Source organism: Chromobacterium sp. Beijing (assembly GCF_021496765.1).
Lineage (GTDB): Bacteria > Pseudomonadota > Gammaproteobacteria > Burkholderiales > Chromobacteriaceae > Chromobacterium.
This window is the reverse complement of sequence record NZ_CP053750.1, coordinates 1,180,227-1,634,706: the sequence shown is the minus strand read 5'-3', so window position 1 is coordinate 1,634,706 and position 454,480 is coordinate 1,180,227. Positions and strand designations below refer to the sequence as shown.

General features: G+C 64.9%; 405 protein-coding genes, 4 tRNA genes, 12 pseudogenes and 2 riboswitches (2 of these 423 only partly in view). Of the genes and pseudogenes, 195 read left to right on the top strand and 226 right to left on the bottom strand.

Going from position 1 to position 454,480, the window contains the following annotated elements:
* Positions 1-1,167, top strand: the 3' portion of a protein-coding gene (acnA, locus tag HQN78_RS07750) for an aconitate hydratase AcnA (RefSeq protein ID WP_235088844.1). It extends 1,506 nt beyond the left edge of the window; only the last 1,167 of its 2,673 coding nucleotides appear in the window; its start codon lies off the left edge, out of view; the stop codon is at positions 1,165-1,167.
* A gap of 77 nt (positions 1,168-1,244) precedes the next feature.
* Here the strand turns inward: acnA and HQN78_RS07745 are convergent, their stop codons facing one another.
* Positions 1,245-2,333, bottom strand: coding sequence for a polyamine ABC transporter substrate-binding protein (locus tag HQN78_RS07745; RefSeq protein WP_107799299.1), 1,089 nt, complete (start codon positions 2,331-2,333; stop codon positions 1,245-1,247).
* 378 nt (positions 2,334-2,711) lie between these two features.
* Here HQN78_RS07745 and HQN78_RS07740 point away from each other — a divergent pair, with 378 nt between their 5' ends.
* A complete protein-coding gene (locus HQN78_RS07740; protein WP_235088843.1) occupies positions 2,712-4,262 on the top strand; it encodes an APC family permease in 1,551 nt (516 codons plus the stop codon).
* Positions 4,263-4,377: 115 nt separating this feature from the next.
* Here HQN78_RS07740 and HQN78_RS25690 read toward each other — a convergent pair whose 3' ends face one another.
* From HQN78_RS25690 to HQN78_RS25480, 9 genes are all read right to left on the bottom strand, one after another.
* A complete protein-coding gene (locus HQN78_RS25690) occupies positions 4,378-6,009 on the bottom strand; it encodes a methyl-accepting chemotaxis protein (protein ID WP_107799297.1) in 1,632 nt (543 codons plus the stop codon).
* 255 nt (positions 6,010-6,264) lie between these two features.
* On the bottom strand, positions 6,265-7,047 hold the full coding sequence (locus tag HQN78_RS07725) for a peptidylprolyl isomerase (RefSeq protein ID WP_107799296.1): 783 nt from the start codon (positions 7,045-7,047) through the stop codon (positions 6,265-6,267).
* 26 nt (positions 7,048-7,073) lie between these two features.
* The gene (locus HQN78_RS07720) at positions 7,074-7,862 is read right to left on the bottom strand and encodes a peptidyl-prolyl cis-trans isomerase (protein ID WP_235088842.1); all 789 of its coding nucleotides are present in this window, start codon (positions 7,860-7,862) and stop codon (positions 7,074-7,076) included.
* Between the two features lie 29 nt (positions 7,863-7,891).
* Complete coding sequence (locus HQN78_RS07715) at positions 7,892-8,158, bottom strand: BolA family transcriptional regulator (RefSeq protein ID WP_081544784.1); 267 nt, start codon at positions 8,156-8,158, stop codon at positions 7,892-7,894.
* Entirely contained in the window at positions 8,155-8,457 is a 303-nt protein-coding gene (locus HQN78_RS07710) for a YciI family protein (RefSeq protein ID WP_227108128.1), read from the bottom strand. Before HQN78_RS07710 ends, HQN78_RS07715 begins: the two co-directional genes overlap by 4 nt.
* Entirely contained in the window at positions 8,457-8,990 is a 534-nt protein-coding gene (locus HQN78_RS07705) for a septation protein A (RefSeq protein ID WP_107799293.1), read from the bottom strand. The genes HQN78_RS07710 and HQN78_RS07705 overlap by 1 nt, the downstream gene beginning before the upstream one ends.
* A 115-nt stretch (positions 8,991-9,105) precedes the next feature.
* Complete coding sequence (locus tag HQN78_RS07700) at positions 9,106-10,056, bottom strand: SPFH domain-containing protein (protein ID WP_107799292.1); 951 nt, start codon at positions 10,054-10,056, stop codon at positions 9,106-9,108.
* 5 nt (positions 10,057-10,061) lie between these two features.
* Positions 10,062-10,496: an NfeD family protein gene (locus HQN78_RS07695; RefSeq protein WP_107799291.1), complete on the bottom strand. Its 435-nt coding sequence runs from the start codon at positions 10,494-10,496 to the stop codon at positions 10,062-10,064.
* 147 nt (positions 10,497-10,643) lie between these two features.
* On the bottom strand, positions 10,644-10,772 hold the full coding sequence (locus HQN78_RS25480) for a hypothetical protein (protein WP_255411645.1): 129 nt from the start codon (positions 10,770-10,772) through the stop codon (positions 10,644-10,646).
* 116 nt (positions 10,773-10,888) lie between these two features.
* On the opposite strand from HQN78_RS25480, the gene HQN78_RS07690 reads away from it, so the two are divergent.
* Entirely contained in the window at positions 10,889-11,476 is a 588-nt protein-coding gene (locus HQN78_RS07690; RefSeq protein WP_235088841.1) for a YigZ family protein, read from the top strand.
* A gap of 58 nt (positions 11,477-11,534) precedes the next feature.
* Entirely contained in the window at positions 11,535-12,464 is a 930-nt protein-coding gene (locus tag HQN78_RS07685; RefSeq protein ID WP_107799289.1) for an exopolyphosphatase, read from the top strand.
* Between the two features lie 85 nt (positions 12,465-12,549).
* Here HQN78_RS07685 and HQN78_RS07680 read toward each other — a convergent pair whose 3' ends face one another.
* Positions 12,550-13,212 (bottom strand): HAD family phosphatase, encoded by a 663-nt coding sequence (locus HQN78_RS07680; RefSeq protein ID WP_107799288.1) that lies wholly within the window; start codon positions 13,210-13,212, stop codon positions 12,550-12,552.
* Positions 13,213-13,315: 103 nt separating this feature from the next.
* On the opposite strand from HQN78_RS07680, the gene HQN78_RS07675 reads away from it, so the two are divergent.
* Both HQN78_RS07675 and HQN78_RS07670 read left to right on the top strand, forming a co-directional pair.
* On the top strand, positions 13,316-13,963 hold the full coding sequence (locus HQN78_RS07675; protein ID WP_235088839.1) for a ParA family protein: 648 nt from the start codon (positions 13,316-13,318) through the stop codon (positions 13,961-13,963).
* Positions 13,964-14,150: 187 nt separating this feature from the next.
* A complete protein-coding gene (locus tag HQN78_RS07670; protein ID WP_107799286.1) occupies positions 14,151-15,101 on the top strand; it encodes a GMP reductase in 951 nt (316 codons plus the stop codon).
* A 15-nt stretch (positions 15,102-15,116) separates the two neighbouring features.
* Here the strand turns inward: HQN78_RS07670 and HQN78_RS07665 are convergent, their stop codons facing one another.
* Positions 15,117-15,605: a MaoC family dehydratase gene (locus tag HQN78_RS07665; protein ID WP_235088838.1), complete on the bottom strand. Its 489-nt coding sequence runs from the start codon at positions 15,603-15,605 to the stop codon at positions 15,117-15,119.
* Between the two features lie 97 nt (positions 15,606-15,702).
* Here HQN78_RS07665 and HQN78_RS07660 point away from each other — a divergent pair, with 97 nt between their 5' ends.
* From HQN78_RS07660 to HQN78_RS07640, 5 genes are all read left to right on the top strand, one after another.
* Positions 15,703-16,455 carry a copper homeostasis protein CutC gene (locus tag HQN78_RS07660; RefSeq protein ID WP_235088833.1) on the top strand — a complete coding sequence of 251 codons (753 nt, stop codon included), beginning with the start codon at positions 15,703-15,705 and terminating at the stop codon, positions 16,453-16,455.
* Between the two features lie 176 nt (positions 16,456-16,631).
* Complete coding sequence (locus HQN78_RS07655; RefSeq protein ID WP_235088832.1) at positions 16,632-17,153, top strand: cupin domain-containing protein; 522 nt, start codon at positions 16,632-16,634, stop codon at positions 17,151-17,153.
* Between the two features lie 64 nt (positions 17,154-17,217).
* Positions 17,218-18,021 (top strand): transporter substrate-binding domain-containing protein, encoded by an 804-nt coding sequence (locus HQN78_RS07650; RefSeq protein ID WP_235088831.1) that lies wholly within the window; start codon positions 17,218-17,220, stop codon positions 18,019-18,021.
* 86 nt (positions 18,022-18,107) lie between these two features.
* Entirely contained in the window at positions 18,108-18,785 is a 678-nt protein-coding gene (locus tag HQN78_RS07645) for a hypothetical protein (protein WP_107799281.1), read from the top strand.
* A 75-nt stretch (positions 18,786-18,860) separates the two neighbouring features.
* On the top strand, positions 18,861-19,637 hold the full coding sequence (locus HQN78_RS07640) for a transporter substrate-binding domain-containing protein (RefSeq protein ID WP_304502844.1): 777 nt from the start codon (positions 18,861-18,863) through the stop codon (positions 19,635-19,637).
* Positions 19,638-19,644: 7 nt separating this feature from the next.
* Here HQN78_RS07640 and HQN78_RS07635 read toward each other — a convergent pair whose 3' ends face one another.
* Positions 19,645-20,436, bottom strand: coding sequence for a LuxR C-terminal-related transcriptional regulator (locus HQN78_RS07635; protein WP_235088829.1), 792 nt, complete (start codon positions 20,434-20,436; stop codon positions 19,645-19,647).
* Between the two features lie 114 nt (positions 20,437-20,550).
* On the opposite strand from HQN78_RS07635, the gene HQN78_RS07630 reads away from it, so the two are divergent.
* The 4 genes from HQN78_RS07630 to HQN78_RS07615 all read left to right on the top strand — a co-directional run bounded on the left by HQN78_RS07630 (position 20,551) and on the right by HQN78_RS07615 (position 25,966).
* Entirely contained in the window at positions 20,551-21,921 is a 1,371-nt protein-coding gene (locus HQN78_RS07630; RefSeq protein WP_235088827.1) for an APC family permease, read from the top strand.
* 2 nt (positions 21,922-21,923) lie between these two features.
* A complete protein-coding gene (locus HQN78_RS07625) occupies positions 21,924-23,045 on the top strand; it encodes a P1 family peptidase (protein WP_107799277.1) in 1,122 nt (373 codons plus the stop codon).
* Positions 23,046-23,147: 102 nt separating this feature from the next.
* Positions 23,148-24,107, top strand: a complete 960-nt coding sequence (locus HQN78_RS07620) for a diguanylate cyclase (protein WP_107799276.1) — start codon at positions 23,148-23,150, stop codon at positions 24,105-24,107.
* A 149-nt stretch (positions 24,108-24,256) separates the two neighbouring features.
* On the top strand, positions 24,257-25,966 hold the full coding sequence (locus HQN78_RS07615; protein WP_107799275.1) for a cation:proton antiporter: 1,710 nt from the start codon (positions 24,257-24,259) through the stop codon (positions 25,964-25,966).
* On the opposite strand, the gene HQN78_RS07610 is transcribed toward HQN78_RS07615, so the two are convergent.
* Positions 25,935-26,375 carry a hypothetical protein gene (locus HQN78_RS07610; RefSeq protein WP_235088826.1) on the bottom strand — a complete coding sequence of 147 codons (441 nt, stop codon included), beginning with the start codon at positions 26,373-26,375 and terminating at the stop codon, positions 25,935-25,937. The two genes, HQN78_RS07615 and HQN78_RS07610, sit on opposite strands and share 32 nt — an antisense overlap.
* A gap of 328 nt (positions 26,376-26,703) precedes the next feature.
* Here HQN78_RS07610 and HQN78_RS07605 point away from each other — a divergent pair, with 328 nt between their 5' ends.
* From HQN78_RS07605 to HQN78_RS07590, 4 genes are all read left to right on the top strand, one after another.
* The gene (locus HQN78_RS07605) at positions 26,704-26,958 is read left to right on the top strand and encodes a hypothetical protein (RefSeq protein WP_227108147.1); all 255 of its coding nucleotides are present in this window, start codon (positions 26,704-26,706) and stop codon (positions 26,956-26,958) included.
* A 655-nt stretch (positions 26,959-27,613) separates the two neighbouring features.
* A complete protein-coding gene (locus tag HQN78_RS07600; protein WP_227108148.1) occupies positions 27,614-27,925 on the top strand; it encodes a hypothetical protein in 312 nt (103 codons plus the stop codon).
* Between the two features lie 290 nt (positions 27,926-28,215).
* Positions 28,216-28,782, top strand: a complete 567-nt coding sequence (locus tag HQN78_RS07595) for an outer membrane beta-barrel protein (RefSeq protein ID WP_235088825.1) — start codon at positions 28,216-28,218, stop codon at positions 28,780-28,782.
* An 81-nt stretch (positions 28,783-28,863) separates the two neighbouring features.
* Positions 28,864-29,169, top strand: a complete 306-nt coding sequence (locus HQN78_RS07590; protein ID WP_235088824.1) for a hypothetical protein — start codon at positions 28,864-28,866, stop codon at positions 29,167-29,169.
* Between the two features lie 269 nt (positions 29,170-29,438).
* Here HQN78_RS07590 and HQN78_RS07585 read toward each other — a convergent pair.
* The 10 genes and pseudogenes from HQN78_RS07585 to HQN78_RS07540 all read right to left on the bottom strand — a co-directional run bounded on the left by HQN78_RS07585 (position 29,439) and on the right by HQN78_RS07540 (position 38,435).
* Positions 29,439-29,528 (bottom strand) — tRNA-Ser (locus HQN78_RS07585).
* A 46-nt stretch (positions 29,529-29,574) separates the two neighbouring features.
* Entirely contained in the window at positions 29,575-31,245 is a 1,671-nt protein-coding gene (gene recN, locus HQN78_RS07580; protein ID WP_235088823.1) for a DNA repair protein RecN, read from the bottom strand.
* Between the two features lie 19 nt (positions 31,246-31,264).
* Positions 31,265-32,139: pseudogene (locus HQN78_RS07575) on the bottom strand (NAD kinase).
* 9 nt (positions 32,140-32,148) lie between these two features.
* Positions 32,149-32,817 carry a response regulator transcription factor gene (locus HQN78_RS07570; protein WP_019103053.1) on the bottom strand — a complete coding sequence of 223 codons (669 nt, stop codon included), beginning with the start codon at positions 32,815-32,817 and terminating at the stop codon, positions 32,149-32,151.
* Positions 32,818-32,838: 21 nt separating this feature from the next.
* Positions 32,839-35,115 (bottom strand): ATP-binding protein, encoded by a 2,277-nt coding sequence (locus HQN78_RS07565; protein ID WP_227108154.1) that lies wholly within the window; start codon positions 35,113-35,115, stop codon positions 32,839-32,841.
* A gap of 127 nt (positions 35,116-35,242) precedes the next feature.
* A complete protein-coding gene (msrA, locus tag HQN78_RS07560; RefSeq protein WP_107799249.1) occupies positions 35,243-35,767 on the bottom strand; it encodes a peptide-methionine (S)-S-oxide reductase MsrA in 525 nt (174 codons plus the stop codon).
* Complete coding sequence (locus HQN78_RS07555) at positions 35,764-36,717, bottom strand: histone deacetylase (protein ID WP_235088822.1); 954 nt, start codon at positions 36,715-36,717, stop codon at positions 35,764-35,766. The genes msrA and HQN78_RS07555 overlap by 4 nt, the downstream gene beginning before the upstream one ends.
* A gap of 8 nt (positions 36,718-36,725) precedes the next feature.
* The gene (locus HQN78_RS07550; protein ID WP_043593565.1) at positions 36,726-36,941 is read right to left on the bottom strand and encodes a DUF1653 domain-containing protein; all 216 of its coding nucleotides are present in this window, start codon (positions 36,939-36,941) and stop codon (positions 36,726-36,728) included.
* Between the two features lie 15 nt (positions 36,942-36,956).
* Positions 36,957-37,901 carry a nucleoside hydrolase gene (locus tag HQN78_RS07545; RefSeq protein ID WP_235088821.1) on the bottom strand — a complete coding sequence of 315 codons (945 nt, stop codon included), beginning with the start codon at positions 37,899-37,901 and terminating at the stop codon, positions 36,957-36,959.
* Positions 37,902-37,988: 87 nt separating this feature from the next.
* On the bottom strand, positions 37,989-38,435 hold the full coding sequence (locus HQN78_RS07540) for a GNAT family N-acetyltransferase (protein WP_235088819.1): 447 nt from the start codon (positions 38,433-38,435) through the stop codon (positions 37,989-37,991).
* A gap of 58 nt (positions 38,436-38,493) precedes the next feature.
* On the opposite strand from HQN78_RS07540, the gene HQN78_RS07535 reads away from it, so the two are divergent.
* Both HQN78_RS07535 and HQN78_RS07530 read left to right on the top strand, forming a co-directional pair.
* Entirely contained in the window at positions 38,494-39,441 is a 948-nt protein-coding gene (locus tag HQN78_RS07535) for a tRNA-dihydrouridine synthase (RefSeq protein WP_107799245.1), read from the top strand.
* A gap of 270 nt (positions 39,442-39,711) precedes the next feature.
* Positions 39,712-41,247: a mechanosensitive ion channel family protein gene (locus HQN78_RS07530; RefSeq protein WP_235088818.1), complete on the top strand. Its 1,536-nt coding sequence runs from the start codon at positions 39,712-39,714 to the stop codon at positions 41,245-41,247.
* Between the two features lie 102 nt (positions 41,248-41,349).
* Here HQN78_RS07530 and mmsB read toward each other — a convergent pair whose 3' ends face one another.
* The 6 genes from mmsB to HQN78_RS07500 all read right to left on the bottom strand — a co-directional run bounded on the left by mmsB (position 41,350) and on the right by HQN78_RS07500 (position 47,857).
* On the bottom strand, positions 41,350-42,240 hold the full coding sequence (gene mmsB / locus HQN78_RS07525; RefSeq protein WP_227108164.1) for a 3-hydroxyisobutyrate dehydrogenase: 891 nt from the start codon (positions 42,238-42,240) through the stop codon (positions 41,350-41,352).
* Positions 42,241-42,258: 18 nt separating this feature from the next.
* Positions 42,259-43,377 (bottom strand): enoyl-CoA hydratase/isomerase family protein, encoded by a 1,119-nt coding sequence (locus tag HQN78_RS07520; RefSeq protein ID WP_227108166.1) that lies wholly within the window; start codon positions 43,375-43,377, stop codon positions 42,259-42,261.
* Positions 43,378-43,401: 24 nt separating this feature from the next.
* On the bottom strand, positions 43,402-44,184 hold the full coding sequence (locus HQN78_RS07515; RefSeq protein WP_235088817.1) for an enoyl-CoA hydratase: 783 nt from the start codon (positions 44,182-44,184) through the stop codon (positions 43,402-43,404).
* A gap of 96 nt (positions 44,185-44,280) precedes the next feature.
* On the bottom strand, positions 44,281-45,441 hold the full coding sequence (locus tag HQN78_RS07510) for an acyl-CoA dehydrogenase family protein (protein ID WP_235088816.1): 1,161 nt from the start codon (positions 45,439-45,441) through the stop codon (positions 44,281-44,283).
* A gap of 13 nt (positions 45,442-45,454) precedes the next feature.
* On the bottom strand, positions 45,455-46,957 hold the full coding sequence (locus HQN78_RS07505) for a CoA-acylating methylmalonate-semialdehyde dehydrogenase (RefSeq protein WP_107799239.1): 1,503 nt from the start codon (positions 46,955-46,957) through the stop codon (positions 45,455-45,457).
* Between the two features lie 51 nt (positions 46,958-47,008).
* The gene (locus tag HQN78_RS07500; protein WP_235088814.1) at positions 47,009-47,857 is read right to left on the bottom strand and encodes a 3-hydroxybutyryl-CoA dehydrogenase; all 849 of its coding nucleotides are present in this window, start codon (positions 47,855-47,857) and stop codon (positions 47,009-47,011) included.
* Between the two features lie 136 nt (positions 47,858-47,993).
* Here HQN78_RS07500 and HQN78_RS07495 point away from each other — a divergent pair, with 136 nt between their 5' ends.
* Together HQN78_RS07495 and HQN78_RS07490 are read left to right on the top strand one after the other, a co-directional pair.
* Positions 47,994-48,395: a MerR family DNA-binding transcriptional regulator gene (locus tag HQN78_RS07495; protein ID WP_019101375.1), complete on the top strand. Its 402-nt coding sequence runs from the start codon at positions 47,994-47,996 to the stop codon at positions 48,393-48,395.
* Positions 48,396-48,405: 10 nt separating this feature from the next.
* Complete coding sequence (locus HQN78_RS07490; protein ID WP_235088813.1) at positions 48,406-49,590, top strand: acetyl-CoA C-acyltransferase; 1,185 nt, start codon at positions 48,406-48,408, stop codon at positions 49,588-49,590.
* Positions 49,591-49,621: 31 nt separating this feature from the next.
* Here HQN78_RS07490 and HQN78_RS07485 read toward each other — a convergent pair whose 3' ends face one another.
* Positions 49,622-50,851 (bottom strand): amidohydrolase, encoded by a 1,230-nt coding sequence (locus tag HQN78_RS07485; protein ID WP_235088812.1) that lies wholly within the window; start codon positions 50,849-50,851, stop codon positions 49,622-49,624.
* Positions 50,852-51,003: 152 nt separating this feature from the next.
* On the opposite strand from HQN78_RS07485, the gene HQN78_RS07480 reads away from it, so the two are divergent.
* Positions 51,004-52,539: a thioredoxin family protein gene (locus HQN78_RS07480; RefSeq protein WP_235088810.1), complete on the top strand. Its 1,536-nt coding sequence runs from the start codon at positions 51,004-51,006 to the stop codon at positions 52,537-52,539.
* A 1-nt stretch (position 52,540) separates the two neighbouring features.
* On the opposite strand, the gene HQN78_RS07475 is transcribed toward HQN78_RS07480, so the two are convergent.
* Complete coding sequence (locus tag HQN78_RS07475; RefSeq protein WP_235088809.1) at positions 52,541-53,722, bottom strand: diguanylate cyclase; 1,182 nt, start codon at positions 53,720-53,722, stop codon at positions 52,541-52,543.
* A gap of 167 nt (positions 53,723-53,889) precedes the next feature.
* Between HQN78_RS07475 and arfB the strand changes: the two genes are divergently transcribed.
* From arfB to HQN78_RS07455, 4 genes are all read left to right on the top strand, one after another.
* Positions 53,890-54,297 (top strand): alternative ribosome rescue aminoacyl-tRNA hydrolase ArfB, encoded by a 408-nt coding sequence (gene arfB, locus HQN78_RS07470; RefSeq protein ID WP_081544746.1) that lies wholly within the window; start codon positions 53,890-53,892, stop codon positions 54,295-54,297.
* Positions 54,298-54,379: 82 nt separating this feature from the next.
* Positions 54,380-56,002 (top strand): methyl-accepting chemotaxis protein, encoded by a 1,623-nt coding sequence (locus tag HQN78_RS07465; protein WP_107799233.1) that lies wholly within the window; start codon positions 54,380-54,382, stop codon positions 56,000-56,002.
* 77 nt (positions 56,003-56,079) lie between these two features.
* Positions 56,080-56,286: a hypothetical protein gene (locus HQN78_RS07460; protein ID WP_019101381.1), complete on the top strand. Its 207-nt coding sequence runs from the start codon at positions 56,080-56,082 to the stop codon at positions 56,284-56,286.
* On the top strand, positions 56,283-56,894 hold the full coding sequence (locus HQN78_RS07455; RefSeq protein WP_235088808.1) for a PolC-type DNA polymerase III: 612 nt from the start codon (positions 56,283-56,285) through the stop codon (positions 56,892-56,894). Before HQN78_RS07460 ends, HQN78_RS07455 begins: the two co-directional genes overlap by 4 nt.
* Positions 56,895-56,929: 35 nt before the next feature.
* Here the strand turns inward: HQN78_RS07455 and HQN78_RS07450 are convergent, their stop codons facing one another.
* Both HQN78_RS07450 and HQN78_RS25475 read right to left on the bottom strand, forming a co-directional pair.
* Positions 56,930-57,862, bottom strand: coding sequence for a LysR family transcriptional regulator (locus tag HQN78_RS07450; RefSeq protein ID WP_235088807.1), 933 nt, complete (start codon positions 57,860-57,862; stop codon positions 56,930-56,932).
* A gap of 122 nt (positions 57,863-57,984) precedes the next feature.
* Positions 57,985-58,110: a hypothetical protein gene (locus HQN78_RS25475; protein ID WP_255701221.1), complete on the bottom strand. Its 126-nt coding sequence runs from the start codon at positions 58,108-58,110 to the stop codon at positions 57,985-57,987.
* 23 nt (positions 58,111-58,133) lie between these two features.
* Between HQN78_RS25475 and HQN78_RS07445 the strand changes: the two genes are divergently transcribed.
* Complete coding sequence (locus HQN78_RS07445) at positions 58,134-58,790, top strand: phytanoyl-CoA dioxygenase family protein (protein ID WP_235088805.1); 657 nt, start codon at positions 58,134-58,136, stop codon at positions 58,788-58,790.
* A 6-nt stretch (positions 58,791-58,796) separates the two neighbouring features.
* Here the strand turns inward: HQN78_RS07445 and HQN78_RS07440 are convergent, their stop codons facing one another.
* From HQN78_RS07440 to rpe, 5 genes are all read right to left on the bottom strand, one after another.
* Positions 58,797-59,108 (bottom strand): N-acetyltransferase, encoded by a 312-nt coding sequence (locus HQN78_RS07440; protein ID WP_255701245.1) that lies wholly within the window; start codon positions 59,106-59,108, stop codon positions 58,797-58,799.
* A 209-nt stretch (positions 59,109-59,317) separates the two neighbouring features.
* The gene (gene trpE, locus HQN78_RS07435; RefSeq protein ID WP_107799228.1) at positions 59,318-60,781 is read right to left on the bottom strand and encodes an anthranilate synthase component I; all 1,464 of its coding nucleotides are present in this window, start codon (positions 60,779-60,781) and stop codon (positions 59,318-59,320) included.
* A 138-nt stretch (positions 60,782-60,919) separates the two neighbouring features.
* Positions 60,920-61,588, bottom strand: a complete 669-nt coding sequence (locus tag HQN78_RS07430; protein ID WP_107799227.1) for a phosphoglycolate phosphatase — start codon at positions 61,586-61,588, stop codon at positions 60,920-60,922.
* A 257-nt stretch (positions 61,589-61,845) separates the two neighbouring features.
* Positions 61,846-62,601: an SDR family oxidoreductase gene (locus tag HQN78_RS07425; protein ID WP_235088804.1), complete on the bottom strand. Its 756-nt coding sequence runs from the start codon at positions 62,599-62,601 to the stop codon at positions 61,846-61,848.
* A 29-nt stretch (positions 62,602-62,630) separates the two neighbouring features.
* The gene (gene rpe / locus HQN78_RS07420) at positions 62,631-63,314 is read right to left on the bottom strand and encodes a ribulose-phosphate 3-epimerase (RefSeq protein WP_235088803.1); all 684 of its coding nucleotides are present in this window, start codon (positions 63,312-63,314) and stop codon (positions 62,631-62,633) included.
* A 107-nt stretch (positions 63,315-63,421) separates the two neighbouring features.
* Between rpe and apaG the strand changes: the two genes are divergently transcribed.
* Complete coding sequence (gene apaG / locus HQN78_RS07415; RefSeq protein WP_019101389.1) at positions 63,422-63,802, top strand: Co2+/Mg2+ efflux protein ApaG; 381 nt, start codon at positions 63,422-63,424, stop codon at positions 63,800-63,802.
* A gap of 336 nt (positions 63,803-64,138) precedes the next feature.
* Positions 64,139-65,932, top strand: coding sequence for an ABC transporter ATP-binding protein/permease (locus HQN78_RS07410; RefSeq protein ID WP_235088802.1), 1,794 nt, complete (start codon positions 64,139-64,141; stop codon positions 65,930-65,932).
* Between the two features lie 49 nt (positions 65,933-65,981).
* On the opposite strand, the gene HQN78_RS07405 is transcribed toward HQN78_RS07410, so the two are convergent.
* From HQN78_RS07405 to HQN78_RS07380, 6 genes are all read right to left on the bottom strand, one after another.
* Positions 65,982-66,377 (bottom strand): hypothetical protein, encoded by a 396-nt coding sequence (locus HQN78_RS07405; RefSeq protein WP_235088801.1) that lies wholly within the window; start codon positions 66,375-66,377, stop codon positions 65,982-65,984.
* Between the two features lie 69 nt (positions 66,378-66,446).
* Entirely contained in the window at positions 66,447-67,172 is a 726-nt protein-coding gene (locus HQN78_RS07400; RefSeq protein ID WP_158274272.1) for a metallophosphoesterase, read from the bottom strand.
* 131 nt (positions 67,173-67,303) lie between these two features.
* A complete protein-coding gene (locus HQN78_RS07395; RefSeq protein ID WP_235088800.1) occupies positions 67,304-67,969 on the bottom strand; it encodes an HD domain-containing protein in 666 nt (221 codons plus the stop codon).
* 74 nt (positions 67,970-68,043) lie between these two features.
* On the bottom strand, positions 68,044-68,970 hold the full coding sequence (locus tag HQN78_RS07390; RefSeq protein ID WP_235088799.1) for a pseudouridine-5'-phosphate glycosidase: 927 nt from the start codon (positions 68,968-68,970) through the stop codon (positions 68,044-68,046).
* A gap of 26 nt (positions 68,971-68,996) precedes the next feature.
* Positions 68,997-70,079, bottom strand: coding sequence for a PfkB family carbohydrate kinase (locus tag HQN78_RS07385; RefSeq protein ID WP_107799219.1), 1,083 nt, complete (start codon positions 70,077-70,079; stop codon positions 68,997-68,999).
* A 59-nt stretch (positions 70,080-70,138) separates the two neighbouring features.
* Positions 70,139-70,972, bottom strand: coding sequence for a GNAT family N-acetyltransferase (locus tag HQN78_RS07380; protein WP_107799218.1), 834 nt, complete (start codon positions 70,970-70,972; stop codon positions 70,139-70,141).
* A 170-nt stretch (positions 70,973-71,142) separates the two neighbouring features.
* On the opposite strand from HQN78_RS07380, the gene HQN78_RS07375 reads away from it, so the two are divergent.
* Positions 71,143-71,331 carry a putative motility protein gene (locus tag HQN78_RS07375; protein WP_048411033.1) on the top strand — a complete coding sequence of 63 codons (189 nt, stop codon included), beginning with the start codon at positions 71,143-71,145 and terminating at the stop codon, positions 71,329-71,331.
* 221 nt (positions 71,332-71,552) lie between these two features.
* On the opposite strand, the gene HQN78_RS07370 is transcribed toward HQN78_RS07375, so the two are convergent.
* The 5 genes and pseudogenes from HQN78_RS07370 to trxB form a co-directional block, all read right to left on the bottom strand.
* Complete coding sequence (locus tag HQN78_RS07370) at positions 71,553-72,380, bottom strand: alpha/beta hydrolase (protein ID WP_235088797.1); 828 nt, start codon at positions 72,378-72,380, stop codon at positions 71,553-71,555.
* Positions 72,380-73,783: a PhoH family protein gene (locus tag HQN78_RS07365; RefSeq protein WP_107799216.1), complete on the bottom strand. Its 1,404-nt coding sequence runs from the start codon at positions 73,781-73,783 to the stop codon at positions 72,380-72,382. The genes HQN78_RS07370 and HQN78_RS07365 overlap by 1 nt, the downstream gene beginning before the upstream one ends.
* A 59-nt stretch (positions 73,784-73,842) precedes the next feature.
* Positions 73,843-74,294, bottom strand: a pseudogene (locus HQN78_RS07360) (peroxiredoxin).
* A 99-nt stretch (positions 74,295-74,393) separates the two neighbouring features.
* Positions 74,394-75,017, bottom strand: coding sequence for a Smr/MutS family protein (locus HQN78_RS07355; RefSeq protein ID WP_235088795.1), 624 nt, complete (start codon positions 75,015-75,017; stop codon positions 74,394-74,396).
* A gap of 4 nt (positions 75,018-75,021) precedes the next feature.
* The gene (gene trxB, locus HQN78_RS07350; protein WP_235088794.1) at positions 75,022-75,978 is read right to left on the bottom strand and encodes a thioredoxin-disulfide reductase; all 957 of its coding nucleotides are present in this window, start codon (positions 75,976-75,978) and stop codon (positions 75,022-75,024) included.
* A gap of 583 nt (positions 75,979-76,561) precedes the next feature.
* Between trxB and tig the strand changes: the two genes are divergently transcribed.
* The 11 genes and pseudogenes from tig (at position 76,562) to HQN78_RS07295 (ending at position 87,600) form a co-directional block, all read left to right on the top strand.
* A complete protein-coding gene (tig, locus tag HQN78_RS07345) occupies positions 76,562-77,869 on the top strand; it encodes a trigger factor (protein WP_107799213.1) in 1,308 nt (435 codons plus the stop codon).
* A gap of 18 nt (positions 77,870-77,887) precedes the next feature.
* Positions 77,888-78,520 carry an ATP-dependent Clp endopeptidase proteolytic subunit ClpP gene (gene clpP / locus HQN78_RS07340; RefSeq protein WP_107799212.1) on the top strand — a complete coding sequence of 211 codons (633 nt, stop codon included), beginning with the start codon at positions 77,888-77,890 and terminating at the stop codon, positions 78,518-78,520.
* Between the two features lie 19 nt (positions 78,521-78,539).
* Positions 78,540-79,814, top strand: coding sequence for an ATP-dependent Clp protease ATP-binding subunit ClpX (clpX, locus tag HQN78_RS07335; RefSeq protein WP_107799211.1), 1,275 nt, complete (start codon positions 78,540-78,542; stop codon positions 79,812-79,814).
* Between the two features lie 143 nt (positions 79,815-79,957).
* Positions 79,958-82,375, top strand: a complete 2,418-nt coding sequence (lon, locus tag HQN78_RS07330) for an endopeptidase La (RefSeq protein ID WP_107799210.1) — start codon at positions 79,958-79,960, stop codon at positions 82,373-82,375.
* Between the two features lie 174 nt (positions 82,376-82,549).
* Positions 82,550-82,819, top strand: coding sequence for an HU family DNA-binding protein (locus HQN78_RS07325; protein ID WP_019101406.1), 270 nt, complete (start codon positions 82,550-82,552; stop codon positions 82,817-82,819).
* 44 nt (positions 82,820-82,863) lie between these two features.
* Positions 82,864-82,939, top strand: a tRNA-Val gene (locus HQN78_RS07320).
* A 6-nt stretch (positions 82,940-82,945) separates the two neighbouring features.
* Positions 82,946-83,022, top strand: a tRNA-Asp gene (locus HQN78_RS07315).
* Between the two features lie 72 nt (positions 83,023-83,094).
* Positions 83,095-84,930: a SurA N-terminal domain-containing protein gene (locus HQN78_RS07310; protein ID WP_235088793.1), complete on the top strand. Its 1,836-nt coding sequence runs from the start codon at positions 83,095-83,097 to the stop codon at positions 84,928-84,930.
* Positions 84,931-85,300: 370 nt separating this feature from the next.
* Positions 85,301-86,037 (top strand): annotated as a pseudogene (locus HQN78_RS07305) (methionine ABC transporter ATP-binding protein).
* The gene (locus HQN78_RS07300; RefSeq protein ID WP_107799207.1) at positions 86,037-86,723 is read left to right on the top strand and encodes a methionine ABC transporter permease; all 687 of its coding nucleotides are present in this window, start codon (positions 86,037-86,039) and stop codon (positions 86,721-86,723) included. The pseudogene HQN78_RS07305 and the gene HQN78_RS07300 overlap by 1 nt, the downstream one beginning before the upstream one ends.
* Before the next feature lie 67 nt (positions 86,724-86,790).
* Positions 86,791-87,600 carry a MetQ/NlpA family ABC transporter substrate-binding protein gene (locus HQN78_RS07295; RefSeq protein WP_107799206.1) on the top strand — a complete coding sequence of 270 codons (810 nt, stop codon included), beginning with the start codon at positions 86,791-86,793 and terminating at the stop codon, positions 87,598-87,600.
* Positions 87,601-87,971: 371 nt separating this feature from the next.
* Here HQN78_RS07295 and HQN78_RS07290 read toward each other — a convergent pair whose 3' ends face one another.
* Positions 87,972-88,247 carry a metal/formaldehyde-sensitive transcriptional repressor gene (locus HQN78_RS07290; RefSeq protein WP_107799205.1) on the bottom strand — a complete coding sequence of 92 codons (276 nt, stop codon included), beginning with the start codon at positions 88,245-88,247 and terminating at the stop codon, positions 87,972-87,974.
* A gap of 125 nt (positions 88,248-88,372) precedes the next feature.
* Between HQN78_RS07290 and HQN78_RS07285 the strand changes: the two genes are divergently transcribed.
* On the top strand, positions 88,373-89,515 hold the full coding sequence (locus HQN78_RS07285; protein WP_235088792.1) for a sulfite exporter TauE/SafE family protein: 1,143 nt from the start codon (positions 88,373-88,375) through the stop codon (positions 89,513-89,515).
* Between the two features lie 7 nt (positions 89,516-89,522).
* On the opposite strand, the gene HQN78_RS07280 is transcribed toward HQN78_RS07285, so the two are convergent.
* The 4 genes from HQN78_RS07280 to HQN78_RS07265 form a co-directional block, all read right to left on the bottom strand.
* Positions 89,523-91,970 carry an alpha/beta fold hydrolase gene (locus HQN78_RS07280; RefSeq protein WP_235088791.1) on the bottom strand — a complete coding sequence of 816 codons (2,448 nt, stop codon included), beginning with the start codon at positions 91,968-91,970 and terminating at the stop codon, positions 89,523-89,525.
* Positions 91,971-92,072: 102 nt separating this feature from the next.
* Complete coding sequence (locus HQN78_RS07275) at positions 92,073-93,068, bottom strand: LD-carboxypeptidase (RefSeq protein ID WP_235088790.1); 996 nt, start codon at positions 93,066-93,068, stop codon at positions 92,073-92,075.
* A gap of 209 nt (positions 93,069-93,277) precedes the next feature.
* Positions 93,278-94,636: a flagellar filament capping protein FliD gene (gene fliD / locus HQN78_RS07270; protein WP_107799201.1), complete on the bottom strand. Its 1,359-nt coding sequence runs from the start codon at positions 94,634-94,636 to the stop codon at positions 93,278-93,280.
* A gap of 216 nt (positions 94,637-94,852) precedes the next feature.
* Positions 94,853-96,901 carry a site-specific recombinase gene (locus tag HQN78_RS07265; RefSeq protein WP_235088789.1) on the bottom strand — a complete coding sequence of 683 codons (2,049 nt, stop codon included), beginning with the start codon at positions 96,899-96,901 and terminating at the stop codon, positions 94,853-94,855.
* A 223-nt stretch (positions 96,902-97,124) separates the two neighbouring features.
* On the opposite strand from HQN78_RS07265, the gene HQN78_RS07260 reads away from it, so the two are divergent.
* Genes HQN78_RS07260 through HQN78_RS07250 form a run of 3 tightly spaced genes read left to right on the top strand, consistent with a single transcriptional unit; the run spans position 97,125 to position 99,072 of the window.
* Positions 97,125-97,709 carry a TetR/AcrR family transcriptional regulator gene (locus HQN78_RS07260; protein ID WP_107799199.1) on the top strand — a complete coding sequence of 195 codons (585 nt, stop codon included), beginning with the start codon at positions 97,125-97,127 and terminating at the stop codon, positions 97,707-97,709.
* Between the two features lie 56 nt (positions 97,710-97,765).
* Positions 97,766-98,260 carry a DUF4442 domain-containing protein gene (locus HQN78_RS07255; protein ID WP_227108215.1) on the top strand — a complete coding sequence of 165 codons (495 nt, stop codon included), beginning with the start codon at positions 97,766-97,768 and terminating at the stop codon, positions 98,258-98,260.
* Positions 98,257-99,072 carry a crotonase/enoyl-CoA hydratase family protein gene (locus HQN78_RS07250; protein ID WP_199225860.1) on the top strand — a complete coding sequence of 272 codons (816 nt, stop codon included), beginning with the start codon at positions 98,257-98,259 and terminating at the stop codon, positions 99,070-99,072. The genes HQN78_RS07255 and HQN78_RS07250 overlap by 4 nt, the downstream gene beginning before the upstream one ends.
* Before the next feature lie 148 nt (positions 99,073-99,220).
* Here HQN78_RS07250 and HQN78_RS07245 read toward each other — a convergent pair.
* The 5 genes and pseudogenes from HQN78_RS07245 to HQN78_RS07225 form a co-directional block, all read right to left on the bottom strand.
* Positions 99,221-100,443 (bottom strand): annotated as a pseudogene (locus HQN78_RS07245) (branched-chain amino acid ABC transporter substrate-binding protein).
* 279 nt (positions 100,444-100,722) lie between these two features.
* Entirely contained in the window at positions 100,723-101,811 is a 1,089-nt protein-coding gene (gene hemH, locus HQN78_RS07240) for a ferrochelatase (RefSeq protein ID WP_107799198.1), read from the bottom strand.
* A 59-nt stretch (positions 101,812-101,870) separates the two neighbouring features.
* The gene (locus HQN78_RS07235; RefSeq protein ID WP_235088788.1) at positions 101,871-104,168 is read right to left on the bottom strand and encodes a DNA translocase FtsK; all 2,298 of its coding nucleotides are present in this window, start codon (positions 104,166-104,168) and stop codon (positions 101,871-101,873) included.
* A gap of 116 nt (positions 104,169-104,284) precedes the next feature.
* Positions 104,285-105,382: an anhydro-N-acetylmuramic acid kinase gene (locus HQN78_RS07230; RefSeq protein WP_235088786.1), complete on the bottom strand. Its 1,098-nt coding sequence runs from the start codon at positions 105,380-105,382 to the stop codon at positions 104,285-104,287.
* Positions 105,382-106,716 (bottom strand): peptidoglycan DD-metalloendopeptidase family protein, encoded by a 1,335-nt coding sequence (locus HQN78_RS07225; RefSeq protein WP_107799195.1) that lies wholly within the window; start codon positions 106,714-106,716, stop codon positions 105,382-105,384. Before HQN78_RS07225 ends, HQN78_RS07230 begins: the two co-directional genes overlap by 1 nt.
* 240 nt (positions 106,717-106,956) lie before the next feature.
* Between HQN78_RS07225 and HQN78_RS07220 the strand changes: the two genes are divergently transcribed.
* The 9 genes from HQN78_RS07220 to HQN78_RS07180 all read left to right on the top strand — a co-directional run bounded on the left by HQN78_RS07220 (position 106,957) and on the right by HQN78_RS07180 (position 117,227).
* A complete protein-coding gene (locus tag HQN78_RS07220; protein ID WP_235088784.1) occupies positions 106,957-107,964 on the top strand; it encodes a hypothetical protein in 1,008 nt (335 codons plus the stop codon).
* A gap of 6 nt (positions 107,965-107,970) precedes the next feature.
* Positions 107,971-109,659, top strand: a complete 1,689-nt coding sequence (gene recJ / locus HQN78_RS07215; RefSeq protein WP_235088783.1) for a single-stranded-DNA-specific exonuclease RecJ — start codon at positions 107,971-107,973, stop codon at positions 109,657-109,659.
* Complete coding sequence (locus tag HQN78_RS07210) at positions 109,656-110,243, top strand: AAA family ATPase (protein ID WP_235088782.1); 588 nt, start codon at positions 109,656-109,658, stop codon at positions 110,241-110,243. Before recJ ends, HQN78_RS07210 begins: the two co-directional genes overlap by 4 nt.
* Positions 110,244-110,355: 112 nt before the next feature.
* The gene (gene rmuC / locus HQN78_RS07205) at positions 110,356-111,804 is read left to right on the top strand and encodes a DNA recombination protein RmuC (RefSeq protein ID WP_235088781.1); all 1,449 of its coding nucleotides are present in this window, start codon (positions 110,356-110,358) and stop codon (positions 111,802-111,804) included.
* Positions 111,805-111,938: 134 nt separating this feature from the next.
* A complete protein-coding gene (gyrA, locus tag HQN78_RS07200; RefSeq protein ID WP_235088780.1) occupies positions 111,939-114,650 on the top strand; it encodes a DNA gyrase subunit A in 2,712 nt (903 codons plus the stop codon).
* The gene (locus HQN78_RS07195; RefSeq protein WP_235088779.1) at positions 114,647-115,114 is read left to right on the top strand and encodes a PaaI family thioesterase; all 468 of its coding nucleotides are present in this window, start codon (positions 114,647-114,649) and stop codon (positions 115,112-115,114) included. The genes gyrA and HQN78_RS07195 overlap by 4 nt, the downstream gene beginning before the upstream one ends.
* Positions 115,115-115,202: 88 nt before the next feature.
* Complete coding sequence (locus tag HQN78_RS07190; RefSeq protein WP_235088778.1) at positions 115,203-115,550, top strand: PaaI family thioesterase; 348 nt, start codon at positions 115,203-115,205, stop codon at positions 115,548-115,550.
* Positions 115,551-115,657: 107 nt separating this feature from the next.
* A complete protein-coding gene (serC, locus tag HQN78_RS07185; protein WP_107801767.1) occupies positions 115,658-116,746 on the top strand; it encodes a 3-phosphoserine/phosphohydroxythreonine transaminase in 1,089 nt (362 codons plus the stop codon).
* Between the two features lie 136 nt (positions 116,747-116,882).
* Positions 116,883-117,227 carry an MliC family protein gene (locus HQN78_RS07180; protein ID WP_235088777.1) on the top strand — a complete coding sequence of 115 codons (345 nt, stop codon included), beginning with the start codon at positions 116,883-116,885 and terminating at the stop codon, positions 117,225-117,227.
* A gap of 39 nt (positions 117,228-117,266) precedes the next feature.
* Here the strand turns inward: HQN78_RS07180 and HQN78_RS07175 are convergent, their stop codons facing one another.
* The 9 genes from HQN78_RS07175 to HQN78_RS07135 form a co-directional block, all read right to left on the bottom strand.
* Positions 117,267-118,190 (bottom strand): EAL domain-containing protein, encoded by a 924-nt coding sequence (locus HQN78_RS07175; protein ID WP_235088775.1) that lies wholly within the window; start codon positions 118,188-118,190, stop codon positions 117,267-117,269.
* Positions 118,187-118,870 (bottom strand): CSS-motif domain-containing protein, encoded by a 684-nt coding sequence (locus HQN78_RS07170; RefSeq protein ID WP_235088773.1) that lies wholly within the window; start codon positions 118,868-118,870, stop codon positions 118,187-118,189. Before HQN78_RS07170 ends, HQN78_RS07175 begins: the two co-directional genes overlap by 4 nt.
* A gap of 33 nt (positions 118,871-118,903) precedes the next feature.
* Positions 118,904-119,428 (bottom strand): DUF2165 family protein, encoded by a 525-nt coding sequence (locus tag HQN78_RS07165; RefSeq protein ID WP_107799185.1) that lies wholly within the window; start codon positions 119,426-119,428, stop codon positions 118,904-118,906.
* 122 nt (positions 119,429-119,550) lie between these two features.
* A complete protein-coding gene (gene mgtA, locus HQN78_RS07160) occupies positions 119,551-122,307 on the bottom strand; it encodes a magnesium-translocating P-type ATPase (RefSeq protein ID WP_235088772.1) in 2,757 nt (918 codons plus the stop codon).
* Between the two features lie 244 nt (positions 122,308-122,551).
* The gene (locus HQN78_RS07155; protein ID WP_107799183.1) at positions 122,552-122,911 is read right to left on the bottom strand and encodes a hypothetical protein; all 360 of its coding nucleotides are present in this window, start codon (positions 122,909-122,911) and stop codon (positions 122,552-122,554) included.
* A 231-nt stretch (positions 122,912-123,142) separates the two neighbouring features.
* The gene (locus HQN78_RS07150) at positions 123,143-123,508 is read right to left on the bottom strand and encodes a hypothetical protein (protein WP_107799182.1); all 366 of its coding nucleotides are present in this window, start codon (positions 123,506-123,508) and stop codon (positions 123,143-123,145) included.
* A gap of 293 nt (positions 123,509-123,801) precedes the next feature.
* A complete protein-coding gene (locus HQN78_RS07145) occupies positions 123,802-124,173 on the bottom strand; it encodes a hypothetical protein (RefSeq protein WP_048414716.1) in 372 nt (123 codons plus the stop codon).
* A 662-nt stretch (positions 124,174-124,835) separates the two neighbouring features.
* Entirely contained in the window at positions 124,836-125,510 is a 675-nt protein-coding gene (locus tag HQN78_RS07140; RefSeq protein WP_235088771.1) for a glutathione S-transferase family protein, read from the bottom strand.
* Positions 125,511-125,540: 30 nt separating this feature from the next.
* Positions 125,541-126,014: an Lrp/AsnC family transcriptional regulator gene (locus tag HQN78_RS07135; protein ID WP_227108254.1), complete on the bottom strand. Its 474-nt coding sequence runs from the start codon at positions 126,012-126,014 to the stop codon at positions 125,541-125,543.
* Between the two features lie 136 nt (positions 126,015-126,150).
* On the opposite strand from HQN78_RS07135, the gene HQN78_RS07130 reads away from it, so the two are divergent.
* On the top strand, positions 126,151-127,191 hold the full coding sequence (locus tag HQN78_RS07130; protein ID WP_235088769.1) for a histone deacetylase family protein: 1,041 nt from the start codon (positions 126,151-126,153) through the stop codon (positions 127,189-127,191).
* 131 nt (positions 127,192-127,322) lie between these two features.
* Complete coding sequence (locus HQN78_RS07125) at positions 127,323-127,517, top strand: hypothetical protein (RefSeq protein WP_107799178.1); 195 nt, start codon at positions 127,323-127,325, stop codon at positions 127,515-127,517.
* Positions 127,518-127,747: 230 nt separating this feature from the next.
* Here the strand turns inward: HQN78_RS07125 and HQN78_RS07120 are convergent, their stop codons facing one another.
* Complete coding sequence (locus HQN78_RS07120; RefSeq protein ID WP_235088768.1) at positions 127,748-128,854, bottom strand: acyl-CoA dehydrogenase family protein; 1,107 nt, start codon at positions 128,852-128,854, stop codon at positions 127,748-127,750.
* A gap of 210 nt (positions 128,855-129,064) precedes the next feature.
* Here HQN78_RS07120 and HQN78_RS07115 point away from each other — a divergent pair, with 210 nt between their 5' ends.
* The 3 genes from HQN78_RS07115 to sbcC all read left to right on the top strand — a co-directional run bounded on the left by HQN78_RS07115 (position 129,065) and on the right by sbcC (position 134,254).
* A complete protein-coding gene (locus HQN78_RS07115; protein WP_107799176.1) occupies positions 129,065-129,538 on the top strand; it encodes a hypothetical protein in 474 nt (157 codons plus the stop codon).
* Between the two features lie 73 nt (positions 129,539-129,611).
* Positions 129,612-130,832, top strand: coding sequence for an exonuclease subunit SbcD (gene sbcD / locus HQN78_RS07110; RefSeq protein WP_235088767.1), 1,221 nt, complete (start codon positions 129,612-129,614; stop codon positions 130,830-130,832).
* Positions 130,829-134,254 (top strand): exonuclease subunit SbcC, encoded by a 3,426-nt coding sequence (gene sbcC, locus HQN78_RS07105; protein WP_235088766.1) that lies wholly within the window; start codon positions 130,829-130,831, stop codon positions 134,252-134,254. Before sbcD ends, sbcC begins: the two co-directional genes overlap by 4 nt.
* A 141-nt stretch (positions 134,255-134,395) precedes the next feature.
* Here sbcC and HQN78_RS07100 read toward each other — a convergent pair whose 3' ends face one another.
* On the bottom strand, positions 134,396-134,875 hold the full coding sequence (locus tag HQN78_RS07100) for a GNAT family N-acetyltransferase (RefSeq protein ID WP_107799173.1): 480 nt from the start codon (positions 134,873-134,875) through the stop codon (positions 134,396-134,398).
* Positions 134,876-134,958: 83 nt separating this feature from the next.
* On the opposite strand from HQN78_RS07100, the gene HQN78_RS07095 reads away from it, so the two are divergent.
* The gene (locus HQN78_RS07095; protein ID WP_235088764.1) at positions 134,959-135,897 is read left to right on the top strand and encodes a LysR family transcriptional regulator; all 939 of its coding nucleotides are present in this window, start codon (positions 134,959-134,961) and stop codon (positions 135,895-135,897) included.
* Positions 135,898-136,049: 152 nt separating this feature from the next.
* On the opposite strand, the gene HQN78_RS07090 is transcribed toward HQN78_RS07095, so the two are convergent.
* A complete protein-coding gene (locus HQN78_RS07090) occupies positions 136,050-136,718 on the bottom strand; it encodes a bifunctional 2-polyprenyl-6-hydroxyphenol methylase/3-demethylubiquinol 3-O-methyltransferase UbiG (protein ID WP_107799171.1) in 669 nt (222 codons plus the stop codon).
* A gap of 144 nt (positions 136,719-136,862) precedes the next feature.
* On the opposite strand from HQN78_RS07090, the gene HQN78_RS07085 reads away from it, so the two are divergent.
* Complete coding sequence (locus tag HQN78_RS07085; RefSeq protein ID WP_107799170.1) at positions 136,863-137,528, top strand: O-methyltransferase; 666 nt, start codon at positions 136,863-136,865, stop codon at positions 137,526-137,528.
* Positions 137,529-137,710: 182 nt separating this feature from the next.
* Here the strand turns inward: HQN78_RS07085 and HQN78_RS07080 are convergent, their stop codons facing one another.
* Together HQN78_RS07080 and HQN78_RS07075 are read right to left on the bottom strand one after the other, a co-directional pair.
* Positions 137,711-137,896: a hypothetical protein gene (locus HQN78_RS07080; protein WP_235088763.1), complete on the bottom strand. Its 186-nt coding sequence runs from the start codon at positions 137,894-137,896 to the stop codon at positions 137,711-137,713.
* The gene (locus tag HQN78_RS07075; RefSeq protein WP_235088762.1) at positions 137,833-139,263 is read right to left on the bottom strand and encodes an MFS transporter; all 1,431 of its coding nucleotides are present in this window, start codon (positions 139,261-139,263) and stop codon (positions 137,833-137,835) included. The genes HQN78_RS07080 and HQN78_RS07075 overlap by 64 nt, the downstream gene beginning before the upstream one ends.
* A 158-nt stretch (positions 139,264-139,421) precedes the next feature.
* On the opposite strand from HQN78_RS07075, the gene HQN78_RS07070 reads away from it, so the two are divergent.
* Complete coding sequence (locus HQN78_RS07070) at positions 139,422-140,327, top strand: LysR family transcriptional regulator (RefSeq protein ID WP_235088761.1); 906 nt, start codon at positions 139,422-139,424, stop codon at positions 140,325-140,327.
* A 7-nt stretch (positions 140,328-140,334) separates the two neighbouring features.
* Here the strand turns inward: HQN78_RS07070 and HQN78_RS07065 are convergent, their stop codons facing one another.
* The 13 genes from HQN78_RS07065 to HQN78_RS07005 form a co-directional block, all read right to left on the bottom strand.
* Positions 140,335-141,354 carry a transporter gene (locus HQN78_RS07065; protein ID WP_235088760.1) on the bottom strand — a complete coding sequence of 340 codons (1,020 nt, stop codon included), beginning with the start codon at positions 141,352-141,354 and terminating at the stop codon, positions 140,335-140,337.
* A gap of 195 nt (positions 141,355-141,549) precedes the next feature.
* The gene (locus tag HQN78_RS07060) at positions 141,550-142,485 is read right to left on the bottom strand and encodes a DUF6708 domain-containing protein (RefSeq protein ID WP_235088759.1); all 936 of its coding nucleotides are present in this window, start codon (positions 142,483-142,485) and stop codon (positions 141,550-141,552) included.
* A gap of 42 nt (positions 142,486-142,527) precedes the next feature.
* Entirely contained in the window at positions 142,528-143,280 is a 753-nt protein-coding gene (locus HQN78_RS07055) for a putative type VI secretion system effector (protein WP_235088757.1), read from the bottom strand.
* Positions 143,281-143,299: 19 nt separating this feature from the next.
* Positions 143,300-144,058 (bottom strand): putative type VI secretion system effector, encoded by a 759-nt coding sequence (locus HQN78_RS07050; protein ID WP_235088755.1) that lies wholly within the window; start codon positions 144,056-144,058, stop codon positions 143,300-143,302.
* 10 nt (positions 144,059-144,068) lie between these two features.
* On the bottom strand, positions 144,069-144,782 hold the full coding sequence (locus tag HQN78_RS07045) for a putative type VI secretion system effector (RefSeq protein ID WP_235088754.1): 714 nt from the start codon (positions 144,780-144,782) through the stop codon (positions 144,069-144,071).
* Positions 144,783-144,840: 58 nt separating this feature from the next.
* Positions 144,841-145,599 (bottom strand): putative type VI secretion system effector, encoded by a 759-nt coding sequence (locus HQN78_RS07040; protein WP_235088753.1) that lies wholly within the window; start codon positions 145,597-145,599, stop codon positions 144,841-144,843.
* Positions 145,600-145,608: 9 nt separating this feature from the next.
* Positions 145,609-146,364 (bottom strand): putative type VI secretion system effector, encoded by a 756-nt coding sequence (locus HQN78_RS07035; RefSeq protein ID WP_304502843.1) that lies wholly within the window; start codon positions 146,362-146,364, stop codon positions 145,609-145,611.
* A gap of 13 nt (positions 146,365-146,377) precedes the next feature.
* Positions 146,378-147,124, bottom strand: a complete 747-nt coding sequence (locus tag HQN78_RS07030) for a putative type VI secretion system effector (protein WP_235088750.1) — start codon at positions 147,122-147,124, stop codon at positions 146,378-146,380.
* Positions 147,125-147,128: 4 nt separating this feature from the next.
* Positions 147,129-148,037: a DUF6708 domain-containing protein gene (locus HQN78_RS07025; protein WP_235088749.1), complete on the bottom strand. Its 909-nt coding sequence runs from the start codon at positions 148,035-148,037 to the stop codon at positions 147,129-147,131.
* Position 148,038: 1 nt separating this feature from the next.
* Positions 148,039-149,007 carry a hypothetical protein gene (locus HQN78_RS07020; RefSeq protein WP_235088748.1) on the bottom strand — a complete coding sequence of 323 codons (969 nt, stop codon included), beginning with the start codon at positions 149,005-149,007 and terminating at the stop codon, positions 148,039-148,041.
* 44 nt (positions 149,008-149,051) lie between these two features.
* Positions 149,052-150,545 carry a T6SS effector BTH_I2691 family protein gene (locus tag HQN78_RS07015; protein ID WP_235088745.1) on the bottom strand — a complete coding sequence of 498 codons (1,494 nt, stop codon included), beginning with the start codon at positions 150,543-150,545 and terminating at the stop codon, positions 149,052-149,054.
* A gap of 28 nt (positions 150,546-150,573) precedes the next feature.
* Positions 150,574-151,473, bottom strand: coding sequence for a hypothetical protein (locus HQN78_RS07010; protein WP_235088743.1), 900 nt, complete (start codon positions 151,471-151,473; stop codon positions 150,574-150,576).
* A gap of 14 nt (positions 151,474-151,487) precedes the next feature.
* Positions 151,488-154,097, bottom strand: a complete 2,610-nt coding sequence (locus tag HQN78_RS07005; protein ID WP_235088741.1) for a type VI secretion system Vgr family protein — start codon at positions 154,095-154,097, stop codon at positions 151,488-151,490.
* Between the two features lie 368 nt (positions 154,098-154,465).
* Between HQN78_RS07005 and yedE the strand changes: the two genes are divergently transcribed.
* From yedE to HQN78_RS06990, 3 genes are all read left to right on the top strand, one after another.
* The gene (yedE, locus tag HQN78_RS07000; protein ID WP_227108292.1) at positions 154,466-155,677 is read left to right on the top strand and encodes a selenium metabolism membrane protein YedE/FdhT; all 1,212 of its coding nucleotides are present in this window, start codon (positions 154,466-154,468) and stop codon (positions 155,675-155,677) included.
* The gene (gene yedF, locus HQN78_RS06995) at positions 155,674-155,913 is read left to right on the top strand and encodes a sulfurtransferase-like selenium metabolism protein YedF (RefSeq protein WP_019100738.1); all 240 of its coding nucleotides are present in this window, start codon (positions 155,674-155,676) and stop codon (positions 155,911-155,913) included. The genes yedE and yedF overlap by 4 nt, the downstream gene beginning before the upstream one ends.
* Before the next feature lie 138 nt (positions 155,914-156,051).
* Positions 156,052-157,587 (top strand): RICIN domain-containing protein, encoded by a 1,536-nt coding sequence (locus HQN78_RS06990; protein ID WP_107798958.1) that lies wholly within the window; start codon positions 156,052-156,054, stop codon positions 157,585-157,587.
* Positions 157,588-157,751: 164 nt separating this feature from the next.
* On the opposite strand, the gene HQN78_RS06985 is transcribed toward HQN78_RS06990, so the two are convergent.
* Complete coding sequence (locus HQN78_RS06985) at positions 157,752-158,789, bottom strand: patatin-like phospholipase family protein (protein ID WP_235088738.1); 1,038 nt, start codon at positions 158,787-158,789, stop codon at positions 157,752-157,754.
* Positions 158,790-158,862: 73 nt separating this feature from the next.
* Positions 158,863-161,115 carry a penicillin-binding protein 1C gene (pbpC, locus tag HQN78_RS06980; RefSeq protein ID WP_235088737.1) on the bottom strand — a complete coding sequence of 751 codons (2,253 nt, stop codon included), beginning with the start codon at positions 161,113-161,115 and terminating at the stop codon, positions 158,863-158,865.
* A 248-nt stretch (positions 161,116-161,363) separates the two neighbouring features.
* On the opposite strand from pbpC, the gene HQN78_RS06975 reads away from it, so the two are divergent.
* Both HQN78_RS06975 and HQN78_RS06970 read left to right on the top strand, forming a co-directional pair.
* Positions 161,364-161,891: an inclusion body family protein gene (locus HQN78_RS06975; protein ID WP_227108299.1), complete on the top strand. Its 528-nt coding sequence runs from the start codon at positions 161,364-161,366 to the stop codon at positions 161,889-161,891.
* A gap of 78 nt (positions 161,892-161,969) precedes the next feature.
* Complete coding sequence (locus HQN78_RS06970) at positions 161,970-162,506, top strand: AidA/PixA family protein (RefSeq protein ID WP_235088736.1); 537 nt, start codon at positions 161,970-161,972, stop codon at positions 162,504-162,506.
* A 119-nt stretch (positions 162,507-162,625) separates the two neighbouring features.
* Here HQN78_RS06970 and HQN78_RS06965 read toward each other — a convergent pair whose 3' ends face one another.
* From HQN78_RS06965 to HQN78_RS06935, 8 genes are all read right to left on the bottom strand, one after another.
* A complete protein-coding gene (locus HQN78_RS06965) occupies positions 162,626-168,307 on the bottom strand; it encodes an alpha-2-macroglobulin (RefSeq protein WP_235088730.1) in 5,682 nt (1,893 codons plus the stop codon).
* Positions 168,308-168,520: 213 nt separating this feature from the next.
* On the bottom strand, positions 168,521-169,387 hold the full coding sequence (locus tag HQN78_RS06960) for a YopJ/AvrA family T3SS effector serine/threonine acetyltransferase (RefSeq protein WP_235088727.1): 867 nt from the start codon (positions 169,385-169,387) through the stop codon (positions 168,521-168,523).
* A gap of 366 nt (positions 169,388-169,753) precedes the next feature.
* Positions 169,754-170,416 (bottom strand): gamma-mobile-trio protein GmtX, encoded by a 663-nt coding sequence (gene gmtX / locus HQN78_RS06955; protein ID WP_227106578.1) that lies wholly within the window; start codon positions 170,414-170,416, stop codon positions 169,754-169,756.
* Positions 170,413-172,617, bottom strand: a complete 2,205-nt coding sequence (locus HQN78_RS06950) for a VPA1269 family protein (RefSeq protein ID WP_255701157.1) — start codon at positions 172,615-172,617, stop codon at positions 170,413-170,415. The genes gmtX and HQN78_RS06950 overlap by 4 nt, the downstream gene beginning before the upstream one ends.
* Complete coding sequence (locus HQN78_RS25805) at positions 172,515-173,021, bottom strand: VPA1269 family protein (RefSeq protein ID WP_370646594.1); 507 nt, start codon at positions 173,019-173,021, stop codon at positions 172,515-172,517. Before HQN78_RS25805 ends, HQN78_RS06950 begins: the two co-directional genes overlap by 103 nt.
* A gap of 13 nt (positions 173,022-173,034) precedes the next feature.
* Positions 173,035-174,429: a gamma-mobile-trio recombinase GmtY gene (gene gmtY / locus HQN78_RS06945; RefSeq protein WP_235084823.1), complete on the bottom strand. Its 1,395-nt coding sequence runs from the start codon at positions 174,427-174,429 to the stop codon at positions 173,035-173,037.
* A 670-nt stretch (positions 174,430-175,099) separates the two neighbouring features.
* Positions 175,100-176,092 carry a DUF2860 family protein gene (locus tag HQN78_RS06940; protein ID WP_235088726.1) on the bottom strand — a complete coding sequence of 331 codons (993 nt, stop codon included), beginning with the start codon at positions 176,090-176,092 and terminating at the stop codon, positions 175,100-175,102.
* A gap of 305 nt (positions 176,093-176,397) precedes the next feature.
* Complete coding sequence (locus HQN78_RS06935) at positions 176,398-176,820, bottom strand: hypothetical protein (protein ID WP_235088724.1); 423 nt, start codon at positions 176,818-176,820, stop codon at positions 176,398-176,400.
* A gap of 368 nt (positions 176,821-177,188) precedes the next feature.
* Between HQN78_RS06935 and HQN78_RS06930 the strand changes: the two genes are divergently transcribed.
* Positions 177,189-177,827 carry a hypothetical protein gene (locus HQN78_RS06930; protein WP_235088722.1) on the top strand — a complete coding sequence of 213 codons (639 nt, stop codon included), beginning with the start codon at positions 177,189-177,191 and terminating at the stop codon, positions 177,825-177,827.
* Between the two features lie 410 nt (positions 177,828-178,237).
* Here HQN78_RS06930 and HQN78_RS06925 read toward each other — a convergent pair whose 3' ends face one another.
* Both HQN78_RS06925 and HQN78_RS06920 read right to left on the bottom strand, forming a co-directional pair.
* Positions 178,238-179,050, bottom strand: a complete 813-nt coding sequence (locus HQN78_RS06925) for a hypothetical protein (protein WP_235088720.1) — start codon at positions 179,048-179,050, stop codon at positions 178,238-178,240.
* 1 nt (position 179,051) lies between these two features.
* Positions 179,052-180,734: an AarF/ABC1/UbiB kinase family protein gene (locus HQN78_RS06920; RefSeq protein WP_227108318.1), complete on the bottom strand. Its 1,683-nt coding sequence runs from the start codon at positions 180,732-180,734 to the stop codon at positions 179,052-179,054.
* A gap of 229 nt (positions 180,735-180,963) precedes the next feature.
* On the opposite strand from HQN78_RS06920, the gene HQN78_RS06915 reads away from it, so the two are divergent.
* The 12 genes from HQN78_RS06915 (at position 180,964) to HQN78_RS06860 (ending at position 192,731) form a co-directional block, all read left to right on the top strand.
* A complete protein-coding gene (locus HQN78_RS06915; RefSeq protein ID WP_235088718.1) occupies positions 180,964-181,743 on the top strand; it encodes a C40 family peptidase in 780 nt (259 codons plus the stop codon).
* Positions 181,744-181,817: 74 nt separating this feature from the next.
* Positions 181,818-182,039: a hypothetical protein gene (locus tag HQN78_RS06910; protein ID WP_048415208.1), complete on the top strand. Its 222-nt coding sequence runs from the start codon at positions 181,818-181,820 to the stop codon at positions 182,037-182,039.
* A 72-nt stretch (positions 182,040-182,111) separates the two neighbouring features.
* Entirely contained in the window at positions 182,112-183,356 is a 1,245-nt protein-coding gene (locus HQN78_RS06905; RefSeq protein ID WP_235088715.1) for a lipoprotein-releasing ABC transporter permease subunit, read from the top strand.
* Positions 183,349-184,059: a lipoprotein-releasing ABC transporter ATP-binding protein LolD gene (gene lolD / locus HQN78_RS06900; RefSeq protein ID WP_235088713.1), complete on the top strand. Its 711-nt coding sequence runs from the start codon at positions 183,349-183,351 to the stop codon at positions 184,057-184,059. The genes HQN78_RS06905 and lolD overlap by 8 nt, the downstream gene beginning before the upstream one ends.
* Before the next feature lie 137 nt (positions 184,060-184,196).
* Positions 184,197-185,480, top strand: coding sequence for a mechanosensitive ion channel family protein (locus tag HQN78_RS06895; protein ID WP_235088712.1), 1,284 nt, complete (start codon positions 184,197-184,199; stop codon positions 185,478-185,480).
* An 18-nt stretch (positions 185,481-185,498) separates the two neighbouring features.
* Positions 185,499-186,122, top strand: a complete 624-nt coding sequence (locus HQN78_RS06890) for a response regulator transcription factor (RefSeq protein ID WP_019100757.1) — start codon at positions 185,499-185,501, stop codon at positions 186,120-186,122.
* Positions 186,122-186,586 (top strand): dihydroneopterin triphosphate diphosphatase, encoded by a 465-nt coding sequence (gene nudB, locus HQN78_RS06885; protein WP_235088711.1) that lies wholly within the window; start codon positions 186,122-186,124, stop codon positions 186,584-186,586. The genes HQN78_RS06890 and nudB overlap by 1 nt, the downstream gene beginning before the upstream one ends.
* The gene (gene creB, locus HQN78_RS06880) at positions 186,583-187,263 is read left to right on the top strand and encodes a two-component system response regulator CreB (protein ID WP_107798977.1); all 681 of its coding nucleotides are present in this window, start codon (positions 186,583-186,585) and stop codon (positions 187,261-187,263) included. The genes nudB and creB overlap by 4 nt, the downstream gene beginning before the upstream one ends.
* 1 nt (position 187,264) lies before the next feature.
* The gene (gene creC / locus HQN78_RS06875) at positions 187,265-188,683 is read left to right on the top strand and encodes a two-component system sensor histidine kinase CreC (RefSeq protein ID WP_235088710.1); all 1,419 of its coding nucleotides are present in this window, start codon (positions 187,265-187,267) and stop codon (positions 188,681-188,683) included.
* A gap of 115 nt (positions 188,684-188,798) precedes the next feature.
* Positions 188,799-190,154, top strand: a complete 1,356-nt coding sequence (creD, locus tag HQN78_RS06870) for a cell envelope integrity protein CreD (protein WP_107798979.1) — start codon at positions 188,799-188,801, stop codon at positions 190,152-190,154.
* A 188-nt stretch (positions 190,155-190,342) separates the two neighbouring features.
* Positions 190,343-190,519: a hypothetical protein gene (locus HQN78_RS06865; RefSeq protein WP_158274261.1), complete on the top strand. Its 177-nt coding sequence runs from the start codon at positions 190,343-190,345 to the stop codon at positions 190,517-190,519.
* Positions 190,520-190,535: 16 nt separating this feature from the next.
* The gene (locus tag HQN78_RS06860; RefSeq protein ID WP_235088709.1) at positions 190,536-192,731 is read left to right on the top strand and encodes a phosphocholine-specific phospholipase C; all 2,196 of its coding nucleotides are present in this window, start codon (positions 190,536-190,538) and stop codon (positions 192,729-192,731) included.
* Positions 192,732-192,782: 51 nt separating this feature from the next.
* Here the strand turns inward: HQN78_RS06860 and HQN78_RS06855 are convergent, their stop codons facing one another.
* The 6 genes from HQN78_RS06855 to HQN78_RS06830 all read right to left on the bottom strand — a co-directional run bounded on the left by HQN78_RS06855 (position 192,783) and on the right by HQN78_RS06830 (position 199,654).
* Entirely contained in the window at positions 192,783-193,256 is a 474-nt protein-coding gene (locus HQN78_RS06855; protein WP_235088708.1) for a class I SAM-dependent methyltransferase, read from the bottom strand.
* 341 nt (positions 193,257-193,597) lie between these two features.
* Complete coding sequence (locus HQN78_RS06850) at positions 193,598-195,118, bottom strand: aldehyde dehydrogenase family protein (RefSeq protein WP_235088707.1); 1,521 nt, start codon at positions 195,116-195,118, stop codon at positions 193,598-193,600.
* A gap of 241 nt (positions 195,119-195,359) precedes the next feature.
* Positions 195,360-195,968, bottom strand: a complete 609-nt coding sequence (locus HQN78_RS06845; protein ID WP_235088706.1) for a 3'-5' exonuclease — start codon at positions 195,966-195,968, stop codon at positions 195,360-195,362.
* Entirely contained in the window at positions 195,968-197,773 is a 1,806-nt protein-coding gene (locus tag HQN78_RS06840) for a putative nucleotidyltransferase substrate binding domain-containing protein (protein ID WP_235088704.1), read from the bottom strand. Before HQN78_RS06840 ends, HQN78_RS06845 begins: the two co-directional genes overlap by 1 nt.
* Before the next feature lie 68 nt (positions 197,774-197,841).
* Entirely contained in the window at positions 197,842-198,621 is a 780-nt protein-coding gene (locus tag HQN78_RS06835; protein WP_107798984.1) for a class II glutamine amidotransferase, read from the bottom strand.
* 142 nt (positions 198,622-198,763) lie between these two features.
* Positions 198,764-199,654: a DMT family transporter gene (locus HQN78_RS06830; protein ID WP_107798985.1), complete on the bottom strand. Its 891-nt coding sequence runs from the start codon at positions 199,652-199,654 to the stop codon at positions 198,764-198,766.
* A gap of 137 nt (positions 199,655-199,791) precedes the next feature.
* Here HQN78_RS06830 and HQN78_RS06825 point away from each other — a divergent pair, with 137 nt between their 5' ends.
* From HQN78_RS06825 to HQN78_RS06815, 3 genes are all read left to right on the top strand, one after another.
* Positions 199,792-200,592 carry a helix-turn-helix domain-containing protein gene (locus tag HQN78_RS06825; protein ID WP_235088703.1) on the top strand — a complete coding sequence of 267 codons (801 nt, stop codon included), beginning with the start codon at positions 199,792-199,794 and terminating at the stop codon, positions 200,590-200,592.
* Between the two features lie 79 nt (positions 200,593-200,671).
* Positions 200,672-201,913 carry a GNAT family N-acetyltransferase gene (locus HQN78_RS06820; RefSeq protein ID WP_235088702.1) on the top strand — a complete coding sequence of 414 codons (1,242 nt, stop codon included), beginning with the start codon at positions 200,672-200,674 and terminating at the stop codon, positions 201,911-201,913.
* 257 nt (positions 201,914-202,170) lie between these two features.
* Positions 202,171-203,295, top strand: coding sequence for an MFS transporter (locus tag HQN78_RS06815; RefSeq protein WP_235089767.1), 1,125 nt, complete (start codon positions 202,171-202,173; stop codon positions 203,293-203,295).
* Positions 203,296-203,379: 84 nt separating this feature from the next.
* On the opposite strand, the gene hrpA is transcribed toward HQN78_RS06815, so the two are convergent.
* Both hrpA and HQN78_RS06805 read right to left on the bottom strand, forming a co-directional pair.
* Entirely contained in the window at positions 203,380-207,315 is a 3,936-nt protein-coding gene (gene hrpA, locus HQN78_RS06810; protein ID WP_235088701.1) for an ATP-dependent RNA helicase HrpA, read from the bottom strand.
* A gap of 97 nt (positions 207,316-207,412) precedes the next feature.
* Positions 207,413-207,778, bottom strand: a complete 366-nt coding sequence (locus HQN78_RS06805) for a DUF5329 domain-containing protein (RefSeq protein WP_107798990.1) — start codon at positions 207,776-207,778, stop codon at positions 207,413-207,415.
* Between the two features lie 83 nt (positions 207,779-207,861).
* Positions 207,862-208,024, top strand: a riboswitch (FMN riboswitch).
* A gap of 220 nt (positions 208,025-208,244) precedes the next feature.
* On the opposite strand from HQN78_RS06805, the gene HQN78_RS06800 reads away from it, so the two are divergent.
* Together HQN78_RS06800 and HQN78_RS06795 are read left to right on the top strand one after the other, a co-directional pair.
* Complete coding sequence (locus tag HQN78_RS06800; protein WP_235088700.1) at positions 208,245-208,982, top strand: bifunctional 2-polyprenyl-6-hydroxyphenol methylase/3-demethylubiquinol 3-O-methyltransferase UbiG; 738 nt, start codon at positions 208,245-208,247, stop codon at positions 208,980-208,982.
* A gap of 193 nt (positions 208,983-209,175) precedes the next feature.
* On the top strand, positions 209,176-209,931 hold the full coding sequence (locus HQN78_RS06795; RefSeq protein WP_235088699.1) for an N-formylglutamate amidohydrolase: 756 nt from the start codon (positions 209,176-209,178) through the stop codon (positions 209,929-209,931).
* Between the two features lie 9 nt (positions 209,932-209,940).
* Here the strand turns inward: HQN78_RS06795 and HQN78_RS06790 are convergent, their stop codons facing one another.
* Complete coding sequence (locus tag HQN78_RS06790) at positions 209,941-211,152, bottom strand: SpoIIE family protein phosphatase (protein WP_235088698.1); 1,212 nt, start codon at positions 211,150-211,152, stop codon at positions 209,941-209,943.
* A gap of 200 nt (positions 211,153-211,352) precedes the next feature.
* On the opposite strand from HQN78_RS06790, the gene HQN78_RS06785 reads away from it, so the two are divergent.
* The 3 genes from HQN78_RS06785 (at position 211,353) to HQN78_RS06775 (ending at position 212,843) form a co-directional block, all read left to right on the top strand.
* Entirely contained in the window at positions 211,353-211,886 is a 534-nt protein-coding gene (locus HQN78_RS06785; RefSeq protein WP_235089933.1) for a hypothetical protein, read from the top strand.
* 45 nt (positions 211,887-211,931) lie between these two features.
* Positions 211,932-212,007, top strand: a tRNA-Thr gene (locus HQN78_RS06780).
* Between the two features lie 296 nt (positions 212,008-212,303).
* Positions 212,304-212,843: a hypothetical protein gene (locus HQN78_RS06775; protein ID WP_235088696.1), complete on the top strand. Its 540-nt coding sequence runs from the start codon at positions 212,304-212,306 to the stop codon at positions 212,841-212,843.
* Positions 212,844-213,051: 208 nt separating this feature from the next.
* Here the strand turns inward: HQN78_RS06775 and HQN78_RS06770 are convergent, their stop codons facing one another.
* From HQN78_RS06770 to HQN78_RS06735, 8 genes are all read right to left on the bottom strand, one after another.
* The gene (locus HQN78_RS06770) at positions 213,052-213,636 is read right to left on the bottom strand and encodes a DoxX family protein (protein WP_227108348.1); all 585 of its coding nucleotides are present in this window, start codon (positions 213,634-213,636) and stop codon (positions 213,052-213,054) included.
* 11 nt (positions 213,637-213,647) lie between these two features.
* Entirely contained in the window at positions 213,648-214,319 is a 672-nt protein-coding gene (locus HQN78_RS06765) for a putative DNA-binding domain-containing protein (RefSeq protein WP_235088695.1), read from the bottom strand.
* A 19-nt stretch (positions 214,320-214,338) separates the two neighbouring features.
* Positions 214,339-215,178, bottom strand: coding sequence for a DUF692 domain-containing protein (locus tag HQN78_RS06760; RefSeq protein ID WP_235088694.1), 840 nt, complete (start codon positions 215,176-215,178; stop codon positions 214,339-214,341).
* Positions 215,166-215,483, bottom strand: coding sequence for a hypothetical protein (locus tag HQN78_RS06755; protein WP_235088693.1), 318 nt, complete (start codon positions 215,481-215,483; stop codon positions 215,166-215,168). The genes HQN78_RS06760 and HQN78_RS06755 overlap by 13 nt, the downstream gene beginning before the upstream one ends.
* 27 nt (positions 215,484-215,510) lie before the next feature.
* The gene (locus HQN78_RS06750) at positions 215,511-216,425 is read right to left on the bottom strand and encodes an MBL fold metallo-hydrolase (RefSeq protein ID WP_227108356.1); all 915 of its coding nucleotides are present in this window, start codon (positions 216,423-216,425) and stop codon (positions 215,511-215,513) included.
* Between the two features lie 398 nt (positions 216,426-216,823).
* Positions 216,824-217,627 (bottom strand): NAD(+) diphosphatase, encoded by an 804-nt coding sequence (gene nudC, locus HQN78_RS06745; protein WP_227108358.1) that lies wholly within the window; start codon positions 217,625-217,627, stop codon positions 216,824-216,826.
* Between the two features lie 26 nt (positions 217,628-217,653).
* On the bottom strand, positions 217,654-218,787 hold the full coding sequence (locus HQN78_RS06740; RefSeq protein ID WP_107800002.1) for a YbdK family carboxylate-amine ligase: 1,134 nt from the start codon (positions 218,785-218,787) through the stop codon (positions 217,654-217,656).
* Positions 218,788-218,791: 4 nt separating this feature from the next.
* On the bottom strand, positions 218,792-219,988 hold the full coding sequence (locus HQN78_RS06735) for a cation:proton antiporter (RefSeq protein WP_227108360.1): 1,197 nt from the start codon (positions 219,986-219,988) through the stop codon (positions 218,792-218,794).
* A gap of 162 nt (positions 219,989-220,150) precedes the next feature.
* Here HQN78_RS06735 and HQN78_RS06730 point away from each other — a divergent pair, with 162 nt between their 5' ends.
* Positions 220,151-220,951 carry a zinc-dependent peptidase gene (locus HQN78_RS06730; protein ID WP_235088692.1) on the top strand — a complete coding sequence of 267 codons (801 nt, stop codon included), beginning with the start codon at positions 220,151-220,153 and terminating at the stop codon, positions 220,949-220,951.
* On the opposite strand, the gene hpaR is transcribed toward HQN78_RS06730, so the two are convergent.
* Positions 220,952-221,329, bottom strand: a complete 378-nt coding sequence (gene hpaR / locus HQN78_RS06725) for a homoprotocatechuate degradation operon regulator HpaR (RefSeq protein ID WP_235088691.1) — start codon at positions 221,327-221,329, stop codon at positions 220,952-220,954. It abuts the gene before it with no gap.
* 398 nt (positions 221,330-221,727) lie between these two features.
* Between hpaR and HQN78_RS06720 the strand changes: the two genes are divergently transcribed.
* Together HQN78_RS06720 and HQN78_RS06715 are read left to right on the top strand one after the other, a co-directional pair.
* A complete protein-coding gene (locus HQN78_RS06720) occupies positions 221,728-222,036 on the top strand; it encodes a hypothetical protein (RefSeq protein WP_107800004.1) in 309 nt (102 codons plus the stop codon).
* A gap of 74 nt (positions 222,037-222,110) precedes the next feature.
* Entirely contained in the window at positions 222,111-222,806 is a 696-nt protein-coding gene (locus HQN78_RS06715; protein WP_235088690.1) for a DUF1906 domain-containing protein, read from the top strand.
* A 136-nt stretch (positions 222,807-222,942) separates the two neighbouring features.
* Here HQN78_RS06715 and HQN78_RS06710 read toward each other — a convergent pair whose 3' ends face one another.
* Positions 222,943-224,412 carry a cobyric acid synthase gene (locus tag HQN78_RS06710; protein WP_235088689.1) on the bottom strand — a complete coding sequence of 490 codons (1,470 nt, stop codon included), beginning with the start codon at positions 224,410-224,412 and terminating at the stop codon, positions 222,943-222,945.
* Positions 224,413-224,557: 145 nt separating this feature from the next.
* Between HQN78_RS06710 and cbiB the strand changes: the two genes are divergently transcribed.
* The 21 genes and pseudogenes from cbiB (at position 224,558) to HQN78_RS06605 (ending at position 248,633) form a co-directional block, all read left to right on the top strand.
* Entirely contained in the window at positions 224,558-225,484 is a 927-nt protein-coding gene (gene cbiB, locus HQN78_RS06705; RefSeq protein WP_235088688.1) for an adenosylcobinamide-phosphate synthase CbiB, read from the top strand.
* The gene (cobD, locus tag HQN78_RS06700) at positions 225,477-226,463 is read left to right on the top strand and encodes a threonine-phosphate decarboxylase CobD (protein ID WP_235088683.1); all 987 of its coding nucleotides are present in this window, start codon (positions 225,477-225,479) and stop codon (positions 226,461-226,463) included. Before cbiB ends, cobD begins: the two co-directional genes overlap by 8 nt.
* A gap of 107 nt (positions 226,464-226,570) precedes the next feature.
* Positions 226,571-226,753: riboswitch (cobalamin riboswitch) on the top strand.
* A gap of 107 nt (positions 226,754-226,860) precedes the next feature.
* Positions 226,861-227,907 carry a HoxN/HupN/NixA family nickel/cobalt transporter gene (locus tag HQN78_RS06695; protein WP_235088681.1) on the top strand — a complete coding sequence of 349 codons (1,047 nt, stop codon included), beginning with the start codon at positions 226,861-226,863 and terminating at the stop codon, positions 227,905-227,907.
* The gene (locus tag HQN78_RS06690) at positions 227,904-228,233 is read left to right on the top strand and encodes a ferredoxin (RefSeq protein WP_107800024.1); all 330 of its coding nucleotides are present in this window, start codon (positions 227,904-227,906) and stop codon (positions 228,231-228,233) included. The genes HQN78_RS06695 and HQN78_RS06690 overlap by 4 nt, the downstream gene beginning before the upstream one ends.
* Positions 228,230-232,384, top strand: coding sequence for a cobaltochelatase subunit CobN (locus tag HQN78_RS06685; protein WP_235088680.1), 4,155 nt, complete (start codon positions 228,230-228,232; stop codon positions 232,382-232,384). The genes HQN78_RS06690 and HQN78_RS06685 overlap by 4 nt, the downstream gene beginning before the upstream one ends.
* A 145-nt stretch (positions 232,385-232,529) precedes the next feature.
* Entirely contained in the window at positions 232,530-234,437 is a 1,908-nt protein-coding gene (locus HQN78_RS06680; protein WP_235088679.1) for a putative cobaltochelatase, read from the top strand.
* A 1-nt stretch (position 234,438) separates the two neighbouring features.
* A complete protein-coding gene (gene cobA / locus HQN78_RS06675; protein WP_235088677.1) occupies positions 234,439-235,200 on the top strand; it encodes a uroporphyrinogen-III C-methyltransferase in 762 nt (253 codons plus the stop codon).
* Positions 235,197-235,898 (top strand): cobalt-precorrin-7 (C(5))-methyltransferase, encoded by a 702-nt coding sequence (locus tag HQN78_RS06670; RefSeq protein WP_235088674.1) that lies wholly within the window; start codon positions 235,197-235,199, stop codon positions 235,896-235,898. The genes cobA and HQN78_RS06670 overlap by 4 nt, the downstream gene beginning before the upstream one ends.
* A complete protein-coding gene (locus HQN78_RS06665; protein WP_235088673.1) occupies positions 235,895-237,454 on the top strand; it encodes a precorrin-8X methylmutase in 1,560 nt (519 codons plus the stop codon). The genes HQN78_RS06670 and HQN78_RS06665 overlap by 4 nt, the downstream gene beginning before the upstream one ends.
* Before the next feature lie 5 nt (positions 237,455-237,459).
* Complete coding sequence (gene cbiD / locus HQN78_RS06660; RefSeq protein WP_235088668.1) at positions 237,460-238,584, top strand: cobalt-precorrin-5B (C(1))-methyltransferase CbiD; 1,125 nt, start codon at positions 237,460-237,462, stop codon at positions 238,582-238,584.
* Positions 238,581-239,309: a precorrin-2 C(20)-methyltransferase gene (gene cobI / locus HQN78_RS06655; RefSeq protein ID WP_235088656.1), complete on the top strand. Its 729-nt coding sequence runs from the start codon at positions 238,581-238,583 to the stop codon at positions 239,307-239,309. The genes cbiD and cobI overlap by 4 nt, the downstream gene beginning before the upstream one ends.
* Positions 239,306-240,109, top strand: coding sequence for a precorrin-4 C(11)-methyltransferase (gene cobM, locus HQN78_RS06650; protein WP_107800031.1), 804 nt, complete (start codon positions 239,306-239,308; stop codon positions 240,107-240,109). Before cobI ends, cobM begins: the two co-directional genes overlap by 4 nt.
* A complete protein-coding gene (locus HQN78_RS06645) occupies positions 240,106-240,945 on the top strand; it encodes a cobalamin biosynthesis protein (protein ID WP_235088653.1) in 840 nt (279 codons plus the stop codon). Before cobM ends, HQN78_RS06645 begins: the two co-directional genes overlap by 4 nt.
* Positions 240,946-241,271: 326 nt before the next feature.
* Positions 241,272-242,816, top strand: coding sequence for a precorrin-3B C(17)-methyltransferase (gene cobJ / locus HQN78_RS06640; protein ID WP_235088651.1), 1,545 nt, complete (start codon positions 241,272-241,274; stop codon positions 242,814-242,816).
* On the top strand, positions 242,813-243,919 hold the full coding sequence (locus tag HQN78_RS06635) for a GTP-binding protein (protein ID WP_235088648.1): 1,107 nt from the start codon (positions 242,813-242,815) through the stop codon (positions 243,917-243,919). The genes cobJ and HQN78_RS06635 overlap by 4 nt, the downstream gene beginning before the upstream one ends.
* A 3-nt stretch (positions 243,920-243,922) precedes the next feature.
* Positions 243,923-244,456 (top strand): annotated as a pseudogene (locus tag HQN78_RS06630) (ABC transporter ATP-binding protein); the annotation flags it as partial.
* Positions 244,457-244,710: 254 nt separating this feature from the next.
* The gene (locus tag HQN78_RS06625; RefSeq protein ID WP_235088645.1) at positions 244,711-245,679 is read left to right on the top strand and encodes an ABC transporter substrate-binding protein; all 969 of its coding nucleotides are present in this window, start codon (positions 244,711-244,713) and stop codon (positions 245,677-245,679) included.
* Positions 245,676-246,698, top strand: coding sequence for an iron ABC transporter permease (locus HQN78_RS06620; protein ID WP_227108425.1), 1,023 nt, complete (start codon positions 245,676-245,678; stop codon positions 246,696-246,698). Before HQN78_RS06625 ends, HQN78_RS06620 begins: the two co-directional genes overlap by 4 nt.
* Before the next feature lie 29 nt (positions 246,699-246,727).
* The gene (gene cobO, locus HQN78_RS06615) at positions 246,728-247,330 is read left to right on the top strand and encodes a cob(I)yrinic acid a,c-diamide adenosyltransferase (RefSeq protein WP_227108427.1); all 603 of its coding nucleotides are present in this window, start codon (positions 246,728-246,730) and stop codon (positions 247,328-247,330) included.
* Positions 247,330-248,127 carry a hypothetical protein gene (locus tag HQN78_RS06610; RefSeq protein WP_235088642.1) on the top strand — a complete coding sequence of 266 codons (798 nt, stop codon included), beginning with the start codon at positions 247,330-247,332 and terminating at the stop codon, positions 248,125-248,127. Before cobO ends, HQN78_RS06610 begins: the two co-directional genes overlap by 1 nt.
* Entirely contained in the window at positions 248,028-248,633 is a 606-nt protein-coding gene (locus HQN78_RS06605) for a hypothetical protein (protein WP_235089766.1), read from the top strand. Before HQN78_RS06610 ends, HQN78_RS06605 begins: the two co-directional genes overlap by 100 nt.
* Positions 248,634-248,670: 37 nt before the next feature.
* Here the strand turns inward: HQN78_RS06605 and HQN78_RS06600 are convergent, their stop codons facing one another.
* The 5 genes from HQN78_RS06600 to HQN78_RS06580 form a co-directional block, all read right to left on the bottom strand.
* Positions 248,671-250,431: a bifunctional diguanylate cyclase/phosphodiesterase gene (locus HQN78_RS06600; protein WP_235088641.1), complete on the bottom strand. Its 1,761-nt coding sequence runs from the start codon at positions 250,429-250,431 to the stop codon at positions 248,671-248,673.
* 5 nt (positions 250,432-250,436) lie between these two features.
* Positions 250,437-250,883 carry a response regulator gene (locus HQN78_RS06595; protein ID WP_227108433.1) on the bottom strand — a complete coding sequence of 149 codons (447 nt, stop codon included), beginning with the start codon at positions 250,881-250,883 and terminating at the stop codon, positions 250,437-250,439.
* Entirely contained in the window at positions 250,880-251,263 is a 384-nt protein-coding gene (locus HQN78_RS06590) for an ATP-binding protein (RefSeq protein WP_235088640.1), read from the bottom strand. Before HQN78_RS06590 ends, HQN78_RS06595 begins: the two co-directional genes overlap by 4 nt.
* A complete protein-coding gene (locus HQN78_RS06585; RefSeq protein WP_235088639.1) occupies positions 251,149-252,351 on the bottom strand; it encodes a PAS domain S-box protein in 1,203 nt (400 codons plus the stop codon). The genes HQN78_RS06590 and HQN78_RS06585 overlap by 115 nt, the downstream gene beginning before the upstream one ends.
* Positions 252,352-252,455: 104 nt before the next feature.
* Positions 252,456-253,265: an IclR family transcriptional regulator C-terminal domain-containing protein gene (locus tag HQN78_RS06580; RefSeq protein ID WP_235088637.1), complete on the bottom strand. Its 810-nt coding sequence runs from the start codon at positions 253,263-253,265 to the stop codon at positions 252,456-252,458.
* A 170-nt stretch (positions 253,266-253,435) separates the two neighbouring features.
* Between HQN78_RS06580 and HQN78_RS06575 the strand changes: the two genes are divergently transcribed.
* The 4 genes from HQN78_RS06575 (at position 253,436) to pcaD (ending at position 256,837) form a co-directional block, all read left to right on the top strand.
* A complete protein-coding gene (locus HQN78_RS06575; protein ID WP_235088636.1) occupies positions 253,436-254,128 on the top strand; it encodes a 3-oxoacid CoA-transferase subunit A in 693 nt (230 codons plus the stop codon).
* Complete coding sequence (locus HQN78_RS06570) at positions 254,121-254,780, top strand: 3-oxoacid CoA-transferase subunit B (RefSeq protein WP_235088635.1); 660 nt, start codon at positions 254,121-254,123, stop codon at positions 254,778-254,780. The genes HQN78_RS06575 and HQN78_RS06570 overlap by 8 nt, the downstream gene beginning before the upstream one ends.
* The gene (gene pcaF / locus HQN78_RS06565) at positions 254,777-255,979 is read left to right on the top strand and encodes a 3-oxoadipyl-CoA thiolase (RefSeq protein WP_235088634.1); all 1,203 of its coding nucleotides are present in this window, start codon (positions 254,777-254,779) and stop codon (positions 255,977-255,979) included. The genes HQN78_RS06570 and pcaF overlap by 4 nt, the downstream gene beginning before the upstream one ends.
* A 75-nt stretch (positions 255,980-256,054) precedes the next feature.
* Positions 256,055-256,837 carry a 3-oxoadipate enol-lactonase gene (gene pcaD / locus HQN78_RS06560; RefSeq protein WP_235088633.1) on the top strand — a complete coding sequence of 261 codons (783 nt, stop codon included), beginning with the start codon at positions 256,055-256,057 and terminating at the stop codon, positions 256,835-256,837.
* A gap of 13 nt (positions 256,838-256,850) precedes the next feature.
* Here the strand turns inward: pcaD and HQN78_RS06555 are convergent, their stop codons facing one another.
* Positions 256,851-257,450, bottom strand: a complete 600-nt coding sequence (locus tag HQN78_RS06555; protein WP_235088632.1) for a TetR/AcrR family transcriptional regulator — start codon at positions 257,448-257,450, stop codon at positions 256,851-256,853.
* 136 nt (positions 257,451-257,586) lie between these two features.
* Here HQN78_RS06555 and HQN78_RS06550 point away from each other — a divergent pair, with 136 nt between their 5' ends.
* Complete coding sequence (locus HQN78_RS06550; RefSeq protein ID WP_235088631.1) at positions 257,587-258,783, top strand: MFS transporter; 1,197 nt, start codon at positions 257,587-257,589, stop codon at positions 258,781-258,783.
* 60 nt (positions 258,784-258,843) lie between these two features.
* Here the strand turns inward: HQN78_RS06550 and HQN78_RS06545 are convergent, their stop codons facing one another.
* Positions 258,844-259,743 carry a LysR family transcriptional regulator gene (locus tag HQN78_RS06545; protein WP_235088629.1) on the bottom strand — a complete coding sequence of 300 codons (900 nt, stop codon included), beginning with the start codon at positions 259,741-259,743 and terminating at the stop codon, positions 258,844-258,846.
* A gap of 93 nt (positions 259,744-259,836) precedes the next feature.
* Between HQN78_RS06545 and HQN78_RS06540 the strand changes: the two genes are divergently transcribed.
* The 6 genes from HQN78_RS06540 (at position 259,837) to antC (ending at position 265,307) form a co-directional block, all read left to right on the top strand.
* Positions 259,837-260,988, top strand: coding sequence for a muconate/chloromuconate family cycloisomerase (locus HQN78_RS06540; RefSeq protein ID WP_256477411.1), 1,152 nt, complete (start codon positions 259,837-259,839; stop codon positions 260,986-260,988).
* 25 nt (positions 260,989-261,013) lie between these two features.
* The gene (catC, locus tag HQN78_RS06535) at positions 261,014-261,304 is read left to right on the top strand and encodes a muconolactone Delta-isomerase (RefSeq protein ID WP_107800049.1); all 291 of its coding nucleotides are present in this window, start codon (positions 261,014-261,016) and stop codon (positions 261,302-261,304) included.
* Between the two features lie 78 nt (positions 261,305-261,382).
* Positions 261,383-262,294 (top strand): catechol 1,2-dioxygenase, encoded by a 912-nt coding sequence (gene catA / locus HQN78_RS06530; RefSeq protein WP_235088627.1) that lies wholly within the window; start codon positions 261,383-261,385, stop codon positions 262,292-262,294.
* Positions 262,295-262,385: 91 nt separating this feature from the next.
* Positions 262,386-263,780, top strand: coding sequence for an anthranilate 1,2-dioxygenase large subunit (gene antA, locus HQN78_RS06525; RefSeq protein ID WP_231461658.1), 1,395 nt, complete (start codon positions 262,386-262,388; stop codon positions 263,778-263,780).
* On the top strand, positions 263,777-264,268 hold the full coding sequence (gene antB, locus HQN78_RS06520; protein WP_227108449.1) for an anthranilate 1,2-dioxygenase small subunit: 492 nt from the start codon (positions 263,777-263,779) through the stop codon (positions 264,266-264,268). The genes antA and antB overlap by 4 nt, the downstream gene beginning before the upstream one ends.
* A 16-nt stretch (positions 264,269-264,284) precedes the next feature.
* A complete protein-coding gene (gene antC, locus HQN78_RS06515; RefSeq protein WP_235088626.1) occupies positions 264,285-265,307 on the top strand; it encodes an anthranilate 1,2-dioxygenase electron transfer component AntC in 1,023 nt (340 codons plus the stop codon).
* 53 nt (positions 265,308-265,360) lie between these two features.
* Here the strand turns inward: antC and HQN78_RS06510 are convergent, their stop codons facing one another.
* From HQN78_RS06510 to HQN78_RS06415, 22 genes and pseudogenes are all read right to left on the bottom strand, one after another.
* On the bottom strand, positions 265,361-265,738 hold the full coding sequence (locus HQN78_RS06510) for a DUF6277 family protein (RefSeq protein WP_199225904.1): 378 nt from the start codon (positions 265,736-265,738) through the stop codon (positions 265,361-265,363).
* Positions 265,739-265,822: 84 nt separating this feature from the next.
* The gene (gene tssM / locus HQN78_RS06505; protein WP_235088625.1) at positions 265,823-269,278 is read right to left on the bottom strand and encodes a type VI secretion system membrane subunit TssM; all 3,456 of its coding nucleotides are present in this window, start codon (positions 269,276-269,278) and stop codon (positions 265,823-265,825) included.
* The gene (icmH, locus tag HQN78_RS25685) at positions 269,275-270,900 is read right to left on the bottom strand and encodes a type IVB secretion system protein IcmH/DotU (RefSeq protein ID WP_304502842.1); all 1,626 of its coding nucleotides are present in this window, start codon (positions 270,898-270,900) and stop codon (positions 269,275-269,277) included. The genes tssM and icmH overlap by 4 nt, the downstream gene beginning before the upstream one ends.
* A gap of 80 nt (positions 270,901-270,980) precedes the next feature.
* Complete coding sequence (gene tssK / locus HQN78_RS06490) at positions 270,981-272,342, bottom strand: type VI secretion system baseplate subunit TssK (protein ID WP_235088624.1); 1,362 nt, start codon at positions 272,340-272,342, stop codon at positions 270,981-270,983.
* Complete coding sequence (locus HQN78_RS06485) at positions 272,339-272,938, bottom strand: type VI secretion lipoprotein TssJ (protein WP_107800057.1); 600 nt, start codon at positions 272,936-272,938, stop codon at positions 272,339-272,341. Before HQN78_RS06485 ends, tssK begins: the two co-directional genes overlap by 4 nt.
* The gene (locus HQN78_RS06480) at positions 272,938-273,324 is read right to left on the bottom strand and encodes a DUF4150 domain-containing protein (protein WP_043593253.1); all 387 of its coding nucleotides are present in this window, start codon (positions 273,322-273,324) and stop codon (positions 272,938-272,940) included. The genes HQN78_RS06485 and HQN78_RS06480 overlap by 1 nt, the downstream gene beginning before the upstream one ends.
* Before the next feature lie 11 nt (positions 273,325-273,335).
* Positions 273,336-273,923: a DUF3540 domain-containing protein gene (locus HQN78_RS06475; RefSeq protein WP_235088623.1), complete on the bottom strand. Its 588-nt coding sequence runs from the start codon at positions 273,921-273,923 to the stop codon at positions 273,336-273,338.
* A gap of 8 nt (positions 273,924-273,931) precedes the next feature.
* On the bottom strand, positions 273,932-275,011 hold the full coding sequence (locus tag HQN78_RS06470) for a pentapeptide repeat-containing protein (protein ID WP_235088622.1): 1,080 nt from the start codon (positions 275,009-275,011) through the stop codon (positions 273,932-273,934).
* Complete coding sequence (locus HQN78_RS06465) at positions 275,008-277,224, bottom strand: DUF2169 domain-containing protein (protein WP_227108456.1); 2,217 nt, start codon at positions 277,222-277,224, stop codon at positions 275,008-275,010. The genes HQN78_RS06470 and HQN78_RS06465 overlap by 4 nt, the downstream gene beginning before the upstream one ends.
* Positions 277,224-279,659, bottom strand: a complete 2,436-nt coding sequence (locus tag HQN78_RS06460) for a type VI secretion system Vgr family protein (protein ID WP_235088620.1) — start codon at positions 279,657-279,659, stop codon at positions 277,224-277,226. Before HQN78_RS06460 ends, HQN78_RS06465 begins: the two co-directional genes overlap by 1 nt.
* 15 nt (positions 279,660-279,674) lie before the next feature.
* Positions 279,675-282,086 (bottom strand): type VI secretion system Vgr family protein, encoded by a 2,412-nt coding sequence (locus HQN78_RS06455; RefSeq protein WP_235088611.1) that lies wholly within the window; start codon positions 282,084-282,086, stop codon positions 279,675-279,677.
* Positions 282,077-284,035 (bottom strand): AAA family ATPase, encoded by a 1,959-nt coding sequence (locus HQN78_RS25800; RefSeq protein ID WP_370646604.1) that lies wholly within the window; start codon positions 284,033-284,035, stop codon positions 282,077-282,079. Before HQN78_RS25800 ends, HQN78_RS06455 begins: the two co-directional genes overlap by 10 nt.
* Positions 284,036-284,142: 107 nt before the next feature.
* Complete coding sequence (locus HQN78_RS25795) at positions 284,143-284,610, bottom strand: hypothetical protein (protein ID WP_370646603.1); 468 nt, start codon at positions 284,608-284,610, stop codon at positions 284,143-284,145.
* A gap of 172 nt (positions 284,611-284,782) precedes the next feature.
* Positions 284,783-285,667, bottom strand: a pseudogene (locus tag HQN78_RS25790) (type VI secretion system baseplate subunit TssG); the annotation flags it as partial.
* Between the two features lie 11 nt (positions 285,668-285,678).
* Positions 285,679-286,242, bottom strand: a complete 564-nt coding sequence (locus HQN78_RS25470) for a type VI secretion system baseplate subunit TssF (RefSeq protein ID WP_255701242.1) — start codon at positions 286,240-286,242, stop codon at positions 285,679-285,681.
* Between the two features lie 41 nt (positions 286,243-286,283).
* Positions 286,284-287,540, bottom strand: coding sequence for a type VI secretion system baseplate subunit TssF (locus HQN78_RS06445; protein ID WP_255701220.1), 1,257 nt, complete (start codon positions 287,538-287,540; stop codon positions 286,284-286,286).
* The gene (locus HQN78_RS06440; RefSeq protein ID WP_235088607.1) at positions 287,515-287,982 is read right to left on the bottom strand and encodes a GPW/gp25 family protein; all 468 of its coding nucleotides are present in this window, start codon (positions 287,980-287,982) and stop codon (positions 287,515-287,517) included. The genes HQN78_RS06445 and HQN78_RS06440 overlap by 26 nt, the downstream gene beginning before the upstream one ends.
* Positions 287,983-288,057: 75 nt before the next feature.
* Positions 288,058-288,525, bottom strand: a pseudogene (locus HQN78_RS06435) (Hcp family type VI secretion system effector); the annotation flags it as partial.
* 235 nt (positions 288,526-288,760) lie between these two features.
* Complete coding sequence (gene tssC, locus HQN78_RS06430) at positions 288,761-290,272, bottom strand: type VI secretion system contractile sheath large subunit (protein ID WP_107799087.1); 1,512 nt, start codon at positions 290,270-290,272, stop codon at positions 288,761-288,763.
* Positions 290,269-290,793, bottom strand: a complete 525-nt coding sequence (gene tssB / locus HQN78_RS06425; protein ID WP_107799086.1) for a type VI secretion system contractile sheath small subunit — start codon at positions 290,791-290,793, stop codon at positions 290,269-290,271. The genes tssC and tssB overlap by 4 nt, the downstream gene beginning before the upstream one ends.
* 30 nt (positions 290,794-290,823) lie before the next feature.
* The gene (locus HQN78_RS06420; protein ID WP_235088604.1) at positions 290,824-291,759 is read right to left on the bottom strand and encodes a type VI secretion system ImpA family N-terminal domain-containing protein; all 936 of its coding nucleotides are present in this window, start codon (positions 291,757-291,759) and stop codon (positions 290,824-290,826) included.
* Between the two features lie 1,050 nt (positions 291,760-292,809).
* Positions 292,810-293,946, bottom strand: a complete 1,137-nt coding sequence (locus HQN78_RS06415; RefSeq protein WP_158274267.1) for a DUF4158 domain-containing protein — start codon at positions 293,944-293,946, stop codon at positions 292,810-292,812.
* A gap of 512 nt (positions 293,947-294,458) precedes the next feature.
* On the opposite strand from HQN78_RS06415, the gene HQN78_RS06410 reads away from it, so the two are divergent.
* A complete protein-coding gene (locus tag HQN78_RS06410) occupies positions 294,459-294,875 on the top strand; it encodes a hypothetical protein (protein WP_199225851.1) in 417 nt (138 codons plus the stop codon).
* A gap of 261 nt (positions 294,876-295,136) precedes the next feature.
* Positions 295,137-295,385, top strand: coding sequence for a hypothetical protein (locus tag HQN78_RS06405; RefSeq protein WP_235088600.1), 249 nt, complete (start codon positions 295,137-295,139; stop codon positions 295,383-295,385).
* Positions 295,386-295,617: 232 nt separating this feature from the next.
* On the opposite strand, the gene purF is transcribed toward HQN78_RS06405, so the two are convergent.
* From purF to HQN78_RS06375, 6 genes are all read right to left on the bottom strand, one after another.
* Entirely contained in the window at positions 295,618-297,153 is a 1,536-nt protein-coding gene (purF, locus tag HQN78_RS06400; protein WP_235088598.1) for an amidophosphoribosyltransferase, read from the bottom strand.
* Positions 297,154-297,411: 258 nt separating this feature from the next.
* Positions 297,412-297,753 carry a CvpA family protein gene (locus HQN78_RS06395; RefSeq protein ID WP_235088597.1) on the bottom strand — a complete coding sequence of 114 codons (342 nt, stop codon included), beginning with the start codon at positions 297,751-297,753 and terminating at the stop codon, positions 297,412-297,414.
* A gap of 5 nt (positions 297,754-297,758) precedes the next feature.
* Entirely contained in the window at positions 297,759-298,562 is an 804-nt protein-coding gene (locus HQN78_RS06390; protein WP_235088596.1) for an SPOR domain-containing protein, read from the bottom strand.
* Between the two features lie 7 nt (positions 298,563-298,569).
* Positions 298,570-299,838 carry a bifunctional tetrahydrofolate synthase/dihydrofolate synthase gene (folC, locus tag HQN78_RS06385; RefSeq protein ID WP_235088595.1) on the bottom strand — a complete coding sequence of 423 codons (1,269 nt, stop codon included), beginning with the start codon at positions 299,836-299,838 and terminating at the stop codon, positions 298,570-298,572.
* Positions 299,835-300,278, bottom strand: coding sequence for a hypothetical protein (locus HQN78_RS06380; RefSeq protein ID WP_235088594.1), 444 nt, complete (start codon positions 300,276-300,278; stop codon positions 299,835-299,837). Before HQN78_RS06380 ends, folC begins: the two co-directional genes overlap by 4 nt.
* A 3-nt stretch (positions 300,279-300,281) precedes the next feature.
* Positions 300,282-300,635, bottom strand: coding sequence for a hypothetical protein (locus tag HQN78_RS06375; protein ID WP_235088593.1), 354 nt, complete (start codon positions 300,633-300,635; stop codon positions 300,282-300,284).
* A gap of 123 nt (positions 300,636-300,758) precedes the next feature.
* Between HQN78_RS06375 and HQN78_RS06370 the strand changes: the two genes are divergently transcribed.
* Positions 300,759-302,669 carry an ATP-binding cassette domain-containing protein gene (locus HQN78_RS06370; RefSeq protein ID WP_107799078.1) on the top strand — a complete coding sequence of 637 codons (1,911 nt, stop codon included), beginning with the start codon at positions 300,759-300,761 and terminating at the stop codon, positions 302,667-302,669.
* Positions 302,666-303,226 carry a C40 family peptidase gene (locus HQN78_RS06365; RefSeq protein ID WP_081549764.1) on the top strand — a complete coding sequence of 187 codons (561 nt, stop codon included), beginning with the start codon at positions 302,666-302,668 and terminating at the stop codon, positions 303,224-303,226. Before HQN78_RS06370 ends, HQN78_RS06365 begins: the two co-directional genes overlap by 4 nt.
* Before the next feature lie 160 nt (positions 303,227-303,386).
* Here the strand turns inward: HQN78_RS06365 and HQN78_RS06360 are convergent, their stop codons facing one another.
* From HQN78_RS06360 to HQN78_RS06325, 8 genes are all read right to left on the bottom strand, one after another.
* Positions 303,387-304,745 (bottom strand): nucleotide disphospho-sugar-binding domain-containing protein, encoded by a 1,359-nt coding sequence (locus HQN78_RS06360; RefSeq protein WP_235088592.1) that lies wholly within the window; start codon positions 304,743-304,745, stop codon positions 303,387-303,389.
* Positions 304,746-305,006: 261 nt separating this feature from the next.
* Complete coding sequence (locus tag HQN78_RS06355; RefSeq protein WP_227108468.1) at positions 305,007-306,644, bottom strand: methyl-accepting chemotaxis protein; 1,638 nt, start codon at positions 306,642-306,644, stop codon at positions 305,007-305,009.
* A 460-nt stretch (positions 306,645-307,104) separates the two neighbouring features.
* Complete coding sequence (locus tag HQN78_RS06350; protein ID WP_235088591.1) at positions 307,105-308,175, bottom strand: chemotaxis response regulator protein-glutamate methylesterase; 1,071 nt, start codon at positions 308,173-308,175, stop codon at positions 307,105-307,107.
* Positions 308,165-309,031 carry a protein-glutamate O-methyltransferase CheR gene (locus tag HQN78_RS06345; RefSeq protein WP_235088589.1) on the bottom strand — a complete coding sequence of 289 codons (867 nt, stop codon included), beginning with the start codon at positions 309,029-309,031 and terminating at the stop codon, positions 308,165-308,167. Before HQN78_RS06345 ends, HQN78_RS06350 begins: the two co-directional genes overlap by 11 nt.
* Positions 309,032-309,574 carry a chemotaxis protein CheW gene (locus HQN78_RS06340; RefSeq protein WP_235088588.1) on the bottom strand — a complete coding sequence of 181 codons (543 nt, stop codon included), beginning with the start codon at positions 309,572-309,574 and terminating at the stop codon, positions 309,032-309,034. It abuts the gene before it with no gap.
* Positions 309,575-309,587: 13 nt separating this feature from the next.
* Positions 309,588-311,252: a methyl-accepting chemotaxis protein gene (locus HQN78_RS06335; protein ID WP_235088587.1), complete on the bottom strand. Its 1,665-nt coding sequence runs from the start codon at positions 311,250-311,252 to the stop codon at positions 309,588-309,590.
* A 27-nt stretch (positions 311,253-311,279) separates the two neighbouring features.
* The gene (locus HQN78_RS06330; protein ID WP_235088585.1) at positions 311,280-313,379 is read right to left on the bottom strand and encodes a chemotaxis protein CheA; all 2,100 of its coding nucleotides are present in this window, start codon (positions 313,377-313,379) and stop codon (positions 311,280-311,282) included.
* Positions 313,366-313,665, bottom strand: a complete 300-nt coding sequence (locus HQN78_RS06325; RefSeq protein ID WP_235088583.1) for an STAS domain-containing protein — start codon at positions 313,663-313,665, stop codon at positions 313,366-313,368. Before HQN78_RS06325 ends, HQN78_RS06330 begins: the two co-directional genes overlap by 14 nt.
* A gap of 157 nt (positions 313,666-313,822) precedes the next feature.
* Here HQN78_RS06325 and HQN78_RS06320 point away from each other — a divergent pair, with 157 nt between their 5' ends.
* Together HQN78_RS06320 and HQN78_RS06315 are read left to right on the top strand one after the other, a co-directional pair.
* Positions 313,823-315,514 (top strand): methyl-accepting chemotaxis protein, encoded by a 1,692-nt coding sequence (locus HQN78_RS06320; RefSeq protein ID WP_235088581.1) that lies wholly within the window; start codon positions 313,823-313,825, stop codon positions 315,512-315,514.
* Between the two features lie 46 nt (positions 315,515-315,560).
* Positions 315,561-317,306 carry a methyl-accepting chemotaxis protein gene (locus HQN78_RS06315; RefSeq protein WP_235088580.1) on the top strand — a complete coding sequence of 582 codons (1,746 nt, stop codon included), beginning with the start codon at positions 315,561-315,563 and terminating at the stop codon, positions 317,304-317,306.
* 88 nt (positions 317,307-317,394) lie between these two features.
* Here HQN78_RS06315 and HQN78_RS06310 read toward each other — a convergent pair whose 3' ends face one another.
* The gene (locus tag HQN78_RS06310; RefSeq protein WP_107799067.1) at positions 317,395-318,144 is read right to left on the bottom strand and encodes an endonuclease/exonuclease/phosphatase family protein; all 750 of its coding nucleotides are present in this window, start codon (positions 318,142-318,144) and stop codon (positions 317,395-317,397) included.
* Positions 318,145-318,465: 321 nt separating this feature from the next.
* Here HQN78_RS06310 and HQN78_RS06305 point away from each other — a divergent pair, with 321 nt between their 5' ends.
* The 3 genes from HQN78_RS06305 to HQN78_RS06295 all read left to right on the top strand — a co-directional run bounded on the left by HQN78_RS06305 (position 318,466) and on the right by HQN78_RS06295 (position 321,496).
* Complete coding sequence (locus HQN78_RS06305; protein WP_235088579.1) at positions 318,466-320,112, top strand: methyl-accepting chemotaxis protein; 1,647 nt, start codon at positions 318,466-318,468, stop codon at positions 320,110-320,112.
* 480 nt (positions 320,113-320,592) lie between these two features.
* Complete coding sequence (locus tag HQN78_RS06300) at positions 320,593-320,964, top strand: hypothetical protein (protein ID WP_235088578.1); 372 nt, start codon at positions 320,593-320,595, stop codon at positions 320,962-320,964.
* A 340-nt stretch (positions 320,965-321,304) separates the two neighbouring features.
* Positions 321,305-321,496, top strand: a complete 192-nt coding sequence (locus HQN78_RS06295) for a hypothetical protein (RefSeq protein ID WP_107799064.1) — start codon at positions 321,305-321,307, stop codon at positions 321,494-321,496.
* A gap of 74 nt (positions 321,497-321,570) precedes the next feature.
* Here HQN78_RS06295 and HQN78_RS06290 read toward each other — a convergent pair whose 3' ends face one another.
* Both HQN78_RS06290 and HQN78_RS06285 read right to left on the bottom strand, forming a co-directional pair.
* The gene (locus HQN78_RS06290; protein ID WP_235088577.1) at positions 321,571-323,190 is read right to left on the bottom strand and encodes a methyl-accepting chemotaxis protein; all 1,620 of its coding nucleotides are present in this window, start codon (positions 323,188-323,190) and stop codon (positions 321,571-321,573) included.
* Between the two features lie 122 nt (positions 323,191-323,312).
* Positions 323,313-324,932 (bottom strand): methyl-accepting chemotaxis protein, encoded by a 1,620-nt coding sequence (locus HQN78_RS06285; protein ID WP_107799062.1) that lies wholly within the window; start codon positions 324,930-324,932, stop codon positions 323,313-323,315.
* A 171-nt stretch (positions 324,933-325,103) separates the two neighbouring features.
* On the opposite strand from HQN78_RS06285, the gene ggt reads away from it, so the two are divergent.
* From ggt to HQN78_RS06220, 15 genes and pseudogenes are all read left to right on the top strand, one after another.
* Entirely contained in the window at positions 325,104-326,867 is a 1,764-nt protein-coding gene (gene ggt / locus HQN78_RS06280; RefSeq protein WP_227108479.1) for a gamma-glutamyltransferase, read from the top strand.
* 190 nt (positions 326,868-327,057) lie between these two features.
* Entirely contained in the window at positions 327,058-327,492 is a 435-nt protein-coding gene (locus HQN78_RS25465; RefSeq protein ID WP_255701219.1) for an ABC transporter substrate-binding protein, read from the top strand.
* The gene (locus HQN78_RS25460) at positions 327,429-327,818 is read left to right on the top strand and encodes a transporter substrate-binding domain-containing protein (RefSeq protein ID WP_370646602.1); all 390 of its coding nucleotides are present in this window, start codon (positions 327,429-327,431) and stop codon (positions 327,816-327,818) included. The genes HQN78_RS25465 and HQN78_RS25460 overlap by 64 nt, the downstream gene beginning before the upstream one ends.
* Before the next feature lie 274 nt (positions 327,819-328,092).
* Positions 328,093-328,467 carry a multidrug efflux SMR transporter gene (locus HQN78_RS06270; protein WP_107799059.1) on the top strand — a complete coding sequence of 125 codons (375 nt, stop codon included), beginning with the start codon at positions 328,093-328,095 and terminating at the stop codon, positions 328,465-328,467.
* Positions 328,464-328,784, top strand: a complete 321-nt coding sequence (locus HQN78_RS06265; protein ID WP_107799058.1) for an SMR family transporter — start codon at positions 328,464-328,466, stop codon at positions 328,782-328,784. The genes HQN78_RS06270 and HQN78_RS06265 overlap by 4 nt, the downstream gene beginning before the upstream one ends.
* Before the next feature lie 130 nt (positions 328,785-328,914).
* Complete coding sequence (locus tag HQN78_RS06260; protein WP_158274264.1) at positions 328,915-329,073, top strand: hypothetical protein; 159 nt, start codon at positions 328,915-328,917, stop codon at positions 329,071-329,073.
* A gap of 83 nt (positions 329,074-329,156) precedes the next feature.
* Positions 329,157-329,600: an aminoglycoside 6'-N-acetyltransferase gene (gene aac(6'), locus HQN78_RS06255; protein ID WP_235088576.1), complete on the top strand. Its 444-nt coding sequence runs from the start codon at positions 329,157-329,159 to the stop codon at positions 329,598-329,600.
* 286 nt (positions 329,601-329,886) lie between these two features.
* Entirely contained in the window at positions 329,887-331,113 is a 1,227-nt protein-coding gene (locus tag HQN78_RS06250; protein ID WP_235088575.1) for a hypothetical protein, read from the top strand.
* A gap of 270 nt (positions 331,114-331,383) precedes the next feature.
* A pseudogene (locus HQN78_RS06245) lies at positions 331,384-332,282 on the top strand (hypothetical protein).
* Positions 332,276-333,037: a creatininase family protein gene (locus HQN78_RS06240; protein ID WP_227108484.1), complete on the top strand. Its 762-nt coding sequence runs from the start codon at positions 332,276-332,278 to the stop codon at positions 333,035-333,037. Before HQN78_RS06245 ends, HQN78_RS06240 begins: the two are co-directional and overlap by 7 nt.
* Before the next feature lie 14 nt (positions 333,038-333,051).
* Positions 333,052-333,621 carry a nucleoside 2-deoxyribosyltransferase gene (locus HQN78_RS06235; protein WP_227108485.1) on the top strand — a complete coding sequence of 190 codons (570 nt, stop codon included), beginning with the start codon at positions 333,052-333,054 and terminating at the stop codon, positions 333,619-333,621.
* A 52-nt stretch (positions 333,622-333,673) separates the two neighbouring features.
* A complete protein-coding gene (locus HQN78_RS06230) occupies positions 333,674-334,486 on the top strand; it encodes a hypothetical protein (protein WP_235088572.1) in 813 nt (270 codons plus the stop codon).
* A 190-nt stretch (positions 334,487-334,676) separates the two neighbouring features.
* Positions 334,677-334,931, top strand: a complete 255-nt coding sequence (locus tag HQN78_RS25785) for a hypothetical protein (RefSeq protein WP_370646593.1) — start codon at positions 334,677-334,679, stop codon at positions 334,929-334,931.
* Positions 334,871-336,115 carry an MATE family efflux transporter gene (locus tag HQN78_RS06225; protein ID WP_235088570.1) on the top strand — a complete coding sequence of 415 codons (1,245 nt, stop codon included), beginning with the start codon at positions 334,871-334,873 and terminating at the stop codon, positions 336,113-336,115. The genes HQN78_RS25785 and HQN78_RS06225 overlap by 61 nt, the downstream gene beginning before the upstream one ends.
* Positions 336,028-336,330, top strand: coding sequence for an MATE family efflux transporter (locus tag HQN78_RS06220; RefSeq protein WP_235088569.1), 303 nt, complete (start codon positions 336,028-336,030; stop codon positions 336,328-336,330). Before HQN78_RS06225 ends, HQN78_RS06220 begins: the two co-directional genes overlap by 88 nt.
* 23 nt (positions 336,331-336,353) lie before the next feature.
* On the opposite strand, the gene HQN78_RS06215 is transcribed toward HQN78_RS06220, so the two are convergent.
* The 3 genes from HQN78_RS06215 to HQN78_RS25780 all read right to left on the bottom strand — a co-directional run bounded on the left by HQN78_RS06215 (position 336,354) and on the right by HQN78_RS25780 (position 337,617).
* Positions 336,354-336,551, bottom strand: coding sequence for a hypothetical protein (locus tag HQN78_RS06215; RefSeq protein ID WP_235088568.1), 198 nt, complete (start codon positions 336,549-336,551; stop codon positions 336,354-336,356).
* Positions 336,552-336,559: 8 nt separating this feature from the next.
* Positions 336,560-336,745: a hypothetical protein gene (locus HQN78_RS06210; RefSeq protein ID WP_227108489.1), complete on the bottom strand. Its 186-nt coding sequence runs from the start codon at positions 336,743-336,745 to the stop codon at positions 336,560-336,562.
* A gap of 293 nt (positions 336,746-337,038) precedes the next feature.
* Positions 337,039-337,617 carry an alpha/beta fold hydrolase gene (locus tag HQN78_RS25780; RefSeq protein ID WP_370646592.1) on the bottom strand — a complete coding sequence of 193 codons (579 nt, stop codon included), beginning with the start codon at positions 337,615-337,617 and terminating at the stop codon, positions 337,039-337,041.
* A gap of 143 nt (positions 337,618-337,760) precedes the next feature.
* On the opposite strand from HQN78_RS25780, the gene HQN78_RS06200 reads away from it, so the two are divergent.
* Positions 337,761-338,546 (top strand): helix-turn-helix domain-containing protein, encoded by a 786-nt coding sequence (locus HQN78_RS06200; protein ID WP_235088563.1) that lies wholly within the window; start codon positions 337,761-337,763, stop codon positions 338,544-338,546.
* 270 nt (positions 338,547-338,816) lie between these two features.
* Here HQN78_RS06200 and acnB read toward each other — a convergent pair.
* Positions 338,817-341,401, bottom strand: a pseudogene (gene acnB, locus HQN78_RS06195) (bifunctional aconitate hydratase 2/2-methylisocitrate dehydratase).
* A 215-nt stretch (positions 341,402-341,616) separates the two neighbouring features.
* Between acnB and gcvA the strand changes: the two are divergent.
* Complete coding sequence (gene gcvA, locus HQN78_RS06190; RefSeq protein ID WP_235088560.1) at positions 341,617-342,513, top strand: transcriptional regulator GcvA; 897 nt, start codon at positions 341,617-341,619, stop codon at positions 342,511-342,513.
* Position 342,514: 1 nt separating this feature from the next.
* Here gcvA and HQN78_RS06185 read toward each other — a convergent pair whose 3' ends face one another.
* On the bottom strand, positions 342,515-343,288 hold the full coding sequence (locus HQN78_RS06185) for an ABC transporter substrate-binding protein (RefSeq protein WP_235088558.1): 774 nt from the start codon (positions 343,286-343,288) through the stop codon (positions 342,515-342,517).
* Positions 343,289-343,488: 200 nt separating this feature from the next.
* On the opposite strand from HQN78_RS06185, the gene HQN78_RS06180 reads away from it, so the two are divergent.
* Positions 343,489-344,496 carry a class 1 fructose-bisphosphatase gene (locus HQN78_RS06180; protein WP_227108495.1) on the top strand — a complete coding sequence of 336 codons (1,008 nt, stop codon included), beginning with the start codon at positions 343,489-343,491 and terminating at the stop codon, positions 344,494-344,496.
* A 65-nt stretch (positions 344,497-344,561) separates the two neighbouring features.
* On the opposite strand, the gene HQN78_RS06175 is transcribed toward HQN78_RS06180, so the two are convergent.
* Positions 344,562-345,110 (bottom strand): NADAR family protein, encoded by a 549-nt coding sequence (locus HQN78_RS06175; protein ID WP_107799050.1) that lies wholly within the window; start codon positions 345,108-345,110, stop codon positions 344,562-344,564.
* Positions 345,111-345,540: 430 nt separating this feature from the next.
* Between HQN78_RS06175 and HQN78_RS06170 the strand changes: the two genes are divergently transcribed.
* Positions 345,541-345,777: a helix-turn-helix transcriptional regulator gene (locus tag HQN78_RS06170; RefSeq protein ID WP_107799049.1), complete on the top strand. Its 237-nt coding sequence runs from the start codon at positions 345,541-345,543 to the stop codon at positions 345,775-345,777.
* A gap of 18 nt (positions 345,778-345,795) precedes the next feature.
* Here the strand turns inward: HQN78_RS06170 and HQN78_RS06165 are convergent, their stop codons facing one another.
* Genes HQN78_RS06165 through HQN78_RS06150 form a run of 4 tightly spaced genes read right to left on the bottom strand, consistent with a single transcriptional unit; the run spans position 345,796 to position 349,302 of the window.
* The gene (locus tag HQN78_RS06165) at positions 345,796-346,944 is read right to left on the bottom strand and encodes a betaine/proline/choline family ABC transporter ATP-binding protein (protein WP_107799048.1); all 1,149 of its coding nucleotides are present in this window, start codon (positions 346,942-346,944) and stop codon (positions 345,796-345,798) included.
* A complete protein-coding gene (locus tag HQN78_RS06160) occupies positions 346,944-347,603 on the bottom strand; it encodes an ABC transporter permease (RefSeq protein ID WP_107799047.1) in 660 nt (219 codons plus the stop codon). The genes HQN78_RS06165 and HQN78_RS06160 overlap by 1 nt, the downstream gene beginning before the upstream one ends.
* Positions 347,604-347,613: 10 nt before the next feature.
* Entirely contained in the window at positions 347,614-348,534 is a 921-nt protein-coding gene (locus HQN78_RS06155; RefSeq protein ID WP_227103200.1) for a glycine betaine ABC transporter substrate-binding protein, read from the bottom strand.
* Between the two features lie 51 nt (positions 348,535-348,585).
* Positions 348,586-349,302, bottom strand: a complete 717-nt coding sequence (locus tag HQN78_RS06150) for an ABC transporter permease (protein WP_107799045.1) — start codon at positions 349,300-349,302, stop codon at positions 348,586-348,588.
* Between the two features lie 445 nt (positions 349,303-349,747).
* On the opposite strand from HQN78_RS06150, the gene HQN78_RS06145 reads away from it, so the two are divergent.
* Complete coding sequence (locus HQN78_RS06145) at positions 349,748-350,647, top strand: LysR family transcriptional regulator (protein WP_235088557.1); 900 nt, start codon at positions 349,748-349,750, stop codon at positions 350,645-350,647.
* Positions 350,648-350,685: 38 nt separating this feature from the next.
* The gene (gene fabG, locus HQN78_RS06140) at positions 350,686-351,459 is read left to right on the top strand and encodes a 3-oxoacyl-ACP reductase FabG (protein ID WP_235088556.1); all 774 of its coding nucleotides are present in this window, start codon (positions 350,686-350,688) and stop codon (positions 351,457-351,459) included.
* On the opposite strand, the gene HQN78_RS06135 is transcribed toward fabG, so the two are convergent.
* Genes HQN78_RS06135 through HQN78_RS06105 form a run of 7 tightly spaced genes read right to left on the bottom strand, consistent with a single transcriptional unit; the run spans position 351,456 to position 357,591 of the window.
* Complete coding sequence (locus tag HQN78_RS06135) at positions 351,456-351,887, bottom strand: GNAT family N-acetyltransferase (RefSeq protein ID WP_227103203.1); 432 nt, start codon at positions 351,885-351,887, stop codon at positions 351,456-351,458. The genes fabG and HQN78_RS06135 overlap by 4 nt on opposite strands.
* The gene (locus tag HQN78_RS06130) at positions 351,884-352,801 is read right to left on the bottom strand and encodes an EamA family transporter (RefSeq protein ID WP_227103205.1); all 918 of its coding nucleotides are present in this window, start codon (positions 352,799-352,801) and stop codon (positions 351,884-351,886) included. The genes HQN78_RS06135 and HQN78_RS06130 overlap by 4 nt, the downstream gene beginning before the upstream one ends.
* The gene (locus tag HQN78_RS06125) at positions 352,798-354,075 is read right to left on the bottom strand and encodes an aspartate aminotransferase family protein (RefSeq protein ID WP_235088553.1); all 1,278 of its coding nucleotides are present in this window, start codon (positions 354,073-354,075) and stop codon (positions 352,798-352,800) included. Before HQN78_RS06125 ends, HQN78_RS06130 begins: the two co-directional genes overlap by 4 nt.
* On the bottom strand, positions 354,059-354,658 hold the full coding sequence (locus tag HQN78_RS06120; RefSeq protein ID WP_235088549.1) for a hypothetical protein: 600 nt from the start codon (positions 354,656-354,658) through the stop codon (positions 354,059-354,061). Before HQN78_RS06120 ends, HQN78_RS06125 begins: the two co-directional genes overlap by 17 nt.
* Positions 354,592-355,548, bottom strand: coding sequence for a hypothetical protein (locus HQN78_RS06115; protein ID WP_235088547.1), 957 nt, complete (start codon positions 355,546-355,548; stop codon positions 354,592-354,594). The genes HQN78_RS06120 and HQN78_RS06115 overlap by 67 nt, the downstream gene beginning before the upstream one ends.
* Before the next feature lie 42 nt (positions 355,549-355,590).
* Entirely contained in the window at positions 355,591-356,592 is a 1,002-nt protein-coding gene (locus HQN78_RS06110) for a hypothetical protein (protein WP_235088545.1), read from the bottom strand.
* Positions 356,593-356,601: 9 nt separating this feature from the next.
* Entirely contained in the window at positions 356,602-357,591 is a 990-nt protein-coding gene (locus HQN78_RS06105; RefSeq protein ID WP_199225850.1) for an iron-containing redox enzyme family protein, read from the bottom strand.
* A gap of 595 nt (positions 357,592-358,186) precedes the next feature.
* Here HQN78_RS06105 and HQN78_RS06100 point away from each other — a divergent pair.
* From HQN78_RS06100 to HQN78_RS06075, 6 genes and pseudogenes are all read left to right on the top strand, one after another.
* A complete protein-coding gene (locus tag HQN78_RS06100; RefSeq protein ID WP_107799037.1) occupies positions 358,187-359,782 on the top strand; it encodes an ABC transporter substrate-binding protein in 1,596 nt (531 codons plus the stop codon).
* A 298-nt stretch (positions 359,783-360,080) separates the two neighbouring features.
* Positions 360,081-360,740 (top strand): annotated as a pseudogene (locus HQN78_RS25775) (contractile injection system protein, VgrG/Pvc8 family); the annotation flags it as partial.
* The gene (locus tag HQN78_RS06090; RefSeq protein WP_370646601.1) at positions 360,622-362,790 is read left to right on the top strand and encodes a DUF2345 domain-containing protein; all 2,169 of its coding nucleotides are present in this window, start codon (positions 360,622-360,624) and stop codon (positions 362,788-362,790) included. The pseudogene HQN78_RS25775 and the gene HQN78_RS06090, both read left to right, overlap by 119 nt.
* Positions 362,787-364,889, top strand: coding sequence for a hypothetical protein (locus tag HQN78_RS25680; protein ID WP_304502841.1), 2,103 nt, complete (start codon positions 362,787-362,789; stop codon positions 364,887-364,889). The genes HQN78_RS06090 and HQN78_RS25680 overlap by 4 nt, the downstream gene beginning before the upstream one ends.
* Positions 364,890-364,893: 4 nt before the next feature.
* Entirely contained in the window at positions 364,894-366,252 is a 1,359-nt protein-coding gene (locus tag HQN78_RS06080; RefSeq protein WP_235088542.1) for a DUF6396 domain-containing protein, read from the top strand.
* A gap of 205 nt (positions 366,253-366,457) precedes the next feature.
* The gene (locus HQN78_RS06075; protein ID WP_235088541.1) at positions 366,458-367,429 is read left to right on the top strand and encodes a DUF6396 domain-containing protein; all 972 of its coding nucleotides are present in this window, start codon (positions 366,458-366,460) and stop codon (positions 367,427-367,429) included.
* Here the strand turns inward: HQN78_RS06075 and HQN78_RS06070 are convergent.
* Both HQN78_RS06070 and HQN78_RS06065 read right to left on the bottom strand, forming a co-directional pair.
* Positions 367,426-368,466: an arginine deiminase-related protein gene (locus tag HQN78_RS06070; protein ID WP_235088540.1), complete on the bottom strand. Its 1,041-nt coding sequence runs from the start codon at positions 368,464-368,466 to the stop codon at positions 367,426-367,428. The genes HQN78_RS06075 and HQN78_RS06070 overlap by 4 nt on opposite strands.
* A 73-nt stretch (positions 368,467-368,539) precedes the next feature.
* Entirely contained in the window at positions 368,540-369,655 is a 1,116-nt protein-coding gene (locus HQN78_RS06065; RefSeq protein WP_235088538.1) for a succinylglutamate desuccinylase/aspartoacylase family protein, read from the bottom strand.
* A 118-nt stretch (positions 369,656-369,773) separates the two neighbouring features.
* On the opposite strand from HQN78_RS06065, the gene HQN78_RS06055 reads away from it, so the two are divergent.
* Complete coding sequence (locus HQN78_RS06055) at positions 369,774-370,247, top strand: Lrp/AsnC family transcriptional regulator (RefSeq protein WP_107798939.1); 474 nt, start codon at positions 369,774-369,776, stop codon at positions 370,245-370,247.
* Here HQN78_RS06055 and HQN78_RS06050 read toward each other — a convergent pair.
* The 4 genes from HQN78_RS06050 to HQN78_RS06035 form a co-directional block, all read right to left on the bottom strand.
* Positions 370,239-370,967 carry an ABC transporter permease gene (locus HQN78_RS06050; protein ID WP_235088535.1) on the bottom strand — a complete coding sequence of 243 codons (729 nt, stop codon included), beginning with the start codon at positions 370,965-370,967 and terminating at the stop codon, positions 370,239-370,241. The two genes, HQN78_RS06055 and HQN78_RS06050, sit on opposite strands and share 9 nt — an antisense overlap.
* A 10-nt stretch (positions 370,968-370,977) precedes the next feature.
* Positions 370,978-371,652 carry an ABC transporter permease gene (locus HQN78_RS06045; RefSeq protein WP_235088533.1) on the bottom strand — a complete coding sequence of 225 codons (675 nt, stop codon included), beginning with the start codon at positions 371,650-371,652 and terminating at the stop codon, positions 370,978-370,980.
* Between the two features lie 102 nt (positions 371,653-371,754).
* Positions 371,755-372,513: a transporter substrate-binding domain-containing protein gene (locus tag HQN78_RS06040; RefSeq protein WP_235088531.1), complete on the bottom strand. Its 759-nt coding sequence runs from the start codon at positions 372,511-372,513 to the stop codon at positions 371,755-371,757.
* Between the two features lie 98 nt (positions 372,514-372,611).
* A complete protein-coding gene (locus HQN78_RS06035; RefSeq protein ID WP_235088528.1) occupies positions 372,612-373,373 on the bottom strand; it encodes a dimethylarginine dimethylaminohydrolase family protein in 762 nt (253 codons plus the stop codon).
* 455 nt (positions 373,374-373,828) lie between these two features.
* Here HQN78_RS06035 and HQN78_RS06030 point away from each other — a divergent pair, with 455 nt between their 5' ends.
* Positions 373,829-374,563, top strand: a complete 735-nt coding sequence (locus HQN78_RS06030) for an aspartyl/asparaginyl beta-hydroxylase domain-containing protein (RefSeq protein ID WP_235088527.1) — start codon at positions 373,829-373,831, stop codon at positions 374,561-374,563.
* Positions 374,564-374,569: 6 nt separating this feature from the next.
* Here HQN78_RS06030 and HQN78_RS06025 read toward each other — a convergent pair whose 3' ends face one another.
* The 7 genes from HQN78_RS06025 to HQN78_RS05995 all read right to left on the bottom strand — a co-directional run bounded on the left by HQN78_RS06025 (position 374,570) and on the right by HQN78_RS05995 (position 380,241).
* On the bottom strand, positions 374,570-375,553 hold the full coding sequence (locus HQN78_RS06025) for an amidohydrolase family protein (protein ID WP_235088526.1): 984 nt from the start codon (positions 375,551-375,553) through the stop codon (positions 374,570-374,572).
* 91 nt (positions 375,554-375,644) lie between these two features.
* Positions 375,645-376,208 (bottom strand): 3-hydroxyanthranilate 3,4-dioxygenase, encoded by a 564-nt coding sequence (gene nbaC / locus HQN78_RS06020; protein WP_107798933.1) that lies wholly within the window; start codon positions 376,206-376,208, stop codon positions 375,645-375,647.
* Positions 376,209-376,274: 66 nt separating this feature from the next.
* Positions 376,275-376,691 carry a RidA family protein gene (locus tag HQN78_RS06015; RefSeq protein WP_227103231.1) on the bottom strand — a complete coding sequence of 139 codons (417 nt, stop codon included), beginning with the start codon at positions 376,689-376,691 and terminating at the stop codon, positions 376,275-376,277.
* Complete coding sequence (locus HQN78_RS06010) at positions 376,688-377,467, bottom strand: 2-keto-4-pentenoate hydratase (RefSeq protein WP_235088525.1); 780 nt, start codon at positions 377,465-377,467, stop codon at positions 376,688-376,690. The genes HQN78_RS06015 and HQN78_RS06010 overlap by 4 nt, the downstream gene beginning before the upstream one ends.
* Positions 377,464-378,483: a 4-hydroxy-2-oxovalerate aldolase gene (gene dmpG / locus HQN78_RS06005; RefSeq protein WP_235088524.1), complete on the bottom strand. Its 1,020-nt coding sequence runs from the start codon at positions 378,481-378,483 to the stop codon at positions 377,464-377,466. The genes HQN78_RS06010 and dmpG overlap by 4 nt, the downstream gene beginning before the upstream one ends.
* 10 nt (positions 378,484-378,493) lie before the next feature.
* A complete protein-coding gene (locus HQN78_RS06000) occupies positions 378,494-379,432 on the bottom strand; it encodes an acetaldehyde dehydrogenase (acetylating) (RefSeq protein WP_235088523.1) in 939 nt (312 codons plus the stop codon).
* On the bottom strand, positions 379,429-380,241 hold the full coding sequence (locus HQN78_RS05995; RefSeq protein WP_107798928.1) for a 2-keto-4-pentenoate hydratase: 813 nt from the start codon (positions 380,239-380,241) through the stop codon (positions 379,429-379,431). The genes HQN78_RS06000 and HQN78_RS05995 overlap by 4 nt, the downstream gene beginning before the upstream one ends.
* Positions 380,242-380,414: 173 nt before the next feature.
* Here HQN78_RS05995 and HQN78_RS05990 point away from each other — a divergent pair, with 173 nt between their 5' ends.
* The 3 genes from HQN78_RS05990 (at position 380,415) to HQN78_RS05980 (ending at position 384,488) form a co-directional block, all read left to right on the top strand.
* A complete protein-coding gene (locus tag HQN78_RS05990) occupies positions 380,415-381,392 on the top strand; it encodes a LysR substrate-binding domain-containing protein (RefSeq protein ID WP_235088522.1) in 978 nt (325 codons plus the stop codon).
* 268 nt (positions 381,393-381,660) lie between these two features.
* Entirely contained in the window at positions 381,661-383,124 is a 1,464-nt protein-coding gene (locus tag HQN78_RS05985) for a 2-hydroxymuconic semialdehyde dehydrogenase (RefSeq protein ID WP_235088520.1), read from the top strand.
* Between the two features lie 20 nt (positions 383,125-383,144).
* Positions 383,145-384,488 (top strand): MFS transporter, encoded by a 1,344-nt coding sequence (locus HQN78_RS05980; RefSeq protein ID WP_235088519.1) that lies wholly within the window; start codon positions 383,145-383,147, stop codon positions 384,486-384,488.
* A 7-nt stretch (positions 384,489-384,495) separates the two neighbouring features.
* On the opposite strand, the gene HQN78_RS05975 is transcribed toward HQN78_RS05980, so the two are convergent.
* Positions 384,496-385,068, bottom strand: coding sequence for a hypothetical protein (locus HQN78_RS05975; RefSeq protein ID WP_235088518.1), 573 nt, complete (start codon positions 385,066-385,068; stop codon positions 384,496-384,498).
* Positions 385,069-385,474: 406 nt separating this feature from the next.
* On the opposite strand from HQN78_RS05975, the gene wecB reads away from it, so the two are divergent.
* The 13 genes and pseudogenes from wecB (at position 385,475) to prmB (ending at position 398,924) form a co-directional block, all read left to right on the top strand.
* Entirely contained in the window at positions 385,475-386,644 is a 1,170-nt protein-coding gene (wecB, locus tag HQN78_RS05970; protein ID WP_235088516.1) for a non-hydrolyzing UDP-N-acetylglucosamine 2-epimerase, read from the top strand.
* 2 nt (positions 386,645-386,646) lie between these two features.
* Positions 386,647-388,245, top strand: coding sequence for a glycosyltransferase family 2 protein (locus tag HQN78_RS05965; RefSeq protein WP_235088510.1), 1,599 nt, complete (start codon positions 386,647-386,649; stop codon positions 388,243-388,245).
* A gap of 463 nt (positions 388,246-388,708) precedes the next feature.
* On the top strand, positions 388,709-389,251 hold the full coding sequence (locus tag HQN78_RS05960; protein ID WP_235088509.1) for a hypothetical protein: 543 nt from the start codon (positions 388,709-388,711) through the stop codon (positions 389,249-389,251).
* Positions 389,248-390,216 (top strand): hypothetical protein, encoded by a 969-nt coding sequence (locus HQN78_RS05955; RefSeq protein ID WP_235088506.1) that lies wholly within the window; start codon positions 389,248-389,250, stop codon positions 390,214-390,216. Before HQN78_RS05960 ends, HQN78_RS05955 begins: the two co-directional genes overlap by 4 nt.
* Entirely contained in the window at positions 390,213-392,090 is a 1,878-nt protein-coding gene (locus tag HQN78_RS05950) for a polysaccharide deacetylase family protein (RefSeq protein ID WP_235088504.1), read from the top strand. Before HQN78_RS05955 ends, HQN78_RS05950 begins: the two co-directional genes overlap by 4 nt.
* Positions 392,080-392,943: a YaiO family outer membrane beta-barrel protein gene (locus HQN78_RS05945; RefSeq protein ID WP_107798919.1), complete on the top strand. Its 864-nt coding sequence runs from the start codon at positions 392,080-392,082 to the stop codon at positions 392,941-392,943. Before HQN78_RS05950 ends, HQN78_RS05945 begins: the two co-directional genes overlap by 11 nt.
* Complete coding sequence (locus HQN78_RS05940) at positions 392,940-393,725, top strand: hypothetical protein (protein WP_235088502.1); 786 nt, start codon at positions 392,940-392,942, stop codon at positions 393,723-393,725. The genes HQN78_RS05945 and HQN78_RS05940 overlap by 4 nt, the downstream gene beginning before the upstream one ends.
* Before the next feature lie 243 nt (positions 393,726-393,968).
* Complete coding sequence (locus HQN78_RS05935) at positions 393,969-394,244, top strand: recombinase RecA (protein ID WP_235088497.1); 276 nt, start codon at positions 393,969-393,971, stop codon at positions 394,242-394,244.
* Positions 394,245-394,410: 166 nt separating this feature from the next.
* Positions 394,411-394,979, top strand: a pseudogene (locus HQN78_RS05930) (aminodeoxychorismate/anthranilate synthase component II).
* On the top strand, positions 394,979-395,374 hold the full coding sequence (locus HQN78_RS05925) for a lysozyme inhibitor LprI family protein (RefSeq protein ID WP_235088494.1): 396 nt from the start codon (positions 394,979-394,981) through the stop codon (positions 395,372-395,374). Before HQN78_RS05930 ends, HQN78_RS05925 begins: the two are co-directional and overlap by 1 nt.
* Before the next feature lie 58 nt (positions 395,375-395,432).
* The gene (gene trpD, locus HQN78_RS05920; RefSeq protein ID WP_235088492.1) at positions 395,433-396,461 is read left to right on the top strand and encodes an anthranilate phosphoribosyltransferase; all 1,029 of its coding nucleotides are present in this window, start codon (positions 395,433-395,435) and stop codon (positions 396,459-396,461) included.
* Between the two features lie 69 nt (positions 396,462-396,530).
* A complete protein-coding gene (locus HQN78_RS05915; protein ID WP_235088491.1) occupies positions 396,531-397,907 on the top strand; it encodes a phosphomannomutase/phosphoglucomutase in 1,377 nt (458 codons plus the stop codon).
* A gap of 102 nt (positions 397,908-398,009) precedes the next feature.
* Positions 398,010-398,924: a 50S ribosomal protein L3 N(5)-glutamine methyltransferase gene (gene prmB / locus HQN78_RS05910; RefSeq protein WP_107798910.1), complete on the top strand. Its 915-nt coding sequence runs from the start codon at positions 398,010-398,012 to the stop codon at positions 398,922-398,924.
* A gap of 265 nt (positions 398,925-399,189) precedes the next feature.
* Here prmB and HQN78_RS05905 read toward each other — a convergent pair whose 3' ends face one another.
* The 4 genes and pseudogenes from HQN78_RS05905 to HQN78_RS05890 form a co-directional block, all read right to left on the bottom strand.
* A complete protein-coding gene (locus HQN78_RS05905) occupies positions 399,190-399,930 on the bottom strand; it encodes a hypothetical protein (protein WP_107798909.1) in 741 nt (246 codons plus the stop codon).
* Positions 399,931-399,936: 6 nt separating this feature from the next.
* Entirely contained in the window at positions 399,937-400,488 is a 552-nt protein-coding gene (locus HQN78_RS05900; RefSeq protein ID WP_227103273.1) for a hypothetical protein, read from the bottom strand.
* Between the two features lie 274 nt (positions 400,489-400,762).
* Positions 400,763-401,241: pseudogene (locus tag HQN78_RS05895) on the bottom strand (LysE/ArgO family amino acid transporter).
* Between the two features lie 150 nt (positions 401,242-401,391).
* Positions 401,392-403,764: an EAL domain-containing protein gene (locus tag HQN78_RS05890; RefSeq protein ID WP_158274256.1), complete on the bottom strand. Its 2,373-nt coding sequence runs from the start codon at positions 403,762-403,764 to the stop codon at positions 401,392-401,394.
* Positions 403,765-403,971: 207 nt separating this feature from the next.
* Here HQN78_RS05890 and HQN78_RS05885 point away from each other — a divergent pair, with 207 nt between their 5' ends.
* Both HQN78_RS05885 and HQN78_RS05880 read left to right on the top strand, forming a co-directional pair.
* Positions 403,972-404,862 carry a LysR family transcriptional regulator ArgP gene (locus HQN78_RS05885; protein WP_235088490.1) on the top strand — a complete coding sequence of 297 codons (891 nt, stop codon included), beginning with the start codon at positions 403,972-403,974 and terminating at the stop codon, positions 404,860-404,862.
* 130 nt (positions 404,863-404,992) lie between these two features.
* The gene (locus HQN78_RS05880; RefSeq protein ID WP_107798904.1) at positions 404,993-405,421 is read left to right on the top strand and encodes a cytidine deaminase; all 429 of its coding nucleotides are present in this window, start codon (positions 404,993-404,995) and stop codon (positions 405,419-405,421) included.
* A gap of 7 nt (positions 405,422-405,428) precedes the next feature.
* On the opposite strand, the gene HQN78_RS05875 is transcribed toward HQN78_RS05880, so the two are convergent.
* Positions 405,429-406,322, bottom strand: coding sequence for a TraB/GumN family protein (locus HQN78_RS05875; protein ID WP_235088489.1), 894 nt, complete (start codon positions 406,320-406,322; stop codon positions 405,429-405,431).
* Between the two features lie 259 nt (positions 406,323-406,581).
* On the opposite strand from HQN78_RS05875, the gene HQN78_RS05870 reads away from it, so the two are divergent.
* Positions 406,582-408,126: a tyrosinase family protein gene (locus HQN78_RS05870; protein ID WP_107798902.1), complete on the top strand. Its 1,545-nt coding sequence runs from the start codon at positions 406,582-406,584 to the stop codon at positions 408,124-408,126.
* Between the two features lie 6 nt (positions 408,127-408,132).
* Positions 408,133-408,915 (top strand): DUF2182 domain-containing protein, encoded by a 783-nt coding sequence (locus HQN78_RS05865; RefSeq protein WP_235088488.1) that lies wholly within the window; start codon positions 408,133-408,135, stop codon positions 408,913-408,915.
* 85 nt (positions 408,916-409,000) lie between these two features.
* Here HQN78_RS05865 and HQN78_RS05860 read toward each other — a convergent pair whose 3' ends face one another.
* Both HQN78_RS05860 and HQN78_RS05855 read right to left on the bottom strand, forming a co-directional pair.
* Positions 409,001-410,632 carry an NAD(P)/FAD-dependent oxidoreductase gene (locus HQN78_RS05860; RefSeq protein ID WP_235088487.1) on the bottom strand — a complete coding sequence of 544 codons (1,632 nt, stop codon included), beginning with the start codon at positions 410,630-410,632 and terminating at the stop codon, positions 409,001-409,003.
* 134 nt (positions 410,633-410,766) lie between these two features.
* Positions 410,767-412,401 carry a methyl-accepting chemotaxis protein gene (locus tag HQN78_RS05855; protein WP_107798899.1) on the bottom strand — a complete coding sequence of 545 codons (1,635 nt, stop codon included), beginning with the start codon at positions 412,399-412,401 and terminating at the stop codon, positions 410,767-410,769.
* Between the two features lie 275 nt (positions 412,402-412,676).
* Between HQN78_RS05855 and HQN78_RS05850 the strand changes: the two genes are divergently transcribed.
* From HQN78_RS05850 to HQN78_RS05830, 5 genes are read left to right on the top strand one after another with little or no spacing between them, the layout of a single operon-like run.
* Positions 412,677-414,098 carry an efflux transporter outer membrane subunit gene (locus HQN78_RS05850; protein WP_235088486.1) on the top strand — a complete coding sequence of 474 codons (1,422 nt, stop codon included), beginning with the start codon at positions 412,677-412,679 and terminating at the stop codon, positions 414,096-414,098.
* On the top strand, positions 414,095-414,610 hold the full coding sequence (locus HQN78_RS05845) for a MarR family winged helix-turn-helix transcriptional regulator (RefSeq protein WP_235088484.1): 516 nt from the start codon (positions 414,095-414,097) through the stop codon (positions 414,608-414,610). Before HQN78_RS05850 ends, HQN78_RS05845 begins: the two co-directional genes overlap by 4 nt.
* Positions 414,597-416,756 (top strand): FUSC family protein, encoded by a 2,160-nt coding sequence (locus HQN78_RS05840; RefSeq protein ID WP_235088483.1) that lies wholly within the window; start codon positions 414,597-414,599, stop codon positions 416,754-416,756. Before HQN78_RS05845 ends, HQN78_RS05840 begins: the two co-directional genes overlap by 14 nt.
* Positions 416,746-416,943, top strand: a complete 198-nt coding sequence (locus tag HQN78_RS05835; protein WP_107798895.1) for a DUF1656 domain-containing protein — start codon at positions 416,746-416,748, stop codon at positions 416,941-416,943. Before HQN78_RS05840 ends, HQN78_RS05835 begins: the two co-directional genes overlap by 11 nt.
* A gap of 43 nt (positions 416,944-416,986) precedes the next feature.
* Complete coding sequence (locus HQN78_RS05830; protein WP_227103288.1) at positions 416,987-417,844, top strand: efflux RND transporter periplasmic adaptor subunit; 858 nt, start codon at positions 416,987-416,989, stop codon at positions 417,842-417,844.
* A 64-nt stretch (positions 417,845-417,908) separates the two neighbouring features.
* Here HQN78_RS05830 and HQN78_RS05825 read toward each other — a convergent pair whose 3' ends face one another.
* From HQN78_RS05825 to HQN78_RS05785, 9 genes are all read right to left on the bottom strand, one after another.
* On the bottom strand, positions 417,909-418,766 hold the full coding sequence (locus tag HQN78_RS05825) for a neutral zinc metallopeptidase (RefSeq protein WP_235088482.1): 858 nt from the start codon (positions 418,764-418,766) through the stop codon (positions 417,909-417,911).
* 148 nt (positions 418,767-418,914) lie between these two features.
* Positions 418,915-419,427 carry a phosphatidylglycerophosphatase A gene (locus tag HQN78_RS05820; protein ID WP_235088481.1) on the bottom strand — a complete coding sequence of 171 codons (513 nt, stop codon included), beginning with the start codon at positions 419,425-419,427 and terminating at the stop codon, positions 418,915-418,917.
* On the bottom strand, positions 419,411-420,361 hold the full coding sequence (gene thiL, locus HQN78_RS05815) for a thiamine-phosphate kinase (protein WP_235088480.1): 951 nt from the start codon (positions 420,359-420,361) through the stop codon (positions 419,411-419,413). The genes HQN78_RS05820 and thiL overlap by 17 nt, the downstream gene beginning before the upstream one ends.
* Positions 420,362-420,441: 80 nt before the next feature.
* The gene (gene nusB, locus HQN78_RS05810; RefSeq protein WP_081547192.1) at positions 420,442-420,888 is read right to left on the bottom strand and encodes a transcription antitermination factor NusB; all 447 of its coding nucleotides are present in this window, start codon (positions 420,886-420,888) and stop codon (positions 420,442-420,444) included.
* 64 nt (positions 420,889-420,952) lie between these two features.
* Entirely contained in the window at positions 420,953-421,423 is a 471-nt protein-coding gene (ribH, locus tag HQN78_RS05805) for a 6,7-dimethyl-8-ribityllumazine synthase (RefSeq protein ID WP_081547190.1), read from the bottom strand.
* A gap of 79 nt (positions 421,424-421,502) precedes the next feature.
* Positions 421,503-422,609, bottom strand: coding sequence for a bifunctional 3,4-dihydroxy-2-butanone-4-phosphate synthase/GTP cyclohydrolase II (gene ribBA / locus HQN78_RS05800; protein ID WP_235088479.1), 1,107 nt, complete (start codon positions 422,607-422,609; stop codon positions 421,503-421,505).
* A 190-nt stretch (positions 422,610-422,799) separates the two neighbouring features.
* Entirely contained in the window at positions 422,800-423,462 is a 663-nt protein-coding gene (locus tag HQN78_RS05795; RefSeq protein ID WP_235088478.1) for a diphthine--ammonia ligase, read from the bottom strand.
* Positions 423,459-424,076 carry a riboflavin synthase subunit alpha gene (locus HQN78_RS05790; RefSeq protein ID WP_107798888.1) on the bottom strand — a complete coding sequence of 206 codons (618 nt, stop codon included), beginning with the start codon at positions 424,074-424,076 and terminating at the stop codon, positions 423,459-423,461. Before HQN78_RS05790 ends, HQN78_RS05795 begins: the two co-directional genes overlap by 4 nt.
* A 101-nt stretch (positions 424,077-424,177) precedes the next feature.
* Positions 424,178-426,337 carry a TonB-dependent receptor domain-containing protein gene (locus HQN78_RS05785; protein WP_235088476.1) on the bottom strand — a complete coding sequence of 720 codons (2,160 nt, stop codon included), beginning with the start codon at positions 426,335-426,337 and terminating at the stop codon, positions 424,178-424,180.
* Between the two features lie 196 nt (positions 426,338-426,533).
* Here HQN78_RS05785 and HQN78_RS05780 point away from each other — a divergent pair, with 196 nt between their 5' ends.
* The 3 genes from HQN78_RS05780 to HQN78_RS05770 all read left to right on the top strand — a co-directional run bounded on the left by HQN78_RS05780 (position 426,534) and on the right by HQN78_RS05770 (position 429,772).
* A complete protein-coding gene (locus tag HQN78_RS05780) occupies positions 426,534-428,144 on the top strand; it encodes a peptide chain release factor 3 (RefSeq protein ID WP_107798886.1) in 1,611 nt (536 codons plus the stop codon).
* Between the two features lie 20 nt (positions 428,145-428,164).
* Positions 428,165-429,031 carry a mechanosensitive ion channel domain-containing protein gene (locus HQN78_RS05775; RefSeq protein ID WP_235088474.1) on the top strand — a complete coding sequence of 289 codons (867 nt, stop codon included), beginning with the start codon at positions 428,165-428,167 and terminating at the stop codon, positions 429,029-429,031.
* A gap of 96 nt (positions 429,032-429,127) precedes the next feature.
* A complete protein-coding gene (locus HQN78_RS05770) occupies positions 429,128-429,772 on the top strand; it encodes a TetR/AcrR family transcriptional regulator (RefSeq protein ID WP_107798884.1) in 645 nt (214 codons plus the stop codon).
* A gap of 73 nt (positions 429,773-429,845) precedes the next feature.
* Here the strand turns inward: HQN78_RS05770 and aroF are convergent, their stop codons facing one another.
* From aroF to HQN78_RS05740, 6 genes are all read right to left on the bottom strand, one after another.
* A complete protein-coding gene (gene aroF, locus HQN78_RS05765) occupies positions 429,846-430,862 on the bottom strand; it encodes a 3-deoxy-7-phosphoheptulonate synthase (RefSeq protein WP_107798883.1) in 1,017 nt (338 codons plus the stop codon).
* Between the two features lie 22 nt (positions 430,863-430,884).
* Positions 430,885-431,448, bottom strand: coding sequence for a hypothetical protein (locus HQN78_RS05760; protein WP_235088472.1), 564 nt, complete (start codon positions 431,446-431,448; stop codon positions 430,885-430,887).
* Between the two features lie 18 nt (positions 431,449-431,466).
* Entirely contained in the window at positions 431,467-432,048 is a 582-nt protein-coding gene (locus HQN78_RS05755; RefSeq protein ID WP_235088470.1) for a TIGR00730 family Rossman fold protein, read from the bottom strand.
* Positions 432,049-432,128: 80 nt separating this feature from the next.
* Positions 432,129-433,202 (bottom strand): prephenate dehydratase, encoded by a 1,074-nt coding sequence (pheA, locus tag HQN78_RS05750; RefSeq protein WP_227103307.1) that lies wholly within the window; start codon positions 433,200-433,202, stop codon positions 432,129-432,131.
* 395 nt (positions 433,203-433,597) lie between these two features.
* Complete coding sequence (locus tag HQN78_RS05745; protein WP_166451425.1) at positions 433,598-434,806, bottom strand: MFS transporter; 1,209 nt, start codon at positions 434,804-434,806, stop codon at positions 433,598-433,600.
* 266 nt (positions 434,807-435,072) lie between these two features.
* Entirely contained in the window at positions 435,073-436,527 is a 1,455-nt protein-coding gene (locus HQN78_RS05740) for an aminoacyl-histidine dipeptidase (RefSeq protein ID WP_235088469.1), read from the bottom strand.
* A gap of 336 nt (positions 436,528-436,863) precedes the next feature.
* On the opposite strand from HQN78_RS05740, the gene bluB reads away from it, so the two are divergent.
* The 3 genes from bluB (at position 436,864) to trpC (ending at position 438,935) form a co-directional block, all read left to right on the top strand.
* Positions 436,864-437,505 (top strand): 5,6-dimethylbenzimidazole synthase, encoded by a 642-nt coding sequence (gene bluB / locus HQN78_RS05735; RefSeq protein ID WP_227103314.1) that lies wholly within the window; start codon positions 436,864-436,866, stop codon positions 437,503-437,505.
* Between the two features lie 31 nt (positions 437,506-437,536).
* On the top strand, positions 437,537-438,049 hold the full coding sequence (locus HQN78_RS05730; RefSeq protein ID WP_235088468.1) for a prolyl-tRNA synthetase associated domain-containing protein: 513 nt from the start codon (positions 437,537-437,539) through the stop codon (positions 438,047-438,049).
* Positions 438,050-438,128: 79 nt separating this feature from the next.
* Positions 438,129-438,935, top strand: coding sequence for an indole-3-glycerol phosphate synthase TrpC (gene trpC / locus HQN78_RS05725; RefSeq protein ID WP_235088467.1), 807 nt, complete (start codon positions 438,129-438,131; stop codon positions 438,933-438,935).
* Positions 438,936-438,946: 11 nt separating this feature from the next.
* On the opposite strand, the gene HQN78_RS05720 is transcribed toward trpC, so the two are convergent.
* From HQN78_RS05720 to HQN78_RS05710, 3 genes are all read right to left on the bottom strand, one after another.
* Entirely contained in the window at positions 438,947-439,858 is a 912-nt protein-coding gene (locus HQN78_RS05720; protein WP_235088466.1) for a lipase secretion chaperone, read from the bottom strand.
* Positions 439,858-440,787: a triacylglycerol lipase gene (locus tag HQN78_RS05715; RefSeq protein ID WP_107798874.1), complete on the bottom strand. Its 930-nt coding sequence runs from the start codon at positions 440,785-440,787 to the stop codon at positions 439,858-439,860. The genes HQN78_RS05720 and HQN78_RS05715 overlap by 1 nt, the downstream gene beginning before the upstream one ends.
* 297 nt (positions 440,788-441,084) lie before the next feature.
* Positions 441,085-443,220: a patatin-like phospholipase family protein gene (locus HQN78_RS05710; protein ID WP_235088465.1), complete on the bottom strand. Its 2,136-nt coding sequence runs from the start codon at positions 443,218-443,220 to the stop codon at positions 441,085-441,087.
* A gap of 311 nt (positions 443,221-443,531) precedes the next feature.
* Between HQN78_RS05710 and HQN78_RS05705 the strand changes: the two genes are divergently transcribed.
* Positions 443,532-444,965: a PilZ domain-containing protein gene (locus HQN78_RS05705; protein WP_227103326.1), complete on the top strand. Its 1,434-nt coding sequence runs from the start codon at positions 443,532-443,534 to the stop codon at positions 444,963-444,965.
* 82 nt (positions 444,966-445,047) lie between these two features.
* Here the strand turns inward: HQN78_RS05705 and HQN78_RS05700 are convergent, their stop codons facing one another.
* The 6 genes from HQN78_RS05700 to HQN78_RS05675 all read right to left on the bottom strand — a co-directional run.
* The gene (locus HQN78_RS05700) at positions 445,048-446,250 is read right to left on the bottom strand and encodes an acetyl-CoA C-acyltransferase (RefSeq protein WP_107798871.1); all 1,203 of its coding nucleotides are present in this window, start codon (positions 446,248-446,250) and stop codon (positions 445,048-445,050) included.
* 193 nt (positions 446,251-446,443) lie between these two features.
* Positions 446,444-448,819 carry a 3-hydroxyacyl-CoA dehydrogenase/enoyl-CoA hydratase family protein gene (locus tag HQN78_RS05695; protein WP_107798870.1) on the bottom strand — a complete coding sequence of 792 codons (2,376 nt, stop codon included), beginning with the start codon at positions 448,817-448,819 and terminating at the stop codon, positions 446,444-446,446.
* 475 nt (positions 448,820-449,294) lie between these two features.
* Entirely contained in the window at positions 449,295-450,722 is a 1,428-nt protein-coding gene (locus HQN78_RS05690) for an OmpP1/FadL family transporter (RefSeq protein WP_235088464.1), read from the bottom strand.
* A gap of 185 nt (positions 450,723-450,907) precedes the next feature.
* Positions 450,908-451,285 (bottom strand): acyl-CoA thioesterase, encoded by a 378-nt coding sequence (locus tag HQN78_RS05685; RefSeq protein ID WP_107801726.1) that lies wholly within the window; start codon positions 451,283-451,285, stop codon positions 450,908-450,910.
* A gap of 126 nt (positions 451,286-451,411) precedes the next feature.
* Complete coding sequence (locus HQN78_RS05680; RefSeq protein ID WP_235088462.1) at positions 451,412-453,865, bottom strand: acyl-CoA dehydrogenase; 2,454 nt, start codon at positions 453,863-453,865, stop codon at positions 451,412-451,414.
* Between the two features lie 90 nt (positions 453,866-453,955).
* Positions 453,956-454,480, bottom strand: the 3' portion of a protein-coding gene (locus HQN78_RS05675) for a TetR/AcrR family transcriptional regulator (protein WP_019102939.1). Its footprint extends 123 nt past the window's final position; 525 of the gene's 648 nt are visible here — the last part of the coding sequence; its start codon lies beyond the right edge, outside the window; it ends in the stop codon at positions 453,956-453,958.

Here is a 454,480-nt window from a genome sequence, read left to right as displayed (position 1 = left end):
GGCCCGCTGGAGCCGCAGCTGGAGAGCGAGGTCAGCGGGCAGGACCTGATCTGCGCGTCGGTGCTGTCCGGCAACCGCAACTTCGAGGCGCGCATTCATCCGGCGATCAAGGCCAACTTCCTGATGAGTCCGCCGCTGGTGGTGGCCTTCGCCATCGCCGGCCGGGTGGACATCGATCTGGAGCATGAGCCCTTGGGCGTCGGCGTGGACGGCAAGCCGGTGTATCTGCGCGATGTCTGGCCCAGCCAGCAGGAGGTGGGCGCCGCCTTGCTGCAAGCGACGGACGCGACCACGTATCGCCGCTTGTACCAGGATTTCGCCAGCGGCAACCCGCTGTGGAACGATATCGCCGCCAGCGCGGGCGAGGTCTATGGCTGGGAGGCGTCCAGCTATATCGCCGAACCGCCGTTCTTCCAGGATTTCGCGATGCAGCCCGCGCCGCAGCCGCCGATCCGCGGCGCGCGCGCCTTGGCGATCTTCGGGGATTCGGTGACCACCGACCACATCAGCCCGGCCGGTTCGATCAAGCCGAGCTCGCCGGCCGGCCTGTATCTGCAGGGGCAGGGCATCTCGCCCGGCGATTTCAACAGCTACGGCTCGCGGCGCGGCCATCACGAGGTGATGATGCGCGGCACTTTCGCCAATGTGCGCATCCGCAACCTGATGCTGGCGCCGGACGCCGACGGCAAGCCGGTGGAGGGCGGCCTGACCCTGCTGCAGCCGGACGGCGAGCAAATGGCCATCTACGACGCGGCGATGAGTTATGTGCGCGCCGGCACGCCCACGCTGATCTTCGCCGGCGAGGAGTACGGCACCGGCTCCAGCCGGGACTGGGCGGCCAAGGGCACGCGCCTGCTGGGCGTGCGCGCGGTGGTGGCCAAGAGCTTCGAACGCATTCACCGTTCCAATCTGGTGGGCATGGGGGTGTTGCCGCTGCAGTTCCTGGACGGGGACAGCGCCGCCGGCCTCAAGGGCGACGAAACCTTCGAGCTGCGCGGGCTGGAGGACGGCATCGCGCCGCAGCAGCGGGTGCATTTGCTGATCCGCGACGCCGCCGGCGGCGAACGCGAACTGCCCTTGCTGCTGCGCATCGACACGCCGGTGGAGGTGGATTACTACCGGCACGGCGGCATCCTGCCCTATGTGTTGCGCCAGTTGCTGGCTTGAGCGCCGACATCTGACCGCGTTTTAAAGCACAACAGCCGCTTGGAGCGGCTGTTGTGCTTTGGCGGAGCCGCGCGGCTTCAGCTGCGGCCCAGCTTGAAGTTTTGCCAGAAACGGCCGTAGATGCGCAGGGTTTCCTGACCCACGCTCTTTTGAATGAAGCTGTTTTTCAGGTCTTCGGAATTGGGGAAGATGGAGCGGTCGTTCAGGTACTGTTTGTTGACGAACTGCCGCGCCGGCAGGCTGCCCGGGGCGAAGGTCACGGTATTGGCGTTGTCCGCGGCGATCTTGGGTTCCAGGCTGTAGTTGATGAAGGACAGCGCGTTGGCCACGTTCTTGGCGTCCTTGGGGATGGCCATGCTGTCCACCCAGATGGCCACGCCCTGTTTGGGCATCAGCGGAACCACCTTGACGCCGTTCTTGGCGTCCGCGGCGCGGCGTTTGGCGATGTTGAGGTCGCCGCCGTAGCCCATGGCCAGGCAGACTTCGCCGCTGGCCATGTCGTTGATGTAGCCGGAGGAGGAGATGCGGGTGACGCTGGCGCGCATGGCGTTGAGCTGCGGCATGATGGCGCGGTAGTCGGCTTCCTTGGTGCTGCCCGGGTCCTTGCCGAAGTAGTGCAGCGCCATCGGGAAGAATTCGGACGGGGAGTCCAGAATGCTGACGCCGCAGGATTTGAGCTTGGACACGTACTCAGGCTTGAACAGCAGATCCCATTCATTGGCCGGCAGCTTGCCGCCCAGCGCTTTTTTGACCTTTTCCTCATTGATGCCCAGGGTGATCACGCCCCAGAAATACGGCACCGCGTATTTATTGCCCGGATCGGACACTTCCATCATTTTCAGCAGCGCCGGGTCTATGTTCTTGTAGTTGGGGATCTTGCTCTTGTCCAGCGGCTGAAACAGCCCGGCCTTGATGCCCAGGCCCAGCACATTATTGGACGGCACCACCAGATCGAAGCCGGAGCGGCCGGTCATCAGCTTGGCGTTCAGGGTTTCCATGCTGTCGTAGACACTGTAATTGACCTTGACGCCGGTTTGCTTGCTGAAGGCCGGCACGGTGGTGGGAGCGATGTAGTCGGACCAGTTATAGACGTTGACGGTATTGGCTTGGGCGTGGGCGGCGCCGGCGAGGCCGAGCGCGAGCAGACAGTGCTTCCAGGTATTCATGTTCTCTTCCTTCTCTCTCTTTGCATGGTTCTTTCCTGCGCCGTATCGCCAACGCGCGGCAGATCGTAAGCAGGTTCTTATGCGGCGGCCGGTAGGCCCGGCTCTGGCGCAAGGCGCCGGCGCGGGGCCGGATCTTGCCGAGCCAGCATATCGCCCCGCGCTGGTGGCGTCTATTATTTTTGCCATTTGATGTTTTTGTGTTAATTATCTGCATACTCCATGCAACCACGCCTGACGCGCGCGGTCCTGCCATAAGCGGGACCGGCCGGCGGACACGGCGGGACGCGCGCATACGCGACGGCGCTTGAGCGCCGCCGCGGGCACATAACAAGGCGAGGGCCGACGTTGCGACGCGGCCCCGGACAAAGGAGATGCACCATGCGTAATGTTGACAACGCGCTGCCGGCCCCGGACGGGAGAGGCTTGAGCGCTAAGGGTTTGCCCGCCGGCTCCATCGGCATTCTCGGGCTGGTGGTGATCGGCATTTCCGTATGCGCGCCGGCGTACACGCTGACCGCCTCGCTGGGGCCGGCGGCCTCCCAGGTGGGCAAGCAGATGCCGGCGGTGTTTTTCGTCAGTTTCATTCCCATGCTGTTGGTGGCGATAGGCTACCGCGAGCTGAACCGCGAGATGCCGGATGCCGGGACGTCCTTCACCTGGGCCACGCGCGCCTTCGGGCCGTGGATAGGCTGGATCGCCGGCTGGGGGCTGGTGGTGTCCACGGTGTTGGTGCTGTCCAACACCGCCGCGGTGGCGATGGATTTCATGTATCTGGCCTTGGGCCAGGCGCTGGGGCGGCCGGACATCGCGGCCCTGCCTGACAACACGGTGGTGAACATCGTCTCCTGCCTTGGTTTTATGGCGGTGGCCACCTGGATTTCCTGTCGCGGCCTGCAATCCACCAAACGGGTGCAGTATGTGTTGGTGTCGTTTCAGGTGCTGGTGCTGGCCTGGTTCGCATGGGCGGCGTTCAGCGCCGCCGCCGACGGCGGCCATCCGTATTCCATTCCGGTGGAGTGGAGCTGGTTCAATCCCTTCGCCGTGGAAAGCTTTTCCCAATTCGCCGCCGGGGTGGCGGTGTCCATCTTCGCCTATTGGGGCTGGGACACGGTGGTGACCATCAGCGAGGAGACCACCGGCGACAAGCGCGCCAATTTGTCCGGCAAGGCCGCCACGCTGGTGATGGTGCTGCTGGTGGGCTCTTATGTGTTGATCAGCGCGGCGGTGGTGTCCTTCGCCGGCGTGGGCACGGACGCCACCGGCCTCGCCAACCCGGCCATCGCCGCCAATGTGTTCACCGCGCTGGCCGGGCCGGTGATGGGGCCGGCGGCCATTCTGCTGTCGCTGGCGGTGATGTCCAGTTCCGCGGCCTCCCTGCAGTCCACCTTTATGTCGCCGGCGCGCACCATGCTGGCGATGGGCCATTACCAGGCCTTGCCGGCCAGATACGCGGTGGTGGAGTCTCGCTTCAAGGCGCCGGCTTACGCCACCGTGGTGTCCGCGCTGGTGGCTTCGGCGTTTTACGCGGTGATGCGGGTCTTGAGCGAAAACGTGCTGTCCGACACCATTACCGCGCTGGGCATGATGGTGTGTTTCTATTACGGCCTGACGGCCTTTGCCTGCGTCTGGTATTTCCGCAAGCAGGCGCTGACTTCGGCGCGCCATTTCCTGTTGCGCGGCCTGTGCCCGGGGCTGGGCGGCGTCCTGCTGTTCGTCGCCCTGATCCGCACCACGCTGGACAGCATGGATCCGGCTTTCGGCAGCGGCTCGCATATCGGCGGCCTGGGTCTAGTGTTCATCCTGGGCGTGACGGTGGCCTTGGTCGGTCTACTGCTCATGCTGTACATGTACCGCAAGCATCCGGCCTTCTTCCGCGGCGAGGTGCTGAAGAAGGGCACGCCGGTGTTCAGCTTCGACGAAAAAATCTGAGCATCTGTTTGCGATCAGCTGCGCGTCGGCGGGGTGGCGTTGAACCCCGCTGAGCGCGCGCAAATGAAAAAGCCGCCCGGGAGGGCGGCTTTGATGTTTGACTCGCGCCGGCGGCTCAGATGCGGAAGAAACGCACCGCCTGATGCAGGTTCTGGGCGATGTCGGACATCGAGCGCGAGCTGTCCGCCACATTGCTGACGATGGCGGTGTTTTCCTCGGCCATCTGCGCCACTTTCTCCATGTTCTGGGCAATCTCGGTGCTGGCCAGCTTCTGCTCCTGCACCGCGCTGACGATGGTGCCGGTGCTGTCGGTGGATTTGGCCACCGCCTGTTCGCCTTCTTGCAAGGCGGCTTCAACGGTGGAGACAAAGGATTGGCTGCTGCTCAGGGAGGCGAGGCTGCTGGTGATGGCGTCTTCCAGTTCCACCGACTGGGTGCCCAGCACATGGGTGACCTGATCGATTTCCTTGGCGGATTCCGCCGAGCGTTCCGCCAGCACGCGCACTTCGTCGGCCACCACGGCGAAGCCGCGGCCCAGTTCGCCGGCGCGCGCGGCTTCGATGGCGGCGTTCAGCGCCAGCAGATTGGTCTGATCGGCGATGTCGCGCACCTGGCTGGTCATGCTGGTGATCTTGCGGGTGTTGGCGACGAAGTTTTTCACCGCTTCGGCGATGCCGTTGACCGCTTTCTCGACATTGTCGACTTCCTTGATCAACAGGCTGAGCTGGGCGGTGCCATTCTTGGCGGTGACCAGGCTGGTCTGCGCATGTTCGCGCACTTCCTGGGCGGCTTCGGCCACGTGGCTGATGCTGACGGTGAGCTCTTCCACCGCGGCGGCGGAGCTGGCGGCGGCCTGGCTTTGCTGATGGGAGGCGGTCAGCACCTGATCGGCGGATTCGGACAGCTGGCCGGCCACGCTATTGGCTTCTTCCGCGCCTTGCTGGACGTTGCCGATGGCTTTCACCAGTTGTTCGCGCATATCGGCCAGCGCGGCGATAACCTGGGCCGGCTCGTCCTTGCCGTCCGGCTGCAGCTCGATGCGCAGATTGCCGGCGGCCACTTCGCGCGCGGCTTCCACCGCGCTGTTCAGCGGGCGGGTGATGGAACGGGTCAGCAGCCAGCCTATCAGCACGGCCGCGCCCAGGCAGACGGCGGTGATGGTCAGCGAGGTGGCGCGCACGGCGGTGGCGCTGGTTTCAGCGTCCTTGCGGCTGTCCTGGGCGCGGTCGGCCAGCGCCTTGCTGAGGGCTTCCACCTTTTGTTCCAGCTGGTGGATCAGCGGGCGGTGCTCCCCGACCATGAAGGCTTCCGCCTCCTTGTTCTGGTTGGCCATCGCCAGCGCCATCAGCTTTTTAGTGGGGGCGTCCAGCGCCTCCTGGGCCTGGCCCACGTCTTTGAGCAGGGCGGCGGTGGCCGGTATCGGCGGGAACTTGGTGAAGTGGTCTTCCAGCGCCTTTTCGGCGTTGTTGAAGGCCTTGATGGTCTGGTCGGTCTGCGCCTTGATCTCGGCCATCTTGGCCGGATCGGTTTCAATGATCAGATCGCGCGCGCCGATGCGCTGCTGCTGCAGGTGGTGATCCAGCTGAGCGACTATCAGCAAGGATTCCAGCCGGTTGTCGGTGATGTCCTCCATGCTGTCGCTGATGGAGGAGAGCCCGTTGAGCATGACCACACTCATGATCAGCACCAGGGCGATCAGCGCGCCGAAGGCGAGGGCGAGTCTTTGTCCAATGCGCAGGTTTTTCATCAGTTTGTCCCGTGGTGACTTTATTGTGGTGCTTCCAATTTAATATATTTATGAAGTGATCAAAAAGTGAATAATTACTTATAGGACAGCGGATAAATTTTTGGAGACGTTTTTGCGTCTTCGCGCAAAAACCATGGGCATGAGGCGGCGCGCCGGCGAGGCGGGCCGGGGCGCGGCGCGGCGGCGGCGCTTATGCGACGGGTATGAAAAAAGCGGACCGGGGTCCGCTTGCTCTGGCTTGCCGCGTTTTGCGGCTTACTTCTGGATTTGCGCCTTGGCTTTCAGCTCGGCGATCAGCTTTTCCACGCGGCCGCCCATGATGCGCTGGGTCAGTTGCGGGCGGATGTCGTCCAGCGCCGGCACATTGCGTTGCACGCGGGCGTCGTCCAGCTTGATCACGTGCCAGCCGAACTCGGTCTTCACCGGCTTGGCGGTCACTTCGCCCTTGGACAGCTTGGTCATGGCTTCGGAGAACGGCGCCACGAAGGTGCCGGCTTCCTGCCAGTCCAGATCGCCGCCCTTGTCCTTGCTGCCCGGATCCTGGGACTTCTCCTTGGCCAGCTTGTCGAAAGACTTGCCTTTCTTCAGCGCGTCGATCACCGCCTTGGCTTCGGCCTCGGTCTTCACCAGGATGTGGCGAGCGTGGTATTGCTTGGTTTCCGGCACGCTGGCCACCAGCTTGTCGTATTCGGCTTTCAGATCGGCGTCGCTGACCGGATTGGACTTTTCATAATCCTTGATCAGGCGGTTGGCCAGCGCCATCGCTTGCATATTGGCCAGTTCGGCGGCGAATTCCGGCGACTTGTCCAGACCCTTCTTCACGGCTTCCTGGCGCAGCACTTCGGCGGTGACCAGTTGATCCTTGACCATGTCGCGCGCTTGCGGGTTGGCCGGCTGGCCCTGGGCTTCCATCATCTTGACCACGGCGTCGATGCGGGCGTCGGTGATGGCCTGGCCGTTGACGACCGGGCCGGCAACCACGATGGCGCTGCCGGCGAAGGCGGCGACGAGGGCGCTGGTCAGCAAGATTTTACGCATATTCTTAGATGTCCTGATGGGTTGGTTTATTGGATCTTGGCCTTGGCGCGCAGGTCTTCCACTGCCTTGGCGATGGCTTCTTCTTGCAGTTGGCGGCCGATTTGCGGCTTGGCCTCATCCAGCGACGGAAGCTTGGCGTCACGAATGTCTTCCACCTTGAACACATGCCAGCCCAGCGGGGACTGGTAGGGCTTGCCGCTGGTCTGGCCTTTGCGGATGTCTTTCAGCGCGGCGGCCAGCGGCGGGTCCATGCGGTTGAGGTTGCCCCAGCCCATTTCGCCGTTGCTTTGCTTGGCGTTGGGGTCAATGGAGCGGGCCTTCACCAGTTCGTCGAACTTGGCGCCTTTTTTCAGATCGGCGATCGCCTTCTGCGCGTCGGCCTCGCTTTTCAGCGTGATCTGGCGCGCGTGGACTTCCTTGCTGCCGGTCTGCTGGGCGGCGAGCTTGTCGTAGACGCCCTTGATCTGGGCGTCGGTCACCGGCACCTGTTTGGCGATGTCGGCGAACAGCGCTTCGCGCAGCATTTCATTGCGGATGTCGTCCAGGCGCTGGGTGAACAGCGGCTGCTTGTCCAGCTGGCGCTTGCGCGCTTCCTGCAGAATCACTTCGCGGGTGATCAGCGAGGTTTTCAATTGCTCGCGCAGCTCAGGGTTGTCCTGGGCCTTGCCGCCGCTGCTTTGCACGATGTTGGCGACGGCCGCGTCCAGTTCCTTCTTGTCGATGGCGGCGCCGTTGACCACGGCGATGGATTCCGCGGCGGCGGGCAGGGCGACGGAGGCGGCCAGCGCGAGGGCGGCGATGCGGGAAAGCTTCATGGGGTATCTATCCTTCTTATGGAATCAAGTCAGATTTCTTCTGGCGTGAACGCTCTGATGGCCAGAGCGTGCACCTTGGTTTGCATCAAGTCGCCCAGCGTTTCGTAGATCAGCCGGTGGCGATGCACGCGGCTCAATCCCTGAAAGCGGGCGCTGACGATGGTTAGCGTGTAATGTCCGCCGCCGTCGCGCGCGCCGGCGTGTCCGGCGTGCAAGGCGCTGTCGTCCTGGATGTCCAGGTGTTCCGGCGTCAAGGCCTGCAAGGCGGCGCTGAGCAGTTCAACCGTGGCGCTCATTGCGGAAACACCTTGAGGAAGGGTTTGACGCTGACGTCGGCGTAGACGCCGGCCGCCACGTAGGGATCGGCGTCGGCCCAGGCCTGGGCGGCGTCCAGCGATTCGAATTCCGCGACGATCAGGCTGCCGCTGAAACCGGCCGGGCCGGGGCTGGCGCTGTCGATGGCGGGACAGGGGCCGGCCAGCACCAGGCGGCCGGCGTCCTGCAGCGCCTGCAAGCGCGCCAGGTGGGCCGGGCGGGCCTCCAGCCGGCGCGGCAGCGAATCTTCATGATCTTGGCCGATGATGGCGTAAAGCATTATTTCTTTTCCTCAATGTATTTGGCGAGGAACAGGCTTTGGGCGATGACGAAGGCCAGCATCAGGCCCAGGCCGCCAAACAGTTTGAAATTGACCCAGACGTCTTCGCTGAAGCGATAGGCGACAAAGAGGTTGAGCGCGCCCATGAAGGCGAAGAAGCCCACCCAGGCCCAGGTTAGCTTGCGCCAGACCGGGGCCGGCAATTGCAGCTGCTGGCCCATCATCAGCTTCAGGCCGTTCTTGCCCAGGAAGTCGCTGATCAGCAGGCCGGCGCCCATCACCCAGTACAGCACGGTGGGCTTCCACATGATGAAGTGCTTGTCGTGCAACAGCAGGGTGGCGCCGCCCAGCACCACGATCAGGCCCAGGCTGACCCACTGCATGGTGTCCACCTTGCGGTGGCGCAGCCAGGTCCAGCCCACCAGCAAGGTGGTGGCGGCGATGGCGACGCCGGTGGCGATGAACATGTCGCGGCTCAGCCAGTAAGTGGCGAAGAACAGGACGACGGGAAACAGGTCGGTGAAGAATTTCATGCGCACGATTATGGGGGCGGCCCGGCGGATATTCAAGCCGGGCAAGGGTTGAAGAGTGAGGTGCGGGTTCTTGATCCGGCCGGCGCCCGCGAACGGGGCGCCGCCGGAGCGGCCTTTAGCGCGGGGCCTGGGTCTGCTTGACCACGCTCATCGCGCTGGCCACCAGCGAACCGACGTCGGCGACGTTGGCCGGCAGGATGATGGTGTTGTTTTCCTTGGCCAGTTTGCCGAAGGCGGCCACGTATTGTTCGGCCACTTTCAGGTTGACCGCTTCCAGGCCGCCCTCGGTGTGGATGGAGCTGGCCACGCGCTTGATCGCGTCGGCGGTGGCGTCCGCCACCAGACGCAGCGCTTCGGCCTCGCCCAGCGCCTTGTTGATGGCGGCTTGCTTGTCGCCCTCGGAGTTGTTGATGGTGGCTTGCATCTCGCCCTGGGATTTCTGGATCGCCGCTTCGCGCGAGCCGTTGGCCAGGTTGATCTGCTCCATCTTCAAGCCTTCGGACTGGGCGATGCGCGCGCGCTTCTCCCGTTCCGCGGTGATCTGCGCCTGCATCGCGTGCAGGATGTCCTGCGGCGGCACCAGATCCTTGATCTCGTAGCGCAGCACTTTCACGCCCCAGTTGACCGCGGCCTCGTCCAGCGCCGCCACCACGGTCTGGTTGATCTCGTCGCGTTCCTCAAAGGTCTTGTCCAGCTCCATCTTGCCGATCACAGAGCGCAGCGTGGTTTGCGACAGCTGAGTGATGGCGATGATGAAGTTGCTGGTGCCGTAGGAGGCGCGCTGGGCGTCGGTCACCTGGAAGTAGAGGATGCCGTCCACTTTCAGCTGGGTGTTGTCGCGGGTGATGCAGACCTGGCTGGGCACGTCCAGCGGCACTTCCTTCAAGCTGTGCTTGTAGGCGATGCGGTCGATGAAGGGAATGATGATGTTGAGGCCGGGCGCCAGGGTGCCGTGATAGCGGCCGAGGCGTTCGACGATGTAGGCGTTCTGCTGCGGCACCACGGCCAGCGATTTGAACACGAAGACGATGACGGCGGCGAGCAGGATCAGGGGCAGGAGTTCCATGGGTCTTATTGTTCCGGTTGGGTTGAACTGATTTTGAGCAGATTGCCATCGCGGCCGACGATGTAGGCGGTGGCGCCGGCTTCCAGCGCGGCGCCGTCGACGGGAGACGCGTCCCAGGCCGCGCCGCGGTATTGCACGCGAACGTGGCCGGCGGGGGAGGCGTGGAGGATTTGCACCGGCTGGCCGAGATCGGGATCGTCTGCGCGCGGCTGGGCGGCGGCGGACGGATGACGGCGCTTGTAAGCGTAAACCAGCGCCACGCCGATCACGCCGGCAAGGCTGGCGATCACGTATTGGCTGGCCTCGGCCGCGCCCAGCCAAGCGGCAGCGCCGCCGCACAGCATGGCGACGGCGACGACCAGCAGGTAAAAGGTGCCGGAAAAGAACTCGGCGATCAGCGCGATCAGCGCGCTGGCAATCCAGATGGCGGTTAGCGGCAAAACAATGCCCTTGTCAAATTGAAGCGCTCATTTTCATGCCATCGCCGCGGAATGACAAGCGAGCGGGCGTCGACCGTCAAAAAAACAGGCGGACGCCTAGAGCCGGTTTACGGTCCCGCTCTTGCTCGCGAGACCCTGAACCGGTTCTCAGACATGATCCTTGTCCGGCAGATAATGAGACAGGCGAGCCTCTTCCTCCTCATCCAGCCAGAATTTGTCCAGCATGAACCAGACTACGGCAAGCAGCGAAGCGAGCACGACAAGCAGGATGATCACGGCTTTGGCTCCTCTAAGGTGAACAAGGCGCATTCCCGTTTTCATTGTAGTGCTTGCCCGGGCGCTTTGCCGGCGCTGGGGTACAATCCACTCCTTCGGACAGTCAGAGGGGCGGAATGTTCCATTTGCAAGCGTCGGCCCAGGCCGAGATCGAAATCAGGAAGAGCCGCTTCATCGGCATCGTGCAGCCGGTGAGCAGCCGGGAAGAGGCGTTGGCGCGGCTGGCGGAGATCCGCGCGCAATGGCCGGACGCGCGCCATTATTGCGCGGTGCTGCTGTGCGGCGCGGATTCCATGCTGGACGACGACGGCGAGCCATCCGGCACCGCGGCGCGGCCGATGTACAACGTGTTGCGGCATAAGGACGTTTGCGATGTGCTGGCGGTGGTGGTCCGTTATTTCGGCGGAATTAAATTGGGTGCGGGCGGCTTGGTCAGAGCCTACACTCAAGCTGTCAACGCCGCGATGGACGCGGCCAGCCTGACGGCGGTGGTGCCGCGCGGCGATTACGCGGCGACGGTGGATTTCGCCGGCGAGGCGCGGCTGCGCCATTTGTGCCAAGAACTGGGCGTGCCGGTATCGGCGCCCGTTTACGGCGAGCGGGTGAGCTTGACGCTGAGCCTGCCGCTCGCGGAGGCGGAGGCCTTGCTGGCGGCGTTGACGGACGGGATGGCCGGCGCGCTGGAGGTGTCGCCGGCCGACTGAAGCGCCGTACGGCGCGGGCGGGGCCGCGCCGGCCCTTCAAGAGGGAGAGAGGGAACTCATGTCGCAACAGCAATATCGCCTGGTGACGCGCAGCGATTTCGACGGACTGGTGTGCGCGGTGCTGCTCAACGAACTGAATATGATCAACGAGATCAAGTTCGCCCACCCCAAGGACATGCAGGACGGCAAGGTGGAGATCACCGAGAACGACATCACCACCAACCTGCCTTACGTGGCGGCGGCGCATCTGGTCATCGACCACCATCTTTCCGAAACCCTGCGCAATTCCAGCGCGGACAATTACGTGATCGACCCCAAGGCGCCGTCGGCGGCGCGGGTGGTGTACAAGCACTTTGGCGGCAAGCAGGTGTTTCCCAATATCAGTGACGAGATGATGGAGGCGGTGGACAAGGCGGATTCCGCGCAGTACACCTTGCAGGAAGTGCTGCATCCGTCCGGCTGGGTGCTGCTCAACTATCTGATGGACGCACGCACCGGCCTGGGGCGCTTCAAGGAGTTCCGCATCAGCAATTACCAGCTGATGCTGGACTTGATCCGCTATTGCCGCGACCACAGCATCGATCAAATCCTGGCCTTGCCGGACGTGCAGGAGCGGGTGGAGCTGTACGCCAAGCACGAGGCGCTGGCCAAGGAGCAGATCCGGCGCTGTTCCCGCGTTTACGGCAATCTGGTGGTGTTGAACCTGCTGCATGAGGACGTGATCCATCCCACCAACCGCTTCATGATTTACGCGCTGTTCCCGGACTGCAATATCTCCATCCACCAGCTATGGGGCGTCAATCGGCAGAACACGGTGTTCGCGGTGGGCAAGTCCATCATCAACCGCAGCTCGCGCACCAATGTGGGCGCGCTGATGCTGCAGTACGGCGGCGGCGGCCATGAGGCGGCCGGCACCTGCCAGGTGGGCAACGACCAGGCCGAAGATGTGCGCGACGAGCTGGTCGCGCGCATCCGCGGCCACGGCTGAGAGCCGGTTGACGATGGTGCGCGTTAAGGCGTGGCGAGGCGGCTGAACTCGCCGTGCCGCGCCTCATCACGCGCAGCCGCTCGTATCAGGCCAGCTGTTGCAGCACTTCCAGCGCTTGATGCAGATCCTGGCATACCGCCAGCGCGTGATGGGTCTGGTCCGCCGGCGGCGTGACCAGGTCCGGCACCAGAATCACCCGCATGCCGGCGGCGACGCCGGCGTGCAGGCCGTAGATCGAGTCTTCCAGCACCACGCAGCGCAGCGGATCGACGCCCAGCTTGCGCGCGGCGGCCAGGTAGACGTCCGGCGCCGGCTTGGTGTGGGCGACTTCGTCGCCGGCCACCACGGTGTCGAAATAACGCGATAGCCCGGTGCGGCCCAGCTTGATGTCCGCCAGCTGACGCTGGGTGGACGTGGCCACCGCGCGCGGTAGGTTTTGTCCGCGCGCCCAGTCCAGCAGCGCCTCGATGCCGCGCTTCAGCGGAATCTCCTCATGTTCCAGCATCTGCCAGTAATGCCGGCGGCCCACATTCTGCAGCGCGACGGCGTCGTCCTGGCTGCCCAGCCTTTCACTGAGGAATTCGGTGCAGCGGCGCATGGACAGGCCCACCATGTCCAGCAGCAGCTGATCGCTGAGCGTCATGTCCAGTTCGTCGGCGGCGCGGCGCCAGGACTCCATGGAAATTCTTTCGGTGTCTATCATCAAACCATCCATGTCGAACAGGATGGCGTCATAGTTTTGCGGCATGCGGACTCCTTTTCCGGGCTTCGACCTTAACCCGATCGCCCGGCTGCGGCAAGCGCTTCCCCTCTGGTATAGTGGGCCATCGCAAACGGCAGAGGAGGCGGATGTGCAATCGGTATTGGTGGCCAACCCCAAGGGCGGCAGCGGCAAATCGACCTTGGCGACCAATCTGGCCGGCTATTACGCCGCGCGCGGCAAGCGCGTGATGCTGGGCGATGTGGACCGGCAGCAATCCTCGCTGGGCTGGCTGGCGCAACGCGACGCGGCGCTGCCTCCCATCGCCGGCTGGGAGGTCAAGGCCGGAGAAGCGGCGCGGCCGCCCAAGGGCACGGAGGTGGTGGTGCTGGACAGCGCCGCGGGCCTGCACGGCAAAAAGCTGGCGGCCCTGGTGTCCCGGGTGGAGCGCATCCTGGTGCCCATCCAGCCGTCGCCGTTCGACATGTGGGCGAGCGAGGCTTTTTTCGAACAGCTGCTGGAAGAGAAGGCCATCCGCAAGAACAAGGCCTTCATGGCGGTGGTGGGCATGCGGGTGGACCCGCGCACCCGCTCCGCGCGCGAACTGGAGAAATTCCTGGCGGAGCATCAGGTGCCGGTGTTGACCTGGCTGCGCGACACCCAGCTTTACGTGCAGGCGGCGTCCAGCGGCTTGTCCCTGTTCGACCTGCCGCCGTCGCGCGCGCAGCGCGACCGCGAGGCCTGGCAGCCTCTGCTCAACTGGCTGGGCGAGGAGGACGGCAGCTGGTGCGACAAATGAAATGTTTTGTCTTGATCTGAAATAAAATCGCTTGACGTGAAGAAACCTGCGGCGTAAGGTTTGCCGGTAAGTGCGTGCGAGCCAAACGAGAGCGTCGCAGGGGGCACTGTAAACGGGAGCCGTCGAGCTCCCGTTTATGTTTGGGGCCCCTTGTTTTTTGACTCTTTTCCGCTTTGGGAGCACACGCATGATCAAGACAGAACTCAATTACGGCGACGTTTACCTGGTGCCGAAAAAAACCGTGGTGGACAGCCGCAAGGAGTGCGACACCTCGGTGCAATTCGGCCCGCGCCGTTTCGACATGCCGGTTTACGCGTCGAACATGAAGTCGGTGGTCTGCGCCGAAACCAGCGAGCTCTTCGCCGCTCGGAACTGGTTCTACACCATGCACCGCTTCAATGTGGACGCGGTGGCCTTTACCCGCGCCATGCAGGACAAGGGCCTGTTCGCCTCCATCAGCGTCGGCGTCAACGACGACACGCTGGAACAGCTGGCCGCGCTCAAGCAGGCCGGCCTCACTCCTGAATACATGACGCTGGACATCGCCAACGCCTGGTGCGTGAAGGCGGAGCGCATGATCCAGCACATCAAGCAGACCTTCCCCGAGACCTTTCTGATCGGCGGCAACATCGCCACCGGCGAAGCCGCGCGCGATCTGGAAAGCTGGGGCTGCGACGCGATCAAGGCCGGCATCGCCGGCGGCCGCGTCTGCATCACCAAGAACAAGACCGGTTTCCACCGCCCGATGATTTCCACGGTGCAGGACTGCGTGGCCGCGGTGTCCGTGCCGGTGATTGCCGACGGCGGCATCGTCGAGCACGGCGATATCGCCAAGGCGCTGGCCTGCGGCGCCAGCATGGTCATGGCGGGCTCGCTGTTCGCCGGCTACGACGAATCCGCCGGCGAGATCGTCGAGATCAACGGCAAGCACTACAAGGAATACTTCGGCAGCGCCTCTCAGTTCAACAAGGGCGCCTACGTCAATGTGGAAGGCAAGAAGATTCTTGTTGAGTACAAGGGCAGCATCGGCAAGCTGCTGCGCGAACTGCAGGAAGACCTGCAGTCCTCGATCAGCTACGCCGGCGGCAATACCCTGCAGGCCTTGCGCGGGGCGGAACTGATCCAGGTTCGCCGCTGATCCGGGCGGCGCGGCTCAGGCGTGCTGCGCCGCCGGGTGCGGCGCTTCTTCTGCTTGCGGCTGGGTGCGGCATTGCGCCCAGATCGAGCACTCCAGCTGCATTGCCACCTCGTCGCGCTGATTGACGGTGGTCCAGCGCACCTTCACCACGCCGAAGCCGGGCTGGCTGTTGGAGCGGCGCTTGTCCAGCACCTCCACGGTGACGCGCAAGGCGTCGCCGGCGCGGGTGGGCTGGGGCCAACGCATCTTGTCGATCTGCATGCCGATCAAGCCGTTGGCCATCTTGCCCAGCTCGGTCTGGGTCACCAGCCGCATGCTCAGGCTGCTGGTCTGCCAGCCGCTGGCGGCCAGGCCGCCGAACAGGCTGTCCGCCGCGCGCTGCGGATCGGTGTGGAAGTATTGCGGATCATACTGCCGGGCGAAGCCGATCAGTTCGTCCTCGCTCAATACATGGGTGGGACTGTGAAACAGCTGTCCGGCTTTCAAATCTTCAAAATAGAGCATATCGACTTACGTTTGCGTCATCTCGAGCGCGCAGCTTAACGCGGCCGGCGAAACGGGTCAAAATCCCTGGTGCGTTCAGCCCAGCAAGGGGGATATTTTGTCGCAAGATAGACAGTTGGAAGTGTGCGCCGGCTCGCTGGCGTCTTGCCTGGCCGCCGCGCAGGGCGGCGCGGCCAGGGTGGAATTGTGCGCCAGCCTGGAAACCGGCGGGCTCACGCCGTCGCCTGGCATGATTGCGCTGGCGAGGCAGAGGCTGAACATTGGCCTGCATGTGATCGTGCGTCCGCGCGGCGGCGATTTTCTGTATTCGGACGAGGAGTTCGACGTGATGCGCCGCGACGTGCTGGCCTGCCGCGAACTGGGGGCGGACGGCGTGGTGTTGGGCCTGCTGACCGCGGACGGCGAGGTGGACGTGGAGCGCAGCCGAGAACTGGTCCAGCTGGCCGGGCCGATGACGACCACCTTCCATCGCGCCTTCGACATGGCGCGGGATCCCGAGCGGGCGCTGGAACAGGTCATCGCCAGCGGCTGCCGGCGCTTGCTGAGCTCCGGCCAGGCGCCGGACGCGCTGGCGGGCGCGGCCCTGATCCGCCGGCTGAGCCGCCAGGCGGGCGAGCGGCTGATCCTGATGCCGGGCGGCGGCGTGCGGCCGGACAATCTGGCCGAACTCGCGCGCGCCACCGGCTGCCGAGAATTCCACGCCTCGGCCCGGGTCAAGGTGGCCAGCGCGATGCGCTACCGCCAGACCGGGATCAGCATGGGCGCGGCGGGCCAGGACGAGTACGACAGACGGGAAAGCTGCGCCGAAACCATACGGACCATGACGGATTTGCTGCGCGGCCTGGATTGACGCTTGTCGGACGGCACGCATTTGCAGGATGATGCTGACATTTCCGGCCGCGGACCATTCAAGAGCCGCGGACCAAAATATGAACCAAGGCGCGCCGACGCAGGCAGTGCAAGCCGTACGACCAGGAAGCGCAATGCAGGATCAGGGGTTTTGTCAGCGGTTTTAAGGAGCGCAAGATGAGCAAGCCGTCGCATGTGGTCAATATCGACCAAGTGGAAGCCGTGGACTACCGGGAGGGCGAAGGGTGGGGCGGCAGCTATCATCCGCTGACGCCGGCGCTGGACGTCTTGCCCGGCCGGCTGGGCGCCAATCTGACCCGTCTGCCGCCGGGGCATGCGGGCTGCCCCTTTCATTCCCACGCCCGCGAGGACGAGATTTTCTATGTGCTGTCCGGGCGCGGCGTGCTGCGACTGGGCGACAGCCTGCAGGAAATCGGGCCCGGCGACTGCATTTCCTGTCCGGCCGGCACCGGCGTCGCGCATCAAATCGCCAACCCCTTCGATCAGGACCTGGTCTACCTCGGCATCGGCGTCAACGACCCGCACGAGGTCTGCGTCTATCCGGACAGCGGCAAGGTGCTGGTCCGCCATCTGAAGCAGGTGGGGCGGCTGGAAAGCGCGCCGTACTACGACGGCGAGCCGGCGCGCCCCGGCATCTTCGACATGCTGGAGCGGGAACAGGCGCTGGTCCGGAAATAGCCGGCTTGGCATGCGGCCGCGGCATGAGCGATAACGGAACCATCGTTCCTCCATGGATAAGGCAATGAAGAGGCGGGCATTGAGCCGCGTGGCGGCGGTGTTGGCGCTGGCGTGGCCGCTGGGCGCGGCGGCGGAGCCCTTGTCGTTCTGCTATGAGGATCAGGCTTCCTATCCCTGGCTGGACGGCCGCGGCGGCGGGCTGGACATTCAGTTGATCAAGCATGTGCAGAGCGCCTTGAAGCTGGAGCTGTATTTGCATCCGATGCCGTGGCGGCGCTGCATCAATATGCTGCGCCAAGGCAAGATGGACGGCGCTTTCGCCGCCAGCTTCGTGCCGGAGCGTTCGCAATGGGGGCTGTACCCCATGTTGCCGGACGGCGGACCGGACGCCGGCCAACGGCTGCACAGCGCCAGTTATTCCTTGTATCGGCTCAAGGGCACCACGGTGGATTGGGACGGCGCGCGCCTGTCCAGCGGCATGGCGCCGATAGGCATGCAGACCGATTTCTCCATCGGCCTCTTTTTGCGCAAGCAGCAGGTGGAGATAGACGACAGCAACCGCGATCCGCTGGCCATTCTGCAAAAGCTGCGCCTGCGGCGCTTGAGCGGAGCGGCCTTGCAGACGCCGCGCGCGGAGCAGATCCTGCGCGAGCATCCCGAGCTGACGGAGACGATAGAGCGCTGCCGGTTGCCCTTGGAAGAAAAGCCCTATTTCCTGATGTTGTCGCGCCAATTGGCGCACCGCGAACCCAGCCTGCCGGGCAGGATCTGGGCGGAGCTGGAGCGGCAACGCGAGTCGCCGGCCTTTCTCGCCCAGCTGCGGGCGCTGGGCGCGCACCGCGACGCCGGCGGCGCGGCGCACAAATGATGATGGATTGTTCAGCGACTGCTTGCTATCAAAGTTAAAGCTTTTGCTTTATTATTTTCCGCTCCTTGATTTCCTTAGGAATCCCCATGCATAAGAAAACGCTTTTGGCCGCCGGCTGTCTATGGCTGGCCGCCGGTCCGGCCTTGGCGGAGGCCTGGTCCTATCCTGGTTGGCAGGACGGCCGAGACACCCGCGTCAAGGCGCTGGCCCTGCTGCAGACCTTGAACGCCACCTTGCTGAGCAATAGCAGCGCCACCCGCACCTTGCAGCAATGGTGCGCGGATCACCGGATGGCGTCTCCGGCGCAGATTCGCGCCTTGCGCAATCCGGCGGATCACAAGGAAGCCAGCCCGGAAGTGCGCGCCCAGTTGCAGGCGCGGCCGGACGAGCGCATCGCCTACCGCCGGGTGCGGCTGGCTTGCGGCGAGCATGTGTTGTCCGAGGCCGACAACTGGTATTTGCCGTCCAAGCTGAGCGCGGAGATGAACCGCCAACTGGACGGCAGCGACGTGCCGTTTGGCCGCGCGGTGGCGGCGCTGAACTTCCGCCGGCAAACCGAGGAAGTCAAATTGCTGTGGTCGCCGTTGCCGGCGGGCTGGGAAATGAAGCCCGCGGCCCAGGGCGTCGCCGCCGGCGGCCTGGATATCGCGCCGGAAGTGTTGCAACACCGCGCCGTGCTCTACCGCGGCAGCGACAACGCGCCGTTCAGCGTGGTGGTGGAGACGTATCAGCGAGACGTCTTCGCCTTCCCGCTGGCCTATTGAGGCCGCGTCGAACGAGTCTTGCGAGCAGGGCGCTGGCAGCGTCCGCTGCGCAAACAACAGAAGAAGAAAGCAAGCATGATGAAGAAAACACAGAAACTGGGCGGCCTGCTCTTGGCCGGCCTGATCGCCGGCCAGCCGGCGCTGGCGGACCGCCTGGACGATATCCTGCAACGCGGCAGCGTGCGGGTGGGCACCACCGGCGATTACCGTCCGTTCAGCGAGCGGAACGCGGCCAGCGGCGCCTATCGCGGCCTGGACATCGAGATGGCCGAGAGCCTGGCGCGGGCGCTGGGCGTCAAGCTGGAGCTGGTGGCCACCAGCTGGCCGACGCTGATGCGCGACCACGAGGCCGGCAAGTTCGACATCGCGATGAGCGGGGTGTCGATCAATCTGGAGCGGCAGAAGCGGGCGCTGTATTCGCAGCCCTATCTGAACGACGGCAAGACGCCGATCACCCGCTGCGAAAACGTCCAGCGTTTTCAGACCATCGCCCAGATCAACCAGCCCCGGGTCAAGCTGATCGTCAATCCGGGCGGCACCAATGAAAAATTCGCGCGCGCCCGCTTGCCAGCGGCCGCGCTGACCGTGCATCCGGACAACGTCACCATTTTCCGGCAGATCATAGACGGCAAGGCCGATCTGATGGTGACGGACGCGGTGGAAACCCGTTATCAGCAGAAGCTGCATCCGGAGCTGTGCGCGGTGCACCCGGAGAAGCCGTTCGACTTTTCGCAAAAAGCCTATCTGCTGCCCAACGACTGGCGCTGGAAAGCCTGGGTGGATCAATGGCTGAGCCAGAGCCTGCAAAACGGCGAATTCGCCGGCCTGTCGGCCAAGTGGCTGGGGAAGTGAGTCTGACCTAGGCTTCGCTGCCTCGCAGTTGCTCGATATAGCAATTGAACAGCTCGGCGTGGCTGGCCACGCCGAGCTTCAGATACAGATTGCGGCGGTGAACCTTGACCGTTTCCGGCGAAATGGCCAGCTGTTGGGCGATGGCCTTGCTGGACAGGCCGCACAGCGTCAGCCGCGCCACCTCGGCCTCGCGCTCGGACAGCCTGCCGTGGCCAAAATGATTCAGCGTCTGCGTCAGTTGATCGGCCAGGCGCTGCGATGGCGGCGTGGGCGCGGAGCTCAGCTGCCAGTGACGCCGCATCGCGGACAGCAGCCAGGGCTGCATCACGCGCAGCTTGCCGATGTCGGCCGGTTCGAACGCGCTGGCCTTGCCCAGCGACAAGGTCAAAACCTGGTCCGGAGCCAGGCGCAGCAGCAGCTGGACCTCGTCCACGCCCACCTCGCCGCTCATATAACGCTGAAAATACTCGCTTTGGCGGAAGTGGTCCGGCGCGATGTCGGGCAAGTGGTGGAGGCCGTCGGGAAAAGGCCGCTGCGCGTATTGATAGAAGGGGTCCAGCAGATACAGGCCCTGGCAGTAAAGCGCCATCGGCGACGGCGCGGCCAAGTGCTGAAAATCGCATTCCTCCAGAATCTGCGGCGGCGCGTTCGCGTGGAAACAGGCGGCCAGCGCATTGTCCAGCGGCACGCTGCCGCGCAACAGCAAGACCAGCTGACGCCAAAACCCGGGCAGACCGATGTGCGCCATCAGCTGCGCCAGATGATGGTGCAGCGGCAGTTCCTTCAACAAAGCTTCCATCCGGCAATCCCCGCTCGGGGTAACCCATCACGGTGATTGGGCGCCCTCCCGCGTCAAAATACACTGTCTCCCGCAAGTCTGACTACAAGACCATAGCGACAAGAGGAGAACACTATGAGCCAAGCCGCAAGCCGCCCCGGATTGCGCCGTTCATTGAGCGTGACGGACGTCGTGTTGATAACCGTGTCCGGCGTGACGCCGGCCAGTTCCATTTTCGTGATCGCGCCGTTTGCGCTGCAAGGCGCCGGCAGCGGGGCTTTTCTGGCCTTCGCGCTGGCGGCGGCGCTGGCCGTCGCGTTCGCGCTGTGCTACGCCGAGCTGGGCGCGGCCCACCCCAACGCCGGCGGCGAGTACGTGATCATCGAGCGGGTGTTCGGCCGCGCGCTCAGCCTGCAAATGTATCTGCTGATTCTATGCCTGCTGCTGTTCATCCCGGCGGTGCTGGCCACCGGGGCCGCGCCCTATCTGAACTCCGCGCTGGGCACCCGGCTGGACGGCGCCGAAGTGGCGCTGACCATGATCGTGCTGTGTTTCGGCATCGCGGTGCTGGACATCAAGCTGAACGCCTGGCTGACCGGCTCCTTCCTGCTGCTGGAACTGGCCGCGCTGGCCTTGATCGCCTGGCTGGGCTTCAGCGAAGCGCAGCAGCCGGCGACGGTGCTGTGGCAGCCGGTGAGGGCGGCGGCGGACGGCGGCCTCGCCGCGGTGCCCGCCGCGGCGATCATCGCCATGGTGGGGACGGCGGTGTTCGCCTACAACGGCTTCGGCGGGGCGGTGTACTTTGCCGAGGACATGCGCGAAAGCGGCCGGCCGGTGGCGAAGGCGGTGCTGGCGGCGCTGTCCATCGTGGTGCTGGTGGAACTGATACCGGTGACCGCCCTGATCCTGGGCGCGCCCTCGCTGGCGGAAATGAGCCGGCAGGCCGATCCGATCAACTACGTGCTCAGTCATTTGAGCAGCCAGGGGCTGGCGCGGGTGATCAGCGGCGGCATCTTTCTATCGGTGTTCAACGCCATCATCGCCATCGTGGTGCAAAGCGGCCGCTTCTTGTACTCCAGCGGTCGGGACGGTTTGTGGCCGGCGCCGGCGAGCCGGGCGCTGCAACGCATCCATCCGCGCTTCGGCACGCCCTGGGTGGCCACGCTGGCGCTGGCCGTCCCGTCCGCCTTGCTGACCTTTCATTCCAGTCTGGGCGATCTGGCGTCCTTCACCGTGATCATCCTGATGCTGAACTATCTATTGCTGGCGCTGGCGGCCCTGCGCAGCCGCCTGGGCCGGCATCCGCATCCTTACCGCATGCCCGGCTGGCCGTGGCCGCCCTTGTTGGCGGCGGCGGGCAGCCTCTCCCTATTATGGGCGGTGCTGCGAGACGCGCCCGCGCGGGACTGGTGGATTATCGGCGGCATCGCGCTGACCGGGCTTTTGCTGGCGGGCCGTAAGCAGCCCGCCGCCGTATTGATCGTTGAAGAACAGAAAGAGAGGTGAGTATGTTGAAACGAGCCAGAGCATTGGGCATTCGCATCGGCCAGGGCGAGCCCGGCCCCCTGAACGCGATTACGGACGTGCCCGGCGTGAGGGTGGGGCACGCCGCCGCCTGGGCGGATTTCGACGACGGCCGCCGCGCGCGCACCGGGGTCACGGTGATCGAACCGCGGCCGGGTCTGGCGCGGCGCATGCCGTGCTTTGCCGGCGTGCATGTGTTGAACGGCAACGGCGACGCCAGCGGCCTGGAGTGGCTGCGCGAGGCCGGCGTGCTGAGCACGCCGATCGCGCTGACCAATACCCATAGCGTGGGCGTGGTGCGGGACGCCTTGATCGCCGGCGAGCGCGAGGCGGTGGCCGGCGAGCCGCAGCTGTATTGGACCATGCCGGTGGTGCTGGAAACCTTCGACGGCCTGCTCAACGACATCAACGGCTTCCACGTGAAGGCGGAACACGCGCGCGCCGCGCAAGCGGCGGCCAGCGGCGGCCTGCCGGCCGAGGGCAGCGTGGGCGGCGGCAGCGGCATGATCTGCCATGAGTTCAAGGGCGGCATCGGCACCGCTTCGCGACGGCTGCCGGCGGAGGCGGGCGGCTGGACGGTGGGGGCGCTGGTGCAGGCCAATCACGGCAAGCGCGGCTCCTTGCTGGTGGAGGGCTACCCGGTGGGCCGTCATCTGAGCTGCGCGGAGATTCCCTCGCCGTTTGACGCCGGACGGCTGCCGCAGCCGGGCATGGGCTCCATCGTGGCGGTGCTGGCCACCGACGCGCCCTTGCTGCCGGATCAATGCCGGCGGCTGGCGCAGCGCGCCGGCATCGGCATCGCCCGCACCGGCGGCGGCACCGAGGATTCCAGCGGCGACATCTTCGTGGCCTTCGCCACCGGCAACCAAGGCCTGCCGATGACCGATTACGCCGGCAAGGGCGCCTTGACCTGCGCGGTGGAGATGGTGAACGCGGACCATCTCTCGCCCTTGTTCGAGGCGGCGGCGGAAGCGGTGGAAGAAGCCATCGTCAACGCCTTGCTGGCGGCGGGCGATCTGAGCGGCCACCACGGCCACGCGGCGCATGGCCTCAAGGCCGAGCGCTTGCTGGCGGCTTTGCGGGAAAGCGGCTGGCGTCCACGCTGACCGGCGCGTCGGCGCGCGGCCCCGGTGTTTTGTTTGCGTCATGAAATGCTATTATCATGGCATGGGGCCGCATCGGCGGCGGACACACAGCAGGAGGCGGAGATGAAGACACCGGACAGCCCGGCCGACGAACCGCAGCGTTTGGCGACCCTGCGCGCGCTGGGCGTGCTGGACACGGCGGCGGAGGAACGTTTCGACCGCCTGACCCGCATGGCCAAGCGTTTGTTTCGGGTGCCCATCGCCCTGGTCAGCCTGGTGGACGAGAACCGTCAGTGGTTCAAATCCTGCGTCGGCCTGTCGGCGGCGGAAACCGGACGCGATATTTCCTTTTGCGGCCACGCCATACTGGGCGACGACATCTTCTACATCCCGGACGCGCTGGCGGACGAGCGCTTCGCCGACAACCCGCTGGTGACGGACGCGCCGTATATTCGCTTCTACGCCGGCTGCCCGCTGCACGCGGCCAACGGCGCCAAGGTGGGCACCCTGTGCGTGATCGATGTCCAGCCGCGCGAGTTCGATCACGACGACGCGCAGGCGCTGCACGATCTGGCGCGCATGGTGGAGGCGGAGCTGATCGCCTTCCAGGCCGCCACCACCGATGAGCTGACCGGCCTCTCCAACCGGCGCGGCTTCCGGCTGCTGGCGCAGTACAGCCTCAATTTCTGCGCGCGGCAAAACCTGCCGGTCAGCCTGGCCTTCATGGACCTGGACAAGTTCAAGGCGATCAACGACAGCTTCGGCCACGCCGCCGGGGACCATGCGCTGGCGGCTTTCGCCGAACAGATGCGCGCCTCCTTCCGCTCCGCGGACCTGCTGGCGCGGCTGGGCGGGGACGAGTTCGTGGTCTTGCTGTCCGATGTCGAACATGAGCGGGCGCAGGCGGCGATGGCCAAGTTCGCGCGTCACCTGGAGGCTTACAACGCCGGCGCCGGCCAGCCTTATCGGCTGGCGTTTTCCGACGGCATCGTGGAGCTGGACGCGGAACGCCACTTCTCCATCGAGGCGCTGCTGGCGGAGGGCGACGAGCTGATGTATTCGATCAAAGCCGCCAAACGCTAGCCGCGGGCGGCTTCCCGGAGCGGCGCGCCCGCTTGTCCACGTGATTTTTACAGCGGAACTTTCACTTTTCATGCCCCTCTAGTCTGAAAACAAACTGCGCAGCATCCTGTGCGCCTAAATAAAAAATCCACACTAGGGAGGCGGCCGCCATGGTCCATGATGTGTCCTTGATTTCCACCATTGCGGCGGGCCTCGGCCTGTCTCTGATTCTGGGCCTGCTCTGCGAGCGGATGCGCATCCCGGCCCTGGTCGGCTATCTGCTGGCCGGCATCGTCATCGGCCCGGCCACGCCGGGCTTCGTCGCCGATATGAAGATCGCCGCGCAGCTGTCCGAAATCGGCGTGATGCTGCTGATGTTCGGCGTCGGCTTGCACTTTTCGATGAAGGACCTGCTGTCGGTCCGGCGCATCGCCGTGCCGGGCGCCATCGTGCAAATGAGCGCCGCCACCGGGCTGGCGCTGTTCATCGCCTGGTGTTGGGGCTGGAGCTGGTCCAGCGGCCTGATCTTCGGCCTGTCGCTGTCCTGCGCCAGCACCGTGGTGCTGCTCAAGGCGCTGGAAGTGCGCGGCATCCTGGACACCATCAACGGCCGCATCGCCGTGGGCTGGCTGGTGGTGGAGGACCTGGCCTGCGTGCTGGTGCTGGTGCTGATGCCGCCGATGGCGGCGTTGTTGAGCGGCGCGCCCGCCGCCGCCAACGCCGCGCCGCTGTGGCAGACCATCATGCTGACCTTGCTGCAAGTGGCCGCCTTCATCGCCCTGATGCTGATCGCCGGCCGGCGCGCCTTGCCGTGGCTGCTGTGGCGGGTGGCCAAGACCGGATCGCGCGAGCTGTTCACGCTGGCCGTGACGGCGGCGGCCATCGGCATCGCCTTCGGCGCCGCCCATCTGTTCAACGTCTCCTTCGCGCTGGGCGCTTTCTTCGCCGGCATGATGATGCGGGAGTCCGAATTCAGCCACCGCGCCGCCCGCGAATCGCTGCCGCTGCGCGACGCCTTCTCCGTATTGTTCTTCGTGTCGGTGGGCATGCTGTTCGATCCGGCGATTCTGCTGGAACAGCCGCTGATGGTGCTGAGCGCGGTGGCCGTCATCATGCTGGGCAAAACCCTGGCGGCGCTGGCCCTGGTCATTCTGTACCGCTATCCCTTGAGCACCGCGCTGACCATTGCCGCCAGCCTGGCGCAGATCGGGGAATTCTCCTTCATCCTGGCCGGGCTGGGCGTGTCCCTGGGCCTGCTGTCGGCGCAGGGCATGAGCCTTGTGCTGGCCAGCGCCCTGATCTCCATTGGCCTCAACCCGCTGTTGTTCGCCTTGCTGGAGCCCTTGCGCGGCTGGTTGCTGGCGCGCTCGGAATGGGCGCGCAGCCTGGAGCGCAGGGCGGACCCCTACGCCGAGCTGCCGATGAGCACCGAACGCAAATATCTGGAAGGCCAGGTGGTGCTGGTGGGCTACGGCCGCATCGGCCGCGGCGTGGCGGCGGAGCTGGAGCGCAATCGGGTGCCCTTTGTGGTGGTGGACCATAATCGCGAGCTGGTGGAAACGCTGCGCAATCAGGGCCGGGCGGCGGTGACCGGCGACGCCGCCGAGGCGGCCGTGTTGATCCAGGCGCATATCGTCAACGCCTCGGTGTTGGCGGTGACCACGGCGGACGCGCTCAATCTGCGACAGATGGTGGAGGTGGCGCGCACCTTGAACCCGGAGTTGCGCATCGCGCTGCGCGCGCGCAACGGGGAGGAAGCCGAACTATTGCGCGGAGAAGGGCTGGGCGCGGTGTTCCTGGCCGACGAGGAGCTGGCCGGCAGCATCGGCCGCCATGTGCTGCACTGCTTCACCGCGGAGTCGCCGCGGGCGGCGCACTGAGCCCCGCGGATTCATCCCGCTCCAGCCAGGCTTTGGCCGCGGCCAGGTCGCGCGCCACCCAGTCGGCGTCGGCCTCGAATTGCGCGTCGTCGACGCCTGCTTGGCGAAACAGGGTCAACAGCAGCTCGCAACCCTCGTCGCGCGCCAGCAGGCGCAAGGGGACGTAGACCTCCGCCTGCCCGGGCGGCGACACCCAGTGATCCAGCACGCCGTAGTCGTTGGCTGGCGAAAAGCGCAAGGGCATCACGCCCTGCGGCGTGTCCGCCAGCCAGCCGTCGCCGTCGCGGCGCAAGGCCCCGGCCAGGCCGGAGGCCCAGCGCGGGAAGTTTTCCGGCGGCGCCAGCAAGGCATAGGCGCGGGCGAAAGGGCAGGCAATACTGACGCTGAGATGGCGCGGCGGCGTGGGCATGGGATTCTCCAATACGGCGATGCTACTTGAGTGTAGACGACGGCGGACCATGTGCCGTTGACATGCTTCGCGCCAACGGGCTATGGTCATTCCCGGTGCTCAAAACACCATACAAACAGCGGCTACCGCACCCGTAAGATTCGCGGTTTTTTTGCGTCCATGGTTTTGGCAAACTCCCACTTGTGGGACAATGCGCGTCCATGGCCGGGTGTGCGGCTAATACAATACCCGCAAGGGGAATACGCCCGCCGTCTGTTTGCGGTTTTGAGCACCCGGCCGCCCTCTCAAAAGGGGCGAAACCCTCAAAAGGTCCAAACAGGAGGCCGCCATGGCCAAGATCGACACCCTCCGCGAGGCGCGTCGCGCCCTCAGGCATATTCGTGCCGCCCAATCCCATTTCAAACAATTGCCCGAGGCGCTGCGCCGGGAGATGTCCCGTCAACCGCCGCGTCAAACGCCGTTCATCGTAGAACTGTCCCCGGAGGTTTTGTGGAGCCTGCTGGAGGCGAGGTATGGCGTGGAATGCGCGTATGAGCGGCTGCGGCTGCTGCTGGCGGCGGCGCAGACAGAAACCGTCAAATAGATTGCCGCCGGTGAGAGGGCGGGAATGAGAAAAGCCCGGACGATGCGTCCGGGCTTTTGATATTGGCGAAAGCGCTGAGACTTGGACTGACGGTGGACTCGCACTCAAGACAGTTTCAAATCAGATTGTTTTTGTGTAATTTCATTGGCCGGCATGATCCGCCAATTTTCACTATCCGCTGTGGCTTATGTGGTTTGAATGTGGGCTAATTAATTCAGGCAGGCAGCGAAGGCCCGCTAACAAAACCCCTGATCCTGCCTTGTACCTCCTTGTCGTACGACTGGTACTGCCTGCGTTGGCGCGCCTTAGCCCAGGTTCTCTGCGAGGTGTAGTGAGCTGCTCTAAATGGACTGAATATTATTTTCTGCATTTTTCTAATTAGTAAGATCAGCAAGCACAAACCGTGCTGAAAGAATGTGAATAATAACTAACAAAAATTGAGAACGGAAGACATGCCAGTCAGTCCCTAAAGTGTGCGGCCGCATTGGTATTGGCTTGATTGTTAATGCTAGTTGTGTTTTGACTGCCTTAATCAAGGCTTGTGTGAGTATCGAGGCAAGCGCCTTAAGGTATTCCTATTACCTTAATTTTATTGTCAATATAGGGATTTGTGAATTTTCTGCATCTTTCTAGCACATTTTAAAGGAGTTTGATTATGAAGACTGTAAATATTCTGACTATTCCTTTTGCCGCCGTTCTTATGCTGGCGTCTTCCTTCGTTAGCGCGTCACCCGCTGAATCGGCGAACGCCAAGGAGGCCGCATCCGCCATGCAACAAGCCGGCAAACCGCCTGCAACATTAAATGCTCTAGTCGATCAAATCCAGCCAAGAAAGCCGGGGCAGTGCTTCTCTGCAAAGAACTGCACGGGGAAGGTCATTGGCAACCACCAACATGCGCATAACTGCAAAAATGCAGGTGGCAAATCTTGGCGCAGCGGCGTGACAGGACAATGCAGTAATTTGTAATCTTTTCAGTTCTTAATCTTAAACAACAGCTTCGCGAGCTTTGGCTCGTGGAGCTGTTTTTCGTTAACAGGCTCTTCGCTTAGAGGGTTGTTGATTAATTGCTCTATTTTTCATGGGTTTATTGGGTGTTTCCATTGTGATTTTATGCGATTAAATTATGTTAAGTGGGTTTTGTAAACTAATATTTACACCCTGTTACGGAACTTGGCTAGTCAGTTGACAGAAGTAATACAAACGTTTGAAATAATTTGATGAAAATAAATGCCCAACCACCAACCAATAGATTGAAAATGAAAAAACTTATCATTGCTTCCATTCTGGGACTGTCCGCAGTTACCGCTCATGCGGCTGAGAGTGGCGCGTATGTTTTTGGTAATTTGGGCTACAACACGGAGAAGGTAAAGAGCCAAGAAGGAATCACTGACAATAAAAGCGCAGGAGGTATCTGGGAGGTCGGAGCCGGCTACCGCTTCGGCTCCTACTTTGCGACGGAAGTGTCATATCTCAACTTCGGCAAGATGCAATACTCTATTGTCGACGAAGACGGGAAAACAAACTACTCGGTACCGATGCATGCTGAGAGGCTGGCTCTGGTCGGGATTCTGCCGGTGTCAGAAGATATTGAACTTTTTGGCAAAGCCAGCCTCAACAACGTGCATGCCACCGCCGGAGGAGAAAGTAAACGCAAAGTAATGCCTGGTATTGGCATTGGTGCTAGCTATGCGATCACAAAAAACTTTGCCCTGCGTGGTGAGTACGAGTATATCAAGAGTGCGATGAACTCCATGAGTGAGGATAGTAAGGATGTGACATCGGGCACCAATCTATTCAAGCTTGGTGTAAGCTACCAGTTCTAATTTGGTTGGCCCTCCATTTGGAGGGCTTCTTGATATTGTATAAGGATGGATATGCGGTTTTTGCTTTTAGGAAGTGTTCTCATGTCATTTTCGATAGTGGCTGGTGCGAAGGAAATGGATGCGGCCACATCCAAAAGATATGGGGTATGTGTTGGGGTTGCCAACTCGGTGGCTCAGACATTGACTGCTTTTTCTGATATGGGCAGTAGTGAAATCTGGTTGTGGCGAAACAGTAAAATTAGAAATTGTGAATACAATTCTAAGGATGATGGTTATTTCTTTAAGGAAAGCCTAAAAGAAATGTGGAGCTTTGCGAATAAAAAAATAGAAAATGATAACAAGGCAAAAGTAAGAAATAGTGACTATTCCATGGAGCTGGAAAATTAGCCTTCTGTCAAGGATGCATTTGGTCCCTCGCCGCATAGAGCCCGGTCATAACTGGGCTTTATTTATTTTGGACAGCTGAAGAAGTGGAGCCTTTGAAGCAGGGCCATCATCAAAGTGCCGTGACAGGGCGCTTTGGTGTTCAGCAGCAAGGAGGGCATTGCGGAAGAGGGCAAGATTTTGCCCGCTGGGAGTGGGCTGGAAAGTTAAAGTCCACGCGGTAAAGGCCCCGAAACGGCAATAGCCCAAGCATAGGCTTGGGCTATTTATTTTGGCGGAAGCGGTGAGATTCGAACTCACGGTGGGCTCGCACCCACGACGGTTTTCAAGACCGTTGCATTAAACCACTCTGCCACGCTTCCCGATTCGGTAAGAGGGCGCAATTCTAGCGGGTCTTAGCCGCTTTGCCTAGAGGGCCGGCGCATTTGACGCCAGCATTTCCGCCGCGTGCTCGCGCGTGGTCTGGGTCAGCTCCACGCCGCCCAGCATGCGGGCGATTTCCAGCACCCGTTGTTCGCTGTTCAGCGGCTCGATGCGGCTCTTGACCCGGCCCTTGTGCTCGCTCTTGCTGACTTGCCAGTGATGGCTGCCGCAGGAGGCCACTTGGGGCAGGTGGGTGATGCACAGCACCTGGTAGCGCTGGCCCAGCTGGCGCAGCATGTGGCCGATGACTTCGGCGACGCGGCCGCCGATGCCGACGTCTACTTCGTCGAAGATCAGCGTGGGCACGCTGGCCACCTGGCTGATCACCACTTGCATGGCCAGGCTGATGCGGGACAGTTCGCCGCCGGAGGCCACTTTGGCCAGCGGGCGCAGGCTGGTGCCGGCGTTGGCGGCCACCAGGTATTCGATGGACTCCAGGCCGTGGGCGCCGGGTTCGGACAGGGCGGCCAGTTCGATGGCGAAGCGCGCGCCGCTCATCGCCAGGTGCTGCATTTCCGCGCCGATGCGGGCGGACAGCTCGCTGGCGGCCTGGCGGCGCTTGCCGGACAGGGCCTCGGCCTGCGCGCGGTAGCGCGCCAGCGTGGAGGCTTCGGCCAGCGCCAGCGCTTCGATGTCGGCGGAGGCTTCCAGCGCTTGCAGCTGTTGCTGCCAGTCGTCCAGTTTTTCCTGCAGGTCTTGCGGCTGCACCCGGTATTTGCGCGCGGTGCTCATCAGCGCTTCCAGCCGGCCTTCCACTTCGGCCAGCTGGCCGGGGTTTTCGTCGATGTCGCTGGCGTAGTCGCGCAGGCTGTAGACCACTTCGCGCAACTCAGCGTCCACGGAGTCGAGCAGCGACAGGGTGTCCGCCAGCCGCGGGTCCAGATTGGCCAGCTTGCTGAGCCGGGTTTGCACCTGGGACAGCATGGTCAGGCAGCTATTGTCCATCTCGGACAGGGTGTCCACCGCCAGCTGGGCGCTTTGCGCCAGTTCGGCGGCGTTGGCCAGCCGGGAGTGGCTCTGGTTCAGCGCGCTCCATTCGTCCGGCTGCAGCTTGAGCTCGCTCAGTTCGTTGATCTGCCAGTTCAGCCGTTCGCGCTCGACTTCGGATTCGCGCGACAGCCGTTCGGCGTCGGCGCGGGCGCGGCGGGCGGTCTGCCAGTCTTGCCAGGCCTTGTTCACGTCTCGGGCCAGCGCGACGGAGCCGGCGTAGGCGTCCAGCAGCTGGCGCTGGGCGTCCGCCTTCATCAGCGATTGGTGGGCGTGCTGGCCGTGGATGTCGACCAGGAATTCGCCCAGCTGCTTGAGCTGGCTGAGGGTGGCGGCCTGGCCGTTGACGAAGCTGCGCGAGCGGCCGGATTTGTCCAGCAGCCGGCGCAGCAGGAGCACGTCGTCGTCGCCGTTGAGGCCGTTTTCGTCCAGCCAGGCGTCGATTTCAGGGCGGCCGCGGGTGTCGAATTCGGCGGTGATCTCGGCGCGCTCCGCGCCTTCGCGCACTTGCGCGCCTTCGGCGCGGTCGCCCAGCAGCAGGCTCAGGGCGTCCAGCAGAATGGATTTGCCGGCGCCGGTTTCGCCGGTGAGCACGGTGAAGCCGGCTTGGAAGTCCAGCGAGATGCTGTCGACGATGACGAAGTCTTTAACGGTCAGCGATAGGAGCATGGGGTGTTCGCGTCAGGTGTCAGAGCAGGCGCTCGCCCCAGTGGAGCTTGTGGCGCAGCATGTCGTAGTAGTTGTAACCCACCGGATGCAGGATGCGCAGCGGGTTGCGGTAGCGGCGGATCAGCACGCGGTCCATTTCCATCAGGTCGCAATGGGATTGGCCGTCGAAGTGCACGCGCGCGTCCAGGCCGCGGGTGAGCATGAATTCCACTTCGCAGGAGTCGTTGACCGCGATCGGGCGGTTGCTCAGCGATTGCGGGCAGATGGGCACCAGGGCGATGGCCTGCAGCGTGGGGTGCAGGATGGGACCGCCGGAGGCCAGCGAGTAGGCGGTGGAGCCGGTGGGGGTGGAGACGATCAGGCCGTCCGAACGTTGGCTGTAGACGAACTGGTTATCGATGAAGACTTCGAACTCTATCATCGAGCCCATGGCGCCGCGGCTGAACACCACGTCGTTGAAGGCCAGCGCGTTGGCCACTTCGGCGTCTTCGCGTATCACCGCGGCCTGCAGCAGGATGCGGTCTTCCGGCACGAAATCGCCGCGCAGGATGGCGTCCACGGAGTCCAGCATCTCGTGCAGCGGGATGTCGGTCATGAAGCCCAGCCGGCCCTGGTTGATGCCGATCAGCGGCACGCGGTAGGGGCCAGCAGCCGGGCGATGGACAGCATGGTGCCGTCGCCGCCCAGCACGATGACGATGTCGGCCAGCTTGCCCATGTCGTTGCGGTCTATCAGCGCGTGCGGGCCGGCTTCCTGCTGGGTGGCGCTGTCCTTGTCGATCAGCACGGTGGCGCCGGAGGCGGACAGGTGGTCGGCCAGCTGGCGCAGGGATTCAACGATGGCGGGCTTGCTGTGCCGCGCCACCAGGCAGACGTGTTTGAACAGTCGTTCCATGGCGTTGTTTCAGTAAGGGGTGGGCGTATCGTTCAAAAAACTGTCGTCGTTGGGTTTCTTGCCGGTGGCTTCCAGCGCTTTCAGGTAGAAGCGCACCAGGTCCGCCAGAGAGTCTACACCGAGTTTGTTGAACAGGTTGGCCCTATGTACTTCTATGGTGCGCGGGGACAGGTCCAGCACCCGGGCGATTTCCTTGCTGGACATGCCGTCCGCCACCAGTTCCAGCACTTCGCGCTCGCGGCCGCTGATGCGGGCGAGCAGGCCCATCACTTCCTGGGTTTCCTCTTCCTTGCGGTGTTGCAGAATGCTCAGCCGTATGCCTTTGCGCAGGCTTTCTATCAGCCGCGCCTGGTCTATGGGCTTGGTCAGAAAGTCGATGGCGCCGGTCTGGAAGGCGCGGCGGCATTGTTCGATGTCGCCGTGGCCGGTGATGAAGACGATGGGCAGGGTCACGTTTTTGTCGATCAGCTGTTCTTGCAGCGCCAGGCCGGTGATTTGCGGCATGCGGATGTCCAGCACCAGGCAGGCGATGTCGTTGCCGCCGTAGTGGGCGAGAAACTCCATCGCGTTGGGAAAGGTGACGGTGCGCATGCCTTGCGCGGCGATCAGCATGGCCAGCGAGTCCAGCACGGCTGGGTCGTCGTCGACGATGTAGACGGTTGGCGTGGTGTTTTGCATTGTGTTTTTGACTCCTGCCGGTTACCCCGTTGACGGCGGCGCGTCCCGTTGCGGCAGTTCAATGATGAATTCCGCGCCGCCGGTTGATTTATTGCGCGCGCTCAGCTTGCCGCCGAACGCTTCTATGGCGGTCTGGCAGATGGCCAGGCCCAATCCCATGCCGCTGGCCTTGGTGCTGAAGAAGGGCGCGAAGATGCGGTCCAGCAATTCCGGCGCGATGCCGGCGCCGTTGTCGCCTATGCTCAGCCGGATCCAGCGGCCGTTCAGGCTGGTGGCGATGCTGAGCCGCCCCCAGGGGGCGACGGTTTCCATGGCGTCCAGCGCGTTGCGCATCAGGTTCAGCACCACTTGTTCCAGTTGTATGTTGTCAGCGTAGACCAATGGCAGGTCGTGGCAAATATTCTGCTCAATATGAATATCGTGGGTTTTCAGTTCGTATTCCAGCAGGTTGAGCGCATTGCCCACCACCTGGTTCAGGTCTATGGGGTTGAATTGCTGGGTTTTCTTGATCACGAACTCGCGCAGGCGCTGGATGATCTGGCCGGCGCGGCTGGCCTGGGTGACGGAGGAGTCCAGCGCGCGGCGCAGCATGGCCATGTCCGGTTCTTCGTCTTCCAGCAGGCTGAGCCCGGCCTGGCAGTAACTCATGATGGCGGACAGCGGCTGGTTGATCTCGTGGGCGATGCCGGAGGCCATCTCGCCCATGGTGTTGATGCGGGCGACGCGGGCCAGCTCCATTTCGTGCTGGCGCAGCCGGGTTTCGCTGGCTTCCAGCGCCGCCAGCATGCGGCGGCGGATGGGGGCGGTGTCGCGGAAGGTCAGCACCGCGCCCATCAGCCGGCCGTCGCGGCCGGGCAGCGGGGACACCGAGCCTTCGATCAGCAGTTTTTCGCCGTCGCTGCGTATCAGGTAGCAGTTTTGCGCCAGCAGCACGGTTTCGCGGCGCTGGATGGCCTTGTGCACCGGGTCTTCCTCCACCTGGCGCGCAAATTCGTAGTTGAGCCTCACCACTTGGTGCAGCTTGCGTTGCGCGGCGTCGAGCGCCTTCAGGCCGAGCAGGGTTTCCGCCGCCGGGTTGAGGTAGCGGATGCTCAGGTCGATGTCGATGCTGATCACCGCGTCGCTGATGCCGCTGAGCGCCACCATCGCGTATTCGCGCTCGCGGTGCAGCCGGTCTTGCGCCTGTTCCTGCGCCTGGCGGTTTTGCGCCAGCAGCGCCAGGATGATCAGCAGCAAGTAGGCCGGCACCATGGAGAAGAGGGCGCTGAGCAAGAGCTCCAGCGGCGCGGTGCGGTCGAAGCTGAGCTGGCGGCGCACCGTCAGTTCGTAGGGCAGATAGGGGGTGTCCAGGCTTTTGCGGATTTCCAGCGCCGGCAGCAGCCATTGCGCCAGCCAGCCGGGCCGGTCCTGCTGTTGGTGGCGGTAGATCAGCGGGTCGTAGCCGCTGGGCGCGCTGTCTTTGCGTTGCAGCGCCACGCTGTAGCGCGTCGCCATATTGGGGGTCAGGCTGACCAGTCTGTCCAGGGACAGCACTTGCACCACCATGCCGGCGGTCTGTTCGCTGCGCACCAGCGGCACCGGGGACGGCGCTTCGGTGTTGTAGACGGCGGAGAAGAAGGCCAGGCCCTGTTTGCCGTTGTTGAGGCGCAGCACCGGGGACACCGCTTCGCCCTGGCCCATCGCGCGGTGGACGGTGGGCGCCAGCACGCTGTCGGCCAGCAGGTCCAGGCCCATTTCGCGCCAATCGTCCGAGGCGAGGCCGGGTTCGGCCATGCTCAGCGGCAGGTAGCGCGGCCGTTTGGCCGCCAGCCGCCAGGCTTGCTGTTGGTCCCAGGCGTTGTCCTGCTGGTGCTGGTAGTCGCGGATGCGGTAGGGCTGGCCTTGCAGCTGGCTGCGCATGCGCTCGAATTCGCGGCGGTAGGCGTGGCTGACCAGCGGCTGGTAGCCGATGAAGTAGAGCTGCGGCTGTTCGCGCGCCAGCGATTCCACCAAGAGGCGGATGCGTTGTTCGCGCAGGCTGTTTTCCTGATCGACGATGTCGACCACGCTTTGTTGCAGCATCTCGCTTTCCTGCAGCCGGGTTTGCAGGCTGGAGAGAATCAGGCCGTGCACCTGCTGGTGCTCCTGATGCTGCTGGTTGAGGTCCAGCGCCACCGATTGGCCCAGCAAGAGGGCGAAGGTGAGCAGCCACAACACGGCGCAGGCCAGGCGTCCGCGCGGGGAGGCGGTGCGCAACAGGTCCAGGTGACGGGTGAGGGCGGTGCGGAATGCAGTGATGATGCTGTGCTTGTCTGCCATGGGGAGATTGGGTTCGTCCGGCGCGCAGCCAATCTGGGCATCGCCGCTACTGAGCCGGATTATAGCGGCGATGCCCGGGGCGCGCGAACCAAGCCGGGAGCTGGGCTCGCCCCTGGCAGGGTGTGGCTTATTTCTTCAAGTAAACAGAAAAATATTGCTGAAACTTGGCCAATTTTGGCGCAACCACCATTTGACAATAGGGTTCGTGGCCATGTTGATCAAAGTATTGCTGGTGATAGTCTTCGGCCGGATAAAAGGGCGCGGCGGCTTCCAGCCGGGTGACGATGGGGGCCGGGTAATCGCCGGCCCTCTCCGCCATCATGCGCTCCGCCGCCTGGCGTTGTTCCTCGTCGTGATAGAACAGCACCGACGCGTATTGCGGGCCGACGTCGTTGCCCTGGCGGTTGAGGGTGGTGGGGTCGTGCAGGGCGAAGAAGGCGCGCAGCAGGGTGTCGTAGTCTATCTGGGCGGGATCGTAGCGGATTTGCACGGCTTCCACGTGGCCGCTGCGGCCGGCGCAGACTTCCTTGTAGCTGGGGTGGGCGCCGGGGCCGCCGGTATAGCCGGATACGGCGCTGTGGACGCCGGCCAGGCGATTGTAGGCGCTTTCTATGCACCAGAAGCAGCCGCCGGCGAAGGTTGCGGTTTTCATGTCGGACTCCATTGACGGGGTGGGTGTGTATGAGTCGCGCCGGGGCGGGCGATCTGTCCCTCGGCGCCGAAGATTTGCCAGGCCAGGCGCACGGTTTCGGTCTGGATCGCCACGGTGTCTTCTATGGGCACCGCGTAGCCGCCTCCCATGACGACGGCGACGGCGGCCTTGGACTGGCGACAGGCTTCCAGCACCATGCGGTCGCGCGCGGCCAGGCCGTCCCGGCTCAGCGCCAGTTTGCCCAGGCGGTCGCCGGCGTAGGGATCGGCGCCGGCCAGGTAGAAGACCAGGTCCGGATCGGCGGCGAACAGGCGCGGCAGGTGTTCGGCCAGGGCGGCGAGATAGGTCTGGTCGCCGGTTCCGTTCGGCAGTTCGATGTCCAGATCGCCGGCTTCGCGGCGGAAGGGGAAATTGCCGGCACCGTGCATGGAGAAGGTGAAGATGCGCGCGTCGCCGCGGGTGATGGCCGCGGTGCCGTCGCCCTGATGCACGTCCAGGTCCAGCACCAGCGCGCGGCGGGCCAGGCCTTCGTCCAGCATCAGCCGCGCGGTCACGGCGATATCGTTGAACACGCAAAACCCGCTGCCCATCGCGCGGCCGGCGTGGTGGGTGCCGCCGGCCAGGTTGACGCCGCAGCCGCGCGTCAGCGCCCAGCGGGCGGCGGCGATGGTGGCGCCCACCGAGCGGCGGCTGCGTTCCAGCAGCTGCGGGCTCCAGGGCAGGCCGATCTCGCGCTGCTCGGCGGCGCTGAGCGCGCCGTTGAACACCTTGTCCAGGTAGGCGTCGTCGTGGGCCAGCGCCAGCTCGTAGCGGCTGGCCGCCGGTGCGGCGTCCATCGCCTCGGCGGCGAAGCCGGCCACGGCCTGCGCCAGCAAGGCGTACTTCTGCGCCGGGAAACGGTGTCCGGGCGGCAGCGGCAGCGGGAACTGATCGGTGCGGAAAATGCGCATCGCGGCGCTCAGAAGGCCTTGACCAGGGCGAAGCGCGGCAGGGTCTGGCCCTCGTGCGCGACGCTTTCCTCGAACATGCCGGCCGGGCGCGCCCACAGGCCGAACTCGCCGTAGAGCGCGCGGTACATCACCAGCAGTTCGCCGGTTTCGGAGTGGGTGGCGGTGCCCAGCACTTCATAGAGCGGGCCTTTGTAATGGCGATAAATGCCGGGAGCGATTTTCATGGGGCCTCCTTGGGTTTACGGCAGATGGGAGAGGGCGTCGGCCATCAGCTGGAACAGGCCGTCGGCGTCCACCTCGGTCAGGTAGAGCGCGTTGGGCGCGCGGCCGGATTCGCCGTGCCAGTCCACCACGGTGGCGCCGGTGGTGTAGTGGCCGGCCAGTTCCACCACCACGTTGACTTCGCGGCCGCGGAACAGCTCGGGGCGCAGCAGATAGGCGATCACGCAGGGGTCGTGCACCGGCGCGCCGTCCTGGCCCAGCTTTTGCACGTCGTAGCGCTCCAGCGAAGTCAGCAGCGCGGCCGCCAGCGGGCCGCAGCGGTTGGGCAGGGCGCGCAGCCATTCCACGCGCGCCGGCGTGGTCGTGGCCTGGTGGGTGACGTCCAGCGGCAAGATCACGATGGGCGCGCCGCAGCGCAGTACGATGTCGGCCGCGTGCGGGTCGGTGTGGATGTTGAACTCCGCCGCCGGAGTCATATTGCCGCCGGCGAAATAGCCGCCGCCCATCAGCACGATGCGGCCGATGCGCGCAGCGATGTCCGGCGCGCGGCGCAAGGCCAGCGCGATATTGCTCAGCGGGCCCACCGGGCACAGGGTGACGCTGCCGGCCGGTTCGCGGCGTAGGGTGTCCACGATGAAGTCCACCGCGTGTTCGGCGCGCACCGGCATGGCGGGCTCGTGCAGCGGCGCGCCGTCCAGGCCGCTGGCGCCGTGCACGTGCTCGGCGCCCTGATAGGGCTGGACCAGCGGCCGGTCGGCGCCGGCGTAGACGGGCACGTCGCCGCGGCCGGCCCATTCGCAGACGATGCGGGCGTTGCGGGTGGTCAGTTCCACGCCCACGTTGCCGGCCACCGTGGTCAGGCCGAGCAGCTCGATGTCGGCGCTCGCGCCCAGCAGGAACAGGATGGCGACCGCGTCGTCGAGGCCGGGGTCCGTGTCGAAGATGACGCGATGCTGTTTCATGTCGGCTCCATTGGGCAATGTCATCAAGGGGGCGAAGGATGCCGCAGCGCTTGGCGGCGCGTCAAGGCGAGCTCCGGCGCGCCCGGCTTATCCGGGGCTCCATTCATAGACCCGGAATTCGCTATCCAGTTTAAATCCGGATTGTTCGTACAGCCGCTGCGCGTTCAGATTGCCGTGCGCGGTTTGCAGCGTGAGGCCGCCGCCCAGCGCGGCGACATGGGCCTGACAACGTTCCAGCAATACGCGGCCGACGCCGCCGCCGCGGCAGGCCGGCGATACGAACAAGTCGTGCAGCAGCCAGTGCGGGCGCAGGGCGAGCGAGGAGAAGCCGGGATAGAGCAGGGCGAAGCCTTGGACGCCGGCGGCGTCTTCCGCCAGGAAGACCACCGCTTCGCCCGTGCTCAGCCGCTGTTCCAGGAAGGCGGCGCAGGCTTCCGCCGGCTGCGCCGTACGATAAAAATCGAGATAAGCCAGAAACAAGGGCAGCCAGCCGCGGACGGATTCCGCGCCGGCCTGGCGGATGGCGATTTGCATTGAATGCCTTTCCCCGCTTTGCGGTACAATATTCGCCTTTTTTCCGGCGATGTTTGCAATGAAATTGGTTCTTGCCCCGATGGAGGGCCTGGTGGACGAGGCGATGCGCGATGTGCTGACCCGGGTGGGCGGCATTGATCTGTGCGTGACCGAGTTCGTCCGTGTCACCTCGGCGCTCCTGCCCACCCGCACTTTCATGCGGCTGGCCCCGGAGCTGGCGCGCGGCGGCAAGACCCGCGCCGGCGTCACGGTGCGGGTGCAATTGCTGGGTTCGGACCCGGCCTGTCTGGCCGAGAACGCCGCCAAGGCCGCCAGCCTGGGCGCGCCGGGCATAGACCTGAATTTCGGCTGTCCGGCGCCCACTGTCAACCGCCATCGCGGCGGCGCCGTCCTGCTCAACGATCCCGAGCTGTTGTTCCAGATCGTCCAGGCGGTGCGCGCGGCGGTGCCGGCCGAAATACCGGTCACCGCCAAAATGCGGCTGGGCTATGAAGACAAAAGCCGGGCCTTGGAATGCGCGCGGGCGCTGGAAGCCGGCGGCGCGCAGGAACTGGCGGTGCACGGCCGCACCAAGGTGGAGGGCTACCGGCCGCCGGCGCATTGGGACTGGATCGCCCGCATCCGCGAGAGCGTGGCGGTGCCGGTGGTGGCCAACGGCGAGGTGTGGACGCTGGACGATTACCGCGCCATCCGCGAGCAAAGCGGCTGCGACACGGTGATGATAGGCCGCGGCCTGGTGGCCTGCCCGGACCTGGCGCTGCGCATCAAGCGCGGGGACGGCGCCGAAGCCATGCCCTGGAGCGAGATGCAGCCCTGGGTGCTGGACCTGTTTCTGCAGTGCCGCGTCCAGTCCGAGGACGGACGCTACCCGGTGGCGCGCACCAAGCAATGGCTGGGGCAGCTCAAGCGCACCTGGCCGGAAGCCGGCGCCTTGTTCGAGCGCATCCGCAGGCTGACCACGCCGGACGATGTGGAACCTGTACTGCGAGACATGCTTGCTAAGTAAATGTACTCATATCTAAATGCTATGGGAATGTGTAGCATTCAATTGCGCGCTGCACTGGTATAGCAGGGCGCTGTGATTCCGGCGGCTCCCCAGCTCCGGCGATTACACTTCCCCGATACCTTGCAGCCCTCCCTACACGGGAGGGATTTTTTTTATCCGCCGCGATGGACTATCAATGAAAAGCGGCCGGCCTGTTGTTTCCCCCTCTTCCCTGCCGCAGCGGCGCCGCCATCGGCGGTTTCCCATCAAAGATTTCATCGCGGAGGCGGCATGGATACGGCCCCGACGGTTAGCTGGCTGGAAAAGCTGATCCCTCAGGCGTGGCACGACAGTCTGACGCTGTTCGTGGCGCTGACGGCCGCCTGCGCCGCCTTGCTCTATCTGCTGCGGCCGGAAGCCCGCAAGTCGACGCTGCGTTCGCTGCTGGCCGCCGCCGTTGCGCTGGTGGTGATCAATCTGGGCCCGCAGGGCGATCAGGCGGTGGCGGAGTGGATCAAGCAGGTGGCCATCATCGTGTTGGGCCTGGCGCTGATCCGGCTGTGGGCGATGATGTTGATGCGTTTGTTCCTGCCCTTGCTGCGCCTGCATCCGCCGCGCATTTTGGAAGACATCCTGCTGGTGCTGGGCTGCGTGGGCTGGGGCCTGGTGCTCTTGCGCCTGGCCGGCCTGGACCTGAGCCACATCGTCACCACCTCGGCGGTGATCACCGGCGTGCTGGCGTTCTCGATGCAGGACACGCTGGGCAATATCCTGGCCGGTCTGTCGCTGCAACTGGACAATTCGGTGGAGGTGGGGGACTGGATCAAGTCCGGCGAGCTGTCCGGCCGGGTGGTGGAAATCAATTGGCGCGCCACCCTGCTGGAAACCCGCAACTGGGAAACGGTGGTGATTCCCAACAGCCAGCTGATGAAGGGCCAGTTCGCCATCCTGGGCAAGCACCAGGGCGGCCCGCTGCAATGGCGGCGCTGGGTGTGGTTCAACATCAACTGGGACACGCTGCCCAATCAGATCATCACCGTGGTGGAGCGCTCCTTGCGCGAGGCGCAACTGCCCGGCGTGGCCTTGTCGCCGGAGCCCAACTGTATTTTGATGGGTTTCGAGAACGGCTACAGCAAGTACGCGGTGCGTTACTGGCTGACGGATCTCGCCGCCGACGATCTGACCGATTCTGTGGTGCGCACCCATATCGACGCCGCCTTGCGCCGCCATAATCTGAAAATGTCCTCGCCGCACTACAATGTGCTGACCATCAAGGACAATGAAAAGTATATGGAAGCGCGGATGAAGAAGCACCTGGAGGAGAGGGTGCAGGCGCTGCGCAAGGTGGAGCTGCTGACCAGCCTCAACGACGAGGAGATGGTGGTGTTGGCGGATCAGCTCAAGTTCACGCCCTTCGTCACCGGCGACATCATCATGCATCAGGGCGCGGTCGCGCATTGGCTCTACATCATGCTCAGCGGCGAGGTGGAGGTGTGGGTGAACCTGCCGGACGGCAGCCGCAAACTGGTGGACGTGCTGGAGGGCGGCAACTTCTTCGGCGAAATGGGCTTGATGACCGGCGAGGCGCGCAGCGGCACCGTGATCGCGCGTTCCAATGTGGAGTGCCTGCGGCTGGACAAGGAGTCCTTCCAGTCCATTCTGAGTTCGCGCAAGGAGTTGGCCGAGGCGATCTCGTCGATTCTGGCGGAACGCCTGGCCGAGCGCACCCGCAAGCTGCCGCAGGATTGGCAGGAGGGCCACGGCTCGCCGCAGCGGGCGGAGCTGGTGGACAAGATCCGGCGTTTCTTCGGCCTGGCCAAGCATTGACCGTCATTCAGCACCGCCCGGATGGGCTTGCCGCGCCAAATGCGTGGCGGCTGGTCTCCGGAGCCTTGTCAGCGGCCCCAAGGCGGGGCCGCGCGACAGTACTCAATCCAGCGGGTGGAAGTGCTTGAGGATGCTGGAGAAGTCCAGTTTGCCGAAGCCGGCCTGCGCGTGTTCCTCATACAGATTGCGGGCCAGCGATCCCAGCGGATTGGCCGCGTGGCTGTGCAGCGCGGTTTCCTCGGCCAGGCCCAGGTCTTTCAGCATCAGTTCGGTCATGAAGCCGCCGCTGTAGCCGCGGCTGGCCGGCGCGTTCTCCATCACGCCGGGCCAGGGGTTGTACAGCTCGGTGGCCCAGTTGCGGCCGGAGCTCTGGCTGATGATGTCGGACAGCACCTTGGGGTCCAGCCCGTTCTTCACGCCCAGCGCCAGCGCCTCCGCGGTGCCGGCCATCAGGATGCCCAGCAGCATATTGTTGCAGATCTTGGCGGTCTGGCCGGCGCCGGCGGCGCCGGCGTGGAAAATGTTCTTGCCCATGGCTTGCAGCAGAGGCCGCGCCCGTTCCAGCTCGGCGGCGGCGCCGCCGACGATGAAGGTCAAGGTGCCGGCGGCGGCGCCGGCGGTGCCGCCGGACACCGGCGCGTCCAGCATCTTGAGGCCGGCGGCGTCGGCCGCGGCGGCTACCTTGCGCGCGGTGGCGGCGTCTATGGTGCTGCAATCAATGACCAGGGCGCCGGCCGGCAGTTGAGCGAACAGACCGGACTCGCCCAGGTACAAGCCTTCCACGTGGCGGCCGGCCGGCAGCATGGAAATCACCGCGTCGGCGCCGCGGACGGCGTCGGCGGCGCTGGCGGCCGCGCGCGCGCCGGCGGCGACCAGCTTGGCCAGCGCGTCGGCGGACAGGTCGAACACGTTCAACTTATAACCCTGCTTCAGCAGGTTGGCGGCCATGGGGCCGCCCATATTGCCCAGGCCGATGAAGGCGATGGTTTGCATCTTCTCTCTCCTCGATTGTTATTGGAGCGCGGCCAGCGGGTGGTCGGCCTCCGTCCACGGCGAATCGAAATGGCTGTCCACCCAGCCCGGCGGAATATCGCCCAGCTCGCGGCAATGCCATTGCGGCGCGCGGTCCTTGTCCACCAGCAGCGCGCGCACGCCTTCGCGGAAGTCCGGCTTGGCGCAGAAGTTGACCGACAGCGCCAGCTCCATGCGCAGGACCTCGGCCAGGGACAGGTGTTTGGCGCGCTGGAAGATTTCCCAGCAGACGGCGGCGGACGTCGGGCAGCCGTGAGCGAAGCTCTTGGCGGCGCCGGCCAGCCACGGGTCTTCAAAGGCGGTGTCGCGCAGCGCGGCGGCCACCGCTTCCAGGCTGCCGCGGTTCATCAGCTGATGCACCGCCAGCAGATTGCGGCCGGCGTTGGCCTCCGGCAGCGCCACGTCGCGCTCCATCTCGTTGAGCAGGGCGCTGACCAGGCCGTGGTGGCGTTCCGCCGGCTGCTCCCAGGCCAGATCGCGCAGCGCGGTCAGCAGCGGGGTCTGGCCGTCGGCCGGCAGCACATGGTCGGCCAGATTGCACAGCAAGGCGTCGCCGGCGTTCAGCGGCGCGCCGGTCAGGCCCAGGAACAGGCCGAGCTTGGCCGGCATCCGTTGCAGGAACCAGCTGCCGGCCACGTCCGGGTACAGGCCTATGGTGATTTCCGGCATCGCAATGCGGGTGGCCGGGGTGGCCACGCGGTGGCTGGCGCCGGCCATCAGGCCCAGGCCGCCGCCCATGACGATGCCGCCGCCCCATACGATCAGCGGCTTGCGGTAGCGGTGGATGCGGTAGTCGAGCCGGTATTCCTCGCTGAAGAAGGCGACGGCGTGCGGGTTGGGATAGACCTCGCCGTCTTCCAGCAGCGCGGCGCGCAGCGAGCGCACGTCGCCGCCGGCGCAGAAGGCCTTGTCGCCGGCGCCGCGCAGCAGCACGGCCACCACGGCGTCGTCGTTCTCCCAGGCGCTCAAGCGCGCGTCCAGCAGCCGTATCATGTCCAGCGTCAGCGCGTTCAGCGATTTTTCCGCGTTCAGCGTGGCGATGGCGATGCGCTGGCCGCCTCGGACCGGCAGTTCTTCAAACAGTACCAGGTTGGACATGGCGGATTCGTCCTTGGGTGAGGGTCAGGCGTTCTTCCATTGCGGCGCGCGTTTTTCCAGGAAGGCGCGGGTGCCTTCGCCCTGGTCCTGGGTGTCGAACAGCTTGATGAAGCCTTCGCGCTCGTGGATCAGATTGTGAGCCGGCGGCTGCAGCCGCGCGCGCTGCACCAGTTGCTTGCACACCGCCACCGAGGACGGCGACTGGCGCGCGGCTTGTTCCGCCAGCTTGAGTGCGGCGTCCAGCGCCTGGCCCTTGGCCACCACTTCTTCCACCAGGCCGATGCGCTCGGCGGTGCGCGCGTCGATGCGCTCGCCGCACAGAATCATGCGTTTGGCCCAGCCTTCGCCCACCAGCCAGGGCAGGTTCTGGGTGCCGCCGGCGCAGGGCAGCAGGCCGACGCCGGCTTCCGGCAGCGCCATTTGCGCCTGTTCTTCGGCGATGCGGATGTCGCAGGCCAGCGCGCACTCCAGGCCGCCGCCCATCGCATAGCCGTTAACGGCGGCGATGCTGACGCCGCGGAAGGCGGACAAGGCCTCGAAGGCCTCGCCGAACAGCATGGTCATCTCGGTGGCCACCTTTTTGTCGCCGTCGGCGAACAGCTTGAGGTCGGCGCCGGCGGAGAAGAACTTCTCGCCCTGGCCGGTGATCACCAGCACGTAGATGTCGCGGTCGGCGTTCAGGTCCGCCACCAGCCGTTTCAGTGCGCTCAGGCTGTCGCGGTTCCAGGTGTTGGCGGGCGGATTGTCTATGGTGATCACGGCGGTGTGGCCGCGTTTTTCCAGGTTCAGGTGGGCGTAGTGATTCATAGCGTATGCCTTTATGGATTCGGTGTGGATGAGGGACGCCGGAAAACCCCGCGGCGAGCCGGCGCAACGCAGCATCGGGGATGTTTCCGGCTTCGCTCAGCGCAGGTTTTCCAGCGCGCCGTCCTGCAACAGCTTGCGCGCCACGATCATCCGCATCACTTCATTGGTGCCTTCCAGAATCTGGTGCACGCGCAGGTCGCGCACATGGCGTTCCAGCGGGAAGTCCTTCAGATAGCCGTAGCCGCCGAACAGTTGCAGCGCGTTGTTGGCCACATTGAAACTCAAATCGGTGGCCAGCCGCTTTGCCATGGCGCAATAAGCGCCTGCGTCCGGGCTGGCCTGGTCCAGTTTCCACGCCGCCAGCCGCACCATCTGCCGCGCGGCCACCAACTCGGTCAGCATGTCCGCCAGCCGGAACTGCACGCTTTGCAGCTCGGCCAGCGGCTGACCGAATTGCTGGCGTTCCTGCACATAGCGCTGAGCGGCGGCCAGCGCGGCCTGGGCGGTGCCCACCGCGCAGGTGGCGATATTGATGCGGCCGCCGTCCAGGCCCTTCATCGCGAAGGCAAAGCCCTGGCCTTCCTCGCCCAGCCGGTTGGCGGCCGGGATTTCCACATTGTCGAAGGTGATGGCGCGGGTGGGCTGGCTGTTCCAGCCCATTTTTTTCTCTTTCTTGCCGTATTGCACGCCGGGCGCGTCCGCCGGCACCACGAAGGCGGACACGCCCTTGGGGCCGGGGCCGCCGGTGCGCGCCATCACCACCAGCACCTGGGTGCTGCCGGCGCCGGAGATGAACATCTTGGAGCCGTTGAGCACGTAGTGCTCGCCCTTGCGCTCTGCGCGGGTCTTCAGCGAGGCGGCGTCGGAGCCGGCGCCGGGCTCGGTCAGGCAGTAGCTGCCCAGCAACTCGCCGCTGACCATGCGCGGCACCCAGCGCTCGGCCAGTTCCGGGCTGCCGAAGCTGGCTATCATCCAGCTGACCATATTGTGGATGGTCAGATAGGCGGCGGTGGAGGTGCAGCCGGCGGCCAGCTCTTCGAAGACGATGGCGGAGTCCTGCCGCGACAGGCCCAGGCCGCCGTAGGCTTCCGGCGTGTACAGGCCGAGAAAGCCCATCTCGCCGCTGCGGCGGATCACCTCCAGCGGGAAGGTTTCCTCTTCGTCCCATTCGGCGGCGCGCGGCGCGAGCTCGCTGGCGGCGAAGTCGCGGGCGCTGTCCTGAAAGGCGATTTGTTCTTCGGTCAGTGCGAAATCCATGGCGGGCTCCTGGTCAGCGCAGCGAAATGGTGGTGTTGACCTTGCCGCCGCTGGCGGCGTCGTCGAACCAGCGGCTGGTGACGGTCTTGGTCTGGGTGTAGAACAGCACGACCTGTTTGCCGTAAGGACCGAGGTCGCCCAGCTTGGAGCCGCGCGAACCGGTGAAGCTGAACAGCGGCACCGGCACCGGGATGGGCACGTTGATGCCCACCTGGCCGACGTCGATTTCTTCCTGGAATTTGCGCGCCGCCGCGCCGCTCTGGGTGAACACCGCGGTGCCGTTGCCGTTGGGGTTGGCATTGACGATGGCGATGGCGTCGTCCAGCGAATCCGCCGCCATCAGACACAGCACCGGGCCGAAGACTTCCTGGTGGTAGACGCTCATTTCCGGTTTGACGCCGGAGAAGATGGTGGGGCCGACGAAGTTGCCGCGCTCGTAGCCGGCCACCTGGATGTCGCGGCCGTCCAGCTCCAGGCGCGCGCCTTCTTCCACGCCGCGGCCGATCAGGCCGGCCACGCGTTCGCGGGCGGCGCAGGAGATCAGCGGGCCCAGGTCCGGGTTGTCCTTGCCGGCGCCCACGCTCAGGCCGCGTGCCTTGGCCACCAGCTCCGGAATCCACTGCTGGGCCTCGCCCACCAGCACCGCCACCGACAGCGCCATGCAGCGCTGGCCGGCGGCGCCGAAAGCGGCCCCGGCCAGTTGGTTCAGCGCCTGTTCCTTATTGGCGTCCGGCAACACGATGGCGTGGTTCTTGGCGCCCATCATGCATTGGGTGCGCTTGCCGTTGAGGCTGGCGCGCTGGTGCACATGGGTGCCCACCTTGGTGGAGCCGACGAAGGACACCGCCTTGATGTCGCGGTGGTCGCACAGCGCGTTGACCACCTGTTCGCCGCCGTGCACCACATTGAGCACGCCGGGCGGGATGCCGGCTTCCAGCGCCAGCTCCACCAGGCGCATGGTCACCATCGGGTCTTGTTCTGAGGGCTTGAGCACAAAGGTGTTGCCGGTGGCGATGGCCATCGGAAACATCCACAGCGGAATCATCGCCGGGAAGTTGAACGGGGTGATGCCGGCGCAGACGCCCAGCGGCTGCAGCACGGTATAGGTGTCGACGCCGCCGGCGACGTTCTCCGCGTATTCGCCCAGTTGCAGATTGCCGATGGCGGACGCGTGCTCCACCACTTCCAGGCCGCGGAAGATGTCGCCCTCGGCGTCGGCCAGGGTCTTGCCCTGCTCGGCGGTCAGCAGCGCCGCCAGCTCCTTCATGTGCTCGCGGATCAGCTGCTGGTATTTCAGGAAGATGCGCGCGCGCGCGCCGATGGCGGTTTTCTTCCAGCCGGCGAAGGCGGTCTTGGCGGCGCTGACGGCGGCGTCGACTTCGTCCTGGGTGGCCATCGGCACCCGCGCCAGCACTTCCTGGGTGGCCGGGTTGACGATGTCACGCCATTCGGCGCTGCGGGATTCGACGAATTCGCCGCCGATCAGCAATTTGATGGTGGGGACTGCCTGGGTCATGGTGCTGCCTCCGTCTGATCTTGAGTAAAGCCCGTTGCCGGCGGCGCCGGCTCAGGCGTAGCTGTAAAAGCCCTTGCCGCTCTTGCGGCCCAGGTGGCCGGCCTGCACCAGTTGGGCCAGCAGCGGGCAGGCGCGGTATTTGCTGTCGCGGAATTCGGTGTAGAGGATGTCCATGATGGACAAGCAGGTGTCCAGGCCGATCAGGTCCGCCAAGGCCAGCGGGCCGATGGGATGGTTCATGCCCAGTTTCATCACGGTGTCGATGTCCTCGGCGCTGGCCAGGTTTTCGTGCAGCGTGAAGGCGGCCTCGTTGATCATCGGCATCAGCACCCGGTTGGAAACGAAGCCGGCGGCGTCCTTGACCGTGACCGGGGTTTTGCCCAGCGCCTGGCTCAATTCGTAGACCAGCCGGTAGGCGGCGTCGCCGGTTTGCAGCGCGCGGATGATTTCCACCAGCTGCATCACCGGCACCGGGTTCATGAAATGCATGCCCACCACGCGCTCCGGCTGGCTGACCCAGCTGGCGATGCGGGTCAGTGAAATCGACGAGGTATTGGACGCCAGCACCGCGTCCGGGCGCACCACGGAGGCCAGTTCGCGGAAGATGCTTTCCTTGACCGCGGCGTTCTCGGTGGCGGCTTCCACCACCAGGTCGCGGTCGGCCAGATCGGCCAGGCGGGTGGTGGTTTGGATCCGGGCGAGAATGGCGGGGACGTCGGCCTCGGCCAGCTGATCCTTCTTCACCAGGCGCGCCAGGCTGGAGGCGACGGCGGCCAGGCCCTTGTCCAGCGCGGCCTGGCTGACGTCGGCCAGGCGCACTTCGTAACCGTGGCTGGCGAAGACCTGGGCGATGCCGTTGCCCATGGTGCCGGCGCCCACCACTGCGATTTTGGCTTGCATGTTGTTTCCTCGACTATTTGCTCTATGCTGCATTCAAGATAGCTTGACGTTTACGTTAACGTCAATCAACAATGACAAGCGCAACGGCGAATGTTGCGCGAATGGTCCGGCGGCGCCGGGGAGGCGGGAGAGGAAGATGGCGGAGCAGACCTACAGCATTACCGAATTGGCGCAGGAGTTCGACGTGACCACGCGCACCATCCGCTTTTACGAAGACCAGCAATTGCTGGAGCCGCTGCGGGCGGGGCAGCGCCGCATCTACAGCCGGCGCGACCGGGTGAGGCTGATGTTGATTCTGCGCGGCAAGCGCATCGGCCTGTCCCTGCAGGAAATCCGCGAGCTGTTCGCGCTCTACGACGCGGCCAGCGACGACGCGCCGCAGCTGCATGAATTCATCCGCATCCTGCAGCGCAAGGAACAGCAGCTGCTGGAGCAGATGGAAGACATCAAGGTGGTATTGAGCGAAATTTCCCAATTGCGGCATCAGTGCGAGAAAACGCTGGACAAGCGCGGCGCGGATGCCCGGCAATCGACTTGAGGAGTGAGCAATGCAACAGCAAGACATCGTGATCGTGGGCATGGCGCGCACCGCCATGGGCGGCTTCCAGGGCGCTTTGGCGGCCAAGACGGCGGCGGAGCTGGGCGCGGCGGCGATCCAGGCCGCGGTGGAGCGCGCCGGCGTTCCGGCGGCGGACATCGACGAAGCCATCATCGGCTGCGTGCTGCCGGCCGGTCAGGGCCAGGCGCCGGCGCGTCAGGCGGCGCTGGGCGCGGGCCTGCCGCTGGCGGTGAACTGCACCACGGTCAACAAGATGTGCGGCTCCGGCATGAAGGCGGCGATGCTGGCCCATGATCTCTTGCGCGCCGGCAGCGCGCGGGTGATGGTGGCCGGCGGCATGGAGAGCATGAGCAACGCGCCCTATCTGATGACCAAGGCGCGGGCCGGCCTGCGCCTGGGCCATGGCGAAATCAAGGACCATATGTTCCTGGACGGCCTGGAGGACGCTTACGACAAGGGCAAGCTGATGGGGGTGTTCGCCGAATGGTGCGCGGAGAAGTACGGCTTCAGCCGCGAGGCCCAGGACGCTTTCGCCATCGCCTCGCTGAACCGCGCCCAGGCGGCCATCCGCGACGGCCTGTTCCGCGACGAGATCGCGCCGGTGACGGTCAGCGGCCGCGGCGGCGAGCAGGTGGTGGACACCGATGAGCAGCCCTTGAAGGCTAACGTCGACAAGATTCCGACGTTGAAACCGGCGTTCAAGAAGGACGGCACGGTGACGCCGGCCAACGCCAGTTCCATTTCCGACGGCGCCGCCGCGCTGGTGTTGATGACGGCGGAGGAGGCGGCGCGCCGCGGCCTGCGCCCGCTGGCCCGCATCGTCGGCCACGCTACCCACGCTCAGGAACCGGGCTGGTTCACCACCGCGCCGGTGGAGGCGATCCGCAAGCTGCTGGCCCAGGCGGGCTGGAGCGCCGGCGACGTCGATCTCTACGAGATCAACGAAGCCTTCGCCGTGGTGACCATGGCGGCGATGCAGGACTTGGGCCTGCCGCACGACAAGGTCAATGTGCATGGCGGCGCCTGCGCGCTGGGCCACCCCATCGGCGCCTCCGGCGCGCGCATCATCATCACCTTGCTGTCGGCGCTGCGTCAGCGCGGCGGCAAGCGCGGCGTGGCCAGCCTGTGCATAGGCGGCGGCGAGGCGACGGCGATGGCGCTGGAGTTGCTGTAAGCGCTTTTCAGGCGGCGAAGCTTGGTTGGGCCTAGCCCTCGGCCCACCAGCCTGGCCGGCCGCCGCGCAGCACGCCGCGCACCGGCTTGCGGCGGGCGATCAGCTCGGCGGAGCAACAGGCGTCCACCAGGGTCAGATCGGCGGCGTCGCCGACTTGCGGCCACACGCGGCGGCCGGCGTCGTCCAGCGGCGTCAGGCCGCGGCTGATGTGGCGCAAGGCGCGGCTCAGCGAGTATTCATCGTTCCAGCCGTGGCGCTCGCCCAGACGGCTGGCGCGCTCGACGATGCTGCCGCTGTTGTAGGGCGTCCAGTGGTCGTTGATATTGTCGTTGCCCAGGCTCAGCGGAATGCCGTGCGCGGCCAGGACGCGCGGCGGCGGCATCGGCACGTCGATGGGCGCCGCCGATACGATGGCGATGCCGCTGGCGGCCAGCGCCGCGCACACCTGGTCCAGCCGGGCCGGTTCCAGTTCCCCCAGACAGTAAGCGTGGCTGACGCTGACCCGGCCGGCCAGGCCGGCCGATTCGCTCAGCCGCGCCAGCCGTTCCAGCGTGTAGGCGCCCAGCTCGCCGCGCTCGTGCAGATGCAGGTCCACCGGCGCGCCGTGCTTAACCGCCAGCTCCAGCGTGGCGTGGAGCGAGCGTTCGATGTCGCCGTCCACGCTGGCCGGGTCCAGCCCGCCCACCACATTGAAACCGGAGGTCAGCGCCTGGTCCATCAGCTTGAGGGTGCCGCCGGACAGCAGACCGTGCTGAGGGAAGGCGACCAGCTCGTAATCCAGCCAATGCTTGCGGCTGTCCAGCGCCAGGCGCACTTGCTCCATGGTGGCGAGACCGGCCACCGGGTCCACATTGCAATGCACGCGGGCGAAGGCGACGCCGTCGGCGGCGATCAGGTCCAGCAGCGTTTCGGCGCGGCGCCGGGTGTCCGGTAGGAAATCCAGCAGGAAACCTTGTTCCTCGCGGATGCGCTCCGCCACGCTGACGAAGGGCGTGGCGGCGCGCCAAGGCCCGCCGTAATGGCCTTTGTCCAGGTGGATGTGCATGTCGGCGAAGGCCGGCAGCGCCAGCCAGCCGCGCGCGTCCCGGCGCGGCCGCCCGTCTTCCGGGACGGCGTCGAAGCGCAGTTCGGCGATGCGGCCGTCGGCGATCAGCAAATGGGCGCGGCGGGTGGCGGTGGCGACGATCTGGCCGGCGGCGTCGCGTTCGAAGCCGTCTTCCAGCAATAAGGGGCCAAGCCAGTAGGCGGGTAGGGCGGTCATGCGCGGTGTCCTTGCGGCGGGAGTGGCGGCGTCGCGCGGCGCGCGCGCGACAATGGATTTTTTATCGCTAAGCACAGAAGGGATTGCACTTTATTACGTTCGAATAATTGCGTTAGCATGGTTCGACAAACCAACTCTAAGAGAATTCTGCGATGAAGCTTACCTTGATCTCGCTGGCTTTTGTCGCCGCCAGCCTGGCCTTGCCGGCGCAGGCGGCCTCCGCGCCGGTTGACGGCCACGCCTTGCCGCCCGGCATCGCCTGGCTGCAGGGCGATGTGCCGGCGGCCTTCGCCAAGGCCAAATCGGAAAACAAGCCGCTGTTCCTGTACTGGGGCGCGGTATGGTGCCCGCCGTGCAACCAGGTCAAGGCCACCATTTTCAACCGCCAGGACTTCATCGCCCGCACCCGCCAGTTCGTGCCGGTCTACCTGGACGGGGACAGCCCGGACGCGCAAAAACTGGGCAGCGAATTCAAAGTGCGCGGCTACCCGACCATGATTCTGTTCCGGCCGGACGGCGCCGAGATCACCCGCCTGCCGGGCGAGGTGGACCCGGAGCGCTATTTGCGCACGCTGGAACTGGGGCTGGCGGCGGCGCGGCCGGTGAAGGCGCTGCTGCAGGCGGCCTTGGCCGGGGACAAGCTGGCGGACGGCGATTGGCAATTGCTGGCGGATTATTCCTGGGACACCGATCAGGCGCAGATCGTGCCGGAGAAACAGGTGGCGGCGACGCTGGCGGGTTTGGCGGACAAGGCGCCGGCGCAGCCGGCGGCCACCGCGCTGCGGCTGAAGCTGAAAGCGCTGGCCGCGGCTGCCGGCGAGGAGGCGCCGGTGCCGGACCGCGCGCAGGGCTTGAGCGTCGCAGGCGCCGCCTTGGCGCGGCCGCGCGCCAACGCCGACATCCTGATCAATAGCGCCGCCGACATCGTCAAGGCGCTGAGCGCGGAAGGGGCGCCGCGCCAGGCCTTGGCGGCGCAATGGGACGCCGCGCTGGAAAAACTGGCCGCGGACGCGGGCTTGTCCACCGCGGACCGCCTGGGCGCCTTGTCGTCGCGGCTGGCGCTGGCGCGTCTGAACCAGCCCAAGGGCGAGCTGCCGCGATCCTTGCGCGAGGAAGTCAAACAGCGGGTGGCGGCCGCGGACAAGGCCACCGGCAATCCTTACGAACGCCAGGCGGTGATCACCGCCGGCGCCGACCTGCTGACGCAAGCCGGCTGGCTGGACGAATCCGACGCGCTGCTGAAGGCGGAACTGAGCCGCTCCCACGCGCCGTACTACCACATGCTGATCCTGGCCTCCAACGCCAAGCAGCGCGGCGACAAGGCCGCGGCGCTGGACTGGTATCGGCAGGCTTACGAAGCGGCCAACGGCCCGGCCACGCGGCTGCAATGGGGCGTCAGCTATCTGAGCGGGGCGATTGAGCTGGCGCCGGCGGACGAGAAGCGGATAGAGAGTACCGCCAGCGCCATTTTCAAGGAAGCGGGCGGCACGCCCAGCGCCTTCTACGAGCGCAATCGGCGCTCGCTGGAAAAAGCGGTGAACCGGCTTAAAGCCTGGGGCCGGCAGCAACAGCAGGCGGCGGCGCTGGCGCGGCTGGCCGGGCAGCTGGACGAGGTGTGCGGCAAGCTGCCGGCCGGCGATCCGCAAAAGCCGGTGTGCGAGGGCCTGGCGCAGTCCGCTCGCTCTTGAGTCAACCGGCGGCGGGCAGCGCCGACAGCATCACCTTGTCGCGGCCGTGATGCTTGGCCTGGTAGAGCATGGCGTCGGCCTCGCAGAACAGGCTTTCCAGCGAGGCGTGGCTGCTGTTCAGACAGGCCACGCCCAGGCTGGCGGTGAAACGCAGCCGCGCGCCGGCGTCCGGCAGCGGCAGTTCGATGCGGGCGATGGCGGCGCGCAAGCGCTCCGCCACCTGCGCCGCCTGTTCGCGGCCGGTGTCCGGCAGCAGGATGCAGAATTCCTCGCCGCCGTGGCGGCCGATCAGATCGGTCTGCCGCGCCTGCCGGCGCAGACAGTCCGCCAGCGCGGTCAGCGCCTGGTCGCCGGCCAGGTGGCCGTGGCGGTCGTTGATGCTTTTGAAATGGTCCAGATCCAGCACGATCAGCGACAAGGCGCGCCGCTCGCGCTGAGCCAGGCGGAAGGCCGTCACCGCCTCCTCGTCGAAGCTGCGCCGGTTCAGCAAGCGGGTCAGGCTGTCGCTGCGCGATTGCTGCAACAGCTGATCCATCGCCCGTTCGTACACCAGGTAGAGCTGGCACACCACCACGCCGTAGCCGGACCACTGCGTCATCAGCAGCAAGAGGTTCTGTCTTTGGCTGGCCACTTCCATTTCCGGCTGTCCGGAAGACAGGGCCAGCGCCAACTGCGTCAGCTCCAGCAGCAGGGTCAGCACCGCCAGCGCCGAGGCCAGGGATTTGCCGGCGCGCGGGCTGTCTTGTTCCGCCTGCCACAGCCGCCAGGCAATCAGCCCCCACAGCAGGCAGCCGCCCAGCGAGAAGATGGCGTGGCGGGCCAGCGCCGAATGCGCCAGTCCGTCGTGGGCGAACAGCAGCAGCGGAATGAAGATCAAGGCCAGTCCCAAGGGCAGGCTGTATTGGCTGGAATGATTGTAAAAACGCTCGATGCTGATCAGCACCTGCAAGGCGGCCAGCTGGATCAACAGCTTGGCGCCGATGGAGATCAAGGCGGGGTCCAGATCCAGCGGGGCCAGGTAGAGCAGGCCGGCTGCCGCGTCCAGCAGGCCGCCGATGGCGAGCGCCAATACGGCGGGCTGGCGCTGGCTGCGTCGCCAGAACAGGAAGGTGACCAGGGAGATGACCAGGCTGTAGCCGGCGGTGCAAGCCAGCGTTGTCCGTGGGTCGAGGAAAAATGACATCGTGTTCTATGGGCAAGGAGCGTCTGGCAGGGTATCGGCCAGGCAAGCGCACGACAATAGCAGTCTATTGATATTCATACAATTTCACTCTGAAATAAAACGCCGCCCCATGCCATGGGATGCGGCGGGTGCGCTACAATTATCTCTTTTGATTGTTGGTCTGCATCATGGACAAGCCGCGGTATCCGATCAGCGAGCGCGAAGTGGAATTCAGCGCGATGCGCGCGCAAGGCGCGGGCGGGCAAAACGTCAACAAAGTGTCGTCGGCGGTGCACCTACGCTTCGACGTGCGCGCCTCCTCCTTGCCGGAATGGCTGCGCGAGCGGCTGCTGGCCCAGCCGGACCAACGCTTGAACAAGGACGGGGTGCTGGTGATCAAGGCGCAGCAGCACCGCACTCAGGAATTGAACCGCGCCGACGCGCTGCAGCGCCTGCAGGCCTGGGTCGACGCCGCCAGCCACATCCCCAAGGCGCGCCGCGCCACCAAACCCACTTACGGCTCCAAGCAGCGGCGGCTGGCCGGCAAGACGCGGCGCGGCGAGGTCAAGTCCCTGCGCGGCAAAGTGGATCTATAGCCGGCCCAATTGCTTCGGCGGAATCGCGGGAATGTATTAGTGTTAATGCTGTGGGCATTAATATTGAGGCAAAGGGGCCGCGATGAAAGGCTTGACGATTAGGGCGCAGCTGCAGCTGCTGGCTTTCGGCATAGTGGTGTCCTGCCTGCTGATCGGCGCGGTCGGCTACCAAAGCACGGCGCACCTGGCGCGCAGCATCAATGAGTTGTTGGACAGCCAGGGCGCGGTGCGCCGGCAGATGGACGCCGACATGATGCACGACGCGGTGCACGGCGACGTTCTGGCGCTGATGCTGGCGCAGAAGAACGGCGATCGCGCCGCGCTGACGGAAATCCGCAAGGACGTGGACGAGCACCGCAAGCGCTTTCTCGGCGCGATGAAGGAAAACCAGGACAAGATCAACGATCCCGACGCCCGCGCCTTGCTGCAGCAGATCCTGCCGGTGGTGGAGCGCTACACCGCCGCCGCCGCCGCCATCGTCGCGGTCGGCTTCGACCAGCCGGAACAGGCGACGGCCAAGCTGAAGGATTTCCAGCAGGACTTCGCGCTGCTGGAAGACAAGATGGAAAAACTGGCCGACGCCATCGACAACGGTTCGCGGCGGCAGAACGACAGCACGGTGGCGCAGGTGGGCGTGGCCGCCGTGCTCATCATCGTCGCGGCGCTGGCCGCGGCCTTGCTGATGGCCTTGCTGTGCTGGTGGGTGGCGCGTTCGGTGCTGCCGCCGATCGAGCGTTTCAAGGACGCGGCGCAACGCATAGAGCGCAGCGGCGATCTGTCCATCCGCGCGCAGGCGGGGCGGCGCGACGAGCTGGGCGCCGCCATCGGCGAATTCAACACCTTGATGGACACCTTGCAAGGCATTGTCGGCAAGGTGGGCCAGACTTCCGGTGCGCTGGGAGACTCCGTCGACGAGATTTCCCAGCTCACCCAGAGCGTGGAGCAGGCCAGCCGGCTGCAAACCGATTCGGCGCAGTCCATGGCCGGCGCCATCCAGCAATTGGCCGACCACCTGGCCAGCGTGGCCGAGCACGCCGACAGCACTTTGCGGATCGCCGGCGAAGTGGGTCAATGCTCGAGCGAGGGCAGCAAGGCGGTGCAGCAGACCGTGGGCAATATCGGCAACCTGGCCCAGACCATTCATCACAGCGCCAACAGTGTGCAATTGCTGGAGGGCGACATCCGCAAGATAGGCGGCATGGTGGATTCGATCCGCGGCATTGCCGAGCAAACCAATCTCCTGGCCTTGAACGCCGCCATCGAAGCCGCGCGCGCCGGCGAATCCGGCCGCGGTTTCGCCGTGGTGGCCGACGAGGTGCGCGCGCTGGCGGAGCGCACTTCGCAGGCGACGGCGGACATCGTCAACGTCATTTCCCAGCTGCAAGCCACCTCGGAGCAAGTGGTCAGCGGCATGGAAAACGGCGTAGGCCAGGTGGAGCAGGGCGTGGAGCTGGTGAAGCAGCTGGGCGGCATGGTGGACCAGATCGGCCGCCAGGCTGGGGTGGCGGAGGAGCGCATCCGCAATATTTCCCGGCTGCTGGACAATCAAAAAGAGGCCGGCGCGCAAATCCTGGTCAACGTCGACGCGGTGACCCAGCATGCCGGGACCACCAGCCGTTCGGTGGAGCAGGTGCAGGACGAATTGCTGCAGCTGCGCGGCCATTTTGGCGAACTGAGCGAGTCCATCCGCCATATGCGGGTCTGATCCGGTTTGGCCGTCACGGCCGGCGCGGGTAGAATGCACGGTTTTTCGACACGCGAAAGCGATGTGAGGATTCGGCCATGGCCAAGAAACAAAAACAAGACGAGTTGGACGAGGAAACCCGCGCGTTGCTGGAATGGTGCGCCGAGGTGGAAACCCATCTGGTGGCGGCCGGCGCCACGGTGGCGGAGGCGCAGGAGCATATCGAGGAACAGGCGGAGTGGTACACCGACCAGTACTACGACGGCCTGAGCCCGGAAGAGGCGGCGCGGGCGGCGCTGAAATGAGTCGACGCATCGCCGTCATCGATTTCGAAACCAACGGCGCGTCCCCGGGACGCGACTGTCGCGCCACCGAAATCGGCGTGGCGCTGCTGGAGGACGGCCGCATCGTCGGCCGTTACCAAAGCCTGATCAACGCCGGGGTGTGGATTCCGCCGATGATTGAGCGGCTGACCGGCATCAGCAACGCGATGCTGCGCGACGCGCCGCCGCCGGCGGTGGCGATGGCCGAAGCGGCGCGCTTCGTCGGCGACACGCCGCTGGCCGCTCACAACGCCAGCTTCGACCGCAAGTTCTGGGACTACGAGCTGGCCCAGCTGGGCCTGTCGCGCAGCCAGGACTTCGCCTGCACCCTGCTGCTGTCGCGCCGGGTGCTGCCGCAGGCGCCGGACCACAAGCTGGGCACTTTGGCGCGCTGGCTGAGCCTGCCGGACACCGGCCGCGCCCACCGCGCGCTGGCCGACGCGGAAATGGCCGCGCATTTGCTATCGCATTTGCAGGGCGAACTGAGCAGCCGCTATGGCGCGCATCTGTGTGAGCACGGCCAGCTGTGCGGCATGCAGAAGATCAGCACGGCCAAGATAGGCCAGTATCTGCAAGCCCAGGCCGGCTGAACCGCGGTCCGCGTCGTGATGAGGCGGCGCAAATCTCAGCCGCTTTCGTCTGGCGTGCCGACGCCAAACTCCGGTCTGGCCGCGAACCAGGCCAGCGCCCGTTCGCGCAAGGCGGCGACGGCCGGCGTCTCCGCGCGCTCCCGCAGGCAGGCCAGCACGATGCGTTGTGCCGGCAGCGGATCGGCGATGGGCCGCAGCGCCAGCGGCCGGCCGTCATAGCTGTGGTCGCCGCTGGGCCGGGTGTAGGCGATGGCCACGCCCAGGCCGTGAGCCACCATGCCGCGTTGCAGCTCAAGGCTGCGGACCGACTCCAGCCGGGCCGGCCGCAGGCCGTGCATGCGCAGCAAGTCCAGAAAATGCGGGCCGCTGTGCGCCTGCTCGGTCAGCAAGAGCGGCCATTCGCATAATTCCCTCAAGCCCACCTGTTCGTTTCGCGCCAGCGGATGATCGGCCGCCAGCAGCGCGTGGGGCGCCAGCGTGCGCAGTTCGGTCAGCGCCAGCGCGGGCGGCAGCGCCAGATCGTAGCTGATGGCGACGTCCAGCCCGCCTTGCAGCAATTGCGGGCCGATCAGGTCGAAGCCGCACTCCCGCGGCTCCACGCGCAAGGACGGATGCCGCTCGCGCAGCGCGCGCAGCAAGGGCGGCAGACAGTAGGGCGCCAGATCCTCGAAGCAAGCCAAGGCCAATTCCCCGGCCAAGGCGTCCGCGCCGTCGGCCAGCCCCTCCAACGCCATCGCGGCTTCCACGGTCCGTCGCGCCTGCGCCAGCGCTTGCCGGCCAAACGGCGTCGTCGCCATGCCGGAGCCGCGGGTGCGCACGAACAAGGCCTGTCCCAGGATGCCTTCCAGCTCTCCGACGGCGGCGGATACCGCCGGCTGGGAGACGTTCAGCCGTTCGGCCGCGGCGCTGATGCCGCCGTGACGGGCCACGGCCAGCGCGTAGCGCAATTGACGCAAGGTCAGCTTCATCGCTTTTTCCGAGGAGAATGATCAAAACATATTATTTTATTTTGGCATGGACTTGCGCTGATAGTGAGGGCAGTCGCCCGCAGTGGCGGCGTGTATCCATACAAGAGGAGGAGAAGCCCATGTCAGCCTGTCCCGAAATGTCCACCGCCGACATCGCCGCCTTTCAGCGCGACGGCGCCGTCTGCCTGCGCGGCCTGTTCCGCGATTGGGTGGATGTCATCGCCGCCGGCATCGAGCGTAATCTGCATGCGCCCGGCCCTACGCCGGCAATGTGGTCGCCGCCGGCGAGCCGGGCTCCTTCTTCGAGGATTATTGCAACTGGCGGCGTATTCCCGAATTCGAGGCGGTGGTGACGGAGTCGCCGGCCGCCGCGGCCGCGGCTACCCTGATGCGCTCGACCCGCGCGCAATTCTTCCACGAGCATGTGCTGGTCAAGGAGCCCGGCACTCACAAGCCCACGCCCTGGCATCAGGACATCCCGTATTACTTCGTCGACGGCGAACAGACCGCCAGTTTCTGGATTCCGGTGGACCCGGTGCGCGAAGCCACTTTGCGGCTGGTCGCCGGTTCGCATCGCTGGGAGGAATGGGTGCGGCCGGTGCGCTGGAAAGACGATTCCGGCTTCTACGAGGGCGACGCGCGCCGCTACCGCGACGCGCCGGATCCGGACAGCGAGCCGGGCATGCGGGTGCTGGAGTGGGCTTTGGAGCCGGGCGACGCGGTGCTGTTCGATTTCCGCACCGTGCACGGCGCGCGCGGCAATCCCGGCGGCGGACGGCGGCGCGCGCTGTCCTTGCGCTGGCTGGGCGACGACGCGCGTTACGCCGAGCGTCCGGGACGCACCTCGCCGCCGTATCCGGAGCACGGCATGAGGCCGGGCCAGCGCCTGCGCGAGGATTGGTTTCCGGTGCTGTGGCCGGCGGCCTGAGGTCTGTCAGGCGGTCCAGCGCATCAGGAATTCGCCGTCGGCGTATTGGATATCGACAAAGCCTAGGCGCAGGTAGAGCCGTCGCGCCGGATTACGCTCCAGCACGCTGAGTTCCAAGGCGGCTCCTGCGTGTTCGGCCTCGCGTTGCAGACTGCGGATCAGCTTGCCGCCCAGGCCGCGGCCATGGCAGTCCGGCAGCAGTTGCAACTGGATCAACCGCCAAGCGGGGAGCCGGCGCGCGACTTTGAGCAGACCGATGTCCCGTTCGCCTTCGAGGATGATGGAGGCGTGTTCGAAACCATCGTGGACTCGGCTCAGGAGTGCATCTTCATCACAGGGCGGCCCGCCGTTTGCAGATGGGGACCCATGCTGGCGCGGCGCAGCGCCAGTAGGAAGGCGAGGTCGCCGCGGACGGCCGGGCGCAAGGCGATGGGTTGGCTCAGCGTTTTTCTCCTGACGTCGAGCTTGGAGACGCGGTGTTTTGCACCATAAGAGAACGGCCCGCCAAGGCGGGCCGTTTGTTCAGATCAGGCGTCCAGTCCTTGCTGGGCCAGCGCCGCGGCGCGCAGAACGGCGCGCGCCTTGTTCTGGGTTTCCTGCCATTCCATGTCCGGCGAGGAGTCGGCGACGATGCCGGCGCCGGCCTGCACATAGAGCATGCGGTTCTTCAATACCGCGGTGCGGATGGCGATGCACAGGTCCATATCGCCGTTGAAGCCCAGATAGCCGACCGCGCCGCCGTAGATGCCGCGCTTGCTGGGCTCGAACTGGTCGATGATCTCCATCGCCCGCACCTTGGGCGCGCCGGACAGGGTGCCGGCCGGAAAAGTGGCCTTGAGCACATCGATGTTCGACACCTCGGGGCCGACCTTGCCTTCCACGCTGGACACGATGTGCATCACATGGGAATAGCGCTCGATCGCCATATTGTCGGTGACGCGCACGCTGCCGGTGGCGGCGACGCGGCCTACGTCGTTGCGGCCCAGATCCATCAGCATCACGTGTTCGGCGATTTCCTTGGGGTCGGCCAGCAATTCGGCCGCCAGCGCCTCGTCCTGCTCGCGGGTCTGGCCGCGCGGGCGGGTGCCGGCGATGGGGCGCACGGTGACAGTGTCCTGTTCGCGGCGCACCAGGATTTCCGGCGAGGCGCCCACCACGTGGAAGTCGTCGAAGTGATAGAGGAACATATAGGGCGACGGGTTCAGGCTGCGCAGCGCGCGGTAGAGGCTGAGCGGGGACTCCGCGAACGGCATCTGCATGCGCTGCGACAGCACCACCTGCATGATGTCGCCGTCGTGGATGTAGCGCTTGCAGGCGGACACCGCGTCCTTGAACGCCTGTTCGCCGTATTCCGACGCCGATTGCGTGCCTTGGGCCGGCAAGGACAAGGGCGCTTCCAGCGGTTCGCGCAGGCGGGCGCGCAGTTGCGCCAGTCGCGCCTCGGCTTTCAGCAAGGCGTTGGGCACTTCCGGATCGGCGTAGACGATCAGATAAAGCTTGCCGGACAGATTGTCCACCACGGCCAATTCCTCGGACACCATCAGCAGCATGTCCGGCGTGCCTATGGTGTCGGGCTTGCTGGTTTCGGACAGCCGCTTTTCGATGTGGCGTATGGTGTCGTAGCCGAAATAGCCGACCAGACCGCCGGCGAAGCGCGGCAGGCCGGGTTGCGGCGGGGTGCGGAAGCGCTGTTGGAAGGCTTCGATGAAGGCCAGCGGATCGCCGCTGTGACGCTCGATCACCTTGTCGCCGTATTCCACCTGCACCTGCTGGCCGTTGACCCGCAAGCGGGTGGTGGACGGCAGGCCGATGAAGGAGTAGCGGCCAAAGCGCTCGCCGCCGACGACGGACTCCAAAAGATAGGAATAGGGCTGGTTGGCCAGCTTCAGGTAGACCGACATCGGAGTGTCGAGATCGGCGAACAATTCCAGGCTGACCGGAATGCGGTTGTAGCCGGCGGCGGCCAGGCGGTTGAATTCTTCATGGGTCATGGCGGGTCCTGCGCTCTTGTGGTCGTGGTGAGGTCGAATGCAGCTTGTCAAACAGGCATTGAGCGGCGCCATCGGCATCCAAGCCGGTATCCTTGCTTCGTCATGAAGTCGTCATCCGTAAAAGAAGTTATCAGCTGATCAGCTATTCTTCATCAAATCGTATAGTTCGGCAATATTGGACACCGTGAGATCGGCGCCCAGCGCGGCGGCGTCGGCATAGCCGTAGCTGACGGCCACGGCGGCGCAGCCGGCATTGCGGGCGGCCAGCACGTCGTTGGCGGAGTCGCCGACCATGGCCATCTGTTCAGGTTGTATGCCCAAAACCTGGCAAACGTGCAGCAAGGGCAGCGCCGACGGTTTCTTTTCCGCCAGGGTGTCGCCGCCGATGACCAGGCTGAAGCAATCGCGCAGCCCCAGTTGTTCCAGCAGCGGCAGCGCCAGCCGTTCGGATTTATTGGTGATCACCGCCAGCGGCAGCTGCAGCGCGCGCAGCAGGCCCAGGCCGTCGGTCACGCCCGGATAGATGGTGGTGTTGTCGCTCAGGTGCTCGCGGTAGTACTGGATGAAGAAGACGTAGCCGCGTTCCCACAGCGCCGGATCGGCCTGGCCGTCGCGCTCATTGGTCAGCGCGCGGTGCACCAGGCTGGCGATGCCGTCGCCGACGTGTTCTTGAATGCGCAGCGCCGGCAGCGGCGGCAGGTCCAGATGTTCGCGCATGGCGTTGGCGGCGGCGGCCAGATCCGGGATGGAATCGACCAGGGTGCCGTCCAGATCGAAGGCGACGGCTTTGATGTGTTTCAGGTTCATAAGCGTTTCAGCGCGGCGGCCTTGGCCGCCGCCGGTTTGGTTTAGTTTAAGGCGGGCTTGCCGTGTCGCGCCTCGCTACGCGCGGCAGGTTTTGAACCGCTTCTCAGAACGTGTTTACGATCTCGCGAGCTAAGGCGAGACAAGGCGGAAACGAGCGAAAAAGCGGAATGTACACGTGGTACATGAGCATTTTGAGCTCGGTTTCAACGCCCATTTCTATCCATCCCGCCGACGCGCAGCAGATCGTAAACAGGTTCTCAGCCCAGGTTGCGGATGTCCACCACGGTTTGCAGGCCAAAAGCCGGCGACAGCAGATGGTCGACGATGCGGCGCGCGGCGGCGGCCGGGGTGCTCAGTTCGCCGTCCGCCTTCAGCGCGTCGAAACGGGCTTTCTGCGGGAACTGCTCGGCGTCGCTGCCGCGGATGCTGGCCTGCATGTCGGTGTCCACCACGCCGGGATAGAGCGCGACGATGTGCGCGGCGTTGTCCTGGCCGGCCTGTTCCGCGGCCACGCTGCGGCTGAAGTGGTCCAGCCCGGCCTTGGTGGTGCAGTACACGCTCCAGCCCGGGTAGGGTTTGGCGGCGGCGCCTGAGGAAATGTTCAGGATGCGGCGGCGGGCCTTGAGGCCGGCGCTGGCGCGCAGCAGCGCGTCCGTAGCCAGCATCGGCGCCGCCAGATTGATCGCCAGCGCGCGGACCAGGTCTTCGGCCGGGTAATGGCCGGCCTGGGCGATGGGCGTCACCACGCCGGCGTTGTTGATCAGGTTGAGGCTGGCGCAGTCGGCCGGCTCCAGCTGTTCCAGCGCGGCGGCGATGGCCGGCGCCACCGCGGCGGCGTCGGAGAGGTCGGCGTCTATGGCGCTCAGGCGTTCCGGGTAACGGCGCGTCAGCGCGGCCAGCGCGTCCACGGCGCCGCGCGCCAGGCCGGCGACGCGGTAGCCGTCGGCGAGCAGGGCTTCGGTCAGCGCCAGGCCAAGGCCGCGGGAGGCGCCGGTCACGATGAAGGCGTGCATATTCTGTGCTCCTGGGGTGAGGGCCGGTTTCAGCGGAGTTGGGCCAGCTCGGCGCGCATCTCGTCGATCACGGTCTTGTAATCGGCCTGGCCGTAGATGGCGGAACCGGCGACGAAGGTGTCGGCGCCGGCTTCGGCCACCGCGCGGATATTGTCGGTCTTGATGCCGCCGTCCACTTCCAGCCAGATTTCGCCGCCGTGCCTGGCGGTGTATTCATCGATGCGGCGGCGCGCCTCGCGCACCTTGTCCAGCGCGTGCGGGATGAACTTCTGGCCGCCGAAGCCCGGGTTCACCGACATGATCAGCACCATGTCTATCTTGTCCATCACATGGTCCAGATAGGACAAGGAGGTAGCCGGGTTGAACACCAGGCCGGCCTTGCAGCCGGCGTCCTTGATCAGGCCCAGCGTGCGGTCGACGTGCTCGGAGGCTTCCGGATGGAAGGTGATGATGTTCGCGCCGGCCTTGGCGAAGGCGGCGGCCAGGCTGTCCACCGGCTTCACCATCAGATGCACGTCGATGGGCGTGCCCTCGCAGTGCGGGAGGATGGCTTCGCACACCATAGGCCCTATGGTCAGGTTGGGCACGTAGTGATTGTCCATCACGTCGAAATGGATGATGTCGGCGCCGGCGGAGATCACGTCGCGAACCTCTTGGCCAAGACAGGAAAAATCGGCGGAAAGAATGCTGGGAGCAATACGGAAAGTGCGCATAGGGCGTTGCTTTGGGCAAGGATGAACACGGGATGGCCACATTCTACCGCGCCAAAAGCGTTCCGGCGGGATAAAATGAAGCACAAACAACAAAAGGAGCGCTGAACATGGCGGAAAAAACCTACCGTGTCGAAGTGGAAGCCGAACCGCATTACATCGAAGAACAATCCAATATGGCCAACGACATTTATGTGTTCGGCTATCGCATCCGCATCACCAATACCGGCAGCGAGCCGGCGCAGCTGGTCAGCCGCCACTGGATCATCGCCGACGCCAACGAGCAGGTTCAGGAAGTGCGCGGCATGGGGGTGGTGGGCGAGCAGCCGCGCATCGAGCCGGGCCAGTCTTTCGACTATTCCAGCGCCACCCATCTGAAAACGCCTTACGGCTCAATGAAGGGCAGCTATCAGTTTCTGGCCGACGACGGCAAGCGTTTCGAGGCGGAAATCCCCGAGATGAATCTGGTGGCGCCGCGCGTGCTGCATTGAGAACCCGTTCAAAGTCCGCCGAGCCCTGGCGATACAGCGTTGAAACCGGCTTAGGAATGCCCATGCGCCGCTTGGCCATTGCGCATTTTCGGCCGCAACGCCTTGTCTCGCCCCCGCTCGCTGGACTTTGAACAGGCTCTGAGACTTCGCAAAGCCGGCGGCGCTATTTTTCCCTGGGCCAGGTCCACCACACGATGAAGGTGGCCAATCCGCCGGCAATCGCCGCTTCCAGCAATAATATCCACATGTCCGCGCCCCCTGGCGAGCGTTGATGATGTTCGCAAGACAACTCAATTCTCACTTTGGAACAGCTTGACGCAACAGGCAATCCCAAATATGCGTTTTACCCATTCCGGCCCGGCTCCGGACCGCCGCAACGATATCGCCACCCTCAAGACGCTTGTGCCCTATTTATGGGTGTTCAAGTGGCGGGTGCTGCTGGCGCTGTCCTGTATGATTTTGGCCAAGGTGGCCGCGGTCAGCACGCCCTTGTACCTGAAAGACATCGTCGATCAACTCTCGGTGCCGGCCACCCTGTTGGCCTTGCCGGTGCTGGCGCTGGCCGGCTACGGCTGCGCCCGTCTGCTGTCCAGCGTGCTGGGCGAGCTGCGCGACGCGGTGTTCGCGCGGGTGATACAGGGCGCGGTGCGCAGCGTGGCCGGCGGCGTGTTCCAGCATCTGCTGCGGCTGTCGCTGCGCTTTCACCTGGAGCGTCAGACCGGGGGCATGAGCCGCGACATCGAGCGCGGCACCAAGGGCATAGGCTTTTTGCTGAACTTCACCGTGTTCAACATCCTGCCCACCTTGCTGGAAATCGGCATGGTCACCGCCATTCTGCTGCACCGCTACGCCTGGCCGTTCGCGCTGGTGACCTTCGGCACCATCGCCGTCTACATCGCCTTCACCCTGGTGGTGACCGAGTGGCGCACCGTCTACCGCCGCAGCATGAACGATCTGGACTCCAAGGCCAACGCCAAGGCGATAGACGCGCTGCTCAATTACGAGACGGTCAAATATTTCAACAACGAAGGCTACGAGGCGGCGCGCTACGACAAGAATCTGGCGGCCTGGGAAGCGTCGGCGATCAAGAACCAGGTGTCGCTGTCCATGCTCAACGCCGGCCAGGGCCTGATCATCGCCAGCGGCGTCACCCTGATCATGGTTTTGTCCGCGCGCGAGGTGGTGGCCGGGCGGATGACGGTGGGCGACGTGGTGCTGGTGGCTACTTTCATCACCCAGTTGTACGCGCCCTTGAACTTCCTCGGCTTCGTCTACCGCGAGATCAAGCATTCGCTGGCCGACATCGAGCGCATGTTCGCGCTGCTGGGCGCCAACGAGGAGGTGGCGGACGCGCCGGGGGCGGCGGTGCTGGCCGCGCCGGCGGCCGCGGTGCGCTTTGAACAGGTGGGCTTCGCTTACGAGAGCAAGCGGCGGATTCTGAACGAGGTCAGCTTCGACATCCCGGCCGGCAAGACGCTGGCGGTGGTCGGCGCCAGCGGCGCGGGAAAATCCACGCTGTCGCGGCTGCTGTTTCGCTATTACGACGTCGGCGAGGGCCGCATCCTGGTCAACGGCCGCGATATCCGCGAGCTGAGCCAGGACAGCCTGCGCGCCCATATCGGCATCGTGCCGCAGGACACGGTGCTGTTCAACGACACGGTGTATTACAACATCGCCTACGGCCGGCCCGGCGCCAGCCGCGAGGAAGTGATGGAAGCGGCCAAGTCCGCGCACATCCACGATTTCGTCAGCAGTCTGCCGGACGGTTACGACACGATGGTGGGCGAGCGCGGCCTCAAGCTGTCCGGCGGGGAAAAACAGCGGGTGGCGATTGCGCGCACCATTCTGAAGAATCCGCCCATCCTGATCTTCGACGAGGCCACCAGCGCGCTGGATTCGCGCACCGAGAAGGCGATCCAGCGCGAATTGGCCGAGATCTCAGCCAACCGCACCACGCTGATCATCGCCCACCGGCTGTCCACCATCGTCGACGCCGACCAGATCCTGGTGATGGAGGCCGGGCGCGTGCTGGAGCAGGGCAGCCACCGCGAGCTGTTGGAGCGCGGCGGCCGCTACGCCGAGATGTGGCGTTTGCAGCAGACGGAGCAGCCGGCGACCGACGACGTCTGAGAACCTGTTCCAAGTCTGCCGCGCGGGAGCGCCGCGGTCTTGAACCGGCTCAGGGCTGGCGTCGGCCGGCGGCCTTGAGTTCGCTCATCGCCGCCAGTACGGCGTCGGCCAGCGTCAGCATGCGCTGGCAGTCCGCGCTTTGAGGGTGGCCGGCGAAGTCCAGCGCGGGGGACAGCGCCTGTAAGGCGCGGCGGGCGCTGGCGGCCACGTCGGCGGCCAGATTGAAATCGCCGGCCGACAGCACCCGGCCGTTGCGGATTTTCTTGTAGTACACGGCCGCCATCTGCGCGTACTGCTCCGAGGTTTGCTGAGCGGCCAGGCTGGGCTGCAAAGCCTCCAGCAAGCTCATGATTTCGCGGCAGGCCTGCTCCGCGGCGTTCCAGCGCTTGTCCTGTTGCTGGCGTTGCTGCGCCTGGGGCTTGGTCGCGGCTTTCTTGCTCGCCATCTTGGGCTCCTGGGAAAAAGTCAGAGCGCCGCATTCTAGCCATCCCGGCCGCGGCGCGCCACCGTCGCGCTAATCGTGCAGGTGGAAACCGAGCAGGGCGTCGTCTTCGCTGGGCAGCGATAGTTCGACGAAGTCGTTCAGGCAGAACAGGGTCAGTTTGCCGCCGTAGACGGCGCCGGTGTCCAGGTTCAACACATTGTCGAAGCGGGTGGCGCTGGTTTGCGGGGTATGGCCCACCAGCAGCAGGTCCACGCCGCGCACAACGCCGCCGCGGCCGTGGCGCGCGCGTTCCCGCGACCACAGCGCGACGTTGCGGCCGCTTTCCGGCAGCGTGCCGTTGGCTAGGCCGGCGGCCAGCGCGTCCCAGTCGTTGCCGGGGCAATCCGCGTGCACCACGCCGATCTTGCCGCCGTCCGCGTCACTGACCTCTATCGCGTAGGGCAGGCGCTGAAAAGCGGCCAGGCAGGCTTGTCGCTGAGGCGCGGGCAGGGTCAGCAACCAGGAGCCGCCGTTGTTGACGTGGCGGATTTCGGCTTGCTTGTCGCCCAGTATCGAATCGATCGCCAATTGTTCGTGATTGCCGCGCACCGCGTAGAACCACGGTTGCGCCAGCCACTCCAGCACCGCCGCGCTGTCGGCGCCGCGGTCTATCATGTCGCCGACCGACAACAGTCGGTCGCACTCGGGATTGAAGGCGGCCATTTTCAGCAAACGCGACAATTGGCGGAAGCAGCCGTGAATGTCGCCGACCGCCCAATCGCGGCCTTGGGTATTGCGTTGCAGCTTCAGAATCATGCTCGAACTCGGGGGTGGGGTGCGGCTATTTTGCGCCATGCCAATGGTTTTGTCATTGTGTTGATAGTTTCACAATTAGAATTGTTTTGATTTGACTATCAAAGGCTTACCGAGTTCGATGTCATCCGGGGCTAGGCGGTTCGCCATTCCTGGCAGAATTGCCGGCGGAAGTCCCGCAGCCACTGCAGCCGTTGCTCCGCCATCTTTCGGCCGGCCTCGGTTTGCATCATGGCCGGCAATTTGGCGAGCTTGACCTCGATGTGGTCCAGCGCCCAGCGGCGGTCGTCCAGCTGGCGGGCCTCGCCCAGCGGATCTTGCGGATGAGCCAGCGCCGAGTCCATGCGCCCGGCGGTGTAGAACAGCCGCGCCAGGCCGACGGCGCCCAGCGCGTCCATGCGGTCGGCGTCCTGCACGATGCGGGCTTCCAGGCTTTGCGGCGGGATGGCCGCGCTGAAACTGTGCGCCTCGATGGCGTGGGCCACGCCGTCCAGCCGTTCCGCCGGAAAATTGCCGGCGGCCAGCAGCGCGCGGGCGCGGGCGGCGGCCTGGCGCGAGGCCAGATGGCGTTCCGGATGGTTTTTCGGCAGGTTGACCAGGTCGTGCAGATAACAGGCGGCCAGCACGGTCAATGCGTCGGCGTCGGGATGGGCGTCCAGCAACTGCCGGGCGCAGGCCCAGACGCGATGGAAATGGTTGAGATCGTGGGCGCCGTCGTCGTCGCCCGGCTGTTGTTGCAGCAGGCCGATCAGGCGGACGCGCCAGTCGTCTAGCGTCGCGTCGGAGAGAATGGAGTTCATGGCGGCGGCAAGGATTGGGGCAGGGGATTACAGCCCCAATCCACGTCGCCGTCAAGCCGGCGATTTAACAGTTCTCAGCCTGCGTTCAGCTCGCAGTAGCGCGCCGCGATCGCCGAGGCCAGGCGGGCGTTGTTCAGCACCAGCTGGATGTTGGCGGCCAGGCTGTTGCCGCCGGTCAGCTCGCAGACGCGAGCCAGCAGGAAGGGCGTGGACTCCTTGCCGGCCACGCCTTGTTCCTCGGCCTCGCCCAGCGCCTGTTCGATGGCGGCGTCGATCTTGTCGCGCGGCATCGCGTATTGCTCCGGAATCGGATTGGCCACCACCACGCCGCCGCGCAGTTGCAGGTTCCACTTGGCCTGCATCGTGGCGGCGATGTCGACGGCCTCGTCCAGACGGTGGTCCAGCTTGAAGGCGCTGTCGCGGGTGAAGAAGGCCGGCAGGTGGTCGCAGCGGTGGCCGATGACCGGCACGCCGTGGGTTTCCAGGTATTCCAGGGTCAGGCCCAGGTCCAGGATGGACTTGGCGCCGGCGCAGACCACGGCCACCGGGGTTTGCGCCAGTTCCTGCAGGTCGGCGGACACGTCGAAGCTGCGCTCGGCGCCGCGGTGCACGCCGCCGATGCCGCCGGTGGCGAACACGCGGATGCCGGCCATCGCGGCGATGATCATGGTGGTGGCCACGGTGGTGGCGCCGCTGCGTTTGCCGGCGACGATGAAGGGCAGGTCGCGGCGGCTGACCTTGGCGATGTCGCGGCCGCCCTTGCCCAGGTATTCGATCTCGTCCGCGCTCAGACCGGCCTTCAGACGTCCGTCGATGATGGCGATGGTGGCCGGCACCGCGCCGTGGGCGCGGATTTCCGCTTCCACCTGCAGCGCGGTTTCCACGTTCTGCGGATAAGGCATGCCGTGGGAAATGATGGTGGATTCCAACGCCACCACCGGGCGGTTGGCGGCCAGGGCGGCGGCGACTTCGGGATGAATGTCGAGATGGGCGTTGTGCATTGCGTGCTCCTTAGTTGATGACGAGATCAGGCGTTCAGATAGGCTTCCACCGCCGCGCGGGACAGGGAAGGGTTGTTGGTGGCGGCGGAGGACAGCGTCAGCGCGGCGCAGCCGCGAGCAAAGCGCACGCTGTCCGCCAGCGACAGCTCATTGAGCCAACCCCAGGTCAGGCCGGCCATCAGCGCGTCGCCGGAGCCGGTGGTGTTGACGATGGCGCAGTCCGGCGCGTCCAGCCAGCCGTCGCCGGCTTCGCCGCTGTAATAGATGCCGGCGCCGGCCATGCTCAGCACTACGCGGCGCACGCCCTGGCCATGGAACCAGCGCGCCGCCTCCGGCGCGTGCTCCGCCCGTTCCAACGGCAGGCCGGACAAGGCGGCGGCTTCCAGGCGGTTGGGTTTCAGCGTGTGGATGCGCGACAGCCAGGGGCGGACGCGCTCGGCCTTGAACGCGGATACCGGATCGACGAACAGCGGCTTGTCGCCGCTTTCGGCGATCAGCCAGGCCAGCGCGTCGGCGCTCAGATTGGTGTCGGCCACCACCGCGCCGGCGTGGCGCACCAGCTCGCTCTGCGCTTGCAGGCGTTCAGGCGTCAGCCGGTTGAGGATGTCCATGTCGTTGATGGCCAGCGCCATGTCGCCGTCGGCCTGCTGGATGGACAGATAGGTGGAGGTGGCGGCGTCCGGCAGCGTCAGACAGCCGCGCACGTCGACGCCGGCGCGCTGGGTGGCTTCCAGCAGCGAGCGGCCGTGGATGTCGTCGCCCACCACCGAGACCAGCCGGCAGTCGGCGCCCAGCCGCGCCAGGTTTTCCGCGACGTTGCGCGCCACGCCGCCGGGCGAGCAGCGCACCTGGCCGGGATTGGAGTCGCCGTGGCGCAGCGCGGCGGCGGCGCTGCCGACGATGTCCATATTGGCGCCGCCGACGGCGGCGACATAGCGCTGTTCGGCCAGGATGTAGCCTTTGCCGCGGATATGCCCCTTTTGCACCAGATTCATGATGTGCCCGGCCACCGCCGAGCGGCTGATGCCCAGTTGATCCGCCAGCTCCTGCTGCGGGATCAGCGGATCCAGGCGCAGCAGAGAGAGGATTTGTTGTTCCCGCTCAGTCATCAAACATTTGTCCGTTTTGCAAACATTTGTTTGATATTACGGCATTGGCATGCCGGAGGTCAAGGGCGGCGCATTTCCCATTGCGACAGCCACAGACGAGCGCCGCAAGACCGCAGCAGGCCGGCGCCGGCTTCGTCGTCGGCGTCTAGATTGCTGATGGCCAGCGCGGGCGCGGCGGTGTCCCGCTGAACGGCGGCCAGCAGCGAGCGGGCGACGCCGCGGCGCCGATGCGGCGGCGCAACCGCCAGTTCCGCGACGTCGCCGGCGGCGGAATAAAGCGCGTAGCCCAGCAAATCGCCGTTCTGTTTCGCCGTCATCAAGAGCAGCGGCGGCCGCGCGCGCTCCAGGCTGTCGCGGCTATTGGGCACGGCGGGCTCGCTGTGCAGCGGCCAACGCGGCCATTGCGAGCGGTCAGCGGCTTCGCAGCGCCAGCCGGGCGCGGCGTCCACGGCCAGCGCGTGTTCAATGCGGTAACAGTCCAGCCGGCGGCGAGGGCGGAAGCCCAGCTTCAGATAGGCGGCCATGGCCGCGGCGTTGTCGCTGATCACCTCCAGTTGTTGGCGCTGTATGCCCCGGCTGGCCAGCCGCCGGCTGACCGCGGCGGCCATCGCTTGCAGCAGGCCTTGGCGGCGCGCGTCGGGCGTGACGCCGGTGGCGACGCAATAGCCGATCGGGCCGGCCTCGTCGCAGTGCACGCCGGCCAGCCACAGACCGACGAGCGCGCCGTCGCGCCAGGCGCCGATGCTCAACTCCGGGCGCCAGCCGCGCCGATGCAGCATGGCGGCCAGCTGTTCTTCGTCCATTTGCATGGGCAGCAGGTAGTCGCTGAATGCCAGCCTGAAGGCTTGATGGATGAGGGGGAAATCGATCAGGGACAGGCTGTGCAGGCGCATGGACGGGCTCGGGTCAATTAGGGATGGGCTGATTATGCGCGGCGACGGCGCGGCGCGGCCGGCGCTGTCGTGAATTGGATACAAAAGACTAAATTCAGCGATGACAGCCGACGACGATGCGTCTAGACTATAGCCATGCGCATTGTGCGTGTTTCACAGGGAGGCGAAGTATGGATGGATTGAGTCAGATCAGCGGGCAGGGCGTGTCCAACAGCATCCAGATCTACGCATTGAAAAAAGCCATGTCGGCGCAGTCGCAGTCGGCTTTGAGCTTGGTGCAAGGCGCGTCCGACAATATGGCGCAGGCCCAGGCCAGCAATCCGGCCCATCTGGGGCAGAATATCGATACCCGCGCCTGAGACGGCGGGGTGACTGGAAAAGCGGCCTAGGCCGCTTTTTTTATTGCCGGGTTCAGAACCTGTTCACGATCTAGCGGGTAAGAACGTGTTTACGATCTCGCGAGCTAAGGTGGGACAAGGCGAAAACGAGAGAAAAAGCGGAATGTACAGGTGGTACATGAGTATTTTGAGCTCGGTTTCAACGCCGTATCGCCGACGCGCAGCAGATCGTAAGCAGGTTATCAGGCGCTGAGCGCCTGATCCCAGTCTTCCGGAAATTGCCGTTCCAGCCAGTTCGCCAGCCATTCCGCCGCGCTCTCCCAGCGCGTGTCCAGCATCATCATATGGCCAAGATGGGGCAGGATGTCCGCCGCCACGTCCAGACGCCGCGCGGTGGCCACCACGTCTTCCGGCCCCACCAGCCGGTCTTCGGCCGCGCCCAGCACCAGCGCCGGCAGCCGCGTCAGCGGCCGGTTGGCCAGCGGGTTGACCAGGGTCATGTCCATCAGCGCTCGCTGGCTTTCCTGCTGGCAACGGCTGATCAGCAGTTCCACCGCCGATTCCGGCGCGTCCGGCGACAGCAGCATGTCCTTCAGTTCGATGAACTCCGGATCGTACAGGCCGTGCTGGTACATATTGAGCTTGAGAAACAGCGCCGGCGCCTGCGTCAGCAGCCGCAGGCTGGACGAGGCGAGCCCCCCGGGCGGGACCGAGGCCAGCAAGGCCGCACCGGGCAGCTTGTGGCGGCTCAGGTATTGCTGCACCACGTAGCCGCCCATGGAGTGGCCCACCATCACCGGCGCGGCCGGCAATTGCTTGAGCGCCGCGTCGAGATTGCGCACATAGTCGTCGACGCCGATCGCGGCCAGGTAGTCCCGGCCCTCGCTGGCGCCGTGTCCCTCCAGGCTCAGCGCCCAGCAATCGTAGCCTTGCCGGGCGAACCAGGGCATGAAGTATTCCCGCCAGCACCAGGCGCCGCAAAAGGCGCCGTGCACGAACAACAACGGCGGCGCGAGACGCGCCGCCGTTGGCGCCGGGGCTTGATGCAGCAGCTCCAGGCGCGGGGACATCACAGCACTTCGGCGGCGTGGTCCGCCAGCCGCGAGCGCTCGCCGCGCTGCAGCGTGATGTGGCCGGAATGGCCCCAGCCCTTGAAGCGGTCCACCACATAGGTCAGGCCGGAACTGCCCTCGGTCAGGTAGGGGGTGTCGATCTGCGAGATATTGCCCAGGCAGACCACCTTGGTGCCGGGGCCGGCGCGGGTGATCAGGGTCTTCATCTGCTTGGGCGTCAGGTTTTGCGCCTCGTCGATGATCAGGTATTTGTTGAGGAAGGTGCGGCCGCGCATGAAGTTCAGCGATTTGACCTTGATGCGGGAGCGGATCAGGTCGCGGGTGGCGGCGCGTCCCCAGTCGCCGCCATCGTCGTCGCTCTTGTTGAGCACGTCCAGATTATCCTCCAGCGCGCCCATCCACGGCGCCATCTTTTCCTCTTCGGTGCCGGGCAGGAAGCCGATGTCCTCGCCCACCGGCACGGTGACCCGGGTCATGATGATTTCGGAGTACAGCTTCTGTTCCAGCGTCATCGCCAGGCCGGCGGCCAGTGTCAGCAGCGTCTTGCCGGTGCCGGCTTGGCCCAGCAGGGTGATGAAGTCCACCTCCGGGTCCATCAGCAGATTGAGGGCGAAGTTCTGCTCGCGGTTGCGCGCGGTGATGCCCCAGACATTGTTTTTGTGGTGGCTGTAGTCCTTCAGCGTCTGCAGCACCGCGGTCTTGCCCTCCACCTGGGTCACGCGCGCCTGCAGCGGCTGGGCGCCTTCCTGCCACAGCATCTGGTTGACGTAGAGGTTCTGGCCGTCCGGGCCCTTGACCTGGTAGTAGCTGCGGCCCTGTTCCTGCCAGGACTTCATGTCCTTGCCGTTGCGCTCCCAGAAGCTTTCGTCGATTTCCCGGGTACCGGTGTAGAGCAGGTCGGTGTCTTCCAGCACCTTGTCGTTGAAATAATCTTCCGCGTCCAGGCCCAGCGCACGGGCCTTGATGCGCATATTGATGTCTTTGGACACCAGGATCACCGAGCGGCCTTGCTGCAACTCCTTCAAGGCCATCACGATGCCGAGAATCTGGTTATCGGCCTTGCCCACCGGCAGAGACGGCGGCAGCACGCTGTGTATCGCCTGAGTCTGCAGGATCAGCTTGCCGGCGGCGGCGTCGCGGCTGGCGCTCTTCAGCGGAATGCCGGATTCGATCTTGGCTTCGGCCCCGCTGACGATCTCATCTAGGAAACGGCTGGCCTGGCGCGCGTTGCGCGCCACTTCGGACATCCCCTTCTTGTGGGTGTCCAGTTCTTCCAGTGTGATGATGGGGATGAACACATCGTGTTCTTCGAAGCGATACAAGCAGGTGGGGTCGTGCAGCAGCACGTTGGTGTCGAGAACAAACAGCTTGCTGGCGCTGATTTTTTTGCGGCTGGCCATGATGATCCCCTGGTTTTATCGCGGGGCGGGCCGGGAATCGGCCGACCCCGTCGCGGTTTTTAGAGCGTCTTGACGAAGTCCAGCACCGCCGCGGCGTGGCCTGGCACTTTGACGCCGCGCCATTCGCGCGCGATGTCGCCGTTCCGGCCAATCACGAAGGTGCTGCGTTCAATCCCTCTGACCTGTTTGCCATACATATTCTTCATCTTGATGACGCCAAACAGATTGCAAACAACCTCCTCTGCATCGGACAACAATTCGAATGGCAGCTCCAGCTTGGCTTTGAAGTTCTCGTGAGACTTCAGGCTGTCGCGGGAAATGCCGACAACGGCGGCGCCGGCGGCGGCGAATTCGGCGTGCAGATCGCGGAAATCCATGGTTTCGTTGGTGCAGCCGGGGTGTTGTCTTTGGGGTAGAAGTAGATCACCAGCGGCTTGGGGCTGCTGGACAGCTGAAACGAGACGCCGGCGGTGCCGGGCAGGGTGAAGTCGGGGCAAGCAATGCCGGACATGCAGTAACTCCTGTGGTGGAACTGGGTTGGTGCGTCCGCCTTGTTTTGAGATTAGCGGATTCCCGCCCGGTTAGACAATGGGAATGGGTAACGAAATTTTCACGGCGCGTGTTCCCGCCGCAGCAGCACCAAGAGCGCGCCGGCGCCGCCCATGGATTCGCCGGCCTCGCAAAAGGCCAGCACATCGGGGTGGTGCTTGAGCCAGGCGCGCACCATGCGCTTGAGCACGGGCTGGCCGTTGGAGCCGAAGCCCTTGCCGTGTATCACCCGCACGCAGGGCCCGTGACGCCGCGCCTGGTGCAGGAACAGCGCCAAGGCGTCCTGGGCCTGGTAGCGGTCGCAACCGTGCAGGTCGAGCTGACGGCAGACCGGCCAGAAGCCTGCGCGCAGCTTTTTCAGCGTGGCGGAGGGCATGCCGGGCCGGGCGAAATGGGCGTCGATCTCGGCCGGTTCGAACCAGCCCACCATCTGCCGCAGCAAGGCCTGTTGCACCGCTTCCGACGTCTGGCCGTGTTGATGGCGGCGGCGCGGGTGCGGGCTGGGCTTGGGGCGAGGGCTGGCGTGGTGGTTGTCCGGCTTCAGCGGCTTGACGTCGCGGAACAGCTGGCGGAAATCCGGTTCCGGTTCGGCCGGCGGCGCGGCGGAAACGGAAACGCCAGCCGGCGCGCGGGAGTCGCGCACCTGCTGGCGCAGGCCTTGCAAGGCTTTCTTGAAGGCTTTCAAGCGTTTACTTCAGGCTGTCCAGGTAACGTTCCGCGTCCAGGGCGGCCTGGCAACCGGAGGCCGCGCTGGTCACCGCCTGGCGGTAGATGTGGTCCTGCACGTCGCCGGCGGCGAACACGCCCGCCGCGCTGGTGGCAGTGGCGTTGCCCTCGCGGCCGCTCTTGGTGATCAGGTAGCCGGTGCCGTCCATTTCCAGCTGGCCTTTGAAGATCTCGGTGTTCGGCTGGTGGCCGATGGCGACGAAGAGGCCCATCACCTTGATTTCTTCGGTGGAGGCGTCCTGCATGGACTTCAGGCGCAGGCCGGTGACGCCGGAAGCGTCGCCCAGCACCTCGTCCAGGGTGGCGTTCAGCTTCAGGCTGATCTTGCCTTCCTTGACGCGGTCCATCAGCTTGTCGATCAGAATCTTCTCGGCGCGGAAGGTTTCGCGGCGGTGGATCAGGGTCACGTGCTTGGCGATGTTGGCCAGGTACAGCGCTTCTTCCACCGCGGTGTTGCCGCCGCCGATCACCGCTACGTCCTGATTGCGGTAGAAGAAGCCGTCGCAGGTGGCGCAGGCGGACACGCCCTTGCCCTTGAACGCTTCTTCGGAGGCCAGGCCCAGGTATTTGGCCGAGGCGCCGGTGGCGATGATCAGCGCGTCGCAGGTGTATTCGCCGGCGTCGCCCACCAAGCGGATCGGTTTTTCATGCAGATGGGTGGTGTGGATGTGGTCGAACAGGATTTCGGTGCCGAAGCGCTCGGCGTGCTGCTGAAAGCGCTGCATCAGTTCCGGGCCCATCACGCCGGCGGCGTCCGCGGGCCAGTTGTCCACGTCGGTGGTGGTCATCAACTGGCCGCCTTGCGCCAGGCCGGTGACCAGCACCGGCTTCAGGTTGGCGCGCGCCGCGTAAACGGCGGCGGTGTAGCCGGCGGGGCCGGAGCCAAGAATCAGCAGGGGGCTGTGGCGAGTCGTGGTCATGATGTTTTCCTGTGTGAGAAGCGGGTAATGAAACCGATTGCGTCAAACCGGGGCGGCCGGTTGGGCGCCGAGGTCGAGTCGTTCAGTTCTGAAGTATGGTGTCTGTCCGTCGGAATCCAAGAGCAAGAGCGGACTATTCAGCCAGCGGGCCCGCGCGCGGGCGCCGGCGTTTCGGCTGACAATATACAAGAGCGGCGGGGCAAGGTTAAGCGTTGGCTTGATTGGAATATTCAACATTGCTGATTGAATTCCTTTATCGCCGTTCCCGGCCGTCCTATCGGCCGGGCTTGGTTCTGGCTGAAATCATTTGCGCATTCACGCGTCGATTCAAAAGCTTGCCGTTTTTCGGGGTGCCGTCATGCCGGAATCCGCGGCGGGGCTAGGCCCGCTTGGCCCGCCGCGGCCGCGCGGCGGCTACTTGCCAGCACCGGCCGCGTGCTATACTGTCCGTTTTCGCGTTGGGTGCGTGGTGTAACTCCGCGCAGCGCCACTTCTGAGGTGAGGCAATGTCCTTCGTGTCTGCCGATCCGTGGCGTCGTACCGTCCCAGATGACTAAACCTGTCACACACTTAAGGATTTAACATGCAAGTACAGCTGGAAACATTGAGCAATCTTGAGCGCCGCATGAATATCGCCCTGCCGATGGCGGCCATCGACACGCAAGTGGCCGAGCGCCTGAAGCGCGTGGCCCGCAACGCCAAGATTCAAGGTTTCCGCCCGGGCAAGGCTCCGCTGAAGATCGTGGAAATGAACTACGGCGCCCAGGTGCGTGAAGAAGTGATGGGTGAACAGGTTCAACAGGGTTTCTACTCCGCCGTGAGCGAGCAGAAGCTGCGCGTTGCCGGCTACCCGCGCTTCGAGCCGGTAGCCGCCGGCGACGACAAGGAAAACTTCAAGTTCGCCGCCACTTTCGAGGTTTACCCGGAAGTGAAGGTTGGCGAGCTGGCCGGCAAGGAAGTGGAAAAGCCGCTGACCCCGGTGACCGACGCCGAAATCGAGAAAACCATCGATATCCTGCGCAAGCAGCGCACCCGCTACAACCGCGTTGAGCGCGAAGCCGCCACCGGCGACCGCGTGATCATCGACTTCAAAGGCGCCATCGACGGCGTGCTCTTCGAAGGCGGTTCTTCCGAGAACTTCCCCTTCGTGCTGGGCCAAGGCCAGATGCTGGCCGAGTTTGAAGCGGGCGTCGCCGGCATGAAGGAAGGCGACATCAAGAGCGTGGAAGTGAGCTTCCCCGAGGATTACCACGGCAAGGACGTGGCCGGCAAAACCGCCGTGTTCGAAATCCTGCTGAAGAACGTGGCTGAAGCCGTGCTGCCGGAAGTGAACGAAGAGTTCGCCAAGCTGCTGGGCATCGCCGACGGCGACGTTGAGAAAATGCGCGCTGAAATCCGCAAGAACGTGGAACGCGAAGTGAAGCGCCGTCTGCAGGCCCGCACCAAGGAAAACGTGATGCAGGCGCTGTTGGACGCCACCGAGATCGAACTGCCGAAAGCCCTGGTCAGCCTGGAAATCGGCCGTCTGGTCGAGCAAGCCCGTCGCGACATGCAGCAACGCGGCATGAACGTCAAAGACATGCCGTTCCCGCCGGAACTGTTCGCTCAGCAAGCCGAGCGCCGCGTGGCTCTGGGCCTGATCCTGTCCGAAGTGGTGGAATCCAACAAGCTGGAAGCCAAGCAGGACCAAGTCAAGGCCATGATCACCGAGTTCGCCGACAGCTACGAAGATCCGGCTGAAGTGCTGACCTGGTATTACGCCAGCCCGGACCGCCTGGAAGGCCCGACTTCCATGGTACTGGAAGACAATGTGGTTGAATTTGTGCTGTCCAAGGCCAATGTTGTAGAGAAAGAACTGTCCTTCGACGCCCTGATGGGCAACAACGCCTGATAACAGCTGGAGTGGCCGATGAAATCGATGATGGAACCTCAAGGTCTGGGCCTGGTGCCCATGGTGGTGGAACAGAGCGGCCGCGGCGAGCGCGCGTATGACATCTACTCGCGTCTGCTGAAGGAACGCATCGTGTTCCTGGTGGGCCCTGTCACGGATGAGTCGGCCAACCTGGTTGTGGCGCAGATGTTGTTCCTTGAATCGGAAAATCCGGACAAGGACATCCACTTCTACATCAACTCGCCGGGTGGGTCGATTACCGCGGGCATGTCCATTTACGACACGATGAACTTCATCAAGCCGGATGTTTCCACCTTGTGCATTGGCCAGGCCGCTAGCATGGGCGCCTTCCTGCTCGCCGCCGGCGCGCAGGGCAAGCGCTTCGCGCTGGCCAATAGCCGGGTGATGATTCACCAGCCGCTGCTGTACGGCGGCGGCCTGTCCGGCCAGGTCACCGATATCGAGATCCATGCTCGCGAACTGGTCAAAGTCAAGGCCAAGATGAACGAGCTGCTGGCCAAACATAGCGGCCAGCAACTGGAGCGGGTGATCGCCGACACCGAGCGCGACAACTTCATGTCCGCCGACGAGGCACAGGCCTACGGCTTGATCGACAAAGTGCTGACGTCCCACAAGGACGTGAAAGCTTAAGGAGCGATGGAATCCGCCAATGGCTGATAAGAACAGCAATGAAAAGCTTCTCTACTGCTCTTTCTGCGGCAAGAGCCAGCATGAAGTCCAACGCCTGATCGCCGGGCCGCAGGTCTTCATCTGCAACGAATGCGTCGAGCTGTGCAACGACATCATTCGCGAGGAGCTGGAGAAGGGCGTCGGCGACGCCGCGTCCTCCTCCGAAGACAGTCCGCTGCCTACGCCTCAGGAAATCCGCGCGGATCTCGACCAATACATCATTGGTCAGGATTTCGCCAAGAAGACCCTGTCGGTGGCGGTGTACAACCACTACAAGCGTCTGAGCAGCCCGGCAAGCAAGAGCGAGGTCGAGCTGGCCAAGAGCAATATCCTGCTGATCGGTCCGACCGGTTCCGGCAAGACCTTGCTCGCCCAGTCTCTGGCCCGCCTGCTGGACGTGCCCTTCGTCATCGCCGACGCCACCACGCTGACCGAAGCGGGTTACGTGGGCGAGGATGTCGAGCACATCATCCAGAAGCTGCTGCAAAAATGCGACTACGACGTGGACAAGGCCCAGCGCGGCATCGTCTACATCGACGAGATCGACAAGATCTCGCGCAAGTCGGAAAACCCGTCCATCACCCGCGACGTATCGGGCGAGGGCGTGCAGCAGGCTTTGCTGAAGCTGATCGAGGGCACCGTGGCCTCGATTCCGCCGCAGGGCGGCCGCAAGCATCCGAATCAGGAATTCATCCAGGTGGACACCACCAATATCCTGTTCATTTGCGGCGGCGCTTTCGACGGGCTGGAGAAGATCATTCGCCAGCGCTCGGAAAAGGGCGGCATCGGCTTCGGCGCCGACATCAGCTCCAAGGACGACGGCAAGAGCTTGTCCATGTTGTTCCAGGAAGTGGAGCCGCAGGATCTGATCCGTTTCGGTCTGATTCCCGAGCTGATCGGCCGGCTGCCGGTGGCGGCCACGCTGGAGGAGCTGGACGAAGAGGCGCTGGTCACCATCCTGACCCAGCCGAAGAACGCGCTGATCAAGCAGTATCAGAAGCTGTTCTCGATGGAGTCGGTGGAGCTGGAAGTGCGTCCGTCCGCCTTGCGGGTGATCGCCAAGCAGGCGCTGAGCCGCAAGACCGGCGCGCGTGGTTTGCGCTCCATCCTGGAACGGGCGCTGCTCGACACCATGTACGAGCTGCCGTCCATGGCCGACGTGGAAAAAGTCGTGGTGGATGAAAAGGTTATCGACAAGGGCGACAAACCGCTGTTCATTTATCGCGACAAGGACGACAAGGCGCAATCGGCCTGATTGTCCGCCGCGACTCCGGAGACCGCCCAAACCGGGCGGTTTTTTATTTGTAGAGCCGGAAATCTGATTTAGTATGGGGGTGTTGAATTTTACTGTCCGCCCCCCATCTCCCAAGCATTGTTTCATAAGCAAGGTTAGGTGATATGCCGCAACCCGCAGAACTCAAAGAAGAAGCCACGCTGCCATTGCTGCCGCTGCGCGACGTGGTGGTCTTCCCCCATATGGTGATCCCGTTGTTCGTCGGCCGCGCCAAGTCCATCCGCGCGCTGGAGCTGGCGATGGACGAGGGCAAGCAAATCCTCTTGGTGGCGCAGCGTTCCGCCTCCAAGGACGAACCGTCCGCCGACGACCTGTATCAAGTCGGCACCATCGCTTCGGTATTGCAGATGCTTAAGCTGCCGGACGGCACCGTCAAGGTGCTGGTCGAAGGCCGTCAGCGCGCGATGATCGAATCGGTGGGCGAAGAAAACGAATGCTTCGTCGGCGCCTTCAAGCCGCTGAGCCCGGAGGCCGAGGAATCGACCGAGACCGAGGCGATGCGCCGTGCGCTGCTCGCGCAGTTCGAGCAGTACGTCAAGCTGAACAAGAAGATTCCGCCGGAAGTGCTGAACTCGCTGGCCGGCATCGACCGCGCCGGCCGCATGGCCGACACCATCATCGCCCACCTGCCGCTGAAGCTGGAGCAGAAGCAGGAAGTGCTGGAGATGTTCGACGTGCAGCAGCGCCTCGAGCACCTGATGTCGCAGCTGGAAGGCGAAATCGACATCCTGCAGGTGGAGAAGCGCATCCGCGGCCGCGTCAAGCGGCAGATGGAAAAGAGCCAGCGCGAGTACTATCTGAACGAGCAGGTCAAGGCGATTCAGAAAGAGCTGGGCGAGATGGACGAGGTCAGCGACCTCGACGAGCTGGAAAACAAGATCAAGGTCGCCGGCATGAGCAAGGAGGGTCGCGAGAAGGCGATGTCCGAGCTCAAGAAGCTGCGCATGATGTCGCCGATGTCGGCGGAAGCCACCGTGGTGCGCAACTACATCGACACCCTGCTCGAACTGCCGTGGAAGAAGAAGACCAAGATCAGCAAGGACGTGGCCAAGGCCGAGGAAGTGCTGGACGAGGATCACTTCGGCCTGGAGAAGGTCAAGGAGCGGATTCTGGAGTACCTGGCGGTGCAACAGCGCGTCGACAAGCTCAAGGCGCCGATTCTGTGCCTGGTGGGGCCGCCGGGCGTGGGCAAGACCTCGCTGGGCCAGTCCCTGGCGCGCGCCACCAACCGCAAGTTCGTGCGCATGGCGCTGGGCGGGGTGCGCGACGAGTCCGAGATTCGCGGCCATCGCCGCACCTATATCGGCTCCATGCCGGGCAAGGTGCTGCAGAACATGAGCAAGGCGGCGGTGAAGAACCCGCTGTTCCTGCTGGACGAAGTGGACAAGATGGGCGCGGATTTCCGCGGCGATCCGTCGTCGGCCTTGCTGGAGGTCTTGGACCCGGAGCAGAACCACTCCTTCATCGACCATTACGCCGAAGTCGAATTCGACTTGTCCGACGTGATGTTCGTGGCCACGGCCAACTCGCTGAACATTCCGCCGGCGCTGCTGGACCGGATGGAAATCATTCGTCTCGCCGGCTACACCGAGGACGAAAAGGTCAATATCGCCACCAAATACCTGCTGCCCAAGCAAATGAAGGCCAACGGCGTGCAGGAGGGCGAGCTGGCGGTGCAGGAGACCGCGCTGCGCGACATCGTGCGCTACTACACCCGTGAAGCCGGCGTGCGCAGCCTGGACCGCGAAATCGCCAAGATCTGCCGCAAGGTGGTGACCAGCGCCTCGCTGAAGGCCGGCAAGGCGAGCAAGGTGACCGTCAGCGGCCGCAACCTGGACAAATTCCTGGGCGTGCGCCGTTTCGATTACGGCATCGCCGAGGACGAGAACCGCATCGGCCAGGTCACCGGCCTGGCCTGGACCGAGGTGGGCGGCGAACTGCTGACCATCGAGGCGGTGTCGCTGCCGGGCAAGGGCAACATCATCCGCACCGGCCAGCTGGGCGAGGTGATGCAGGAGTCCATCACCGCGGCGATGAGCGTGGTGCGCAGCCGCGCGCGTTCGCTGGGCATCAAGCCGGACTTCTACGAGAAGAGCGATATGCACATCCACGTGCCGGAAGGCGCGACGCCCAAAGACGGGCCCAGCGCCGGCATCGCGATGACCACGGCCCTGGTGTCCATCCTGACAGGCATTCCGGTGCGCGCCGACGTGGCGATGACCGGCGAGATCACGCTGCGCGGCGAGGTATTGCCCATCGGCGGCCTGAAAGAGAAGCTGCTGGCGGCCCATCGCGGCGGGATCAAGCACGTGTTGATCCCCAAAGGCAACGAAAAAGATTTGGTTGAAATTCCCGCCAATATCAAGCATAAAATCGAAATCCATGCCGTTAAGTGGATAGACGAAGTCTTGGCTTTGGCCTTGGAGCGGCAACCGGAGCCTTTGTCGGAAGAAGAAAAGCCGGCGGAGGAGTTGCGAGGGACGCAGGAGGCAGCGCAAGGCGTGTCCGTGATGAAGCATTAAGAATCATGGCCTTAGCCGAACGCTGAATAACTTGTGTTCAAGCGGCTTTCCAGTGTGTTTGCGAAATGGCAAAATGCCCGTCAAAGCCGCTTGACACAAGGATTTCGCCCTTGCTATAAAGCAAGCGGTTTTTATCCGAATTACGTAGACCGAGAACGACGAAAGGGGACTTACGTGAACAAGTCTGAACTGATTGACGCTATTGCCGCTGAGGCCGATATCTCCAAAGCCGCCGCCGCCAAGGCGCTGGACGGCATGGTGGCCGCTGTAACCGACGCTCTGAAAAAGGGCGACACCGTGACCCTGGTGGGCTTCGGCACCTTCTACGTTGGCGAACGCGCTGAACGCAGCGGCCGCAACCCGAAGACCGGCGCCACCATCAAGATCCCGGCAGCTCGTTCGCCGAAGTTCCGTGCTGGCAAGGCACTGAAAGACGCGCTATAATTAGCGGCCTTGGCAGCCCTTAGCGGCTGGCAAGGTGTTTCGAGGGGCGTTTAGCTCAGTTGGTAGAGCGTCTGCCTTACAAGCAGAATGTCGGCGGTTCGACTCCGTCAACGCCCACCACAGTCCGGAGCGGTAGTTCAGTTGGTTAGAATACCGGCCTGTCACGCCGGGGGTCGCGGGTTCGAGTCCCGTCCGCTCCGCCAGAACTCACAAAAAGGTGAACGAAATACAGCGTTCACCTTTTTTTTTGACAAGGGTGGCTCAAGCCAATCGCCATGTTCGAGTTTGTCCAGAACAATAAAGTCTTCATTCAGGTTGTATTGGGAGCTGTTGCGTTGACCTTCGTGGGCTTCGGCGTGGGCAGCTATGAAGCAGCTTCCGACGACCCTTATCTTGCCAAGGTAGGTTCCGCCAAGATTTACAAGCGCGATCTGGATCGAGCCTTGGAGGGCCAGCCCACCGATCCGGCCAGCCGCCAGGCCGCGCTGGAAAACCTGATCCGTCAGGAACTGCTGCTGTCCGACGCGCATGACCGCGGCGTCACCGTCAGCCCCGAGCAGCTGCGCAAAGTCATCGCCTCCATTCCCGCCTTCCAGGACAACGGCAAGTTCAGCCCGGAACGCTATCGCGAATTCCTGCAAAACCGCTATCCGTCTCCGGAAGCCTTCGAAGCCCAGGTCAAGCGCGACATCGTGCTGCAAAGCCAGCTGACCGGCATCGCCGGCACCGAGTTCGTCGCCGGCACCGTGGTCAACCGTCTGGCCGGCCTGTTGGGCGAGGGCCGCGAAGTGCGCTCTTTGCTGTTGAAGCCGGCGGATTTCGCCGCCGAGGTCAAGACCGACGACGCCGCGCTCAAGGCCTTCTACGACGCCAACCTGAAGCGTTTCCGCGTACCGGAGCGGGTCAAGCTCGACTACGTGCTGCTGTCCCAGGACGCCTTGGCTCAAGGCCTTAAGCCCAGCGACGCCGAGCTGCAGAAATACTACGAAGAACACAAGGCCGAGTTCAGCAACGAACAGCGCCGCGCCTCCCATATCTTGCTGACGGTGGCCAAGGACGCCAAGCCGGAGCAGAAGGCCAAGATCAAGGCCGAAGCCGAGGCCTTGCTGAAGGATGTGCGCGCCAATCCGGCCCGTTTCGCCGAACTGGCCAAGGCCAAGTCGCAAGATCCGGGCTCCGCGGCCAATGGCGGCGATCTGGGTTTCTTCGGCCACGGCATGATGGTCAAGCCTTTCGACGACGCGGTGTTCCGCATGAAGCCGGGCCAGATCAGCGAAGTGATCGAAACCGAGTTCGGTTATCACATCATCAAGCTGGACGAAGTGAAGGCTCAGGACTTCGCCGAAGTGAAGGCGGCTATCGCCGAGAAGCTGCAGCGTCAGCAGGCGGGCAGCCTGTTCCGCAGCCAGGCCGACAAGCTGACCGAACTGGCCTACCAGCAGGGCGATTCGCTGAAGGCGCTGCAAGAGCAGCTGAAGCTGCAACCGCAGCATTCCGATTGGCTGAGCCGTGGCAAGCCGGCGGCGGACCCGCTGCTCAACAGCCCCAAGGTGCTTGAGGCGGCGTTCAGCGAAGACGTGCTGAAGAAGAAGCACAATAGCGAGCCGGTGGACATCGGCAACAGCCGCCTGTTGGTGGTGCGCGTGGCCGAACATCAGCCGGAGCGTCAGCAGACGATGGACGAGGTGCGCGAGGTGATCAAGGCAGAGCTGGTGGCCAAAGAAGGCGCCAAGCTGGCCGAGAAGAAGGGCCAGGCGCTGTTGGCCGAGCTGAAGGCGGGCAAGGGCGAGGGCAAGGCTTGGAGCGAAGCCAAGACCCTGCTGCGCCGCGATCCGGCCGGCCTGCCCATCGCCGACGCGCGCGCGGTGTTCGCCGCTCAGGCGGGCAAGCTGCCGGCCTTCGCCGGCGCCAAGCGCGACAACGGCGAATACGCGCTCTATCGCATCGACAAGGTGATTCCGGCGCCGACGGCCAGCGAGGCCGAACGCGGCCAGCTGAGCGCGATCCTGGGCGAGATGAACGCCAACGCCCAGCTGTCCAGCTATCTGGACACCTTGCGTCAGAAGTACAGCGTGACGATGGGCAAGCAGGGTTTGTCCGACGCACAATAAGTCCGGTTTGAACGATGTCCGATCGCCGCCGTCAGCGTTTGCTGGCGGCGGTTTTTCATATGCCGAACGCTGATTTGCTTATAAGTTTGAGCGCTAAACGGACAATTTTTTTGCGCGGGATGAGATAATTTCAATCTTTTTTAGTCGGAACTATTGACTGGAAACGAAAATAGATGTTCAATCATAAACAAATTTAGTCGCCGATTTGAACACAGCTTGCGGGCGTAAAACAGCTAAAGCGTGGGTAAGCAGCCCCAGGAAGTGATCCAGCATCTGCTTACAGTAATCTCGATTCCGCAGTGATTCCGAAGATTCCCATGCAAGGCCCGCCAAGTTCATTGGCGGGCCTTGTGTTTTTGGAGTATTTGGAATGATTCATCTGCAAAATGTTCGTAAGCGTTTCCGTCACCCCGAGGGGGCTGGTTCGATGCGGTCACGGACACCTCTCTCACGATTCGTCCGGGCGAAGTCTTCGGACTGATCGGCTTTTCCGGCGCCGGCAAATCCACCTTGCTGCGCCTGATCAATCTGCTGGAGCGTCCGGACCACGGCGCCGTCATCGTCGACGGCGAAGACCTGACCAGCCTGTCCGCCAAGGCCTTGCGCCGCGCGCGCCAGAATATCGGCATGGTGTTCCAGCAATTCAATTTGATGGCCAACCGCACTGTGGCCGGCAACGTCGCCTTCCCGCTGGAAGTGGCGGGCTGGGCCAAGGCGGATATCGACAAGCGCGTCCATGAATGCCTGGAAGTGGTGGGCCTCTTGGACCGCGCTAATCACTATCCGGCGCAATTGTCCGGCGGACAGAAGCAGCGCGTCGGCATCGCCCGCGCGCTGGCGCCCAATCCCAAGGTGATCCTGGCCGACGAGCCCACCTCGGCGCTGGACCCGAAAACCACTCAAGCCGTGCTGGATTGTCTGAAGGACATCAATCAACGCTTTGGCGTCACCATTGTCATCGTCACCCACGAGATGGGCGTGGTGAGGGCGATCTGCCATCGCGCGGCGGCCCTGGACGCCGGCCGGGTGGTGGAAGTGGTGGATGTGTCGAATAACGAGGTGGCGGCGGATTCCGATCTGGCGCGCTCGCTGCTGGAGGCCGCGTAATGGATGCCGCAACCCTGAACGAAGCATTGCAAAACCTGGTGAGCATGGGGCCGGAAATCTGGCAGGCCTTCCAGGAAACGCTGGTGATGCTGGGCATAGGCCTGAGCGCGGCCGTCTTGCTGGGCGGTCCGCTCGGCATCGTGCTCTACCTGACCCAGCCGGGCCAGCAGTTCGCCAACCGCGCGCTGAACGGCGTGCTGGGCTGGGTGGTGAACCTAGTGCGTTCCTTCCCCTTCATCATCCTGATGGTGTCGCTGGTGCCGCTGACGCGAGCGCTGGTGGGCAGCACCATCGGTCCGGTGGCGGCTTCGGTGCCGTTGGCCTTTGCCGCGATTCCGTATTTCGGCCGCCTGGTCGAGCAGACGCTGCGCGAGATTCCGCGCGGCGTGGTGGAGGCGGCCGAGGCGATGGGCGCCAGCCCGCTGCAGATCATCTGCAAGGTCTTGCTCAACGAGGCGCGCTCCGGCCTGATTTCCAGTCTGACCATTCTGACCATCAGCTTCCTGAGCTATACCGCGGTGGCGGGGGTGGTGGGCGGCGGCGGCATCGGCGATCTGGCCATCCGTTACGGCTACTACCGTTATCAAACCGATGTGATGGTGGCCATGGTGCTGATGCTGGTGGCGCTGGTGCAAGTCATCCAGCTGCTGGGCAACCGGCTGGCCGCCAAGCTGGACAAACGTTGACATCCGCCGGCGTCAGGCGCCGGCAGGGCTAAGCTTTTACCTATCAATGGACAAGCAGGAGAAACAAATGCGTAGATTCGTGATCAAGGCAGTGGCGGCGTCGGTATTGGGTTTGGCGACGGCGGGCGCGGCGCTGGCGGCGGACCCGGCCAAGAAGGACATCGTGATCGGCACCACCGTCGGCGATTTCGGCGATATGGTCAAGCAATCGATCAAGCCCATCCTGGAAAAGCAGGGTTACAAGGTCAAGCTGGTGGAGTTCACCGATTACGTGCGTCCTAATCTGGCCTTGCAGGAAGGCGCGCTGGACGTGAATGTGTTCCAGCACAAGCCCTATCTGGACAACTTCGTCAAAGAGCACAAGCTGAACCTGAAAGAAGCGTTCCAGGTACCGACCGCGCCGCTGGGCATCTACGCCGGCAAGATCAAGGCGCTGAAAGACGTCAAAGTGGGTTCCACCGTGGCCGCCCCCAACGATCCGTCCAATTTCGCCCGCGCGCTGGTGATGCTGGCCGATCTGGGCTGGGTCAAGCTGAAGCCGGGCATCAACCCGCTGACCGCTTCCGAGCGCGACATCGCCGTCAATGTGAAGAAGATCAAGATCATTCCGCTGGAAGCCGCGCAACTGCCGCGTTCGCGCAGCGATGTGGACTTCTCGGTGATCAACGGCAATTACGCCACCAGCTCCGGCATCAAGCTGACCGAGGCGATCTATCAGGAAAAGAGCTACGCCTACGTCAACTGGGGCGCGGTGCGCACGGCGGACCTGGCCAAGCCCTGGGCCAAGGACGTGGTGGCGGCTTACAACTCGCCGGCGTTCAAGGCTTTCGCCAAGCAGAAGTACGCGGGCTACAAGCTGCCGCAGAATTGGAACTAAGCGAGATCGCTTATTCGCGCGCCGGCAGACGGCCGGCGGCGCAGGATTTCTTGTAACACTCCTGGCTACAAGACTTGATGGGAGGGCTTAGCCCTCCCAATTTTTTTGCGCGCTTAGAACGTGTTTACGATCTCGCGAGCGAAGGTGAGATAAGGCGAAAACAGCTGAGAAAGCGGAGTGTACACACGGTATATGAGCATTTCGAAGCGGCACTCACCGTGTAACGCTCCACAACGCGCAGCAGATCGTAAACAGGTTTCTCAGGCCCGCTGACAAAACCTCTGATCCTGCATTGCGCCTCCTTGTCGTACTGGTACTGTCTGTGTCGGCGCGCCTTGGCTCAGGTGCGCAGCGCGGTTTTGTTAGGGCTCTTATTTCAGATAGGAGCGCAAGACGCCCACCACCTGTTCCAGGTCCCGGCTGCGCTGCAGCGGGTCGTCGGCCTCAGGGCCCAGATGTTCGCGCAGATGGCCCTCCATCACTTCCATCATCAGCCCATTGACGGCGCCGCGCACCGCGGCGATCTGTTGCAGCACGGCCGAGCAATCGACTTCCTGTTCCAGCGCGCGTTCCAGCGCTTCCGCCTGGCCCTTGATGCGGCGGACGCGGGTCAATAATTTCTTCTTGTCTTTCACGGTATGCGGCATGCGCGCGGCTTCCTTCTATTGATAATATACTGGGGTATAGTATATTGACGCCAATCCGCCGCCGGACGCGTTGATTCCAATCGTCCACGGCGGCCAAACGGAACTCATTGTAAAGAAGGTCAAAGATGCCGCCAATCGCCGAGCTGATCCAACAGGGCAACATCAATCTCTGGCTGTTCATTCCGTCCGCCATCCTGTTGGGCGCGCTGCACGGGCTGGAGCCCGGGCACTCCAAGACCATGATGGCGTCTTTCATCATCGCCATCCGCGGCAGCATAGGCCAGGCGGTGCTGCTGGGCTTGTGCGCGGCCTTGTCGCATTCGCTGATCGTCTGGCTGCTGGCGGCGCTGGCGCTCCAATACGGCAATCAGTTGATCGCCGAACAGGCGGAGCCGTATCTGATGCTGTTTTCCGCCGTAGTGGTTTTGGCGGTGGCGGCCTGGATGTTGTGGCGCACCCGGCGGGACAATCTGGCGGCGCGGGCCATGCGGCGGCCGCCAAACGGTGGCAGCATGATAGACACCGGTCATGGTTTGGTCGAGGCCTTGCTTCTGCGCGAGGACGGTCTGCGCGTGGCCTTGTACCAGTACGGCGCCGGCCTGCGACGGCTGAAACCCGATGGGCGCGGCTTGGCGCTGGCGTGGCAAGGCGAGGGGAAGGCCGGGGAACTGGCTTTTGAAACTGAGGGGGAGTATCTGCTCAGCCCGCGCTTGCCGGCCGGGGCGATGGCGAAGGCCTTGCTCCTAAGCCATGGCGGCCACGTTCATCGCTATCCCGTGCGTTTCGCGCCGGCGGCGGCCGGCGCCGAGGGAGCGGGGACGTATCGCCGGGCGGTGAGCGCGGGGCCGGCCAAGCCGGCGCGAAGAGCGACGGCGACGCTGCCCGCGTATCAGGACGCGCATGAACGCGCGCACGCCGAGCACATCCAGCGGCGCTTCGCCGGCAGGAAGGTGGGTAATGCGCAGATCGCCTTGTTCGGCCTGACCGGCGGGCTGATACCGTGTCCGGCCTCGGTGACCATTTTGCTGCTATGCCTGCATCTGAAGCGCTTCTCCCTGGGCGCCACCATGGTGGCGTCGTTCAGCCTGGGGCTGGCCTTGGCGCTGGTCAGCGTCGGCGTGCTGGCGGCCTGGGGCGTGCGCCAGGCGGGCGCCCGTTTCGGCGGCCTGGGCGAGTGGGCGCGGCGCGCGCCCTATCTGTCCGCCGGTCTGATGTTCCTGGTGGGCTTGGCGATGGCCGCGCAGGCCGCGCGCGGCCTCGCCGCTTAGCGCTTGTTCAAGGTCTGCTGCGCTTCGTGGGCGCGGCGCGGCCCAGGTAACGTCCCAGCCAGCGGTCTTGTTCCCACAGCATGTGCAATATCGATTCGCGAGCGCGGTAGCCGTGGCTTTCCGCCGGCAGGGTCACTAGCCGCGCAACCGCGCCCAGGCCTTGCAGCGCCTGGTATAGACGCTCGCTTTGCAGCGGGAAGGTGCCCGGGTTGTTGTCCATTTCGCCGTGGATCAGCAGGAGCGGGTCCTTGATCTGATTGGCGTAGTTGAACGGCGACATGGCTTGATAAACCTCTTTGGCCTGCCAGAAATTGCGTTCCTCCGATTGGAAGCCGAAGGGCGTCAGCGTGCGGTTGTAGGCGCCGGAGCGGGCGATGCCGGCATGGAACAGCCGGGTGTGCGCCAGCAGATTGGCGCTCATGAAGGCGCCGTAGGAATGGCCGCCGACGGCGATGCGGGCCGGGTCGGCCACGCCCAGGCGCACCACTTCGTCCACCGCGGCCTGGGCGTTCATTTTCAGCTGCGGCAGATAGCTGTCGTTCGGCTCTTTCTCGCCTTCGCCGACGATGGGCATGCCCGGATCGTCCAGCACCGCGTAGCCGCGCGCCAGCATGGCCAGCGGTCCCCAATAGCTGATCCGATTGAAGCGGTAGGGCGATTCCGTCACCTGGCTCGCCGCGGCGGCGGTTTTGAACTCGGTGGGATAGGCCCACATCAGCAGCGGCAGCGGGCCGTCGCGCTTGGCCTCGTAGCCGGGCGGCAAATAGAGGGTGGCGGTCAGCGCCACGCCGTCGGCGCGCCGGTAGCGCAGCAGTGTCTTGGCGACGTCCTTCAATTGCGGCGTCGGGTGCGGCACATGGGTCAGCGCCAGCGGTCCGGACGCTTGCCCCAGCGCCAGACGGTAGAGATTGGGCGGCTGGCTGACGGATTCGCGGCTGAGCAGCAGGTCCCGGCCTGCGTCGTCCAATAGTGCGGCCGGTCGTTCGAACCAGGGCGCTTGCGATTGCCATAGCCGCGTGGCGCGTTTGTCGTCCAGCGCGTAGCGGTCGACGAAGGGACGGTCGCCTTCGGGGCCGGCGCCTTCGCCCAGCAGATAGATGGCCTTGCCGTCCGGCGTGGTTTGCAGCACGGATTGTCCGTTGGCGTTGCTGATCATGGCCGCCTCGCCGGGGTCGCTGTAGCGGTCTTCCGATTTGCGGCTGCTCAGCAGTTCCGGCGGCCGGTCCTGGTCGGGGCGCGCGCGCCAGACTTTCAGTTCACGGCTTTTCCACCAGTGTTCGCGCACCAGGGCCAGGTCGCCGCGGCCCCAGCGGACGTCGGCGAAGCGGCTGGCCAGCCGCTGCAGCTGCCGCGGCGCTTGCTGGAAGGGCGCGGCTTGCAGATAGAGCGCGTCGCGCTCGGCGGCGTTTTGTCCGGGGTCGCCGCCGTCCAGCGCTTCGACCCAAAACAGGCTGGCCGGCGCGTCGGCGCGCCAGGCGATTTCGCGCGGGCCGGTTTCCACCGCGTCGTTGCCGGAAGGCATGCGTTCCAGCAGCGGCCGCTGGGTCACGGTATGCGCGATGCGGCCTTGCCGGTCCAATACGTCGACGCGCTTGGGGAAGCGGGAGATCGGCACCAGGCCGGAGTAGGGGCGTTGCAGGCGGGTGGCCAGCAGGTATTGGCGATTGGGCGAAGCGCTGACGCCGAGATAGCGGTCGGGCTGGCCGATGGGGCTGAGCTTGCCGTCCAGGCTGAGCAAGGCCAATTGGCTTTGCAGCTGGTAGTCCAGCAGGTCGGCGTCGTAGGGGGTCTTGAGCAGGTCGGGATAGGTCCGGGTCTGGGACGGCGCGCCACCTTCGCTTTGCTGGATATTGGGGCCGCTCGGAGCCTGGGGCGGCCGCGGCGCCGGGCCCTGTTTCGCCGGCACGCGCTTGATCAGCAGCTGTTCGCCGAACCAGGCGAAGCCGGGGCCGGTGGCGGCGTTGAGGTGGACCTCGCCCAGCCGGCGCGCGCGGGCGTCGGCCACGTCCAACAGCCACAGCTCCACGCCCTTGGCGCCCCATAGGCTGAAAGCCACGCGGCTTTCGTCGGCGGACCAGGCGCTGTCGGCGATGCGGGCCCCGGCGGGCAGGCCGCGCACCGCGCGGCTGCGGCCCTGTTTCACGTCCAGCAGGCTTAGCGCGTTGCCGAAGTCGAAACGGCTGGCGGCGCGCATGGCGGGGTTCAGACGCAAGCCGGCCAGCTTGAGTTCGGGCTGGGCGACGTCGGCGATGCCGGGCAGACCGGGGCGATGGATTTGCAGCAGGGTCCGGCGCTTGGGGCCCAGGCTTTGCAAGGGCGGGCGCGGCGCGTCCACCAGGGCGCGCAATTCGGCGGGCGGGGTCTGATAGCCCTGTTCGGCGGCGCTTGACGGCGCAGCGGCCAGCAGGCCGGCGATCAGCGGCGCGCCGGCCAGCAGCGGAATACGAGGGGGCATGCGGGGCTCCTGTGAGGGATGGCGGGCAAGCGGAAAAACTTGCCCTAGTCTCGCAGGAGCGTCAAGGCGCGCCGCGCGCGGGCGGCGGAAGGCGCGAGCGCCCTAGAGCGGCGCGGGAACGCTAAGTAGTTCTTTTTGTTGCGGATTGGCCGGCGTCACCGGGTAGTCGAAGAACTGCAGCGTCAGGCCGCCGCCGTCCGCGCTGAAGCGGGCCGGGAAGCCCAGCGGCAGCGTGGTCTTGTCGTGGACATGACCAAAAGGAATGCCTGTCAGCACCGGAACGCCGGTCAGACGGCGGATTTCCGCCAGCACCGCGTCCAGGGTGTAGCCGGGGTCGTAGAGGTCGACCTGGCGGCTCATATTGAAATCGCCGATGAAAATGGCGCGCTGTTTGGCCAGCACGCCGGCCAGATGCAGCTGCTGCAGCATGCGTTCGATGCGGTAGGGCTGTTCGGCGACGTCTTCCAGGAACAGCAGGCCGCCCTTGATGTCCGGCAGATAGGGCGTGCCGACCAGGCTGCTGAGCACGCTGAGGTTGCCGCCCCAGAACACGCCTTCGCCGCTGGCGTTATGGCGCTGCGGCGCGTCGACGCGCAGCTGGCGGTTGGCCGTGGTGGTGGTGGTCAGGAATTCGTTGAGGGTGAAGGCGCTGGGTTGTTTGGCGCCGAAGTCGCTGACCATGGGGCCGGCGAAACTGCCCAGCCCGCCCTTGGCCAGCAAGGCCAGCTGAATGGCGGTGAAGTCGCTGTAGCCGATCAGCTGGCTGCCGGATTCGCGCAGCAGCGGGCAGAGCCGGCCGTAGTCGATGTGGGGCAGCAGCCGCGTGGCGCCGTAGCCGCCGCGGCCGGCCACCAGCAGCTGCGGCGCGCTGCGGCGCGAGATCAGCTGATTGAGGTCGGCCAGCCTTTGCGCGTCGCTGCCGGCGAAGCGCTGATGGCGGCGGTCCAGCGCCTGGACGTTTTCCAGCTGATAGCCGGCCAGGCGCAGCCGCTCCACGGCTTGCTGCTTTTGGCGCGCGTCCGGCAAGGGGCCGGAGCAGGCGGTGAAATAGAGGCTGCTGCCGACGGCTGCCGGCGCGGGAAGGGATTGGTCAACCATGGTGCGACATCCTTGCAAGAGGCCAAGGCCGGCGCTGAGCGCGCCCATCTGGAGTAGTTGGCGACGAGAGTATTGAATGCGGGCAGTCATTGAATCCGGGGCCGAAGGGCCGGTGCAAACGGGGTTCGACAGCGCGAGGCTGCGTGAGTTGCGTCAGTATACGGCAAACGCCGCGACGGCGCAGAGCGCCGCCGCCGGCGTCGCCGCGCTCAAGCCAGCAGATTGGCCAGGCTGGAGGTGGATTGCTGCATGGCCGACAGCTCGCTGTTGAGCGCGGTGTATTCGTTCAGCAGCGAGCTTTTCTCGTTGGCCAACTGGTTGTTGAGCTGAGCCTGCAGATTGGTTTCGTCGTTGATCTTGACGTTGATGTCGCCCTGATCGGCGGTGATCATGCCGTTGGGGCCCAGCAGATTGTTGATAGCGGTGTTGAAGGCGTTGGCGTAGCCGTTGTTCTGGGCGTTGCCGAACAGATTGGCCACCGCGCCGGGATCGGCGTTCAGCGCGGTGGTGAAGGCGCTGGAATCCAGTTTCAGCGTGCCGTCCGCCTGCTGGGTGATGCCGACCTGGGCCAGATAGGCGTAAGAGGAGGAGGCGTTGACGCCCGGCACCGGCGTGCTGAGCAGGCCGGACAGCTGCTCTTGCAGGCCGATGACGTCGCTATTGTTCTTCATGCTGCCGTTGAGGGCGGCGTTGCTGGCGCTGATCACCTGGTTGTAGGCGCTGACGAAGGTTTGCAGCGTGGAGGTGACGTTGGCGGTGTTCTGGCTCATGTTCAGCGTCACCTGGCCCAGCTTGTTGAGGTTGACGGTGGCGCCGTTGATCACATTGCTCAGGGTGTTGCTGCTGCTGGACACATTGACGCCGTTGACGGTGAGCAAGGCGTCCTGGGCCGCCGCGGATTCGCCGGCGGCCGCGCTGCTCTGGCTCAGGCCGGCCAGAGTGTTGCCGGACGCGGCGCCGCTGTCGCTGCCGCCGGCGGCGATGCTGAAGGCGTTGGCGGGGCCGGATTGCGCGGAGGCCAGTACCAGCGAGAACTTGCTGTTGTACTCCACCACCGAGGCGTTGACGCCGATGCCGGCGCTATTGATGCTGTCGGCGATGGAGGACAGCGAGACGGCGGAGCCGTTCTGGCCCAGCTGCACGGTGCTGGTGGTCCCGTTGACGGTGAAGCTCAGCGCGCCGGGCGCGCCGGCCAGCGCGGCGTTCTGGTCGGTGATGGCTTGCCCGCCCGAGGTTTGGTCGAACACCAGTTGTCTCGGCTGGGCCAACTGGGTGACGTTGAGCGCGTAGTTGCCGGCCACGCCGCCGCTGGTGGCGCTGGCGCTGGCGATGGTGTTGTCGGTGGAGGCGATCTGGAATTGCTGCAGAAAGCTGCCGGAGGCCATGGCGGTGGAGGCGGTCTGCAGGCTGGACAGCGCGGAGCTGATCTGGCCGATGGAGCTGAGCTGGGACTGATAATTGCTGACCCGGCTCTGGCTTTGGGTCAGCGGTTGCGAGTCCACTGCGATCAGCTGGCTGACAATGCTTTGCACGTCCAGCGGCCCTACGCTGGTGGTGATGGATGCCATGACGACGCCTCCCTGGCGCGCCGCTGCCGCTGGCGCGCTTGTCTTGCGAGAAAATCAAGCGTTGTGGTCGTTGCGTGTTCCATCACGGGGCCGCCGGCTGCCAGCCGGCGGGGGAATACTGTCATGTTATCGGCCGTTTGGCCGTCAACTTTAATCCCCGGCCCGACTCTCGCAATAACGCGGGCCGGGCCGGGCGGTTGACGGCCCTGCGGCGGCTCAAGAGTGGTTTTTGAGCTCGGCGGCGGGGTCCGCGGCGGCGTCTTCCTGCGCGACGGTCTTGGGCGGCAGGAAGAAGGACAGCGGCGCGCTGAGGAAGCGCTTGAGCAGCATCGGCACCAGCGGCCACAGCAGGCTGCCGGACAGCTTGCGCGAGCGCAAGGCCACCCACAAAGCCAGCGAGAAGCTGACCGCCAGATTGGTCAGGCCGATCAGCGCCACGCCGGCGCAGCCGAGCAGCACGGTGGCCAGGGGCAGCTGGAAGTCCTGCGCCACGGTGGCGAAGGCCAGATTGGCGGCGGAGAAGGTGATGTGGCGGATATCGATGGGCAGGCCGAGGATGAAGCCTATGGTGCCGGTCAGGCCCAGGAACATGCCGAAGTAGAAGTTGCCGGCCAGCGCGCCCAGATTGTGTTCGATATAGTTGCCCAGTCTCCAGGCGCGGTTTTCGCCCAATAGCCGCTTCAGCCCGGCGTGGGAGGCGATGCGCTCAGGGATGCGGCGGTAGATCGCCTTGTTGTCGTAATAACCGGCGATCAGGCCGGACAGGAACAGAAACACCCCGGCGATGGCGGCGTGAGGCAGCGCCAGGCTGTGGATGGGGTCGATGTCGTGCAGCAGGCTTTGCGCCTTGGCCACGTCCACCACCGGCGCGCCGAAGGCGGCCTGCCAGGCGAAGGCGATCAGGCCGGCGGTGGGGATGGCCAGCAGCACATTGCCGAGGATGGCGACGAACTGGGTGCGCATCACTTTGACCACCAGGTCGGCCAGGTCCTCCAGCTGCTTCTTTTGTCCGTTGTTTTCGTGCAGCACCGCGGCGATGCGCGCGGCGGTCATCGCCGGCTGCTTGGTGGCGATGGTCAGGTGCAGGATTTGCACGATGATGAAGCCGATCGCGTAGTTGAGGCCGAAGGCGATGCCTTCCCACAGCGGCGGCAGGTGGCCGCGGCTGAGCATCAGCTTGATCAGCGCCATGAAGCCGACGATGAGGCCGGCGCCCATCGCCGCCTTGGCCATGGCGGACCACTCCTTGCGGCTTTCCGCGATGTAGTGCTCGCCGTGGCGGCCGGCGTGCTCGGTGACTTGCAGCGCCAGCAGCTCCACATTGGATTTGAACAGATCGCGCAGGCTGTATTTGCGGTTTTCCGCGCGCGCGAAGGTGACGATGAGCTGGAACAAGTGCGGTTCCGCGGCCGGGTCGTGTTCCGGGTCCAGGATGGCCAGCAAGGCGCGGATGCGGGCGATGCTCTGCGCCAGCCGCAGGCCGTGGTAGGTGAGGTTGACCGAGATGCCGAAGCGGCGCGCGTTCTTGCGCACCTTGTTGAGTATGCTTTCGCACTGGTCCAGCAGCACCAGCACGTGCTTGTCGTCCTCGGCGCGCGGCAGGCCCTCGATCAGATCGCGGCGGTAGCCGTCGACGTAGCGCTGCACTTCGGCGTTCAGATTGAGAAACGGCGATTCGAAGCGTTCGATGTCCGGATTGATGCGCACCAGCTCCGGCTCCAGGCCGATGGCGGTGATCTGGGCCGACAGCACTTGCACCGATTCCAGCAACTGCAGCCGAGTCTGCTGCCAGCCGTCGGCGTTGTCGTTCTCCTGCCAGGCCATCGCCCGCCACAGCGCGTGCCAGGTGGCGTCGGGGATGGCCGCCAGCCAGATGTAGTCCTGCTTCCAGCTGAACAGCCGGCTGAAGCGGTCCTGCAGCGAATCCGCCTTATAAGGCATGGGCAGAATGCGTTCGCCGACGCGTCGCAGCAAGGTGGAGCCGAAGCCTTCGTTGGCCAGGATGCCGCATTCGGTGTACAGCGGAATCTGCCGGGTTTCGGTCAGCAATTGCAGCAGCGCCTTGCGCAGGGCCGCGCGGTATTCGGCATGGTGTTCCAGCAGATAGGACAGCGCCTGCAGATTGACGACGGCTTGTTGCGGCTTGCCGGCGTCGTCGGGGCGCAGGCACTGCAGCAGCGCGGACAGGGCGTCGAGCTGGGCCGGCGCTTGGCTGATCTGGCGCAAGGCCTGCTCCAGGCTGGGGGACTGATTGTTTTCGCTCATCTAGGGTGCTGGTTAGGGGGCTAGTGGGTGATGGGGGCGCGATTCCGGCCCATGACCTTAATGGTAGGCGCAAGCGGGCTGATTTTCCGACGCGGCGCGGATGGCCGGCGGCGCGTGGAATCGGCATCGGGGTTTAGAGATGGGGACGATTGATTCAGTTTCCAGCTTTGCTTGCAAAATCGCGCAATTGACACCTTACTGACCAGTAAGTAGAGTGCTTCGCATGACTCAAGGCCCAGATCCCAAGACCGACACCCGCAAGCGCATCCTGGACATCGCCGAGCAATTGCTGCTCAGCCGGGGCTTCAACGCTTTCAGCTACCAGCACATCAGCTCGGAGCTGGGCGTGCGCAACGCCGCCATTCATTATCACTTCCCCAAGAAAAGCGATCTGGGCGTGGCCTTGATCCAGCGTTACCGCCGGCGTTTCCAGCGCTTCATCGACCAGCAGGCGGCGCTGGATCCCCAGGCGCAGCTGGAGGCGTATTTCGGTCTGAGCGACAGCTATTACCGGCAGCACCGGCAGATCTGTCCCAGCGGCATTCTCAGCACCGAATTCCTGACGCTGCCGGAGGAAATGCAGCGGGAAGCGGCGGCCTTCATCGACGAGATGCGGTTGTGGGCGGTGGACATCACTAGGCGCGGCGCGGCCAGCGGCCAGATGCGTTACGCCGGCACGCCGGAGGCCATCGGCATGATGCTGTTCTCCGCCTTGCAAGGGGCGCTGCAGCTGGCGCGCATAGATCAGCACGCGCTGGAGACCATCAAGCAGCAAGTGCGCGCGGTGCTGGGCCTGGGCGGGCATTGAGTGCCGGAATCACGACAACAACAGAGGGGCGCTACATGGAGTACAAGAAAAACAGCATGAGCCGCATTGCCGACAAAGTGGGCAAGTTGCCGGCGGGAATGCGCAGCACGGTATTGAGCATGATGTTCGGCAAGATCGTGCCGTTTCTGTCCACCGCGGGCCTGCGTTTCGAGGAGGTGGGCCATCAGCGTTTGACGGTGTCCATCCGCAACCGCAAGAAGGTGCAGAACCACATCCGCGGCGTGCACGCCGCGGCGATGGCCCTGCTGGCGGAGACCTCGACCGGCTTCGTCGTCGGCATGAATATGCCGGACGACAAGCTGATGCTGCTCAAATCGATGAAGGTCAACTACGTGCGCCGCTCGCAAGGCGATATGCGCGCGGTGGCCAGCCTGAACGCGGAGCAGATCCAGCTGATGCACGACACGGAAAAGGGCGAGGTGCTGGTGCCGGTGCTGGTCACCGACGAGTCCGGCGAATCGCCGATCGAATGCGAAATGCTGTGGGCGTGGATTCCCAAGAAACGTCCGGAACAAGGAGCGGCGGCATGATCAATCTGGAAACGATACGGATCGAGCTGAACGAACACGTGGCCTTGATCCGCCTCAATCGCGCGGACAAGGCCAATGCGCTGAACCAGCGGATGTGGCAGGACTTGCGGGCCGCCTTCGAGTGGCTGGACGACACCCCGGCCGCGCGCGTGGGCGTGCTGGCCGGCGAGGGGCGTCATTTCTGTTCCGGCATCGACCTGGGCATGCTGATGGGCGTCCAGGCGGAGATCGCCGACGACTGCGAGGCGCGCAAGCGCGAGAAATTGCGCCGTCTGATCCTGGATCTGCAGGGCTGCGTCAATAGTCTGGAGCGTTGCCGCAAGCCGGTGATCGCCGCGGTGCACGGCGCCTGCGTCGGCGGCGGCCTCGACATCGCGCTGGCGGCGGATTTCCGCTTCGCGGCCGCGGACGCGGTATTTTCGGTGCGCGAGATCGACGTCGGCATGGTGGCGGACGTGGGCTCGCTGCAACGGCTGCCGCGGGTGGTGGGCGAAGGCCTGGCGCGCGAGCTGGCCTTGACCGGCCGCGACGCGACGGCGGAAGAAGCGTTGGCCATCCGCCTGGTCAACCGCGTGCTGCCGGATGCGGACGCGGTGCTGGCGGCGGCGCTGGAATCGGCGCGGCTGATCGCCGGCAAGTCGCCGCTGGCGATGCGCGGCTGCAAGGAGGTGCTCAATTACAGCCGAGACCACTCGGTGGCGGACGGCCTTGAATATGTGGCGAACTGGAACGCGGCGATGCTGATCTCCGAAGACATCCAGAAGGCCGGCATGGCCATCCTGACCGGGCACGCGGCGCAGTTCCGCGACTGAGCGAGGCTTGTCTCGCGGGTTTCCAATGGCGCCTTAGGGCGCCATTGTTCGTTCTTGGCCCCGTTCACCCGCCGCCGCGCTTCGTGAGCGGCGGGGCGCAAAAAAAGAGGCGCGGAGCGCCTCTTCGGTTCAAGCGGTAGGACTGGGCTTACTGGGCGGCGCTGGCGGCCGGCGCGGCGGCGGCTTCGCCGCCGACGGTGGACACCACTTCCCACTTGCCGCCCTTGACCTGGTACACGGTTACCGCGCCGTTCTTGATGTCGCCCTTGTCGTCAAAGGCGATCTTGCCGGTCACGCCGGTGTAGCCGGTCTTGCCCACTTCGGCCAGATAAGTTTTGGGGTCGGTGGATTTGGCGCGTTTCATCGCGTCCACCAACACCATCACCGCGTCGTACTCATACGGCGCGTAGATCTGCACCTCGGTGTTGAATTGCTTCTTGAACTTGTCGTTGAACGCCGCGAAGCCCGGCATCTTGTCGCGCGGCACGCCGCAGCTGGACGCGTACTGGCCGTCGGAAGCCTCGCCGGCCAGCTTGATGAATTCCGGCGTCTGCCAACCGTCGCCGCCCATCAGCTTGGCCTTGAGGCCCAGGCGCTGCATCTGCTTCGCCAGCGGGCCGGCTTGCGCGTCCATGCCGCCGTAGAAGATCAGGTCCGGCTTGCTGGCCTTGATCGAGGTCAGAATGGCGTTGAAGTCGGTGGCGGTGTTGGTGGTGAACTCGCGTTTCACCACTTCGGCGCCCTTGCCCTTGACCGCGGCCTCGAACTGATCGGCCAGGCCCTGGCCGTAGGCGGTGCGGTCGTCGATGATGGCGATCTTCTTGGCTTTCAGACCGGTGGCGGCGAATTCGCCCAGCGCGCGGCCTTGCTGCACGTCGTTGGCGATCACGCGGAAAGTGGTCTTGAAGCCTTGCTTGGTGTAGTCCGGGTTGGTGGCGGACGGAGAGATCTGCGGAATGCCGGCGTCGGAGTAAATCTTGGACGCGGGGATGGTGGTGCCGGAGTTCAGGTGGCCCACCACGCCGGCCACGCCGGCGTCAACCAGGCGCTGCGCCACTTGGGTGCCGATCTTCGGGTCGCCCTGGTCGTCTTCCGACACCAGTTCGAATTTGAGCTTCTTGCCGCCGATCTCCACGCCGGCGGCGTTCAGGTCGGCAATGGCCAGCTTGGCGCCGTATTCATTGTCCTTGCCCAGATGGGAAATCGGACCGGACATCGGCGATACCTGGCCGATCTTGACGACGGCGCCGTCGCCTGCGGCTTGAGCCGGGCCGAAGCCGCCTGATTGGCGGCCGGTTGCTCTTGCTTGCCGCAGGCGGCCAGGGTCATGGCGGCAGCGGCAATGACGCTGAGGCGGACATATTTGTTCATGTGATGTATCCCCTGATTCTCTATTCTGTAGACTCTAGTCATCTCTTTGTGGCCAACGGTATTTGGTGAAAATGACCATTGGTTGCGTTTGATTATGGGTAGCTGTTTGCGCGAGTGTCAATGTCAAAACCGGGGAGGGGTGCAACTATTTGTAAACTTCTTGGGTAATGGTGTGTCTAAAGCGCAAACGCCACCTGGAATAACTGCCAGGTGGCGTTTCTTGTTTTTCAAGTTTTTGAATTTAAACGACTTGTTCGGATTTTTGCCGGCAGTCCGGTTTCAGGTTTTGGCGCCCAAGGCCTTGGCCCGTTCCTGGCGCAGCGGGGCGTTTTCCTCCGGGGCCTCGCACCATCCCGCCAGATTCTGTTTGATCATAGTCGAGATTGCGTGAATCCATTGCGGGTTTTCATTCAAACACGAAATGTATCGATATTCGCCGCCGCCATGGCTGAGAAAGGTCTCCTTGCCTTCCATCGCGATTTCTTCCAGCGTTTCCAGGCAATCGGCGATAAAGCCGGGACAGAGAATATCCAGCTTGCCGGTCTTGTCTTTGCCCAACTGAGCCAATACTTCGCTGGTATAAGGCTGCAGCCATTCCGCGCGGCCGAAACGGCTTTGGAAACAGACTTGGTACTCCTGTTGCGTCAAGCCCAGCGCTTCCGCCAATAAGCGTCCGGTTTTCTGGCATTCGCAGTGATAGGGGTCGCCCTTGTCGCGGGTGAAGCGCGGCACGCCGTGGAAGCTCATCACCAATTTGTCGCCGCGGCCGTGTTCGCGCCAATGCGCGCGCACTTGTTCCGCCAGCGCGCGGATATAGCCGGGGTCGTCGTGGAAATGGCGAACGGTGCGCAGTTCCGGCATATTGCGCAGCTTCATCAGCGCGCGGAAGACCTGATCCAAGGCGGTGGCGCTGGAGGAGGCCGCGTATTGCGGATACAAGGGCAGCACCAGCAGCCGTTCCACGCCTTGTTCGCGCATGCGGGCGATCACATTTTCCACCGAAGGCTCGCCGTAGCGCATGGCGAAGTCCACCACCAGATTGCGCAAGCCCATCTCGCCCAACTGGCCCTTGATCAGCGCCGCCTGTTTGCGGGTGTGGGTGTAGAGCGGCGAACCGTCCTTTTCCCAGATCGCCGCGTATTTCTTGGCGGATTGGGCCGGGCGGGTGTTCAGGATCACGCCATTGAGGATCAGCCACCAGAGCGCGCGCGGGATTTCGATCACGCGGCGGTCGGACAGGAATTCTTTCAGGTAGGGGCGCAGCGCCTTGGCGGTGGGCGCTTGCGGCGTGCCCAGATTCATCAGCAGTACGCCGGTCTTGGGCGCGTAGTCGTGACGAAACGGGGGTTCGGGCTTGAAATCCGCCATGCGGGACCTCTTGGTTGAGGCCGGGCGGCATGGCGCCCGGCCGGGTTTGGTGGCTTGTCTTAGTCTTCGCGGGACGGCGCCAGCACTGCGCGGTTGCCGTTGCTTTCCATCGCCGAAACCAGGCCGGCGGACTCCATTTGCTCGATCAGCCGCGCGGCGCGGTTGTAGCCTATGCGCAGATGACGCTGCACCGAGGAGATGGACGCCTTGCGCGTCTTGAGCACGATGGCGACGGCTTCGTCGTAAAGCGGGTCGGCTTCGCCGTCGGATTCGCCGTCGAGGCCGGAGGACGCGCCGTCGTCGCCCTCGCTTTGGCCGGTGAGAATGCCTTCCACATAGTCCGGTCCGCCGGTGCTTTTCAGGAACTCCACCACATGGTGGACTTCCTCGTCGGCGACGAAGGCGCCGTGCACCCGCACCGGGTAGCCGGTGCCCGGCGGCAGATAGAGCATGTCGCCCTGGCCCAGCAGGGTTTCCGCGCCCATCTGGTCCAGAATGGTGCGGCTGTCTATCTTGCTGGACACCTGGAAGGCGATCCGCGTCGGGATATTGGCCTTGATCAGGCCGGTGATCACGTCCACCGACGGCCGCTGGGTGGCCAGGATCAGATGGATGCCGGCGGCGCGCGCCTTCTGCGCCAGCCGCGCGATCAATTCCTCGATCTTCTTGCCGGCCACCATCATCAGGTCGGCCAGCTCGTCGATCACCACCACGATCAGCGGCAGGGTGTCCAGCGGTTCAGGCGTTTCCGGCGACAGGCTGAAGGGGTTGGGGATCTTCTCGCCGGCCTTGTCCGCGTCCTTGATCTTCTGATTGAAGCCGGCCAGATTGCGCACGCCCAGCTTGGACATCAGCTTGTAGCGGCGTTCCATCTCCGCCACGCACCAGTTCAGCGCGTTGGCGGCCTGTTTCATATCGGTGACCACCGGGGCCAGCAGATGCGGAATGCCTTCGTAGATCGACAATTCCAGCATCTTGGGGTCGACCATGATCAGCCGCACTTCCTTGGGCGTGGACTTGTAGAGCAGGGACAAGATCATCGCGTTGATGGCCACGGACTTGCCGGAGCCGGTGGTGCCGGCCACCAGCACGTGCGGCATCTTGGCGAGGTCGGCGGACACGGGCTGGCCGGCGATGTCCTTGCCCAGCGCCATGGTCAGCCGGGAGGCCATGTTCTGGTAGCCGTCGGAGCCGACGATTTCCGACAGACGCACGATCTGGCGTTTGGGATTGGGCAGCTCCAGGCCCATATAGGTTTTGCCGGGAATGGTCTCCACCACGCGGATGGATACCAGGGACAGCGCGCGCGCCAGGTCCTTCATCAGGTTGACCACCTGAGCGCCCTTGACGCCCACCGCGGGCTCCACCTCGTAGCGGGTGATCACCGGGCCGGGATAGGCGGCCACCACTTTGACGTCGACGCCGAAGTCGGCCAGCTTGCGTTCGATCAGCCGCGAGGTGTATTCCACCGTGTCCTGCGATACCGGCTCCTGCTGCTCCTTGGGCGCTTCCAGCAGCGTCAGGCCGGGCAGCGCGCCGTCCTTGGGGTCGGCGAACAAGGAGTGCTGCACCGGCTTTTGCGCCTTGGTGGACAGCGGCACGTCCAGCACCGGCGGTTCGATGCGCAGAGGGATTTTCTCTTCGTTCTTCTTTTTCTCGGTGGTGATCTTGGCTTCGCGCTTCTGCGCGGTTTCCTTGCCGATTTCCCTGTCCTTGCGCGCCTGCCAGCTGTGCCACAGCTTCAGGGCGCCGTCTTCCAGCGCGCCGCCCAGGCGTTCCATGATGTCCAGCCAGGACAGGCCGGTGAACAGGGAGAAGCCGATGGCGGCCAGCACGCTGAGCAAGAGATAGGCGCCGGACAGGCCCAGGCCGTGGGCGATGCCTAGGCCGATGAAATGTCCCAGCATGCCGCCGGCGGACAGCGGCAGATTCAGCGCTTTTTCGGCTAGGATGATGGCTTCAATGCTGGCGCTGGAAAACAGCAGCAGCAGAAAGCCACCGATGGCGGCGACGGTGATGGGATTGAGCTTGAAGCCCAGGGTTTCCATCCGCTGATAGCCCCAGGCGATGGCCACCAGGCAGAACACCACCAGCCACCAGGCGGACAGGCCGAACACATAGAGCAGCATATCGGACAGCCAGGCGCCGAAAGCGCCGCCGTAGTTGCGCACCGTGGGGTCGGAAGAGCTGTGGGACCAGGAGGGGTCGAGCGGGGAGTAGCTGGCCAGCACCAGCACCAGATAGACGGCCAGCACGGCCATCAGCAGCCACCACGCCTCGCGCAGCAGCGAGGCCAGCTGCGGCGGCAGCGGCGTCTGGCTGTTTTTGACTACGGCTTTGCGCTTGAAAAGTCGCATTTTTCTCTTGTTCGGCTATGACTGTCGCTGATTATAGCCTGACACGCCCGGTTTAAGCGTGTCGGAATGTATTCAGTTCCGCTGACAAGACTTGATGGCGTTCCCTATTGAAACGCTTAGCGGGGATACAGCGCGCCGAGCACGCGTCCGCCGGCGGCGCCGGTCACTTCCGGCAGGTTGCCGGCCAGGCGGCGCAAGAAGCGCCAGCCCAGCCAGGCGAAGGCGGCGGCCTCCACTTGGTGCTCGGGCAGGCCCAGCGCGGCGGTGCCGGCGATGGCTTGCTCCGGCAGCAGCGCGGCCAGCCGGCGCATCAGCGCGCCGTTGCGCGCGCCGCCGCCGCAGACGAAGACTGTCTGATTGCCGGGGCAGTGCAGGGCGATGGCCTGGGCGATGCCGCGCGCGCTCAATTCCAGCAGCGTGGCTTGCACGTCCGCGGCGGGCACATGGCGGCCCAGCAGCTTTTGCTCCAGCCAGGGCAGGTCGAACAGATCGCGTCCGGTGCTCTTGGGCGGCGGCAGACGGAAGAAGGGTTCGTCCAGCAAGGCCTGCAGCAGCGAGTTCTCCACCGCGCCCTGGGCCGCCCACTGGCCGTCGGCGTCGTAGGGCCGGCCCTGATGACGCAGGCACCAGGCGTCCATCAGCATATTGCCGGGGCCGCAGTCGAAGCCGACCACCGCCTGGCCCGGATGCAGCCGGGTCAGATTGCTGATGCCGCCGATGTTCAGGATCACGCGGTTTTGTTCCGGCGCGCCGAACACCGCCTGGTGGAAGGCCGGCACCAAGGGCGCGCCTTGGCCGCCGGCGGCCAGGTCGCGGCTGCGGAAGTCGGCGATCACGTCGATGCCGCTCAGTTCGGCGAGGCGGGCCATATTGCCGATTTGCCAGGTGTAGCCGGCGTCCGGCGCGTGACGTATGGTCTGGCCGTGGCTGGCGACGGCGGCGATGTCGGCCGGCTTCAGTCCCTCGGCCGCCAGCAGGCCGTTGACGGCCTGAGCGTAGAGTTCGGCCAGTTCATTGGCCAGCCGGGCGGCGCGGTCCAGTTCGTTGTCGCCGATCGCCTGCAGCGCCAGCGCCCGTTCGCGCAGCCGCGGCGGGTAGGCGACGAAGTGGTCGGCTTCCACGCTGGGCGCGCCCTGTTCGTCGAAGCGCACCAGCACGGCGTCGACGCCGTCCAGGCTGGTGCCGGACATCAGTCCGATCAAGCGTTCATTCATCAGTCTAGCAATGCGATATTGGTGGGCAGTTCGCGCAGCAGTTTCAGGTGCGCGGTCAGCGATTGGTTGCCGGATTTGAACTCGGCCAGCTGGGTGGCGCTCAGGCCCGGGGTCGGCAGCGCGTTGGTGGCCGGGTCCACCGCCTGGCCGTTGATCCGCACTTCAAAGTGCAGATGCGGGCCGGTGGAGCGGCCGGTGCTGCCGACATAGCCTATCACCTCGCCGGCCTTGACGCTCTTGCCGGAGCGGGCGCCTTGGGCGAAGCGGCTCATGTGCGCGTACAGCGTGGTCATTTTCTGATTGTGGCGGATTTCCACCATATTGCCATAGCCGTTTTGACGCTCCACCTTGACCATGGTGCCGTCTGCCGGGGCGATGATGGGGGTGCCGGTGACGGCGGCGTAGTCCACGCCGGAATGCAGGCGCAGCGAGCGCAGGATCGGGTGTTTGCGGAAGCCGAAGCCGGAGCTGATGCGGGCGTTGGCCACCGGCTGGTGGCTGAAGCCCTGTTTGATCGGCTTGCCTTGCGCGTCGTAATAGGCGCCGGATTCGCTGTCGTGGGCGAAGTAGAACGCCTGGTGCAGCTTGCCGGAGCGCTGGATTTCCACCGCCAGCAGGTTGCCGGCGGCGATGGGCGCGCCGTTGTAGAGCAGGGTTTCGTACACCAGATTGATGCGGTCGCCCTTGCCCAGGGAGTTGATGTTGAACTGATCGGCGAAGATTTCCGTCAGCTGGGCGCGGATGTCGCGCGGCACCTGGGCCTTGGCCAGCGCGGCGCCGACCGAGCGGGTGATCAGCAGCGAGCGCACCGTCTGCACCGCCTCGGTGGCGATCGGGTCGGCGCTGGCCTGCCATTCGCCTTTGACCTTTTCGATGGCCACCAGCACCTGTTCGCCGTTCTCGTCGTCATTGAGGAAGCGCAGGCCGAAGAGTTCGCCCAGATCGTTGGTTTGCACCGACAGCGTGGCGCCGGTCTTCAACTTGAGCAGGTCCTTGGACAAGGGGCTGGAGTGCAGGAAGCGGTTGGCTTCGCTGTCGCGGATGCCCAGCCGGTTCAACACGCGGGCGATGGTGTCGCCTCGCTGTATCGCCTCGTCCCGCCAATAACGGGTGCCGCTCTCGCTGAAGCTGAAGGCGGGCAGGCTGAGTTGTTCGGTCACTTCTTTTTGCTGGATGTCCGCGGCGGCGGGTTGGGCGCCGTTCTGAGCCACGGCGAAAGCGGTGGCCATGCCGAACAAGGGCAGGGAGGCGGCCGCGCCGATCAAGCTCAGATGGTGGTTCATCAGCTTGTGGAAGCATTTTTGCGGGATATGTAGCAGTTTGCGATAATCCATCGTTCACTATAAAAGGCTGGCCATGAGCCAACCTTATGTAAATTCCGTATTTGCCAATCACAGGCCTTGCGGCCGCGTCTCAACATTTGGGGAGCTTGCGCGGCATAAGTTCCTGTGCAAACTGTAAATTATAGCCGCGATTCCGGATGCTATCCGCCTGATTTCGCCGGGCGTCCATGCCAGGGCGTTTTTGCAAGGCTTTGATATTACTTCGATCTTGTCATCCATGTGTAGCGATAAATGAAATTGACATTGTTGTTGCCCGGTCTGCTCTGGCTGGACGGCCACGACGGCGCCGATGTGTGCAAGGGCCTGGATTTGCCCGCCTTGCAGCGTCTGCTGGGCCAGGGCGAACGCGTCGCCAGGCCGGCGGCGCTGAGCGAACTGTTGACCGCGCCGTGGCGCGGCTCCGCGGCGGGTCTGGCGCGGCTGCGGGCGCGCGGCGCCGGCTTGCCGGCGGAGCGGGGGGACTGGCTGCTGGCCGATCCGGTGCATGTGCGCGTGGACCGCGACCGCGCCTTGCTGGCCGATATCGGCGTGATGAGCTTGAGCCAGGCCGAGGCCGAAACCCTGGCCGACGCGGCGAACCGTCATTTCGCCGACGACGGCTGGCGCATCCACCCGCTGGAGCCGGGCCGCTGGCTGCTGCAGCTGGACGCGCCGGCCGCCGCGAGCTTCAGTCCGCTGCCGGACGTGGTGGGCGAGGACATCAACGCGCATTTGCCGCAGGGCGAGCGCGGCCTGGACTGGAGCCGGCTGCTGAATGAATTGCAGATGCTGTTGTACGCCCATCCATTGAACGACGAGCGCGAGGCGCGCGGCGAACTCGGCGTCAACAGCCTGTGGCTGTGGGGCGGCGGCGCGGAGCCGGGCTGGCGCGCGCCGGCCGAGCAGGTGTTCGCCGACGAGGACTGGCTGGGCTGGATCGCCGCCGAGGCCGGCGAACCCTGCTTGCCGGCGCCTTACGATTTTTCCGGCTTCGTCGACCAGGCCGGCGGCCGCGACAGCCTGCTGGTGCTGGACGCGCTGCAGGCGGCGGCGCAGTACCGCGACGTCTGGGGCTGGCGCGAAGCGCTGCAGCGCCTGGAGCGCGACTGGTTCGCGCCCTTGCTGCAGGCGCTGCGCCAGGGCCGGATCGATAGCCTGGTCTTGCGCGCGCACGGCCCCGAGGGGCTGGAGCTGAGGGCGCGCCGCAACGACCTGTGGAAATTCTGGAAGCGGCCGCTGCCGCTGTCCGCCTTGTATTGAGAAAACATGTCCCAAATCGTTTCCCGAACCATTCCCGCCGACACGCATGAGCAATTGCTGCGCCAGGGCCTGAGCCCGCTGATGGCGCGGCTGTACGCCGCGCGCGGCATCTGCGACTGCGCTGAGCTGGATTACGGCCTCAAGGCCTTGCTGCCCTATCAGAGCCTGAAGAACATCTTGCCGATGGCGCGCCGCCTGGCCGACGCCATCGCCGGCCGGCAACGGCTGCTGGTGGTGGCCGATTACGACGCCGACGGCGCCACCGCTTGCGCGGTGGCGGTCAAGGGCCTGTCCATGCTGGGCGCGCGCGTCGACTTCATCGTGCCCAACCGCTTCGAATACGGCTACGGCCTGACGCCGGAGATCGTTGAGCTGGCCGCGCGCCAAAGCCCGGACATCATCGTCACCGTGGACAACGGCATCGCCAGCGTGGACGGCGTGCTCGCCGCCAAGGCGCGAGGCATCGAGGTGCTGGTCACCGATCACCACCTGCCGGGCGACACCCTGCCGGAGGCGCTGATCGTCAACCCCAATCAGCCGGGCTGCGAATTCCCGTCCAAGAACCTGGCCGGCGTCGGCGTGATGTTCTACGTGCTGATGGCCTTGCGCGCCGAAATGCGCCAGCGCGGCGTCTTCGACGAGCGCGGCCAGCCCAATCTGGGCGAACTGCTGGATTACGTGGCGCTGGGCACGGTGGCCGACGTGGTGCGGCTGGACCAGAACAACCGCACCCTGGTGGAAAACGGCCTCAAGCGCATGCGCGCCGGCCGCATGGCGCCGGGCATCGCCGCCTTGTTCCGCGTCGCCGGCCGCGCCCATTACAAGGCCAACACCTTCGATCTGGGGTTCACGTTGGGCCCGCGCTTGAACGCCGCCGGCCGTTTGGACGACATGAGCCTGGGCATCGCCTGCCTGCTGTCCGGCAACGAGGAGCAGGCGCAGCGGCTGGCGCAGCAGCTGGATCAGCTCAACCGCGAGCGGCGCAGCATAGAACACGGCATGCAGGACGAGGCGCTGGCGGCGCTGTCCGGCATCGACGCCGACAACCGCTATACGCTGACCCTGTTCCGCGACGACTGGCATCAGGGCGTGGTGGGCATCGTCGCCTCCCGGCTCAAGGAGCGCTTCCACCGGCCGGCCATCGTGTTCGCGCCCGGCGACAACGGCGAGATCAAGGGCTCGGGCCGCTCGATTCCCGGCTTCCATCTGCGCGACGCGCTGGACCTGGTGTTCAAGCGCCATACCGGTCTGATCCTCAAGTTCGGCGGCCATGCGATGGCGGCCGGCCTTAGCCTGCGTCAATCGCGCTTTGACGAATTCCAGCGCGCCTTCGAGGCGGTGGCGCGCGAACTGCTGGAAGAACGCCACCTGACCCGCACCATAGAAACCGACGGCAGCCTGGCGCCGCGCGAATTGAACCTGGCGTTCGCCGAGCAATTGGCGGCCGAAGTGTGGGGTCAGGGCTTCCCGGTGCCGTATTTTCACGACCGTTTCGCGGTGATGAGCCAGCGCGTGGTCGGCGACAAGCACCTGAAGCTGCGGCTGGCGCGCGACGGCGAGGAGTTCGACGCCATGCTGTTCAATCAGGTGGAGTGGCTGCCGGACAATGTCGACGCGGTCTACCAGTTGATCGCCAACGAGTGGCAGGGCCGCAAGGAACTGCAAGTGTATTTGCAGCACTGGGCGGCGACGTGAGTCGGCCGGAGGATTCGCGGCGGCTGGTGCTGACCGGCGGTCCGGGCGCCGGCAAGACCGCCTTGTTGGAAGCCTTGCGCACCGTCGGGTTTTCGGTGATGGACGAGGCCGGCCGCGCCGTCATCCAGGATCAGGCGTTGATCGGCGGCCGCGCCTTGCCCTGGGTGGACCCCGGCGCTTTCGCCGAGGCGATGCTGGCCTGGGAGTTGCGCAGCCTGCGGCTGGCCGAGGGTTTGCCCGGGCCGGTGTTCTTCGATCGCGGCCTGCCCGATGTCTTGGGCTATCTCGATGTGCAGGGCTTGCCGATACCTGCGCATATGCAAGCCGCCGCCGAGCGGTTTCCCTACCATCGCCAAGTGTTTTTGCTGCCGCCGTGGCGCGAAATCTTCATTCAGGATCAAGAGCGCAAGCAAAGCTTTGCCGAGGCGGAGCGCACTTGCGCCGCGATGGAGCGGACGTATCGGCGTCTGGCTTATCAAATCATCGAAGTGCCGCCGGCGCCCTTGGCCCAGCGACTCCGCTTCGTCATCGAACAATCGCGGCTTGGTCATGGAGAGCCGGCCAGCCAATTTAAGGCTTCATGATGGAAATGTTGGTGATCGGTCTGTTGCTGGGCTTGCTGGCCGCCGGCGCGGCCGCGGCCTTGCTGCGCGGGCGCTTCGCGCGGGAGGGGCGGATCTGCGGGCGCAGCAGGAGATGTCGCGCCTGCAATTGGAAGAGTGTAGGCAGCGGGAACGGGCCGCGCTGGCGCAAGTGCAGCAACAGGGGCAGCAACTGGGCGATGTTCAGACCCAGTTGGGCGCCTATGTGGCGCGCGCGCAGCGCGTGCCGGAGCTGGAGCGGCAGGCGCAGGAGCGGGAGAGGCAGCTGGAGCTGCTGCAGGCGGAACTGCGTCGCCTTGGCGCGCAGCTGGCCGCCAGCGAGGAGCAGGGCAAGATGCTAGCCGTTTTGCAGGGGCGCGCGCAGACGCAGGGCGAGGAAATCACCCGGCTCACCGCGCGCGAGCAGGAGCTGGCGACCTTGCTGGAGCAGGAGCGCGGCCAGAACGCCGAAAAGCTGGCCTTGTTGACCGAGGCGCGCGAAAGCATGGCGGGGCAGTTCAAGGCCTTGGCCGGCGACATCCTGGAAGAGAAGGCCAAGCGCTTCACCGAGCAGAACCAGCAGAACCTCGGCCATCTGCTCGGGCCCTTGCAGCAGCGGCTGCAGGATTTCGGCAAGCTGGTGCAGGACAGTTATGAAAAAGACAGCCAAGGGCGCTTGTCGCTGGAGGCGGAGCTCAAGCGCCTGCAAGAACTCAACAGCCGGCTGGGCGACGACGCCATCGCGCTGACCAGGGCCTTGACCGGCGCCAGCAGCAAGGCGCAGGGCTCCTGGGGCGAGATGGTGCTGGAACGGGTGCTGGAAACCTCCGGCCTGCACAAGGACCGCGAATACCGGGTGCAAGTGTTCGACGTGGTGGCCGGCGAGGACGGCAACCGCCGCTACCAGCCCGACGTGGTGATAGACCTGCCGGAAGGCAAGCAGCTGGTGGTGGATTCCAAAGTGTCCTTGAACGCCTATGTGCGCTACACCGCCGCCGAGGACGAGGCCGAGCGCGCGGCGGAAATGAAGGCGCATGTCGCGGCCATCCGCAACCACATCCGCACCTTGTCGGAGAAGCGCTATCAGGACCTGTACCGCTTGAACACCCTGGACTTCGTGTTCATGTTCATCCCGGTGGAGCCGGCCTATCTGCTGGCGGTGCAGCAGGACATGAGCTTGTTCAACGAGGCCTTCGAGCGCCGCATCATGATCGTCGGCCCCAGCACCCTGCTGGCGACGCTGCGCACCGTGGCCAGCATCTGGCGCTACGAATACCAGAACCAGAACGCCCAGGAGATCGCGCGCCAGGGCGGGGCGATGTACGACAAATTCGTCGGCTTCGCCGCCAATCTGGAAAAGCTGGGCAAGCAGCTGGACGTGGCGCGCGACAGCTTCGGCGACGCGATGAAGCAGCTGTCCAGCGGCCGCGGCAACCTGGTCGCCAGCGCCGAGCGCCTGCGCAAGCTGGGGGTGCGCAATAACAAGCAATTACAGCAGCATCTTAAACTGGGCGCGGCGGAAGACGAGGGCGCGGAAGGGGCGGAAGAGCCCGGTCCGGACTGACGGAAGTCCGTTGGAGATGACCGTTTCGTGATAGAATACGAGCTGTCATTACCTATGCTGGCCGCCCTGCGGCGGGCGCGTGAATGCACCCGCAATCGCAGCGCGGCCTGTTCATCCTTACGAATCAAGAAACTATGACCGATAACCAGTTCGCCAAGGAAACCATCCCCATCAGCCTCGAAGAGGAGATGCGCCGCTCTTATCTGGATTACGCGATGAGCGTGATCGTGGGCCGCGCCTTGCCTGATGTGCGCGATGGCCTGAAGCCGGTGCACCGTCGGGTGCTGTACGCCATGCACGAGCTGTCCAACGACTGGAACCGCGCGTACAAGAAATCGGCGCGTATCGTTGGCGACGTGATCGGTAAATACCACCCGCACGGCGATAGCGCGGTATACGACACCATCGTGCGTCTGGCGCAGGATTTTTCGCTGCGCTACCCCTTGGTGGATGGTCAGGGCAACTTCGGTTCGGTGGACGGCGACAACGCCGCCGCGATGCGGTACACCGAGATCCGCATGGCGCGCATCGCCCATGAGCTGCTGGCCGACATCGAGAAGGAAACCGTGGACTTCGGTCCCAACTACGACGGTTCCGAGCACGAGCCGCTGATTCTGCCGGCCAAGATCCCCAATCTGCTGATCAACGGTTCCTCCGGCATCGCCGTGGGCATGGCCACCAATATTCCGCCTCACAATCTGAACGAGGTGGTGGACGCCTGCCTGGCCTTGCTGGCCAACAGCGAGCTGACCATTGACGAGCTGATCGACATCATTCCGGCGCCGGACTTCCCCACCGCGGGCATCATCTACGGCACCGCCGGCGTCAAGGAAGGCTACCGCACCGGCCGCGGCCGCGTGATCATGCGCGCGCGCGTCCATTTCGAAGACATCGGCAAGGGCGACCGCCAGGCCATCATCGTCGACGAGATCCCGTACCAGGTGAACAAGGCGCGGCTGCTGGAACGCATCGGCGAACTGGTGCGCGACAAGCAGATTGAAGGCATTTCCGACCTGCGCGACGAGTCCGACAAGTCCGGCATGCGCGTGGTGATCGAGCTCAAGCGCGGCGAAATGCCGGAAGTGGTGCTCAACCACCTGTACAAGCTGACCCAGCTGCAAGACAGCTTCGGCATCAATATGGTGGCGCTGGTGGACGGCCAGCCGCGCTTGCTGAACCTGAAGCAGATCCTGGTGGAATTCCTGCGTCACCGCCGCGAAGTGGTGACCCGTCGCACCATCTTCGAACTGCGCAAGGCGCGCGAACGCGGCCACATCCTGGAAGGCCTGGCCGTCGCGCTGTCCAACGTCGACGAAATCATCGCGCTGATCAAGGCGTCTGAAACCCCGCCGCAAGCCAAGATCGCGCTGATGGAGCGCGAATGGCGTTCGCCGCTGGTGGAGGAAATGCTGTCCCGCGTGGATCAGGACAAGGCGCGCCCGGACGGGCTGGCGGAAGAGTTCGGCCTCAAGGCCAGCGGCTACCGCCTGTCCGACGCCCAGGCCCAGGCCATCCTGGAGATGCGCCTGCAGCGCCTGACCGGTCTGGAGCAGGACAAGATCGTCGCCGAATACCGCGACATCATGGCGGTGATCCTGGACCTCCTGGACATCCTGGCCAAGCCGGAGCGCATCAACCAGATCATCAGCGAAGAACTGACCGCCATCCGCGCCCAGTTCGGCGACGCGCGCCGTTCCGAGATCGAGCCTTTCGGCGGCGACATCAATATCGAGGACCTGATCACCCCGCAGGACATGGTGGTGACCATTTCCCATACCGGCTACATCAAGGCCCAGCCGATCGACGACTACAGCGCCCAGCGGCGCGGCGGCCGCGGCAAGCAGGCGGCGGCCACCAAGGACGACGATTTCATCGACACCTTGTTCGTGGCCAATACCCACGACTTCGTGCTGTGCTTCTCCAGCCGCGGCCGTTGCTACTGGCGCAAGGTTTACGATCTGCCGCAGGGCGGCCGTCAGAGCCGCGGCAAGCCCATGGTCAACGTGCTGCCGCTGGAAGAGGGCGAGAAGATCAACGCGCTGCTGCCGGTCAAGGAATTCCGCGACGACCAGTACGTGTTCATGGCCACCGCCGACGGCACCGTGAAGAAGACGCCGCTGCGCGCCTTCTCCAAGCCGCGCGCGGCCGGCATCATCGCCATCAATCTGGACGAAGGCAATTATCTGATCGGCGTGGCGCTGACCTGCGGCAAGAGCGTGGCCGGCCAGGGCGACGAGGATGACGAGGCCATCGTAGAAGAAGACATCGTGGTTGAAGGCGAGCTGATCGAGGACGGCCTGCCGGTCGAGGGCGATCAAGTGATGCTGTTCTCCGACGCCGGCAAATCGGTGCGCTTCAGCGAAAGCCAGGTGCGGCCGATGGGACGCACTTCCAGAGGCGTGCGCGGCATGAAGCTGGGCGAAGGCCAGAAGCTGATCTCCCTGCTGGTGACCAACTCCGAAGACCAGATGGTGCTGACCGCCAGCAACGGCGGCTACGGCAAACGCACCCGCACCGGCGACTTCCGCCTGACCAGCCGCGGCACCCAGGGCGTGATCGCCATGGACCTGACCGACAAGACCGGCTTCAAGCTGGTGGCCGCCAGCCTGGTGGAGGAAACCGACGACGTGATGCTGATCACCACCGGCGGCGTGCTGATCCGCACCAAGGTGGCCGAAGTGCGCGAAACCGGCCGTTCCGCCCAGGGCGTGCGCCTGATCAATCTGGACGAAGGCGAGCAGCTGATCGGCCTGGAGAAAGTGGCCGAGGGCGATAGCGACGACGAGGCGGACGCGCTGGAAGGCGAAGACGGCGTCGAAGCCGCCGATGAGGGCGGCGAGGCATGATTCCGACGCCGGCCAATCCCGAAGTGCTGGAGGCGATGAGCCAGCTTTTCGTCTCCTTTCCGCACTGTCGCGCCCTGGGTTTCCAGTACATCGGCACCGAGGGGCGCCGGCCCACTCTGAAAGTGGACTGGCGCGAGGACTTGGTCGGCAATCCGGTCACCGGCATCCTGCACGGCGGGGTGATCACCTCGCTGGTGGACACCTGCAGCGCGGTGTCGGTGACGGCGCATCTGCCGGAGATGGAAACCATCGCCACGCTGGATCTGCGCATCGACTACCTGAAGGCGGCCACGCCGGGCAAGCCCATCTTCTGCCGGGCGGAATGTTATCGCCTGGCCAGCCAGATCGCCTTTACCCGCGCCGTGTGCTACCACGAATCGCCCAGCGATCCGATCGCCCACGGCGTGGCCACCTTCATGCGCGAATCCAGCCGCACGCCGATGTTGCCGGAGGCCGCCGCATGAGCCGCTTCATGGAACGTTTCAACGCGCTGCGCGATCAAAAAGCCTATGCGCTCATCGTGGAAGAGCTGCCCTACATCAAGTTGATGGGGTGGAGCTGGGCGAGGACGAGGCCGGCGAGCTGTTGTTTCAGCTGCCCTTTGCCGAGCGCAACGTCGGCAACACCGCCTTGCCGGCGCTGCACGGCGGGCTGATCGGCGGCTTTCTGGAAAGCTCGGCGATGCTGCACCTGATGTGGAACCGGGAATCGCTGGAAACGCCGAAAATCGTCGATTTCTCGCTGGACTATCTGCGTCCGGGCCGGCCGCAAACCCTGTACGCCAAGTGCGAGATCACCAAGCAGGGCAAGCGGGTGGCCAATGTGCTGATCGAAGCCTGGCAAGAAGACCGGCGAAAGCCGGTTGCCGTGGCGAGAGCCCACTTCCTGCTCAGTCAGTAAGCTATAACAAAGGCCCGGCGCTTAGCGATCGGGCCTTGTCGCATACCAAGGCCCGAAAGTTCGCCGGTGCGGGCGCCAAGGGCCGTCAACGCAAATAGAGGATGAACATGGCCAAAGTGTACAACTTCTCCGCCGGCCCCGCCGTGCTGCCGCACCAGGTGCTGGCCGAAGCGCAAAGCGAAATGCTGGACTGGCACGGCTCCGGCATGTGCGTGATGGAAATGAGCCATCGCGGCAAGGAGTTCATGGAGATCATCCATGACGCCGAGCACGATCTGCGCGAGCTGATGGGCATTCCCGCCAACTACAAAGTGCTGTTCCTGCAAGGCGGCGCCTCGCTGCAGTTTTCCCAGGTGCCGCTGAATCTGCTGGGCGAGCGCGACAGCGTGGACATTGTCAACACCGGCCACTGGTCCAAGCTGGCGATCAAGGAAACGCGCCGCTACGCTAAGGTGAACGTGGCGGCCAGCAGCGAAGACCGCAATTTCGCCTACGTGCCGGACGAAGCCGGCTGGCAGCGCGATCCCAAGGCGGCCTATCTGCATTACACCTCCAACGAGACCATAGGCGGCCTGCAATTCCCCTTCGTGCCGCAAAGCCTGCCGGACGTGCCGCTGGTCTGCGACATGTCCTCGGACTTCCTGTCGCGGGAAGTGGATGTCAGCCAGTTCGGCCTGATCTACGCCGGCGCGCAGAAAAACATCGGCCCGTCCGGCCTGGTGGTGCTGATCGTGCGCGAAGACCTGCTGGGCAAGGCGCGGGCCGATCTGCCCACCATGCTCAACTACCAGGTGCACGCCGACGCCGATTCCATGTACAACACGCCGCCCACCTTCCCGATCTACATCTCCGGCCTGGTGTTCAAATGGCTGAAGGAGCAGGGCGGCGTCAAATCCATCGCCACCCGCAACGAGGAAAAGGCCGGCTTGCTCAATCATGTGATCGAGTCCAGCGGCGGCTTCTACCACACTCATATCGACGCGCCGTTCCGCTCGCGGATGAACGTGGTGTTCCGCTTGAAGGAAGAAGCGCTGGAGGAGACCTTTTTGCTGGAAGCGCGCAAGAACGGCCTGATCCAGCTGAAAGGACACCGCGCGGTGGGCGGCATCCGCGCCTCCATCTACAACGCGATGCCGATCGAGGGCGTCAAATCGCTGGCCAACTTTATGCAGGACTTCGCCCGCATGCACGGCTGAGCCGTCGCGCACGCCTTCCAGCCCGCCGTCAGGCGGGCTTTTTCATGGCGGAGGCGAACGAAGCCGCCGCGCCGCGGTCTATCCCCGGTCGCCGCCGAATGGCCGGCGGCCGGCAGCCAAGAACAGGAGTGAAATGATGAAATCCGCCGTATTCGCCGTACTGGCCCTGAGCAGCGCGGCCGCGCTGGCCAAACCGCTGACCTTGCCGGAGATCCCGGCCGGACAGCGCCAGATCGTCAACTACGTCTGCGCCGACGGCGCCAAGCTGACGGTCAAGTATTACAACGTCAAGAACGGCCAGAGCTTCGCCGTATTGCCGATCAAGGGCAAGACCATGCTGCTGAGCAATGTGCTGTCCGGTTCCGGCGCAAAATACGCGGCCGAGCAATACAGCTGGTGGACCAAGGGGCCGGAAGGCTCGCTGCGCGACGAAATCGCCGACAAGGCCTTGCTGGAAGACTGCAAGGAAAGCCGCCGCTAAGGGCCGGGCCTCCGACGCGCGGCAGATTGTAAACAGGTTCTAAGGCGCCGCGTCGGCGTCGGACGCCGCCGCCCGCGCGGCGTCCAGTTCCGGGCGCAGCAGAAACTCGCGCAGCGGCATCGGCCGCGCAAACAGATAGCCTTGCAGCCAGCCCACGTCCAGGCGGGTCAGGTAGGCGCGCTGGGCCTCGGTTTCCACCCCTTCCGCCACGATTTCCAGTTTCAATTTGTGCGCCAGTTCCGCCACGCTGTCGACAATGTGGCTGGACGGCGCGTCCGCGCCTATGCTGGCGGTGAAGCTCTTGTCTATCTTGATGCCGTCCAGCGGCAGCTGTTGCAGATAGACCAGGCTGGAATGGCCGGTGCCGAAATCGTCTATCGCGATCTTCACCCCCAGCTCGCGCAGCCGCGCCAGCCGCGCGCAGGCCTCCGGCGTGGGCTCCACCATCTCTCTTTCCGTCAGCTCCAGCACCAGATTCAGCCCCCCGGGCGGGAAGTGGGCGAGAAATTGCCGGCAGTCCCCCAGCAAGACGTCGTCGCGCAGATGAGCGGCGGTGATGTTGATGCCCAGGTGAAATTGAGGCGGCAGCCGGCTCCGTCCCAGGGTCCGCGCCAGTTGGCGCATCATCTGCCGCGTCATCGGCACGATCATGCCGCAATCCTCGGCGCGCGGAATGAACAGGTCCGGCCGGATCAGGCCGTCGCGCGGATGGCGCCAGCGCATCAGCGCCTCCGCGCCTTGCCAGCCCAGCCCGTCCGAGCGCACCACCGGTTGCAAAAAGGGCTCGAACTCGCCGTTGTCCAGCGCGCGCTGCAATTCCACGGTGGGCGAGGCCGGCCGGTTCAGCTGCCAGCGCAGCGCGGCGGCCAGCACCAGGCCCAGGGCCGCCATGCTGAGAAACACCAGCTCGTAGCTGTTGGCCATCTGGCGGTACAGGTCGCGGTGGTTGAAGCCGCTGATCACGGCATAGGGGTGGCGGGGGAGGCGCGTTCTATGGTGAGCAGATCGAAGGACGGGCTGGGGTTGAGGTGCACCGCGTGGTCCGGCCCTATCCAGTGCGGACCTACGCGCATATAGACCGGACTGTAGTCGCTGGCCATGTCCAGGCTGAACTGCAGATGCACGCCGTCGATGGCGATGTAGATGGCCGTCGGACCCGCTTGCTTGCGGTAGATGATCAAGGGCCGGTCCGGCGTCAGCTCGTTGCCGGACATCAGGCGCAGTTCGGTGGCCGACCGCGGCGTGTCCGGCGGCGAAATCTGCCGGTGGTAGACGCCGAACAGCGAGGAGCAATAGAGAATGCCGTCGCGTTCCAGGGTGACGCTGCGGATGAAGGGCACGATGGTGACTTGTTTGCGCAGCGCCTGTTCAATCCGCGAACACGGCTGGCCGGTCAGCGGGGCGACGGTGACGGTGGCCTGCTCCGCGTAGTCCAGCATCAGATCCAGCATGTTTTCCGCCTGGCTCGTCTGCAGGGTGGCCTGCTGCCGCAGCCGGTTGCTCTCCTGCCAGTAAACGATGGGGGTGATCACGGCCAGCGGCAGGAGCGCGGCGACGCCGATCAACAGCCAGCGGCTGATGCGGGCGGGCAGGGTGAGGCGGCGGGACATCATGGCGCGGATGCGGAAGTCGGCATGGTTCATGATATACGAGGGCCACCGCCGTTGCCGGGCCGGCTAGCGCTCCGCCGCTTCCGGCTGCGACAGGTAGACCAGGCTGAGCAGGATGAAGCCGATGAAGGCGTAGGCCTTCATCTGGCCGTTCCACTGGCTGGCCCACATCGCGAAGTATTCTCCGCCTATCACCGCGAAGCCGGTGTACCAGACCAGCAGCGCCGGAACGCAGCCCAGCGTGAACAGCGTCTTGCCGCGCAGATAGGCGTCCTCGCGTCCGCATAGCGCGCCGCGCAGCATGGCGCCGCCGCCCCAGGCGCAGATCAGGCCGAACAGCAGCTCGCCGGCGATGATGGCCAGATAGGCGGCCTGCTGCAAGCCGGGATCGGTGATGGCTCGGCTTTTCAGCGCGTGGCCGTTAAACCAGGGTTCCATGCCGTCCATGGCCAGCACATGGCGGACGAACTGCCAATTGCTGTCGTAGTCCAGCATATTGCCGCTGGCCGCCAGCAGGCCGAACAGGGCGATGGAGAGCGCGAGCAGGCTTTTCAGGCCTTGCTGGGCGCGGCGCAAAGAGGGCAGATGCATGGGATTTCCTTATCGTGAGGGATGGGGCGATTGTGCCAGCGCGGCAAGACGCTGGGAATGGCCGGCGCCGGCATAAAAAAACCCCGCGCAAGCGGGGTTGGGACGGCTTTGGACGCACTGGCTTAGAACCAGCGGCCGTAGCGTTTGATGTAAAGGGTTTTGACGATCTGGGTCAGCGTCATATAGCCCATCATGGTCGCCAGCAACCACCAGAAGTAGCTGGGGTCCAGCTTGATGAAGCCGATGCTGTCCGCCAGCGGCGAGAACGGCAGGTAGCAGCCGATGGCGATGGCCACCGAGGTGGACAGCAGGACCGGCAACGAGGCGGTGCTTTGCAGGAAGGGGATCTTGCGCGTGCGCAGCATGTGCACCACCAGGGTCTGCGACACCAGGCCTTCGATGAACCAGCCGGAGTGCATGATGCTGGCGCCGCCGTCGCTGACGCCATGAGCCAGGCCGGCGTAGTAGGCCGCGCCGGCGCCGAACACCGTCCACATCAGCGTGTAGGTGGTGATGTCGAACACCGAGGAGGTGGGGCCCAGCCACAGCATGAAGCGCTTGATGTTGTTGGCTTCCCACTTGCGCGGCTTCTTCAGGAACTCCGGATCCATCTTGTCCCAGGGCAATACCATCTGCGATACGTCGTAGACCAGGTTCTGGATCAAGAGGTGCATCGCCAGCATCGGCTCCCAAGGCAGCCAGGCCGAGGCCACCAGCACCGAGAACACATTGCCGAAATTGGAGCTGGCGGTCATGTTCAGGTACTTGAGGATGTTGCCGAAGGTTTCCCGGCCCTTGATCACGCCTTCTTCCAGCACCATCAGGCTCTTTTCCAGCAGGATGATGTCGGCGGTTTCCTTGGCGATGTCCGCGCCGCTGTCCACCGAGATGCCGACGTCGGCGTCGCGCAGCGCCGGCGCGTCGTTGATGCCGTCGCCCAGGAAGCCCACGGTGTGGCCGTTGGCCTGCAGGGCCTTGACCACGCGGGACTTCTGCAGCGGAGTCAGCTTGGCGAAGATGGTGGTGTGTTTGACCGCGCTGCACAGCGCCACGTCGTCCATCGCCTCGATGTCCTTGCCGATCAAGGGCACGCCGGGGCTGAGGCCGACGTCGCGGCACACTTTGGCGGTGATGATGGGATTGTCGCCGGTCAGCACCTTGACCGCCACGCCGTATTCCTTCAGCGCGCGGATGGCCGGCGCCGCGGAGTCCTTGGGCGGATCCAGGAAGGTCAGGAAGCCGCGCACCACCAGCTGGGCCTCGTCATTGGTCTTGTAGTTGCGCTTGGCTTCTTCGGCGGGGATGTCGCGGGTGGCGACCAGCAGCACGCGGTAGCCTTCGGCGTTGTAGTCCTGGCTGCGCTTGAGCAGGGCGGCGCGCTCCTCGGCGGTCAGCGGCTTGATCTGCGAACCGTCCTGAACATGGCTGGAGACGGCCAGCATTTCCTCCACCGCGCCTTTGGAGATCATCAACTGGCGGCCGCGCTGGTTTTCCACGATCACGGACAGGCGGCGGCGTACGAAATCGAACGGCATTTCGTCCACCTTGTTATAGCCGTCCGGCTTGACCCGGCTGCCCAGTTCGTCCGCGTGCTCCACCACGGCAATATCCATCAGGTTCTTCATGCCGCTCTGGTGGAAGCTGTTCAGCCAAGCCAGTTGCAGCACGCCTTCGTCTTTGAGCCCATGGATATTGTAATGGTGTTCCAGGATGATCTTGTCCTGGGTCAGGGTGCCGGTCTTGTCGGTGCACAGCACGTCCATCGCGCCGAAGTTCTGCACCGAGTTCAGCCGCTTGACCACCACCTTGCGCCGCGCCATCGCCACCGCGCCCTTGGCCAGGTTGGCGGACACGATCATCGGCAGCATTTCCGGGGTCAGACCCACGGCCACCGCCAGCGCGAAGGTGAGGGCGGACATCCAGTCGCCCTTGGTCAGGCCGTTGATCATGAACACCACCGGCACCATCACCAGCATGAAGCGGATCAGCAGCCAGGATACGCTGTTGACGCCGCGGTCAAAGCTGGTTTCCACGCGCTTGTGGCTGACCACGCTGCGCGCCAGCGAACCGAAATAGGTGTCGGTGCCGGTGGCCACCACGATGGCGGACGCCTTGCCGCTGACCACATTGGTGCCCATGAAGCAGACATTGGGCAGGTCCAGCAGATCGGCGTCGCCCTTGGCCTGGCCGTTGGCGGATTTCTCGGCCACCGCGCCCAGGGTGTCGTACTTCTCCACCGGCAGCGCTTCGCCGGTCAACACCGCCTGGCTGATGAACAGATCGCGGGATTCGATCAGCTTGATGTCGGCCGGAATCATGTCGCCGGCCTGCAGATGGACGATGTCGCCCACCACCAGCTCGCTCATCGCGATTTCCTGGCGGATCGGGCTGCTGCCGTTGGCCGGGCGCCGCTGCGCGGTGGCGGTGTTGCGCACCAGCGATTTCAGCTTTTCCGCCGCCTTGGCGGAGCGGAATTCCTGCCAGAAACGCAGCAGGCCGCTGATGCCGACCATGGTCAGCAGGATGATGATGCCGGTCCATTCCTCGTCGCCGGGGCTGGCGAAATAGACATCGGTGAAATAGCTGATGGCGGCCAGCACCATCAGCACCACGACAAAGGGATTCTTGAACGCTTGCGCCAGCTGGATCAGCGGGTGCGGAGCCTTGTCGTGGGCCACCTCGTTGGGTCCGAACTGGGCGTAGCGCTGATGCGCCTCCGCCATGGTCAGACCGTCCTGGTGGCCGCGCACGCGTTGCAAGGTTTCTTCCACGGAGCTTTCGGCTTCCTGTACCGCGCGGATAACCGGTTTTTCCTGTTTTGCGCCTGGGGTGGCGACATAGCCTTTCAGCTTGTGTCGGCTGCTAGTGTGTTTCGTCATTGTTTCGTCTCCTGCGCGCCTGTTTCGCGCAGAGCGGTCGGGCCTGTGTTCAGGCCGGCCTGGTGTCTGGCGGACGCAGCACGGCGGGTGTTGCGGATGTTCCGGGTTGTTGTTTTGCGCCCGCCTGCGTTGTTGTCGGTGTGTGCAGGGCGGGCGGTAGCGGGTAACTGTCGTCGGTCATGGTGTTTCCTTCGTGTGGGCTTGAAGCCCGCGCCGCCGCGGCTGGGCGGCGCGGGAGGGTGAATCAGGATTGGGCCAGCGGACGGACTCCGGCGGACCACTCGGGCCGGACCTGGCCGGGCAGGATGTCCAGCCGGACCCGGGCCAGCGGCAGGTTGCCGAGCCGCTGCATGACGGCTTCCAGGAAATGCATGGAGGCGTCGCCGCGGGAACGGAACTCGGTGGCCAGCATCCAGTTGGCCGGCGCGCCGGAGGCGTGGCATTCGCCGGCCAGCAGGGTTTCGTTCCAGCTGGACACTTTCAGCCCGTGGCCTTGGGCGGCGGCGCGGATTTCCCGGCGCGCGGCCTTGACCGCTTGCGTGGGGCAGATGACCGACAGTTGATAGCGCTGCGGCCGGATGTTGTGGCGGATGATGTCGTTCATGGCGATCTCCTTGCGATCCGGCTTCCGTCGCGTGCGGACGTGCCGGCCCCTGCCTGGCGGCATGCGATGACAGGGTTGTTTTTGACGGTGGCGAGGCGCGCGGGCCTATCCCGCCGCCGTCAGGCGGAGGAGATCAGGCGGTGCGGGCGGCCTCGGGTCTGCAAGATCGGGGTTCCGGTTCTTCAGACATGGCTGGCCTTTCTTGGCGGTGGGGTTGAACTCAATGGACGCTCAGGCGCTGGCCGCCCAGCGACGGGGCGTGGCCCGCGTCTCCGGCTTGCGGCGTCCCCAGCGGACGCGGTGAATCTCCGGCATCTTGCTCAGGCGCAGCGCCATTTCATTGAAGGCGCGGCGCAGGGCGACCGGGCAATCCAGGCGCACGCTCAGGCAGGCTTGTCCGGAGGCGGCGGCCGGGGTGATGGCGACGTGGGTCGCCGCCAGGCCCAGGGTGTGCATTTCCCAGAATAGTTGTTTGCGCAGCGCGGTAATGACCGGGATGTCGCAAATCACATTCAGGTGGCAGCTGGTTTCGTCTTGGCGTTTGCTTGGATTGCGCGCGAGATAATTGAATAACCAAGCCAGTTTATTGTGGCGCATATTTCACTCCCTCATTTTCATTTTGAAAATGCGACGGACAGCATTATTCCCTTTCTGTGTTTTATAGACGCAGAAATAAAAATAATTTAATGGTCGATTGCGATGGTCGGCGGCGGCTAATTGGCCGGTCCCGTTGTCGCAATAAGGGAGGGGCTCAGATCAGCAATTCGCCAAGGGCCGGCGCGGTCGCGGTTCAGGGTCTTCTATCAACATCGGAACCTCCTGCTGGCTGGCAGCGTTTGCGTTTAGTAGGATCGCGCGGACATGGCCGCGCGCGGGAAGTCGGGGTGGGTTCAGTGCGCCAAATGGGCCCGTTGGGCCAGCAAAAAGGCGCGGTTGGGCACGCGCGGGCGCTGCGCGTGGCGCGCCCAGTGAACCCGGTTGACCTGGGGCAGCTGGCAAAAATGCGCGGCTAGCTGGTTCAGGCAACGGCTGGCCACGTCCGGACAGGCGAAGAGCACGCTCAGACAGGCCAGGTCGTTGTCGCCGGCGGTCAGGGCGATGCGTTCCACCTCCAGACCGCGGGCGTGCAATTGCTTGGCCGCTTGCACGCGCAGCATGGTCAGGTCCGCATGGACGCAAAAAATGTTCAACTGGTAAACGGCGGCCGGGGCGGTGGTTTTGCCTGGGCGCAGCAGGGCTGCCAGTTTAGTGATCAAGCGCATGATGATTCCTCCCATTGGCGATGCAAGGAGGACGCGACGAAATCCGAAGGCAAACGCCGTCAAAGGGAATCCGTGCGCAATCAGGCGGCAAGCCGCCTGCGCGGCGCGAATCTGGGGATGTCTGAAAAGCTTGGCCGTTCGGCCTGGGTCCGGCTCGCACTGGGCCGCGCGCTAGGCGGGTCGCTGATATGCGTTGTTGCCGAATTTTAGACACCACACCCTGTCATTGCAGGATGTGGCAGAGAAAAGGTTCTGCTAAATCCTGCAAGACGGCGTTGCGATACAAGATCGACTACTTCCGTCGTTGTCCACGATGAACCTTTGCAGTATTTGAGATGCCCGGATTATAGGGGGCTTTACGAGGATAGGCAATCCTGAATCAAACTTTTTTACATTTTTGTGTGCGGCGCAACACTAAATAAGCCATGGGCATGGGGTGGAATGAAAAACGGTGTCGCATTGCCTGAAGCCGGGTCTTCATGCGGTGGATATTCGCCGTTTATTAATATAAGAAACGGTTCAAAGTCTCGCGAGCCAGAGCAAGACAAGGCGAAAACGAGCGTAAGAGCGGAGTTGCTCGTGGCGCATGAGCCTGTTGAGCTCGCACTCACCCTGCAAGGCTTCACGAAGCGCGGCAGACTTGGAGCCGGTTTTAGCAGGAATCAATCGTCGCCGTAAGCGTAAGGCCCGCCTTTTTCCAGCGCGGCCCGATAGGCCGGCCGCGCATGGACGCGGCGCAGGAAGTCCAGCGCATGCGGATGTTCCCGATTCAGATAACCGCGCGCGCGCGCGGCTTCCAGCGGAAAACTCATCTGGATGTCGGCGGCGCTGAAGACGGGGCCGGCGAACCAGCCGTGGCGGGCCAGGCAGCGGTCGGCATGGCTGAGCAGCGCGTCCAGCTGCGGTTGCAGATAGGCGCGGCGGACGCCGGCGGCCAGTTTGCGCGCCAGCGGCCGCAGCAGCCAAGGGACCGGCGGCCGGTCCAGCCGCGAGAACACCAGGCTCATCACCAAGGGCGGCATCAGCGAGCCTTCGGCGTGGTGCAGCCAGAACAGGTAATCGCTGTGCTCCGGCGCGCCGGCGGCGGGCTTGAGCCGGCCTGAGCCGTAGGTGTCCACCAGGTAGTCGACGATGGCGCCGGATTCGGCCAGGGTCAGCTCGCCGTCGCTGATCACCGGGGACTTGCCCAGAGGGTGCACCGCCTTGAGTTCCGGCGGGGCGAGCAGGGTGAGCGGGTCGCGCTGGTAGTGCTGAATGCGGTAGTGCAGGTTCAGCTCCTCCAGCAGCCAGAGCACGCGTTGCGAGCGGGAATTGTTCAAGTGGTGGACGGTGATCATGGGCGGGTTCTTCCATTGCGCCGGAGCGCGCTAGATGGGCAGCCGGCTGCCGGCCTTGACTTCGCGCAGCGCCAGGCTGGAGTGGATGGAGTGCAGGCCCGGGGTGCGGCGCAGCACGGTTTCGATGAAGTCGCTGTACGCGTCCAGATTGGGCGCGACCACTTGCAGCAGATAGTCGGCGTCACCGGTGATCTTGTGGCAGGACAGCACCTCCGGGCGCTCCCGCATCCGGTCTTCAAAACGATTGGGCGCGTCGTCGGCGTGCTGGCCGAAGCTGAGCCGGACAAAGGCCAGCACATCATAGCCCAGCTTGCGGCGGTCCAGATTGGCCTGGTAGTCCTTGATGTAGCCGGCTTCCTCCAGCCGCTTCAGCCGCCGCCAGCAGGGGGTGACACTGAGGGACAGCCGTTCGGCCAACTTGGGATTGGACATCGCTCCGTCCTGCTGCAGCAAGCGTAACAGAGTCAGATCCGTATCATCCAGCGGAGTTTTGAGTCTATTCATGCTCAATAATCGCTTTCAATATTGCTTTCTTGCTCCAGATTAGCGCCGAAGGCGGGGCAAAAGCAAAACTATTCCAGCGGCCGCGGCGCATACTGGGGCCTTGCCTTATTCAAGCGAGAAACGAGGAGGGACGGCGATGTTGACGATTTACAGCGACGCGCACCATCTGCACCATGGTTGCGAGTTGAAAGACGGGGTCTTGATGCCCTGTTTTGAGCAGCCGGGGCGCGCCGACACCATCTTGGCGCGAGTGAGGGCGACGGGGCTGGGCCCGGTGGCCGCGCCGAGCGAATACGACAGCGAACGTTACGCCCGCGTGCACAGCCGGCGCTATGTACGTTTTCTGGAACGGGCCTGGGACGAATGGACCGCTACCGGCCGCAGTCATGACGCCTTGCCGCTGATCTGGCCGGTGCGCGATCTGCGCGGCGACATCGAACCCGAATTCATCGACGGCAAGCTGGGTTTTTACGCGATGGACGCCGGGGTGGCGATCACCGCCGGCACCTGGAGGGCGGCGCGTGCCAGCGCCGACGTGGCCTTGACCGGCATGGACGCCTTGCTGGCGGGAGAGAAAAGCGCCTTCGCGCTGTGCCGCCCGCCCGGCCACCACGCGGCCGCCGAGTATATGGGCGGCTACTGCTATCTGAACAACGCGGCGATCGCGGCGCAGTCCTGCCTGGACGGCGGCGCGGCCAAGGTGGCCTTGCTGGACGTGGACTACCATCACGGCAACGGCGGGCAGAGCATTTTTTACGAGCGCGACGATGTGATGTTTCTGTCCTTGCACGGCGATCCCAAATCTTCCTACCCGTATTTTTCCGGCCATCGCGACGAGCGGGGGCGGGGCGCCGGCCTGGGCTTCAATCACAATTACCCGCTGCCGCACGGCACCGGCTGGCTGGCCTACGGCGAAGCCTTGCGCCACGCTTGCGGGCAAATAGCCGCTTATGCGCCGGACGCGCTGGTGGTGTCGCTGGGCGTGGACACCTTCAAGGATGATCCGATCAGCCAGTTCCGCCTGGAGAGCGAAGACTTCCTGCGCCTGGGCGCATGCATCGCCGAGCTGGGCCTGCCGACGCTGTTCGTGATGGAGGGCGGTTATATGGTGGACGATATCGGCGTCAACGCGGTGAATGTGTTGACGGGCTTCCAGGCGGGCGGCGTAGGCGTTTGACCTGGGTCAGCCCGGCGGCGAATAAATCGCCGGGCCGCCTGCCGGCAAGCCGAACTTGTGAAAAAAATGTAAAAAGCATAGAGTGGCGGGTGTAAAATTGCTTACACCCGACAACTTCAGAGTTATTTCTCATGAAAAGCGGCCATCCCGACTCCGCAGATCGAAGTCCCAGCGCGTTTTATCAGCATTTTTCGCCCAACCTGCCCCTGGCGGGCAAACGCCATGTCAAATGGCGGCTCAGCGCCCGACAGGAGGAAGTCTTGTTGCATGCGGCGTTGATCGCCTGTATCGCGCTGGTGGGGCTGTTCGCCTATCTACGTCACTAAGCGCCCGTTCCAAGGAATCCATTCAAAGTCCGCCGCGCTTCGTGAGGCGTGGCGTGGCGCGGCGAGCGCCGGCGTTCGGCATGCTCGCGCGCCCCTCGTACATTCCGCTTCTTCAGCCGCAACGCCTTGTCTAGCTTTAGCTAGCGAGATCGTAAACACGTTCCAAGGCCCGCCGGCAAAGCCTTATCCTGCGTTGCGCAGCGCGAGGCGGGGCGGATTTTGAACGGCTTCTAAGCCGGCTGCGCCTGTTCCGCGAGATCGATTTCGCGTCGCAGCTGTTTCAGCGTCGGCGTCACGATGGCGATGAAGCTGGCCTCGCGCAGCCGGCGCTGCGCCGAATGCGACAGCAGAAAGCCGGCCGCGCCGGCGTGCAGCTGAGCCGACATCGCCGCGCGAAGACACAATTCGCCCACCGCGGCGCGCAAGCGCAGCACGCTCAAGGGTTGAACCTGGCCCGCCTCGGCCTGAGGCGCCAGCGTTTTCGCCTCGCGCCACAAACCGGCCAGTTCGGCCGCCAGATCCTGATACGAGTGGTCCAGCCAGCGATTCTGCTCGCCGTCGCGCAGATTGGCTTCCTGGATGTCGTCCAGGCAGCCTTGCACAATGCCCAGGCCCGCCGCCGCCTGCGCCAGCACGAAGCCGGGGCGGACGCGCCGTATGAAGGCGGCGAAGTCGGCCGGTTCCGCCGCCACTCGCTCGGCGGGCACCAACACCTTGTCCAGCCTCACGCTCAACGTGCGGGTGCCGGCCATGCCGGCGGTGGGCGGCCCGTCGCAGAGCCGTACCCCCGGCGCGTCGCAATCGGCGACGAAGACCAGCTTGCCGCCGTCCGAGGCGGCCGCCGCCGCGGCGAACACATGGCCGCCGCCGATATTGGACACCCAGGGCAGATCGCCGGATATCCGGTACCCGCTGGGGCAAGGTTCGGCATGCAGCCGCAGCGGCTCAAGGCCGGCCAGGTGCTTGATGGCGTTGGACAGGCCGGGGCCGCCCAGGCGCCGGCCCGCGGCCAGTTCCGTCATCAGCGATCTCAGCTCCGCCCGCGGCGCCGCGTGGCGCAGCAGCCATACGCTGGCGCTCTGGCACCAGGCTAGAAAGGCGGTGCTGCCGCAAACCGCGCCGACTTCGGCGATGGCCGCCATTGCCGCGGCCAGGCCCGGCCCGTCGCCGGCTTCCGTCGGCAACAGGGCCGCGTAGGCGCCGTCTTCGCCCAGGCCGCGCAATATCTCCTCCGGATAATGTCCTTGCTGGTCGATGGCGGCGGCCAGCGGCGACAGTTGCAGGCGGACGCGTTGGTCTACGCGGCGGAGCAGGGCGAGGGATTCGGCTTGGTGCATGGCGCGGGGAGGGGCGTGGTTGATTTCAGCGGCATTCTGGGCGGGATAGACGGCGCTGTCTATGTGTACAGCATGACATCTGTCCCTGCCGATTGAGCGCGCGGCGGAACTTGTCCGCGCCATCGCGGCTCTATCTTTTTTTTCATTGACACCGTTCCCGCCGCGCTTTGGCGCGGGCAGTTCATAAGCGCGGAACGGGGAAAGGTTCCGATGAGCGCATCTCCCATTCTATCTCTTGGCCTGCTGCTGGCCGCGCTAGGCCTGGCAGGCCCCAGTCTGGCGCTGGACCTGGACCTCAAGCCGACGCCGCCCGAAACGGCGAGCCCCGCGGCCAAGCCGCCGCCGGGCTGGAGCCTGGGCTACGACAGCAAACGCTTCAGCTATCCGCCGTCCGAGCGCACCCGCCTGCTGGCGGACCAGGCGCTGCGCAGCAAGCAAGAGCCCAAGACGCCGGTGGACTGCCAAAGCCATCCCGGCTATGCCTATTGCCAGCCCAAGGGCGCCGAGCGCGCCTACGCCTCCGCGCCGCCCCAGCCCATGGGCAGCGCCAAGCTTTGCGATCAGGACCCCTATTCGCCGCAATGCGCGGACAGCGCCTTGCAGCTGCATACCCGCAACAGCAATTGCGCGCCGGACGACAGAAACTGCCAGGGGCTGGGTCTCAGCCTCAAGTGGGGCGACTGAGCCGAGGCCCGGGACTGGACGGGACGCGGCAAGCCGGTAAACTGCCGGGCATTGAACCCACTCAGTGGCCGGCATGCGCATCCTCCATACCTCGGACTGGCACTTGGGCCAGCATTTCATCGGCAAAACCCGCCTGGCGGAGCACCAGGCCTTCATCCACTGGCTGCTGGAGCAGGCCGACGTCCACCGGGCCGACGTCGTGCTGGTGGCCGGCGACATTTTCGACACCGGCGCGCCGCCCAGTTACGCGCGCGAACTCTACAACGGCCTGATCGCCGCCGCTCATCGCGCCGGCGTGCAACTGGTGCTGCTGGGCGGCAATCACGACTCCGTGGCCACGCTGGCGGAAAGCCGCGCGCTGCTGTCCTATCTGTCAGCCAGCGTGGTGCCGGCCCTGAGCGAGGACCCGGCCGATCAGGTCCTGATGCTCAAGCGCCGCGACGGCGAGCCGGGCGCGCTGCTGTGCGCTTTGCCCTATATCCGCCCGCGCGACGTGCTGCGCAGCCAGGCCGGCCAGAGCGCCGAGCAAAAGCAGCAATCCTTGCAGGACGCCATACGCGAACGCTACCGGCAGGTGTACGAGCAAGCGCTCCGCCGCCGCGAACAATTGGGCCTGTCCCTGCCCATCGTCGCCAGCGGCCACCTGACCACGGTGGGCGCCAGCGCCAGCGAATCCGTGCGCGAAATCTACGTCGGCGCGCTGGAAGCCTTTCCCAGCAACGCCTTCCCGCCGGCCGACTACATCGCCCTGGGCCACATCCACCGGCCGCAGAAAGTGGGCGGCCACGAGCACATCCGCTACAGCGGCTCGCCCATCCCGCTGAGCTTCGACGAAGCCGGCCAGGGCAAGGAAGTGTTGCTGGCGGAGCTGGACGAGCAGGGCCTAGGCTCCGTCCGGCCGCTGGCGGTGCCTTGCTTCCAGCCCTTGCGTTCCGTGCGCGGCAGCCTGGCGCAGTTGCCGGCGCTGTTGGCGCAGGCGGCGGAGGCCGGCAGCGCGGAACGGCCGGTCTGGCTGGAGATCGTGGTCAGCGCCGACGACTACCTGAGCGATCTCTCCGCCCGCGCGCAGGCGCTGTGCGCCGACCTGCCGCTGGAGCTCTTGCGCGTGCGGCGCGACCGCGGGCAGGCCGCCTCAGGGCTGGCCTCGACCGCCGGCGAAACTCTGGACGAACTGACGCCGCTGGACGTGTTCGAGCGCCGGCTGGCGCTGGAAACCCTTGATCCGCCGCTGCAGGAGCAACTGCGGCTGCGCTATCGCGAAACCCTGGCCGCCTTGCGGGAGGAACAGGCATGAAGATACTGAGCCTGCGCCTGAAAAACCTCAACTCGCTGCAAGGCGAATGGAAGCTGGATTTCAGCGCCGAACCCTTCGCCGGCAGCGGCTTGTTCGCCATCACCGGTCCCACCGGGGCCGGCAAATCCACCTTGCTGGACGCCATCTGCCTGGCGCTCTACCACAAGACGCCAAGGCTGGACGCCGTGACCCAGGGTAGCAACGACATCATGAGCCGGCACACCGCGGACTGCCTGGCGGAGGTGGAGTTCGAAGTCAAAGGCCGGCGTTACCGCGCCTTCTGGAGCCAGCGCCGCGCCCGCGACAAGCCGGACGGCGCGCTGCAAGCGCCCAAGGTGGAGCTGGCCGACGCCGACGGCGAGATCCTCAGCAGCCAGGTGGCGGACAAGCTCAAGCGCGTCGAAGCCATCACCGGCCTGGATTACGAACGCTTCACCAAGTCCATGCTGCTGGCGCAAGGCGGTTTCGCCGCCTTTCTCAACGCCGACGCCAACGCGCGCGCGGAACTGCTGGAAGAACTGACCGGCAGCGAAATCTACGGCTTGATCTCGCAACAGGTGTTCGAGCGCGCCCGCGACGCGCGCCAGACCCTGGAGCAATGGCAGGCGCGCGCCGACGGCGTGGAGCTGCTGGAACCGGAGCGGCGCGCGGACATGGAGGCCAGGCTGGCCGCGCTGGGCGCGGCCTCGCGCCAGGCGCAGGCGGACTGGGAGCTGGCGCGCAAGCAATGGCAGTGGCGCGAAGCCCTTGAACAGGCGCGGCGGCAGAGCGCGGACGCCGACGAGGCGTGGCGGCGGGCCAGCGAGCAGGAGGCGCGGGCGGAGCCGGAACTGGCGTGTTTGCGCCGCGACGAGCCGGCGCGGCGCATCCTGCCGCAATGGCGGGAAACGGAGCAGGCGCGGGCGGAGCTGCTGCGTCTGAGCGCGGAAAGCCAGGCGCTTGGCCATGCGCAAGCGGCGCGGAACGCGGACTGGCAGGCCGGCCATTGGCGGGCCTTGAGCCAGGCCCGCCGGCTGGAGCGGACCCAAGGAGCGCGTCTGGACGCGCTCAAGGCCGCGGCGGAGGAACAAGAGGCCGCCGCCCGGCGGCTGAGCCATCGCGCGCGCCTGGGCGAGTTGCTGGAACGTTGGCGCGCCGGTTTCGATCAACAGCAGCGCTTGCGGCAACAGCGCGACGGCTGCGCCGCGCGCGTCGCGGAGCTGGACGCCCGGACGCTGAACCAGCGCCAGGGCCTGGCGGCCTTGAACGCGGAGACCGAGGCGGCGGAAGGGCGCGGCCTGGAGACCGCCGCCGCGCTGCGGCGGGCGGAAGAGGGCGGCCGGGCGGCGCTGGACGGCCGCAGCCTGGCCGAATGGCGCGAGCAATGGCAGCGCGCGCTGCGCCAAAACACGGCCTTGCGCGGCCTGGCGACGCTGGCCGCCGAGCTGAAGCCGCTGGAAGAGCGGCTGGCCGGCCGGCGCGAGGAAAGAGCGGCGCAGGAGGCCGAGCGAGCGCGCCGCGACGCCGACTTGCAGCGGCTGCGCGCCGATTACCGGCTGGCGCAGGAACAAGCGGCGGACAAGCGGCGGCTGCTGGAGCAGGAGCGGCGCATTCTCAGCCTGGAACAGCACCGCGCCGCCTTGCGGCCGGGCGAACCCTGCCCCTTATGCGGCGCTTGCGAGCACCCGGCGGTGGCCGCCTATCAGGCGCTGGACATCGGCGCCGCCGAAGCGGCCCTGAACGCCAAGGAGGCCGCGCTGGAGACGCTGCGAGAACAAGGCCAGCAGGCGGCGGCGCAGCTGGCGCGCGACGAAGCGCAGCTGCGCCAGCTGGACGCGGCGACGGAACAGGAACAAGCGCGCCGCGAAACCCTGGCCGCGCAATGGCTGAGCGAGGGCGCGCCCTGGGGGCTGGCGGACGGGGACTGGCGCGGACCGCGGCTGGAACAGGCTTGCCGGGACGCGGAAGGGCTGCAGCTGCGGCAGGAAAGCGCGCTGCGCGCCGCCGAACAGGCGGAAGCGGCGCTGGAACGGGCGCGCGCGGACGCGCGGCGGCAAAGCGAGGCCGTTCAGGCGCTGGGCCAGAAACGGGCCTTGCAAGAACACGGCCTGCGTAGCCTGGAACAGAGCCTGCAAACGCTGCGGGACGAGCTCGCGCAGCGCGAGGCCGAGCTGCGGGAACTGGCCGGCGGCCGCGACGCCGACATCGACGCCGCCGGCTTCGACGCCCCGGAAGCGGGGCAGGAGGCCGGCTGGCTGGAACAGCGCGCCGCCGATTGGCGGGACTGGAAAGATTTGGAACAGGCTCGCCGGCAAGCGGAAACCGACGCGGAGGCCCAAGCCGCCGCGCACCGGCTCGCCGGAGAACGCGTCGCGGATTGGGACGCGCGCTGGCGGGCGCTGCGGCTGCCGGACGGCGCGCCGCCGCAGGAGGACGGCGACGCCGAGGCCGCCTGGCTGGCCGCGGTCGCGGATTGCGAGGAATCCGCGCGGGCCCTGGCCCAGATCCAGGGCGCGCTGGAACGGGCGGACAGCGACGCCGCGCGCCAGCGGCGGCGCGCCGAGGACGCGGAACAGGCCTGGGGCCAAGCCCTGGCCGCCAGCCCGTTTGCGGACGCCGCCGCCTTTCTGGCGGCGGCCTTGCCGGAGGCCGAGCGCGAGCGCTTGAGCGCGCTCGGCCGGCAACTGGAGCGGGAAAGGCTGAGCGCGGCGACGCTGCGGCAACAGGCCGCGGAACGGCTGGCGGCGCTGGAGCGGGACAACGCCTCGCCGCAGCCGGAACCGGAATTGCGCCAGCGCATGGAAGCGCTGGACGCCGAACGGCAAAGCCTGGCCGGCGAGGACGGCGCCTTGCGCGCCTTGCTCGACAACGACGCCGCGCGCCGCGACGGCCAGCGCGAGCTGTTCGCCCGCATCGACGGCCTGCGCGAGGAGGCCGACGTCTGGCAGCGCTTGAACGGCCTGATCGGCTCCGCCGGCGGCGACAAATACCGCCGCTTCGCCCAGGGTCTGACGCTGGAGCATCTGGTGGCGCTGGCCAACCGTCACCTGAGCCGGCTGCACGGCCGCTATTGGCTGCGCCGCCGCGCCGACGGCGAGCTGGAGCTGGAAATCGTCGACAGCTGGCAGGCCGACGCCGCGCGCGACACCCGCACCCTGTCCGGCGGCGAAAGCTTCCTGGTCAGCCTGGCGCTGGCGCTGGCCTTGTCCGACCTGGCCAGTCACAAAACCTCGATCGATTCGTTGTTCCTGGACGAGGGCTTCGGCACTCTGGACGGCGACACGCTGGAACTGGCGCTGGACGCCCTGGACGCGCTCAACGCCGGCGGCAAGACCATAGGCGTGATCAGCCATGTGGAGGCCTTGAAGGAGCGCATCCCGGTGCAGATCCGGGTGGGCCGGGCCGGCGCCGCCGGTTGCTCCGCGCTGACGGTGAGCGGCTAAGAAGCTGTTCACGATCGGCTGCGCGTCGTTGAGAGGCGACCGGGTGAGGGTCGCTTCGAAATGCTGATGCGCCGCGTGTGCATTCGGCTTTCTCAGCGGTTTTCGCCTCGCTCTGGCTTGGAGACCATGAACAGGCCCGCCTCAGCCGGCGGCGAAGTCGGCGAGCGCGGCGCCGTCCATCCGGTAACGAACCCATTCCGCCTGCGGCTTGGCGCCGATGGACAGGTAAAAGTCTATGGCCGGCTGGTTCCAGTCCAGCACGCTCCATTCGAAGCGGCCGCAGCCGTGTTCCACCGCCAGCTGGGCCAGGCGGCGCAGCATCAGCTTGCCGGCGCCGCCGCCGCGTTGCCGCGGCGAAATATACAGGTCTTCCAGATACAGGCCCTGCTTGGCTTGCCAGGTGGAATAGCTGAAGAAGTAGACGGCGTAGCCGGCCGGTTCGCCGTCCACCTCGCAAATCAGCGCCCGCGCCGGGCTGTCCGCGCCAAACAGGCTGGAGACGATGCTGTCCTCGGTGGCGGCCACTTGATCGCCGGCGCGTTCGTAGACGGCCAGCTCCTTGATGAGGCGCAGGATCAGCGCGGCGTCTTGGGCTTGGGCGGGGCGGATATGGATGGACATGGACGGAACCTGAATAGTGGTGAATGGATTAAGCGCTATACTACGGCCAAGACAAACTGCATGCGCTGCATTGTTTTCAAGTCATGATGAACATCCTGCATTCCGACCTGCGCCGCTTGGACCTCAATCTACTGCTGGTCTTCGACGCCTTGCTGCGCCAGCGCTCGGTCAGCGCCGCCGCCGACGAACTGGCGATGAGCCCGTCGGCGTTCAGCCACGCGCTGGCGCGGCTGCGCGCCGCCCTGGGCGATGATCTCTTTGTGCGCATCGGCAATGCGATGCAGCCCACCGCCTACGCGGAAAGACTGGCCGGCGCGGTGAGCGCCGCGCTGGAAACGCTGTCGCAGGGGCTGGCCGAGGCCGGCGGTTTCCAGCCGGAGCGCAGCGAACGGGCTTTTGTGATCGCGGTGACCGACTACACCGCCTTCGCGGTGATGCCGCGCCTGCTGGCGGGCTTGCAGCGGGCGGCGCCGCGGCTGCGCTTCAAGCTGGTGCATTCCCGCGGCCGCGAGTCCGCCGAGGATCTGGCCGCCGGCCGCATAGACTTCGCGCTGGGTTATGTCGAGGAGATTGCGGAGCCGGCGGCCGGGATTGAAAGCTTCGACTGGCTGGAAGACCGCTACGTGGCCATCGTCAGCCGCGCCCATCCGCGCATCCGGGACGGTCTCAGCCTGGATCAATACCTGGCGGCGCGCCACGTGGTGGTGACGCCCTGGGGAGAAAGCCGCGGCGGCATCGATCGCGCGCTGGAGCGCCGGGGCCTGCGCCGCGACGTGGCGCTGCAACTGCCGTCGGTGTTGGCCGCGCCCTTCATCATCGCGGAGTCCGAATGGATCATGACGCTGCCGCGGCTGGCGGCGCAGGCCTTGAGCCAGGCCGCGCCCATCGCCGTCCACGCCGCGCCGTTCGATATCCCGTCCTACACCCTCAAGGTGTACAGCCACGCCCGCCACGGCCGCAGCGCCGCCCATGATTGGCTGCGCGCGCAATTGCGCGCCTGCGCGCCGTCGCTTCAGGCTTAGAAGGTGTTCACGCTCTTGCGAGCGAGAGCGAGACAAGGCGTTGCGGCTGAAGAAGCGGAGTGTTCCAGCGGCGGACGAGCATTCTGACGCCGTACTCGCCGCGTAAGGCTCCACGACGCGCAGCAGATCGTAAACAGGCTCTTAGCGCCGGCTCAGCCCAGCCGTCGCGTCCAATGCCCCTGGATGCGCAGGGCTTGGAAATAGCGCTCCGGCGCGGCGAAACCGGCGTTTTGCAGCAAGGCTCGCTGTTCGGCCTCGGTCAAGGGGTGGAAATCGCGCTCCAGCTTGAGCCGCATCTGGGCGGCGTCCTCCGCGCTCATGCCCAGGCTTTGAGAAGCGTGGCCGCCGGCGGCGGCCAGCGCGGCGGATGGGGCCGCGGCAAGGTCGGCCAGCAGCAGCGGGGCCTCCGGCCGCAGTCTGGAGCGGGCGGCGCTCAGCAGCGCCAGCTTGGCCGGAGAAGGCAGGAAATGCAGCACCAGCAGGCAGAGCGCCGCGTCGAACTCTGTTTCCGGCAAGGCGTCCAGCGCGCAGGGGCGGAAATCCACGCGGCCGGCGACATCCGCTTGCTCCAGGCGCCGCCGCGCAATGGCCAGCATGTCGGCGGACGGGTCTTGCGCGCAAAAGCGCCAGCCGGGATGCCGCCGCGCCAGCGCGAGGGTGTCGCTGCCGGTGCCGGCGCCGACGACCAGCACGCGCGCATCGGCGGGCAACAGGCCGGCGAGCAAGGCCTCGCTCAATTGGTGCAGCAGGGCGTAGCCCGGAATCAGCCTGGCGATGCGCTCGTCGTAGCCGTCGGACCCGCCGCCTTGAAATCTGTCCATACCTTTTCCCCTTAAAAACGAGGCGCCCTGGGCGCAATGACAGGCGTGGCGGCGGCTGGGCCTGAAATGCGCTTATCATGGTGGCTTCAAGCATGCGCGGTCAAGCCGGGCCGTTGTTCGGGGCGGCCGCGCCAGGAGAAGCCGATGCAAGCAGAATGGAGCGGTCTGGACCGCTATTACACCGCGGCGCTGCGGGTGGAGGACGGCGTCTTGAACGGCGCGCTGGCGGCCAACGCCGCCGCCGGCCTGCCGGCGCAGGACGTGTCGCCGCTGCAAGGGCGCTTTCTGCATATTCTGGCGCGTTTGATGCAGGCGCGGCGGGTGCTGGAGATCGGCACCCTGGGCGGCTACAGCACCATCTGGCTGGCGCGGGCGCTGCCGGCAGACGGCCGGGTGGTGACCTTGGAAGCCAATCCGGCGCACGCGGACACGGCGCGGGCCAATCTGGCCGCCGCCGGCGTGGCGGACAAGGTGGAACTGCGGGAAGGCCCGGCGCTGGACAGCCTGCCGCTGCTGGCTGGGGGCGAGCCCTTCGATCTGATCTTCATCGACGCCGACAAACCCAACAATCCGGCTTATCTGGAATGGGCGCTGAAGCTGGCGCGCCCTGGCGCCGCCATCGTCGGCGACAATGTGGCGCGCGGCGGGGCGGTGGCCAATGTGGTCAGCCAAGACCCCGGCGTGCGCGGCGTGCGCCGCTTCATAGAAGACATGGGCGCCGAGCCGCGGCTGACCGCCACCGCGCTGCAAACCGTGGGCGTCAAGGGTTGGGACGGGTTTTCCATCGCCATCGTCAATGAAACGGCCTGAGAATCTGTTTACGATCTGCTGCGCGCCGTGAGACGTGACGCGGTGAGTGCCGCTTCGAAATGCTCATGTACCGTGTGTACACTCCGCTTTCTCAGCGGTTTTCGCCTTGTCTCGCCTGAGCTCGCAAGATCGTAAACACGTTCCGAGCGCCGGCTCGCGGGAAGGCAAGCCGGCGCCCGCGCTCAAGAGCAGGCGGAGTCCAGCGCCGGATTCGCGTCCGTTTCCTCCGTCTGCGTCTGAGCGACGCCGCGCAGGAACAGCGCCACCACCAGCGCGCTGAGCACGGTCAGGGCGGACAGCACCGTCAGCAGCCGTTGGAAGGCGGCGGCGTAAGCCTGGGACAGCGCCTCCGGCGCGAGGCCGGGCAAGAACTCGCCGACGGCGGCCAGCTTGCCCAGCGCCCCCTGGCTGGCGGCCGCGGCCAGCGCCTGGGGCGCCGCCGCGGACAAGGGGAGAGGCGTTGTTGCAGCAGGGCCGCCAGCAGCGCGCCCACCAAGGCCAGCGCAATGCCTTCGCCCGCCACCCGCGTGGTGCTGAATATGCCGGCGGCCATGCCGGCGCGCTCCTTGGGCACCACGCTGACCGCCAGACCGTCCATCAGGCCCCAGGGCAGGCTGATGCCCACGCCTATCAGCAGCAAGGGCCACAAGGTCTGTTGCAGCGCGGACAGCTGCGGATAGCGGCTAAGCCACCACAGCCCCAGCGCGCACAGCAGCAGGCCGCCGGCGGACAGAACCGCGGCGGACAGCCAGCGCGTCAGCCAGGCCGCGCACAGCGGCAGCGCCAGCATGGGCGCGGACAAGGCCAGCATCACCTGGCCGGCCTCCGCCTCGCTGACGCCTTCCGCCCCCACCAGGCGCAGCGGCAGCAGCACCAGCAAGACCACGAAGGCGTAAGCCGGTGCGGCGGCCAGACATTGCACGCCGACAAAGCGCGGATAGCGGAACAGGCTCAGGTCCAGCATGGGACGCGTCGCGCGGCGCTCCAGCGCCACAAACAGCCAGAACGCCGCCGCGGACCCCAAGAGCAGGGCAATCACCCGCGGGCTGCTCCAGCCCAGCTCCGGCGCCGCCAGCGCGCCGTAAGTCAGCAGGCTCAGCGCCAGCGTGAAGCTGAGCGCGCCCGGCCAATCCAGGCCGGCGGCCTGAGGGTCGCGCGATTCGCGCATGCAATAGACGGCCAGGCCCAAGGCGAGCAGGCCCACCAAGCCGGCCAGCGCGAAGATGGAACGCCAACCCAGCGCCTGAATCAGATAGCCGCACAGCAAGGGGCCAAAAGCCAGGCCGATGCCGAAGGTGGTGCCTATCAGGCTGAAGGCGCGCGTGCGCGCCGCGCCGGCGAAGCTTTGCGCCAGCGCCGCCAGGCCGCTGGCGAAGGACAGCGCCGCGCCCAGGCCTTGGGCCGCGCGCAGCAAGTCCAGCCACAGCAGGCTGCCGACCAGGAACAAGCCCAGCGAGGACAGGGAGAACAGGCCAATGCCGAGCAGAAACACCCGTTTGCGGCCGTATTGATCGGCCAGCGCGCCGGCCGCCATCAGGCAGCCGCCGAAAGTGAGCATGAAAGCGTTGGTGACCCAAGTCAGGGCCAGCGCGTCGCCGCCCAGCTCGCGGCCTATCGCGGTCAAGGCCAGCGCCGGGCCGGTGAAGCTGAGCGGCGTGGTCAGCGCGGCCAGGCAGACCGCGGCCAGGGTCAGTAAAGGAGCGCGTTGGGAGGACGCCGGTTTGGAGGGATGCATGATTTCGCCTTTCAAAGAGTGGGACAAGCGCCCGCGCGGCGCGGCGGGCGGATGCGGATGGTCATTGGGCGAACACATGATAATTTGACGGCAATTGACGAAAAACAGGCGCTGTGTCCAAATTAAGCGGACAAAAAATCCTTAATAAGGACGTAGGCATGGATAGTTTGAGCAGTTTGGCCGCTTTTGTACGCGCCGCGGAGGCGCAAAGCTTTGTCGGCGCCGGCCGCGCGCTGGGCGTGTCCTCGTCCGCCGTGGGTAAGAGCGTGGCGAGGCTGGAAGAAAAACTGGGCGTGCGGCTGTTCCAGCGCAGCACCCGTCATGTGCGGCTGACGGCGGAGGGCGAATTGTTCTACGAACGCTGCCGCCGCATCCTGGACGATATCGACGACGCCGAGGCCGAACTGGCGCAGAGCCGCGCCGCGCCGCGCGGCAAGCTGCGGGTCAGCCTGCCGGTGGTGGGTTATCGCATGCTGCTGCCCATCCTGCCGGACTTCATGCAGCGTTACCCGGAAGTGGAGCTGGACCTGGATTTTTCCGACCGCATGGTGGACGTGATAGAAGAGGGCCTGGACGCGGTGGTGCGCAGCGGGCCATTGGCGGATTCCCGGCTGATGGCGCGGCCCTTGGGGCCCTTCCGTCTGCTGGTGGTGGGCTCGCCGGGCTATCTGCGCGAGCGCGGCGCGCCGCAAGGTCCGGAGGACCTGGCCCATCACGCCTGCCTGCGCTATCGCTTCCCCAGCACCGGCAAGCTGCAGACCTGGGCGCTGGACGGCGCGCCGGCCGGCCAGGACTGGCCGCCGAGCAGCGCCTTGAGCTGCAACAATATCGAGGCGCTGATCTGCGCCGCCAGCCAGAATCAGGGCCTGGCGTACTTGCCGGATTTCATCGTGCGCGACGCGCTGGCCGCCGGCCGGCTGCAAATCGTGCTGGAGCCCTATCTGGGCCAGACCGGCATGTTCCATGTGCTGTGGCCGTCCAGCCGCCAGTTGTCGCCCAAGCTGCGCGTCTTCGTGGACTTCCTATGCCAGCGCATGTTCGCGCCGGCGGGCGGGGCGGCGTGAGCGCCGCCTACGCGCCGCGCTGACGGCGGAAAGCCCACCAGGCGGCCAAGAGACTGAAACCGGCCACCAGCAGCACCAGCACCCAAAAGCCGTGCGGATGATTGGCCAGCGGCACGCCGCCCACGTTCATGCCGAAGAAACCGGCGACGATATTGATGGGCAGCGCCAGCACCGTCACCAGGGTCAGCGTGAACAGGGTGCGGTTGCTCTGCTCGTTCAGGCGCGCCGCCAGTTCTTCCTGCAAAAGCTTGATCCGTTCCACCAAGGCGGCCAGATCGTTCAGCGTCAGCGCAAATTCCTCGGAAGACTGACGCAGCGCCTGCGCGTCGGCCGCGTCCAGCCAGGCCGGTGGCCGGTTCAGCAGGCGGAACAGCGCGCTGGGCTCGGGCGCCAGCAGGCGCTGCAAGCGCACCAGGGAACGCCGCATCGCCGCCAGCTGCGCGCGCTGATCGTCCAACCTTTGCGCCAGCAGCCTGTCTTCCAGCACATCCACCTGCGCGCCGCTGGCGCGCACAATGCCGGCCAGCGCGTCCGCCTGGTTCTGCAGCAAATGCACCAGCAAGGTCGCCGGCGAGCGGAAGGCCGCGCCGGCGCGCACCGCCGCGCGCAGCCGGTCCACCGAATGCAGCGGCTTGACGCGCGCGGTGATCAGCACCCGCGGCTGAGCATGCGCCCACAGGGTGGCGATGTCCGACGAGGCCAGGCCAAAGCTGAAAGCCACGTCGTTGATCACCGCCAGCAAGGCCTGATCCAGCAATTCGATGCGGGTGGAGTTGGAGCCGCCGCGCAAGGCCTCGAAAAAATCCTCCTGCAAGGGCAAGGCCGCGCGCAGCCAGCGTTCGCTGGCGGCATTGGCCAGATTGAAATGCAGCCATAGAAAGGCGTCGCCGTCCGGCGGCGCGCGCAGCCAGGCTTGCGCCTGAGCGGAATCGATCTCTTCGCCGGCGCAATCCGGATGAAAGCGAAAGCCGCAGATCAGCCCGGCCTGGTCCGAGCCGTATTGCTGCTGAGTAATGACGTGGTTCATGGCGCGCGGCCGACATGGTGGAATACAGCTCAGCTTAGGCGCGGTGGATGACGAAATGGTGACGATGAGATGAAGGGGAGGGGCTGAAGTTTTTGGGAGCGCGCTTTTGTTTTCTTATAGCGGGAAATGGTGCCGCTGATTTTGCTCAGCTTGGTGACGGTGAGGATTGACGTATGCAATAAAGCTTTTCTATTTTTATGGGTTCATTGAGGCGTCACGAGAGTATGGATCGTCTGGCGCAACTTGGCATTGCTCGTCCACATTGGCTGGCCAGGCAGGAACCTGGCTGGTACGCATGGCAAGCCATCGGCCGGGATAGCAGATTAAATAAATCAGCAAAAAGGCCAACCTCATTGACCACGGCATGGCGCTTACATAAAAGTCGGTGCGCTGCAGGCCAAACCAGAACGGTTCTCTCTGATCTGCAATCGGCAGGCAAGCCTTGACTTCCTGGATGACGCTGGTCGGGCCTTCTTCCATATAGCGGCGGATGAACTCCCAATGCTGTTTCAGCAGCTCCCGGTCTTTCGCCCCTACCGCCAACTCTGAGAAGGCGAAAGTGGCGGACACCTTGCCTTCCGCATCCAGCTTGTGGCCCTGAATCTCCCAGGTATTGCTTTTGCCTAGGCCCAAGCAAAAAAAGCTGTGGTCCCAGTCAAACTCCACGATCTTTCCCCCAGGCTGAAACGCGAATATTTTTCTAGATTTCCTGTTTAGACGGATCGGGTAGTGGGTCAGCGCGAAGGCCTCTTTTCTTAACAGCCAGATCAAGATGCTGCCTATCAAGCCGGGGCCGAACAGCAGTAGCAATACCGTCTGGGTCCAGGCTTGTTGCGGGGAATAATAGGGGCTGGAATTGGCGCCGATGGCAATCAGGATGAAATCCAGCGCGATAGTGGCGCAGCCTATGGGAACGATGTAGAAGATGGCCAGCAGCACGCTGCTCATCATGCCCTTCCAGCGGAAATACTTGTCAACCAGCTCTAGATAAGTACTGTTTATCTTGATCACGGCCAACTGATAAGCCAGCGGCAAATCCAGCTTTTGGTGAATATCCAGACCGTGCTCTTGCTCCAACCGGGTCAAGGGACGGTTGATGGTGTATTTTTGATATAAGCCGGTATATTCCATGGTGGTGAGAGTGTAATGGACGGCATGCCGTCCAGATTGGATTCAGTAGTTGAAGTACATCACACCGAACGCACCTGGGTCACCGGGTTTGCGTTTGGTTTTTTTGGGAAGGTCGATGTTGTCAGGGTCAGGCAATCCCATGGTTTTGAATACTTGTGTGGCCGCATTGACAAACATCATGAATCTTTTCCCGGTTACGAAAGAATATGCTCCGAGGAGTAGGTACATCGCTAATGATGCGTAGATGTATCCGATGTTCCAGAAAAAATAAGGAGCATCGTTATCGCTAATGAAGTCAAATAGTATCGCTAATAGAGACGCAAAGATGGTTGCTAAAAAAGTAGTGGAGAGAAACCACCATTTAACTACTGTTTTGATATGAGGGATTTTGCCGCGGGAGCAATGTGGGTAGAGTGCAATGATTCTATCTTTTGGGCGGGCAATGGCAACAATTTCAAAATGGTTTTCACGCGGTGTGCCAATTACATCGATAATGTCTCCATCTTGGAATGGGCTATACCAAACCCAGCCTTTGGCGGGTAGCCCATTAATTTCCATCTCAATATAGTCGGCTTGCTCGCGTAAGTTGCTTGCATCCCTAGCCGTGCTGGCTGCCATGCCGGCTGCGCCGGCTAGTGCTCCTGCGATGGCGGCCAAGCCCATGATGTTGCGGTCGCGGTCGGTAAAGAAGAAGTTGGCCATTTCTCGTGTTTTTTTGTAACGGGAAATTTTGCCGTTAGTTTTGCTTAGCTGCATGGTTGGCGTAAGAGCAACTAAGTCGTTTGTTACAGACATGGCTATGCTTGGGCCAGGGTCAGTAGTTGAAATACATCACGCCGAATGCGCCAGGATCGCCTGGCTTGCGTTTTGTGCGTTTGGGTAGGTCGATGTGGTCAGGGTTTTGTAGGTCCATCACTTTAAAAATACGTGTTGCTGCATGTACATACATCATAAATTTCTTCCCTGTAACATACGCGTACGCCCCAAAAATGGCATAAACTGCTGCACATACATAAATGTAATCGAAATCTATTAAACTAAAAATTTCGTCTTTACCAGAAATGAAATCAAAAAAACCAAAAACAAGAGGGGCTAATATTGCAACCAAAAAAGATACTGACAGAAACCACCATTTGAATACGGTTTTGATATGTGCAATTTTGCCACGGGAGCAGTGTGGGTACAGTGCGATAACTTTGTCTTTGGGGCGGGCTATTGCAATAATTTCAAAATAACCATCTTGTTGGGTTCCAATAAGCTCAACTTCATCGCCTGCTTGAAAGGGACTAAACCATACCCAGCCTTTAGCGGGTTGACCATTTATGCTCATTTCAATATGGTCAGCTTGCTCTCGCAGATTTGTAGTATCTCGTGCAGTACTAGCAGCCATGCCTGCTGCCCCGGCCAAGGCTCCTGCAATTGCGGATAGGCCCATGATGCTGCGATCATGGTCGGTAAAAAAGAAATTGGCAAGTTCTCTGGTTTTTTTGTAGTGCGATATTTTTCCACTGATTTTGCTTAGCTCCATCGTTGATGGGGTGGGCGCTAAGCTGCTAGGTGGTGATATCGCCATGCCGGGAAGCTCAATAGTTGAAGTACATCACGCCAAATGCACCTGGATCGCCAGGCCTGCGTTTTGTGCGTTTGGGTAGGTCGATATTATCGGGGTCTGGCAACCCTAATGCTTTAAAGACCTGTGTAGCCGCGTGCACATACATCATAAATTTTCTTCCAGTGACGAGTGAGTATGTTCCTAGGAATAGATACATGAATATAGTCGCATACAAATACTCTGCCCCAAAAAATGAAAAAAGTTTCTCTTTTCCGTCGATAAGATCAAATATTGTAAATAATATTGGGATAAATACGGCTACCAAGAAAGTTGTTGCTATGAACCACCACTTGATGATGGTGGTGATGTGAGATTTTTTGCCACGTGAGCAATGCGGGTATAGGGCGATGGTGCGATCTTGAGGTCTCGCAATGGCGATGATTTCAAAGTAATCCCCTTGAAATGTCCCGATTAGTTCTACGTCGTCACCATCTTTAAATGGGCTGAACCATACCCAGCCTTTGGCGGGCAGTCCATTAATTTCCATCTCAATATAGTCGGCTTGCTCGCGTAAGTTGCTCGCATCCCTAGCGGTGTTAGCTGCCATACCGGCAGCGCCTGCCAGAGCCCCTGCAATAGCTGACAGGCCCATGATGTTGCGGTCGCGGTCAGTAAAAAAGAAGTTGGCCATTTCTCGTGTTTTTTTGTAACGGGAAATTTTGCCGCTGATTTTGCTTAGCGTCATGCTAGCTATGTTGGGGGCTAAGCTGATCGGACGAAATATGGCCATAGTGGAATCGGGCTTAGTAGTTGAAGTACATTACACCGAGTGCACCGGGGTCGCCTGGTTTACGTTTAGTACACTTGGGTAAGTCCGTATTGTCTGGATTTGGAAGTTTCATCGTTTTAAAAACTTGTGTCGCAGCTTTAACAAACATCATGAATTTTTTTCCAGTTACAAGTGAATATGCTCCAAACAATGCGTAGGAAACAATGCCGACGTATATGTAATTAAAGTTGATGAGTGAATTGAAGAGCTCAGATGAGATAAGTAGATCGATAATAAAAAGGAAGGCTGGAAATGCGATCCATAGCATAAAGGATACAGAGAGCGCCCACCATTTTATAATGTTTTTTATATGTGCATTTTTTCCTCTGGAACAATGTGGGTAGAGTGCGATTACTCTATCCGCTGGTCGTAATATCGCTACAATCTCAAAGTAACCCTCTTGTTGCGTTCCTATAACTTCCACTTCATCGCCCGCTTGAAAAGGGCTAAACCAGACCCAGCCTTTTGCCAACTGTCCATCGACTTTCATTTCAACGTAGTCAGCCTCTTCGCGTAAATTTGCTGCATCTCTAGCCGTGCTTGCAGCCATGCCAGCAGCTCCGGCTAGTGCTCCTGCTATGGCGGCTAAGCCCATGATGCTGCGATCATGGTCGGTAAAAAAGAAATTGGCAAGTTCTCTGGTTTTTTTGTAGTGCGAGATTTTTCCGCTGATTTTGCTTAGCTTCATCGTTGATGAAGTGGGCACTAAGCTGCTAGGTGGTGACATCGCCATGCCGGGGGCTCAATAGTTAAAATACATCACGCCAAATGCACCTGGATCGCCAGGCTTGCGTTTTGTAAGTTTGGGTAAGTTGATGTTGTCAGGCTCTTTTAAACCTAATGCTTTAAAAACTTGAGTGGCAGCATGTACATACATCATGAATTTCTTACCGTTTACAAATGCAAAGGTTCCCGTCAGTAGACTTATCCCGATGGTAAAGTATGGGAAAGCTGTTGTGGATACGAAGTAGTCCATGCCATCGTTGGCAAGGGCTGCTATGGCAATATCAAAAACGATTGCAAAAATAATTGCCGCTAAGGTAATGAAAAACCACCATTTTATAATATTTCTTATATGAGCATTTTTTCCTCTTGAGCAGTGAGGGTAAAGTGCTATAGTCCTATCTTTTGTTCGGACTATTGCAATAAGTTCAAAGTAATCGTGCCGTTGATTTCCAATAACTTCAACCTCATCTCCATCTTGGAATGGGCTAAACCAAACCCACCCTTTAGCTAGTTGTCCATTAATTTCCATCTCAACATAGTCGGCTTGCTCGCGTAAGTTGCTTGCATCCCTAGCGGTGCTGGCGGCCATGCCGGCAGCGCCAGCCAGAGCACCCGCAATGGCTGACAGACCCATGATGTTGCGGTCGTGGTCAGTAAAGAAGAAGTTAGCCATTTCCCGTGTTTTTTTGTAACGGGAAATTTTGCCGCTGATTTTGCTTAGTGTGATGCTGGGTGTGATAGGAGCTAAGCTGCTTGAGCGAGATATGGCCATGATAGAGTAGGATCTAGTAATTGAAGTACATCACACCGAATGCTCCAGGGTCGCCTGGCTTACGCTTAGTTTGTTTTGGAAGGTCTATTTTGTCAGGCTCGCTTAGATTTAGAGCTGTAAAAATTTGTGTGGCTGCATGGACATACATCATGAATTTCCTGCCATAAATAAATGCATATGCTCCTAATAGAATGTACATCGTTAGTGCCACATATAGATAGCTGCTATCGGCGAGCGTGGAGAAAACATGTTTTCCATTGATCAAATCCACTACTGCAAAGGCAAATGGAACAAGTATGCCAACTAAAAAGGATATTGATATCAATGACCATTTAACAACGGCATTGACGTGAGCCTTTTTTCCCCTAGAACAATGCGGGTAAAGTGCAATGACTCTATCCTTTGGGCGGGTGATTGCGATAAACTCAAAAAAATCAGCATGTTGAGTTCCAACTACTTCGACTTCATCGCCATTTTCAAATGGGCTAAACCAAACCCACCCTTTGGCTGGCTGGCCATTAATCTTCATTTCAATATAATCAGCCTGCTCACGTAGGTTGGCAGCATCACGTGCAGTGCTTGCAGCCATTCCAGCTGCTCCAGCTAGTGCCCCAGCAATGGCTGATAGGCCCATGATGTTGCGTTCACGATCAGTAAAGAAAAAATTGGCCATTTCCCGTGTTTTCTTGTAATGGGAAATCTTGCCACTGATTTTACTCAGCTTGGTGTCTGTGAGGGCAGCTTCATGAATCGAGGCCATATCTTCATGTATTCGTCGAGGCGTCACGATGGTATGGGTCCCCTGGGGCCGCATGGCTTAGGGCTTCAAGTTCAGCAGGCCACTTCGGAATTTTGCTGGCATGCATGGCGATCCAGCGAGCGGGATAAATCAATAAATAAAATGCCAGAAGAATCAATTGAAGTGGGAAAGGGATGCTACTTAAGATATAGCGCATCCGTAGCATCGCAAAGATAAAGGTCTCTTTTTTTTGGGAGATGGGAAGGCAGGCTTCAATTTCGGATGCCACCTCGGAAGGGCCGTTTTCCATATAGGTTCTGACAAATTCCCAATAACTCAGCAATTGTTGTCGATCCTGTTCTCCGACACCAACTTCAGAAAAGGAAAAAGTGTCGATAACGATCTCTTGATTCTCATCAAGAATGTGTCCTTGTATTTCCCAGGTTTGGTTTTTTACACGGGCAAAACAAAAAAATATATCACTCCATTTTGAGCTGCTTACGCTGCCATCTTGTCGAAAGAAATGAACCTTGCCATTCAGCCGATCAAGCAAAATAGGGTAGTGAGTAAAGCCAAGGTCCTTATGCAGTATCCAGAGGTTCAGTAGCGCAACAGGTATAGCCATTAGCAGAATGGCCAGCAAGAACCCCCAATCACCAGCAAGTCCGCTTGGTTTGTCATAGCTGATTAAAATATTTCCGATCAGCATCCAGGTAATGAGTGCAAGCCCTGCAATCGCCACAAAGGTTAGCAATCCTTTCCATAGGAAAAATTTGTCCACCAATTGCATACTCTTTGAGTTAATGGAAATTACACTTAATTGATAGTTTGGTTGTGCACCGGAATTTATTTTTTGCTCAAGCTTGAGTTCTAACTCTTGATTTGTAATGGGGCGATTTACTTTGTATTTTGGTACTTTTCCTGTGTATTCCATTTTAATTTGTGGCCAGTTTTAATTGTTGCAGTTCTTCGGTTTCATTTTGGTAATGAGCCGATTTCCCTTTGCCCCACAGACAGCGCTCAAGCCAATCTTGTACTTTGTTGTTTTTGAAATATTCAATCAGGATGGCTATTCCAATAAAGGCTATAACCAATAGTAATCCAATAAAGTTAAAGCCAAGCAACAGGGCCACTGTTAGGGTTAGTCCGATGAGTGCTGACCCACCATACAGAAATGCAAGACCGACATTGCCATTCGCATTTGCTTTTTTCATTTGCTCAATGTCCCATGCAGCCATTATTAAAGCGCCTAAGACGCCTGCTGCACGGCCAATCCATGTGAGTGCCAAACTCGTAAGATTTAGCCCTCGGGCGAACCTCGCGAACTGAGGAGCTATCTTGGCCAGGCCTTGCGCAATTAAGTCAGTGGAGGTAGCTGCTAGTGCTATAACGCCTGCTCGCAGTCGTCCATATGCCTCTTTTGCTTCGTGACTCATTGCTTTACCTTCATCCTCAATGAGCTTTTGCATTGCGTTGTATTGCAATAGGCCGGTTACGAGTCCAGAAATATAAGGCACGCTTCCTTTCGCTATCGCGACAGCCGGGTTTCCTACTCTAGATCTCCAGTTTGAAAAATTGATTTTTTCTAACTCTTCTGGTGTTTTTATGGAGTTTGCAAGCCACTTTGCCTGTTCTGGTGTTTTTAAGCCTTTGGGAAGGCTGCTGGCTTGTTCCGTATCCACAAGCAGGAGAAAGCGTTTTTTTTCTGTGTTGTCCAACGGTACGCCGGCCGCTTTAAGTCGACGTAGCTGAGCTGAAACAGCTCTCTCCATTTCACGAGGATTCAATGCTTTACCACTTGCTTTGGTTAGCTGACGTATCAGCATAGATCGGAAGGCTTTTTTGCCTCCCGTGACCTCAACAACTGTAAAAGTTTTTTCCGTGTGCAGGCTGAGTGCGACCATGGCTGGCCGCACTTTTCCATCTAGCGCGTGATTGAATACTTTTCCTAGGGGCCATAGAGTGCGGTTATCAGCCCTCCAATGGTGTCAACGGTCCCCGAGGTAAGTCGTTCTAATGACTTTCCAAACGCTCCAATAATTGGGTCTAGAGGTAGACCTCGCCAGTCGATGCTGAGTTTGAGCGCCTTATTTATATCGGTGGAGGTTTTTTCTAAATTTAGGGTTAGAGCGCGGAGTAAAATATTCTCTTTGCTTATGCTGTCTTTTTCTAGCCAGTCGACGTATAAATTAAAGCAGGCTGCTTTGTCTTGAGTTCCATGAATGCAAAGTAAGGCTGCCTTTGCATAAACAATACCGCTGTCAGCACTTTTGCTATCAAAGTTGCATTCAAAATAATAGCTCATGTACTTAGATTTCATCCAGGTTGCATGAGTTTCTGCAAGAGGTGCAATGTATGATTTGTCAAACTCTTTAAAGTCCTCATCAAACTTATTCCTCCAATTTTTCATTGCAGGTTCGTCAAATTTGTCTCGATACTTTTGCCAAGCATTTTTTTCTGCCAGTTGTGCCTGCGCTTCCGTTACGGCCCGCATATCCTCTGATTTTTTGATTTTTTTATCACGATATGATGAAAAAAGCATTCCAATGTCAGGTTCGCTGAGCATCTTGTCTGCTAATTCTTCTGCCGCAGCGTTCTCAGCTTCAAGGGCTTGTTCTTTTACCGCAGACTCGATTTGCAAGATGGCACTAGATGCCATAAATGGTCTTTTTCGACTTTTGTCATTTGTGTAATTATAGAGTTGGTATCCCATTAAGGCGCTAAGGTCCGCTGCAATGCCTATTGGATCTTCCAGTGCGATAGCAAATCCTTTTTGTGGCATGAGGCGCTCACTTTCAGCAATGAGTAGTGCGGTCCCACTCTTGCGTCCTGTTGCCGCGTGTTGAGAAAACGACAGTGCTTTCTTGAGCGCAGTGTCGTCCAGTGTGTACTCGGCCACTTTGGCGCCTACATTCTTGATGGGCAAGCAGTGCTTGCCGTCCGCGCCGGCGGTGTAGGCATTGACGTCGACACAGCGCATATGTTGTTTGCGGTAGTCGGCTGATTCGTGGCGTTTGCGGACGTCGTCGGTCCATTGCGCGTCGGAAAAGCCCAGCCATACCTTGGTGGCGCGCTTGGCGTCTGGAATGGTGATGCAGCTGGCGAGAGCGCGATGGCTGGGATCGCAGCAATTGAAGGCTTTGCTGGGGACTGGGGTGGGCTGGCCTTTGACCGGGAAGATTTTGCAGAAATAACCGTCTGCGGTGACGAAGTAGTCGTCCCAGCGTTTGCGGGCCTCGTCGTACACATACAGGTAGCCCGAGCGCAGCAGACGCAGCGTGTATTGGCCGGAGACCGCGGGGAGGGCGATTGATGGCGGAGAGGCCGGTTTCGGCGCTCCGGCATTGGGCATGGCTACGGCGTAGCGCAGCGGCAGAATGGGAACGCCGCGTTTCTCACAGTAATCACAGGATTTTTGCTGGGTGCATTCAGGCTTCGACATGGATCTTCTCTGTAGTTATCTGCGGGTTCTAGCTGGCGGCGAGGTCGCGGCGTATGGTCTGCCACTGGGCGTCGTCCAGTGCGGCCAGCACGTCCACGATGGTGGCGTCGGCGCGTTCCGCTTCGCTTTCCTGGTAAAAGCCGGCTAGGGCGCTGCGCGCTATCGGGTGTTCATCAAAACCCCAGCCATATTCAGCGCCTAGTTGGGCGTAGGTGACTTGGTCTTCAATCCGGCCTAGTCCGTGGACGGTTTGCGCCTTTAGCGTCAGTTGGTCCAGCAAGCCGCTCTTTTCCAGGATGGCCGGAAGCTCCAGCCAGCCGCTGCGCAGCAACGCTCTATTGATGGCCCCTACGCGTTGCATTGCTTGCCAGCGTTGCTCTGTATCGCGCTCTCCCGGCAAGCCCGCGGCGCTGGGCCGGGTTTCCACCCATGCGCCATATAGGCTGACGCTCCAGCAGCTTATCGGGCCGAAGAGCCGGTTCCAGGCTTTGTCGCCCAGTACGCGGGGGAGTTGCACCCAGACCCGGCTGTCGAAAACGCGCAACCAGGCTGTTTGCAAGTGGTAGCGGTAAACCTGGGCATCGCACAAGTGGCGCAGCAGGGCGGTTGGAGACGACTGGCTTTGCAGCAAGGCGGAAACCGGGCTGGCTTCGCCATCTTGATGTGCCTGGGCCAGCAGGGCGTGTAGTTGGTCGCCTTGCTCCGGCTTTAGCGCCGCGATATCCAGCAGGGCGGGCATTAAGCCTTCATTGTCGGCAAAACGTTTGGGCGCAAGCCGGGTGCTGGGCCAGTCGCTGGGTAGCTGTTCGAGTTGCTCGGCTTCCACCACGGCATAGCGATGTCGGTTTAGCCAGTTTCGGCTCAAGCCGTCTTCCGGGAGTACGGTCCAGCCCAATAGCGGAGCCGATAAAGATTGAGGGGTATGCATCCAGGCGTCTCCGTTCATAGCATCACCACGGCATCGCCGCCGGATGCCGCGGCGCTGGCGCGCATGGCGCAACTCTTCACTTTGAGTTCCGGCAAAGGCGCGTTCAGGCTGGTGGGGCCGCTGAGGTTATGGCTGGCGCCTTTCACCGTCACGGTGCCGGGGCAGTGCACTTCGATATCGCCGCCCTTGAGCCGGATGTAGCCGCCGCCGGCGGTGACCAGGATTTCCTCCTTGGCGGTGATGACGATGCGTTCCTTACAGGAGGTGATGGTCACGTCCTTGTCCGCGGTCACTTCGATAGTGTCGCTCTGCGCCTGCATCTGGATCTTGCCCTTGGCGGCGATCAGCTTCAGCGCGATCTTGTCTTGCAGGCCGGTGACGAACAGGCTGATTTTGTCGCCGACGTTGTGAATCCAGCGTCGGCCCGAGGTTTGATTGGTGTCGCGCTGCGCCACCAGGTCCAGATTGGTTTCCGCCGCCAGGGTATGGCTCTGTTGGCTCAGGCTGGCGATGCCGGCCGGCGCGGACAGGATGAGCAAGGGCTGGCGGCCGGAGATGTCCTGGCCGGTTTTGCCTTCTTTGTCGGTATTGGTTTCGGCCTCCCAGGCTTTCAGCGCCGCTTGCTGATGCTGCAGGTGGCCGATCAACTGCTTGCCTTCCCGCTTATTGTCGTCGCCTATGCCTTCCGGCCCGGTTTCCATGGTGTCGGCCTGCTGGCCGCTGGCGGTGTCGCCCAGGCTTTGGCTCAGGGCCAGCGCTGCGTCCAGCTGGCTTTGCACCTGTTCGCGCGCCAGTTGTTTGCCCCCAGCGCCGTTCTGCGCTTCGGTGCTCAGCAGCAGGCCATGGCCGGCGCGGACGGCGCCGTGGTTGTCGGTGCGCAGTTCGAAGCCGTCGCCGCGCGGCTCGGCCTTGCCGTTGCTGCGCGGCTGGGTGAGGAAGCCTTGGTTGAGTTGGGTTTTGCCGGGTTCGCTCGATAGTTTGGCACGGACTTCGCCGGGGGTGTCGTCGAACAGCAGTTCGTTGTACTGGCCACCCTGGTGTTCTTTGGATTTGATGCCGGACAGGGTCTTGTTCGCCGGCAAGGCGCCCGCGCCGCTGAAGTCCGGCGTCGGGTGGCTGCCGTTGTAGAGCACGCCGGTAATCACCGGGCGGTCGATATCGCCTTCGATGAAGTCGACCAGCACTTCCTGACCGATGCGCGGGATGAATTGATGGCCCCAGCCGGCGCCGGCGCTGGGCATCACCACGCGCAGCCAGCAGGAGGATTTGTCGTCCATCCCCGCGCCGATGCTCGGGTGTTCGTCCGGCCTCTGCCAGTGGAATTGCACCTTGATGCGGCCGTGCTGGTCGGTGTGGACTTCCTCTCCTTGCGGGCCGACCACGGTGGCGGTCTGTACGCCACGGGATTTGGGTTTGGCCAGTTCGGTATGGGCGTAGGCCGGGGTCAGCGGCACGCCGCGGCGTTGGGCGTCGAAGTCGGCGCGGAAGGGTTGGGCGTCCTCGGCTTTTGCCAGCGCTTTGAGGTCGGCCGGCAGGTTGTTGCGCGCGCTTAAGGCTTGGCGGGTGACGACGAATTCGCGCTGTTCGCTGCTGTCGCCGTCGTGGGCCGGATGGTCGTCCAGGCGGAACCACTGGCCGGCGGCCAGGCCGCGCACGCTGCCGCCGCCGCTGAATTGCTTGGCGTTCAGGTCATGCGCTTGCTGGCGCAGCTGGGCGTAGTGGCTGAGCTGGTCGGCGTCGCCGGCGTAGTACAGCGATTGCGGGTCGTAGTCGTGCAAGGAGGATTGCAGCGCCTTGCCGTTCTGACCCTGGTCGATGCGGCTGTCGTCGCCGCTGTGCTGGGTCTGCACCGGCTGGTAGTCGAAGCTGGCCAAAGCCACCGCGCCGGGAACGATCTGGCGTTGGGCGTTCCACTCGGTCAGGCCGTCTTCGGCCTCGGTGGCGTCGCTGCGGTGGAAGCGCACCCGCTCGACGCCGGCCGGCGGCAGGCTGTAAGGGTCGTCGAAGGCGACCAAGCGCACTTGTGGCGTGTCGCCGTCCAGGTGATCGAAACGCCAGGCGTAACCCTCTTCGTGCAGCAGGCGCACGATGAAATCGTAATCGCTCTCGCGGTATTGCAGACAGTAGCTGCGCGGCGACGCCGGGCCGGTCTTGAAGTCCTGGGCCTGGACGCGGGCGAACACCGGATTGGCCTGCTGATGCTCGCTCAGAATCTGCGTGACGATGTCCGGCACCGACTGGTCCTGGAACACCCGCGAGCTGACGCGATGACGCAGCAGCGCGAACGGCGGCTCAATGGTCAGCTGATAACGGCTGAAGCCGCCGTCCGAACCCAGGCACTCGGCCTTGGACACCACGCCGCAGCGCAGGCTCTCCGCGCCGGCGGCGTCCAGGATGCCGAGCCGGGCCGGCAGGCCGAGCAGGCTCTTGAGTTCAATCTTGCCGTCCGGAGACAGACAGGTCAGCTGGTAGGCGTAAGACCGGGACACGCCTTCTTCGCCGGCCAAACTCAGCGGCAGCAATTGCTCGGCCGCCACACTGCCGTCGCCCAGGCTGAGGGTGAGCAGGCGCTGGTCCTGGTTGAAGGCGGAGGCGAAGCTGGCGAGCAGGGTGCTTAAGTCCATGGGTTCAGGGCTCTATCTGGCGAAGGTTTGCGAGCAAGCGTTCAGGCGCCGTAGCGGCGGCATCGTGGCTTACGCGATAGCTGTTGATAGTTATTGTTAAAAAGCGAGCTTATTCTATGTGTTTTTACTGCTCCGCACAAAGGCTTTGATGCCAAAGGGATTTGGTTTTAATCAGTACCAGCCGGCAAGCCCGACGCGCGTCCGCCGTGCCGCGTCAGATCAAGTCCGGCCGGCTTTGGGTTTGCCTGCGATAGGCGGCGGGTGAGACAATCCGGCGCTGACATGGTTCACGCACTGTTCTACAATGCCAACCGTATATTTTTGACCCTGCCCGCGGGCAGGTTTTTTTATTGGGAGACGTCTGAGCCATGACTTGGCAGGATTTCAAGACGCAATACCTGGTGCGCTTCTGGGCGCCGGTGCCGGCGGTGATCGCCGCCGGGGTGTTGTCCGCATATTATTTCGGCATTACCGGCACTTTCTGGGCGGTGACCGGGGAGTTCACGCGCTGGGGCGGCCACGCCTTGCAGCTGTTTGGCTTCCATCCGGAAACCTGGGGCTATTTCAAGGTGATCCATCTTGAGGGCACGCCGCTGGACCGCGTGGACGGCATGATGATCATAGGCATGTTCGCCGGCTGTCTGTCCGCGGCCTTGTGGGCCAACAACGTCAAGCTGCGCATGCCGCATCATCGCGTCCGCATTGCGCAGGCGGTGCTGGGCGGCCTGATCGCCGGCTTTGGCGCACGGCTGGCCATGGGCTGCAATCTGGCGGCCTTCTTCACCGGCATTCCGCAGTTTTCCCTGCATGCCTGGCTGTTTGCGCTGGCCACCGCGGCCGGTTCCTGGTTGGGCGCGCGCGTGACCATGCTGCCGGTGTTCCGCATTCCGGTGAAGCTGCAGAAGGTGAGCGCGCCGCAGCCCTTGCAGCAGCGCGAGGACCAGGCGCGGCGTCGTTTCCGCCTGGGCATGCTGATTTTCGTCGCCTTCACGCTGTGGGCGCTGGCCCGCACCTTCTCCATGCCCAAGCTGGGGCTGGCGGCCTTGTTCGGCCTGGCTTTCGGTCTGATCATCGAGCGCGCGCAAGTGTGCTTCACCTCGGCCTTCCGCGATCTGTGGCTGACCGGCCGCACCCAGATGGCCAAGGCCATCATCGCCGGCATGGCGGTGAGCGTGATTGGCGTGTATAGCTATGTGCAGCTGGGCGTGCCGCCCAAGATTCTGTGGGCCGGCCCCAATGCGGTGATAGGCGGGGTCTTGTTCGGCTTCGGCATCGTGCTGGCCGGCGGCTGCGAAACCGGCTGGATGTATCGCGCGGTGGAGGGCCAGGTGCATTACTGGTGGGTGGGGCTGGGCAATATCGTCGGCGCCACCTTGCTGGCGGCGTGGTGGGACGATATCGCGCCGGCGGTGGCCACTGATTACGCCAAGGTCAACCTGCTGGCGGTGTTTGGCCCGCAAGGCGGCCTGGTGCTCACTTACGCGATGTTGGCGCTGGCGATGCTGGCGGTGATGTGGTGGGAAAAACGCTTTTTCGCCAATAAGGCGCAGGCGGCTAGATTCAGCAAGGAGGCGGCATGAGCAAGCAGAGTTATACCCCAAATTACCGTTTGGACATGATGGGCGAGCCTTGCCCGTATCCGGCGGTGGCCACGCTGGAGGCGATGCCGCAGCTTCAGCCGGGCGAAATCCTGGAGGTGGTGACCGATTGCCCGCAGTCGATCAACAACATCCCGCTGGACGCCAAGAACCATGGCTACACCGTGCTGGAAATCCAGCAGGACGGCCCGACGATACGTTATCTGATCCAGCGTTGAGCCTGTGTAAATAGTGCCATTCCGCCGCTGGGGCGGAACCCGACGGCCTGTCGTTCACTCACTTATTAAGTGTTTTGGCGGCAGGCCGTTGTCGTATGCGGCCGGCCTTGGTTTCCCTTATTGAATAAAGGTGTTGCCATGTACTCATTCAGCCGCGGTCTCGCCCGCTTGGCTCTTGTCTGTGTTCCCATTGCGCCGGCGCTGGCCGGCACCGGTTCCGCCCATCTCAACTATCCCAATGTGTCCGCCGACATCCTGATGATGACGGTGAAGGTGTTGAACACGCATCAGCACACTTATTACGAGACCCTGGGTTGGAACGGCGGCCGCGATGCCGGCGGCTATACCGGCATTCAGAGCCACAACAACGGCGCGCCGGCCTATATCTTTTCAATCTGGGACCCGGTGTCGGTGCACGGCGTGCCGATACGCGCGGTGTACGCCAAGCCCGGCGCCAAGGTGGAGCGCTTTGGCGGCGAGGGCGAGGGGCTGAAGTATTTCGATTTGCAGACCAAGTGGACGCTGGGCCAGCCGGTAACGTCCCTGGTGCGCAATTGGCAGCAAAACGGCCACACTTACTTTGGCATGTGGACGCGGGACGCGGCCACGCGGATTTGGACCCATCACGCCACTTTCGATTTCCCGGCGGCCAATATCGACTTCGCCGCCCAGTCCGCCAACAGCTTCATCGAGAACTGGAGCGGCCAGGCCAAGGAGGTGACCCGCAGCGCCGAGTATTACGATGTCTGGGCGCGCGGCGCTCAGGGCTGGCAGGCGATCAATCGCGCCACGCCCACCGTCACGGAACTGACGCCGGCTCAGGCCAAGCAACACGCGGTGTCCGCCCAGGGCCGCTTTGTGATGCAGCAGGGCGCGCCGCTGGCCGGCTTCCAATCGCCGCTGATTTCCACCGCCCGGCGTCCGGCGGCGCCGGAAGCGGATCCGGCCAAGATCGATCAGTTGAACGCCGCTTACGACGCCGCCGCGCGCGCGGTGACGGCGAGCTGGCAAACCAGCCCCTATGGCGCGCCGCAGTTCAAATACCAGCTGAGCGTCAGCGACGCGGCCAGCGGCAAGATCCTGGCGCAGGGCGGCGAAATCGCCGGCGAGCGCCGCGCGGCCAGCTTGAAGCTGCCGGCGGGAACGCCGACGCCGGCCAAGCTGCAAGTGAATCTGACCGTGACCGACGTGCTGGACCGCAGCGACGCGCGCGCCGGCAAGCTGATAGACAGCAGCGCCGTCGGGCCGCAGGCGGGCAAGTCTTACCGGCTGCAGTCCCTGAGCAGTGGGCTGTGGCTGACGGTCAAGGATAATAGCGCGTCCGCCGGCGCGGCCGTCGTTCAGCAGGCCGCCGCCGGGCAAAACCAGGTGTGGCAGCTGGCCGCCAGCGGCGGCGGCTATCAATTGATCGCCGCGCATTCCCGGCAGTGTCTGGACGTGGAGGGCGGCGCCAAGCAGGACGGCGGCAAGCTGATTCAGTGGCCGTGCAGCGGCCAGGCCAATCAGCGCTTCAGCCTGAAGGCGGACGGAGCCGGCACGTACAGCCTGGTGGGCGCGCAGGCCGGCAAATGCCTGGACGTGGCCAATGCCTCGTCCCTGGCCGGCCAGCAACTGATTCAATGGAGCTGCCACGGCGGAGCGAATCAGCGCTGGCGTTTGCTGGCCGCGGAGTGAGCGTAGCCCGCGCCGTCAGGCGCGGGCGGCTGTTACGATCTGCTGCGCTGCGGCGATACGGCGTTGAAAACACCTTCGAAATGCTCATGTACCGCTTGACCATTCCGCTTTCTCAGCCGTTTTCGCCTTGTCTCGCGCTTGCTCGCGAGTCTTTGAGCCGCTTCTTAGCTTTCGCAGCTGGCGAGGAAGGCGCGGGTGGCGGCGGCGCCGGCCTGGAATAGCCGCTGATACTTGTCGTCGCCGGTCTTGATATTGAAGTCCGTGGCCAAGACACCTTCGGTGGGGATATTGATGCTGCGCGCCTGATCCCGCGGCGAATACTGATAGTTCAGGTTTTGCGCTTGCCAGGCGCTCTGGGCGATGTTCTGGATGTGCTGGATCAGGTTGGCGTCCGATGACGGCTTGCCCGGCGGCGCGTCGAAACGGGCGCCGAAGGTTTTCTCCTCCTCCTCATCTTCTCCCTGCTTGGGCTTTGCTGGGTACTTGTCGTCGAAGAAGTTGATCGGGTAGTTCCAGATGGTGCCGCCGTCGACGAATACGCCGGCTGGCCGGCCGGGGTAGCTGAAGTTCTGCGCTTCGAAGAAGAAGGGGATGGACATGGAGATGCGCACCGCCTCGGCCACTTCCACGTCCGGCGTCAGCTCGGCGGAGAATATTCTGGCCTGATGGGCGTTGGCGTCGCAGCCTATCACGTGGAGCTGACGGAAGGGCTGGTCGTTTTTGTGCAGCGCCGGCTTGGCGAAGTCGGCGAAGGTGTATTTCTTGTCCGGCCGGCCGTCCTTGAACTGGCTGGCGACCACGCCTTTCAGCCAGTGGTAGAAGTAGTCGCTGGAATACCAGCCTTTCTTGTTGAACAGGCGCAGCAGGCAGATGAAGTCTTCGAGCGAGATGTTTTTGGCGTGCGGCTGCAAGGCCAGCTGGGCCTGGAAGGCCTTGTGCGCGGCCTGCAGTTGCGGCGTGGCCGGCTCAGCCGCTTTTTGCGGGATCTTGCTGTAGTCGAGGGAGTCGGACAGTTCCTGGGTCTTGGCCGCGCTGAGGCGGAAACTGATCAGCATGGAGGAGATGGCGCCGGCGGAGGCGCCGACCACGCGCTGGATCTGCGCCAGCGTGCCGGCCCGCTCCAGTTCCTCCAGCATGCCCAGGTAGGCGATGCCCCAGACGCCGCCGCCGGACAGCGCCAGGTTTTCGAATGAATATTTCATATGCCGCTCCTTGTCGTTGAAATGGGAATGACTCGCCATTTATGTGTACGGCATGGCGCGGCGTTTGCCGCTATTAGTTGACGCGGGGCCCGAGCTTGCCGGCCTTTCGGCCAGGTGTGGCCACCGCGCCGCGCACTTCGAAACGGATCTTTTCCACCACCAGGCCCTTGGCGTCGCGCAGTTCCAGTGCGTGGCGGCCGGGCCAGGGGAACCAGGCCAGGCTGGCGCCGGCGCCCAGGCGCTTGCCGTTCAGCCACCATTGCGGGCGGGCCACGCCGCGCGCGCGCAATAACAGGCGCTGATTGGCCGGCGGAATGTCCGGGTCCAGCGCGTAGACGCTGCCGTCCACCGGCGCGGCGATGCCCGGCGCCTGGCTGGCGGCGCTGCCGCGCTCCGGCACGATCAGCGCGCGTTCGGTGCCGGCCAGGAACCATTCGCGGCGGCTGGCTTCCACATCCCCTTCATAACGCACGTTCTGGCTCACCACGCCGGCCGGTGGGGATGGCGGCAGGGAGGCCGGCGCGCCTTGCTGCGCGCGGTCCAGCACCGCCTGCCACACCGGCGCCGCGCCGTGCATGCCGGATACGTCCCACATCGGCTCGCCGGCGGCGTTGCCCACCCATACCGCCACCGTGCGCTGGCGCGAGAAGCCCACCGCCCAGTTGTCGCGCATGTCCTTGCTGGTGCCGGTCTTGACCGCGCTCCAGTAACGGGTGGACAGCGCGCTTTCCAGGCCGAAGGTGCGCGCGCGCGCGGTGCGGTCGGACAGGATGTCGGCGATGATGAAGCTGCTGGCGGCGTCCAGCTGCCGCTGCGGCTTGGGCTTGGGGTCCGCCAGCGTCCAGCGGGTCGGGCTGGCCAGGCCCTGGTTGGCCAGGGTGCGGTAGGCGTTGGCCAGCTCCAGCAGGCGGATGTCGGCGGCGCCCAGCGCCAGGCTGAAGCCGTAATAGTCGCCGTCTTGCTGCAGGCTGCTCAGGCCCAGCCGGTACAGGCGGTCGCGCAGCGCGTTGGGGCCCACCATTTCGATGGCGCGCACCGCCGGCACATTAAGGGAGGAGGCCAGCGCGGTGCGCGCCGACACCAGGCCCTTGAAGTCCTTGGCGTAGTTTTGCGGCGCGTACAAGCCGGCGCCGGTTTGCAGGCTTAGCGGGCTGTCGTCGAGCAGGGAGGCGGCGCTCAGGTAGCGTCGCTCCAGCGCCAGCTGATAGAGGAAGGGCTTGAGGGTGGAGCCGGCCTGGCGCAGCGAGGTGACGCCGTCCACTTCGGCGGCGTTGGACAGGCCGCGGCCGCTGGAGCCCACCCAGGCCAGGATGTCGCCGCTGGCGTTGTCCAAGACCACCAGCGCGCCGTCCTGCACATTGCGCTGAGCCAGCGCGGCCAGGTGGCGGCGCAGCACCGAAGCGGCGTAGCGCTGCAGGCCCAGGTCCAGCGTGGAGGCGATGCGGCTGCCGGCCGTCAAGGGCTGGCGCTGCAGCAGTTTTTGGGCGAAGTGGGGCGCGTCCTGCTCCGCTAGCGGATTGGCGCCGCGGCTCTGCGCCAGCGCCTGGCGGGTGCGCACCGCCAGCGCCGCGCAATTGGGCTGGCGGCGCATGTCCTGCAGGATGCGGCAGGTGCGGGCGGCCACTTTGTCCGGCGCGGCGTTGGGCGCGCGGATCAGCGCCACCGCGATGGCGGATTCTTCCAGATTGAGGCCGGCCGGCAGTTTGCCGAACAAGGTGGCGGACAAGGCGGACAGGCCCACCAGCTCGCCGCGGAAGCCGACCAGATTGAGGTAGGCCTCCAGGATTTGCGCCTTGCTCCAGTGGGTTTCCAGCCAGGCGGCGGACCAGCCCTGGCCCATTTTCTGCCACAGGCTGCGGCCGTTGCGGCCCACCTTGAGATCGTTATCCAGCAGGCCGGCCAGCTGCATGGTCAGCGTGGACGCGCCGCGAGTGCGGGTGTTCCACAGATTGCCCCAGGCCGCGGCGGCCACGCCGGACCAGTCCACGCCGCTGTGCTGATAGAAGCGCCGGTCTTCCGACACCACCAGCGCGTGGCGGAAGGCCGGCGAGGTATCGGCCAGGCCCGCCCAGTCCAGTCGTCGGCCTTGCTTGTCCACCCGCAGCCGCTGCAGCGGCTGGCCGTTGCGGTCCAGCACCACCACATCCGACGGCCGCCATTCCGCCTTGACCTGCTGAAAACTGGGCTGGGCCAGCGCCGGCGCGGCGGCGGCGCACAGAATCAGGGCGGCCAGCCACTTCCCTCCCTTTATGGAGGTTTGCTTCCAAAGGTAGGCTTGGCGTGGAGGTTTAGAGCGCAGCAGTCGAAGAGGGAGGATGCGCGTCATGTGCGAGACCGAGTTTGTGGCTGAGTGGATGGCATGAAAGTGGAGCATGCATTGCATGTGGCCTTTACGGCAAATGATTTTGATTGTGATATTACGTAATAAAACATTTTAATATGCAATTAACTCTATCTGTATGTTGTCAATTAGGTATTTGCACTAGGTTCTATTCTCTTGATCCTGTCGTATCAATAAATGGCCTTGGGGCGAAGCGGCCTCTCCTAATTAATGATCTACATGTGGAGGAAAGAATGAGCAATATTGTCAACATTGAAATGGTGTTCGATACGCAAACCATTCTCAACAAGTATCCTGGCCCAAGCCAAAACTCTGGCCAGCCAACCGGCATCGCCCATAAAGATGTTTACATGGTGGCGGAGAGCCGCTTTGTAACAGGCGGACAAGCTTCCGCTGATTTGGCGGTGAAGGCCGAGGTGGATGACGTGATCCGGTGGCGCGCACTGTCTTTGTCTTCAAACGTCAGCCAAAGCGTTATCGTTTACAAAATTCAAAAATTCTCCGGCAGTCAGGTGACCTCCATCCCGGTTCCGACCGAGTCCAGACCTTGGGTGCCCATTCCCAATCAGAATGCGGACAAAGTGGTGGACCCGCTGAATTATACGGCGCAACAAATTCCAAACTACTATCTTGGCTGCAACGTAACGGATACGGGCACTGAAAATTATCAGGTTTGGTTCTATATCACCGAGCAAGTAAGCGGCAATCAAGTTAAAACACTTGGTTATTTCTATTGGGATCCCGTTATTCAGGTTTCTTGAACTATCAGATTTCATTGAAACCGAAGTGCCGGCAAACTGTTCAGCTTGCCGGCACTTCACCTATTGTAAGGATGAATTATGAATCCGGTTATCGACTTGACCCTGGCGCTGCAACCGGACGTGCCGCAAAACGTCTTGGGTCTGCAGGAGGATTCGCCCGCAGCGGTCAATGAAGGCGCGGTACGGGTTTTTTCCAGTCATACCCTAGTCGAGGAGCGTTTACAGAATGGTCTGCTCCTATTGTCTCTGCCCGATGCCAGGGTGGGGAATACGATACGCTGGTATGGCGCGAGCGCCTCTCCAAGTCAGGGGATGGGCATCATCCCCTATGCCGTTGACCGTGTCGGAGGACAAGCAGCCACCTCGATCACCGCTCCATGCCTCTGCAAAAGAGGGCAGTTGCTGCCCGAGCAGGATGCCGTCACTTCCGAAATCAATATGGAGCGGCTCCATGTTGAAAAAGCATCGTTTTTTTACTGGGCTCATGATGTGACGGACTCTGGCCGAGAAGATTTTCGCATCACGCTCCATCTCTACGGCCGCCCCAAGTCTGACGGCTCCCATGGAGAAAGGCTGGGAACGCGCGTGCTCAGCGTGTCCATCGTCATTCCGTAAGCGCCGGCTGCCGGAGGCGGCGATCGCTGCCTTGAACGCAAGCCGTCGACGTGCGGGCATGAGGCATTGCCCGCTTGCGGCGCCCTCTCTTTGACATTGGCCAAAGAGGGGGCGCCGGCTTAATTTTCCCCTTTTCCTACCTTGAACACCGAGTTGGGCAACATGCCGAACACGTCCGGCGCGTACAGCGCTTCCACCCGCGTCGGCGGCAGCTTGAAGGCGCCGGGGTTGTTCAGACGCATGGTGTAGCTGGCTTTCAGGCCGCCGCGCGGCACGTAGCCGTAGTAAGCGCGGTAGCCGGAGAAGCGGCGCTCCACGTAATCGGCGGGGTCGCCGTCGTTGTCCGCCTTGGCGTTGATCGCGGAATCCCGGCCCAGGCCGGAGCCCAGGATGGTGGCGCCGGCCGGGATCGGATCGTTGACCACCACCCAGGTCATATCGCTTTGCGCCTGGATCTCCAGCGTGACCTTGACCACGTCGCCGGGCTGGTACTGGCCGCTGGTTTTCTGGCTGACCGGGCTCAGCGTTTTCTTGATGCTGTAGCCGGCGTAGCGCGGGGCTTTGAGCACGATGGCGGCCTCGGCCTGCACCGTGGCCCACGGCGCGCCGCCGCCGGCGTGCTTGAGCTGCAGGCTGCCGCCGCCCGCGGGCCAGGGCAGCAGGCCCAGCGCCTTGACGCCTTCCTGCGGCCAGCCCAGGTTCAGCTTGGCGCCGCCCAGCGCGGCGCTGGTCTGGCCGCTGACCGGCGTGGTTTCGAACTGACGCGAGAATTGCGCGATGGCCAGGCTGCCCCACAGATTGGAAGTGGTGGTGCCCCAATGGCCTTTTTGCTGACGCCCCAGCAGGCCGGTGAGCAGGCGCGGCATATCCGCCTGCCAGCCCGGCAGCTTGCGCACCGTCAGCAGCAGCTTGGCGGCGTTGACGTCGGCGCTGCCCATCAGCCACCAGGCGTTGTCGTTGGCCTCGGTGCTGAAGCCCATGCGCGTGCCCTGGTAGGTGAGCCGCGCGCGCAGCAGATTTTCCGCCTCGCTCAGCCGCGCGGCGCGCTGCGGGATGTCCGCTGCGCGGTTCAGCAGCGCCAGCCAGTCCACCAGCATGGCGGTGCTCATCTTCTGCGGGTTGAGGTCCAGCACGTCCAGCATGGCCGGGCGGAAGCGGCCGTAGCGCGCCAGCGCTTCCATTGCGCTCAGGCGGCGGGCGTCTGCGTCCTGGCGGCCCAGCGGCAGATCGCGCTTGATCCGGCCCTCGACAAAGGCGGACAGGCCGTCCAGCAGCCGCGCGCGCTGGGCTTCGGGAATGGCGACGCCGGCTTCGTGGGCGGCGGCCAGCAGATAGCCGCTGAGGATGTCGCTGCCGCGATCCGGCGCGCCTTCGGCCAGCGGGAAGTAGGCGGCGAGGCCGCTGCCGTCCAGATACAGCGGCAGTTCGCTCATCAGCTGATCCCAGCGCTTGGCGTCGGCCAGACCCAGCGCCACCGAGCTGCGCTGTTCCAGGCAGACATAGGGGTAGTCTAGGAACCAGCGGCGCACGCCGGGCAGTTCATTGCCCAGCTTGGCCTGCAGGCTGACGCGGACGCCGCCGCGGCCGGGCAGGGCGCCCGGCGGCAAGGCGACGGGGATGCTTAGTTCCGGCTCCACGCGTTGCAGCGTGGCCTGCTCCACGGTGATGGGCACCGCCGGCTCGATTTCCTGGCGCACCGCCAGCTTGTCGGCGGCCTTGCCGTCCACTTGCTGGGCGCTGAAGCTCCATTTCAGCTCCTTGACGTCGTTGGGCACCGTCACCGGCCAGCTCAACAGCCGCGCCTCGCCCACCGGCAGGCTGATCTCCTGAGGCGGCAAGTCCGGCAGGCCGGGCGCTCCGGCCTGGACCTTGACCTTGAGCGGTTTGTCGCCGCCGTTGCGCACGGTGACGCCGGCGCTGAACTGGTCGCCTTCGCGCGCCAGCGGCGGGATGCCGGAGCTCAGTTGCAGGTCCTGGGTGACGTTGAAGCCGGCTTCGCCGGTGCCGAACAGATCATTGCCCGCGTCGGCCACCGCCACCAGGCGGAAGCGGGTCAGCGCGTCGTTGATAGGCACTTTGACGCGGGCGCTGCCGTTGGCGTCCAGCACCACGCGCGGCTGCCACAGCAGCAGGGTGTCCAGCAGTTCTCGGGTGGGCGCCTTGCCGCCGCCGCCGCCCGGCGGCAGCGATTTGCGGCCGTAATGGCGCTTGCCCACCACTTCCAGTTGAGCGGTGGCGGTTTCCACGCCGTAGCTGTGGCGCTGGTACATCGCCTGCATCAGCTCCCAGCTGCGGTTGGGCTGCAATTCCAGCAGCGCCTCGTCCACCGCGGCGAAGGCCACTTCGGTACCGGCCGGCGCCGGCTTGCCGCCGGGCAGTTTGACCTGGATGCTCACGTCGGCGGTTTCACGGATGCCGTAGCTCTTGCGCGCCGGGCTCACCGTCACGTCCAGCCGCTTGGCGGCGTCGCCCACCTGGATTTCGGCGATGCCGTATTTAAAGGCCGGCCGCGACAGGTCCACCATGCTGGTGGGAGGGGTGTAGTCGCCGCCTTCGTTCCAATAAGCGTCCCACCATTCGCTCGGGGTTTTCCAGCCCCAGGTGAAGAAGGAGTACCATGGCACTTCGCGTACGCGGCCGCGCACCGCCAGCACCGAGACGTAGACGTTAGGGGTCCAGCCCGGCTCGACCTTGAGCTCGATCACCGGGTTTTTGCCTTCCAGCTCCACCACACGGGTTTCGATCACGCCTTCGCGTTCTATCGCCAGCCAGGCGGTGGCTTTGCGGAAGGGCATGCGCACCTGGAAGCGGGCGGTTTCGCCGGGGGCGTAGCTGATTTTTTCCGGCAGGATGTCGATGCGGTCGTTGTTGTCCACGTCGAACCACAGCTCGTCGTGCTTGCTGACCCAGACCGATTGCGCGCTTTGCGCCAGATTGCCGTTGTCGTCGGCGGCTTCGGCGATCAGCTCCATGTCGCCGGCGTCCTTGATATTGATTTCGCAGAACATCAGGCCGCGGCCGTCGGTGCCGCCGCTGCACACCTTGCCCTTGTCGTCGGTTTCCTCATTGTGGTCCCAGGCGTAGAAGCCGCCCACCAGCCGCTTGCGGCTGGACAGGTAGCGGTGTTCGCGCAGGCTGATCTTGACGTTCTTGCCGGCCAGAGGCTTGCCGGCGGTGTCCAGCACCACGGCCTTGAGCTGCAGCGCGCGGCCGGCGGTGATCCAGCTGTCCACGCTGATGCCCACTTGCAGACCGGCAGGCCACAGCGGAATGCGGCGGGTCAGGGTTTGCACTTCGCCGTTGGGGTCGCGGTAGGCGGCCTCGGTGACCAGATCGTAGCGGCGGTCCAATTTGGGCAGCTTGTCCAGCGTGGCCTTGCCGTTGCCGTTGGCGTCCAGTTGCAGCGCGGACTTGTCCAGCAGCACCTTGCCGTCCAGCGAGGATTCGGCCTGATCGCGCTGACGCTGCGGCGGCGAGAAGCTGTAAGCCTCATAGCCCTTGATGCGCTGATAGGCGTCGGCCAGCATGGCGCTGACTTCCACCGGCCAGCCCTTGGCCGGGCCGCCGTTGCCCCAGGACAGGGACACATTGAGCGGCAGCTGCTTGGGGGCGATGCCGGCGTTCTTCACCGTGGAGATGCGGCCGGTCATGGTGGGCAGGCGGAATTCCTCCACCCGGAAACCACCGCTGCGCAGCGAGTAGCCGTCCAGCTCCGGGCTGGACGGTTTGTCCTTGTCGTCCGGACCGCGCGCGCCCTTGCGTTCCAGGTAGAGCGTGTATTCGCCCAGCTTGGCTTCCTTGGGCAGCGCGTAGCTGCTCTCCGCGTAGCGGCCGTTGCGCCAGCTCAGCGGCAGGCTGATTTCGTCGCCGCTGCCGTCGTGGACGATGCGCAATTGCTGCGGCAACTGGCCGGGCTTGAGCTGGGCCAGACCGCGGCTGACCTGGGTGCGCAGCAGATGCTTCATCGACACGGTTTCGCCGGCGCGGAACAGGGCGCGGTCCAGAATGCTGTGGGCCAGGATGTTGGGGCTGTCGCTCCACTGGGTGGGGAAGGGGAAACGCCAGGATTCGATGCCGCGGTTCCAGCTGGAACGCACGAAGGACACGTCGTCGTTGCCCTTGGCGTCCTTGGCGGCGGCGGTGATGAACAGGCCGGACAGCTCCTCGTTGTCGCACTCGCCGGCCGGCAGCACGGATTTGACCGCGGCCACGCCTTTGGCGTCGGTCTTGCCGGACCACAGCGCATTGCCCTTGCAATCGTAGATGTTGACGCGGGCGGCCGGCACCGGCTTGCCCTTGTCCAGCGTGGTCACCCACACCGCGGCGTTTTCCTTGGAGCTCTTGAAGTGCACCGCCATATTGGTGACCAGCGCGGCGGTGCGCACATACATGGGCTTGGTGCTGGCCAGCAGCGATTTGCCCAGCAGCCGCGACGACACTTCCACTACGTAGAGGCCGGGTTTGGGCAGGGGGATGCCCACCACTTCGAACGGCCATTTGCCTTGCTTGTCCGGCTGGCTGGGCAGCTTCAGCGGCTGGGCGGCTTTCTCCTTGGCCAGCAGCGACAAGCGACGGCTTTCTATGGTCTTGTCCTTGCCGGCGGGCAGGGCGCTCTCGTGATAGCGCAGCACCTTGGCCAGCCAGGCCATCATGTCCTGGTCCTTGTTCAGCCGCAGCGCCTGGCCGCCCAATTGCACGGATTTGATGTTGAGATCGCCTTCCACCCCGCGCAGAGTGATGGGCAGCGCCGCGTCCGCGCCGGATTCTATGATGCCGAACGGCGCGGCGGCGAATTTGGCCAGCGGCGGGTAGTCGGCCAGCTTGATGGCCAGCGGGAAGCGCTCGGCGTTGACCAGCGGCCGGCCCACCTCGTCGCCAAAGTCCTTGGGCAGCTTCAGCGTCAGCGTTTCCAAGGGCGGGAACGGCGGCGCGAAGCTGATGCTGTCCACCGGCTCGCCCTTGCTACGGGCCTCTGGCTGCGGCGCGCGTTCGGCGCCGGCGCCGCTCAGGCGCACCGCCATCGCCAGTTTTTCCGGCACCGGCGAACTGAAGTTGAGGGTGATGGGCTTGAACGGGATGCAAGCGCCTTTAGCGTTCTCGCGCAGGCAGCTCATGCTGGCGGTAAACGGCGGCCGCACCTGGTAGTTGAGCCGGTCCGGCGCGGCCGCGCCGCGCAGATGCACCAGGGTGAGCTTGCTGTCCGGCGCCAGGCGCTGGCCGCAGCGCAGCGTCAGCACCTTGGCGGATTGTTGTTCCAGTTTCAGATGCTTGAGCAGCGCCGCGCGCTCGCCGGCCGGCAGGGGCTGGACCGGGATGCGTTCCGGCAGGCTGGAGGATTGGCAATACAAGGACGAGGCCGGTACGCCGACGCCGTTGAATTGCAGCACGAAGGCCTGGTCTTCCTCGATGCGGCCGTTGCGCGGCCAGCGTTCCACCACTACCGGCGCGCCGGTGTAGAAACGGAAGCTCAGGCCGGCGTCCACGGCCTTGCCCTGCAGATCCTTGAGGCCGGGCTTGGGCGTGAAGCGGCAGTCGGTATTGGCGGCCGGGGTTTCCGACACGTCCAGCACCCAGGTCTTGTCGTCCACCCAATGGCCCTTGGCTTTCAGGCCGCAGCTCCAGGCGAACGGCGCCGGCGCGGCGCTATTGCCCAGCGGAATCATGCTGCTGTTGAAAGTGACGCGCACCTGCTGCACTTCTTTGACTTCGCCCTGGGGGCTGAAGGTGGTGACGCCGGCGGCAAGAGCGGCGGCGCCGACGAAACCCAAAAGCGCGGGCGCAAGGCGGAATGGCAAAGACATGGACGAGGCTCCGGAAAATACCATCGCAATTATACGCGGCTGGAGCGGCGGCAAGGAAAGAGATGTAAAAAAAGACCGGCCCATAGGCGCTCGCCGCACTCATGCGACCCAATGGCTCATGCGCCGTTGCTAGCGCCCAAGCGAGCTCAACGGAGGTGGCGCTTGGGGCCGTGAAGCTTAGCGCTGTTGCGCGGGCATATGGGCCAGGCTTGACTAGCCGCTGATGGACTGCATCAGCTGCTTCAGCTCTTCCAGTCTCTTTTGATGAATGGAGTTAACCAGCTCTTTCCCGCCGATATTTTCCAAGTGCTGTTTTTGCCGTTCAAGCAAGGTTTCTCCTTTCTTGTTAATCTCCTGCGCCTCTCTGCCCGGCCGGGCGGTAACGTATTTCTCCAGCCTGCCGCGGCCTTGGGTGTGCTTGTAAAAAGAGGGGGGGATCAATTGGTCGGACTCCACGGATGAGGAGAAGAATCCATTGCTGGAAGGGATGGCGCCCGAAGCATTCATTTGATGCAGTTCTGATACGGCCTGATGCTCTTTGAACAGCTTCTTGGCCAAAGCCAGGCTGAAAATAGCGCATTCGCTCCCGCTTCTTTGAATGTCCATTTCCATCATGGAAAAGCAGATGTTGTGGGAGCTTAGCTGATCCAGCGCGGATTTTGCTCTGAAAGCCAGGAACATTGGGCCAGTTGAGTTGAAGTTGGCGGGTTCAAACATCAGAACGGAGGGTTTGCCTTCTACCAGCCTATAGTCAAACACGGCAAAATGAATGCCGTCGCTGCCCATGTTTACGATATATCTTCCCGATTCGCTTCCCTTGTGAAATATCTCCAATATTTTGTCAGACAGGTCCCTCGCGTCGCTTGCGTAAGTCAGATTAAGTCCAGGCTTGGAGGTGTTGGCGGATGCGATTAGGCCGGGTATGAATTCTTTATCCAGTTTGGCAAAACTGGATGTTGTCCAAGCGCCGGAGTCCAAGCTTTTTTCCACGTCGCGGATGTAACGACCGAGATCGGTTCGATAACTATCGCTCCTATCAAAGTGAGAAGAGTGTGTCGCGCTAGAGATTGATCCCGGCATGGCCTTGTTCCGATGAGTATTTGAAGTGGCGATTGTAGATGGCGCTTAATAAAGCTCTTTCAAAATTCGATCACGACATAGCCTGGCATAGCATCGAAAAACAGGCGGAGATTGCCTTTCATGGTCTTGAGGCGTAGAAAAACCCGCTCAAGGAACTTATACCCTAACGGTACATAGTTCGTGAGTAGGTAGCTATGAAAGCTTTTTAGTAAAGCCTTCTCTGCATCAAAGTCTTGCGATGTAGAAATACATCATAATGCATAGTAACTTCCAAGCGCCGGCGGTAACGTCGGCGCTTTTCGTATTATGCGACTTGTATCTCTGGGGGGGGCAGATTCCATACTCGTCGTGAGGGCGCAGCCGGTGTCATTCGCCCAGCACCTTGCGGATTCCCCGGGCAAAGCCCACCTCAAAAACCGTCCGCCCACGTTCGTTGACGATTTCGCCGTGGCTGCCTTCGCGCAGGCCGCGCTCTTCCAGATAGTCGGTCGATACTGCCTTCTGTAAGGCTTCACGCTCTGATGGAGTCAGCTGTGCTGCCAGCTCTAGCACGGCCACTGGAGACACGCTGGGGACAGTCGAGAAAGTTGCTCCCAGTGGACGACGGTCGACGGTCACTTGCGTGTTGCCCCTTAGGACATTGAGTTGCGCCTTGAGCTTATCCCGTTCGACGATAATAGCCTGCATGATGGAGCGAATGGCTGGGTCCTCAATTCGCATCAGGTATTCGTGGCTCGCCAGCGTCTTTGGAGGCTTAGACGCGGGCGGCCCGGCGTAGGCCACCCAGGCTTCGATAAGCGCCCGGTAGTCGGCGGACTGGGCATTGTAGAGCGCTCGACCTTTCAGGATGCCTTCTGCTTCAGCCAAGCGACCGATGGTAGGCAGCGAGAAGTCACGGGAGCCGGTGGCATGCTGCTTGCGACACAGTTCGTGCATCTTCGTCAAGTTCGCCCGTTTATTGGAGCGCCCGCCCTTGGCGAGTAGCGACTCAAGTACTGCGTCCGGGTGGATGTCTGTCACACCATTCATGCATCATCTCCCGTGAGGGCCTGGTGCCCGATGGGAAACGCTTGGGCGCGATTTGTCGTGGCCAGCAGTGAGGAAAGGTCCATGTCGAAGTGCTGGCTAAGGCTTACGCCGGCATCCATTAGGCGGATCACATCCCGTTGGCCAAGTGCTGGATTCGCTGGGTTCATCTGCTGGGCGAGGCGGCGCATGAAGGCGTTGCCTACGAGCAGTTGTTCCTGTTCGTTCAACAGCATGAACATGGGAGGCCGGTTCTCACGGTAAAGGACCGCATCGAGCAGTTGGCTGCGGCGGAACACCGCCTTGCCCGGTTCCAGGTCGGGGTAGACCTCGACGTTTTCGCATACACTGGCGAGCTGGAGCAATTCCGACTCCGTTTCCTCGAAGGCGACATGCACGTCGCACACCGTGCCGGTGGCCACCAACGGGGTACCTTTTCCCTGCGGTGCGTCGAGCGCCGCCTTGCAGCGTTCGATGAGACGCCAGCAGGCTACGAGGTCCTCCGCGAAGTCGCTGAAGTGCTTCATGGCGCCCTCCCACACCCGTTCGGCCTTCTGGTAAGCATCCATCCGGGCGAACGGCCTGCCCGCATCCTCTGCATCAGCTTTCTGTTTCTTCAAGCCCTGAAGCTCATTTTCGCGAGTGAGACAGGCATTGCGCGCTTCGTCGAAGTGGTAGGCAAGTGTGTTGAAGTGGGCGGCCAACGCCGGCAGGTAGTGCGGCTCGGTCACAAACCAGCGACAACGCACGCAGTTCCGACTTCCGCCCGGAACGGGCCCGTACTTCGGATTCATTGACGAAGAACCCTTGGCAATCATCGACCCACCGTTATAGCAGCCGCCCACCGCACCGTTCTCTTCGACCTCACTGGTATTGCCGCCGACTAGGCACAGGCCGTGGTGCATCGGCATCCAGCCCGCCGGATTGCGTGCGGCCGGATGCTGCGGAATAGCGGCGGCGAGGCTGGGTACGCTGTTGCAGATGGTCTTTTGCAAGAGTTCGTTATGCTCGGTGTCGAGCAGGAAGTGCTGGATGCTCGCCTCCTTGTTCATCTCCAGCCGCTCCGCCGCGCGGAGCAGCACGTCGCGGATGTGCGTTGCGCCAGGTTTGATGTAATACAAGGTCATTAACAGGCGACTGTGGCCAACGAGTTTCTGGAGGACAGGGAAAGGCACTTGCCCTTCCAGGGCCAGCGCGGTGATGAGGGAGACGCGCAGGCTGTGCAGCGGGAAGAGCGTTGTTAGCCTTCTGTTCTGATCTTCCTCTGGTGGGAGGAATCGAATCGGCATGCCGTTGCGATGAGTTTCACCTCGGTCGGCGAGTCGCTTCTCTAGTGCTTCCAACAGAGGAAACCACGTTGCGAATAAAGTATGTATCCTCAGGGGAAGCTGACGCTCGCTCTCGGCTGCCTCGGGCAAGCGGAAGAGGAAGCAAGTGTCAGGATAGCCTGCGAGTTGCATCTCGCTCTTTCCATTGAGGTGACGGCCGTCCAGATCCCTCCAAGAGGAACGCTGCGAGATGGGGTTATATTTCTCCTGCCAGTTACGCAGCTTTTCCAGCCAGTAGAAGACATCCTGCTGCACCGGCCCACCAAAGGACCACGGTAATACGTAACCCTTCTCGGGACCGGACTTGGCGATATCAGCGGTCTTGTTGGTATTGATGTAGAGTACGGTCGATATGGACTCGCCATCGGTGAGTAAGCTGCGGCGGCGGAACACCCCCTGTTGCAGCGGTCTCCGTTCATTGCCATGCGCGAGCCGGCTCGAATTCAACGTCCAACTCCCTGCCGCGTAGCGCCAGGTATCCGCTTCGCCCGAGTCCAGCATACGGACCTGGAAGGTGCGCAATGGTAAGATGAGTTTCACAAGCAGGGCTACCCAGCGGACCGGACTCCACATTTCCAGGCGGGTAGTGCCATTTTTCATTGTACGCTCACGCCACACGCAGTCCGGGTCACTCCGGTCAATCTCGGTTTCGGATACCTCAAACCAATCAGGACCGCTTCGCCCACGCTGGCCAATTTCAGCGCCCAGTCCACTCTGCGCCCACTGCCAGTCACGAAAGTGAGGTCCTGCCGCGAGCATCTGTCGCAGTTCGTCTATGTAGCCGTAGGGTAGTGGCGAATGGACACTCTCGTCGCGCTTCGGTAGGCCACTCTTGGACATCCTTGGCACCGGGTTATGGAATACCGGCGAGACCACAGGGGGCTGAAGTCATCTGCTTCGCTGAACTCGCTCAGTAGCACAAAGTGCAGAAAGGTATGGATGTAATTATTGTATTCGATGCCGCTGCCAGAGTCTGGGCAGGCTGTTCGGTAAAAATCGGGCAGGACCGTATCACGTGCGAGGAACACTGCAGGGGCGAGCGGCAGCTTCTGCTGGATAAGGTAGCGTACAAAGAAGACTGCCAAGGCTTCCAGCCGCCCGTGAACACGCTTGGTCTCCCCCTTTAACCACTCTACCGCCAGGATTCGCCAAGAATCGAGCTGTGGATAGTCCCGCGCAACCCAGCCGAGGGTCACATCCGTACTACGCTTCACTCTTTTGGCTTTTGGGGCCGGAATGGTAGATGCTTTCGACTCAGTTGTGTTCGTCTTTTTTGTCATGAAAGTCAATGAGTTACTTAAGTTCAATGCCTGGCAATAGGCTAAATGCAGACTGTATTCTGGTGTGATTGCCTTGCAGTCGCTGCATGGCTGCTTCGAGCGCAGCCAGGGCTTCGTGGGTGCTGGCCTGGGTGTAGACCTCCTGGCTTTCCAGCGAGGCGTGATGCATGAAACGACGGATGAGAGCCTTGTCGACGCCGGCGATTCGCAGGCGGCGGCCGTAGGCGTGGCGGTGGCCGTGTGGCGTCGTGCCCAGAGCCTTGCCCACCGTAAGTCCGATGCGCTCGCACGCAGCGGCATGAGCCTTGTTGTACTGGGAGAGCGAGTACATGGCACCGATGGGCTCGCGGTGCAGGTTGATGAAGGCGAAGGGGTGGTCGCGCTCAATACGTGCGACCTGTTCCAGGTAGCGGTACCAGAGAAGTTGAAACCATTCGCCGTATTCCGGCAAGAACCAGTACGCCTGCTTGTAGTAGGCCCCATCGTGTGTGCCCCCCTTCCAGCCGGCGTGCCGGCAGTTCATTAGGTCGGTGCGGTGTGCGAGGCCGAACTGATGGGCGAGGTATTCCGCTCGGTTACCTTTACGTGGTCGTCCCCGCTCGTCGCGCCAATCGGCGGGTGCGGCACCGTAGCTCGGGTGATGGATGAGGACCTTGGCCTGGGATGGATTGGTGGAGTCCGGGAACACATCCGAGATGTACAGGTGGAAAGGCTCCGATTCGCGGAAGCCCGCGCCGTGCAGCAGCAGAGTGATAAGCATGCTGCGATAGTCGTAGCGCCCGGCTGCGCAGAATCCTTGGACCAGCAGCTTCTCGAAGTGCTCCTCTGGGAAGGCTGGCGGCTCGCCCTTTTCGACTTTGGGTAGGCGCCGGCTCCGGACGTGGTGTCCGCTCCCGGCGGGAGAGGCGTTCGCTGCCCACGTGTGACCCAGGAAGGCCTTGCTGCGTCGGTATTGGTAAGCAGCCTGGTCGGTCTGTCGGTCGAAGGCCCCACCTACATAGCGTGGATTCACCTTGGCCGCCTCAGGGCGCATCTCGCCAAGCCAGTCGAAGAAGTCGGTCAGGTGGGTGATGATGTGCGAAGCATCCTGCGGTGAACGTGGTGACCAGCACAGGTTGCTAGGGTCGAGGCCAGTCTCCCGATCGAAGGTCCCGGTGTAGAGCCGCTGGGCAAAGTTCTGAAATAGTCGGTAAGTGTCACTTTCAGCCGGATTCGTCTGCAGGTACTCGAGGAACATCCGCACCGACCGGATTACCTTCGTCATCCACGCCAGGCTGCGGTCGTGGCTGCGATAGAGGAAGTAGTCGAGCAGTGGCTCTAGCACGCCAACTGGCGTCAGAAGAACCGGAAGCTCCGTATAGATACCCGTAGCGTCGGTGTAGACGCGGGCTTTGACTTTTACGAACACAAAGTGGGCTCTATCTGTACATTGCGCTGGTCAAAACACCCATCCGCGGCCTTCTCCAACGACCTGATGCGTCTCGCTGACCACGATGAGCGTCTTGCCACGATGCACCAAGCAGAAGCTCGGCATGAGGTCAGCGTCGACACCGGCTGTGGACGTTGTGTCGCTAAGAGTACCAATCCAGACATAGCGGTGGGTTTCGTGGCACGCCAAGTAGTAGCCGGAGGCATCGCATTGCTCCAATCGAGAAGTTATGAGGCGCTAGCGGGCAGACGTTATACAGCACACACGCAAGCGTAGCAACGAAGCCAAAGGTCAAAGCGCTCTCGTCAGATGCCTGTCAGAAAGATTAAGGGCAGTAGTGGAAGGCAATCAGGCTAGTCAGCCAACTGACCGTACTGGGCGGGCAACGAGTTGGGAGTGGGTCTGACCCTGACTTATAGATCAGAGCGGTCGTGCATAGAACCGGGTTCTTTTTACATACTATGTCAAATCAGGGTATAGCTTTGTATGTAGCGGTACGAAAAAATACCCCTCAGAGAGGGGTGTCGGTGAGAAATTTGCCTAAAAAGACCCTAACTATGTATCCCTACCTGGGGGGATAACATCAGCGGGTTCCAGGCATGGGGTGGAGCGCTTGTCGTCAAGCGGCTCGCGTGTCGTCGCAGCAATTTTAGAACGAGTAAATCAGCCCTACGCCCAGCGAACGGATTTCGGCGTCGTAGAAGCTGATGTCGGCGTTGGATTTGCCGTAGGCGGCGCTGACGAAGGCGGACAGCGCTTTCTCGCCGAACAGCTGATGGCGCAGGTAGTTGAGATCGACGGCGTAGGCGTTGCTGTCGGCTTTTTTATTGCCGAACAGCGGGTTGCTCTGGTCGAAGCGCTGTTTGCGGAATTGCAGGCCGGCGCTGAGGGTGTTGAGGTCGCTGCTGTAGGCGTAGTCCAGGCTCAGGCCGTAGCTCTTGTTGCTCATCGCGCCGCCGTCCAGCTTGTCCTTGCCCCAGCTTAGACCCGGGGCCAGCGTTTGATTGGGAGCGAAGGCCCATTCATAGCCCGCTTTCAACAAGGTGGCGTCGCCGTTGCGGTTCAGCGTGGCGCGGTCCGCCGCGCTGAGGCCGGCCACGCTTTGGCCGCTGCGCTCGTCGTCTATCTTGATGTTGCGTTGGGTCAGCTGGGCCTTGAAGCCGGTGCCCATGATGTTTTCCCAGCCCAGCAACAGGCCGGTGGATTTGCGCTTGGTGCCGTCGCGGTCCACGCCCACGAGGTAGGGATCGGTCCAGGTGTTCTTGCTGAGGCCGCCATAGAGCAGGCCGGCGGAGACGATGCCGTTGTTGCCCACTTGCTGGCGCACGCCCAGTTCCAGGGTGTCGTCCATGCCCAGCGGGTCGTGAATCTGGCTGTCGAACACGATCTGGGTGCGGCTGGCGGCGAAGGTGTAGCTGAGATCCAGCACCGGCAGCGCGAAGGAGTCGTTGTGGGACTCCGGCGCGCTGTTCAGGCTGTTGGTTCTTTGGTTTTTGTCCCCCTTGAAGAGGTTGGATTTGACGCGGTTGCCGCCCACGCCCAGGCCGATGCTGCCGGAGAAGCCGTTTTCTTCCGGTATCGGGTCCGCCACTGCGAGTTGAGCCGCCAACAAAGCCGACAAGCCTACGCATATAGTGCGCATATTCATCATCCTCAAAATAAAAGAGCTGCCATGGTTTCCGACGACGCCGCGCCAAGCCGCATGGCGGGCGTCGCTTGTTTATGCAAAATGAATTGACTGTCCATATTAAGCCGGGGACCGGTCGAAATGTCGCTTCCTCCGCAAATTAAGCCTGAGATTGCTTTGTTTTAGCCGCGGCTTGTTGCGGAATTGCCATCGGCGGGCCTGCCGCCCGCAAGCCGGAAAGACTATCGCTTTGCGGACTAAGCGAGCCCGCGGCTAGGCCGCCGATGCGATGGGGAAAGCGGTTTGGTTTTGTGCATATATTAAATTTGTGGCGGAGTTTGATGCAAGAGGCGCTGCAACGCCGCCTCGTAGGTGTTGAGCCGGTCGATGTACTCGAACACGTCCAGCGGCGCGATGCTTTGCGTCAGCACTTGCTCGATCAGATGGAAGAAACCGGTCCAGCAAGCGCTGGCCGCGTCCGGGGCGCTGAAGTCGACGTCTTCGGCAATGCGCGCCAGCAGGAAGCGATCCGCGCTGCCGGGGTTGTCTTGCAGGAAAACGAGGTAATGGCCCGCGTACTCCCGTCCCAGCAGATAGGCTTGGCGGCGATCGGCCAGCGGCGGCACTGTCCAGTAGTGGGGCCGGGCCTGGTCGGGCAGTTGCGCGGCGAAGGGCAGCGCATGGTAAGGCAGGGGTTGGGGATCGGGCTGATAACGGCGGCGAAGGGGGTGATTGCGTTTCATGAAGAGGCTCCTTTGCGAGGTTCATGCCCGCGACTCCGCTCTCATTCGGGATGGCGAGCACGTGACAGGGTTGAGAGACCGGCGCAAAGGACCCGGCAGACCATGAAGGCCTCCCCGCCACGGCTTGCCGAAAAATGGGCGCAGGAATGGCGCCGGTTGCGCTGAACAACCGGGAATCTTTGCAGAACGGGCTCTCAATCCCGGTGCCTGTAATCTCAAGCACGGGCGCATTATTGCCGGCTCGCGGCGTGCTAGGCAAGCGCGGCGTTTCGCCCGGACCGAGGTGCGCGGACCCGGGGTGGCGGGCGGGGCTGGAAATATTGGTGGTAGTATTGAACGATCAGCAACCATGCCGCGAAAGGGCTGGCATGACGAGGATTCGCCGCTTTGCCTGGGCCGTGCCGTTGTTGCTGGTCTTGTCCGCCTGTTCGCAGCAGCGTTCCGCCGATGGTTCGCTCCAACGCCGGCTGGATCTGCAGGAAGCGCTGGCTTTCGTGCATCAGGATGTGCCGCTGGCCGGCAACCATCTGGTGCTGCGCTCTTCGCTGGGCGGGCGCTTCGAACTGAAATTCTATGATCGCCAACTGGTCGCGCCGCTGGACGCGCAATGGCGCCGGGTGCGCATCGCGGACGCCCGCGTCGTCGGCGAGGACGCGCTGGTGCTGTTGCGCGCGGACGATGCGGAATGCGCGCCGGCTTACCGCCTGCTGCAAGTGCGCGACTACCGGGTGCGCAGTTGGACGCTGGTGGCCAGCTGCAATCAGGAGGGGGCGATGACGGTGGACGAGGACGGCGGCGCATGGCGGGCGCGTCAGGCGCGCAATCGCTTGAACGCGATGCTGTGGACTTGGCGCGGTGGGGCGCTGGAGGCCAGGTTGGAGCGCCCGGCCTCGGCCTATGATTCGCCGCGGACGCTTTCCCGCGGCGGCGGGCGGGTCGCGCGCGGTCCGCGCGGCGGCCGCGGCGAGATGCCGGACAGCGAGCGAGGGCTGCCTCCGGCGGAGTAGGCGCTTAGAACCTGTTCAAAGTCTGCTGCGCTTCAGCGATACGGCGTTGAAAACGACTTCAGAATGCTCATGTACCACCTGTACATTCCGCTTCTTCTGCCGTTTCCGCCTTGTCTCGCCCTTGCTCGCGAGACTTTGAACAGGCTCTAAGACCCGCTAACAAAACCCCTGATCCCGCGTTGCGCCTCCTTGTCGTACGACTTGTACTGCCTGCGTCGGCGCGCCTTGGCTCAGGTGCGCTGCGCGGTTTTGTTAGCGGCTCTTAGTACGTGTTTACGATCTCGCGAGCCAAGGCGAGACAAGGCGTTGCGGCTGAGAAAGCGGAGTGTACACACGGTACATGAGCATTTCGAAGCCGGCACTCATCGCACAATGTCTCTACCGACGCGCAGCAGATCGTAAACAGGTTCTTATTGCGCCGGCGTCACTCGCACCTTGATGCTGCGCTCCAGCTGCACATTGCTGCGGCTGACGCCGATGAGCACGGTTTCCTGGCCGCCTTGGTCGCGGCCTATGCCGCCCACGGTCAGCCATTCACCCACCGCGCCTTCCACGGTGGTGGCCAATTTGGCGCTGTCCAGGTTCTGGCCGTTGAAGGCTTGCTGGCTGGTGGCCAGTTCCAGCGTCACCCGCTGGCCGTGCAGCCGCGGCCGGGCGTAGAAGCCGGTGACGGCGTCCTGGTAGCGCACGCCCACCACCGGCCGGCCGTCAGGGCCGAACATCAGCCAGGGCAGCGGCCGGCTGCTGCCTATCTCGATGAAGCCGGTCTTGCCGTCCAGCATACGCAAGGCCTGGCTGGCCTGCAGCCGGGTGTTGGACTGGCTGGCACCGCCGGCGATCACCACCTGGCTGCCGGGGCGCAGCGTCATCGGCTTGCCGGTGCTGATGCTGTAGCCGCCGCCCTGTACCTGGCCGCCCAATTGCACCGCGGATTTGCTTTCTCGGCTGACGCCATCCTGGGCCACTTCCACCAGCAGGGACGAGGATTTGACGTCCAGCTGGCGGATCAGCCGGCGCAGTTCCGCGCTGCGGCCGGGCGGGGCGTCCAGGATCAGCTGGTTGCCCAGCGCGCCCAGTTTTTCGCCGTCGCGCAGTTGCGGCCGCAAGGCGGCGGCCACTTCGTCGCCATCGCGCCAGTTGAGGGTGATCACGTCGGCGGCGTTGGCCGCGGCGGCGAGGCCCAGCAGCGCGACCGCCAATAGGGTTTTCTGTTTCGATCTCATGTCACAATTCCTTGCCGGAGCGCCAGATGGCCCATACCAGCCACACGCTGTTGAACATGGCCAGCATGAAGCCGACGAAGCCGAAGAAGGGCAGGCCGAACAGCTTGGGCCCGGCGTTGACGGTCATCACGATGGAGGAGCCGATGATCAGACAGCCGGTGACGATGCCCATGGTCAGCCGGTTGGTGCTGCGGTCCAGTTGACGGCCGAAACTGTCCAGTCGCTGCAGGTCCAGATTGACGCGGAACTTGCCGTGGCGCATGTCCTTGCCCATGCGCATCAGGTCTCGCGGCAGGCTGGAGAGCATGGCCAGCGCTTCGCCCAGCGAATGGCGGCCGCGTTTGAGCAGGGCCGCCGGGTGGTAGCGGGCGATGGAGAGCTCGCGCACAAAGGGGGTGATGTGGGCGATGAGCTGGAAATCCGGGTCCAGCTGGCGGCCCAGGCCTTCCAGGGTGATCAGCGCCTTGAACAACATGGCCATGTCCGGCGGCAGCAGGATGGAGTGGTCGCGGATCAGCGCCATGATGTCGGCGATCAGCTGGCTGATGTTGATGCCCTTGAGCGGCACGTGTTCGTACTGGAACAGGAACTCGCCCACGTCGTGGGCGAACTGGCGTTCGTTGACCGGGGTGTTGCCGGTCCATTCGATCAGCACGTCGATGATGCCGGCTTCGTCGCGGTTGGCCACGGCGGCGAGCAGATCGACGATTTCATCGCGGCGGCCATGGCTGATGCGGCCCACCATGCCGAAGTCGATGAAGGCGATGCGGTGTTCGGGCAGGAAGAAGACGTTGCCCGGATGCGGGTCCGCGTGGAAGAAGCCGTGGATCAGAATCATCTTCAACACCGCGTCCGCGCCGCGCTGGGCCAGCAGCACCGGGTCCAGGCCGCTGTCGGCCAGTTGTTCCAGCCGGGCGGCCGGCACGCCGGCGATGTAGTCCTGCACGTTGACGGCGGCGTTGGTGTAGTCCCAATAGACCTTGGGTACCTGGACTTCCGGATCGTCGGCGAAGTCGCGGGCGAAGCGTTCTGAATTGCGGGCTTCCACCGCCAGGTCCATTTCCCGCTTCAGCGAGCGGGCGAACTGGCCGACGATTTCCACCGGCTGAAAGCGGCGCACGTCGGGAAATTCCAGTTCCAGCAGGCCGGCCAGGTGGTTGAGGATGCGCAGGTCCGCTTCCACCTTGTCCACAATGCCGGGGCGGCGCAGTTTCACCGCCACGTCGCTGCCGTCGTGCAGGGTGGCGCGGTGCACCTGGGCGATGGAGGCGGAGCCTATGGGGTTGAAGTCAAAGTGGGCGAACACGTTTTCAGGCTCGTCGCCCAGCGCGGCCTTGACCAGGCGGCGCACCGCTTCCGGACGCACCGGCGGCACCCTGTTCTGCAGTTTTTCAAACTCGGCGATCCAGTCCGGTGGGAACACGTCCACGCGGGTGGAGAGAATCTGGCCCAGCTTGATGAAGGTGGGGCCCAGTTCTTCAAAGGCCAGGCGCACGCGCACCGGGGTGGGCGGGCGGTTTTCCGCCTCCGGCAGGTTGAGGTTCAGCCATTGGCCGGCCTTTTCCACCGCGCGCGGTAATTTTAGCCTTTGGGCGAATTCGCCCAGGCCGTGACGGATCAGAATGCCGCTGATTTCCTTCAGTCGCGGCAGGTCGCGCATGGCGATCAGGGTTTCTCTCAGCATCGGTTCTGCCTTGTGGGCATTGGGTTTTCGCTCAAAAACAAAGGCTTGCCGTCCGGGCGCGCCGGCGCCGTCCCGTCGCGCGGTTTCGCCGCCGGCCATGCCAGTGCGATGGATTGTACGCCATTAGTGCCGGCTGTCTCGTCCAAGGTTCAAGCGGGCCGGCCCAAAGCGCTGGAAACGGCCTGCCTGCGGCTTTACACTACCGCCCCCGTCCGATAGAGTTCGGCCTATGAAATTGCAACTCCGCTTAATGACTCTGGTGCTGGCGGGCTTTATGGTATTCGCTGAAGCGGCGCCGGAAAAGGCCCCTCCGGAAGGGCGCCCCGCGGCGGAAGCTAGCGCGCAGTCTGGCCAGGACGACCCCATCTCGAAATTCTCCTCCCCCGCGGAAGACGCGGTGGGGGATTTGTTGTTGCAAGCCATGAGCCTATTGGGCGTGGCCTATCGTTTCGGCGGCAACTCGCCGGAAAACGGCCTGGATTGCAGCGGCTTCATCCGCTATGTGTTTCAAAAGTCCTTGAAAGTGAATCTGCCGCGCACTTCCGCTGAAATGGCCCGCGTTGGGAAATCCATCAACCGCAGCGAACTCGTGCCCGGCGATCTGGTCTTTTTCAATACCCGCGGCTTCAGTTATTCCCATGTCGGCATGTATATGGGCAACGGCAAATTCATCCACGCGCCGCGCACCGGCAAGAATATCGAAGTGGCCAACATCAACCAGAGCTACTGGAACGGCCGCTTCAACGGCGCGCGACGGGTGAACCGCAGCACGGCGGCGCAGGCGGCGGACACTTCCGACGATCTGACCGTGGCGACGCCGACGCGCAAGGCCGCGGCGGTAAGCGCTCCGGCGGCGAAGTGCCGCAAGGGCAAGAAGTGCAAGCCGGAGGTCTCCGCCAAGAAGGGCGACAAGGCCGAAGCCAAGAAGTCCGGCAAGAGCGGCGGCAAAGCCGCGGCCAAGAAGGGCGGCAAGGCGGCCGGCGGCGCCAAGAAAAAAGCCAAGCGTTGATTGGCGGCTTAAGCTGATAAGGATGCAGGAACAACATTGCCCGCGTTGCGGGCAATGTGCTTTGGAGCGAAACGATGGCATTGAAAGTGGACATACCGGTGTGGAAAGACCCGCAAGGCAATGTGGTGGCCTGCGTGGAGAAGCTGAAAGTGATGCAGGAAAACCTGGAGGAGCTGGCCCAATTGGCGCAGGACGCCTTGGAGGACGCGGTGCTGATGGGCTGCGACGAAGGCCAGGTCAAGGATTTCCTGGTGCAGGTGATGCAAAGCCTGCACAACCCTTATCAAGGGCGCTGAGCGCCGTTTTCATCCACCCCCTCGGGCTACGCGCGGCGAGCCCGCGACTCGCTCCGGAAAGGAGCTTTTTTGATGCAGTGGCCTTTTGAAGCCTTTATCGGCCTGCGTTATCTGCGGGCCAAGCGCCGCAACGGTTTCATTTCCTTCATTTCCCTGATTTCCATCGTCGGCATCGCCCTGGGCGTGGCCGCGCTGATCATCGTGCTGTCGGTGATGAACGGCTTCCAGAAGGAAATCCGCGGCCGCATTCTGAGCGTGGCCTCGCATCTGGAGGTGAGCACTTACGACGGCCGGCTGGATCATTGGCGGCAGGTGGCCCAGCTGGGCGGCGCGCAGCCGCATGTGCAGGCCGGCGCGCCCTTCGTCAACAGCCAGGGCCTGTTTACCGCTTACGGCAATGTGCGCGGCGGCCTGGTGCGCGGCATCGAGCCGGCGCTGGAGGACAAGGTGGTGGACGTGGGCCAGCACATGGTGACCGGCAAGCTGGAGAATTTGCGCCCCGGCGAGTTCGGCGTGGCGCTGGGCGCGGAGCTGGCGCGCCAGCTCAATGTGGGCCTGGGCGACAAGGTGATGCTCTTCGTGCCGCAGGGCATGATCACGCCGGCGGGCATGTTGCCGCGTTCCAAGCAGTTCACCGTGGTGGGCATCTTCAAGGTGGACATGTTCGAGTTCGACTCCACCTTGGCGATGGTGAACCTGCGCGACGCCCAGGTGTTGTCGCGGATGGGGGACAGCGTCAGCGGCGTGCGCTTCAAGCTGGACGATCCGATGCTGGCGCCCACGGTGAAGCAGGCGCTGCGCGCTAAGCTGCCGCAAAACCTGGTGACGGATTGGACCGACACCAATTCCAATTACTTCCGCGCGGTGCAGATCGAAAAAAGGATGATGACCATCATCCTGACGCTGATCGTGGCGGTGGCGGCGTTCAATCTGGTGTCCACGCTGGTGATGGTGGTGACGGACAAGCAGGCGGATATCGCCATTTTGCGCACCCTGGGCGCGTCGCCGGCCAGCATCATGAAAGTCTTCATGATTCAGGGTTCGGTGGCCGGGGTGCTGGGCACCTTGTCCGGCGTGGCCTCGGGCGTGTTGATCGCCTTGAACCTGGACGTGATCGTGCCGCTGATCGAACGCGTCATCGGCAGCAAGATTTTGTCCAGCGAGGTGTATATGATCGACTACCTGCCGTCCGACGTGCAGTGGGGCGATGTGTCCACCATCACCCTGATTTCCCTGTTGCTGGCCTTGTTCGCCACGCTGTACCCCAGCTGGCGCGCGGCGCGCACGCAACCGGCGGAGGCCTTGCGCTATGAGTAATGTGTTGTCGTGCCAAGGGCTGGGCAAGTCCTATAACGAAGGCAAGCTGCAGCTGACGGTGTTGTCCGATGTCAGCCTGACGGTGGAGAAGGGCGCCAGCCTGGCCATCGTCGGCGCGTCCGGCTCCGGCAAGAGCACGCTGCTGCACCTCTTGGGCGGGCTGGACACGCCCAGCCAGGGCCGCGTGGAGGTGTTGGGGCGGGATCTGGCGACGATGTCCGAGGCGGAGCGCGGCCGGATGCGCAACGCTTCCTTGGGCTTTGTCTATCAGTTCCATCATCTGCTGCCGGAATTCAGCGCGCTGGAAAACGCGATGATGCCGCTGCTGATCCGCCGCATGCCGCGCAAGCAGGCCGAGCGGGAGGCCGGCGAGATGCTGGGCCGCGTGGGCCTGGGTCAGCGCTTGCAGCACAAACCGGGCGAACTGTCCGGCGGCGAGCGTCAGCGGGCGGCGATTGCGCGCGCGCTGGTGACCCGGCCCGCCTGCCTGCTGGCGGACGAGCCCACCGGTAATCTGGACGTGCACACCGCCAAGCAGGTCTTCGATCTGATGCTGGAGCTGAACCGCACGCTGGGCACCAGCCTGATCATCGTCACCCACGATCTGGAGCTGGCGGCGCGCACTCAGCGCACGCTGCGGCTGAACGAGGGCCGGCTGATGGATATGGAGCAGGAGCGCGCGGCCGCCGGCCAGGCGCTTTGATGTTTAGAAACCGGTTCACGCTCCGTCGCAAGGCGAGCGGCGCGTCGGTCCGCCCTTGGCGGCGGCCCCGCTTCTGCTCGCTAGACTTTGAGCCGGTGCTTTGAAAACCGAGCAAACCAACTCTGGGAGAAACCACATTGCTGTTCAAGCGTGAAGAAATCGACTTCGATGCCTTGCTGGATATTTTGCAAACCCCGTCCGGCCTGATGGAGTCGGCGATAGGCGTCTTGTGCGTGTTCATCGCTTTCTATCTGGCCCGTTTCGCCTTCAAACAGTTTTTTGATCACAATCCGGAGCGCTATGAGCGCTTCTTGCCCTATGTGGGCTTCCGTCTGGTGTTGCCGGTGGCGGCGCAGGCGCTGGTGATGCTGTCCCGCTCCGCCTGGGTGCATCTGCTGCACGAGCGCGCGATGGTGCTGCACTTGCTGAGCGCGATGCTGTTCTGGCTGACCCTGATCCGGCTGTGCTGCGCGGTGGTGCGTCAGGCGCTGCCCAAGGGGCGTTTCGAACGCCATACCGAGCATTTCCTAGCCACGGTGCTGTGGCTGGGCTTTGTCAGCTGGGCCATCGGCTTCGACATGGTGGTGATCGAGTGGCTGGAATCGATGTCGTTCTCGGTGGGTAAAAGCCGTCTGAACATGCTGACCATACTCAACGGTCTGTTGTGGGTGTCCATCATCGTGGTGGTGGCCTTGTGGGCCAGCCGTCTGATCGAATCCCGCTTGATGAATTTGAAGCATCTGGACCCCAGCTTGCGCATCGTGTTCGCCAAGCTGACCCGAACCGGGCTGCTGATCGCCGCGGTGCTGATCGCGCTGCCGGTGGTGGGCATCGATCTGACCGTGCTGTCGGTGTTCGGCGGCGCGGTGGGTATCGGCCTGGGTTTCGGCTTGCAGAAGATCGCCAGCAACTTCGTGTCCGGCTTCATCATCCTGCTGGACCACTCTATCCGCATCGGCGACCGGCTGATGGTGGAGAACCGCGTCGGCTACGTGACCAAGATGACTTCCCGCTACGTGGTGCTCAAGGGCGCGGACGGCACCGAGGCGCTGATTCCCAACGATTCGCTGATGTCCAATACCGTGGTCAACCAGTCCTATTCCGACAAGAGCATGTGGACCAGCTTGCCGGTGTCCGTGGCTTACGGCACGGATCTGGACAAGGCGCTGGCGCTGTTGCAGCAGGCGGCCGACCATCCGCGAGTGCAGAAGGACCCGGCGCCGCGCGGCTTCGTCACCTTGTTTGCCGACAGCAGCATCAATCTGGAGCTGGGCTTTTGGGTGGCGGACCCGGAAAACGGTTTCATGGGCTTGAAATCCGATCTGAATATGGCAATCTGGCGGCTGTTCCAGCAACATGGCATACAAATGCCGTTCCCGCAGCGGGAAATCCGCATTCTCAACGATAAGCCGCAAGACTAAGGCAGGGGAGACGCCGCCATGGCAGGCAAACGCTTGGCAATCATAGACGACGACGCCGCGGTGCGGGAGTCGCTGGTATGGCTGCTGGACGGCCAGGGTTATCTGGCCAGCGGCTTCGACAGCGCGGAGGAGTTTCTGGCCTGCCCGGACGGCGGCGACTTCAACGGCATCATCCTGGACCTGCGCTTGTCCGGCATGAGCGGCATCATGCTGCTGGAAAAGCTGGCCGGCTGGCCTTACTGTCCGCCGGTGATCATGCTCACCGCCCACGGCGACGTGCCGCACGCGGTGGCGGCGCTGAAGCTGGGCGCGTTGGATTTCATGGAAAAGCCTTTCGACGACGAGCGTTTGCTGGAGCGTGCCGAGGCCGCGGTGCTGCGCGACGAGCAGAACCGCCTGCTGCACGGCCGCCGCAGCAAGGTGTCCGCCGCGCTGTCCTTGCTGACGGACCGCGAACGCGAAGTGATGCAGCTGATCCTCACAGGCAAGCTCAACAAGCAGATCGCCGAGGAACTGACCATCAGCATGAAAACGGTGGAAGTGCACCGCGCCCGCGTGTTCGACAAGATGGGCGTCAAATCCGCGGTGGAGCTGGCCGGCCTGCTGGCCAGCCAGAGCCCGGCCAACGGAGGCAAGCGCTGATGGGCGACAAACAACCGGTGTCGGTGCTGGTGGTGATTCACACCGCGGACGGCCAGGCGCTGTTGATCGAACGCGCCGACAAGCCCGGCTACTGGCAATCCGTGACCGGCAGCCGCGAAGGCGAGGAAGCCTTGCGCGACACCGCGCTGCGCGAACTGGCCGAGGAAACCGGCCTGATCCTGGCGCGCGAAGACGCCCGGCTCAGCGACTGGGGCCTGGTCAACCGCTACGAAATCTATCCGCATTGGCGCCACCGTTATCCGGACGGCGTCACCCACAACGACGAGCATGTGTTCGGCCTGTGCCTGGAGCGGCCGCAGACGGTGACGCTGGCTCCGCGCGAGCATCTGGCCCAGCTCTGGCTGCCGTGGGACGCGGCCGCCGACAAGGTGTTTTCGCCGTCCAACGCCGAGGCGCTGCGGCTGTTGCCGCACAGGCTGGCGCCGGCGCCGGCGCGGCCATGAAGCCGCTGATCTGGCTGGCCGAGGACGAGGCCGGCATCGCCGACACCCTGATTTACACGCTGGAGACGGACGGTTTCGACGTCGAGTGGTTCGAGCGCGGCCTGCCGCTGCTGGAGCGGCTGGAGCGGGCCGTCCCGGCGCTGTGCATCCTGGACGTGGGCCTGCCGGACATCAACGGTTTCGACCTGTGCCGCCGTTTGCGCGAGCGCGCCGATGTGCCGCTGATGTTCCTGACCGCCCGCAGCGAGGAAATGGACCGCATCATCGGCCTGGAGATCGGCGCCGACGACTATGTGGCCAAGCCGTTTTCGCCGCGCGAAGTCAGCGCCCGCGCGCGCACCATCCTGCGGCGCTACGCCAAGGGCCAGGCGCCGGCCGCCGCGCCGGCGCCCGCCGGTTTCGAACTGGACGAGGCGCGCGCCTGCGTCCATTTCGCCGGCCGCAAGCTGAACCTGACCCGCTATGAATACCTGCTGCTGAAAACCCTGCTGGCGGAGCCGGGCCGGGTGTTTTCGCGCCAGCAGCTGATGGAGCGGGTGTGGCGCGACGCCGAGGACAGCTTCGACCGTACCGTGGACACCCACGTCAAGACCCTGCGCGCCAAGCTGCGCGACATCGACCCCGATGCCCAGCCCATCCAGACCCACCGCGGCCTGGGTTACAGCCTGGGCGAGTGAGATGCGCTTCGGCCTGCGGCTGTTCCTCGGCTATTTCCTGATCGTGGCGGTGGCCGGCTGGTTCGTGCTGGCCATTTTCACCCAGGAAGTGAAGCCGGGCGTGCGGCGCGCCACCGAGGGCACGCTGGTGGACAGCGCCAATGTGCTGGCCGGCATCGCCGCCGCCGACCTGGCCGACGGCGACATCGTCAAGGGACGGCTGGCCCGCGCCTTCCGCGACAAGGCGCGGCCGCCCATCGCCGCCAATATTTCCGGCATCGTCAAAAACAATATGGAGTTCCGCGTCTACGTCACCGACGCGCGCGGCGTGGTGATTTTCGACTCCAGCGGCCGCGATCTGGGGCGGGACTACTCGCGCTGGAACGACGTCTACCGCACGCTGCGCGGTGAATACGGCGCGCGCAGCACCCGCAGCAGGCCGGACGACGAAAACAGCAGCGTGATGCATGTGGCCGCCCCGGTGCGCCTGGACGGGCGCATCGTCGGCTCGCTGACCGTGTCCAAGCCCAATGTGACGATGGAGCCGGTGATCCGCCGCAGCGAGCGCAAGATCATGCTGGCCGGCGGCGCGCTGCTGGGCGCGGCCTTGCTGATAGGCGCGGTGATGGTGTGGTGGATCAACCGCTCCATCCGCCGGCTGGTGGGCTACGCCGAGGCGGTGGCGGCCGGCCAGCCGGCCAATGTGCCGCGGCTGGGCAGCCCGGAACTGGACAGCCTGGGCCTGGCGGTGGAGGCGATGCGGCGCAAGCTGGAGGGCAAGGCCTATGTGGAAGGCTATGTGCACACGCTGAGCCATGAATTGAAAAGCCCGCTGGCGGCGATACGGGGCGCCGGCGAACTGCTGCGGGAAGACCCGCCGCCGGACACGCGCCGCCGCTTCGTCGACAACATCCTGGCGCAGAGCCTGCGCATGCAGCAGTTGATCGAAAGGCTGCTGTGGCAGGCGCGGGTGGAGTCGCGGCTGCGGCCGGACGCCCAGCCGCTGGACTGGCCGGCCTTGATCGCGGAAACCGTGGACGGCAAGGCGCTGGCCGCCGCCGGGCGCGGCGTGAGCTTGGTTTGCCGGCTGGCGCCGGCCCGGCTGAACGCGGACCGCCTGCTGCTGGCGCAGGCGCTGTCCAATCTATTGGACAACGCGCTGGAGTTCAGCCCGCCGGGCGGCGTCATCGAATTGAGCGGCGCGCCGGAAGAGGGCGGTTATCTGCTCCGCGTGCGCGACCACGGGCCGGGCGTGCCGGATTACGCGCTGGAACGGGTGTTCGAGCGCTTTTATTCTCTGCCGCGGCCGGACAGCGGCAAGAGCACTGGCCTGGGCCTGAGCCTGGTGCGCGAAGTGGCCCAGCTGCACGGCGGCCGCGCCGAACTGGCCAACCACGCCGACGGCGGCGCCGAGGCGCGGCTGTGGCTGCCGGCGGGCTGAGCCCGCTTCGATAGCGAGTGGCTTCGGCCAACTTCACCGAGACTTCACACAGGCTCATTCCCGCTTCATCGCCTGGATTTAGGCTGTCCCCCGTCATGCAACCAGGAGACAAGCGATGAAAAAAAACCCCTTATTGACCAAGATACTGATCCTGCTGGCGCTGTCTTTGGCGCTGCTGGTGCCGGTGAGCGCGATCAGCAATCTGATTTCCGAGCGCAAGCACTACCAGGAAGAAGCGGTGGAAAAAGTGGTGGCCAGCACCAGCGGCGAGCAAACCGTGATCGGCCCGGTGCTGGTGATCCCCTATGTGGAAACCGTGGAGGAGAAACAGAACGGCAAGACGCAAAGCGTCAAGCACGAACTGGAACGCTATGTGCTGCCGCGCCAGCTGGCGGTGGACGGCAAGCTCAAGGTCAGCCCGCGTTCGCTGGGCATTTATCAGGCGCTGATCTTCGGCAGCGAGGCCGGTTTCAGCGGCCATTTCGAGATCCCGCCGCAGCCTGAGCTGCTCAAACCGTCGATTCAGCTGAAAACCCCCTATCTGGCGGTGGGCATCAGCGATCCGCGCGGCATCGGCAAAGTGCCGCAGCTGAGCGCCGGCGGCAAGCCGCATCCGTTCGCGGCCGGCGCCGGCCTGCCGCGGATGAGCGAGGGCATACACGCGCCGCTGCCGCAGTTGCTGGACTTCGCCAAGCCGCAGACGTTGCCGTTCGCCTTCCAACTCAATTTGCAGGGCACGCGCAGCATCAGCTATGTGCCGGTGGGCGAGAGCAGCACGCTGAGCCTGACGTCCAACTGGCCGCACCCCAGCTTCATCGGCAACTTCCTGCCGGTGCAGCGCAGCGTGGACGCCAAGGGCTTCAAGGCGCAATGGGAGAGCAGCTGGTTCGCCAATAATCTGAACGACCGTTTCCAGCAGGCCGCCTTTAGCGACGGGAAATCCGGGCTGAGCGCCTTGCCGTCCTTCAGCACCGGCCTGGTGCAGCCGGTGGACCAGTACCAGCAGAACGAACGCTCGGTCAAATACGCGGTGCTGTTCATCGGTCTGACCTTCTTGTCCTTCTTCCTGCTGGAAACGCTGCGCAGCCTGCGCGTGCACCCCATCCAGTACGTGCTGGTGGGCATGGCGCTGGTGATGTTTTTCCTGATTCTGCTGGCCTTGTCCGAACACCTGGGCTTCGGGCCGGCCTATCTGTTGGCGGCAACGGCCTGCGTCGGACAGATAGGCTTTTACGTCAGCCACATCCTGGGCGGCTGGAAACGAGGCCTTGGTTTCGCCGGACTGATCAGCCTGTTGTACGCGGTGCTGTACGGCCTCTTGCAGTCCGAAGACAACGCCTTGCTGCTGGGCAGCCTGCTGCTCTTCGCCGCGCTGACCGCCATCATGACGCTGACCCGGCGGCTGGATTGGTATCGTTTCTCCGCGCGGAGCGAGGAGGCCGCCGCGCCGCTGGAGCCGCCCCAGCCTTGAGCGCGCCAACGCATTGACAAAAGCATTTTTTGGCTAATTCACAAAACCGACATCATTAGGTAACGCGTTCTCGCTATCGTTTTCCCGCCCGGCCTCGTCGCCGGGCTGGGCAAGGGCCTGGGATTCCGCCCCGGGCCCTTGGTTTTTCACCGCGGCGCGGCGCGCCGCCACAAGACGATTGCACCCCGATGACGCTCACCACTCTTTCGCCCAGCTCCGCCCTTTGGGCGCGCCGGCTGGCCGCCTGTCTGCTGGCGGCCGCGCTCGCCGGCTGCCTGGGCGACAATCAGGACCAAGCCGGCCAACCGGGCAACGGCAATTCCAATCAAACCAAGCCGCCGGCCACGCTGCGCTGCGCGCCCTGAACCCGGATAGCCCGCCATGACCGACACTCCCGTTTCCGCTTCCCGCCGCCAGTTCATCAAGCGCGGCAGCGCGCTGGCCGCCAGTTCCTTGACCTTGTCCCTGCTGCCGGCGTCCATCCAGCGCGCGCTGGCCATTCCCGCCAACAACCGCACCGGCACCCTTCAGGATGTCGAGCACATCGTGATCCTGACCCAGGAAAACCGCGCCTTCGACCATTACTTCGGCAGCCTGGCCGGGGTGCGCGGCTTTGGCGACCGCTTCCCGCTGCCGCTGGCCGACAGCGCCTTGCTCAAGCGCAAGACCGTCTGGTATCAGACCAATCAGGGGAACAGCGCCACGCCGCCGCGAGTGGTGGCGCCGTTCCACCTCAACACCGCCCAGACTTTCGCCTATATGCGGGTGGAAGGCACGCCGCATGTGTGGTCGGACGCGCAATACGCCTGGGGCAAGGGCGTGATGAACGCCTGGCCCACCTATAAGCAGAACCACGCCATGGGCTACTTCAAGGAGACGGACCTGCCGTTCCAGTACGCGCTGGCCAACGCCTTCACCCTGTGCGACGCCTATCACTGCGCGTTTCAGGGCGGCACCAACCCCAATCGCGTGTTCCTGTGGTGCGGCGGCAACGATCCCTTGCAGAAGGGCAAGGGCCCGGTGATCGCCAACGCCTACGACTCCGTCGATTACAACCCCAAGGGCGGCTACACCTTCAGCACCTACGCCGAGCGGCTGGAAGCGGCCGGCGTGAGCTGGAAGATTTACCAGGACATGGCCGACAACTTCACCGACAACCCGGTGGCCGGCTTCCGCAGCTTCCGCGCCGCCTACTTCGGCGAGGCCGGCGCCAAGCCCGCGCTCAAGAGCAAGGGCTTGTCCACCTGGACGCTGGACGATCTGCGTCAGGACGTGTTGGCCAACCGGCTGCCCCAGGTCAGCTACATCGTCGCCACCGCCGACGGTTCCGAGCATCCCGGCCCGTCCAGCCCGGCGCAGGGCGCCGATTACACCGCCCGCGTGCTGGACGCGCTGACCGCCAATCCCGAGGTGTGGAGCAAGACGGTTTTCCTGGTCAATTTCGACGAAAACGACGGCTTTTTCGACCATCTGCCGCCGCCGGCCGCGCCCAGTTATCTGAGCTGGGACGCGGACCCGGCCAAAGCGGTGCTGGCCGGCGCATCCACCGTGGCCACCGATGGCGAATACCATCATCTGCGCAGCAGCGAAACCGGCAATGAGCGCGCCGACCTGATCCACGTGCCTTACGGGCCGGGGCCGCGGGTGCCGATGTACGTGATCTCGCCGTGGAGCCGCGGCGGGTGGGTCAACTCCCAGGTGTTCGACCACACCTCGGTGATCCGCTTCATCGAACAGCGCTTCGGCGTCAAGGAGCCCAATATCACCGCCTGGCGGCGCGCGGTGTGCGGCGATCTGCTGTCCTGTTTCGACTTCGTCAACCCCAACGCCGAGCTGCCCAAGCTGCCGGCCACCGCCGCGCTGGCGGCGCGGGCGCGCGCCTTGCCCGGCCGCACCAAGCCCAACGCGCCGGCCTTGCCGGAACTGCCGGTCCAGGCCGTCGGCCTGCGCCGCTCGCGCGCCTTGCCCTACGAGCTGCACGCCAGCGCGCGGGTGGACGGCAACGCCGGCGCCGTGGAATTGATCTTCGCCAACAGCGGAAAGGCGGCGGCGGTGTTCCACGTGTACGACCGTCGCCATCTGGACGCGCCGCCGCGCCGCTACGCGGTGGAGGCCGGCAAGCAGCTGTCCGGGCTGTGGCGGGTCAATTACGACGCCAACCTTTACGATTTGTGGGTGCTGGGCCCCAACGGCTTTCATCGCCACTTCAGCGGCGACGCCGGCCAACTGGGCCGCGTGAGCAAGGCGCAGCCGGAGATCCAGGTCTGTTACGACCCGGCCGCCGGCGACGTTTATCTGAAGCTGCACAATAGCGGCCGCGAAAACTGCGAGTTCCTGGTGCGCGCCAACGCCTATGCCAAGACCGACCCGCAGCGCGTCACCGTGGGGCCGCAGGGCGAGGCGGTGTTGAACTGGCCGTTGAAAGACAGTCACGGCTGGTACGACGTCAGCGTCAGCGCGCCGGTGTTCCCCGGCTTCAGCCGCCGCTTCGCCGGCCGGGTGGAAACCGGCCGCGACGGTTATAGCGATCCGGCGATGGGCGGCGCGGCGCAGGGCGAGCAGTGGGCCACGTCCTGAGCCGGCCGGTCTTGCCGGTTTAAAACGGGCGGCGCCGACGGCGCCGCTTTTTTAATGGCCCGGCGTGCCCAGGCGCTCGAACCGCATCACCCTGGCCGGTGGCAGATTGCGCCAGACCAGTTGGCTGTCGCGCAGCGCAAAACCCGCGCCCAGCCAGTCCGCCGACGCCTGCAAGGCGTAGCTGAATTGCAGCAGCGCGCCGCCGGCCGGCAATACGCGACGCCATTGTTCGACGATGGCCAAGGCTTCCGCCCGCGGCAGGGAGCGCAGCGGCAGGCTGGAGACGACGGCGTCTATCGCCGCGTGCTCCGGCAATAAGGCCGCCAGCCGCGCGGCGTCGCCCTGTATCACCTGAACCGAGGGGAAACGCTGCCGCAGATGCCGGGCAAAGGCCGGAGAGCGTTCGACCACCCGCAAGCGCTCGCGGCTCAGTCCTTGCGCCAGCAAGGCCTGGGTAATGGCGCCGGTGCCGCCGCCCAGCTCGATCACCAAACCGGTGCCGGATATCGGCGTCTGGGCGGCCATGCACTGCGCCAGGCGCTTGGAACTGGGCCAGACCGCGCCCACCCGGCCGGGCCGGTTTATCCATTCGCGAAGAAACAGGCGGGGAGAGCGGGCGGTCAAATGGGCCCGGCAGACGGCGGGCGCGTTCAGCGCTTTGGCGCAAATGGGGCAAAAGGCGGGGAGGTTTCGAGTGGATCAGGGCTGCGCATGGGACTTTCTCCGGTTTGACATGCTGGTTTGTCCTGGAGAAGCCATGCTAGAAAACAATGCTTAAGCGCAGCTGAAGCGCCGCGATGATTGTCGCATCGCGGCGCTTTGGGGTTTAACAACCGTTCACGATCTCGCTAGCCGTGCACAGCTTCCTAGAAGAAGCCCAGCGGCTTGCCGTCAAAGCTCACCAACAGATTCTTGGTCTGCTGATAGTGATCCAGCGCGCGCTTGTGGGTTTCGCGGCCGATGCCGGACTTTTTGTAACCGCCGAAGGCCGCGTGCGCCGGGTAGAGATGGTAGCAGTTGGTCCAGACCCGGCCGGCCTTGATCGCGCGGCCGACGCGGTAAGCGCGGTTGATGTCGCGGGTCCACACCCCGGCGCCCAGGCCGAACTCGGTGTCGTTGGCGATGGCGACGGCTTCGGCCTCGTCCTTGAAGGTGGCGATGCTGACCACCGGCCCGAAGATCTCCTCCTGGAACACCCGCATCTTGTTATTGCCCTTCAACAAGGTGGGCTGGATGTAATAACCCTGCGCCAGGCCGCCCTCCAGCGGTTCCAGCTTGCCGCCGCTCAGCACCTCGGCGCCTTCCTGGCGCGCGATGTCCAGATAGGACAGGATTTTGTCGAACTGCTGCTGCGAGGCCTGGGCGCCCACCATGGTGTCGGTGTCCAGCGGATCGCCGCGCTTGATCGCCTTCACCTTCTTCAGCACCTCGGCCATGAAGGCCGGATAGATGGATTCCTGCACCAAGGCGCGGGACGGGCAGGTGCAGACTTCGCCCTGATTGAAGAAGGCGAGCACCAGGCCTTCGGCGGCCTTCTCGATGAAGGACGGTTCCGCCTGCATGATGTCTTCAAAGAAGATGTTGGGCGATTTGCCGCCCAGCTCCACAGTGGACGGGATGATGTTATCCGCCGCGCATTGCAGGATGTGACGGCCCACCGGGGTGGAGCCGGTGAAGGCGATCTTGGCGATGCGCTTGCTGGTGGCCAGCGCCTGGCCGGCCTCCTTGCCGAAGCCGTGGACCACGTTGATCACGCCCGGCGGCAGCAGATCGCCTATCACTTCCATCAGCACGGAAATGCCCAGCGGCGTTTGTTCCGCCGGTTTCAGCACCACGCAGTTGCCGGCGGCCAGCGCCGGCGCCAGCTTCCACGCCGCCATCAGGATGGGGAAGTTCCACGGGATGATCTGGCCCACCACGCCCAGCGGCTCGTGGATGTGATAGGCCATGGTGTTGTGATCGATTTCCGCCGCCGTGCCTTCCTGGGCGCGGATGCAGCCGGCGAAATAGCGGAAATGATCGGCCGCCAGCGGGATGTCGGCGTTCAGCGTCTCGCGCACCGGCTTGCCGTTGTCCCAGGTTTCGGTGACGGCCAGCACCTCCAGATTGGCTTCGATGCGGTCGGCGATCTGCAGCAGCAGATAGGAACGTTGTTGCGCCGAGGTCTGGCCCCAGGCGTCGGCGGCCGCATGGGCGGCGTCCAGCGCTTTGTCGATGTCGGCGGCGTCGGAGCGCGGAAATTCGGCGATGGGCTGGCCGTTCACCGGCGAGGTGGTGGTGAAATGCTGGCCGTGGACCGGGGGCGTGAACTCGCCGCCGATATAGTTGCCGTAGCGGGGCTTGAAGGCGATCAACGCGCCGGGCGTGCCGGGGTGAGCGTAACGCATGGTGTTTCTCCTGTTGTGGATAGACCGCTTGCCGCGCAAGCTTGGGCGCGCAGCAGGGCATTGTAGAATGCGATGCGTCGGTTCGGGCGTGTCACCTGTCCTATTGGCCGTGTCGTTCAAAGACGGCGGCGCCATCGCCGCCGGCCCGTCTTGTCGGGCCGGATCTGGCGATGGCGGGTTGGGAAACGATTCAGTCCGCCGCGCGTCGTGAAGCGTGGCGCGCAGAGTTGAAGGCAAGGCATCAGCCGTAGCCGCGCTGTTTCAGCGCCAGATAGAGCATGGCCGCGTTGATGGCGTCGTTGAGCGCGTCGTGGCGCGGCGGCGCGGGCATGTCCAGATCCCGGCAGATGCTGGCCAGCCGCAAATCGATGTGGGCGTCCGGGTTTTGCCGCAGCTTGTAGTCGTAATAGCGGCCGGAAATCTCGATGCGTCGCTGCGGCAGCGGCACGCCCAGCCAGGGACGGACGTAGCGGTTGAGTACGGCCAGGTCGTATTCCAGGTAATAGCCGAGCAGCGGCCGGCCGCCGATGAAGTCCAGCAGCAGACGCACGGCGTCCCGGGCCGCCAAGCCCTGGCTGACGTCGATGGGCCGCAGGCCGTGGATGCGCACATTGTCCGACTGCGGCGCGCGCTCCGGCCGCACCAAGAGATAGAGCGCCTCGCTGGCGAGGATGCGGTTGCCGCGCAGCTTGACCGCGCCTATGGACAGCAGCTCGGCTTCCGCCGGATTCAGACTGGTGGTTTCGCAGTCCAGGCTGACCAGTTCGTCCGGGTGTTCGCTATACATGCCGGCGTAGGCCGGGTCGCGCAGCCGGCGGCGTTGCCATTGGCGCAGCAGGGCGGACAGCATCAGAAACTGCCCAGCCGGTAATGGTGGCGCAACTGCGTCTTGAATCGTTTGACCACGCCCAGCGCGTCTTTGAGCAGGTCCCGTTCCAGCGAGGACAATTTGTCCGGCTCCAGCAGATTGTCGGCCGCCTTGCCGGCGCTCATCCGTTCCAGCCCTTGCTCCAGTCTCAGTTGCATCAGATAGGACAGCGCCTCGCCCGCGTCCTCGGCCAGGCCTCGCTCCAGCCGTCCCTGGGCCGCCAGCGCCTGCAGTCTTTGCTGTGAATTGTTCTCGCTCACCCCGTACTCCAGCGCCAGCGCGCGGATGCCGTGCACCAGCGGGAAGATGCCGCCTTTTTTCAAGTCCAGCGCCGCCCGGCCGTCGCGTTCGCGGGTTTGCAGATGGGAGAACAGACCCAAGGGAGTGTCGAATTGTTCGATGGCGCGAGCGAAGCGAGAGAAGAAGCCGGCGTCGTCGCGCAAGGTGGCGCGCAGATAGTTTTGCGCGTCTTCCAGCAGCGCGGCGTCGCCGCAGACGGCTTCCGCGTCCACGAAGATGGCCAGCCGCATCAAGGCGTCTCCGTCCGGGCTGTGCACCCAGCGGTGCAGGCGGTCGCGCAGCTCGGCGCCGCTGAAGCGCCAATCCGGGTGGCTGAGCATGATGTTGCCAGGACAGGGCGGGTAGCCGAAGCGGGACAGCGCGGCGGAAAAGGCCTGGCAGCTGGCTTCCAGTTGCGGCCAGGGCGCGCCGTCGCGCAGCAGCAGCGCGTTGTCCTGATCGGTTTTGAGTATCTGTTCGCCGCGGCCTTCCGAACCCAGTACCAGCAGGCAGCTGTTGGCCGCCAGCTCCGGCGGCGCGATCAGCCGCCAGGCGCGGGCGAACAGGCGGGCGTTGAGGCTTTGCACCAGCCGGCCCAGCTGCAGCGCCTTGATGCCGTGGCCGGACAGGATGCGCACCAGCCGCGGGATCTGCTCCGCCACTTCCGTCAGCTCGTCCAGCGTGGCCGCGCGCTCCAGCCGCTGCGCGATCAAGTGGGAGTGATTGGAAAAATAGGACAGCACGTCCACCTGGGCCAGCATGGCCACCGGCTCGCCGCGCTCGGTCACCACCAGGCGCCGCAAATTGCGCCGCGTCATCAGCAATAGGGCGTTGAACAGGAAGTCGTCTATGTCTATGGTCAGCAGCTCGTACTGGCAGTATTCCGCCGCCGGCGCGTCCGAAGGCACGCCGTTCAGCACGATGTCGCGAAAGTCCGTGGTGGTGAGGATGCCCAGCCGCCCGTCGCCGCGCAGCAGCACGGACTTGGATTTGTGTTCCTTCATCGCCGCCGCCGCGTCGCGCAGGCTGGCGCCGTCGTCCACGAACACCGGCTGGCGTCCGCCTGCGTCGCGCACGGTGGCCGCCAGCAGGGTTTGCAGTTCGCGCTGGCCGGCGCCTTGCGCCAGCCGGCCCAGCTTTTCCGACACACTGGCGTAAAAGTAGGCGCCGAAGCGCGGGTTGCTCTCGGTCAGCGCCAGCACTTCGGCGCGCGGCAGGCTGTAGAGCAGCGCTTCCTCCTGGACGATGAAGCGGTGGCGAGTCTGGCCGGCGGCGGTGGCGCGGGCGTCGAAGCCGTCCTGCGCCCGGTACAGCGTGACGACCTCGTCGCCGGCCATTTCCCTGACCACGCCTTTGATCACCACGTACAGGGCGGTGACCGGCGCGTCCGGCGCCAGCACGGTTTGCTCGTCGGCGTAGAACAGGATGTCGGCGCAAGCCTCCAGCCTCAGGCGTTCGTCTGGGCTCAGGGCGTCGAATGGGGCGTGGCTGAAGTCGAATCGCTGCATGGCGGGCTTCGCGGAACAAGACATTGCCGCCAGCATAACACCGGCGGCAAGGGCTTGTCGGCGGGCGCTCAGCCCGGCAGGTGTTGCAGCAGCGGAGAGCCGTCGCGGAACAGCAGCAGCTCGCCGGGGACGAGCGGCGTCCAGCTTTCGTTGTCCGTCAGCGGCTGGGTGGCGATCACCGCCACGCGGTCATGCGGGGTGGTGACCGAGGCGAAATCCACGCTGACGTCGTCGTCCACCAGGTGAGCGGTGTTGAACGGCGCCTGGCGGATGATGTAGTGCAGATGGGTGGAGCAGTGGGCGAACAGCGCCTCGCCGTTGCTCAGCATGAAGTTGAACACGCCGTGGCTGGAGATCTCCGCCGCCAGCCGCGCCACTTCGGCGAACAAATCGTCCAGCTGAGGTTGCTGGCACCATTTGGCGCGCAGCCGTTCCATCAGGTGGCAGAAGGCCCGCTCGGAGTCGGTGCTGCCCACCGGGTTGTAATGGCAGCCGGCCTCGGGCTGGAAGTTTTCCAGGTTGCCGTTGTGGGCGAAGATCCAGTAACGGCCCCACATCTCGCGCATGAAGGGGTGGGTGTTGGCCAGATTGACTTCGCCCTGGGTGGCCTTGCGGATGTGGGCGATCACGTTTTCCGATTTGATCGGATAGTTGCGCACCAGATTGGCCACCGGCGATTCCACCGACGGTTTGTCGTCCAGGAAGATGCGGCAGCCCTTGCTCTCGAAAAAGGCGATGCCCCAGCCGTCGGCGTGGTGGTCGGTCTGGCCGCCGCGGCGGTGAAAGCCTTCAAAGGAGAACAGGATATCGGTTGGGGTATTGCAATTCATGCCCAGTAACTGGCACATGGTTTCTGATTCCACGGTAAAGAGGTTGTCATGGCCGGCCCGCGCCGGCTGCGGTTTTGTTACAGAGCTTAGGCGATAAGCGGGGCCGCGGCAATCCCGCCGCGCCGGCCGTGGAGCCCGGGCGCGGCGGGAAAAGCGAAGCTCAGGCCGTCGAACGGACGAGGCCGCGCAGCTTGGCCCAGCCGCCCTGGCTCAGGCTGACGCCGAGCAGGATCAGGCCGCCGCCCAGCCAGTGGTAATCATGAATGGTTTCGCCCAGCAGCGCGCTGGCGATCACGGCGGTGAACAAGGGCAGCAAATTCATGAAGATGGCGGTGCGCTCGCTGCCCAGGCCCTGAATGCCGCGCATCCACAGATAGGGGGCCAGCACCGAGGAGGCGATGCCGGCGAAGGCGACCAGGCCCACGCCTTGCGGCGGCACCGCCAGGCTGTCCGCGCTCAGCGCCACCGGCACCAGCATCAACACCGCCAGCAGCACCTGGATGTAAAGATTGGTCCAGCTGCCGAAGGGCGGCGCCCAGCGGCGCAGCAGAATGCCGTACAGCGCGTAGGAGAGCGAACCCACCAGCATCAGCGCGTCGCCGCGGTTGACGCCGCCGCTGAGCAGATCCAGCGGCCGCCCCTGGCCCAGCAGATAGAGCACGCCCAGCAAGGACACCGCCACGCCGAACAGCGCGTGAGCGCCCACCGGCTGGCGGAAGGCGACGGCGTTCAGCGCCAGGCCCAGCAAGGGGATCAAGGCGCAGATCACGCCCATATTGGTGGCGCTGGTGCTGTGCGCGGCGTAATAAGCCAGGCATTGGTACATCACCATGCCGAGCGCGGCCAATACGGCGAAGCGGCCCAGCCAGGGGCGGATGGCCCGCCATTGGCGCAGCGCCGGCCGCAGGCTCAAGGGAGTGAGAATCAGCGCGGCCAGCAGCCAGCGGTAGAAGGAGATGGCGGCGGGGTCCAGCGCCTGGGCCGCGGCCTTGGACACCACGGTGTTGGCGGACCAGATCAGCACGGCCAGCATGGGAAACAATGAATACATGGGATGGCTCCGGATGCGGCTTTCGTCCGATCGGGCGGGCGAGAGCACAGAAAAGCATTGACAGTGCGCAGTGTAGCGCTGTCTGATTCAATGCATATAACGCAAACCAGACAAGACGATAGCGGGAAACCGACAAATTGGACTATTCCGAACTGGACCAGGGCTTGCCGGCGCCGGCGCCCATCCATCTGCGCTACGACCAGCTGACGCCGCAGACCGAGTTCTCGCCGCACAGCCATCCCTGGGGGCAGTTGAACTGCATCAGCCTGGGGGTGATCGAGTTGAGCCTGATCGAGCCCGGCCAGGCCGAACGCGCGCTGGCGGCGCCGGCGGAGTTTCTGATCTGGGTGCCGGCCGGGGTGCGCCACTCCGCCTCGGTGCGCCAGGCGATGCGCTACACCTCGGTCTACGTCGGCGCGGAGGAAGCCGCCGGGCTGCCCGCCCACCCTTGCCTGATTCCGCAAACGCCCTTGCTGCGCGCGCTGCTGGATGACTTCTGCCAGCGCGGCGTTACCGCGATCCGGGACCCGTGGGACCGGCGTCAGGCCGAGCTGCTGCTGGCGCGGCTGGCCCAGGCCGGCCACCAGGACAGCTATCTGCCGGACAGCCGTCATCGTCAGCTGGCGCCCATTCTGGCCGCCATCCGCGACAATCCGGCCGACGCGGCCACGCTGGCGCAGTGGGCGCGGCGCGTGCACGGCACCGAGCGCACGCTGGCGCGCCATTTTCAACGCGAGCTGGGCATGAGCTTTGTCCAGTGGCGCAACCGGGTGCGGCTGCTGCGGGCCCTGGCCTGGCTGCGCGAGGGGCGGGCGGTGCAGGACATCGCCGCCGACCTGGGCTACGGCACCGCTTCCGCCTTTATCGCCATGTTCAACAAGCAGTTGGGCTATTCCCCGGAGCGCTACCGGCGCTTGCTGACCGACGGCGCGCCTTGAGGGAGCTTGTTGCCCGTTTGGCATTGCGGCACACTGGAATGATTGTCAATCATAGAACCAGCCTTCTACGCCCCAAGCCATGAGCAAGAAAATCAAACAACTGGCCCGCCAATTGGGCGACGGCTGGAAGCTGCGCCGCCGCTTGCGGCAGGCCAGCGCGCTGAATTTCGCCTTCTCCGAGCGCATAGACTTTTTGAACGGACAACACTGGGATCAGCTGGCGGCCCGGCACGGGCTGCTGATGTCCCGCGATTACTGGCGCGCGCTGGAGCGGTCCGGGCTCGCCCATTTCGAAGTGCGCTACGCGCTGGCCTATCGCGACGGCGAGCCGGTGGCGGCGGTGGCGATGCAGCTGTTGGAAGTCAGCCTGGAAACCATGCAGGCCCATCCCGGGCCGCGGCCGGAAGGCTCGCTGCGCGCGGCGCTGGCGCAAAACCTCAAGCCCAAGCTGCGGCAACGGCTGCTGGTCTGCGGCAATATGCTCAGCTACGGCCTGGACGGCGCGGCCTTCGCCGCCGATCTGGACCCGCAGACCCGCTGGCAGGCGGTGGCGGAGATTCTCTACCGCATCCGCCGCGCGGAGAAGCTGAACGGCCAGATCGACTTCGTGCTGGTCAAGGACATGGACGAAACGGCGCGGGAAGACAGCCGGGCGCTGGGCAAGCTCAGCTACAGCACCCTGGAGACGGAGCCCAATATGGTGTTGCCGCTGGCCGAGGACTGGCGCGTTTACGACGACTACCTGGCCGGCATGACCTCCAAATACCGCAGCGCCATCCGCCAGCAGATCTTCAAGCCCGTGGAAGCCTCCGGCTGCGAGATCGGCGTGATGACGCCGGAACAGGTGGACGCGCAGGCGGAGCGGATGCAAGCGCTTTACCTGGCGGTGCAAGACAATGCCACGCTGCGGCCGGTGACGGTGAGCGCCGACTACTGGCGGCGGATGGCGGCGCTGGGGCCGGAGCGGGCGGAACTGCGCGGCTTGTGGCGGAACGGCGCGTTGCTGGGCTTCCTGCTGGTCTTGAAAGACGGCGCGGAAGTCACCGCCGCGCAGATAGGCTTCGACCGCGCCGCGGCCAAGGAGCTGCCGCTTTACCTGCGCCTGCTGCACACGGCGATCGAGTCGGCCTTGGCCGCCGGCGGACGGCGGGTGATCTTCGGCCGCACCGCGCTGGAGCCCAAGGCGAGGATGGGCTGCCAGCCAGTGCCCACCTCGCTGTGGATACGCCATCGCCAGCCTGTGCTCAATTCGCTGATCCGCAGCAGCTTCGGCATCGTCCAGCACGAAGACGCGCCGACGATCAATCCCTTCAAAAAATAATGGCCTAGCCCTTCGCGCCGCGCGGCGGGGAGGGCGTGTGCATCTTGGTCGCGGAAAGGACCTGATATGACTCAAACGGCGAGCGCCGCCGCGGCACCCGCGCGCAAACTGAACCGGAACGATTGCAAGACGCTGGGCTTGGCTTCGCTGGGCGGCGCGCTGGAATTTTACGATTTCATCATTTACGTGTTCTTCGCCCTGGTCTTGGGCAAGCTGTTCTTCCCCACGACATTCCGGGCTGGCTGCGCCAATTGCAGGTGTTCGGCATTTTCGCCGCCGGCTACCTGGCGCGGCCGCTGGGCGGCATCGTCATGGCGCACTTCGGCGACTTGTTCGGCCGCAAGCGCATGTTCACGCTCAGCATTGTGCTGATGGCCTTGCCGACGCTGGCGATGGGCCTGCTGCCCACGTATCAGAGCATAGGGATATGGGCGCCGATCTTGCTGCTCCTGCTGCGCGTATTGCAGGGCGCGGCCATCGGCGGCGAGGTGCCGGGCGCCTGGGTGTTCGTCGCCGAGCATGCGCCGCCCAGTCGCACCGGCCTGGCTTGCGGCATCATCACCTCGGGGCTGACCATAGGCATTCTGTTCGGCTCCCTGATCGCGATGGCGATGAATCTGTTCTTCACGCCGCAGCAGCTGGAGGACGGCGCCTGGCGGATTCCCTTCCTGATCGGCGGCGTTTTCGGCCTGGTGGCGATGTATCTGCGCCGCTGGCTGCATGAGACGCCGGTGTTCAACGAAATGCAGGCGCGCAAGGCGCTGTCCGCCGAGCTGCCGCTGAAGGCGGCCTTGCGCGGCCATCGTCTGGGCATGGCCGTGTCGATGGCGGCCACCGCGATGCTGTCGGTCACCATCGTGGTGGTGATTCTGATGACGCCCACTTTTTTGCAAAAGCAGTTCGGCGTGCCGCCGGTGGAGGCCTTGTCCGCCAACAGCCTGGCCATCATCGCGCTGAGCGTGGGCTGCATCGTCGCCGGCCTGGCGGTGGACCGTTTCGGCGGCGGGCCGGTGTTCACCGCGGGCAGCCTGCTGTTGGGCGTCAGCAGCTGGTGTTTTTACCAGACCATGGGGCATGACGTAAGCTGGTTGCGCCCGCTGTACACGCTGACCGGCTTTTTCGCCGGCATTGTCGGCGCGGTGCCTTTTCTGATGGTGCGCGCCTTCCCGGCGCCCATCCGCTTCAGCGGCCTGTCGTTTTCCTACAATGTGGCTTACGCGGTGGTGGGCGGCTTCACGCCGGTCTTGCTGTCGGTGTGGATGGAGGCCAGCTCGCTGGCGCTGGCCGGCTATCTGATGATTTTCTGCCTGGTGGGGCTGGCGATGGGCTTGTTCCTGCTGGCCTGGGGGGATAGGCCGGGCTTGTCCCATCCGGTGCATTGAAGCGCGCATAGAAAAACGGCGGCGTCGATAAAGACGCCGCCGTTTTCTCATGCCAGGGCGAGCCAGTTCAAGGTCTGGCGAGCATTAGCGCGGTAGTTCGCTCCACAGCTTCAACAGCCGCTTGGCGGACACCGGATACGGCGTTTTCAGCTCCTGGGCGAACAGGCTGACGCGCAGTTCCTCGATCTGCCAGCGGAAATCCAGCAGCGCCTGGGACGCGCCTTCGGCTTCATTGTCCTCGGCCACCCGGGTTTCCCATTTCTGCCATAGGTCGCGGATTTCCGCGCCACGCTGGCCGTCGCGCTGCGGGTTGGCCGGCTGCTTGTCCATGCGCAAGCCCATCGCGCGCATATAGCGCGGCAGGTGCGGCAGCTGGCTCCACGGCGTGGCGGCCAGGAAGCCCTTGTAAACCAGCTTGGCCAATTGCTGCTGCAACTCGTAGCCCAGCTTGTGCTTCTGCATCTTGACGCTGAGCGGGCCGTATTCGGACGCCACCTGGCCCAGATACTGGGTCACCGCCTGGTTGACGGCCGGCAGCCGGGTGCGGGCGCGGGTTTTCTGCTCGTTGAAGGCTTTCTCATTGCGCGGCAGCGCGTCGTCGCCGATGAAGGCGCGGTCGCAGATGCAGGCGATGGCGTCGGCCAGCAATTCGTCGACATTGGCCACCGCGCGCAGTTGCAGACCCAGCTGGGTCATGCCGGGCAGGCCCTTGGACAGCTGCTTCATCTGTTCCTTGAGCTGCAGCTGCAGCAGCCGGATCACGCCCTGACGGTGATGGCGCTCGGCCATCAACTGGGTGTCGAACAGGCGGATCGCCACCTTGTCCTGCTCCAGCGTCAGCGCCGGGTAGCCGGTCAGTTGCTGGCGGCCGCGGGCGAACTGAATGCTTTCCGGCAGTTCGCCGAAGTCCCAGCTGCTGACTTCGTCGCGCTCGAACTCCGCGCTGGTGTCGCGGAAGGTCAGCTGGGCGGCCTGGCCGAACTGCTTTTGCAGCGCCAGCAGATCGCGGCCCAGGCCGATTTCCTGCTTGCCGTCGTCAATGACGCGGAAGTTGAACAGCAGATGGGCCGGCAGCTCCTGGACGCGGAAATCGTCGATGTCCACTTTGACGCCGCCGGTTTCGCGCAGGATGAAGCGCGCCAGCTGCGGCGCGATCGGCTGCTGTTGATCCGGATTGACGCTGAGGAAGCGGGTGACGAAGTCCGGCACCGGCACGCAGCAGCGGCGGATCTGCTTGGGCAGGCCCTTGATCAGTTGTTGCAGCTTCTCGCGCACCATGCCGGGCACCAGCCATTCGAAGGCGGCCGGCTGCAGGCGGTTGAGGATGGCCAGCGGCACGTCCAGGGTGACGCCGTCCAGCGGGTGATTGGGTTCGAAGCGGTAGCGCAGCTTGAGGCGGCCGTCTTCCAGCTCCAGCCATTCCGGGAACTGGTTTTCGGTGACATGCTGCGCGGCGTGGCGCATCAGTTCTTCGCGCGTCAGGTGCAGCAGCTTGGCTTCGGTCTTTTCCGCCTCCTTGCGCCAGGCCTCGAAGCTGGCGGCGTCCACCACCTCGGCCGGAATCCGTTCGCTGTAGAAGGCGAACAGCGCCTCTTCGTCCACCAGCACGTCCTGACGCCGCGCCTTGTGCTCCAGCTGCTCCACTTCGCGGATCAATTGCTGATTGCGTTGGAAGAAGGGCGCGTTGCTGACATAGTCCATATTCACCAGCGCGCCGCGGATGAACAGCTCGCGCGCCTCTTCCGGCGCGATGCGGCCGTAGCTGACCGGCCGGCGCGGCACCAGGGTCAGGCCGTACAGGGTGACGCGTTCGCTGGCCACCACTTCGCCGCGGCTCTTCTCCCAGTGCGGGTCGAAGTAATGGTATTTGACCAGGTGCGGCGCCAGCTTTTCCACCCATTCCGGCTCGATCTTGGCCACGCAGCGGGCGTAGAGGCGGGTGGTTTCCACCAGTTCCGCCGCCACCAGCCATTTGGGCTTGGCCTTTTTCAGGCCGGAGCCGGGGAAGACGTGGAAGTTGACGCCGCGGGTGCCTTGGTAATCGTCGCCTTCCTGGTTTTTCATGCCCAGATTGCCGATCAGGCCGGTCACCAGCGCCTTGTGCAGGTTTTCATAAGCGACGGCGTCCAGCTGCTGGCGCTTTTTCTGCGTCATCTGCGCGTCCGGCTGCTCGGCGTCGGCGTGCGCCTGTTCGCGCTTGATCAGGCCCAGCTCGCCGGCGATGTCCGCCAGCTGCGCGTGCAGTTCGCGCCATTCGCGCAAGCGCAGATGGGACAGGAAGTGCTCGTGGCAGGTGTTGATCAGCAGACGGTTGGATTTCTTGTGCTTGAGCGCGTCGGAGAAGAAGTCCCACAGGTGCAGGAAGGACAGGAAGTCGGACTTCTCGTCGTTGAAGCGCGCCTGCGCGCGTTCGGCCGCCTCGCGCGCCTCGAACGGCCGTTCGCGCGGGTCTTGCACGCTGAGGGCGGCGGCGATGATCAGCACTTCGCGCACGCAGCCGAAGTCGCGGCCGGCCAGCAGCAGGCGGCCCACTTTCGGGTCCACCGGGATCCGCGCCAGCTCCTTGCCCACGCTGGTCAATTCCCCCTTGTCGTCCACCGCGCCCAGTTCGGTCAGCACCTGGTAACCATCGGCGATCAGCCGGCTGCTGGGCGCTTCGATGAAGGGGAAGGCGTCCACCTTGCCCAGCCGCAGCGCGGCCATGCGCAGGATGACCGCGGCCAGGTTGGAGCGGACGATTTCCGGATCGGTGAAGGCCGGACGCTGATTGAAGTCGTCCTCGCCGTACAGGCGCACGCAGATGCCGGCCTCGACGCGGCCGCAACGGCCGGCGCGCTGCCGCGCCGCCGCCTGGGAGATCTTCTCCACTTGCAGCTGTTCCACCTTGGCGCGCGGGCTGTAGCGGTTGATGCGCGCCTGCCCGGTGTCGATCACGTATTTGATGCCCGGCACCGTCAGCGAGGTTTCGGCCACATTGGTGGCCAGCACGATGCGGCGGCCGCCGGAGGGCTTGAAGATCTTTTGCTGGTCCTCGTTGGACAGGCGCGCGAACAAGGGCAGGATTTCGTAGCCGCGGATGCCGGATTTACGCAGTTTTTCCGCGGTTTCGCGGATTTCGCGCTCGCCGGGCAGAAAGACCAGCATATCGCCCGGACCCTGGCGCGACAGCTCGTCTACGGCGTCGACGATGGCGCCTTCCATCTCCACTTCGCGCTCGTCTTCATCGCGCTGCGCCAACGGCCGGTAACGCACTTCCACCGGATAGGTGCGGCCGGAGACTTCGATCACCGGCGCGCCGTCGAAATGGCGGGAGAAGCGGTCGGCGTCGATGGTGGCCGAGGTGATGATCACTTTCAGGTCCGGCCGACGCGGCAGCAGCTGTTTCAGATAACCCAGCAGGAAGTCGATGTTGAGGCTGCGTTCATGCGCCTCGTCGATGATGATGGTGTCGTAGTTTTCCAGATAACGGTCGGTCTGGGTTTCCGCCAGCATGATGCCGTCGGTCATCAGCTTGATCACCGATTTGTCCGACAGCTTGTCGGTGAAGCGCACCTTGAAGCCGACATGCTCGCCCAGCGTGGATTTCAGCTCCTGGGCGATGCGGCTGGCCACCGAACGCGCGGCCAGCCGGCGCGGCTGAGTGTGGCCGATCAGGCCGTGCACGCCGCGGCCCAGTTCCAGGCAGATCTTGGGCAGCTGGGTGGTTTTGCCGGAGCCGGTTTCGCCGCAGATGATTACCACCTGATGGCCGTCGATGGCGGCTTTGATGTCGGCCAGTTTCTGGTTGACCGGCAGGGCGTCGTCGAAATCGGGCTTGGGCAGATGGGCGCGGCGCGCGGCCACCTTGGCGGCGGAGCGCTCGATCTGCGCCTGGATGTCGGCCAGCTGTCTGTCCGCGGGCTGGTTTTTCTTCAGCCGCTCGGCGGCGTCGCTCAGTTTGCGGCGCAAGGCGTGGCGGTCGCGGATCAGGCAGGAGGGGAGGTCGGCCTTGAGTTGGGCCAGCAGCTGGGCAGCAGTCATCGGGAAAAGAACACTGGATTACAGGAAAGCGGCGATTATAACAGCTGCGTGGCGGTCCGGCAGGCCTGGATTGCCGGCCGGACGCCGGCGGAACGGCTTATTTGCGCTGGCGGTAGCGGCCCAGCTCCGCTTTCAGCCAGCCGGCGCTGGCCACCGGCTGCGCCGAGCCGCAACGCACCTGATAGGCCTTCCCGCTGATGCTGCTTTGGGTGGCCGCGCGCTCGATGAAGCTTTCCGCGTTGCTGACCCAGTCTTTTTTCAGCAGATACTGGTATTTGTCGTTCAGATGATCGCGGGCCTCTTTAGAGCCGTACCAACTGCCGTTGCGATTGAATTCGCAGCCGGATTGGGCCAGATAGTCCAATAGATGGTTGATCTCGTTCTTGGCGGCCGGGGTGGGCGCGGCGACGGCCGCGCCGGCGCTCAAACAAAAAAACAGCCAGATCGGCAGCTTCGGGGTCATGCTTCGCTCCATTGCAATTGGAATGCGCAGACTATGCGCGATGGGGCGGGGCTTGTCCAACTTCCGCGCCGCCTTTATGCTGTGCCGGTCTTCAGGGCGGGGTGAAATTCCCCACCGGCGGTATGTCGCGGCGAATGCCGGCGACGAGCCCGCGAGCGCCGCGCAGCCGTTTCCACGATGCGCGGGTCAGCAGATTCGGTGAGAAGCCGAAGCCGACGGTGAGAGTCCGGATGAGAGAAGACGCGCGCCAGGCCGTGAGAGCCCGGCGCGCTTTTGCGCGTCGCCCTGGGGCGCTTTCCTTAGAACCTGCTCAATGTCTGCTGCGCTTCAGCGATACGGCGTTGAAAACACCTTCGAAATGCTCATGTACTACTTGTACATTCCGCTTTCTCTGCTGTTTTCGCCTTGTCTCGCTCTTGCTCGCGAGACTTTGAACAGGCTCTTAGATTTTTTACGGAGCCTCCACATGCAGCAAAACATCTACGACCATCCGGTCTTTTTCTCCCAATACCAAGCCTTGCGCGACAGCGACGCCGGGCTGAACGGCGTGCTGGAGCAGCCCGCCTTGCGCGGCGCGCTGCCGCCGCTGGCCGGCATCGACATCCTGGACCTGGGGTGCGGTTTCGGCGATTTCGCCCGCTGGGCGCGCGGCGAGGGCGCGGCCAGCGTCACCGCGGTGGATTTGTCCGAACGCATGCTGGAACAGGCGCGGGCGCGCACCCAGGATCCCGCCATCCAATATCGGTGCGCGGGCATCGAGGATTTTCAGCCTCCGGTCGCCGCCTATGATCTGGCCGTGTCCTCGCTGGCCCTGCACTATGTGGAGGATTACGCGGCGGCGGCGGCGCGCGTGTTCGCCGCGCTGCGGCCCGGCGGCGTGTTCGCGCTGACGGTGGAGCACCCGATTTGCACGGCCAGCCCTCAGGGCTGGGCGCTGGACGCGGCGGGCGAGCCATCGCACTGGACGCTGGACGCCTACTTTCAGCAAGATGCGCGCGCAAGCCGCTGGTTCGTCGACGGCGTGATCAAACATCACCGCACGGTGGAAAGCTATGTGAAAGGCTTGCTGGACGCCGGCTTCCAACTGCTTCACCTGGGCGAGCCCGCGCCGGACCCGCAGACCCTGGCGCATCGGGACGGTTTGCGGCCGCACGCGCGCCGTCCGGCCCTGCTGCTGCTCTCCGCGCGAAAGCCGGCGCGTTAGCGCAGCCTTGCCGGACTGGCCCGAACCTGTTCAAAGTCTCGCGCAAGTCGCGGCAAGGCGAAAACGGCTGAAAAACGGCATGGCTGTTTTCAACGCCGTATCGCCGGCGCGTAGCAGATCGCAAACAGGTTCTTAGAACCAAGCCGCGCATGCCCGGTCCAGCAATGATCGGGCAAGAATCAGGAGGAGGGCGATGAGAAGCGGATGGGTAGCGGGGATTCTGATTCTGGCCTTATCGACGGCGCCGGCCGTCGGCAAGACCCCGCCGGAACGTGCCGTCATCGAACCGGCCCACATCGTCGAGGCCATCAAGCTGCAGCAGGAGGCGGATGCCGCCAAGGACAGGCCGCCGCAAAACGGCGAGCCGTGGTTTACCGTATTGGAGGGCAAGCGTCCCATCATCGTTACCGCGCCGCACGCCACCAGCCCGTTCCGCGACGGGCAATACCGTTTCTCCGACGGCGGCGGCACCGCGGCCTTGGCGGCGATGCTGCACCAACTGGCCGGCGCCACCGCGATCTACACCACCCGCGCCTCGCCGTCCGACCCCAATTACGAAGACGACAACGCCTTCAAACGCAAGCTGGCGGCTTTGATCGCCGATCAGCGCCCCTTGCTGGTGCTGGACCTGCACGGCAGCCATCCCTACCGGCCTTACGACGTGGACTTCGGCACCTTGAACGGGGCTTCGCTCCTGGGCAAGCCCTGGCTGCAACAGCGGCTGGAGCAGCGTTTGCGAGGGCAGGGCGTGCTCAATGTCTCCGACAACTACTTCGCCGCGTCCAAGCATCAGACCATCGCCAAATTCGCTTCGCGGCTGGGCGTGCCAGCCATTCAGCTGGAAATCAGCAGCACCTGGCTCACGCCCTCGGACGGCAATCTGGCCGCGCATCGTTTCTCCCAGCTTTTGCAGGCGCTGGTGCTCTATGTGAGAGAGGTGGAGGGCTAGGCGCGGCGCTCAGGCGTCGTGCCAGCGGGAGCGGTTTGGCACGGCGCAGCCGATATCGGCCTCAGGCTGGTTTGGGACCGATGGCGAATGCACCACCAGCAAGGACGCGTCGTCCAAGATGGCTTCGTTCTGGCGGTGGCGCTGCAGCGCCTGCAATACGGTATTGCCGATTCGTCCGGGCCAGCCTGCTTCCACCGCCTTGATCACGCCGTCCAGGCCAAACATCTGGCCATTGTCCGCCTGGGCCTCGGTAATGCCGTCCGAGCAGACGACCAGCGCATGCTCCGGCTTCAACATGCTGGTTTCCAGCGAACGGTCGAACTGTCTAGCCGCCAAAATGCCCAGGGGCGGGTGCTCGGAACGGAATTGCTTGACCTTGCGCCCTTGCGGATCAAACATCAGCGCGCAGGGAATACCGCCGTTCCAGACCTGCACGGACTGCGCGGCCGCGTCAATTCCGATGAGGATGCCGGCGACGAAGCGCCCGGAGGGCAGCAGGCGGTGCAATTTGTCGTTGATGGCCGCCGCGATGTCGCCCAAGGCCGCTTGCGCCTGAGCCAGTTCGTAAAAGCACTCCACCGCCGGGATGGCGCTGATGGCCGCGGTCAGGCCGTGTCCTGTGCAATCGGCCAGCATCAGGTATTCCCGATCTGCCGCGCGGGCATAGCAGACCAGATCGCCGTTGAACTGGGAAGCCGGCCGCAAATGACGCCAGACATGGGCCGGCAGTTCCAGTTGTTGCCGATTCAGCCGCTCGATCAGCTCCAAGGCGTAGCTTTGTTCGCGCTCATTGTTCTGGAAGTAGCGCTCCAGGCGCACCGCGTCCTGGTTGATCTGCCGCTGCATTTGGGCGATGCGCAAAAATACCTGGATCTTGGCCGTCAGCAGGTCCGGGCTGACCGGTTTGGTCAGATAGTCGTCGCCGCCGGCCTTGAGGCCTTCGATCAGATCTTGCTGCTGGCTCAGGCCGGTCAGGAAGATGATGGGCACCCAGTGTTCTCCGAACAGGGTCCGCAGCTCCATGGTGGCCTGCAGCCCGTTCATCACCGGCATGATGATGTCCATCAGGATCAAGTCGTAGCCGACTGTCTTACACATGGCGACGGCCTCCCGGCCATTGCCGGCGAGATCGCATTGATAGCCCAGGTCTTCAACGAAGGTGCGGACCATCAGGCTATTGGTGGCGCTGTCGTCCACCAGCAAAATTTTGGGCTGGGGCATGCTGTTTCCATTACGTGTCAGGAAAGGGAAGCGAGCGGCGCAAACGAGCGCAAAGGCAATTACATTGGCATTGCACTGTGGGTATAGCATATGTGAGGCGGCGATGGCGCACTGCGGCAATAAAAATCAGTCCGCGCGGCGGATTGGACTTTGCCCGCCTTCGTCAATTTCCGCCAGGGCGCGGGAAACCCCGTGCTAGTATGCGGGTTTTGGCGGCGCAAAGCGCGGCCCGTTTCATCCCAGAGAGCATTAGACCCCCGATCATGAAATTCGCGACGCACACCATTGCGCTGGCCTTGAGCCTGGCGTTGATCAGCCCGGCCAGCCTGGCCGAACCCGAAGACATGCCTTTGCCCGGCGACGTGCAGATGGCGCCGGCGAGCAAGCCCGCGCGCAAGGCCGCGCCGGCCAAAACCGTTCAGGCGGCGGAACCGGCGCGCGCCAAAGAGCAAGCCAAGCCTGCTCGCCAGGCCAAAGGCAAGGCCAAGGCGAAATCCGCGAAGCAGGGCAAGCGTCAGGCCAAGGCCATTAGCGCCAAGCAGACGCGTCACGGCAAGGCGGCGGCCAAGCCGGCGACAAAAAAATCGACCGTCAAAAAATCGACGGCCAAAAAGCCGCGTCACGCAGCCAAAACCGCAAAGCGCGCGCCGCAGGCCAAGGCGCCCGCTAAAAAAATCAGCAAAAACAAAAAGGTAGGAAAAAGCGTGAAGAAGGCGCCGAAAAAGACGCGCTGATGGCTTGCCAAAGCCATTGAGGCAAGACATAATACGCCTCTCTTCGCCGGTGTAGCTCAGTTGGTAGAGCACCTGACTTGTAATCAGGGGGTCGCGAGTTCGATTCCTGCCGCCGGCACCAATAAAATCAAGGGCCTATAGAGTTTTCTCTATAGGCCCTTGGTGCGTTTTAGGGGAGTGCCGGCCACGTTGGCTGATATTTCCCACTACGCCAAAATATCGCCGCCCCGCCGCTTCGCGCATTGTTACGCTTTTCCCCATACTTCTTTAGCCAAGAATCGTCTTCATCCCTATAAACCGTCATAAAGCATTGTTTCTGTAGAAAAAATATTTTAGTCGGCTACTTATTGATGTAACGGCGACATTAATCGGCACGCCAATCGTTAATTTGATTCACCCCTTATGGGAGACTGACAAATGACTGGAGATGGCAATTTCCTCACTCCGGAAGGGATGAGAGTCGATATCGAAACAAGCGCGGCCGAAACGCTGAGAATTCTGAATCAGAACTTTCCATGGGCGCCGAACTTGCAGTTCGACCTTATGGCTTTTAGAGAGTGCTGGAATTTTGCAACGGCAAGAATTGGCTGGCTGTGGTTACAGACCCAAAGGGAACTGCAGTTTCATTTCAATTGGAAAGCTGGGCGAGCAGGTTTCTTGCAAGCCACCCTGTGTGCGCTGAACAGCCTCGCGATCTACGAGGCCCGCACTTCTTCCAGTTGGACGGTATACGGGGCCGCCTTCACCAGCGCTTTGGCCAATTTTTTCGCTTACTTCGATAAGAACCCAAGCAAAAGAAGCAAGAAAAAATTCTTTGGGATGCTCTTGGTTTCTGCCGGATACGCCTTTCTTTCGTATGCGGGCAGCAATGCCTATCAATTCTTGCTTGCCTATGACTCGATCGCATTTTCAATTTGCGTCATTTTAGTCGGCCACCATCTTGCCATCAGGGGATAGGCCCCTTTTTTCGAGGGCATAAAAAGACCCCAGCCAAATCAGGCTGGGGCTCATGGTCATAACAGGAGGCCGACATGAGGATGCCAGCTACTGCCTGTTATAGGCGGCCGGCATGCTTGTTCGAACTGACCAAAAGACGGGCGGCCATCATTGGCCGCTCATTCTGAGAACGCTCTCGGCTTGACGCGCAGCGGATTTTGAAGCGCTTTTAAGCGGCAAAGCGCTTGCGCAGCCAGTAATCCGCGCTGACGTAGCGGCCGCCGCCGTAAAAGAACAGCACCAGCAGCATGACGAAGTAGGTGGCGGCGAACTCCATCCCGTTGTTCAGGATGACCGGGTCGCCCAGTTCAGTGATGTAGTTGTAACGGCCGGGGAAGTTCTCCGCCAGCCAGGACAGGAAGCCGGCCAAGCGCTGGCTGGACTCCATGTCCTTGGCGGCAATGGCCAGCCAGCCGCGCGGCAGGTGCACCATGGCGCTGGCCGCGCTCATCAGCACCATCATGGGGATGGCCATCACCCGGGTGAACAAGCCGAGCGCGATGCAGACCAGGCCCAGCACCTCGGTGGCCGCGGCCAGAAAGGCGAACAGCACGGGGAAGGGCAGGCCCAGGCCGCCTTCGCTGGCCGGAGCGCCGAACCAGCTCACCGCCGCGCTGAAGCCGACCACCTTGGAATGGGCGCCGACGTAGATCACCGGCAGCAGATAGAGGCGGACGCCCAGCAGGGCGATGAAGTCGTATTGCTTGCAAGCCGCAAGCGCCCGGTCGAAACCATTCATTATCTTGGCAATCATTTTCGTATTCCTCATATTGGGCGGCCGGCGTCGGACGCCGGCGCGCGCATGTCGCGCATCTGTATCAAACCGGTGGCGAGCGCTTCCTTGAGCCAGGTCCAGAGCGTGTCGGGCGGAACTTCGGCCGACAGCGCCGGATAGGCGCAAGGCGTCCGCAAGGCCTCCAGCAGCCAGCGATCTAAGGCGCTCAGCGGTTTCCGGATCACCTGATGCCGGGCGTCGCGGAAGATGGCGTAAGGGCCGGCAAGCCCGGCGAAGTCCAGCTGCAGTTCAACGCAGGCCAGCGTGGGATTGAGCGAGAAAACGGAGCTTTCCGTCGCCAGCCCGGCGGAGGGCGGCGTCACGACGGCCTCGTCTATTTCCACGCTGAACAGCAGCCACTCGTATTCCAGGCATTGCCGCAGATCCGCGGGCAGGCCGGCTTGGGAGAAACAGAGAAACTCGGTGGCGATGTGGTGGAACTCGGGGCTGGACGAGGCGTGGCCCGCCAAAAAGTCGTCGATGCGGCCGCGCAGCTGCTCAGCCGACAGCCTGGCGCAGAACAAGGGGAAGACATGGCTCAGCACTTCCTCGACATTGCCGCGCAGAAACTGGCGGTAAAGCTCGACGGAACGCTCGCCCAAGGCCTCCGGGCCGCCCCGCAGCCGCCGGCTGAAGGTTTCGATGTCCGATATCGCGTTCATGATGTCTCCTTTGCCGCGCTCAGGCGGCCTGGGCCGCCGGCAGGTGGATGCGGCGCCGCAGCGCGGCCGCTTCTTCGCAGAGTTCCCGCCACGGCGGCAACTGGTTGTCGCGCTCCAGCAGCAGCGGACGGGAGCCGTGTAAAGCTACGGCGTGCCGGGCCAGTTCCAGCACCTCTTCGCATACGGCCGCGCCGTGGGTGTCGATCAGGATGCCGTCGTCGCGGCGCCAGTGGCCGGCGATGTGGAAGTAGCGGATGGCCCGGGACGGCAGATCGGCGATGAAGCGTCGCGGGTCGTAGCCGTGGTTGCAGGCGTTGACGTAGACGTTGTTGATGTCTAGCAGCAATTGGCAGCCGCTTTGTTCGACAACGGCGCGGATGAAGTCCGCTTCCTCCATCTGGCCAGCGTGGGCGTGGTAGTAGCTGATGTTTTCCAGGATCAAGGGTCGATCCAGGAGGTCTTGAACCTGGCGTATCTTGGCGGCGACGCGCGCCGCGGCCGCTTCGCCGCGGGGGATCGGCAGCAGTTCGTACAAATAACCTTGCCGATCGCGGGAGTAACTGAGGTGGTCGCCGTGCAGGCGGATGCGATAGCGGTCGAGAAAGCGCTTGGCGCGCTGGAGATAGTCCGCGTCCAGCGGCAGCTCGTCGCCTATCGACAGGCTGAGCCCATGCGAGATCAACGGGTATTTCTCCGCCAGACGGTCCAGCTGCTCGCGTTTGCGGCCGCCGATGTCCATCCAGTTTTCCAGCGTGATTTCCAGGAAGTCGATTTCAGGCTGCGGGGGGTGATCGGCCAGCCATTGGGCATGTTCGGCGCGCAGCCCCACGCCGACGGCCTGTTGATTTATTGTCCGCATACGCCCTCCACCATTTTTCCCTTGCCGGTTTGGTCGGAGTGGACGCCTTGGCCGGTCTTGCCGCACTTGCCGTCGCGGGCGCGCACCAATTGATCTTGCGGATCGTGCCGGAGAGGGGCTTTCTCATACATCTTCACCGTGCCGCACTTGCCGCTGGCGCATTTGCCGCTGGCGCATTTGCCGCCATGGCCGCTTTGGCTTTTCACCGCTTGCGCCGGCTGGCTGGCTTCCGCCGCCAATGCGGCTTCGGCGCTCAGGCCGAGCAAGGATGTCATGGCGATGGAAAGAATGATCTGTTTTTTCATGTCGGTTCTCCTTTGGGATGGCGGCGCTCAATGCGCCGGGAAGCATGAAAGGTCGCGGCTGGCGTGGATCGGGCCTGGGTAATAACGGCGGACGATGGAGATCGATTGCTCCTTGAGCCGCAGGCCCTTGCCCATGAAATGGTTGAGCACCAGCTGCTTGGGCTTCGCCGCGGCGGCGATGCGGCCGACGACGGACGGCTTGGCGTGCAGGAAGGCGGAAGCGGGGTCCGCCTGCTCGTCGATGGCGAGCGGCATCACCAGAATGTCCGCGTTCTTGGCGAAATCGATAAAGCGAGGGTTGCCGCCGTTCTGATCGGCGGAGACGACGATGCTGCCGTCCTTGGTGTCGATCCGATAAGCGAGGCAGGGCACGTCGCCGTGCGGAATGCCGAGCGCGCTGATGCGGACGCCGTCTTTTTCATACACCGTGGTCGGCGTGGTCTTGCGGTAGTCCACATTGGACAGCGAAACCTTGAGCGGGATGTCGCCCTGGCCGGAGTAGAGGCCGGACAGATAGGCGTAAGCGCCGCTTTTGGCGTTGAACTGGGCGTTCATGAAGCCGCTCAGGCTGGGAAAGCCGGCGCCGCCCGTTGGGCCGGACATCTGAATGGCGCGGGGCGAGCTGAAAAAGTAGCTGCCCTTAAGCAGCGCGGGCAAGTCCGATACATGGTCGGTGTGAAAGTGGGTGAGGCCGATGAAGCCGACGTCTTCCAGCCGCGCGCCGGATTGGCCGAAGCGCAGAAAGGCGCCGCCGCCGGCGTCTATCAGCGCCACCGGCTTGCCCTTCCACCAGATCAGCGAGGCGGACGAAGCGCGGCCGTCGTCGGAGATCGGCCCGCCCGAGCCCAGCAATTGCAAGGCGTAGTCTTTGTTTTCGCATTGAGTTGGGCTGGCCAGGGAAGCGTTGGCGGCGCAGGCCAGCAAGAGGGATAAGGCAAGCATGCGGATTTTCATTTTGCGCTCCTTGTGCGGCGCGGTGATTTGGCCTGAGGAGGGAGGCCGGCCTGCGTCATCGCCGCCGTATTTCATTGAATTCGACGAGACTTCCCTTGCAGGCGGGAGTCGCGTCGCTTTGGCTATGACTAAAGCTTATCACCGCGCCTATATCAGCATTACTTTTTATATTTATGGATATGAGTAGAAAAACTTATATACAAGGATGAAGATCCCTTGAATATTCGGCGATGGGCGGCGGCGGGAGAGCGCGGAGGAAGTAGACGGGGACAGCGTCAAAACGATGTGGAGGATCAAGCAGGCGCGCCGGCCTGCTTGTGATGGAGCGATGGATAGGGGTGTAGCGCGGGGGTGAGACGGGGGCCGTCCGCCCTGCGGCTAAGCGGCTAGGCCCGCCCCTCGTCCCGCGCGCGCAGCCACGCCACGGTGTGATTCAGCAATTGATAAGCGATGGAGATGGGCGTCGGCGTTTGCGGCAGGGCGTCGATGTCGAACCAGCCGGCGTCTTCGATCTCGCCTTCCTGAGGCTGGATGTCGCCGCTGTCGTACTCCGCGGTAAAGCCCAGCATCAGCGAGTGGGGAAAGGGCCAGGATTGAGAGCAGACGTAGCGCAGATTCTTGATGCGCACGCCCACCTCTTCAAACGCCTCGCGGTGTACGCATTCCTCCAGGGTTTCGCCGGGCTCGACAAAACCGGCCAGCGCGCTGTAGACGCCGGGGACGAAATGAGGGCTGCGCGCCAGCAACAATTGCCGGCCGCGATGGATTACCACCATCATCGCCGGCGACAGCTTGGGATAGTAGAGCTGGCCGCAGCTGGAACAGCGTTTGCCGCTATCGTCCGGCCGCTGAAGCAGCGGCCCGGCGCAACGGCCGCAATAACGATGAGTGCGCTGGAACTGGCGGATTTGCGCGGCGCGGGCGATGGCCGGCGTCAGCCCGGAGGGCAGGCTGAGCAAGGCCGGGCGCAGGGCCAGCCACTCGCAGCCGGCCGGCGGAGCGCCCACCAGTTCCGCCAGAAACAGATTGTGTTCCTCATGCACGCCGATGAACAGGATCTGGGCCAGCGGCCAGGCGCGCGCGCGGTCATCCGGCAGGGCCTGGTCCAGCAACAGGATCTTGGGCCCTTCGAAAATGCAGTAGCGGGCAGGCAGCGCGGGATCGGGCAGGGCGGGCAGGTCGAATGGCATGGCGGCTTGGTTAAGATTTGAGCCCCTCAGTTTACGCCCACTCCCGGCGCCGCGTACATCCAGTGTTCGCTTTGCCGGCGCACCACCTCGGACAAAGAACCGCTGTCGTCGAACACCTGCCGCAGCCAGGCGCTGTCGGACTGCCGCTTCAACACCCGCTGGCGCAAGGCGGTCAACTGCGCCTGATTGCCCAGCGCCTCGGCCTGCGGCTCCAGCTGATTCAAGGTGTTGAGCAAATCCTCCTGCAGCCCGATCTGGCTATTGTTGCCGGCATCCACCAGCATGCCGTCAAAGCCGAAGCGGCAGGCCTGGAAGCGGTTGTAGCTATACGTCAGATAATGTTCCTGACACACCTCGTCCTGGCGTTCGCTCAGACAGCGGTGCGCCAGCATCTGCGCGTAAGCCGCCAGCAACACTGGCGTCTCCACCGACAGCGGCGTGTCGCAGATGCGGATTTCCACCGTGCCGTACTCCGGCTTGGGCCGGATGTCCCAGTAAAAGTCCTTCATGCTGGCGACAATGCCGAGGTTGGCCATGCGCCGGAAATAGTCGTTGAACTGCGCCCAGTTGTTGACGCAAGGCATGCAGCCGGACAGCGGGAAGGCGTTGACGCTGGTCAGCCGCGAGGTCTGGAACAGCGTGTCCACCCCCTGGTAAAACGGAGAAGACGCGGACAGCGCGATGAAGTGCGGAATGTAGCGCGCCAGATAATGAGTCAGGCGCACCGCGCTGTCGCCGTCCGGGCAGCCGATATGGATGTGCTGGCCGTAAACGGTGAACTGCTTGGCCAGATAGCCGTACAGCTCGGACACCAGGTGATAGCGCTCCTTGGGGTAGATGCGTTGCTCGTCCCAATGCTGGAACGGATGCGAGCCGCCACCGGCCAGGCCCAGATTCAGTTTGCGCGCGCTGCTGACCAGCAGCTCGCGGATGGCCAGAATCTCCTCCAGCATCTTGTTGACGTCGCTGTGCACGGCGGTGCCGATCTCAATCATGCCCTGGGTGATTTCCGGCTTGATGTCGAAACCGTGCTGCAGGCGATTCACCTGCAACAGCAAATCGTCCGAGCCGCGGGTCAGATCGTAATCGCGCCGATTGAGAATCATCAGCTCCAGCTCCACCCCCAGGGTCAGCGGCTGACTGCGGTTGAATTCCAGCATCGTCTCACTCCTGCGGCCGGGTTTCGCCGGCCAGCTTCAAGGCCAGGCGGGTCAGCACCGGCGCGCACAATTCATTGATCACCAGGATGGCCATCATCACTCCGCTGAAGTTTCCCGCGGCGGCGCCCAGGGAAATCGCTCCCAAGCTCATCAACAGCGAAGTGCCGCCGGACCAGGAGTTCAGCGCCAAGCCCAGGCAGGCGCCGTGGCGCTTGGGCAGGCCATTGGCGCCGGCCGCCAGCCACCAGATCAACACGGCGAAGCCGGTGCGCAGCAGCAGGCAGGCCAGGGCCACCGGCCAGAACTGCGCCAGCGACTGCGGCGCCAGTTGCGCGCCGGCGGCCACGAAGAACGCCACGGTAAAGATATGGGCGGACGACATGATGCCGCGTTCGGTCACGGTATGGCCGTGCTTGAGGTTGCGCGTGGCCAGGCCGGCCGTGAGCAAGGCCAGGGACGGCAAGACCTGCAGCATGTCCGCCACGCCGACCACCAGCGCGATCAAACCGAACAGCATGACTTTCTGCGATTCCCGCTGCCGGCCGCCCAGCCAGCGATTAAGCTGGATTGCCGCGAGACCGGCCAACAGGCCCAGCGCACAGGAGGCCAAGGTCAGCCAGCCCGGCAGCAGAATGCCGCTTTCCACGCCGTTGTTGCCGGACAGATGGCCATAGGACAAGGCCAGCGCGAAGCAGGGCAGGGCCAGCAGATTGGACAATGCCGTGGCCACCAGCAGGCGTTCGCTGACCTGTCCGTCCGCGTTAGACTCGCGCACAATCTCCAGCGTGACCACCGGCGAAGTGGCCACGCCCAGCGCGGCCAGCATCAGGCTGGCCGCCAGACCCAGGCCGAACAGCTGCAAGGCGGCGAACAGGCCAAGCAAGGTCAGCAGGCAATAGAACAAGGTGGTCAGCAACAAGGTGCGTTCCACCCGCAGCCAGCGCAAATCCACGCGGCGCCCGGCCTCAAACAGCGCAATGCCCAAGGCCAGGTGCACGAAGATGGACGCTTGCTGCAATAGTTGCTCGTCCAGTAGCCGCAGGCTGTGCGGACCAATCAGCAAGCCGGTCAGCACATAACCGACGATGGCGGGCAGACGCGCCACCCGCACGGCGATCTGGCCGCCAATCACACCCAGCGACAACAGCACGCCGAATGCCGCCAAAGGATTGAGCGCCAGCGTTTGCCAAGGCAGGCTCATGATAATTCCCCCGTTTATTTTTGATTTTGACTGACGCGCCAGCCTGAGCCGGCGCAGCGAAAGCGGAATGTTGACGTCTTGCGACGGATCGGATGGGACGCGCATTGAAATGCGCGAAATCGCCCTCAGAGTATGAGAGACGATAAAACGGGACGAGAGTTCATGGTGATTGAGTGGATTCGCCGCGCGCTATCCGGCAAAACCGCTCCGGAAACGATGGCCGCGCTGCGAGAGCAGGCCGCGCGCATGCCGCTGCTGGCCGGGCTGAACGAGGCGGAGCTATCGCGCCTGATCGAACTGGCGGCCTGGGTTTTGCGCAGCAAAAGCTTCTCCGGCCAAGACGGGGTGCGCTTAAGCGCCCGCTCATGCGCCAGCGTGGCCCTGCAAATGGCGCTGCCCGCCATGAATCTGGGCAAAGCCGCCCTGAGCGGCTGGAACGACGTGGTGCTGTACCCGTCGCCGTTTGTCGCGCGCGACATCTGGATGGACGGCATAGGCCTGCAGCATGAAAGCGAGAGCGTGCTGATAGGCCAGGCCCGTCAGGACGGCCCGGTGGTGTTGTCGCTGCCGGACGCGCGCGCTTCCGAGCAGCTGGACGGCTGGAATGTGGTGATTCACGAAGTGGCGCACAAGCTGGACATGCTCAACGGCCCGGCCAACGGTTCGCCTCCCTTGCACAAGGGCATGCAACAGGCGCAATGGAGCCGCGTCTGGTCCCGGGGCTATCGCTTGTTGTGCCGCATGCTGGACCGCGGCATCGATCCCGGCTGGCTGGACCCGTACGCGGCGGAGAACCCGGCCGAGTTCTTCGCCGTGTTGAGCGAAGCCTTTTTCGAGCTGCCGCACCATCTCAAGTTGGACTGTCCGGAGCTGTACGAGCAGCTTGTCTTGTTCTACCGCCAAGATCCGGCGGCGAGGTTGCCCGAGCCCGAGGCGGAACCCGCCCCGGGCCCAGAGTTCTGATCAACCGGCGCGCGGCGCCGGCAGCTTCTCCAGGTCATCCAGCAAGCCCAGCAACTGGCTCAGCTTTTCCTGGCCCAAATGGCTTTCTATCTGGCGATAACAGTCTTCCGCCAGCGGGGAGATCTGTTGAATCAGGTCACGGCCGTCCCGCGACATTGAAATGATCAGACGTCGGCTGTCCACATGGTCGCGCTGACGATGGATCAGCCCCGCTTTTTCCATGCGGACCAGGATGCCGGTCAGGCTTGGCGGCAGGATACAAGCCCGGTCCGCGATAACGCCGGCCTCCTGATCGCCAAAGTCCTCCAGCACTCGCAGAATGCGCCACTGTTGCTCTGTCACCCCGTAACGGTTGAGGATCGGGCGGAAGTAAGCCATCACCGATTCCCTGGCCCGCAGCAGGTGCTGGGCAGCCGTTGATTATGTAGTTTTATGTTTTTGTTGGTCATTTAGATCGTTGCTTCCGGCTGCGCGCAGCCAGTGTTGCTGGTTATCGCCCGAGAGGGCGAACTCGACAAATAAAATGCCATGCAAATACCCGTCACATATTTACTTTATTCCAAATTTTAATCCAAAAACAAAAAAAATAGCATCTCAATACCATATATTCATTGAATTAATTATGCATACCGGGCGAAGTAACGGGCAAAAGCGCCAAGCGACAGAGCCTCCAAGAGCATAATTTGCGTTACGGTGACGATAATTTTGAATTTACGTCACAGTGACGCATAATTAACTTGGACCAACAGGCACAAACGGGCAGAGGAGGGCGGGCAATGAAGGAAGAACAGCGACAAGGCGAAGCCGCCGCAGGCAGGAAGCGCGGCCGTCCTAGTACCGGCCTTGCAATGTCCGGGGCGGAACGGCAACGAAAGTACCGAGCAAATACCGTCACCGTAACGTTAAATGATAAGGAATGGGCCCACCTGACCAATATGCTGGAGCAGGCGCTGAAAGCCGATCCATCGCGTTACGGCGAGTCCGATTTCGCGCTGGCCAGAAAAATCTACAGCGCCGCCATCAAGGGCAACCCGCCGCCGGATTGTTTTCACAAGCCCGCGACCAAGCGTCAAAACGAAACATAGTCATTCCAGGACGCAACCATCCCAATGGCCACTGCGCAAGACGCCGCCTGGCTTATGCTGATGAGTGTTGTTTTTTGCGTGAGACCAAGAAGATGAACGCCTCTTACAGTCCAAGCGGAGTCTGCGTTGAAGCCGCTCCGGCCGGCGCGCATGGCTTTGACGCCGATACGCCGCTGTCCCTGGAGCTTGCCCGGCAGTTCGCGGCTTCCGGCTACCAGTTTTGCGTTCGTTATCTCACGCTAGGGTCCGATGAGGACGCCTCAGACCTGTCCGCAAGCGAAGCGCAGGATATTCTTGAAGCAGGCCTGGCCTTGATGGCCGTGCAACATGTGAGAGAGCCCGGCTGGTCGCCGAATGCGGCCATGGGCAAAAGCGACGGCCAGAACACCGCCGCGCATGCGAAAACGGTCGGATTATTGCCCGGCGTGAACATCTGGTGCGATCTGGAAGGCGTGGCAGACGGGACGGCGGCGCAGGATGTGGCCGACTATTGTTCGCAATGGTTTGAAGCGGTTTCCGCCGCGGGCTACGCGCCAGGCTTGTATGTGGGGTCCGACGCGGGATTGAGCGGAGCGCAGTTGTATGAATTGCCTTTCCAGCATTACTGGCAATCTTGCAGCAGCGTGCCGGAGATCCCGCAACGGGGCTACCAAATGGTGCAGACCCTGGTGCCTCAGCCGGTGAACGGGATCGGCATCGACGCCGATCAGACGCAAAACGACCAGTTGGGCGGCACGGTGAGATGGCAGGTTCTGACGGAGAGGGCTTGACGATGAAGGCGGCGAAGAACTTGAAGCGCTTTTCCTAGCCTCCTTAATTTGACATAATATACATTATGCGAACATAAGGATAAACCTCAAGGTGGTGCCAGAACCCTCCTGAAACCCACCCCTGGGCTTCAGTGGTTCAATCGCTTTTAGGCAAGCCGCTGATGATAGGCCCAAGGTCCAAAAACTGTTCCAGCATGTCCGCCAGCTTGTCGATATTGGTTTCTCGCAGCGCCGGGTAATCCAGCGCCACGGGTTCTTGCAATCCGGCCCAGCGCAGGATGGCCTGGCAGGCGGCCGGCTCGTCGAAGACGCCGTGCAGATAAGTGGCCAGGATCTGATCATCTTCCGAGCGCGCGCCGTCCGCGCCGCCGTCCTTGAAATGCAGCGCCGGCCGCTGCAGCGCCGGCCCGGCGCTGACGCCCATGTGGATTTCGTAGCCGGTGGCCTCGGCGTAGTCCAAGGTCAGCCGGCCGCACATCCGCGTCAGTCGCTTTTCCGGCGCCAGCGTGGTTTCCATATCCAGCCAGCCCAGTCCGTCGCCGCTGCCCGGTTCGCCTTCCAACCCGTCTGGATCGTGGAGCTTGCGGCCCAGCATTTGCAAGCCGCCGCAAATGCCCAGCACCTTGCCGCCGTAGCGCAGATGGCGGCGTATCGCTTCTTCCCAGCCCTGCGCCCGCAGCCAGGCCAGGTCCGCCAGCACGCTCTTGCTGCCGGGTAGCACGATCAGATCGGCCGGTGGGATGGGCGCGCCGGCGCGCACCAGGGTGAATTCCACTTGTGGATGCAGGCGCAGCGGATCGAAATCGGTGTGGTTGCTGACGCGCGGCGCGGCCGGGGCGATGATGCGCAGCTTGTCGCCGGAGCCGCTCGCGCCGCCCGGCTTGTCCAGGCCCATGCTGTCCTCTGCTTCCAGGTGCAAATCGTGCAAATACGGCAGTACGCCCAGCACGGGCTTTCCGGTATGTTGTTCCAGCCAATCGATGCCGCTGTTGAGCAGGCTGGGGTCGCCGCGGAAGCGGTTGATCACCAGGCCGATCACCCTGGCGCGCTCGGATTCCGACAGCAGCGCCAAGGTGCCGGCCAGGTGGGCGAATACGCCGCCGCGCTCGATGTCGGCCACCAGGATCACCGGGCAATCCACCGCCTCGGCGAAGCCCATATTGGCGATGTCGCCGTCGCGCAGATTGATCTCGGCCGGGCTGCCGGCGCCCTCGGCGATGATGCACTGGTATTGCTCCGCCAGCCTGGCGTGGGACGCCAGCACCGCCTTCATCGCCACCGGTTTGTAGTCGTGATAGCCGCGAGCCTCCATATTTCCTATCGCCCGCCCGTGGATGATGACCTGAGAGCCGGTATGGCTGTTGGGCTTCAACAGCACCGGGTTCATATCGGTATGCGGCTCCAGCCCGCAGGCCTGCGCTTGCACCGCCTGCGAGCGGCCGATCTCGCCGCCGTCCACCGTCACCGCGCTGTTCAGCGCCATGTTCTGCGGCTTGAACGGCGCCACTCTCACGCCACGGCGCGCCAACAGCCGGCACAAGCCGGTGGCCAGCGCGCTCTTGCCGGCATCGGACGTGGCGCCCTGAATCATGATGGTCTTGGCCATGGCATTCCCCCAGCACATAGATGGCGAACAAGGCTTAGAATGGCGGCTTGATTCATTCCGGCCATCCCAAACCCTAAAAATTTGCGCATTGGATACCTCCAAGCGGCGGTCGGCCATTATATAAGGTTGTGTGTTGAATTCCGCATTGTTTCTACCGCTAGCGCTGTTGCTGGACCGCCTGCTGGGCGAGCCGCGGCGCTGGCATCCACTAGTCGGCTTCGGTCGGCTGACCCGGGCCGTTGAGCGCTTTGGCTACCCCTCCTCGCCCGATGCCGAGCCCCGCTGGCGCATGCGTCTGCGCGGCGCTCTCTCCGTTTCACTCTTGATCCTGCCTCTGACGCTGGCGGCCTGGCTGCTGGCCCGGCTGCCGCTACTGTCAGCCATTGTCCCGCTTGTTCTGCTCTACCTGGCGGTGGGCGCCAGGAGCTTGTCTCAGCATGCGGAGGTGGTCAGACAGGCGCTGGCCGACGGCGATCTCGCCTTGGCCCGTGAACGGGTGGGCTGGATTGTCAGCCGCGACACGAGCGAGCTGGATGAAGCCGGGATTGCCCGCGCCACCATTGAGTCGGTGCTGGAAAATGGCTGCGACGCGGTCTTTGCCGCGCTGTTCTGGTTTCTGCTGCTGGGCGCGCCCGGGGCGGTACTGTACCGGCTGTCCAACACGCTGGATGCGATGTGGGGCTATAAGAACGCCCGCTATTTGCATTTTGGCTGGGCCGCCGCCCGCCTCGACGATGTGTTGAACTATGTCCCGGCGCGGCTGACCGCCCTCACCTATCTGCTGCTGGGCCACGCGGCAAGCGGCTGGCGCTGCTGGAGAACGCAGGCACCCACTTGGTACAGTCCCAACGCCGGCCCCGTGATGGCGGCCGGCGCCGGCGCGCTGGGCGTCTCCCTTGGCGGCGGCGCGCGCTACCATGGCCAGTGGAAGGAGCGCCCGCCCTTGGGCTGCGGCCCCGCGCCCACGCATCAGGACATCGGCCGCGCGGTGCGCTTGGTCAGCCGCGGCGCCTGGCTGTGGGCCGGTCTTTCCCTATTGTCGGCTGTTTTGATTGGAGTCATGCATGCTTGAACACGGAGGCGGCCTGCTGCGCGCGGCCGCTGAATACGGTATTCCGCCTGGGGATTGGCTGGACCTGTCCACCGGCGTCAATCCCAATGGCTGGCCAGTGCCGCCGCTGTCCGCCGACGGCTGGCTGCGGCTGCCGCAGGACCACGACGGGCTGGAAGCGGCGGCGGCGGAATATTACGGTTGCGGGCAACTGCTGCCGGTGGCCGGTTCCCAACCCGCCATCCAGGTGCTGCCGCGGCTGCGAGCGCCCTGCCGCGTCGGCATGTTGACCTTGTGCTACGCCGAACACCCCTACCAGTGGCAAAGGCGCGGACACAGCGTGGAACGGTTCACGCCGGACGGGCTGGCCGCGAATATTGATCAGCTGGACGTGGTTCAAATCTGCAACCCCAACAACCCCACCGGAGACCGTTTTGAACCCGCTTTGCTGGAAGACTGGCGGCAAAGGCTGGCGGAACGCGGCGGCTGGCTGCTGGTCGACGAAGCGTTTCTGGATGCGTCGCCGCGGGACAGCATGCTCCCCCATATCGGCAAGCCGGGCCTGATCGTGCTGCGCTCGGTCGGCAAATTCTTCGGCCTGGCCGGCGCGCGCGCCGGTTTCGTGTTCGCCCAGGCCGCGCTGCTTCAAGCGCTGGCCGAGGAACTGGGGCCTTGGGCCATGGCCGGGCCCGCGCGCGAAGCGGTGACGCTGGCGCTTGGCGACACCGCATGGCAGCAATCCATGAGGAGCAAGCTGCTGCGCGATAGCGCGCGGCTGCGGGACTGTCTGGAGCGGCACGGGCTCGTCCCGGCCGGCGGCTGCGAACTGTTCCAGTGGGTTCCCGGCGAGGCCAGCCTGCCCTTGCATCGCCATCTGGCGGGGCGTGGCATCTTGAGCCGTTATTTCGAGTCCCTGCCCAGCTTGCGCTTTGGCCTGCCTAGCGGCGAACAGGACTGGGCGCGGCTGGAACAGGCCTTGGCGGATTGGCGGCGATTGTAATTAAAATCAAAACGCCAGCTGTTCACAGCCTGGTTTTTGTCACGTATCATCCGACCCCATCATGACGGTGCCCCCAAAACCTGTGTGCGAGCTCGCCAGCCAAGACGCGCGGCAGCTCGTAAACAGGTTCTCAGAGGGTGAAACGGGAACGCGGTGCAAGACCGCGGCTGCCCCCGCAACTGTAAGCGCAGAGTCCACGCCTAAAGCCACTGGCCCCTAAACGGGCCGGGAAGGCGGCGCCGGACGGCGACGCGCGAGCCAGGAGACCGGCCGTCATACGTGTCGACGCAAGCAGAAACCGGGCGGGGTGTACCGGGGGATACGCACATGCGCCGCTCATGAACACTCGGCGACCTGTGCCCTCGTTTGCGCGACGGAAATCGTCTCCGAGGGCACCATGCATTCATCCACCGCGCCGTCCGCCGGCCGCCGTCTGGCGCAGCACGCGCCGATACTCGCCGGGCTGATCCTGGCCAATCTATTGGCCTGGGCCTGGGCTTTCGCCGCCTTCGCCGATCATCCGGCCCAACTCGCCACCGCCCTGCTCGCCTATCTGTTCGGCCTGCGCCACGCGGTGGACGCCGATCACATCGCCGCCATCGACAACACCGTGCGCAAGCTGATGCAGGAAGGCCGCCGTCCGTCGGCGGTGGGCCTGTTCTTCTCCGCCGGCCACTCCGCGGTGGTGGTCATCGCCGTCGCCCTGATCGTGTTCGCCGCCAGCGCGCTGCAAAGCCGCGTCGCCGGCTTCAAGGAGATAGGCGGCGTCATCGGCACCAGCGTGTCGGCCTTCTTTCTGCTGACGCTGGCGCTGATCAATCTGTCTTCCTTGCGCGCGGTATGGGGCGCTTTCCGCCGCGCTCGCGCCGGCGAGGCCATTTGCGACGAGCAGCTGAATCTGCTGCTGAACAACCGCGGCCTGATCGCGCGCCTGCTCAAGCCCTTGTTTCGCATGGTGACCAAGAGCTGGCATATGTTGCCCATCGGCTTTTTGTTCGGCCTGGGTTTCGACACCGCCACCGAGATCGGCTTGTTCGCCATCGCCACCTCGCAAAGCGCCAACGGCGTGGCGCTGTGGCACATCATGGTGTTCCCGGCGTTGTTCGCCGCCGGCATGGCGCTGGTGGACACGCTGGACAGCATGATGATGGTGGAAGTCTACGGCTGGGCCTTCGTCAATCCGGTGCGCAAGCTCTGGTACAACCTGACCATCACCTTCGTTTCCGTTCTCGTCGCCGTCGGCATTGGCGGGCTGGAGGGCCTGGGCCTGCTGGCGGACAAGCTGCAGCTCACCGGCGGCTTCTGGGATCTGATCTCGGCGCTCAACGACGATCTGGCTCATTTCGGCTACTTCGTCATCGGCGTGTTCCTGCTGACTTGGCTTGCCTCCGCCGCCATTTATAAATGGAAGCGTTTTGACCAACTGACGCCGGAGGCGCGATGAGAACCCACGACAAACACGTGCTGATGTGCACCGGCCCGCGCTGCACGCCGGACGGCCAGGGTTCGGAAGCGATGTTCCTGCACCTGGGCCGCAGCATAGACGCTTGCGAAGGCCTGCGCGCCAAGCGCACCCGCAGCCACTGCTTCGCCGTGTGCAAGGAAGGCCCGGTGATGGTGGTGTATCCGGACGGGGTCTGGTACCGCAAGGTGAATGAAAGCGATATCGAACGCATCGTCTGCCAGCATCTGAAGGGCGGCGTTCCGGTCGAGGAATTGGTGTTCCATAAAACCGGCGTCGGCGACATCGAAACGGAGGCGCAGGCATGAGCGCCGCACTCGCCCTGTTAAGCCACGCCGGCACCGATCTCGCCGCGCTGTCGCGCGCGCGCTGGCCGGAAGATTTTCCCCTTGTCGCCGGCATCTCGCTGCAAGGCATTGCCGACGAGGCCGCGATGCAAACGCTGCTGGACGGCCAACTGGCCCAGGTCCGCGCCATCGTGCTGCGCGTGCTGGGCCGCGCCGACGCGATACCCGGCCTGGAGCGGTTGCTGGCCCACGCGCGCCGGCTGCAGGCCGCGGTCATCGTGCTCAGCGGCACCGGCGAGCCGGACCCGGAGCTGCAAGCGCTGTGCAGCGCGCCGGTATCGCTGCAGCAGGACGTCCACGCCTATCTGCAGGCCGGCGGCAGCGCCAATCTGGGCGAGCTGATGCGCTGCCTGGCGGACAGGCTGCTGCTGACCGGCTTCGGCTACCAGCCGCCGCTGCCGCTGCCCGAGCACGGCGTTTACCACCCGGAACTGAGCGCGCCCTGCTCGCTCGCCGACTGGCTGGAAATCCGCAACCCGGACTGGCCCACCGTGGGCCTGTGCTTCTACCGCGCCCACTGGCTGTCCGGCAACACCCGCTTCATTGATCTATTGGTCGATTGCCTGGCCGAGCGCGGCGTCAACGCGCTGCCGGTGTTCACCTCGTCCTTGCGCACGATTCAAGACGGCGGCCTGCCGGCGGCGCTGGCGCTGCTGGCCGATCCGCGCGCCAAGGTGTCCTTGCTGATCAACACCACCTCGTTCGCGATGGGCGACATCAACAACGACGGCCCCACCCAGCCCGGCTGGGCGGTGGAGGCTTCGGACCGGCTGAACCTGCCGGTGCTGCAGGCCATCACCAGCAGCATGACGCGCGAGCAATGGGAAGCCTCGGACCGCGGCTTCAACCCGCTGGACACCGCGATGAACGTGGCGCTGCCGGAATTCGACGGTCGCATCATCGGCGTGCCGCTGAGCTTCAAGCAGCCGGCCATGATGGACCAGCCCGGCCAGGCCGAACAATACGCGCCGCTGCCGGACCGCGCCCGCCGCCTGGCCGGCATCGCCGCCCGCCTGGCGCGGCTGCGCCATGTGGAAAACGCCGACAAGCGCATCGCCTTCATCTTCACCAACTCCAATAGCAAGGCCTCGCAGATAGGCAATGCGGTGGGGCTGGATTCCCCTGCCTCCTTGTACGCGATGCTACGCGGCATGCAGGGCCGCGGCTACCAGATGGACCCGCTGCCGCCGGACAGCGACGCGCTGATGCACGAGCTGATAGACCGCGGCGCCTACGATCAGGATTACCTGAGCGCTGAGCAGATGCGAAACGCCGCCGCCCGCGTGCCGGCCCAGCGCTACCAGGCCTGGTTCGACGAGCTGCCGGACAGCCTGCGCGACAAGATGCTGCAGCGCTGGGGCCAGCCGCCGGGCGGCGCTTACGTCGACGGCGACGAACTGGTGTTTTCCGGCCTGGATTACGGCCATGTCTTCGTCGCGCTGCAGCCGCCGCGCGGCTACGGCATGGACCCGGACGCCATCTACCACACGCCGGACCTGCCGCCCACCCACCACTACTACGCGCTGTACCGCTGGCTGCGCGACGACTGGCGCGCCGACGCCATCGTCCATGTCGGCAAGCACGGCACGCTGGAATGGCTGCCGGGCAAGGGCGTGGGCCTGTCGCAGAACTGCTTCCCGGATGCGCTCTTGGGCGACATGCCGCTGTTTTACCCCTTCATCGTCAACGATCCGGGCGAAGGCTCGCAGGCCAAACGCCGCGGCCACGCGGTGATCATCGACCACCTGACGCCGACGATGACCACCGCCGACAGCTACGGCCCGCTGGCGCAGCTGACCCAGTTGGTGGACGAGTACTACCAGGTGGAGCTGCTGGACCCGAACAAGCTGCCGCTGTTGCAGCAACAGATCTGGGACCTGATCAAGGAAGCCAAGCTCGACACCGACCTGGCGGCGATGCTGAAACATGATCACGAGCATGAGCACGGCCATGAGCATGAACCTCGCCACGATCATGAGCACCCGCACCCGCATGGCGGACATCATCACGCGCCCGCCGCCGTCCACGGCAAATACCGGCCGCAGGCGGCCAAACCGGCTGCCGCGATGAAACCGGCGACGGCCGCGGCGGCGAAGTATCGCCCGGCCAAGGCCGCGCACGGCCACGATCATGGGCACCACCATCACCATCATGGCGACCACGACCATCACCGCGGCCACCATGATCACCATCACCATGACCATCACGGCCACAGCCACGACCACCACGATCACGACCACCACGATCATGACCACGACTGGGACGACACGCTGAACGAAGACGGCGTGCCCTTGAGCCTGGCCAAGATGGACGGCGTGGACGTCGCCCACCTGATCGAGGACATCGACGGCTATCTGTGCGAACTGGGCGCGGCGCAGATCCGTGACGGCCTGCATGTGCTGGGCAACGCGCCACAAGACGAGGCCTTGGTCGACATGCTGCTGGCGCTGACCCGGCTGCCCAATCTGGGCATCCCCGGCCTGCCCGCCAGCGTGGCGGCGGCCTGCGGCGGCGACTGGACGCTGTGGCAGCAGGATCAGGGCAAGCGCCTGGCCGACGCGCCAATGGCATTGACCCGGCTGGCCGGCCTGCCCCTGATCACCCGCGCCGACGCCCACGACGCGGTGCTGAAGCTGGCGCGCGGCTTGATCGCCGATCTGGCCGCGCGCGGCTACGACAGCGCCGCCGTGCCGGCAGCCGTCGCCGCCGTGCTGCCCGGCATCGAGCCCAACGCCGACCTGGAACGCGTGCTGACCTTCGTCTGCGCCGAGCTGTGCCTGAAGCTGGCCCGCACCGCGGAGGAGATAGACAATCTCTTGCGCGGTCTGGAGGGCGGCTACGTGCCGGCCGGCCCCAGCGGCGCGCCCACGCGCGGCATGGCCCACATTCTGCCCACCGGCCGCAATTTCTACTCGGTGGACCCGCGCAGCCTGCCCTCCAACGCCGCCTGGCGCATAGGCGACGGCCTGGCGCGCGAGATGCTGGCCCGCCATCTGAAGGAAACCGGCCAGTACCCGGAGTCGGTAGCCATCAGCGTGTGGGGCACCAGCGCAATGCGCACCCATGGCGACGACATCGCCGAAATCCTGTCCCTGCTCGGCGTCAAGCCGCGCTGGCAGCAGGAAAGCCGCCGGGTGCAGGGCCTGGAAGTCATTCCCCTGGCCGAACTGGGCCGGCCGCGCATCGACGTCACCGTGCGCATCAGCGGCTTCTTCCGCGACGCCTTCCCGCATCTGATTGCGCTGATCGACGAGGCGGTGCACACCGTGGCGCGGCTGGACGAGCCGCTGGAGCAGAACTTCCTGCGCAAGCACTATCTGGCTGATCTGAAGAATGAGCTGCTGGGCGCCCTGCCCGACGCCGACGCGCATGCGCTGTACCGCGTGTTCGGGGCGAAACCGGGCAGCTACGGCGCCGGCATTCTGCCGCTGATCAACGAGCAGAACTGGCAGAACGACGCCGACTTCGCCACCGCCTATGTCAACTGGGGCGGCTACGCCTACGGCCGCGAGGCCAACGGCGCCGACGCCCGCGACGCGCTGCGCCACCGGCTGGCCGGCGTGGAAGTGGCGCTGCACAACCAGGACAACCGCGAACACGATATCTTCGACAGCGACGACTACCTGCAATACCACGGCGGCATGATCGCGACGATACGCAGCCTCAGCGGCCGCCAGCCGCGCGCCTTCTTCGGCGACAGCCACAATCCGGAAGCGCCGGCGGTGCGCGGGCTGAAGGAGGAAGTGCTGCGCGTGTTCCGTTCGCGGGTGGCCAACCCCAAGTGGATAGCCGGCATCCAGAAGCACGGCTACAAGGGCGCGCTGGAGCTGACCGCCACCGTCGATTATCTGTTCGGCTACGATGCCACCGCCCAGGTGGTGGACGACTGGGTCTATGAGCAACTGGCGCAAAGCTACGCGCTGGACCCGGCGATGCAGCAGTTCTTCGCCGACAGCAACCCATGGGCGCTGAACGCCATCACCGACCGTCTGCTGGAAGCCGCGCAGCGCCAGTTGTGGGCGGAGCCGGACCCGGAGACGCTGGCCGCCCTGCGCCAGCTGCACCTGGATAGCGAAGCGCTGCTGGAAGCGCGCGGAGAGAACAAAGCATGAACCCCCAAAACAGAAAAGGCAGGGAAATGAAAACCGGAAAAATCCCATCGTTTCCCGGAGTATGGGCGCAGAAGCATCCACATCGCCCTGCTGCGCCCAATTCCGTGTCTTTCCGTGTGCTTCCGTGGCAAATAAGGGTTTCAGCATGAGCCCGATTTACCCCTTCGCCGCCGTCGTCGGCCAGCAACAACTGAAGCAGGCGCTGCTGATCTGCGCGGTGGACCCCACCGTCGGCGGCGTGCTGGTGCGCGGCGACAAGGGCAGCGCCAAGAGCACCGCCGCGCGCGGCCTGGCCGCCGTGCTGCCGCCCATCCGCCGCGCCGCCGGCTGCGGCTACAACTGCGAGCCTGACCACCCGCTGCCGCTGTGCCCGGTGTGCTCCGGCGACGCGCGCGCGCTGCATGACGGCCCGGTGCCCTTCATCAACCTGCCGCTGGGCGCCACCGAGGACCGGGTGCTGGGCAGCCTGGACTTCGAAAAGGCGCTGCAAGGCGGCAAGCAGGCCTTCAAGCCCGGCCTGTTGGCCGCAGCCCACCGCGGCATGCTCTACATCGACGAAGTCAACCTCTTGGCCGACCATCTGGTGGACGTGCTGCTGGACGCCGCCGCGATGGGCGTCAACACCGTGGAGCGCGAGGGCCTGGCGGTCAGCCATCCGGCGCGGGTGACGCTGCTTGGCACCATGAACCAGGAAGAAGGCGATTTGCGGCCGCAGCTGCTGGACCGCTTCGGCCTGATGGTGGACGTGGCCGCGCCGCGCGAGCCTCTTCAGCGCGCCGAGGTGGTGCGCCGCCGCCTGGCCTTCGAGGCCGATCCGGCCGGCTTCGCCGCGCAGTGGCAGGCCGACAGCGAGGCGCTGCGCGCCAAGATCGCCGCCGCCCGCGCCTTGCTGCCGCAAACCCGGCTCAGCGATAGCTTGTTCCACTTCGTCAGCGAGCTGTGCTGCGAATTCGAAGTCAGCAGCTTGCGCGCCGACATCGTGCTGAACAAGGCCGCCCGCGCGCTGGCGGCGCTGGACGGCCGCGTCGACGCCTCCGCCGAGGATGTCCGCGACGCCGCCCGGCTGGTGCTGCCGCATCGCCGCCGCAGCAAGCCGTTCGAACAGAGCGGGCTGGATCAGGACAAGCTGGAACAGATGACGCGGCAAGCGTCGAATCCGCCGCCGCCTCCGCAGGAGCGGAACGGCGCCGACCAGCCGCCGCCGGATGGCGACGGCGAACAGCAAGCGGACACGTCCGGCCATGGCGCCGAGCAAATCTTCGCCGCGGCGCCGGCCGGCGACATTGCCCGCATCCGCGTCCAGGCGCCCTCCTCCGGCGACGCCGCCGGCCGCCGCAGCGACGGCGCCAGCCGTCAGCGCGGCCACTATGTGCGCGCCGAAGCCAATCCGCAGCCGGCCCAGCTGGCGGTGGACGCCACCCTGCGCCACGCGCTGCTGCGCGACCCCAACAACTTCGCGGTCACCCGCGCCGACCTGCACGACAAGGTCCGCGTCGCCAAACAGGGCAATCTGATCCTGCTGGTCGTCGACGCGTCGGGATCGATGGCCGCCCGCCAGCGCATGGAGCAGGTCAAGGGCACGGTGCTGAGCCTGTTGGAAGACGCTTACCGCCGCCGCGATCAGGTGGCGCTGATCGCCTTCCGCGGCCAGCAGGCGGAACTGCTGCTGCCGCCGTGCAACCGCGTGGAGCAGGCCGAACGGGCGCTGCGCGAGCTGCCCACCGGCGGCCGCACCCCGCTGGCGCACGCGCTGGCGCTGGCCGCCGACACGCTGTCCCGCCAGCTGGGCGGCCCGGCGCCGCTGCTGGTCATCCTGAGCGACGGCCGCGCCAATGTGGCGCTGGACGGAGACGGCGACCCGTGGCGGCAAGCGCTGGACCTGGCCGGCCAGCTGGCCGGCACGCCGACGCTGGTGCTGGACACCGAGCAGGACTTCGTCCGCCTGGGCCGCGCCCGCGAACTGGCCGAGGCGCTGGGCGCGGAATACCTGGCTTGCGACGCCCTGACCGGCGAGCAACTGACATTGACGATTCGACAAAGACTGGGCCGCTGAGATGACGGGCAAGGTTTATCTGATAGGCGCCGGTCCCGGCGACCTGGACATGCTGACGCTGAAGGCCGCGCGCTGCCTGCGGCTGGCCGACGTGGCGCTGGTGGACGATCTGGTGCATCCGGATATTCACACCATGCTGCGGCCGGACGCTGAAATCGTGCCGGTGGGCAAGCGCGGCGGCCGGCCGTCTACGCCGCAGGCCGTCATCGAGCAAAGAATGATGGACGAGGCCCGAGCCGGCAAGACGGTGGCGCGCCTCAAGGGCGGCGACCCCTTCGTCTTCGGCCGCGGCGGCGAGGAAATGCTGACGCTGCAAGCGGCCGGCATCGAGGTGGAAATCGTCAACGGCCTCAGCGCCGGCCTGGCGGTGCCGGCCACGCTGGGCATTCCGCTGACCCACCGCCATTTCGTCCACGGCGTCACTTTTGTCTCCGGCCACCCGCATCAGGACGGCGACGAGCCCAACTGGCGGGCGCTGGCGCAAAGCGGCATGACGCTGGTGATCTATATGGGCGTCAAGCGGCTGCCCTTGATCCGCGCCGAACTGCTGCGCCACGGCCTGAAACCCGACACTCCGGCGGCGGCGATAGAAAACGGCACCCTGCCGCAGCAGCGCCAGGTGCTGAGCACCCTGGACGCGCTGGAACAAGACATGAGCGCGGCCGGCATCCACAGCCCGGCGCTGATCGTCATCGGACCGACGGTGGCGCTGGCGTCCTGTAGCCCGTCCGCCGCCAATGAAACAAGGAAAGAACTCGCATGATCATCTGCATAGGCGCCGGCCCCGGCGACATCGGCTACCTGCCGCAACGCTCCGCCCAACTGATACGCGAGGCCGACGTGGTGGCCGGCTTCAACGCGGTGGTGGACGTGGTGCGCCCGCTGATCCCGGACACGGCCGAAGTGATCCAGATGGGCTACCGCGACCAGGTGGCGCAGCTGGACATCGTCGCCGAGCGCCATCGCGCCGGCAAAAACTGCGTGGTGGTGTTCATGGGCGACATCCACTTCAGCGGCTTCCAGTATCTGGAGCGGGTGGAGCGCGCCTGCGGCCACCCGGTGGAAACGATACCCGGCATCTCGTCGGCGCAGATCCTGGCCTCGCGCGGCAAGGTGTGCTTCGACGAAACCAGCTTCATCACCTTCCACCGCCGCGGCGACCTGACGCCGTTCAAGCGCCACCTGGTGCATGTGCTGCAGGACGGCCGCAACGCCATCGTGATCCCCTGCCCCTGGGACGAGGCGCGTTCCTTCATGCCCTGGCACATCGCCGCCTATCTGCTGGAAAACGGCATCCCGGCCGGCCAGCAGGTGGAAGTGTGGGAAAACCTGACCCGCAACGAGGCGGAATGGCGCGGCACGCTGGCCGAGTGCGCGGAGCAGCGCTTCTCCGACATGAGCATCATGCTGATCCGCACGCTCGCGCCGATGGACAGCCAGATCGAGCCGACCCACAAATGAGCCAGCAAGACTACGCCATCGTGCTCGCCGGCCACGGCAGCCGCGACCCGGACGGGGTGAACGAATTCATGCAATTGGTGGCCGCGTTGAAGGCGCGCGCCGGCGAGCGCCAGGTGGCTCACGGCTTTCTGGAGTTCGCCCGCCCCACCATAGACGAGGCGGTGGACCAGGTGCTGGCCGCCGGCGCCAAAACCGTGGTGATGGTGCCCGGCGTGCTCTTGGCCGCCACCCACGCCAAGAACGACATGCCCAGCGAGCTGCTGGCGCTGCGGCAGGCGCATCCGGGCATTGACTTTCACTTCGGCGCGGCGCTGGACCTGCATCCGCGGCTGTTGGCGCTGTGTCGTCAACGCATCGTCGAGGCCGAGGCGGCGTCGCCGCACACCGTGTCGCGCAACGACACCTGTCTGGTCGTTGTCGGCCGCGGCACCTCGGACCCGGACGCCAACTCCGAAATCTCCAAGCTCACGCGCATGCTGGAAGAAGGCCTGGGCTTCGCCGCATCCTTCGTCTGCTATTCCGGCACCACCAAACCCTTGGTGGCCGACGGCCTGCGCGCCGCCGCCATGCTGGGCTACCGCCGCATCGTGATGCTGCCCTACTTTCTGTTCGACGGCGTGCTGGTCAAGCGCATCTACGGCGCGGCGGCGGACCTGGCGGCGCGCCATCCGGAGATCGAGGTGCTGAGCGCCGGCTACCTGGGCCCGGACGAGCAAGTGGCCGAGGTGTTCCTGGAACGCGCGCAGGAGGGCGTGGAAGGCCGCGCGGCGATGAACTGCGCGCTGTGCAAGTACCGGGTGCAGATCGTCGGCTTCGAACAACAAGTGGGCGAGCCGCAGCGCGGCCACCACGGCAAGGTGCGCGGCCTGCTGGAGCGCGAGCCCAGCTCCAGCCAGCCGCCGGCCTGGAAACGCTACACCCCGCACCCGATAGAAGCGGAAAGCATGCGCATCATCAATGAGGGCCGCGACTGGTCGGCCTTCCCCGCCGAGCAGCGCACCGCGCTGATGCGGCTGGTGCACACCACCGGCGACTTCAACAGCGTGGACGAGCTGTTTTTCTCGCCGGGCGCCTGCGAAACCGGCATGCGCGCGCTGCTGCGCTGCCGCCGCGTGGTCACCGACGTCACCATGGTGGAAACCGGCCTCAAGCGCGAAGTGCTGCGCCAGCTGGAAGTGGAAACCTGGTGCGGCGTGCACGACGAGGAAACCCGGCTCTTGGCCGAAGCCAACGGCATCACCCGCTCCGCCGCCGGCATCCGCCGCGCCTGGCAGAAGTTCGGCAACGACTGCGTGGTGGCGATAGGCGACGCGCCCACCGCCATCCGCGAGGTGGTGCGCCTGGTGCGCGATCACGGCTGGCGGCCGCAGCTGGTGGTGGGCCTGCCGGTGGGCTTCGTCGGCACCCGCGAATGCAAGGACGAGCTGCGCGCGCTGCTGCAAGTGCCGCGCATCACCAACCGCGGCACCCGCGGCGGCTCGCCGTGGGCGGCCACCGTGGTCAACGCGCTGATGATAGACGCGATCGAACACGTGTATCAGCAGCAGGAAGCCTGAGCCCGGTGCGCCAGCCCTACGACCTCGCCGCCCTCGCCCCCAACGGCATGCGCCGCGGCCGCACCACCGGCAGCTGCGCCACCGCCGCCGTCAAGGCGGCGCTGATGCTGCTGCTGGACGGCGTGGACGCCGACGAGGTCTTCATCAGCCTGCCGGACCCGGATTTCTACCTGGCGGTGCCGATACAGCGCGTGGCCTGGCTGGACGAAAACACCGTGCGCGCCGAAGTGCTGAAGTACGCCGGCGACGACCCGGACAACACCGACGGCGCGACGATCTTCGCCGAGGTAAAAGTAAACGGCAGCGGCGCGCTGCGCTTCCTGGCCGCGGCCGGCGTCGGCATGGTCACCCAGCCCGGCCTGCGCATCCCGCCCGGCGAGCCGGCGATCAACCCGGTGCCGCGGCAGATGATGCGGCTGGCGCTGGCCGAGACGCTGGCCGGCCGGCCCGATCCGGGCTTCGATCTGGCGATAGGCTGCGTCGACGGCGACAAGATCGCCAAGCGCACCTTCAACCCGATGCTGGGCATCGTCGGCGGCATCTCGATACTGGGCACCAGCGGCATCGTCGAGCCGATGTCGCAGGCGGCGTGGATCGCCTCCATCGAGGTCTATGTGCGGGTGGCGCTGGGCGAGTTGCCGGCCGCCATCGCCTTCACTCCGGGCAAGATAGGCCGCGGCTACGCCGCCGACACGCTGGGGCTGGAGAAAAAGCAGGTGGTGCAGATCGCCAACTTCGTCGGCGACTCGCTGGACTTCGCCGAATCGGTGCTGCTCGAACAGGGCCGCACCCTAGACACGCTGTGGGTGCTGGGCCACCCGGGCAAGATCGCCAAGCTGCTGGACGGGGTGTGGAACACCCACTCTGGCAAGAGCGGCATGGCGATGGACGCCGTCGCCGCCGTCGCCGCCGAGCTGGGTTATGCGCCCGAGCTGGTGGCCGCCATCAAACAAGCGAATACCGTGGAGAACGTAGTGCAGATCATGAGCAGCCAGCCGGACGCGCGCGGCTACTGGATGGAAATAGAACGCCGCACCGCGGCGCTGATGGCCGCGAAAGTGCCCAGCGCGCGGCAGGTGGCGGTGCGCCTGTTCAGCATGGACGGCACCCCGCTGGGAGAAGCGGCATGAAACTGGGACGATTGATAGGCATAGGCGTCGGCCCCGGACCGGCCGGCTTGATTCCGGTGGCGGCGCTGGCCGCCTTGCGCGAGGCCGACATCGTCTACCTGCCGCGCGCCACCTCCAGCGACACATCAGTCGCCCGGCAATGCCTGGTCGGGCTGAATCTGGATGAGGGCCGTTTCCGCGAGATCGAATTCGAGATGAATCCGGACCGCGGCGCGCTGTCCCGCCATTACGGCGCGCTGGCCGAGCAATTGGCCGCCGAACTGAAAACCGGCCGGAACGTCGCCTACCTGACCATAGGCGACTCGATGACCTACTCCACCTACGGCTACCTGCTGGCGGCGCTGCGCGAAATGCTGCCGGCGCTGGAAACCCAGACCTTCCCCGGCGTCACCAGCTTCGCCGCCACCGCGTCGGCGCTGTCCTGGCCCTTGGGCGAAGGCAAGGAACGCATCCTGATCCTGCCCTGCCCGGACGAGATGGCCGCGCTGCGGGCCGATATCGACAGCCATGACCTCATCGTGCTGATGAAGATAGGCAAGCGGCTGCCGGACGTGCTGGCGCTGCTGAACGAGATGGGCATCGCCCAGCTGTGCGCCTTCGCCCGCCGCATCGGCCTGCCCGGCGAAGTGCTGTGCGCCGACGTCTCGCAACTGAGCGCAGACGCCAGCGGCTACCTCGCCACCATGCTGATCCGCAAGACAGCCAGAGAAAGACGCCATTCATGAAAGTGTATTTCATCGGCGCCGGCCCCGGCGCCGCCGACCTGATCACGCTGCGCGGCAGCCGCCTGTTGGGCGCGGCGCCCATGGTGCTGTACGCCGGCTCGCTGGTGCCGGCGGAGATGCTGAGCCACTGCCGTCCGGACGCGGAAATCCACGACACCGCCGAACTGAACCTAGACCAGCAGGAAGCGCTGTACCGCCGCGCCCAGGCCGAGGACAAGGACGTGGCGCGGCTGCACTCCGGCGATCCGGCCATCTACGGCGCCACCAACGAGCAGATGCGCCGGCTGGAAGCGCTGGGCATCGGCTACGAAGTGGTGCCCGGGGTGTCCTCCTTCACCGCCGCCGCCGCCGCATTGGGCAGCGAACTGACCCGGCCCGAGGTGTCCCAGTCCATCATTCTGACCCGCACCAGCGGCCGCGCCAGCGCGGTGCCGGAAACCGAGTCCATCGCCAGCTTCGCCGCCCACCGCGCGACGATGTGCATCTTCCTGTCCGGCCAGCGGCTGAAGCAGACCGTCGCCGATCTGTCGCTGCATTACCCGCCGGATACCCCGGTGGCGCTGGTGCGCCGCGCCAGCTGGCCGGACCAGTCCGTCCACCGCTCCACGCTGGGCCAGATGCTGTCCGAGGTGAAGCAGAAAGACTGGCTGCTGACCACGCTGCTCTTGGTCGGCGCAGCGCTGTCGCGCGAAGGCGGCGTCGAATCCAGCCTGTACGCGGCCGGCTTCACCCACATCTTCCGCGACGGCGACGCGCGCAAGACCAAGCGGGCCAGCCTTCAGAAAGAAAAGCAGGCATGAGCCGCGCCGTGTGGCTGGTGCGCGCCGAGGCGCTGCCGCTGGGGCAAAAGCTGGCGGCGGCGCTGGACGCCAGGCTGTACCAGCCGTGGCTGCAAGCCGGGACCGGCGCGCGCGAGCAATTCCGCGCCGCCTTCCATGCGCACAGCCACTGGGTGCTGGTGATGGCCAGCGGCATCGCCGTCCGCTACCTGGACGGCCTGCCGCAAAGCAAATACAGCGACCCGGCGGTGGTGGTGATGGACGAAGCCGCCCGTTTCGCCATCCCGCTCTTGTCCGGCCACGAAGGCGGCGCCAATGCGCTGGCTTATGAAGCGGCGCGGCTGACCGGCGCCATCCCGGCCATCACCACCGCCACCGAAGCGATGAAACCGCTGACGCTGGGCATAGGCTGCCGCCGCGGCAAAAGCGCCGAGGCCATTGAACAAGCGGTTCTGCAGGCCTTGGCCGGCCGGCCGCTGTCCGCCGTGCGCGAAGTGGCGACGATAGACCTGAAGGCTGACGAAGCCGGCCTGCTGGCATTCTGCGCCCGCCACGCGCTGCCGCTCAGGGTGATCGCCCGCGAAGACGTCGCCGCCCGCGGCTGGACCGGCGCGCCGTCGGACTGGGTGCGGCGGAACGTCGGCGTGGACGGCGTGTGCGAACCCTGCGCGCTGATCGCCTGTCCGCGGGGGCGGTTGATCGTGCCCAAGACCGCGCGCGACGGGGTGACGGTGGCGGTGGTGGAGGATGTCCCCCTCTCCCCAACCCCTCTCCCGCGAGGGGAGAGGGGCTTGACGCAGTGCGTAGCGCGGGTTGGCCATGCCATACCCGCGAGCGATGCGGCCGACAAAACATGAGCCATCGGAAATGGAATCGCAGGTATTGCCTGGCGTCCAACCCGCGCTACGGACTTACCCGCCCGCAGAGCGGAACCAGCACCCCAAGATCGTCCAAGGAGAGGGCTCGACGCCCCCTCTCCCCAACCCCGCTCCCACAAGGGGAGAGGGGCTCCAATATGGACTCTGCGGTAAGGCGGAAGCCCCATGCCACGCCTATCCCTTGGGTGGGCATACAGGGATTTTCCCACGCGGGGCGCATCGCACACCTATCCAGCTTTGCAGAAACCATCTGCAAACCAACCCCCGACATTGCATAGCCATCATCCATGAATACGAATGAACCCATGACCGGCAAACTCTACCTCGTCTCGGTCGGCCCCGGCCGCGCCGAACTGATTCCCGATCTCGCCCGCCAGGCGCTGGCGGCGAGCGAGGTGATCGTGTCCTACGATCTCTACCTGACCTGGGTGCAGCCCTGGATCACCGGCAAGGACATCCGCACGCTGCCGCTGACCCAGGAGCGCGAGCGCGCCCAGCTGGCGCTGGCGGAAGCCCGCGCCGGCAAAACGGTCGCTCTGCTGTCCAGCGGCGACATCGGCGTCTACGCGATGGCCACGCTGGCTTACGAGGACATGCGCGAGGACGACGGCTTCGACGTGCAGCTGATCCCCGGCATCACCTCGGCCAACTCCTGCGCCTCCCTGCTCGGCGCGCCGCTGTCGCACGACTTCGCCACCCTGAGCCTGTCCGACCTGCTGTGCCCGTGGGAATGGATTGAAACCCGCGCCCGCCACATCGCCCAGGCCGATCTGGCGGTGGTGTTCTACAACGTGCAAAGCCGCCAGCGTCAGGAAGGCGTCTACCGCATCCTGGACATCATGCTGGAGCACAAAAAGCCGGAAACGCTGTGCGGCATCGTCCGCAATGCTTACCGCGAGGACCAGGCGGTGGAAATCGTCACCCTGACCGAGCTGCGCACCCGCCGCTTCGACATGCTGACCAGCATCGTCATCGGCAACCGCTTCACCCGCCGCAAACGGAACTGGATGTTCACCCCGCGCGGCTACTTCAACTGGGACGACACTCAGGACACGGTGAAGGCCGACGCGCTGCCCGCCGGCGCGGCCTGGGTGTTCTCCGGCACCAGCGACGGCAACGCGCTGTCCCGCGCCATCGCGGAAACCGGCCGCGCGGTGGTGATCAGCAGCGCCAGCGATTACGGCAACGAGCAGGCGCAGCAGGCGGCGCCCGGCGTCGCCACCGTCAGCGGCCGGCTGGGCGTGGAGCGCCGCCGCGAACTGCTGTCGGGCAGCCGGGCCAGCGCCATCGTCGACGCCACCCACCCCTACGCCAGCGAGATGTCGCAACAACTGATGGCGCTGGCCAAGGAACTGGCCCTGCCCTATCTGCGTTATGAGCGGCCGGCCAGCGCCAGCGCGCATCCGCTCATTCGCTGCGCCGACAGCGATGCGGCCGCCAGGCTGGCGATGGCTAAAGGAAAACGCGTCTTCCTGGCCACCGGCAGCAAGGAGCTGCACCGCTTCGTCGCCGCCGACGCCGACCGCAAGCATGAATGGTTCGTCCGGCTGGCGCCGGACCCGCAGCACCTGCAACGGGCGCTGGAGCTGGGCATCCCGCGTTCACGCGTCTGCGCGATGCAAGGCCCGTTCTCGCAGGCGGCCAACGAGGCGCTGTGGCGCGACTGGGGCATAGACTGCGTGATCAGCAAGGACGGCGGCGCGGCCGGCGGCTTTGACGCCAAGGCCGCGGCTGCGGCCGCGCTGGGCATCCCCTTCATCGTGATCGACCGGCCCCGCTTGGATTATCCGCAGGCCTTCGACGACTTCGCCGGCGTGCTGGCGGCCTTGCCCGCGGGAGAACCCGCATGAGCGCGCCGCGCCTGCCCGTTACCGTGCTGACCGGCTTCCTCGGAGCCGGCAAGACCACGCTATTGAGCAAATTGCTGGAAAACAATAAGCAGCGCCGGCTGGCCATCCTGGTCAATGAATTCGGAGAGGTGTCGATAGACGGCGGCCTGCTGCGCGGCGGCGACGCCGGCGGCGTGGAAATCCACGATCTCGCCCAGGGCCTGGTGGCTTACGACGACGACGCCGACTTCCTGCCCACCATGCTGGCGCTGTGGCAGCGCCGCCAGCAGATCGACCACGTGCTGATCGAAACCTCGGGCCTGGCGCTGCCCAGCGCGGTAATGGCCCAGTTGCAAAGCGAGGCGCTGGCGCCCTATTTCGTGCTGGACGCCACGCTGGCGGTGGTCGACACCCCCTTGCTGCTGGCCGGGCATTTCGCGCCGGCCGGCGACGGCGGCAAGGCCGACGCGGTGGCGGAGCTGTTCGACCAGCAGCTGGGCCACGCCGACATCGTGGTGCTGAACAAGATAGACGCGCTGTCCGCCGACGCGCTGCTGGCGGCGGAAGACGCCGTGCGCCGGCAAGCGCCGTCGATACGCTTCATCGAACTGGCCTACCAGGCCAAGCTGGACACCCGGCTGACGCTGGGCCTGCACCTGCACGAGGCCGCGCCGGCCGCGCACCGCCATTACGGCCCGGTGGCCAGCATGCCGGGGCTGGCGATGCGGCCGCTGGCCAACCAGGCCTTGCTGGACGGTCACAGCCACGGCGGCCAGGCCGCGCACAGCCATGGCCTGTCCACCCACAAGCATTTCCACGAGCAAGACCCGGGCTGGCAATCGTTCATGATACGCAGCAAGGAGCCGCAAAACGCCGACAAGCTGGCCGCGGCGCTGGAGGCCATCGCCGGCGAGGAGCCGCTGCTCAGAATCAAGGGCTTCGCCGCTTGCGCGGAAGGCCCCGGCCGCTTGCTGGCCCAGGGCGTGCGCAGCCGCATCGAACTCAGCCGCGACGAGACGCTGGCCGCGCCGCGCCAGGCGCAGCTGGTCTTCATCGGCTACCACCCCAGCCGCCCGCGGGTGCTGGCGCTGCTGCGCGACATCACCGGCGCGCACTGGAGCTAGCCGATGAGCGCCTTGGAACTATGCGGCCTGGACTGGTCGCCGGACCCCGCCGTGGCGCCCGAGACCCGGCTGCTGCGCGACATCGCGCTGACGGTGCGGCCCGGCGAATTCGTCGGCGTCATCGGTCCCAACGGCAGCGGCAAGACCAGCACCTTGCGCTGCGCCTTCCGCTTCAACAAACCGCTGGCCGGCGAGGCCAGGCTGGACGGCGCCGACATCTGGTCTCAGTCCGCCGCCTCCTTCGCCCGCCGCGTGGCGGTGGTGCTGCAGGAATTCCCCGAGGACTTCGGCCTGACCGTGCGCGAGGTGGCGGACATGGGCCGCATTCCGCACCAGTCGCTGCTGCGCGGCGGATCGCCGGCCGATCACGCCATCGTCGACGAGGCGCTGGCCCAGGTGGGACTGACGGCGCAGCAGCACCAGCCTTTCGCCACCCTGTCCGGCGGCGAAAAGCAGCGCGCGCTGTTGGCGCGGGCGCTGGCGCAGCAGCCCGAGCTGCTGATCCTGGACGAACCCACCAACCACCTGGACCTGCGTCACCAGCTATCGCTGCTGCGCCTGGTGCGCCGGCTGGGCATCGCCGCCGTCGCCACCCTGCACGACCTGAACCTGGCGGCCGCCTTCTGCCACCGCCTGTACGCGCTGAAGGCCGGCCGCATCGTCGCCAGCGGCGCGCCGGAAACCGTCTTGACGCCCCGGCTCCTGGCCGAGGTGTTCGGCGTGCGCGCGCTGGTGGACCGCCACCCGCAGGCCGGCCACCCCCGCATCACTCTGTTGGAAGAAGAAAACCTATGAAACTGAATCCGCCTTCGCTCATCGCCTGCGGCCTGGCCGCGCTGCTGGCCTCCCAGGCCCACGCCAGCGCCTACCCGCTGACTGTGGACAGCTGCAACCGCAAGGTCGTCTTTCAGCGCGCGCCGCAGCGCGCGGTCAGCCACGACATCAATCTGACCGAGATGATGGTGGCGCTGGGCCTGCAAAACCGCATGGTCGGCTATACCGGCATCAGCGCCTGGAACAAGCTGAACGCGCCGTTGAAACAGGCGCTGGGCAAGCTGCCGGAACTGGCCGGCGACTACCCCTCGTCGGAAGCGCTGCTGGCCCGCAACGCCGACTTTTTCTTCGCCGGCTGGAACTACGGCCTGCGCGTGGGCGGCCCGGTGACGCCGGCCTCGCTGGCGCCCTTGGGCATCAATGTCTACGAGCTCAGCGAATCCTGCGCCCATGTGATGAAGCGCCCGGCGGCGAGCCTGGACGACGTTTATCGCGACATCCATAATCTGGGCCGCATCTTCGACGTGGAGCCGCGCGCGCAAAAAGTGGTGGCCGAGATGCGCGCCAAGGTGGACGGCGTCGCCGCCCGCATCGCCAAACGCAAGGCCACGCCGTCGGTCTTCGTCTACGACAGCGGCGAGGATCGCCCCTTCAGCGCCGGCCGGCTGGCGATGCCCGACGCGCTGATCCAGGCCGCCGGCGGCCACAACATCCTGAACGACGTCAACGCCAGCTGGACCCGCGTCGACTGGGAAACCGTGGTGGCGCGCAATCCGCAAGTGGTCGTGATCATCGACTACGGCAAGGTCACCGCCCAGCAAAAGATCGCCTTCCTGCAGAAACACCCGGCGCTGAACAAGATGGCGGCGGTGCGCGACAAACGCTTCATCGTGCTGCCCTACGACAGCGCCACGCCCGGCATCGCCAACGCCGACGCCATCAGCGCGCTGGCGCGCGGCCTGCACCCGGAAGTCTTCGCCAAGTGATCCGCGCCATCGCCAACCGTCCGCCGGCCTGGCCCTTGCTGAGCCTCTTGCTGGCCCTGCTGGCGCTGTCGCTGCCGCTGGCCTCCGGCCTGGGCGCCGCGCCGGTTGAATTCGCCGTCAGTTCCAATGTGCTGCTACACCAGCTGGGCCTGCCGGTGGAACCGGCCTGGCAGCCGGGCCAGGATCTGATCATCTGGCAGCTGCGGCTGCCGCGCGTGCTGCTGGGCGGCATGGTCGGCGCCGGCCTGGCCTTGGTGGGCGCGGCCTTGCAGGCCACCACCCGCAACCAGCTGGCCGATCCCCACCTGTTGGGCGTCAGCTCCGGCGCCACGCTGGGCGCGGTGACGGTGCTGCTGTTCAGCGGCAATGTGCTGGGCGGCGCCACCCTGCCGCTGGCCGCCTTCACCGGCGCCTTGCTGGCCACGCTGCTGGTCACCGGCATCGCCGTGCGCCAGCGCCGCTTGCAGGCCGAGCGTCTGCTGCTGGCCGGCGTGGCCGTGTCCTTCCTGCTGATGGCCCTGGCCAATCTGATGCTGTATCTGGGCGACCACCGCTCCGCCTCGGCCGTGCTGTTCTGGATGCTGGGCGGCCTGGGCCAGGCGCGCTGGGAGCTGCTGCCGGCGCCGCTGGCCGCGCTGTGCCTGGGTCTCGCCGCCTTGCTGACCGTGGCGCGGCCGCTGAACGCCCTGATGGCCGGCGAGCAGACCGCGGTCACGCTGGGCATACGCGTGACCCGGCTGCGGCTGGCGGTGTTCGCCGCCTCCTCGCTGCTGACCGGCACCATGGTCGCGGTCAGCGGCGCGATAGGCTTTGTCGGCCTGATGATCCCGCATATCGCCCGCCGTTGCGTCGGCGCCGATCACCGCCGCCTGCTGCCGGCCTGCGCGCTATTGGGCGCGCTGTTCCTGATTTGGGTGGACGCCGCCGCGCGCACCCTGATCGCGCCGGAAGACATCCCGGTGGGCGTCGGCACCGCCGCCGTCGGCGGCGCCTTCTTTATCTGGCTGCTGCGCCGCTGACGGCGCCGGCCCCACACAAGGACGACACGATGAAAACCGATCCGGCTTCCCACCAGCGCATGACCGAGAAGCGCAAGGCGGGCTTTGAAAAGAAAAAGGCCGCCGCCACCGGCGAAAAAGGCCTGCTCATCGTCAACACCGGCACCGGCAAGGGCAAGAGCAGCGCCGCCTTCGGCATGGGCTTGCGCGCCGTCGGCCACGGCATGCGCCTGGGCGTGGTGCAGTTCATCAAGGGCGCGCTGCATACCGCCGAACGCGATCTGCTGGGCGGCTTCGACAACTGCGACTTCCATACCATGGGCGAAGGCTATACCTGGAACACTCAGGACCGCGAGGCCGACATCGCCACTGCGCGCAAGGGCTGGGCGCAGGCGCTGGCGATGCTGGAGAGCGAGGATTACGAGATGGTGATCCTCGACGAATTGAACGTGGTGCTGAAGTACGAATACCTGCCGCTGGACGAAGTGCTGGCCGCCTTCGCCGCCCGGCCGGCGATGCAGCACGTGGTGGTCACCGGCCGCCATGCGCCGGAGGCCTTGCTTGAGGCCGCGGACCTGGTCACCGAAATGCGCTTGGTCAAACACCCTTACCGCGAGCAAGGCATCAAGGCGCAACGCGGGGTGGAGTTCTGATGACGTCCTTGCGCTGCCCGGCGCTGTTCCTGACCGCCCCCGCCTCGCACCAGGGCAAGACCACGCTGACGGCGGCGCTGGCCCGCCATCACCGCAATCAGGGCCGCCGGGTCCGCGTGTTCAAGACCGGGCCGGATTTCCTGGACCCCTATGTGCTGGAGCGGGCCAGCGGCCACACCGTCTATGGCCTGGACTTGTGGATGAACGGCGAGGACGATTGCCGCGCCCGCCTGTACAAGGCCGCCGCCGAGGCCGACCTGATCCTGATCGAAGGCAGCATGGGCTTGTTCGACGGCACGCCCAGCAGCGCCGATCTGGCCGCCCTGCTCGGCGTGCCGCTGGCGGCGGTGATAGACGCCGCCGGCATGGCGCAGAGCTTCGCCGCCGTCGCCCACGGTCTGGCCAGCTTCCGCCCCGGCCTGGCCTTTCACGGTTTTATCGCCAACCATGTCGCCAGCGATCGCCACGCCGAAATGCTGGCCCAGCAGTTGCCGGCCCATCTGCCCTTGCTGGCCGCGCTGCGCCGGGACGAGGCGGCGCGGCTGCCGGAGCGTCATCTGGGTCTGGTGCAGGCGCAGGAGATCGCCGACCTCGACATCCGTCTCGAACGCATGGCGGGCCAGATCGCCGCCACCGCCTTGGCCGCGCTGCCGCCGGCGGTGGCCTTCCCCCCGCCGCGACCGCCGAGCCGCCGAAACTGCTGGCCGGCCGGCGCATCGCCATCGCCCGCGACGCCGCCTTCGCCTTTGTCTACCCGGCCAATCTTGAAACGCTGCTCCAGCTGGGCGCGGAGCTGAGCTTCTTCTCGCCGCTGGCCGACACGGCGCTGCCGGACTGCGACGCCGTCTACCTGCCCGGCGGCTATCCGGAACTGCATCTGGACACGCTGTCCGCCAACACCGCGCTGAAAGCGGGGCTGCATGGACATATAGCGGCCGGCAAGCCGCTCTACGCCGAGTGCGGCGGCATGCTCTATCTGCTGGACCGGCTGACCCGTCGCGACGGCGACAGCGCGTCTATGCTGGGCCTGCTGCCCGGCCGCGCGGTCCTTCAAGACAGGCTATGCGGGCTGGGACTTCAAAAAATGACCTTCCCCGGCGGCGCGCTGCGCGGCCACACCTTCCACTACACCCGGCTGGACACGGCGCTGGAGCCGATCGCCCGCGCCGCGCGCGCCAGCGGCGCCGGAACCGGCGAGGCCTTGTACCGCAGCGGCAGCCTGTTGGCCAGCTATTTCCACGCCTATTTCCCGTCCAACCCCCGCGCCGCGGCAAGCCTGTTTCTGCCCTCAGCCGTTGCCTGAGCCCTTGCCCGCGATCCGAGACGCGGCCGGCTCGCCCTCATGACTTGCCTTGCTCCCAGGTCTCCCACCACGACAAGACCTTGGCGGCCGGCATCGGCTTGGCGATGCTGAAACCCTGGGCCAGGCAGCAACCCAGTTGCATCAAGACCGGCCAATACTTTTTACGCTCAACGCCTTCGACAATGAAGTCAATGGCGCGGCTTTGGCAGAAGACCGCCATGCACTGAATCAAGGAGGCGTTGAAGGAGCCAGGCTCCAAGTCCTGCGCAAACGCCTTGTCCAGCTTGATCTCGGTGATGGGGCAGCTTTTCAGATAGGTAAAGGAGGTGAAGCCCGCGCCGAAGTCGTCTATCGACAAGGACACGCCCTGAGCGTGCAGTTGTTCTATCATTTCCTTGGCCTTGACCGGGTTGATGACCAGCGCGGTTTCCGTCAACTCCAGCACCAGCAGGCTGGGCGGAACCTTGTAGAGCGCCAGCCGCGCCATCACTTCTTCGACAAACCGATTGTCCTCCAGCATCCGCGCGGAAATGTTCACCGCCACCTTGAACGGCTTTTGTCGCTGGCTGATCCAGCTTTGTTGCTGGGACAGCACCAGCTCCAGCGTCAGATAAGTGAAGCGGCTCAAGAGATTGCATGACTCCAGCGTGGGCATGAAGTCATCGGGGTTCACTCGCCCTTGCGCCGGGCTGTTCCATCTGACCAGGGCTTCGAAACCCACCACCTCCTCGGTATCCAGCCTGACCTTGGGCTGATAATGCATTTCCAGCTCGCCTTGCTGGATCGCCCGGGTCAATTGCGTGATCAGGGCCTGGGTGGTTTGCCCCGCCTTGGGCCAGGGCTTGTCGTTTTCCCCCGCGTACAAGGCGACGGCGCCCAGATGGCTCTTGGCCTGATACATCGCGATATCGGCGCGGGACAGCAATTGGGCGGGATCGCAGCCGTGCTGCGGGCACATCGCCACGCCGAAGGACGCGCCTATCGACAAGGCGTGCTCGCCCACCAGAATGGGCGCGTCCAGCGTATGGCCCACTTTTTCCGCCATGGTCAGCGCGCATTCTGCGCTATCCACTTCCAGCAGCAAGGCGGCGAATTCGTCGCCGCCCAGGCGCGCGATGGTGTCCGAGCCGCGCAGCAGGGTGGCGAAACGCGCCCCCACCTCCCGCAGCACCAAATCCCCGGCCTGATGGCCCAGCTTGTCGTTGACCTCCTTGAAGCGGTCCAGGTCTATCATCAGCACGGCGAACGGCAGTTGATTGCGAGCGTGCAAGGCGCACAGCTGATCCAGGCGGTCGAGAAACAGATTGCGGTTGGGCAGATCGGTCAGCGAGTCGTACAGGCTGCGGTGCTGCAACAACTGTTCGGTTTCGCGCAGCTTGGCCTGTATCGCCGCCACCCGCACGCCGTCGCTGATGGTCTGGCGCAGGCGGTCCTCGGTCAGTTCGAACTTGGGCAGGTATTCGTAGACGCCCAGCTTGATCGCCTCGGCGGCGATGCGCTCATTGCCGGTGCCGGTGACCGCCACGATCAGACAGGATTGGTTGCGTTGCTGGATGGACGGCACCAGTTCGCGGCCGTCGCCGTCGTCCAGCTTGAAGTCCAGAAACACGAAGTCGAACAACTCCCGGCCCAGCAGCTTCAAGGCGCTGGCCTTGGAGTCCGCTTCTAGAATCTGGGAGCACAGGGCGTTTCGGTGCAGCAGGCGAATGATGCGCTCGCGGTCGACGTCGTCGTCGTCCACCACCAGCACGCTGACTTGCGGCGGCGTTTCCAACAGGCATTCGACGTCGTCGATCATCTTGATTACCGGGCGGGTAAAACCACGGACTGGGCGTAGGAATGCAGCAGCTCCATCAGTTTCACGAACTGCGGGCCCACGGCGGACTTCATCATATAACCCGCCACGTTTTCCTCGTAGGCGCGCATGCGGTCCGCGTCCCGCGAGGAGGTGGTCAGCACGAAGATCACCGAGTTGCGCAACTGGCTGTCCGCGCGGATGGTTTCCAGGAATTGAAAACCGTCCATGCGCGGCATATTGAGATCCAGCAGGATCAGAAAGGGGCTGGTGATCCGCTTGCTGTCATGCGCGCCGCGAAGGATTTGCAAGGCCTCCAGGCCATCGCAGGCGGTGACCATCTTGCATTCAAGCCCTTGACGGCGCACGCCGCGCAAGACGCCCTCAATGGCCACGTCGTCGTCGTCCACCAGCAAAACCGTGATATCGCTCGCTACCGCCACGCTTGCCATCATCCCACCTCCTTGAGCGGAAACCGCGGCCAGCGGATGCGGAAACAGGCGCCGCCCAGCGTGCCGTGTCTATCCAGCACCACCGTGCCGCCATTGCTATTGACCATGCGACGCGTCACCGCCAGGCCCACTCCATGCCCTTCCGCCTGGCTGCTGGCGCGGTGAAACAGCTTGAAAATGCGTTCTTCCGAGCCTGGCGGCACGCCTACGCCGTCGTCTTCCACCGTGAACAGATTGAAGCGCCCGTCCTCCTCCACCGCGATGCGGATCACGCCCTTGCCGCCGCCGTGATGCTTGCAGGCGTTGGACAGCAGATTGCGGATCGCCAGCGACAGCGGCGTGCGCGCGGCGGGAAACGGCCGGGCCTTGATTTCCACTTCCACTTGAAAGCCCGGGGGATATCGAGCAGCTCCAGGGTCTCGCGCACCAGCAGGCCGGGATCGACTTCCTCGACGCGCTCGTCCTGGCGCCCGGCCCGCGCGTATTCCAGCAGGTCTTCTATCATGCGTTCGGCGCGGGCGATGCGTTCCTCGGCGCGGACAAAGTTTCTCTCGATGTCCGCGCTCAGCTGGGACGGGTCCAGGTCTTCGCGTATCCAGGAGATCAGGTCGGCAATGCCGCGCAAAGGCGAGCGCAAATCATGGGAGGCCACATAGGTGAACTCCTCCAGCTGGGCGTTGGCCTGCTGCAGCGTCTCCTCAAATTTCTTGCGCAGGGAGATGTCGGTGATCGCGGCCAGCACCAGCCGCTCTCCTTCCGTTTCCAGCGGGGTCAAGCCCACTTCCACCGGGAATTCGCTGCCGTTCTTATGCTGGGCCAGCAGATCGCGCCCCGAGCCCATCGCCCGGACTTCCGGCGCCTTGGCGAAGGCGGCCCGCAAAGCCGGGTGGCCCTGCCGCACGCGTTGCGGCAGCAGCACCTCCACCGGCTGGCCGGTCAATTCTCCCGGCGAGTAGCCGAACAGGGCGTCCAGCGCCTGGTTGGTCATTGAGATCTTGCCGTCCGCGCCTGCCATCAGCAGGCCGATGGGCAGCGAGGCCACCACCTTGGCGAAGCGATGCTCCAGCCGGCGCCGCGGCGTGATGTCGCTGACAAAGGCCACCGCGCAGATTTCATCTTCGTGCGGCATGGAGCCGAGGCCGATTTCAATGGGAAACTGGCGGCCATCCGCATGCTGGGCGAACAGCTCGCGGCCGCTGCCCATGGTTCTGGGCGTGGGATGGGAGAAAAACAGCTGGCGAAAATCGAGATGGCGTTCGCGGATATCGGCCGGCAGCAGCATTTCCACCGCCTGGCCCAGCAACTGGGCCTTGCTGTAGCCAAACATATTCTCCAGCGCGCTGTTGACGTAGAGCATGCGGCCGTCGGCCGCCACCACCAGCACGCCCACCGGAGCGGCCTCCACCACGGAGGCCAGCCCGGCATTGCCGGAAGCGCCGGCGGGCGCCCTTTCCGGAAATTTGAACGACATGACAGCCTGCTTTCGCCTATGTCTTATTGCTGTAGGTTTAGCATAGGGTTTTCCGCCGCGCAGTTAATTCTGATGTCCTATCCGCGTCGTTCTCGCAGCGCGGCTCACACCGCCAGCAGCGCCAGTTCCGCCGCGGCCTCGCGCAGCACCGGCAAGATGCGCAACAGCAAATCCTCACGGCTGACGCGCGCCGCCTGCACCCCCACATTGATGGCCGCCGCGGCGCGGCCGTCGGCGCCGATGATGGGCACGGCGATGGAGCGCAGGCCGATTTCCAGCTCCTGATCAATGATGGCGTAACCCTGCTCCGCCACCCGCGCCAGCTCCGCCTCCAGCGCCGGCCGCTCAATCAGGGTGTGCTGCGTGTGCTGGACCAACCGCGCCCGGTCCAGCAAGAGGGCGAGTTCCGCGGCGGGCAGCCGGCTCAGCATCGCCCGGCCCATCGAGGTGCAGACCGCCGGCAGGCGGCTGCCGATGTCCAGATCCACCGTCATGATGCGGCTGGTGAAGGCGCGCGCGATGTAAAGGATGTCGTCGCCGTCCAGAATGGCGATGGAGCTGGATTCGTTGACGCTGCTGCTGACGTGGCGCAACACCGGCTGGCCGGCGCGCGCCAGCGGCGTGGAGCCCAGATAGGCGTGGCCCAGCGCCAGGATGCGCGGCCGCAAGGCGAAATGGCGGCCGTCCTCGCTGTCCACGAAGCCCAGCTTGGCCAGGGTGTACAGGCAGCGCCGCACCGCCGCGCGCGGAATGCCGGTGCGCTGGCTGATCTGCGAGGTGGACAGCAGGCGGCGCTGCGCCGAGAACGCCTGTATCACCGCCAGGCCGCGCGCCAGCGAGGCCATGTAATTGGGATCGCCGCTGAAGTTCTCTTCCACGCCCTTCTCGGCCGCCGCCTCTTGCCACTGTTGCATCTTGTCACCTTTTATCGTCGTTGAGCGATCACCGCACACTATTGCGATCATCGTATTGACCCTGCGGCAGGCCGGCAAGCATGCTGAATGCGCGATTAAAAACATATCGCTCGATAATCGCACAAACTCCTTTCCATTCATGGCTGCACGCAGCCCGCAAAGGACAGTCGATGATAGATAAAACGGTAAGCTCGGCCGCCGCCGCCATTGCCGACATCCACGACGACGCCACGGTGATGATCGGCGGCTTCGGCGTCGCCGGCCAGCCGGCGGAGTTGATAGACGCGCTGATAGACCACGGCGCGCGCAATCTCACCATCGTCAACAACAACGCCGGCAACGGCGAGGCCGGCCTGGCCGCGCTGCTGCGGGCGCGCCGGGTGCGCAAGATCGTCTGCTCGTTTCCGCGCCAGGCGGATTCCCAGGTCTTCGACGCGCTCTACCGCGCCGGCGACATCGAACTGGAACTGGTGCCGCAGGGCAATCTGGCCGCCCGCATCCAGGCCGCCGGCGCCGGCCTGGGCGCCATCTTCACCCCCACCGGCTACGGCACACTGCTGGCGGAAGGCAAGGAAACCCGCCGCATCGCAGGCCGCGACTATGTGCTGGAATACCCGATCCACGCCGACTTCGCGCTGATCAAGGCCTGGCGCGGCGACCGCTGGGGCAATCTGCAATACCGCAAGGCGGCGCGCAATTTCGGCCCCATCATGGCCGCCGCCGCGCGCCAGACCATCGTCCAGGTGGGGCAATTGCTGCCGCTGGGGGAAATGGACCCGGAAACCGTGGTGACGCCGGGCATCTTCGTTCACAAGCTGGTCTGCGTCGCCGGCCAGTCCATGCAAGGAGGCCGGCATGCATAAGCGACTGGACCGCGAACAGATGGCGGCGCGGGTGGCGCGCGACATCCCCGAAGGCGCTTACGTCAATCTGGGCATAGGCCTGCCCACCCGGGTGGCCGACTATCTGCCGCCGGAACTGGATATCTTCCTGCACAGCGAGAACGGCCTGCTGGGCATGGGCCCGGCGCCGGAACCCGGCCAGGCGGACCCGGAGCTGATCAACGCCGGCAAGGAGCCGGTCACCCTATTGCCCGGCGGCTGTTTCTTCCACCACGGCGACTCCTTCGCCATGATGCGCGGCGGTCATCTGGACATCTGCGTGCTGGGCGCCTTCCAGGTGTCGCGGCGCGGCGATCTGGCCAACTGGCACACCGGCGCGGCGGACGCCGTCCCGGCGGTGGGCGGCGCGATGGACCTGGCCATCGGCGCCAAGCGGGTCTTCGTCATGATGGAGCATCTGAACAAGCAGGGAGACTGCAAGCTGGTGGAAGCCTGCAGCTACCCGCTGACTGGCATCGGCTGCGTGCACCGGGTGTATACCGATCTGGCGGTGATCGACCTCCGCGACGGCGAGCTCTTGGTGCGCGAATGCGTGCCCGGCCTGGATTTCGCAGAACTAGAGCGGCTGACGCCGCTGCCCCTGACCGACGCCCGCCAAGGAGAGACGCCATGAGCCAGGCCTATATCTGCGACGCCATCCGCACCCCTTTCGGCCGCTACGGCGGCAGCCTGTCCGCCCTGCGCGCCGACGATCTGGCCGCCCTGCCGCTGAGCGCGCTGCGACAACGCAATCCGGGCGTGGACTGGGACTTGCTGGACGATGTGCTCTACGGCTGCGCCAACCAGGCCGGCGAGGACAACCGCAACGTGGCGCGCATGGCCGCCCTGCTGGCCGGCCTGCCGCCGTCCACGCCGGCCAGCACCGTCAACCGTCTGTGCGGCTCCAGCCTGGACGCCATCGGCCAGGCCGCGCGCGCGCTCAAGAGCGGCGAGGCCGAGCTGATGATAGCCGGCGGCGTGGAAAGCATGAGCCGCGCGCCCTATGTGATGGGCAAGGCGGACAGCGCCTTCGCCCGCAATCTGCGCATCGAGGACAGCACCATGGGCTGGCGCTTCGTCAACCCGTTGCTGCGCGAGCGCTACGGCGTGGACTCGATGCCGGAAACCGCGGAAAACGTGGCCGAGCAATTCCGCATCTCGCGCGCGGATCAGGACGCCTTCGCGCTGCGCAGCCAGCAGCGCGCCGCCGCGGCGCAGGAAGCCGGCCGGCTGGACGACGAGTTGATGGAAGTGACGATTCCGCGGCCCAAGGGCGAGCCGCTGCGTGTTGTCCGCGACGAACATCCGCGCGCCACCTCGCTGGAGGCGCTGGCCCGGCTCAAGGGCGTGGTGCGGCCCGAGGGCAGCGTCACCGCCGGCAACGCCTCCGGCATCAACGACGGCGCGGCCGCCTTGCTGCTGGCCAATGAGGCCGCGCTGCAGCGCCATGGACTGACGCCGCGCGCGCGGGTGCTGGCCATGGCCTGCGCCGGCGTGGAGCCGCGCATCATGGGCTTCGGCCCGGCGCCGGCGATACGCAAGGTCTTGGCCCTGGCCGGGCTGCGCCTGGAACAGATGGACGTGATCGAGCTGAACGAAGCCTTCGCCGCCCAGGCGCTGGCGGTGCTGCGCGAACTGGGCCTGCCGGACGACGCCGAACACGTCAATCCCAACGGCGGCGCCATCGCCCTGGGCCATCCGCTGGGCGCCAGCGGCGCGCGGCTGGCGGCCACGGCGCTCTATCAGTTGCAGCGCGGCGGCGGCCGCTACGCCTTGTGCAGCATGTGCATAGGCGTGGGGCAAGGCATCGCGCTGATCATGGAGCGCGTCTGAACGCCGGTTAAGATGTCGCGGCGGGACGCCGCCCCCGCGGTTTTGAAATCCCAGGCATAGATAAGGAGATTCGCCATGCCCATGCTGAAACTCGGCACGCACGCGCTGCGCTACCAAGTGGACGGGCCGGCCGGCGCGCCGGCGCTGCTGCTGTCCAACTCGCTTGGCACCACGCTGGAAATGTGGCGGCCGCAACTGGCGGCGCTGAGCCGCCGCTACCGCGTGCTGCGCTACGACGCGCGCGGCCACGGCGGCAGCGGCGTCGGAGCCGTTCCGCCCCGGCTGGCCGACCTCGCCGGCGACGCGCTGTCCTTGCTGGATGCGCTGGACATCGAGCGCGCTCATTTCTGCGGCATTTCGATGGGCGGCCTCACCGGCCTGTGGCTGGGCGCGCACGCGCCGGAACGCCTGCAATGCCTGGTGGTCAGCAATAGCGCCGCCAAGATAGGCACAAGCGAAGCCTGGCGGCAACGCGCCGCCCAGGTGCGCGGCGGCGGCCTGGCCGAACTGGCCGCCAGCGCGCATCAGCGCTGGTTCAGCGCCGACTTTTGCGCCCAGGCGCCGGACATCGTCGAGCAGGCGCGCGCCTGGCTGGCGGCCACCGCGCCGGACGGCTACGCCGCCTGCTGCGAGGCGCTGGCCGACGCCGACCTGCGCGCGGACTTGCCGCGCATCGCCGCGCCCGCGCTGCTGATCGCCGGGCTGCTCGATCCGGTGACCACAGTGGCTGAGGCGGAAGCCATGGCCGCGGCGATGCCGAACGCCCGCCTGACGCGGCTGCCCGCCTCCCATCTGTCCAATCTGGAAGCGCCGCTCGCCTTCGAGCGGGCCTTGCTGGACTTTCTGGACGCGGCCTGAGCCGTCCGATTGTTCAGCCGGCCGCGCCTAGCCGCAGGCCTTCCAGCAAGGGTTCAAGCGCGTCCAGCGTCTGGGCCAGCGCCTCCGCCGGCCGCTCGGCGCCGGACGCCCAGCCGGCGCCTTCCACCAGCGCGCCGTTGATCAGCCGCGCCAGCGCCTGCGAGTCGGCGCGGCGGATCAGGCCGGCGTCCATCAAGGCGCGCAAACGCTCGGCGATATTGCTCACGCACTGCCGCTGGCCGGCCTGCGCGTACTCCGCGCCCAGCGCCGCCGGCGCGTCGCGCAACAGAATGCGCTGCGCCTCCGGCTGGGTGGCCGCTTGCAGATACGCGCGGCAGCGGCGCTTGAAGCCCTGCCACGGGTCCGCCGCCTCGCGCTCCGCCAGCGCCAGGCCGGCCTCGATCTCGGCGTCCAATTCTTGGGCCACCGCCAGCAACAAGCCTTTCTTGTCGCCAAAGTGGTGGTAGAGCGCGCCGCGGGTCACGCCGGCCGCGGCGGTCAGCTCATCCATCACCGTCGCCGCATAGCCGTCGGCGCCAAAGCTGCGGCGCGCGGACAGCAACAGCCTGCGCCGGGTTTCCTCCATGGCTTCGCTGCGTGTTTTGCTCATCATCCCGCTCCCCTGTTTCCGCATTGACCGTCGCGCCGCTGTTGACATACGGCGCGTATGTCAATTAGTTTAGCATACGTCGCGTATATTAAAACAGCGGACCAGGCGAGATCAGCGCCGTCCGCCACAAGGAAACCCGATGGCCAACCCCTACCTCAGCCTGTTCTCCCACCCCGGCAGCCTGGCCTTCTCCGCCGCCGCCTGGGTGGCGCGCATGCCCATTTCCATGACCGGCATCGGCATCATCACCATGTTGTCGCAAACCTCGGGCTCCTACTGGCTGGCCGGCGCCGTCGCCGCCACCTTCACCTTTTCGATGGCGCTGCTGGCGCCACAGGTGTCGCGGGCGGTGGACCGCTACGGCCAGCGCCGGGTCTTGCCCGCGGCCACCGCGCTCAGCGTGGCGGCGATGCTGTCGCTCCTGTTCTGCAGCTGGGCGCAATGGCCGGCCTGGACGCTGTTCGTCTCCGCCGCCTTCGCCGGCTGCATGCCCAGCATGTCGGCGATGGCGCGCGCGCGCTGGACCGAGATTTACCGCGGCACGCCGCGCCTGCACACTGCGTTTTCGCTGGAATCGGTGCTGGACGAGGTCTGCTTCATCGTCGGCCCGCCCATCGCCGTGGGCCTGAGCGTGGCGGCGTTTCCGCAGGCCGGCCCGCTGCTCGCCGCCGCCTTGCTGGCCGTCGGCGTCGCCGCCTTCTGCGCGCAAACCGGCACCGAACCGCCGGTGCACCCCGAAACCCAAGAACGGCGCGGCTCCGTCGCCGCCCTGGCCGGCATGCGGGTGCTGATCCTGGCCCTGGTGGCGCTGGGCGCCATCGCCGGCGCCGTGGACGTGATCAGCGTCGCCTTCGCCCAGCAGCAGGGACAGCCGGCGGCGGCCAGCATCGTCTTGTCGGTGTACGCGATAGGCTCTTGCCTGGCCGGCCTGCTGTTCGGCGCGCGCAAGGCCAGCATGCCGCTGGCGCGGCTCTTCGTCTGGGCGGCCGCCGCCACGGCGCTGGCCACCCTGCCCTTGCTGCTGGTCTCCAATCTATGGATGTTGAGCGCCGGCGTCTTGCTGGCCGGCGTGTTCTTCGCGCCCACCATGATCGTGGCCATGGGTTTGGTGGAGGAGATGGCGCCGCCGGCGCAACTGACCGAGGGCCTGACCTGGCTGATCACCGGCCTCGCCAGCGGCGTGGCGCTGGGCGCGGCGGCGACGGGATGGGTGGTGGACCATGTCGGCGTGCGCGCCGGTTTCGGCGTGACCCTGGCCGCCGGCGCGCTGATGGCCGTGATCGCGCTGGCCGGGCAGCGCCGGATAGCCCGCTCTTTGCAAGAGAAAACGGCCTAGGCCGCGGCATCGAACGGCAAGGGCCGCCTCAACCCGCCCTTGCGGCGATGGCGGCCTGCCCTACTCCTCCGCCTCCTCGCGCGGCAGCAGCTCGCGCAATAAACGCCGGATCAGGGCCAGCTCCTCGGAGCGGTCCCCGCGCCGCGCGCTCATGATCAGCGGCGAGGCCAGGCCTTCGTCCGTCAGCGGCCGGTACACCACGTCGTCGCGGCGCAGCCTCAGCACGCTGGCCGGCACCACGCACACCCCCATGCCGGCGGCCACCAGGCCCAGCGCGGTTTGCAATTCTCTCACTTCCAGCGCGTAAGCCGGCTCCAGCGCGCGCTGGCGGAAAGCGGCCAGCACCTGGTCGGCGTAGCTGGGCCGCGGCTGGCGCGGATAGATCAGCACGGTCTCCTCCGCCGCGTCGCGCAGGCGCAAGGGCCCTTCGCGCCGCGCCAGCGGGTGCTCCAGCGGCAAGGCCAGCCACAAGGGCTCCTCGGCCAGCACTTCGCGCTCCACAGCCGGGTCGTCGAACAAGAGCCGGCCGAAGCCCACATCGATGCGGCCGGCCTTCAGGGCCTCCACCTGCTCCAAGGACGTCATTTCCAGCAGAGACAGCTCAGTGTCGACATGGATGGCGCGGAAGCGGCGTATCACTTCCGGCAAGGGCCGGTACAAGGTGGAGCCGACATACCCTATCACCAGCTGCCGGCGCGCCAGCGCGATCTTGCGCGTCATCGCGCGCATGCCCTGGGCCTGGGCCAGCAGATTGCGCGCCTGGGCGTAGAAGAAGCGGCCGGCCTCGGTCAGTTGCAAGGGCCGCGCGCCGCGGTCCAGCAGCAATAGGCCCAGTTCCTCCTCCAGTTGCTGGATCTGCCGGCTTAGCGGCGGCTGGGCAATGTGCAGCCGTTCCGCCGCGCGGGTGAAGTTGAGCTCTTCGGCGACGGCGACGAAGTAGCGCAGATGGCGCAATTCCATTCAATACCTCACAGGTATGGAAGCAGACGAAAACGGTGTTGGACCCGCGGTTCCACAGGCTTGCATGATATCCGAAACCACGGGAGCGCAATCTTGATACCTGATACCGCGATAGACACGGTGGAGACCATTCTGGTCGATCTGCCCACCATCCGCCCGCACCAGCTGTCGGTGGCCACCCTGCGCGGCCAGACGCTGGCCCTGGTCCGCATCCGCTGCCGCGACGGACAAGAAGGCTGGGGCGAGGCCACCACCATAGGCGGGCTGCAATACGGCGAAGAAAGCCCGGAAAGCGTCAAGACCAATATCGACTGTTACCTGGCGCCGCTGCTGCTGGGCGAGGACGCCCGCGACTTCGGCCGCCTGCTGGGCAAGCTGCGCCGCGGCGCCCGCGGCAACCGCTTCGCCAAGTGCGCGCTGGAAACCGCCTTGCTGGACATCCAGGCGCGGCGGCTGGAAGTGCCGCTGAGCGAGCTGCTGGGCGGCCGGGTGCGCGACAGCCTGCCGGTGGCCTGGACCCTGGCCAGCGGCGACACCGGCCGCGACATCGCCGAGGCCGAGGCCATGCTGGAGCGGCGCCGCCACCGCGCGTTCAAGCTGAAGATAGGCTTGCGCGCGCCGGAAGACGACGTTGCCCATGTGCTGGCGATACGCCGCGCGCTGGACGGCCGCGCCGGCGTGCGCGTCGACGTCAACCAGGCCTGGAGCGAGATGCAGGCCGAGCGCGCCATCGCCCGGCTGCAGGACGGCGGCGTGGAGCTGATCGAACAGCCGGTACCGCGCGAACACCCGGCGGCGCTGGCCCGGCTGGCGCGGCGCTTCGAGGTGCCCATCATGGCGGACGAATCCCTGCACGGCCCGGCGGACGCCAATCAACTGGCGCGCCGGGACGCCGCCGACGTGTTCGCGGTGAAGATAGCGCAGTCCGGCGGCCTGTTCGCCGCGCGCCAGGTGGCCGAGATCGCCGCCGTCAACGGCCTGGGCCTCTACGGCGGCACCATGCTGGAAGGCGGCATCGGCACCATCGCCTCGGCCCAGTTGTTCTCCACCTTCGAACGGCTGGACTGGGGCAGCGAGCTGTTCGGCCCGCTGCTGCTGACCGAGGAATTGCTGAGCGAGCCGCTCTGCTACCGCGATTTCGAACTGCAACTGCCGTCCGGCCCCGGCCTGGGCGTGCGCCCGGACCCGGACAAGCTGGCGGCCCTGCGCCGCGACCGGACCGCGCCGCGCCTGCACGCGGTCTGATACCCGACCTCCCAAGGAGACCACCATGCTGTTTCATGTGGAAATGCAAGTACAACTGCCGCACGACCTGGACCCGGAACGGGCGGCGGCCTTGAAGCTGGACGAGCGCGAACGCGCGCAAGCGCTGCAACGCAGCGGCCAATGGCGCCATCTATGGAGGCTCAGCGGCCAGTACGCCAACATCAGCGTATTCGACGTCGCCGACGCCGAAGAACTGCACCAATTGCTGTCCAGCCTGCCGCTGTTTCCCTTCATGCGCATCGAGGTCAGGCCCTTGAACCGGCATCCGTCCAGCATCCACGCCGACGACCGCTAGGCGCCCGCTTTAGCGGTCCACTGCGGCGGCGGCAAAACACAAGACCCCCGCCCCGCCCGTCAACAAAGGAGAAACACCATGGAACGCGCCGAAATCGACGCCCTGCTGCAACGCTTCGACCAAACCGCCACCGAGCAGGCCAATCCGCGCACCCGCGCCATCGTCAACCGCTTGATGCGCGAGCTGTGCTACGCGATCGAGGACTTCGACATCCAGCCGTCGGAGTTCTGGAGCGCGGTGGAGCTGTTGGCCGACGCCGGCCGCAGCGGCGAGCTGGGCCTGATCGTGCCCGGGCTCGGGCTGGAACACTTCCTGGACCTGCGCGCCGACGAGGCCGAACGCAAGGCCGGCCTGCTCGGCGGCACGCCGCGCACCATAGAGGGGCCGCTCTACGTGGCCGGCGCGCCGCTGTGCGAATGCGAGGCGCGGCTGGACGACGGCAAGGACGACGGCGAGCCCTTGTTCATGCGCGGCCAGGTGCGGGACGACGCCGGCCGGCCGGTGCCGCACGCGCTGGTGGAGGTATGGCACGCCAACAGCCAGGGCAATTACTCCTACTTTGATAAAACCCAGAGCGATTTCAATCTGCGCCGCGGCATCCGCGCCGACGAGCAAGGCCGCTACCGCTTCCGCAGCATCATGCCCTGTGGCTACAGCGTGCCGCCGGGCGGCGCCACCGACCGTCTGCTGCGGCAGCTGGGCCGTCACGGCCACCGTCCGGCCCACGTGCATTTCTTCGTGTCCGCGCCGGGCTTCCGCAAGCTGACCACCCAGATCAACATCCAGGACGATCCGCATCTGTGGGACGACTTCGCCTTCGGCACGCGCGACGGGCTGGTGCCGGACGTCCAGCGCGTCAGCGCACCGGAAGAACTGCGCCAGAGCGGCGTGGGCAAGCCTTTCGCCCGCATCGAGTTCAACTTCACCCTGCACCGCGAAGCGGCTCCGGCCCCCTCCACCGAGGTCAGCCGCGCCCGCGCCCAGGCCTGATGGACCAAGGCTGATGGACTGATTGAAACCGCGGCCCGCCGCCCGGCGCGGCGGGCCCGCCGGAACGCAGAACCTGTTCAAGGACATTACGATGAGCACAACCTTCCGCACCACGGCGCAATGGCGCAGCTTCGTCGGCGGCTGCCTGGACTTCCGCCCGGACGACGGCGTCTACCGCATCGCCCGCGACATGTTCACCGACGCTCAGCTGTTCGAGCTGGAGATGGAGCTGATCTTCGAGAAAGTCTGGATCTACGCCTGTCACGAAAGCGAAATCGCCGAGCCCAACGACTTCATCACCCTGCAGGCCGGCCGCCAGCCGCTGATCGTCAGCCGCGACGCCAACGGCGGCCTGCACGCGCTGGTCAACGCCTGCCAGCACCGCGGCGCCACCCTGGTGCGCCAGTGCAAGGGCAATCAATCCACCTTCACCTGCCCCTTCCACGCCTGGTGCTACAAGAACGACGGCCGCCTGCTCAAGGTCAAGGCCCCGGGCGAATACCCGGCGGACTTCGACAAGGCCGGCCGATCGCTGAAACAGGCGCGCGTCGCCAGCTACAAGGGCTTCGTCTTCGTCAGCCTGGACGCGGACGGCGCGGACGCGCTGGAAGACTATCTGGGCGACGCCAAGGTCTTTTTCGACATGATGGTGGCGCAATCCCCCAGCGGCGAGCTGGAAGTGCTGCCCGGCAAATCCAGCTACACCTACGACGGCAACTGGAAGCTGCAAAACGAAAACGGCCTGGACGGCTACCACGTCAGCACCGTGCATTACAACTACGTGGCCACGGTGCAGCACCGCCAGGAAGTCAGCCGCCAACAAGGCGAGGCGCAGGCCGCCACGCTGGACTACAGCAAGCTGGGCGCCGGCGATGCCGCCACCGACGACGGCTGGTTCTCCTTCCCCAACGGCCACAGTCTGTTGTTCAGCGACATGCCCAACCCCGCGGTGCGGCCCGGCTACGCCGGCATCATGCCGCGGCTGGTGGCCGAACACGGCCAGGCCAAGGCGGAATGGATGATGCACCGGCTGCGCAATCTCAACATCTACCCCAGCCTGTTCTTCATGGACCAGATCAGCTCCCAGCTGCGCATCATCCGCCCGCTGGCCTGGAACAAGACCCTGGTGCAAAGCCAATGCCTGGGCGTCAAGGGCGAATCCGCCGCCGACCGCGAAAACCGCATCCGCCAGTTCGAGGACTTCTTCAATGTGTCCGGCATGGGCACGCCGGACGATCTGACCGAGTTCCGCGAGGCCCAGCGCGGCTTCCAGGGGCGGCTGGAGCGCTGGAGCGACATCTCGCGCGGCCACCCGCGCTGGCAGACCGGCGCCACGCCCAATAGCCTGACCCTGGGCATCCGCCCCTGCCTGACCGGGACCGAAATCACCCATGAGGGCCTGTACGTCAACCAGCACAGCGCCTGGCGGCAATGCCTGCTGCAAGGGCTGGAGCGGCGCGCCGCCGCCGAGGAGGCCGAGCAATGAATATCGAACTGCATTATCAGGTGGAGCAGTTTCTCTACCGCCACGCCGAGCGCTGCGACAGCCAGGACTGGGACGCCTACCTGGCCGATTACGCGCCGGACTGCGAATACCACGTGCCGCAATGGGACGCCGAGCATGTGTACACCACCGACCCCAAGCGCGAGATGTCGCTGATCTACTACGCCAGCCGCGCCGGCCTGGAAGACCGGGTATTCCGCATCCGCACCGGCAAATCCGCCGCCTGCAACCCGATGCCGCGCACCTTGCACCAGTTGGCCAATCTCCGCGTGGAACGCGGCGCGGACGGGCTGGTGGAGGCGCGCGTCAACTGGGCCACCTTCTACACCCGCTTTGGCGAGACCCGCTATTTTTACGGCCGCGCCGCGTACACGCTGGCGCGAAACGGCGACGGCTGGCTGATCCGGCGTCAGCATGTGCTCTTGCTGAACGATACCGTCAACGCGGTGTTGGACTTCTACCATCTTTGAATCGGAAAGCGCCGATATGCATCAAGTGGCTTTGAATTTTCTCGATGGCAGAACGCTATTTCTGGAAACGCGGCCGGGGGAATTGCTGCTGGACGCCGCGCTGCGCCAGGGCATCAAGATCCCGATGGACTGCCGCGAGGGCGTGTGCGCCACCTGCCGCGGCCGCTGCGACCGCGGCGACTACAGCCAGGACTATGTCGACCCCGAGGCGCTGTCCGCGGAGGAGTTGGCAGAACGCAGCGTGCTGTCCTGCCAGACCCGGGTGCTGTCGGACGCGGCCTTTTCCTTCGACTTCGACTCCAGCCTGTGCCGCGGCGCGCCGGCCGCCCGTCTCAGCGCCGTGGTCAGCCGGGTGGAGCCGGTGTCGGACAGCTGCGCCGTGCTGTGCCTGGACGCCTCCGCCGCAGCAGGCGCGCTGTCCTTCCTGCCCGGCCAGTACGCCAGGCTGCGCGTGCCCGGCGGCGAGCAGTGGCGCGCCTACTCCTTCGCCCACGCCCCCGGCGCGGACAAGCAGCTACGCTTTCTGGTGCGGCTGCTGCCGGACGGCGCGATGAGCAATTATCTGCGCGACGGCTGGCGGACCGGCGACCGCATCGAGCTGGAGGCGCCGCTGGGCAGCTTCTATCTGCGCCACATCGACAAGCCGGTGCTGATGCTGGCCGGCGGCACCGGCCTGTCCGCCTTTCTCGGCATGCTGGATCAATTGGCGGAACAAGGCGGCTGCGGCCAGCCGGTGACGCTGTACTACGGCGTCAACCGCGAAGGCGATCTGTGCGAGCTGCCGCGCTTGCGCGGCCTGGCCGAACGGCTGCCCGGCTTTGTCTGGCACCCGGTGGTGACGGCGCCGGGAGAGAATTGGAGCGGCAAGCGCGGGCTGATCCCGGATCATCTGGACGCGGACGCGCTGCGCGCGCGGGCCGCCGACATCTATCTCTGCGGCCCGCCGCCGATGGTGGACGCGATGCGCGACTGGCTGCGCCGTCACGGCTGCGAGCGCCTCAAGCTCTATCTGGAGAAGTTCGCCGACAGCGGCGGCTGAACGGCGGCCAGGGCCCGGGACGGGGATGCGCCCCGGGCTCCCGCCCGTCCCGCCTATTTCTTCATGAAGGGCGCGAAGAAGGCTTCCGGCATTTCCGTGGGGAAGCCCTTGGCGTCGCTGGGGCGCAGGTCGGACATGTCCGGCTGGAAGTCGTAAGTCTTCTGCCGGCGCTGCTGGTCCTGGTGCACCGCCACCTGCTTGTCCACCGCGGACTTGATCGCCGTCATGTGATCCAGCATCTGACGGCCTACGTCCTGCACATTGCCTATCATATTGCTGGCGTTGCTGCCGGAGGCGGTGGACATGCCCGGCACCGAGTTCATGAACGGCTCCGCCATGGAGCCGCCGGCGCTCTGGCCGTACTGGTGGGCGGCGCTGCACGCCTTGAGGATTTCCGCCGGGTTGATCATGTTTTCTGCGGCCTTGGTCATGGTGTTTCCTTTCAGTGGGTCATGGAATGAAGCAAACGGCGGCAATGCTGCCCGGGACCGGCCGCGCCGGCCCCGGAGCCGTTGTCAGCCGCCTTGCGGACAACGGAAGGACTGGATCAGCCCGGACCACAGCGGCGACGGCGAGGACAGCGACTGCCACTCGATGCGCACCGAACCCAGGCTGCCCTGGTACAGACGCTCGCGGCGGTCCGCGGTCCCGCCCACGCCGCGGCCGGCGTCGAAGAAGCGGAACAGCGCCCACGGCCCGTCGTATTGCAGGGTGTTGACCCGGCCGTCCACCGACTTCATCTGCAGCCGTATCGCCAGCTTCTGGCTCTGGCCGTTCCAGTCGATGCGCTGCGGCGTGGTGGCGCCGTGGGCGAAGCGCAGGGTCTGGCCGGCCAGATCCAGTTGCACCTCGGCCAATTGCGGGTCCATGTCCAGGAAGCGCAAGACCGTGGGCACGCGCAAGCGTCCGCCGTCGTCCAGCATCGCGTCGCGGATGCGGCTGGCGCTCTCGTAAGCGCCTATCACGTCCGGGCTCAGCAGCGCCTGCTTGCCGCCGTCCACGCTGCGCGCCTTCCACGGCGTGACCGAGGTGTCGACATAGGCGGCCAGATGCTCGCGGAAATACACCGCCATCGCGCCCTGCGGCGCGAACAGCCGCTCAAAGCCTTCCACGCTGGCGTCCGCGCCGGCGCCGCGGCGGAAGGGATAGCGTCCGGTCAGGCCCTGGTCGCAGGCGCTGCGGGTGGCGCCGGCCGCCCCCTTGTTCAGCACCGCCTGGGTCTGGCTGGAGGTGGCGGCGCTGCCGTTGTTGATCAGGTCCAGCATGATGCCGCGCACCGGTTCCGGCTGCAGGCCGGCGTCGCCGCGCAGCTTGGTGAACACATCGTATTGCGCCGGCAGCACCTGGCCGGTTTGCAGCGCGCCGTTGACCAGGCCCAGCTGGCGGTACAGCGAATCGAACAGCCGCGCCAGCGGATTGCTGCCGCTGTTGTCGTTCCTCTCCAATTGCTTGGCGATCTGGCGCAAGGACTGGAAGTGCTCCTCCACCGCGTGTTCCGGCAGCAAGGTGGTCCGGTAGCGCTCGCCGTTGATCTCGCCCACCAGCGAGCGGCGGCTTTTCTCCAGCCGCGCCTTCTGGCGGTCTATCCAGCTGTCCATGCCGCCGTCGTAGTTGCCGGTCAGCATGGTTTCGCGTCCGGCGAAGCGCAGCAGATTGGCCAGCGGGGACTGCGAGTTCATCATCGACGCCGCCAGTTGAGCGGCGTCGTCGAGGCCGGTGACGGAGCGCACGCTGACATTGGCCAGAAAGCTTTGCCAGGCGGTGATGTAGTCCTGCAGATACTGGTTGCGGGCGCTGTCGGCCAGCTTCTGCACCAGGCTGTCGATTTCAAAGCCGTTGCCGCGCAGCGGTTCGTTGCGCAGCACCCAGCTCTGCTCCTCCAGCATGGCGCGGGCGCTGGTCTCCAGCCGCGGCAGGAAGGCGTCGACATAGCCGGCGCGGGTGTACCAGCCGGAAACGGCGCTGTCGGTGTCCGGCACGTTGTTGCGCATGCGCAAGCTCATCGCGGAGCCGAAGCCGGCCGCGCGCGCCAGCGAGATGTCCTGAATCTGCGCCGGCAGGCCCTGCTCCCGCACATGGTTGAGCACCCGGGTCACCACCGGAATCTGCGAGGCGCGGGCGCGGGCCGTCTGCACCAGATTGGCGTCCTCCGGCGCCGCCGGCAGGCCGGGCAGCGCGATCAGCGCGCGCGCGTCGGCGATCAGCATGCGCCGGTCCTCGTCGTTGTACTGGCCTTCGGACAACGCCTCCCAGCGGCCGGCGATCCAGCGCTCCACCGCGTCGGCGGAGCGGTATTGCGGCCGGCACAGCATCAAGTAAACCTTGAGCGTCAGGAAGATGTCGCCGGGGCTGCCCTCGGTCTGCGCCAGCAAGGTGCGCTTCACCTCGTTGTACAGCTCCGGCATCAGCGTTTTCTGCAGATGGCGGTGATAGGTGGCGGTGGCGGTTTCGGCCACGCGGCGGTGCTCGAAATACGGGGTTCTCATCCCGCGCTCGGCGCTTTCCGCCTGAGCCTGGGCGTAACGCATCTGCGCGGCCACCGCCAGCAGCGGCGATCCGGCGCTGGGCGCGCTGCCGGCCTGTTCCCGCGCCAGCGTCTTGCCCTCGCTGAACTGGGCCCAGACGTATTCCAGATAGTTGCGCTCGGCGAAATAGCCCCAGGCCACCCAGACCAGCAGGCCCAGCGCCAAGGCCGGCAAGGCCGCCCAGCGCAGCGCGTTCAGCAAGCGGCGCTTGCGCGAGGGCGGCGCGGGCGGGGCCGGCCGTTCCCGCGCCTGGCGTTCGGCCGCGCTCAGGTTCTGCTCCATCAACTGCCGTTCCACCGCCACCTGGCGCAGCAAGGGCGTCCACAGCTCGCCCAGCGGCCGCGTCGCCGGTTCCGGTCCGTCGATTTCGATGTCGGCCACTTCCGCCACCGAGCCCAGCCACAGGCCGCGCAGATGAGCCGCGTCCTCGTCGCCGTCGCGGGCGAACAGCGGCGGCAGCAGGCCCTGCAAGGCCTGGCGCAGCCGGCCCAGCGCCTCCACGAAGCGCAGTTGGGCGTGGTTGGCCTCCACCTCGCCGGCCAGGGGCGCGGCGAACTGCACCTGGCGCTGCACTCTTTGCTCCAGGCTGTGCAAGGCCGGCGCCCAGGCGCCGGCGGCGTCCGCGCCGGCTTCCAGCGGCAGCGGGAAGCCGATGCCGCGCGCCCAACGCTCCGGCCGCATCTGGTTCAGCATCGCCAGCGCGCCGTCCAGCCGGTCCGCCCCGGTCAGGGCCAGGTAAACATTGGGGGTGCGGCCCAGGCCGTCGCGCAGCTTGAGCAGGCGCTGGCGCAAGGTGGCGGCCATTTGCTGACGGCGTTTGGACGCCATGGAAATCAAATCGTCGCCGCCCACGCACAGCACCACGCCGCTGACGCTGACCTTATCGCGCAGGGCCGCCAAGCCGGCCAGCAGCTTGTCCCAGGCGGCGGAGGCTTCCTGATCGTAGCCTTCGCCGACATTCCACTGGCCCTGGGTGTCCAGCCACACCGCGTCCGAAGACAGGCGGAAATCCAGGCCCAGGCCCTGCCCTATCGCCGTCGCCGGCGCCGCGCCGTCGCGCAGCGTCCAGGACAGCAGGCTGCTTTTGCCGCTGCCGGCGGCGCCCAAGAGCAGATAGCACGGCAGCGGCGCGCCGCCGCGGCGGCTCAGCTGGCGTTCCAGTTGCTGCAAGGTGTCGCTGATATAGTCCGGCGGGCCGGGGTCCGGCTCCGGTTCCGGCGCGGGTTTGGGCGCGCGTCGGAAGGCGCGCGGCGCGGCGGTCAGCCGGCCCCACAGCCAGCTCAGCAGCGGCCAAAATCCCCAGATCAGCGCCGCCGCCACCAGGATGTGCCGCAGCAAGGCCCAGCCCAGCGGCCGGTAGACGCCGATGGAGATCAGCGGGCCTATCCACCAGATCGCCAGCGCGATCAAAAGCGCGATCAAGACGCGCATGCTTTGCCGGATCATGGTTGTTGCTCCTTATAGCCGGGCTCCAGCGGGCTGGGGCCGTTGGCGATGCCGACGCCCGGGGCCAGCGCCAGCGGGGCCGGCGTCTGAGCGTTTTGACCGGGCGACGGGACGGCGGCCGCCGCGCCCTTGGCCGCGTCCGCCACTTTCCACAACACGTCGACGCGACGGTTGCGCTCATAGGCGGCCGGCGTTTGCGCCGCGTCCAGCGGCGCGCTGTCGCCGCGGCCGGAGGAATCGATGCGCCGCGCCACCGCGTTGTCGGGCGCTTGCGCGCCGCCGGGAATCGCGGTCTGGCGCAGAGTGTCCGCCACCGAGCGAGCGCGCGCCTCGGACAGGCGCTGATTGCTGGGGAAGGCGCTGGTCTGGATCGGCTGGCGGTCGGTATGGCCTATCACCTCCAGATCGCCCGGCCACGGCGCGAAAGCCTGGCCCAGCCGTTCGATGTTTTTCTGGAAGGAAGCCCTCACCTCGGCCTTGCCCACGTCGAAGGCGCCATCGCTGCGGAAGACCAGCAGCCAGCCTTGCGGATGCTTATAGGCCACCAGCCAGCCTTCGGACAGCAGCTGCGGCAGCGGCGGCGGCAAAGTGGTGGCCAGATTGATGCTGCGCAAGGGCGGGGTCCAGGCTGCCAGCGCTTCGCGTATCGGCCGGCCCAGCAGGTCCAGGCTGATATTGGCCGCGCCGTAGGCCAGCGCCACCACGCCCAGCGCGATGGCGCCGCCGCGCAGCGGGGTCAGCCAGCGCTGGCGCGGCGGGGCTTCGGGTTCCGGCGGCGGCGGCGGGGGCGGCGGCGCGATCAATTCCGCGCCCAGCGGCTCCGGCTCCCGCTGACGCCAGATCGCCGCGTGCAGCTGCGAGCGCAAGTCCTGCAGCAGCGCCTCGCCGCGATCCAGCACCCGGTAACGGCCTTGCCAGCCCAGGGCCAGCACCAGTTCGTACAGCTCCAGCAAGGGGGTGGGCGACGGCTCGTGGCGCAGCCAGCGCTGCAGGTCGGCGAAGGCGTCTTCCCCGCCCCAGGCGTCGTCGTGGAACTCCACCAGCAGGCTGCGCTCGCCGTCGTAGGGCTGCTGGCCGGCGCCGCGCGCCGCGTCGTTGCAGACCTCGTCCAGATAGGTGCACAGCAGGTAGGAAGCGTCCTGGGCCTGTTGCCACTCGCAGCCGGAGGCCGCCAGGCGTTCGCGGTAGAGCTTGAGTTCCAGGCCCAGCTGGGCGCGGATCTGCGCCTGGCTCTCCGCCGCGCCGCCTTGCAGCCGCTGCAATTGCAGCACCGCCGGCAAGGCGTGGGAGATGAAGGGATTGTCCCATTGCGCCTGTTGCAGGCCGGCCTTGAGCAGGCCGCCGCGCGCGCCGGAGCGCTGATAGATCACCGGCGCGTCGTCGGGCTCGGCCTGCGCCCTGCCCGCGCCCGCCGTCGGCGGCGCGGCGGGCGGCAGCGCCAGCGGCAAGGCGTCCAGCGTCTCAGGCTCCGGCTGGGCGTCCAGCGTGGACACTTGCTGGCCCGGCATCAGCAGCGGCAGGTTTTCCAGCCGGCTGCGCATCGCGCCTTCCAGCATGCCGCTGTTCAGGTGCGCGGTGGAGGCCCGGCGAAAGATGGAGGAAAAATTATGCAGCAGATTCATTTAGGTTCACTCTTTCGGCTATTGGGTTTTGAACCTGTTTTACGGTCCCGCGAGCACGCGCTGCAGGCTGCAAACTGGTTCTAAGCAACCTTGCCTTCGCGCAACCCCCAAGCCTCAAACCTCAAGTCCTGGAAGTCCCCGACGATGCGCAGCGCCAGCGCCGAGCCGGCGAAGGCCTGCGCCCAGAACGGGTCGCTGGATTCCACTTCGAAATACACGCTCTGCGCGTAGTACGGCACCTGGCGCGGCGGATTGGGCGCGGGGATCAGGCGCGCGCCCGGCAATTGCAGGTCCACCAGTTTCTGGATCTGCTCCACCGCGCCCAGCTTGGCCTGCTGCGGCAGCAATTGGCGCAGCTTGTCCGCCGGCATCGCCGCGGAGAAGGCGAACACCATCTTCTGCAGCTTCCACTGGCGGTCCACCACGCAGACGTGGACCTGGTCGCCGCGGTCCTCGAACTTCAGCGGCAGCACCGGGGTTTCGATCACCCTGGCCAGCGCGTAGCGCAAGGTGGCGGCCAGCGGCTCGAACCCGGCTTGCAGGTCGTTGTGCTGATAGACGAACTGCCGCTCGGCCAGGGCCTCGTCCACGCCGGGCAGCACGCTGAGGCGGCCCAACAGGCCGATCAGCTCCTGGAACAACAAGGCCGGCGGCAGCGGGTCGAAGGCGTCCAGGTGGGCCAGCCGCATCCGGTATTCGGCGATGCCCTGGCGCAGCATCAGCTCCACCAGATCGGCCAGGCCGCCGCCGGCGGACAGCAGGCGCAAGCCGGCGCTGCCGGCCAGCCGCACTTGCAGCGTGCTTTGCAATTCCTCGATCAGCGCGCGCAGCGTCTGGTGGGCGCGGCTGTCCAGCAGCGGCGGGATGAAGCGCGGGTCCAGCAGCAGGGTCAGCGCGCTGCTGCGCCCGGCCACCCGGGCGAAGGGCAAGGCGGTTTCATCGGCGCGCAATTGCGATTGCCAGCACAGCCGCGTCATCATGCGGCCGGTTTCCAGCGTCAGCCGCCGCGGCGAGCCCGGCGCGTCCAGGCCCACGCTGAGGTCGGGCACTTCGGTGGCGGCGGCGTGGTAGCGCGCGGCGGCCGGCGCGTCGCCGAAGGCCATTTCCGGGCCGCCGCAGCCGGCGGCCGGCAAAGCCAGGCAGGCGATGTCGCCGGCCTGGGCCTCCGAGGTGTCCAGCGGCGCCGGCAAGGGGTCGTGCGCCGGCAGCGCGAACGGGGTGCCGTCCGGCAGCACGCCTTCGGCGGCGCGCAGGCCCAGCCGGCCCAGGCCCAGGCCGTCGCTGTCCACGTCCAGCCGGAAAAAGCCCCAGCCGTGGTTGGAGGTCTGGCGCATCCGCAGGCCGAACTGATGGGCCAGATGGCGTTCCTGCTGCTGAAAATGCTGGGTTTCTATCAACATGCCGTCGCTCCAGGCGACGGGTCCTACCGGCAAAGCGCTCATGGGCTTTCCTCCAGATGGGCGATGGGCGCCTTGCGCGTTTTGCGCCAAGGCTTGCGGCCGGGCTTGGCCGGCGGCGGCGACGCGGCGGGCGCCGCCGCGGAGGCGTCCGCCGGCAAGGGGGCGGGCCGCAGCGCGTCGACGATGCGGCTGCGCTCCAGCAGCACCGCCAGATGGATCAGCTGGCGGCCGTCCACCCGGATGCGCAGCGGCGCGTAGCCGGGCGGCTTGCTGGCGAAGTCCGCGTCCGCCAGCAGCCAGACCGGGTCCGAGCCGGAGGCCGGCAGCAGCACTTGCTGCACCTGATTGGGCGCCACCACGTGGCGGGATTCGGCCGCCACTTCGCGGCCGCGCTGGGCGCAGCTGGAATCCTCCAGCCCGGCCGGCGGCAGCCAGTTGGCCTCCCGCACCACGTACAGGCAGACCTGCACCGGCCGCGGGCCGCCGCCGCTGTTGTTCAGCTGGCCGCCGCCCACCAGGGTGACGTGCAGCTGGCGCGGCCCCTCGTCGCTCCGCGAGGAGAACAGCGAGGAGCAGCCCGCCAGGCCGGCCAGCGCGCACAGCAGCAGCGCGCGCCGGACAAAGGAGAAGGAGGTCATTAGCTCAAGGTCATGGTGATGGTCTGAGAAGGAGCCACCGTCTGCCCGGCGGTGTTCTGGTTATTGGGCAGATTGGTGTCGGTCAGCCGCGTCTGCGGCGCGCCCTGGATCAGCACCTTGCCGGAGCCGGTCACGTGGCGGGACAACGCCGCCACGGTGCCGGAAGCCACGCCGCCCATCGAACCGCCCTCGTCGCCGTGGGTCATCGGGATGATGGTGTTGAGGTTGTGCACCGGGCCGCCGGCGTAAATGATGGTCGGCACATTGGGCACCGCCTCCGGCTTGTTGGCGATATTGGCGTAGGTGGACGGAATCCCCAGCGGCGGGGTCTTGCAGACGTCGGAGGCCGCCAGGGCCATGCCGCCCGCGGAACAATTGGCGAACATCGCGATTCTCCTCAAGCTACGTGAATCTGGCCGGCGTCCAGCTTCAACAGCGAAGCCGAACTCAGCGCCGTGCTCTTGGCGTGCAGCCCCATGTGGCGGTCCGCGTGCAGCAGCAGGCTGCCGCAGTGCGCGGCGTCGGTGCCGCCGATATGGGTCTGCCGCTCCTGTGCCGCGGTGGCGATGGCCTGGGCGCGGCTGTTGAGCTGCCGGCCGTTCAGGCTCAGTTCGCCGTCGGCGCACAGATGCAGCTCGGCGGCGTGCAGCTGCACGCTGGCCGCGCCCAGTTCCAGCCGGCAGACGCCGCCCGGCTGCGGGCGCTCCAGCACGGCCAGCACCCAGCACCCCTCTTCCGACGCAGCCAATTGCACCAGATCGCCGCGCTGCGGCCTCACCAGGCAGCTGAAGGCGGCGCGCGCCTGGCGCAGCGCGCCGGTCGGCAGCCGGACCAGCCATTCGCCGTCTCCCTCGCCTTGGGCGCACACCCGCGCCGGCAGCCATTCCTGGCTGGGGCGCGGCGTCGGCGCGGCCACGCGCAGCGCGCGCAGCACCGGATCGGATTCGGCCGGGGTTTCAGCCCAGGCCAGGGCGCTCTCTTGCATCCATGTCATCATGCGGCTCCTCTAGGTCCGGGCTGCGCCTGTTGCCGCCAGGCCCGGTCTTGCTCAAGTTTGCTATCGTCGAACAGCGCGCCGGCGGTGTCCGCCGCGCTCCATGCGCCGCGCGGCTGGCCTATCAGCCTGCCGCCGCGGCAATCGCAGCCGGACAGCTTCACCGACTGCAGCGCGGCGCCGCTGGCGTCCAGCCCGCGCAAATTGGCGCCGGACAGATTGACCTGTTCCAGCCGCGCCTGCCGCAGCGACAGCCGCGGCGCGCTCAATTGCTCGAAGGCGCAGTCCTCCAGCCGCGCGCCGTCGAACAGGGCCTGCTCCAGATCGGCCTCGCGCGCTTGCACCCGCCGCAGCCGGGCCTGGTCGAAACTGGCGCCGGCAAGACGGCTGGCGCGGATGGCGCCGCCGTTCCAGACGCTGTGCGACCAGGCCGCCTGGCGCAGCTCGCAGTGGTCCAGCGCCATATGCTCCAGCTCGCAATCTATCCAGCGCGCGTTCAGGCCCCGGCAGGCGCTCAGCGCCACGCGCCGCGCCCGGCTCTGGCCGTGGATGAAGTTGCGCAGCTCCGCGCCTTCCACGCTGAAACCGTCCAGCTGATTGCGGATCCAGGCGCTGTCCGACCAGCGCCCGCCCTGCAACTGCCACTCGCGCAGCCGGCAATCGACGAAGGAGCCGTGCGCGCTGCGCACATCGCTCAGCCGCCAATCGGCCGCGTCCAGCTCCACGCAGGAAAAGTCGCGCTGCCGCCCGCCGCGCCATTGGGCCCCGGACGCGCTCACCCGCTGCCAGCCCACCCGTTCCAGCTCGCATTCGTCCCAAACGCAGTCGATGAACTGGCTGTCGGCGCAGCCCAGCTCGCGCCAGACGCAGCGTTCGAAACGGTTGGCCTCGAAACGGCAGTTGACGAAGCGGACCTCCTCGAAGCGGCACCGCTGCCAGTGAACGCCTTCGAAACGGCAGTCGATGTAGACGGCGCGGTTCAGCGTCGCCGCCGGCGGCGCGTCGAAACGCAGCCCCTCCACCACCGCCGGCAACTGTCCGGCCAGCTCCCGCAAGACCTCCTCTCCCGCCGCGCTCATGGCGCCCTCCTCGGCCAGTCCTGGCGTCCGGTTTCCAGATTGCCTCTCCAGCCGCCGCCGGACGGCGGCCGCATCCAGGCGGTTTTGGCGTCGATCAGATTGCAGCCCTCCATCCGGCTGTCCTCCAGGCTTGCGCCGTAGAACAGCGCGTCCTTCAAGGCGCAGGCCTCGAAGCGGGCGCGCGTCAGATCGGCGTGGGTGGCGTTGAGGCCGTCCAGCGCGCAGCCCCGCCACAGCGAATCCGGCGCCCGCAGCCGCTGAGCGTGCAGCTGCGGGCAGGCGCAGTGCTCCATCCGCAGCTGCGCCGCGTCCAGTTCCTGCCAGCTGCACGACAGCAGTTCGCAGTCTTCCAGCCGCGCCTGGCGCAGCGAGCTGCCGTGCGACACCACGCCGAAGCGTTGCTGGCAGCGCTGCCAGACGCTGGCGGACAAATCGGTGTCCAGCGCGCTGAACTTCAGCAGCCGGCATTGCCGCCAGCCGCTGCGCGGCAGCTGGCATTCCACCAGTCCCAGGCCGTCGGCCTGCAGTCCGGTGAAGCGCCAGTCCTCGGCGCGCACCCGGCACCAATTGACCTGATCCCAGCGCAGCTGGCCGATCCGGCCGCCGGCGCCGCCCTCGCCCTGCACGGTGACCGCGCGCCAGGCGCCGCCGTTGACCGCGATGTCGTCCAGCCGGCAATCCTCTATGCCCAGCTGCGCCAGCTCCACGCCGTTCCAGACGCTGGCGCCCAGATTGCAGCGGTTCAAGCCGCCGCCGCTCCAGCGCACCGCTTCCAGCACGGCGCCGGCCAGCGAGCAATCGACGAACTGCACCTGCTCCAGCCGGCATTGCCGCCAGCGGCCGTGATCCAGCTTGCAGCGTTCGAAGCGGACCTGGTTCAGTTCGCGGCCGTCGATGACCAGGCCGCTCAGATCGGCGTCGCGTATGGTCAGCTCGCTCCAGGGGCCGCGCTCGCTTTGCAGCCGCGCGCGCCAGTCTTCCTCGTCGGCCGCCGCCTGCGGCAGGCCGGCCAAGGCGTTTTCATTGGCGCGGACAAAGGACTGCAGCCGGCTTTGCGCCGCCTGCGCCTCGCGCAAATCCTCGCGGTTCTGTTCCAGCCGCGCGCGGATCTCGGCGCGATCGCGCGGCGGCGGCGCGAAGCGCGGATGGTCGGCGGAGTCCAGGATCTGTTCCCAGACCCAGCCGCGCGCGGGATCCGGCATCAGCGCGTGATCGGCCAGCAAGAGCGGGTCCTGGTCGTCCAGCCGCGCGCGGCGCTCGGCGAAGGCGGCAAGCTCCGCCGGCCGCTCCGGCTCGGCGGCGTCCTTGAAGCCCAGCGCCAGCCGGCCGACGCTGTCGTCCAGCACGTAATCCAGCGGCAGGAAGCCGTTCCACCACATCACCCCCAGATCCGCGTCCGGCAGCAGCCATACGGTTTGCAGCCTCAGTTCCGGGCGCTCGTCCAGCGGGCCGTCGCCGCGCCCGGCCAGCAGCAGCGGCCGCAGGGCCGGCAAGCGGCCCTGAAGCTCGCCGCCGCGAAAACCGCTGAGCGCGTACGGCGCTTGCGCCGGCCAGCAAGCTTGCTCCGACCATTGGTCCGGCGCCGCCTGCTGGAAGAAGCGCAGATCGGTGGCCGCCGGCCAGCCCATATGGCTGCCGTCCTCCGCCATTGCCTGCGGCGAGCCGGCGAAGCGCGGCTGCCATTGGCGGCGTTCCGGCCAGTCGCTGCCCAGCGGCCCCATCGCCGCCAGCGGCGCCGGGCTCACGCTCAGGCCGCGGACCCGTTGCAAGGGCGGGGCCGCGTGGCGTTGGCCGAAAGGGTTTTCGCCCTGCAGGCCGGCGGCGGCCTGACGCGGGTCCAGCGCCAGGCTGGCCTCGGCGCGGCCGCCGTCCACGCGCGGCCGCGCCCGGCAACTCGCGATCTTGCGCACGCCGCCCAGCTCGGCCTCGGCCAGCCAGTCCAGCGCGCCGGCGCCGGCCGCCGGGCCGCGATAATGCGCGCTGCCCAGCAACAGCCATTCGGCGCGCAGCTTGGGCATGGCCGGCTCGAACAGCGGCAGCGCCGGCTCCGCGGCCTTGATCGCCTCCCAGCACGCGGCCTCGTGCGCCAGGATGAAGGGATCGCTCAGGCGGAAGCCGACGCCGACGCCGACGCGCAACATGGCTTGAGCGCCGATCTGGGTGCGCGACGAGGACACGAGCGCCGCCTGGGGTTTGATATGACGCAAGGGCATCAGCTTTTGACCTCCATGCCGACTTTTTTCAGATCCACGCCGGTGTCCGAGTAGGACGCGCCGGTGTAGGAGTATTTGAAACCGGTGGTGGAGTTGCTGAAGCCGGTGCTGCTGACCTCAGACCCCACCGAACTGATGCTGGAACCGGTGGTGGACATCTTGCTGCCCACCGCCTTGGTCTCGGAACCCGTCATCGAGGTATCGCTGCCCACCAACTTGACCGAAGCGCCGGTGGTGGACACCGAACAGCCGGTGACGCCGACGTCGGACCCGGTGGTGGACATCTTGCTGCCGGTCACGCTGGTGGACGAGCCGGTGGTGGACATCGAGGTGCCGGTGATGCTGACCGAGGAACCGGTGTCCGACATCGAGGTGCCGGTCACGCTCTTGGAGGTGCCGGTCACCGACATCTTGCTGCCGGTGACGCTGGTGGAGGTGCCGGTATAAGAGGACGACACCCCGGTCATGCTCTGCGACATGCCGGTGGCCGACACGCTGGTGCCGGTCATCGAGGTGGAAATGCCGGTCATGCCCTGCGAGGTGCCGGTCACCGAGGTGCGCGTGCCGGTCAGGCTGGTGGACACGCCGGTAAAACCGGTGGACACCCCGGTGAAACCGGTGGAAATGCCGGTGAAGCTGGTGGAGACGCCGGTAAAACCGGTGGACACCCCGGTAAAGCCGGTGGAGACGCCGGTGAAGCTGGTGGACGCCCCGGTGAAACTGGTGGACAGGCCGGTGAAGCTGGTGGATACCCCGGTGAAGCTGACCGACAGGCCGGTGAAGGACACCGACACCCCGGTGAACTTGATCGACGCGCCGGTGACCGAGGTCGACGTGCCTTTCACATCGATGTTCTGGTCCTGGCCCACCGCCTCCGAGCTGTTGCGCTCGGTGGTCTGCTGCATGTCCCGCTCGGCGTGCACCATCACCCGCTCCGCGCCGCGCTGGTCGTCGAAGGTGATCTGACTGGCGTTGCTGTAACGGCCCTGCTTCAAGGAGCGCGTGACCAGACCGGTGTAGCGGATGTCTTTCGGCAGGTCGTAAGGCGTCGGATTGTCGCCGTTGTAGACAATGCCGGTGATCATCGGCCGGTCCAGATCGCCGTCCACATAGGTGACCAGCACCTCCTGGCCCACCCGCGGCATGGCCAGCACGCCCCAGCCCTTGCCGGCCCAGGCTTGCGACACCCGGATCCAGCACGAGGCGTCTTCTTCCTGGGTCTTGTAACGGTCCCAGTGGAAGTGCACGCGGATGCGGCCCAGCTTATCGGTATGCACTTCCGCGTTCACCGGCCCCACCACGGTGGCGCTCTGGATGCCGGGCAGGATGGGCTTGGCCGTCAGCCGCAGCGGCCGGAACGGACGGTCGTCCGCCATCGCCCGGAACACGGCCATCACATTGCGGCCCTGGCCGCTGCTGTCCGGCCCGTCCTGCAAGAAAGTCAGCTGGCTGGCGGTCACGTAGTAGCGGCGGTTGCGCGCCGCGTCCGGGTGGCCGTCCAGCTTGAAGGCGCCGCCGGTGGCCAGGCCGCGGGCGTTGGCGGTGCCGGTGAGCTGGTGGGAATCCGCCTGCAAGGCCTCCAGCCGCAGCCGCGCCAGCCGGTCGCCGCCGGCCTGATCGCTATAGCCGGCGCCGTAGTCGTAATGCTCCAGCCGGATGCCGTCCAGGCTGGCTTGCGCCTCCTGGGCGTCGCTGTCCAGCCGGTTGGACGGCGCGTGGTAGTCGAAATCGCGCAGCGCGACATTGGTCGGCCGTACCCGCCGCCCGCGTTGCAGCCGCTGCACGCCTTCGCGGCCCGGCACCGGACGGAATTCGTCGCCGTCCGGCAGGAAACGCAGCAGGCCGTAGCCGGCGGCCAGATCGTCGAAACGCTGGGTGTCGGACAGCACCACCACATGACGCTCCGGCTGGTGCTCGATCCAGAAGTAAATGCCCTCGTCCTCCAGCAGCCGCTTGACGAAGTTGAGGTCGGTCTCCAGGAACTGCACGCAGTATTCTCGCGGCTCGTAAGCGTGCTCCAGCTCGAAACGGAAGTCCGGCCGCTGATGCTCGCCGAAGACCTGCTCGACGATCTGCGGCACCGTCAGCTGCTGGAACACGCGGCAGTTCTGGTTCTCCGCCAGGAAGGACAGCCAGCTGCCCAGCTCCAGCGTGTAGGTGTAGCTGTCCTGGGTCTGGCCGCTGTCGTAGCCGCCCAGCACCTGGCAATGGAAAGGCCGGACGCCCTCGTCGCCCAGGTCGATGTCCACCGTCAGCCGCGAGCCGAGCAGCCCGTCCAGGTCCAGCGCCGGGTCGGCGCAGGCGATGTCGAGCTGGTAACTGGGCTCCTGCGACAGGCGTTCGTCCGCCTTGAAGCTCAACGCGACGCTGTCCGCGTCCAGCAAGGGCTGTGCAGTTCGATCAAGCGCATCTCCGCTCTCCTTTCCCGTGTCCAAGCCTGCGCCGCGTCATCAGCTTTTCACCTGCATGCCCAGCTTCTTCAAATCCACGCCGGTGTCCGAATAGGACGCGCCGGTGTAGGAATAGCTGACCCCGGTGGTGGAGCAGCTGGAGCCGGTGCTGGACACGCTGGAACCGGTGCTGCTGACCGAGGAACCGGTGGTGGACATGCTGGAGCCGGTGACCCCGGTGGACGAGCCGGTGACCGAGACCGACGAGCCGGTGACACTGGCGGAAGCGCCGGTGGTGGACACCGAGCAACCGGTGACGCTGGCGGACGAGCCGGTGGTGGACATCGAGGTGCCGGTGACGCTGGTGGACGAACCGGTGGTGGACATCGAAGTGCCGGTGATGCTGGTGGACGAGCCGGTGTCCGACATCGAGGTGCCGGTCACGCTCTTGGAGGTGCCGGTGACCGAGGTGCTGGTCCCGGTGACGCTGGTGGAGGTGCCGGTATAAGAGGAGGACACCCCGGTCATGCTCTGCGACATGCCGGTGGCCGACACGCTGGTGCCGGTCATCGAGGTGGAAATGCCGGTCATGCTCTGCGAGGTGCCGGTCACCGAGGTGCTGGTGCCGGTCAGGCTGGTGGACACGCCGGTAAAGCTGGTGGACACCCCGGTGAAACCGGTGGAAATGCCGGTGAAGCTGGTGGACACGCCGGTAAAACCGGTGGACACCCCGGTGAAGCCGGTGGAGACGCCGGTAAAGCTGGTGGACACCCCGGTGAAACTGGTGGACAGGCCGGTGAAGCTGGTGGATACCCCGGTGAAGCTGACCGACAGGCCGGTGAAGGACACCGACACCCCGGTGTAGCTGATCGAGGCGCCGGTGACCGAGGTGGAGGTGCCCTTGACCGAGGTGTTCTTGTCCTGGCCCACCGCCTCCGAGCTGTTGCGCTCGGTGGTCTGCTGCATGTCCCGCTCGGCGTGCACCATCACCCGCTCCGCGCCGCGCTGGTCGTCGAAGGTGATCTGACTGGCGTTGCTGTAACGGCCCTGCTTCAAGGAGCGCGTGACCAGACCGGTGTAGCGGATGTCTTTCGGCAGGTCGTAAGGCGTCGGATTGTCGCCGTTGTAGACAATGCCGGTGATCATCGGCCGGTCCAGATCGCCGTCCACATAGGTGACCAGCACCTCCTGGCCCACCCGCGGCATGGCCAGCACGCCCCAGCCCTTGCCGGCCCAGGCTTGCGACACCCGGATCCAGCACGAGGCGTCTTCTTCCTGGGTCTTGTAACGGTCCCAGTGGAAGTGCACGCGGATGCGGCCCAGCTTGTCGGTATGCACTTCCGCGTCCACCGGCCCCACCACGGTGGCGCTCTGGATGCCGGGCAGGATGGGCTTGGCCGTCAGCCGCAGCGGGCGGAACGGACGGTCGTCCGTCATCGCCCGGAACACGGCCATCACATTGCGGCCCTGGCCGCTGCTGTCCGGCCCGTCCTGCAAGAAAGTCAGCTGGCTGGCGGTCACGTAGTAGCGACGGTTGCGCGCCGCGTCCGGGTGGCCGTCCAGCGTGAAGGCGCCGCCGGTGGCCAGGCCGCGGGCGTTGGCGGTGCCGGTGAGCTGGTGGGAATCCGCCTGCAAGGCCTCCAGCCGCAGCCGCGCCAGCCGGTCGCCGCCGGCCTGATCGCTATAGCCGGCGCCGTAGTCGTAATGCTCCAGCCGGATGCCGTCCAGGCTGGCTTGCACCTCCTGGGCGTCGCTGTCCAGCCGGTTGGACGGCGCGTGGTAGTCGAAATCGCGCAGCGCGACATTGGTCGGCCGCACCCGCCGCCCGCGTTGCAGCCGCTGCACCCCTTCGCGGCCCGGCACCGGACGGAATTCGTCGCCGTCCGGCAGGAAGCGCAGCAGGCCGTAGCCGGCGGTCAGATCGTCGAAGCGCTGGGTGTCGGACAGCACCACCACATGACGCTCCGGCTGGTGCTCGATCCAGAAGTAAATGCCCTCGTCCTCCAGCAGCCGCTTGACGAAGTTGAGGTCGGTCTCCAGGAACTGCACGCAGTATTCGCGCGGCTCGTAAGCGTGTTCCAGCTCGAAACGGAAGTCCGGCCGCTGATGCTCGCCGAAGACCTGCTCGACGATCTGCGGCACCGTCAGCTGCTGGAACACGCGGCAGTTCTGGTTCTCCGCCAGGAAGGACAGCCAGCTGCCCAACTCCAGCGTGTAGGTGTAGCTGTCCTGGGTCTGGCCGCTGTCGTAGCCGCCCAGCACCTGGCAGTGGAAAGGCCGGACGCCCTCGTCGCCCAGGTCGATGTCCACCGTCAGCCGCGAGCCGAGCAGCCCGTCCAGGTCCAGCGCCGGATCGGCGCAGGCGATGTCGAGCTGGTAACTGGGTTCCTGCGACAGGCGTTCGTCCGCCTTGAAGCTCAACGCGACGCTGTCCGCGTCCAGCAAGAGGCTGTGCAATTCGATCAAACGCATGCGGTTTCTCCCGGGGCGGCGGATTCGGCCGGCGCGGCCGGCGGCAGCGGCACGCCCTCCCCGTCGTCGAAAATCAGTTCCAGTTTTTCGGCGGCGCTCAGGCGCACGCTGTGCAGGGCGCGGTCGGCGGCGCGCGCTTCCAGTACGCCGCGGGCGATGGCCGGCATCACCCGCTGGCGCAATAGATCGCCCACCGCGCGGCCGCTGGCCGGGTGCCTGGCCACCGCTCGGGCGATCCAGTCCGCGGCCTCGGCGTCGGCGCGCCAGTCCAGGCCGTTGGCGCTCAAACGCTGGCCGATGTCGTCCAGGGCCTGGCGCGCGATGCCGGCCAGCGCCGGCTCGCCCAGCGGCCGGAAGGCCACCACCCGCATCCGCGCCAGCAAAGCCGGCGCGAAACGGCGCTGCAAGCGTTCGCGCGCCAGCGCGTCCAGCCGGGACTGAGAGACTTCGGGCTCGGCGGCGCAGGCGGCCTCGATCTCGGCGTCGCCCAGATTGCTGGTCAGCAGGATCAGGCAGTTGCGGAAATTGATGTGCCGCCCCTCGCCGTCCTCCATCCAGCCCTGATCGAACACCTGGTAGAACATTTCGTGCACGTCCGGATGGGCGCGGTCGAACTCGTCCAGCAAGAGCACGCTGTAAGGTTTTTTGCGCACCGCCTCGGTCAGGCGGCCGCCTCGGCCGTAGCCGACATAGCCCGGCGGCGCGCCCTTCAGCGTGGACACGGTGTGGGCTTCCTGGAATTCGTTCATATTGAAGCGCAAGAGATTGCGTTCGCCGCCGAACAGCGCCTGCGCCAGCTCGGCCGCGGTCTGGCTCTTGCCGGTGCCGGTGGGGCCGGCCAGCAGCATCACCGCCATCGGCCGCCGCGGATCGCCCAGGCCGGAGTGCGCCACTTGCAGCGCCTCCACGATGGCGTCCAGCCCGCTTTCCTGGCCCTGGATGCGCTGGTTCAGCCCTTCGCGCAGCGCCATCAGCCGCCGCGCCTCGTCCTGAGCCATCTGGGTGACCGGCACCTGGGTCCATTCCGACAGCACTTCGGCGATGGCCTGCGCGTCCACCCACGGCCGCACCAGCCGTTCGGCCCCGCTCAGGGCCTCGGCCCGCTCCGGATCGGCGCCGCCCGTTTCCAGATCCTCCAGCCAGGCGCCCACCTCGGCGCGCTGCTCGCTCAGGGCCGCGTCCAGCGCGTCGGCGCGCGCGGCGGTTTCCTCGCGCTCCCTTTCCAGTTCCGCGCCGTCCGCCGGCGCGGCCAGGCCCAGCCGCGCGTCGCTGGCGCGCCAGCTCAGCGCCTGCTCCAGCGTCATCGCGTGATGGCGCAGCCGGTCCAGCGCCGCCGGCTGGCAGCTCTGGCTCATCGCCACCCGCGCGCAAGCGGTGTCCAGCAGGCCGATGGCCTTGTCCGGCAGCTGCCGCGACGGCAGATAGCGGCGCGACAGCGTCACCGCGGCGCGCAAGGCGGCGTCGACGATGCGCACGCCGTGATGGCCGGCGAAGCGCGGCGCGATCATGCGCAGCATGTCCACCGCGGTGTCGTCGTCGGGCTCGTCCACGGCCACGGTCTGGAAGCGGCGCACCAAGGCGGCGTCCGGCTCGATGAACTGCTTGTATTCCGACCAGGTGGTGGCGGCCACCATGCGCAGCTGGCCGCGCGCCAGCATCGGTTTGATCAGATTGGCGGCGTCGCCGGTGCCGGCGTTGCCGCCGGCGCCGATCAGGGTGTGGGTTTCGTCGCAGAACAGGATGACGGGCGCCGGCGCGGCGATCACCGCGTCTATCACCGAGCGCAGCCGCTGTTCGAACTCGCCGCGCGCGCCGGCGCCGGCCTGCAGCCTGGCCACGTCCAAGGCCCATATCTGCGCGCCGCGCAGGCCCGGCGGCACTTCGCCGCGATGGATGCGCTGGGCCAGCGCCTCCGCCACCGCGGTTTTGCCGACGCCGGCCTCGCCCACCAGGATGGGATTGTTCTGCCGCCGCCGCGACAACACGTCGATCACCGCGCGCAATTCGGCGTCGCGGCCTATCACCGGGTCCAATTCGCCGGCCGCCGCCTGATCGCTCAGGCTGACCGCCCATTGCCGCAGCACCGCGGCCGGATCGGCGGCTTCGCCTGCGGCCCCTGGGCGGCGGTTCCGGCGGGCGCGTCGGCCGCTTCCGGCCAGGCGCCGGCCAGCGCCTCGTAACGCGCGACGATATCGTCCAGCGACAGCTTGGCCAGCGCCTGGCCGATGCGATGCTGCAGCCAGCGCCGCGTCGGCTCCTCGTCCAGCCAGGCCAGCAAGAGATGGCCGCTGCGCACCTTGGCGGCCGGCGCGGCCACCTGGCTCCAGCTGATGGCCGGCGCCACGCTGCGCTCCAGCGCCGGCGAAATGTCGCGCAGCGATTCGCCGCCGGCCTCGGCGGCGTCCAGCGCCTTGCCCACGCGTTGCAAAGCGGCGGCCGGCTCGCAGTCCAGCGCCTCCAGCAAGAGCGCGACGTCGCCGCCGCCGCGGCGCAGCAGGCAAAGCAGCCAATGATCTAGGTCCACCAGCGCGTGCCGGCGCGAGCGCCCCAGGGCGGTGGCTTCCACCAAGGTGTCGTATGCGGTTGGGCCTAAGCGGCCGAAAATGCGTTCTCGGTTCACAGCGGATCCTGGAAAGATTCATACACGGTGAGAGTCCGGAGCGAGACGCCGGGGCGGGACCATGCGTCCACCCCAGGCGCATGCGCCCCACCTTGCCTGCCAGTTCCGGCCGGGTGCGGATCTGGACCTTGATGACCGGGGCGGCCCGGCCATCGGCGAAATCTGCGGCGACGGCGAACATCGCCAGCACCGCGGGCGCGCCGCGCCGCCAGCGGGAAAACTCGGCGGCGTCGATCGGCCCTATGGTGATGTCCAGCGCGTGCTGGGCGTCCCAGATCCGGCTGCCCACGCGCCAGCTCCCCAGCCGGCGCGGCCCGCCTGCGCCTTCCCGCAGCGGAATCCAGCGGCCCTGGCGCGGCGACAAGCGCACCGGCGCGCCGAAATAGCCGGCCAGGATTTTCTGCAAGTCCGCCAGCGAGCGGCGCGGCGCGTGATAAGCGCCGGGATGGCTGCGCCGGCAGGCGGCGGCGTGCGGGTCCAGCAGCGGCTCCGCCTCCGGCGCGGCGCCGGCCAGCGCGGACACGCGCTCGGCGAAGGGATGGCGGCCGCGCTCGTAGCCCAGCGCCGGATGCATCGCCGCGCGGGCGGCGTAGTGCAGCCAGGCCAGATCGCCGCAGGCCAGGTTGACGAAGCGTTCGAAGGCGGCGTTGCGTTCCAGCCGGCGCTCGTGCAGCGCGTGCTCGGTGATGTGCAGCGGCAAGGGCCCGTAGGGCGCGAACAGGCCGAAATGGCGGCAGACCACGCTGACGCGCGGCGCGGCGTCGTCCTCCGCCTCTTCCACCTTCACCCCGCTGATCTCGCTGCTGGCGAAGTGCATGTCGGCGGCCTGTTCCAGGCCCAGCCAGTCCGGCCGGCGCCGCAGCCGGCCCGCCGCGGCGGCGTCCGGCAGCCGCCATTGCCAGGTTTCCACGCGGCGCATCAGTTCGAAGAAGGTGCGCTGCGGCTTAAGCTCCCGGATCATCTGCTGTCGTTTCATTGCAGTTCTCCGTCCGCGCGTTGGGTGTTGCCGTGCCGGCTGACCGGTTCGCCGTCCAGCCTCAGGCTGACCTCGATGCCGTCGTTGAGCGTGACCGCCTGGGCCAGCGCCTGGGCCAGCAGCCGGCCGAACAGCCAGCCGCCGCGGTCCGCGTGCATCACGGCGGCGATATCGATGTCCACCAGGGAGGCGCGCACCAGGGCCTGCGGCGAACCGCGGCCGGCGGGCAGGAAGCCGGCTTGCAGATGCGCGGCCTTCAGGCTGTCTATGCGCTGGCGGTCCAGCGCCAGTTCCGGCTGCGCGGCCAGCCGCAGCTGCTCCGCCAGCCGCGCGGCGATGTCCTGACGGCCGGCGCCGCGCAGGCTCAACGGGTTCTGGCCGATATGGGCCACCGCCTGCCAGCAGCGCTCCAGGTCCGGAATCGGCCGCGGCGCGCTGGCCGGCCACAGGCACTCCAGCCGCGCCACCGCGCCGCCCTCGGCGCGCAGCTCCGCCGCCGGCAGGTCTTCCGGCCGCCAACCGCGGTCCGCCACCAGCGCGCGCCCGGTCAGGGTGGCGATGTCGTCCAGGCCCAGATCGCCGGCGCAGGCGGAAATGGTGATCAGATCATGGCTGCCCAGCGCGTCCGGGCGCGCCTGGCGCGGCCCTCGCTTTGCAGCGCCGGCTCGCGGCGCAGCGAATAGCGCGCCGCCGCCGGGGCGCTCTGGTAGCCGCCGGCGTCCAGCGCCGGCCGCACCTCCCGCGAGCGGCCGTTGCTGTCGCAGACATTGATTTCCAGCAAGCGCCACAGGTGGTGTTCGGCCGGCCGCATCCGGTCCACCGGAATCCATTGCTCGGTCTGGTTCGGATCGTAGGGCACCGGGTCCAGGCGCTTGGGATAGAGATTGATCGCCGGGGTGGCGAACAGGCGGAACTGGCCGGCGTCCACCTCGCCTATCAGGTCCAGCGGCGCCTGGCGCAAGGCCAGGATCAGCTCGAAGCCGCGCGCCGACGGCGCCCGCGCCGCCAAGGCCGCCAGCGCGTCCAATTCCACGCTGAGCAGCCGCGCCGGCTGGGCGAAGTATTCGCGCAGCAAGCGCAAGCCCGGCAAGCCGCCCGCCTCGGCCGGCAGCAGGGCCTCGCCCTCGTCGGCGGCGGACAGGCGCAGGCCGCCAAGCGGCAACTCCAGCAGGACTTCGCCGCCGCGGCCGTCGTCGGCCGTCGCGTACCAGGCGCCGACGTCGGCCAGCATCGCGCGGTGCAGCGCGTAAGCGCGCGGCAGATCGCCGGCCAGGCTCAGGTGCAGCGGCTTGGCGCCGCCCTCCGTCGCGGCCAGATCGCCCAGCGACACCGTGCCCTCCAGTTTAAAGCTCAGGCGCAAGGCGGCCTGGGACGAGGCCAGCCGCCGCGCCAGCTCGGCGGACAGCCGGGTCAGGCCGCGGCCGCACTCCGCCCGCTCCAGCCGCAGCGGCAGCAGGGTCACCTCGCGCCCGGTGGCGAAGGTGATGGGCCGGGTCGAACCCGGCAAGGTCGCCTGGATCAGGGTGCCACGCGGCAGGCTGCGGCCGCGGAAGGCTTCCGGCGAGGCGAAGTCCGGATGGAAGGCGAAGCTGCTGATCGCCGGCGTGGCGCTCAGATACAGCGGGCAGACCTGGGCCAGCGCCTGGCGCGCGAATTCCGCGCACTCCAGATCCAGCCGGGTCTGCACCCGGGCGGACAGAAAGGCCACGCCCTCCAGCAGGCGCTCGACGAAGGGATCGGCGACCGAGTTCGGCCGCAGGCCGAGCGCCGGGGCGATCTGCGGATGCTCGCGGGCAAAACGCGCGCCGGCCTCGCGCAGATGGCGCAATTCATTATTGTAGTGATCGAGGAAATTCATCCGGCCGCCCCGCCTCCGCGGCGCGCGGCAGGCCGAAATAACCGTCCAGATAATCCAGCGTCAGGCTGAGCCGCAGCGCTTCGCCGCCGTCGCGGGTCACCGCGGCCACATCGAAATACAGCAGCTGCCGCGCCTGCGGCCCGCTGCCGGCGCGCGCGCTCACTTCCAGCCGTTCCGGGTCCAGCCGCGGCTCGAAGCGGCGGATGGCGTCGCGGATGTGGGCGCTGACGCGCGCCGGGTCGATCCGGCTCGACTTTCTCTCCGCCAGCGGCGGCCGTCCGTAATTCCACACCGAAGTCTCCAGCTGGCTGCCCGCCGCCAGCGGCAGGCGCGCGCCGCGCAGCGCGGCGTTCATCAAATGCGCCAGATCGCGCGCGATGCTGGCGGCGAGCGTCTCGCGCCCTGCGCGGGCGGACAGTTGGTCGAATAATCGTGGCGTCATGGCTGCCCGGCGCCGCCTGGGCGACGCCGTCCCGATAGAGAGGAAAGAAGGCCGGAAAGTCCCGGCTCATAGTGCTTAAACGGCTGCGTTCAGCTTCAGGTCGTAACCCGCCTTGATCACCGCGCCCATGGTTCCGTCATTGCGCTGTTCGCGGTATTCGAACTCGATCTTGGCGAAGTTGATCTTGATCTCGTCGGTGGGCAGCACGCTTTCCACATCGCCGCTGCCGTGGCCCATGATGGCGTACGGCATATTGCCCAGCGTGCGGAAGGAGGACACCAGACCGCTGGCGAAGGTGATGATCATGAAGTCCTGCTGGCCGTTGCCGGACTTGCGGCAGATCAGCTTGGCGCGCGGGATGTGTTCGCCGGTGGCGCACATCAGGAACAGCTTGGGCGAGGCCTTGTTCGAGACCATGCGGAACTCGAAGTCCTTCATTTCCACCTTGCCGGCGCCGCCGCCGCTGCCGAAGCCCCATTTGCCCGAGTTCTCCTCGGCCCATTGCCAGCTCTGGATCTGGATCAGGCCCGAGTACTGCTGGTCAGTTGATTCCCCTCGACTCCTTCAATCTGCAGAAAGTAGTCAACCAATGCATTTGCCATGTTGCGATACTCCGAAAAAAAGTGATGGACAAGCCAGACCTGAAACGGAATGCAAGCGCCGGGGCGACTCAGGTCGTTCCCGCCCGCGCCAAACCGGCCGCCGTCAGCTCTTGCTCAAGCCTTGCTTAAGCTAAGCGCGGCGGTGAATGAACGGGCTATCGGAAGCGAGCCGCGCGCTAGCGAGCCCCCTCCTGCTTGGCCGACGGCAGCTTGGAAACCAGCCGCAGCGACACGGTCAAGCCTTCCAGCTGGAAGTGCGGCCGCAGGAAGAACTGGGCGCGGTAGTAGCCGGGGTTGTCCGGCAGCTCGTCCACCAGCACCTCGGCCGCGGACAGCGGGCGCTTGGATTTGGTGACCTCGCTGGAAATGCTGGGATCGCCGTCCACGTAGTTCATCAGCCAATCGTTGAGCCAGCGCTGAGTGTCTTCCCGCGATTTGAAGGAGCCGATCTTGTCGCGCACGATGCACTTCAGGTAATGAGCGAAGCGGCAAGTGGCGAAGATATAAGGCAGACGCGAGGACAGATTGGCGTTGGCGGTGGCGTCGTCGTCCTCGTACACCGCCGGCCGGTGCACGGTCTTGGCGCCGATGAAGGCCGCCATGTCCGAGTTCTTGCGGTAAACCAGCGGCATCAGGCCGGATTCGGACAGCTCGTGCTCGCGGCGGTCGGAGATGGCGATCTCGGTGGGGCAATGCAGCTCCACTTCCTTGTCCTGCGAGGGCAGCACGAATTTGGGCAGCACCTCCACCGCGCCGCCGGACTCCACGCCGCGGATCTTGGTGCACCAGCCGTAGGTGCTGAAGGCGCGGGTGATGTTGGCGGCCATCGCGTAGGCGGAATTGGCCCAGCAAAAATCGCTGGCGCGGTTGGGGTCCACCTTCTCCTCGAAGCCGAACTCCTCTATCGGCTGGGTCTTGGGCCCGTAAGGCACCCGCGCCAGGAAGCGCGGCAAGGTCAGCGCCAGGTAGCGCGAATCGTTGCTTTCCCGCAGCCGGCGCCAGAACGCGTATTCGGTGGCGGTGAAGATCTTGGACACGTCGCGCGGATTGCCCAGCTCGCTCCAGTCGTCCATCTGCAACAAGCTGGGCGCGGCGGCGGAGATGAAAGGCGTGTGCGCGGCGGCGGCGATCTTGGACATCTCGGTCAGCAAGGCCACGTCCTGCGCGCTGTGGTCGAAGTGATAATCGCCCACCAGGCAGCCGAAGGGCTCGCCGCCGAACTGACCATACTCCTGCTCGTAAATCATCTTGAAGATGGGACTCTGGTCCCAGACCACGCCCTTGTAGCGGCGCAGGGTCTTGCCCAGCTCTTTCTTGGAGACGTTCAGGTAGCGGATTTTCAGATTCTCGGTGGTGTCGGTGTTGGACACCAGGTAGTGCAGGCCGCGCCAGGCGCCTTCCAGTTTTTGGAAGTGCTCGTTGTGCAAGACCAGGGTCAGCTGTTCCGAAATCTTGCGGTCCAGCTCGGCCACCAATTGCTCCACCGTCTGCGCCACATCCTCGCGCACCACCACCCGGCTGCGGCGCGCATAGGCCAGCAAGGTCTGCACCGCGCTTTGCACCGCCTCGGCGGCTTCATTGGTGCGCGGCCGGAACGAGCGGCGCAGGATGTCCTTCAGGCCGTCGTCCACCGTGGTTTCGGTCTGGCCGGCCGCGGCCGGCGCCTGCATCTCGGCATGGGTGCTCATCTCGCCTCCCCGTCGGCCTGGGCCGCCTCGCCCGCCGCGGCGTCGTCCGCGGGCAGATGCAGGTCCTTCAGCAGCTGCTCGATCAACTCCTCGGCCGCCACCTTGCCGTCCATATAAGTCAACAATTCCTTCAACTGGCTGCGCGCGTCCAACAGCACCGCCAGCTCGGGGATTTTCTTCACCACCTCGGCCGGCTCGAAGGACTCCATGGAGTCGAAGCTCAAGTCGATCGGGATCAAGGTTCCGTCATCGGTGATCACGTTCTTCACGTGGTAGCTGAGTTCCGGCGCGATCTGCGCCATCCGCAAGTCGAAGTTCTCCACGTCGATCTCGGTGAAACGGCGGTCCTCCACCGCGCCCAGCGCTTCGATGTTGTCGCCGGACAAGTCCGCCAACACCCCGGCTACAAAAGGCAGCTCCACCTTTTTCTGCGAACCGTAGACTTCCACGTCGTATTCGATCTGCACGCGGGGCGCACGGCTTTCCCCGATGAACTTCTGCGCATCCTTCTGTCGCGCCATGGCATATGTCCTTTCCCTGATATTGCTTGACTACCCTTGTAAAGGCCGGGGGCGATCCAATTTCGCCACCAGCGCATCCGATTCGGCGAACAGCTCCGCCATCAACTCCTCAAAGCCCGCGCCCAACATCCGCTTGGCGCGCAGCAGAAAGATGGGCGCCGGGTGCCCGGGCTCGTGCTCGCGGAAATACGCGACGATCAAGTCCAGCGCCGCCGCCACCTCCTCGCGGCTGTTCAAGGCGCCGGCCGGCAACGCGCGCGCCGCCGGGGCGGCCTCGCTCAAGACGGGCGCTTCTGCGGGGACCGCGGCAAGCATCGGCGTCAGCGCCGCTTCCAGCTCATCCAGCAAGGCGTTCACGCTGCCGCAGTCGAACTGATCGGCGAAACCCTCGCGCTGGCTCAAATCCGTCAAGGCGGCCAGGCCGGCGCGCAGCCGGGACAGGTCCCGCAACGCCCGCTCGCGCTCCGCCGGCGGCGCGGCGGCCGGGTCCTTGGCCAATTGACCGACGCGCAGCTCGCTGTCCGCGCTCAGCCGGCTATGCGCCAGCTGATGCAGAAAGGCCGGCCCGCACAGCCAGGCCAGATGCAGCGCGTGGGTTTCACCCGCCGGCGCGTCCGGCTGCCCGGCCGGCCGGATGTTTTCCAGCGGCTGCGCCGCGATCGCGGCCAGCGCCGCCAGTCCTTCCGCCGCCCCGGCCAGACCGCGCTGGGCCAGCGCCGCGCGCAGCAGCCAAACGCCGACCCGCACATCCGCGGCCTTGCCAAGCAGGCCGCGGCAGGCGCTTTCCACGCTGATCCAGTGGAAGGGCTCCGCGCCCTTGCGCAAAGGCACCTGGCCCACCGCGTCGTATTCGCAGATCGCGGCGTCGACGCGGGCGAAGTCCGCGTCGAAATCCAGCTCTTCCGCGGCCGGGGTGTCCGGCAAGGCGATATCGGCGATGGCGTGGTTCATGGTTTCAGCGTTCATGGCGAAAGTTTGCTTCCAACGGCGGCCCTGCCCGGCCCGCCTCAATGTTTTGAATAAGGCGCCGATAAACGGCTGGCGCGCTTTCACAAAAACTCGAGAACAAAGTTATAAGCAAACGCTTGAGTCTGTCCAAATAAACGCCCGGCGGCGGGTTTACCGGTAAACACCGGGGAAACGGGGCGAAACCGCACGGCAATACAAATGCATAAACCGTTTTTCATGACGGCCGCGCATGCAAGGACTTGGGGAAATAGTTAAGCGCGCAGCCGGAAGAATGGCTTGCGACAGAGCAGAATACGGAAGGAAGACGCTGAGTTTGACGCGGCCGCCGGCTTAATCGGCGTCGATTTTCAAGGCCGGTCGATAAAATAAGCTCGGCAATCGCAAGCGCAAGATTTTATTTGCATTTTTAGCGAATATCGGCCGCGCCCGATCCATGCTCGGTGAGTGCGCAAGCACGGCGGCGCCAGTCGCGGCGCGCCGCGCGCTCGTCGGCGCGGCCTGCCGGATCAAAGAAGCGATCCAGGCGGCGGACAATGTGCAAAACACATACTTATTAGGACAATTTGGAGAAAAGTTTTTAATGCCGAGACTTGTTTGGTGTAAATTGGCATAAGCCGTCTATTTTCTAAAACGCTTATGCGCAAATGGCGATTTTATTAAGCCAAGACTTAATAAATCATGGAAAGACGGATCTTAAGCGGCTAAAACGTGGAAAGTGCAAATTCACATTTCGCTCAAACTTTGTTGCATTTGATACACAAAACCCAGGCATTGGGAATAACGCTTTTTCCGCACGTTAGCATATTTAGATAGTCCCGCATGTCCGCGCGCCTTATTTGCATAAATCAAAAACAAGATCAGGGTTTTCCCTAATGATCGGCAATAAAATAAACGATTGTTTAATTTTGTAACCGTTTAGTAATTTTTATTAAATATCCTGGACGCGCTAAAAAAAATAAACCCCGTCAATGACGGGGTTTAGGATTCAGCGATTTTCATTCATTTCGCTTGCGCCGCGGCACATCGCCGCCGCGCGTTCAAGCCGGTTCACATCAGTTCGCCGGCCTCCAGCGTTTTGCCCACCAGGCGTTCGCGCAGATCGAGGATTTCCTTGACCAGGGCGGCGCGCAGCTCCAGCACCAGGGCCAATAAGGTGGCCATGCGCCGGCGCGGCTCCAGCTTGGCCAGATCCTTGGGCTTCATCTGCCGGCCCTCGGCCGCCAGCCTGCCCATCCTCTGTTGCGACACCAGATTCTGCAAACCGGCGGGCAGAGACAAAGCGTCAATCGCCTTCAGTTTTTCCAGGTTCTGCAACATGCGCAGCAGGGCCGCGCGCGCCTGCAACACGATGGCCACCAGGGTGGCCATGCGCCGCGGCGGCTCCAGTTCGGCCAGATCATGGCAGCTCATGCCGTCGCCGGCGCGGGCCAATTCCTGCATCCGCCCCGGCCCCACCAACTGAGTCAGGTGGGCCGGCAAGGCCAGCGCTTCCACCACCTGCAAGCGCTCCAGCTGCGGCGCCGCGCCGCGCGCGCGGTCCGCGTTCAGCCGCAGCCAGGCCAGCGTCGTCAACTTGCCGCCCTCCCGCAGCTCCAGCAGGGCGTCCAGCCGTTGGCGCTGGCAGGCACTCAAGGCCTCGTTGAGCCGGGAGTAGACTTGACGCGATCCCAGGGTCAGCGCCGCCGCGCAACTGCGGTCAATCACGCCTATGGCCGGCAGCACGATGCGCCTCTGGCGCAGCCAGGACACCATGGCCTGCGCCAGGCACAGCGGCTGATCGGTTTGAGTGGCCAGCCGGGCCAGGTGGCGCAAGACCGCCTGGCCGTCCTCGGCCCGGTACGGCCTCAATCCCAGATAGGCGTAGAGTTTGACCAGATGCTCGCGCCGGGTCTGATCGCGGGTGGCGTAGCGTTCCCAGTCCTCCTCGCGCGCGCCCAGCGCGGCCGCCACCCGCCGCAACAAACGTGGTGCGGGCTGGCAGCCCTCGTCCAGCGCGATGCCGGGATGGCGCAGATAGCACAGCAGCACGGCCACGCCCAAGCGGTTGGCGCTGCCGCGGTGCTGCTGGATCAAGGCGAAATCCTGTTCGCTGAAGGCGGTTAACTGATCTAACTCGTATTCGTCGTCTGGAGGCTCCAGCAAGCTGGCGCGCTCTGGCGGCGAGAGCAACGGACGTCTCGGCATAGTTCTCTTCCCTGGCCTTGGCCAATGCGCAAAGCGCCGGTGTTTCTGCGGGCCGGCTGCCTCGCTTGGGCTCCACCGCTCTGACGGCGGCACTGGAGCCGGTGACGCCCTTTGCCGGCCATGTCCGCCGACGAAAGGGCTAACTAAAACATTATGAAGTTCAAGTTGCTTCACTGGTAAGTATTACTTTGTGATGGACCGCATTTGCGGTAGTTCCCGGAAATATGCCGATTTCTTAATTTGAAGGGCGAATTAGTCACACGACAAAGGTTTCCACCCCCATAAAATGCCAATGTATTTATTTTTGCCATGATAAGTCCAGGTGAAAATAGCCGATGGGCGATTAGAATCACCGCATAAAGGTGCGCGCCGCGCGCTCGCCGCGGGAAAGACGGGAACTTCTGTCATTCCAAACGAATCCCATGCTTCCATAAAGTGCTTAATATTGTCAGTTTCGCGCGCGAAGCGGGCCGCCGGTCCGACGCCGCCCACGCCTTGCAAGGAAGACGCCGATGTTCGAGTCCTGGATCCGTTTTTCCGTGCTCCTGTCGATAGGAGTCACCGTGTTGTCGCTGGCCATTACCGGCTTTCTGCTGTTTCGCTCTTTCGACTGGACCTCGCAATTGCGCGGACTGTCCGGTCCCTGGCAGCGGGAAAGCGTGAAAGACGGCGTCCGTCTCAACGCCGACGTCTTGTCGATCCGGCAAACCGGCCTGCTGGTGAACCAGGTGCCGATGATGCGATTGGAGTTGAGGGTGTGGCAGGACGGCTTCAGCCGGGAACTGACGATTGAACAACTGATAGATCTGGGCAATATGCCGCGCGCCGGCGAACGGGTGGAAGTCATGGTGGACCGCCAGGACCCGTCCCGCGCGTCCTATCTGCGGCTGGCGCCGGCGGGCGACGCGCCGCCCGCTCGCCTGCCTTGAAAACCGGCAAAGTCCGCCTCGCGCGGCGGACGAGCGCTCGCAAGGCGGGGGCGCTCCTTCCGCTCGCGCGGCGCTAGGCCCGGGTGGGTTTGCGCGGCCGCCGCGCGCGCCGCTGCAACAATTCCTCCAGTTGCGCGCTGATTTCCAGCGAGGCCTTCGCGCCCAGCCCTGCTGCAGCGCGTCGCGCTGTGGCGGCGCCGCCTGGGCGAACAGCATGGTTTCCCGCAACAGGGCGTTCATCGAATCCAGCCCACCCTGCGCATGCGTCTGCAAGCGCGCGTTGATGCGGCGCAGGCTGTCGGACACGTCGATGGAATCCGTGACCGCGCTGTTCAAACGCATCAGCTGCCCTATCTTCAGATAATCCTGCAGCTTGATGGTGCCGCTTTGGTTCATGGTCAGCACCAGGCCTTCGATAATCCTCTCCAGCGCGGCTTGCCGCGCAACCAGCATCTCCAGAATGTCATCCATATCCACTCCTCAATATCAGGCGCGTCAAAGGCAGACTAACAAGTAAACAGTTTTAAATACATATTAATTTAGACCAGTTTACGCGGCTGCCTTATCACGCCGGGTTTTTATCGGCTTATGGCATTAAATATTCAATATGGGAAATGGGTTTGGCAAGCGAAATACCGCAGGATCCGGCTATCGCCGGCGCGGTTGTCGCCAAATTGCGTCGGGAAACGGATAAAAAAAGACGGCGGGCATTGCCCGCCGCCGTTTGGAAGCTAAATCACTATTACATTAGATTCTGTTCCGCCACGTTCAGGTTCAGATCGATCATATGTTCGCTGCCGCCCTGCTCCGCTCCGGTCTTGCCGTCCAGACGCTCGGCCTCGATCGCGTCCAGATAGGCCGGCGTGATGTCGCCGGTGATGTATTCGCCGTTGAAGCAGGAGGTTTCGTAGCAGCTCAGCTTGGGGTTGACGCTGCTGACCGCCTCTTCCAGCGCGGACAGATCTTGATAGATCACCGCGTCGGCGCCGATCTCGCGCGCGATCTCGGCCTCGTCGCGGCCGGTGGCCAGCAGTTCCGCCCGCGTCGGCATGTCGATGCCGTAGACGTTGGGGAAACGCACCGCCGGAGCGGCCGAGGCGAAATACACTTTCTTGGCGCCGGCGTCGCGCGCCATCTGCACGATTTCCTTGGACGTGGTGCCGCGCACGATGGAATCGTCCACCAGCAGCACATTGCGACCCTTGAATTCGCAGGCCACCGGGTTCAGCTTCTGGCGCACCGATTTCTTGCGCACCGCCTGGCCCGGCATGATGAAGGTGCGGCCGATGTAGCGGTTCTTGATGAAGCCCTCGCGGTACGGCAGGCCCAGGTGGTTGGCCAGTTGCAGCGCGCTGGGGCGACTGGTGTCCGGGATGGGCATCACCACGTCGATGTCCAGCTCCGGCAAGGCGCGGCGGATTTTCTCGGCCAGCTTTTCGCCCATCACGATGCGCGCCTGGTAAACCGAAGCGCCGTCTATCACCGAATCCGGGCGCGCGAAGTACACGTATTCGAACAGGCAAGGCGCGTGGCGGGTGTCGCTGGCGCAGCTGCGGGCGTGGAATTCGCCGTCGAAGCTGACGAAGACGCCCTCGCCCGGCTGCACGTCGCGCAGCAGGCTGAAACCGGAACAGTCCAGCGCCACGGATTCCGACGCGAACATGTATTCGGTCTTGCCGCTGTTGACGCAAGTGCCTATCACCAGCGGGCGGATGCCGTTGGGGTCGCGGAAGGCCACCAGGCCGTAGCCGGCGATCATCGCCACCACCGCGTAAGCGCCGCGCACGCGGCGGTGCACCGCCTCGATGGCGCCGAACACCGCGTCCACGCTCAATTCGTTGGCGCTGAGGCGCTGGGTCAGCTCATGAGCGAACACGTTCAACAACACCTCGGAATCGGAGTTGGTGTTGATGTGGCGCAGATCGTGGCGGAACATGTCCGCCTTGAGCTCTTCGGTATTGGTCAGGTTGCCGTTGTGCGCCAGCACGATGCCGAACGGCGAATTGACGTAGAACGGCTGCGCCTCGGCCAGGCAGGAGGCGGAGCCGGCGGTGGGATAGCGCACATGGGCGATGCCGGCCGCGCCCAATAGGGAACGCATATTGCGCGTGCGGAACACGTCGCGCACCATGCCGCTGCCCTTGTGCATGTGAAAGGTCTTGCCATTGGCGGTCACGATGCCGGCGGCGTCCTGACCTCGATGTTGCAGCACCTGCAAACCGTCATACAGCAACTGGTTGACCGGAGCCTGACCGACCACGCCTAGAATTCCACACATCTTTTGCTCTCTTCCCTACTACTAAAGAAACGGACAAAAAAACAAGACAAAGAAAAAGGCGGAATCTTGAAGTGAAGATATCAAGATATTCCGCCTTGTTCACCAGCTACCCGGTGTAGTGGAGGTTATCGGCCAGCATCGCCGGTAACCAGGGCCTTAATGATAAGGCCACCGATTCAAATGGCGCCGAGAGCACGGCATTCCTCCACATGGGTTGTCGCGGCAGATCGCTCAAGCCGCCCACCAAAACCAGGGCCGTCACCAGCACCAGCCCGCGAGCCAGGCCGAACACCGCCCGAACAATCGATTGACTCCGCCCAGCCCCACGCTGTCCAGCATGCCGGTCAGCGTGACCCGCAGCAAGGCCGTGGCCAGCCAGGCCAGGAAAAACACCGCCACGAAACCGGCCACCAGCCGCAAGCCTTCCGAACTCAATTCGCCGGGCAAAAACGCCGACACCACCGGCGAAAACTGCTTGGCGCACCAGAAGGCGATCAGCCAGGAGCCCAGCGACAGCACTTCGGCCACCAGGCCGCGCATCATCGCCACCAGGATGGAACCGGCGATGATGGCGATGGCAATATAGTCGAAGATGGTCATGACGGCTACTTGGTCACGATAATGCCGTTAACGCCGGCCTTGGCCAGCTTCTGCAAGGTGGCTTGCGCCTCGGCGCGGCTGTTGAACGGGCCCACCCGCACCCGGGTCACCTCGCCCTTGCTGGTCTGCACCTTGCTGAAATGAGCGGACACGCCTATCGACGACAGCTTGGACTTCAAGGCGTCGGCCTTGTCCGGGTCCGACAGCGCCGCCAGCTGGATCACCGATTTGCTCTCGCCCTTGGCCGCCGGCTCCTCTTTCTTCGCCGCCGGCTTGTCCAGCGAATCGAAGCGTCCTTCCAGGATAGCCGCCGGGTCCGGTTTGCGGGCCGGCTTTTCGTCCAGCTTGATTTCGGGCTTTTTATGCTCGGGCTTGGCCGGTTTCGGCTCCGGCTTGTGTTCGGGTTTGGGCTTGGCCTCCGGCTTGGGCTCGGGTTTCGCCGCGGGGGCCGGCTGCGCGGCCGGCATCGCCGGCGTCATCGTGGACAGATTGGCCGCCAGTTCGGTGGCGCCGGGCTTGGCCGCGGGCGAGACTTCGGCCAGCGCGGCGGAGGCCGCGGACGGCGCCGAGGCCGGCTGGGCCGGCGGCGGCAAGGCGCCCGCCGGCGCTTCGGCGTGATTGGCGGCGGGCGCGGAAGCGCCCGCGCCCAGCACTTCTATGGACTCCGGCTTCATCTGCTGCTCGGGCAGGCGTCCCACCACGTTCCACAAAACGACGGTGGCGACGGTAACCAAGACGACAGCGCCCACCAGACGGCGTCTGGCGCGCTTGCGCAACAGGATCAACTCCTCGTGGGTGGATAAAGCCATGCTTTCCTCAAGCCGGGTGTTGCCGGGCTTCCATCACCTCGGCAACGGTGTGGAAGGAACCAAAAACGACAATTCTATCACTCTCCTCCGCCTGCGATAAGGCCGCCGACCAGGCTTGCGCCACGGTGGCGAAGGATTGCACCCTCTCAACGCCCATTTCCGCCAGCCTGGCGGCGATGCGTTCGCCGCTCTGGCCGCGGGGCATGTCGAGGCCGCCGACGAACCAGGCGTCGAACGCCTCGCGCGCCAAGGCCGCCACCTGTTCCAGGTCCTTGTCTTCCAGCATGGAGAACACCGCCAGCCGGTTGCGGGCGAACGGCAGCTGTTTCAGGCTGGCCGTCATCGCCTTGACCGCGTGCGGATTGTGGCCCACGTCCAGCACCACCGCCGGACGGCCCGGCAGCACCTGGAAACGGCCCGGCCACTCCACTTCCAGCAGGCCGCGCTTGACCGCGCCCAGGTTCACCGGCAGCCGCGGCTTCAAGCACTCCAGCACGGCCAGCGCCGCCGAGGCGTTGACCATCTGATAGCCGCCGCGCAGCGCCGGCAAGGGCAAGGCGTGGCGATGGGCGTCGCCCATGTGGAAGGACCATTGATTGTCCATGCGCTGATAGCCGAAGTCCGGCCCGTACAGCTTCAGGTCCGCGCCGATGGCGCGCGCGTGTTCGATCAGCCTGGCCGGCGGATTCGGGTCCGCGCACAAGGCCGGCTTGCCGGCGCGGTAAACGCCGGCTTTCTCAAAGCCGATGTCCTCGCGGTTGTCGCCCAGGATGGCCTGGTGGTCTATGTCCACGCTGACCACCACCGACACGTTCGGCTCGAAGATGTTGACCGCGTCCAGGCGTCCGCCCAGGCCCACCTCCAGCACGATCACGTCCACTTTTTCGGCGACAAAGCTGTGCACCGCCGCCAGGGTGCCGAACTCGAAATACGTCAGCGAGGTGTCGCCGCGCGCGGCGTCTATCGCCTCGAAGCTGGCGACGATGCGCTCATCGCTGGCGGGCGCCAGATCGATGGCGATGCGCTCGTTGTAACGCAGGATGTGGGGAGAGGTGTAAGTGCCCACCTTGAAGCCGGCGCAATGCAGCATGGCGGACAGCATCGCGCAGACCGAGCCCTTGCCGTTGGTGCCGGCCACCATCACCACCGGGCAGGACGGTTGCAGTTTCATCGCGGCGCGCACCCGCTCCACGCGGGCCAGGCCCATATCGATGGCGGTGGCGTGCAGGCTTTCCTGCCAGCTCAGCCACTCGGCCAGAGTCTTGTGTCCAGTCATTTCGTCTCAGTGTCGTCCGCGGCTTGAAACCACAGCAAATAAGTCCGCAAGCGGCGGCGGCCGTCCGCCGGCGCCGAATCCGGCCACACCATCAAGGCGCGCCGGCGGCCGCCAATGCGCACATTCAATACCGTCAGCCAAGGGGTGACGAAGCAATCGTCCAAGGCCTGCGCCGGCAGCGCGGCTTCGCACCACACGCTCAGCCGCCCCAGGCCGTCCACTTCCAGCCGCCGGAAACGGCCGGCGTCGCCCCAGCCGTCGGCGCGCAGCGCCCGCATAAGCAAGAAGGCCTCGGCCGGCAACAAGGCCAGCCAGATGGGCGGCAGATGGCGGATCACCGCCCAGGCCAGCAGCGCGGCGGCGGAAACCGTCAGCGCCAGCCAAAGGCGCGAAGGCCTCAGCTCGAAGCCGAAGGGCTCCAGCCGGGGCCGCCGGTTCATGGTTTAGAGATCCAGCGCCGGGGTGTTGCTGATGTCGGCGTCCACGCTATCTATCACCGTGGAGTGGATCTCCACGTCGAACCATTCCCAGAAGGCTTTCAAGGACAGATCCTTGGGCCATGTGTCTTCGTCCTCGTACCAGGACACCAGTTCCATCTTGAACAATTGTTCGTAGATTTCGTCGATGTAGGCGACGCCCTCTTCCGGCTCGTCGAACTCCGGCAGCAGGATCACGGTGCAGTCGGTGCGCAGGCTGTCCAGCGCCAGATCCATGTCGTTGTCCGGGGCCTGGTTCAGCCAGTCCAGGAACGGTTGTTTCGGTTTGATCACGGCCACCGAGCGGTCAACGAAGTACATAGCATGCCTTTCATTCAAGTTTGGCCGGCATTGTAACAGCACAAACCGCGCGGCGCTAAGCGTGGAAAGGTGAAGCCCATGTTACAATCCGCCCAACTTTCCATACAGAAAACAACACGCACCATGGCTCTGATTACCGTCGAAAAAGCCTGCCTGGCTTTTGGTCACCACGCATTGCTGGATAACGTCGATTTCGCGCTGGAACCGGGCGAAGTGGTCGGCCTGATCGGCCGCAACGGCGCCGGCAAGTCCTCGCTGCTCAAGAGCGTGGCCGGCGCGGTGGCGCTGGACGACGGCCGCGTCAACATCAAGGGCGACGTCAAAGTGGCCTATGTGCCGCAAGAGCCTGAGCTGGCGCCGGAACACACGGTGTTCGAAGCCGTGGCCGAAGGCCTGGGCGAACTGAAAAGCCTGCTCACCGAATACCACCAAGTCACCCATCAGCTGACCCAGGCCGACGCCGACCACGAACAGGCGCTGGCGCGGATGGAGCACATCCAGCACGAGCTGGAGGCCCGCGGCGGCTGGCAGTTCGACGCGCTGATCTCCTCCACCCTGTCCCATCTGGGCCTGAATCCGGACGCGCGGATCGAGGAGCTGTCCGGCGGCTGGAAAAAACGCGTGGCGCTGGCGCGCGCGCTGGCCGCCAGACCCGATGTGCTGCTGCTGGACGAACCCACCAACCACCTGGACGTGTCCGCCATCGAATGGCTGGAAACCCTGATCAAGAACTACGGCGGCAGCGTGCTCTTGATCACCCACGACCGCCGCTTCCTGGACAATGTGGCCACCCGCATCGTGGAACTGGACCGCGGCCTGCTGCGCAGCTACCCGGGCAGCTTCTCCAGCTACCATGTGCGCAAGGCGGAAGAACTGGCCGTAGAGGAAGAGCAAAACCGCATCTTCGACAAATTCCACGCCCAGGAAGAGGTGTGGATCCGCAAGGGCATCGAGGCGCGCCGCACCCGCAACGAGGGCCGGGTGCGCCGGCTGGAGGCCATCCGCCGCGAGCGCTCGGCGCGGCGCGAGCGCGTGGGCCAGGTCAACTTCCAGCTGGACGCCGGCGAACGCTCCGGCAAGCTGGTGGCGGAGCTGGAGCACGTCGGCAAGGGCTTCGAGGGCAAGACCCTGATCCGCGACTTCACCACCCGCATCCTGCGCGGCGACAAGATCGGCCTGATCGGCCCCAACGGCGCCGGCAAGACCACGCTGCTCAAGCTGATTCTGGGCCAGCTGGACGCGGACAGCGGCAGCGTCAAGCAGGGCAGCAAGCTGGAGATCGCCTACTTCGACCAGTTCCGCGAACAGCTGGACGAGGAAACCAGCGTCGCCGACATCATCAGCCAGGGCAACGACTTCGTTGAAATCGGCGGCGTGAAGAAACACGTGATGAGCTATCTGGAAGACTTCCTGTTCTCGCCGCAGCGCGCGCGCAGCCCGGTGCGCTCGCTGTCCGGCGGCGAACGCAACCGCCTGCTGCTGGCCCGGCTGTTCACCCGGCCGGCCAATGTGCTGGTGCTGGACGAACCCACCAACGACCTGGACATCGACACGCTGGAACTTCTAGAAGACGTGATCGCTCAATACTCGGGAACCGTGTTCCTGGTCAGCCACGACCGCGCCTTCCTGGACAACGTGGTCACCCAGGTGATCGCCTTCGAAGGCGACGGCCGGCTGGAAGAGTATCCGGGCGGCTACCAGGACTGGATCGACACCAAGGCGCGCATGGCGGCGATGAAGCCGGCGGAGAAGCCGCGGGACGCTTCGGCCCCGCAGGAGAAACCCAAGGACAAGCCCAAGTCCGCGCGCAATAAACTGTCCTACAATGAGACGCGAGAGCTCGCCGCGCTGCCGGACGAGATCGCCGCGCTGGAAACCGAGCAAGCCAGCCTGAATCAGCAATTGCTGGACCCCAACTGCTACCGCGACACGCCCAAGGAGGCCATCGCCTGGCAGCGCCGGGTGGAGGAAATCGACGAATTGCTGATGGACAAGCTGGCGCGCTGGGAAGAACTGGAGTCAAAGCAACAATGAGCAAAACCCTGCCGCCTTCGCCCTCTTCGCCGTTGGACCGCCGCGCGCTGCTGCGCGGCGCCGCGCTGCTGTCGCTGGCCGGCCTGCTGGCCGCCTGCGGCACCACGCCCTCCAAGGTGGCCGGCGGCCGCAAGCCCCGCCCTTCCGGCGACCTCAGCCTGTCCGGGCTGAAGGCCGACGGCGCCAGCCGGGAAATCCTGATCTACACGCTGGGCCTGCTGGGCCTGGACTACAAGTTCGGCGGCACCAACCCCGAGGCCGGCCTGGATTGCAGCGGCATGGTCGGCTACATCTACCAGAACGCCGTCGGCGTCACGCTGCCGCGCACCGCGGCCGAGATCGCCGGCGTGGCGCGGCCCATCCCGGACAGTCGGATGCGGGTCGGCGACCTGGTGTTCTTCAACACCATGAACCGCCCGTTCTCGCACATGGGCATCTTCATCGGCGACGGCAAGTTCGTGCACGCGCCGCGCACCAACAGCTCCATTCGCGTGGCGCGGCTGGACAATAGCTATTTCGCCGCCCGTTACGAGGGCGCACGCACGCTGTTCAGCTAAGAAGCTGTTTACGATCTGCTGCGCGTCGGCGATACGGCGTTGAAAAAGGCTTCAAAATGCTCATGCACCACGCGTACATTCCGCTTTCTCAGCCGCAACGCCTTGTCTCGCTCTTGCTCGCGAGATCGTAAACACCTTCTAAGCGCCTCCCAAGCGCTCGCTAGCCCGGCGCCAGCGCCGGCGTCGCGCCGGCGCTTTCCGCCCCGCGCGCAGCCTGTCCCAACAAGGCCTCCTCCACGCCGTCCAACAGCGCCCGCGTCGCTTCCGCGCCGGCCGCCATGCGCAAGGCCAGCTCGCGGCAGGCCGGACCCGGGCCCGGCTCGGCCAGCAAACGCGCCAACAAACGCTCCATTCTCCCCCCGGACACGCGCTGCGCGTGCAAGACCTCGGCCACGCCCAGGCGCTTGGCGCGCTGGCCGTTGTCGAACTGATCGTAGGCGTAAGGCACGATCAATTGCGGGATCCCGGCGCGCATCGCGTCCGCCATGGTGCTGACGCCGCCGTGATGCGTCAGCGCCGCCGCCCGCGGCAACAGCGCGGCGAAAGGCGCGTGCGCCTGCCACAGCACATCGGCCGGCAAAGCCGGCGGCAACTGCGCCGCGTGCGGCGTGACGAAGATCCCGCGCCGGCCCAGCCGCCGCAAGGCCCGCAGCGCGGCGTCGAAGAAGGCCGCGGCGTGCCGATGGCCGGTGCCCGGCGTGAACACGACGGGCGCATCGCCGGCGGCCAGAAAGGCCTCCAGCTCGGCGGACAGCCCCGCGCCCCGCTGCGCGGCGGGCAGCAGGAAATCCCCTTCAAAGAACGGCCGCGGCCAATCCGGCTGCAAGGCGGCGAACCAGCGGGGAAACAGACCTATCGAGGCGCTGGGGGCTCTCAGCATATGCTCGAAAAAATGCGGCTCCGCCGGCAGGCCGCGCTGTGCGCGCGCCGCGTTCAGACTGGGCAAGGTCTGGGCGTTGAACCAGCGATGCAGCGCCCACCACAGCAGGCCGGCTCCGGCCGGCGGCAGCCAGCCGGGAATCCGCAAGGAGCCCAGGGTGAGCAGGTCGTGGCGGCTGCACAGATTGGACGGCGCGAGATAGGCCGTCACAATGCGCAAATCCGGCCGCGCCGCTCGCGCCAGCGCCGCCATCGGCACCAGGACGGGGTGGCACAAGACCACGCAGTCCTCATCCGCCGGCAGATCCCTCACCCGCTCCCGCAAGGCGTCCAGATCCGGCGCCAGGCTATCCCAGAGCACGCCCCAGCTCTTGCGCTCATGCCATAGATCGGGGTTGTCCAGCGCCGCCTGTTCCCGCTCGACGCTGCCGAACAGCCAGTACGGCAGGCCGGCCGCCCGCGCCGCTTCCTCCTGCAAGGCCGGCGCCAGCATCCGCACCCGGTGGCCGCGCTCGCTCAAGCCGCGCGCCAGCGCGACAAAGGGCTGCATGTCCCCGCCGGTGCCGCTGGACGCCACGATGATCAAAGGACCGCGCGCCGGGTCCGCGCCGGCATGCGACAACGACAGCTCCCGCTCCATGACCCGCCTCCTTCCTTTAGGACGACAAGCCACTTTACGCCAATGTCATTTATCTGGCAAAAAGAAAACCGCCCGAGGGCGGTTGCGTGCGCATGGCGACCCTGCGCCGCGCCATGGCTTAGAGCCTGTTCAAAGTTTCGCGAGCAAGAGCGAGACAAGGCGAAAACAGCAGAGAAAGCGGAATGTACATACGGTACATGAGCATTTCGAAGTTGTTTTCAACGCCGTATCGCCGAAGCGCAGCAGACATTGAACAGGTTCTTAGAGCGTGAACTGCTGCACCACGCCGCGCAAGGACACCCCGCGCTCCAACAGATTGACCACGCCCTGCTGAGCCTCTTCCGCCGCCAGCCGGTTTTCCTCGGCCGAGCTGCTGACCGACTCCACGCTGCCGGCCAGGTGCTGCGAAGCGTTGGCCTGCTCGCGCACCGCCGCCGAGATATCGCCCATGCCGCGCGACACGCCCTGGATCTGCACCGAGAAACCCTGCAAAGTGTCCTGCGCCTCGCCGGCGTGATTGACGCTGGCGTCCACGCGGTCCACCGCCGCGCGCATGCCGGAGATGGCGGAGGCGGAATCCTGCTGCACCGAAGCGATCATCGAGCCGATCTCCACCGTGGCGTTGGCGGTGCGTTCGGACAGCTTGCGCACCTCGTCCGCCACCACCGCGAAACCGCGGCCCTGCTCGCCGGCCCGCGCCGCCTCGATCGCCGCGTTCAAGGCCAGCAGATTGGTCTGATCGGCGATGTCCTTGATCACCGCCACAATCATATTGATCTCATTGGTGCGCGAATCCAGCTGATCCAGCTTGCCGGCCAGCTGGGTCACTTCCTGCTGCACCGTCCGCATGCCTTCCACCGCGTTCTGGATGTATTGCACCGTGGTCTGGGTCTGGCCTTCGAACGAAGACATCAGCGTGGCCGCGTCCTCGGCGATTTCCGAGACATGGGCGATGCTCACCGCCAGCTCCTCCACCGCCGCCGCGCTGCCGCGCACGTCCTCGGCCTGCTGGCCGGAACGCGCGGCCACGCCGCCCACCAGCTGATCGATGTGCTGGGATTCGCTCTGCACCGCGTCGGATTCGCCGCGAATCTCCAGCAAGCGCTCACGCAGGGCCGCCATGAAGGTGTTGAAGGAGGACGCGATGCGGCCCACTTCGTCGCGGCTGCGCACCGGCATGCTGCGCACCAGGTTCCAGTCGCCGCCGGCCAGTTGCTGCAGGGCCACGTTCAACTCGTTCACCGGCTGCACCATGCGGTTGGCCAGCAACAGGGCCGCCAGCTGGGACATCAGCAGCAGGCCCAGGCCCACCGCGCCGCTTTGCCACAGCACCTGGGTGCGCAAGGCCTCCACTTTTTGCAAGGACGTGTCCACCCCCACCACGTAGCGCATGCCGCTGGCCGAGGTGAAGGGCACGAACACCGAGCGGAACAGGCCGAACTCGCCCTGGTATTCCTCAAACTGGGTGGAGCCGCTGCGCAAGGCCGCGGCCAGGCCGGCCGGCACATCCTTGTATTCCGCCAGGAACCACTGTTGGTACTGGCCGGACTTCACCTCGTCGGGGCTGGCGGAAGAACTGGTGTACAACACGCGGCCGCCGCGCTGAATGGTGGAATAGGCGTAGGCCAGACCGCTGTCGCGCGCAAAATCGGTCAGCTGCTTGGTGGTGACCTGGCTATTGGGATTGCTGTCCGGCAATTGATCGTGGAAGTTCTCGCCCACCATCTGGCGCGCCGCGTAGGCGGCGGTCAGCAGGGTCTGATCCACGCCCTTCATTTCGGAGTCGACCGTGCTGCGATAAGCGTAGATCGAATAAACCGCCACGATCAGCAGGCTCACCAGAGTAAAAGCGGCGGATAGTTTGGCCCGCAAGCCCCAGTCCTTGTTCAAGACACTCATACGGATGCATTCCTTCGACATTCATTCCAAAAACGGCTCCCCGCCGCCGGCGGCGCATCCGGAGCGCGCCGGACCGGCGCCGCAGGTCCAGGCAGTGGATCAGGCAGTAATCGACAAGAGACGATGACGGCGCCGCGAAGTGATGCGGGCGGGCGGGGAAAGATAGACAGGCGGCGGCGCGCCGGGACAAGCGGCCCAGTGCGGCGGCGAGCGCTGAATATGGAAAGTGATGATAACGCCAATTAAACGCGAATCAATGCGACTGGCTTTGGTAGTTTGCACATAGCAAGTGCATAATCGCTTTTTCTCGAGGTGAAGCGACCCGCGCCGGCTTTGTTTTTAAAAGGTTTTTTACAAATAGACGCCGGCAAGCATCGGTGTTTACGTAAAAACACCTATCGCATCTGTATCTATCTTGAGGGCCGCGTCCGCCGCCGTGCGGCGGACCATGGACAGGCTCTCAGGCGCGCAGGCCCTGCAACAGCCGCGCCAGGCGCTCCAGAGACATCACCTCGTCCACCCCGCCGCGGGCGATGGCCGCCTGCGGCATGCCGAACACCACGCAGGACGCCTCATCCTGAGCCAGCGTGCGCGCGCCGGCGTCGTGCATCTCGCGCATGCCGCGCGCGCCGTCGTCCCCCATGCCGGTGAGGATCACGCCCACCGCGTTGGCCCCGGCGCTCACCGCCACGGAGCGGAACAACACGTCCACCGACGGCCGGTGCCGCGACACCGGCGGCCCGCCCTTGACCTCCGCGACGAACTGCTTCTGCCGGCGGTGCAAGAGCAGGTGCTGGCCTCCCGGCGCAATCAGCACCGTGCCGGCGCTGAGCACGTCGCCGTTCTTCGCCTCCCTTACCTCCACCTGGGCCAGCTGGTTGAGCCGGCCGGCGAAAATGGTCGTAAAGCCCTCAGGCATATGCTGCACCACCACCATGCCCGGGCAATGCGGCGGCAGGCTTTGCAACAGGAACTCCAGCGCCTGGGTGCCGCCGGTGGACGCGCCCAGCGCGATGACGCGCTCCGTGCCCTGCGCCGGCCGCCGGCGCTCCGGCGGCGCGTCCAGAATGGCGTCGGCGGTCAGCTTGGGCGCGGGATAGCCGGACGGAGACGTCTGCTTCAAGGCCTCCACCCTCACCCGCGCCGCCGCGTACACCTCCTCCACCAGCCGCTTGGCGTTCACGGCGAAATTCGTCCTCGCGTTGGCCAGCGGCTTGAGCAGCACCGACACCGCGCCGGCGCTCATCGCCTCCAGCGACACCAGCGCGCCCTCGGTGGTCAAGGCCGAGCAGATGATCACCGGCGTGGGCCGCTCCGCCATCACCTGGCGCAGGAAGGTCAGGCCGTCCATCCGCGGCATGGCCAGATCCAGGATGATCACGTCCGGCCAACGGATCTTCATCCGGTTCATCGCGTAAATGGGGTCCGGCGACGCGCCCAGCAGCTTGATGTCCGGCGCGGTGGCCAGCATCTGGCCCAGCATCTCCCGCGCCACCGCGGAGTCGTCAACAATCAGAACGCTAATGCTCATCGATTCTTCCGCCCGCCAAGTGAGCATCCAGCCGGTAGCGCGACGGCGCCTCCTGCGCCAAGGGCAGCGCCAGGTGCCGGATGGATTCCGAATGCCCGATGATCAAATGCCCGCCCTGCCGCAGCTTGTCGCACAGCGACAGCAAAACCCGCAGCTTGGTGGCCTCGTCGAAATAAATCAGCACATTGCGCAGGAAAATCACATCGAAATGACTATGGTTGAAGTCCGTCGCGTGCAGCAGGTTCAGATTGGCGAAACTCACCTTCTTCGCCAGCTCCGGCGCCACCTTGACCATGCCGGCGTATTCGTCGCGGCCGCGCAGGAAATAACGCCGCCACAGCTCCGGCGGCGTCCTGCGCGCGCGCTCCACCGAGTACACCCCGCGCCGGGCCAGATGCGTGACCCGGGTATTGATGTCGGTGGCGTACACCCGCCACTGGCCCAGCAGGCCCAGCGCCTCCGCCAGAATCATCGCCACCGTGTACGGCTCCTCGCCGGTGGAGCAGGCCGCCGACCACACCCGGAACTCGCCCTTGCCCTGCAGCCGCGCCGCCTCTTGCCGCAGCCAGGCGAAGTGTTCCGGCTCGCGGAAAAAATAGGTTTCATTGGTGGACAGCAGATTGATCGCGTACTGCCGCTCCGCCACATTGGCCGGGTCTGAGATCAGACGCCAGTAAGCCGCGTAGCTGTTCAGCCGCAAATGTCGGATGCGCTTGGCCAGGCGCGACTGGATCAGCGAACGCTTGCTCATCGGCATGGCGATGCCGGCGGTCTGGTAGATGAAGCGGCGCAGCTGGAAAAACTCCCCATCCGTCAACAAGGGCGCGGCGGCCAGCGTCTCTTCCAGGGCGAGCATCTACAGCGCCTCGATGTCGTCGCTCAGAAACTGCTGGGTCACCGCCTCCGCCATCGCGCTGAGCTCGGACACCGACAGCGCCTGGCGCACATTCAGCAGGATGGCGAAGCGCTGATTGATGGTGGCAATGCCCTGGATGAAGTCGCTGCGGATATTGGAGCCGAAACTGGGCGAGGGATCGATCTCGCTTTGCGGGATCTCCAGCACCTCGCACACCGAATCCAGCAGAATGCCGATGTCGGCGTAGCCGCCCTCCAGGCCCGGCAAGGACAGGATGGCCACGCAGGTGGACGCCTTCAAAGCGGTCTGGCCGCGGCCGAAGCGCACCGACAGATCGATCACCGGCACCACCGCGCCGCGCAGATTGATGATGCCGCGCACGAAGTTGGGCATCATCGGCACCTCGGTGATGCCGTCGAACTCGATGATCTCCCGGATGAAGTTGATCTGAATGCCGAACAAATCCTCGCCCAGGATGAACGTGACGCAATGGAATTTCTGGTCGCCGCCGTCCTGGCCGGCCGGCTGTTCGCTGTTTCTCATCGCAGCCTTCCTCTCAGTACTTTGAGAACTTGTCCTCGTCCACATTCAGGTCCAGATCGTCATCGTCGTCCATCGGCGGCGGCGGCGCGGCCTTGCCGCCGTGCAAATGGCCGATGTGCACCAGCCGTGACTTGCGGCCCCCGCGGGTATTGCGCAGCTTGAACTGCTGCATCAGTTCCTGCAGCTGCATCGCCGCGGAACTCAGCTCCTCGGAGGTGGAGCTCAACTCCTCGGCCGACGTGGCCGAAGACTGCATGCCGCTGCTGATCTGCGTCACCGCGCTGTTGATCTGATCAATGCCGGTGCGCTGCTCGCGCGAGGCCGCGGAAATCTCCTGCACCAGGCCGGCGGTCTGGTCTATGCCGGGCAACATCTCCTGCAGCAAGGTGCCGGCCTTCTCCGCCACGCTCACCGAACGGCTGGCCAGATCGCCTATTTCCTTGGCCGCCACCTGAGAGCGCTCCGCCAGCTTCCTCACCTCCACCGCCACCGTGGCGAAGCCCTTGCCGTGCTCGCCGGCGCGCGCCGCCTCGATCGCCGCGTTGATGGCCAGCAGATCCGTCTTGTTGGCGATATCGTTGATCACCGTGATCCGCGACGCGATCTCCTTCATCGCGTGCACCATATCGCTGACCGCGCTGCCGCCCTGGGTGGCGCTGGATGCGGATTTGGACGCAATGCCCTCGGTCACCCGCGCATTGTCGGCGTTCTGCGTCACCGTGGCCGCCATCTCCTCCACCGAGGCGCTGGTCTGCTCGATGCTGGACGACAGCTCGGACGAAGTCTGCGCCAGGGAGTTGGCGGTGGACGACACCTCCTCGGACGCCGAACCTATCGCCTCCGACATCGCGCTGACCTCGGACAGGGTCTCGGACAGCCGGTGCGCCATGGATTTGATCGAATACAGCAGGCTGGAGGTGTCGTCCGGATGTAGCTTCACCGGCACCGACAAATCCCCGGCCGCCACCCGGCTCACCACTTGCACGGTGTAGGACGGGTCGCCGCCCAATTGCTTGAGCAGGCTGCGCGTCACCATCACCCCCAGCGCGATGCTCAGCAGCACCGCCAGCACCGCTATCGCCACCAGCACCCGCAAGGCGTCCGTGCTGATCACCTTGGTTTCCACCAGGGAGTTGTCGGCCAGCTTGGCGTTCAGATTGATCAGCTCGGTCAGCACCCCGTCCACCGCCTGGAAGGCCGGCCAGCCCTTTTCCGCCATCAACTTCAGCGCCAGCTTATTGTTCTCCCCGTCGCCGCGGTCGGTATAGGACAGCCGCTTCACCTCGGTGGCGTAGGGCTGGTAGATGGCCCAGGCGGCGTCGAAGCGGCGCAGCGCGTCCACCTCCGGCGGCGTCAGATCCGTCTTGCGGTAGGCGTCTATGCTGGCGTTCATGCTCTTCTCGAAGCCGACCATCTCCAGATCCACCGCGTCCATGGCCTTGGTGTCGCTCTCGGCGATATAGCGGTACAGGGAGCGGTTGCTGGCCATCGCGCTGCGCGCCGCGCCGCCGATATCCTTGATCGGCGTCAGCTGGTTGTCGAACAGGTTCACCATCACGCCGGTGATGCGCTCGGTGGCGGAGTAGCTGACAAAGCCCAGCGCCAACAAGAAGCACAGCACCACGCCAAACGACAGACCCAGCTTGGTCTTGACCTGCGCATTGTGAAACCACTGCATGACTACCTCCCGGCGCGCGTCGGCGCGCTAAATAACGTCGCTCGCCTGCGTCTCGCTGGACTGGCGAATCCGCCGCCGCTCGCGGCGGCAGGCGTGGTGGATCAATTGCGGAATGTCCAACACCAGCGCCGGCTTGCCGTTGCCCAGAATGGTGGAGCCGCTGATGCCGCGCAGCGAGCGGAAAATCTCGCCCAGCGGCTTGATCACCGCCTGCACCTCGCCCATCAGCCGGTCCACCACCACGCCGGCGCGGTTTTCCCCGTAATGCACAATCACCACGTACTCCGGCTGCGCGGCCGGCGGCAGATTGAACAGCTCGCGCAAGGACACGAAAGGCAGCCAATCGCCGCGCACATTGATCTGGCGCGCGTTCTGCCGCATCGTCTCCTCCGGCATGTCCACGCACTCGATCATCATGTCCAGCGGCATCACCAGCGAGGAATCGTTCACCTCCACCCGGAAGCCGTCGATGATGGCCAGCGTCAGCGGCAGCCGCAGCCGGAAGGTGGTCCCCTGGCCCGGCTGGGAAAAGATTTCGATCTCGCCGCGCAAGAGTTCGATATTGCGTTTCACCACGTCCAGGCCCATGCCGCGGCCGGACAGATCGCTGAGCGCGTGCGCGGTGGAAAAACCGGGCAGAAAAATCAGCTGCAGGGTTTCCTGCTCGCTCAACTGCCGGCCCTCGCTCAGCAAACCGCGCTCCAGCGCCTTGGCCAACACCTTGTCGCGGTCTATGCCGCGGCCGTCGTCCTTGATCTCCACCACCACCGATCCGGCGTCGTGAAAGGCGTTGAGCACCACCTTGCCGGTTTCCGGCTTGCCCGCCTCCCGCCGCTCCGCCGCCGTTTCCAGGCCGTGGTCCACCGCATTGCGCACCAGGTGCATCAGCGGGTCGGTCAAGCGCTCCACCATGGATTTGTCGATCTCGGTGTCCGCGCCCTGAATCGTCAGCTGTATGGATTTGCCCAGCTGCCGCGACACCTCGCGCACCATGCGCGGAAACCGGCAGAACACCTCGTCCACCGGCACCATGCGCAAGGTCAGCGCGTCGTCGCGTATGCTTTCCACCAGCGTGTTGATGATGGCCACGGACTCCAGCAGCTCCGCGTCGCAGCGGCTCTGCGCAATCAGCTTGGTGCCGGCGGACGCGATCACCAGCTCGCCCACCCGGTTGATCAGCCGGTCCAGCTTGCCGGCTTCCACCCGGATATAGTGACTGTCGCCGCGGACCGGCCGGCCCGCCGCCGCTCCAGCCTCTCCGCTCCGCCCGCTCTCCGGCTGCGCCAGCCAGCGCGCCTCCCGCACCCGTTCCGCTTCCGCCGCCGTCAAGGCCCCGCGCGCCAGCCAGCGCGACAGCTGCGGCTCTATCGATTCGCCCAGCCGCTCCGCCAGCGAGCGGAAGGCCGCCAGCGGCGCGCGCGGTGGCAGAATGCCCAGCATGCTGTCTTCGGCGACGAACTCGAACACGTCGCGCACCTGCTCCAGGCTGGCCGCGGATTCAAAGCTCAGCTCCAGGCCAATGAAGCAATCCGTCGGCTCCAAGTCGGCGAAGGCCGGCAACGGCGGCCAGACCAGCTCCACCTCGCGCAGCGCGCCCAATTGGCTGAGGAAGCGCAGGCAGGACAGCGGATCGAAGCCGTCGCGGAACAAATCGGGATAAAAGCGCAGCGACAACTGCCACAGCGGCGTGGCGGCGGCGTCCAACGCCTCCTCGCCGGCCACCGCGCAGGGGGCTCCGTCCAGCAGGAACAACTGCAAACGCTGCAGCAGCGGCGCGCCGTCCGGCCAGGCCGGTTCCGCGTCCAGCGCGGAGGCCTCCACCGCCTCCAGCATCCGCCGCAGATGATCGTTGCAGGCCAGCAGCAGGCTGACCAGATCGTCGCCCAGCGCGATCTTGCCGCCGCGCAGCCGTTCCAGCACGCTTTCCATCGCATGGGCAAAGGCCACCAGCGCGTCGAAGCCGAAGGTGCCGGCGGAGCCCTTGATGGTGTGCGCGGTGCGCAGCAGCAGGTTGAAGGTCTCGGCGTCGGCGGGAAAAGCGGCCGGGTCCAGCAGCGCGCCTTCCAGCGCGTCGCACAGCTCGCGGGACTCCTCCAGGAAAATCGCCCTGGCCTTACTCCAGTCCATCCTCGCCTCCCGGCGCCGTCAGCGTCACGCCCAGCAACTGGAAGGCCTCGCTGACCAAAGGGTTGTCCGCCAGCAGCTCCAGCCGCCGCAGCTGCCGGCCAAAGGCCAACAGCAACTGCAAGGCGCAGCCGTCCACCTCCGTCACCTCGGCGAAGCTCAGCGACACCGCTTCGTGCGCCAGCAAGGGCAGGAGCTCGCTTTTCAGCTGCTCCGCCGTGTAAACGCTCAATTCCCCGCTCAGACTGGCCCTGGCCCAACCTTCGCCGGTTTCGACGTGCAATCTCATTAGGCCCCCAGACCAAAGCCAAGCGGCGGTTAACTCGCTGTTTTTACTTAAGTGTCCACACTAAAAGTAGTCAAGAAACAGATTGTTTTATAAAAAACAGTAAGCAAGCCAACGCGCGACGGCGCGGATACGGCAACAGCAGCATGGCGGGAGGCCTATGAAACTGAGCATCAAATCCCTGCTGACGGCCGGCGCCGGCGTCTTCGCCCTGCTCTTGCTGCTGCTCCTGCTGTGCACCCTGCGCCTGCGGCACGAGCTGGATCTGCAAGCCCAGGCCGAATCCCAGCGCAATCAAAGCTATCTGCTGGCCAACGAGCTGAGGCAAAGCTCGGACGACCTCACCCGCCTGGTCCGCACCTACGCGGAAACCGCGGACCCGCGCTACGAGCGGCAATACTGGGCGGTGCTGGCGATACGCAACGGCCAGCAGCCGCGCCCGCAGCACTACAACCGCATCTACTGGGACTTCATGGCGGCTAGCGACAACAAGCCGCAGCCGGACGGCCCCGCCGTGCCGCTGCAACAGCTGATGCGGCAGGCCGGCTTCACTCAGCAGGAATTCGACAAGCTCGGGCTGGCCCAGGCCAACTCGGACCGGCTGGTCAATACCGAAACCGTGGCGATGAACGCGATGAAGGGACGCTTCGCCGACGGCCAGGGCGGCTTCAGCCGCCAAGGCCCGCCGGACCCGGAACTGGCCCGGCGCATTCTGCACGACCGCCAATACCACCTGGACAAGGCCGCCATCATGCAGCCGGTGGACGCGTTTTATCAGTTGATGGAAGAACGCACCAACCAGGCCGTCGTCCAGTCCCGCGCCCAGGCCGAGCTATGGCTGGCCATCGTCATCGGCCTGATGCTGGGCTGCTGCGCGCTGGGCTTGCTGATGTTCTGGACCATTTACCGGCGCTTGTTCGCCATGCTGGGCGACGAGCCCTTGCGCGTCACCCGGCTGATGCGGGCGGTGGCGGCCGGCGATCTGGCCGCCGCGGCCCCGCCCGGCGGCTACCCCAGGGACAGCCTGGCGGAAGCCATGCTCCAGACCGTGACCACGCTCAGCCGCGCGATAGCGGACTCCCAGCGCGGCGCCGGCCATCTGTCCATGATGTCGGCCCAGATCAACCACAGCTCCCAGCAACTGTCCCTCAACACCAACGGCCAGGCGGCCAGCCTGTCCGAGGCCGCCTGCTCGCTGGAGCAGATCTCCTCCGCCATCAACCAGAGCAGCGACAACGCCAAACTCACCGAAACCATGGCCGTCCAGGCGGCGGACGACGCGCGCCAGGGCGGCGAAATCGTCGAACACACCGTGCGCAGCATGCAGTGCATCGCCGAGCACATCTCGGTGATAGACGACATCGCCTATCAAACCAATCTGCTGGCGCTCAACGCCGCCATTGAAGCCGCCCGCGCCGGCGCCCAGGGCAACGGCTTCTCCATTGTGGCCCAGGAAGTGCGCAAACTGGCGGAACGCAGCCAGCTGGCCGCCAGGGAGATCAGCGGCATGGCCGCCAGCGGCGTTCAGCTCGCCGGCCAGGCCGGCGCGCAACTGGCCGCCATCGTCTCCTCCAGCGGCAAGACCGCCAGCCTGATCCAGCAAATCGCCGTGGCCGCCAACGAGCAGGCGCAAGGCGTGGGACAAATCAACGCCACCATTCAGAGACTGAGCGCCGCCACCCGGCAAAACGCCAGTCTAGTGGAAGAACTCGCCGCCATCTCGGCGGACAGCCGCGGCCATGCGGACCAAGTGCATGCTCAGATGCAGCGCTTCCACGCCGCCGCCCCCGCTCCCCCAGGAGAAACCAGCGCCGCCGGCCGCGTCACCGCGGGCCATGGACCCCGACATTGACCGGCCACCACAACATCGTTCAGCTGCACTGTGAGGACCTCTCCATATGAAAAATTTTCGCGCCAACCAGGCCATCACCGGCCTGCTGATTCTTATCGCGCTCACCTTTATCGGCGTGATCTACACCTTCATTTCCATGCGCCAGGCGGTGGACGTGATGAGCGCCGCCAGCGAAAGCCGCTATCACTCCTACCTGCTGGCCTCGGAGTTGCGGCAAAGCTCGGACGATCTGACCCGGCTGGGCCGCACCTACGTCGTCACCGGCGATCCCGGCTATGAACAGCAATACAACCGCGTGCTGGACATCCGCAACGGCAAGGCGCCGCGTCCGAAGGAATACAACCGCATCTATTGGGACTTCGTCGCCGCCGGCCAGGAAAAACCCCGGCCGGACAGCGAAACCGTGCCGCTGCAAACCCTGATGCAGCAAGCCGGCTTCACCGATGGCGAGTTCGCCAAGCTCAAGGAAGCGCAAGCCAACTCCGACGGCCTGGTCAAGCTGGAAGTGCGGGCGATGAACGCGGTCAAGGGCAAGTTCGCCGACGCCCAGGGTCAGTACAGCGTCAGCGGCCAGCCGGACATGGAACTGGCGCGCAAACTGGTGCACAGCAAGGAATACCACCAGTTCAAAGCCCAGATCATGAAGCCCATCGACGACTTCTTCGTGCTGCTGGACCAGCGCACCAACGCCGCGCTGGCCCAGGCCAAGGACAGGCTGTCCAGCGCCCAGCTGCAATTCCTCACCGCCATCGTGCTGCTGGTGGGCGAAATCCTGCTGCTGATCCTGCTGGGCCGCCGCCAGATCCATACCCAGCTGGGCGGATCGGTCACCGACATCGAAGGCGTGTTGCAGGAAATCGCCTCCGGCAACTTGGCCGTGGACGTGCCCAAGGCGCCGGAAGCCAGCGCGCTGGGCCAGATCGGCGTGATGAACCAGCGGCTGCGCCGCTTGATAGGCGAAGTCAACAACAACGCCGGCCAGCTGGTCAGCGCCGTCGGCTCGCTGCATCAGACCACCAACCGCATCAGCGAGGACGCGGACCAGGTCAACCAGGCCATCAGCTCCAGCGCCGCCACCATTGAGCAGATCACCGTCAGCGTCACCCATGTGGCCGACACCACCGCCGACGCCAACGCCATCATCTCCCAGGCCAATAGCAGCGCGGAGCGCGGCCGCCACGCCATGCATCAGGTTTCGGCCGAGGTGGGCAAACTGTCCCAGGCCATGTCCACCCTCAGCGACACGCTGAACTCGCTGGGCACCCGCTCCGAGGAAATCAGCTCCATCGTCAACGTGATCAAGGACATCGCCGACCAGACCAACCTCTTGGCGCTCAACGCCGCCATCGAAGCCGCGCGCGCCGGCGAAATGGGCCGCGGCTTCGCCGTGGTGGCGGACGAAGTGCGCAAACTGGCCGAGCGCACCGCCCAGGCCACCACCGAAATCACCCAGATGACCCAGGGCATGCGCCAGCAAACCGCCGGCACCGTGGCCAGCATGCAGCAGGCCCGCTCCACCGTGGATCAAAGCGTGGGCCTGGCCCAGGGCGCGGCCAGCGAGATTGAAAACATCGGCGGCCTGATGCGGCAAGTGGTGGATACCTTCACCCAGATCACCCACGCCACCCGCGAGCAATCCACCGCCGTCGGCAATATCGCCCACACCACCGAGCACATCAACGGCATGACCCGCAGCACCTCCGAGGTGGCGCAAGGCGCCAGCGCCACCCTGAGCGAGCTGAACGGCCACGCCAGCAAGCTGAAGAACGTGGTGGAGCGCTTCCACCTCTAAACCGGTCCGTGATAAAGCGACAGGGCTCCGCAATGCGGAGCCCTGTTTTCCTTCATTGGACTCTCAGAACCAGTTCAAAGTCTATCCCTCAAATCGGCGCCAAACTGGCGGACAGCGGCAAATGATCGGACAAGCGCGACCACGGCGCGCCCTTCAGCACCTCCGCCCCCAAGGGCTTCAGCCCGCGCACATAGATCCGGTCCAGCGGCAGCATGGGCATGCGCGCCGGAAAGCTGCGCGCATGGCGGCCGAACAACTGATCAAACACCTCCACCATGCCCAGGCTGTCCATCAGGTGATCCGTCGCCTCTTCCCGCCAGTCGTTGAAATCGCCGGCCAGAATCAGCGGCGCGTCCGCCGGCACGTTCTCGCGCACATAGCGCGCCAGGTCCAGATACTGCTTGCGCCGGTCTCGCGCCAACAGATTGAAATGGCCGCACAAGGTCACCACCGGCCGCTTCCAGCCCGCCGGCGTCAGCTGACAGTGCAGCAGGCCGCGGTTCTCGAAGCGGTTGACCGAGATGTCGCGGTTGCACCAGGTATTGATGGGAAAGCGCGTCAGCAAAGCGTTGCCGTGATGGCCGTGCTCATAGGCCGCGTTCAGGCCGTAAGCCGCCTTGTGGTCCAGCCGGCGCGCCAGGAAATGATGCTGCGGCAGCTTGGGCCAGCTGGCGTGCTGCAAGGCGCGTTCTATGTTCTTGCCCTGCACCTCCTGCAAGAACAACACGTCGGCGTCTATGGACTCCAGCGCGGAGGCCATATCGCCCAACCGCACATGACGGTTCAGCGGCGACATGCCCTTGTGGATGTTGTAAGTGGCTACGGTAATGGCTTTCATGCAATACGCTTCTTTATCGGGCGGACATACCCTCCGCCGCTTCTAACTGCCCCGTGAACAAGCTAAGTCAGACCGCCGGCCGCCGGCCCCGTTCCCGCGCCCATTGTCCGCCGCCTCAGTTTCAAAGATAAGCGCTGGCCGCGCAAATTCAATCTCCACCCCCAGGCAAACAGGGAACTGAAAATCATTCACCTAAAACGGACTGCCCGTCTGCAAAATTTCCTACATCAAGCATTGCAAGATGAATACAGCTGCACTACACACTTATAACAGTAGCTAGAAAACAATACATGATTATCGGCGGAAGTTAGGGAGCGAGCGATGGGAAACTTTCTTGCGCAGTTCAGCATCAAGGTCAAGATCTTTGGGCTGATTCTGCTAGGCGTGCTGGCCAGCGTGATCATCGGCATGGTTGGCGTCAAAAGTACCGCAGAGATGAATAATCTCACCATTGACATGCATGACAACCTGCTGATGTCTGTCAATTGGGTGGCCAGCGCCAACCAGTACGCCATCTACGCCAGCCGGTCCGACTACCGCTTCATCGCCGAAAGCGAGAAAAAGCAGATGGATCAGGTGACGGCCAACCGCGCCAAATACGTGACGGAAATGAACCGGCTGCTGGATCTCTATCGCAAGACCGAACTCACCCCCCCGGAAGTGGACGCGCTCAAACGCTTTGACGCCGCCTGGCCGGTGATGGAGGAAGTCTGCAAGAAAGTGCGCGACCTCAGCTATAGCGATACCGGCGACGGCGCCAACAACAAGAAAGCGCTGGAACTGATGGCCAAGGAATGCCGACCCAAGTTCCAGGTTGTCGACGACATCATGAGCCAGATCGTCGATATCAATGTCAAAGTGTCCGATCAAGCTTTGAAAAACGCCGCCGACAAATACCAGCAAGCGCGCAACACCATCGTTACCGTGCTGGTCATTGCCTTGATCGTACTGTTTTTGTTGGGCATGACAATACAGAACGGCATCATCGGCAGCCTGAAAAAAGGCATGGAAGCGCTGTTCCAGCTGGGCAGCGGCGACCTGACCGGCACCATAGAAGTTCAGGGCCGGGACGAAGTGGCCCAGATGATGCAATCGCTGTCCGACACCCAGAAAAAACTGCGCGTCACCGTGGGCGACATCATCAACTCCGCCTCCAGCGTGGCCGCCACCGCCGAGGAGCTGGCCGCGTCCACCGAGCAAGTCAGCGCCAGTATCGGCCAGCAGGTCAACGCCACTTCCAGCGCCGCCGCCTCGATCGAAGAACTGACCGTCAGCATCGACCAATGCTCCAACAACGCCTCGCTGGCGGACTCCCAAGCCAGCGAAGCCGGCAGTCAGGCCAAGATAGGCAATAAGGAAGTGCAGGACTCCACCCAGCAAGTGCGCAAGGTCAACGACAGCGTGGCCGCCTCCGCCAACAACCTGGAATCGCTGTCCGAACAGGCGCAGATGATCAGCAGCATCGCCACCGTGATCAAGGAAGTGGCGGATCAGACCAATCTCTTGGCGCTGAACGCCGCCATCGAGGCCGCGCGCGCCGGCGAGCAAGGCCGCGGCTTCGCCGTGGTGGCCGACGAAGTGCGCAAGCTGGCCGAGCGCACCACCGGCTCCGCCACCGAAATCACCCAGATGATCGCCAAGATCCAGGCCGGGGCCAAGGAGGCGGTGGACAGCATGCGCAGCAGCCGCCACATCGTCAGCCAGGTGGTGGAATCGTCGGAACATGTGTCCACCACCATCAGTTCGGTGGAAGAAAGCGCGGAAGGCGTGGTGGGCGCCATCAGCGACATCGCGCTGGCGATGCAGGAGCAGCGTCAGGCCAGCACCGATCTGGCCGGCCGCGTGGAGGCCATCGCCCAGATGTCCAAGGAAAACGGCGTGGCCGTGGACGTGTTCTCGCAAGCCACCCGCGAACTGGCGGTGGTGGCGGAGCGGCTGCAGCAGACCACGCTGGCCTTCAAACTTTAAGAACCGGTTTACGATCCGCTGCGCGTCGGCGATACGGCGACAGCTTCTACAATCAAACGGCTTCATCCCCCGCCCCGCCGGCCTGGTCCGCGGGGCGGTTTTTTCACGGATGCCGTCCCTTCATTGACAGCAAAGCCCCGCCTCGCCAACAATAGCCCCGCGCCGCTGCAATTGCGGCGCTCGGGCTTGGACTCCCGACGTTGAGATCATTCCGGCAGACCGCGGCCTCCCCGCGCTCTGTCTCGCTATTGCTTTGCCCATTCGGGCGGGCCGTGGCGAGGGCACCTCACGGTGCGCCGGTCTTTGGAATGATCTCCCGGTAGTCCAACCTTGTCATGCGCCCGCCTAGCCGCGCCCCGCGGCCAGGCCGGCATCCGCTTGAGGAGGTAGCAATGTCGAAATCCATTAGGCGCTTACCCCGCCCCGCGTCCCCGTTTTCCCCCGCATCGGCGCTTGCCTGCTTCAGCCAGGAGGCCCGCCATGAGTAAAACCAAGGAAGAACTGCGCGCCTTCTACCGCCTGCTGGAAGCCCGCGAAGCCAAGCTGCCCTTTGTCGGCCCCTCGCCCGAGCGCAGCCAGCCGCATTACTGGCGTCTGCCTCTGTGCCGGGATTTTCCGGAGGCCTACGCGCTGGGAGAGCGTCACGGCCGCGCGCTGGTTGAGCTGTTCCGCCAGCACCCGGACCACGCCGGCCACGGCCTGCTCAGCCGCATCGCCCATGATATGAATTTGTTCGACTTCAGCCCGCAGCGCGGCGCTTGGGCCGGTTTCTTCGACCATCTGGAAGTGTTGATCGCGGTCAGCATCCGCATGCATGAGTCGGACGCGGAGGCGCAAGCCGCGCTGCCCTGAGCCGCAAAACCAGCCCGGACGGCCTCCGTCCGGGCGGCGATGGGGAATGTGACAATGGCTGGCGCCGGCAATCTATGGTAAAAAGCCTGCAATCCTTGCTGGAAAGCGCTGGCAAGGCGGCTGCGCGAGTCACCTGTTTGATCCATTCACCCTCCCTCTTGGTGCCGGATAAAAACCACAGGCGGGTGACTCGCCCAGCCGAAATGCTTGTCATTCCCGTCCCCTCCCCCAGCGGCTTTCACGCCCAAGCCCATCCGTCAATGGCCTAAAGACCCGGTGCTTATTCCCCCCAACGCCTTACCATGGGGCTTCGATTCATCAATCCGTAAAGGAGAGTTAGATGGCCAAGAACAAGCGCGCCGCCAAGAAACTGGCGGCGCTGGCGGACAAGGTGCGCGGACAGAAGAAGGCCACCAAATCGGCCAGGAAGCTGGCCGCCAAGGTGCTGAAGCACCCGATGACCGACAAACCGGCCAAGAAGAAGGAGCTTAAACGCGCCAAGCGGGACAAGGCCGACAAGCAGGCTGAATAAGCCGGCTCCCGCACGCCAAAAGGCGGCGAACGGCAAGCATGCCGCGCCGCCTTTTGGCATTCCTGAGCCGGGCTTCACACCTGATAGGCCGACACCGTCTGCAAGATCACCCGCGCCTGCTTGCTCAACTGGCCCGCCGCGTCCGCCGATCCGCTGGACGCCGACGAATTTTCCTCGGCCATCTGCGCAATCTGCTCCACGCGCTGGGCGATGGTGTTGCTGGCCACGCTCTGCTCGGAAATGCTGTTGGAGATGTCGCGCACCAATTCCATCGCCTTGCCGCTGCTGTCCCGTATGCCGTCGATGGCGTCGTTGGCGGCGCGGGTGTTGGCGGTTTCCTGATGCACCTGATCCACCACTTTCTCCATGCTCTGCACCGCTTCCAACGTGCTGCTTTGCATCTTGTTGATGATGTTGGCGATCTCGGTGGTGGAGCTGGCGGTGCGCTCGGCCAGCTTGCGCACCTCGTCCGCCACCACCGCGAAGCCGCGGCCCATCTCCCCGGCTCGCGCGGCCTCGATGGCGGCGTTGAGCGCCAAGAGATTGGTCTGATCCGCAATATCCTTGATCACCCCCATCACCGAGGCGATGGTGGCGCTGTCTTCCTTCAATTGGCCAATGCGCTGCGCGGCGTCGGTAATCGCGCCGGCCACCTCGGTGATGCCGCGCACAGTGGCGGAAATCACCTGACCGCCCTCGGTCGCCCTCTCGCCGGCCTGCTGCGCCTGCCCGCGCGCTTCCACCGCGCTGGAGGCGACATGGTTGATGCTCACCGTCATCTGCTCCACCGCCGCCGCCATCGCCGCCGCGGATTCGCTTTGCATTTCCGAACTACGCGCGATTTCATGAGTATTGTTGGCCAGGCCGGACATCGCGCCGTCTATGGCGCCTATGCTGTCGCGGATGTCCCGGAAACTGCGCTGCAGATTCTCCAGCAGCTGGTTGAAGGCGGAGGCGGTTTCGCCCACCTCGTCCATGCGTCCCACCGGCGCGCGCAAGGTGAAGTCTTTGTGCTGATTCACCTTGAACAGCGTGGAGCGGATCTGGTGCAAGCTGGTCCGGATATGGCTGAACAAGAGCCAGCCCAGGCCGCCGCTCAGCAGCAGACAGGCGGCGATCACCGCCACCGAGCTGCCGAAGGCCATGCTGTAAGCGGCGGCGTTGTCCTTGGACAGGCTGTCCGCCATGGAGTAGTTGAAGTCGATGTGGTCGTTGAGGTCTTTGGCCAGGGCCTTGGCGGAGTCCGGTATCGGCCCGGCCACCAGCATGGCCTGCGTCGCCGGACCCGGATGCTCGCGCGAAGCCTTCAAAAAGCTTTCGCGATTATTACGGTAGGCTTGCAGATCCGCCCGGTCCTGTTGCAGCAGCTTGCGGTCCGCGTCGTTGGACAGCAGGTCTTTCTCGTAAGCGGCCAACACCTGATCCAGGATCTTGTCCCCTTCGGCGATCTGCGCTTCGGCGTCCGCCTTGCTCTTGGCGTCCGCGGCGATGCCGTGGCGGTAAGCCGCCACCCGCATCTTGGTCAAGGCCAGCAGCCCCTGGTCCAGCGCTTGTATGCTGGGAAAGGTGTTGTTCTTCAAATAGTTGAAACGTTCATTGCCGCTGTGCAACTGCCACAGGCCGTAACTGCCGACGCCGATCAAGGCCAGCATGGCCACCATCAAGGTCAGCATGAGTCGCTGTGAGATATTCATCCTTATTCTCCGTGTCTTCGCCCGATACCACATGTAGCTTTGTTATAGGCGCAGTCAGAAAACAGGAGAAAGTACTAAGTGAGAATATCTATTAAGAACAAATATTTAGCGTCGGCTCGGCCCTACACTTGATATTGGGTCACGGTGTTCAGGATATTCTTGGCCTGCTGCTGCAATTGCTCCGCCGCGTCCGCCGAGGCGCTGGAGGCGGACGCGTTTTCTTCCGCCATCTGCGCAATCTGCTCCACTTTCTGGGCAATGGTGTTGCTGGCGGTGCTTTGCTCATTGATGCTGCCGGAAATGTCCTTGACCAGTTCCATCGCCTGGCCGCTGCTGTCTTGAATCTTCTCTATCACGCTGCTGGCTTCGCGGGCGTTGTCGGTTTCCTGATGCACCTGTTCCACCACTTTTTCCATGCTTTGCACCGCTTCCAGCGTGCTGCTTTGCATCTTGTTGATGATGGAGCCGATTTCCGTGGTGGAACTGGCGGTGCGCTCGGCCAGCTTGCGCACCTCGTCCGCCACCACGGCGAAGCCGCGGCCGGTTTCGCCGGCCCGCGCCGCCTCGATGGCCGCATTCAGCGCCAAAAGGTTGGTCTGGTCCGCAATGTCCTTGATCACGCCCATCACCGAGGCGATGGTGGCGCTGTCTTCCTTCAATTGCCCAATGCGATGCGAGGCGTCGCTGATCGCGCCCGCCACCTCGGAAATACCCAGCACGGTGGCGGAGATCACCTGGCCGCCCTCGGTGGCCATGCTGCCCGCCTGCTGCGCCTGGGTGCGCGCCTCCACCGCGTTGTCCGCCACATGGTTGATGCTCACCGTCATCTGCTCCACCGCCGCCGCCATCGCCCCGGCGGATTCGCTCTGCACTTCCGAGCTGCGCGCAATCTGATTGGTATTGGCCGCCAGGCCGGAGGTGGCTTTGTCGATTTCCGAGATATTGTCGCGTATGCCGCGGAAGCTATGCTGCAGATCGTCCAGCAAATGGTTGAAGGCGGCGGCGGTGCGGCCGATCTCGTCCTTGCGCAAGACCTTGGCCCGCAGGCGGAAATCCTTGCTGGCGCTGACCTGATCCAGGGTTTCGCCAATCTGGTTCAGGCTGCTGCGTATGCTGCGGAACAGCGCGAAGCCCAGCGCCCCGCTCAGAATCAGGGCGCCCACAATCACCACCAGGGAGGACACGAAAGCCTCCTGATACGCCGTGGCGTTCTCGCCCGCCAGCTTCTTGGCCAGGCCGTAGTTGAATTCAATATGCTCCTTGATGTCCTTGACCACGGTCTTGGCCGTGGCCAACAGCGGACCGCCCACCAGCTCCCGCCGCGTGGTTTCCGGCGGCTGCTCGCGGGAGATCTTGAACACGGTGTCGCGCTGCTGGCGGTAGATCCGGATGTCCGCGCGGTCTTTTTCTATCATCCGCCTGTCCTCGTCGTCGGACACCAGGTCTTTCTGGTAATGGTCCAGCGCCGTGTCCATCTGCTTGTCCAGCTGCGCGATATTGGCCTCGATATCGGCCTTGACCTTGGGATCTTCGCTGATGCCGTGGCGGTAGGTCAGCACCCGCATATCGGTTTGCGCCTGCAAGGCCTGATCCAGGGTGTGGATGCTGGGAAAGGTGTTGGCCTGCAGATAGTCGAAGCGCTCATTGGCCCGGTGCAGCTGGAGCAGCCCGAAGCTGCCCACAATGAACAAGCCGAGCAAGGCGACCGCCAGGGTCAGCAGCAAACGTTGGGATATGCTCATGGTAGCCCCCTAGGTGATGACTTATGAAACTCGATTCTTTATAGGCGTGTCTGCTTGGGATTTTCAAATCATTTGGCATGGAAAATCAGGCTTTTGCGACAGGCGGCGGCACCGTAGAATGTTCTCGCAATCACAACATTCATAAAACGCCAACAACAAAGGAGAATCACCATGACGCCATTCCGTCCCCGCCCCAGACTGCTGCTGAGCGCGCTGGCCCTGAGCCTGGGCCTGAGCCTGGGCTTCAACGCCCCGGCCCTGGCGCTGAGCCCGCCGGCGCCGCCGCAGGTCAAATACGATTACGACTACGATGTCTTCCACCCGGTCTACGCCCGCAACGGCATGGTGGCCACCGAACAGGGCCTGGCCACCCAGGTGGGCCTGGACATTCTGCGCCAGGGCGGCAACGCGGTGGACGCCGCGGTGGCGGTGGGCTTTGCGCTGGCGGTGACGCTGCCCAACGCCGGCAACCTGGGCGGCGGCGGCTTCATGGTGCTGCACGACGCCAAGAGCGGCCGCAATATCGCGCTGGATTTCCGCGAGATCGCGCCGGCCAAGGCCAGCCGCGACATGTATCTGGACGCGCAGGGCAAGGTCGTGGACGGCCGCTCGCTGTACACCCACCTGGCAGTGGGCGTGCCCGGCACCGTGGCCGGCCTAGCCCACGCTCAGCAGCGCTGGGGCAGCCTGCCGCTGGCCAAGGTGATTGCGCCGGCGGTGAAGCTGGCGGAGCAAGGTTTCCCGGTGTCTCAGACGCTGGCGGAAATGCTGGAAGTGGAAAAAGACAATCTGGGCCGCTGGGACAGCAGCCGGGCGGTGTTCTTCCGCGACGGCCGCCCGCTGCGCGCCGGCGAGAAGCTGGTGCAGCGCGACCTGGGCAAATCGCTGCGCCTGATCGCGCGACAAGGACCCAAAGCCTTCTATCAGGGCGACATCGCCGACAAGATCGTGGCGGAAATGGCGCGCCACGGCGGCCTGATCAATAAGGCCGATCTGGCCGGCTACAAGGTGGAGGAGCGCGCGCCGGTCAGCGGCACGTATCGCGGCTACCAAGTGGTGTCCATGCCGCCGCCCAGCTCCGGCGGCATCCACATCGTCCAGATCCTGAACCTGCTGGAACGCTATCCGCTGGCCGACTACGGCCCCAACAGCGCGCAGACCATCCACTATCTGGCCGAGGCGATGAAGCTGGCCTACGCCGACCGCTCGGAATACCTGGGCGACCCGGCCTTCGTCAAAGTGCCGCAGGCCGGCCTGACCTCCAAGCGCTACGCCGATCAGCTGGCCACGACGATAGACCCGGTCAAGGCCCGCCCCGCCGCCGAGATCAAGCCCGGCAAGCCGCAGCCCTATGAGAGCGACCAGACCACCCATTACTCCATTGTGGACAAGCAAGGCAACGCGGTGGCGGTGACTTACACGCTGAACCTGAATTTCGGCAGCGGCATCGTCGCCGGCGGCACCGGCATTCTGCTCAACAACGAGATGGACGACTTTTCCGTCAAGCCCGGCGTGCCCAACGCCTTCGGCCTGATCGGCGGCGACGCCAACGCGGTGGCGGCCGGCAAGCGGCCGCTGTCCTCGATGTCGCCGACGCTGGTGCTGAAAAACGGCAAGCCCTGGCTGGTCACCGGCAGCCCGGGCGGCGCGCGCATCATCACCACCACTTTGCAGACCATCGTCAACGCCGTCGATTTCGGCATGAACCCGGCGGAAGCCGCGTCCACGCCGCGGGTGCACCATCAATGGCTGCCGGACGAATTGCGGGTGGAAAAGGGCCTGAGCCCGGATACGCTGCGCCTGCTGCGCGAACAAGGCTACAAGATCGCGCTCAAGCCCAGCATGGGCCGGACCCAGACCATACAGCTGCGCGACGGCGGCTTGTACGGCTATTCCGACCCGCGCAACCCTGACGGCGCCACGATGGGCTATTAAGACGCGCCGGCCGGGCGCCGTTCAAGGACGCGCCCGGCCGGCCGATAAAGCGAGAAACCGGCGTCAAAACTCAACCATAATGTAATAAGGAAACTGTTCAAAGTCTGCCGCGCTGCGGCGATACGGCGTTAAAACCGGCTTTCGCCTGAGCGCCGCCGGCCCCGCGCCGTCACAGGGGAGAAGCCCGCACATGCTGAAATTGTCGAGCAGCGCCGCGCTGGTCTTGTCGCTGTCGCTCCCCGTCAACGCGGCCACCCTGCACTTCGTCACCCAGGATTTTCCGCCCTTCATCGAGGTGACCGACAAACCCCAGCCCCAAGGCCTGATGGTGGATACGCTGGTGGCCGTCTGCCAGCGGCTGAACTGGAACTGCGAAATCCAGGCCATGGTCTGGCGCCGCGCCCTGCTGCTGGCCGATGAAGGCAAGGTGGACGGCATCTTCCCGGTGCAGGACACGCCCGAGCGCAGGATGTCGCTGGCCTTGAGCGCCCCGGTGTACAACAGCAGTTACGGCCTGTTCGCCACCGCCAGCTCCACCTTCCGCTACCAGCGCCCCAGGACCTGCTCAACCACCGCATCGCGGTCTACGGCCCGTCCATCTCTCAAAACGCCCTGGACAAGCTGATCGCCGGCTTGCCCAATATGAACATCTCCGTGGAAAACAATCAGGAAACGGTGTTAAAGAAATTGGCCGCCATGCGTTACGGCGCGGACGCGGTGGTTTTCGCCAACGAAGACGTCACTCGCTACATCATCCGGCGCGAAGCGCTGAGCGGCCTGCGCCCGCTGGCCACCATACAGCCGCTGACCTATCTATACGGATTCCCTTTGAAATCAGTGAAACCCGGCATGGTGGCGGACTTCAACCAAGCCTTGAACGCGCTGTGCCACGACGGCACGCTGCCGCGCCTGGCGCGCCGCTACAACGTCAGGATGGCCGCGTGCAAATAGCATTTGAAAGTTTTTGCTATCAATTAAATTGAACAACTATTAGCGTTGTGTTATATTTGTTCAAAATATCAAACAGCCACCATAAGCGCCTCGCCTTTGACAGGAGCTTATCTTGCGCTTCAATGCGATAAACAACCCTTCTGCCCCAGACGGTTTCATGGGGCAGCCTAAGCGACCGACTGTCTTTGCTGACGGCGTCATCCGCGCTTTTAGCGGAGCGTTGTTGCGCCTCTAGCGCATGTGGCTTCCGGATTTCCAATCACAGGAGCGTAGCATGCAAACTCAATCGTCTTCCCCAGCCTGGCTGGGCTGGGCTTTTCTACTGGTGGCCATCGCCACCGAAATCCTGGGCACGTCCTTCATGGCCTACGCCGCCCGCACCGAGAGCTACTGGGGCTACGGCGTGATGGCGGCGGCGCTGGCGCTGTCCTATTACTTCCTGTCCCTCGCCATCCGCACCATTTCCGTGGGCGTCGCCTACGCCGCCTGGGAAGCCCTGGGTCTGGCCGGCCTGGCGCTGATCGGCGTCCATCTGTTCGGCGAAACGCTGCTGACGCAGGAAATCATCGGACTGGCCTTGTCCGTGGTGGGCATCGCCTGCGTGGTGGCCGGCGAAGCCGATGAACACACTCAGGAGCAAAGCGCATGAAAACCGTATTTTATGTATTCGTGGTGTCCTCGGCCCTGATCGAGGTGGCCGCCAACCTGATGCTGGAAAAATCCAACGGCTTCCGCAACAAGGCCTGGGGCTTCGGCGCCATCGCCATGGTCTGGGTGGCTTTCGCCCTGCTGGGCCAGGCGGTGCGCGGCATCGATCTGGCCGTGGCCTACGCGCTGTGGGGCGCGCTGGGCATCATCGGCACCGCCATCGGCGCGCGCATCTTCTTTGGCCAGCGGCTCAAGCCGCTGGGCTGGGTGGGCATGGCGGTGGTGATTTCCTCGGTGGTGGTGCTGACCACCGCCTGATAAACCTCGGCGGCGTTCAGTGACGCTTTTATGACGCGCCGCCCAGCCCGACCTGTCCTATCTGAGTATGGCGACCCGCGCCATAACGGTTTAGGGTACGGGCTCCATCCAAGCAATGAAAGGCTGAGACATGCAACAGTATCAAGTCTTGAGCGGCATGAGCCAAGAGTCCTTGGAAAACACCCAAGCCTTGCTCACCCTCTGCGAGCACTGCGCCAGCGATGTCGGCATCCTGGCCATCCACGGCGAAACGGATCAACCTTGCGAGCTGTGCGGCGAAGTCGATTGACGCGCCGCCTTCGACCACACACCGGGCCGGCCATGCCGGCCCCTTGTTTTTTCCGGCGTCGCCGCGTCGGCACAGGAAGCCTTATGCAGATTCAAAAACTGGACCACGCCACCCTGCCAGACTGGGCGGCGCTACGCCAACAACTCTGGCCGCACCATGCGTCCGCCGCCCACTACCGCGACGGCGAGGCCATCCTAGCGTCGGACCACCTTGCCGCCTTCCTGGCGCGGAATGCCGCCGGCCTGGCGGTGGGCTTCGCCGACGCCGCCATCCGGCACGACTATGTCAATGGTTGCGCCGACAGCCCGGTCGCCTTCCTGGAAGGCATTTTCGTGTTGCCCGTCTGCCGGCGAAACGGCATCGCCCGGCAATTGGTGGCGGCGGTGCAGGCCTGGGGCTTGGAACACGACTGCATGGAACTGGCGTCCGACGCGCCGCTGAGCAATGTCGATTCGCAGCGCATGCACGCCTGCCTGGGTTTCGAGGAAACCGAAAGAGTGGTGTTTTTCAGGAAGGCGCTACCCTAAAGCCAATTCCTCCCCCTCGCCACGCATCGAAGAGGCACGATTGAAAACGGTCGGCCTTCCACTTGCCTTCAAGGCACCGCCCTACCCTATGATGATGCAATGGCGAAAAAACTACATAAGTTAATCAAATCACTTGCACCATAGAATTCCATCTCCTAGTATCCGCCTCAGACAGCACATGGACTATCCATTTTAAATATGCTTGACCTATTTCATAAGCAATATGACCGAATCACCCCATCGTAAGGGATGCATTGACGCGGCCTGAGGCTTAGCGACGAAAAGATTGGTCAAGAGCAACCGCTGGGAGGAAATGGCCTTGACCCCTCATCCATCCTCATATCCCACCGTCTGCATCGCCAATGCAATCGACACCCTGCGGCCCATCATTCAGCGCGCGCCAACCGCGTCTGAGCAGGCACGGCTCATCAAGTCGCTCTTCCCGCAGCAGGATCAAGCGGTCTTCTGGCGGCCATTGGATAAACTAACTATATCCGAGCAGCCAATAGCAGGATTCCCGTGGCTCGGCGCCTTCCTTGGCGCCTCTCACGCGCAAAACATCAGCCCCAAACACCCCAGCGGCAACCTCTTTCGGGACGTGGTACTCGACTCTGCATTGCAGGCCGCCATCGTACAGTGGAGCGGCGCGGAGCGCTGCATCCAGCTCATCGTCCACACCACTACCCAAGACCTCTGGCCTATGGTGCAGTTTCTGCGACATCAGCTGAAACTGACCGTGATGCTTCCTGAAAGCTGTTCCGATCAGGCCTTGAGGGACCGCCTGGATTCCAAATCCGGCTTTCGCCAATTCGCCTCTGATCATGGCTTCAGCGTCGGCAGAGCCAGAATCGCCAAAGGCCAGAGTTGCGCTACGCGCGCAGATGCTGCCATCGCCATTGCCGACCTGTTGGCGACGGGCAGGCCTGTCATTGCCAAGCCGGACCGCGGCGAGGCCAGCGTTGGCCTGAACGTATTCCAACCCGACGCTAGCGGGTCCATCCTGCGCGATACGCTAGGCGCCAATTCTTTTTTTGGCGACGAACCTATCGTCATTGAGGAATACATTCAAGGCGAGGAACTTATTTTTCCCTCGGTGGAATACTTTGTCCCCAAGAAGAGCGACCAAGCGCCCTACCTGACTTATGCCTGCTCCATGCTATTCAGCGACATGATGGAGCTATGCGGTAACTTCGTGTCTCCTGAACACAGCCATGCGCCTTGGTACGAGCCGCTGTGCAATGCAGGTCTCGGCCTTGCGCAAGCCATGCAAGATACCGGTTATGTCGGTTATTTCGATATCGATGCGGTCGCATTGCCAAATGGGGACAGCATCATGCTTGACCTGAATCCGCGCCGCACCGGTGCAACGCATGTGCACGAGTTTGCCTCGGCCACGCTGGCGCAGGCTACCAACGCACCCACACGGTTGGCGCCATCGATTTATACGGACAGCGCCCTGTTCAATTCGAAGAAGTTCTCTCCAAGCTGGGCTCATCTATTCGCAGCCCACTGACCGCAACCGAAGGTTGCATACCCTGTGAGCTCACCGGACTTCAAGAAGGCCGCATCAGCCTCATGCTGTGGGTCCCACTGCCGAGTCGGTCTTGTCCTTGAAACAAACCGCCCTGGCAGCTCTGCAACAACTGGGGTTCCCACTGGACGGCACATAGCATTTCACCTACGGCAGTCACCGTGCGATGACTCACGAAGCGCGGCCGATTTTGAACGAACCCCACGCTCAGTAAGGCGCGCGATCACGACAATAGATTAGAAGGAAAGTCCCATGACTGCTTACCAAGTCTGTGGCCTGCCACTGCTATCTCCTTTGATTGTCGGGTCTGGTCCCATCACCGACAATGAGCGCAATATCCGGCGTTTCCTGCGCGCGGGCGCGGGCGCCGTCGTCACCAAGACCATTCACCCCAAGCCGCCCAAAGACAATGATGAAAAAGTGATTGCCATTCCAAGCGGCTGGTTGAATAGCACGACCTATTCCCAGCGCCCCGTCAGCGGGTGGATAACCATTCTCTCCCGCCTAGCAGCGGATAATGCACCGGTCATGGCTTCCATCCATGCCGACTCGCCTGGCGAACTCGCATCGTTGGCCGCGGCCATTGCGACAACCGGCTGCCAAGCTCTGGAGCTCGGTATTTCCTGCCTTAACGAGGCTGAGAAGTTGATGGATACCCCCAAGCGGGTTTTCGACTATGCGCTAGCGGTAAGAAGAGCCGTTAAGCTACCTTTCAGCGTAAAACTAGCCATCAGCAGCACGCTCCGGCAGCGCGTCGACGCCGCCATCAGCGCTGGGGCGAATGCGATTACCTTGAGCGACACGGTTCTTGGACTCGCCGTGGACCCCCGCACATCGCAAATCCGCCTGGGAGGCGCATACGGTTACTCGGGCCAGGCATCCGCCCACTGGTGCAAGCCGCCATTTATGAGCTGCGCAAAACCGGAGTCTCCATACCCATCTTTGGGTCGGGAGGCGTGATGTCGTCAAGCGACGCCATCGAGTACTTATGCATAGGCGCGAATGCGGTCCAGATTTACTCTGTGTTGCAGACCAAAAACCATTCTGTCGCGCAAATATCGACAGGAATCACCCAGCTGTTGGCCGAACGGCAGATCCCACTCTCTCAATTGATAGGCAGCAGCTTGTATTTGGAGGAGCAGACATGCTGATTAACGCTCGCCACTTGGCAGACCTGACCAGCGCTGAACTCCCCGCCATGGTGAAACATTCCACCGTGGTCTGGGGGGTGGGAAGCATAGAGCAGCATGGGCCACACCTGCCTTTATCCGTCGATCTTGACATCGCGGCGGCCCTCTGTGAGGCCGTCGCCACGCGCCTGGACAATGCTTACCTTGCTCCCGCGCAGGCTTTTGGCGCCCGGTCATTGCCACAAAGTGGCGGCGGCCTGTTCTATCCGGGAACGCTGTACCTGACCGGCTCCACCCTCATCGATTATCTGCAGGAAATCATCACCGGCCTGGCCCAACTGGAATGCTCGCATCTGCTGATAATCAATGGGCACTACGAGAACGAGGCTTTCCTATTCGAGGCGATAGACCACTGTCGTCAGGCTGGCCAGTTAACGCATATCCGAGTTTCCGCCTTCAGCTGGTGGAGCCTGGTACAAGCTGATTGGATCTGCCAATACATTGGCCCCCGCTTCCCCGGCTGGCATGCCGAACATGCCGGACTGACAGAAACGAGCCTGATGCTTTACCTGCGTCCCGATGTCGTCAGGGTAGAACGCCCCATCCATGACACCCCTCCGCTCCCCGGCCTCTACTCCCACCCTGCAGATCCCAACATGACCAGCAACAACGGGGTCTTGTCTTCCACTTTGGGCTCCTCAATGGAGCTGGGCAAAGCCTTGTTCGAGCACGTGGTGGAACAAGTGCTCAAACACGCCACCCATCAAACGGCATAGCCATGGAGACTGGGATGAATCACTCGATAGCACCGCACATTTCACCCGCTAGTACGGAGGGCGTTTCTGTCTTCGTTGGCGGCCCCATTCAACATGCGCTGAAAAAAGAGGGAATGACGGCGGAAGCGGCATCACCGATCAAGGCCGTCCATGACGCCATTCATGGGATGAGGCTGCACTTGCTTTCTGCTCACCTTGCCGAGCGCTTTGGGCAAGATAGCCACAACTACTCGCCTACCGAGGTGGTGCTGCGCGACTATGACTGGATGGTGCAATGTTCACTCTTCATCGCCATCTTGCCTTGCGACAGCCAGAGCCAACTGATCCGGACAGATGGCACCCATATCGAGCTTGGCTGGGCCTCCGCCCTCAAGAAACCGATATTGATTCTTGCCCAGTCGCACAGCCATGCCCAGCTGTCCCATCTTGTCAAAGGGCTGGCGTGCGTCGCTCCTGTCAAGATACTTGACCTTGGCGGTATCGTACATAAACCGCAAATCTTACAAGAGGAGATCCAGGCACAACTGCTGCCGGCAGATCAGGACATGGGCCCCAGCCACTTGATGAGAAATCCCGCCCTTTGAACGAAACGGCCGGCCAGGTTTTTCCTTCATTGCCATTGGAGGCGACCCTACCATGCGTCTACATCAATTAGTCAAGGACATACACTTCGACGACCCTCTCTGGCAGGAGCGCCATACCATTACCCGGCCAGAACAGCTGCGAGAGGTGCTGGATGAGATCTTGCGCCCATCGGCGCTAGACGACATGATTGCCGGCCTGCACCAAGCATCGATGTCTGTTCGTATCAACCCCTATCTGCTTGATCTGATTAATTGGCAAGATATGGAACATGATCCTATCCGTAGACAGTTTTTACCCCTCGCCTCGGAAATGACTGCATCGCACCCGTTGCAGTCGCTTGATGCCTTGGATGAAACAGCAGACTCCCCCGTGGCAGGCTTGGTCCATCGTTATCCGGACCGAGCCTTGTTGCTGGTGACGGATCGCTGCCCGGTTTACTGTCGATTCTGCACCCGCAGCTACAATGTCGGCGTAGATACCAGTTCAGTCATCAAGATTCGCGCCCAATCCATATCGCATCGATGGCAGTCCATCCTGTCCCATCTGCGCATGACCCCACGCATTGTGGATGTTGTCGTATCGGGAGGAGATTGCGCCCGGCTCAAAGCCAGCCAATTACTAGAAATAGGAAGAGGTCTCCTCTCCATCCCATCCATTCGGCGCATCCGCTTTGCTTCAAAAGGGCTCTCTGTATTGCCGATGAAGATCACCCGGGATCACGCCTGGACCGATGCCTTAACCGTGGTAAGCGATGAGGCCGGCGCCAAGGCGTGGAAGTCTCCCTGCAAACCCACTTCAATCACCCTATTGAAATCACGCCTTCCGTATTGTCCGCGGCCAATCTTCTATTTGCCAAAGGCGTGATGGTACGAAATCAATCCGTCCTGCTACGCGGAGTCAATGACGATGCAAGCGTGCTTGGTCTTCTCATCAAACATCTGGGGGATTTGCACATACATCCATATTATGTGTACCTATGCGACCCGGTTCCCGGCATTGAAGACATGCGAGTTGACTTGGCAACGGCCTGCCAGCTGGAAAAAGCAGTGAGGGTTTGACTGCGGGTTACAATATGCCCGCATTTGTCGTCGACGCCCCAGGTGGTGGCGGCAAGCGCCTTATTCATAGTTATGAGCGCTATGATCGTTACTCCGGCCTATCCACGTTTACCGCCCCTGCAGTGAAAGCGGGCCGCCTCTTCCTATATCCGGATCCGCTGCACGCGCTCAGCCCGGATGCCCGCAGGGATTGGCTCGATCCGCAACGGGCACAGGCAATGGTGGCCGATATGCAGCGCCAAAGCGCTTAAAAGCACCGCCAATGCCCGGCCTCTCCCGCTCGCCAGCCCGCCATGTGCGGCGATCTCTGCTTTTGCAGCGCCGCTTGCTCAAGGGCTCGCTGCCGGTGATCAGCTTCTATCTGGCCGAAGTGGCGATGACGCTTACCGATGCGGCCTTCGTCGGCCATCTCGGGAACACGGAGCTGGCGGCGATAGGTCTTTCCATCGGCACGCTGTTTCCATTGATATTTGGCGGCATGGCCTTGGTCTCGACCGGGTGCATCTTCGTTTCCGAGGCCCATGCGCGCGGTGATCACGCCGGTACCCAGGCGGCGCTCGATCTCAGTCTATGGGCCTGCCTCGCCCTGTCCCCGGCGCTGATTGCCGCCGCCTTGCTGCTGCCGGCGGCGTTCCGGCTGGCCGGCCAGGACCCGGCCGTGGTCGCCTTGTGCGCGCAATACCTTGCCATCGCCGGCTGGAGCATTCCCGCCATGCTGGGTTTCAGCGTCTACCGCGCCTATGTTTCGGCGCTGGGCGCGAACCGGGTGATCTTCGTCGTCAGCCTGGGCGGCGTGCTGCTGAATGCCGCGCTCAATTATGGACTGGTTTTCGGAGCGCTCGGCCTGCCCACCCTTGGTCTGCCCGGCGCGGCGATAGGAACCGCCTTGGCCAGTTGGGCGATGTTGTTCGCCATTGCTCGCCACTGCCGGCATCGACTCGGCTACCGCTTTCGCTGGCGCTCGCTGTCGGGGCTGGACAGACAAACCTGCCGCGACCTGCTCCGCATCGGCCTGCCCTCCTTCGCTGTTGGCTTGTTCGAAAGCAGCTTGTTCGGCGTGGTGACGCTGCTGGCGGGCTACTTCGGCGTGGCCTTCATGGCCGCCACCACCATAGCCATCTACGTTGGCGATCTTTTCATCATCCTGGCGCTGGGAATAGGCGATTTACTCACCGTGCAACTGGCCGCCAAGGCGGCGCGGGGCGATGTGTGCGGCGGCCGCCGGCTGGCCTGGAGCGCCCTGCTCTTAATCAGCGCGCTGACCGCGCCCTTGGCCGCGCTTTGCTGGTGGGGCCGGGCTGGATTGCCGGCATCTTCATCGATACCGCCAAGGCCGAGGCGGCCGAGGTGTTGCGATACGCCCAAATCCTGCTGGGCATTCTTGCCTGGTTCTTGCTGGCGGATGCCGCTCAAATCATCTTGTCGCGCAGTCTGAAAGGCTTGCGCGACACGCTGGCGCCAATGTGGATTGCCAGCATTGGCTATTGGCTGATAGGCATAGGCGGCGGCTGGATGCTGGCCACCCAGGGAGGGCTGGGCGGCGTCGGCCTCTGGTATGGGCTGGCCGCGGGGCTCAGCCTGGCGGCGCTGGCGCTGGCGTGCCGGCTAGGCGCATGGACTCCACCCCAGGCCTTATCCGCGCGCAGATAAAGACGGCGCGCAAACATCCGCGCTTATTGATCTTTCTTCGGTACATTCATTTCCCGCGGCCATTGGGAAAAGGCCATGAACCAAAGCGCGACGATGCCGAAAAAGGGAAACGCGAAAAGCAGGCCGGCCCATCTTGAATACCCCATCCTCGACATCACGATTCCGGACAGCACCACCGTCAGAATCGTGATCGCCGCGATCAAGAGCAGAATGATCCCCATTATCGCCATCACTTGACTCCTTCAAACGCCGGCCATTTCGACCTTGCCAGAATCCACAGCGCTACCAGCATGCCCAAAACCGGCACCACCACTACCAGCGCATAATAAGGCGGCAAGCCGACCCGCTTGAAGATGCGCCACAAGGGATAAGCCGTCACCACAACGGCCATGACCAGGTTCACCAGAAATTCCACCAAGCGCCTCCTTGCTCAAAAGCATTCGCCATCGGATAAAGGGCGGCATTTTAGCACGCTCGGCCGGCATGCATTTCAGGCCATGCCGCACCAAAACTGCCGCCCCGAAGCGATGCGCGCCTCAGCGGCAGGCGGCCGCCTGCTGGCACGGGGGCGCCGTCCGCTCCGGCTTGCTGCTCACACGGATGGGTTCAAGGAAAGACTCGATCGCCGCCGCCAGCGCGAGCGGCGTAGATAGGTGTCCGCCATCAGCCGGGCATTGAACGTGGGATCATGCTCCCCCACCAAGACTTTCACCGGATGCCGGCCGCTGATCTGCTCGCTGAAATCGGTGTCGGCCCACGCGCGTAGATAGGCGGCGAATGCTTGCCGGGAGGAGCGCGACGCCGAATAGGCCGCCTTCCATTCGACCCAGGACGACGGCAGCCGGCCGCCGGTGCTGCGATTGATGATGGTTTTGCGGCTGTCCACATGTTCCGCGGCGTCTTCGAGCAAACGCCGCGTCGCGGCATCGTAAACCATGCCGCCGCAAGGCACCGGCGCCACGGCAAGCATGGACAGCACGAGCTCCGGGCCAGTGTCGCGATCCTTTCGCTCGCCATGCCTCCCATCGAATGGCCGATCAGGCTAAAAGCCGGATAGCCAAGCGCATCCGCCAGCGCCAGCGCGTCGGCGGCGATTTCGTCCATGGTGTAGGCGCCCCGCGCTTCCCGCATGCCGCCATAGCCGCGGCAATCCATGAAGATGTAGCTGAAACGCTGGCCAGATAGCCATGGCTCTATCGGCTTGAACGAGTGCGCATCGCCGAACCAGCCATGCAGCACGATGACAGGGTGAGGGCCATTCCCCACGCGGAGAAAGGTATTGGGCATATCGCCTCCGGTATGTGCATATTCGCCGCGACGGGTGCCGCCGCTGGCGCCATTGCGCCGTGCAGGCACGGCGATAACGCATCCTAAACCAGCCGGAATCGGCCCGCTTTCTATCAAAAGCCATTTACTGTAGGGCTTGGGCCATGAGAAACACCTTGCTTGATCCTTACGAAAACATCCCGCGCGGCGTGGTGGTGACCGCCAACGATTACGCGGCCGGCACCCTGTTTCCAGCGCATGCGCATCGCCGCGGGCAGTTTGCCTTCGCCTCTAGCGGCGCCATCAGCGTGGCCACACCCGAAGGCCGCTGGCTCGTGCCGCCGCGGCGCGCTTGCTGGCTGCCCGCCGACATGAGCCATGCCATGACGATGAGCGGGCCAGTGACCATGCTCAATGCTTTTGTGTCGCGCGAAGAGCCAGCAATTGCGGGCATGCCACCGCGGTGCGGCGTCTATGGCGTCTCCCCCCTGTTGCGGCAATTGCTTGAGGAGGCTGTCGATCTGCCCGCCCTATATGACCGGGATGGCCGTGACGGCAAGCTGATGAGCCTGCTGGTGGCGGAAATCGCATCGATGCCGCGTCTGTCGCTGTATGCGCCTTTGCCCGCGGACCCTCGACTCGCTCGGGCCTGCCAGCGGCTGTTTGATGCGCCATCGATAGGCGTCGATCCGGATGCGGTGGCCATCGACGCGGGAATGAGCCGGCGCACCTTCACCCGGCAGTTCCGCGCCCAGACCGGGGTGAGTTTCGCCGAGTGGCGTCAGCAGGTTTGCCTGCTCGCCGCCATCGAGCGCTTGAGCGCCGGTCAAGCGATGACGCGGGTTGCGCTGGACCTGGGCTATGCCAGCCCCAGCGCCTTTTCCTCAGCCTTCCGCCGTGTGCTCGGCGAAACGCCTACTCAGTATTTGGAGACGCGCCGGCCGGTCTGAGAACCCGTTCAAAGTCTGCTGCGCCTCGTGAGGCGTGGCACGGTGAGTACCGCTTCGAAATGCTCATGTACCACGCGTACATTCCGCTTTCTCAGCCGTTTTCACCTTGTCTCGCTCTGGCTCGCGAGACTTTGAACAGGCTCTGAGACGCTTTCTTGAATGGCTGCCGCCAAAAAAATACCCCGCTGGCGCGGGGTATTGGCTTGGGCTAGGCCTGGGGGCATTCCCCGGGCGTCTCTCCAAGGCTCTGGCGTCAAACCATCGCCTGGCTTACACCTTCACGGTATCGGCCAGTTCCTGGTAGTCGGCGATCTCGTTGAAGTTCATGTAACGGTACACTTCGCCGGCCTTCTGGTTGAGCACGCCGATGTCGGCCATGTATTCCTCCTTGGTCGGGATGCGGCCCAGACGGGAGCAGATCGCGGCCAATTCGGCGGAACCCAGGTAGACGTTGGAGTTCTTGCCCAGACGGTTGGGGAAGTTGCGGGTGGAGGTGGACATCACGGTGGCGCCCTCCTTCACCTGCGCCTGGTTGCCCATGCACAGCGAGCAGCCCGGCATTTCCATCCGCGCGCCGGCGGTGCCGAAGGTGCCGTAATGGCCTTCCGCGGTCAGCTGTTCGGCGTCCATCTTGGTCGGCGGCGCCACCCACAGTTTCACCGGGATGTCGCGCTTGCCTTCCAGCAGCTTGGAAGCGGCGCGGAAGTGGCCGATATTGGTCATGCAAGAACCGATGAACACTTCGTCGATCTTGGCGCCGGCCACGTCGGACAGGGTTTTCACATCGTCCGGGTCGTTCGGGCAGGCCACGATGGGCTCGTGGATATCGGCCAGATCGATCTCGATCACCGCCGCGTATTCCGCGTCGGCGTCGCCCTTCAGCAGCTGCGGATTGGCGATCCAGGCCTCCATCGCCTTGATGCGGCGCTCCAGCGTGCGCGCGTCCTGATAGCCGTTGGCGATCATGGTCTTCATCAGGGTGATGTTGGAGGTCATGTATTCGATGATCGGCGCTTTGTCCAGATGCACGGTGCAACCGGCGGCGGAACGCTCGGCGGAAGCGTCGGACAGCTCAAACGCTTGCTCCACCTTCAGATCCGGCAAGCCTTCGATTTCCAGGATGCGGCCGGAGAAGGCGTTTTTCTTGCCGGCCTTGGCCACGGTCAGCAGGCCTTGCTTGATCGCGTACAGCGGAATGGCGTTGACCAGATCGCGCAGGGTCACGCCCGGCTGCATCTTGCCCTTGAAGCGCACCAGCACCGATTCAGGCATGTCCAGCGGCATCACGCCGGTGGCGGCGGCGAAGGCCACCAGGCCGGAGCCGGCCGGGAAGGAGATGCCGATCGGGAAACGGGTGTGGCTGTCGCCGCCGGTGCCCACGGTGTCCGGCAGCAGCAGGCGGTTCAGCCAGCTGTGGATCACGCCGTCGCCCGGGCGCAGCGACACGCCGCCGCGGGTGGAGATGAAGGCCGGCAGTTCCTTGTGCATCTTCACGTCCACCGGCTTGGGATAAGCGGCGGTGTGGCAGAAGGACTGCATCACCAGATCGGCGGAGAAGCCCAGGCAAGCCAGGTCTTTCAGTTCGTCGCGGGTCATCGGGCCGGTGGTGTCCTGGGAGCCGACGGTGGTCATCTTCGGTTCGCAGTAGGTGCCCGGGCGCACGCCCTGGCCTTCCGGCAGGCCACAGGCGCGGCCGACCATTTTTTGCGCCAGGCTGAAGCCCTTGCCGGAATCCACCGGGGATTTGGGCAGGCGGAATTCCGTGGACGCCGGCAGGCCCAGCGCTTCGCGCGCCTTGCCGGTCAAACCGCGGCCGATGATCAGGTTGATGCGGCCGCCGGCGCGCACTTCGTCCAGGATCACCTCGGACTTGAGCGCGAAGTCGGCGATCTTCTGGCCGGCCTTCTCGATCTTGCCTTCATACGGATAGATGTCGATCACATCGCCCATGTCCATCTTGGACACGTCCACTTCGATCGGCAGCGCGCCGGAGTCTTCCTGGGTGTTGAAGAAGATGGGGCGATCTTGCCGCCCAGGCACACGCCGCCGAAGCGCTTGTTGGGCACGTAAGGAATGTCTTCGCCGGTGCCCCAGATCACGCTGTTGGTGGCGGATTTGCGGCTGGAGCCGGTACCGACGACATCGCCGACGTAGGCGACCAGATGGCCTTTTTGCTTCAGGTCTTCGATGAACTGCATCGGGCCGCGCTTGCCGTCTTCTTCCGGGGTGATGCCGGGACGGGCGTTTTTCAGCATGGCGAGGTAATGCAGCGGGATGTCCGGGCGGCTCCAGGCGTCCGGCGCCGGGGACAGGTCGTCGGTATTGGTTTCGCCGGTGACCTTGAACACGGTGACGGTGATTTTATCGGCCACCGCCGGACGGCTGGTGAACCATTCCGCGTTGGCCCAGGATTCCACCACCTGCTTGGCGTGGGCGTTGCCCTTGTCCATTTTCTCCTTCACGTCGTGGAAGGCGTCGAACATCAGCAGGGTTTTCTTCAGGCCGTCGGCGGCGATCTGCGCCACGGCGGCATCGTCCAGCAGGTCGATCAGCGGCTTGATGTTGTAGCCGCCCAGCATGGTGCCCAGCAGCTGAGTGGCCAGCTCGCGGGAGATCAGCGGGGATTGGGCGTCGCCCTCGGCCACGGCGGCCAGGAAGGAAGCCTTGACCTTGGCGGCGTCGTCCACGCCCGGCGGCACGCGATGGGTGATCAGTTCGACCAGGGTGCTTTCCTCGCCCTTGGGCGGGTTTTTCAGCAGTTCCACCAGCGCTTCCACCTGCTTGGCGGACAGCGGCAGCGGCGGAATGCCCAGCGCGGCGCGCTCGGCCACGTGTTGACGGTAAGCTTCCAGCATGACTTTTGACCTTTATGGCTTGGGTTGTTGGCAGCGTCCCCGGCAAGGCCGGGACTCCGACGCTGCGGGACAATGAGGTAAGGCTATGGCTGCGGCCATCAAGACCGCGCCGCAACGCCGGGCGGCGGCCTTGATTTCATGCCTGAAGATTACGCTGTTAGCCGTCCGCTTTCAAACGAGTTATCGCAACATAGATTGTGAGTTAAAATCACAGCATGAGCACTTACCCCCCTCTCAACACCCTGCGTATTTTTGAGGCAGCGGCCCGGCTGGAGAGCTTTTCCGCCGCCGCCGGCGAACTCTTCGTCACCCACGGGGCTGTGAGCAAGCAGATCAAGCAGCTGGAGGATTGGCTGAGCGTGCCGCTGTTCGAGCGCAGCGGCGGCAGAGTCAAGCTGACCGATCCCGGCTGGCGCTATCTGGTGCAGGTGCAGGACGGCCTGGATCTGATCGCCAACGCCACCTCCCAGCTGCTGCAGGCGGACCGCCGCCGCCGGATCAGCATCAATTCCACGCCCACCTTCGCCATGCACTGGCTGCTGCCGCGGCTGAGCCGTTTTCGCGAGCAGTTTCCAGAGCTGGAGCTGCATCTGGCCACCTCGGACCGCGACATCAGCCGGCTGGACAGTCCGTTCGACATCGCCATCCGCCGCGGCCCCGGCGATTGGCCCGGCCACATCGCCAAGCCCTTTCTGAAGGAATGGGAGCTGCCGCTGTGCGGTCCGGCGCTGCTGGCCGCCGCGCCCATCGCCAGCCCGGCGGATCTGGCGCGGCATACCCTGCTCTACGCGGACACCCGCCCCACCGCCTGGCAGCGCTGGCTGACCCTGGCCGGGGTGCCGGAGCTGAAGCCGGCCAGCGCCATGCATTTCGACAGTTTCTCGCTGGCCTTGCAGGCGGCGATGGACGGCCTGGGCGTGGTGCTGGGGCCGATGCCGATGGCGCAGGCGCAGATAGACGCCGGCGTGCTGCTGTCGCCGTTGCCGGCGCCGGTGGCCACGGTGCGCGACTACTGCTGGGTGGCGCCGCGTGCGGCGGCGGAGGACGCCGCCGTCGCGGCCTTCTGCCGCTGGCTGGAGGGCGAGGCCGTCCGCCCGGACGCGGCCGCCTGAATCAACGCGCGGAACCGGGGGGCAGGCCAATCAGCTTGAGCTCCATCGGCGCCGCGTCGCGCGGCAGCCATTTGTTGTAGATGCGCTTGAAGCTGCCGTCTTTCTTGACGGCGGCGAAGGCGGTCTGCCAGCGCTTCACTTCCGCCGCCGAGGTGCCGCGCGAAAACGCCAGGTAGAGTTCCAGCGTTTCCAGCACCCGCACCACTTCCACCGCTTCCGGCGGCTGGTGGATGTCTTTCAGCACCGAGGCCACGACGAAGCCGCCTTCCGACCACATATCGTAGCGGCCGACCAGCAGCTTCTGCGCGGTGATCTGCGGGGTAGGCGCCAGATCCACCTCGATGAAGCCGGCCGCGATCGCCGCGTCGGCGAAGATGCTGCCGCGGTAAGCGCCCACCGGCCGGTGATAAATGCCGTTGCCCAGCGCCAGCAGGCCGGCCGCCTCGCCCTTGCGCGCCAGCAGCACGGTCTGCGAGATGGCGATGGGGCCCAGCAGCGTCATCTGCTTTTCCCGGGTGTCGTTGCGCCCCACGGTGAACAGCATCACTCCGGGCGTGGTCAGCAGCTCTTTATAGCCTCGCGCCCAGGGCACCACGTCGATGGCGCTGTTGTCGTGCATGCGCGTCTGGATCTCGCGCACCACTTCCACCGCCATGCCGTCCGGCACGCCGTTGTGCTGGAATGTGATGGGCGGCCAGTCTTCGGTGTAGATGGTGATGGCCCGCGCCTGCCAGGCCGCCAGCAGCAATAACAGCGTCAATAAACCCTTAGCCATGGTCTTTCCCCGTACCGCGTGAACCCGATTTTATTCATAGCCGTTCCACGCGCCGCCTGCCTGCGATTTCCGCCCGCCCGCGCGCGCCCGGGGGCATGACGACCGCAACTCGCTTATCCGTTATAATGTGGCGGTCAAGCCGGCTCATGCCGGCATATCGAGCATTTGTTTCGCGCACCCACCCAAAGCTAAGGATTGCCATGAGCCGCATCACCCTCTCCCGCTTTTTGATCGAACAGCAACGCAAGGCCGGCACGCTGCCGCCTGAGTTGCGCCTGCTGATCGAAACCGTAGGCCGCGCCTGCAAGGCCATCAGCTATTCGGTGAACAAGGGGGCGCTGGCCGACGTGCTGGGCGAAGCCGGCACCGGCAATATCCAGGGCGAGGCGCAGAAGAAGCTGGACGTGATCGCCAACGATTACCTGCTGGACGCCAATGAATGGGGCGGCAGCCTGGCGGCGATGGCCTCCGAGGAAATGGAGCTGCCTTACCACATCCCCGGCGAATACCCGAAGGGCGAGTACCTGTTGATGTTCGATCCGCTGGACGGCTCATCCAATATCGACGTCAACATCTCGGTGGGCACCATTTTCTCCATCCTGCGCTGCCCGCAAGGCATTGACCACGCCACCGAGGGCGCCTTCCTGCAGCCGGGCACCGAGCAAGTGGCCGCCGGCTACACCGTGTACGGCCCGCAAACCCTGCTGGTGCTGACCTTCGGCAGCGGCGTCCACGGCTTCACGCTGGACCGCGAACAAGGCTCTTTCGTGCTGACCCACCCGGACATGAAGGTGCCGGAAAGCACCGGCGAGTTCGCCATCAATATGTCCAATATGCGCCACTGGGATGCGCCGGTGAAACGCTATGTCGACGAACTGCTGGCCGGCAGCACCGGTCCGCGCGGCCGCGATTTCAATATGCGCTGGGTGGCGTCCATGGTGGCCGAGGTGCATCGCATCCTGACCCGCGGCGGCATCTTCATGTATCCGCGCGACGCGCGCACCCCGGACCAGGCCGGCAAGCTGCGGCTGATGTACGAAGGCAATCCGATGGCCTTCGTGGTGGAACAGGCCGGCGGCGCCGCCACCAACGGCCATCAGCGCATCATGGACATCCAGCCGCAGAAGCTGCACGAGCGGGTGGCGGTTTTCCTCGGCTCCAAGGAAGAAGTGGAACGCGTCACCGCCTACCACGCCGAGCAGCAGTAAGCGGCTCCGCCCAACAAAAAACCCTGCCGAAACCGGCAGGGTTTTTTTAATGTCGTCCGCAGGCGCTAACGCAGGCGTTCGCGCACTTCCATCAGGGCGAAGCCCAGCAGATTGCTGCCGTCCCACATATCCGGCAGACTGGCCTGCGGGTCGTCCTCGGCCCAGCCTATGCCCCAGATGCAGTCCACCGGGCTGGCCTCCACCAGAATGGCGTCGCCGGTGCCGCGCAGGAAATCGCCCAGCGCCGGGTTTTGCTCGAACTTGGCCAGATTGCCCCGCATCACCACCTCGCAACAGCGCTGCTGCCACAAGACGGAATCAAAGCCGCGCACCTGGCGACCCAAGGCCTTGGCGTCCGCCGGCGTGGCCGCGGCCAGTATCCTGCCCCGAGTTTCCGCGTCTTCGAACAAGCGGGCTTTCTCCGCCATCATATAATGCTCGGCGCTGGCGTAGCTCACGCCGTCCAGCTCGAAGCCCACCGGAAACCACTGACTCAGGCAGCTCTTGCAGACGCCGTCCTCGTGTTTGGGCCTGTGTCCCCAGAAAAACAGAAAATCCAGCGTTTCGCCGGCCGCAGCCCGCTTGCGCAACTCGCTTACTGTCCGGATCGCCATGGTCCGCGTCCTCCACTTCCTGCGCGGCCATATGCCGCAAAAAATGCCAAGAGCCCCTCTTTGTCCGCTGTCGCCGCGGCGCTGAACATCTTCATGGCCATCACTATAAGGAGCCGGAACCGGGTTCGACAAGCGCGGCGCGAAGCCGGGCCGCGCGTGTGTCCGCCGATTTCGATGCAAACAGACGAAAACAATGATTAATTACCGCGTCGCGATGATTTCGCCGCCGCCGCCCGCATCGCGAGCGCAGTGGATACGCAACACCGCCCTACCAACATAGGTCCGTCCACCCCGCTTGCCCATAGGTAAAACTACTCAGCGCGGACGCAACCGTCCGCATTGCCACAGGACGGCGTAGCGGAGTATGTTTCCCCTCATAAGCCTGTAAGCCGCTGTTGGAAAAGACATTAAAAACCCTGGGGAGACCGGCATGGCTATCGTGATCACGCTGGACGTCATGCTGGCGCAACGCAAGATCAAATCCAAGGATCTGGCGCGGGCCATCGGCATCACGCCGCACAATCTGTCGCTGTTGAAGCTGGGCAAGGTCAAGAGCCTGCGCCTGGACACGCTGGACGCGCTGTGCCGGCAGCTGGGCTGCCAGCCAGGAGATTTGTTGAGCCACTCGCCGGAAGCGGACCCGGCCGACGGAGAGCCATCGGTCTGACTCTCCGCCCTTCCCGCCTCAGCCCGCCGGCTGACGCGCGCCGCGCGTCGAGGTGCGGCCCGAGTTCAGATAGCCGGCGATGTAGTCTTGCGACACTTCGCCGTTGTAGCGGCCGTCGTCGTCCAGCACCGGCATCCAGGTCAGATTGTGCTCGTACAGGCGGGACAGCACCACGCGCAGGTTTTCGCCCGCCGCCGCGGTCACGCTCACCGGCTTGATCTTGTCCGCGCACACGCCGTCCGCGCCGCGCGCGTCGCGGCGCCGGACAAAGCCCAAGGGCTGTCCGTCCGCGTCCACCACGGTCAGGTGCATCAGGTCGTTGTCGTCCATCAGGCCGTAAGCGGCCGCCAGCGGCGTGTCCAGCCGCGCGGTCAGCGTTTCCTGCTGATCCGCCACCTCGCCGGCCTGCACCAGCAGCAAACGCTTGAGCGTGCGGTCCTGGCCGACGAAGCTGGCGACGAAATCGTCCGCCGGACGCGCCAGGATCTCGTCGGAGCCGGCGCACTGCACCATGCGGCCCTGGCGGAATACGGCGATGCGGTCGCCCAGCTTGATCGCTTCGTCGATATCGTGGCTGACCAGCATCACGGTCTTGCCCAGTTGGCGCTGCATTTGCAGGAACTCGTTCTGGATCTGTTCGCGGTTGATCGGGTCCACCGCGCCGAAGGGCTCATCCATCAGCAAGACCGGCGCGTCGGCCGCCAGCGCGCGGATTACGCCGATGCGCTGCTGCTGGCCGCCGGACATCTCGCGCGGATAACGTTGCAAGAAGCGGTTGGGGTCCAGAGCCACCATGCTCATCAGTTCGCGCGCCCGCTCGCGGCAGCGCTTCTTGTCCCAGCCCAGCATCCGAGGCACCACGGTGATGTTGTCCTCGATGGTCATATTGGGGAACAGGCCGATCTGCTGGATCACGTAGCCGATCTGGCGGCGCAGCGTCACGCTGTCTATGCCGGCGGTGTCCTCGCCGTTGATCAGCACCTTGCCCGAGGTGGGCTCGATCAGGCGGTTGATCATTTTCATGGTGGTGGTCTTGCCACAGCCGGACGGGCCCAGCAGCACGCAGATTTCGCCTTCCGGCACGTGCAGATTGACCTTGTCCACCGCCTGGAAGACCTGGCCGTTTTTCTGGGTAAATTGCTTGCAGAGATTTTGCAGTTCAATCATCAACGAATTCCTTTCGGGGTCAGCGCGCGCTGAGCGCGCAGCAACAACCAATCCATCGCGACGGCGAGCACGCTCACCGCCACCGCGCCGGCGATCAGCTTGCGAATGTCGCTCTGGCTGATGCCGTGCAATATCAAAGTGCCCAGGCCGCCGGCGCCGACGATGGCGGCAATCGCCATCACGCCGATGTTCAGCACCACCGCGGTGCGGATGCCGCCGAAGATCAGCGGCGTGGCCAGCGGCAGTTCCACCCAGCGCAGGCGCTGCCAGAAGGTCAGGCCCAGGCCGCGGCCGGCTTCTCTCACGCCGGGCTCCAGATGGGTCAGCGCGGTGTGGGTGTTGCGCACGATGGGCAGCAGGGAGTACAGGAAGGCGGCGGTAATGGCCGGCACCGCGCCGATGCCCTGCCCGATCATGGAAAACAGCGGCACCATCAGGCCGAACAAGGCGATGGCCGGAATGGTCAGCACCACGGTGGCCAGGCCCAGCACCAGGCCGGCCAGCGCCTGAAAGCGGACGATCAGCACGCCCAGGGGCACGCCCAGCACCACCGCCAAACCGACGGCGATGCCCACCAGCCTCAGATGTTGTTCCGCCAAGGCGGCGATTTGCGGCAGGTCTTGCCAGATGAACTGGCAGGTTTGCAATAGGGTTTCCATGCGGCCTCCTTTAGATCAGGCCGCGCTGGCGCAGGAATTCGCTGGCGACTTCCTTCACCGGACGGTGTTCGATGTCCACTTTGGCGTTGAGCTCGGACATGGTGTCGTTGTCCAGCAGCGCGGCCAGCTTGTTCAGTTCCTCGGCCAGGCCGGGGTTGCGTTCCAGCGTGTCGCGGCGCACCACCGGCGTGGCGGCGTAAGCCGGGAAATAGCCCATATCGTCCTGCAGCACCACCAGGTCGAAGCCTTTGACGCGGCCGTCGGTGGTGTAGACCAGGCCGGCGTCGACGAAGCCGTCGCGGATGGCGTTGTAAACCAGGCCCGGGTCCATCTGGCGGATCTGCGGCCGGCTCAATTCCATGCCGTACAGCTGCTGCATCGGCTTGAGGCCGTCCGGACGCCCGGCGAACTCCATGTCGAAGCCCAGCTGCCAGCGTTTGGACGAACCGTTGTTTTCATTGACCCGCCGCGCCAGATCGGACAGCGTGCGCACGCCCTCGGCTTCGGCGCGCACGCGCTTCATCGCCAGCGCATACGTGTTGTTGAGCGGAGCCGGGTTCAGCCAGATCAGCCCCAGGGGCTCGTCCAGCTTCTTGACCGTGGCGTAAGCCTCCTCGTTGCTCATTTTCTTCTGGATGCCGTGATGGATGATCAGGCCGGTGCCGGTGTAATCCCACACCAGATCCAGCTGGCGGTTTTCCAGCGCGTTGCGCAGGATCACCGTCGCCAGGTCCGGCTTTTGCGTGACCTGGTAGCCCTTGCTGCCCAGGTACTGCGTGGTGATGTCGGACAGCAGATGCTGTTCGGTGAAGTTCTTGCTGCCCAGCACCAGGCCGGCGGCGAAGGCCGGCGCGGCGGTCAGCAAGGCCGCCAGCGTCAGCGCGCGGCGCGCCAGCCGACGCCAGGGCGAAAAGGAAAGTGCTTTTGTCATAGGGGTCCTCCGTGCGAGCGCCCGCCGGAACGGGCGACAAGGGGGTTCGAATCAGGCCAGGCCGCGGGCGGCGGCCAGGCGGCCCAGGCCGGCCAGCGTCAGGTCCAGCGTCAGCGCGATCAGCGCGGTGCCGCCGGCGCCCAGCAGCAGCGCGGTGTGGTTGTTCAGGTAGATGCCGGGGAAGATCAGTTCGCCGTAGCTGCTGGCGCCGATCAAGAAGGCCAGCGGCGCGGTGCCCACGTTCAGCGCCAGCGCCACCCGCACGCCGGTCAGAATCACCGGCAAGGCGTTGGGCAGCTCCACCCGCCACAGCCGTTGACGCGGGGTCATGCCCAGCGCGTCGGCGGCCTCCAGCAAGGCCGGCTGCAGGCCGGCCAGGCCGGCGTAGGTATTGCGCACGATGGGCAGCAAGGACGCCAGGAACAGCGCCACGATGGCCGGCGCGTCGCCGATGCCGACCAAGGCCATCGCCAACGCCAGCACCGCCATGGGCGGCAGGGTGTTGCCGATATTGAAAATCTGCATCCAGTGCTCGGCGCTGCCCCGCAGCCGCTGACGGCTGAGCAGCACGCCGCTGGGCAGGCCCACGGCGAGAGCCAGCGCCATGGAGACGCCCACCAGATAGAGATGCTGCCGGCCCAGGTAGATCAGATCTTCCCGGTACTCGGTCCATACGGCTGGGCTTACACCGTAAATCAATCCCGCCGCCGCTACGGCGACCAGGATCAGCCCGATCATGCTGCGCTTGCTAAACGCTCTTTTGTGCATCTGCGTCCTCCTTGGCGAAAGCAATGGCCGGCAAGGCCACGGCGATCCGCTGTAATGATCGCGACAACTAGAGAGCTGCCAGTAAATAGACGTCCGGCGCGGGCCGGACATGAGGTGCGTTTAAGGCGAGGCTCGACGGCGCGAAACCGTCGATTTTGAGTGGCGCGGTGTGCGCCTGATGAAAAACCTAATAAGTTATAACACTGTTTGTATCGAACATGCAAATTTTCTAATGTACTTCGCCGCACTTGACAGACAAGGACAAGGCATTGAAAACGCTTTATTTCTTTCCGTTCACGCCAAACCAAATGGATAAGCCGGCCGCGCTCCGCCGCTCCGCCCTATAAGGAACGCGCGCGGCGCCGTCCCAACGGCCACTTGCCCCCTTCCCGCCCCCGGCCCACAATGCTCTGTTTCGCCCATTGCAACAATCACGGCAAAAAACATGGATCGATTGCACTTGATGACCGTATTCATCGCGGTGGCGGAAGCGGAAAGCTTTGCCGGCGCGGCGCGCAAGCTGGGCATGTCCCCGCCGGCGGTGACGCGCGCGGTGGCGGCGCTGGAGACGCGGCTGCAAGCCCGCCTGCTCAACCGCAGCACCCGCCATGTGCGCGTCACCGAGGCCGGCCAGCGTTATCTGGAGGACGCGCGCCGGGTGATCGCCTCCGCGGACGAGGCGGACGAAGCCGCCTCCGGCGGCAAGGCGCCGCCGCGCGGTTTGCTGACCGTCACCGCGCCGGCCTTGTTCGGCTTGCGCTACGTGATGCCGGGCATCAACGACTACCTGCGCCGCCATCCCGAGGTGACGGTGGACGCCTTGCTGCTGGACCGGGTGGTCAATCTGCTGGAAGAAGGCGTGGACGTGGCCATCCGCATCGGCGAACTGCCGGACTCCAATCTGCGCGCCCTGCGCGTCGGCCAGGTGCGGCGGGTGGTCTGCGCGTCGCCGGCCTATCTCGCCGAGCGCGGCGTTCCGCTCACCCCGGCGGATTTGCAGCGCCACGCGCTGATCGCCTCGCGCGGCGTGGGTTCCTGCCACGAATGGCGCTTCAGCGACGGCGGCAAGCCGCTGAGCGTCCGCCTCAAACCCCGGCTCACCGTCAGCAACAACGAGGCGGCCATCGCCGCCGCCGCGGCCGGACTCGGCGTCACCCGTCTGCTGTCTTATCAAGTGGCGCCGCAATTGGCCGCCGGCCAACTGCTGCCGCTGCTGGCCGAATACGACGACGCCAGCCAGCCCATCCACATCCTGCATCAGGAAGGCCGGCTGGCCTCGGCCAAGACCCGCGCCTTCATCGAACTGATGGCGGAGCGGCTGCGCGGCCATCCCGAGCTGCGCTAACGCCATCGACATCGCCATCCCCCACAAGGAGATTCATCATGTTGACCCCGCTTCAAGACAAAAACGTTCTCATCACCGGCGGCACCGCCGGCATCGGCCTGGGCCTGGCGCGGGCCTTCGCCCGCGCCGGCGCGCACGTCACCATCAGCGGCCGCAGCCGGGACAAGCTGGACGCCGCGCTGGCCCGCCTGCGCGCCGACGGCCTGAACGCCGTCGGCCGCGTCGCCGACGTGGCCCGTCCCGAGGACGTGGCCCGCCTGCTGGCGGACACCGCCGCGTCCAACGGCCTGGACGTGCTGTGCTGCAACGCCGGCATCTTCCCGTCCGCGCCGCTGGAGAGCATGAGCGCGGAGGAATGGGATCAGGTGCAGCACACCAATGTGCGCGGCAACTTCCTTTGCGTGCAGGCGGCGCTGCCCTATCTGCGGCAGGCCGAGTACGGCCGCGTGATCCTGACCTCCTCCATCACCGGCCCGGTCACCGGCTACGCCGGCTGGAGCCATTACGGCGCCAGCAAGGCCGCGCAACTGGGCTTCATGCGCAGCGCGGCGCTGGAGCTGGCGCGCGACGACATCACCATCAACGCGGTGATGCCGGGCAATGTGCTGACCGAGGGGCTGCGCGAGCTGGGCGAGGACTATCTGGACAAGATGGCGGCGGCGGTGCCGCTGCGGCGGCTGGGCAGCGTGGACGACATCGCCAACGCCGCGTTGTTCTTCGCCAGCAAGGAGGCGGGCTTCATCACCGGCCAGACCCTGATCGTGGACGGCGGCCAGGTCTTGCCTGAGTCTCTGGACGCGCTGACCGGCTAGCCCTGGTAGACATCCGGCCGGTGCAGCTCCATATAGCGCTCCGGGTGTTCCAGCGCGGCGAAGCCGAAGGGCCGGTAGACCGCGTGGGCGTTGGAGGTCACCAGCACGATGCGACGCAGCCGGGCCAAGGCCGGCTCGGCCGCGACGCCGCGCATCAGCTGCCGCGCATAGCCGCGGCCGCGGTGCTCCGGCGTCACGAACACGTCGCACAGATAGCCGAAGGTGGCCAGATCGGTCACCACGCGGGCGAAGCCCACTTGCCGCCCGTCCAGATAGGCGCCGAAGCACAGCGAGCCGGCGATGGCCTGCTCCACCGTGGCGCGCGAAATGCCCTTGGCCCAGGGCGCGTGATCGTGCAAGAAGGCGTGGATCAGCGCCAGGTCCAGCCGGTGCTTGTCGGTGGAAATCTCCAGTTCTGCCTCCTTCATCGCGGCGCGGTCCTCTTGTTCAGTTGGACGGCCAGCCAGCCGCGCGCGGCGTCCAGTTTGCCGGCGTAAGTGTTCAAGGCCAGCGCGGCGACGATCAAGGCCGACGCGACGATGCTGAGCGCGTCGTAATGTTCATGCAGGATCCAATAGCCGCCCAGCAGGCCGAAAACCGGGCTGAGCAGCGAAAACGGCGCCACCAGCGTGGCCGGATACAGGCTGAGCAGCTTGCCCCAGCTGCCCAGCGCGAACAGGGTGCCGACCAGGGCCAGGAACAACAGCGCCAGCGTGGCGGTCCAGCCGAAGCCGGCCACGGCGCTCCAGGCCGCCGCCGGTCCGCCCTCCAGCGCGAAGGACAGCAGCAGCAGGGGCAGCGGCGGCACCAGGCTCATCCACACGGTGAAGGCGAACATGTCCACCTTGCCGGCGCGCTTGAGCTCCACATTGCCCCAGGCGAAGCCGGCCGAGCCGATCAAGGCCAGCGCCAGCGGCAGCAAGGGCAAGGCGTCCTGGTAACGGGCGTAGCCCAGCAGCAAGACGCCCAGCAACGCCAGCGCCATCACCGCCTTTTGCAGCCGGGAGCGCGTTTCGCCCAGCAGCAGACTGGCCAGCAGCAAGGTGATGAACACCTGCAACTGGGCCAGCACCGACACGATGCCGGCCGGCATGCCCAGCTTGATGGCGGAAAACAGGCCGGCGAACTGGATCACGCCCAGGCACAGCCCGGCGCGCAGATACCAGCGCCAGGGCAAGGACGGCCGCGTGAACCACCAGGCCCCGACCGCGAACACCACCACGAAGCGCAGCGCCGCCAGCAAAAGCGGCGGACACTCGGTCAGCCCTATCTTCACCACGATGAAGCTCAGGCCCCAGATGGCCGCCACCAGCACCGCCAGCAATACGTGTCGTATCTTCATGATGTCGTCGCCTCTTGTTCCAGCGCGGCGATGGCGCGCCGGCAGGCTTCCAGGAAAAAGTCCAACTCGGCTTCCGCCACGTTCAAGGGCGGCAGCAAGCGCAGCGCGGCGGCGTCGTGCGCAGCCGGCACCGTCAGCACGCCTTCTTGCAGCAATTGCAGCCACAGCAGACCGGCGGCGCCCTCGCCCAGCCGGTCTTGCGCCGCCGGGCCGGCGCGCAGCGCCAGCATCAGGCCCTGGCCCTCCAGCTCGAAGCCCTCCAGCCCGGCCTCCCGCCAACGCCGCCGCAAGGACCGGCCGCTCTCCCGCGCCCGCGCCGGCGCGTCCAGCTGGCGCAACAGCTCCAGCATGCGCAGGCCGCAGCTCAAGGCCAGCCGGTTGCCGCCGAAGGTGGAGCCGTGGATTTTGGCGCAGCCGGGCCGGGCGAACACCGCCTGGTAAATGTCTTGGCGGAACAGCAGCGCCGACACCGGCAGCACGCCGCCGCTCAGGCCCTTGGCGACAATCAGCAGGTCCGGCGCCGGCGCGCCCAGCGCCTGATAGGCGAACCAGGCGCCGCAGCGGCCCAGGCCGGACAGCGCCTCGTCGTAGATCAGCCGCGCGCCGTGGCGGCGGCACAAGGCGGCCAGCTCGGCCAGATCCTCGCCGCGCCAGGCGCGCGCGCCGGCGCTGCCCTGCACCGGCTCCAGCAGCACCGCGGCCACGTCGCCGCGCGCCAGCTCCGCCGCCGCCGCGGCCAGATCGCCCCAGGGCAAGACCGCGCAGTCCTCGCGCCGCGGCAGGCCCTGCCGCCAGAAATCGCCGCCGGCCAGTTCGGTGGCTTCCAGGGTCAGCCCGTGAAAGCCGCCGTCGAAACTCAAGGCGCGCCGCCGGCCGCCGGCCATCCGCGCCAGCTTCAGCGCGCCCTCCACCGCCTCCGCGCCGGTGCTGGCGAACAGGGCCTTGCCGTCGGCGAAGCCGGCCAGCGTCAGCAGCGCCGCGGCCAGATCGCCGGCCAGGCCGGAAAAGCCCAGCGGATGCAGATTGGGCGCGGGATCGAACAGGTCTTCCGCCAGGCCGGACAGCAGCGCCCGCGGGCGATGTCCCAGCGCCGCCGCGCCGTAGCCGGCGACGAAGTCCAGCCAGCGCCGGCCGTCCTCCAGCCGCAGCCAAGCGCCCTCCGCCTCCAGCGGCCGGGCGTCCAGCCCGCACTGCCTCAGCGTTTCCAGCCAGGCCGGATTGACGCTGGCGGCGTAGGCGGCTTGCGTCGCCGCGCGTTCAGCCGGCGACGGCATAGCCGTCCAGCGAGCAGACGGCCAGCTGCGCCTGCGGACCGTAGAAGTCCGCCACCTGGTCCATCGCCCGCAGATTGAGCTCCAGCAGATACGCCAGATTGGCCTCTGCGCGCTGCTGCGTCCGCGGCGACAAGGCGCTGATTTCGCGGAAGAACAGCCGGGACAAGGCGGCGTGGTTGAGCTCCAGATTCAAATCGTCGTGGCGCTTGGCCACGCGCTGGTAATCGGCGCGGAACTCCACCAGCGACTCCAGCCGCTCGTGCACCGGATTGTCCACGCCCAACATGCCCTCGGTGACCATGATGGAGCTCAGATAGCCGATGGGGTCGTAACGGCCCAGCACGGTGAAGGCGTCGACATAGGCCTGGAACAAGGGCAGCGGCAGCGCCTGGTCCAGCCAGGCCGGCGGCACGCCCAGCGCTTCGCAGGTGGCGCGCTCGTAGACTTCGTGGCCCAGCTCCTCCTGGAAATAACGGTAGACCCGTTGCTTCAGCGGGCTGCGCAGCCGCTTGGTCATCAGCGGCGCGATGATTTCCACGAAGCGCTGGGTGACGTGGTATTGCTCGATGAACAGGCCTTGCACCAGGGGCCGAAGCCGGCGTCGTCGGCGTTCACCCTGCGCACATAGCGCGATTCGCCCAGCTCGGCCAGGCCGTCCAGCGCAAACTGCTCGGCGCGGCGCATGAAGTTGACGCCGCTGTCCACCGCCGAGGCCGGCTCGCGGCAGAGGAGCCGCCGCCGCGCCTCAGGCTTGGGCGCCAGCAGCAGCAGATCCACCAGGCACAGCGCATAGGCCTCCAGATGCGCCGGGCAGTAAAAGCCCTCGCTGGCCGGCATCTCCGCCGCGCCGGCCTCGCGGCGGCTGAGCCCGACGAAGCCGGCCCCGTCGGCGAAGCCGTTGAGCACCCGCCGCCACAGCGTCAGCGCCTGCGGCAGATTGTCGGCCAGGTACAGCTTTTGCAGATAGAAGGTTTGCAGCGCGAAATTGTCGCGCCACTCCGGCGCGCCCGCCTCGTCTATGCAAAAGGCGTCGGCCTGCGGCGCCGGCTCGTCCAGCAGGCGCAGCATGTTCAGCACCACCGGCGCGTAAGCGCCGCGCGCCGCGCCGGCGGTGGCCGCCAACAACTTGTCCACGCAGCGGCGGCTCAGCGCCTCCCACTGCCGGCGCTGCCGCTCCAGCGCCGCCGGGTCCGCCGGCGCGTCGCGGATCAGCGACAGCGCGTCCAGCTGTTCCGCCAGCGACAGCTGCCAGGACGGCGCCGATCCGGCGTGGATGTCGAACCAGATTTCCGCGTCCGGATTGGCCATCGCCAGCACGCTGTCCAGCACCCGGCCGCCGTCCACGCCGGAAAACTGGATTTCATACTCCTTGGCGTCCGCCGCCAGCACCACGGTCTGGCCGTCGTCGGCCAGATGGGCGCTGAAGGGCACCAGGTGGGGCGCGCGATAATGAGTGACTTGCCAGGCTTCCATCGTTCTCTCCTTGGCTGCCGTCTCGAAGACTACTGCGGGGGATTACAAATAGAGCCGCGGCATCAAGGCGTCCGGCCGGCTGTAGTAATCGACGATTTCCTCGTCCTGCAGCGCCATGGTTTCTATGGTCAGCACCAGGTTTTTCTCCACCACCAGCAGCTCCTCGCGGCTGATGGCGCTGATGTCCTGCAGCAGTTCGGAGGTGATGTCGTCGTGCCCCAGCGTATCGTTGAGGTAGGCGTGGCGCAGCAGCGGCTCCCAAAAGCCCTTGTCCAGTCCGGCGCGTTCGCAACAGCGCACCAGCGCGCGGTTGAACTCGTCGCCGGGCATCTCGAACAGAAACAACACGCTCTTGAACGACAGCAGATGCTGACGCGCGAACACGCCCAAGGCCGCGCACAAGGCGAAGGTGGACGGCAGGGGCTGCAGATGGTCCAGGCCCTCCACTTCCATGTCCACGCTGGCCAGGCTCTCGGCCAACATCTGATCGTGATCCAGCTCCGACACCAGGAAGCGCTGGATGCTGCGCTGGTTCTGCCGGCTGTCCGCGTGCGACAGCGCGGAGGCGATCAGGCCCGGCGCCGCGCGCACCAGGTAGTAATACTCCAGCGCGTAGCCGATCAGCACATTGCGCGGCGCGCTGCCGTCGGACAGCATGCCGTACAGCCTGGAATGGCCGCGCTTGCGCATCGCCCTTTGCGCCAGATTGCGCAACCGGGTGTTGAACTCGCAACCGGACAGCGCGTCGTCCGGCAATTCGAAGCTGGCCTCGGTCACCAGGCCCAGGCGGTCCAACTCCTCCAGCAGGCCGGGAATCGTCCCCGCCAACTCCGGATGGGCGGCGCGCAGCGCCGACATGCTGGCCGGCGCGCGCTGCAGATCGTCCAGCAGGGCCAGCAATTGCAGCCGCCCTTCGTCGGCCACTTGCAGATCGCAGGACTGCTCGCGGTACAGCAGGGCCACGCCGCCGTCCTGCGGCTGGATTTCCACCCCGGGCCGCAGCGCCGGGTAACGAAACAGATCATGGGTGCCGGGGCCGTGCATAATGCCTCCTCAGTAATGCTCGATGCGGCGCAGCAAAGTGTCGGCGTGCAGATAATGCCGCCAGACCGCGCTGTAGAAAGCGTCGTAGAGCTCGACGAACAAATGGGTTTGCGCCAGCAGGCGCCGCGCCGTTTCCTGATCCACCACCGGGATCTGCGCGAAGATCTTGCGGGTCAGGCTGCCGTGCTCGCCCTTCAGATTGATGTCCGAGTGCGCCTTCACCGGGCGCAGGAAATCCGCGTCCACGCCCAGCCGGTAGGCGGCGTCCAGGAAGGAGTCCTGACGGATGTCCTTGCCTTCCAAAATGCCCAGCGTGGTGAAGAAGAACAGCGGATCGTTGTGCGACCAATAGGCCAGCGCATTGCACAGCGCCATGGTCTGCGGCAGCGGCACGGCGTGCGCCAGGTCTTCGCGGCTGATGCCGATACGGTTCAAGGCCTGCAGCAGCAGCTCGTCGTGGCCGTACTCCTCGGCGAAGAAGGCGTTCATCGCCAGCCGCGCCTGGGTATTGGGCACATAGGACAGCACCGGCGCGTCGAAATAGCTTTCGCGGAACAAAAAGTGATAGTTCTCTATCACCATGCCGTGGAACACCCGCTCCGGAATATCCCCCGGCTGGCTGGCGTTCTGGCAATGGGTCCAGAACGGATTGCGGTACAGCGTCTGGTAGAGCAGGCGGTTGGACAGGTCCTCCACCTCCAGCAGCACTTCCAGCCCGGTCTTGCCGCGCGCCGGCGCCAGCGGGCGGATCACGCCGTAGTTTTCCAGGCTGACCAGCAAACGACGCACCTCGTCGGCGGACTGGCGCGGCAGGAGGCGCTCCGCGTCCCGCTGGCTGCAGCCGCCGGCCAGGCGCGCCATCAGCGCGCTGACCTCCTCCGTGCTGGCAAGACCCGCGGAAATCTCCAACTCCTCGTCGCCGGCGGTTTTGACCACCAGCGGCGATTGCGAAATCACATCGCCGTTCAGGCAAAAACGAAGATCGGACGGATGGGACACAAAGGAGTCTCCTCTTAAAGATGAGCGCGGCCGCCGGCAAGCCGGCGGCGCGGAATCCGGATCGGCCCAGGGCTTTGCGCCTGAAACGGCGGCCCCGTTCCTACCCGATTACAAGTGGACCGGCACCAGGACCGGACGCGGATTGCGGGGTTTGACCACAACCACCGCTTCTTGCGTGCTGGCTTGCATTTGGCTCTCCTTGGCTTAAGAGAAAACAAAAACGCCCTTTTGCAGGCCTCCCTATCTTATGCCTGCCGCCGCAATGCAGAAACGCCTGAAAACTGACACAAATAACTGTTTTTAAATATCATTCTTAAAATGCGCCCAGCTCGTCGAAACGAAAATCTCAAATGCGGGCGCGCTTACGCCGCAGCGCACGATTGACGCCGGGGCAACAATCTATATGCTGGCAGGGTCTTCCGTTCCCGCCTTAGTCGCTTGAATCCGGCATCAAACGGGCATCCCAAACGCATGCCGGGCCGCCAAAACGGCGGGAATCGGACAGATGAACAAATAGAAAGCCCCCAAGGGCCTGCCAAGCACTCATGAAGAAGGCGTCCGCGCCCTTCACCGCTCTGCAAATAGGGAAATAGCAATGAGAAAGATCCAACCGCAATTGTTGGCCGCGGCCTGCTGCGCCGCTTTCGCCGTCTCCGTCCAGGCCGCCGGCACCCTGGTCTACTGCTCCGAAGCCAGCCCGGACGGCTTCGACTCCGCCCAATTCACCTCAGGCACCACCTTCGACGCGGCCGGCCACGCGCTGTTCGACCGCCTGGTGGGTTTCGAGAAAGGCTCGACCAAGGCCATTCCCAGCCTGGCCACCTCCTGGAGCGCCTCGCCGGACGGCAAGGTCTACACCTTCAAACTGCGCCAGGGCGTGAAGTTCCACACCACCGACTATTTCAAGCCGACGCGCGACTTCAACGCCGACGACGTGGTGTTCACCTTCATGCGCATGTTCGACAAGAACCACCCCTTCCGCAAAGCCTACAACACGGAATTCCCCTACGCGGTGGACACCGGCCTGGCCAGCAACGTCAGCGCCGTGGAAAAAGTGGACGCGCAGACGGTGCGCTTCGTCTTGAAAGCGCCGGACGCCGACCTGGCGATCAAGATCGCCATGCCCTTCGCCTCCATCCTGTCCGCCGAATACGCCGAGCAGCTGCTCAAGGCCGGCCGCGCCGCCGACATCAATCAGAAACCGGTGGGCACCGGCCCCTTCATCTTCAAGCGCTACCAGAAGGACGCCCAGATCCGCTACGCCGGCAACAAGGCTTACTGGGACAAGAGCGCGGTGAAGGTGGACAATCTGGTGTTCGCCATCGCCACCGATCCCTCGGTGCGCTACCAGAAAATGAAGGCCGGCGAGTGCCAGATCATGTCCTATCCGCGCCCCAGCGATCTGGCGGTGATGAAGACCGATCCCAAGCTGAAAATGCTGACCGCGCCCGGTTTCAATATCGGCTACCTCAGCTACAACCTGGACAAGCCGCAGTTCCAGAAGCGCGAGGTGCGCCAGGCGCTGGACATGGCGATCAACCGCCAGGCCATCATAGACGCGGTCTACCAGGGCCAGGGCCAGGCCGCCAGCAACCCCTTCCCGTCCTCGCTGTGGTCCTACAACAAGAGCCTGAAGAACGCGCCCTATAATGTGGCCGCCGCCAAGGCGCTGCTGGCCAAGGCCGGCTACCCCAACGGCTTCGAGCTGAGCTTGTGGGCGATGCCGGTGCAACGGCCGTACAACCCCAACGCCAAACTGATGGCGGAGATGATCCAGTCCGACTGGGCCAAGATCGGCGTCAAGGCCAAGATCGTGTCCTATGAATGGGGCGAATACCTGAAGCGGATGAAGCGCGGCGAGCACGACGCCGGCCTGATGGGCTGGACCGGCGACTACGCCAGCCCGGACAACTTCCTGGGCGTGCTGCTCAGCTGCGAGGCGGTGAACGGCTCCAACTACTCGCGCTACTGCAATAAGGAGTTCGACGCGCTGATCATCAAGGCCCGCACCCTGAACGACCAGGCCGAGCGCGCCAAGCTGTACTCGCAGGCGCAAACCCTCTTCAAGCGCGATCTGCCGTGGACCACCATCGCCCACTCCATCATCAATCAGCCGATGCGCAAGGAAGTGAACGGCTTCAAGATCAGCCCCTTCGGCGATTATCAGTTCAGCGGCGTCAGCGTCAAATAAGTCATCAAGTCTCCAGCGGGCGTCGCTTTGCGGCGCCCGCTTTTTTTCCGCTCCCTCGCAGGCCCAGCTTCAAGCCCTTCCCCCAAACAACCCGCTTTATTTTTCCTCATAAAACAGATAATTAATAAATTTATTTTATAAGCCAAGCAAGCAAAACCGCCTGACTTCATCCAATGAGCCGCATTTGATTGAGCTCAAGCATTTCTCGGCATTTTCAGACTTTTCCTGATTCACACCCACGTTTAAACATGGCTGAATCGCCATTGACATGCGCTGTTTTTAAATAAAGGAAATTGCCATGCCTTTGAATAGTCAGCCTTCAAATCATTACCGTTTGAAGATCGCCGAACTGCCGGCCGAGCTGCTGTCGGTCGAATCCTTCACCCTGGACGAAACCCTAGGCCGGCCCTTCGCCGCCGACATCCGCTTCACCTCCGCCCAACAAGACATCGACCTCGTCTCCCTGCTGGACCGCTACGCGCTGTTCTCCATCCACGGCCCCCACCCGGACGCCGCCCTCTTTCCCGACACCCCGCCCCAGCTGCTGCGCCGTTGGCGCGGCGTGGTCAGCCATGCCCAGCGCCTCAGCGCCAGCCGCGACGAGGCGCTGTATCAGGTCCGCATCGAATCCCAGCTCGCCCGCCTGGCCGAAGGCCGCTTCTCCCGCATCTTCCAGCAGCAAACCGTGCCGGACATCATCGAAACCGTGCTGCGCCGCCACGGCTATCGCGGCCATGAAGTCGCCTGGCGGCTGCGCCCCTTGTTCGGCCAAGACCCCAACCCCTATCCCAAGCTGGAGTTCGTCACCCAGTATCAGGAGTCCGATCTGGACTTCATCCATCGGCTGGCCGAGAAAGCCGGCCTCTATTACTACCTGCTCACCGAACCCGACAACGCAGCCTGGGAAACCATCGTCTTCGGCGACGACATCGACGCCTACGTCCGCACCGGCCGCGATCCCGCCCAGCCGCCCAGGGCGGCGTCAAGCTCAAGCTCCGCCCCAGGCCGGCATAGCCGACAACGAAGAAACCCTGAGCCGTTTCGAACTGGCCGCCCAGCCCATCCGCGCCCGCCTACAGCGCAAGGACTACAACTACCGCGACGCCAACCAGCCGCTGCTGGCCGAGGGCGGCCCGCCGGCCAAGACCCCCGGCGCCCGCGGCGTCGATTACCAGTGGGGCGAGCACTACAAAGACCCGGAGCAGGGACAGCGCGCGGTGCTGATCGCCCAGCAGCGCGAGCATTGCCGCCAGTGGATCGCCGCCGGAGACAGCAACTGTCTGCAAGCCTTCGCCCCCGGCCAGATCTTCAAGCACGACGGCCCGGCGCTGGCTCCGGCCCCGGACGGCTGGCTGCTGGTTTCCGTCCGCCATCAGGGCGGCCGCCGCGACGCCTACCGCAACGCCTTCACCGCCACCCCCGCCGACCGGCCCTATCGCCAGGAACGACTGACCCCGGTGCCGCGCCTCTCCGGCGCGCTGCCGTCCCGCGTCGTCGCCCCGGAAAAAACCTATTACGGCGCTATCGACCTGCAAGGCCGCTACTGCGTGCGCCTGCCTTTCGATCTGGACGAATGGTCGCCCGGCGGCGACAGCCGCCCGCTGCGGCTGGCCCGGCCTTACGCCGGCCCGGAATACGGCCTGCACTTCCCGCTGCACCCAGGCACCGAGGTGCTGGTCAGCTTTGTGCTGGGCGATGTGGACCGGCCCTATATCAGCGGCTGCCTGCACAACTCCGAACTCACCGACAGCAACCCCGGCGCGCACTGGGACAGCCGCAACCTGATCCGCACCTGGGCCAACAACAAGCTGCGGCTGGAAGACCGCAAGGGCCAGGAGCACATCAAGCTGGCCACCGAGTTCGACAAGAGCCAGCTCAATCTGGGCCACGCAGTGGACGGCCAGCGCGCGCCGCGCGGCGAAGGCTTTGAACTCAGGACCGACGGCTGGGGCGCGCTGCGCGCCGCCAAGGGGCTGTTCCTCAGCACCGACGCCCAACCCAAGGCGCGCGGCAAGCAACTGGACATGCAGGCGGCGCTGGATCAGCTGGAAGAAGCGGCCCAGCTGGTGGACAGCCTGCGCCAGGCGGCTCAGCAGGCCCAGGCCGAACTGGCCGACATAGGAGCGCAGACACAGTTGCTGCAACAGACGCTGGCCGAACTGAAGCAGCCGGCGCTGCTGGCGCACGCGCCGGCCGGCATCGCGCTGGCCACCCCGGCCCAGCTGCAACTGGCGGCCGGGCAAAACCTGGCCTTCAGCGCCGGCGCCCAGGCCGATGTGTCGGTGCTGAAGCGCTTCACCGTGGCCGCCGGCGAAAGCATCAGCCTGTTCGCGCAAAAACTCGGTCTCAAGCTGATCGCCAACCAGGGCGCGGTGACGATGCAGGCGCAAAACGGCCCGATGCAGCTGCACGCGCTGGAAAGCCTGAACATCAGCAGCAGCAGCGGCAAGATCGCGATCGCCGCCAAGGAGGAGCTGACCCTGCTCTGCGGCGGCGCCTACCTGCGCCTGAAGCAGGACGGCACGGTGGAAATCGGCAGCCCCGGCAACCACACCGTCAAGGCGCGGAACTGGACCGTCACCGGACCGGACCAGCTGCAAGCGGAGCACCCGGCCTACCCCAAAACCCTGCTCAAGGAAGCGCTGCGGATCAAATTGAGCCAGGGGCCGGAAGCCGCGGCCCAGTTGGCCGGCATGCCCTATACCCTGCTGGCCGACGGCCAGGAAGTCAGCCGCGGCGTGCTGGACGCCCAAGGCCGCCTCGCCATCGCTCATGACGCCGTCACCGCCCGCTACAGCGTGCGCCTGGCCAATGGCGCAACCGTCATCCTGCCGGTGCTCACTCAATACCAGGACGATGAACAGGACCCGCTGGCCAATCTGGGATTGCACCCCCAGGACTACAACATCTCCCGCGCCAATGAAAACGGCGATGCCCAAAACCTGCGCCGGCGCTATGCCCGGCTGCTCTTCCCGCCGCCCCCCGACGCCAGCGGAGACGCGAAATGAGCAAAGCTTATTACTGCCCGCTCAACCTCAAGCAAACCCGCGAGGCCACCTTCCACTGCGAATGGATCGTGTCCGACGCCGAATACGATGCCCAGTGGGGAACCTTCCTGCCGCTCAACTGCGGCCAAGCCGCCTTCGACGCCGTCCACCGCGCCATCGCCCAGGCCCGCCGCAGCGTCGACATCATCTGCTGGGGCTTCCAACCCTCCATGCACTTCATCCGCGACGGCAAACAGCCGCCGATCGGCCAGCTGCTGGAGCAAAAAGCCGCCGCCGGCGTCGACGTCCGCGTCCTCGGCTGGGCCTTCGAACCCTTCGGCATCAATGTCACCGGCTTCGCCGGCGAACCCAATCTGGTCGGCAAGGGAGACTTGCGCATCAAGGCCCGCACCAAGGACGCCCCCTTCGGCGCGCGCAAACATACCGCCGACGACAAGCAATACCAGTACGACAAGGCATGGTACCAACGCCATGCGCTTGATCTGTCGCTGCCCGAAGGCTCCGATCACACCTTGCAGGCTCGCCTCCAGCACCAGCAGCGGCAACAGCAAGCCACCCGCCAGCGCAAGCTGCGTTTCATCGGCCGCGGCTTCGGCGCGATGGAGCAGCTGGAAATCTTCCACGCCGCGCGCTACCGCGCGCAGTCCCCCACCGACATCAGCCAGCAGCTGATGTCCGCCGCCGTGCCCACCCATCACCAGAAGATGGTGCTGATCGACATGGACGACCCCACGCTCGCCTACGGCTTCGTCATGGGCCACAACATGCTGGACGAGTACTGGGACACCCCGGCCCACAGTGTCAGGGTTCACCCGCCCGATCAAGGCCGCAACGGCGCCAGCCCGCGCCAGGACATCTCCAGCCGCGTCAGCGGCCCCATCCTCCAACACCTGCACCACAACTTCGCCCAGGCCTGGCAACAGGAAACCGGCGAAGACCTGCTCGCCCTGCGCAAGGCCAAGGATGTCCACCCGCGGCTGCCGCTACGCACCGACATCGACCCCAAGGGCAAATGCATGCTGCAAATCCTGCGCACCCAGCCGCAGCAGCGCCACCCGCTCAGCGGCAAAACAGGCATCCAGGACATTGAGAGCATGTATCTGCAGGCGGTCAACAACGCGCTGAGCTACCTCTACTTCGAAAACCAGTACTTCCGCTGGCCGGCGCTGGCCGACAAGATCAACGACGTCGCCTACAACCTGACCCGCCATGGCCGCGACGGCAAGCACGGCCAACTGCATGTGTTCGTGGTCACCAACGCCTCCGACGAGGGCGTCGGCCCCGGCACCCTCAACACCTACCGCATGCTGGACACCTTGGGCCGCGCCGAGCTGATCCCCAATGTCAGCCGCAGCCAGGAGCTGGACTGGCGCCATAATCAGTGGAAGGCGGCGCGCAAGCGACACGCCGACATCGCGCTGGAAAGCCGCAAGGCGAGTACGCTGCCGGCCGGCGGCATCAACCCCGGCTATTACCTGGACCTGCAAAAACGGCAGGCCGACGCCGAGCAGGCGCTGCGCCAGGCGGAAGCCGCCCTGAAAGCCAGCCAGGAAGCCAGCCGCCAGGCAAAGCGCACCGGCCAGCCGCAAACCATCGCCCCGCAGCCGCGCCCCGGCCTCAAAATCCATGTCTGCACCCTGGTGGCGCCGGATTCGCCGCCCTACACCCCGGCCGCCTACATCGACGCGCGCAGCCCGCGCGAACGCAGCCTGGGCCTGCCGCCGCGCCGCCAGCTGACCCGGCCGGCCAGCTGGGTGCCAGTCTACATCCACAGCAAGCTGACGCTGATCAACGATGTGTTCACCACCCTGGGCTCGGCCAATCTCAACACCCGCAGCATGCAGGTGGACAGCGAGCTGAATATCGCCCACCAGAACGGGGCGCTGACCAAAAACCTCCGGCTACAGCTGTGGAGCCAGCACACCTGGGATCGCAGCGAGAAGAAAGCATGGGGCGCACAGGAAGATATCGCCAAGGCATTCAAAGCCTGGAGCGATCTGATTGAGGCCAACAAAAAAGCCCAAGGTGACGGCAAACCGCCGGTCGCGCCGCTGGTCGAGTTCTATCGCGACAGCCCCGCCGTCAGCAATCTGGACTAAGACGATGCGCCGCCTGCTACCCCTCGCCCTGCTCACCCTCGCGCTCACCGCCTGCAAGGAGACCCGCATGCTGCCCGATGCTGGAAACATCGACACCAAACTGGCTTTTAGCTGCCGCTACGAGGCCGACGCCAGCCCGGCGCCGGAGCCGGAATTGCAACAAATATTTGAATACGCGCGTTTTATGCAAAAGAACAATCTGCTAGATCCGCAAACCAGCGCCAACGTCGAAATCGCCCGGCTCTACCGCATCGCCGCCGCCCATGGCCACGTCAAGGCCAATTACAATCTGCAAAACGGCCTGCGCCGTGGCGATTTCGACGGCAGCGTCATCGAGGTGCTGGACCTCAACGACCAGTTGATCGCCGCCCAAATCCCGGCCGGCTACTACCTGCTCGGCGTCTACGTCAACAGCGGCTTCGGCTACTCCGCCAATGACGAACTGGCCTTGCGCTACTTCCGCAAGGCCGCCGACCTCGGCAATCCGCAGGCGCAATACTATGTCGGCGACAAGCTGGTAATGGGTTTTATCGGCCAGCGTGAGATTCAAAAGATTGGGCTTCAGATGAAGCGCTGTGCCGCCGAGCAGGGCCATGCCAAGGCCGCCGGCGAAGCTGGCACCTGGGCCAAAGGTGAGGACAACACTCAAGCGCTGAAGTACTACCAACTGGCGGTCAAGGCGGGAAATGACGTCTCGGCTTATAAGCTTTCAAAAGCCTTTCTCGCCCCCTCCTCCGGCAGCTTTGATGATCTTGGCCTGGCCTATGACGCCGAGCGCAGCCGCCGTTACGACATTCTCAGCGATATTCTCGGCGACTGGTCCTACCGCCAACCCACCGTGCCCGATATCGACGACATCGTGCCGCTGCCGCCGGCGCCGCTGCCGGAATGGGACGGCAAGATCCAGTGGCTGCGCGACCACGAGGCCGGCTTCGCCCCGCTGGCGCCCAGCGAGGAACGGCTGCGCGCGCTGGCCGAGGCCAAGCTGCTGGACCCGGCCACCGGCCTACCGGACGAGGCGCGTCGCGCCCGGATCGCGGCCGACAAACAAGCCGCCGCCGACGAGGCGCGCCGCCGCGCCGAACGCACTCCGCCCTTTGCCGACGCGCTGCCGCTGTTCAGCCGCCGCCAGACGGGCGACGTGCCCAATGTCGCCGCCCACTGGCGGCCGCTAGCGCCCAAGGGCTGCGTGCCCTGGGCCGGCGAACACCCGACCACGCTTTGCTTCGCCGGCCAGCCGCTGCCGCAGTTGAATGTCGCCTACCCGCTGCCGTGGTGGAAGCAATGGTTTGGCGATGCATGGCTGGTCTACCGGCCGGTCGCCGTGGAGTGGGAGCTGGTGCGCTACCACCTGCCGGCCTGACCAGGGAGACCGCGAAATGAACCACCGCCAAGCCCGGCGCAAAACCGATTTAGCCACCGCGGCATGGACCCGCGCGGTGCGGGTAGTCCGTGTGTGGCCCGGTGTTCCCGCGGCAAAAAAGACGGCACGGGTTCTGTCACGGCCACCAACACTAGGCGGGCTGCTCCTGCTCCTGGCCTTATCCGCCTGCGGCCAGCAGACCCGCATGCTGCCCAACGCTGGAAACATCGACACCAAATTGGCTTTTAGCTGCCGCTACGAGGCCGACGCCAGCCCGGCGCCGGAGCCTGAACTGCAACAGATCTTTGAATACGCGCGCTTTATGCAAAAGAACAATCTGCTGGACCCGCAGACCAGCGCCAACGTCGAAATCGCCCGGCTCTACCGCATCGCCGCCGCCCATGGCCACGTCAAGGCCAATTACAATCTGCAAAACGGCCTGCGCCGTGGCGACTTCAACGGCAGCGTCATCGAGGTGCTGGACCTCAACGGCCAGTTGATCGCCGCCCAAATCCCGGCCGGCTACTACCTGCTCGGCGTCTACGTCAACAGCGGCTTCGGCTATTCCGCCAATGACGAACTGGCCTTGCGCTACTTCCGCAAAGCCGCCGACCTCGGCAATCCGCCAGCACAATACTATGTCGGCAACAAGCTGGTCTCCGGCTTCATCGGTCAGCGCAACATCCAACAAGTGGGTTATCAGATGAAGCGCTGCGCCGCTGAGCAGGGCCATGCCGAGGCGGGGCTTGAGTACGCCATCCACCTAGACGCCGAAGGTCAACGTGTAGAAGCGCTGAAGTACTACCAACTGGCGGTCAAGGCCGGAGATAGTGTTTCTGCCTACAGCCTATCTGAGGAATTCCTGGTCTCCTCTCCAGGTAGTACAGGCAGCCTAGGCCTGGCCTATGACGCCGAGCGCAGCCACCGTTACGACATTCTACGCAAAACCCTAGCCGACTGGTCCTACCGCCAGCCCACCGTGCCCGATATCGACGACATCGTGCCGCTGCCGCCGGCGACACTGCCGGAATGGGACGGCAAGATTCAGTGGCTGCGCGACCACGAGGCCGGCGTCGCCCCGCTGGCGCCCAGCGAGGAACGGCTGCGCGCACTGGCCGAGGCCAAGCGGCTGGACCCGGCCACCGGCCTGCCGGACGAGGCGCGCCGCGCCCGCTAGCGGACGCGCGGCAGGAACAGCTCGGCCAGCATGCAGCGGCAGCTGCCGCCGCCCACCGCCTCTATGGTGGGAATGGGGTTGACCACCGGCTGCCCGTGGCGCTCCAGCGTTCTTTGCTGCGCCGGCGTGAAGCCGTTCCAGGCCTGCTCCGACATCGCGATCAGCGGCTGGCCGCCGGCGCCGCGCAGTTGCAGGATATTGCCGCAGAAGCTGCGCTCCACCTGGGCCAGGCTGATGTCGATCACCTCGTGGTGTTCGCCCAGCGCGCTCAGCACTTGCCGCCGCTGCTCCGGCCGGTGCAGGCTTTCGGAGCAGATCACCGCGAAGCCCTCGCCCACGCTCATCATCACATTGGTGTGGTAGATGGGCACGCCGCGGCTGTCCACGGTGTCGAACAGGTGCACCGCTTCCAGACCGCGCCGGCGCGCGTAACGGTAGAGCGCGCCCGGATGGCAGCGCTGCGAGCGCGCCGCGTACACGCGCTTGCGCGGATGGTCGAACACCATCACCCCGGTGCCCTCCAGGATCAGCTCCTCTTCCAGCGGATGGCCGGCCCACACCACTTGCTCCACCTCGTAGCCGTGGCTCAGCAGCAATTGGCACAGTTCCTCCACCCGCCGTTCCCGGCGGCGGTTCAGCGTGTGCATCGGGTAGACGTGCAGGCTGCCGTCCACGCTGGTGCTGAACCAGTTGTTGGGAAACACCGCGTCCGGGGTTGGATAGCCGTCCGGACTTTTTTCCAGCACCAGCACTTCAACGCCGCGGTCGCGCAGCCGCTGCGCCATGGCGTCGAATTCCGCCAGCGCCCGCGCGGTGACCTGGGCCGGCGGCAGTTGCAGCCGGTGCTGGAACACATTGTCGGCGCCGGTTTGTTCATTGAAGGCGAAATCGTGAGGGCGCACCATCACGACGGCGCGGGCCAATTGGCCTTGTCTGGCGCGGAGCCAGATGGGCTCCAGGTTTTCTTGCGCCGGCGCGTCGGCGGCGGCGATGGCTTGGGCTTGCATGGTGGGCGGCTCTTGGGTGGGGGTTCGCATGGCCGCCCGCGGGCGGCAAATCATTCTACTGACAGTACGCGTTGCGGCCATGCCGGAAACATGACGCGAACGTTCAAGCAAGCGACACGCGGGCGCCGGCGTCGGCCCGGCCCAGAATGCGGCACAGCTCCATGCCGGCCTGGGCGTAGCGCAGCGGGTGGCTGACGTAGAGCAGGCCCGCCGCCGGGCTGAGCACCGGGACGACCCTGTTTTCCAGCGGGTCGATCAGCTCCAGCAGCGGCTGGCCGCGCTCCACTTCCGCGCCGACCGCGCAATGGCGCAGCACCAGGCCGGGCGCGGGCGCGCTCACGCTGGTCATGCCGCGCCAGGTCCATGGCGCGGGCACCGGCGGCGGCAAGGCCGGCGCGGCGCCGGCGATGTGGCCGCGGCTTTGCAGATAGGCGTACAAAGCCTCCGCGTCCCGCCGCGCCTGGCCGTGATCCAGATCGACCTGCCCGCGCAGTTCCACCGTGGCGGCCACGCAGCCCAGCGGCAGCGGATGCGCCGGCCCCAGTTCATCGGCCAGCCGCCACCAGCTCTGGCCGCAGGATTCCTCGAAAGTCGTGCCGCCCGGCGCCTCGTTCAAGACCGCCGCGGCCACGCCCAGATAGCGCGCCAGCGGCTCCAGCGCCGGCCAGAACGGCGCGTCGGCGTACACGTGCAACAGCGCCTGGCTGTCGCAATGCAGGTCCAGCACCAGGTCGCTGTCCAGCGCCAGCCGGCTCAGGGCAAGGCGCAGCGCCTCCAGTTCCGTGACCGGGGTTTGCGCGTCCAGCGCGGCGCGCATCCGGGCGCGCACCGTCCGCAGATTGGCGGCGGCGTCGTCGCCAAGATTGGCTTCCAGGCCGGGGCGCAGCAGCGGGTGGAAATCGGTGAAGCGGCGGTTGAAATTCTCGCCGCTGCGCAGTTCGAAACGCCCGGGCTGCTGCTGCAACAGCGCCTGGGCCAGCCCGATGGGATTGGCCGCCGGCACCAGCACGATTTCGCCGCGCAGCAGGCCGGCCGCTTCGGCCTGGTCCAGCAGCCGGCGCAGATGGTGGATCACCAGCATGCCGGGCAGTTCGTCCGCGTGCAGGCTGGCCTGCAAATAGGCCTTGGGCCCGGCGCCGCGCCGGCCGTAATGCAGGCTCAAGAGTTCGCGCCGCATGCCTATGCTGGCCTGCGGCAACGCCTGGGTGACGAGCTCCATAAAACGCCCTCCCTTTCCATGTCATTGAAATATCAAAACCACGCTGGACGCGCCGCCTTGACACTGTCGGCGCCTGAGGCTCAAATCATCAGGCAGCCCATCCATCCTGAAACCCGCCATGAACGACAAGAAACCCAGCCTGGACCGTATCGACCTGAAAATCCTCGCCGCTTTGCAAGCCGACGGCCGCATGTCCTTTCAACGTTTGTCCGAGCAGGTCAATCTGACGCCTCGGCCCTGCCTGGAGCGCGTGCGCCGGCTGGAAAAAGCCGGCGTGATCCGCGGCTACCGCGCCGTGGTGCAGCTGCCGGAACCGGCCTACCCCGTCATCGTGGTGGCCCAGGTGGCGCTGGCCGATCACGCGCTGTCGCAGCAGGCCTTCATCAAGGAACTGCAGCGCAGCGAGGCGGTGCTGGACGCCTGGCTGGTGGCCGGCAGCTTCGATTTCCAGGTGCGCGTCGGCTGTCGCGACATCCAGCAATACCGCGAGCTGGCCGAGCAATGGCTGAACAGCGCCGCCTTCAAGATCGACAAGATCATCACCATCACCGAGCTGCAGGAGATCAAGCGCAGCGCCGGCGCGCTAGGCTGAGCGCGGCCGCAGGAACTTCAGCCAGCGGCGTTCCGCCTGACGAAAGCCCGCCAGCAGCGCGAAGGTGCAGCCCAGGTAGATCGCCGCCGCCATCAGAAAAGGGAAAAACGGCGCGTAGGTGGCCGCGTACAAGGCGCGCGCCACGCCGGTGACGTCCAAGAGCGTGACCGTGGACGATAAGGCGGTGGCGTGCAGCAAAAACACCATTTCATTGCTCAGCACCGGTATCGAGCGCCGCAGCGCGCCGGGCAAGACGATGCGGCGGATGACCCGCGCCCGCGACATGCCGAAGGCCTCCGCCGCCATGATTTCCTCGCGCGGATAGCCGGCGAGCGCGCCGGACAGGATTTCCTGCGCGTAAGCGGCGGTGTTCAACACATAGGCGAGGATGGCGCAGAAGGTGGCGTCGCGGAACAGCAGCCAGAACGGGTCTTCCGCCTGCCAGCCTTCTATCACCCAGCTGAATTGCGACACGCCGTAATAGATCAGCATCAGCTGCATGAACAAGGGCGTGCCGCGGAAGAAATAGCTGAAGGCGGCCACCGCCCAGCGCAGCGGCGCCGGGCCGTAGACCCTGAGCAGCGCCAGCAGCACCGCCAGCAACATGCCCAGGCCGCCGGACACCAGGAACAGCTTGGCGGTGAGCGCCAGCCCGCTCCATTGGCCGCCCTCTCCCCATAAATAGCTGGGCAAGGCGCGCAGGATTTCGTCTAGCGTCATCGTTTTCCCCTCAAAGCAGGCCGCGGCTGTAACGCAGCCCCAGCCAGCGGAACACCCCGCCGGAGGCGGCGGTGAACAGCAAATAGACCAGGCAGACCAGGAAATAGAACAGGAAAGGCATTTGGGTGGCGCGGCCGGCCTGCTCGGCGAGCCAGGCCATGTCTTCCAGGCCGATCAGCGACACCAGCACCGCCGACTTCATCAGCGCCAGCCAGTTGTTGTTGATGCCGGGCAAGGCGTGGCGCAGCATCTGCGGAAACAGGATGCGCCGAAACAGCCGCCACGGCCGCATGCCGTAGGCGACGCCGGCCTCCAACTGGCCGCGCGGCACCGCCAAGAAGGCGCTGCGGAAGGTTTCGGTGTAATAGGCGCCGAAGATGAAGCCTATGGTCAGCACCCCGGCCAGGAATTTGTCGAACTCCACCGCCGGCAGCCCCAAGGCCGCCAGCAGCAGATTGAAGACTTTCTCGCCGCCGTAGAACAGCAGCAGCATCATCACCAGTTCCGGAATGCCGCGGATCACCGTGGTGTAGGCGATGGACGCCGCCCGCAACCAGCGCGGCCCGAACAGCTTGACGCAGGCGTTGGCGAGGCCGAACAGCAGGGCCAGCCCCAGCGCGGCCAGCGCCACGCGCAGGCTGAGCCAGGCCCCGCTCAGCAACAGGGGCAGATAGGACGCTACCATGGCCGCCCTCCTTGGGGAAGCGGCCGGCGGGCGCCGGCCGGGGGTGGATAGGGATGGAAGCGGTACGCGCGCCGCGACGCGCAGCAGACGATGAACAGGTGCTTAGTGGTAGATATCGAAGCCGAAGTACTTCTTGCGTATCCCCTCGTACACCCCGTTGGCGCGGATGGCGGCGATGGCGCGGTTGATCGCCGCCTTCAGTTCCGGATCGTTCTTGCGCACCGCGACGGCCACCGGATTGGACTCGCCCAGCTTGGGGCCGGCGAAGGCGAACTGCCGGCCGCGCTCGGTGCGCAGAAAGCTGGTCTCGGCCTGGATATTGTCCTGCAAGGCGGCGTCGATGCGGCCGGAGGCCAGGTCCAGGTAGACATTGTCCTGGTTGGCGTAGGTGACGATCTTGACCTTGCCGCCGCCCCAGTTGGCCTTGGCGTACTGCTCGTGCACCGAACCGGACTGCACGCCCACGGTCTTGCCGGCCAGCGACTGCAGCGTGGGCCGCAGCGGGCTGCCCTTGCGCGCCACCAGCTGCGAGGCGGACGCGTAGTATTTATCGCTGAAATCCACCTGCTTCCGCCGCTCCGCCGTCACGTTGAGCGAGGCGATGACGGCGTCGAACTTATTGGCGTTGAGCGCCGCTATCATGCTGTCGAACGGCTGCTTGACGAAAACGCAGCGGGCCTTGAGTTCGGCGCAGACGGCTTTGGCGATGTCCGGATCGAAGCCGGTGATCTCGCCGTTGGGCGCCAGCACGTCGAAAGGCGGGTAGCCGCCGTCCACGCCCCAGCGGATTTGCTTGATGTCCTTGGCCAGCGACGGGCCGGCGCTCAGCGCCAGCAAGAGCGCGATGCTGATGGTTTTCATCTGGTTTCTCCTTGTGAGCCTGTTCCTCGCCGGCTCAGCGTCGGCGACAGGTTCTGAATCTTCCCGGCTCTGCGGCCGGTGGCGAATGAAACGGTTTTTCAGAAGCGCAGGGACATGCAGGTCAAGCCCCCGTCCATCTTGCGGATTTCGCTGGTGTCGGTCTCGATGATGGGCAGGCCCAGCGTCTTCAGCTTGCGCAGGGTGTCCGGGTAGCCGCTGGGCGTGATCAGGGTGTCGTTGATCCACAGGGTGTTGCCGGCGTATTCCTCTTCCCTGTCCAGCACGATCTGCTGATAGCCGCGGAATACCGGATCGTCGGCGCGGTCTTCGGACAGGATCAGCGTGTTGCGGCCCACGTAGTTGACGATGGATTTCAGATGCAGGCCGGCGCTGACTTCCACCGCGGTGACGACATAGCCGAACTTTTCCACCGCGGCGGCGAACTGGCTGACCCCGGCTTCGTTGGTGCGGCTGGTCAGGCCCACGAAGAAACGCTTGTCTATCATCAGCACGTCGCCGCCGTCCATGCGCGCGTCGCCGTCCATCCACACCGCGTGGCGGAAGCGGGACACCAAGGGCGCGATGCTGCGCACCTCGCCGCGGCGGGACGGCGCGCCGGGTTGGGTGAGCACCGCCAGTTCCGGCATCAGCACCGCGGTGTCTTCAACGAAATGGGCGTCGGGATAATCGGGCTGGGCCGGCAGCGTGCTGACGGTCAGGCCCAGGCTCAGCAGAATGTCCACGTAGTCGCGGAACTGGGCGCGGGTCAGCGCCGGGTCCGGCGCGCCGATATCGGCGGTGGTCAGGCCGCCGGCCACGGTGTCGGCCGGCAAACGGGTGATCGCGTGGGTGAAATGCATGGGCAGGCTCCTTGGTCGGGCGGCCCGGCAAGCGAATGATTGCCGGGGACGGCGCGGGGCCGTTCTCGCTCGAACCATTCTAGGCAGCGCCCCTTGCGGGTGTCGGCCGTATGCGGCGGCCGGCACAGCCGGTTTCGGCTGTTTTCCGGCCCGATACAGCCGTTTGCGCGGCCCGCCGCGGGGGGCGGCGGCGGCAGGATTTTGCTAAACTATCCCAACTACCAGTCGTCCAAAACCGGTATTTGCTTGAAATTGAGCATATCCATGCACAGGCGAGCCCATATGCCGTATATCAAACTCTCCATCCTCCTCGTTTTCGCGCTCTGTACCGTCTATATCCACTATCGCGGCCGCCAACGTCTGGGTTTCTGGCGGCAGTTGACCGATCACTCCACCTTCATGGCGCCGATCAACTGCTTCTGCTACTTGTTCTCCACCTTGCCGGCCCGCCCTATTTGCCCTTGCAACAGTTTCCGGAATTGCGGACGCTGAACGACAACTGGCAGCGCATCCGCACCGAGGCGCTGGCCCTGTCCGACGGCGGCGCGATCAAGGCCTCCGACCGTTACGACGACCTGGGCTTCAATTCCTTCTTCAAAACCGGCTGGAAGCGCTTCTATCTCAAGTGGTACGACCAGCCGCACCCGTCCGCGGCCAAGCTGTGTCCGTACACCACCGCCTTGCTGGAGGGCATTCCCACGGTGAAGGCGGCGATGTTCGCCAGCCTGCCGCCGGGCAGCCGCCTGGTGCGCCACCGCGACCCCTTCGCCGGATCGGTACGCTTCCACCTGGGCCTGTCCACGCCGCAAAGCGAGGCCTGCTACATCGAGGTGGACGGCGAGCGCTATAGCTGGCGCGACGGCGAGGCGGTGCTGTTCGACGAAACCTATTTGCACCACGCCGAAAACGCCACCAAGCACCAGCGCATCATCCTGTTCTGCGATATCGAACGGCCGATGCGCTTCCGGCTCGCCGCCTGGTTCAACCGCCGGCTCAGCCGCCTGCTGCTGGGCGCCGCCAGCGCCCCCAATCAGGACGGGGACCGCACCGGCGCGCTCAACCGCCTGTTCCGCTATGTGCAGGCGGTGCGGCTGTTCGGCAAGCGCATCAAGGCGCAGAGCCGCCTCGGCTATTACGCGCTGAAATGGCTGTTGTTCGGCGGCTTGTTGCTGGGCTGGCTGCTGAGTTGAGCCGCCCTATAAACTGAAGAAGGCCCGCGCATTGTCCGCCAGCAGCCGCCGGCGGACCTCGGCGTCCGCCACCGTCTCGCGGACCAGGCCGCCCACCGTCTGCTCGCCCAGCGGAAAAGGCGCGTCCGAGCCCAGCATCACCCGCTCCGCGCCCATGGTGGCGATCAATAGCCGCAGCGCGCCGGGATCGAACACCGCGGAATCCACGTAAAACCGGTCCAGATAGCTGGACGGCCGCCGCGGACAGTCTTCGCGCACGATGTCGCGCTGCTCCCAGGCGTTGTCCACCCGGCCCAATAGATAGGCGAAGCTGCCGCCGCCGTGGGCGAAGCAGATTTTCAGGCTGGCCGGCAGGCGTTCGAAAGCGCCGGACAGGATGAGCGACAGGATGGCCAGCTGGGTTTCCGCCGGCATCGACACCAGCCAGGGCAGCATCCAGCGCTTCATCCGCGCGCCGGCGCCCATCATGTCCCATGGATGCACCAGCAGCGGGATGTTCTCGGCCGCGCAATGACTGAGAAACGTCAGCAGGCCCGCGTCGTCCAGATCCCGCTCGCCAACGTGGTTGCCGATCTGCACGCCGATGTGGCCGGCGTCGCGGGCGCGGCTGGCTTCGCGGCAGGCGGCGTCCACGTCCTGCAAGGGCACTTGCGCCAGCACTTTCAAGCGTTGCGGCGCGATGGCCGCCATGTCCAGCGCGCGATCGTTCATCAGCTGCGCCCAAGGCAAGGCGCGTTCTATCGGCGCGGCGTAGGCGAACATCACCGGCGTCGCGCACATGATCTGGATATCTATCCCCTGCTCGTCCAGCCAGGCCAGCCGGCGCGCGCCGTCCCAAAGCGCGTCGTGCACCGGCCGGAACGGCTGCTCGCCCACCATGATCTGCCCGTTGCGGCCGGAGGTCTCCAGCCAGGGCCCGCGCCGCGGGTCCAGCCGGGCCGCCTCGGCCTGGCTGATCCGCGGGAAGAAATGGGAGTGGATGTCTATCATGGCTGCGTTTCTCGGTTAATTAAGCTTGCTTCAAGAATCGGTTCCCGTCTTGCGAGCCAGGGCGGGAACGCGGCGGTCATGGAACGGACGCTCAATGACGGGAGCGCTGCCGCAACTCGTGCCAGGCGGCGTAATCCTTGCCGGGGTGGACGGTGCCGCAATGGCGGCAGCGGCGCTCGTCCTCGCTCAAGGCGTAAAACAGCTGATAGGCCTTGGGCAGATCGTCCACCAGGCTTTCCAGCTGCTTGGAGAAACGCCAGATCTCGGCGGCGCAGACCGGGCAGTACCATTGCAGGCTGTCGTACTGGCCGACCGGCCGCGGCTTCTCCACCAGCAGGCATAGGCCGGGCTCGGGCCGTTGCGGCGAGTGGATGACGTGGGCCGGCAACAGGAAGGCGTCGCCTTCGCGCAGCTCGATGCGATCGAAGCGCCCGCGGTCCCATATCTCCAGATAAGCGTTGCCCTGGATCTGGTAGAAAATCTCCTCGGTGGGGTTGTCGTGAAAATCGGTGCGGGTATTCGGCCCGCCCACCATATTGATGATGTAGTCGCCATCCGACCAAACGGCCGCATTGCACACCGGCGGCTTGAGCAGACCCTGGTTGCGCTGCGCCCAGTCCAGCAGATTGAGCGGCATGCCGTATTGCAGTTCCATCTCCTCTCTCCTTCTCTTGTGCTTGATTACACCTAAAAGAACCTACTCGCCGCCGTAAACACGTTCTTAAAGCGGCTTGTAGGCGATCGCCTTGATCTCAATGCGCAAATGCGGATGCGGCAGCTGATGCACCGCCACCGTGGTCCGCGTCGGCCCTTCCTCGTCGAAGTAGTCGGCGTAAACCCGGTTGTATGCGGCGAAATCGTTCATATCCACCAGGTAGGCGCTGATTTCAACCACATCGGCCAGCCCGGCGCCGGCCGTGGCCAGGATGTCGCGGATATTCTCGATCACCGCCCGGGTTTGCAAGGCGATGTCCAGCCGCGTCGCGCCCATGGCGTCGGCCTCGGCGCCGGCGATGCTGTTGTCCGGCCGCCGCGAACTGGTGCCGGAGACAAAGAGGAAGTCCCCGGCCCGCTTCAGGTGCGGAAAGCGGCCGCGCGGCGCGGCCTTGCCGCTGACGGTGGTGGCTTGGGTGCTCATGCGCCGCTCCCTTCGGTTTCAAACTCGCATCGGCCCAGGCCGGCGATCTCCACGCCAACGTGCAGGCCGGCGCGCAAGGGCTCGGCCGCGGTGGCCGCGCCGGCCAGCAGCAAGGAGCCGGCCGGCAGCGTGCGCCCTTCCGCGTGCAGCAGCGCGGACACTTCCATCAGCGCGCGCAGCGGCTGGCCCAGGATGGCGGCGCTGCTGCCCAGCTGCACCGGCCTGCCGTTGAAGCGCAGCGTCACGCCCAGATTGTCCAGCGGCGTGTCCGGCGGGCTCAGCGGGCCGACGACGAAATGGGACGATGAGCAGTTGTCCGCCACCACGTCCTCCAGGCTGAAACGGAAGTCGCGGTAGCGCGAATCGATGATTTCCAGCGCCGGCGCCACGCCGGCCAGCGCCAGCCCGGCCTCGGCCAGGGACAGCGGCCGCGAGATCTCCTGCGCGGTGATGAAGGCGATTTCAGGCTCCACCCGCGGATGGATCAGGCGGCCCAGCGCCAGTTCGCCGCCGTCCGCCAGCTGCATGGCGTCGGTCAGCTCGCCCCAGATCAGCGCGTCCACGCCCATTTGCACGCGCTTGGCCCGGCTGGTGAAGCCCAGCTTCAAGCCCAGCGCGCGCTCGCCGCGTTGCTGGCGCAGCGCGATGCCGGCCTGCTGGATGCGGTAGGCCTGCGCCAGATCGAAAGGCCGCCGCGCGCTCAGTTGATCGACGGCTTCGCCGGTTTGGGTCGCGATGTCCAGTTCGCGGGCGCAGTTTTGAACAAAGTCCGTCATGCCGCGCCTCCTTTGGCCTTGAGCAAGTCCAGCGCCACGTCGACTATCATGTCCTCCTGTCCGCCCACCATGCGGCGACGTCCCACTTCCAGCAGGATGTCCAGAGTTTTCAAGCCGTATTGCGCCGCCGCCGTTTCCGCATGGCGCAGAAAGCTGGAGTAGACGCCGGCGTAGCCCAGCGCCAGCGTCTCGCGGTCCACCCGCACCGGGCGGTCCTGGGTGGGCCGCACCAGATCGTCGGCCGCGTCCATCAGCCGGATCAGCTCGCAGCCGTGGTTCCAGCCCAGGCGCTCGGCGGCGGCGATGAACACTTCCAGCGGCGCGTTGCCGGCGCCGGCGCCCTGGCCGGCCAGCGAGGCGTCGACGCGGCGGCAGCCTTCTTCCACCGCCACAATGCTGTTGGCCACGCCCAGGGACAGATTGTGATGGGCGTGGATGCCGGTTTCCGTCTCCGGCCGCAGCGCGTCGCGCAAGGCGCGGAAGCGGTCGCGCACCTGCTGCATCAGCAGAGCGCCGCCGGAATCCACCACGTAGACGCAATGGGCGCCGTAACTTTCCATCAGCTTGGCCTGTTCGGCCAGCCGCTGCGGCGTGGTCATGTGCGACATCATCAGAAAGCCGACGGCGTCCATGCCCAGTTCCCGCGCGTAGCCTATGTGCTGTCTGGCGATGTCGGCCTCGGTGCAGTGCGTGGCGATGCGCGCAATGCGCGCGCCGGCGTCGTAGGCCTCGCGCAAGGCGCGCACGGTGGCGATGCCGGGCAGCAGCAAGGTGGCGATCTTGCTGCTGCGCACGGATTCGGCCGCCGCGGCGATCCACTCCACGTCGCTATGGGCGCCAAAGCCGTAGTTGAAGCTGGAACCCTCCAAGCCGTCACCGTGCGCCACCTCGATGGAATCCACCCCGGCCGCGTCCAGCGCCGCGGCGATGGCGCGCACCTGGGCCAGCGAATAACGGTGACGGACCGCGTGCGAGCCGTCGCGCAGGGTCACGTCGGAAATATACAGTTTGTCCATGCCGGGCTCCTCAGGCTTGCAGCAGGCGGGCGGCGACGCGTTCGCCGCAGGCCATCGCCGCCGATGTCATGATGTCCAGATTGCCGGCGTAGGCCGGCAGATAGTGGGCCGCGCCTTCCACCTCGATGAAGACGGACACCTTGAGCCCGCCGCTCCGCGCCAGTTCCGGATAGGCCGTCAGCGCTTCCGCCGGCAGCGCCTCGAACTGCACCTCCTGCTTCAGCCGGTAGCCGGGCACATAGGCGCTGACCTTGTCCGCCATCGCGGTCACCGAGCGGGCGATGGCGTCCCGGTCCGCCGGCGCGGTCAGGCAAAACACCGTGTCCCGCATCATCAGCGGCGGCTCCGCCGGGTTCAGAATGATGATGGCCTTGCCGCTGCGCGCGCCGCCGACGCCGACAATCGCCTGGGCGGTGGTTTCGGTGAATTCGTCGATATTGGCGCGCGTGCCGGGGCCGGCGGATTTGCTGGCGATGGAGGCGACGATTTCGCCGTAGAACACCGGCGTCGCCGCGGCCACCGCGGCCACGATGGGAATGGTGGCCTGGCCGCCGCAGGTGACCATATTGATATTGGGCGCGTCCAGATGCGCGTCCAGGTTCACCGCCGGCACCACATGGGGGCCGATGGCGGCGGGCGTCAGGTCTATCACCCGGACGCCGCGCGGCCGCAGCAGCTGTTCGTGGCGCGCGTGGGCGCCGGCCGAGGTGGCGTCGAACACCAGGCGGATGTCGGCGGCGCCGGGCATGGCCAACAGCCCTTCCACGCCCTGGTGGCTGGTGGCCAGGCCCAGGCGGCGCGCGCGGGCCAGGCCGTCGGAATCCGGATCGATGCCTATCATGGCGGCCAATTCCAGCTGCTGGCCGTGACGCAGTAGTTTGACCATCAGATCGCAACCGATATTGCCGGAACCGATGATGGCCGCTTTGACGCGAGCGGGATGGCTCATGAGGATGCTCCCTGAAGTGGGGCGAAGCGGGCCGACACTTCGCCCAGGCCCTGGATGCGGGCGGTGAACACGTCGCCGGCGCGCGCCGGCGCCATCGGCCCCAAGGCGCCGGTCAGCACGATGTCGCCGGCCTTGAGCGGCTCGCCGCGCCGCGCCATCGTGTCCGCCAGCCACAGAGCGGCCAATAAGGGATTGCCGAGACAGGCCGCGCCGGCGCCCACCGAGACCGGCTCGCCGCGCAGCTCCAGCGTCATGCCGCAGCCGAGCAGATCGACGTCGGCCAGCCGCCGCGGCCGGTTGCCCAGCACGAAGAGGCCGCTGGACGCGTTGTCGGCGATGGTGTCGCTGATGCGGATATCCCAGCCGGCGATGCGGCTGTCCACGATCTCCAGCGCCGGCAAGACCGCGTCCACCGCCCGGAACAGATCGGCCAGCGTATGTTTGTCATGGTCCAGATCGCGCCCCAGCAGCAGCGCCACTTCCGCCTCTATCTTGGGCTGCAGCAGCCGCCGGCTGTCGATCTCCTCGCCGTCGCACACCGCCATGTCGGCGAACAGGCGGCCGAAATCCGGCTGCGCCACGCCCAGCTGCCGCTGCACCGCGGCCGAGGTCAGGCCGATCTTGCTGCCCACCAGCCGCCGGCCCTGGGCCTGCGCATGCCGGACATTCAGCGTTTGCACCTGATAGGCGGCGTCGACGTCTCCCTCGCCGAGCAGGCCGCGCACCGGCGCGCAGGGCTGGCCGGCGTCGGCGGCGCGACGCAGCTGCTCGGCGGCGGCTTGCAATGCGGATGGTGGAACTGGGCTCAAGGCGTTCTCCTTATTCAAGCGCTCCGGCGCGGACCAAACCGCGCCGTATCAGTGGGACGCGTTCAGTCTATGGAGCGCGGCGATAAGGAGAAAATGAATATCCGGGCTTCTGCTATTCCCTAAAGTTATGCCATAGTCTTCTGCCGCGCCGTCCCAACCGCACAGGAGCGCCGATGGACCCTCTCACGCCCTTTTCCGTTCACGATATGGTGTTGAACCGGCTCAAGCTGCGGCCGCTCTTGGTGTTCGACCGGGTGCTGCGCTGCCAGTCCATCGCCCGCGCCGCGCGCGAGCTGCACCTGACCCAGCCGGCGGTGACCAAGGCGATACGCGAGCTGGAGCAGCAGCTGGACACCGTGCTGTTCCTGCGCGGCAACCGCGGCGTGACGCCCACCGAATACGGGCTGCTGCTGGGCGAGCGCGTCAAGGCGGTGATCGCCGAGTTGCGCTATCTGACCGACGAGATCAACGCCTTCAAGGGCGGCATTTGCGGCCATGTCATCATCGGCACCCAGATCTCCGCCAGCGCCAGCCTGCTGCCGCAGGCCATCCTGCGGCTGAAGGCCCACGCGCCCAAGCTGCTGGTCACCGTGCGCGAGGGACCGCAGGATTATCTGTTCCCGGCGCTGGCCGCCGGCGAACTGGACCTGGTGGTGGGCCGCCTGCCGGACCCGGAAGCGCCGCTCACCCGCAAACTGCCCTTGCGCCACCAGCCGCTCTATCTGAACCGGCTGTGCATCGTGGCCGGCGGCCACCATCCGCTGCTGGCCGCGCCGCCGTCCCTCCTCGCCGAACTGCGCGACTGGCCGTGGATTCTGCCGCCGCCGGATTCGCCGGCCCGCCTGGTGGCCGAGCAGTTCTTCCACGACGCCGGCCTCCCGCTGCCGGACAATCTGCTGGAATCGCTGTCCTTGCTGACCAATGTCAATCTGCTGGTGGATTCGGACTGCCTGGGCCTGATGCCGCGGCTGGCGGCGCGCCGCTTCGCCGCCGCCAAGCTGCTGGCGGTGCTGCCGCTGGACGAGGTGGGGCCGCCCACCGCCGTCGGCTACTCGGTGCGCGCCGACAAGCCGCTGACGCCGGCGGCCCGGCAGATGATAGACAGCCTGAAACTGGCCGCCGCCGCGCTGGACGCGGCGGATCAGGTATAAGCGCGCGGAATAGCAAGACTCGATTTATTCATTTTCGCGCCCAAGGCCGCCTTTCCTACACTCGCCAATATTGCGTCGCCCCTTAAGAACGTGTTTACGATCTCGCGAGCTAAGGCGAGACAAGGCGAAAACGGTTGAGACAGCGGAGTGTACAGACGGTACATGAGCATTTCGAAACCATTTTCAACGCCGTATCGCCGACGCACAGCAGATCGTAAACAGGTTCTAAGACCGCGGCGTCCACCCCCCGTTGACGAGGATAGAAACCATGAGCCGCCCCGCCCTGCTGCCGCTGTACATCAATGGCCGATTCGAAGAGGAAGGCCAGCGCTTCGACAATATCAGCCCGGTGGACGGCCTCCTGTTGAACCAGGTGGTAGAAGCCGACGCCGTCCAGGTGGCCCGCGCCGTCCAGGCCGCCAGCGACGCGCTGCAAGGGCCCTGGGGCCGCTATAGCGCGCCGGAGCGCGCCGCGCTGCTGCACAAGGTGGCTGACGGCATCCAGGCGCGTTTCGACGACTTCGTCGCCGCCGAGGTGGCCGACACCGGCCGGCCGCTGCACCTGGCGCGCACGCTGGACCTGCCGCGCGCCATCGCCAATTTCCGGACCTTCGCCGATCTCGCCGTCGCCCAGGTGGACGACTGCTGCGAAACGCCGCAGGCCGACGGCGGCCTGCTGTTCAACTACACCGTGCGCAAGCCGCTGGGCGTGGTGGCGGTGATCGCGCCGTGGAACCTGCCGCTATTGCTGCTGACCTGGAAGCTGGGCCCCGCGCTGGCGATGGGCAATACCGTAGTGTGCAAGCCCTCCGAGGAAACGCCGTCGTCGGCCGCCCTGCTGGCCGAGGTGATGGACGCGGCCGGCGTCCCCCCCGGCGTGTTCAATCTGGTGCACGGCTTCGGCCCCGGCTCGGCCGGGGAACACCTGACCCGCGCGCCGCAAATCAGCGCCGTGTCCTTCACCGGCGAATCGCGCACCGGCAGCGCCATCATGAAGGCGGTGGCCGACGGCGTGAAGGACATCTCCTTCGAGCTGGGCGGCAAGAACGCCGCCGTGGTGTTCGCCGACGCCGACTTCGACGCGGCGGTGGCCGGGGTGGCCAGATCGTCCTTCTTCAATACCGGGCAGGTCTGCCTGTGCACCGAGCGGGTCTATGTGGAGCGCCCTATCTTCGATCGCTTCGTCGCCGCGCTGAAAACCCGCGCCGAGGGCCTGAAACTGGGCTATCCGGACGAGGACGGCGTGGACCTGGGCCCGCTGGTGTCGCGCCAGCACCGCGAGAAGGTGCTGTCTTATTTCGCGCTGGCGCGCGAGGAAGGCGCGGTGGTGGTGACCGGCGGCGAAACGCCGCAGTTCGGCGACGCGCGCGACCAAGGCGCTTATGTGCGCCCGACGATCTGGACCGGCCTGCCTGACCACGCCCGCTGCGTGCGCGAGGAAATCTTCGGCCCGGTCTGCCACATCGCGCCCTTCGACGACGACGAGGAGATCCTGCGCCGCGTCAACGACAGTCCCTACGGCCTGGCCTGCGCCTTGTGGACCCAGCGGCTGGACCGCGCCCACAAGCTGGCGCGGCGCGTCCAGGTCGGCATCGTCTGGGTCAACGCCTGGTACGCGCGCGATCTGCGCACCCCCTTCGGCGGCAGCAAGCTGTCCGGCCTCGGCCGCGAAGGCGGCCGCCATTCGCTGGATTTCTACTCCGACATCAGCAATGTCTGCGTCAAGCTGTGACGCGCCGGGAGAACGCCGCCATGTCCGCCGCCCTGGATGTTGACCGCTTCATCGACCAAAGCCGCCTGGGACCCTTTCACGCCGTCTTGCTGACGCTGTGCTTTCTGGTCATGTTCGCCGACGGCTACGACCTGGCGGCCCTGTCCTACATCGCGCCCGCGCTGATGGAGCAGTGGGGGCTGAGCAAGCCGCAGCTGGGCCAGGCGCTCAGCGCCGCCCTGTTCGGCCTGGCCGGCGGCGCCTTGCTGGGCGGGCCGCTGGCCGACCGCCTGGGCCGCAAGCCCGCGGTGATCGCGTCGACGCTGCTGTTCGGCGTCGGCAGCCTGCTGACCGCGGCGGCGGACTCGCTGAACGCGCTCACCGTCTACCGCCTGTTCACCGGCATCGGCCTGGGCGCGGCGCTGCCCAACACCATCACCCTGCTGTCCGAATACAGCCCGGCGCGACGCCGCGCGCTGCTGGTCAGCGCCATGTTGTGCGGCTTTCCGCTGGGCGCCGGCGCCGGAGGCCTGTGCGCAGGCTGGCTGATTCCCTCTTACGGCTGGCGCGCTCCGCTGTGGCTGGGCGGGGTGTTCCCGCTGCTGCTGGCGCTGGCGCTATACCGCTGGCTGCCGGAATCGGTGCGCTATCTGGCGGCGCGCCGGCGCTCAGTCAACGAGATTAAAGCGCGGCTGCGCCGCCTCGCCTCCACGCCGGAACTGGAGCAAGCCGTCGCTTTCCGCCTGGGCGACGACGGCGACGCGCCGCGCGCCGGCCTGCGCGCGGTGCTGAGCCGGCCCTTGACGGTCGGCACCTTGCTGCTCTGGCTCAGCTGCTTCATGAGCATGTTGATCTATTACCTGGTGGTGAACTGGATGCCGCTGCTGTTAAAGGAAGCCGGCCTCTCGCTGAGCCGCTTCGCCTGGATCAGCGCGCTGTTTCCGCTGGGCGGCGGCGTCGGCTCCATTCTGCTAGGCTGGTGGATGGGCCGCGCCGAGCCGCACCGCCTGCTGGCGGCCAACTTCGCCGTCGCCGGCCTGCTGGCCTGGGCGATAGGCGCCGCCGTCGCCCAGGGCGAGCAAGGCGGACAGCTGGGCTTGCTGGTGTTCTGCATGGGCTTCGCTTCCGGCGGCGGGCAATCGGCGCTGGCCTCGCTGTCCGCCGCCTTTTATCCAACCCGCTGCCGCGCCAGCGGAGTGGGCGGCATGTACGGCGTCGGCCGCGGCGGCGCCATCTTCGGGGTGCTGGCTGGCGCCGAGCTGATGCGTCAGCAGGTGCGCCCGGACTGGATTTTCAGCATGCTGCTGTTGCCGGCCGCGCTCATCGCCGTCGCCCTCTTGTTCAAACGGCGAAGCTACGCCCCAGGCCCGGCCCGCGAGACTTGAACGGGCCCTACTCGGCCGGCGCCGCGCCGCCGGCCTTCAAGTCCTCCTCGTTGAAACTCATTTCCATCATCTCCCCGGCGGCGTCTCGGCACCCCACCGCGAAATCGGGCCGTTCCGGGCTCTTGCTGCCCGGGTGAATCCGGACGGAGACCACCTCCATGCAGTTCCGCGCCAGCGTCGCCCGGCGCCCCACCGCCGCCAGCTCCGGCTCCCAGCGGCAAAAAGCGCCGGCGGCGAAAGCCTCGCCGCCGCACAGCTCCTCCTTGGCCTGCTCCGCGCCCGGCAACACCACGCCGGCGATTTCCCTCAGTTCCGCCTCGTTCCTGGCCTCGGCCTGCTGCTGGCTGGGCCAGACCGTGTACGTCAAACCCGCCGCGCCGGCCAGCAGGACGACGATCACCGCGCCCACATGGGCCCATTTGAGCCGGGACGCCGGCTCCGGCTCGCGCCGCGGCAACGGCTGCGGATACATTTCCTGATAAGGCGCCTGACACAGCGGGCAGGCGTAAGCCGGCGCCCGCCTATCGCGCGGCGCGTCGCCGCGCCAGTACCCGCAATGAAGGCATTGTTTCTTTTCCATGGGCACAATTCCCCAGATTGAAGCCGACCGCGCTCACCGGCGCTTCAGGCCCGCTTCCCAAACGATTTAACGCTCCCCATGCATATGTCCTCGCATGCTAACAAAAAAATGCCATTGCAGTTTCACACCGTAATCCCGGCCCGGGCACTAGCGCTTCGGTCAGGTGCATTCCGGCGGAATCCTGCGATCGACGCCTGCGGATCCGCCCAATCCGCTACGGCCTCGGCCCGCTGGCGAACAGGCGACTGACTCGCTCAATATTAAACCAATTGATTTAAACAAATATTTAACTTTGTTTCTAGCCAAACCTGTGCTAGCTTAATTTAAACAAACAAAAACAGTAGTTTTAACAAAACAAACAAAGTAAGCCGTATCAAGGCCCTGGAATCGCTGCAATGGAGACAATATGTTTACTGTACTGACAATCTTTGGCACCCGTCCGGAGGCCATCAAGATGGTGCCCGTGATCCACGCGCTGCAAGACTGCCCGGGCGTGGCGTCAAAAGTGTGCGTGACCGGGCAGCACCGCGAGATGCTGGATCAGGTCTTGGATTTTTTCGAGATCAAGCCGGACTTCGACCTGAAGCTGATGCAACAGGCTCAGGGCTTGGCGTCTTTGACCGCCAGACTGGTGGAAACCGTCGACAAGGTGCTGGAGGAAGTCCAGCCCGACGTCGTGCTGGTGCACGGCGACACCGCCACCACGCTGGGCGCCAGCCTGGCGGCGTTTTACCGCAGGATTCCGATTGGACACGTGGAAGCGGGCTTGCGGACCGGAGACTTGTACTCCCCCTGGCCGGAGGAGATGAACCGCCGCGTCACCGATATTCTGGCGTCCTGGCATTTCGCCCCGACAGAGGAGTCTTGTCTCAATCTGCGCAATGAAAAGGTCGATCCCGAGCGGATCTTCATCACCGGCAACAGCGTCGTCGACACTCTGCTGCTGACGGTGAAGAAGCTGGAGCAGCAGCCGGAGCTCAAGGCCGGCGTCGCCGCCGCCTTCTCCTATCTGCGGCCGGAGGCGAGAGTGGTGCTGGTCACCGGCCACCGCAGGGAGAAGTTCGGCGAGAAGTTCGAAAGCTTCTGCCGCGCGCTGGTCCAATTGGCGGAACGCTACCCGGACGTGGACATCGTCTACCCGGTGCATTTGAATCCCAATGTTCGCCAACCGGTGTACGCGCTGCTGTCCCGGGTGCGCAACATTCACCTGATCGAGCCGCTGCAATACCTGCCCTTCGTCTACCTGATGGCCCGTTGCCACCTGATCATCACCGACTCCGGCGGCATACAGGAAGAGGCGCCGGCGCTGGGCAAACCGGTTCTGGTCACCCGGGACACCACGGAAAGGCCTGAAGCGCTCGCGGCCGGCACCGCCAAGCTGGTGGGCACCGAAACGGATCTTATCGTCCGCCACGCCAGCGCCTTGCTGGACGACCAGGCGGCTTACCAGCGCATGTCTCAAGCCCACAACCCCTATGGCGACGGCAGCGCCGGCAGACGCATCGCCGCCATTCTCTCCGCCTTGCCGCGCCCGCGGCAGGCCGCCAGCGCTCTCGCCTCCGCGCCGGGGAGATAGGAATGGCACCGCGAGCCCTGCTCTGGCTGATCCTGCTGATTTTCTGTTCGCCGGCCTGGTCCGCCAAGGAGCCGGCCGCCGCCGGCCATCACGCGTCCCGGCGCGGCGCGGCCGCGTCGTCGGAAAGCCGGGCCGCCATGGAGGCGCTGCCCATGGACCCGGACGCGCTCCCCGCCGCCGTCCGTCCCTCCGTCAGCATCAAGGGGGCGTCGGACAACGTCGACCTGCGCCATACCCAGCAGCTGATCCTGGATCAGATCGAAGAAGCGCGCCGCCGCACGGTCAGCCAGGAGGACGACCCTCTGCTGCTGCGCGCCAGCGCCCAACCCTTCATCTGGCCCTTGCGCGCGCTGAACATGGTGCTGTACGGCGTGGTGCTCCTGATCATGGTGTACGCGGCGCGGCATATGGCCTTCACCTTGAACCGGCTGTTCGGCCATCAGCGACATCCTTATCTGGACATTGAGACGGCGCATTGGCCCAAAGTCACGGTCTTCATCGCGGCGCACAACGAGGAGGCCGTGATCGCCGATGCGATGGAGGCCTTGCTCGAGTCCGACTACCCGCCGGGGCAAATGATCATCATGCCGGTCAACGACCGCTCGACGGACGGCACCCGCGCCATCATAGACCGCATCGCGGCGCGCAGGCCGGACGTGATCAGGCCGTTTCACCGCAGCCAGGGCAAGCCCGGCAAGGCCGCGGCGCTGAAGGACGCGACGGCCTTGATCGACACCGAGCTGTTCATCGTCTTCGACGCCGATTACCTGCCAAGCCGCGGCTTGCTCAAGCAATTGATCGCGCCGTTTTTCGATCCCGAGGTCGGCGCGGTGATGGGCCGCGTGGTGCCCTTGAATCCGGGCGCCAATCTGCTGACCCGCATGCTGGACATGGAGCGCGCCGGCGGCTATCAGGTGGACCAGCAGGCCAGGATGAATATGAAACTGGTGCCGCAGTACGGCGGCACGGTCGGCGGCATCCGCGTCGCCGCGCTCAACAGCGTGGGCGGCTGGCACGACGACGTGCTGGCCGAAGACACCGATCTGACCTACCGGCTGCTGATCGGCGGCTGGCTCACGGTCTACACCAATCGCTCCGAGTGTTACGAGGAGGTGCCGGAAAGCTGGCCGGTGCGCATCCGGCAATTGATGCGCTGGACGCGCGGCCACAATCAGGCGCTGGCGCGGCACGTCGGCCGCCTGCTGAGCACCCGCGGGGTGCAAAAGCGGGAAAAACTGGACGGGCTCTTGCTGCTGGGCACTTACGCCATGTCCCCGCTCTTGCTGCTGGGCTGGGCCATTACCCTGCTGCTGTTCTTTTTCGACAGCATGTTGCCGTCTCCCGGCGTGTTGCTGATCCTGGCCCTGGTCTGCTACAGCGCGATGGGCAATTTCGCCGCCTTCTTCGAGATCGGCGTCGCCTGTTATCTGGACGGCAACGGCAAAAGGCTGCGCATTTTGCCTTTCGCCATTCTGGGTTTTCTCGTCAGCCTGGTCACCATTTCCCGCGCCACGCTGCAGCAGTCGCTGATCGAACCCTTCAAGAAAAACAGAACGCTGCATTGGGACAAAACCAAGCGTTATCGGAGGCAGCCGGGATGATGGCCTTGATCTATATCTTGGGCGTCGCGCCGCTGGTCGCCCTGCCGCTCTTGCCCGGCCTGCTGGAATTGCTGCGCAAGACCGACACCTCCGCGCTGGGCATCAACCGGCTGCATATCGGCACAGCCAACGTCTTCGCCCGCAACTATCGGCAGCGGCTGGACGCGCTGGACTCGGACGAATGGCGGCAAGACTGGAACGCCCGCCTGGAAGCCCTCGGACAAACACCCCGCCCCGTCGTGGACGAAGAAGTCTTGGCCGCGGGCGCGTTGCGCATCCCCGCCCACTTCAGCTTTCTGAAGGAAATCCATTGCGATGACGACATCGCCACCGGACCGGGCGCGATCCTGCGCAGCGTCCTGGCCGACGGCGAGCTGAGCCTGGGCGAGGCAGCTCCATCCTGCGCTGGGCCGGCGCCCGGAACGTCCGCATCGAACCGGACAGCCAACTGTTCGGACGGGCCGTGGCGGAGGAGACGCTGGACATTGCCGGCCCCATCCTGTTCCAGCGCATCCAAGCCGCAAGCATACGCCTGGGTGACGCGCCGCCGCAGCAGGCCGCGGCCGGGCCGCTCAGGGAGGTGGACATCGGCGGCTTGCCCGCGGCCCATCCCTTTAACGCGGAAATGCGCCGCGCGGTGGTGGACGGCGATTTCCAGTTGCCGGCAAACAGCTTGTTGCGCGGCCATCTGGTGGTGCGCGGCGGCTTGCGCATCGGCGCCGGCTGCCGGATAGAAGGCAGCGTCAAGGCCAGCGGGCCGGTGCGCCTGGCCCGCGGGGTGGTCGTGACCGGCGCCGTCGTGTCCGACCACTCCATCCTCTGCCGGGAACACTGCCAGCTGCTGGGCCCGGTCGTGGCGGACCGGCTCGTCGCCATCGGTGCCCATTCCGCGCTGGGCGCGCCGGACGCGCCCAACACCGTTTCTTCGCGCCGGGTTTTGCTGACGCCGCCTCTGCGCGCGCACGGCACCATCTGGGCCCGCGTCCGCGGCAAGGCGCGCGGATGATGAAGCGTCTCTATCTGCTGCTGGCCTTGTGCTGCGGGGCGGGACAGGCCGCAGCCGGCCTGCTCAGCTGGCCCGGCTATCAAGACGAGGACGGCGCCATCCTGCTGCAAGCGCATGGTCGCCATGTCGACCCTTATTTCGCGATGAAAGCCTTGCTGACAGCCGACGAACTGGGCCTGTCCATCGCCTCCGCCGCGGACGCCTGGACGGCATGGCTGGCCCCCAGACAGGAAAGCAACGGCAGTTTTCCCCGTTTCGAACGCCAGGCCGACGGTGTTTGGCGTCGGGCGGCCGACGCCGACGCCGACGACTCCACGCTGGCCATGTGGATTTCCTTGCTGAACCGGCGCTACCGGCGACAAGAAATGCCGCCGGCCCTGCAGGTCTCGCTGGCGCGCGCCCGGCGCGCGTTGTGGCGGCTGAGGCAAGCGCGCAGCGGCGTTTACGACTACACAGCCGGCGCCAAGCTGGCTTACCTGATGGACAACGTCGAGGTCTACGCGGCGCTGCGCGACGACTGCGTCAACGCCGGCGCCAGCTGCCGGAGGATGCGCCAGCTGGCCGCGGCGCTGCCCAAGACCTTTTGGGAGGCGAAAACCCGGCGTTGGCGCGTCGCCAGCCGCGACATCCCGCCCATCGCCTTCTACCCGGAAGCCGCCGCGCAACTCTTCCCCGACATGGCGGATTTGCCGGCGATGCCCGGTCAAGCCTCCTTCGACGCCTGGCTGCGCGGCGAAGGCCGGCCCTGGCTTGTCCAGGACAAGGCTCATCTGGACTTTCCCTGGGGCGTGCTGGCCCTGGCCGCGCTGAGAGGCGGCCGCGAGGACGCGGCGCGCGCCTGGCTGCGACAGGCGGCGCCGGCGCGCGGAACGCCGCGCTGGAACGTGCTGGAGGAAGCGGTTTTTCAAGGATTGACGCACCGCCTGGCGACAGCGGCGGAGCAAGAACAAAGGCAGGAAGAATGAACAAGATTCGATCATGTCCTCTTTGGATGTTCATCATCCTATTGCTTGGACTATTGCTGGCGGCAAGCGCGATCTGGCACAAGCTGAGCGCAAGCCGGACGCCGCCGCCCAGGGCCTTCATCGCCCTATTGCTGCCAGACAAGCCGGCCAGCAACAAATACGCGCTGGCCTGGCAGGACGCGGCCAACGAAGGCGGCGTGGCGATGATGCAGATCACCGCCAGCCAATTGGTGGACATGGAGCCGGAACAACGCGCCCGCATCCGCGGCATCATCTTGCCGGACACCATTCACCGCCATGTCGACGCGGCGCTGGCCGGGGTGCTGGAGGAATACGTGCAGGCGGGCGGCGCCTTATGGATCAATTACGACGCCGCCAGCGAAAACGCCGGCGGCCGCTTTCTGGACAAGCCGACGCTCGCTCGCATGGTGGGCGTGGATTATCTGCTGTACCGGGAACTGGGCAAGCAGATGGTGCGCAGGGACCTGATGCTGATGTCGCCGTCCGCGGTGGCCGAACTCGGCATCACCCCCGGCCGCTTCCAGCCCTATGCCGGCGGCAAGCCCTCCTTGCTGCAGGCCTCGACCTACGGCTACGACCAGGCGGCCTTCAGTTATCTGGCGACCCGCGGTTCTTTCCAGGGACGGGTGCTGGCCGAAGGCCCGGACGGCACCTTGATTGCCGGCCTGCGGGATTACGGCCGCGGCAAAGTCTTGTTCGTCAACCTGCCGGTCACCTTTCTCAAGATACGCACCGACGGCCTGTGGCTGCAGTCCTATCTGAACTTTTTCAATACGCGGGTGCTGCATCTGCCTCAGCTCGCCTCGGTGCCGGACGGCGTCGGCGGCCTGGTGATGAACTGGCACGTGGACGACGCCAACGCCATCCCCTATCTGGACCTGCTGAAAAAACTGGGCTTTCTCGAGCAAGGCCCCTATTCCGTCCATTTCACCACCGGTCCGGACACCAATCAGCCCGGCGACCACCGGGGCATGGACCTTGCCCATAACGCGCAAGCCCAGGACTGGGTTCGCCGCTTGCGGGCGCTGGGTTACGACATCGGCGCGCACGGCGGCTGGATGCACAACTACTTCGCCTTCAACATCAACGAGCACAACGGCAAGCAGTGGGCGTCCTATCTCGCCAACAACAAGCAAGACCTGGAAAACCTCACCCAGCAAGCGCTCACCGAGTATTCGGCGCCCAACGGCCACCATCCGGACTGGGTGACCGCCTGGCTGCGCCAACACGGGGTGCTGGCTTATTACTATGTGGGCGATCTGTCCATGGGCCCCACCCGGACCTATATCGACCCCGCCGACATGCATGGCCGGCCCTGGGCCTTCCCGGTATCGGCCAACGGCGGCATCGCCTCCTTCGAAGAAGCGGTACGCAATAAGCTGCCCAGCGAGCAAATGACGCTTTGGCTGCAGGACATGACCCGCTTCGCCGTGCAACAGCGGGTGGCGCGCCTGGTCTATTTCCACCCGCCGGGCGTCTACTTCTATCAGCAGACGGTCAAGCAATGGCTGGCTCAAACCCGGGCGCTGCGCGACCAGGGCGTCTTTCATTGGTACACGATGACCCAGCTGTCCCGCTTCCTGTCCCAGCGCGAACTGACTCAATGGCAAGTCGCGCCGGCGGAAGGCCGGGACGCGTCCTGGGTCAGCGTGAGCGCGCACAACCCAGGCAGCCTGGCGCGGCAAAGCTGGCTGCTGCCCAAAAGCTCGGCAAGACCGGTGCTGCGCTCCGGCAAAGCGGAGATAGAAGCGCTGCCGGACGCCTGGCGCGTCAGCGCCCAATCCGGGCAGGACCTGCGCTTTGACTATCTGCAAACAACGAGCGACACGACGGAGACCCGCCATGCTCAGTAAACCACTCGCCCACCTCTGCCTATTGGCCTGCTGCCTTGCTGGCCAAGCCCGCGCCGACGAGGCCGCCGCCCCGGAGGCGGCCGAAGCCTCGCCGGCCGCCGCCGATGTCGAGACGGAAGCCTCGACGCCGGAGCCGTACTCCTGGGCGCGCAGCATCGAAGTTGGCGGACAGCATTCCAGCCTCACCGCAAACAATCCCGCCTGGAACGGCGTCTATCTGTCCGGGGTATGGCAAACCGACGCCGGCAACGTCTTCGACTGGATCGCGGAGCAGGACAGCCGTTTCGGCGAACACGGCATCGCCTTGAACGCGGGCTGGAACCACGACATCAACCCGGACTGGTACAGCCGGCTGGAATTGGGGCGCAGCAGCAGCGGCACCTTCTGGCCCGGCACCCATTACGGCGCCGCCCTCAACCGCAAATGGCTGCCCGGCCGCAATCTGGTCAGCACCTTCGGCCTGGCCTACAACGACAACCGCCAAGGCTATAGCGACCGCATTCTGACCCTGGGCATGGCTTATTACTTCGACTCGCCCTGGGTGGTGGAAGGCGGCGTGCACCGCACGCTGAGCAATCCCGGCAGCGTGAGTTCGATGCAGGCTTACGGCGCGGTGACCTATGGACGCGACCGCTGGCGCCTGATCACCCTGGCCGTCAACGCCGGCGGCGAGGGCTATATGCCCATCGGCGTCGACCAGCCCAAGCAAAGCTTCGACAGCCAGCTCTATCAACTGAGCTGGAGGGAATGGATAGGCCGGCATTGGGGCATCCATGTCGGGGTCGAGCGCTACCACAGCCCTTATTACGACCGCTCCGGCATCACCACCGCCGTGTTCTGGAACCTGCCATGAGCCTTCAAGAACGTCTGCAACACTTCAAGGCGGTCCGCCACACCGGTCACGGCGGCGAGCGCATCTCCCTGCACCGGGCCATGCGCACCGAGCCGTTCCGGCGTCTGCGCTGGCTGGAGATCCTAGGCTTGCCGCTGCTGTTCAATCTCTTGCTGCTCGCCTTCCTGCCGCAGACGCTCGCCTTTTGGCAGGCGGTTACGGAGTGGAGCATCGCGGCGACCGGCGTGCCCGCCCAGCTCTCCCGCCTGGAGATACTGGACGGGCGGATACCGGGTTTATGGCTGCCGTGGCTGGATCTGCCGGCCTCGGTGCCCTCGTTCTGGCAATGGTGGAGCAATGGGCTTGCCGGCTTGCTGCTGCTGTTGCTGTCGTTTTTGATCAGCCCGGAAAACATGCCGCTGCGCTATCTGCTGCGCTTGTTCGTCATCATCCAGGCTTGCGCCTGCGTGTACTTCGCCTTCTTGCCGGCGGCCTTCAACCACTCGCTTCCCGAATATCACAGCTCCTGCCTGACCTTTGTGCTGACCTTGCTGTTCTTGATGCCCTGGGTGCACGCGCTGACCTTTCACGTGCTGGAAAAGCCGCTCTGGCACAAGCTTGCCCTGAGCGGCGCGTCCCTCGCCTACCTGTTGCTGGAAGCGCCGCTGCATTATTTCGCCGCCGCCTTGGTGCTGCATTACGGCTCGCTGCTGTTCATGCCCCTGCTCTTCATACTGGGCAGCCTGATGATGGAAGTCATGATGATGATTGCGCTGTACGCCTGGGCGATGAGTTGGGAATAAGAACCTGTTTACGATCCGCTGCGCGTCGTAAAACGTGACACGGCGAGTACCGCTTCGAAATGCTCATCTACCCCTTGTACATTTCGCTTTCTCAGCCATTTTCGCCTTGTCTCGCTCTAGCTCGCGAGATCGTAAACACGCTCTAAGAGCGGCATCGGCGCGAAACATCTCCGCCGCCTCTCATTCAAACCGCGCGGCGCGTGTATCCTGTGAGGCGGACCGCAATCAAGACCGGGAGGCCGCATGGGTTTCAGCGCAAATGAAAAAGACAAGATGGTGGCTTTGAAAGGCGTGGGCGCCACCGTGGTTTCAAGGCTGGAGCAAATCGGCTTTTCTTCCTTGCCGCAACTGGCGGACCAGGACCCGGCCTTGCTGACCCGCCAGATCGCCGACATGATGGGCTCCAGCTGCTGGCACAACAGCCCGCAGGCCAGGGCCGCGATCCAGGCCGTCGTCGATCTGGCGCGAACGGAGCGCGGCCAGGCCGCGGCGGCGGACCTTGACCCGATCGCCGAATAGGCAGGCCGCCAAGCTAGCTGCGCACTTTTGCCCGATCCGGTATATTGATTCTCATGCTCCAACCGCCTCCCCGTTCGGCCCGCGCTCAAACGCGCGGACGCCGCCGGAGGCATCAAATAGCTGGTAAACCCTTTAAGGCCAGTGAAATCAAAGGTTTAAGCCAAACATGCTATTGATGATCGACAACTACGACTCCTTCACCTACAACCTGGTCCAGTACTTCGGCGAACTGGGCCAGGAGGTCAAGGTGTTCCGCAACGACGAAATCGGCTTGCAGCAAATCGAAGCGCTGCAGCCCAAATACCTGGTGATCTCCCCCGGCCCTGCACGCCCAACGAGGCCGGCGTATCGGTGCCGGCCATCCGGCACTTCGCCGGCAAACTGCCCATCATGGGCGTGTGTCTGGGCCATCAGGGCATAGGCCAGGCTTTCGGCGGCCGCATCGTCCACGCCAAACAACTGATGCACGGCAAGGTGTCGCCGGTCAAACACCGCGATGTCGGCATGTTCCGCGGCCTGCCCAATCCCGTGACCTGCACCCGCTATCACTCGCTGGTGATCGAGCGCGAGACGCTGCCGGACTGCCTGGACGTCACCGCCTGGACCGACGACGGCGAAATCATGGGCGTGCGCCACAAGACGCTGCCGATCGAAGGCGTGCAGTTCCACCCGGAATCCATCCTCACCGATCACGGCCACGCGATGCTGGACAACTTCCTGAAAGAGTTCGCCTGATGAAGAGGATGTTGATGCTGAGCGCCGCACTGACTCTGTCCAGCGCGGCGCAGGCCGGCGCGCTGGACGACTGCATGCGGGCCGAGGCGCAAAGCCCGGCCGTGTCCGTCTGTCTGCAACAGCGCTTGAGCAAGGCCGAGGCCGAACTGACCCGCGGCGAGAACCAGGCCGCCGCGGCGATGCGCGAACTGGACCAGATCACCGGCAACCGCTACCGCGCCCGGCTGGCGCTCAGCCAATCCGGCCGCGCCTTCAAGACCTATCTGGACAAGCAGTGCCGCTGGGTGGCCAGCAGCTACGCCAGCGGCAACGGCGCGGATCAGGCGCGGACCGCCTGCCGCGTCGATCTGATCGAGCAGCGCCTCTCCCAACTGGCGGCGCACGCCGGCAATTGAATCACCGGACGGCGAGCCTTCGCGCGACGCCGCCCACGCAAGCAAAAGGACTCCCCCGATGATTACCCCGCAGGCCGCGCTGAACCGTCTGATCGACGGCAACGAGCTGTTCTATGATGAAATGCTGGACTTGATGCGCCAGATCATGCGCGGCGAACTGACGCCGGCGCAAACCGCGGCCATCCTGATCGGCCTGCGCGTCAAGGTGGAGTCGGTGTTGGAAATCGCCGCCGCCGCCACGGTGATGCGCGAGTTCGCCACCCCGGTGCCCATCAGCCAACGCGACCACCTGGTGGACACCTGCGGCACCGGCGGCGACAAATCGCATACCTTCAACATCTCCACCACCTCCGCCTTCGTCGCCGCGGCGGCCGGCGCCCGCGTGGCCAAGCACGGCGGCCGCTCGGTGTCGTCCAGCTCCGGCAGCGCCGACGTGCTGGAGTCGCTGGGCGTCAAGCTGAGCTTGAACGCCGAGCAAGTGGGCCGTTGCGTCGACGAAATCGGCATCGGCTTCATGTTCGCCCCCAACCACCACACCGCGATGCGCCACGTGGCGCCCATCCGCAAGGAGCTGGGCGCCCGCACCATCTTCAACATCCTCGGGCCGCTGACCAATCCGGCCGACGCCGAAAACCAGTTGATGGGCGTGTTCCACCCGGACCTGGTGGGCATCCAGGCGCGGGTGCTGAAACAGCTGGGCAGCCGCCACGCGCTGATCGTGCACGGCCTGGACGGCCTGGACGAGCTGACCCTGTCCGGCCCCAGCATGGTGGCTGAACTAAAGAACGGGCAAATCGAAGAGTACGAGCTGGACCCGCGCGAACTGGGCCTGGACTTCGCCGAACTCAAGCAATTGCGCGCGGACACCGCCGCCGCCTCGCGCGACATTCTGCTGTCGGTGCTTGACGGCCAAGCCGGCCCCGCGCGCGACATCGTCTGCCTCAACGCCGCCGCCGCCATCTACACGGCCGGCGTTTCCCCTACCCTGGCCGACGGTGTTACCATGGCGCGCGAAGCGCTCGACTCCGGACAGGCGCGCGCCAAGCTGGACCAATTGATCAGCCTGAGCGCCGCGCTGGCCGTCTGAGCCCCTAATTTCCGACGCGGAGCGCCGCCGCTCCGCGCGCCTCTTTCATTTCGATTGCATAAGAACGCCATGAGCAAACTGTCCAAAGACATCTTCAAGGCCTATGACATCCGCGGCATCGTCGGCAAGACCCTGACCAATGAAGTCGCCCGCCAGATCGGCCAGGCCGTCGGGTCCGAAGCCAAGGCCCGCAAAGTGAAAACCGTTGTGGTCGGCCGCGACGGCCGCCTGTCCGGCCCGGATCTGTGCCAGGCGCTGGCCGAAGGCATCCAGGCCGCCGGCGTCGACGTGATCGACGTCGGCCGCGTCGCCACCCCCATGCTGTACTTCGCCGCTCACGAACTGGGTTCGGTGTCCGGCGTCATGGTCACCGGCAGCCACAATCCGCCGGACTACAACGGCTTCAAGATGATGCTGGCCGGCAACACCCTGGCCGGCGACGACATCCAGAAGCTGTACCAGCGCATCGTCGACGGCGATCTCGCCAGCGGCGAGGGCGGCTACGGCACCCACGACATCGCGGAAGCCTATCTGGACCGCATCACCTCCGACATCAAGCTGGAGCGCCCGCTCAACATCGTGGTGGACTGCGGCAACGGCGTGCCCGGCGCTTTCGCCCCAGTGCTGTTCCGCCGCCTGGGCTGCCGCGTGCGCGAGCTGTTCTGCGACGTGGACGGCAATTTCCCCAATCACCACCCGGATCCAGCCAAGCCGGAAAACCTGCAGGACGTGATCGACGCGCTGCAGAAGACCGACGCCGAAATCGGCCTGGCCTTCGACGGCGACGGCGACCGCCTGGGCGTGGTGACCAAGGACGGCACCATCATCTGGCCGGACCGCCAGCTGATGCTGTTCGCCGCCGACGTGCTGGAGCGCAACCCCAAGGCCAAGATCATCTACGACGTGAAATCCACCCGTCTGCTCAAGCCCTGGATCAAACAGAACGGCGGCGTGCCGGTGATGGCGCGCACCGGTCACAGCTTCATCAAGGCCAAGATCAAGGAAACCGGCGCGCTGCTGGCCGGCGAGATGAGCGGCCACGTCTTCTTCAAGGAGCGCTGGTACGGCTTCGACGACGGCATGTACGCCGGCGCCCGCCTGCTGGAAGTGCTGTCCCGCGTGGACGACCCGAGCGAACTGCTCAACGCCTTGCCCAATGCGGTGTCCACGCCGGAATTGAATCTGAAAATGGCCAAGGAAGGCGAAAACCACGCCTTGATCGCCAAGCTGCAGGCCTCCGCCCGCTTCGACGGCGCCGAAGAGGTCAACACCATGGACGGCCTGCGCGTGGAATACAAGGACGGCTTCGGCCTGGCGCGCGCCTCCAACACCACGCCTGTGATCGTGCTGCGCTTCGAGGCCGACAACGACGCGGCGCTGGAACGCATCAAGGGCGACTTCCGCCGCGTGCTGGGCACCGCCACCGACGCCAAGCTGCCGTTCTGACGCCGACGGCCCAGCCTCATTGACCGCGCTCCGCGCGAGCGCGAACCCACACCGCCGGGGACATGGCCGCCGCCATGTCCCTGTTGTATTGAAAGGAAAACCATGTACGCCCAGGCTGCATCCAGCTTCAACACCTTGCGCGACCTGCTGCGTTTCGCCGTGTCCCGCTTCAACGACGCCGGCCTGTTCTACGGCCACGGCACCCAGAACGCCTACGACGAAGCCGCCTATCTGACGCTGTCCGCGCTCAAGCTGCCGGTGGACCAGCTCGAGCCCTTCCTGGACGCCAAGCTGCTGCCCACCGAGGTCAAGGACGTGATCGACATGATCGAGCGCCGCGCCGAACAGCGCGTGCCGGTGGCCTATCTGACCCACGAAGCCTGGCAGGGCGATTTCAACTTCTACGTGGACGAACGCGTGCTGGTGCCGCGCTCCTTCATCTACGAACTGCTGGGCGAACCGCTGCAGCCGTGGATCGAACACCCGGAGCTGGTCCAGCGCGCGCTGGATCTGTGCACCGGCTCCGGCTGCCTGGCGATTCAATTGGCTCACCACTACCCGGACGCGGAAATCGACGCGGTGGACATTTCGCTGGACGCGCTGGAAGTGGCGGCCATCAATGTGCAGAACTACGGCCTGGACGAGCGCGTGCAGCTGATCCACACCGATATGTTCGAGGGCATCGAGGACAAGTACGATCTGATCATCTCCAACCCGCCCTATGTCGACGCCGAATCGGTGGACGCCTTGCCGCCGGAATACCTGCACGAACCGGAACTGGCGCTGGGCTCCGGCGAAGACGGCCTGGACGCCACCCGCGAAATCCTGCGCCGCGCGCCGGACTTCCTGAACGACAAGGGCGTGCTGCTGGTGGAAATCGGCCACAACCGCGACATGCTGGAAGAATGCTTCCCCACCCTGCCCTTCATGTGGATGGAAACCGAAAGCGGCGACGGCTTCGTCTTCCTGATCACCCGCGAGGATCTGGTGGCCGGCCTGGCCGCCGACGCGCAGTAAAAACGTGTCAAAGTCCGCTGCGCTTCAGCGGGATTGTTGGACAAGGGCGTGGAAAACGCCAAGCTTCGGCTAAGAACCTGTTCATAGTCTGCTGTGCTTCGGCGATACGGCGTTGAAAACATCCTCAAAATGCTCATGTACCACTTGTACATTCCGCTTTTTCGCTTGTTTTCGCCTTGTCTCGCCATTGCTCGCGAGACTTTGAACAGGCTCTAAGGAGAAAACCGGCGACACCCTTGCGGATGTCGCCGGTTTTTTGCGACCGCTAGCCCTTGGACTGAACCGCGCCCGGATGCAGTTCACGCCAGATCTGCTCGGCCCGCTCCGCCGCCGCGGCTTTCTGCCCGGCGTTCAACTGCCGGTAGTCCTTGGTGGTCAGAAACCAGTCCGCGCTCAGCGCGTCCCCGGCTCGCCGCGCCACCAGATTCCAGGCCGCGGCCTCCAAGGGCTGCCGCTCCAGCAGATAGCTCTCGGAGATCATCGCCGCCGCATGCCGGTTGCCCAGCCGATACGCTTGCTGCAAGGCGGCGCGCGCCTCCTCACGGTAACGCATCTCCGGCTCGAAGCCCGGCCGCTGCGGCTTGCCGTCCAGCTCGAACAAATAGCGTTCGGCCAGATGGGTCAGGGCCTGGACATTGCCGGCGGCGGCCAGCTTGCGCAAGTCGGCCAAAGACATCCGGTAGAAGCGCTCGTCGATGGCATAGCCCAGCTGGCGCAAGGCCTGCTTGCGCTGGCGTTCGGCCTTGCTCTCCGGCAAGGGCTCCGCCGGGGCCGCGGCCGGCGGCGGGCCGTCGCCCACCGCGAAGCTCAGGCCCTGGTAAGCCCGCGCCGGACCGGCGCCCTTGGCCGGCGCGGCAGCCTCCGATTGAGCGGCGACAAAGGCCGCAGGAGCCTCCGGCGCCGGCTCGCTCAAACCCAGCCGCGCGCGGACCGGCTCAGGCAGGCTGAGCCAGGCCAAACCCAGCAAGGCCAGCCCGCCGGCCAGCCCCCACGCTCGCTTGCCCATTATCGATCAGATCGAGTTCAGGCAAGCATTGAGGCCGTTGGCGTGGCCGTAGCGCGAATAGTAATCGCGCTGCGACGGCGTGCCGTGCTCGCCGTAATCGGCGGCGTTGCGCGCCGAAGCCACCGCGTTCTCGATGAAGCTCGGATAACGCAGATTGGTTTCAGCGTACTTGGCGAAAGTGCCGCCCACGCAGTCGGCCTGCAGCTCCTGCATCGGCGCCTGACGGTAAATGTTATGGGTGAACTGGATGGAATGGCCCCATTCGTGCGCCAGAATGAACTTGGCCACATAGTTGCCATAGCTGTTTTCCTGCTGCTGCAGGAAGCCGGTGCCCACGCTGATGGTGTAAGGACCGCACGCCATCGCGCTGAGTTGAGGCTCGCGGCAGGCATACTGGTTGACGTAGACCGTCGGCCGCGCGTAGCCGCCGAGGAAGCCGCGGATCTCATTGGCGCTGGACTGGATATAACTGTTGTTCACCGGGGCTGCCACCACCGGGGAAGACAGACCGCCCAACACGGAAACCGCCATCAGACTGGCTTGAATCAAAGCTTTCATGACTAACTCTCCTTATGTTGTTCACAACGGAGATTTAGTTATGGTAAATGATTTGGTATTTACAAAGTTATTTTGCAATTCCAAATGAATATTTACGCAGTGAAAAATTACCTTGTCACGACAAACCGTATATGAAAAAGTGACGGGTTGCCCAAAAGCAAGCCGTCACTTTCAAAAAACCGTGCGTCAAACGCCTTCTCAGCCGCTCAGGCCATCCCTTCAAAACCGTAATTGCGCAACAACATGAAGGCGGTGAACAACATCACCAGACCGATCACGCAATCCAGCACCCGCCAGCTTTGCGGCCGCTGGAACAAGGGGCCAGCTTGCCGGCGAAGCAGCCGATGCCGCCGAACCACAGCACCGAGGCGCTGAGGCTGCCCAAGAGGAAGGACGGCGCGGCGCTCTCGCCGTAGATGGCGGACACGCCGCCGATCAACACCACGGTATCCAGCCAGGTATAGGGATTGAGCAGGGTCACCGCCAGCACAGTACGGATGGCGCGCTTGCGGTCCCGCTCCACGCCGCCGGCCAGCGACATCGCGCCCGGCGTCAGCGCGGAACGGAAGGCCTTGTAGCCCAGCCACAGGATGAAGCCCGCGCCCAGCCAGGTCACGGTGACGATGAAGCCGGGAATGGCGTTGAGCAGCTTGCCCACCCCATCACCCCGCAGGCGATCAGAAACACGTCGGCGACGATGCAGATGACGATGATGGGCAGGATGTGGCTGCGGCCTATGCCCTGCCGCAGCACGAAGGCATTCTGCGGCCCAATGCCGACGATCTGCCCGATGGATAGCCCAAGGGCAGACAGATAAACGCTGAAGTTGAACACGTACCGCTCCCGGAAAGTTTGGACACAGACTAAGGGAGCGACGTATCAAAGTAAAACTAATAAAAATTATTATATATAAGCTGAATTAATACTTACCCGCCGCTCCCAGTCCGCGATCCACGCCGGCAAGTGCTTGGGGTCCACCGGAGGCGAAATTTCGTAGCCCTGCCCGTCCAGGCAGCCTATCTCCAGCAGACGGTCCCAGATCGCCCGGCTCTCCACGCCCTCCACCACCAGCTTGCGGCCGGTGTAATGGGCGAAGGACACCATGCTGCGGATGATGGCCTCGTTGCCCGGCGTATCCAGCAGCAGCCGGACGAAGCGCTGATCGATCTTGATGGTGTCGAAGGGCAGCTGCTGCAAATGCACCAGCGAGGACGCGCCGGTGCCGAAGTCGTCCAAGGCGATGGACAGGCCCAGGTCGCGGCAATGCTCCAGCTTGGCGGTGATCTGCTCCGCCTCCTGCTGGGTCACGCTCTCCAGCACCTCCAGCTCCAGATAACCGGCCGGCAAGGGATAGGCCTGCAACAAGGCCTGGATGCCGGGCACGAAGCCCTCGTGTTTCAAGGTGATGGCGGACAGATTGACGCTGACCGGAATATGGCGGCCGTCCGCCAGCCATTCGCCGGACTGGCGCAAGGCCTCGCGCAGCACCCACCAGTCCAGCTCCCGCATCAGATCGGTGTTTTCTATCGCCGGGAAGAAGGCGCCCGGCATTTCCAGCCGGCCGTCCCGGCGCCAGCGCACCAGCGCTTCCACGCCCTCGATGCGGTTGTCGCGCAGATTGATCTTGGGCTGGTAGAACAGCGCCAGTTCATCGCGGGCGATGGCCACGGCGAAGGCGTTGCGCACCGCGTGCATGTGCTGGATTTCTTCGTCCATGGTTACATGGTAGTAACGGCAGTGGCCGCCGCCGGCTTCCTTGGCCCGGCTCAGCGCCAGCTCGCCGCGCCGCAGCAGCGCCGCGGCGTCGCTGCGCCCGTTCACCGGCTCCACCACGATGCCCATGCTGCAACGGGTGTGGATCACCACCCCCATGCAGTCCACCGGCTGCTGCAGACTGCCCATCAGGCTGTCCACCAATTGGTCCAGCTGCTCGTGACGGTCGCTGCAGGCGACAAAGCGCGAAGCGCCCACCCTGCCGACGTAGCCATAGGGATAGATGCAGCGCCGCAGCCGGTTGGCCACTTCGCACAGCACCGCGTCCCCGCCCTCGTGGCCCAGGCGGGCGTTGATTTCGTGAAAGCCCTCGATGGACAGCACCAGCACCGCCAGCCGCGCGTTGGCGCGGCGGATCTGCAGCTGCTTGTTGATGTGTTCCTTCATCAGGTGCCGGTTGGGCAGGCCGGTCAGCGGATCGTGGAAGGACAGGAAGGCCAGTTCGGATTCGGCGCGATGGCTGCGCTCCAGCGCGTCCTGGCGCTCCAGCGCGCGGCTGATCTCCCGCGCCATGGTGTCCACCAGCGCCACCTTGGTGTCGTCGAAAAACCCCGGCTGGCCGGAGTAAAGCGACAAGGTGCCGATCACCTGCTCGCGCAGCGTCAGCGGCGCCACCAGCGCGCTGCGCACATTCCTGGCGTTGAGCACCCGCATCCACGGCTGCATCGACGGGTCTTCGCCGCAGTCGTTGACCACCTGGACCGCCAGGCCGCGGATGGCCCGGCCGCTGGGGCCGCGGCCATGCAGGCTTTCGGACAGCGCGGAGACTTGCAGCCGGGGAATGAAGGCTTCGGCGTGAACGCCGGCCATCGCCGCCGGACGCACGCACTGGGAGTCGGCGTCCAAGAGGCCCACCCAGGCATGGGAGAAATCGCCCTCGCGGACGCAGACGTCGCAAATCGCCTGGAACAGTTCGCGGCGCTCAGAGCAGCGCACCAGGGCCATGCTGACCCCGCTGAGAGTGGCGTACAGGCCGGACATGGTCTGCAAATGGCGGTGCTTGCTGTCCACCGCCTCCTGCAAGGACTGCTGGTGGCCGTGCAATTGCAGCATCTGGTCCAGCAGAATGCGCTTGCGCAAGAGCCGCGACAACGCGGCAAGCTCGTCCAGGGCCAGCCCGGCCTCGGTCAAGCGCGCCAGGAAATGCGCCTGGCAGCGCTCGTAAGCGCCCACCACCCACATCAGGCCCACGCCCAGTTGGCGCATCAAACGCCCTTGCTCCACCACGCGCCGGGCGGCGCGTCCGTTGACCGGGCGGGTCAGCATCCGCTCGCAATACTGCAATAAGGCGTCCACCAGCGAATCGATACCGCCCGGCAGGCGCTCGCTCAGCAGCGCCAGCGTGTCCGGGCATTTCATCGCATACCAGTAGAACTCCTTGCCCAAGGCCTCCTTGCGCGACAACAACAACGGAGCATGGGCGCTGAGCGTCGCCATATGATCCGCCCGAACTCCGATAAAACGGCACATGCCATCCAATAGTGCCTTATTATCTGCTTGCATCTTCAACATGCCTGTCATTGGCCATGAGCCGCCGGCGCCAGCCGATCAGAACCGTCGCCGCCAGCCGCTCTAATTATTTTTATGCCGCCACCGCGTGCAGGCAAACCTTTGCACCGTCCGTGTTCGGACGAAGCAGCACAACATGCCATAGGTGGCGGCGATAAGGCAAGAAACACCGTGGAATTATCACGGCAAGGACGTAAAAACATGCTTGATCCGAAACAACTGGAAACCTTATCGGCCGTCGCCGAAACCGGAGGCTTCGACAAGGCGGCCAAAAAGCTGTTCCTGACCCAGTCCGCCATTTCTCAACGCATCCGCCAGCTGGAAGAACAACTGGGCCAGCCGGTGCTGACCCGCACCATCCCGGCCGAACCCACCGAGGCCGGCCGCCAGCTGCTGCAATACTTCCGCCAGATCAGTCTGATGGAAAACCAGCTGATGAACACCCTGCTGCCCAGCGGGCCGCGGCCGGAGTTCACCACCCTCGCCATCGCCGTCAACGCCGACAGCCTGGCCACCTGGTTCTTGCAGGCGGTGCAGCCGGTGCTGGACAGCCAGCCGGTGCTGCTGGACATCATGGTGGACGATCAGGATTACACCCATGAGTTGATGCGCGCCGGCCACGTGGTCGGCTGCGTCAGCACCCGGCCGCAGCCTATCCAGGGCGGCGACAGTCTGTTCCTGGGCCATATGCGCTATCTATGCGTCGCCACCCGCGATTTCGCCCACCGCTACTTTCCGGACGGCGTCACCGAAACGGCGCTGGCCGCCGCGCCCACCATTCTGTACAGCCGCAAGGACGACGTGCATCGCGAATTTCTGCTGCACACCGTGTCCTATCACGGCGGCTTCCCCTATCTGACGGTGCCCACGCCGCAGGGCTTCGTCGAAATCACCCGCCAGGGCCTGGCCTACAGCCTGCTGCCCGAACTGATGCTGGAAGACGACATCGCCTCCGGCCGGCTGATCGACCTGTTTCCGCAGCAGCATCTGGACATTCCGCTGTATTGGCACCACTGGCGGGTGGAGTCGGCCTTGTCGCAGGCGCTGGCCGACGCGATGGCGCGGCATTGCCGGGACCACCTGCGCCAATGACCAGTCGGCGCGGCTTGCGCCGGAGCGGACGCCTCTGCTGTACTGAAGCCGGACGCGCGCGCCGCGGCGGGATATTGACAGCCCGGCCGCGCGCGGCGCAACATGCCACGCCAACCGCAACGGAGGCAATATGACCGGCAACACACCCAACAACGAGCAATGGGCCGAGTTGGAAATGGCCGCCCGCCTGGCGGCTCGCCAGGCTTATGTCCCTTACAGCAAGTTCGCCGTCGGCGCCGCCATTCTGGACGGCGCCGGCAAGATCCACATTGGCTGCAATGTGGAAAACGCCTCCTACGGCCTGACCAATTGCGCCGAGCGCACCGCGATCTACGCCGCGCGCGCCAACCACGGCATCCAGGATGTCCTGGCGGTCTGCATTTACACCCCCACCGCCACGCCTACGCCGCCCTGCGGCGCCTGCCGCCAGGTGCTGAACGAATTCGGCCCGTCCATGCGCGTGCGCGCCATCTGCGACGGCGAGGATCAGATAGACACCACGCTGAAAGTGCTGCTGCCGGGCGCTTTCGGACCCAAGAACCTCAAGGACGCGAGCTAAAGCCCGCTCACGGCGCGCGCGGCGCCGGCCTCAGCTGGTAGCCGCGCTGCCGCAGCTGGCGCACCAAGCCCTGGGGGCCGGCCAGATGCAGCGCGCCCACCGCCACGAACAGCCGCTTTGAAGCCGCCCAGTCGTCTATGCGGCGCGCCATCGCCAGATTGCGGCGGTCCAGCATTTCATGCTGGGTCCAGGCGCTGAGCCGCGGATAGCCGGGCAGCGCCACCAAGGCCTGCAAGGCGTCCAGATCGCCGCGCTCCCAAGCTGAGATCAAATCCCGGTAATAACGATCCGCCTCCTCCGCGCCCTGCCATTCGGCGCTCTGACGCACCCATTCGCGCAGCGCCGGCGCCGGCATCTCAAACAATAAACGGCTCTGCTGGCCGGCCGTTTCCAGGGCCAGCACCGGCCGCCTGGCCGCGCGCGCCATCTCCAGCAACATCGCTTCGCGGCTGTGCTGCGCCTGCTGCCCCATGCGCTGGTATTCCCGCAGCGCCAGCTGCATCAGCCACAGGCTGGGCGCCAGGCTGCGCGCCTGCTCGCGCGCCACGCCCATCTGATCCAACTGACTCAGCAAGGAGTCCCGGCTGCCGGCGTCCAACTGCCGCCACTGCCTGGGCGCGGCGGCGCCGGCCAGCGCCGTCACCTCGGCCACCGCCGCCTCCGCCGTCGGGTCCAATTCCAGCACCAGCGCGTCGCTGGCGCTCAGCGCCTGTTCCAAGCCCCAGTCCGGCGCGTCGGAGCCCGGCCGGCCCACATGCATGGTGCCGTACAGATAATGGGTGCGGCCCTGCTTGCTGAAGGTGAACAAGGGGCCGTAGGCCGGCGCCGCCGCGGCCAAGGCCGCCGGCAGAAGCCAGCACAGCGCCAGCCAGACGCCCCAAAGGCAATGCCATCGTTTCATGTCTGCGATCCAAATCAAAACCGGTCAAGGATACCAGCTTGGCGCCTTCCCGCCGGCGCGCTTTCAAGCCCTTGCCGCGCCAAAGCCCGGCCACTTGCAAGCGGCGCTTCAAATAAGTAATTGCCCCGAGGCAAAAACTGTTCTTTAGGACAGTTCGAAAGCTTTGCGGTTTGCTAATCCGAATACACCGCCTCACCGCCAGCCTTAGCCACTCCCGCCTCGGCCGCGCCGGAACGGCGTTCGCATCGAGGAGAACGACATGGCTCGCGTCCGCAAAGACATCTTGAAAATGAGCAATCCCTGGGACCCCACCGTGCTGTGGTACGCGCGGGCGGTGCGGGAAATGCAGAAACGCCCGATCAAGGACCCCACCAGCTGGCGTTACCTGGCCGCCATCCACGGCTTCGACTCCCAGCTCTGGCAACAACATGGTTATCTGCAAGCCGGCGAAGCGCTGCCCAGCGCCGCCGATCAGAACACCTACTGGCGGCAATGCCAGCACCAGAGCTGGTATTTCATGCCCTGGCACCGCGGCTATCTGGCGGCCTTCGAAGCCATTGTGCTGGCGGAGATCGTCAAGCTGGGCGGCCCCGCCGACTGGGCCTTGCCCTATTGGAACTACAGCGACGGCGCCAACGCCAAGGCGCGCGACCTGCCCACCTGTTTCCAGTCCAAGACCTTGCCGGACGGCGGCGCCAATCCCTTGTGGCTGGCCCAACGCTACGGCTGGAACAACCAGCCCAATCACATCACGCTGCGCCCGGAAACCGTGCAGCTCACCGCCTTGAAGGACGCGCAGTTCATCGGCACCGCCAACGGCATTCCGCCGGGCTACGGCGGGCCGCAAACGCCGTTCTGGCACGGCGGCGGCAATAGCGGCGGGCTGGAAAACCTGCCGCACAATCCGGTGCACACCAATATCGGCGGCCGCAACGGCCTGATGTCGGACCCCGACCTCGCCGGCCTGGACCCGGTGTTCTGGATCCACCACTCCAATATCGACCGGCTGTGGCAGGTATGGCTCAATCGCAATCCCGGCCACAAAAACCCCAGCAACGACAATTGGCTGGAAGGCCCGGTCAACCGCAAGTTCGCGATGCCGCGCCCCAACGGCAGCGGCTACACCTTTGTCGCCAAGGACATGCTCAACACCCAGGCGCCGAACCTGAACTACGTCTACCAGGACGTATCGGACCCTCTCGGCGGCGCCAGCCGTGTCGCGCAGCGCATGCAGACGCTGGCGGCCATCCATCCCGACACCGCGGCGGCAAACACCATGGCGAACAATCCGAAAACCGAACTGCTGGGCGCCAACGCGGCGGCGATCAAACTGGGCAACAACACCGTCCACGCGCAGATGCAGCTGGACGACGACGCCAAGAACAAGGTGCTGAGCAGCTTCCAGGCCAGCCAGGCCGCCGCCCGCCAGTTCAAGGCCCAGCCAGACGCCGCGCCGCAAGAGCCGGACCGCGTCTTTCTCAGCCTGGAGAACATACGCTGCAAAGTGGACGGCGGCACGTTCAACGTCTACGTCGGCCTGCCCCAGGGCGCCGACCCGGCGCAACACCCGCAGAACTTGGCCGGCACTATCGCGCTGTTCGGCGCGCGCAAGGCCTCGCTGGCCGAGCACGGCGGCAACGGCGTCAGCCAGACGCTGGAGATCACCGACATCGTGGACCGCATGTGTCAAAGCCAGACGCTGGACACAGCGCCGATGGGGGTGCAATTGGTGCCGGTGTCCGACATCGAGGACGACGACGAGGTGACGATAGGCCGCATCAGCGTCTACCGCCACGGCCAGTAAGCGTCCATGCCGGTCAAGACCCTGATCGCCGCGCTGCGGGACACGCCCTGGCCGCTGCGCTGCGCCAGCCTCTTGGGCTGGCTCGGCCTGATCGCCCTGGAGCGGCGGCTGACCGCGCCGGGTTATTGCGGCGCCTGGGTTCTGGAGCGTCCCGGCGGCGGCTGGGACGCGCTGACCGGCGCGCTGTGGCTGAACCCGCCGGCGCAATGGCTGCCGTCCTGGCTGTTGATGCTGCTGGCGATGATGGCGCCGCTGCTGGCCGACCCGTTGCGGCAACTGTGGCTGCGCAGCCTGGCGCGCAAGCGCGCGCTGGCGCTGGCCATGTTCTGCTGCGGCTATCTAGTGCCCTGGCTCGTCGCCGGCCTGCTGCTGCACCTGCTCGGCCTGGCGCTGCTGACCTTCAGCGCCGCGCCATGGCAGGCCTTCGTCGTCGCCTGCGGCGTCGCGGGGCTCTGGCAGGCGGCGCCGCAGCGGCTGCGCGGCCTGCAAGCCTGCCACCGCCAGCCCAGGCTGTCGCCGTTCGGCTGGCCGGCCGCGCTGTCGGCGCTGCGCGCCGGCCTCGCCGCCGGCGTCTGGTGCGCGGGCGCCTGCTGGGCCTGGATGTTGCCGCCTTTGCTCGCGGGGCCAGGGCATCTGCCCTTGATGGCAGCGATCGGCCTATGGCTGCTGCTGGAACGCCGCCGGCCGGAGGGCGCGCCGCCCTTGTTGTCCATCCCCAAAGCTTGGCGCCCAGGCGGGCGCGAGCGCCCGGCCGGCGGCGTGAAAGGCCATGCGGCGGGAAGTCCCTAGCGCCAAAGACAACGGCCCGCGATTGCGGGCCGTTTCAGCGCGTCCTCAGCCAAGCGGCGGATTCAAGGCATTGCGGCAATGACCCCTAAACGCCTTCCTTAACGGCGCTCCGCCGCGATGGCCTGCGCCACCGCCTCCGCCACCTTGATGCCGTCCACTCCGGCGGACAGAATCCCCCGGCGTAGCCGGCGCCCTCGCCGGCCGGGTACAGGCCGCGCACGTTCAAGCTCTGGCAATCCTCGCCGCGGGTGATGCGCAGCGGCGAGCTGGTGCGGGTTTCCACCCCGGTCAGCACCGCGTCGTGCATATCGTAGCCGCGGATTTTCTTGCCGAACTCCGGCAGCGCCTCGCGCATCGCCGCGATGCAATAATCCGGCAAGGCCGCGGCCAGATCGGTCCAGTACACGCCGGGTTGATAGGACGGCGGCACCGAACCCACCTGAGTGGACGGTTTGCCGGCCAGGAAATCGCCCACCAGCTGCGCCGGCGCTTCGTAAGTGCCGCCGCCCAGCACATAGGCGCGGCTTTCCAGCTCGCGCTGGAAGGCGATGCCGGCCAGCGGATCCCCCGGATAATCGTCCGGACCGATGCTGACCACCAGGCCGGAATTGGCGTTGCGCTCGGCGCGCGAGTATTGGCTCATGCCGTTGGTCACCACGCGGCCCTCTTCCGAGGTGGCGGCCACCACCTGGCCGCCCGGGCACATGCAGAAGCTGTACACCGCCCGGCCGTTGCCGGCGTGGTGCACCAGCTTGTAATCCGCCGCGCCCAAGAGCGGATGGCCGGCGTATTTGCCCCAGCGCGCCTTGTCGATCAGCGTCTGCGGGTGTTCGATGCGGAAGCCCACCGAGAACGGCTTGGCTTCCATATACACGCCGTGGCCGTGCAGCATCTCGAAACTGTCGCGCGCGCTGTGGCCCAGGGCCAGCACGATGTGATCGGCGCGGATCTGCTCGCCGCTGGCCAAGGTCAGGCCGCGCGCCACTTTGCGCCCGTCCGGACCGTCTTCCAGATGAATGTCGGCGACACGCTGCTGGAAGCGGATTTCGCCGCCCAGCTCCTCGATCTCGGCGCGCATTTTTTCCACCATGCTCACCAGGCGGAAGGTGCCGATATGCGGCTTGGCCACGTAGAGGATTTCCTCCGGCGCGCCGGCTTTGACGAACTCGGTCAGCACCTTGCGGCCCAGATGACGCGGGTCCTTGATCTGGCTGTACAGTTTGCCGTCGGAGAAGGTGCCGGCGCCGCCTTCGCCGAATTGCACATTGGACTCGGGGTTCAAGACCTTGTTGCGCCACAGGCCCCAGGTGTCCTTGGTGCGCTCGCGCACCTTCTTGCCGCGCTCCAGCACGATGGGCTTGAAGCCCATCTGCGCCAGCAGCAGCGCGGCGAAGATGCCACAGGGGCCGAAACCCACCACCACCGGGCGGCGCTCCAGGTTTTCCGGCGCCTGCCCCACATAGTGATATTGGGTGTCCGGCGTCGGCATCACGTGCTTGTCGGCCTTGAAGCGGGCCAGCAGACGGGCTTCGTTGGCCACGTCGATGTCGACGATGTAGGCCAGGTTCATCATGCCCTTGCGCGCGTCGTAGCTGCGCTTGAAGACGACGACCTGGCGGATGTCCTGCTCCGGCACGCCCAGATAAGCCGCGATCGCGGCGTTCAGCTCTTCCGGGGCGTGTTCCAGCGGCAGTTTCAATTCGGTAATGCGCAACATCTTGAATTCCAGTACGGGTTGGTGTCTATTCAACGAGGCGGTATTGTAGCGGCAAACCGCTCTTAACCCTATCGCCAAGACGCAAACTTCCCGTAAGAATCTGTTCGCCGGCCTGCCGCGCGCCGTCTACCGCGCTACACCTGGAATCCGGCCACCGTCTGCCGCAGGCCGCCGGTCACCTCGTCCATGCTCTGAATGCCGCTGGACGCCTGGGTGGCGGCGGCGGCGTTGCCGGCGGCCACCTGGGCGATCTGCTCCACGTGGCGGGCGATGTCCTGGCTGGCCACGCCTTGCTCCTGCAGCGCATGGGAGATATCGCGCACCACTTGCACCACCTGGCCGGCGCTGCCGCGTATCTGCTGAATCATCTCCCCGCCCTGCTCGGCCAGCGCCAGCCCGGCGCGCACCCGCTCCACGGTCTGGCTCATATTGGCGCGCGACTGATCGGAGCTGAGCTGGATCTCGTCTATCATGCCGGCGATCTCCTCGGTGGCCTGCGCGGTGCGTTCGGACAGTTTGCGCACCTCGTCCGCCACCACCGCGAAACCGCGGCCGGTTTCGCCGGCGCGCGCCGCCTCGATCGCCGCGTTCAGGGCCAGGAGATTGGTCTGATCGGCAATGTCCTTGATCACCTGCATGATGCTGGAGATGGTGGCGGTCTTGTCCGCCAGCGCCGAGATCGCCCCGGCGGTGAGGTCCACCGTCTCGCTGATGCCCTTCATCTCCGCCACGGCCTTGGCGATCACTTCGCCGCCCTCGTCCGACAAACTGCCGGACTGCTGCGACACCTGGCGCGCGTCCTGCGCGTATTGGGAGATGTGGTTGATGCTCACCGTCAGCTCTTCGATCGACGCCGCCATCGAAGTGGCGCTCTCGCTTTGCTGCTGGGAGTTGTCCGCCACCGCCTGCGCGCCGGTCACCACCTCCTCGCTCAGCCGCCCCAGTTCGCCGGCGCTGGCCACGATGTCGGCCACCATCTGCCGCAAAGCCTGCTGCATATGGGCGATATTGGCCATCAGGCTGTCCGCGTCGCCCGCCCGCACCGGCACCGGCACATCCAGCCGCCCGCCGGCGATTTCCCGCACCACGGCCGCGGTCTGCGCCGGCTCCGCGCCCAATTGCCGCATCACGCTGCGGAACAGCCACCAGCCCAGGCCGCCGCACACCGCGGCGATCAGCAGCACCTGGACCGCCACGCCCAGCAATTGCACACGCAAGGCCGCCCAGACGTCGTCCATATACAGGCCGGTGCCCACCACCCAGCCCCAGCGCGGGCTGGACTGCAAATACGCCAGCTTGGGCTGCGGCTCCGCCGAGCCGGGCTTGTCCCAGACGAATTCCGCGAAGCCCTTGCCCTGCCCCTGCCTCAGGGTCTGGTCGAACTTGTCGCCCAGGCTGCTGCCGCTGGAATCCTTGACCGCGTGCATATCCTTGCCCACCAGCTTGGGGTTGACCCCGTGCGCCAGCCAGACCAGCCCCTTGTCCAGGGTGAAAAAATACTCCTTGCCGGCGAAACGCAGCCGGGTCAGCGCCAGCAGCGCCTGGCGCTGCGCCTCCGCCTCCGGCATGGCGCCGGCCGCCGCCCGCTCCTCGTAATTGGCCACCAGGCTCAAGGCGTTCTCCACCTGGCCGCGGATCAGATCCTGCCGGTCCGCCATCATTTGCTGATGCATGCTGCGCAGCACCAGGCCGCCCAGCAGACAAGTCAACGCGATCACGCTAAAAATCAATAACAACAAACGCTGCTTCAAGGAAAGGCCCGCTTGCATGATGTCTCCAAAAATCGCTGACGAGGCGGCAAACCGGGTCGCAGGCATGCCGCGGCGGTCCGGTTTATTCGCTGGTTTTATTAAGCAAACCCAAATAATACACCCGTCATTAATCAGCTGACTATGATTAATGACATATGCTTGATTTGCGTCAGTCGCAAGCGGCCCGGCCAGGAGCATGACTTGACCGCTTCGCGATACCGCATCGATTTTATATTTTACAAATGTAATATCTACAAATAAAATATACACAGATGTAAAACATGGATAGACAGATGAAGCCGTTTTCCGCCACCCTCGCCCTTGCCGGCGCGCTCCTGCTCAGCGCCTGCGCCCAAATGGACGCCGTCAAACCGCAGTCCCAGCTCAAAACGCCGCCCGCCGTGAACGCGCCCTGGGCCGGCATGCCCGCGGCGGCCTGGTGGCGGCAATGGCGGGATCCCCAACTGGAGCGGCTGATCCGCCAGGCCTTGCAGGACAACCCCGGCCTGCGCGGCGCCGAGGCGCGGCTGCGCCAGGCTCAGGCGCTGAGCGAGGTCAGCGCCGCCGCCTCCCAGCCGCAAATCAACGCGCAATGGCAAAGCACCCGGCAGCTGCACGCGGAGAAAAACCTGGTGGCGCCGGCGGGTCACGGCAACTACGACTGGCAGACACGCGCCGCCGTCAACCTCAGCTACGATCTGGACGCCTGGGGGCGCGAACGCCAGGCGCTGTCCGCCTCGCTGAGCGACGCCCAGATGGCCGCGGCCGACGCCCGGCTGAGCGCGCTGAACCTGGAGAGCGCCATCATCCGCGGCTATCTGCAGCTGGCCGAGCAATATCAGCAGCGAGATCTGGCGGCGGCGGAGCTGGAACAGCAGCAGGCGCTGCTGGACCTCAGCCTGCGCCGCAAGGCCGCCGGGCTGGCCGCCCAGCCGGAGGTGGAACAGCAGCGCGGCAGGCTGCCGGCCGGCCGCGTCCAGCTGGCTCAAATCGACGAACGCATCGCCACCCTGGGCAATCAGCTGGCCGCGCTCAGCGGGCAAGCGCCCGACGCTGGAAACCGGCCGACGCGCCCCGCGCTGCGTCTGGACCAGGCGCTGGACCCGCTCGCCGCGGTGCCGGCCCAATTGCTGGGCCGGCGGCCGGACCTGAGCGCGCAACGCTGGCGGGTGGAGGCCGAGGCCGCGCGCATCAAGGTCGCCCGCGCCGCCTTCTATCCCAATATCAATCTCAGCGCCTTCGCCGGCTATCAGGCGATAGGCTTCGCCGACTTGCTGTCCCCGGCCGCCGCTCTGCGCGGCTTCGCCCCGGCGATCAGCCTGCCGATATTCGAAGGTGGCCGCCTGCGCGGCCAGCTGCGCGCCCAAACCGCCGCCTACGATCAGGCGGTGGAAAGCTACAACGCCGCCTTGATCAACGCCCTGAGCGAAACCGCCAGCGCCATCGTCCGCGCCCGCTCCGCGGACCAGCAAAGCCGGCAGGCCGAACAGGCGCTGGACGCCACCAGCCGCGAACGGGCGCTGGCCGAACAGGCTTACCGCGCCGGCCTCAGCGATCAGAGCGCGGTGCGCCAGCTGCGGCTGAACGAGCTGTCCGCCCGGCAAAAGCGCGCTCAGGCCCAAGCCCAGCGCCTGGACAGCTACGCCGCTCTGATGGCCGTGCTGGGCGGCGGCGTCGAATCCCCCAATCCCATCGTCGGCGGAGAAAGCCCATGAGCCACTTCGAAGAAACCCGCAAACGCCTGCTCCGCGTCAAGACCAGAATTCCGGAATTTCCGCTGGCGCTGCTGACCTTGACGCGGCTGAACTACCATGTGCAAAAACGCCTTCAGGACCTGACCAACGCCGCCCTGCGCAAACACGGGCTGACCGAGAGCAGCTATCTGGTGCTGGCGGTGCTCTACGGCTCCGAGCAAGAGACGACGACGCCCGGCTCTCTGGCGGAAACCTGCTCGCAAAAACCGGCCAATATGACCCGCATCTGCAACGACCTGGAAAAGCAGGGCCTGATCCATCGCGGCGGCCTGAGCGACGATCGCCGCGCGGTCGCCGTCACCCTCAGCGACGCCGGCCGCGAACGCATCCGCAAGCTGCTGCCCGATGTCTGGGGCAACCTGGGCAATACCTTCGCCGGCTTCAGCGCCGAGGAAATGCAGCAGCAGGAACAGTTCTACCTGCGCCAGCTCAGCAATTTGAACCAGGCGGCGCCCAACGATGAGCACGACTAGCCTCGCCGCCCGGCGCCGCTGGCTGGGCCGGGCGCTGCGCGGCGCCGGACAGGACTGGCTGCGGCAGGAGGGCGAGCGCTGGATCTTCATCCTCAAGACGCTGCTGGCCTGCTTCGCCGCGCTGTGGCTGGCCTTCCGCCTGGGCTTCGATTCGCCGGGCACCGCGCTGATCACCGTGCTCATCGTCGGTTCGCCGCAAAGCGGCCTGGTGCTGGAAAAAGGCTTTTACCGGCTCCTGGGCACGCTGGCCGGCTGCGCGGCGGCCTTGATCCTGGTCGGCATGCTGGCCTCGCAGCCGGTCTTGCTGCTGGCGGCGCTGTCGCTCTGGATAGGCCTGTGCGCCGGCTGCGCCACCTTGTACCGCAACTCGCGTTCCTACGGTTTCGTGCTGGCCGGCTACACCGCCTGCATCATCGCGCTGCCGGCCATCGGCCGCCCGCTGACGGTGTTCGACCTGGCGGTGACCCGGGTCTCGGAAATCTCGCTGGGCCTGATCTGCAGCGCGGTGGTCTACGACATCGTGTTTCCACGCTACCAGGCGGAGCTGGTGGTCAGCAATGTGCGCGGCCGCTATCTGCGCTTCATTCTGCTGTGCCAGGACGCGCTGGCGCAGAAGCTGCACGCCAGCGATCTGGAGCAGGCCCAGCTCAAGTTCGCCGCCGACATCGCCGCGCTGGAGGCCGGCCGCGCCACCGCCTTTTTCGAAGCCGGACACGTGCGTTCGCGCAGCAATCAGCTGCACGCCTTCAACGCCACCTTCATGGCCGCGCTGACCACCTTCCACACCCTGCACCGGCAAATGGAGCGGCTGCGCCGCGACGCGGACTCGCCGCTGCCCGGCCTGCTGCTGCCGCTGTTCTCCGAGGTGGCCGCGGTGCTCAGCGGCGTCGACGGTCCGGCGCGCAACGCCGCGGAAGCCCGGGACACCGAGGCGCAGCTGGGCCGGCTTCGCGCCGGCTGGCCGCGCCGCATAGACGCCGCCCGCGCGCTGCTTCCGGGCGGCGAGCGGGCCGAGCACTGGCGGATAGACTTCGACACCGCCACCGAGCTGCTGAGCCGCTTCATCGAGGAAATGCACGCCTTCGTCGGCGTCTACCACGGCTTCGCCAGCAAGACGCCGCAGCAGATCGACGCGCTGGCCGCCTATGTGCCGGGCACGCCGCTGCCGGTGGCCGTCGCCGGCGGCGTGCGCGCGGCGCTGACCCTGGGCACCCTGTCCGTCGCCTGGTATTGGCTGGCCTGGCCCAGCGCGCTGGAGGCGGTGCTGCTGGCCACCGTGCTCTGCGGTCTCGCCGCCTCCTCGCCGCGGCCGGTGCTGATGGTCAAACAATTCCTGACCGGCTTCGCGCTGGGCACGCCGCTGGCCTATGTCAGCCTGTTCTGGCTGCTGAGCGAGGGCAACGGCTTCCCGATACTGATGCTGGGCCTGCTGCCCTTCCTGGCGCTGGGCAGCTATCTGAAATGCCTGCCCAAATACGCCGGCGTCGGCGCCGGCATGACCATCGTGCTGGCCAGCGCCGTCAACCCGCAAAACCCGATGAATTACGACATCGTGGCCTTTCTCAACAACGGCATCGCCCGCATCCTCGGGCTGGCGCTGGCGGCGGCCTTCTTCCAGCTGGTGCTGCCCGAACACACCATGGGTTCGCCGCGCCACATCGCCGCCGCCTTGTGGCGGGAAGCGCGCCGCGCCTGCGACGCCAAGCTGCCCCACTTGAAGCAGCGCTACGAGAACCGCATCCGCGACCTGCTCAATCTGCTGAACACGCTGAGCCCGGCCCAGGCCGAACTGAAACAGGCGATCACCGCCCAGGCCATCACCTTGCTGGAGCTGGGCCTGGCGGTGATCAATCTGCGCGCGCTGACCGCGGAATCGCCGTCGCCGCAGTTGCGCGCCGATCTGGAACACACGGTGGCGCAGCTGGAACGCTATTTCGCCGCGCCGTCGCCGGAACGGCTGCAACAGGCCATCGCCACCATGCGCGCGGCCGGACCGGCGCTGCGCGCCCATCTGGCGCTGGCGGAACCCGAACGCGCCGCGCGCATCCAGCGGGCGCTGACCGATCTGCACCTGATCCACACCTCATTGCTGGACGTGGCCGAAGCCGCCGCAAGCGCAGCGCAAGGAACTGAGCATGACTCGTGAAATCGCCGTATTCGGCATCCTGATCCCCACCCTGCTGCCGCTGTTCCTGTTCAGCCTGCTGTGCCAGGCCGGGCTGGACTGGCTGCTGGGCCGGGCCGGTCTTTACCGCCGGGTCTGGCACCCGGCCTTGTTCCGCCTCAGCCTGCTAATCTGCGTGTTCAGCGGCCTGGCTCTGCTGCTGTACTGAATACGCCTCCGGCCCACCCCGAACACCCTTCCGGATAATCAATATGCGAATCAACACTCTCATCCGCTACCTGATCACCTTGCTGCTGCTGGCGCTCGCCGTCTGGCTGGGCAAGGCGCTGTGGGACCACTACATGCACTCGCCGTGGACCCGCGACGGCCGCGTGCGCGCCGACGTGATCACGCTCTCCGCCGACGTGGCCGGCCTGGTGACCCAGGTGGCGGTCAAGGACAACCAGCCGGTGCGCAAGGGCGACGTGCTCTTCGTCGTCGACCGCAGCCGCTACGCGGCGGCGCTGACCCAGGCCGAGGCCGCGCTGGAGGGGCAGCGCACCGAGAAAAACCGCCGCGGCAAGGAGGCGGCGCGTCGCGACGGCCTGGACAGCGCCGTGGTGTCCGCCGAAAACCGCGAAACCGCGGCCTTCGCCGCCGCCTCGGCCGGCTCCCAATACCAGGCGGCGCTGGCGGCGCGCGATCTGGCCCGGCTCAATCTGGAACGCACCGTGGTGCGCGCCCCGGTGGACGGCTATGTGACCAATCTCAATGTCCATGCCGGCGACTTCGCCGCCGTCGGCGCGCCCAAGCTGGCGCTGATAGACCGCAACTCCTATCGCGTGGAAGGCTATTTCGAGGAAACCAAGCTGCCGATGCTCAAACCCGGCGCCAAGGTGGAGATCACCCTGCTCAGCGGCGGCCCGACCTTGAGCGGCCGCGTCGCCAGCATCGCCCGCGGCATCACCGACCGCGACGCCGGCACCGGCCGCGAACTGCTGGCCGACGTCAATCCCACTTTCAACTGGGTGCGGCTGGCGCAACGGGTGCCGGTGCGCATCGAGCTGGACGCGCTGCCGGCCGGACAGCTGCTGGTGGCCGGCACCACCTGCACCGTGGTGGTGCGCTAGCTCCGCGACAAGCATGAAAAATGGGGCCGTTGGCCCCATTTTTCATTTCTCCACTGAGCCGCTGTTACAGCCGCCGCGCGCGGAAGGTATCGCACTGCGCCATGTCGCCGCTGTCGAAGCCGCGGCGGAACCAGCGCACCCGCTGCTCGCCGCTGCCGTGAGTGAAGGAGTCCGGCACCACTTCGCGGCCGGCCGAACGCTGCAAGGCGTCGTCGCCTATCCTGGCCGCGGCGGTCAGCGCCGTTTCCAGATCGCCCGGCTCCAGAATCCTCCTCGCCTGATCGGCGTGATGCCCCCATACCCCGGCCAGGCAATCCGCCTGCAGCTCCTGCCGCACCGACAAGGCCTTGGCCCGACTCTCGCTGCTGCGCGCCATTTCCTCGTCCACCTTGGCGGAAATGCCGAGCTGATGCTGAACATGGTGGCCGACTTCATGCGCGATCACATACGCCTGGGCGAATTCGCCCGGCGCGCCCAACTCTCGGCCCAGGGTCTGGAAGAAAGACAGATCGATGTAGATTTTCTCGTCGCCGGGGCAATAGAAGGGACCGATGGCCGCGTCGCCGCGGCCGCAAGCCGTCGGCGTCGCGCCGGTGAACATCACCAGCTTGGGCGGCCGGTAACGCTCGCCTTGCGCCTGGAGCAAGGGCCGCCACACGTCTTCGGTGTCCGCCAGCATCACGCGGATGAACTTGGCGTCGCGGTCGTCCGGCGCGCTGACCCTGGCCGGCGCCTGCTGTTCGGCCGCCGGCTCCATCTCGCTGATCAGATTGATCACCGTTATCGGATTGACGTCGAACACCAGCCAGGCCACCAGGCCGATCAAGACCGCGCCGATGCCGAGCGCCCCGCCGCCGCCCCCGCCGCTTTCGCCGCGGCGGTCTTCCACATTATCGCTTTCCCGGTTCCCATCCCAACGCATGCCTACCCCCCCAAGTCCATTCTCGCCCGCTCAGGCCGCTTCGCCGCGGCGCCTTAGAACAAGGACATCAAAAAGTTCCGCATGGTACGCGTTTGACTTGAAACCGGCCAGACCCACCCGGCGAACGCAGCGGACCTTGAACCCGTTCTTACAGCAGACGCCAAATACCCCACTGCACCGCCAGCGCGAACAAGGCCGCCAGCAAATCGTCCACCATCACGCCGAAACCGCCGCCCACATGACGGTCCAGCCAGCGGATAGGCCAGGGCTTGAGAATGTCGAAAAAGCGGAACAAGACAAAGGCCAGCAACCAGGCCAAGGGCGTGGCCGGCGCGAAGGCCAGCACCAGCAACATGGCGACGATCTCGTCCCAGACGATGCCGCCGTAATCGTGCACGCCCAGCGCCCGGCCGCTGTAGCCGCAGATCCAGATCCCGGCAATGAACAGCGGCAGGCACAGCGCCGCCAGCGCCAGTCCCTGCACCCCCAGCGTGTTCAGCACAAAGAACAAGGGATAGGCGGCCACCGTGCCCCAGGTTCCGGGCGCTTTGCGCGCCAGGCCGCTGCCGAAGCCGAAGGCCAGAAAATGGGCGGGATGGCTCAGGACGAAGCGCCAGTCCGGCTGCAGTTTCAGGGTTTCGGTCTCATTTGAAATGGTCATAGCCGGTGCTTTCCAGTTGAATGATGTTGCCCTCGCCGTCCAGCAGGCTGACGCCCTGGCCGGCAACGATGCGGCCGATGCGGCTGAGACGGCAGCCCGCCGTCGCGGCGCAGGCCTCGATCTGCGCCCGGCGCTCGGCCGGCGCGGTGAATACCAGTTCGTAATCGTCGCCGCCCGCGGCCAGGCAATCCAGCCATTGCCCGCGCGCGGCCTCCGCCAGCGGGTGGGACGGCAAGGCCTCGGCCCAAACTTCCGCGCCCACCCGGGAGGCGGCGGCGATATGGCCGAGATCCGACAGCAGGCCGTCGGACACGTCGGCGGCGGCGTGCGCCAAGGGCAGCAAAGCCCGCCCCAGGGCAATGCGCGGCTCCGGGTATTCCAGCTTGCGCCAGGCCGCCTCGCGCAAACCGTCCGGCAAGGGCGCGAGCTTGCCCAACCGGCTGCGCACCGCCATCGCGCCCAGACCCAGCTCGCCGCTGACCCAGACATCGTCGCCCGCGCGGGCGGCGGCGCGGCGCAGCGCCTGACCGCCCGGCGTCTCCCCGCCCACGGTCACCGACAGCGTCAAGGGGCCGCGCGTGGTGTCGCCGCCTATCACGTCAACGCCGTAACGCTCCGCCAATGCGAAGAACCCTTGGGAAAACCCGGCGGCCCAGGCCTCGTCCATCGCCGGCAAGGCCAGCGACAGCACCACCCAGCGCGGCGCGGCGCCCATTGCCGCCATATCGGACAAGTTCACCGCCAGCGCCTTATGGCCCAAGGCCTCCGGCGCGACGTCGGCGAAGAAATGCCGCCCTTCCACCAGCATGTCCACCGAGACATGCAGATCGCAGCCCGGCGTCGGCCGCAGGATGGCGGCGTCGTCGCCGACGCCCAGGACCGCGCCGCCGGCCGGCCGCGTGAAATAACGGCGGATCAATTCAAATTCATTCATCACGATCTTTCTGCCCGGCCGATATGAAAACACCCGCGGCAGCGGGTGTGTTCTGGTCTGACGGCGCCGGCGACAAGGCCTTAGTTCTGACGACGCGCCTTCTGCGACGCCACTTCGTCGGCGCGCACTTCGGCGGCCAGCTTATCCAGCACGCCGTTGACGAACTTATGACCGTCGGTGCCGCCGAAGGTCTTGGTGATTTCAATGGCTTCGTTGATGATCACCGGATACGGGGTTTCCGGATGCTGGGTCAGTTCCAGCGCGGCCATCAACAGCACGGCGCGCTCCACCGGGCTGACTTCGTCTTCGGCGCGTTCGTAATAGTGGCCGATCTGCTTGGACAGCGCGCCCACGTCTTTCAGCACGCCGTACAGGATTTCGCGGAACAGGGCTTCATCGGCCTTGGCGAAGTATTCATTCTCGCGCAGATGCTTTTCGATCAGGGAGGCCGGACGATCCGGGTTCAGCTCCCATTCGTAAATGCCTTGGATGGCAAATTCGCGGGCGCGGCGGCGAGCGGTTTTCATAGAGGTTCCTTGTAAAGAGCGGTGAGCCGGGCACGCCCGGCTCCGGTATCTTGGCGGGAGCCGATCAGCCGCGCTGGATGCGCTTGCGCAGATTCGCCATCTCCACCGCCACGGCAGCGGCCTCGCGGCCTTTGACTTCCATGCGCACTTCGGCCTGCTCGTCGGTTTCGGTGGTCAGAATCGCGTTGGCGATCGGGATGTCGAAGTCCAGGCCGACGCGGGTCACGCCCGCGCCGGATTCGTTCGACACCAGTTCGAAATGGTAGGTTTCGCCGCGGATCACCGCTCCCAGCGCCACCAGCGCGTCGAAGCGGCCGCTCTTGGCCATGGTCTGCAACACCAGCGGCGCTTCCAGCGCGCCCGGCACCGTGGCCAGGGTCACGTCCTCGGCGGCCACGCCCAACCGGGCCAGCTCGCCCAAGCAGGCGTCGCGCAAGCCTTCGCAAACCGGGGTGTTGAAACGCGACATCACAACGCCGATTTTCAGGCCCTTGCCCGTCAGATCGGGTTCTATACGCTGGATAGCTTGAAGCATCTTGTTCCTCGCGGCGGAATCACTACGGAAAACCGGAGATTCTACCTCAATCCCCGGGCCTTAGCCATTGCGCAGCCGCTCATTCTTCATCCACGTGGAAGGCGCTCGGCTGGCAAAAGCCGGTCACTTCCAGATCGAAGCCGGTCATGGACGGCAGGCTGACCGGAGCGGTCATCAGCTTCATCTTGCCCACGCCCAGCGCCTTGAGCATTTGCGCGCCGATGCCGAAGGTCTTGCTGTCCCAACGCTGCTTCTGCTGCTCCTGACCCAGCGCGCGCTGCGCCAGCGCCTCGCCGGTTTCGTCGCGATACAAGAGCACCACCACGCCGTGACCGGCCTCCTCGATCATTTCCAAGGCATTGGGCACGGTCCAGGAGTGCTGGCTGCACAAGGGCGCCAGCACGTCGATCACCGACAAGGGCTCGTGCACGCGCACCAGGGTTTCGCGCTGCGACTGGATCTCGCCCTTGACCAGGGCCAGATGGGTGGCGCGGGTGGTGATGTCGCGGAACACGTGCAGCTCGAATGCGCCGAACGGCGTATCCACCGGCCGCTGGCCCACTTTTTCCACCAGCGATTCGGTGCGGCTGCGGTACTGGATCAGGTCGGCGATGGTGCCCACCTTCAAACCGTGCTCGCCGGCGAACTCCACCAGTTCCGGCAAGCGCGCCATGGTGCCGTCGTCGTTCATGATTTCGCAGATCACGCCGGCCGGCTCCAGGCCGGCCAGCATCGCCAGATCGCAACCGGCCTCGGTGTGGCCGGCGCGGATCAGCACGCCGCCCTTTTGCGCCTTCAGCGGGAAGATGTGGCCTGGCTGCACCAGGTCCGCCGGCTTGGCCAGCCGCGCCACCGCGGCCTGCACGGTGCGAGCGCGGTCCGCAGCGGAAATACCGGTGGTCACGCCTTCGGCAGCTTCGATGGACACGGTGAAGTTGGTGCTGTACGGGGTGCCGTTATTGCTGACCATCAGCGGCAGGTTCAATTGCTGACAACGCTCCTCGGTCAAGGTCAGACAGATCAGCCCACGGCCGTGCTTGGCCATGAAGTTGATCGCCTCCGGGGTGACGAACTCCGCCGCCATCACCAGATCGCCTTCGTTCTCGCGGTCTTCGGCGTCCACCAGCACCACCATCTTGCCGGCCTTGATGTCGGCGATAACGTCCTGAATCGGGGAAATAGTCATACCGTCTTCCTTCGTAAGCACTTGTTTTTGGCGCGGGCCGCCGCCCGCCTGAATTCGTTATCAGTACCTGTTCAAAGTCTCGCGGGCCAAGGCGAAAACAACTGAAGAGCGTATACGGCGCATCGGCATTCTGCAGCGCTAACTCGCCGTGCCGCGCCCTCGCGAAGCGCAACAGACTTTGAACCGCTTCTCAGCCGGGCAACAGGTCCAGGCTGACATAATCTCCATGGCGATGGATGTCGCCGTCGCGCAAACGCAAGGGCCGCGCAAACAAGGGCCCGTCCGTCGCCAATGTGTGAAACTCGCCGGCCTCGGCGCAAGGGTCCAAACCTTCCGCCAACATCCGGTCCACTACCTCGCGGCTCAACTCGCGACCCAGCCACTCTTCGCTCGCCAGCCGGGTGTTCACCACCACGATGCGGGCTTGGAAGCCCGCGTCGATGAATTCGCGCACCAGCTCGGCGCGCGGCTGCTGCCACAGCGGCAGCCAAGCTTGCAGGCCGGCGGCGGTGCAAACCTTCTCCTCCCACTCGCGATGGGCGTCCAGATCGATGTCGCCGAACACCGCGGCCTCGCAGCCGTCGGCGCGCGCCTCTTCCAGCCGGGCGATGAACTCGGCCTCATAACCGTCCCAGCTCGCGCGGCCCACCCGCAAGGGCAGGCCCAGCGCCGCGGCTTGCAGCGCCAGCACTTCCGGACGCACCCCATGCGAGCGCGAGCGCCGGCCATCCTCGTCCATCATGGTCAGCAAGACCTGCGGGCTGGCGCCGGCGCTCACCGCGCGCCACAAGGCCAGGCAAGAGTCCTTGCCGCCGCTCCAGGAGGCCAGCACGCGCCGGCCGGCTCTGTTCACTCAGCGGCTCCGCGCTGGGCCAGCACCCGCTCCACCGTTTCCACGATGGCCTGGGTTTGCGGGTCCACTTCGATATTGATCAGATCGCCCACTTTGCGCGACTTGATGATGGTGCGCTCCAGGGTTTCCGGAATCAGATGCACGCAGAAACGGTTGTCCGTCACCTCGCCTATGGTCAGGCTGATGCCGTCAATACCGATATAGCCCTTGGCGAACACGTATTTGATGTGTTCCGCCGGCAATTCGAACCAGACGGTGCGATTATTGGGCAGATCGATCACTCGGGACACCTTGGCCAGGCACAAGATATGGCCGGACATTGCGTGGCCGCCGATTTCATCGCCGAAACGCGCGGCGCGCTCGATATTGACCAGATCGCCCGCTTGCAGCAGGCCAAGATTGGTGACGCGCAGGGTTTCGCGCATCAGGTCGAAGGAAACTTGATCGCCGTTGATGGCGGTGACGGTAAGGCAGCAGCCGTTGTGGGCCACCGAGGCGCCCAGTTCCAGACCGGGCAACAGCGCGTCGGGCAAGCGCAGCGTATGAGTGCGGAAGTCCTGCTTCTCCGTGATGGCGATCACTTCCGCCACCCCTTGGACGATACCGGTAAACACGAAGACGCTCCTTTGCTAGGGATTCGGAGCGCCATTGTAACGCAAGGAGGGGCGCGCGGCCCCTCCTGGTCTTAAATCGGACTCAAGCTTTTTCCCGGCATTTAGAAACGCCAGGACACGCTGGTGCGGATCGCGCGCCCCATGCCCTCGGCGCCCTCGGTCAGATAGGGCTCGTATTGGACATTGAACAGATTGTCCACCGCCACACGCGCCTCAAAGCCCTTGAGACTGCCCTTGGGCTGCCAGCCCAGAGACAGGCCGAACAGCGAATAGCCGTGCTGCGCCGGATAGGCGTAGGGCGAGTCGACCAAGACACGGTCCTGCTTGCGCACGAACTTGCCCTGCCCGCTCAAGGACAGGCCGATCTTGTTCCAGCGATAGCCGAGATTGGCCACCGCCTTGCGCGGCGGAATATTGGTGATGGGCTCGTCCTTGCCCCATGGGTCCATCAGGCTATGGTTGCGCTCGCCCTTGGTGGACGACAGGGACAGGCTGCCGAACCAGCCTCCGGCCTGATAACGCCCTTCCAATTCGAAACCCTGGATCACGTAGCCGGGCATATTGCGATAGAAACCGATCACCGGCGGCAAGGGCGCGCCCGGCGCGTCTCCACGGTTTGGCCCCAGGCGCTGCGCGATGTCGTTTTTGACGGTTTGGCGATACCAGGTCACCGCCGCCGACAGATTGTCCCCGGACGTCAACACATTGCCGCGCTCGTACTCCAGGCCCAGCTTGACCGCGTTCAGCGTTTCCGGCCGCAGCTGGCGGCTGCTTGCCGTCGTGCTGCCCAAAGTCTGGGTATCGTACATTTCGTCCACCGACGGCGCCCGCCAGGTGCGGGTATAGCCCGCATCCAGCGTCCAGCCCGGGCGGAAGTTCCAACGCGCGCCCAGCCGCGGCGACCAACCGGAATAAGCCAGACCGCTGTAATCATGCCCCTTGGCCGGATCGTTATACGCGGAAGCCAGATTTTCCCGCCCCTGTATCCACACATGATCGTAGCGCAGCGACGGGGTCAGCGTCAGGCTGTCCAAGGGCTGCCATTGATGCACCCAGTAGGCGGATCGCACGGTTTCTTCGCCCGGCGGCTGGTAGCGCGGATTCAAATAGCCGTAGTTGTAAGCCGGATCCTTCACCTTGTCCGGGCGATAGAACAAGGCGTCCAGCGTTTTGTGCGCCCAGCTGACGCCCATCGTGACTTCCTGACGCGCCCAGCCGGAACCAAAGCGGGCGGTATTGCGCAGCTCCAGACGCCGGTCGCGCTGAGTCACCCAGCTCTCGTTCCCGAACAAGGAGGAAAAAGCGTAGATGCTGGCCGTCGGCGGCCGGGTATCGTGCTGGTAACGCCGCGACTGGGCGTAACTCAGCTGCAGATCCAGCCACGGCGAATCGCTGACAAAAGTCCAGTCCGCGCTCACCGTCTCGTTTTGCTGTTCGCGCCACACGCTCTGACGCAACCAAGCGCCTTCCCAGCCGTACTTCTTGATATCGGCCGCGCTTGGCGCGGGAATATCGCCGCGCTTGGCCGCCCACGGCGTGCGCCGCTCCTCCTCCTGGCTCACCCAGCCCAGGCGCAGCCTGTGGCCGGGCGCCGGACGCCAAGCCAGTTTCAGCATGCCGCCCTCCAGATCGTTGCCGGAAAACATCGTGCTGGAGCCGTCGCCCTTTTTGCCGTCCCCGGCGCGCGAGCGCGTCACATAGGCCAGGATGTCGGCCTTGCTGCCCGGACCGCCGGCGTAGGCGGCCAGCGACTGGCCGAACTGATTGCCGTTGTCCTGGTACATCAGCTTGGCGAAGCCGCCCACCGATTTGCCCGGCTGCAGCAACTCCGCCACGGTCTTGGTTTCCGCCTTGACCACGGCGCCAAACGCGCCGTTGCCGTAAAACGGAGAATGCCCCCCCTTCATCACTTCCACCGAGCCCAATAATTCCGGGTCGATGAAAGACGTCCCCTGCTGGTATTTGTCGAAGCCTTGCGGCGCGCCGTCCAGGGACACTTGCACATGCTCGACCGACTCGAAGCCCCAGACATTGATAGTCTGGCCCCCGGGGCGCTGCGAACCGCCGGCGTTGACGCCGGGCAGAGCGTCCAGCACTTCGGCCAGCGAACGGGCTTGCGGCCGCTCGATTTCTTCGCGGTCCAGCTTATTGCTGCCCACCCGCGCCTGCGGGCCGTCGGCGGTGACGTGGACGGTGTCCAGGCGCGCCGGCGCCTCGGCGGCCCAGACGCCGGGCGCGGCCAGGCAAGCCAGGCTGAGCACGAGCGCCTTGGGGCGGAAACGCGGCGGATTTTGAGCGGGGGAAATGGAATCGGGGCAAGACGAGAAAAGGTAGCAGCCAGGCATCACGGTTTTGTTATATTAATGATAATCATTCTCAACATTAACATAAAACTTCCACCTTAAGGCAAGTCCGGTAAAATAGCCGGCTTTATCGAATTCCAATACAAGCATCCCCATGTCCGCCGAACTCGCCCGCATCGCCGAAGAAGTGTCCCACCGCCGCACCTTCGCCATCATTTCCCACCCTGACGCCGGTAAGACCACGCTGACCGAAAAGCTGCTGCTGTTCTCCGGCGCCATCCAGATGGCCGGCACCGTCAAGGGCAAGAAAGGCGGCAAGTTCGCCACCTCCGACTGGATGGAGATCGAGAAGCAGCGCGGCATCTCGGTGGCGTCCTCGGTGATGCAGTTCGAGTACCGCGACCACACCGTCAACCTGCTGGACACCCCGGGCCACCAGGACTTCTCCGAAGACACCTACCGCGTGCTGACGGCGGTGGACAGCGCTCTGATGGTGATAGACGCGGCCAAGGGCGTGGAGGAGCAGACCATCAAGCTGCTGAACGTCTGCCGCCTGCGCAGCACGCCCATCGTCACCTTCATGAACAAATACGACCGCGAGGTGCGCGACAGCCTGGAGCTGCTGGACGAGGTGGAAAACGTGCTGAAGATCCGCTGCGCGCCCATCACCTGGCCCATCGGCATGGGCAAGGCTTTCCGCGGCGTCTACAGCCTATTGAACGATGAAGTCATCCTGTTCGAACCGGGCGCGGAAAAACTGATCACCGACGTGGAAGTGATCAAGGGCATAGACAATCCCCGCCTGGATCAGCTGTTCCCGCTGGAAATGGAACAACTGCGCATGGAGATCGAGCTGGTCAAGGGCGCGTCCAACGAGTGGAACCTGGACCAATTCCTGGCCGGCGAACTGACGCCGGTGTTCTTCGGCTCCGCCATCAACAACTTCGGCGTGCGCGAAATCCTGGACGCGCTGATCAACTGGGCGCCGGCGCCGCAGCTGCGGGACGCCACCGTGCGCGATGTCGCGCCCACCGAAGGCAAGTTCTCCGGCTTCGTGTTCAAGATCCAGGCCAATATGGATCCCAAGCACCGCGACCGCATCGCCTTCCTGCGCGTGTGTTCCGGCCAGTTCGAGCGCGGCATGAAGATGAAGCATCTGCGCCTGAACCGCGACATCGCCGCCTCCAGCGTGGTGACCTTCATGTCTCACGACCGCGAGATCGTGGAAGAAGCGTTTGCCGGCGACATCATCGGCATCCCCAACCACGGCAATATCCAGATCGGCGACAGCTTCTCCGAAGGCGAGGACCTGACCTTTACCGGCATTCCCTTCTTCGCGCCGGAACTGTTTCGCGGCGTGCGCATCAAAAACCCTTTGAAGCTGAAACAGTTGCAAAAAGGTCTGCAGCAACTGGGCGAGGAAGGCGCGGTGCAAGTATTCAAGCCGCACAGCGGCGGCGACCTGATTCTGGGCGCGGTGGGCGTACTGCAGTTTGAAGTGGTGGCCTCGCGCCTGGCCGCCGAATACGGCGTGGACGCGATGTTCGAATCCGCCAGCATCTGGTCCGCGCGCTGGTTCAGCTGCGAGGACCGCAAAAAGCTGGACGAATTCGTCAAGGCGCTGCAGATCAACATCGCCACCGACGCCGGCGGCAACCTCGCCTACCTGGCCCCCAACCGCGTCAACCTGCAACTGACTCAGGAACGCTGGCCGGACATCGTATTCCACGAAACCCGCGAACACGCGGTCAAACTCAACGACTAAAGCTGAAACCGACGCCCGACATGGAGCCCAAGGCCACCCTATTCGACTTGATAGGCTATCTGCGCGACAACTATTCGCACGAGATAGCGCGCTCGCTGATCCTGATCGCCGCCCTACTGATCATCCGCCTGGTGATGGACCGGCTGCTGGCGGCCAACAACAGCATAGCGATCGAGTCGAAACGGCGCTGGTCGGTGAACACCCGCAACATCCTGTTCATCTCCGGCCTGGCGGGCATCGGCCTGATCTGGGCCAGCGAGCTGCAAACCATCGCGGTGTCGATGCTGGCCTTCGCCGCCGCGCTGATCCTGGCCACCAAGGAACTGATCATGTGCCTGTCCGGCGGCCTGGTGCGCCAGACCTCCAACAGCTACAGCCTGGGCGACCACATCGAAGTGGGCGCGGTGCGCGGCCGGGTGGTGGACATCGGCCTGCTGTCCACCACCGTGATGGAAATCGGACCCAATCACAGCTCGCACCAGATGACCGGGCGCGCGCTGACCTTCCCCAACAGCCTGCTGCTGTCCACGCCGGTGATCCGCGAAAACTATATGGGCGACTATGTGATGCACATCGTCAACGTGCCCATGGCCTACACCGTGCCGCCCATCCGCGCCGAACGCCTCTTGATGGCGGCGGCGGAAGAATCCTGCCAGCCCCACCTGGAAGTGGCGCGTCAGCACATGGAAGACATGGCCAAACGCAATCTGGTGGACATTCCGTCGGTGGAGCCGCGCATCGCCTTGCAGCCGGTGGATGAAAAACGCTATCAGTTGATCTTGCGCATCGCCATTCCGGCCCGAGACCGGCATCGTATCGAACAAACCATCCTGCACAGTTTTCTGGCGCAATGCTTTCCGGAGCAGAACGACGCCGCCCCGGCCTGAAGCGAAGGCGTATCGCGCGCAAATAATTAGAGCAAGAACTCCAAATTTGCGTTAGAATGGCGCATCGCGAATGTCATTGAACAGCCCAAGCGCATCATGAGCAAAAACAGAATCAAAACCTACGACCGCATCATCCAGGAGAGCCTCAAGCTGTTCAACGAACAGGGCGAGCGCAGCATCACCACCAATCACATCGCCGCGCATCTGGGCATCAGTCCGGGCAATCTGTACTACCACTTCCGCAACAAGGAAGAAATCGTCTACCAGATCTTCCTGATGTACCGCGAGTTCATCAACCAGCGTTTGGCGGTGCCGGAAAACCGCGAAATGACGGTGGACGATCTGGTCAACTACCTGGACACCGCCTTCCTGGCGATGTGGCAGTTCCGCTTCATGTTCTACGACCTGCCGGGCATGCTGGCGCGCAACCCTCAGATGCAGTCGGAGTACCACCAGTTCGTCAACACCGAGCTGAAAAACATCCTGGCCGAGCACTTTCGCGAATTCATCCGCCTGGGCCTGCTGGAAATGGACGAGGAAGACATCGAACCGGTCAGCATCAATATCTGGCTGGTGGTGAAGTTCTGGTTCGCCTTTGAACAGACCGCGCGCCCCAAGGCGCCGATCACCGAGGAATCCGGCCACCGCGGCGTGCTGCAGGTGCTGGCCCTGCTCAAGCCCTATGTGCAGGATCAGTATATGGGCGCCTTCCAGGCGCTGTGCGAGCGCCACAAAGTGTGACGCCCCGCCTCCGCGAAAAGAGCAAAGCCGCGTTATCGCGGCTTTTTTCATGCGTCGGCGCTTCTAAAGCGGATTACAGGCTACGCCCCAAGGCCGCCGCCAAGGGCCGCAATTCCGCCATCAGGGCGGCCAAACCGTCCGGCGTCAAGGCCTGATCGGCCTCGCACAAGGCGGCTTCCGGCTGCGGATGCATGTCCAGCAGCAAGCCGTCCGCGCCGGCGGCCAGGGCCGCCTTGGCCAGAGCGGGCACCAGCCAGGCTTTGCCGGCGGCGTGACTGGGATCGACGATCACCGGCAAATGGGTTTCGCGCTTGAGCAGGGGAATCGCGCTGACGTCCAACGTGGCGCGGTAGGCCGGCTCGAAGCTGCGAATGCCGCGCTCGCAGAACACGATGTTGTGGTTGCCGCCGGCGGCGATGTATTCGGCCGCCATCAGCCAGTCGCCCAAGGTCGCGGCGACGCCGCGCTTGAGGATGACCGGTTTGTTCAAACGCCCCACTTCCTTCAACAGCTCCACGTTCTGCATGCTGCGCGAACCGATCTGGATGATGTCCACGCCCTGCTCCAGAAACACGTCCAGCATGCGCACGTCGGCCAATTCGGACACCACCGGCAAACCTTCGGCGCGGCCGGCGGCGATCAACTGCTCGATGCCCTCCACGCCCAAGCCCTGGAAACCGTAAGGGCTGGGATGCTGCTTGAACACCCCGCCGTGCAGCAGCCGGCAGCCGGCGGCCCGCGCCGCGGTCGCGGCCTGAGCGATTTGCGACGCCGACTCCACGGCCGACGGACCGGCGATCACCTGCAAGGCCTCGCCGCCGAAAGCCAGGCCTCGCGCCTGCACTACGCTGTTCTGCGGATGGGTTTCCCGCGACACGATGCGGTATTCCCGCACCACTCGCATCGCCCGCTCCACGCCAGGCATGGACTCAAACATTTCCGGCGACAGGCTGCGCTCGTCGCCCACCGCGCCGATGATGGTGCGTTCCGCGCCGCGCGACACATGCTCGCTGAGTCCCGCCCCGCGGATCTTGGCCACCACGGCCGCCACTTCGCTTTCCGGCGCCTGCCGGTTCATGATGATGATCATCCGCTACCCCGTTCAAAACCCTTCATCGCCGCCAGCGCCGGGCCAAACGCCGCCCCAGCCGCGACCAGAACGACGGACGCTGCGCGCCGCGCCGGAAAAAGCCGGCCAGCGCATGCGCCAGCCGCCACGGCGCCGAAGCATGCAAGCGTTCGAAAATGCGCCCGCGCCAGTAAACGAAGCCATTATACAGCCGCAGGAACCAGGCCACCCGCATCAGCGCAGGCCGGGTCAGCGCAAACAGCCGCGCCGCCAGCGCGGTGCCGCCCAGCTTGGCCAGCAGAATGATCAGCAAGCCCAGCAGCGCGTGACCGCGTCCGATCAGGAACAGCGCCGCCAGCTTGACCGGCAGCAGCAAGGCGGCCGGCAACGCGAACATCGCCAAGGCCGCCCACGGCGGCAAGGCGGCGATGCGCCGCTCCAGCACCGCCAGCGGCGGCCAGGTCGCCAAGCGTCCCAGCGCCGCGGACAACTCGTCCCAGGCGTATTCCTCGAACAGGATGATCAAGGCCGCCAGCAAGGCCGGCGGCCAGGTCAACACCCGTTTCAGCCGGCGCCAGCCCAGCGCCGCCGTTTCCCTTGCGCGCATCTCGGTTTCAGCGCCGGCTCAGGCCTTGGCCAGGTCCAGCCACTTGGCCACCTCTTGCGGCCGGTAGGCGCGCATCTCCGTCAGCAGCGTGAGCAGGTCCTCGCTGATGCGGAACAGGTCCATATTGCCGGGACGGGCGAAGCCTTCGGCCACCGCGTGCTCCATCATCCGGTGCAAGGGCTGGTAATAGCCGGCGGCGTCGAGCAGGCCCACCGGCTTGCCGTGCAAGGACAGCTGGCCCCAGGTCAGGATCTCGAACAATTCGTCGAAGGTGCCGAAGCCGCCCGGCAAGGCGATGAAGCCGTCGGACAACTCCGCCATCAGCGCCTTGCGCTGATGCATGGTTTCGGTGACATGAATCTCCGTCAGGCCGGTATGCGCCACTTCCTTGGCCTTGAGAAACTCCGGAATCACGCCGACGACCTTGCCGCCGGCCGCCAGCGCGGCGTCCGCCGCCACGCCCATCAGGCCGACCTTGCCGGCACCGTAAACCAGGGTCACGCCCTGCTCGGCCAAGGTGCGGCCAAAATCGCGCGCGGCCGCTTCGTATTCGGGCTTGGCGCCCTTATTGGAGCCGCAAAACAGACAGATGGCTTTCATTTTTATTTTTCCCCTATTGAAACATCAGCGTCAAAAACACAACGGGCCGCTGCGCGGCCCGCTTGCATCCCCTCCGGCGCTCAAAGCACCGCGAGCGGATAAGAACCCAATACCTTGACGAAGGAAGTGCACTCGGCGAGGCCGGCCAAGGCCTGGCGCACATTGGCGTCGTCTCTATGCCCCTCCATATCGATGAAGAACACATAGTCCCACAGCCCGGCGCGCGAAGGCCGCGACTCGAACTTGCTCATGGACACGCCATTGCCGGCGATGGGCGCCAGCAGATGGTGCACCGCGCCTGGGCGGTTGGGCGCGGATACCACGACCGAAGTCTTGTCCTGACCGGTCACGCCCACGTCCTGCAGCCCCAGCACCAGGAAACGAGTGGTGTTGTTGGGCTCGTCCTCGATATTGGACGCCAGCTTCAGCAAAGCGTAGCGCTCGGCCGCGGCCTGACCGGCGATCGCCGCCGCGCCCTCGTCTTCGGCCGCCAGCCGCGCCGCTTCGGCGTTGCTGGCCACCGACACCCGCTCCACCGCCTCCGGCAGATTCTTGTTCAGCCACTCGTGACACTGCGCCAGCGCCTGGGCGTGCGCGTACACGCGGCGGATGCCGTCCAGGCCCTCCACCTTGCGCAGCAAATGGTGATGGATGCGCAGCACCACTTCGCCGCAAATCTTCAGCGGGCTGGTCACCATCAGGTCCAACGTGCGGCCCACCGCGCCTTCGGTGGAGTTTTCCACCGGCGCCACCACGTAATCCAGGCCGCGCGACTCCACCAGGCGGAAGGCCTCGTCGATCGAGCTACAGGCCACGGTGCGCGCCGCGTGGCCGAAATGCTTGAGCGTGGCCAGCTGGCTGAACGTGCCTTCCGGCCCCAGATAGGCGATGGACAAGGGCTTTTCCAGCGCCAGGCATTCGGACATCACCTCGCGGAACAAGCGCGCCACCGACTCGCCCGGCAAGGGGCCGGGATTCAGTTCTTTGACGCGGCGCAGCACCTGCGCCTCGCGCTCGGGCCGATAAATGATGCCGCCGCCCTTGATCTCGCCGATTTCGCGCGCATGGGTGGCGCGCTGGTTCAGCAGATTGAGGATTTCCACATCGATGTTGTCGATGGCGTCGCGGTGCTGTTTAAGTAAATGTTCCGACACGGCTTCCAGTCTTTCTCTATTGCACACATCCTGTGAAGACGCGCCGCCCGGCTTGGCCGCGAGCGCGTCTCTAAACACTCAGTTTCCGCGAGATGAGCCAGGCTCGCAAGCCTTTGTCGCGAGAAAACCCAAGAGACCGGCCCGCGCTTAGAACGTGTTTACGATCTTGCGAGCTAGAGCGAGACAAGGCGAAAACGACGGAGAAAGCGGAGTGCGCCGGCATTCCAAAGACGCTCTCAACACCGTATCGCCGCAACGCCGCGGACCTTGAACCGCTTCTTAGCCAAAGCAGGTCCACACCCGGTTGGCCAGATCCACCACGAAATCCGCGCGCAGATACATCCCGGTCAGCCAGGCCAGCAGCAAGACCGCGCCGATGGAAAACAACCAGGTTCTCACGCGTCCTCCTTGGCGAAACTGGCCGACGGGGTTTCCCGCACCGGCAGATTGGCGGCGGCGGCCAGCAAGCCCAGCGCTATCGCCAGCATCCACACCAGATCGTAGTTGCCGAGCAGATCGTAAAGCGCCCCGCCCAGCCACACCCCCAGAAAGCTGCCCACCTGATGCGAGAAAAACACCGCGCCGGACAACATGCCCAGATGACGCACGCCAAACATGCCGGCGATCACCCCATTGGTCAGCGGCACCGTGGACAGCCACAGAAAGCCCATCGCCGCGGCGAACACCGCCACCGAAACGCCGCTGAGCGGCAGCAGAAGGAAGACCGCGATCACCACGCTGCGCGCCAGGTAAATGAAACTGAGCAGGCCGGGCTTGGACCAGCGGCTGCCCAGTTCGCCAAAAGCCATGGTGCCGAAGATGTTGAACAGGCCGATCAAGGCCAGCGCCAGGCTGGCGACGCCGCCGCCCAGGCCGTGGTCGCGCAGATAGGCCGGCAGATGCACGCCGATGAACACCACCTGGAAGCCGCAGACGAAATAACCGGCCATCAAGAGGCGGAAGCCGCGCTCCGCCCAGGCGGCGGCGAAGGTATCGGCCATGCTGCGCAACAAATGCGCGCTCGCAGCGCTTTGCGCCGGCCGGTCCTCGCGCGCCAGCCAGCCGGACAGCGGCAGCATCAAGGCCGCGCAGCCGGCCAGAATCAGCAAGGCCGGCAACCAGCCCAGGCCATCGATCAAGCCCTGCTCCACCGGAATCATCGCAAACTGGCCGAAAGAGCCCGCCGCCGCGACGATGCCCATCGCCCGCGAGCGATAGGCCGGCGGCACGCTGCGCGCCACCACGCCGAAAATCACGCTGTAGGTGACACAGGACAAGGCCAGGCCGAGCAGCACGCCGGCCGACAGAGAAAACAGCAAGGGCGTGCCGGACACCGTCATCAAAGCCAGGCCGGCGACGTAAAGCAAGGCGCCGCCCAGCAACACCTTGCCGGAGCCGTGCCTATCCGCCAGCGCGCCGGCGAAGGGCTGCGCCAGGCCCCAGACCAGGTTTTGCAGGCCCAGCGCGAAGGCGAAGGCTTCCCGGCTCCAGCCGAAGGCCTGAGTCATCGGCGGCATGAAAAAGCCGAAGCCATGGCGTATGCCCATGGCCAGCGACACGATCAGGCCGCCGGTCAGCAATAATCGCTTGATGGAATCGTTCATCGCTTGTCTCCATGCGAAAGATGAGCCTGTTCAAAATCTCGCGCACCAGGGCGAGGCAAGGCCTTGCGGCTGAAAAAGCGATGAGCGGGTTTTCAACGCCCCTTTACCATCCGTCTCGCGCTACGCGGCGGACTTTGAACAAGGACTAACAGCGGCGCGGCTGTCGTGATCAGTTGTGATCATAGGGCAAAACCAGGACGGCAAAAACAAAACCGGCCAGCGCTGGCGCCGGCCGGTGTTCGCGTCAAACCGTCGAGGACCGCGATTTAGCGCGCGGGCACCGCGGCCAGCACCGCCTTCAGCAAATGCCAGGCCTTGCCCACCGACTCCACTTCCACGCGCTCGCCCGGCGCGTGCGCGCCGCGGATATTGGGGCCGAAGGACACCATGTCCATGCCCGGATACTTGGAGCCCAGGATGCCGCACTCCAGGCCGGCGTGGATCACCTGCACCTGGGCCTCGCCGCCGAACTCGCTGGCGTAGACTTGCTGGAACAGGGCCAGCAGCTTGGATTGCGGATTAGGCGCCCAGCCCGGGTAGCCGCCTTCCATGTCCACCTGGCAGCCGGCCAGCAGGAACAGGCTTTCCACTTCGCGCGCCAGCATCCAGGTGCCGGAATCCAGCAAGGAGCGCACCATCAGGTTGGCGAACAGCTTGCCGTCCTCCAGCACCACCACGCCCAGATTGTTGGAGGTTTCCACCACGCCCTCGACGCGCTGGCTCATGCGCTTGACGCCATGCGGCGCCGCGTGCAGCGCGGCGAAGATGGCGCCTTGGTCGGCGCGCGCCAGCACCTTGTCCAGCTCAATCCGCTCCTGCACCACGGTGACGCCTTCGTCGACGCCGGCCAGTTCGAAACGCAGCAGGCTTTGGAAGGCGTCCAGCTTGGCCGCCACCTTGGCCGCGTCGGCGGCCGGGAAGGCCACGGCGGCGAAAGCCTCGCGCGACAAGGCGTTGCGCGCGGTGCCGCCCTTGAACGAGGCCACGCGCAGATCGGTTTCCGCTTCCAGTTCGCGGATCAGGCGGATCAGAATCTTGTTGGCGTTGCCGCGTCCCAGGTGAATGTCGGCGCCGGAATGGCCGCCGCGCAGCCCCTTGATCACCAGGCTGGCGGCCTGGTAACCGGCGGGCCGCGTCTCGCTCGCGTAGCCGCGGCTGACGTTGACGTCCACGCCGCCGGCGCAGCCCATATAGAACTCGCCCCACTCCTCGGTATCGATATTGATCAGGTACTGGCCTTGCAGCAGGCCGGTGCCCAGACCCAGCGCGCCGCCCATGCCGGCTTCCTCGTCCAGCGTCAAGAGCACCTCGATCGGACCGTGCGGCACCTCCTCGCTATTGAGCACCGCCATGCCCAGCGCCACGCCTATGCCGTTGTCGGCGCCCAGCGTGGTGTTTTCCGCCACCAGCCAGCCGTCTTGCAGCGTCGGGCGGATCGGGTCTTTGAAGAAGTCGTGCTCGGTGCCGGTGTTGGCCTGGCACACCATGTCCAGATGGCCTTGCAGCACCACGCCGACGCGGTTTTCGTAGCCCGGGGTCGCCGGCTTGCGAATAATCAGGTTGCCCACCTCGTCCACCACGGTGTCCAGGCCGCGCAGTTCCGCCCAGCCTTTCAGGTAGTCGCGCAATTGCTGCTCATGCTTGGACGGACGCGGGATTTCACACAGGGTCTGGAAGTGCTCCCAGACGACTTTGGGTTCTAGTTCTGCAATTCGGGTCACGGAAAGTCCTCTAAATCATCAAGATGCGATAGCGGTTCGGGCTATGGCCGAACGCGCCGCGCCAGGCGCGGCGACGTTGGAATTCAGACTGTCCACTTTATCACGCCCGCATGCGCCGCGTCATGTGGGAAACTCATGCCAAAAGCGTCTAATCCGCTGAATCGCTTGACCGAAGTCATGAGTCCGCCTGCAAGCGCCGCCATGCTATTTGCCAGCTGTGACAAAGCCGCTATCCTCCGACACTGAATAATCCCCGCATCTGTTTGTCAGAGCCTGTTCAAAGGCTGGCGAGCTGGAGCGCCGCAGACTTGAACAGCATCTAAAGAAAGGCCCGCCATGCACCGTTACCCCGATCAAGACATCGCCGCCATTTACCGGGTGATAGAGCAGCGGCGCGATATGCGCCATTTTCTGCCGGACCCGGTGGACCCGGCGCTGCTGCGCCGCCTCTTGGAAGCCGCCCACCATGCGCCCAGCGTCGGCTATATGCAGCCGTGGCGCTTCATCCGCATCGCGGACCGCGGCCTGCGCGAAAAAATAGGCGCGCTGGTGGACGCGGAGCGCTTGCGCACCGCGGATCAACTGGGCGAGCGCCAGGCGGAATTCCTGCGCCTGAAAGTGGAAGGCATCCGCGACTGCGGCGAGGTGCTGGTGGCCGCCCTGATGGACGGCCGCGAACGCCATGTGTTCGGCCGCCGCACCTTGCCGGAGATGGATCTGGCCTCAGTGGCCTGCGCCATCCAGAACCTGTGGCTGGCGGCGCGCGCCGAAGGCCTGGGCATGGGCTGGGTGTCACTGTTCGACCCCGTCGCGCTCTCCGCGCTGCTGGGCATGCCGGAAGGCGCCAAGCCCATCGCCGTGCTCTGCCTCGGCCATGTCGCCGAGTTCTACGCCCAACCGATGCTGGAGCAGGAAAAGTGGGCCAGCCGCCAGCCTCTGGAGCAATTGGTGTTCGAAGACCGCTGGCGCGACCATTGAGCCCCCCGCGTCGCCATGCTAGCCTGAGGCGATGGAACACGCTCTGTACGACTTTCTCGATCAGCACCAGATCCGCCATCAGCGCTTCGACCACCCGCCGGTCTACACCTGCGAAGAAGCCGCGCGCCTGACGCCGGGCCTGCCCGGCGCGGAATGCAAAAACCTGTTTCTATGCGACGCCAAGGGCCGCCAGCACGTGTTGCTGGCGGTGCCAGCCGACGCCGGCGTCGACATCAAGGCTCTGGGCGAGCAACTGGAGCTCAAAGGCCTGCGCTTCGCCTCGCCGGAGCGCCTGCAGCGTTATCTGGGCCTGACGCCGGGGGCGGTGACGCTATTGGCCGCCTTCAACGACCGCGACCGCCAGGTCGCCATCGTCGTCGATCAGGACTTGAGCCGCCGGGACGCCATCCTCTGCCACCCCCTGGTCAATACCAGCACGCTGGCGCTGCCGATGGAGGAGCTGATGCGCTTCCTGGATCTGACCGGCCACGCGCCGCGCATCGTCGAAGTGCCGCGCCGGCAGGAGCAAGCCGGCCAGCCCTGAGCGCCGCGGCTTGTCAAGGCCACGGCAGTTCCTGCATGATGGTCGTTTCTTTCGATTCGCCCGGATTGCAGACCCAAGCATGTCAGACATACTCAACACCATCATCGCCACCAAGCGTGAAGAAATCGCCGCCGCCTTGCGCCAGCAATCGCTGAGCGCGGTCCGCGCCGCCGCGGAAGCACGCAGCGGCGATCGTCGCGATTTTGTCGCCGCGCTGCGCGCCAAACACGCGCTGGGCCAGGCCGCGGTCATCGCCGAGATCAAAAAAGCCAGCCCGAGCAAGGGCGTGATCCGCGAGGACTTCCGTCCGGCCGACATCGCCGCCAGCTACGCCGAACACGGCGCGGCCTGCCTGTCGGTGCTGACCGACCGCCAATATTTCCAGGGCGACGCCGCCTATCTGCAGGCCGCCCGCGCCGCCTGCCGGCTGCCGGTGCTGCGCAAGGACTTCATCGTAGACCCCTACCAGGTATACGAAGCCCGCGCGATGGGGGCCGACTGCATTCTGCTGATCGCCGCCGCGCTGGAACTGCCGCTGATGCGCGAACTGGAGGCCTTGGCGATGGAGCTGGGCATGGCGGTGCTGGCCGAGGTGCACGACGCCGAGGAACTGGAACAGGCGCTGCAACTCCAAACCGAGCTGATCGGCGTCAACAACCGCAATCTGCGCAGCTTCGAAGTCAGCTTGGCCACCACGCTGAAGCTGCTGCCGCAAATCGAGAACGGCCGCATCGCCATCACCGAAAGCGGCATCGCCACCGTCGACGACGTGAGGCTGATGCGCAGCCACGAGGTGCACACCTTCCTGGTGGGCGAAGCCTTCATGCGCGAAAAAGAGCCGGGAGAAGGACTCTCCCGGCTGTTTCGAAACCCGACGGACCACTAAAACATTGCCGGCTATTGCGGCGGGAGGAAAGCGTCCAGCCGCAATTGCTCCTGCGCATTGAAGCGTTGCGCGCGCAAGGCGGTCAGCGCCTGCTGTCTTTGCGCGGCGTCCAGGCCGGGCACCGCCCGCAAGCGCTGCGCCTCCCGTCGGTAGCCGTCTATGCGCGCCTGCCACTGAGCCTGTTCGCGGTCCAGCTGCGACAAACGGTCGGCGGCGGCCTGCCCCACCATGCCGGCGCGCAAGGCGTACAACTCCTGCTCGCCGCCACCCTTCTTCCTCAAAGCCGCCTCCGCCTCCGCCAGCGCCAGATGCTTGACCGGCTCCTGCCGCGCCGCGCGCAGCTCGGCCGGCAAAGCCGCCTCCAAGGCCTTGAGCCTAGCCGCCTTCTGCTCCGCGCTCAAACCGGCGTCGGCGGCGATGCGCAGCCGCTGGACGGTGAAGTCGTCGTAGACGTCCTCATCGCCAAACAAGCCCGCCACCTCGCTTGCAGACAAGAATTGCAGACGCAACGCCCTCATCCGCTGCAAACCCTCGGCCACGTTTCCCGCCGCCAGCTTGGTCTCGCTCAAGGCTCGCCGATAGGCGACGTAACGGTCGAACAAGGCCAAAGCCTGCCCCAAGGCCGCGGCGCCCAATTGCGATTGCAAGGCCTGCTGCACCGCCTTGCGCACCGCCGGCAAGTCCCGCTCCCCCAGCGTCGCCAACTGGTAATCGAACAAGCGCCGCAGCTCCGCGTCCACTCTCAGCGCCCCGCTCGCCTCCACGCGCGCCCGGCCATCCGCCTGGGTGCCGCGCAAGGACGGCGCCGCCGCCGGCGCGGCGACTCCGGTTTGCGCCGCCGCGTCGTCGGCTCCGGACACGCACAGCCAGCCCAGCGCGGCCAGCAGCAGCGCGCAGCCCCACCCCATCCAGGCCCGCAGCATCACAGACCCGTGTTCTTCAGGCGATTGGCCTGCTGCCGGTACAAGCTCACCGGGCTGACCTCGAACAGGCTGACCAGACCAAAGCTCTGATTAATCTCGTTGACGTGGTTCATCCGGTAGTTATCGCGGATCACCTGACCCAGATGCGCGGAGCAGGCGCTGACCAGGCCATCGGTGGGCGTGGAGCCGAAGGCCAGACCCAGCACGCCCATCGGCACCGACAGCGGATCCAGCACATTGGTGACGGTGGCCGAACCGGTCCATGAATAGTAGCGGATGCCGTTGACCTGATAATCGCCCTCGCCGCAAGCGCTGGTCGGCACCCCTTGCGGGAATTTGGCGCTGAAGGCGGAGGCTCCCGCCGTGGTCAGGGAATCCAACGCGCCCACCGGATATTGCGGCTGTCCGGTGGTGCCCGCGAAGAACTGCATCACCGCGGTCAAGGCCTTGGCCACCGCGGACGCCACCGCCTCGGACACCGATCCCGGAGGCGCAACGCCGCGCACGATGTCGGCCACCGCCGACCCCTTGTTGACCCCGCCCACCGAGGTGACCGAAGCTACCAGGTCCGGCCGTACCCCGGCCACGTAGCGCGCCGTGGGCGCGCCCTGGCTATGGCCGATCAGATTGACCTTGGCGGCGCCGGTGATGGCGATGATTTTTTGCACCTGCTGCAGCAACTGCTCGCCGCGCGCCTCATTGCTGTTCAGCGCGGACACCTCGGCCACGAACACCTGCGCGCCGTCGGCGCGCAAGGCCGCCGGCACTTGATAAAAATAATCCACTCCCAACAACTGACCGAAACCGAACAAGCCATGCACCAGCACGATGGGGTAGCGCGTCTGGGTATAGCCGCCGGCGGCGTGGGCGGCGGACAGGGGCAACAGCAGGCCCAGACACAGCAATGCTCCGTGTAACAACTTCTTCATGGTGTTTCTCCTCTAGTTGATCAATGCGGGCTGAGTATTTGCTCTTATTTGCATGCCCAAGATTGGTAATAGGAGAAAGCGGTCCAAAACACCAGAATTATTCAAACGTTTGTATTTTTACGTCACATATCAACAACAGAAAATACAAGAACTTAAAATTCAACCGTCCGAAAGATCGATAAGCGTGGGCTGGAGCAGCCGTTCGCCCCCACCAGGTCAATAAAAACAAAACGCTATATGGCGGCTGCCATATAGCGTTTTTAGTTTGATGAGCCTCAGGCCCAAGCCACAATCGACTCAGTAGTCGGACCCCAGATACAGATAGGCGGTGGGTTTGCCGCCCTTGGCGGTGCCAACGCCAAGGAAGAACGGCCCGATGATGGTGTCCGCGGCGAGGAAGACCGATCCGGCGGGAATCCAGTTAGTATCGTGCGACGAGAGGTCTTCAGCTCGCACTCGGCCCCAAATCTTGCCCAGCTCCATCGAGATACCGGCGTAAACGCCGGAGCCAATCGCCGACGGCAGGCTGGACGCTCGCCAATACAGCATCGAGCGGAAAAGGGACGAGCGATCGCCAATCAGTTCGGAGTCCTGATAACCGCTCAGATTCAAGAAGCCGCCCAGCGATCTGGGCAAGGTCTGGGCATCCTCTCTGTCGTCGAGATTCAAAGCGCCCTTGTTCTTGGCGGTCAAGCGCATCGTCACACTGCCCAGAGTCTTGACATACTCCATGGTCGTATCGTAGTTGGTCAGATTGACATCGCTGCCCCAGGATGGAATGCTCTTGGTCAACCGGCCACTAAAGAAGTAGCCAGAGCGCGGCCAGCGCGGATTGTCGAACTGATCCACCACCAAGCTGGTGCCCACCCCGGTATCCCGAAAGTTTGACGGCACCAAGCCAGGAAACCAAGATACCCGCGAGCCGAAGTGATTATCGTCCCGGTACGCGCCAATCCGCCACTCGCCGTAACGCCCCAAGGCCACGCCGCCATCCAGACGCACGCTGCCCACATCATTGTTCCACTCCGTATTTAACGAATGGTCCGCGTTATAAATCGACAAAAAATCCTGTCGATACCCAAAGGACGCCGCGCCGAACACCGGGCTGCCCTCGTACAGCGGCTGGTACCACTCGGTCTTGAACAGCTTGTTCTGGCCGATGGACACATCGTTGCGCCAGGCGCCGCCGGCGCTATTGGCGTTGCGCCATTCATGCGAAGCCAAAAAGTTGAAATTGCTCTCGCCCGGCGTCGCGCTGCTCAGATTCAGGCCGAAGCGCAGAAAGTTCGGGCCGATGCTGCGCTCCAGCGGCGACACCGTCATCACATTGCGGCCGGACACACTGTCCACGCGGTAGGTCAGCCGGTCGTAGTCGCCGCCGGCGAACACGCCGCGCAGACGGGTCTGAGCGCTGCTGATCGGCTCCACCACCGAGGAGAAAGCCAGCGATTTGGCCAGTTGCTCCGGCTTGGTGAACTGGCCGGGCTTGCCTTCCACCTGAATCTTGTCGATCAAGGGGAAGTGCGGCCGCTCCAAGCGGCGCTTCCACGCCGCGTACTCTTCTTCCGACACCGAATAGGCCGACAGCTGCTTGGCCAGAGCCTTGGCCGCCCCCTCGCCGCGCTGGGTGATTGCCTGGTGTTCGCTAAAAGAGGCCGCGGTATAACCGCTCAAATCCGGCTTGATCACCAGATCGCGCTTATCCAGCTTCCGCAACTGCTCCTTGGCGTTGCGGCTGACCATCAGATTGGAAGTCTGCGCCACCACATCGAACAGGCTGTTGATCTCTTTCGCCTTCATCAGCGGCGTGGACACGTCGACGACGATCACCCGATCGGCGCAGCGGCCTTTGACATCCTGAATCGGCAGATTGCGCGCCAGGCCGCCGTCCACCAGCAGGCGGCCATCGTCGTCTTCTATCAGGTCGAACAAGCCCGGCACCGCCATGCTGGCGCGCAGCGCGCGCGCCAGCGAGCCCTGCGCGAACACCACCGGTTCGCCAGTGGCCAAGTCGGTAGCCACCGCGCGAAACGGGATCGGCAACTGATCAAAACTGCCCACCACGCGATCACGCGTCAGCTTGTGGATGTACAGCTCGATTTCCTGCGAATTGATCGCGCTGCGCGGCACTTTCAGACCGTCCTTCTTCAAGCCGAAGGTAACGTCCAGATAGTTCTTGTAATCGTCGCGCTTGCGATCGTAGGGCACGTCCGCCCGCGTCGGCTTGCCGGAGAGCAAGGCGTCCCAATCGGCGGCGTCAAACTCGTGCTCCATCTGCGCCAAAGGCAAGCCATTTGCATAAATACCACCAATCAGGGCGCCAGCGCTGGTCCCCGCGATACAGGCGATGGGAATCCGCAAACGCTCCAGTTCCTTCAGCACCCCCAGGTGGGCGAAACCGCGCGCGCCGCCGCCGCCCAGCACCAAACCCACGCCTTGCGGCGGATACGCGCCAAGCTCTTCCCCGTTGCCTGCCCAGGCCGTTTGCGACAAAACCCCGAGCAACAGCAGCGATGTCAGCCGCTGTCGCCGATTCCAGCGATTGTTATTTGTAAGCATATGGGTAAATAATGAGAATTACCGTTTCACCCACGCCTGCGCGTGGCGTAAGATATAGCGATATGCCAATGAAAACATAATTTCCTATAAAGCCGGGCTAAATGTTTGACTTCAAATCACTAGTCAGTTCCCTACTGAACAAAAACACGACTGCCTCCGAAGTGGCGCAGTCTGCAACGCTATTAGTGCGCGACCTGCCTGAAACCGAGTATTTCGGCGCCTTGGTGGAAATCATCAAAGCCGTCGCCAAAATCAATACCGACACCGATATCTCGCTGAAAGAGCGCGTCAAGACCCTGGTCTACGTCGACGACAAGGCCAACAACATCCATCGCCAGCTGTGCCGGGACTATTTGCAGTCCAAAGGCGGCAGCAAAGGCTATCTGCCCACCATCCTCGCCTACTGGCACGAGCTGTCCTCCGCCTACCAGATCTGCCTGAGACTGTACAAAAGCCACCCCAACGCGGTGCCGGAAGACGAAATCCGCATCGTCACCATCCGCGGCCTGCATCATCAGATGCGGCTGATCGCCTGGAACTCCCTGCGCTATCTGAAGCCGGAAGGCGCCGCCTGGCAAAACGGTTTCCGCTTTTTCAGCCAGGCGGAGGAAAGCGGTTTTTCCCGGCACCCGATCAAGCTTTATCTGAACAGCCCGGACGAATTCAGCTGTGAACAACTGCTGATCCAGGCCGGCATGCTCTTCCTGGCGCAGACCGACAATATGCTGCACAAGGAGATCATCGCGGTAGACCAGTTGCTGATGATGCTGAGCCAGAGCATTCCGCTGGACAAACAGCCGCCGGTGGAAGAGCCCATCTTCGTCTACAACCTGTCGATGCCCGAACCGCCGCAAGCCATGCTGCGCGGCATGGCCGGCAAATGGCACCGCTACTGGTCCGCTTACGAGATCACCAGCCGCCTGGCGGATCTGATGTTCGATCTGGACAGGCGGATCCCTCCCGCCCTGGCGGCCATGGACGGCGGGCTGGAGCGCGAGGAATGGGCCATTCTATGCGAAAAACTGGCCATTCGCTGGTCTACCGACGGCGGCAAGTCCCTGCGCAAGTCGGAGCGCTCGCTGCACGCGTCCAACGCCCACGTCAGCATAGGCTTCGAACGCGTCGCCTATCAGGTCAAGGTTCAGGACGTGCCGACGCAGGACCCCGAGCGCGCCAGCGATTGGCGCATCAACGACATCAGTTCCACCGGCATGGGCCTCACCTTCATCGGCAAGGCGGTGGAGCAGCTGGCCATCGGCCGCGTCATCCTGGTCAAAGCGGACAATCACCCGCAGTTGCTGGGCGTGATCCGCCGCATCCTGCGCCAAAGCAACGGCACCAAGGTGGGCATAGAAATCCTCGGGCAAAACCCCGTCGGCGTATCGCTGCTGGACCCCGAGCACTCGGAATCCCCGCCCTCCACCGCCATCTACATCACCCAGCCCAACTCCCGCAAAGGCCAGCGCTACTTCCTGATGCCCAAGGCCCTGACGCTGCCGGACAAGCAATTGGTGCTGGCGGCGCAAGGCAAGTCTTACCAGATTCGCCTCAAAACCCCGCAGCACGAATACGAGGACTGCAGCCACAGCGACTTCGACACGCTGTCCAAGGTGGACTAAGCCCCGCCCTCCGCCGCGCGGCGGGCAATAAAAAACCGGCTCGCCATGGCGAGCCGGTTTTTTTACGCGAGAACCGTCCCGCTTACAAGACTTCGATGATGCCGGCGGCGCCCATGCCGGTGCCGATGCACATGGTCACCATGCCGTAGCCCTTCTGGCCGGCGTCGCGCATGCCGTGCACCAGGGTGGCGGTGCGGATGGCGCCGGTGGCGCCCAGCGGGTGACCCAGAGCGATGGCGCCGCCATGCGGGTTGACCTTGGAGGTATCCAGCTCCAGATCGCGGATCACCGCCAAAGCCTGTGCCGCAAACGCCTCGTTCAGTTCGATCCACTTCAGATCGTCCTGCTTCAGGCCCGCCTGGCTCAAAGCGGCCGGGATCGCCTCTTTCGGACCAATGCCCATGATTTCCGGCGGCACGCCCTTGACCGCGAAAGTGACGTAGCGGCCCAGCGGAGTCAGATTGAACTCCTTGAGCACGCGTTCGGACACCAGAATCACCGCGCCGGCGCCGTCGGACATCTGCGAGGAATTGCCGGCGGTGACCGAACCCTTGGCGTCGAACACCGTTTTCAGCTTGGCCAGGCCTTCCAGCGTGGTCTCGCGACGCGGGCCTTCGTCGGTGTCCAGCACGCGGGTCTTGACCGCCACTTCGCCGGTTTCCAGATTGGGCGTGCGGTAGGTCGCCTCCAGCGGCGTGATCTCGCTCTTGAACTTGCCGCCGTCGATCGCGGCCAGCGCGCGGCGGTGCGATTCCACCGCGAACGCGTCCTGGTCTTCGCGCGATACGCCCCACTGCTGCGCCACTTTTTCGGCGGTCAGGCCCATGCCGTAAGCGATGCCGTAGTTTTCATCCTTGGCGAAGATTTCCGGGTTCAGCGACACCTTGTTGCCCATCATAGGCACCAGCGACATCGACTCGGCGCCCGCGGCGATCACCACGTCGGCCTCGCCCAGGCGGATGCGGTCGGCGGCCATCTGCACCGCGTTGATGCCCGACGAGCAGTAACGGTTGATGGTAATGCCGCCCACGGTATTGGGCAGGCCGGCCAGCAACACGCCGATGCGCGCCATGTTCAAACCCTGTTCCGCTTCCGGGAAGGCGCAGCCCACCACGCAGTCGGAAATCAGCTTCGGATCCAGATTAGGCACCTGGGCCAGCGCGCCGGTGATCACGTGCGCCAGCATATCGTCCGGACGCACATGACGCATCATGCCGCGCGGCGCCTTGCCCACCGGCGTGCGGGTGACGGCGACGATGTAAGCTTCTTGTACTTGTTTGCTCATTTTGATTCTCCTGTCGGCGGCCTGACCCGCGCTCCGGCGATCAGGCTGCCTTTCATCTGGCTATTGGCCGTGCTTGCGGGAGGATTCGTCGCGAGCGGGCCGAGATCGAAGCGAGAAGCGCAGCCGTACATGCGGTACGGCGAGCATCGCAGCATTCGATATCGGCGCGCGCAGCAGAATCACCCCCAAGCACTTAGTTGCGCAGCGGCTTGCCGGTGGTCAACATATTGGCGATGCGATCCTGGGTCTTGGAGTTTTTCAGCAAGGTCATGAAGGCCTTGCGCTCCAGATCCAGAATCCACTGCTCGTTGACCAGGGTGCCGGCTTCGACGTCGCCGCCGGTCATCACGTCGGCGATCAGGCCGGCGATGAAGAAGTCATGCTTGGAAATGAAGTTGCCTTCCAGCATGTTCACCAACTGGCCCTTGATGGACGCGGCGCCGCTGCGGCCGGCCACCGGGAAGCCCTTGACCTTGAGCGGCGGACGGTAGCCGGCTTCGGCCAGAGCGATCGCCTGCTGTTTGGCCACGTGCAACAGCTCGTAAGCGTTGAACACCACCGGGTCGCCGTTGCGGAAGAAGCCGATTTCCTGCGCTTCGAAGCCGCTGGTGGCCACTTTGGCGGTGGCGATGGCCATGAAGTAGTCCTTCAGCGCGGCCAGCACGTCGCCGCGCGCCTCCTGAGCGGCGCGCAGGGCGAATTCTTTGCAGCCGCCACCGCCCGGCAGCAGGCCGACGCCCACTTCCACCAGGCCGACATAGGACTCCAGCGCCGCCACGGTCTTGTCGCAGTGCATGGCGAATTCGCAGCCGCCGCCGAACACATAGCCCTGGGTCGCCGCCACCGTCGGCACCTGGCAATAGCGCAGGCGCATCGAGGTTTCCTGGAAGCGGCGCACCGTCGCGTCGATCGCGTCCCAATCGCCCATCATGAAGGCCGGCATCATAGACTGCAGATCGGCGCCGACGGAGAACGGCTCCTCGGTCTGCCAGATCACCAGGCCCTTGAAGCGGTCTTCAGCGATGTCGACGGCCTTGTTCAGACCCTCGATCACGGCCGGGCCGATCGCATGCGCCTTGGACTTGAACGACACCACCAACACTTCGTCGCCAGTAGTGAAGGCGCGCACGCCCTCGTTTTCGAACACGGTTTCGCCCAGCGGCGCCGCCGCCTCGCCCAGCACCTTGGCAGGCGCCAGCTGACGCTGGTACACGTCCAGCGTGGAGCGGCCCACCAGCTTGTTGCCGGCCGGATCGTAAGAACCTTCGGCGAAGTGCACGCCGGCGCGGTCGCCCTGCAGCACCCAGGCCGGCAGCGCGGCGGCGCTCAGCGCCTTGCCGGCTTTCACGTCCTCGTCCAACCACTTGGCCACTTGCTGCCAGCCGGCGGCCTGCCAGGTTTCAAACGGACCCACGCTCCAGCCGAAGCCCCAGCGGATGGCGAAGTCGACGTCGCGCGCGCTATTGGCGATATCGGCCAGATGGTGGGAAATGTAATGGAACACATCGCGGAAACATGCCCACAGGAATTGCGCCTGCGGATGGCTGCTCTCGCGCAGTTTCTGGAATTTTTCCGCCGGATTGGCGATCTTCAGGATTTCCTTGACCGCGTCGTCGCCCTTCTCGCCGGAGCCGACGTACTCGCCCTTGGCCGGGTCCAGCACCAACATGCGCTTGCCGTCTTTCTTATAGATGCCGGCCTTGGTCTTGGCGCCCAGCGCGCCGGCGGCGATCAGCTTCTGCATCCATTCCGGAGTCTGGAACAGGCCGTGCCACGGGTCTTGCGGCAGGGTGTCCTGCATGGTTTTGACCACGTGGGCGAAAGTGTCCAGACCCACCACGTCGGCGGTGCGGAAGGTGGCCGATTTAGGGCGTCCCAGACGCGGACCGGTCAGGTCGTCCACCACGTCGAAGCGGATGCCGAACTTGTCGGCGTTGGCGATGGTGGCCAGCATCGAGAATACGCCGATGCGGTTGGCGACGAAGTTGGGGGTGTCCTTGGCGCGAACTACGCCCTTGCCCAGGCTGGACACCAGGAAGCGCTCCAGATTATCCAGGATGTGCGCGTCCGAGGTCAGGCAGGGAATGATTTCCACCAGATGCATATAGCGCGGCGGATTGAAGAAATGCACGCCGCAGAAACGCGGGCGCACATTGTCCGGGCAGCTTTGCGCCAGCGTGTTGATCGACAGGCCGGACGTATTGGTGGCGAAAATGGTGTGTTCGCCCAGGTGCGGAGCCACTTTGTGGTACAGATCCGCTTTCCAGTCCATGCGCTCGGCGATGGCTTCGATCACCAGGTCGCAATCCTTCAAGAGGTGCAGGTGGTCGTCGTAGTTGGCCGGCTGAATGTGGTTGACGGCATCCTTATTGGCCAAGGGAGCCGGCTTCTGCTTTTTCAAGCCTTCCAGCGCCTTGAGCACGATGCCGTTCTTGTCGCCTTCCTTGGCGGGCAAGTCGAACAGGATGGTCGGAACTTTGGCATTCACCAGATGGGCGGCGATTTGAGCCCCCATCACGCCAGCGCCTAACACGGCTACCTTGCGTACGTTGAACTTGGTTTGAGACATGGTTTCCTCGTTTTGTTGAAACACAACATGAGACAGGCCCCTCTCGCCTGCTCAGCCTGCCTCAAGGACGGGCGTTGTTCGTCCTTGCGCTGAGTCGGCGGCGCGCCGCCGCTGCAGCCGGCACAACTCGGCCGGCCGGGAGAATGATTATGATGAAGCCCGGCCCGCCCGGAAGCCTGGCGAGAGATGGTTTCCCCACCGCCGCGGACATCCGTCAATCTACTGAAAAACCGCGCCGGCAGCCACTATCGCGGCGGATCAAGCGCAGCTGGAAAAGATCTGCATTGAAAAATATCAAACACTCGCTTTTCTCTCAAATAAGTCTAACCCAATTTGGGCAAAAAAACAGGGGGTTCATGGAAAAATAGAGAGAGAAAACAAGCGGAAAAACCGGCGCGGCGCAAACGCAAAAACCGGGCGAGCGCCACCGCGCCCGCCCGACCTGAAATCCGCGCGCCCAACGGCGCCGATTCAATTAAAACCGATAGTTGTACTGCAGACCGATCAGTTGCAGATAGGTCTTGTAGCTGCCTTTGACCGTGCCGCCGTTGCCGGTGCAAGCTGCGCCTGTCGGGCTCTTGCCAGTCGGACTGCAGCCGTCGGTATAGTTCACATTGGCATTGGTAAAGTTGATGAAGCTATAGGCGACGTCGATCGAGCTTTGCTTGTTGAACTTGTAGTTGGCACCCAGCGACAACCACAGACGATCGCTGTCCGGCAGCGCCGGATGACGATCTTTGTCGGACTGCAGCGGCGATTGCTCCCAGGCCACGCCGCCGCGGAACAGCCAGGCATCGCTGTACTGGTAGTTGGCGCCCAAGGACACGCGCCAGGTATCGCGCCAGTTTTGGTGGATCACCATATCACCCTGAGCGGTACCGCCCACAGTGGACTGCTGGATCACGATGTCCTTCATTTGCGAGTTGGCCACCCAGGTCACATCGCCCATCACCGCCCATTTCGGGTTCAACTGATGGAAGAAGTTGGCCGATGCGGTTTCCGGCGTCGTGACATCGACCCTGGCGGAGGCATTTGGATGCTTCAGTTTTGCCAAAGCACTCCCCGGATACACCCCTGCCGGCAGGCCAGGAAGCCCGGGCGACGTAATCGTCCCTTGAACATTATTAAACGTCCAAGTGGATGTTCCTGACAAAGTATGCTTAATGCTCGACCGATACGCTAAGCCAAACCGGGTATTCTCATTCAGATTGAACATATAACCAATGTTCCAACCGAAACCCCAATCATCACCCTGCACATCGGCAAGACCATCCCCTCGGATTCCCGCAGCCAACGGACCAAAAGTCTGTTTCAGACCAGAGGTCGCATCCGCCATCTGCTGCAGCTTAGCGTCCATATACTGCGCGGAGAGACCGAAGCCGAAGGAATGACGGTCATCCAGTTTGAACGACATCGAAGGATTGAAGTTGAAGGACTGCAGATTCACGCTCTTCAAGGCATAACGGCCGGCCCAGTCGAAACCATAGTCCAACTTGGCGCCATAGGGCACGAACACACCCAAGCCCAGATTGATCTTGTCGTTCAGCTTGTGCGACAGGTAAAAGTTGGGCGCCGCCACGGCCTTGGGTGCAAAGGAACCGCCATTGCCGCCGCCGGTAGACTGCCCAAGAACGTTGGTGGAACCGTTATCGGTGTACTCGGAATGCGGCACGACCAAGGTCGCGCCGCCGGAAAACTGCGTACCCTCCAGCCGGGACAGACCGGCCGGGTTGGCGAAAATAGTGGAAGGATCGTTGGCCTCGGCGCCGTTGGCATGCGCCGTGCCCTGGCCGGACACGCTCTGCGAACCAAACTGATAACCCGAGGCCACGGCCTGGGTGGACATTAGACCGAATGTTGCGCCCATGACCATCACGGACAGGCTGAGGTGCTTGAGTTTCATGTTCTCCCTCTCTCTTTGGCGTTGCTATAGTGTTCTTAGGTGTTAGATGACCAATAACAAGCACTGGTCATATTTGATGCTACCAGAGAATTAGAGCAATTCCACAAGGTTTTGGAGTGTTTGTTCCAAACAAACGTTTAATGAGACATTTCTGCAACAAGCACGCAAAAAAGCATGGAAATGCGCTAAATAACACCTAAAAGACGCGATTTTCCATCGCAATCCACCGCCACATAGGTGGCCACCACTTCGGTGATCGCCTCGTGCGAGCCATCGATACGCTCCGCTTCGACGGTGATTTTCAGGGTGATGGATTTCTGGCCTATTCTCAGCCGTTCCACATAAAGGTCCACCACGTCGCCCAGCAGGATGGGCGCGGCGAATTGAAAGGTGTTGACCGCCACCGTGGTCACCGGGCCGCGCGACAGGCGCTCGGCGTCAAGGCTGCCGGCCATGTCGATCTGATTCATCAGCCAACCGGCCTGGACTCGGCCGTAAGCGTTGGTGCTGGTTGGCAGCGCGCGCACGCGCAGCGTGGGAATCCGGACTTCAGGGCGGTCCATGCTCACTCCTTTGTTCTTGTTCATCGCTCGATCTTGGCGACTTTTCATCATTTCACGCCAGCGGCCGTCTGCCAGCCGCTGGCGTGAAATGCCGGGACGGATCCCGGCAAATCTTACCCCTTACGCTCAGAAGATCAAGCGTTGCAGCAGCTTATCGTCATGTTGCTCCAGCATCTTGTCGAAATCGTCCACCATGATCACGTCGCGCTTGAGCTTGCGCGCGCGGCTGACGGCGTCGAACTCGGCCTGATTGAGCAAACCGGCCGCCAAGGCTTCCGCCAGACGCTCTCTCGCGGTGACAGAAACAAACTTGCCGTCGCGCGCCAGCTTGCGCAGCTTCTGCTCCAGCGGCTCGGTGGCCAGCACCGCCTCCAGCGCGTGCGCCAGCACGCCCACCGCATCGGTTTCCTCCTTGGGCAGATACATGCCGCGCGTCAGCCGCTCGCGGGTCGCGCCCGGCTCCATCATCGCGCGCGCCACCTGGGTGCCGACGCGGTCGGACGCCGGCTTGAGCGTCAGGCCCCACGGGAAGATCAGCTTGCGCAGCACCGCCGCCAGCATGCGGCTGGGCAAGTTGGCCAGGAAGCCGTCCATCGCCTGCTGCACATCGTACAAGGCGTTTTCCACCGACCATTGCAACACCGCCAGGTCTTCCTTGGGCGCGCCGTCGCGCTCGAAACGCTTCAGGCAGGCGGAGGCGATGTAAAGACCGGACAGCATGTCGCCCAGACGCGCGGACAGCTTCTCGCGGAACTTCAGGCTGCCGCCCAGGCTGAACATCGCCATATCGGACAGCAAGGCGAAGGCGCTGGAGAAACGGGTCAGCCGGCGATAGTAGACGCCGACTTCGCCGCCGCGCGGCGCGCCGACGAAACGGGCGCCGCTCAGACCCAGCCACAGCGAACGCACCACATTGCTGATCACGAAGTTGATGTGACCGGTAATGGCGGCGTCGAATTCCTTGCCGTCGTCGGTCATCGCCGCCTTCATTTCGCGCAGCACGAAGGGATGGCAGCGGATCGCGCCCTGGCCGTAGATAATCATCGAACGGGTCAGGATGTTGGCGCCTTCCACAGTGATGCCGATCGGAATCGCCTGATAGGCGCGCGCCAGATAGTTGCGCGGCCCCAGCACCACAGCCTTGCCGCCATGGATGTCCATCGCGTCGTTGATGGCTTTGCGCATGCGCTCGGTGTTGTGGTACTTGAGGATGGCGGACAGCACCGACGGCTTCTCGCCGGTATCGAGACCGGTCAAGGCCAGGTCCTGCGAGGCCTCCATCTGATAGGTGTAGCCGCCGATGCGCGCCATCGCCTCATCCACGCCCTCGAACTTGCCGATGGGCAGGCCGAACTGATCGCGGATGCGCGCGTAAGCGCCGGTGACGAAGGTACTCATCTTGCCGGAAGCCACCGACATCGCCGGCAAGGAAATGCAGCGACCCACCGACAAGCACTCAACCAGCATGCGCCAGCCCTGGCCGGCGAATTCGCGGCCGCCGATGATCCAGTCCAGCGGAATGAACACGTCCTTGCCCCAGGTCGGGCCGTTCATGAAGGCGGCGCCGCCCGGGAAGTGGCGACGACCGATGGCCACGCCCTCGTGTTCGGTGGGCACCAGCGCGCAGGTGATGCCCAGGTCTTCTTTATCGCCCAGCAGATGCTCGGGATCGTACATCTTGAACGCCAGGCCCAGGATGGTGGCCACCGGGGCCAAGGTGATCCAGCGCTTTTCCCAGCTGACGCGCAGGCCCAGCACGTCGTCGAAACGCTCGCCGGTGCGCGGATGGGTGTAGGAACCGCGGCAGACGATGCCGTAGTCGGGAATGCTGCCGGCGTCCGAGCCCGCATAGGGGCTGGTCAGCGCGAAGCAGGGAATCTCCAGACCCTTGGCCAGGCGCGGCAGATAATAATCCTTCTGCTCCTCGGTGCCGTAGTGCTGCAGCAATTCGCCCGGCCCCAGAGAGTTGGGCACCATCACCGATACCGCGGCGGTGCCGCCGCGGGTGGCGATCTTGGTGACCACTTTGGCGTGAGCGTAGTTGGAGAACTCCAGACCGCCGTACTGCTTTTTGACGATCATGCCCAGGAAGCCGTTGTCCTTGATGAATTGCCACACTTCCGGCGGCAGATCCTTCAGCTCGTGGGTGATCTTCCAATCGTCAATCATCGCGCACAGCTGTTCGGTGGGGCCGTCGATGAAGGCCTGTTCTTCCGGCGTCAGCTTGGGATCGGGAAAGGACAGCAGGCGGTTCCAGTCCGGCTTGCCGGAGAACAGGTCGCGATCCCACCAGACCGTGCCGGCGTTGATGGCTTCCTGCTCGGTCTGGGACATCGCCGGCGTGATTTTCTTGAACACGCCGAACACCGGGCCGGTGAACACGGCGCGGCGCAAGGGCGGAAGATTGAGAACGGCGGCGATCACCGCGAAAACAGCCCAGGCCGCTGGCGGCAGCGGGCAATGGAAGACGAACTGGAGCGCGGCTAGCCAGGCGGCCAGCCCCACGGTCCAGGCCAGAACAGGCGCGCGGAAATACGCCAGCGCGCCCAGCAGCACGACCAGAACAACGGCAGATATCATTTTGTTTTACCCTCGTGTTGACCCTTCCATTCCGGCGGCAACAGCAAGGGACGCGGCCTTGGTCGACGCGTCCTGCCCTGCGCTCCGGAATCAGCCTTCCATGGGCGCGACCAGGCCAGCCATGACAAAGGGCACGAGGTATTTGACAATCATGTCCGGATCCCGCGCGCTGACGATCTGACTGCGAGTGAAGATCTTCAGCACATCGTTGCCGGCGAAGGCGTTGAACATGACGCTGAACGCAAGATGCATTCTCCAGGCCAACTGCTCCGTGTCCAGCAAGGGCAAGGCGCGCTGAAACGCGCGACTGTAACGCTGGACGAACACGCTGTACTGCTGGGAGATGGTTTCGCGCAACAGGCGGTGGTTCTCCACCAAGGTGCGCGACAACAGGCGCACGAACATCGCCCCGCCGCGCGACGGGTCCTTGGACAGCGACAGGCAGGGCCGTATGAACGACAGCACCAAGCCTTCCACCGACAGTTTCTCCTCCGAGGCCTCCGCCTCCAGCTTGTCCAGTTCCGCCAGGCAGTCCGCTATCAGCGGGGCCAGTCTGCGCATGAACACGGACTCGAACAACGCGTCCTTGGAGCCGAAGTGGTAATTCACCGCGGC

Coding starts and splice junctions, on each gene's coding strand:
- HQN78_RS07745 (WP_107799299.1), bottom strand. CDS start 2,333: ATGAATACCTGGAAGCACTGTCTGCTCGCGCTCGGCCTCGCCGGCGCC.
- HQN78_RS07740 (WP_235088843.1), top strand. CDS start 2,712: ATGCGTAATGTTGACAACGCGCTGCCGGCCCCGGACGGGAGAGGCTTG.
- HQN78_RS25690 (WP_107799297.1), bottom strand. CDS start 6,009: ATGAAAAACCTGCGCATTGGACAAAGACTCGCCCTCGCCTTCGGCGCG.
- HQN78_RS07725 (WP_107799296.1), bottom strand. CDS start 7,047: ATGCGTAAAATCTTGCTGACCAGCGCCCTCGTCGCCGCCTTCGCCGGC.
- HQN78_RS07720 (WP_235088842.1), bottom strand. CDS start 7,862: ATGAAGCTTTCCCGCATCGCCGCCCTCGCGCTGGCCGCCTCCGTCGCC.
- HQN78_RS07715 (WP_081544784.1), bottom strand. CDS start 8,158: ATGAGCGCCACGGTTGAACTGCTCAGCGCCGCCTTGCAGGCCTTGACG.
- HQN78_RS07710 (WP_227108128.1), bottom strand. CDS start 8,457: ATGCTTTACGCCATCATCGGCCAAGATCATGAAGATTCGCTGCCGCGC.
- HQN78_RS07705 (WP_107799293.1), bottom strand. CDS start 8,990: ATGAAATTCTTCACCGACCTGTTTCCCGTCGTCCTGTTCTTCGCCACT.
- HQN78_RS07700 (WP_107799292.1), bottom strand. CDS start 10,056: ATGGAACTCCTGCCCCTGATCCTGCTCGCCGCCGTCATCGTCTTCGTG.
- HQN78_RS07690 (WP_235088841.1), top strand. CDS start 10,889: ATGTTCCATTTGCAAGCGTCGGCCCAGGCCGAGATCGAAATCAGGAAG.
- HQN78_RS07685 (WP_107799289.1), top strand. CDS start 11,535: ATGTCGCAACAGCAATATCGCCTGGTGACGCGCAGCGATTTCGACGGA.
- HQN78_RS07680 (WP_107799288.1), bottom strand. CDS start 13,212: ATGCCGCAAAACTATGACGCCATCCTGTTCGACATGGATGGTTTGATG.
- HQN78_RS07670 (WP_107799286.1), top strand. CDS start 14,151: ATGATCAAGACAGAACTCAATTACGGCGACGTTTACCTGGTGCCGAAA.
- HQN78_RS07665 (WP_235088838.1), bottom strand. CDS start 15,605: ATGCTCTATTTTGAAGATTTGAAAGCCGGACAGCTGTTTCACAGTCCC.
- HQN78_RS07655 (WP_235088832.1), top strand. CDS start 16,632: ATGAGCAAGCCGTCGCATGTGGTCAATATCGACCAAGTGGAAGCCGTG.
- HQN78_RS07650 (WP_235088831.1), top strand. CDS start 17,218: ATGAAGAGGCGGGCATTGAGCCGCGTGGCGGCGGTGTTGGCGCTGGCG.
- HQN78_RS07645 (WP_107799281.1), top strand. CDS start 18,108: ATGCATAAGAAAACGCTTTTGGCCGCCGGCTGTCTATGGCTGGCCGCC.
- HQN78_RS07640 (WP_304502844.1), top strand. CDS start 18,861: ATGATGAAGAAAACACAGAAACTGGGCGGCCTGCTCTTGGCCGGCCTG.
- HQN78_RS07635 (WP_235088829.1), bottom strand. CDS start 20,436: ATGGAAGCTTTGTTGAAGGAACTGCCGCTGCACCATCATCTGGCGCAG.
- HQN78_RS07630 (WP_235088827.1), top strand. CDS start 20,551: ATGAGCCAAGCCGCAAGCCGCCCCGGATTGCGCCGTTCATTGAGCGTG.
- HQN78_RS07625 (WP_107799277.1), top strand. CDS start 21,924: ATGTTGAAACGAGCCAGAGCATTGGGCATTCGCATCGGCCAGGGCGAG.
- HQN78_RS07620 (WP_107799276.1), top strand. CDS start 23,148: ATGAAGACACCGGACAGCCCGGCCGACGAACCGCAGCGTTTGGCGACC.
- HQN78_RS07615 (WP_107799275.1), top strand. CDS start 24,257: ATGGTCCATGATGTGTCCTTGATTTCCACCATTGCGGCGGGCCTCGGC.
- HQN78_RS07610 (WP_235088826.1), bottom strand. CDS start 26,375: ATGCCCACGCCGCCGCGCCATCTCAGCGTCAGTATTGCCTGCCCTTTC.
- HQN78_RS07605 (WP_227108147.1), top strand. CDS start 26,704: ATGGCCAAGATCGACACCCTCCGCGAGGCGCGTCGCGCCCTCAGGCAT.
- HQN78_RS07600 (WP_227108148.1), top strand. CDS start 27,614: ATGAAGACTGTAAATATTCTGACTATTCCTTTTGCCGCCGTTCTTATG.
- HQN78_RS07595 (WP_235088825.1), top strand. CDS start 28,216: ATGAAAAAACTTATCATTGCTTCCATTCTGGGACTGTCCGCAGTTACC.
- HQN78_RS07590 (WP_235088824.1), top strand. CDS start 28,864: ATGTCATTTTCGATAGTGGCTGGTGCGAAGGAAATGGATGCGGCCACA.
- recN (WP_235088823.1), bottom strand. CDS start 31,245: ATGCTCCTATCGCTGACCGTTAAAGACTTCGTCATCGTCGACAGCATC.
- HQN78_RS07570 (WP_019103053.1), bottom strand. CDS start 32,817: ATGCAAAACACCACGCCAACCGTCTACATCGTCGACGACGACCCAGCC.
- HQN78_RS07565 (WP_227108154.1), bottom strand. CDS start 35,115: ATGGCAGACAAGCACAGCATCATCACTGCATTCCGCACCGCCCTCACC.
- msrA (WP_107799249.1), bottom strand. CDS start 35,767: ATGAAAACCGCAACCTTCGCCGGCGGCTGCTTCTGGTGCATAGAAAGC.
- HQN78_RS07555 (WP_235088822.1), bottom strand. CDS start 36,717: ATGCGCATTTTCCGCACCGATCAGTTCCCGCTGCCGCTGCCGCCCGGA.
- HQN78_RS07550 (WP_043593565.1), bottom strand. CDS start 36,941: ATGAAAATCGCTCCCGGCATTTATCGCCATTACAAAGGCCCGCTCTAT.
- HQN78_RS07545 (WP_235088821.1), bottom strand. CDS start 37,901: ATGAAACAGCATCGCGTCATCTTCGACACGGACCCCGGCCTCGACGAC.
- HQN78_RS07540 (WP_235088819.1), bottom strand. CDS start 38,435: ATGCAAATCGCCATCCGCCAGGCCGGCGCGGAATCCGTCCGCGGCTGG.
- HQN78_RS07535 (WP_107799245.1), top strand. CDS start 38,494: ATGAAATTGGTTCTTGCCCCGATGGAGGGCCTGGTGGACGAGGCGATG.
- HQN78_RS07530 (WP_235088818.1), top strand. CDS start 39,712: ATGGATACGGCCCCGACGGTTAGCTGGCTGGAAAAGCTGATCCCTCAG.
- mmsB (WP_227108164.1), bottom strand. CDS start 42,240: ATGCAAACCATCGCCTTCATCGGCCTGGGCAATATGGGCGGCCCCATG.
- HQN78_RS07520 (WP_227108166.1), bottom strand. CDS start 43,377: ATGTCCAACCTGGTACTGTTTGAAGAACTGCCGGTCCGAGGCGGCCAG.
- HQN78_RS07515 (WP_235088817.1), bottom strand. CDS start 44,184: ATGAATCACTACGCCCACCTGAACCTGGAAAAACGCGGCCACACCGCC.
- HQN78_RS07510 (WP_235088816.1), bottom strand. CDS start 45,441: ATGGATTTCGCACTGACCGAAGAACAAATCGCCTTTCAGGACAGCGCC.
- HQN78_RS07505 (WP_107799239.1), bottom strand. CDS start 46,957: ATGACCCAGGCAGTCCCCACCATCAAATTGCTGATCGGCGGCGAATTC.
- HQN78_RS07500 (WP_235088814.1), bottom strand. CDS start 47,857: ATGCAAGCCAAAATCGCAGTGGTGGGCGCCGGCACCATGGGCAACGGC.
- HQN78_RS07495 (WP_019101375.1), top strand. CDS start 47,994: ATGGCGGAGCAGACCTACAGCATTACCGAATTGGCGCAGGAGTTCGAC.
- HQN78_RS07490 (WP_235088813.1), top strand. CDS start 48,406: ATGCAACAGCAAGACATCGTGATCGTGGGCATGGCGCGCACCGCCATG.
- HQN78_RS07485 (WP_235088812.1), bottom strand. CDS start 50,851: ATGACCGCCCTACCCGCCTACTGGCTTGGCCCCTTATTGCTGGAAGAC.
- HQN78_RS07480 (WP_235088810.1), top strand. CDS start 51,004: ATGAAGCTTACCTTGATCTCGCTGGCTTTTGTCGCCGCCAGCCTGGCC.
- HQN78_RS07475 (WP_235088809.1), bottom strand. CDS start 53,722: ATGTCATTTTTCCTCGACCCACGGACAACGCTGGCTTGCACCGCCGGC.
- arfB (WP_081544746.1), top strand. CDS start 53,890: ATGGACAAGCCGCGGTATCCGATCAGCGAGCGCGAAGTGGAATTCAGC.
- HQN78_RS07465 (WP_107799233.1), top strand. CDS start 54,380: ATGAAAGGCTTGACGATTAGGGCGCAGCTGCAGCTGCTGGCTTTCGGC.
- HQN78_RS07460 (WP_019101381.1), top strand. CDS start 56,080: ATGGCCAAGAAACAAAAACAAGACGAGTTGGACGAGGAAACCCGCGCG.
- HQN78_RS07455 (WP_235088808.1), top strand. CDS start 56,283: ATGAGTCGACGCATCGCCGTCATCGATTTCGAAACCAACGGCGCGTCC.
- HQN78_RS07450 (WP_235088807.1), bottom strand. CDS start 57,862: ATGAAGCTGACCTTGCGTCAATTGCGCTACGCGCTGGCCGTGGCCCGT.
- HQN78_RS25475 (WP_255701221.1), bottom strand. CDS start 58,110: ATGCAGATTACGCTCGATGCCGGCGGCGATGACATCCACCCAATCGCG.
- trpE (WP_107799228.1), bottom strand. CDS start 60,781: ATGACCCATGAAGAATTCAACCGCCTGGCCGCCGCCGGCTACAACCGC.
- HQN78_RS07430 (WP_107799227.1), bottom strand. CDS start 61,588: ATGAACCTGAAACACATCAAAGCCGTCGCCTTCGATCTGGACGGCACC.
- HQN78_RS07425 (WP_235088804.1), bottom strand. CDS start 62,601: ATGCACGCCTTCATCGTGACCGGCGCCTCCCGCGGCCTTGGCCTGGCG.
- rpe (WP_235088803.1), bottom strand. CDS start 63,314: ATGCGCACTTTCCGTATTGCTCCCAGCATTCTTTCCGCCGATTTTTCC.
- apaG (WP_019101389.1), top strand. CDS start 63,422: ATGGCGGAAAAAACCTACCGTGTCGAAGTGGAAGCCGAACCGCATTAC.
- HQN78_RS07410 (WP_235088802.1), top strand. CDS start 64,139: ATGCGTTTTACCCATTCCGGCCCGGCTCCGGACCGCCGCAACGATATC.
- HQN78_RS07405 (WP_235088801.1), bottom strand. CDS start 66,377: ATGGCGAGCAAGAAAGCCGCGACCAAGCCCCAGGCGCAGCAACGCCAG.
- HQN78_RS07400 (WP_158274272.1), bottom strand. CDS start 67,172: ATGATTCTGAAGCTGCAACGCAATACCCAAGGCCGCGATTGGGCGGTC.
- HQN78_RS07395 (WP_235088800.1), bottom strand. CDS start 67,969: ATGAACTCCATTCTCTCCGACGCGACGCTAGACGACTGGCGCGTCCGC.
- HQN78_RS07390 (WP_235088799.1), bottom strand. CDS start 68,970: ATGCACAACGCCCATCTCGACATTCATCCCGAAGTCGCCGCCGCCCTG.
- HQN78_RS07385 (WP_107799219.1), bottom strand. CDS start 70,079: ATGACTGAGCGGGAACAACAAATCCTCTCTCTGCTGCGCCTGGATCCG.
- HQN78_RS07380 (WP_107799218.1), bottom strand. CDS start 70,972: ATGCGCCTGCACAGCCTGTCCCTGATCGATTTCCCCCTCATCCATCAA.
- HQN78_RS07375 (WP_048411033.1), top strand. CDS start 71,143: ATGGATGGATTGAGTCAGATCAGCGGGCAGGGCGTGTCCAACAGCATC.
- HQN78_RS07370 (WP_235088797.1), bottom strand. CDS start 72,380: ATGTCCCCGCGCCTGGAGCTGCTGCATCAAGCCCCGGCGCCAACGGCG.
- HQN78_RS07365 (WP_107799216.1), bottom strand. CDS start 73,783: ATGGCCAGCCGCAAAAAAATCAGCGCCAGCAAGCTGTTTGTTCTCGAC.
- trxB (WP_235088794.1), bottom strand. CDS start 75,978: ATGACCACGACTCGCCACAGCCCCCTGCTGATTCTTGGCTCCGGCCCC.
- tig (WP_107799213.1), top strand. CDS start 76,562: ATGCAAGTACAGCTGGAAACATTGAGCAATCTTGAGCGCCGCATGAAT.
- clpP (WP_107799212.1), top strand. CDS start 77,888: ATGAAATCGATGATGGAACCTCAAGGTCTGGGCCTGGTGCCCATGGTG.
- clpX (WP_107799211.1), top strand. CDS start 78,540: ATGGCTGATAAGAACAGCAATGAAAAGCTTCTCTACTGCTCTTTCTGC.
- lon (WP_107799210.1), top strand. CDS start 79,958: ATGCCGCAACCCGCAGAACTCAAAGAAGAAGCCACGCTGCCATTGCTG.
- HQN78_RS07310 (WP_235088793.1), top strand. CDS start 83,095: ATGTTCGAGTTTGTCCAGAACAATAAAGTCTTCATTCAGGTTGTATTG.
- HQN78_RS07300 (WP_107799207.1), top strand. CDS start 86,037: ATGGATGCCGCAACCCTGAACGAAGCATTGCAAAACCTGGTGAGCATG.
- HQN78_RS07295 (WP_107799206.1), top strand. CDS start 86,791: ATGCGTAGATTCGTGATCAAGGCAGTGGCGGCGTCGGTATTGGGTTTG.
- HQN78_RS07290 (WP_107799205.1), bottom strand. CDS start 88,247: ATGCCGCATACCGTGAAAGACAAGAAGAAATTATTGACCCGCGTCCGC.
- HQN78_RS07285 (WP_235088792.1), top strand. CDS start 88,373: ATGCCGCCAATCGCCGAGCTGATCCAACAGGGCAACATCAATCTCTGG.
- HQN78_RS07280 (WP_235088791.1), bottom strand. CDS start 91,970: ATGCCCCCTCGTATTCCGCTGCTGGCCGGCGCGCCGCTGATCGCCGGC.
- HQN78_RS07275 (WP_235088790.1), bottom strand. CDS start 93,068: ATGGTTGACCAATCCCTTCCCGCGCCGGCAGCCGTCGGCAGCAGCCTC.
- fliD (WP_107799201.1), bottom strand. CDS start 94,636: ATGGCATCCATCACCACCAGCGTAGGGCCGCTGGACGTGCAAAGCATT.
- HQN78_RS07265 (WP_235088789.1), bottom strand. CDS start 96,901: ATGAGCGAAAACAATCAGTCCCCCAGCCTGGAGCAGGCCTTGCGCCAG.
- HQN78_RS07260 (WP_107799199.1), top strand. CDS start 97,125: ATGACTCAAGGCCCAGATCCCAAGACCGACACCCGCAAGCGCATCCTG.
- HQN78_RS07255 (WP_227108215.1), top strand. CDS start 97,766: ATGAGCCGCATTGCCGACAAAGTGGGCAAGTTGCCGGCGGGAATGCGC.
- HQN78_RS07250 (WP_199225860.1), top strand. CDS start 98,257: ATGATCAATCTGGAAACGATACGGATCGAGCTGAACGAACACGTGGCC.
- hemH (WP_107799198.1), bottom strand. CDS start 101,811: ATGGCGGATTTCAAGCCCGAACCCCCGTTTCGTCACGACTACGCGCCC.
- HQN78_RS07235 (WP_235088788.1), bottom strand. CDS start 104,168: ATGCGACTTTTCAAGCGCAAAGCCGTAGTCAAAAACAGCCAGACGCCG.
- HQN78_RS07230 (WP_235088786.1), bottom strand. CDS start 105,382: ATGAATGAACGCTTGATCGGACTGATGTCCGGCACCAGCCTGGACGGC.
- HQN78_RS07225 (WP_107799195.1), bottom strand. CDS start 106,716: ATGGATTATCGCAAACTGCTACATATCCCGCAAAAATGCTTCCACAAG.
- HQN78_RS07220 (WP_235088784.1), top strand. CDS start 106,957: ATGAAATTGACATTGTTGTTGCCCGGTCTGCTCTGGCTGGACGGCCAC.
- recJ (WP_235088783.1), top strand. CDS start 107,971: ATGTCCCAAATCGTTTCCCGAACCATTCCCGCCGACACGCATGAGCAA.
- rmuC (WP_235088781.1), top strand. CDS start 110,356: ATGTCGCGCCTGCAATTGGAAGAGTGTAGGCAGCGGGAACGGGCCGCG.
- gyrA (WP_235088780.1), top strand. CDS start 111,939: ATGACCGATAACCAGTTCGCCAAGGAAACCATCCCCATCAGCCTCGAA.
- HQN78_RS07195 (WP_235088779.1), top strand. CDS start 114,647: ATGATTCCGACGCCGGCCAATCCCGAAGTGCTGGAGGCGATGAGCCAG.
- serC (WP_107801767.1), top strand. CDS start 115,658: ATGGCCAAAGTGTACAACTTCTCCGCCGGCCCCGCCGTGCTGCCGCAC.
- HQN78_RS07180 (WP_235088777.1), top strand. CDS start 116,883: ATGAAATCCGCCGTATTCGCCGTACTGGCCCTGAGCAGCGCGGCCGCG.
- HQN78_RS07170 (WP_235088773.1), bottom strand. CDS start 118,870: ATGAACCATGCCGACTTCCGCATCCGCGCCATGATGTCCCGCCGCCTC.
- HQN78_RS07165 (WP_107799185.1), bottom strand. CDS start 119,428: ATGCATCTGCCCTCTTTGCGCCGCGCCCAGCAAGGCCTGAAAAGCCTG.
- mgtA (WP_235088772.1), bottom strand. CDS start 122,307: ATGACGAAACACACTAGCAGCCGACACAAGCTGAAAGGCTATGTCGCC.
- HQN78_RS07155 (WP_107799183.1), bottom strand. CDS start 122,911: ATGAACGACATCATCCGCCACAACATCCGGCCGCAGCGCTATCAACTG.
- HQN78_RS07150 (WP_107799182.1), bottom strand. CDS start 123,508: ATGCGCCACAATAAACTGGCTTGGTTATTCAATTATCTCGCGCGCAAT.
- HQN78_RS07145 (WP_048414716.1), bottom strand. CDS start 124,173: ATGCGCTTGATCACTAAACTGGCAGCCCTGCTGCGCCCAGGCAAAACC.
- HQN78_RS07140 (WP_235088771.1), bottom strand. CDS start 125,510: ATGATCACCGTCCACCACTTGAACAATTCCCGCTCGCAACGCGTGCTC.
- HQN78_RS07135 (WP_227108254.1), bottom strand. CDS start 126,014: ATGAATAGACTCAAAACTCCGCTGGATGATACGGATCTGACTCTGTTA.
- HQN78_RS07130 (WP_235088769.1), top strand. CDS start 126,151: ATGTTGACGATTTACAGCGACGCGCACCATCTGCACCATGGTTGCGAG.
- HQN78_RS07125 (WP_107799178.1), top strand. CDS start 127,323: ATGAAAAGCGGCCATCCCGACTCCGCAGATCGAAGTCCCAGCGCGTTT.
- HQN78_RS07120 (WP_235088768.1), bottom strand. CDS start 128,854: ATGCACCAAGCCGAATCCCTCGCCCTGCTCCGCCGCGTAGACCAACGC.
- HQN78_RS07115 (WP_107799176.1), top strand. CDS start 129,065: ATGAGCGCATCTCCCATTCTATCTCTTGGCCTGCTGCTGGCCGCGCTA.
- sbcD (WP_235088767.1), top strand. CDS start 129,612: ATGCGCATCCTCCATACCTCGGACTGGCACTTGGGCCAGCATTTCATC.
- sbcC (WP_235088766.1), top strand. CDS start 130,829: ATGAAGATACTGAGCCTGCGCCTGAAAAACCTCAACTCGCTGCAAGGC.
- HQN78_RS07100 (WP_107799173.1), bottom strand. CDS start 134,875: ATGTCCATCCATATCCGCCCCGCCCAAGCCCAAGACGCCGCGCTGATC.
- HQN78_RS07095 (WP_235088764.1), top strand. CDS start 134,959: ATGATGAACATCCTGCATTCCGACCTGCGCCGCTTGGACCTCAATCTA.
- HQN78_RS07090 (WP_107799171.1), bottom strand. CDS start 136,718: ATGGACAGATTTCAAGGCGGCGGGTCCGACGGCTACGACGAGCGCATC.
- HQN78_RS07085 (WP_107799170.1), top strand. CDS start 136,863: ATGCAAGCAGAATGGAGCGGTCTGGACCGCTATTACACCGCGGCGCTG.
- HQN78_RS07075 (WP_235088762.1), bottom strand. CDS start 139,263: ATGCATCCCTCCAAACCGGCGTCCTCCCAACGCGCTCCTTTACTGACC.
- HQN78_RS07070 (WP_235088761.1), top strand. CDS start 139,422: ATGGATAGTTTGAGCAGTTTGGCCGCTTTTGTACGCGCCGCGGAGGCG.
- HQN78_RS07065 (WP_235088760.1), bottom strand. CDS start 141,354: ATGAACCACGTCATTACTCAGCAGCAATACGGCTCGGACCAGGCCGGG.
- HQN78_RS07060 (WP_235088759.1), bottom strand. CDS start 142,485: ATGGAATATACCGGCTTATATCAAAAATACACCATCAACCGTCCCTTG.
- HQN78_RS07055 (WP_235088757.1), bottom strand. CDS start 143,280: ATGTCTGTAACAAACGACTTAGTTGCTCTTACGCCAACCATGCAGCTA.
- HQN78_RS07050 (WP_235088755.1), bottom strand. CDS start 144,058: ATGGCGATATCACCACCTAGCAGCTTAGCGCCCACCCCATCAACGATG.
- HQN78_RS07045 (WP_235088754.1), bottom strand. CDS start 144,782: ATGACGCTAAGCAAAATCAGCGGCAAAATTTCCCGTTACAAAAAAACA.
- HQN78_RS07040 (WP_235088753.1), bottom strand. CDS start 145,599: ATGGCGATGTCACCACCTAGCAGCTTAGTGCCCACTTCATCAACGATG.
- HQN78_RS07035 (WP_304502843.1), bottom strand. CDS start 146,364: ATGGCCATATCTCGCTCAAGCAGCTTAGCTCCTATCACACCCAGCATC.
- HQN78_RS07030 (WP_235088750.1), bottom strand. CDS start 147,124: ATGGCCTCGATTCATGAAGCTGCCCTCACAGACACCAAGCTGAGTAAA.
- HQN78_RS07025 (WP_235088749.1), bottom strand. CDS start 148,037: ATGGAATACACAGGAAAAGTACCAAAATACAAAGTAAATCGCCCCATT.
- HQN78_RS07020 (WP_235088748.1), bottom strand. CDS start 149,007: ATGGTCGCACTCAGCCTGCACACGGAAAAAACTTTTACAGTTGTTGAG.
- HQN78_RS07015 (WP_235088745.1), bottom strand. CDS start 150,545: ATGTCGAAGCCTGAATGCACCCAGCAAAAATCCTGTGATTACTGTGAG.
- HQN78_RS07010 (WP_235088743.1), bottom strand. CDS start 151,473: ATGCATACCCCTCAATCTTTATCGGCTCCGCTATTGGGCTGGACCGTA.
- HQN78_RS07005 (WP_235088741.1), bottom strand. CDS start 154,097: ATGGACTTAAGCACCCTGCTCGCCAGCTTCGCCTCCGCCTTCAACCAG.
- yedE (WP_227108292.1), top strand. CDS start 154,466: ATGACTTGGCAGGATTTCAAGACGCAATACCTGGTGCGCTTCTGGGCG.
- yedF (WP_019100738.1), top strand. CDS start 155,674: ATGAGCAAGCAGAGTTATACCCCAAATTACCGTTTGGACATGATGGGC.
- HQN78_RS06990 (WP_107798958.1), top strand. CDS start 156,052: ATGTACTCATTCAGCCGCGGTCTCGCCCGCTTGGCTCTTGTCTGTGTT.
- HQN78_RS06985 (WP_235088738.1), bottom strand. CDS start 158,789: ATGAAATATTCATTCGAAAACCTGGCGCTGTCCGGCGGCGGCGTCTGG.
- pbpC (WP_235088737.1), bottom strand. CDS start 161,115: ATGACGCGCATCCTCCCTCTTCGACTGCTGCGCTCTAAACCTCCACGC.
- HQN78_RS06975 (WP_227108299.1), top strand. CDS start 161,364: ATGAGCAATATTGTCAACATTGAAATGGTGTTCGATACGCAAACCATT.
- HQN78_RS06970 (WP_235088736.1), top strand. CDS start 161,970: ATGAATCCGGTTATCGACTTGACCCTGGCGCTGCAACCGGACGTGCCG.
- HQN78_RS06965 (WP_235088730.1), bottom strand. CDS start 168,307: ATGTCTTTGCCATTCCGCCTTGCGCCCGCGCTTTTGGGTTTCGTCGGC.
- HQN78_RS06960 (WP_235088727.1), bottom strand. CDS start 169,387: ATGCCGGGATCAATCTCTAGCGCGACACACTCTTCTCACTTTGATAGG.
- gmtX (WP_227106578.1), bottom strand. CDS start 170,416: ATGAATGGTGTGACAGACATCCACCCGGACGCAGTACTTGAGTCGCTA.
- HQN78_RS25805 (WP_370646594.1), bottom strand. CDS start 173,021: ATGACAAAAAAGACGAACACAACTGAGTCGAAAGCATCTACCATTCCG.
- HQN78_RS06940 (WP_235088726.1), bottom strand. CDS start 176,092: ATGCGCACTATATGCGTAGGCTTGTCGGCTTTGTTGGCGGCTCAACTC.
- HQN78_RS06935 (WP_235088724.1), bottom strand. CDS start 176,820: ATGAAACGCAATCACCCCCTTCGCCGCCGTTATCAGCCCGATCCCCAA.
- HQN78_RS06930 (WP_235088722.1), top strand. CDS start 177,189: ATGACGAGGATTCGCCGCTTTGCCTGGGCCGTGCCGTTGTTGCTGGTC.
- HQN78_RS06925 (WP_235088720.1), bottom strand. CDS start 179,050: ATGAGATCGAAACAGAAAACCCTATTGGCGGTCGCGCTGCTGGGCCTC.
- HQN78_RS06920 (WP_227108318.1), bottom strand. CDS start 180,734: ATGCTGAGAGAAACCCTGATCGCCATGCGCGACCTGCCGCGACTGAAG.
- HQN78_RS06915 (WP_235088718.1), top strand. CDS start 180,964: ATGAAATTGCAACTCCGCTTAATGACTCTGGTGCTGGCGGGCTTTATG.
- HQN78_RS06910 (WP_048415208.1), top strand. CDS start 181,818: ATGGCATTGAAAGTGGACATACCGGTGTGGAAAGACCCGCAAGGCAAT.
- HQN78_RS06905 (WP_235088715.1), top strand. CDS start 182,112: ATGCAGTGGCCTTTTGAAGCCTTTATCGGCCTGCGTTATCTGCGGGCC.
- lolD (WP_235088713.1), top strand. CDS start 183,349: ATGAGTAATGTGTTGTCGTGCCAAGGGCTGGGCAAGTCCTATAACGAA.
- HQN78_RS06890 (WP_019100757.1), top strand. CDS start 185,499: ATGGCAGGCAAACGCTTGGCAATCATAGACGACGACGCCGCGGTGCGG.
- nudB (WP_235088711.1), top strand. CDS start 186,122: ATGGGCGACAAACAACCGGTGTCGGTGCTGGTGGTGATTCACACCGCG.
- creB (WP_107798977.1), top strand. CDS start 186,583: ATGAAGCCGCTGATCTGGCTGGCCGAGGACGAGGCCGGCATCGCCGAC.
- creC (WP_235088710.1), top strand. CDS start 187,265: ATGCGCTTCGGCCTGCGGCTGTTCCTCGGCTATTTCCTGATCGTGGCG.
- creD (WP_107798979.1), top strand. CDS start 188,799: ATGAAAAAAAACCCCTTATTGACCAAGATACTGATCCTGCTGGCGCTG.
- HQN78_RS06865 (WP_158274261.1), top strand. CDS start 190,343: ATGACGCTCACCACTCTTTCGCCCAGCTCCGCCCTTTGGGCGCGCCGG.
- HQN78_RS06860 (WP_235088709.1), top strand. CDS start 190,536: ATGACCGACACTCCCGTTTCCGCTTCCCGCCGCCAGTTCATCAAGCGC.
- HQN78_RS06855 (WP_235088708.1), bottom strand. CDS start 193,256: ATGGCCGCCCAGACGCCGATATCCGGCACCGGTTTGGTGATCGAGCTG.
- HQN78_RS06850 (WP_235088707.1), bottom strand. CDS start 195,118: ATGCGTTACGCTCACCCCGGCACGCCCGGCGCGTTGATCGCCTTCAAG.
- HQN78_RS06845 (WP_235088706.1), bottom strand. CDS start 195,968: ATGCTGTCCGCCCTGCTGCGCCAATGGCAACGCCGCCGGCTGCGCGAC.
- HQN78_RS06840 (WP_235088704.1), bottom strand. CDS start 197,773: ATGCAGCGATTCGACTTCAGCCACGCCCCATTCGACGCCCTGAGCCCA.
- HQN78_RS06835 (WP_107798984.1), bottom strand. CDS start 198,621: ATGTGCCAGTTACTGGGCATGAATTGCAATACCCCAACCGATATCCTG.
- HQN78_RS06830 (WP_107798985.1), bottom strand. CDS start 199,654: ATGTATTCATTGTTTCCCATGCTGGCCGTGCTGATCTGGTCCGCCAAC.
- HQN78_RS06820 (WP_235088702.1), top strand. CDS start 200,672: ATGAGCAAGAAAATCAAACAACTGGCCCGCCAATTGGGCGACGGCTGG.
- hrpA (WP_235088701.1), bottom strand. CDS start 207,315: ATGACTGCTGCCCAGCTGCTGGCCCAACTCAAGGCCGACCTCCCCTCC.
- HQN78_RS06805 (WP_107798990.1), bottom strand. CDS start 207,778: ATGACCCCGAAGCTGCCGATCTGGCTGTTTTTTTGTTTGAGCGCCGGC.
- HQN78_RS06800 (WP_235088700.1), top strand. CDS start 208,245: ATGCAGCAAAACATCTACGACCATCCGGTCTTTTTCTCCCAATACCAA.
- HQN78_RS06795 (WP_235088699.1), top strand. CDS start 209,176: ATGAGAAGCGGATGGGTAGCGGGGATTCTGATTCTGGCCTTATCGACG.
- HQN78_RS06790 (WP_235088698.1), bottom strand. CDS start 211,152: ATGCCCCAGCCCAAAATTTTGCTGGTGGACGACAGCGCCACCAATAGC.
- HQN78_RS06785 (WP_235089933.1), top strand. CDS start 211,353: ATGCGGGTTTTGGCGGCGCAAAGCGCGGCCCGTTTCATCCCAGAGAGC.
- HQN78_RS06775 (WP_235088696.1), top strand. CDS start 212,304: ATGACTGGAGATGGCAATTTCCTCACTCCGGAAGGGATGAGAGTCGAT.
- HQN78_RS06770 (WP_227108348.1), bottom strand. CDS start 213,636: ATGATTGCCAAGATAATGAATGGTTTCGACCGGGCGCTTGCGGCTTGC.
- HQN78_RS06765 (WP_235088695.1), bottom strand. CDS start 214,319: ATGAACGCGATATCGGACATCGAAACCTTCAGCCGGCGGCTGCGGGGC.
- HQN78_RS06760 (WP_235088694.1), bottom strand. CDS start 215,178: ATGCGGACAATAAATCAACAGGCCGTCGGCGTGGGGCTGCGCGCCGAA.
- HQN78_RS06755 (WP_235088693.1), bottom strand. CDS start 215,483: ATGAAAAAACAGATCATTCTTTCCATCGCCATGACATCCTTGCTCGGC.
- HQN78_RS06750 (WP_227108356.1), bottom strand. CDS start 216,425: ATGCTTGCCTTATCCCTCTTGCTGGCCTGCGCCGCCAACGCTTCCCTG.
- nudC (WP_227108358.1), bottom strand. CDS start 217,627: ATGCCATTCGACCTGCCCGCCCTGCCCGATCCCGCGCTGCCTGCCCGC.
- HQN78_RS06740 (WP_107800002.1), bottom strand. CDS start 218,787: ATGCTGGAATTCAACCGCAGTCAGCCGCTGACCCTGGGGGTGGAGCTG.
- HQN78_RS06735 (WP_227108360.1), bottom strand. CDS start 219,988: ATGAGCCTGCCTTGGCAAACGCTGGCGCTCAATCCTTTGGCGGCATTC.
- HQN78_RS06730 (WP_235088692.1), top strand. CDS start 220,151: ATGGTGATTGAGTGGATTCGCCGCGCGCTATCCGGCAAAACCGCTCCG.
- hpaR (WP_235088691.1), bottom strand. CDS start 221,329: ATGGCTTACTTCCGCCCGATCCTCAACCGTTACGGGGTGACAGAGCAA.
- HQN78_RS06720 (WP_107800004.1), top strand. CDS start 221,728: ATGAAGGAAGAACAGCGACAAGGCGAAGCCGCCGCAGGCAGGAAGCGC.
- HQN78_RS06710 (WP_235088689.1), bottom strand. CDS start 224,412: ATGGCCAAGACCATCATGATTCAGGGCGCCACGTCCGATGCCGGCAAG.
- cobD (WP_235088683.1), top strand. CDS start 225,477: ATGCTTGAACACGGAGGCGGCCTGCTGCGCGCGGCCGCTGAATACGGT.
- HQN78_RS06695 (WP_235088681.1), top strand. CDS start 226,861: ATGCATTCATCCACCGCGCCGTCCGCCGGCCGCCGTCTGGCGCAGCAC.
- HQN78_RS06690 (WP_107800024.1), top strand. CDS start 227,904: ATGAGAACCCACGACAAACACGTGCTGATGTGCACCGGCCCGCGCTGC.
- HQN78_RS06685 (WP_235088680.1), top strand. CDS start 228,230: ATGAGCGCCGCACTCGCCCTGTTAAGCCACGCCGGCACCGATCTCGCC.
- HQN78_RS06680 (WP_235088679.1), top strand. CDS start 232,530: ATGAGCCCGATTTACCCCTTCGCCGCCGTCGTCGGCCAGCAACAACTG.
- cobA (WP_235088677.1), top strand. CDS start 234,439: ATGACGGGCAAGGTTTATCTGATAGGCGCCGGTCCCGGCGACCTGGAC.
- HQN78_RS06670 (WP_235088674.1), top strand. CDS start 235,197: ATGATCATCTGCATAGGCGCCGGCCCCGGCGACATCGGCTACCTGCCG.
- HQN78_RS06665 (WP_235088673.1), top strand. CDS start 235,895: ATGAGCCAGCAAGACTACGCCATCGTGCTCGCCGGCCACGGCAGCCGC.
- cobI (WP_235088656.1), top strand. CDS start 238,581: ATGAAACTGGGACGATTGATAGGCATAGGCGTCGGCCCCGGACCGGCC.
- cobM (WP_107800031.1), top strand. CDS start 239,306: ATGAAAGTGTATTTCATCGGCGCCGGCCCCGGCGCCGCCGACCTGATC.
- HQN78_RS06645 (WP_235088653.1), top strand. CDS start 240,106: ATGAGCCGCGCCGTGTGGCTGGTGCGCGCCGAGGCGCTGCCGCTGGGG.
- cobJ (WP_235088651.1), top strand. CDS start 241,272: ATGACCGGCAAACTCTACCTCGTCTCGGTCGGCCCCGGCCGCGCCGAA.
- HQN78_RS06635 (WP_235088648.1), top strand. CDS start 242,813: ATGAGCGCGCCGCGCCTGCCCGTTACCGTGCTGACCGGCTTCCTCGGA.
- HQN78_RS06625 (WP_235088645.1), top strand. CDS start 244,711: ATGAAACTGAATCCGCCTTCGCTCATCGCCTGCGGCCTGGCCGCGCTG.
- cobO (WP_227108427.1), top strand. CDS start 246,728: ATGAAAACCGATCCGGCTTCCCACCAGCGCATGACCGAGAAGCGCAAG.
- HQN78_RS06610 (WP_235088642.1), top strand. CDS start 247,330: ATGACGTCCTTGCGCTGCCCGGCGCTGTTCCTGACCGCCCCCGCCTCG.
- HQN78_RS06600 (WP_235088641.1), bottom strand. CDS start 250,431: ATGATCGACGACGTCGAATGCCTGTTGGAAACGCCGCCGCAAGTCAGC.
- HQN78_RS06595 (WP_227108433.1), bottom strand. CDS start 250,883: ATGATGGCAAGCGTGGCGGTAGCGAGCGATATCACGGTTTTGCTGGTG.
- HQN78_RS06585 (WP_235088639.1), bottom strand. CDS start 252,351: ATGTCGTTCAAATTTCCGGAAAGGGCGCCCGCCGGCGCTTCCGGCAAT.
- HQN78_RS06580 (WP_235088637.1), bottom strand. CDS start 253,265: ATGCAACAGTGGCAAGAGGCGGCGGCCGAGAAGGGCGTGGAAGAGAAC.
- HQN78_RS06575 (WP_235088636.1), top strand. CDS start 253,436: ATGATAGATAAAACGGTAAGCTCGGCCGCCGCCGCCATTGCCGACATC.
- HQN78_RS06570 (WP_235088635.1), top strand. CDS start 254,121: ATGCATAAGCGACTGGACCGCGAACAGATGGCGGCGCGGGTGGCGCGC.
- pcaF (WP_235088634.1), top strand. CDS start 254,777: ATGAGCCAGGCCTATATCTGCGACGCCATCCGCACCCCTTTCGGCCGC.
- pcaD (WP_235088633.1), top strand. CDS start 256,055: ATGCCCATGCTGAAACTCGGCACGCACGCGCTGCGCTACCAAGTGGAC.
- HQN78_RS06555 (WP_235088632.1), bottom strand. CDS start 257,450: ATGATGAGCAAAACACGCAGCGAAGCCATGGAGGAAACCCGGCGCAGG.
- HQN78_RS06550 (WP_235088631.1), top strand. CDS start 257,587: ATGGCCAACCCCTACCTCAGCCTGTTCTCCCACCCCGGCAGCCTGGCC.
- HQN78_RS06545 (WP_235088629.1), bottom strand. CDS start 259,743: ATGGAATTGCGCCATCTGCGCTACTTCGTCGCCGTCGCCGAAGAGCTC.
- catC (WP_107800049.1), top strand. CDS start 261,014: ATGCTGTTTCATGTGGAAATGCAAGTACAACTGCCGCACGACCTGGAC.
- catA (WP_235088627.1), top strand. CDS start 261,383: ATGGAACGCGCCGAAATCGACGCCCTGCTGCAACGCTTCGACCAAACC.
- antA (WP_231461658.1), top strand. CDS start 262,386: ATGAGCACAACCTTCCGCACCACGGCGCAATGGCGCAGCTTCGTCGGC.
- antB (WP_227108449.1), top strand. CDS start 263,777: ATGAATATCGAACTGCATTATCAGGTGGAGCAGTTTCTCTACCGCCAC.
- antC (WP_235088626.1), top strand. CDS start 264,285: ATGCATCAAGTGGCTTTGAATTTTCTCGATGGCAGAACGCTATTTCTG.
- HQN78_RS06510 (WP_199225904.1), bottom strand. CDS start 265,738: ATGACCAAGGCCGCAGAAAACATGATCAACCCGGCGGAAATCCTCAAG.
- tssM (WP_235088625.1), bottom strand. CDS start 269,278: ATGATCCGGCAAAGCATGCGCGTCTTGATCGCGCTTTTGATCGCGCTG.
- icmH (WP_304502842.1), bottom strand. CDS start 270,900: ATGAATCTGCTGCATAATTTTTCCTCCATCTTTCGCCGGGCCTCCACC.
- tssK (WP_235088624.1), bottom strand. CDS start 272,342: ATGAGCGCTTTGCCGGTAGGACCCGTCGCCTGGAGCGACGGCATGTTG.
- HQN78_RS06485 (WP_107800057.1), bottom strand. CDS start 272,938: ATGACCTCCTTCTCCTTTGTCCGGCGCGCGCTGCTGCTGTGCGCGCTG.
- HQN78_RS06480 (WP_043593253.1), bottom strand. CDS start 273,324: ATGTTCGCCAATTGTTCCGCGGGCGGCATGGCCCTGGCGGCCTCCGAC.
- HQN78_RS06475 (WP_235088623.1), bottom strand. CDS start 273,923: ATGCAAGAGAGCGCCCTGGCCTGGGCTGAAACCCCGGCCGAATCCGAT.
- HQN78_RS06470 (WP_235088622.1), bottom strand. CDS start 275,011: ATGAGCGCGGCGGGAGAGGAGGTCTTGCGGGAGCTGGCCGGACAGTTG.
- HQN78_RS06465 (WP_227108456.1), bottom strand. CDS start 277,224: ATGCCCTTGCGTCATATCAAACCCCAGGCGGCGCTCGTGTCCTCGTCG.
- HQN78_RS06455 (WP_235088611.1), bottom strand. CDS start 282,086: ATGCGTTTGATCGAATTGCACAGCCTCTTGCTGGACGCGGACAGCGTC.
- HQN78_RS06445 (WP_255701220.1), bottom strand. CDS start 287,540: ATGAATTTCCTCGATCACTACAATAATGAATTGCGCCATCTGCGCGAG.
- HQN78_RS06440 (WP_235088607.1), bottom strand. CDS start 287,982: ATGACGCCACGATTATTCGACCAACTGTCCGCCCGCGCAGGGCGCGAG.
- tssC (WP_107799087.1), bottom strand. CDS start 290,272: ATGAGCACCCATGCCGAGATGCAGGCGCCGGCCGCGGCCGGCCAGACC.
- tssB (WP_107799086.1), bottom strand. CDS start 290,793: ATGGCGCGACAGAAGGATGCGCAGAAGTTCATCGGGGAAAGCCGTGCG.
- HQN78_RS06420 (WP_235088604.1), bottom strand. CDS start 291,759: ATGAACGCTGAAACCATGAACCACGCCATCGCCGATATCGCCTTGCCG.
- HQN78_RS06415 (WP_158274267.1), bottom strand. CDS start 293,946: ATGCCGAGACGTCCGTTGCTCTCGCCGCCAGAGCGCGCCAGCTTGCTG.
- HQN78_RS06410 (WP_199225851.1), top strand. CDS start 294,459: ATGTTCGAGTCCTGGATCCGTTTTTCCGTGCTCCTGTCGATAGGAGTC.
- HQN78_RS06405 (WP_235088600.1), top strand. CDS start 295,137: ATGCGTCTGCAAGCGCGCGTTGATGCGGCGCAGGCTGTCGGACACGTC.
- purF (WP_235088598.1), bottom strand. CDS start 297,153: ATGTGTGGAATTCTAGGCGTGGTCGGTCAGGCTCCGGTCAACCAGTTG.
- HQN78_RS06395 (WP_235088597.1), bottom strand. CDS start 297,753: ATGACCATCTTCGACTATATTGCCATCGCCATCATCGCCGGTTCCATC.
- HQN78_RS06390 (WP_235088596.1), bottom strand. CDS start 298,562: ATGGCTTTATCCACCCACGAGGAGTTGATCCTGTTGCGCAAGCGCGCC.
- folC (WP_235088595.1), bottom strand. CDS start 299,838: ATGACTGGACACAAGACTCTGGCCGAGTGGCTGAGCTGGCAGGAAAGC.
- HQN78_RS06380 (WP_235088594.1), bottom strand. CDS start 300,278: ATGAACCGGCGGCCCCGGCTGGAGCCCTTCGGCTTCGAGCTGAGGCCT.
- HQN78_RS06375 (WP_235088593.1), bottom strand. CDS start 300,635: ATGTACTTCGTTGACCGCTCGGTGGCCGTGATCAAACCGAAACAACCG.
- HQN78_RS06370 (WP_107799078.1), top strand. CDS start 300,759: ATGGCTCTGATTACCGTCGAAAAAGCCTGCCTGGCTTTTGGTCACCAC.
- HQN78_RS06365 (WP_081549764.1), top strand. CDS start 302,666: ATGAGCAAAACCCTGCCGCCTTCGCCCTCTTCGCCGTTGGACCGCCGC.
- HQN78_RS06360 (WP_235088592.1), bottom strand. CDS start 304,745: ATGGAGCGGGAGCTGTCGTTGTCGCATGCCGGCGCGGACCCGGCGCGC.
- HQN78_RS06355 (WP_227108468.1), bottom strand. CDS start 306,644: ATGAGTGTCTTGAACAAGGACTGGGGCTTGCGGGCCAAACTATCCGCC.
- HQN78_RS06350 (WP_235088591.1), bottom strand. CDS start 308,175: ATGAGCATTAGCGTTCTGATTGTTGACGACTCCGCGGTGGCGCGGGAG.
- HQN78_RS06345 (WP_235088589.1), bottom strand. CDS start 309,031: ATGCTCGCCCTGGAAGAGACGCTGGCCGCCGCGCCCTTGTTGACGGAT.
- HQN78_RS06340 (WP_235088588.1), bottom strand. CDS start 309,574: ATGAGAAACAGCGAACAGCCGGCCGGCCAGGACGGCGGCGACCAGAAA.
- HQN78_RS06335 (WP_235088587.1), bottom strand. CDS start 311,252: ATGCAGTGGTTTCACAATGCGCAGGTCAAGACCAAGCTGGGTCTGTCG.
- HQN78_RS06330 (WP_235088585.1), bottom strand. CDS start 313,379: ATGGACTGGAGTAAGGCCAGGGCGATTTTCCTGGAGGAGTCCCGCGAG.
- HQN78_RS06325 (WP_235088583.1), bottom strand. CDS start 313,665: ATGAGATTGCACGTCGAAACCGGCGAAGGTTGGGCCAGGGCCAGTCTG.
- HQN78_RS06320 (WP_235088581.1), top strand. CDS start 313,823: ATGAAACTGAGCATCAAATCCCTGCTGACGGCCGGCGCCGGCGTCTTC.
- HQN78_RS06315 (WP_235088580.1), top strand. CDS start 315,561: ATGAAAAATTTTCGCGCCAACCAGGCCATCACCGGCCTGCTGATTCTT.
- HQN78_RS06310 (WP_107799067.1), bottom strand. CDS start 318,144: ATGAAAGCCATTACCGTAGCCACTTACAACATCCACAAGGGCATGTCG.
- HQN78_RS06305 (WP_235088579.1), top strand. CDS start 318,466: ATGGGAAACTTTCTTGCGCAGTTCAGCATCAAGGTCAAGATCTTTGGG.
- HQN78_RS06300 (WP_235088578.1), top strand. CDS start 320,593: ATGAGTAAAACCAAGGAAGAACTGCGCGCCTTCTACCGCCTGCTGGAA.
- HQN78_RS06295 (WP_107799064.1), top strand. CDS start 321,305: ATGGCCAAGAACAAGCGCGCCGCCAAGAAACTGGCGGCGCTGGCGGAC.
- HQN78_RS06290 (WP_235088577.1), bottom strand. CDS start 323,190: ATGAATATCTCACAGCGACTCATGCTGACCTTGATGGTGGCCATGCTG.
- HQN78_RS06285 (WP_107799062.1), bottom strand. CDS start 324,932: ATGAGCATATCCCAACGTTTGCTGCTGACCCTGGCGGTCGCCTTGCTC.
- ggt (WP_227108479.1), top strand. CDS start 325,104: ATGACGCCATTCCGTCCCCGCCCCAGACTGCTGCTGAGCGCGCTGGCC.
- HQN78_RS25465 (WP_255701219.1), top strand. CDS start 327,058: ATGCTGAAATTGTCGAGCAGCGCCGCGCTGGTCTTGTCGCTGTCGCTC.
- HQN78_RS06270 (WP_107799059.1), top strand. CDS start 328,093: ATGCAAACTCAATCGTCTTCCCCAGCCTGGCTGGGCTGGGCTTTTCTA.
- HQN78_RS06265 (WP_107799058.1), top strand. CDS start 328,464: ATGAAAACCGTATTTTATGTATTCGTGGTGTCCTCGGCCCTGATCGAG.
- HQN78_RS06260 (WP_158274264.1), top strand. CDS start 328,915: ATGCAACAGTATCAAGTCTTGAGCGGCATGAGCCAAGAGTCCTTGGAA.
- HQN78_RS06240 (WP_227108484.1), top strand. CDS start 332,276: ATGCTGATTAACGCTCGCCACTTGGCAGACCTGACCAGCGCTGAACTC.
- HQN78_RS06235 (WP_227108485.1), top strand. CDS start 333,052: ATGAATCACTCGATAGCACCGCACATTTCACCCGCTAGTACGGAGGGC.
- HQN78_RS06230 (WP_235088572.1), top strand. CDS start 333,674: ATGCGTCTACATCAATTAGTCAAGGACATACACTTCGACGACCCTCTC.
- HQN78_RS06215 (WP_235088568.1), bottom strand. CDS start 336,551: ATGGGGATCATTCTGCTCTTGATCGCGGCGATCACGATTCTGACGGTG.
- HQN78_RS25780 (WP_370646592.1), bottom strand. CDS start 337,617: ATGCCCAATACCTTTCTCCGCGTGGGGAATGGCCCTCACCCTGTCATC.
- HQN78_RS06200 (WP_235088563.1), top strand. CDS start 337,761: ATGAGAAACACCTTGCTTGATCCTTACGAAAACATCCCGCGCGGCGTG.
- gcvA (WP_235088560.1), top strand. CDS start 341,617: ATGAGCACTTACCCCCCTCTCAACACCCTGCGTATTTTTGAGGCAGCG.
- HQN78_RS06185 (WP_235088558.1), bottom strand. CDS start 343,288: ATGGCTAAGGGTTTATTGACGCTGTTATTGCTGCTGGCGGCCTGGCAG.
- HQN78_RS06180 (WP_227108495.1), top strand. CDS start 343,489: ATGAGCCGCATCACCCTCTCCCGCTTTTTGATCGAACAGCAACGCAAG.
- HQN78_RS06175 (WP_107799050.1), bottom strand. CDS start 345,110: ATGGCGATCCGGACAGTAAGCGAGTTGCGCAAGCGGGCTGCGGCCGGC.
- HQN78_RS06170 (WP_107799049.1), top strand. CDS start 345,541: ATGGCTATCGTGATCACGCTGGACGTCATGCTGGCGCAACGCAAGATC.
- HQN78_RS06165 (WP_107799048.1), bottom strand. CDS start 346,944: ATGATTGAACTGCAAAATCTCTGCAAGCAATTTACCCAGAAAAACGGC.
- HQN78_RS06160 (WP_107799047.1), bottom strand. CDS start 347,603: ATGGAAACCCTATTGCAAACCTGCCAGTTCATCTGGCAAGACCTGCCG.
- HQN78_RS06155 (WP_227103200.1), bottom strand. CDS start 348,534: ATGACAAAAGCACTTTCCTTTTCGCCCTGGCGTCGGCTGGCGCGCCGC.
- HQN78_RS06150 (WP_107799045.1), bottom strand. CDS start 349,302: ATGCACAAAAGAGCGTTTAGCAAGCGCAGCATGATCGGGCTGATCCTG.
- HQN78_RS06145 (WP_235088557.1), top strand. CDS start 349,748: ATGGATCGATTGCACTTGATGACCGTATTCATCGCGGTGGCGGAAGCG.
- fabG (WP_235088556.1), top strand. CDS start 350,686: ATGTTGACCCCGCTTCAAGACAAAAACGTTCTCATCACCGGCGGCACC.
- HQN78_RS06135 (WP_227103203.1), bottom strand. CDS start 351,887: ATGAAGGAGGCAGAACTGGAGATTTCCACCGACAAGCACCGGCTGGAC.
- HQN78_RS06130 (WP_227103205.1), bottom strand. CDS start 352,801: ATGAAGATACGACACGTATTGCTGGCGGTGCTGGTGGCGGCCATCTGG.
- HQN78_RS06125 (WP_235088553.1), bottom strand. CDS start 354,075: ATGCCGTCGCCGGCTGAACGCGCGGCGACGCAAGCCGCCTACGCCGCC.
- HQN78_RS06115 (WP_235088547.1), bottom strand. CDS start 355,548: ATGGAAGCCTGGCAAGTCACTCATTATCGCGCGCCCCACCTGGTGCCC.
- HQN78_RS06110 (WP_235088545.1), bottom strand. CDS start 356,592: ATGCACGGCCCCGGCACCCATGATCTGTTTCGTTACCCGGCGCTGCGG.
- HQN78_RS06100 (WP_107799037.1), top strand. CDS start 358,187: ATGAGAAAGATCCAACCGCAATTGTTGGCCGCGGCCTGCTGCGCCGCT.
- HQN78_RS25680 (WP_304502841.1), top strand. CDS start 362,787: ATGAGCAAAGCTTATTACTGCCCGCTCAACCTCAAGCAAACCCGCGAG.
- HQN78_RS06080 (WP_235088542.1), top strand. CDS start 364,894: ATGCGCCGCCTGCTACCCCTCGCCCTGCTCACCCTCGCGCTCACCGCC.
- HQN78_RS06075 (WP_235088541.1), top strand. CDS start 366,458: ATGCTGCCCAACGCTGGAAACATCGACACCAAATTGGCTTTTAGCTGC.
- HQN78_RS06070 (WP_235088540.1), bottom strand. CDS start 368,466: ATGCGAACCCCCACCCAAGAGCCGCCCACCATGCAAGCCCAAGCCATC.
- HQN78_RS06065 (WP_235088538.1), bottom strand. CDS start 369,655: ATGGAGCTCGTCACCCAGGCGTTGCCGCAGGCCAGCATAGGCATGCGG.
- HQN78_RS06055 (WP_107798939.1), top strand. CDS start 369,774: ATGAACGACAAGAAACCCAGCCTGGACCGTATCGACCTGAAAATCCTC.
- HQN78_RS06050 (WP_235088535.1), bottom strand. CDS start 370,967: ATGACGCTAGACGAAATCCTGCGCGCCTTGCCCAGCTATTTATGGGGA.
- HQN78_RS06045 (WP_235088533.1), bottom strand. CDS start 371,652: ATGGTAGCGTCCTATCTGCCCCTGTTGCTGAGCGGGGCCTGGCTCAGC.
- HQN78_RS06040 (WP_235088531.1), bottom strand. CDS start 372,513: ATGAAAACCATCAGCATCGCGCTCTTGCTGGCGCTGAGCGCCGGCCCG.
- HQN78_RS06035 (WP_235088528.1), bottom strand. CDS start 373,373: ATGCATTTCACCCACGCGATCACCCGTTTGCCGGCCGACACCGTGGCC.
- HQN78_RS06025 (WP_235088526.1), bottom strand. CDS start 375,553: ATGATAGACATCCACTCCCATTTCTTCCCGCGGATCAGCCAGGCCGAG.
- nbaC (WP_107798933.1), bottom strand. CDS start 376,208: ATGGAACTGCAATACGGCATGCCGCTCAATCTGCTGGACTGGGCGCAG.
- HQN78_RS06015 (WP_227103231.1), bottom strand. CDS start 376,691: ATGAGCACCCAAGCCACCACCGTCAGCGGCAAGGCCGCGCCGCGCGGC.
- HQN78_RS06010 (WP_235088525.1), bottom strand. CDS start 377,467: ATGACGGACTTTGTTCAAAACTGCGCCCGCGAACTGGACATCGCGACC.
- dmpG (WP_235088524.1), bottom strand. CDS start 378,483: ATGGACAAACTGTATATTTCCGACGTGACCCTGCGCGACGGCTCGCAC.
- HQN78_RS06000 (WP_235088523.1), bottom strand. CDS start 379,432: ATGAGCCATCCCGCTCGCGTCAAAGCGGCCATCATCGGTTCCGGCAAT.
- HQN78_RS05990 (WP_235088522.1), top strand. CDS start 380,415: ATGGACCCTCTCACGCCCTTTTCCGTTCACGATATGGTGTTGAACCGG.
- HQN78_RS05985 (WP_235088520.1), top strand. CDS start 381,661: ATGAGCCGCCCCGCCCTGCTGCCGCTGTACATCAATGGCCGATTCGAA.
- HQN78_RS05980 (WP_235088519.1), top strand. CDS start 383,145: ATGTCCGCCGCCCTGGATGTTGACCGCTTCATCGACCAAAGCCGCCTG.
- HQN78_RS05975 (WP_235088518.1), bottom strand. CDS start 385,068: ATGGAAAAGAAACAATGCCTTCATTGCGGGTACTGGCGCGGCGACGCG.
- wecB (WP_235088516.1), top strand. CDS start 385,475: ATGTTTACTGTACTGACAATCTTTGGCACCCGTCCGGAGGCCATCAAG.
- HQN78_RS05965 (WP_235088510.1), top strand. CDS start 386,647: ATGGCACCGCGAGCCCTGCTCTGGCTGATCCTGCTGATTTTCTGTTCG.
- HQN78_RS05955 (WP_235088506.1), top strand. CDS start 389,248: ATGATGAAGCGTCTCTATCTGCTGCTGGCCTTGTGCTGCGGGGCGGGA.
- HQN78_RS05950 (WP_235088504.1), top strand. CDS start 390,213: ATGAACAAGATTCGATCATGTCCTCTTTGGATGTTCATCATCCTATTG.
- HQN78_RS05945 (WP_107798919.1), top strand. CDS start 392,080: ATGCTCAGTAAACCACTCGCCCACCTCTGCCTATTGGCCTGCTGCCTT.
- HQN78_RS05940 (WP_235088502.1), top strand. CDS start 392,940: ATGAGCCTTCAAGAACGTCTGCAACACTTCAAGGCGGTCCGCCACACC.
- HQN78_RS05935 (WP_235088497.1), top strand. CDS start 393,969: ATGGGTTTCAGCGCAAATGAAAAAGACAAGATGGTGGCTTTGAAAGGC.
- HQN78_RS05925 (WP_235088494.1), top strand. CDS start 394,979: ATGAAGAGGATGTTGATGCTGAGCGCCGCACTGACTCTGTCCAGCGCG.
- trpD (WP_235088492.1), top strand. CDS start 395,433: ATGATTACCCCGCAGGCCGCGCTGAACCGTCTGATCGACGGCAACGAG.
- HQN78_RS05915 (WP_235088491.1), top strand. CDS start 396,531: ATGAGCAAACTGTCCAAAGACATCTTCAAGGCCTATGACATCCGCGGC.
- prmB (WP_107798910.1), top strand. CDS start 398,010: ATGTACGCCCAGGCTGCATCCAGCTTCAACACCTTGCGCGACCTGCTG.
- HQN78_RS05905 (WP_107798909.1), bottom strand. CDS start 399,930: ATGGGCAAGCGAGCGTGGGGGCTGGCCGGCGGGCTGGCCTTGCTGGGT.
- HQN78_RS05900 (WP_227103273.1), bottom strand. CDS start 400,488: ATGAAAGCTTTGATTCAAGCCAGTCTGATGGCGGTTTCCGTGTTGGGC.
- HQN78_RS05890 (WP_158274256.1), bottom strand. CDS start 403,764: ATGCAAGCAGATAATAAGGCACTATTGGATGGCATGTGCCGTTTTATC.
- HQN78_RS05885 (WP_235088490.1), top strand. CDS start 403,972: ATGCTTGATCCGAAACAACTGGAAACCTTATCGGCCGTCGCCGAAACC.
- HQN78_RS05880 (WP_107798904.1), top strand. CDS start 404,993: ATGACCGGCAACACACCCAACAACGAGCAATGGGCCGAGTTGGAAATG.
- HQN78_RS05875 (WP_235088489.1), bottom strand. CDS start 406,322: ATGAAACGATGGCATTGCCTTTGGGGCGTCTGGCTGGCGCTGTGCTGG.
- HQN78_RS05870 (WP_107798902.1), top strand. CDS start 406,582: ATGGCTCGCGTCCGCAAAGACATCTTGAAAATGAGCAATCCCTGGGAC.
- HQN78_RS05865 (WP_235088488.1), top strand. CDS start 408,133: ATGCCGGTCAAGACCCTGATCGCCGCGCTGCGGGACACGCCCTGGCCG.
- HQN78_RS05860 (WP_235088487.1), bottom strand. CDS start 410,632: ATGTTGCGCATTACCGAATTGAAACTGCCGCTGGAACACGCCCCGGAA.
- HQN78_RS05855 (WP_107798899.1), bottom strand. CDS start 412,401: ATGCAAGCGGGCCTTTCCTTGAAGCAGCGTTTGTTGTTATTGATTTTT.
- HQN78_RS05850 (WP_235088486.1), top strand. CDS start 412,677: ATGAAGCCGTTTTCCGCCACCCTCGCCCTTGCCGGCGCGCTCCTGCTC.
- HQN78_RS05845 (WP_235088484.1), top strand. CDS start 414,095: ATGAGCCACTTCGAAGAAACCCGCAAACGCCTGCTCCGCGTCAAGACC.
- HQN78_RS05840 (WP_235088483.1), top strand. CDS start 414,597: ATGAGCACGACTAGCCTCGCCGCCCGGCGCCGCTGGCTGGGCCGGGCG.
- HQN78_RS05835 (WP_107798895.1), top strand. CDS start 416,746: ATGACTCGTGAAATCGCCGTATTCGGCATCCTGATCCCCACCCTGCTG.
- HQN78_RS05830 (WP_227103288.1), top strand. CDS start 416,987: ATGCGAATCAACACTCTCATCCGCTACCTGATCACCTTGCTGCTGCTG.
- HQN78_RS05825 (WP_235088482.1), bottom strand. CDS start 418,766: ATGCGTTGGGATGGGAACCGGGAAAGCGATAATGTGGAAGACCGCCGC.
- HQN78_RS05820 (WP_235088481.1), bottom strand. CDS start 419,427: ATGACCATTTCAAATGAGACCGAAACCCTGAAACTGCAGCCGGACTGG.
- thiL (WP_235088480.1), bottom strand. CDS start 420,361: ATGAATGAATTTGAATTGATCCGCCGTTATTTCACGCGGCCGGCCGGC.
- nusB (WP_081547192.1), bottom strand. CDS start 420,888: ATGAAAACCGCTCGCCGCCGCGCCCGCGAATTTGCCATCCAAGGCATT.
- ribH (WP_081547190.1), bottom strand. CDS start 421,423: ATGCTTCAAGCTATCCAGCGTATAGAACCCGATCTGACGGGCAAGGGC.
- ribBA (WP_235088479.1), bottom strand. CDS start 422,609: ATGACTATTTCCCCGATTCAGGACGTTATCGCCGACATCAAGGCCGGC.
- HQN78_RS05780 (WP_107798886.1), top strand. CDS start 426,534: ATGTCCGCCGAACTCGCCCGCATCGCCGAAGAAGTGTCCCACCGCCGC.
- HQN78_RS05775 (WP_235088474.1), top strand. CDS start 428,165: ATGGAGCCCAAGGCCACCCTATTCGACTTGATAGGCTATCTGCGCGAC.
- HQN78_RS05770 (WP_107798884.1), top strand. CDS start 429,128: ATGAGCAAAAACAGAATCAAAACCTACGACCGCATCATCCAGGAGAGC.
- aroF (WP_107798883.1), bottom strand. CDS start 430,862: ATGATCATCATCATGAACCGGCAGGCGCCGGAAAGCGAAGTGGCGGCC.
- HQN78_RS05760 (WP_235088472.1), bottom strand. CDS start 431,448: ATGCGCGCAAGGGAAACGGCGGCGCTGGGCTGGCGCCGGCTGAAACGG.
- HQN78_RS05755 (WP_235088470.1), bottom strand. CDS start 432,048: ATGAAAGCCATCTGTCTGTTTTGCGGCTCCAATAAGGGCGCCAAGCCC.
- HQN78_RS05745 (WP_166451425.1), bottom strand. CDS start 434,806: ATGAACGATTCCATCAAGCGATTATTGCTGACCGGCGGCCTGATCGTG.
- bluB (WP_227103314.1), top strand. CDS start 436,864: ATGCACCGTTACCCCGATCAAGACATCGCCGCCATTTACCGGGTGATA.
- HQN78_RS05730 (WP_235088468.1), top strand. CDS start 437,537: ATGGAACACGCTCTGTACGACTTTCTCGATCAGCACCAGATCCGCCAT.
- trpC (WP_235088467.1), top strand. CDS start 438,129: ATGTCAGACATACTCAACACCATCATCGCCACCAAGCGTGAAGAAATC.
- HQN78_RS05720 (WP_235088466.1), bottom strand. CDS start 439,858: ATGCTGCGGGCCTGGATGGGGTGGGGCTGCGCGCTGCTGCTGGCCGCG.
- HQN78_RS05715 (WP_107798874.1), bottom strand. CDS start 440,787: ATGAAGAAGTTGTTACACGGAGCATTGCTGTGTCTGGGCCTGCTGTTG.
- HQN78_RS05700 (WP_107798871.1), bottom strand. CDS start 446,250: ATGAGCAAACAAGTACAAGAAGCTTACATCGTCGCCGTCACCCGCACG.
- HQN78_RS05695 (WP_107798870.1), bottom strand. CDS start 448,819: ATGTCTCAAACCAAGTTCAACGTACGCAAGGTAGCCGTGTTAGGCGCT.
- HQN78_RS05690 (WP_235088464.1), bottom strand. CDS start 450,722: ATGAAACTCAAGCACCTCAGCCTGTCCGTGATGGTCATGGGCGCAACA.
- HQN78_RS05685 (WP_107801726.1), bottom strand. CDS start 451,285: ATGGACCGCCCTGAAGTCCGGATTCCCACGCTGCGCGTGCGCGCGCTG.
- HQN78_RS05680 (WP_235088462.1), bottom strand. CDS start 453,865: ATGATATCTGCCGTTGTTCTGGTCGTGCTGCTGGGCGCGCTGGCGTAT.